This window comes from Pseudomonas sp. FG1 (assembly GCF_034313875.1).
Lineage (GTDB): Bacteria > Pseudomonadota > Gammaproteobacteria > Pseudomonadales > Pseudomonadaceae > Aquipseudomonas > Aquipseudomonas veronii.
Window position 1 is genome coordinate 4,393,302 of record NZ_JAVIWP010000001.1, and the last position, 461,373, is coordinate 4,854,674.

Annotated in this window: 378 protein-coding genes and 16 pseudogenes (2 of these 394 running past the window's edge); 139 read left to right on the forward strand and 255 right to left on the reverse strand. The window is 60.7% G+C overall.

Annotated features, from left to right (window positions below):
- Nucleotides 1-618, forward strand: partial view of an SDR family oxidoreductase gene (locus tag RGV59_RS20190; RefSeq protein WP_126585223.1) — the 3' portion only. It extends 87 nt beyond the left edge of the window; 618 of the gene's 705 nt are visible here — the last part of the coding sequence; its start codon lies off the left edge, out of view; its stop codon occupies nucleotides 616-618.
- Between the two features lie 38 nt (nucleotides 619-656).
- On the opposite strand, the gene RGV59_RS20195 is transcribed toward RGV59_RS20190, so the two are convergent.
- Entirely contained in the window at nucleotides 657-1,967 is a 1,311-nt protein-coding gene (locus RGV59_RS20195) for an MFS transporter (protein WP_017846287.1), read from the reverse strand.
- A 161-nt stretch (nucleotides 1,968-2,128) separates the two neighbouring features.
- On the opposite strand from RGV59_RS20195, the gene RGV59_RS20200 reads away from it, so the two are divergent.
- The 5 genes from RGV59_RS20200 (at nucleotide 2,129) to RGV59_RS20220 (ending at nucleotide 7,132) form a co-directional block, all read left to right on the forward strand.
- Complete coding sequence (locus RGV59_RS20200) at nucleotides 2,129-3,235, forward strand: sugar diacid recognition domain-containing protein (RefSeq protein ID WP_046489470.1); 1,107 nt, start codon at nucleotides 2,129-2,131, stop codon at nucleotides 3,233-3,235.
- 91 nt (nucleotides 3,236-3,326) lie between these two features.
- A complete protein-coding gene (locus RGV59_RS20205; protein WP_126585224.1) occupies nucleotides 3,327-4,475 on the forward strand; it encodes a glycerate kinase in 1,149 nt (382 codons plus the stop codon).
- A 93-nt stretch (nucleotides 4,476-4,568) separates the two neighbouring features.
- Nucleotides 4,569-5,843, forward strand: coding sequence for an AAA family ATPase (locus RGV59_RS20210; RefSeq protein WP_126585225.1), 1,275 nt, complete (start codon nucleotides 4,569-4,571; stop codon nucleotides 5,841-5,843).
- Nucleotides 5,840-6,559 (forward strand): hypothetical protein, encoded by a 720-nt coding sequence (locus RGV59_RS20215; RefSeq protein ID WP_126585226.1) that lies wholly within the window; start codon nucleotides 5,840-5,842, stop codon nucleotides 6,557-6,559. The genes RGV59_RS20210 and RGV59_RS20215 overlap by 4 nt, the downstream gene beginning before the upstream one ends.
- Before the next feature lie 60 nt (nucleotides 6,560-6,619).
- Nucleotides 6,620-7,132, forward strand: coding sequence for a GNAT family N-acetyltransferase (locus tag RGV59_RS20220; RefSeq protein WP_126585227.1), 513 nt, complete (start codon nucleotides 6,620-6,622; stop codon nucleotides 7,130-7,132).
- Here the strand turns inward: RGV59_RS20220 and RGV59_RS20225 are convergent.
- The 3 genes and pseudogenes from RGV59_RS20225 to ccoN all read right to left on the reverse strand — a co-directional run bounded on the left by RGV59_RS20225 (nucleotide 7,129) and on the right by ccoN (nucleotide 9,547).
- Nucleotides 7,129-7,820: pseudogene (locus RGV59_RS20225) on the reverse strand (aspartate/glutamate racemase family protein). The gene RGV59_RS20220 and the pseudogene RGV59_RS20225 overlap by 4 nt on opposite strands.
- Nucleotides 7,821-7,910: 90 nt before the next feature.
- On the reverse strand, nucleotides 7,911-8,120 hold the full coding sequence (locus tag RGV59_RS20230; protein WP_017846283.1) for a cbb3-type cytochrome c oxidase subunit 3: 210 nt from the start codon (nucleotides 8,118-8,120) through the stop codon (nucleotides 7,911-7,913).
- A complete protein-coding gene (gene ccoN / locus RGV59_RS20235) occupies nucleotides 8,120-9,547 on the reverse strand; it encodes a cytochrome-c oxidase, cbb3-type subunit I (protein ID WP_126585229.1) in 1,428 nt (475 codons plus the stop codon). The genes RGV59_RS20230 and ccoN overlap by 1 nt, the downstream gene beginning before the upstream one ends.
- Before the next feature lie 240 nt (nucleotides 9,548-9,787).
- Between ccoN and RGV59_RS20240 the strand changes: the two genes are divergently transcribed.
- From RGV59_RS20240 to RGV59_RS20255, 4 genes are all read left to right on the forward strand, one after another.
- Entirely contained in the window at nucleotides 9,788-11,452 is a 1,665-nt protein-coding gene (locus tag RGV59_RS20240; protein ID WP_126585230.1) for a nitrite/sulfite reductase, read from the forward strand.
- Nucleotides 11,449-11,913, forward strand: a complete 465-nt coding sequence (locus RGV59_RS20245; RefSeq protein ID WP_017846280.1) for a DUF934 domain-containing protein — start codon at nucleotides 11,449-11,451, stop codon at nucleotides 11,911-11,913. Before RGV59_RS20240 ends, RGV59_RS20245 begins: the two co-directional genes overlap by 4 nt.
- Before the next feature lie 68 nt (nucleotides 11,914-11,981).
- Nucleotides 11,982-12,476 carry a hypothetical protein gene (locus RGV59_RS20250; protein WP_017846279.1) on the forward strand — a complete coding sequence of 165 codons (495 nt, stop codon included), beginning with the start codon at nucleotides 11,982-11,984 and terminating at the stop codon, nucleotides 12,474-12,476.
- A 77-nt stretch (nucleotides 12,477-12,553) separates the two neighbouring features.
- Nucleotides 12,554-13,225: a DUF3313 domain-containing protein gene (locus tag RGV59_RS20255; RefSeq protein WP_026139938.1), complete on the forward strand. Its 672-nt coding sequence runs from the start codon at nucleotides 12,554-12,556 to the stop codon at nucleotides 13,223-13,225.
- A 13-nt stretch (nucleotides 13,226-13,238) separates the two neighbouring features.
- On the opposite strand, the gene RGV59_RS20260 is transcribed toward RGV59_RS20255, so the two are convergent.
- The 3 genes from RGV59_RS20260 to RGV59_RS20270 form a co-directional block, all read right to left on the reverse strand.
- Nucleotides 13,239-14,639 (reverse strand): DUF1254 domain-containing protein, encoded by a 1,401-nt coding sequence (locus tag RGV59_RS20260; RefSeq protein ID WP_017846277.1) that lies wholly within the window; start codon nucleotides 14,637-14,639, stop codon nucleotides 13,239-13,241.
- A gap of 164 nt (nucleotides 14,640-14,803) precedes the next feature.
- Nucleotides 14,804-15,169: a response regulator gene (locus RGV59_RS20265; RefSeq protein WP_017846276.1), complete on the reverse strand. Its 366-nt coding sequence runs from the start codon at nucleotides 15,167-15,169 to the stop codon at nucleotides 14,804-14,806.
- 147 nt (nucleotides 15,170-15,316) lie between these two features.
- Nucleotides 15,317-18,940: a hypothetical protein gene (locus tag RGV59_RS20270; protein ID WP_260473858.1), complete on the reverse strand. Its 3,624-nt coding sequence runs from the start codon at nucleotides 18,938-18,940 to the stop codon at nucleotides 15,317-15,319.
- 278 nt (nucleotides 18,941-19,218) lie between these two features.
- Here RGV59_RS20270 and RGV59_RS20275 point away from each other — a divergent pair, with 278 nt between their 5' ends.
- The 5 genes from RGV59_RS20275 (at nucleotide 19,219) to RGV59_RS20295 (ending at nucleotide 25,786) form a co-directional block, all read left to right on the forward strand.
- Nucleotides 19,219-22,716, forward strand: coding sequence for a response regulator (locus tag RGV59_RS20275; protein WP_185833556.1), 3,498 nt, complete (start codon nucleotides 19,219-19,221; stop codon nucleotides 22,714-22,716).
- Nucleotides 22,717-23,547 (forward strand): CheR family methyltransferase, encoded by an 831-nt coding sequence (locus RGV59_RS20280; protein ID WP_169884331.1) that lies wholly within the window; start codon nucleotides 22,717-22,719, stop codon nucleotides 23,545-23,547.
- Nucleotides 23,544-24,143 carry a chemotaxis protein CheB gene (locus tag RGV59_RS20285; RefSeq protein ID WP_017846272.1) on the forward strand — a complete coding sequence of 200 codons (600 nt, stop codon included), beginning with the start codon at nucleotides 23,544-23,546 and terminating at the stop codon, nucleotides 24,141-24,143. The genes RGV59_RS20280 and RGV59_RS20285 overlap by 4 nt, the downstream gene beginning before the upstream one ends.
- On the forward strand, nucleotides 24,137-25,330 hold the full coding sequence (locus tag RGV59_RS20290; RefSeq protein WP_017846271.1) for a hybrid sensor histidine kinase/response regulator: 1,194 nt from the start codon (nucleotides 24,137-24,139) through the stop codon (nucleotides 25,328-25,330). The genes RGV59_RS20285 and RGV59_RS20290 overlap by 7 nt, the downstream gene beginning before the upstream one ends.
- A gap of 78 nt (nucleotides 25,331-25,408) precedes the next feature.
- On the forward strand, nucleotides 25,409-25,786 hold the full coding sequence (locus RGV59_RS20295; RefSeq protein ID WP_017846270.1) for a response regulator: 378 nt from the start codon (nucleotides 25,409-25,411) through the stop codon (nucleotides 25,784-25,786).
- A 50-nt stretch (nucleotides 25,787-25,836) separates the two neighbouring features.
- Here the strand turns inward: RGV59_RS20295 and RGV59_RS20300 are convergent, their stop codons facing one another.
- From RGV59_RS20300 to RGV59_RS20320, 5 genes are all read right to left on the reverse strand, one after another.
- Nucleotides 25,837-30,600 carry a hypothetical protein gene (locus tag RGV59_RS20300; protein WP_126585232.1) on the reverse strand — a complete coding sequence of 1,588 codons (4,764 nt, stop codon included), beginning with the start codon at nucleotides 30,598-30,600 and terminating at the stop codon, nucleotides 25,837-25,839.
- Nucleotides 30,601-30,711: 111 nt separating this feature from the next.
- Nucleotides 30,712-32,421: an ATP-binding protein gene (locus RGV59_RS20305; protein ID WP_126585233.1), complete on the reverse strand. Its 1,710-nt coding sequence runs from the start codon at nucleotides 32,419-32,421 to the stop codon at nucleotides 30,712-30,714.
- The gene (locus RGV59_RS20310) at nucleotides 32,418-33,920 is read right to left on the reverse strand and encodes an ATPase domain-containing protein (protein WP_026139937.1); all 1,503 of its coding nucleotides are present in this window, start codon (nucleotides 33,918-33,920) and stop codon (nucleotides 32,418-32,420) included. The genes RGV59_RS20305 and RGV59_RS20310 overlap by 4 nt, the downstream gene beginning before the upstream one ends.
- A gap of 142 nt (nucleotides 33,921-34,062) precedes the next feature.
- Complete coding sequence (locus RGV59_RS20315) at nucleotides 34,063-35,121, reverse strand: tetratricopeptide repeat protein (protein WP_017846266.1); 1,059 nt, start codon at nucleotides 35,119-35,121, stop codon at nucleotides 34,063-34,065.
- Nucleotides 35,122-35,197: 76 nt separating this feature from the next.
- Complete coding sequence (locus tag RGV59_RS20320) at nucleotides 35,198-36,091, reverse strand: bestrophin family protein (protein WP_126585234.1); 894 nt, start codon at nucleotides 36,089-36,091, stop codon at nucleotides 35,198-35,200.
- A 236-nt stretch (nucleotides 36,092-36,327) separates the two neighbouring features.
- Here RGV59_RS20320 and RGV59_RS20325 point away from each other — a divergent pair, with 236 nt between their 5' ends.
- From RGV59_RS20325 to RGV59_RS20345, 5 genes are read left to right on the forward strand one after another with little or no spacing between them, the layout of a single operon-like run.
- Nucleotides 36,328-37,977 (forward strand): AMP-binding protein, encoded by a 1,650-nt coding sequence (locus tag RGV59_RS20325; RefSeq protein ID WP_046489479.1) that lies wholly within the window; start codon nucleotides 36,328-36,330, stop codon nucleotides 37,975-37,977.
- A 22-nt stretch (nucleotides 37,978-37,999) separates the two neighbouring features.
- Entirely contained in the window at nucleotides 38,000-38,767 is a 768-nt protein-coding gene (locus tag RGV59_RS20330; RefSeq protein ID WP_017846263.1) for an SDR family NAD(P)-dependent oxidoreductase, read from the forward strand.
- A gap of 13 nt (nucleotides 38,768-38,780) precedes the next feature.
- Nucleotides 38,781-39,965, forward strand: coding sequence for an acetyl-CoA C-acyltransferase (locus tag RGV59_RS20335; RefSeq protein ID WP_017846262.1), 1,185 nt, complete (start codon nucleotides 38,781-38,783; stop codon nucleotides 39,963-39,965).
- A gap of 9 nt (nucleotides 39,966-39,974) precedes the next feature.
- The gene (locus RGV59_RS20340) at nucleotides 39,975-41,102 is read left to right on the forward strand and encodes an acyl-CoA dehydrogenase (RefSeq protein WP_046383503.1); all 1,128 of its coding nucleotides are present in this window, start codon (nucleotides 39,975-39,977) and stop codon (nucleotides 41,100-41,102) included.
- Between the two features lie 11 nt (nucleotides 41,103-41,113).
- Nucleotides 41,114-41,887 carry an enoyl-CoA hydratase gene (locus RGV59_RS20345; protein WP_046489481.1) on the forward strand — a complete coding sequence of 258 codons (774 nt, stop codon included), beginning with the start codon at nucleotides 41,114-41,116 and terminating at the stop codon, nucleotides 41,885-41,887.
- Nucleotides 41,888-41,950: 63 nt separating this feature from the next.
- On the opposite strand, the gene RGV59_RS20350 is transcribed toward RGV59_RS20345, so the two are convergent.
- The 14 genes from RGV59_RS20350 to arnC form a co-directional block, all read right to left on the reverse strand.
- Nucleotides 41,951-43,102, reverse strand: a complete 1,152-nt coding sequence (locus RGV59_RS20350) for an acyl-CoA dehydrogenase family protein (protein ID WP_102617085.1) — start codon at nucleotides 43,100-43,102, stop codon at nucleotides 41,951-41,953.
- Nucleotides 43,103-43,105: 3 nt separating this feature from the next.
- On the reverse strand, nucleotides 43,106-44,209 hold the full coding sequence (locus RGV59_RS20355; protein ID WP_046489483.1) for an enoyl-CoA hydratase/isomerase family protein: 1,104 nt from the start codon (nucleotides 44,207-44,209) through the stop codon (nucleotides 43,106-43,108).
- Between the two features lie 134 nt (nucleotides 44,210-44,343).
- A complete protein-coding gene (locus RGV59_RS20360) occupies nucleotides 44,344-45,189 on the reverse strand; it encodes an alpha/beta hydrolase (RefSeq protein WP_017846257.1) in 846 nt (281 codons plus the stop codon).
- Complete coding sequence (locus RGV59_RS20365; protein ID WP_102617086.1) at nucleotides 45,186-46,811, reverse strand: cytochrome P450; 1,626 nt, start codon at nucleotides 46,809-46,811, stop codon at nucleotides 45,186-45,188. Before RGV59_RS20365 ends, RGV59_RS20360 begins: the two co-directional genes overlap by 4 nt.
- A gap of 2 nt (nucleotides 46,812-46,813) precedes the next feature.
- On the reverse strand, nucleotides 46,814-48,331 hold the full coding sequence (locus tag RGV59_RS20370; RefSeq protein WP_102617087.1) for an acyl-CoA dehydrogenase family protein: 1,518 nt from the start codon (nucleotides 48,329-48,331) through the stop codon (nucleotides 46,814-46,816).
- Between the two features lie 233 nt (nucleotides 48,332-48,564).
- Nucleotides 48,565-49,275 (reverse strand): HPP family protein, encoded by a 711-nt coding sequence (locus RGV59_RS20375; RefSeq protein WP_017846254.1) that lies wholly within the window; start codon nucleotides 49,273-49,275, stop codon nucleotides 48,565-48,567.
- Between the two features lie 188 nt (nucleotides 49,276-49,463).
- Complete coding sequence (locus RGV59_RS20380) at nucleotides 49,464-51,074, reverse strand: ArnT family glycosyltransferase (protein ID WP_102617088.1); 1,611 nt, start codon at nucleotides 51,072-51,074, stop codon at nucleotides 49,464-49,466.
- Nucleotides 51,075-51,089: 15 nt separating this feature from the next.
- On the reverse strand, nucleotides 51,090-52,469 hold the full coding sequence (locus RGV59_RS20385; RefSeq protein WP_126585235.1) for a UDP-glucose dehydrogenase family protein: 1,380 nt from the start codon (nucleotides 52,467-52,469) through the stop codon (nucleotides 51,090-51,092).
- A complete protein-coding gene (gene arnF / locus RGV59_RS20390; protein WP_046489489.1) occupies nucleotides 52,466-52,879 on the reverse strand; it encodes a 4-amino-4-deoxy-L-arabinose-phosphoundecaprenol flippase subunit ArnF in 414 nt (137 codons plus the stop codon). Before arnF ends, RGV59_RS20385 begins: the two co-directional genes overlap by 4 nt.
- Complete coding sequence (arnE, locus tag RGV59_RS20395) at nucleotides 52,876-53,223, reverse strand: 4-amino-4-deoxy-L-arabinose-phosphoundecaprenol flippase subunit ArnE (RefSeq protein WP_017846250.1); 348 nt, start codon at nucleotides 53,221-53,223, stop codon at nucleotides 52,876-52,878. Before arnE ends, arnF begins: the two co-directional genes overlap by 4 nt.
- On the reverse strand, nucleotides 53,220-54,875 hold the full coding sequence (arnT, locus tag RGV59_RS20400; protein WP_126585236.1) for a lipid IV(A) 4-amino-4-deoxy-L-arabinosyltransferase: 1,656 nt from the start codon (nucleotides 54,873-54,875) through the stop codon (nucleotides 53,220-53,222). Before arnT ends, arnE begins: the two co-directional genes overlap by 4 nt.
- Nucleotides 54,872-55,756 carry a 4-deoxy-4-formamido-L-arabinose-phosphoundecaprenol deformylase gene (arnD, locus tag RGV59_RS20405; protein ID WP_126585237.1) on the reverse strand — a complete coding sequence of 295 codons (885 nt, stop codon included), beginning with the start codon at nucleotides 55,754-55,756 and terminating at the stop codon, nucleotides 54,872-54,874. The genes arnT and arnD overlap by 4 nt, the downstream gene beginning before the upstream one ends.
- A complete protein-coding gene (arnA, locus tag RGV59_RS20410) occupies nucleotides 55,756-57,747 on the reverse strand; it encodes a bifunctional UDP-4-amino-4-deoxy-L-arabinose formyltransferase/UDP-glucuronic acid oxidase ArnA (RefSeq protein ID WP_126585238.1) in 1,992 nt (663 codons plus the stop codon). The genes arnD and arnA overlap by 1 nt, the downstream gene beginning before the upstream one ends.
- Nucleotides 57,744-58,781: an undecaprenyl-phosphate 4-deoxy-4-formamido-L-arabinose transferase gene (gene arnC / locus RGV59_RS20415; RefSeq protein ID WP_032804319.1), complete on the reverse strand. Its 1,038-nt coding sequence runs from the start codon at nucleotides 58,779-58,781 to the stop codon at nucleotides 57,744-57,746. Before arnC ends, arnA begins: the two co-directional genes overlap by 4 nt.
- A 512-nt stretch (nucleotides 58,782-59,293) precedes the next feature.
- Here arnC and RGV59_RS20420 point away from each other — a divergent pair.
- Both RGV59_RS20420 and RGV59_RS20425 read left to right on the forward strand, forming a co-directional pair.
- Nucleotides 59,294-60,106 carry a M949_RS01915 family surface polysaccharide biosynthesis protein gene (locus tag RGV59_RS20420; RefSeq protein WP_017846245.1) on the forward strand — a complete coding sequence of 271 codons (813 nt, stop codon included), beginning with the start codon at nucleotides 59,294-59,296 and terminating at the stop codon, nucleotides 60,104-60,106.
- 108 nt (nucleotides 60,107-60,214) lie between these two features.
- Nucleotides 60,215-61,129, forward strand: coding sequence for a site-specific integrase (locus RGV59_RS20425; RefSeq protein ID WP_046489493.1), 915 nt, complete (start codon nucleotides 60,215-60,217; stop codon nucleotides 61,127-61,129).
- Between the two features lie 43 nt (nucleotides 61,130-61,172).
- Here the strand turns inward: RGV59_RS20425 and RGV59_RS20430 are convergent, their stop codons facing one another.
- A complete protein-coding gene (locus RGV59_RS20430; RefSeq protein ID WP_017846243.1) occupies nucleotides 61,173-62,384 on the reverse strand; it encodes a multidrug effflux MFS transporter in 1,212 nt (403 codons plus the stop codon).
- A gap of 199 nt (nucleotides 62,385-62,583) precedes the next feature.
- Here RGV59_RS20430 and RGV59_RS31805 point away from each other — a divergent pair.
- Both RGV59_RS31805 and RGV59_RS31810 read left to right on the forward strand, forming a co-directional pair.
- Nucleotides 62,584-63,339 (forward strand): annotated as a pseudogene (locus tag RGV59_RS31805) (HAMP domain-containing protein); the annotation flags it as partial.
- 132 nt (nucleotides 63,340-63,471) lie between these two features.
- Nucleotides 63,472-64,197: a methyl-accepting chemotaxis protein gene (locus RGV59_RS31810; protein WP_370737550.1), complete on the forward strand. Its 726-nt coding sequence runs from the start codon at nucleotides 63,472-63,474 to the stop codon at nucleotides 64,195-64,197.
- 168 nt (nucleotides 64,198-64,365) lie between these two features.
- Here the strand turns inward: RGV59_RS31810 and flgG are convergent, their stop codons facing one another.
- Complete coding sequence (flgG, locus tag RGV59_RS20440) at nucleotides 64,366-65,151, reverse strand: flagellar basal-body rod protein FlgG (RefSeq protein ID WP_057004138.1); 786 nt, start codon at nucleotides 65,149-65,151, stop codon at nucleotides 64,366-64,368.
- Between the two features lie 77 nt (nucleotides 65,152-65,228).
- A complete protein-coding gene (gene flgE / locus RGV59_RS20445; RefSeq protein ID WP_126585239.1) occupies nucleotides 65,229-66,545 on the reverse strand; it encodes a flagellar hook protein FlgE in 1,317 nt (438 codons plus the stop codon).
- A 313-nt stretch (nucleotides 66,546-66,858) separates the two neighbouring features.
- Between flgE and RGV59_RS20450 the strand changes: the two genes are divergently transcribed.
- From RGV59_RS20450 to RGV59_RS20465, 4 genes are all read left to right on the forward strand, one after another.
- A complete protein-coding gene (locus RGV59_RS20450) occupies nucleotides 66,859-67,365 on the forward strand; it encodes an AAA family ATPase (RefSeq protein ID WP_126585240.1) in 507 nt (168 codons plus the stop codon).
- 205 nt (nucleotides 67,366-67,570) lie between these two features.
- Nucleotides 67,571-68,302 (forward strand): GntR family transcriptional regulator, encoded by a 732-nt coding sequence (locus RGV59_RS20455; RefSeq protein WP_126585241.1) that lies wholly within the window; start codon nucleotides 67,571-67,573, stop codon nucleotides 68,300-68,302.
- A gap of 135 nt (nucleotides 68,303-68,437) precedes the next feature.
- On the forward strand, nucleotides 68,438-69,727 hold the full coding sequence (locus tag RGV59_RS20460) for an MFS transporter (protein ID WP_046489496.1): 1,290 nt from the start codon (nucleotides 68,438-68,440) through the stop codon (nucleotides 69,725-69,727).
- Nucleotides 69,728-69,755: 28 nt separating this feature from the next.
- Nucleotides 69,756-70,601 (forward strand): amidohydrolase family protein, encoded by an 846-nt coding sequence (locus RGV59_RS20465; protein ID WP_102617095.1) that lies wholly within the window; start codon nucleotides 69,756-69,758, stop codon nucleotides 70,599-70,601.
- Between the two features lie 123 nt (nucleotides 70,602-70,724).
- Here the strand turns inward: RGV59_RS20465 and RGV59_RS20470 are convergent, their stop codons facing one another.
- A complete protein-coding gene (locus RGV59_RS20470) occupies nucleotides 70,725-71,342 on the reverse strand; it encodes a CatB-related O-acetyltransferase (RefSeq protein WP_322247033.1) in 618 nt (205 codons plus the stop codon).
- Nucleotides 71,343-71,868: 526 nt separating this feature from the next.
- Between RGV59_RS20470 and RGV59_RS20475 the strand changes: the two genes are divergently transcribed.
- Nucleotides 71,869-72,996, forward strand: coding sequence for an integrase (locus RGV59_RS20475; protein ID WP_073663301.1), 1,128 nt, complete (start codon nucleotides 71,869-71,871; stop codon nucleotides 72,994-72,996).
- Between the two features lie 277 nt (nucleotides 72,997-73,273).
- Complete coding sequence (locus tag RGV59_RS20480) at nucleotides 73,274-74,566, forward strand: tyrosine-type recombinase/integrase (RefSeq protein ID WP_028688854.1); 1,293 nt, start codon at nucleotides 73,274-73,276, stop codon at nucleotides 74,564-74,566.
- Nucleotides 74,567-75,344: 778 nt separating this feature from the next.
- Here the strand turns inward: RGV59_RS20480 and RGV59_RS20485 are convergent.
- Together RGV59_RS20485 and salA are read right to left on the reverse strand one after the other, a co-directional pair.
- Nucleotides 75,345-76,691 carry an MFS transporter gene (locus RGV59_RS20485; protein WP_023629719.1) on the reverse strand — a complete coding sequence of 449 codons (1,347 nt, stop codon included), beginning with the start codon at nucleotides 76,689-76,691 and terminating at the stop codon, nucleotides 75,345-75,347.
- Between the two features lie 73 nt (nucleotides 76,692-76,764).
- Nucleotides 76,765-78,054 (reverse strand): salicylate 1-monooxygenase, encoded by a 1,290-nt coding sequence (gene salA, locus RGV59_RS20490; protein WP_024075419.1) that lies wholly within the window; start codon nucleotides 78,052-78,054, stop codon nucleotides 76,765-76,767.
- 127 nt (nucleotides 78,055-78,181) lie between these two features.
- Between salA and RGV59_RS20495 the strand changes: the two genes are divergently transcribed.
- Entirely contained in the window at nucleotides 78,182-79,084 is a 903-nt protein-coding gene (locus RGV59_RS20495) for a LysR family transcriptional regulator (RefSeq protein ID WP_023629248.1), read from the forward strand.
- A gap of 73 nt (nucleotides 79,085-79,157) precedes the next feature.
- On the opposite strand, the gene RGV59_RS20500 is transcribed toward RGV59_RS20495, so the two are convergent.
- Together RGV59_RS20500 and RGV59_RS20505 are read right to left on the reverse strand one after the other, a co-directional pair.
- Complete coding sequence (locus RGV59_RS20500) at nucleotides 79,158-79,385, reverse strand: DUF2790 domain-containing protein (protein WP_023629249.1); 228 nt, start codon at nucleotides 79,383-79,385, stop codon at nucleotides 79,158-79,160.
- 156 nt (nucleotides 79,386-79,541) lie between these two features.
- Nucleotides 79,542-80,477: a LysR family transcriptional regulator gene (locus RGV59_RS20505; RefSeq protein WP_023629250.1), complete on the reverse strand. Its 936-nt coding sequence runs from the start codon at nucleotides 80,475-80,477 to the stop codon at nucleotides 79,542-79,544.
- A gap of 147 nt (nucleotides 80,478-80,624) precedes the next feature.
- On the opposite strand from RGV59_RS20505, the gene RGV59_RS20510 reads away from it, so the two are divergent.
- Both RGV59_RS20510 and RGV59_RS20515 read left to right on the forward strand, forming a co-directional pair.
- Nucleotides 80,625-81,686 (forward strand): HlyD family secretion protein, encoded by a 1,062-nt coding sequence (locus RGV59_RS20510; protein ID WP_023663266.1) that lies wholly within the window; start codon nucleotides 80,625-80,627, stop codon nucleotides 81,684-81,686.
- Complete coding sequence (locus RGV59_RS20515) at nucleotides 81,676-82,752, forward strand: DUF2955 domain-containing protein (RefSeq protein WP_078451698.1); 1,077 nt, start codon at nucleotides 81,676-81,678, stop codon at nucleotides 82,750-82,752. The genes RGV59_RS20510 and RGV59_RS20515 overlap by 11 nt, the downstream gene beginning before the upstream one ends.
- 222 nt (nucleotides 82,753-82,974) lie before the next feature.
- On the opposite strand, the gene RGV59_RS20520 is transcribed toward RGV59_RS20515, so the two are convergent.
- The 10 genes and pseudogenes from RGV59_RS20520 to glaH form a co-directional block, all read right to left on the reverse strand.
- Nucleotides 82,975-84,426, reverse strand: a complete 1,452-nt coding sequence (locus RGV59_RS20520) for an aldehyde dehydrogenase (RefSeq protein WP_023630205.1) — start codon at nucleotides 84,424-84,426, stop codon at nucleotides 82,975-82,977.
- A 368-nt stretch (nucleotides 84,427-84,794) separates the two neighbouring features.
- A pseudogene (locus RGV59_RS31815) lies at nucleotides 84,795-85,187 on the reverse strand (methyl-accepting chemotaxis protein); the annotation flags it as partial.
- 539 nt (nucleotides 85,188-85,726) lie between these two features.
- Nucleotides 85,727-86,443 (reverse strand): ABC transporter ATP-binding protein, encoded by a 717-nt coding sequence (locus tag RGV59_RS20530; protein ID WP_024075421.1) that lies wholly within the window; start codon nucleotides 86,441-86,443, stop codon nucleotides 85,727-85,729.
- Nucleotides 86,443-87,201: an ABC transporter ATP-binding protein gene (locus RGV59_RS20535; protein ID WP_023048108.1), complete on the reverse strand. Its 759-nt coding sequence runs from the start codon at nucleotides 87,199-87,201 to the stop codon at nucleotides 86,443-86,445. The genes RGV59_RS20530 and RGV59_RS20535 overlap by 1 nt, the downstream gene beginning before the upstream one ends.
- On the reverse strand, nucleotides 87,198-88,151 hold the full coding sequence (locus tag RGV59_RS20540) for a branched-chain amino acid ABC transporter permease (protein WP_024075422.1): 954 nt from the start codon (nucleotides 88,149-88,151) through the stop codon (nucleotides 87,198-87,200). The genes RGV59_RS20535 and RGV59_RS20540 overlap by 4 nt, the downstream gene beginning before the upstream one ends.
- Nucleotides 88,133-88,444: pseudogene (locus RGV59_RS20545) on the reverse strand (endonuclease); the annotation flags it as partial. The pseudogene RGV59_RS20545 and the gene RGV59_RS20540, both read right to left, overlap by 19 nt.
- A 786-nt stretch (nucleotides 88,445-89,230) precedes the next feature.
- Complete coding sequence (gene gabD / locus RGV59_RS20550) at nucleotides 89,231-90,682, reverse strand: NADP-dependent succinate-semialdehyde dehydrogenase (protein ID WP_024075423.1); 1,452 nt, start codon at nucleotides 90,680-90,682, stop codon at nucleotides 89,231-89,233.
- Nucleotides 90,683-90,791: 109 nt separating this feature from the next.
- Nucleotides 90,792-92,159: an aspartate aminotransferase family protein gene (locus tag RGV59_RS20555; RefSeq protein WP_023048105.1), complete on the reverse strand. Its 1,368-nt coding sequence runs from the start codon at nucleotides 92,157-92,159 to the stop codon at nucleotides 90,792-90,794.
- 238 nt (nucleotides 92,160-92,397) lie between these two features.
- Nucleotides 92,398-93,627, reverse strand: coding sequence for an L-2-hydroxyglutarate oxidase (lhgO, locus tag RGV59_RS20560; RefSeq protein WP_023048104.1), 1,230 nt, complete (start codon nucleotides 93,625-93,627; stop codon nucleotides 92,398-92,400).
- Nucleotides 93,628-93,711: 84 nt separating this feature from the next.
- Nucleotides 93,712-94,689 carry a glutarate dioxygenase GlaH gene (glaH, locus tag RGV59_RS20565; protein ID WP_023628647.1) on the reverse strand — a complete coding sequence of 326 codons (978 nt, stop codon included), beginning with the start codon at nucleotides 94,687-94,689 and terminating at the stop codon, nucleotides 93,712-93,714.
- A gap of 192 nt (nucleotides 94,690-94,881) precedes the next feature.
- On the opposite strand from glaH, the gene csiR reads away from it, so the two are divergent.
- Nucleotides 94,882-95,601 carry a DNA-binding transcriptional regulator CsiR gene (csiR, locus tag RGV59_RS20570; protein WP_023048102.1) on the forward strand — a complete coding sequence of 240 codons (720 nt, stop codon included), beginning with the start codon at nucleotides 94,882-94,884 and terminating at the stop codon, nucleotides 95,599-95,601.
- A 377-nt stretch (nucleotides 95,602-95,978) separates the two neighbouring features.
- On the opposite strand, the gene RGV59_RS20575 is transcribed toward csiR, so the two are convergent.
- The 12 genes from RGV59_RS20575 to RGV59_RS20630 form a co-directional block, all read right to left on the reverse strand.
- The gene (locus tag RGV59_RS20575) at nucleotides 95,979-96,938 is read right to left on the reverse strand and encodes a helix-turn-helix domain-containing protein (RefSeq protein ID WP_033902870.1); all 960 of its coding nucleotides are present in this window, start codon (nucleotides 96,936-96,938) and stop codon (nucleotides 95,979-95,981) included.
- Between the two features lie 97 nt (nucleotides 96,939-97,035).
- On the reverse strand, nucleotides 97,036-99,126 hold the full coding sequence (locus tag RGV59_RS20580) for a hydantoinase/oxoprolinase family protein (RefSeq protein WP_033902869.1): 2,091 nt from the start codon (nucleotides 99,124-99,126) through the stop codon (nucleotides 97,036-97,038).
- Nucleotides 99,127-99,161: 35 nt separating this feature from the next.
- Nucleotides 99,162-100,907 carry a hydantoinase B/oxoprolinase family protein gene (locus tag RGV59_RS20585; RefSeq protein ID WP_033902868.1) on the reverse strand — a complete coding sequence of 582 codons (1,746 nt, stop codon included), beginning with the start codon at nucleotides 100,905-100,907 and terminating at the stop codon, nucleotides 99,162-99,164.
- Between the two features lie 300 nt (nucleotides 100,908-101,207).
- A complete protein-coding gene (gene ltrA, locus RGV59_RS20590; RefSeq protein ID WP_049950174.1) occupies nucleotides 101,208-102,581 on the reverse strand; it encodes a group II intron reverse transcriptase/maturase in 1,374 nt (457 codons plus the stop codon).
- 499 nt (nucleotides 102,582-103,080) lie between these two features.
- Nucleotides 103,081-104,253: a porin gene (locus RGV59_RS20595; protein WP_031637015.1), complete on the reverse strand. Its 1,173-nt coding sequence runs from the start codon at nucleotides 104,251-104,253 to the stop codon at nucleotides 103,081-103,083.
- A gap of 153 nt (nucleotides 104,254-104,406) precedes the next feature.
- Complete coding sequence (locus RGV59_RS20600) at nucleotides 104,407-105,768, reverse strand: purine-cytosine permease family protein (protein WP_033902867.1); 1,362 nt, start codon at nucleotides 105,766-105,768, stop codon at nucleotides 104,407-104,409.
- A gap of 646 nt (nucleotides 105,769-106,414) precedes the next feature.
- Nucleotides 106,415-107,359 carry an electron transfer flavoprotein subunit alpha/FixB family protein gene (locus RGV59_RS20605; RefSeq protein WP_023662939.1) on the reverse strand — a complete coding sequence of 315 codons (945 nt, stop codon included), beginning with the start codon at nucleotides 107,357-107,359 and terminating at the stop codon, nucleotides 106,415-106,417.
- On the reverse strand, nucleotides 107,360-108,124 hold the full coding sequence (locus tag RGV59_RS20610) for an electron transfer flavoprotein subunit beta/FixA family protein (protein ID WP_023048095.1): 765 nt from the start codon (nucleotides 108,122-108,124) through the stop codon (nucleotides 107,360-107,362). It abuts the gene before it with no gap.
- Nucleotides 108,125-108,180: 56 nt separating this feature from the next.
- Nucleotides 108,181-109,419 (reverse strand): CaiB/BaiF CoA transferase family protein, encoded by a 1,239-nt coding sequence (locus RGV59_RS20615; protein ID WP_023048094.1) that lies wholly within the window; start codon nucleotides 109,417-109,419, stop codon nucleotides 108,181-108,183.
- Nucleotides 109,420-109,445: 26 nt separating this feature from the next.
- A complete protein-coding gene (locus RGV59_RS20620; protein WP_023048093.1) occupies nucleotides 109,446-110,648 on the reverse strand; it encodes a 3-oxoadipyl-CoA thiolase in 1,203 nt (400 codons plus the stop codon).
- 9 nt (nucleotides 110,649-110,657) lie between these two features.
- Nucleotides 110,658-112,199 carry a 3-hydroxyacyl-CoA dehydrogenase gene (locus RGV59_RS20625; protein ID WP_023048092.1) on the reverse strand — a complete coding sequence of 514 codons (1,542 nt, stop codon included), beginning with the start codon at nucleotides 112,197-112,199 and terminating at the stop codon, nucleotides 110,658-110,660.
- 3 nt (nucleotides 112,200-112,202) lie between these two features.
- A complete protein-coding gene (locus tag RGV59_RS20630) occupies nucleotides 112,203-112,988 on the reverse strand; it encodes an enoyl-CoA hydratase (RefSeq protein ID WP_023628973.1) in 786 nt (261 codons plus the stop codon).
- A gap of 236 nt (nucleotides 112,989-113,224) precedes the next feature.
- Between RGV59_RS20630 and RGV59_RS20635 the strand changes: the two genes are divergently transcribed.
- The 4 genes and pseudogenes from RGV59_RS20635 (at nucleotide 113,225) to RGV59_RS20650 (ending at nucleotide 116,408) form a co-directional block, all read left to right on the forward strand.
- Nucleotides 113,225-114,091, forward strand: coding sequence for an IclR family transcriptional regulator (locus tag RGV59_RS20635; protein WP_023048090.1), 867 nt, complete (start codon nucleotides 113,225-113,227; stop codon nucleotides 114,089-114,091).
- Between the two features lie 61 nt (nucleotides 114,092-114,152).
- Complete coding sequence (locus RGV59_RS20640) at nucleotides 114,153-115,307, forward strand: acyl-CoA dehydrogenase family protein (RefSeq protein ID WP_023048089.1); 1,155 nt, start codon at nucleotides 114,153-114,155, stop codon at nucleotides 115,305-115,307.
- 214 nt (nucleotides 115,308-115,521) lie between these two features.
- A pseudogene (locus tag RGV59_RS20645) lies at nucleotides 115,522-115,977 on the forward strand (IS5 family transposase); the annotation flags it as partial.
- Between the two features lie 233 nt (nucleotides 115,978-116,210).
- Nucleotides 116,211-116,408: a tautomerase family protein gene (locus tag RGV59_RS20650; RefSeq protein ID WP_023048087.1), complete on the forward strand. Its 198-nt coding sequence runs from the start codon at nucleotides 116,211-116,213 to the stop codon at nucleotides 116,406-116,408.
- Between the two features lie 39 nt (nucleotides 116,409-116,447).
- Here RGV59_RS20650 and RGV59_RS20655 read toward each other — a convergent pair whose 3' ends face one another.
- On the reverse strand, nucleotides 116,448-117,392 hold the full coding sequence (locus tag RGV59_RS20655) for a LysR family transcriptional regulator (RefSeq protein WP_023048086.1): 945 nt from the start codon (nucleotides 117,390-117,392) through the stop codon (nucleotides 116,448-116,450).
- Between the two features lie 88 nt (nucleotides 117,393-117,480).
- On the opposite strand from RGV59_RS20655, the pseudogene RGV59_RS20660 reads away from it, so the two are divergent.
- From RGV59_RS20660 to RGV59_RS20670, 3 genes and pseudogenes are all read left to right on the forward strand, one after another.
- A pseudogene (locus tag RGV59_RS20660) lies at nucleotides 117,481-118,125 on the forward strand (NADPH-dependent F420 reductase); the annotation flags it as partial.
- Nucleotides 118,126-118,208: 83 nt separating this feature from the next.
- The gene (locus RGV59_RS20665; protein WP_023048084.1) at nucleotides 118,209-118,613 is read left to right on the forward strand and encodes a DoxX family protein; all 405 of its coding nucleotides are present in this window, start codon (nucleotides 118,209-118,211) and stop codon (nucleotides 118,611-118,613) included.
- A 291-nt stretch (nucleotides 118,614-118,904) separates the two neighbouring features.
- Nucleotides 118,905-119,079 (forward strand): annotated as a pseudogene (locus RGV59_RS20670) (transposase); the annotation flags it as partial.
- Between the two features lie 308 nt (nucleotides 119,080-119,387).
- Here the strand turns inward: RGV59_RS20670 and RGV59_RS20675 are convergent.
- Together RGV59_RS20675 and RGV59_RS20680 are read right to left on the reverse strand one after the other, a co-directional pair.
- Entirely contained in the window at nucleotides 119,388-120,182 is a 795-nt protein-coding gene (locus RGV59_RS20675) for an SDR family NAD(P)-dependent oxidoreductase (RefSeq protein ID WP_023628975.1), read from the reverse strand.
- Nucleotides 120,183-120,276: 94 nt separating this feature from the next.
- Entirely contained in the window at nucleotides 120,277-120,633 is a 357-nt protein-coding gene (locus tag RGV59_RS20680) for a putative quinol monooxygenase (RefSeq protein WP_023048080.1), read from the reverse strand.
- 162 nt (nucleotides 120,634-120,795) lie between these two features.
- On the opposite strand from RGV59_RS20680, the gene RGV59_RS20685 reads away from it, so the two are divergent.
- The 5 genes from RGV59_RS20685 to RGV59_RS20705 all read left to right on the forward strand — a co-directional run bounded on the left by RGV59_RS20685 (nucleotide 120,796) and on the right by RGV59_RS20705 (nucleotide 124,278).
- Complete coding sequence (locus RGV59_RS20685) at nucleotides 120,796-121,695, forward strand: LysR substrate-binding domain-containing protein (protein ID WP_023048079.1); 900 nt, start codon at nucleotides 120,796-120,798, stop codon at nucleotides 121,693-121,695.
- Nucleotides 121,696-122,157: 462 nt separating this feature from the next.
- On the forward strand, nucleotides 122,158-122,973 hold the full coding sequence (locus tag RGV59_RS20690) for a DODA-type extradiol aromatic ring-opening family dioxygenase (protein ID WP_023048078.1): 816 nt from the start codon (nucleotides 122,158-122,160) through the stop codon (nucleotides 122,971-122,973).
- Nucleotides 122,970-123,641, forward strand: coding sequence for an alpha/beta hydrolase (locus RGV59_RS20695; protein ID WP_023048077.1), 672 nt, complete (start codon nucleotides 122,970-122,972; stop codon nucleotides 123,639-123,641). Before RGV59_RS20690 ends, RGV59_RS20695 begins: the two co-directional genes overlap by 4 nt.
- Before the next feature lie 9 nt (nucleotides 123,642-123,650).
- Nucleotides 123,651-123,983, forward strand: coding sequence for an ArsR/SmtB family transcription factor (locus tag RGV59_RS20700; protein WP_223194054.1), 333 nt, complete (start codon nucleotides 123,651-123,653; stop codon nucleotides 123,981-123,983).
- Nucleotides 123,984-123,993: 10 nt separating this feature from the next.
- Nucleotides 123,994-124,278: a LysR family transcriptional regulator gene (locus RGV59_RS20705; protein ID WP_071576115.1), complete on the forward strand. Its 285-nt coding sequence runs from the start codon at nucleotides 123,994-123,996 to the stop codon at nucleotides 124,276-124,278.
- 298 nt (nucleotides 124,279-124,576) lie between these two features.
- Here the strand turns inward: RGV59_RS20705 and RGV59_RS20710 are convergent, their stop codons facing one another.
- Nucleotides 124,577-125,566 carry a site-specific integrase gene (locus RGV59_RS20710; RefSeq protein ID WP_023628979.1) on the reverse strand — a complete coding sequence of 330 codons (990 nt, stop codon included), beginning with the start codon at nucleotides 125,564-125,566 and terminating at the stop codon, nucleotides 124,577-124,579.
- 117 nt (nucleotides 125,567-125,683) lie between these two features.
- Between RGV59_RS20710 and RGV59_RS20715 the strand changes: the two genes are divergently transcribed.
- The gene (locus RGV59_RS20715) at nucleotides 125,684-126,802 is read left to right on the forward strand and encodes a site-specific integrase (protein ID WP_028688847.1); all 1,119 of its coding nucleotides are present in this window, start codon (nucleotides 125,684-125,686) and stop codon (nucleotides 126,800-126,802) included.
- A gap of 329 nt (nucleotides 126,803-127,131) precedes the next feature.
- Here the strand turns inward: RGV59_RS20715 and RGV59_RS20720 are convergent, their stop codons facing one another.
- The 4 genes from RGV59_RS20720 to RGV59_RS20735 all read right to left on the reverse strand — a co-directional run bounded on the left by RGV59_RS20720 (nucleotide 127,132) and on the right by RGV59_RS20735 (nucleotide 130,122).
- Entirely contained in the window at nucleotides 127,132-127,365 is a 234-nt protein-coding gene (locus RGV59_RS20720; RefSeq protein WP_023048074.1) for a hypothetical protein, read from the reverse strand.
- Nucleotides 127,366-127,597: 232 nt separating this feature from the next.
- Nucleotides 127,598-128,842: an ATP-binding protein gene (locus tag RGV59_RS20725; RefSeq protein WP_023628980.1), complete on the reverse strand. Its 1,245-nt coding sequence runs from the start codon at nucleotides 128,840-128,842 to the stop codon at nucleotides 127,598-127,600.
- A 240-nt stretch (nucleotides 128,843-129,082) separates the two neighbouring features.
- A complete protein-coding gene (locus RGV59_RS20730) occupies nucleotides 129,083-129,283 on the reverse strand; it encodes a hypothetical protein (RefSeq protein WP_370694611.1) in 201 nt (66 codons plus the stop codon).
- 401 nt (nucleotides 129,284-129,684) lie between these two features.
- The gene (locus RGV59_RS20735) at nucleotides 129,685-130,122 is read right to left on the reverse strand and encodes a hypothetical protein (RefSeq protein WP_023628983.1); all 438 of its coding nucleotides are present in this window, start codon (nucleotides 130,120-130,122) and stop codon (nucleotides 129,685-129,687) included.
- Nucleotides 130,123-130,204: 82 nt separating this feature from the next.
- Here RGV59_RS20735 and RGV59_RS20740 point away from each other — a divergent pair, with 82 nt between their 5' ends.
- Nucleotides 130,205-130,495, forward strand: a complete 291-nt coding sequence (locus RGV59_RS20740; RefSeq protein WP_023628984.1) for a helix-turn-helix domain-containing protein — start codon at nucleotides 130,205-130,207, stop codon at nucleotides 130,493-130,495.
- Nucleotides 130,496-131,392: 897 nt separating this feature from the next.
- Here the strand turns inward: RGV59_RS20740 and RGV59_RS20745 are convergent.
- The 15 genes from RGV59_RS20745 to RGV59_RS20815 all read right to left on the reverse strand — a co-directional run bounded on the left by RGV59_RS20745 (nucleotide 131,393) and on the right by RGV59_RS20815 (nucleotide 146,855).
- Entirely contained in the window at nucleotides 131,393-131,710 is a 318-nt protein-coding gene (locus RGV59_RS20745; protein ID WP_024075430.1) for a DUF3325 family protein, read from the reverse strand.
- A gap of 72 nt (nucleotides 131,711-131,782) precedes the next feature.
- On the reverse strand, nucleotides 131,783-133,318 hold the full coding sequence (gene tnpC / locus RGV59_RS20750) for an IS66 family transposase (protein WP_033902866.1): 1,536 nt from the start codon (nucleotides 133,316-133,318) through the stop codon (nucleotides 131,783-131,785).
- A 63-nt stretch (nucleotides 133,319-133,381) separates the two neighbouring features.
- Nucleotides 133,382-133,717: an IS66 family insertion sequence element accessory protein TnpB gene (tnpB, locus tag RGV59_RS20755; RefSeq protein WP_033902865.1), complete on the reverse strand. Its 336-nt coding sequence runs from the start codon at nucleotides 133,715-133,717 to the stop codon at nucleotides 133,382-133,384.
- Nucleotides 133,714-134,034: an IS66-like element accessory protein TnpA gene (gene tnpA, locus RGV59_RS20760; RefSeq protein WP_071576116.1), complete on the reverse strand. Its 321-nt coding sequence runs from the start codon at nucleotides 134,032-134,034 to the stop codon at nucleotides 133,714-133,716. Before tnpA ends, tnpB begins: the two co-directional genes overlap by 4 nt.
- Before the next feature lie 163 nt (nucleotides 134,035-134,197).
- Entirely contained in the window at nucleotides 134,198-135,028 is an 831-nt protein-coding gene (locus RGV59_RS20765; protein ID WP_196448527.1) for a PepSY-associated TM helix domain-containing protein, read from the reverse strand.
- Nucleotides 135,029-135,039: 11 nt separating this feature from the next.
- Entirely contained in the window at nucleotides 135,040-135,180 is a 141-nt protein-coding gene (locus tag RGV59_RS20770) for a PepSY domain-containing protein (protein WP_196448528.1), read from the reverse strand.
- Nucleotides 135,167-135,556: a PepSY-associated TM helix domain-containing protein gene (locus RGV59_RS20775; protein WP_090515957.1), complete on the reverse strand. Its 390-nt coding sequence runs from the start codon at nucleotides 135,554-135,556 to the stop codon at nucleotides 135,167-135,169. The genes RGV59_RS20770 and RGV59_RS20775 overlap by 14 nt, the downstream gene beginning before the upstream one ends.
- Nucleotides 135,557-135,834: 278 nt before the next feature.
- Complete coding sequence (locus tag RGV59_RS20780; protein WP_023628987.1) at nucleotides 135,835-135,993, reverse strand: TonB-dependent receptor; 159 nt, start codon at nucleotides 135,991-135,993, stop codon at nucleotides 135,835-135,837.
- Between the two features lie 1,462 nt (nucleotides 135,994-137,455).
- On the reverse strand, nucleotides 137,456-138,316 hold the full coding sequence (locus RGV59_RS20785; RefSeq protein WP_024075431.1) for a TniB family NTP-binding protein: 861 nt from the start codon (nucleotides 138,314-138,316) through the stop codon (nucleotides 137,456-137,458).
- Nucleotides 138,313-140,130 carry a Mu transposase C-terminal domain-containing protein gene (locus tag RGV59_RS20790; RefSeq protein ID WP_024075432.1) on the reverse strand — a complete coding sequence of 606 codons (1,818 nt, stop codon included), beginning with the start codon at nucleotides 140,128-140,130 and terminating at the stop codon, nucleotides 138,313-138,315. Before RGV59_RS20790 ends, RGV59_RS20785 begins: the two co-directional genes overlap by 4 nt.
- Before the next feature lie 397 nt (nucleotides 140,131-140,527).
- Entirely contained in the window at nucleotides 140,528-140,746 is a 219-nt protein-coding gene (locus RGV59_RS20795; RefSeq protein WP_017849127.1) for an EAL domain-containing protein, read from the reverse strand.
- Between the two features lie 205 nt (nucleotides 140,747-140,951).
- Entirely contained in the window at nucleotides 140,952-142,574 is a 1,623-nt protein-coding gene (locus tag RGV59_RS20800) for an acyl-CoA synthetase (protein ID WP_017849126.1), read from the reverse strand.
- 123 nt (nucleotides 142,575-142,697) lie between these two features.
- Entirely contained in the window at nucleotides 142,698-144,254 is a 1,557-nt protein-coding gene (gcvPB, locus tag RGV59_RS20805) for an aminomethyl-transferring glycine dehydrogenase subunit GcvPB (RefSeq protein WP_102617097.1), read from the reverse strand.
- Complete coding sequence (gene gcvPA, locus RGV59_RS20810; RefSeq protein WP_102617098.1) at nucleotides 144,251-145,654, reverse strand: aminomethyl-transferring glycine dehydrogenase subunit GcvPA; 1,404 nt, start codon at nucleotides 145,652-145,654, stop codon at nucleotides 144,251-144,253. The genes gcvPB and gcvPA overlap by 4 nt, the downstream gene beginning before the upstream one ends.
- 34 nt (nucleotides 145,655-145,688) lie before the next feature.
- A complete protein-coding gene (locus RGV59_RS20815; RefSeq protein ID WP_017849123.1) occupies nucleotides 145,689-146,855 on the reverse strand; it encodes an ATP-NAD kinase family protein in 1,167 nt (388 codons plus the stop codon).
- A gap of 162 nt (nucleotides 146,856-147,017) precedes the next feature.
- On the opposite strand from RGV59_RS20815, the gene RGV59_RS20820 reads away from it, so the two are divergent.
- The 4 genes from RGV59_RS20820 (at nucleotide 147,018) to RGV59_RS20835 (ending at nucleotide 154,926) form a co-directional block, all read left to right on the forward strand.
- A complete protein-coding gene (locus tag RGV59_RS20820; RefSeq protein WP_102617099.1) occupies nucleotides 147,018-147,617 on the forward strand; it encodes a TetR/AcrR family transcriptional regulator in 600 nt (199 codons plus the stop codon).
- Between the two features lie 43 nt (nucleotides 147,618-147,660).
- Entirely contained in the window at nucleotides 147,661-148,002 is a 342-nt protein-coding gene (locus tag RGV59_RS20825; protein WP_102617100.1) for a hypothetical protein, read from the forward strand.
- Between the two features lie 277 nt (nucleotides 148,003-148,279).
- Complete coding sequence (locus tag RGV59_RS20830; RefSeq protein WP_102617101.1) at nucleotides 148,280-149,482, forward strand: M48 family metalloprotease; 1,203 nt, start codon at nucleotides 148,280-148,282, stop codon at nucleotides 149,480-149,482.
- On the forward strand, nucleotides 149,470-154,926 hold the full coding sequence (locus tag RGV59_RS20835) for a WGR domain-containing protein (RefSeq protein WP_102617102.1): 5,457 nt from the start codon (nucleotides 149,470-149,472) through the stop codon (nucleotides 154,924-154,926). The genes RGV59_RS20830 and RGV59_RS20835 overlap by 13 nt, the downstream gene beginning before the upstream one ends.
- A gap of 271 nt (nucleotides 154,927-155,197) precedes the next feature.
- On the opposite strand, the gene RGV59_RS20840 is transcribed toward RGV59_RS20835, so the two are convergent.
- Nucleotides 155,198-156,547, reverse strand: coding sequence for an MFS transporter (locus RGV59_RS20840; RefSeq protein ID WP_026140305.1), 1,350 nt, complete (start codon nucleotides 156,545-156,547; stop codon nucleotides 155,198-155,200).
- 184 nt (nucleotides 156,548-156,731) lie between these two features.
- A complete protein-coding gene (locus RGV59_RS20845; RefSeq protein ID WP_102617103.1) occupies nucleotides 156,732-157,769 on the reverse strand; it encodes a LacI family DNA-binding transcriptional regulator in 1,038 nt (345 codons plus the stop codon).
- 280 nt (nucleotides 157,770-158,049) lie between these two features.
- Here RGV59_RS20845 and RGV59_RS20850 point away from each other — a divergent pair, with 280 nt between their 5' ends.
- The 3 genes from RGV59_RS20850 (at nucleotide 158,050) to RGV59_RS20860 (ending at nucleotide 162,684) form a co-directional block, all read left to right on the forward strand.
- Nucleotides 158,050-159,834, forward strand: coding sequence for an IlvD/Edd family dehydratase (locus tag RGV59_RS20850; RefSeq protein ID WP_102617104.1), 1,785 nt, complete (start codon nucleotides 158,050-158,052; stop codon nucleotides 159,832-159,834).
- Between the two features lie 70 nt (nucleotides 159,835-159,904).
- Complete coding sequence (locus tag RGV59_RS20855) at nucleotides 159,905-161,080, forward strand: fumarylacetoacetate hydrolase family protein (protein WP_017849115.1); 1,176 nt, start codon at nucleotides 159,905-159,907, stop codon at nucleotides 161,078-161,080.
- A gap of 17 nt (nucleotides 161,081-161,097) precedes the next feature.
- A complete protein-coding gene (locus RGV59_RS20860) occupies nucleotides 161,098-162,684 on the forward strand; it encodes an aldehyde dehydrogenase (NADP(+)) (RefSeq protein ID WP_126585242.1) in 1,587 nt (528 codons plus the stop codon).
- Nucleotides 162,685-162,905: 221 nt separating this feature from the next.
- On the opposite strand, the gene RGV59_RS20865 is transcribed toward RGV59_RS20860, so the two are convergent.
- The 19 genes from RGV59_RS20865 to tssA all read right to left on the reverse strand — a co-directional run bounded on the left by RGV59_RS20865 (nucleotide 162,906) and on the right by tssA (nucleotide 188,243).
- Nucleotides 162,906-163,778, reverse strand: a complete 873-nt coding sequence (locus RGV59_RS20865; RefSeq protein ID WP_102617107.1) for an ADP-polyphosphate phosphotransferase — start codon at nucleotides 163,776-163,778, stop codon at nucleotides 162,906-162,908.
- 265 nt (nucleotides 163,779-164,043) lie between these two features.
- Nucleotides 164,044-167,985, reverse strand: a complete 3,942-nt coding sequence (locus tag RGV59_RS20870; RefSeq protein WP_102617108.1) for a type VI secretion protein IcmF/TssM N-terminal domain-containing protein — start codon at nucleotides 167,983-167,985, stop codon at nucleotides 164,044-164,046.
- A complete protein-coding gene (locus tag RGV59_RS20875; protein ID WP_017849111.1) occupies nucleotides 167,985-168,653 on the reverse strand; it encodes a DotU family type IV/VI secretion system protein in 669 nt (222 codons plus the stop codon). Before RGV59_RS20875 ends, RGV59_RS20870 begins: the two co-directional genes overlap by 1 nt.
- Nucleotides 168,650-170,032, reverse strand: coding sequence for a type VI secretion system baseplate subunit TssK (gene tssK / locus RGV59_RS20880; protein ID WP_102617109.1), 1,383 nt, complete (start codon nucleotides 170,030-170,032; stop codon nucleotides 168,650-168,652). Before tssK ends, RGV59_RS20875 begins: the two co-directional genes overlap by 4 nt.
- A gap of 63 nt (nucleotides 170,033-170,095) precedes the next feature.
- Nucleotides 170,096-170,737 (reverse strand): type VI secretion system lipoprotein TssJ, encoded by a 642-nt coding sequence (tssJ, locus tag RGV59_RS20885; protein ID WP_017849109.1) that lies wholly within the window; start codon nucleotides 170,735-170,737, stop codon nucleotides 170,096-170,098.
- The gene (locus tag RGV59_RS20890) at nucleotides 170,734-171,138 is read right to left on the reverse strand and encodes a DUF4150 domain-containing protein (RefSeq protein ID WP_102617110.1); all 405 of its coding nucleotides are present in this window, start codon (nucleotides 171,136-171,138) and stop codon (nucleotides 170,734-170,736) included. Before RGV59_RS20890 ends, tssJ begins: the two co-directional genes overlap by 4 nt.
- A gap of 8 nt (nucleotides 171,139-171,146) precedes the next feature.
- Nucleotides 171,147-171,794, reverse strand: coding sequence for a DUF3540 domain-containing protein (locus RGV59_RS20895; RefSeq protein ID WP_102617111.1), 648 nt, complete (start codon nucleotides 171,792-171,794; stop codon nucleotides 171,147-171,149).
- Nucleotides 171,791-172,753, reverse strand: coding sequence for a pentapeptide repeat-containing protein (locus tag RGV59_RS20900; RefSeq protein WP_102617112.1), 963 nt, complete (start codon nucleotides 172,751-172,753; stop codon nucleotides 171,791-171,793). Before RGV59_RS20900 ends, RGV59_RS20895 begins: the two co-directional genes overlap by 4 nt.
- Nucleotides 172,746-175,340 (reverse strand): DUF2169 family type VI secretion system accessory protein, encoded by a 2,595-nt coding sequence (locus RGV59_RS20905; RefSeq protein WP_102617113.1) that lies wholly within the window; start codon nucleotides 175,338-175,340, stop codon nucleotides 172,746-172,748. Before RGV59_RS20905 ends, RGV59_RS20900 begins: the two co-directional genes overlap by 8 nt.
- A 42-nt stretch (nucleotides 175,341-175,382) precedes the next feature.
- The gene (locus tag RGV59_RS20910) at nucleotides 175,383-176,774 is read right to left on the reverse strand and encodes a phage baseplate assembly protein V (RefSeq protein WP_322247035.1); all 1,392 of its coding nucleotides are present in this window, start codon (nucleotides 176,772-176,774) and stop codon (nucleotides 175,383-175,385) included.
- A complete protein-coding gene (locus RGV59_RS20915; protein ID WP_322247036.1) occupies nucleotides 176,764-178,011 on the reverse strand; it encodes a type VI secretion system Vgr family protein in 1,248 nt (415 codons plus the stop codon). Before RGV59_RS20915 ends, RGV59_RS20910 begins: the two co-directional genes overlap by 11 nt.
- A gap of 36 nt (nucleotides 178,012-178,047) precedes the next feature.
- Nucleotides 178,048-180,780 (reverse strand): type VI secretion system ATPase TssH, encoded by a 2,733-nt coding sequence (tssH, locus tag RGV59_RS20920; protein ID WP_126585244.1) that lies wholly within the window; start codon nucleotides 180,778-180,780, stop codon nucleotides 178,048-178,050.
- Nucleotides 180,781-181,788: a type VI secretion system baseplate subunit TssG gene (gene tssG / locus RGV59_RS20925; RefSeq protein WP_017849102.1), complete on the reverse strand. Its 1,008-nt coding sequence runs from the start codon at nucleotides 181,786-181,788 to the stop codon at nucleotides 180,781-180,783.
- Entirely contained in the window at nucleotides 181,752-183,467 is a 1,716-nt protein-coding gene (gene tssF, locus RGV59_RS20930; protein ID WP_104903192.1) for a type VI secretion system baseplate subunit TssF, read from the reverse strand. Before tssF ends, tssG begins: the two co-directional genes overlap by 37 nt.
- A 3-nt stretch (nucleotides 183,468-183,470) precedes the next feature.
- The gene (gene tssE / locus RGV59_RS20935; RefSeq protein ID WP_226926231.1) at nucleotides 183,471-183,890 is read right to left on the reverse strand and encodes a type VI secretion system baseplate subunit TssE; all 420 of its coding nucleotides are present in this window, start codon (nucleotides 183,888-183,890) and stop codon (nucleotides 183,471-183,473) included.
- A gap of 70 nt (nucleotides 183,891-183,960) precedes the next feature.
- Nucleotides 183,961-184,449, reverse strand: a complete 489-nt coding sequence (locus RGV59_RS20940; RefSeq protein WP_017849099.1) for an Hcp family type VI secretion system effector — start codon at nucleotides 184,447-184,449, stop codon at nucleotides 183,961-183,963.
- Nucleotides 184,450-184,608: 159 nt separating this feature from the next.
- Nucleotides 184,609-186,093 carry a type VI secretion system contractile sheath large subunit gene (gene tssC, locus RGV59_RS20945; RefSeq protein WP_017849098.1) on the reverse strand — a complete coding sequence of 495 codons (1,485 nt, stop codon included), beginning with the start codon at nucleotides 186,091-186,093 and terminating at the stop codon, nucleotides 184,609-184,611.
- Between the two features lie 3 nt (nucleotides 186,094-186,096).
- The gene (gene tssB, locus RGV59_RS20950; protein ID WP_017849097.1) at nucleotides 186,097-186,594 is read right to left on the reverse strand and encodes a type VI secretion system contractile sheath small subunit; all 498 of its coding nucleotides are present in this window, start codon (nucleotides 186,592-186,594) and stop codon (nucleotides 186,097-186,099) included.
- A 98-nt stretch (nucleotides 186,595-186,692) separates the two neighbouring features.
- Nucleotides 186,693-188,243 (reverse strand): type VI secretion system protein TssA, encoded by a 1,551-nt coding sequence (gene tssA, locus RGV59_RS20955; protein WP_126585245.1) that lies wholly within the window; start codon nucleotides 188,241-188,243, stop codon nucleotides 186,693-186,695.
- 637 nt (nucleotides 188,244-188,880) lie between these two features.
- Here tssA and RGV59_RS20960 point away from each other — a divergent pair.
- Nucleotides 188,881-189,936: a helix-turn-helix domain-containing protein gene (locus RGV59_RS20960; protein ID WP_126585246.1), complete on the forward strand. Its 1,056-nt coding sequence runs from the start codon at nucleotides 188,881-188,883 to the stop codon at nucleotides 189,934-189,936.
- Here the strand turns inward: RGV59_RS20960 and RGV59_RS20965 are convergent.
- From RGV59_RS20965 to RGV59_RS21015, 11 genes are all read right to left on the reverse strand, one after another.
- Entirely contained in the window at nucleotides 189,930-191,207 is a 1,278-nt protein-coding gene (locus RGV59_RS20965) for an MFS transporter (protein ID WP_026140300.1), read from the reverse strand. The two genes, RGV59_RS20960 and RGV59_RS20965, sit on opposite strands and share 7 nt — an antisense overlap.
- Nucleotides 191,208-191,503: 296 nt before the next feature.
- Nucleotides 191,504-192,730 (reverse strand): RhtX/FptX family siderophore transporter, encoded by a 1,227-nt coding sequence (locus RGV59_RS20970; protein ID WP_046383438.1) that lies wholly within the window; start codon nucleotides 192,728-192,730, stop codon nucleotides 191,504-191,506.
- Between the two features lie 13 nt (nucleotides 192,731-192,743).
- Nucleotides 192,744-194,234, reverse strand: a complete 1,491-nt coding sequence (locus tag RGV59_RS20975) for a PepSY-associated TM helix domain-containing protein (RefSeq protein ID WP_260473859.1) — start codon at nucleotides 194,232-194,234, stop codon at nucleotides 192,744-192,746.
- Complete coding sequence (locus RGV59_RS20980) at nucleotides 194,231-194,512, reverse strand: hypothetical protein (protein ID WP_126585247.1); 282 nt, start codon at nucleotides 194,510-194,512, stop codon at nucleotides 194,231-194,233. The genes RGV59_RS20975 and RGV59_RS20980 overlap by 4 nt, the downstream gene beginning before the upstream one ends.
- On the reverse strand, nucleotides 194,512-196,584 hold the full coding sequence (locus tag RGV59_RS20985) for a TonB-dependent siderophore receptor (RefSeq protein ID WP_017849090.1): 2,073 nt from the start codon (nucleotides 196,582-196,584) through the stop codon (nucleotides 194,512-194,514). Before RGV59_RS20985 ends, RGV59_RS20980 begins: the two co-directional genes overlap by 1 nt.
- 142 nt (nucleotides 196,585-196,726) lie before the next feature.
- Nucleotides 196,727-198,421 (reverse strand): ABC transporter ATP-binding protein, encoded by a 1,695-nt coding sequence (locus RGV59_RS20990; protein ID WP_046489529.1) that lies wholly within the window; start codon nucleotides 198,419-198,421, stop codon nucleotides 196,727-196,729.
- Nucleotides 198,418-200,145, reverse strand: coding sequence for an ABC transporter ATP-binding protein (locus tag RGV59_RS20995; protein ID WP_126585248.1), 1,728 nt, complete (start codon nucleotides 200,143-200,145; stop codon nucleotides 198,418-198,420). The genes RGV59_RS20990 and RGV59_RS20995 overlap by 4 nt, the downstream gene beginning before the upstream one ends.
- On the reverse strand, nucleotides 200,142-201,191 hold the full coding sequence (locus tag RGV59_RS21000) for a Gfo/Idh/MocA family oxidoreductase (protein ID WP_126585249.1): 1,050 nt from the start codon (nucleotides 201,189-201,191) through the stop codon (nucleotides 200,142-200,144). The genes RGV59_RS20995 and RGV59_RS21000 overlap by 4 nt, the downstream gene beginning before the upstream one ends.
- Nucleotides 201,188-206,509: a non-ribosomal peptide synthetase gene (locus tag RGV59_RS21005; RefSeq protein WP_322247038.1), complete on the reverse strand. Its 5,322-nt coding sequence runs from the start codon at nucleotides 206,507-206,509 to the stop codon at nucleotides 201,188-201,190. The genes RGV59_RS21000 and RGV59_RS21005 overlap by 4 nt, the downstream gene beginning before the upstream one ends.
- Nucleotides 206,506-210,777: a non-ribosomal peptide synthetase gene (locus tag RGV59_RS21010; RefSeq protein ID WP_126585251.1), complete on the reverse strand. Its 4,272-nt coding sequence runs from the start codon at nucleotides 210,775-210,777 to the stop codon at nucleotides 206,506-206,508. Before RGV59_RS21010 ends, RGV59_RS21005 begins: the two co-directional genes overlap by 4 nt.
- Before the next feature lie 155 nt (nucleotides 210,778-210,932).
- On the reverse strand, nucleotides 210,933-211,826 hold the full coding sequence (locus RGV59_RS21015; RefSeq protein WP_017849084.1) for a helix-turn-helix domain-containing protein: 894 nt from the start codon (nucleotides 211,824-211,826) through the stop codon (nucleotides 210,933-210,935).
- 222 nt (nucleotides 211,827-212,048) lie between these two features.
- Here RGV59_RS21015 and RGV59_RS21020 point away from each other — a divergent pair, with 222 nt between their 5' ends.
- The 16 genes from RGV59_RS21020 (at nucleotide 212,049) to RGV59_RS21095 (ending at nucleotide 229,480) form a co-directional block, all read left to right on the forward strand.
- Entirely contained in the window at nucleotides 212,049-213,704 is a 1,656-nt protein-coding gene (locus RGV59_RS21020) for a (2,3-dihydroxybenzoyl)adenylate synthase (protein WP_126585252.1), read from the forward strand.
- Complete coding sequence (locus RGV59_RS21025) at nucleotides 213,701-214,471, forward strand: thioesterase II family protein (protein WP_269432650.1); 771 nt, start codon at nucleotides 213,701-213,703, stop codon at nucleotides 214,469-214,471. The genes RGV59_RS21020 and RGV59_RS21025 overlap by 4 nt, the downstream gene beginning before the upstream one ends.
- Nucleotides 214,468-214,773 carry an isochorismate lyase gene (locus RGV59_RS21030; protein WP_017849081.1) on the forward strand — a complete coding sequence of 102 codons (306 nt, stop codon included), beginning with the start codon at nucleotides 214,468-214,470 and terminating at the stop codon, nucleotides 214,771-214,773. Before RGV59_RS21025 ends, RGV59_RS21030 begins: the two co-directional genes overlap by 4 nt.
- On the forward strand, nucleotides 214,770-216,167 hold the full coding sequence (locus RGV59_RS21035) for an isochorismate synthase (protein ID WP_126585253.1): 1,398 nt from the start codon (nucleotides 214,770-214,772) through the stop codon (nucleotides 216,165-216,167). The genes RGV59_RS21030 and RGV59_RS21035 overlap by 4 nt, the downstream gene beginning before the upstream one ends.
- 84 nt (nucleotides 216,168-216,251) lie before the next feature.
- Nucleotides 216,252-216,980: a helix-turn-helix domain-containing protein gene (locus RGV59_RS21040; protein WP_017849079.1), complete on the forward strand. Its 729-nt coding sequence runs from the start codon at nucleotides 216,252-216,254 to the stop codon at nucleotides 216,978-216,980.
- A 183-nt stretch (nucleotides 216,981-217,163) separates the two neighbouring features.
- Nucleotides 217,164-218,228: an SDR family oxidoreductase gene (locus tag RGV59_RS21045; RefSeq protein ID WP_017849078.1), complete on the forward strand. Its 1,065-nt coding sequence runs from the start codon at nucleotides 217,164-217,166 to the stop codon at nucleotides 218,226-218,228.
- Nucleotides 218,225-219,484, forward strand: a complete 1,260-nt coding sequence (locus RGV59_RS21050) for an aspartate aminotransferase family protein (RefSeq protein WP_046489540.1) — start codon at nucleotides 218,225-218,227, stop codon at nucleotides 219,482-219,484. Before RGV59_RS21045 ends, RGV59_RS21050 begins: the two co-directional genes overlap by 4 nt.
- Nucleotides 219,485-219,498: 14 nt before the next feature.
- The gene (locus RGV59_RS21055) at nucleotides 219,499-219,942 is read left to right on the forward strand and encodes a type II toxin-antitoxin system RatA family toxin (protein WP_126585254.1); all 444 of its coding nucleotides are present in this window, start codon (nucleotides 219,499-219,501) and stop codon (nucleotides 219,940-219,942) included.
- Nucleotides 219,943-219,945: 3 nt separating this feature from the next.
- Nucleotides 219,946-221,088 (forward strand): acyl-CoA dehydrogenase family protein, encoded by a 1,143-nt coding sequence (locus RGV59_RS21060; protein ID WP_126585255.1) that lies wholly within the window; start codon nucleotides 219,946-219,948, stop codon nucleotides 221,086-221,088.
- Nucleotides 221,085-221,912 carry an SDR family NAD(P)-dependent oxidoreductase gene (locus RGV59_RS21065; protein ID WP_017849074.1) on the forward strand — a complete coding sequence of 276 codons (828 nt, stop codon included), beginning with the start codon at nucleotides 221,085-221,087 and terminating at the stop codon, nucleotides 221,910-221,912. Before RGV59_RS21060 ends, RGV59_RS21065 begins: the two co-directional genes overlap by 4 nt.
- Nucleotides 221,913-221,922: 10 nt before the next feature.
- On the forward strand, nucleotides 221,923-222,879 hold the full coding sequence (locus RGV59_RS21070) for a fatty acid desaturase (protein ID WP_126585256.1): 957 nt from the start codon (nucleotides 221,923-221,925) through the stop codon (nucleotides 222,877-222,879).
- 59 nt (nucleotides 222,880-222,938) lie between these two features.
- Nucleotides 222,939-223,739 carry a DUF3050 domain-containing protein gene (locus RGV59_RS21075; protein ID WP_017849072.1) on the forward strand — a complete coding sequence of 267 codons (801 nt, stop codon included), beginning with the start codon at nucleotides 222,939-222,941 and terminating at the stop codon, nucleotides 223,737-223,739.
- Between the two features lie 16 nt (nucleotides 223,740-223,755).
- Nucleotides 223,756-224,823: an HlyD family secretion protein gene (locus tag RGV59_RS21080; RefSeq protein ID WP_017849071.1), complete on the forward strand. Its 1,068-nt coding sequence runs from the start codon at nucleotides 223,756-223,758 to the stop codon at nucleotides 224,821-224,823.
- The gene (locus RGV59_RS21085) at nucleotides 224,820-226,337 is read left to right on the forward strand and encodes a DHA2 family efflux MFS transporter permease subunit (protein ID WP_046489551.1); all 1,518 of its coding nucleotides are present in this window, start codon (nucleotides 224,820-224,822) and stop codon (nucleotides 226,335-226,337) included. Before RGV59_RS21080 ends, RGV59_RS21085 begins: the two co-directional genes overlap by 4 nt.
- A 23-nt stretch (nucleotides 226,338-226,360) precedes the next feature.
- On the forward strand, nucleotides 226,361-227,704 hold the full coding sequence (locus RGV59_RS21090; RefSeq protein WP_126585257.1) for a TolC family outer membrane protein: 1,344 nt from the start codon (nucleotides 226,361-226,363) through the stop codon (nucleotides 227,702-227,704).
- Nucleotides 227,705-227,854: 150 nt separating this feature from the next.
- Entirely contained in the window at nucleotides 227,855-229,480 is a 1,626-nt protein-coding gene (locus RGV59_RS21095) for a methyl-accepting chemotaxis protein (RefSeq protein ID WP_126585258.1), read from the forward strand.
- 66 nt (nucleotides 229,481-229,546) lie between these two features.
- On the opposite strand, the gene RGV59_RS21100 is transcribed toward RGV59_RS21095, so the two are convergent.
- Together RGV59_RS21100 and RGV59_RS21105 are read right to left on the reverse strand one after the other, a co-directional pair.
- The gene (locus RGV59_RS21100) at nucleotides 229,547-230,083 is read right to left on the reverse strand and encodes an AAA family ATPase (RefSeq protein ID WP_126585259.1); all 537 of its coding nucleotides are present in this window, start codon (nucleotides 230,081-230,083) and stop codon (nucleotides 229,547-229,549) included.
- Nucleotides 230,084-230,146: 63 nt separating this feature from the next.
- Nucleotides 230,147-230,551 carry a hypothetical protein gene (locus RGV59_RS21105; RefSeq protein ID WP_102618228.1) on the reverse strand — a complete coding sequence of 135 codons (405 nt, stop codon included), beginning with the start codon at nucleotides 230,549-230,551 and terminating at the stop codon, nucleotides 230,147-230,149.
- A gap of 185 nt (nucleotides 230,552-230,736) precedes the next feature.
- Here RGV59_RS21105 and RGV59_RS21110 point away from each other — a divergent pair, with 185 nt between their 5' ends.
- Nucleotides 230,737-231,168, forward strand: coding sequence for a hypothetical protein (locus tag RGV59_RS21110; protein ID WP_126585260.1), 432 nt, complete (start codon nucleotides 230,737-230,739; stop codon nucleotides 231,166-231,168).
- 19 nt (nucleotides 231,169-231,187) lie between these two features.
- Here the strand turns inward: RGV59_RS21110 and RGV59_RS21115 are convergent.
- A pseudogene (locus RGV59_RS21115) lies at nucleotides 231,188-231,307 on the reverse strand (transposase domain-containing protein); the annotation flags it as partial.
- 229 nt (nucleotides 231,308-231,536) lie between these two features.
- Here RGV59_RS21115 and RGV59_RS21120 point away from each other — a divergent pair.
- Both RGV59_RS21120 and RGV59_RS21125 read left to right on the forward strand, forming a co-directional pair.
- Nucleotides 231,537-232,370, forward strand: a complete 834-nt coding sequence (locus tag RGV59_RS21120) for an oxidoreductase (protein ID WP_102618226.1) — start codon at nucleotides 231,537-231,539, stop codon at nucleotides 232,368-232,370.
- A gap of 22 nt (nucleotides 232,371-232,392) precedes the next feature.
- Nucleotides 232,393-233,331 carry an AraC family transcriptional regulator gene (locus RGV59_RS21125; RefSeq protein WP_102618225.1) on the forward strand — a complete coding sequence of 313 codons (939 nt, stop codon included), beginning with the start codon at nucleotides 232,393-232,395 and terminating at the stop codon, nucleotides 233,329-233,331.
- A gap of 76 nt (nucleotides 233,332-233,407) precedes the next feature.
- On the opposite strand, the pseudogene RGV59_RS21130 reads toward RGV59_RS21125, so the two are convergent.
- From RGV59_RS21130 to RGV59_RS21175, 9 genes and pseudogenes are all read right to left on the reverse strand, one after another.
- A pseudogene (locus RGV59_RS21130) lies at nucleotides 233,408-233,656 on the reverse strand (transposase domain-containing protein); the annotation flags it as partial.
- 753 nt (nucleotides 233,657-234,409) lie between these two features.
- Nucleotides 234,410-234,628: pseudogene (locus tag RGV59_RS21140) on the reverse strand (transposase domain-containing protein); the annotation flags it as partial.
- Nucleotides 234,629-235,135: 507 nt separating this feature from the next.
- Nucleotides 235,136-235,588 (reverse strand): hypothetical protein, encoded by a 453-nt coding sequence (locus RGV59_RS21145; protein WP_126585261.1) that lies wholly within the window; start codon nucleotides 235,586-235,588, stop codon nucleotides 235,136-235,138.
- Nucleotides 235,589-235,645: 57 nt separating this feature from the next.
- A pseudogene (locus RGV59_RS21150) lies at nucleotides 235,646-235,801 on the reverse strand (ATP-binding protein); the annotation flags it as partial.
- Nucleotides 235,802-236,270: 469 nt separating this feature from the next.
- A complete protein-coding gene (locus RGV59_RS21155; RefSeq protein ID WP_102618224.1) occupies nucleotides 236,271-237,161 on the reverse strand; it encodes a helix-turn-helix domain-containing protein in 891 nt (296 codons plus the stop codon).
- A 406-nt stretch (nucleotides 237,162-237,567) separates the two neighbouring features.
- Entirely contained in the window at nucleotides 237,568-238,545 is a 978-nt protein-coding gene (locus RGV59_RS21160; RefSeq protein ID WP_260473860.1) for a transporter, read from the reverse strand.
- 72 nt (nucleotides 238,546-238,617) lie between these two features.
- Entirely contained in the window at nucleotides 238,618-239,667 is a 1,050-nt protein-coding gene (locus tag RGV59_RS21165) for an alpha/beta fold hydrolase (RefSeq protein WP_126585262.1), read from the reverse strand.
- A gap of 83 nt (nucleotides 239,668-239,750) precedes the next feature.
- The gene (locus tag RGV59_RS21170; RefSeq protein WP_126585263.1) at nucleotides 239,751-241,400 is read right to left on the reverse strand and encodes a flavin-containing monooxygenase; all 1,650 of its coding nucleotides are present in this window, start codon (nucleotides 241,398-241,400) and stop codon (nucleotides 239,751-239,753) included.
- A 212-nt stretch (nucleotides 241,401-241,612) separates the two neighbouring features.
- Entirely contained in the window at nucleotides 241,613-241,972 is a 360-nt protein-coding gene (locus tag RGV59_RS21175; protein WP_126585264.1) for a winged helix-turn-helix transcriptional regulator, read from the reverse strand.
- 148 nt (nucleotides 241,973-242,120) lie between these two features.
- Between RGV59_RS21175 and gstA the strand changes: the two genes are divergently transcribed.
- On the forward strand, nucleotides 242,121-242,750 hold the full coding sequence (gene gstA, locus RGV59_RS21180; protein WP_126585265.1) for a glutathione transferase GstA: 630 nt from the start codon (nucleotides 242,121-242,123) through the stop codon (nucleotides 242,748-242,750).
- A gap of 6 nt (nucleotides 242,751-242,756) precedes the next feature.
- On the opposite strand, the gene ppsA is transcribed toward gstA, so the two are convergent.
- From ppsA to RGV59_RS21200, 4 genes are all read right to left on the reverse strand, one after another.
- Nucleotides 242,757-245,213, reverse strand: a complete 2,457-nt coding sequence (ppsA, locus tag RGV59_RS21185; protein WP_046489571.1) for a phosphoenolpyruvate synthase — start codon at nucleotides 245,211-245,213, stop codon at nucleotides 242,757-242,759.
- Nucleotides 245,210-246,799, reverse strand: coding sequence for a glycogen synthase GlgA (gene glgA / locus RGV59_RS21190; protein ID WP_126585266.1), 1,590 nt, complete (start codon nucleotides 246,797-246,799; stop codon nucleotides 245,210-245,212). Before glgA ends, ppsA begins: the two co-directional genes overlap by 4 nt.
- A gap of 230 nt (nucleotides 246,800-247,029) precedes the next feature.
- Nucleotides 247,030-249,531 carry an alpha-glucan family phosphorylase gene (glgP, locus tag RGV59_RS21195; RefSeq protein ID WP_126585267.1) on the reverse strand — a complete coding sequence of 834 codons (2,502 nt, stop codon included), beginning with the start codon at nucleotides 249,529-249,531 and terminating at the stop codon, nucleotides 247,030-247,032.
- 24 nt (nucleotides 249,532-249,555) lie between these two features.
- On the reverse strand, nucleotides 249,556-250,761 hold the full coding sequence (locus tag RGV59_RS21200) for an acetate/propionate family kinase (RefSeq protein WP_126585268.1): 1,206 nt from the start codon (nucleotides 250,759-250,761) through the stop codon (nucleotides 249,556-249,558).
- A 432-nt stretch (nucleotides 250,762-251,193) separates the two neighbouring features.
- Here RGV59_RS21200 and arcD point away from each other — a divergent pair, with 432 nt between their 5' ends.
- Together arcD and RGV59_RS21210 are read left to right on the forward strand one after the other, a co-directional pair.
- The gene (gene arcD, locus RGV59_RS21205; protein WP_052735791.1) at nucleotides 251,194-252,684 is read left to right on the forward strand and encodes an arginine-ornithine antiporter; all 1,491 of its coding nucleotides are present in this window, start codon (nucleotides 251,194-251,196) and stop codon (nucleotides 252,682-252,684) included.
- Nucleotides 252,685-252,772: 88 nt separating this feature from the next.
- On the forward strand, nucleotides 252,773-253,315 hold the full coding sequence (locus RGV59_RS21210) for an Hsp20/alpha crystallin family protein (protein ID WP_017845784.1): 543 nt from the start codon (nucleotides 252,773-252,775) through the stop codon (nucleotides 253,313-253,315).
- A 322-nt stretch (nucleotides 253,316-253,637) separates the two neighbouring features.
- Here the strand turns inward: RGV59_RS21210 and RGV59_RS21215 are convergent, their stop codons facing one another.
- The 3 genes from RGV59_RS21215 to RGV59_RS21225 all read right to left on the reverse strand — a co-directional run bounded on the left by RGV59_RS21215 (nucleotide 253,638) and on the right by RGV59_RS21225 (nucleotide 256,326).
- On the reverse strand, nucleotides 253,638-253,892 hold the full coding sequence (locus RGV59_RS21215; protein ID WP_017845783.1) for an Lpp/OprI family alanine-zipper lipoprotein: 255 nt from the start codon (nucleotides 253,890-253,892) through the stop codon (nucleotides 253,638-253,640).
- Nucleotides 253,893-254,008: 116 nt separating this feature from the next.
- On the reverse strand, nucleotides 254,009-255,796 hold the full coding sequence (gene polX, locus RGV59_RS21220; protein WP_126585269.1) for a DNA polymerase/3'-5' exonuclease PolX: 1,788 nt from the start codon (nucleotides 255,794-255,796) through the stop codon (nucleotides 254,009-254,011).
- A complete protein-coding gene (locus RGV59_RS21225) occupies nucleotides 255,793-256,326 on the reverse strand; it encodes a c-type cytochrome (protein ID WP_167331348.1) in 534 nt (177 codons plus the stop codon). Before RGV59_RS21225 ends, polX begins: the two co-directional genes overlap by 4 nt.
- Nucleotides 256,327-256,601: 275 nt before the next feature.
- Between RGV59_RS21225 and RGV59_RS21230 the strand changes: the two genes are divergently transcribed.
- A complete protein-coding gene (locus RGV59_RS21230) occupies nucleotides 256,602-257,948 on the forward strand; it encodes an erythromycin esterase family protein (RefSeq protein ID WP_102618215.1) in 1,347 nt (448 codons plus the stop codon).
- Nucleotides 257,949-257,969: 21 nt separating this feature from the next.
- On the opposite strand, the gene RGV59_RS21235 is transcribed toward RGV59_RS21230, so the two are convergent.
- From RGV59_RS21235 to groL, 6 genes are all read right to left on the reverse strand, one after another.
- Entirely contained in the window at nucleotides 257,970-258,659 is a 690-nt protein-coding gene (locus RGV59_RS21235; RefSeq protein WP_126585270.1) for a phosphoribosyltransferase, read from the reverse strand.
- 44 nt (nucleotides 258,660-258,703) lie between these two features.
- Entirely contained in the window at nucleotides 258,704-259,588 is an 885-nt protein-coding gene (locus RGV59_RS21240; RefSeq protein ID WP_046484238.1) for a universal stress protein, read from the reverse strand.
- Between the two features lie 47 nt (nucleotides 259,589-259,635).
- A complete protein-coding gene (locus RGV59_RS21245; RefSeq protein ID WP_218276647.1) occupies nucleotides 259,636-260,034 on the reverse strand; it encodes a hypothetical protein in 399 nt (132 codons plus the stop codon).
- A gap of 30 nt (nucleotides 260,035-260,064) precedes the next feature.
- Complete coding sequence (locus RGV59_RS21250; protein ID WP_126585271.1) at nucleotides 260,065-260,682, reverse strand: Spy/CpxP family protein refolding chaperone; 618 nt, start codon at nucleotides 260,680-260,682, stop codon at nucleotides 260,065-260,067.
- A 126-nt stretch (nucleotides 260,683-260,808) separates the two neighbouring features.
- A complete protein-coding gene (locus tag RGV59_RS21255; protein WP_046484235.1) occupies nucleotides 260,809-261,369 on the reverse strand; it encodes a nitroreductase family protein in 561 nt (186 codons plus the stop codon).
- Between the two features lie 87 nt (nucleotides 261,370-261,456).
- Nucleotides 261,457-263,043, reverse strand: a complete 1,587-nt coding sequence (gene groL, locus RGV59_RS21260; protein ID WP_126585272.1) for a chaperonin GroEL — start codon at nucleotides 263,041-263,043, stop codon at nucleotides 261,457-261,459.
- Between the two features lie 253 nt (nucleotides 263,044-263,296).
- Between groL and RGV59_RS21265 the strand changes: the two genes are divergently transcribed.
- Entirely contained in the window at nucleotides 263,297-263,794 is a 498-nt protein-coding gene (locus tag RGV59_RS21265) for a BCAM0308 family protein (protein WP_017845773.1), read from the forward strand.
- A 14-nt stretch (nucleotides 263,795-263,808) separates the two neighbouring features.
- Here RGV59_RS21265 and mgtA read toward each other — a convergent pair whose 3' ends face one another.
- The gene (gene mgtA, locus RGV59_RS21270; RefSeq protein WP_126585273.1) at nucleotides 263,809-267,390 is read right to left on the reverse strand and encodes a magnesium-translocating P-type ATPase; all 3,582 of its coding nucleotides are present in this window, start codon (nucleotides 267,388-267,390) and stop codon (nucleotides 263,809-263,811) included.
- Nucleotides 267,391-267,587: 197 nt separating this feature from the next.
- On the opposite strand from mgtA, the gene RGV59_RS21275 reads away from it, so the two are divergent.
- Entirely contained in the window at nucleotides 267,588-268,157 is a 570-nt protein-coding gene (locus tag RGV59_RS21275) for a GNAT family N-acetyltransferase (RefSeq protein WP_017845771.1), read from the forward strand.
- Nucleotides 268,158-268,178: 21 nt separating this feature from the next.
- Here RGV59_RS21275 and RGV59_RS21280 read toward each other — a convergent pair whose 3' ends face one another.
- The 7 genes from RGV59_RS21280 to RGV59_RS21310 all read right to left on the reverse strand — a co-directional run bounded on the left by RGV59_RS21280 (nucleotide 268,179) and on the right by RGV59_RS21310 (nucleotide 276,496).
- Entirely contained in the window at nucleotides 268,179-269,867 is a 1,689-nt protein-coding gene (locus tag RGV59_RS21280; RefSeq protein WP_126585274.1) for an HAD-IIB family hydrolase, read from the reverse strand.
- A 37-nt stretch (nucleotides 269,868-269,904) separates the two neighbouring features.
- Nucleotides 269,905-270,630 carry a dienelactone hydrolase family protein gene (locus RGV59_RS21285; RefSeq protein ID WP_126585275.1) on the reverse strand — a complete coding sequence of 242 codons (726 nt, stop codon included), beginning with the start codon at nucleotides 270,628-270,630 and terminating at the stop codon, nucleotides 269,905-269,907.
- A 296-nt stretch (nucleotides 270,631-270,926) separates the two neighbouring features.
- Complete coding sequence (locus RGV59_RS21290) at nucleotides 270,927-272,060, reverse strand: NAD(P)H-hydrate epimerase (RefSeq protein WP_046484224.1); 1,134 nt, start codon at nucleotides 272,058-272,060, stop codon at nucleotides 270,927-270,929.
- Nucleotides 272,061-272,126: 66 nt separating this feature from the next.
- Complete coding sequence (locus RGV59_RS21295; protein WP_126585276.1) at nucleotides 272,127-273,563, reverse strand: NAD(P)(+) transhydrogenase (Re/Si-specific) subunit beta; 1,437 nt, start codon at nucleotides 273,561-273,563, stop codon at nucleotides 272,127-272,129.
- A gap of 9 nt (nucleotides 273,564-273,572) precedes the next feature.
- Nucleotides 273,573-273,914, reverse strand: a complete 342-nt coding sequence (locus RGV59_RS21300) for an NAD(P) transhydrogenase subunit alpha (RefSeq protein WP_126585277.1) — start codon at nucleotides 273,912-273,914, stop codon at nucleotides 273,573-273,575.
- The gene (locus RGV59_RS21305; RefSeq protein ID WP_126585278.1) at nucleotides 273,911-275,050 is read right to left on the reverse strand and encodes an NAD(P) transhydrogenase subunit alpha; all 1,140 of its coding nucleotides are present in this window, start codon (nucleotides 275,048-275,050) and stop codon (nucleotides 273,911-273,913) included. Before RGV59_RS21305 ends, RGV59_RS21300 begins: the two co-directional genes overlap by 4 nt.
- Nucleotides 275,051-275,113: 63 nt before the next feature.
- On the reverse strand, nucleotides 275,114-276,496 hold the full coding sequence (locus RGV59_RS21310) for an NAD-dependent succinate-semialdehyde dehydrogenase (protein WP_126585279.1): 1,383 nt from the start codon (nucleotides 276,494-276,496) through the stop codon (nucleotides 275,114-275,116).
- 399 nt (nucleotides 276,497-276,895) lie between these two features.
- Between RGV59_RS21310 and RGV59_RS21315 the strand changes: the two genes are divergently transcribed.
- Nucleotides 276,896-278,740 (forward strand): response regulator, encoded by a 1,845-nt coding sequence (locus RGV59_RS21315; RefSeq protein WP_126585280.1) that lies wholly within the window; start codon nucleotides 276,896-276,898, stop codon nucleotides 278,738-278,740.
- A 10-nt stretch (nucleotides 278,741-278,750) separates the two neighbouring features.
- Here the strand turns inward: RGV59_RS21315 and RGV59_RS21320 are convergent, their stop codons facing one another.
- The 3 genes from RGV59_RS21320 to RGV59_RS21330 all read right to left on the reverse strand — a co-directional run bounded on the left by RGV59_RS21320 (nucleotide 278,751) and on the right by RGV59_RS21330 (nucleotide 281,896).
- Complete coding sequence (locus RGV59_RS21320) at nucleotides 278,751-279,431, reverse strand: BON domain-containing protein (protein ID WP_017845762.1); 681 nt, start codon at nucleotides 279,429-279,431, stop codon at nucleotides 278,751-278,753.
- A gap of 126 nt (nucleotides 279,432-279,557) precedes the next feature.
- Nucleotides 279,558-280,940, reverse strand: a complete 1,383-nt coding sequence (locus RGV59_RS21325) for an MBL fold metallo-hydrolase RNA specificity domain-containing protein (protein ID WP_046383383.1) — start codon at nucleotides 280,938-280,940, stop codon at nucleotides 279,558-279,560.
- A gap of 35 nt (nucleotides 280,941-280,975) precedes the next feature.
- Nucleotides 280,976-281,896: a universal stress protein gene (locus RGV59_RS21330; RefSeq protein WP_102617451.1), complete on the reverse strand. Its 921-nt coding sequence runs from the start codon at nucleotides 281,894-281,896 to the stop codon at nucleotides 280,976-280,978.
- Nucleotides 281,897-282,197: 301 nt separating this feature from the next.
- Here RGV59_RS21330 and RGV59_RS21335 point away from each other — a divergent pair, with 301 nt between their 5' ends.
- From RGV59_RS21335 to RGV59_RS21345, 3 genes are all read left to right on the forward strand, one after another.
- Entirely contained in the window at nucleotides 282,198-282,845 is a 648-nt protein-coding gene (locus RGV59_RS21335) for a BON domain-containing protein (RefSeq protein WP_017845759.1), read from the forward strand.
- A gap of 79 nt (nucleotides 282,846-282,924) precedes the next feature.
- On the forward strand, nucleotides 282,925-284,748 hold the full coding sequence (gene ftsH / locus RGV59_RS21340; RefSeq protein WP_126585281.1) for an ATP-dependent zinc metalloprotease FtsH: 1,824 nt from the start codon (nucleotides 282,925-282,927) through the stop codon (nucleotides 284,746-284,748).
- A 33-nt stretch (nucleotides 284,749-284,781) separates the two neighbouring features.
- Nucleotides 284,782-285,207, forward strand: coding sequence for a potassium channel family protein (locus tag RGV59_RS21345; protein ID WP_017845757.1), 426 nt, complete (start codon nucleotides 284,782-284,784; stop codon nucleotides 285,205-285,207).
- A gap of 3 nt (nucleotides 285,208-285,210) precedes the next feature.
- Here RGV59_RS21345 and RGV59_RS21350 read toward each other — a convergent pair whose 3' ends face one another.
- Nucleotides 285,211-287,580 carry a phosphoketolase gene (locus tag RGV59_RS21350; RefSeq protein ID WP_126585282.1) on the reverse strand — a complete coding sequence of 790 codons (2,370 nt, stop codon included), beginning with the start codon at nucleotides 287,578-287,580 and terminating at the stop codon, nucleotides 285,211-285,213.
- Nucleotides 287,581-287,942: 362 nt separating this feature from the next.
- Between RGV59_RS21350 and RGV59_RS21355 the strand changes: the two genes are divergently transcribed.
- Nucleotides 287,943-288,572: a helix-turn-helix domain-containing protein gene (locus tag RGV59_RS21355; protein ID WP_017845755.1), complete on the forward strand. Its 630-nt coding sequence runs from the start codon at nucleotides 287,943-287,945 to the stop codon at nucleotides 288,570-288,572.
- A 30-nt stretch (nucleotides 288,573-288,602) separates the two neighbouring features.
- Nucleotides 288,603-289,586 (forward strand): zinc-dependent alcohol dehydrogenase family protein, encoded by a 984-nt coding sequence (locus RGV59_RS21360; RefSeq protein WP_126585283.1) that lies wholly within the window; start codon nucleotides 288,603-288,605, stop codon nucleotides 289,584-289,586.
- Nucleotides 289,587-289,599: 13 nt separating this feature from the next.
- Here RGV59_RS21360 and RGV59_RS21365 read toward each other — a convergent pair whose 3' ends face one another.
- The 3 genes from RGV59_RS21365 to RGV59_RS21375 form a co-directional block, all read right to left on the reverse strand.
- The gene (locus RGV59_RS21365) at nucleotides 289,600-289,851 is read right to left on the reverse strand and encodes an Lpp/OprI family alanine-zipper lipoprotein (RefSeq protein WP_017845753.1); all 252 of its coding nucleotides are present in this window, start codon (nucleotides 289,849-289,851) and stop codon (nucleotides 289,600-289,602) included.
- 110 nt (nucleotides 289,852-289,961) lie between these two features.
- The gene (locus tag RGV59_RS21370; RefSeq protein ID WP_046484209.1) at nucleotides 289,962-290,882 is read right to left on the reverse strand and encodes a universal stress protein; all 921 of its coding nucleotides are present in this window, start codon (nucleotides 290,880-290,882) and stop codon (nucleotides 289,962-289,964) included.
- A 51-nt stretch (nucleotides 290,883-290,933) separates the two neighbouring features.
- Nucleotides 290,934-291,848, reverse strand: coding sequence for a universal stress protein (locus tag RGV59_RS21375; RefSeq protein WP_017845751.1), 915 nt, complete (start codon nucleotides 291,846-291,848; stop codon nucleotides 290,934-290,936).
- Nucleotides 291,849-292,036: 188 nt separating this feature from the next.
- Here RGV59_RS21375 and RGV59_RS21380 point away from each other — a divergent pair, with 188 nt between their 5' ends.
- Nucleotides 292,037-292,939: a GGDEF domain-containing protein gene (locus tag RGV59_RS21380; protein WP_017845750.1), complete on the forward strand. Its 903-nt coding sequence runs from the start codon at nucleotides 292,037-292,039 to the stop codon at nucleotides 292,937-292,939.
- A 147-nt stretch (nucleotides 292,940-293,086) separates the two neighbouring features.
- Complete coding sequence (locus RGV59_RS21385) at nucleotides 293,087-293,956, forward strand: isocitrate lyase/PEP mutase family protein (RefSeq protein WP_046383376.1); 870 nt, start codon at nucleotides 293,087-293,089, stop codon at nucleotides 293,954-293,956.
- Nucleotides 293,957-293,976: 20 nt separating this feature from the next.
- On the opposite strand, the gene RGV59_RS31820 is transcribed toward RGV59_RS21385, so the two are convergent.
- Together RGV59_RS31820 and RGV59_RS31825 are read right to left on the reverse strand one after the other, a co-directional pair.
- A complete protein-coding gene (locus RGV59_RS31820) occupies nucleotides 293,977-294,471 on the reverse strand; it encodes a methyl-accepting chemotaxis protein (protein WP_238560665.1) in 495 nt (164 codons plus the stop codon).
- 93 nt (nucleotides 294,472-294,564) lie between these two features.
- Nucleotides 294,565-295,332: pseudogene (locus RGV59_RS31825) on the reverse strand (PAS domain-containing protein); the annotation flags it as partial.
- A gap of 198 nt (nucleotides 295,333-295,530) precedes the next feature.
- Between RGV59_RS31825 and RGV59_RS21395 the strand changes: the two are divergent.
- Both RGV59_RS21395 and RGV59_RS21400 read left to right on the forward strand, forming a co-directional pair.
- The gene (locus RGV59_RS21395) at nucleotides 295,531-295,911 is read left to right on the forward strand and encodes a RidA family protein (RefSeq protein ID WP_046383374.1); all 381 of its coding nucleotides are present in this window, start codon (nucleotides 295,531-295,533) and stop codon (nucleotides 295,909-295,911) included.
- Between the two features lie 139 nt (nucleotides 295,912-296,050).
- The gene (locus tag RGV59_RS21400; protein ID WP_126585285.1) at nucleotides 296,051-298,039 is read left to right on the forward strand and encodes a peptidase U32 family protein; all 1,989 of its coding nucleotides are present in this window, start codon (nucleotides 296,051-296,053) and stop codon (nucleotides 298,037-298,039) included.
- A gap of 40 nt (nucleotides 298,040-298,079) precedes the next feature.
- On the opposite strand, the gene RGV59_RS21405 is transcribed toward RGV59_RS21400, so the two are convergent.
- Nucleotides 298,080-298,973 (reverse strand): DMT family transporter, encoded by an 894-nt coding sequence (locus tag RGV59_RS21405; protein ID WP_057004079.1) that lies wholly within the window; start codon nucleotides 298,971-298,973, stop codon nucleotides 298,080-298,082.
- A gap of 109 nt (nucleotides 298,974-299,082) precedes the next feature.
- On the opposite strand from RGV59_RS21405, the gene RGV59_RS21410 reads away from it, so the two are divergent.
- A complete protein-coding gene (locus tag RGV59_RS21410; protein WP_017845744.1) occupies nucleotides 299,083-299,523 on the forward strand; it encodes an Lrp/AsnC family transcriptional regulator in 441 nt (146 codons plus the stop codon).
- Nucleotides 299,524-299,625: 102 nt separating this feature from the next.
- Here RGV59_RS21410 and xylB read toward each other — a convergent pair whose 3' ends face one another.
- The 6 genes from xylB to RGV59_RS21440 all read right to left on the reverse strand — a co-directional run bounded on the left by xylB (nucleotide 299,626) and on the right by RGV59_RS21440 (nucleotide 306,304).
- Complete coding sequence (gene xylB / locus RGV59_RS21415) at nucleotides 299,626-301,086, reverse strand: xylulokinase (protein ID WP_126585286.1); 1,461 nt, start codon at nucleotides 301,084-301,086, stop codon at nucleotides 299,626-299,628.
- A gap of 16 nt (nucleotides 301,087-301,102) precedes the next feature.
- The gene (locus tag RGV59_RS21420) at nucleotides 301,103-302,095 is read right to left on the reverse strand and encodes a LacI family DNA-binding transcriptional regulator (RefSeq protein ID WP_046484198.1); all 993 of its coding nucleotides are present in this window, start codon (nucleotides 302,093-302,095) and stop codon (nucleotides 301,103-301,105) included.
- Nucleotides 302,096-302,116: 21 nt separating this feature from the next.
- Nucleotides 302,117-303,049 (reverse strand): ABC transporter substrate-binding protein, encoded by a 933-nt coding sequence (locus RGV59_RS21425; RefSeq protein WP_057004076.1) that lies wholly within the window; start codon nucleotides 303,047-303,049, stop codon nucleotides 302,117-302,119.
- Nucleotides 303,050-303,083: 34 nt separating this feature from the next.
- Nucleotides 303,084-304,052 (reverse strand): ABC transporter permease subunit, encoded by a 969-nt coding sequence (locus tag RGV59_RS21430; RefSeq protein ID WP_086005473.1) that lies wholly within the window; start codon nucleotides 304,050-304,052, stop codon nucleotides 303,084-303,086.
- A 13-nt stretch (nucleotides 304,053-304,065) separates the two neighbouring features.
- Nucleotides 304,066-305,598: a sugar ABC transporter ATP-binding protein gene (locus RGV59_RS21435; RefSeq protein ID WP_108524059.1), complete on the reverse strand. Its 1,533-nt coding sequence runs from the start codon at nucleotides 305,596-305,598 to the stop codon at nucleotides 304,066-304,068.
- Nucleotides 305,599-305,761: 163 nt separating this feature from the next.
- Nucleotides 305,762-306,304 (reverse strand): cytochrome b, encoded by a 543-nt coding sequence (locus tag RGV59_RS21440; RefSeq protein WP_126585287.1) that lies wholly within the window; start codon nucleotides 306,302-306,304, stop codon nucleotides 305,762-305,764.
- A 182-nt stretch (nucleotides 306,305-306,486) separates the two neighbouring features.
- Between RGV59_RS21440 and RGV59_RS21445 the strand changes: the two genes are divergently transcribed.
- From RGV59_RS21445 to RGV59_RS21475, 7 genes are read left to right on the forward strand one after another with little or no spacing between them, the layout of a single operon-like run.
- On the forward strand, nucleotides 306,487-307,164 hold the full coding sequence (locus RGV59_RS21445) for a thermostable hemolysin (RefSeq protein WP_126585288.1): 678 nt from the start codon (nucleotides 306,487-306,489) through the stop codon (nucleotides 307,162-307,164).
- Nucleotides 307,154-308,632, forward strand: a complete 1,479-nt coding sequence (locus RGV59_RS21450; RefSeq protein ID WP_126585289.1) for an AMP-binding protein — start codon at nucleotides 307,154-307,156, stop codon at nucleotides 308,630-308,632. Before RGV59_RS21445 ends, RGV59_RS21450 begins: the two co-directional genes overlap by 11 nt.
- On the forward strand, nucleotides 308,629-309,303 hold the full coding sequence (locus RGV59_RS21455; RefSeq protein ID WP_126585290.1) for a TenA family transcriptional regulator: 675 nt from the start codon (nucleotides 308,629-308,631) through the stop codon (nucleotides 309,301-309,303). The genes RGV59_RS21450 and RGV59_RS21455 overlap by 4 nt, the downstream gene beginning before the upstream one ends.
- A complete protein-coding gene (locus RGV59_RS21460; RefSeq protein ID WP_104903150.1) occupies nucleotides 309,290-310,099 on the forward strand; it encodes an SDR family oxidoreductase in 810 nt (269 codons plus the stop codon). Before RGV59_RS21455 ends, RGV59_RS21460 begins: the two co-directional genes overlap by 14 nt.
- A complete protein-coding gene (locus RGV59_RS21465) occupies nucleotides 310,096-310,740 on the forward strand; it encodes a tetratricopeptide repeat protein (protein ID WP_017845734.1) in 645 nt (214 codons plus the stop codon). Before RGV59_RS21460 ends, RGV59_RS21465 begins: the two co-directional genes overlap by 4 nt.
- Before the next feature lie 11 nt (nucleotides 310,741-310,751).
- Nucleotides 310,752-311,414 (forward strand): response regulator, encoded by a 663-nt coding sequence (locus RGV59_RS21470; protein ID WP_017845733.1) that lies wholly within the window; start codon nucleotides 310,752-310,754, stop codon nucleotides 311,412-311,414.
- Nucleotides 311,411-312,775: an ATP-binding protein gene (locus RGV59_RS21475; RefSeq protein WP_017845732.1), complete on the forward strand. Its 1,365-nt coding sequence runs from the start codon at nucleotides 311,411-311,413 to the stop codon at nucleotides 312,773-312,775. The genes RGV59_RS21470 and RGV59_RS21475 overlap by 4 nt, the downstream gene beginning before the upstream one ends.
- Before the next feature lie 7 nt (nucleotides 312,776-312,782).
- Here RGV59_RS21475 and RGV59_RS21480 read toward each other — a convergent pair whose 3' ends face one another.
- Together RGV59_RS21480 and RGV59_RS21485 are read right to left on the reverse strand one after the other, a co-directional pair.
- Nucleotides 312,783-314,021 carry an MgtC/SapB family protein gene (locus RGV59_RS21480; protein WP_102617461.1) on the reverse strand — a complete coding sequence of 413 codons (1,239 nt, stop codon included), beginning with the start codon at nucleotides 314,019-314,021 and terminating at the stop codon, nucleotides 312,783-312,785.
- A 12-nt stretch (nucleotides 314,022-314,033) separates the two neighbouring features.
- Nucleotides 314,034-315,107 carry an NAD(P)-dependent alcohol dehydrogenase gene (locus RGV59_RS21485; RefSeq protein WP_026139872.1) on the reverse strand — a complete coding sequence of 358 codons (1,074 nt, stop codon included), beginning with the start codon at nucleotides 315,105-315,107 and terminating at the stop codon, nucleotides 314,034-314,036.
- Between the two features lie 243 nt (nucleotides 315,108-315,350).
- On the opposite strand from RGV59_RS21485, the gene RGV59_RS21490 reads away from it, so the two are divergent.
- The 4 genes and pseudogenes from RGV59_RS21490 (at nucleotide 315,351) to RGV59_RS21505 (ending at nucleotide 323,144) form a co-directional block, all read left to right on the forward strand.
- Nucleotides 315,351-316,274, forward strand: a complete 924-nt coding sequence (locus tag RGV59_RS21490) for a universal stress protein (RefSeq protein ID WP_046484182.1) — start codon at nucleotides 315,351-315,353, stop codon at nucleotides 316,272-316,274.
- Between the two features lie 200 nt (nucleotides 316,275-316,474).
- A complete protein-coding gene (locus tag RGV59_RS21495) occupies nucleotides 316,475-317,224 on the forward strand; it encodes a helix-turn-helix domain-containing protein (RefSeq protein ID WP_046484252.1) in 750 nt (249 codons plus the stop codon).
- Between the two features lie 103 nt (nucleotides 317,225-317,327).
- Nucleotides 317,328-317,890: pseudogene (locus RGV59_RS21500) on the forward strand (GNAT family N-acetyltransferase).
- Nucleotides 317,891-318,152: 262 nt separating this feature from the next.
- Complete coding sequence (locus RGV59_RS21505) at nucleotides 318,153-323,144, forward strand: glycosyltransferase family 32 protein (protein ID WP_322247039.1); 4,992 nt, start codon at nucleotides 318,153-318,155, stop codon at nucleotides 323,142-323,144.
- Between the two features lie 51 nt (nucleotides 323,145-323,195).
- On the opposite strand, the gene RGV59_RS21510 is transcribed toward RGV59_RS21505, so the two are convergent.
- A complete protein-coding gene (locus RGV59_RS21510; RefSeq protein ID WP_017845724.1) occupies nucleotides 323,196-323,330 on the reverse strand; it encodes a hypothetical protein in 135 nt (44 codons plus the stop codon).
- A 422-nt stretch (nucleotides 323,331-323,752) separates the two neighbouring features.
- Here RGV59_RS21510 and RGV59_RS21515 point away from each other — a divergent pair, with 422 nt between their 5' ends.
- Entirely contained in the window at nucleotides 323,753-325,162 is a 1,410-nt protein-coding gene (locus tag RGV59_RS21515) for a circularly permuted type 2 ATP-grasp protein (protein ID WP_026139870.1), read from the forward strand.
- Nucleotides 325,163-325,164: 2 nt separating this feature from the next.
- Nucleotides 325,165-326,115, forward strand: a complete 951-nt coding sequence (locus RGV59_RS21520) for an alpha-E domain-containing protein (RefSeq protein WP_017845722.1) — start codon at nucleotides 325,165-325,167, stop codon at nucleotides 326,113-326,115.
- Here the strand turns inward: RGV59_RS21520 and RGV59_RS21525 are convergent.
- The 3 genes from RGV59_RS21525 to RGV59_RS21535 form a co-directional block, all read right to left on the reverse strand.
- Entirely contained in the window at nucleotides 326,112-327,032 is a 921-nt protein-coding gene (locus RGV59_RS21525; protein WP_046383354.1) for an AraC family transcriptional regulator, read from the reverse strand. The two genes, RGV59_RS21520 and RGV59_RS21525, sit on opposite strands and share 4 nt — an antisense overlap.
- A gap of 209 nt (nucleotides 327,033-327,241) precedes the next feature.
- Complete coding sequence (locus RGV59_RS21530) at nucleotides 327,242-329,527, reverse strand: ATP-dependent DNA helicase (protein WP_126587198.1); 2,286 nt, start codon at nucleotides 329,525-329,527, stop codon at nucleotides 327,242-327,244.
- Nucleotides 329,524-331,170: a VRR-NUC domain-containing protein gene (locus RGV59_RS21535; RefSeq protein ID WP_126587199.1), complete on the reverse strand. Its 1,647-nt coding sequence runs from the start codon at nucleotides 331,168-331,170 to the stop codon at nucleotides 329,524-329,526. Before RGV59_RS21535 ends, RGV59_RS21530 begins: the two co-directional genes overlap by 4 nt.
- 187 nt (nucleotides 331,171-331,357) lie before the next feature.
- Between RGV59_RS21535 and RGV59_RS21540 the strand changes: the two genes are divergently transcribed.
- Nucleotides 331,358-331,582, forward strand: a complete 225-nt coding sequence (locus RGV59_RS21540) for a YgdI/YgdR family lipoprotein (protein WP_017845718.1) — start codon at nucleotides 331,358-331,360, stop codon at nucleotides 331,580-331,582.
- Between the two features lie 75 nt (nucleotides 331,583-331,657).
- Here RGV59_RS21540 and RGV59_RS21545 read toward each other — a convergent pair whose 3' ends face one another.
- The 9 genes from RGV59_RS21545 to RGV59_RS21585 form a co-directional block, all read right to left on the reverse strand.
- Entirely contained in the window at nucleotides 331,658-333,082 is a 1,425-nt protein-coding gene (locus RGV59_RS21545; RefSeq protein WP_126587200.1) for a lipase, read from the reverse strand.
- A gap of 59 nt (nucleotides 333,083-333,141) precedes the next feature.
- Nucleotides 333,142-334,485, reverse strand: coding sequence for a TolC family outer membrane protein (locus RGV59_RS21550; protein ID WP_017845716.1), 1,344 nt, complete (start codon nucleotides 334,483-334,485; stop codon nucleotides 333,142-333,144).
- A 2-nt stretch (nucleotides 334,486-334,487) separates the two neighbouring features.
- Nucleotides 334,488-335,789 (reverse strand): HlyD family type I secretion periplasmic adaptor subunit, encoded by a 1,302-nt coding sequence (locus RGV59_RS21555; protein ID WP_017845715.1) that lies wholly within the window; start codon nucleotides 335,787-335,789, stop codon nucleotides 334,488-334,490.
- Nucleotides 335,786-337,537: a type I secretion system permease/ATPase gene (locus RGV59_RS21560; RefSeq protein WP_057004059.1), complete on the reverse strand. Its 1,752-nt coding sequence runs from the start codon at nucleotides 337,535-337,537 to the stop codon at nucleotides 335,786-335,788. Before RGV59_RS21560 ends, RGV59_RS21555 begins: the two co-directional genes overlap by 4 nt.
- A 104-nt stretch (nucleotides 337,538-337,641) precedes the next feature.
- Entirely contained in the window at nucleotides 337,642-338,010 is a 369-nt protein-coding gene (locus tag RGV59_RS21565) for an AprI/Inh family metalloprotease inhibitor (RefSeq protein ID WP_126587201.1), read from the reverse strand.
- A gap of 48 nt (nucleotides 338,011-338,058) precedes the next feature.
- A complete protein-coding gene (locus RGV59_RS21570; RefSeq protein ID WP_126587202.1) occupies nucleotides 338,059-339,492 on the reverse strand; it encodes a serralysin family metalloprotease in 1,434 nt (477 codons plus the stop codon).
- A 149-nt stretch (nucleotides 339,493-339,641) separates the two neighbouring features.
- A complete protein-coding gene (locus RGV59_RS21575) occupies nucleotides 339,642-340,604 on the reverse strand; it encodes an IS30-like element ISPsme1 family transposase (protein WP_017846754.1) in 963 nt (320 codons plus the stop codon).
- Between the two features lie 316 nt (nucleotides 340,605-340,920).
- Complete coding sequence (locus RGV59_RS21580) at nucleotides 340,921-342,024, reverse strand: P1 family peptidase (RefSeq protein ID WP_126587203.1); 1,104 nt, start codon at nucleotides 342,022-342,024, stop codon at nucleotides 340,921-340,923.
- A gap of 9 nt (nucleotides 342,025-342,033) precedes the next feature.
- A complete protein-coding gene (locus RGV59_RS21585) occupies nucleotides 342,034-343,398 on the reverse strand; it encodes an APC family permease (RefSeq protein WP_017845710.1) in 1,365 nt (454 codons plus the stop codon).
- A gap of 199 nt (nucleotides 343,399-343,597) precedes the next feature.
- Here RGV59_RS21585 and RGV59_RS21590 point away from each other — a divergent pair, with 199 nt between their 5' ends.
- Nucleotides 343,598-344,392: a helix-turn-helix transcriptional regulator gene (locus RGV59_RS21590; protein ID WP_126587204.1), complete on the forward strand. Its 795-nt coding sequence runs from the start codon at nucleotides 343,598-343,600 to the stop codon at nucleotides 344,390-344,392.
- Nucleotides 344,393-344,436: 44 nt separating this feature from the next.
- Here the strand turns inward: RGV59_RS21590 and RGV59_RS21595 are convergent, their stop codons facing one another.
- From RGV59_RS21595 to RGV59_RS21615, 5 genes are all read right to left on the reverse strand, one after another.
- On the reverse strand, nucleotides 344,437-345,516 hold the full coding sequence (locus tag RGV59_RS21595) for a polyamine ABC transporter substrate-binding protein (RefSeq protein WP_126587205.1): 1,080 nt from the start codon (nucleotides 345,514-345,516) through the stop codon (nucleotides 344,437-344,439).
- A gap of 60 nt (nucleotides 345,517-345,576) precedes the next feature.
- On the reverse strand, nucleotides 345,577-345,918 hold the full coding sequence (locus RGV59_RS21600) for a cupin domain-containing protein (RefSeq protein ID WP_017845707.1): 342 nt from the start codon (nucleotides 345,916-345,918) through the stop codon (nucleotides 345,577-345,579).
- A gap of 26 nt (nucleotides 345,919-345,944) precedes the next feature.
- Nucleotides 345,945-347,351, reverse strand: coding sequence for an NAD(P)/FAD-dependent oxidoreductase (locus tag RGV59_RS21605; RefSeq protein WP_046484161.1), 1,407 nt, complete (start codon nucleotides 347,349-347,351; stop codon nucleotides 345,945-345,947).
- Nucleotides 347,352-347,519: 168 nt separating this feature from the next.
- On the reverse strand, nucleotides 347,520-347,948 hold the full coding sequence (locus RGV59_RS21610) for a hypothetical protein (protein WP_046484159.1): 429 nt from the start codon (nucleotides 347,946-347,948) through the stop codon (nucleotides 347,520-347,522).
- An 82-nt stretch (nucleotides 347,949-348,030) separates the two neighbouring features.
- A complete protein-coding gene (locus RGV59_RS21615) occupies nucleotides 348,031-348,858 on the reverse strand; it encodes a helix-turn-helix transcriptional regulator (protein WP_046383340.1) in 828 nt (275 codons plus the stop codon).
- A 257-nt stretch (nucleotides 348,859-349,115) separates the two neighbouring features.
- Between RGV59_RS21615 and RGV59_RS21620 the strand changes: the two genes are divergently transcribed.
- On the forward strand, nucleotides 349,116-349,388 hold the full coding sequence (locus RGV59_RS21620; RefSeq protein ID WP_017845703.1) for a DUF1652 domain-containing protein: 273 nt from the start codon (nucleotides 349,116-349,118) through the stop codon (nucleotides 349,386-349,388).
- A 92-nt stretch (nucleotides 349,389-349,480) separates the two neighbouring features.
- On the opposite strand, the gene RGV59_RS21625 is transcribed toward RGV59_RS21620, so the two are convergent.
- Nucleotides 349,481-351,925 (reverse strand): UvrD-helicase domain-containing protein, encoded by a 2,445-nt coding sequence (locus RGV59_RS21625; protein ID WP_126587206.1) that lies wholly within the window; start codon nucleotides 351,923-351,925, stop codon nucleotides 349,481-349,483.
- A 218-nt stretch (nucleotides 351,926-352,143) separates the two neighbouring features.
- Here RGV59_RS21625 and RGV59_RS21630 point away from each other — a divergent pair, with 218 nt between their 5' ends.
- A complete protein-coding gene (locus tag RGV59_RS21630) occupies nucleotides 352,144-352,839 on the forward strand; it encodes a pirin family protein (protein WP_017845701.1) in 696 nt (231 codons plus the stop codon).
- 55 nt (nucleotides 352,840-352,894) lie between these two features.
- On the opposite strand, the gene pgm is transcribed toward RGV59_RS21630, so the two are convergent.
- From pgm to RGV59_RS21650, 4 genes are all read right to left on the reverse strand, one after another.
- Complete coding sequence (gene pgm / locus RGV59_RS21635; RefSeq protein WP_104903134.1) at nucleotides 352,895-354,541, reverse strand: phosphoglucomutase (alpha-D-glucose-1,6-bisphosphate-dependent); 1,647 nt, start codon at nucleotides 354,539-354,541, stop codon at nucleotides 352,895-352,897.
- Nucleotides 354,542-354,645: 104 nt separating this feature from the next.
- Nucleotides 354,646-356,052 carry a PLP-dependent aminotransferase family protein gene (locus tag RGV59_RS21640; RefSeq protein ID WP_104903133.1) on the reverse strand — a complete coding sequence of 469 codons (1,407 nt, stop codon included), beginning with the start codon at nucleotides 356,050-356,052 and terminating at the stop codon, nucleotides 354,646-354,648.
- Nucleotides 356,053-356,088: 36 nt separating this feature from the next.
- The gene (locus tag RGV59_RS21645; protein WP_126587207.1) at nucleotides 356,089-357,525 is read right to left on the reverse strand and encodes a hypothetical protein; all 1,437 of its coding nucleotides are present in this window, start codon (nucleotides 357,523-357,525) and stop codon (nucleotides 356,089-356,091) included.
- 705 nt (nucleotides 357,526-358,230) lie between these two features.
- A complete protein-coding gene (locus tag RGV59_RS21650) occupies nucleotides 358,231-359,253 on the reverse strand; it encodes a zinc-dependent alcohol dehydrogenase family protein (protein WP_102617476.1) in 1,023 nt (340 codons plus the stop codon).
- A 269-nt stretch (nucleotides 359,254-359,522) separates the two neighbouring features.
- Between RGV59_RS21650 and RGV59_RS21655 the strand changes: the two genes are divergently transcribed.
- Together RGV59_RS21655 and RGV59_RS21660 are read left to right on the forward strand one after the other, a co-directional pair.
- Nucleotides 359,523-360,437, forward strand: a complete 915-nt coding sequence (locus RGV59_RS21655; RefSeq protein WP_017845696.1) for a LysR substrate-binding domain-containing protein — start codon at nucleotides 359,523-359,525, stop codon at nucleotides 360,435-360,437.
- Nucleotides 360,438-360,590: 153 nt separating this feature from the next.
- Nucleotides 360,591-360,779 (forward strand): hypothetical protein, encoded by a 189-nt coding sequence (locus RGV59_RS21660; RefSeq protein ID WP_017845657.1) that lies wholly within the window; start codon nucleotides 360,591-360,593, stop codon nucleotides 360,777-360,779.
- Nucleotides 360,780-360,794: 15 nt separating this feature from the next.
- On the opposite strand, the gene RGV59_RS21665 is transcribed toward RGV59_RS21660, so the two are convergent.
- From RGV59_RS21665 to RGV59_RS21680, 6 genes and pseudogenes are all read right to left on the reverse strand, one after another.
- The gene (locus RGV59_RS21665; protein WP_226926183.1) at nucleotides 360,795-361,028 is read right to left on the reverse strand and encodes a hypothetical protein; all 234 of its coding nucleotides are present in this window, start codon (nucleotides 361,026-361,028) and stop codon (nucleotides 360,795-360,797) included.
- On the reverse strand, nucleotides 361,025-361,885 hold the full coding sequence (locus RGV59_RS31830) for a sensor histidine kinase (RefSeq protein WP_376741863.1): 861 nt from the start codon (nucleotides 361,883-361,885) through the stop codon (nucleotides 361,025-361,027). Before RGV59_RS31830 ends, RGV59_RS21665 begins: the two co-directional genes overlap by 4 nt.
- Nucleotides 361,886-362,392 (reverse strand): annotated as a pseudogene (locus tag RGV59_RS31835) (response regulator transcription factor); the annotation flags it as partial.
- Between the two features lie 36 nt (nucleotides 362,393-362,428).
- Nucleotides 362,429-364,735, reverse strand: a pseudogene (locus RGV59_RS31840) (ATP-binding protein); the annotation flags it as partial.
- Nucleotides 364,736-364,759: 24 nt separating this feature from the next.
- Nucleotides 364,760-365,860 carry an ABC transporter substrate-binding protein gene (locus RGV59_RS21675; protein WP_126587209.1) on the reverse strand — a complete coding sequence of 367 codons (1,101 nt, stop codon included), beginning with the start codon at nucleotides 365,858-365,860 and terminating at the stop codon, nucleotides 364,760-364,762.
- Between the two features lie 707 nt (nucleotides 365,861-366,567).
- The gene (locus RGV59_RS21680) at nucleotides 366,568-367,461 is read right to left on the reverse strand and encodes a DMT family transporter (protein WP_322247042.1); all 894 of its coding nucleotides are present in this window, start codon (nucleotides 367,459-367,461) and stop codon (nucleotides 366,568-366,570) included.
- Between the two features lie 156 nt (nucleotides 367,462-367,617).
- On the opposite strand from RGV59_RS21680, the gene RGV59_RS21685 reads away from it, so the two are divergent.
- Nucleotides 367,618-368,199: a helix-turn-helix domain-containing protein gene (locus RGV59_RS21685; RefSeq protein ID WP_126587388.1), complete on the forward strand. Its 582-nt coding sequence runs from the start codon at nucleotides 367,618-367,620 to the stop codon at nucleotides 368,197-368,199.
- A 299-nt stretch (nucleotides 368,200-368,498) separates the two neighbouring features.
- On the opposite strand, the gene RGV59_RS21690 is transcribed toward RGV59_RS21685, so the two are convergent.
- The gene (locus RGV59_RS21690) at nucleotides 368,499-369,248 is read right to left on the reverse strand and encodes a glucose 1-dehydrogenase (RefSeq protein ID WP_102617482.1); all 750 of its coding nucleotides are present in this window, start codon (nucleotides 369,246-369,248) and stop codon (nucleotides 368,499-368,501) included.
- 194 nt (nucleotides 369,249-369,442) lie between these two features.
- Between RGV59_RS21690 and RGV59_RS21695 the strand changes: the two genes are divergently transcribed.
- Nucleotides 369,443-370,336 carry an AraC family transcriptional regulator gene (locus RGV59_RS21695; protein ID WP_102617483.1) on the forward strand — a complete coding sequence of 298 codons (894 nt, stop codon included), beginning with the start codon at nucleotides 369,443-369,445 and terminating at the stop codon, nucleotides 370,334-370,336.
- Nucleotides 370,337-370,352: 16 nt separating this feature from the next.
- Here RGV59_RS21695 and RGV59_RS21700 read toward each other — a convergent pair whose 3' ends face one another.
- The 3 genes from RGV59_RS21700 to RGV59_RS21710 are packed head-to-tail and all read right to left on the reverse strand — an operon-like array spanning nucleotide 370,353 to nucleotide 372,486.
- Nucleotides 370,353-371,327 (reverse strand): saccharopine dehydrogenase family protein, encoded by a 975-nt coding sequence (locus RGV59_RS21700; protein WP_126587389.1) that lies wholly within the window; start codon nucleotides 371,325-371,327, stop codon nucleotides 370,353-370,355.
- On the reverse strand, nucleotides 371,324-371,725 hold the full coding sequence (locus tag RGV59_RS21705; protein ID WP_126587390.1) for a VOC family protein: 402 nt from the start codon (nucleotides 371,723-371,725) through the stop codon (nucleotides 371,324-371,326). Before RGV59_RS21705 ends, RGV59_RS21700 begins: the two co-directional genes overlap by 4 nt.
- A 17-nt stretch (nucleotides 371,726-371,742) precedes the next feature.
- Entirely contained in the window at nucleotides 371,743-372,486 is a 744-nt protein-coding gene (locus RGV59_RS21710; RefSeq protein WP_102617486.1) for an SDR family NAD(P)-dependent oxidoreductase, read from the reverse strand.
- A gap of 138 nt (nucleotides 372,487-372,624) precedes the next feature.
- Between RGV59_RS21710 and RGV59_RS21715 the strand changes: the two genes are divergently transcribed.
- Nucleotides 372,625-373,518 (forward strand): AraC family transcriptional regulator, encoded by an 894-nt coding sequence (locus tag RGV59_RS21715; RefSeq protein ID WP_126587391.1) that lies wholly within the window; start codon nucleotides 372,625-372,627, stop codon nucleotides 373,516-373,518.
- A gap of 336 nt (nucleotides 373,519-373,854) precedes the next feature.
- On the opposite strand, the gene RGV59_RS21720 is transcribed toward RGV59_RS21715, so the two are convergent.
- From RGV59_RS21720 to RGV59_RS21735, 5 genes and pseudogenes are all read right to left on the reverse strand, one after another.
- Nucleotides 373,855-373,986 carry a hypothetical protein gene (locus tag RGV59_RS21720; protein WP_260473931.1) on the reverse strand — a complete coding sequence of 44 codons (132 nt, stop codon included), beginning with the start codon at nucleotides 373,984-373,986 and terminating at the stop codon, nucleotides 373,855-373,857.
- A gap of 31 nt (nucleotides 373,987-374,017) precedes the next feature.
- Complete coding sequence (locus RGV59_RS21725) at nucleotides 374,018-374,164, reverse strand: hypothetical protein (protein ID WP_322247043.1); 147 nt, start codon at nucleotides 374,162-374,164, stop codon at nucleotides 374,018-374,020.
- A gap of 29 nt (nucleotides 374,165-374,193) precedes the next feature.
- Nucleotides 374,194-374,331: pseudogene (locus RGV59_RS31845) on the reverse strand (hypothetical protein); the annotation flags it as partial.
- Nucleotides 374,328-374,558 (reverse strand): acyl carrier protein, encoded by a 231-nt coding sequence (locus tag RGV59_RS21730; protein WP_102617487.1) that lies wholly within the window; start codon nucleotides 374,556-374,558, stop codon nucleotides 374,328-374,330. The pseudogene RGV59_RS31845 and the gene RGV59_RS21730, both read right to left, overlap by 4 nt.
- Nucleotides 374,558-375,220, reverse strand: coding sequence for a DMT family transporter (locus RGV59_RS21735; protein WP_322247044.1), 663 nt, complete (start codon nucleotides 375,218-375,220; stop codon nucleotides 374,558-374,560). Before RGV59_RS21735 ends, RGV59_RS21730 begins: the two co-directional genes overlap by 1 nt.
- Here RGV59_RS21735 and RGV59_RS21740 point away from each other — a divergent pair.
- Together RGV59_RS21740 and RGV59_RS21745 are read left to right on the forward strand one after the other, a co-directional pair.
- Entirely contained in the window at nucleotides 375,168-375,440 is a 273-nt protein-coding gene (locus RGV59_RS21740; protein WP_167331350.1) for a helix-turn-helix domain-containing protein, read from the forward strand. The genes RGV59_RS21735 and RGV59_RS21740 overlap by 53 nt on opposite strands.
- 511 nt (nucleotides 375,441-375,951) lie before the next feature.
- A complete protein-coding gene (locus RGV59_RS21745; RefSeq protein WP_017845651.1) occupies nucleotides 375,952-376,872 on the forward strand; it encodes a LysR substrate-binding domain-containing protein in 921 nt (306 codons plus the stop codon).
- A gap of 8 nt (nucleotides 376,873-376,880) precedes the next feature.
- Here the strand turns inward: RGV59_RS21745 and cptA are convergent, their stop codons facing one another.
- Genes cptA through RGV59_RS21785 form a run of 8 tightly spaced genes read right to left on the reverse strand, consistent with a single transcriptional unit; the run spans nucleotide 376,881 to nucleotide 386,014 of the window.
- Complete coding sequence (gene cptA, locus RGV59_RS21750; protein ID WP_126586816.1) at nucleotides 376,881-378,614, reverse strand: phosphoethanolamine transferase CptA; 1,734 nt, start codon at nucleotides 378,612-378,614, stop codon at nucleotides 376,881-376,883.
- Between the two features lie 4 nt (nucleotides 378,615-378,618).
- Complete coding sequence (locus RGV59_RS21755) at nucleotides 378,619-379,362, reverse strand: hypothetical protein (RefSeq protein WP_126586818.1); 744 nt, start codon at nucleotides 379,360-379,362, stop codon at nucleotides 378,619-378,621.
- A complete protein-coding gene (locus RGV59_RS21760; RefSeq protein WP_026139859.1) occupies nucleotides 379,362-380,096 on the reverse strand; it encodes a hypothetical protein in 735 nt (244 codons plus the stop codon). Before RGV59_RS21760 ends, RGV59_RS21755 begins: the two co-directional genes overlap by 1 nt.
- Nucleotide 380,097: 1 nt before the next feature.
- A complete protein-coding gene (locus RGV59_RS21765; protein WP_017845647.1) occupies nucleotides 380,098-381,837 on the reverse strand; it encodes an ABC transporter ATP-binding protein in 1,740 nt (579 codons plus the stop codon).
- Nucleotides 381,834-383,033 (reverse strand): serine palmitoyltransferase, encoded by a 1,200-nt coding sequence (gene spt / locus RGV59_RS21770; RefSeq protein WP_046383325.1) that lies wholly within the window; start codon nucleotides 383,031-383,033, stop codon nucleotides 381,834-381,836. The genes RGV59_RS21765 and spt overlap by 4 nt, the downstream gene beginning before the upstream one ends.
- The gene (locus RGV59_RS21775; RefSeq protein ID WP_017845645.1) at nucleotides 383,020-383,283 is read right to left on the reverse strand and encodes an acyl carrier protein; all 264 of its coding nucleotides are present in this window, start codon (nucleotides 383,281-383,283) and stop codon (nucleotides 383,020-383,022) included. Before RGV59_RS21775 ends, spt begins: the two co-directional genes overlap by 14 nt.
- 32 nt (nucleotides 383,284-383,315) lie before the next feature.
- Entirely contained in the window at nucleotides 383,316-384,224 is a 909-nt protein-coding gene (locus RGV59_RS21780; RefSeq protein WP_017845644.1) for an NAD-dependent epimerase/dehydratase family protein, read from the reverse strand.
- Nucleotides 384,224-386,014, reverse strand: coding sequence for a fatty acyl-AMP ligase (locus tag RGV59_RS21785; RefSeq protein ID WP_307847414.1), 1,791 nt, complete (start codon nucleotides 386,012-386,014; stop codon nucleotides 384,224-384,226). Before RGV59_RS21785 ends, RGV59_RS21780 begins: the two co-directional genes overlap by 1 nt.
- Nucleotides 386,015-386,326: 312 nt before the next feature.
- Between RGV59_RS21785 and RGV59_RS21790 the strand changes: the two genes are divergently transcribed.
- The 7 genes from RGV59_RS21790 to RGV59_RS21820 all read left to right on the forward strand — a co-directional run bounded on the left by RGV59_RS21790 (nucleotide 386,327) and on the right by RGV59_RS21820 (nucleotide 393,224).
- Nucleotides 386,327-387,451 (forward strand): hypothetical protein, encoded by a 1,125-nt coding sequence (locus RGV59_RS21790; RefSeq protein WP_017845642.1) that lies wholly within the window; start codon nucleotides 386,327-386,329, stop codon nucleotides 387,449-387,451.
- On the forward strand, nucleotides 387,435-388,265 hold the full coding sequence (locus RGV59_RS21795; RefSeq protein WP_046383321.1) for a nucleotidyltransferase family protein: 831 nt from the start codon (nucleotides 387,435-387,437) through the stop codon (nucleotides 388,263-388,265). The genes RGV59_RS21790 and RGV59_RS21795 overlap by 17 nt, the downstream gene beginning before the upstream one ends.
- Nucleotides 388,266-388,332: 67 nt before the next feature.
- Complete coding sequence (lptF, locus tag RGV59_RS21800; protein ID WP_104903126.1) at nucleotides 388,333-389,406, forward strand: LPS export ABC transporter permease LptF; 1,074 nt, start codon at nucleotides 388,333-388,335, stop codon at nucleotides 389,404-389,406.
- Nucleotides 389,403-390,482, forward strand: coding sequence for an LPS export ABC transporter permease LptG (lptG, locus tag RGV59_RS21805; RefSeq protein ID WP_126586820.1), 1,080 nt, complete (start codon nucleotides 389,403-389,405; stop codon nucleotides 390,480-390,482). Before lptF ends, lptG begins: the two co-directional genes overlap by 4 nt.
- A 56-nt stretch (nucleotides 390,483-390,538) precedes the next feature.
- Nucleotides 390,539-391,468: a diacylglycerol/lipid kinase family protein gene (locus tag RGV59_RS21810; protein ID WP_158243610.1), complete on the forward strand. Its 930-nt coding sequence runs from the start codon at nucleotides 390,539-390,541 to the stop codon at nucleotides 391,466-391,468.
- Between the two features lie 9 nt (nucleotides 391,469-391,477).
- Nucleotides 391,478-392,443 (forward strand): hypothetical protein, encoded by a 966-nt coding sequence (locus RGV59_RS21815; protein WP_126586822.1) that lies wholly within the window; start codon nucleotides 391,478-391,480, stop codon nucleotides 392,441-392,443.
- A 19-nt stretch (nucleotides 392,444-392,462) separates the two neighbouring features.
- Entirely contained in the window at nucleotides 392,463-393,224 is a 762-nt protein-coding gene (locus RGV59_RS21820; protein ID WP_126586824.1) for an aspartyl/asparaginyl beta-hydroxylase domain-containing protein, read from the forward strand.
- A 51-nt stretch (nucleotides 393,225-393,275) separates the two neighbouring features.
- Here RGV59_RS21820 and RGV59_RS21825 read toward each other — a convergent pair whose 3' ends face one another.
- The gene (locus tag RGV59_RS21825; protein ID WP_026139856.1) at nucleotides 393,276-393,770 is read right to left on the reverse strand and encodes a RimK/LysX family protein; all 495 of its coding nucleotides are present in this window, start codon (nucleotides 393,768-393,770) and stop codon (nucleotides 393,276-393,278) included.
- Between the two features lie 300 nt (nucleotides 393,771-394,070).
- Here RGV59_RS21825 and RGV59_RS21830 point away from each other — a divergent pair, with 300 nt between their 5' ends.
- On the forward strand, nucleotides 394,071-394,562 hold the full coding sequence (locus RGV59_RS21830) for an acyl-CoA thioesterase (RefSeq protein ID WP_017845634.1): 492 nt from the start codon (nucleotides 394,071-394,073) through the stop codon (nucleotides 394,560-394,562).
- Between the two features lie 150 nt (nucleotides 394,563-394,712).
- Here RGV59_RS21830 and RGV59_RS21835 read toward each other — a convergent pair whose 3' ends face one another.
- A complete protein-coding gene (locus RGV59_RS21835; RefSeq protein WP_260473897.1) occupies nucleotides 394,713-394,958 on the reverse strand; it encodes a hypothetical protein in 246 nt (81 codons plus the stop codon).
- Between RGV59_RS21835 and RGV59_RS21840 the strand changes: the two genes are divergently transcribed.
- Nucleotides 394,939-399,537, forward strand: a complete 4,599-nt coding sequence (locus RGV59_RS21840) for a hypothetical protein (RefSeq protein WP_260473898.1) — start codon at nucleotides 394,939-394,941, stop codon at nucleotides 399,535-399,537. The two genes, RGV59_RS21835 and RGV59_RS21840, sit on opposite strands and share 20 nt — an antisense overlap.
- A 165-nt stretch (nucleotides 399,538-399,702) precedes the next feature.
- Here the strand turns inward: RGV59_RS21840 and hypE are convergent, their stop codons facing one another.
- From hypE to RGV59_RS21970, 26 genes are all read right to left on the reverse strand, one after another.
- Nucleotides 399,703-400,770, reverse strand: coding sequence for a hydrogenase expression/formation protein HypE (hypE, locus tag RGV59_RS21845; RefSeq protein WP_126586826.1), 1,068 nt, complete (start codon nucleotides 400,768-400,770; stop codon nucleotides 399,703-399,705).
- Entirely contained in the window at nucleotides 400,767-401,903 is a 1,137-nt protein-coding gene (gene hypD, locus RGV59_RS21850; protein WP_046383289.1) for a hydrogenase formation protein HypD, read from the reverse strand. The genes hypE and hypD overlap by 4 nt, the downstream gene beginning before the upstream one ends.
- Nucleotides 401,900-402,133: a HypC/HybG/HupF family hydrogenase formation chaperone gene (locus tag RGV59_RS21855; RefSeq protein WP_046383288.1), complete on the reverse strand. Its 234-nt coding sequence runs from the start codon at nucleotides 402,131-402,133 to the stop codon at nucleotides 401,900-401,902. The genes hypD and RGV59_RS21855 overlap by 4 nt, the downstream gene beginning before the upstream one ends.
- Nucleotides 402,124-403,287, reverse strand: a complete 1,164-nt coding sequence (locus tag RGV59_RS21860) for a carbamoyltransferase HypF (protein WP_126586827.1) — start codon at nucleotides 403,285-403,287, stop codon at nucleotides 402,124-402,126. The genes RGV59_RS21855 and RGV59_RS21860 overlap by 10 nt, the downstream gene beginning before the upstream one ends.
- Nucleotides 403,280-404,293, reverse strand: coding sequence for a hydrogenase nickel incorporation protein HypB (gene hypB, locus RGV59_RS21865; protein ID WP_046484087.1), 1,014 nt, complete (start codon nucleotides 404,291-404,293; stop codon nucleotides 403,280-403,282). Before hypB ends, RGV59_RS21860 begins: the two co-directional genes overlap by 8 nt.
- A gap of 23 nt (nucleotides 404,294-404,316) precedes the next feature.
- The gene (locus RGV59_RS21870; protein WP_017845600.1) at nucleotides 404,317-404,664 is read right to left on the reverse strand and encodes a hydrogenase maturation nickel metallochaperone HypA; all 348 of its coding nucleotides are present in this window, start codon (nucleotides 404,662-404,664) and stop codon (nucleotides 404,317-404,319) included.
- Nucleotides 404,657-405,739 carry a HoxV gene (locus RGV59_RS21875; protein ID WP_126586829.1) on the reverse strand — a complete coding sequence of 361 codons (1,083 nt, stop codon included), beginning with the start codon at nucleotides 405,737-405,739 and terminating at the stop codon, nucleotides 404,657-404,659. The genes RGV59_RS21870 and RGV59_RS21875 overlap by 8 nt, the downstream gene beginning before the upstream one ends.
- Entirely contained in the window at nucleotides 405,736-406,239 is a 504-nt protein-coding gene (hybE, locus tag RGV59_RS21880) for a [NiFe]-hydrogenase assembly chaperone HybE (RefSeq protein ID WP_126586831.1), read from the reverse strand. Before hybE ends, RGV59_RS21875 begins: the two co-directional genes overlap by 4 nt.
- The gene (locus RGV59_RS21885; RefSeq protein WP_017845597.1) at nucleotides 406,226-406,456 is read right to left on the reverse strand and encodes a rubredoxin; all 231 of its coding nucleotides are present in this window, start codon (nucleotides 406,454-406,456) and stop codon (nucleotides 406,226-406,228) included. The genes hybE and RGV59_RS21885 overlap by 14 nt, the downstream gene beginning before the upstream one ends.
- Before the next feature lie 7 nt (nucleotides 406,457-406,463).
- Complete coding sequence (locus tag RGV59_RS21890; RefSeq protein ID WP_052743351.1) at nucleotides 406,464-407,357, reverse strand: hydrogenase expression/formation protein; 894 nt, start codon at nucleotides 407,355-407,357, stop codon at nucleotides 406,464-406,466.
- On the reverse strand, nucleotides 407,354-407,836 hold the full coding sequence (locus tag RGV59_RS21895; protein ID WP_126586833.1) for a hydrogenase: 483 nt from the start codon (nucleotides 407,834-407,836) through the stop codon (nucleotides 407,354-407,356). The genes RGV59_RS21890 and RGV59_RS21895 overlap by 4 nt, the downstream gene beginning before the upstream one ends.
- Nucleotides 407,833-408,210, reverse strand: coding sequence for a HypC/HybG/HupF family hydrogenase formation chaperone (locus RGV59_RS21900; RefSeq protein ID WP_046484077.1), 378 nt, complete (start codon nucleotides 408,208-408,210; stop codon nucleotides 407,833-407,835). The genes RGV59_RS21895 and RGV59_RS21900 overlap by 4 nt, the downstream gene beginning before the upstream one ends.
- Before the next feature lies 1 nt (nucleotide 408,211).
- Complete coding sequence (locus RGV59_RS21905) at nucleotides 408,212-408,847, reverse strand: HyaD/HybD family hydrogenase maturation endopeptidase (RefSeq protein ID WP_026139853.1); 636 nt, start codon at nucleotides 408,845-408,847, stop codon at nucleotides 408,212-408,214.
- Nucleotides 408,848-408,867: 20 nt separating this feature from the next.
- Entirely contained in the window at nucleotides 408,868-409,551 is a 684-nt protein-coding gene (gene cybH, locus RGV59_RS21910; protein ID WP_017845592.1) for a Ni/Fe-hydrogenase, b-type cytochrome subunit, read from the reverse strand.
- Nucleotides 409,552-409,612: 61 nt separating this feature from the next.
- A complete protein-coding gene (locus RGV59_RS21915) occupies nucleotides 409,613-411,469 on the reverse strand; it encodes a nickel-dependent hydrogenase large subunit (protein ID WP_126586835.1) in 1,857 nt (618 codons plus the stop codon).
- Between the two features lie 6 nt (nucleotides 411,470-411,475).
- Entirely contained in the window at nucleotides 411,476-412,576 is a 1,101-nt protein-coding gene (locus RGV59_RS21920) for a hydrogenase small subunit (RefSeq protein WP_102617493.1), read from the reverse strand.
- Between the two features lie 435 nt (nucleotides 412,577-413,011).
- On the reverse strand, nucleotides 413,012-414,067 hold the full coding sequence (locus RGV59_RS21925; protein WP_017845589.1) for a HoxN/HupN/NixA family nickel/cobalt transporter: 1,056 nt from the start codon (nucleotides 414,065-414,067) through the stop codon (nucleotides 413,012-413,014).
- A gap of 190 nt (nucleotides 414,068-414,257) precedes the next feature.
- Nucleotides 414,258-415,583, reverse strand: coding sequence for an ATP-binding protein (locus tag RGV59_RS21930; RefSeq protein WP_102617494.1), 1,326 nt, complete (start codon nucleotides 415,581-415,583; stop codon nucleotides 414,258-414,260).
- A 5-nt stretch (nucleotides 415,584-415,588) separates the two neighbouring features.
- The gene (nikR, locus tag RGV59_RS21935; protein WP_046383278.1) at nucleotides 415,589-416,044 is read right to left on the reverse strand and encodes a nickel-responsive transcriptional regulator NikR; all 456 of its coding nucleotides are present in this window, start codon (nucleotides 416,042-416,044) and stop codon (nucleotides 415,589-415,591) included.
- A gap of 12 nt (nucleotides 416,045-416,056) precedes the next feature.
- Complete coding sequence (locus RGV59_RS21940) at nucleotides 416,057-417,514, reverse strand: nickel-dependent hydrogenase large subunit (protein WP_102617495.1); 1,458 nt, start codon at nucleotides 417,512-417,514, stop codon at nucleotides 416,057-416,059.
- Nucleotides 417,515-417,522: 8 nt separating this feature from the next.
- Nucleotides 417,523-418,527, reverse strand: a complete 1,005-nt coding sequence (locus tag RGV59_RS21945; RefSeq protein WP_017845585.1) for a HupU protein — start codon at nucleotides 418,525-418,527, stop codon at nucleotides 417,523-417,525.
- On the reverse strand, nucleotides 418,524-419,948 hold the full coding sequence (locus tag RGV59_RS21950) for a sigma-54-dependent transcriptional regulator (protein ID WP_226926216.1): 1,425 nt from the start codon (nucleotides 419,946-419,948) through the stop codon (nucleotides 418,524-418,526). Before RGV59_RS21950 ends, RGV59_RS21945 begins: the two co-directional genes overlap by 4 nt.
- Before the next feature lie 207 nt (nucleotides 419,949-420,155).
- Nucleotides 420,156-420,704 (reverse strand): cupin domain-containing protein, encoded by a 549-nt coding sequence (locus tag RGV59_RS21955; RefSeq protein ID WP_046486974.1) that lies wholly within the window; start codon nucleotides 420,702-420,704, stop codon nucleotides 420,156-420,158.
- Nucleotides 420,705-420,965: 261 nt separating this feature from the next.
- A complete protein-coding gene (locus tag RGV59_RS21960) occupies nucleotides 420,966-422,246 on the reverse strand; it encodes an NAD(P)/FAD-dependent oxidoreductase (protein ID WP_017845583.1) in 1,281 nt (426 codons plus the stop codon).
- Between the two features lie 59 nt (nucleotides 422,247-422,305).
- On the reverse strand, nucleotides 422,306-423,796 hold the full coding sequence (locus RGV59_RS21965; protein ID WP_126586837.1) for an aldehyde dehydrogenase: 1,491 nt from the start codon (nucleotides 423,794-423,796) through the stop codon (nucleotides 422,306-422,308).
- Between the two features lie 33 nt (nucleotides 423,797-423,829).
- Entirely contained in the window at nucleotides 423,830-425,206 is a 1,377-nt protein-coding gene (locus RGV59_RS21970; RefSeq protein ID WP_017845581.1) for a glutamine synthetase family protein, read from the reverse strand.
- Nucleotides 425,207-425,471: 265 nt separating this feature from the next.
- On the opposite strand from RGV59_RS21970, the gene RGV59_RS21975 reads away from it, so the two are divergent.
- The 5 genes from RGV59_RS21975 (at nucleotide 425,472) to RGV59_RS21995 (ending at nucleotide 431,277) form a co-directional block, all read left to right on the forward strand.
- The gene (locus tag RGV59_RS21975) at nucleotides 425,472-426,233 is read left to right on the forward strand and encodes a gamma-glutamyl-gamma-aminobutyrate hydrolase family protein (RefSeq protein ID WP_126586839.1); all 762 of its coding nucleotides are present in this window, start codon (nucleotides 425,472-425,474) and stop codon (nucleotides 426,231-426,233) included.
- 245 nt (nucleotides 426,234-426,478) lie between these two features.
- Nucleotides 426,479-427,621 carry an ABC transporter ATP-binding protein gene (locus tag RGV59_RS21980; RefSeq protein ID WP_126586841.1) on the forward strand — a complete coding sequence of 381 codons (1,143 nt, stop codon included), beginning with the start codon at nucleotides 426,479-426,481 and terminating at the stop codon, nucleotides 427,619-427,621.
- A 44-nt stretch (nucleotides 427,622-427,665) separates the two neighbouring features.
- Nucleotides 427,666-428,547: an ABC transporter permease subunit gene (locus tag RGV59_RS21985; RefSeq protein WP_177029648.1), complete on the forward strand. Its 882-nt coding sequence runs from the start codon at nucleotides 427,666-427,668 to the stop codon at nucleotides 428,545-428,547.
- On the forward strand, nucleotides 428,544-429,419 hold the full coding sequence (locus RGV59_RS21990; RefSeq protein ID WP_017845577.1) for an ABC transporter permease subunit: 876 nt from the start codon (nucleotides 428,544-428,546) through the stop codon (nucleotides 429,417-429,419). Before RGV59_RS21985 ends, RGV59_RS21990 begins: the two co-directional genes overlap by 4 nt.
- A 580-nt stretch (nucleotides 429,420-429,999) precedes the next feature.
- On the forward strand, nucleotides 430,000-431,277 hold the full coding sequence (locus RGV59_RS21995) for a DUF2254 domain-containing protein (RefSeq protein WP_126586844.1): 1,278 nt from the start codon (nucleotides 430,000-430,002) through the stop codon (nucleotides 431,275-431,277).
- 6 nt (nucleotides 431,278-431,283) lie between these two features.
- Here the strand turns inward: RGV59_RS21995 and RGV59_RS22000 are convergent, their stop codons facing one another.
- The gene (locus RGV59_RS22000) at nucleotides 431,284-432,606 is read right to left on the reverse strand and encodes a chloride channel protein (RefSeq protein ID WP_126586846.1); all 1,323 of its coding nucleotides are present in this window, start codon (nucleotides 432,604-432,606) and stop codon (nucleotides 431,284-431,286) included.
- Nucleotides 432,607-432,847: 241 nt separating this feature from the next.
- Between RGV59_RS22000 and RGV59_RS22005 the strand changes: the two genes are divergently transcribed.
- The 3 genes from RGV59_RS22005 (at nucleotide 432,848) to RGV59_RS22015 (ending at nucleotide 436,287) form a co-directional block, all read left to right on the forward strand.
- Nucleotides 432,848-433,801: a TAXI family TRAP transporter solute-binding subunit gene (locus RGV59_RS22005; protein WP_046486955.1), complete on the forward strand. Its 954-nt coding sequence runs from the start codon at nucleotides 432,848-432,850 to the stop codon at nucleotides 433,799-433,801.
- A 75-nt stretch (nucleotides 433,802-433,876) separates the two neighbouring features.
- Nucleotides 433,877-435,904 carry a TRAP transporter permease gene (locus RGV59_RS22010; RefSeq protein ID WP_126586848.1) on the forward strand — a complete coding sequence of 676 codons (2,028 nt, stop codon included), beginning with the start codon at nucleotides 433,877-433,879 and terminating at the stop codon, nucleotides 435,902-435,904.
- Complete coding sequence (locus RGV59_RS22015; protein ID WP_017845572.1) at nucleotides 435,901-436,287, forward strand: DUF1850 domain-containing protein; 387 nt, start codon at nucleotides 435,901-435,903, stop codon at nucleotides 436,285-436,287. Before RGV59_RS22010 ends, RGV59_RS22015 begins: the two co-directional genes overlap by 4 nt.
- 314 nt (nucleotides 436,288-436,601) lie before the next feature.
- Here RGV59_RS22015 and RGV59_RS22020 read toward each other — a convergent pair whose 3' ends face one another.
- Together RGV59_RS22020 and RGV59_RS22025 are read right to left on the reverse strand one after the other, a co-directional pair.
- The gene (locus RGV59_RS22020) at nucleotides 436,602-438,056 is read right to left on the reverse strand and encodes a TrkH family potassium uptake protein (protein ID WP_017845571.1); all 1,455 of its coding nucleotides are present in this window, start codon (nucleotides 438,054-438,056) and stop codon (nucleotides 436,602-436,604) included.
- A gap of 345 nt (nucleotides 438,057-438,401) precedes the next feature.
- A complete protein-coding gene (locus tag RGV59_RS22025; protein ID WP_256580856.1) occupies nucleotides 438,402-438,557 on the reverse strand; it encodes a F0F1 ATP synthase subunit gamma in 156 nt (51 codons plus the stop codon).
- A gap of 716 nt (nucleotides 438,558-439,273) precedes the next feature.
- On the opposite strand from RGV59_RS22025, the gene RGV59_RS22030 reads away from it, so the two are divergent.
- The 3 genes from RGV59_RS22030 to dctM all read left to right on the forward strand — a co-directional run bounded on the left by RGV59_RS22030 (nucleotide 439,274) and on the right by dctM (nucleotide 442,247).
- Entirely contained in the window at nucleotides 439,274-440,269 is a 996-nt protein-coding gene (locus tag RGV59_RS22030) for a TRAP transporter substrate-binding protein (RefSeq protein WP_026139851.1), read from the forward strand.
- 65 nt (nucleotides 440,270-440,334) lie between these two features.
- The gene (locus RGV59_RS22035; RefSeq protein ID WP_046486948.1) at nucleotides 440,335-440,967 is read left to right on the forward strand and encodes a TRAP transporter small permease; all 633 of its coding nucleotides are present in this window, start codon (nucleotides 440,335-440,337) and stop codon (nucleotides 440,965-440,967) included.
- Nucleotides 440,964-442,247 (forward strand): C4-dicarboxylate TRAP transporter large permease protein DctM, encoded by a 1,284-nt coding sequence (gene dctM / locus RGV59_RS22040; RefSeq protein ID WP_017845567.1) that lies wholly within the window; start codon nucleotides 440,964-440,966, stop codon nucleotides 442,245-442,247. The genes RGV59_RS22035 and dctM overlap by 4 nt, the downstream gene beginning before the upstream one ends.
- Nucleotides 442,248-443,153: 906 nt before the next feature.
- Here dctM and RGV59_RS22045 read toward each other — a convergent pair.
- From RGV59_RS22045 to RGV59_RS22120, 16 genes are all read right to left on the reverse strand, one after another.
- The gene (locus RGV59_RS22045; protein WP_026139850.1) at nucleotides 443,154-443,735 is read right to left on the reverse strand and encodes a putative natural product biosynthesis protein; all 582 of its coding nucleotides are present in this window, start codon (nucleotides 443,733-443,735) and stop codon (nucleotides 443,154-443,156) included.
- Between the two features lie 209 nt (nucleotides 443,736-443,944).
- Nucleotides 443,945-444,334, reverse strand: a complete 390-nt coding sequence (locus RGV59_RS22050) for a DUF2946 domain-containing protein (protein ID WP_017845565.1) — start codon at nucleotides 444,332-444,334, stop codon at nucleotides 443,945-443,947.
- Between the two features lie 77 nt (nucleotides 444,335-444,411).
- On the reverse strand, nucleotides 444,412-446,046 hold the full coding sequence (locus RGV59_RS22055) for a methyl-accepting chemotaxis protein (protein WP_102617501.1): 1,635 nt from the start codon (nucleotides 446,044-446,046) through the stop codon (nucleotides 444,412-444,414).
- A 114-nt stretch (nucleotides 446,047-446,160) separates the two neighbouring features.
- Nucleotides 446,161-447,165, reverse strand: coding sequence for a CDP-6-deoxy-delta-3,4-glucoseen reductase (locus RGV59_RS22060; protein ID WP_102617502.1), 1,005 nt, complete (start codon nucleotides 447,163-447,165; stop codon nucleotides 446,161-446,163).
- Between the two features lie 10 nt (nucleotides 447,166-447,175).
- Nucleotides 447,176-448,201: a 4-hydroxy-2-oxovalerate aldolase gene (gene dmpG / locus RGV59_RS22065; protein WP_079443696.1), complete on the reverse strand. Its 1,026-nt coding sequence runs from the start codon at nucleotides 448,199-448,201 to the stop codon at nucleotides 447,176-447,178.
- Between the two features lie 10 nt (nucleotides 448,202-448,211).
- Entirely contained in the window at nucleotides 448,212-449,153 is a 942-nt protein-coding gene (locus RGV59_RS22070; protein ID WP_207255205.1) for an acetaldehyde dehydrogenase (acetylating), read from the reverse strand.
- Nucleotides 449,150-451,009: a feruloyl-CoA synthase gene (locus tag RGV59_RS22075; RefSeq protein ID WP_017847313.1), complete on the reverse strand. Its 1,860-nt coding sequence runs from the start codon at nucleotides 451,007-451,009 to the stop codon at nucleotides 449,150-449,152. Before RGV59_RS22075 ends, RGV59_RS22070 begins: the two co-directional genes overlap by 4 nt.
- Nucleotides 451,010-451,117: 108 nt before the next feature.
- Nucleotides 451,118-451,900, reverse strand: a complete 783-nt coding sequence (locus RGV59_RS22080; RefSeq protein ID WP_102618764.1) for a 2-keto-4-pentenoate hydratase — start codon at nucleotides 451,898-451,900, stop codon at nucleotides 451,118-451,120.
- 29 nt (nucleotides 451,901-451,929) lie between these two features.
- Nucleotides 451,930-452,901: an NAD(P)H-dependent flavin oxidoreductase gene (locus tag RGV59_RS22085; RefSeq protein WP_017847311.1), complete on the reverse strand. Its 972-nt coding sequence runs from the start codon at nucleotides 452,899-452,901 to the stop codon at nucleotides 451,930-451,932.
- 42 nt (nucleotides 452,902-452,943) lie between these two features.
- The gene (hcaB, locus tag RGV59_RS22090; RefSeq protein ID WP_017847310.1) at nucleotides 452,944-453,756 is read right to left on the reverse strand and encodes a 3-(cis-5,6-dihydroxycyclohexa-1,3-dien-1-yl)propanoate dehydrogenase; all 813 of its coding nucleotides are present in this window, start codon (nucleotides 453,754-453,756) and stop codon (nucleotides 452,944-452,946) included.
- Between the two features lie 10 nt (nucleotides 453,757-453,766).
- Nucleotides 453,767-454,297 (reverse strand): 3-phenylpropionate/cinnamic acid dioxygenase subunit beta, encoded by a 531-nt coding sequence (locus tag RGV59_RS22095; RefSeq protein WP_017847309.1) that lies wholly within the window; start codon nucleotides 454,295-454,297, stop codon nucleotides 453,767-453,769.
- Between the two features lie 9 nt (nucleotides 454,298-454,306).
- The gene (locus RGV59_RS22100; protein ID WP_126586740.1) at nucleotides 454,307-455,656 is read right to left on the reverse strand and encodes an SRPBCC family protein; all 1,350 of its coding nucleotides are present in this window, start codon (nucleotides 455,654-455,656) and stop codon (nucleotides 454,307-454,309) included.
- A 39-nt stretch (nucleotides 455,657-455,695) separates the two neighbouring features.
- Nucleotides 455,696-456,049 (reverse strand): non-heme iron oxygenase ferredoxin subunit, encoded by a 354-nt coding sequence (locus RGV59_RS22105; protein WP_017847307.1) that lies wholly within the window; start codon nucleotides 456,047-456,049, stop codon nucleotides 455,696-455,698.
- Nucleotides 456,021-456,896, reverse strand: a complete 876-nt coding sequence (locus RGV59_RS22110; RefSeq protein ID WP_046383254.1) for a protocatechuate 3,4-dioxygenase — start codon at nucleotides 456,894-456,896, stop codon at nucleotides 456,021-456,023. The genes RGV59_RS22105 and RGV59_RS22110 overlap by 29 nt, the downstream gene beginning before the upstream one ends.
- A gap of 4 nt (nucleotides 456,897-456,900) precedes the next feature.
- Entirely contained in the window at nucleotides 456,901-457,197 is a 297-nt protein-coding gene (locus RGV59_RS22115; protein ID WP_032804499.1) for an extradiol ring-cleavage dioxygenase, read from the reverse strand.
- A 6-nt stretch (nucleotides 457,198-457,203) separates the two neighbouring features.
- Complete coding sequence (locus RGV59_RS22120; RefSeq protein ID WP_017847304.1) at nucleotides 457,204-458,019, reverse strand: alpha/beta fold hydrolase; 816 nt, start codon at nucleotides 458,017-458,019, stop codon at nucleotides 457,204-457,206.
- Nucleotides 458,020-458,314: 295 nt separating this feature from the next.
- Here RGV59_RS22120 and RGV59_RS22125 point away from each other — a divergent pair, with 295 nt between their 5' ends.
- The 3 genes from RGV59_RS22125 to RGV59_RS22135 form a co-directional block, all read left to right on the forward strand.
- Complete coding sequence (locus RGV59_RS22125; protein ID WP_017847303.1) at nucleotides 458,315-458,896, forward strand: TetR/AcrR family transcriptional regulator; 582 nt, start codon at nucleotides 458,315-458,317, stop codon at nucleotides 458,894-458,896.
- 456 nt (nucleotides 458,897-459,352) lie between these two features.
- A complete protein-coding gene (locus tag RGV59_RS22130) occupies nucleotides 459,353-460,390 on the forward strand; it encodes a branched-chain amino acid ABC transporter permease (protein ID WP_102618766.1) in 1,038 nt (345 codons plus the stop codon).
- A protein-coding gene (locus tag RGV59_RS22135) for an ABC transporter permease subunit (RefSeq protein WP_126586742.1) crosses the window boundary here: on the forward strand, nucleotides 460,390-461,373 show its 5' portion. Its footprint extends 783 nt past the window's final position; 984 of the gene's 1,767 nt are visible here — the first part of the coding sequence; its start codon is at nucleotides 460,390-460,392; its stop codon lies beyond the right edge, outside the window. The genes RGV59_RS22130 and RGV59_RS22135 overlap by 1 nt, the downstream gene beginning before the upstream one ends.

Consider the following 461,373-nt stretch of genomic DNA (forward strand, 5'->3'; position numbering starts at 1 on the left):
CGTGGCGCGCAGGTGGTGCTGGCCGGACGGCGTGTGTCCTCCGGCGTCGATAACGGCGTGCGCAGCGAACCGGTGGACGTCACCGTCAGCGCCTCCCTGCAACGCCTGTTCGAAGCCGTGGGGCACTTTGATCATCTGGTCTATACCGCCGGCCCGTCGGTGCGCGCCAAGAACCTGATCGACACCGACCTGGACGAAGCCCAGGATAATTTCAACGTTAAACTCTGGGGTTCGTTGCGTGCGATTCAACGGGCGCTGCCGTTCCTCGACGAGCACGGCAGCATCAGCCTGACCTCCGGTCAACTGGGGCGCAAATTGGCGCCCGGTCAGTTCATCAAGACCGGTATCAATGCCGCCACCGAAGCGCTGGGCAAGCAATTGGCCAAGGAGCTGGCACCGCGTCGGGTCAATGTGATCAGTCCTGGCGTGATCGACACGCCGGCGTATGCCGGGTTGGACGAAACGCAGCGCCTGGCGATGTTTGCCAAGGTGGAGGGCGCATTGCCAGTAGGTCGCGTCGGGCAGGCCGACGAAGTGGCGGCGGGGTTTGTGCTGGCCATGGAAAATGGCTTTATGACCGGCGCCGTGATCGATATCGACGGCGGCGGCCAGTTGTAAATCCCCAACCCAGAGTAGGAGCAAGCCTGCTCCAACTGTCAGACTTTGAGGGTGCGGGTCATACGCAGTGCCAACACACTGCCACCGACGATCACCGCCGCCAGCAGGTACAGCGCGATATCCGTGGACCCGGTGGCATCCTTCACAAAGCCGACGATGTACGGGCTGAGGAAGCCGGCCATCTGGCCCATCGAGTTGATCAACGCCAGGCCACCTGCCGCCGCGCCCGCACTGAGCATGGCGGTGGGCACCGGCCAGAACATCGGCAGGCCGGTGAGGGCGCCCATGGTGGCGATGGTCAGGCCAAGAATGGCGATGGCCGGGGTGGTGGCGAAATTCACCGCGATCACCAGGCCCAGCGCGCCCATCAACATCGGCACTACCAAATGCCAGCGCCGCTCCTTGCGCAAGTCGGCGGAGCGGCCCACCAGCAACATGAACACTGCGGCCAGCAGGTAGGGGATCGCGCTGAGCCAGCCGATCACCAGGTTATCGCTGAAACCCAGGTTCTTGATGATCGAGGGCAACCAGAAGTTGATCGCGTAGACGCCGCTCTGAATGCAGAAATAGATCAAGCCGAACGCCCAGATCGCCGGGTTCTTGAACACTTCGGCGAGGGAGTCGGTGGTGGTTTTCGGCTTGTTCGCCAGGTCAGTCGCGTGGTCGGCTTCCAGCATTGCGCGCTCATGCGGTTGGAGCCACTTGGCGTTGGCAAAGCTGTCGCTGAGCAGGAAGTAGGCGAGGGCGCCCAGGATTACGGTCGGGATGCCTTGCAACAGGAACATCCACTGCCAGCCGGCGAGCCCGCCTTGGCCGGCGCCGAAGTGGTTGAGTATCCAGCCGGAAAACGGGCTGCCCAGCAGGCCGGACACCGGAATCGCCGACATGAACAACGCCATGATCCGCCCACGGCGGAACGTCGGGAACCACTGCGAGAGATACAGCACCACACCGGGGAAGAAGCCGGCTTCGGCGGCACCGGTCAACAGGCGCAACGTATAGAAATGCGTCGGCGTGGTGACGAACAGCAGGCAGGTAGACAGCGTGCCCCAGACGATCATCATCAAGGCAATCCAGCGCCGCGGACCGAACTTGGTCAGCGCCAGGTTGCTCGGCACGCCACACAGCACGTAGCCGATAAAGAAGATCCCGGCACCCAGGCCGTACACGGTTTCGCTGAACTTCAGCGCGTCGAGCATCTGCAACTTGGCAAAGCCAACGTTCACCCGGTCAAGGTAGTTGAACAGGTAGCAGATAAAAATGAAGGGGATCAGGCGCAGGGTAATGCGCTTGTAGATGGCGTTTTTATCGTCATCGGTGGCCAGTGGTGCAACGGCGCTCTGTGACATGGGAGTCTCTCTTTATTATGATTTTTTGCGATGCGAGGGTAACGTTGATCGCCCCATGAGTCTCGGCCACCTGGCGGGGTGCTGTCTTTGTGCTCGCGCACAGTGAAGCATCCTTTGCGCTGTGCCGATGAACAACCGCCGCTTTCAAGGAAATTAGCCCCATGTTCGAGCTGGATCATGACCTGGCGCAGGATATCGTCGATCGCACCATGGCGATCCTGCCGCATAACGTCAACGTCATGGACAGCCAGGGCCTGATCCTCGGCAGCGGCGAGCCGGAGCGCATCAACACGCGGCATGAAGGCGCGCAACTGGTGTTGGCCAACGGCCGGGTGGTGGAGATCGATGGGCAGACCGCCAAGCACCTCAAGGGCGTGCAACCGGGCATCAACCTGCCGTTGATGCACGACCAGCGCCTGATCGGCGTGCTCGGCATTACCGGCGAGCCGGAGGGGCTGCGCACGTATGCCGAACTGGTACGCATGACCGCAGAAATGCTGGTCAGCCACCGGCATCAGCAAGCCGAGCAACAATGGCGACGCCAGCGCTGCGACGATCTGTTGGCGTTGCTGCTGGCCGACACCGGCGACTCGCCACGCCTGGTGGATGAGGCGCAGCAACTGGGGCTCAAGCCGCAGATGGCGCGCACGCCGTATCTGTTCGAGTTGGGGGCGGGGCAGACGGCGGAAGCGTTGAGTGCCTGGTTGACGTCGCGCTATCCGGACAGTTGGTGCGTCAGCTCCGCGCAGTATTCGCTGCTGTGGTGCCGACCGGCGGCGGTGCCGGTGGACAATCCGCGCCTGCTGGAAAAGCTTGAAGGCCTGGGCTGGACGATTCTGCGGGTGGCGGTCGGCGGGCAAGCCGATGGCTTGGCGGGGTTGCGTCGTTGTTATCGACGCGTGGGCGACCTGCTGGCCTACGGCCGCGATGTCCTGCCGCATTCACGGCTGCTGACCCTCAACCGCTATCGCCTGCCGGTGATGCTCTGGCGGCATCGCAACGACGATGCCCTGGACGAATTGCTCAACCCGCTGCGAAAAGTGCTGGCCAAGGACAACAACGGCCAACTGCAGGCGACCTTGCGCAGTTGGTGCGAACACGACGGGCAAAGCCAGGCATGCGCCGATGCGCTGGGCATTCACCGCAACAGCCTGCGCTACCGCATGGAGCGCATTGCCGAACTCAGCGGGGTCGACCCGTTGACGCTGGATGGCATGCTCGCGCTGTACCTTGGCGTCCAGCTGCTGCCCCAGGTTTTGTCGGAATGACCAACAAGCCGGGTTCGCACTTGTGCATCGGACCAGCGTCATTGCCGCTGCCAACTGGCAGCATGGGCGGCATAAAAACCGGAGAACGCCCATGAAAATCATCATCGCCCCCGATTCGTTCAAGGACAGCCTGAGTGCCGAAGGCGTCGCCCAGGCCATTGCCGAAGGCTTGGCGCAGGTCTGGCCGGATGCACACGTGGTCCAGTGCCCGATGGCGGACGGTGGTGAAGGCACGGTGGAGTCGGTACTCGCCGCCTGCCAGGGCGAACTGCGGCACCAGTCGGTGAAAGGCCCCTTGGGCGCTGCGGTTGACGCGCATTGGGGCTGGCTGGCCGACAGCCACACCGCACTCATCGAAATGGCCGAAGCCAGCGGCCTGCAATTGGTGGCGCCGGGGCAGCGCGACGCGTGCTCCACGACCACCTTCGGCACCGGCGAGCTGATTCGCGCGGCCCTGGACGCCGGTGCCCGGCGCATCATCCTGGCGATTGGCGGCAGTGCCACCAACGATGGCGGCGCAGGCGCGATGCAGGCACTCGGCGTGCAGTTGTTCGATGCCGAGGGTCACCCTCTGGCACCGGGCGGCCTGGCTTTGGCCCGCCTGGCGCGGATCAGCCTGGAACAACTCGACCCGCGCCTGGCCCAGGTGCGCTTTGAAATCGCCGCCGACGTGAATAACCCGTTGTGCGGCCCCCATGGCGCCTCGGCGATTTTCGGCCCGCAAAAAGGCGCCGATCCGCAGCAGGTCGAACAACTCGACGCGGCCCTCGGCCATTTCGCCGACCACTGCGCCAAGGTCCTGCCCAATGACGTGCGCGACGAACCCGGCAGTGGCGCCGCCGGTGGCCTGGGGTTCGCCGCCAAGGCCTTCCTCGGGGCGCAGTTCCGTGCGGGGGTGGAGGTGGTCGCCGAACTGGTCGGCCTCGACGAAGCGATACGCGGCGCCGACCTGGTGATCACCGGTGAAGGTCGTTTCGACGCCCAGACGTTGCGCGGTAAAACACCCTTCGGCGTGGCACGCATCGCCCAGCGGCACCAGGTCCCGGTGATCGTGATCGCCGGCACGCTGGGTGAAGGCTACGAGCAGATGTACGCCCACGGCGTGGATGCAGCCTTCGCCTTGCCGTCCGGGCCGATGAGCCTGGAGCACGCCTGCAGCGAGGCACCGCGCTTGTTGCGCGAGCGAGCGGCGGATGTTGCGCGGCTGTGGCGCGTGGCCCGGCGCAGGGAAAAGCGGTAACCGTCGGCGCCGTGACATAGCTGTCGATAATTACTATGATCCGTGCACTCTTTAAAGACTGGCCGATCTGGCCAGACACGTTGGAAGCCGATCATGCAGATCAAGCGTTTTACCCTCGTCAATTTCCGTGGCATCGAGAAGATGGAGCTCGATTTCGAGGGCAAGAAGACTGTCGCTTTGGTGGGCGTCAATGGCGTGGGCAAGTCTTCGATTCTGGATGCGTTGGCGATAACGTTGTCTAGTCTGACGGCTCGGATGGTTGGTCAGCCGTCCAAGTCACGGTCGATCTCAAAAGATGATATCAAGATCGGAGCCGACTACACGCGGCTACATGTCGAAACCAAGCTATTTGAAAGCTACGACGTCGATTGGGCAATTGCTCTGAATCGCAAAGGCGGCAAGCATCCCAGTGACCGTAGTAGTGATTTGTCTCGATTAAACGATGCCGCAGACGGCGTTGAGCATGGAATAGGTCAGTACGAGTTCATCGGCGGAGAGTCAATCGAGTTGCCATTGGCGGTTTACTACGATGTACACCGTGCAGTACTGGACGTACCGTTACGCGTTCGCGAGCACTTGGCAAATGCCATTGCTGAGGGGTATGACGACGCACTTGGCCATGGTGGTGCTGACTTCAAGCGATTTTTCATTTGGTTCCGCAACCAGGAAGATCTCGAAAATGAAAATAGTCGAGATATTCCAGGCTATCGGGACCCAGAGCTTTCCGCGGTACGCAGAGCGATCGAAACGTTTACCGGGTTCAAGGACGTTCGGGTTCGCCGCAAGCCTGCGTTGAGAATGACTGTTCTCAAAGGTGAATTCGAATTCAACGTCCTGCAACTTTCAGACGGTGAGAAATGCCTGCTGGCAATGGTCGGCGATTTGGCTCGCAGACTCACATTGCTCAATCGCGAAGTGCCTGACCCATTGAAAGGAAAGGGTGTTGTCCTTATTGATGAGTTGGATCTGCACCTCCATCCAGGCTGGCAACGCACCGTCGTCGCCAATTTAGAAAAAACCTTTCCCAACTGCCAATTCATCATTACCACTCACTCCCCACAAATACTGGGAGAATTACCTGCTGAATCGGTAATGCTGCTCAAAGACGGTCAGTATCTAGGCCATCCAGAGCGCTCACTGGGGCTTCGCAGTGGTGAGGTGATCGAAGAACTGATGGACGGCTTGTCACAAAACCTAAACGTCAGTCAGCAGCTCAGAAAAATCTACCGCAATCTTGACGACGATGATCTTGAGTCGGCCCAGTCTCACCTTGCGCAATTGCGCGAAAAGGTCGGAAAAATTCCTGATGTCCTTGAGGCTCAAGCGAGCATTGATTCATTGAGGTCGTTAGAAGAGGGCGAGGCGTGAGGTCTATCAAAAAGGGCGCAGAACCGCGCGCGTTGATTGAATGGCGAAGGGAAAACCGTGATACACCGCAAAATCTCTTTTATGGCAAAGGCAGCAGCTTTCCTAGCGAGGCGGTTCGCCAAGCGCTATTGAAGGAGCAATTTCATTTATGCGCCTACACGTTGCGTCGTTTGCCGACAGCGGCAGAATGCCAGGTTAAGAATCAGGGCACACAATTCAGTTGCCATATTGAGCATATTCTTCCCCAGCACCCTTACAGGGCTGACAGCATCGTCTACACAAATATCGTGGCGTGTTATCCATCCAGCCAAACCAAAACGGTTTGCGGTTATGGCGCGGTGGCGAAGGAAGATTATGACCCGGCAAAAAAGCCCTTTATTTCTCCGTTGACTGCAAATGTAGAGCGGCATTTCCGGTTCACCCGTGATGGGTATGTCGAAGGGCTTACACCTGAAGCGATCGCAACAGTCGAGGTCTTGAACCTCAACCATCCGACGTTGGTCAATGATCGATCCGCGGTTATCAAAGGTCGATTGCAGCCACGTGGCAGCTGTATTTCAGCGGCGATGGCCAGGCGTTTGGTTGAAGAGATCGATACGCCAGATAACCAGCAGTGCCTCCCCGAGTACTGTCAAGCGATCAAACAACAGGCTCAGCTTCACGCACAACACCTTGAAAAACGAGCGGTTCGTGTACGTGGTCAAGTGAGGCCTTGAACTCAACCCGCATAAGCCGCGAAACTGGCCGGCCACTTGTCTTTCAACGGATGAAACACAATGCACGCACCTGAACCCCATATCGTGATCCAGCGCTTTACCGAGGCCCATCTTGAAGGTGTCGCCGCGCTCTACAACGAGCCGGCTGTGTGTCGTCAGGTGCTACAGATGCCATTCCAGTCCGTCGAGGCGTGGCGCAACAAGCTGGTGACAGATAATGAGCGGCGTCTGCAACTGGTGGCGCTACATGGCGGGGAAGTGGTCGGCCAACTCGGCCTGGAACAGTACCTGCGCGTGCGCCAGAGCCATGTCGGTTCGTTCGGCATGGGCGTGACGCCAGCCTGGCAAGGCAAAGGTGTGGGCTCTCGCCTGTTGACGGCCGCGTTGGATGTGGCCGACAACTGGATGAACCTGCACCGCCTGGAACTCACGGTGTATGCCGACAACGAAGCGGCCCACAACCTGTACCGCAAATTCGGCTTCGAAGTGGAAGGGCTGCTGCGCGATTACGCCCTGCGCGACGGTGTCTTCGTCGACACCCTGAGCATGGCGCGCCTGCGCCGCTCGGCTTAGTCCCGTAACGCGAACGCCACCGCTGCCTGCGCATGCAGCACCGTGGTGTCGAGCAGCGGCAGGTCGCTGTGTTCGGGTTTGATCAGCAGGCCGATTTCCGTGCAGCCCAGGATGATTGCCTGGGCGCCGCGTGCGGCCAGGGATGTGATCACGCGCTGATAGACCTGGCGTGAGGCCTCGCTGATCACGCCGACGCACAATTCCTCATAGATGATCCGGTGGACGGCCTGGCGCTCGTTCGCATCGGGCACCAGCACGTTCAGGCCGTGGGCGGCCAGGCGCGAGGTGAGAAAGTCCTGTTCCATGGTGAACGCGGTGCCGAGTAAACCCACGGTCAGGGTGCCGGCGGCGACGGCCGCAGCACCTGCGGCATCGGCAATATGCAGAAAGGGAATCGACACCGCCGCTTCGATCCGCGGCGCCACCAAATGCATGGTGTTGGTACACAGCACCACGCACTCGGCCCCCCGGCTTGCAGGCGGCGCGCAGCATCCTCGAGGATCAGCGCGGCGTCGTCCCAGCGTCCGGCATGCTGGGCCTGTTCCACCGGGCCGAAGTCCACGCTGTACATCAGCAGTTGCGCCGAACGCAGCGGACCGAGATGGTCGCGCACGCGCTGGTTGATGATACGGTAGTACTCGGCGCTGGACTCCCAGCTCATGCCGCCGATCAGGCCGATGGTGTGCATGCGATGCTCCTGACAAGAAATATCGCATCACCTTACCCATCGGCCGCCGAATAGTCATACGCAGTTGCGCGCCAAATCAGCGGAGCAGTTTCACATATCCAGATTGCCCCAGCCCGGCCTGGCTTGCTCTGCTGCCACCGCGTGGATCTGTTTGCCGGTGGCCAGCTCCACCCGGCGCGCCACCTCCGGGTCGTCGGCGAACGGAATCAAACTGGCCTCATCCAGCGTCTCCTCGGATTGACCGCGCAGACAGTACTCCACCGCGCCATACAGGCACACCACCATCAGAAAGCCCCACATCAGACGATCCTCGCGTCAAGCTGCGCGACCCGCAAGTCGGCAACCCGCACCGTGCGCCAGGTGTTGTAGGCCATCAGCAGCATGCCGCTGAGAAACAACACGCCACCGGCAAAGCGCACCACAAACCCCGGATGGCTGGCCTGCAAGGCCTCGACAAACGAGTAGGTGAGGGTGCCGTCATCGTTGATCGCACGCCACATCAGGCCCTGGGTAATGCCGTTGACCCACATCGAGGCGATGTACAGCACGGTGCCGATGGTCGCCAGCCAGAAGTGCAGGTTGATCAGCGTCACGCTGTGCATCTGCTGGCGGCCGAAGACTTTCGGGATCATGTGGTACAGCGAGCCGAAGGTGATCATCGCCACCCAGCCCAACGCGCCGGCATGGACGTGGCCGATGGTCCAGTCGGTGTAGTGGGAGAGGGCGTTGACGGTCTTGATCGCCATCATCGGCCCTTCGAACGTCGACATGCCGTAGAACGCCAGCGACAACACCAAAAAGCGCAGGATCGGGTCGCTGCGCAACTTATGCCAGGCGCCCGACAAGGTCATCATGCCGTTGATCATGCCACCCCAGCTCGGCGCGAGCAGGATCAGCGACATCGCCATGCCCAGCGACTGCGCCCAGTCCGGCAGCGCCGTGTAATGCAAGTGGTGCGGACCGGCCCAGATGTACAAGGTGATCAGTGCCCAGAAATGCACGATGGACAGGCGATAGGAATACACCGGCCGTCCGACTTGTTTCGGCACGAAGTAGTACATCATCCCCAGGAAGCCGGTGGTCAGGAAAAAGCCCACGGCGTTATGCCCGTACCACCATTGCACCATCGCATCGGTGGCGCCGGAATACACCGGGTAGGACTTGAACCAGTCCACCGGAATCGCCAGGTGGTTGACCACATGCAGCATGGCGATCACCAGGATGAACGCGCCGAAAAACCAGTTGCCCACGTAGATGTGCCGGGTCTGGCGCTGCACCACGGTGGTGAAAAACACAATGGCGTAGGCCACCCACACCACCGTCATCCATACCGCGCCGGAGAATTCGATCTCGGCGTATTCCTTGGTGGTGGTGTAGCCCAACGGCAGGCTGATCAACATGATCACGATGACCGATTGCCAACCCCAGAAGGTAAACGCGGCGAGCTTGTCGGAAAACAGCCGCACCTGGCAGGTGCGCTGTACCGCGTAATAACTGGCGGCGAACTGCGCACTGCCGGCGAACCCGAAGATCACCAGGCTGGTGTGCAACGGTCGTAGTCGGCCAAAAGTCGTCCAGGGCAAATCGAGGTTCATTTCCGGCCAGACCAGCTGCGAAGCGATCCACACGCCCATGGCCATGCCCACCACGCCCCAGACGATGGTGGCAATCACGAATTGGCGAACGACCTTGTAGTTATAGGCCTGTCCGATTGTTGCTGTGCTCATGCTCAGTCCTCCCACGGTTCCAAGTGGCGGGCACTGTAGGAAGTGTGGGTAAAACAAAACAGACTCAGAAAAAGCTGATTACTACGGATCAGTTTATTCGGCATGAAAGCACGGCTTATAGCCCATCTGATCCGCTTTTTAAGCCTGCACCTGAATCTTTAATGCCCTGCGCCGCAGGCGCATAGTCGCCCCCCTAGACGCCGCGCCCTGGGACGCGGCCAACCCTGATGAGGCGGTGATATGTACCAGTACGATGCATACGACCGGGCGCTGGTGTTCGAGCGCGTGGCGCAATTTCGTGATCAGGTCGAGCGTTTTATCGCCGGCGACTTGAGCGAAGAAGAGTTTCTGCCCTTGCGCCTGCAGAACGGCCTGTACCTGCAAAAGCATGCCTACATGCTGCGGGTGGCGATTCCCTACGGCACCTTGAGCGCCGAACAGATGCGTACCCTGGCCAGCATCGCCCGCGACTACGACCGTGGCTACGGCCACTTCACCACCCGGCAGAACCTGCAGTTCAACTGGATCGAGCTGCACCAGGTGCCCGACATCCTCGAACGCCTGGCCCAAGTGGACATGCATGCGATCCAGACCTCCGGTAACTGCGTGCGCAATATCACCACCGAAGCCTTTGCCGGGGTCGCGGCCGACGAGCTGCTGGACCCGCGCCCGTTGGCGGAGATTCTGCGCCAGTGGTCGACCATCAACCCGGAATTCCTGTTCCTGCCGCGCAAGTTCAAGATCGCCATCTGCTCGGCCCGCGAAGACCGCGCGGCGATCATGATGCATGACATCGGCCTGTACCTTTACCGTGATGAGCAAGGCGAGATGCTGTTGCGCGTGATGGTGGGCGGCGGCCTGGGCCGCACGCCGATCCTCGGCTTGCAGATTCGCGAGGGCTTGCCGTGGCGGCACCTGCTGTCCTACGTCGAGGCGGTGTTGCGCGTGTACAACCGGCATGGCCGGCGGGACAACAAGTACAAGGCGCGCATCAAGATCCTGGTCAAGGCGCTGGGGATCGACGCGTTTTCCCAGGAGGTGGAGGAAGAATGGCAGTACCTGCGCGATGGCCCTGCGCAGTTGACCGATGCCGAATACGCGCGCGTGGCGTCGGCCTTCGTGCCGCCGGCGTATGCGTCGCTCAGCGATACCAGCCTGGCCTACGGCACCGAACTGGCCGACAACCCGGGCTTTGCGCGCTGGGTCAGCCGCAACGTCATGCCGCATAAAGTCGCGGGCTACGCCAGCGTGGTGTTGTCCACCAAACCCGGTATCAGCGCGCCGCCCGGCGACGTCAGCGCCCCGCAAATGGAGGCCGTGGCCGAGTGGGCGGAGCAGTTCGGTTTTGGCGAAATCCGCATCGCCCATGAACAGAACATCGTGTTGCCGGATGTGCCCAAGGAGCATCTGCATGCCGTGTGGCGCCTGGCCTGCGAACACGGTCTGGGCGCGGCGAATATCGGCCTGTTGACCGACATCATCGCCTGCCCCGGCGGTGACTTCTGCGCCCTGGCCAATGCCAAGTCGATCCCCATCGCCCAGGCGATCCAGCAGCGCTTCGATAACCTCGACTACCTGCACGACCTGGGTGACATCAGCCTGAACATCTCCGGCTGCATCAATGCCTGCGGCCATCACCACATCGGCAATATCGGCATCCTGGGCGTCGATAAGAATGGCAGTGAGTGGTATCAGATCACCCTCGGCGGGGCCCAGGGCAAACACAGTTCACTGGGCAAAGTGATCGGCCCGTCGTTCAGCGCCGCCGAGATTCCGGATGTGATCGAGCGCGTGATCAATACCTTCGTGCGCTACCGCGAAAGCGAAGAGCGCTTTGTCGATACCGTGCAGCGCATTGGCCTGGAGCCGTTCAAGGAGCAGGTGTACGCGGAGCAGCCGGCATGAACAATCTGTTGAAGCTTGAGCAGGGGCAGGCGCGTCTGGTGGCGGATGATCCGTGGGTGTTGGTGCGTGACGAGGTGCCGGACGGTGCTGCACTGATCCTGCCGCTGGCGTCCTATGCGCCGGGGCATGGCGTGTGGCTGGGCCCGGATGATGAGGTCGAACAGCTGCAGCCCTGGCTCGCCACGCTGCCGCTGATTGCCCTGGATTTCCCCAGCTTTCGTGACGGCCGCGCCTATAGCCAGGCCTATCTGTTGCGCACGCGTATGGGCTGGCGAGGCGAGTTACGGGCGATTGGCGATGTGCTACGCGATCAGCTCAGCCACATGCGCCAGTGCGGGTTCGATGCGTTTGCGGTGCGCGCGGACAAATCGGCTGAAGACGCCCTGAAAGGGCTGGCGGGGATGAGCGTGCAGTACGGGCGTAGCGTGATCGAGCCGCGCCCGCTGTTTCGCAGGCGTTAATCATACGGTGAGTTGCCGCATCTGCCATGATCGCGGTTCGCACTACGGCTCACCCGAGGAAAACCGCAATGGATGATGTACAGCAACTGGGCGAGATGCTTCGTCATTACGCCGATAGCGAAGCGCACAAAAAACAGCAGTTCGAGGTGCAATCGGCGCGCTGGGCGCTAAAGCTCGGCGAGCTGTTCCAGCAGATCGAACAATGGCTGGAACCGGTCAATACCGCTGGTTTGCTTGAAGTCCACCGTGAAGCGTATGTCGCCAGCGGCCCGAGCGTTCCGGTGGAGACATCGCCGTTCAAGAGCGAAAAACTCACCGTGCAGATCACCGGCAAGAATGTGGAGTTCGTGCCGGACGTGATGGGCGTCGGCGGCTTGATTTCGGTGTCGGTCATGGGCCTGACGGCGGCACGGCACGGCAGTGTTTCACTGGTGCTGCCGGCGGATAAAAACGACTGGTTGTGGAAGAAAACCAACGGTTTGAAAGACCCGGACACCTTCGCCTTCAACGCGAACTTCCTGGCCGCGCAGTTGCAGAGCCTGATCCCGCGCGAACGCAGCTGAGCTTTTCAGCGCTTTTTCCCAGGATTGGCTATACCTACAGCTCAACGTTCTGATGATGACTGCCAAGGAGTTCGATGATGAAACTAAGGCTAATGATCAGCACGCTCTGCATCGCCACGATCGGGATGGTGGGCTGTGCCAGCCAAGTCACGCAACCGGATGAGTATTCAGGATTCCTGTCCGATTACAGCCGCCTCAAGCCGGCCAAGTCGCCTTCGGGCGTCGAGGTGCTGCGTTGGGTCGATCCGAAACTGGATATGAGCCGCTACAACGCGGTGTATATCGAACCGACGCAGTTTTACCCCAGGCCCCAAGCCACCGCGAAAATTCCTGAGAGCACGTTGCGTGGCATCAATGACTACTTCAACCAGGCCCTCAAGCGCGAAGTCGGCAAGTCATTGCCCCTTGCCCAAGGGCCCGGCGCCGGAGTGTTAGTGGTGCGTGCGGCGATTACGGCAGTCAGCAGCAAAACCCAGGGCCTGAAACCTTATGAGTTCGTGCCGGTCGCCCTGGTGGCCGCTGCGGTGAGTAGCGGCACCGGCATCCGCGACCAGGACACGGTGCTGGGCACCGAGGCGCAGTTTCTTGACGGCGCCAACGGCAAGGTGGTTGCGGAGGTAGTACGCAAGGGCACCGGCAAGCCGCTGGAAAACGACTCGCAGGTGATGACGCCCAATGACGTGAAAAGCGTGATCGACGGTTGGGCGTCGGATTTGCATCAGTCGTATCTGAAACTGAAAAAGCGGTAAGTCGCTTGCCGTATCACTTCAGTGGCGTCAGCGGCGGCAGCTTCCACTGGCCGTTGTTCGCCTCGGGTTTGGGCAGGTACAGGCGCAACACCGCGTAGAACGGGCCGGGCGGTGCCGGCAACCAGTTGCTCTGTTCGGCTTTTGGCGGTTCGTGGTGTTGCAGCGCCAGGGTCAGGCCGCCATCGGCGTCCAGTTTGAGGTTGGGCAACATCCGCGAATTGATCACATAGCGCTTTTTGTGGTTGGGCACCAGCAACTTGGTCTTGGCGTTGTACAGGGTCAGTGACCAGAAGGCGTCGACCGGCGGCAGTTGGTCCTTGGCGAAGTGGACGGTGTAGCTATGGCGCGCGCCGTTGGCGGGCTTGCCTTCACTGTCGACGACGTAATTGAAGTAGGTGGCTTCATCGGCAGAGTTGCCGAAAAGCCCCACCTCGGCACCGGCATAGCGGTACAGGTCGTTGTTTTTCAGGTGATCGCGGTTGCCGAACAGGTCGCCTATGGCGACCTGCTGGGTGTCGAGTTTGTCTTTTTTGAACGCCGCGAACTCAGCCTTGGCGTCGGCGATCCCGTCTTCCAGTGCTTTACGCTGTTCGGCGCTCAACTGGTTGACCTTGAACGGCGCACCCGGTGCGATGCCGATGGTGGCAAAGCGTGCGAGCTGGTCTTTCTCGCTGTCCTGAGGGGCAGCGAAGGCGAGCATGAAGTTCAAGTAGCGAAACAGTTGCGGGCCTTCGGTCATGTTGGCCAGCGGCTTGGGCCAATCGATCTTCGGCGCTTTGGCCGGGGCGGCTTGTTTCACATAGCTGCTGAGCGACTGCACTTTGTAGCCATTCTGGATCTGCTTGACCTTGTTCAGGTCCTTTTCATCAAACAACTGCGTGCGGTACAGCGCATAAGCGAGGTTACTTTCGCTATACACCACACGATCCACATCGACCGGCTGCTGACCTTTCCAGTCGGGCCCGGCGATCATGTAGTGGCCGCCATTGTTGCCGGTGCTGCGCGTGCCCAGGTACGCGAAGTTATGCGTATAGAGGTCGACCAGTTGCACCGAGTAATAGCGGTTGTCTTCGATCTTGGGCAGCGTCAGCACCAGCGGCTCGCTACGCAGGTCCATCCAGACGAAGGAGTAGGGCGTGTCGGGGTTCGGCGTGGCCAGTGTGGTGTCTTTGGGGGTGAAGACCTGGGCGGTGTTGCCGATATGGTTGAACGGTGCCTTGAAGTTGACGCCGCCCTTGTCGACCGCCTGGGTGTAGAGCGTTTTGTACATTTCCACGACCGGGTAACCATACAAATAGGCTTCCTTGGCGATTGCCCGAGCCTCAGAGGGGGTGGCCGTGAAGTCGGCCCAGGCGCCAGAGCTCATGAGTATCGAGAGGCTCGCCAACAGCAGGCGCGTCGGTTTTCCAATCATCTTGTTGCGTCCTTCCAGAGGGCTTGTGAGGAGTACTATTGAATGGTGTGGCAAAGCGGCGAGTTTCCAACTTTATTGGCCGAACGTCACGTTAATCCCGGTATGACGTACAGCTTGACGTAAAAATGCCGCCTCTGTGGGCGGCATTGGACAAAAACGCAACGTCAGGCTGCGTCAAGCATTTGCTTAACCTTATTGCGCAATTGATCGATGGAGAACGGCTTGGCGATCGATTGCATGCCCGGCTGAACCTCGATGCTCTCGGGATAACCACTGGCAAACAGGACCGGCAGTTGCGGGCGCAGTTTACGCGCCTGGGTGGCCAAGTCCCGGCCGTTCATATCGGGCAGGCCGACATCGGTCATCATCAGATCAATGACTTCATTTGTGTTCTCTACGAATTCAAGCGCCGATTTGGCGTCTTCAGCCTCCAGCACACGGAACCCCAGCTCTTCGAGTACATCGACGATCAGCATACGCACAATGGAGTCGTCTTCGACTACGAGAATGGTTGAGGTGGGTGCCGACATAGTGAACATTCCTGAAAAAGTGAAGGTGCTGGGCGCGACAGGTCTAAAGGCAATCCACTAGTGAGTAGCGACAAGGCCAGCAAGTTCCGAAAAATTGCTGGCATTGTGAGCTTCGCGCCGGAGAATGTCGCGTCAGGGGCGGAAAAACTACAACGGGACCGACGCGATACGGTGGACCTGTGCGGAATCGCGGTAGAACTGCATGTCACCGGACTCAAAATAACTCACTTGATACTCAGGCGTGCCCGGATTCGTACCGTAAGCCCGATGCTGAAACGGGCTGGTGCCGCGGTTCAGGGTACGTTCCAGGCCATTTTTCATGGCCTCGGCCGAGTCAAATTGGGCCATCCCGAAATTCGGATCGAAGTAGAACCAGACGGGTTTGTCGTCACGCACCATGACGCCGGCCAGCAGGGCGTGATCCTTCGTTGCAATCCTCAGGCTCCTTGGCGGGCTCGCATCGGTCAGCTCGGTGGCGATCTGATGATAGGGGATCTGCCTGGGCTGCTTGCCCATATGAAAGGTATCCACGTGTTTGACTGCTTCATGAAACGACCTGAGGGTGCGGATGAACTGCGTCGCCACAGGGTCCCGTGGATCGGCGGCCGCCTTGAACATATTGCCCAGGTAGGTCGTCTCTTGGCCCGATTGCATGGACAGTGCCAGGGTATTGGCGATACCCGCACATTCGCCTGGTGAAGCCAGATTGACTTGGCTGAGGTAAAACTCCTGGGGCATCGGGGTCAAGGTGCCGCCGACGGCGTGGATATCCCGCTGGAACAGGGTAAAGCCTTCCTGGATCAGTCTGACTTTCTTGCGTTCGATCTGTTTGACCAGCGTGCCGACGTCTTCGGCGCCGAGCCACCCACGGGAGATCAGCATCTGAAGCTCGAGAATCGTCGAGTCTGATGAGAAGCCCGGCACCTTGTGCGGGTCACCGTTCGCATAGCCGGCGTTGAAGTCGGAAACCTTCTCGGGGCGTTGCGCGCGTTTCAACTCGTTTTCGAACTCTTTGGGTGCATATTGACCGAGTACGGTCGGCGGGCCCTCCGGCGACTGTATTTCGCCCGCCAGCTTCTTGTAGAGCCAGTCGGTGAAGCTCTGGTTGATCTGCCCCTTCGCCGACACCGTGGTGGGTGCGAAGCCCTGGAGTGGCCCGCCGTAGGCGCGCATTTTTTCCGCATCGAAGGCATACCATTGGCCATTTTTCAGCACCGCGGCACCGTCGATACTGTGTTCGCCGATCTTCACGGTGCCTGTGGCGACGACGCCATGCTCGTTGCTGGCGGCTTTGAGCAGGTCGTAACGGCCCGACGCGCCACGCAATGCGTTCACACCTTGCGCGCCTTTGGCGCCGAGGAACTTGAGCCCGCCACCGGCCAGGCGGGCCCCGCCAACCGCCAGGTCGCCTGCGCCGCTCAGCGGGTTGAATGCGCCGAACGTGGCCATGCCGATGACTTTGGCCGACCGTGCCACCTTGGTCGCGGCCGAAACGGTGGTCCCTGCGATCTTGACCACTTTTCCGGCCGCACCCACACCCGCCGTCACGATGCCGAACGCGTCCAGGCTCAGATCGATCAAGCCTTCAGCAATGTTGCCGTTGCGGAAGTGGTTGATCGCGGAGCGCAAAGGGACCAGGTCCAACAGGAAGTTTTCAATCATGTCGGACCGGTTCCGAATATTGTCGTCGGTGGTGAGGCCACGCGCCTGTTGCTTGATTGCCGGATCATCGAGGTTGATATGTTCAACGAAGGCATCGGCGATCAGTTGGACGCGGGGCGAGGCGAAGGTATCGCTGGGTGAATCGCCAGGCGGTGTCTGCTCTGTGTCAAGCGTGGCTTGACCGGCGCTGGGGGTGAACACCTTTGTTTCGGAGACGATATTCGCCTTCCTTGAAGAGCCAGGCTGTGCCTGCCACTGCGGAATACTGCGGATAGCGCCGGCGTTGAAGTCGATCTCATAGGCCGTGGTCACCCCACCGCGCTCGATCCTTACCAGTAGTTCTTCGCCTTTGGGCAGCTCGGTTTTGTCACTGAACAAACCCAGCCCAAGTTTATGGGCGTGATTTTGATAAAAAGTGACGTTGCCATATTCAAAGTTTTTTCGGTCGTCTGCCGGCAACTGGCTGATCAAGTGCTTGATATACGTGCCGACGGCGTTCTTCTTTTCCTCGATCACCTGCTTGAATTGCGACTCGAACGCCGTGGCCACCCCAAACTCGGGATTGGCGTTCAACGCCCCCACGGGGATACGGCTGTCACGGGAGCCGTAGACCGCGTCGGGTCCAACGTCCATCATCGCGACATCCAGCAGCGAGTGCAGGCCCGGCACCTGATTTCTACGCCGGATATCCCCGCCCGGCATATGGGTGACGCGAATCAAGGGTTCTTCGAACAGCGCCTCCTTGTCGGGAAAGCGTTGTTTCAGCTCGGCCAATGCCATCGCTTTACGGGACGGGATGTCTTTGTCGAAGGCCTCTGAGGCGGCCAGCATCACGGACTGGCGTTCGCTGAAGCGAGTCACCAGGTTGTTCAGTTCATCGGAGGCGTACAGATGCTCGGCTTTTTTCTCCAGCAGGCCATTGGCCGTGCCCCAATCGATCAAGGCGTTACGTTGAGCGGTGTTCGTCATGTTCACGTCTGCGCCGCTGGCGTGTTCGGCTTCCAGCATGACCGCGGCGAAGCTCATATTGGCGACCCGGCCGGGTATGTGCGCGTCGACCATCGTCGCGGCGATTGCGAGGTTGACCCAGGCCGGGCTGCCAAAGGTCACGCTGTCGGGAATGTCCTTGACCAGAAATACCGGCGCACGACCCGCCAGCAGCAGGTGGGCGGCTGCGCCAGCCAGTTCTGGGCTGGTTTTACCCTGAGCCACCAGGTGTTGGCGCAGGGCATCGACGATCTGGGCGGCCGACTTGCCCCTGAGTGAGTCGTCGGCCAGGTCGAAGCCGGCCACGTTGTTGCGTTGGGGGGCGGTGATGGACTCTGGGTCCAGCTGCAGTATCACGGCCGCGAGCAGGTAATCGAGGCTGCTGCTATCGGTGGCAATGCCCTGCATCTGTTCCTGAAGCGCGTGGCCCAATGATTGTGCTTCTGGCGAACTGACAAGGGCGTTCAACGTCGCGCCCGGGCTCGTCAGCGCTTCGGCCGCGAGAGGGGTTCGATGCCGCAGGAACTCCAGTACTCCGCCAGTGGTGTGCTTGAGCGGCTGTTTTTGCCCAAGAGGGTCGGTGTAATCCAGGGTGCGGGTGCGCAAGCGTTGTTGCTCATCGGCGCTCAAGGGCACCGGCCAGCTGAGGGCGCCGCCCAGGTTACCCAACGGGTGCGCCTGGGATCGGGCGGCCATGGCGTCCGACAGCCCGGTCAGGGATAAATGGCTATAGGGTGAAAGCAATCCTCCCTGGCGTTTGATAAAGCTATCCACGCTGGTGCTGCCGCCGACTTCGCTGTGATAAACCGAGTCGGGGTGAACGTCCATCGGCGTGGTCTTGAGGGCTGCCTGCACGGCCGGGGTGGAGGCGTCAGGCCCAAGCCGCAGGGCGATTTCGTTGAGTTTGTCGGCGAGTGTTTTGAGGTTGTGATAATGCCCCAGCTTCGCCTTGAGGCTGGCGCTTTGCGCGACGGTGACGCTGGCTGGCGGCTGCACCGTTGGCGCGGGCGAATCGTGGCTGGGGACGGGTGTCAACGTCGGCGGTGTAGCGGCGGGTATTGCGGGTGGCGTGGAGAGCGGCATCAATGAAACGCTGGGGAGGGTTTGCAAGGAAATAGTCATACGAGCACCGTTTTGTTGAACAGAAGGTGAGCGCCTTTCTCGCGGAGTTTCCTTATTCCCAAGACGCTTTAGTCTGTGGAAAGGCTGATCAACCAGGTTCCGGTTCAGCACGGGCGGAGTGTGAGCAACTGAAACTGTGACGGGATGTGGGCGGTGTTCAGGGGGCCGTTGCCCGATTACGGCGTTTCGGGTTGCAGCGGTTTATGGCAGAAAAATAGCGTTCAACCGCAACTTTGGGGCAAACTCCCGGTTTTTCCGCATTTGGCCAAGGCATGCCCATGACTCCCGCGTCGATCGTCGATGAAAAGAGCTTTCGTAAGCTGTTGAGCCGCAACGTCGCACTGCCCCTCGGTGTAGGTGTGCTCAGCGCGGTGTTTTTTGTGTGCCTGATCACTTATTTGTTGTCGGTGATCCAGTGGGTAGAGCACACCGACCGGGTCATTAATAACCTCAACGAAACGTCCAAGCTGACGGTTGACCTGGAAACCGGCATGCGCGGCTTCCTGATCACCGGCGACGAGCATTTCCTCGACCCCTATGAAGTGGCCAAGCCGCGGATCATTGCTGACTTACACAATTTGCAGGAACTGGCGGCGGACAACCCCCAGCAGGTAGATCGCCTCAAGCGCCTGGAAACCCTGCAACTGGAGTGGAACAACTACGCCCAGTCGATGATTGATATGCAGCGCGAGAACGGCGACTACCGCAGCGCGGTGAAAGCCGGCCGGGGTAAACGCCTGACCGATGAGATTCGCAATGAATACGACGATGCGGTGGCGATGGAGCAACAGTTCCGGATTACCCGCAACGCGGAAGTCACCCGTACCACCCTCATCAGCGTCACCCTGTACTTGGTGTTCGTGCTGGGGCTGAGTGGCTTTCTGGCTTACATTGGTCGTAAAAATTTACTAGCACTTTCAGATAGTTACAGTGCGAACTTCGCGTCGCAACAGAAGATCGCACTGCGTCTGGAGCAACAAGCTTGGCTGCGCAATGGCCAGACCGAACTGGCCGAACAGGTGCTCGGTCAACTGACCCTGAACATGTTGGGGCGCAATATCCTGCAGTTCTTTGCCCAGTACATGGGCTCGGTGGTGGCGGCGCTGTATGTGCGTGAAGAGCACGGCGGCCTCAAGCGCGTGGCCGCCTATGGTTTCTCCCGCGAGCAGGAGCAGCAGGAGCAGGCGATCTACAGCGACGAAGGCATCGTGGGGCAGGCCGCCCAGCTCGGTCGCCTGATTCGCCTGGACGACGTGCCGGTGGATTACTTCAAAGTGAGTTCCGGCCTGGGCGAAGGCACGACCCGCAGCGTGCTGGTGGTGCCGACAAGCGATGACGACCGGATCAACGGCGTGATCGAACTGGGTTTCCTGCGCCCGCTGCAGGAGCGCGACATCGAACTGCTGGAACTCATCGCCGGCAATATCGGTACCTCCATCGAAGCCGCCCGCTATCGCCAGCGCTTGCAGGAAGTGCTGGCCGAGACCCAGCAGCTCAACGAAGAGCTGCAAGTGCAGCAGGAAGAGCTCAAGACCGCCAACGAAGAGTTGGAAGAGCAATCGCGCATCCTCAAGGAGTCCCAGGCCCACCTGGAAACGCAACAGGCGGAACTTGAGCAGACCAACGAGCAATTGGCCGAGCAGACGCTTACCCTGGCCGAGCAGCGCGATGCCATGGACCGCAAGAACGTCGAGCTCAACCAGGCCCAGCTTGAGCTGGAAGACCGCGCTGACGAGTTGCAACGCTCGAGCAAGTACAAATCAGAATTCCTCGCCAATATGTCCCACGAACTGCGCACGCCGCTGAACAGCTCGCTGATCCTGGCCAAGTTGCTGGCGGAGAACCCTCAGGAAAACCTCAGCGCCGAGCAAGTCAAGTTTGCCGAGTCGATCTATTCCGCCGGCAATGACCTGCTCAACCTGATCAACGACATCCTCGATATCTCCAAGGTCGAAGCCGGCAAGCTGGAAATGCGCCCGGAAAACTCCAGCGTGGCGCGCCTGGTCGATGGCCTGCGCGGGATGTTCGAGCCGCTGGCGGCCGATCGCAAGCTGGGGTTCCAGGTGCAGGTGCAGGAAGGTACGCCGACCATGCTCTTTACCGATCGCCAGCGCCTGGAGCAGATTCTCAAGAACCTGCTGTCCAACGCGGTCAAGTTCACCGAGCAGGGCCAGGTCAGCCTGTCGGTGTCCCGCGCGCCGGGGGAGGGTGTTGCCTTTACCGTGCGCGATTCCGGGATAGGCATCGCCCCGGACCAGCAGGAGAGCATCTTCGAAGCCTTCCGTCAGGCCGATGGCACCACCAATCGCCGGTATGGCGGCACCGGCCTGGGCTTGTCGATTTCCCGCGACCTGGCCGCGTTGCTCGGCGGCTATATCAGCGTCACCAGCGAACCCGGCAAGGGCAGCACGTTCACCCTGGTCATCCCGGAGCAGTACGTCGAACGCGAGGAAGACGCTGCGCCTATCGAGCAACCGCGCCAGGTGATTGCCGCCCCGGCGCCCAAGCCCATCGCGGTCTCGCCCCTGCCGGTGGCCGATGCCACACAGATCCCGCGCTTTGCCGACGACCGTGAGAAAGCGCCGTTCGCCACGCGCTGCATCCTGGTGGTGGAAGACGAACCGAACTTCGCGCGCATCCTGTTCGACCTCGCCCATGAGTTGGGCTACCACTGCCTGGTAGCCCATGGCGCGGATGAGGGTTACAGCCTGGCCGAGGAGTACATCCCCGACGCGATCCTGCTCGACATGCGCCTGCCGGACCATTCCGGGCTGACGGTGCTGCAACGCCTCAAGGAACACGCCAATACCCGCCACATCCCGGTGCATGTGATCTCCGTGGAAGACCGCGTCGAAGCCGCCATGCACATGGGCGCCATCGGTTACGCGGTGAAACCCACCACCCGCGAAGAGCTCAAGGAGATATTCACGCGCCTGGAAGCCAAGCTGACCCAGAAGGTCAAGCGCGTGCTGCTGGTGGAAGACGATGACCTGCAGCGCGAGAGCATTGCCCGCCTGATCGGCGACGATGACATCGAGATCACCGCCGTCGGCTTTGCCCAGGAAGCCCTCGACCTGCTGCGCACGAACATCTACGACTGCATGATCATCGACCTCAAGTTGCCCGACATGCTCGGCAACGAGCTGCTCAAGCGCATGGCCACCGAGGATATCTGCTCGTTCCCGCCGGTGATCGTCTACACCGGGCGCAACCTGACCCGCGACGAAGAGGCCGAGCTGCGCAAGTATTCGCGCTCGATCATCATCAAGGGCGCCCGTTCGCCGGAGCGCCTGCTCGACGAAGTCACACTCTTTTTGCACAAAGTCGAATCGCAGCTGTCCCATGAACGCCAGAAGATGCTCAAGACCGCGCGCAGCCGCGACAAGGTCTTCGAAGGGCGCAAGATTCTGTTGGTGGACGACGATGTGCGCAACATCTTCGCCCTGACCAGCGCCCTGGAGCACAAAGGCGCCGTGGTGGTGATCGGGCGTAACGGCCATGAAGCCATCGCCAGGCTCAATGAAGTCGATGATATCGACCTGGTGCTGATGGACGTGATGATGCCGGAAATGGACGGTTACGAGGCTACCGCCCTGATCCGCCAGGACCCGCGCTGGAAGAAGCTGCCGATCATCGCCGTGACGGCCAAGGCCATGAAGGACGATCAGGAGCGTTGCCTGGCGGCCGGCTCCAACGATTACCTGGCCAAGCCGATTGACCTGGATCGCCTGTTCTCGCTGATTCGCGTCTGGTTACCGAAGATGGAACGTATTTAAGTGGAACGCAGTTTTTTGGAAAAAAGCAGTGATATTGAGCTGCGCCTGCTGATTGAGGCGATCTACCTCAAGTACAGCTATGACTTTCGCGACTACTCCGGTGCGTCGGTCAAACGCCGTGTGGCCCACGCCCTGCGCCAGTTTGAATGCGCGACGATTTCGGCGTTGCAGGAGCGCGTCCTGCACGATCCGGCAGCGTTCATGCAATTGCTGCAGTTTTTGACGATTCCGGTCAGCGAGATGTTTCGCGACCCGTCGCACTTCCTCGCGATCCGTCAGGAAGTGGTGCCGCTGCTCAAGACGTATCCGTCGATCAAGATCTGGATCGCCGGTTGCAGCACGGGGGAGGAGGTGTACTCCATGGCGATCCTGCTGCGCGAAGAAGGGCTGTTGGAACGCACCATCATCTACGCCACCGACATCAACCCGGCATCGCTGGATAAGGCCAAGCAGGGAATTTTTTCCCTGGAGAATGTGCGTGCCTATACCGCCAACTACCAGCAGGCCGGTGGGCAGCGTTCCTTTGCTGATTACTACACGGCGGCTTACGATCATGCGATCTTCGACAAGACGTTGCGCGAGAATGTCACGTTCGCCGATCACAGCTTGGCAACCGACAGTGTGTTCTCAGAAACTCAATTAATTTCATGTCGCAATGTATTGATTTACTTCAATAAAAAGTTGCAGGATCGGGCGTTTGGATTGTTTCATGAGTCGCTGTGTCATCGTGGCTTCCTGGTGCTGGGCAGCAAGGAAACCCTGGATTTTTCTGCCTACAACAAGCAATTCGAGCCCTTGGTCAAACAGGAACGGATCTACCGGAAATCATGAACGACGCTGCCGCCAACCCCATGTGTGGGATAGAAGCCATCGTCGTCGGCGCGTCCGCCGGCGGCGTTGAGGCGTTGCTGAGTATTTTTGGCGATCTGCCGCAGGCCTTCGGGCTGCCGATCATTGCCGTGCTGCACCTGCCGGACGAGCGCCGTAGCCAGTTGGCGGAAGTGTTTGCGCGGCGTTTGCAGATTCCGGTACGCGAAGGGCAGGACAAGGAAGTGATCCAACCGGGCACCTTGTACTTCGCCAGCCCCGGCTATCATTTGTCGGTGGAGCATGACCGCAGCCTGTCTTTGAGCCAGGAAGACCGGGTACACCATTCCCGGCCCGCCATCGATTACCTGTTCGCCTCGGCCGGCGATGTCTACGGCAAGCGCCTGCTGGCCATACTGCTGACCGGTGCGAACCAGGACGGCGCCCAAGGGCTGGCCCACGTCAAGCAATCGGGCGGTATCACTGTCGTACAGGACCCCGACGAAGCACGGATTGCCGTGATGCCGCGGGCGGCCCTGGCCCTGCACACGCCTGACCATATTCTGACCTTGAGCCGCATTGCCTCATTGCTGGCTTCCCTGGAATCTTCCCCATGTTAAGTACTATCCAGGCCAAACTGCTGATCGTCGACGATCTGCCGGAAAACCTGCTGGCCCTCGAAGCGCTGATCAAGCGCGAGGACCGCCAGGTCTTCAAGGCCTTGAGCGCCGACGAGGCCTTGTCCCTGTTGCTGGAGCACGAGTTCGCCATGGCGATCCTCGATGTGCAAATGCCCGGCATGAACGGTTTCGAGTTGGCCGAGCTGATGCGCGGCACCGAAAAGACCAAGAACATTCCGATCGTATTCGTCAGCGCCGCCGGCCGCGAACTCAACTATGCCTTCAAGGGTTATGAAAGCGGGGCCGTGGACTTCCTGCACAAGCCGCTGGATATCCATGCGGTGAAGAGCAAGGTCAATGTGTTCGTCGACCTGTACCGCCAGAGCAAGGCGATGAAACAGCAGGTGGAAGCGCTGGAGCGCAGCCGCCGCGAACAGGAGTTGCTGCTGACACGCCTGCAGGCCACTCAGGCTGAGTTGGAGCAGGCGGTACGCATGCGCGATGACTTCATGTCGATCGTCGCCCACGAAGTCCGCACGCCACTCAACGGGCTGATTCTCGAAACCCAACTGCGCAAGATGCACCTGGCCCGGGACAACGCCGCCGCGTTCACCCTGGACAAGATGCGCGCCATGGTCGACCGCGATGAGCGGCAGATCCAGAGCCTGATCCGGCTGATCGAAGACATGCTCGACGTGTCGCGCATCCGCACCGGCAAACTGTCGATTCGTCCGGCGCGCTTCGACCTCACGCAACTGGTGCGCAACCTGCTGGAAAACTTCGCGCCGCAAGTGGCCGCCGCCGAGTCGTCCATGCAACTGGAGGCGGAAGGTCCGGTGGAAGGCAGCTGGGATGAATTCCGCATCGAGCAAGTGGTGTCCAACCTGCTGACCAACGCCTTGCGCTATGGGGCCAAGAGCCCGGTGGGCGTGCGGGTATACAGCGAACACGGCGAAGCACGGCTGGAGGTGCGGGACCACGGGATCGGCATCAGCGCCGACAATCAGAAGCGCATTTTCCAGCAGTTCGAGCGCGTGTCCGCCAGCCATGTGGCCGCCGGTCTGGGCCTCGGGCTGTTTATTTCCGAACAGATCGTCGCGGCCCATGGCGGTACCATCGAGGTGGAGAGCCAGATAGGCGAGGGCGCCCTGTTCCGGGTGTGCCTGCCCCTGGACGCATCGGCGTGAAAACAATCGTCACTTCGACGCAACCTCTGCGTGACTGCATGGTCGTAAGTGCAGCAATTGACCGGACAAAGGCTTCCCATGAGTGAAGATGCACAAGATGTCGTTCTGATCGTCGAGGACGACGAATCGATTATGTTTGTCCTGGATGAATACCTCAAAGGCCTGGGCTATCGGGTATTGAAAGCGATCAATGGGGAGCAGGCTTTTGAAATCCTCGCCAGTAAACCGCACCTGGACCTCATGGTGACGGACTATCGCCTGCCTGGCGGCGTCACCGGCGTGCAGATCGCCGAGCCGGCGGTGAAGTTGCGCCCGGAGCTGAAGGTGATTTTTATCAGTGGCTACCCGCAGGAAATTCGTGACTGCGACAGCCCGATCACACGCAAGGCGCCGATCCTGGCCAAGCCGTTTGACCTGGATACGCTGCAAGAACATATCCTGCGGTTGTTGGCGTGACACCTGCATGTGTCAGTCCAACAACCGCTGATGCCCCTGGCCGGTCAGGATTACCAGGCAAGCACCTCGGCCTTTGCATGTGAATCAAGTACCCGTGCGGGGTTGGTTCCCTCGAAGAGCTCAAACGATCCATCGGGTTTTATGTCAATACGGTTGGCCGTTGCGATCGTAGTGGACGCCGGGTATTTGTTTGCGATGTTGAACAGCACTTGTTCACCGGCGTCACCTTGTTTCAGAGCGATGCCTAATCCCGGAATGGTCCGGACATAATCGCCGCCCACATAAATCACTTTGCTTGTCTGGTCTAACGATCCCTCCAGTTGTTTCAGCACGCGCTGTTGTTCTGTCGTCGGCACGCCGCCTTGGAAGTGCATTAATGTTCGTTTCTGGTAGACACCCTCTTTCAAGTCGGTAAGCACCGCCAGGGCCGTACAATCACTGATGCCACGGGTGCTGATGATTGCGGTCGGGTCAGTGACGGTGACGTCCTTGTAATCCGACATAGCGATGTGGTGGGTCGGGGCGGGGGGCTTCAGGTGAGTAACCGTCGTCGGGATGGATTCTTCATAAAGCCGTTTGACCGGTCTGTCATGAAGACTCGCGGTGCTTATCCACGACTCGTGATGGTCGCTGATCTTGAATTCAAGTTTTTTGGGGTCATTGCTATAAGTTTTGTATTGGACCGGCAGCTTCTTGTCATTGAATATTTTTTCGAGACCACGCCTCATCATGGCCTCGCTTGAAAACTCGGCCACCCCAACATTCGGGTCGTAAAAGAAGAACGTTTTGCCGTCGCCATCCGGCACGGACCCGGCCACCATCGCGTGGCCGGGAGAGTCGATCATCACGGTCTTGCCCCCAGGCGCATTGGCCAGTTCCGTAATCATGTCCTGATACGTTACCTGGCGCTGTGGGTTACCGGCGTGAAACATGAACGGTGTACTGATGCTTTTTTGCACATCGTCTAATGTGCGAGCAAATACTCGCGACCCCTCAGCCCGCGGATTGGCAGCGGCAACGTACAGGTTGTCAATAAATACGCGTTCTTTTCCTTGCGCCTTGGCCGATGCGAACGTACGCGAGAGAGCGGCGCACTGCCCATCGGAAAGGTGGTTGACCTGGCTAAGGTAGATGGTCTGAGGTACGGGGGTGAACGTTCCTCCGACGGCATTTACGTGGGCGTTGAAATGCTGTGTGCCGTTGAGCCCGTGCTGGACAGCCAGCCTTTCCTGCTGGCGGACCAAGGTGCCCACCTCTTTTGCTGTTTTGTCCGGGCGTAGCGCCAGCTTCATCACGTCTTCTGATTTCATGCCCTTGGCATAGCCTTTAATCAGTTCCGGCGCGCCGTCCTCATAGCCACTCATAAATGCTGCGCTGGGCGTCACCCCATCGCCCTGGTAACGATCCAGTAGCTTTCCCCAGTCTTTTCGAATTTGAATCGACTCCGGCGAGAGCGCGCGCTGCGTGTTTTGCCACGCATGAAGCTCCTGAGTACCGCCTCGTATTGACGGCTGGAAATCGTCCAGTGCTTTGCCAAACGGGCGTCGGGTCGTCGTATCAAAGGCATACCATTTACCGTCCTGAAGAACCGCGGCACCTTGTAAGGTCTCGCCGGACGTCTTGAAGGTACCCATCGCTGCTGCGTCGTATTGTTTGCTCGCGGCGACCAGGTCGTAGCCAGTGTGGGTGCCGCGTAGGTGCCGGATGTCTTGAATCGTGTCGGTGATGACGCGTTTACCGACGCTTGCCACGCCGCGACCGGTAGCGCGCAGTAAATCCGCCGCGCCGTCCAACGGATTAACCAGGCTGATCGCGCTCAACCCCAGGGTCTTTCCTATATGCAAGGCCTTGCTACCGGCAGACAGGGTTTTGGTTGCAACTTTAGCCAGTTTCCCTGCGGTGGAGGCTCCAACGGTCATGATGCCAAACAGGTCGAGTGATAAGTCGATGATCCCTTCGCCGAGGTTGCCCTCCGTAAAATGCTTGATGGCTGACCGTAATGGGATCAGGTTAAGAAGCAACTCATTTAACTTTTTGTAAAAGGGTACCTCGGACTCAACCGTCGTCACCCCTCGAGCCTCGGCCTCCAGCGCGCCCCATACGCTGCTGACCTTGGCCACCGTGGCACCGATGGCCGCGCTCCGGGGGCTGGCGAAACTGTTCAACGGCCCGGCGGTGTCGGTGTTTTCTTGTAGCAGCTGTTGCCGTACCAGCGGGGAACCTTCATCGGGAATGGACAGTGTGACGGGGACCATGTCGGTATACGGCGTGTTGTTATCGCGCGGTTTTCCGTCTTCTATATGAGCCCCAGGCTGATAACCGGGCTGGAAATCGCCGAGGTCCCCGCGTTTGGTGAGCGTGTTCTTCTGGACATTCAGTTCATAGGTATGGGCAATCCCGTCGCGCATCACTTTCAATAGCACAGGGTTGCCGTCGGCAGCCGGGACCCGGACGATACCGCTGAGCTGATGTTCGCCCTTGAACTCCTTGAAGATCGAAAGGCTTCCGTATTCGATATTCTGCCGGTCCTCCAGCGGCAACTGGGCGATCAGGTGCTTGACCTGCGTGGCGACGCTGCTGTCGAGGGCGCGACCAAACTGTTGGAACTCACTGACGAATTCCCTGCTGATATGTTTCAGGTTTTGCGTCTTGCTCAAGACCTCCTCGAGGGTGAAGTTGGGCGTGTTGGCAGCAGGGCGTCCGGGGCCCCTGCGCGGTGGCGTGTAAGGCTCGATCACCCATTGGTTGGGGTGTGACGCATTGTTGCGCCTGGCCGGGTGGTAGGGCACATTGGGCGGGTTGTGCAGCATGTTCTCCATGTACAAGTCCAATATCGAATAGGGCCCGGGTCGATCTTTATCGTAAGTGTCCAGTACGATGCACTTCAGTTCCAGGCGCGCGTCATCGCCCAAAACTTCGCGCAGTTCGGCCAGGGCCATCTCCTTGCGAGACGCCGGCGCGGGCGTGCGCTGTGCTTCGGAAGCTGTTCGCAGTTCGCCGACCTGCTGGTTAAAGGCGTCGGCGATGGTTTGCATATCTGCAGGCGACGTCACACTCGTGACGATGCTGTTGGTCAGGCCCCATTCCTTGAGCGCGTCATGCTGGGCGACATATTCGATCTGACGCTGAGCCTGGGACACTGGAGCGATATCCGCGTACAGCATGACCTCGCCGTAACTCATGGTGGATGCCCGGCCCGGCGTCTCGGCTTCTATGCGCGCCACCGCGGTACTGAAGCTGACGTGGGCGGGGGAGCCGTGAGTGACCGTGGCGGGGATATCCTTGACCAGCAACTCTGGCGCCTTGGAGGCCAGTTTCAGGTTGGCCTGGATATTGGCTTTTTCCGGTGACGAAGCCTCTTTCGTGACGTAGTACAAATGGTCGGCCACACGCTGGGCCGTCTCTGATAAAGGTTTGCCTTTAAGCTGCTGGCCGGCCAGGTCAAAGCCTGAAATGTGCTTCTGGGGCAAGGTTGCCTGGGTGAATGCATCGGTGTAATTCAGGTTCAAGGCCGCCATTAACCAGTCATTGACGCTGCCTTTGACCGACAGTGTGTTGAACTTGGCCTGGATGGCCGCCCCCAGCGCCTGGCCCTTGGGCGACTGGATGATGCGGTCGAGCAGTTGCCGTGGGTTGCGAAGCTCGTGGGCTTCGACTGCTACACCTGGCATCAATGCTTCCAACACATTGCGGTTGCTCCCCAGGTTCAGGTCGCCCACATTGCCGTGCTGCAAGAATGCCAACAGTTGGCGCTGGGTGTCCGTGTCAATCGGCTGCGGCCAGGACAGGGCGCCGCCGTAGTTACCATGGACGGGGCTTCGCGGTGTGGGGATGAGGAGGAATCGCCTGAGGTTCTCCACTTCCTGTGCGGTGCCGGGTTTTTCAAAGCCGTGGTATTCAACAAAATCAGCCAGGTTAGCCACGCCTCCTTGCTGCACGCCTCGATCCCGTTCGTATGAGGAGTGGGGGTTCAATTCGAAGGTGGTTTCACGCAGATACGCGGGGACCTGCGACAGTTGAAGGCTGCCTGAGGCAAGGACTGTCCCCAGATGCTTCAACAACACAGCCGCTTGGTGCCGGTTGTTGATGTTCCCCAACAGCGTCTGCTGCTGCTTGAGTGCGTCCTCGCTGCGCGTTTCCTGGAGCCCAGGGAATACAGCGGGGTCAAGCGGGGCAAAGGTTTTATCGCGCTCCAGCTCGGCGGCGCGTTGCTGGAGTTCGGAAGGGGCGATTCGCGTCGGCTCTTTGTAGAACTGCCCAACCAGCCAGGCCGGCGCACGGTTGGCGCTCTCGGACGACGGAAGGGGAAACGGCCTGTTCCTGTCGGAGATGACCCCTCCGGCATCCATTAACGGCCCTCGCACCGCCGACCAGCGCTTGTCCTCGCTCGCACGCAACTGTAAGGGCGCATTGAGCGAAACATCTGGGGTTACACGGTAGGTGACTTGACCACTTTGCGGCAGGATTTTGATCGAGTCGGGCAGGGCTCTGACCGTGAGCCGCCAGTCGAGGAACTCCGGCGACCGAGCGGCATTGCCTAGCAACTTCCACCACTGGCCAAATGTTGAATCCGGCGGAATATCCACCATGATCGCGTTGTCGTGGGCGGGAACGCCGCTGAAGCCCTGCAATGCCTTGCCGTAGTTCTGCGCCAACGCACTGTCGCCCCTGGCCCGGGGGGAATTGCCAGGGGCAGAGAAGTGGGGGCTTTCGCGGTCAGGCTCTACAGCTACCTGCTCGACTGGCTCCAGCGTGTCGCTGGCAATGGAAGAGTGCGGGGGAAAAGCGTGGGCAAGGCTGTTGGAAATCGTCATAGGTGGCGGCTCTATCATCAGGATTGAGGTCCACTGGGTGAAAATTCCAGGTCCCAGTGGTAATCCTTCGTACCCAAGCCCCTTGACCGATTCCATTTTCGAACCGTGGCTTTATTGCACCTTGTTGCCGGTCGCCTCCGCTTGGCTGGCGGCTGCGCGGATCATTTCCCTGACTTTCGCCGTCAAGAGATCAAACGTGAACGGCTTGGTAATCAACTGCATCCCAGGGTCCAGAAAACCACCGCGCACCGCCGCGTGTTCGGCATAGCCGGTGATAAATAGAACCTTGAGTTCCGGCCGAATCTGCCGGCCGATTTCCGCCAGTTGCCGGCCGTTCATGCCCGGCAGCCCGACGTCGCTGATCATCAGGTCAATGCGCTGGTCGGACTCGATGATCGGCAGTGCGGTGTTGGCATCGCTGGCCTCGACAAAGGCATAGCCCAGTTCTTTGAGCACCGCGCTGATCAGTACCCGTACCGCCGGGTCGTCCTCGACGATCAACACTGTTTCACCGGCATTGGCAAAGGGCAGTCGCGCGGGGTTCGCCGCTTCGGCCACGACCATTTCACCGACGAAACGCGGCAGGAACAGGCTGACGGTAGTGCCTTTTCCGACTTCGCTGTGGATCGTCACATGGCCACCGGATTGCCGTGCAAAGCCGTAAATCATCGACAGGCCGAGGCCGGTGCCCTGGCCGATCGGTTTGGTGGTGAAGAAAGGATCGAAGACGCGCCCCATTAAACTTTCCGGGATACCGCAGCCGCTGTCGCTGACGCTCAACTCAACGTAGTCACCGGGTTGCAATGTGCCGTAGGCGGCGGTGAACACGCTGTCGAGATGGCGGTTGCTGGTTTCCACGGTGAGGTTGCCGCCGTTCGGCATGGCATCGCGTGCGTTGATCACCAGGTTGAGCAGCGCGCTTTCCAACTGGTTGGGGTCGGCTTCGGCGGTCCAGAGCGGGTCGCTGAGGCGCATGTCCAGCGCAATGCTTTCATTGATGCTGCGTTGCAACAGTTCGCCCATGGAGGTCACCAGTTGGTTGATCTCGACGGGTTTTGAATCCAGCGACTGCCGCCGGGAGAACGCGAGCAGGCGGTGGGTCAGGCCGGCGGCCCGGTTGGCAGAGGTGACACCCAGGTCGATCAGGCTGTCCAGGTCGTCCAGCTTGCCGCGGGAGACGCGCCTGCGCAGTAATTCCAGGCTGCCGATGATGCCGGTGAGCATGTTGTTGAAGTCATGGGCGATGCCGCCGGTCAACTGGCCGACGGCCTCCATCTTCTGCGATTGACGCAGCGCTTCTTCATTGCTGCGCAACTGCGCCGTGCGTTCTTCTACTTGCTGCTCGAGCGTCTCCAGCGTGCGTTGCAAGCGCAGTTCGCTTTCGCTCAGGTCGATCAGCCGGTCGCGCGCATCGTATTGTCGGCGTCGTCCGCGCAGTGCCGCCGTAACCAGGCTGATCAACGTCACAGGATGGAAAGGCCGCTCGAGGAAGGTGACATTGCCCAATAACCCGCTCAGGTGCGAGGAACCGTTCTGCTCGGCGCCGCCGTGATGGGTCATCAATACGATGGGCAAGTCCGACCACGCAGGCTGTTGGTGCAAATACTCGAGCAGCGGCTCCAGATCGATGCCGCGCAAGGCTTCGGCAGCAATAATCAGCAGGCCGGCCCCTTCTTCCAGTGCGTTGCACAAGGCCGTCAGGCCCGTGGCGATCACGCCGCTGTACCCGGCCTCGTTGAGCATCATCAGCGCCAACGTGCCGTCGCGGCCCATCGGCGCAAGTACGATGGCGCGCTCGGAGACGGGCGATAGGCTCGTCACTGGCCCTCATCCTTGAGCAGAGGAGAGCCGGCGCCCATGTACGTGGGGATACCGCGCAGTACGCCCTGGAAATTATCGAGCGGCTCGCCGACAGTCATGCCCTGGCTGCTGATGCGGTACTCGCGAATGGTCGATTCATGGGCACCGGTGCGTTTCTTGATGATTGAAATGGCGCGGCGCACCTTGCCCAACGCTTCGAAATAGCGCAGCAGAATGACCGTGTCGGCGAGGTAGGTAATGTCGACGGGCGCCTGCATGTCACCAACCAGGCCGTGCTGGGCGACGGTCATGAACGTGGCGACGCCGCGGCGGTTGAGATACAGCAGCAGTTCGTGCATGTGCAGGATCAGCGCATTTTCTTCCGGCATGGCGGCCTGATAGCCGTTGATGCTGTCGATCACCACAGTCTTGATCCCGCGCTCATCCACGCAGCGCCGCACGCGGTGCGAGAACTCGCCGGGGGTCAACTCGGCCGCGTCGACTTGCTCGATCAGCAGGTTGCCAGTGGCTTGCAGCGCGGCGAGGTCGATGCCCATGTTTTTCATGCGCTCGAAGAGCAGGCCCAGTTCCTCATCGAAGATGAACAGCGCGGCTTTTTCGCCCCGCGCCACGGCGGCGGCGGCAAACACCATCGAGATCAGCGACTTGCCGGTGCCGGCGGGGCCGAGGATCAGGCTGCTGGAGCCAGTCTCGACTCCGCCGCCCATCAAGGCATCCATTTCGCGAATGCCGCTGCTCAGGGTCTCGCGCACATAGCCGCCGCGATGTTCGGCCGCCACCAGCCGCGGGAACACATGCACGCCATCGCCCATGATGGTGAAATCGTGGAAGCCGCCGCGGTACTTTTGGCCGCGGTACTTCACGACCCGCACGCGACGGCGTTCGGCGCCGTAATTGGGCGTCAGTTCTTCCAGGCGAATCACCCCGTGGGCGACGCTGTGTACGGTTTTGTCGAGGGATTCGGTGGTCAGGTCGTCGAGCAGCAACACCGTGGCGTCGTAACGCACGAAATAGTGCTTGATCGCCAGGATCTGTCGTCGATAACGCAGGGAACTTTGCGCCAGCAGGCGGATTTCGGAGAGGCTGTCGACCACCACGCGGGTCGGCTTGACCCGTTCCACCACTTCAAAGATCTGCCGCGTGGCCTCGCCCAGCTCCAGGTCGGAAGAGTACAACAGGCTTTGCTGTTGTTCGGCATTGAGCAGGCTTTCCGGCGGGGTCAGCTCGAAAATATGGATATTGTCATCCAGATCCCAGCCGTGGGATTTTGCGCCCTGGCGCAATTCACGCTCGGTTTCGGACAAGGTGATATAGAGCGAGCGTTCACCATTTTCTGCCCCTGCCTTCAGGAAGTGCAGGGCGACGGTGGTTTTGCCGGTCCCTGGTTCGCCTTCGAGCAGAAACAGATGGCTGCGGGACAAGCCGCCGCAAAGAATGTCATCAAGACCTTCGATACCGGTGGCCGCCTTTTCGGATAACAGCGCGTTGGACATAGACAAGAAGTGCCCTCAGGTCACATACGAGTAAGAGGTGCGCGTTCGTTCGAGCGCGCTATACCTTCTTGACCCTGGCGTATGAGCGGGGTTCCGCCTTTTCGTCTTTTGCGCGCAATGTCAGCGCCTGGGCGGCGATGCGGCGCGCCTACAGGCCCTGTTGCAGCGCCGGATCATCCGGGTTTTGTTGCTCCAACTGCGCCAGCAGCACCTGAACGTTCTGCAATTGACCGCTTTCTTTCCAGTAGCTGACCAGCAGCACCCGCGCCTTGCGATTGGCCGGGTGGCGCTGGATGATTTCTTCCAACTGGCGCTGGGCGGCTTCGAGTTCTTCCTGGGCGTGCAGGGTGGTGGCCAGGTCGTAACGGTAATCCTGATTGCTCGGTTCCAGTTCCACTGCCTTGGACAGGCCGAGCAAGGCGTAAGCACGCTCGCCATGGTGCAGCAACCACATGCCCAAGGCGTGTTGCAGGTACGCGGATTCGGGGTGCGCCGCGAGCTGGCGGGCCAGCAGTTGGCGGGACTCGTCGGTCTTGCCTTGTTTATCCAGCAGTTCGATTTGCGCAACCACGGCTTGCAGGTTGTCCGGTTGCAGGCGCATTGCTTGCTCCAGGGCGTTCTGCGCCTCCGGCAACAGCGCGCTGTGGATATACAGGCGCGCCAGTTGGAGCCAACCTTCGGCAGTTTCAGGTTGCGCCTTGAGCTTCTTCACGAACTCATCGAGTACCTGCTGCAAGGGCCCGAAATACAGGCCGAGGGTGTCGGGCGAGAGGCCAAGCAATGCGTTGGCGGCGGCAAAGCGCACGTCTTGTTGCGGATCGTCGAGCAACGGCCCGAGCAGCAGCGTGCGCTGGCCCGTGGGCACCAGGCCGACGATGCTGTGAATCGCCGCTTCACGCACCTGCGGCGAGTCGTCGGCCAGGTCCTTGTCGGCGAGCTTCAGTGCCTGGGGGCTGGGGTAATTGGGCAGCTCGGCATGCAAGGCCACACGACGCTCGTCGGACAAGTCCGGCCGGGCCAGTTGCTGGTACAGCACGCGGGCGGCGCCCGGTTCGCCGTTGCGCGCCTGTTTCAAGGCTTTCGCGTAGCCATGGGCAATGGCGGGCGGCACGGCCACCGGGGTGGAACGGGAGAAATACCAGGTGATCAGCACAATCAACAACAGGGCGCACAGGCCGATGATGGAGTAACGGCGTGACTTTGACATGCAGGCGTCCGAGAGCTTAGGCAGCTAGGGCAAAGCTCTCAGCTTCGGTCAGACCACGGCGAGTGTCAAACCTGTATCAGGTCAGCACGTATTCCACCGGCTCCAGGGCAGGCGGCAAGGCCGTTTCGCCGAGGGCCGCCAGGATCTCACGCTCCAGGGTCCGCACGATCGCGTTGCAGGGCAGGTCGTTCTCATCGAAGCCGAAGGGGTCCTCCAGGTCGTCGCCGATTTCGTCGAGGCCAAAGAAGGTGTAGCTGACGATTGCGGTGAACACCGGTGTCAGCCAGCCCAGCGGTTCGGCCATGGCAAACGGCAACAGAATGCAGAACAGGTAAATGGTGCGGTGCAGCAGCAGGGTGTAGGGGAAGGGCAGCGGTGTGCTTTTGATCCGCTCGCACGCTGCCTGCACCTGGGTCAGGCTGACCAGTCGGGTTTCCAGCTGGGTGTAGCGCCATTCACTGATCACGCCCCGTTCGGCCAGCCCGGAAAACCGCGCGCCGAGCTGTTGCAGGACCTGGTCCGGGAGGTTGGGATGGCCTGATTCGACTTCGATCCAGGGCTTCACCGCTCGCGCCTCATCTTCCAGGCGTAGGCGCGCGATCAATCCATGGACAAAGCCGCACAGGCCGCGCAGCAGCCCGGCCCGCTCCAGCGGGTCGCTGAATACCTGGGTTTCACGGATCAGTGAGCGCACTTCGATGGTCATCTGCCCGAGTTGCTTGCGGCCTTCCCACCAGCGGTCGTAGCAAGCGTTGTTGCGAAAACTCATGAAGATCGACAGCGACAGCCCGAGCAAGGTGAACGGCGTGGCATTGACCTTGGAGAAATACGCCGGGTGCAGGGTTTCCACCAGCACGATGACCGAGGCCAGCAACGTGACCAGCAGGCTGCGCAGGGCGATGCGCTTGGCGATCGAGCCCTTGAGCGAAAACAGAATGCCCAGCAGGTTGGGTTTGGGGCGAACGATCATCGGGAGGGGCTTCTTCGGTGGCGCAGGCCATCAGGTTAGAAGCTGGCGGCCGGCGCGTCCAATCGCTTGGGCCGACCGCTTGATCGGCGGGGTCTATGATCAAGCGGCATTGGCCAAACCAGTCAGGCATGTTGGTGGCTTTGACCATTGCTGCTGCAGCGCTCTAGAGCGACTATTTCCGCGGTTCTTGTCCGAAAAAACGTCCTGAAAATAAAAATACTGAAGGATTTGAAGCGATGCGTGACTATTTGGCTGCCACTACCGAGTTCGATTACCAACATACCGTCGACAGCACCTTGGCCGGTAACCTGCAAGGCCTCAATGCCTGCGTGGAATGCTGCGACCGGCATGCGTTACCAGGGCGCATTGCGCTGTTCTGGGAAGGCAAGGATGGGCGCAGTGCCACATCCACCTTCAGCGACTTGCAAGACCAGGCAGCACGCTTCGCCAATTTCCTGCTGGCCCAGGGCGTCAAACGCGGCGACAGAGTGGCCGGCCTGTTGCCACGCACCGCCGAATTACTGGTGGTGGTCCTTGCGACCTGGCGCATCGGCGCCGTCTACCAACCGTTGTTCACCGCCTTCGGCCCCAAGGCCATTGAGCATCGCCTGAACAGTTCCGGCGCGGCCGTGGTGGTCACCGATGCGGTGAACCGGCCCAAGCTCGCGCAAGTGGAAGGCTGCCCGACGATCGTCACGGTCACTGGCGCCAAGGGCGAAGGCCTGGTACGCGGTGATTTCAGCTTCTGGGCCGAGCTGGCCACCTATTCCAACCACTGCGAGCCGGTGCTGCTGGGCGCTGACGACCCGTTCCTGCTGATGTTCACCTCGGGCACCACCGGCCCGTCGAAAGCGCTGTCGGTGCCGCTCAAGGCCATTGTTGCGTTCCAGAGCTACACCCGCGACGCGGTGGACCTGCGCCCCGAAGACGCATTCTGGAACGTTGCCGACCCGGGCTGGGCCTATGGCATCTATTTCGGCGTGACCGGACCGTTGTCCATGGGCCACCCGATTACTTTCTACGATGGCCCGTTCACCCTCGAAAGCACCTGCCGGGTGATCAATAAATACGGAATCACCAACCTGACCGGCTCGCCGACCGCGTATCGCCTGTTGATTGCCGGCGGCGAGCAATTCGCCCGCTCGATCAAGGGCAAGCTGCGTATTGTCAGCAGCGCCGGCGAGCCGCTGAACCCGGAAGTGATCCGCTGGTTTGCCGACAACCTGGGGGTGACCATCCATGACCATTACGGCCAGACCGAGTTGGGCATGGTGCTGTGCAACCACCATGGCCTGGAACACCCGGTGCATGTCGGTTCGGCGGGTTTTGCCTCGCCAGGGCATCGCATCGTGGTGCTGGACGACGATCACCAGGAATTGCCCGCCGGCCAGCCAGGGATTCTCGCCGTCGACCGTGAGCAATCGCCGATGTGTTGGTTCGCCGGCTATGACGGCGTGCGGACCAAGGCGTTTGTCGGCAAGTACTACCTCAGCGGCGACACCGTCGAACTGAACCCGGACGGGAGCATCAGCTTCGTCGGGCGCAGTGACGATGTGATCACCACTTCCGGCTACCGCGTCGGCCCGTTCGATGTGGAAAGCGCGCTGGTCGAACACCCGGCGGTGGTGGAAGCGGCGGTCGTCGGCAAGCCCGACGCGGAACGCACCGAACTGGTGAAAGCCTTCGTGGTGATCAACGAACAGTTCCGCGCCACCCCCGAGCTGGCCGAGGAATTGCGCCTGCATGTACGCCAGCGCCTGGCCGCGCATGCCTACCCGCGGGAAATCGAATTTGTCAGCGACTTGCCCAAGACCCCGAGCGGCAAGCTGCAGCGCTTCATTTTGCGTAATCAGGAAATCGCCAAGGCGCAAGCCGTGTTGGCCTGATCCACTTTTCAAGGAAACAACGATGCAGATTGCAAACAAGGTTTTTCTGGTCAGCGGCGGCGCGTCGGGCCTCGGCGCAGCCACCGCTGACATGCTGGTCGCCGCCGGCGCCAAGGTGATGCTGGTGGACCTGAACGCCGATGCCGTCGCGGCCAAGGCCAAACAACTGGGCGACAACGCCCGCAGCGCGGTGGCGGACATCAGCCAGGAAGCCGCTGCCGAAGCCGCCGTGCAGGCCACCGTTGCGGCCTTTGGGGGCTTGCACGGGCTGGTGAACTGCGCCGGTGTGGTACGTGGCGAGAAGATCCTCGGCAAGAACGGCCCCCATGGCCTGGCCAGCTTTGCCCAGGTGATCAACGTCAACCTGATCGGCAGCTTCAACCTGCTGCGCCTGGCCGCTGCGGCCATCGCAGAAACCCAGGCGGACGCCGACGGTGAGCGCGGCGTGATCATCAATACCGCGTCGGTGGCGGCGTTTGACGGGCAGATCGGCCAGGCAGCGTATGCTGCGTCCAAAGGTGCGATCGCCAGCCTGACCCTGCCCGCCGCGCGTGAATTGGCGCGCTTCGGTATTCGGGTGATGACCATCGCCCCCGGCATTTTCGAAACCCCGATGATGGCCGGCATGACCCCGGAAGTCCGCGATTCCCTGGCCGCTGGCGTGCCGTTCCCGCCACGCCTGGGCAAACCGAGCGAATACGCCGCGTTGGTTCGGCACATCATTGAAAACAGCATGCTCAATGGCGAGGTGATCCGTCTCGACGGCGCCTTGCGCATGGCAGCCAAGTAAGAGAGGAAGCGTCATGAGTGATCCCATCGTAATTGTCAGCGCCGCACGCACCCCCATGGGCGGGTTCCAGGGCGATCTCAAAGGCCTGACCGCACCGCAACTGGGCTCCGCGGCGATTCGCGCCGCCGTCGAGCGTGCCGGCATCGCCAGCGATGCCGTGGATGAAGTGCTGTTCGGCTGTGTACTGCCGGCCGGCCTCGGCCAGGCCCCGGCACGCCAGGCCGCGCTTGGCGCCGGGCTGGACAAGGCCACCCGCTGCACCACCCTCAACAAAATGTGCGGCTCGGGCATGGAGGCGACGATGCTTGCCCATGACTCGCTGCTGGCCGGCAGCGTTGATGTGGTGATTGCCGGCGGCATGGAAAGCATGTCCAACGCGCCGTACCTGCTGGACCGCGCACGCAGCGGCTACCGCATGGGCCACGGCCGCGTGCTCGACCATATGTTCCTCGACGGCCTGGAAGACGCCTACGACAAAGGCCGCCTGATGGGCACCTTTGCCGAAGACTGCGCACAACATAACGGCTTTACCCGCGAGGCCCAGGATGCGTTTGCCATTGCATCCCTGAGCCGCGCACAAGCGGCGATCAGCAATGGCAGCTTCGCGGCCGAGATCGTCCCGGTGCAGGTCACAGTGGGCAAGGAGCAAAAAACCATCCTGCATGATGAGCAACCGCCCAAAGCCAAGCCGGAGAAGATCGCCAGCCTGAAACCGGCGTTCCGTGAAGGGGGCACAGTGACTGCGGCCAACTCCAGCTCGATTTCCGACGGTGCGGCGGCCTTGCTCCTGATGCGTCAGTCCGAGGCGCACAAGCGCGGGCTGCAACCCTTGGCGGTGATCCGTGGGCATGCGGCGTTTGCCGATGAGCCGGGCCTGTTTCCGGAGGCGCCGGTGGGGGCGATCCGCAAGTTGATGAGCAAGACCGGCTGGAACCTGGGCGACGTGGACCTGTTCGAAATCAACGAAGCCTTTGCCGTGGTCAGCCTGATCACCATGAGCAAGCTGGAGATCCCCCACGACAAGGTCAACATTCATGGCGGCGCCTGTGCCCTGGGCCACCCGATCGGCGCCTCAGGCGCGCGGATTCTGGTGACGCTGCTGTCGGCCCTGCGCCAGAAAGGCCTCAAGCGTGGCGTCGCCGCCATCTGCATCGGCGGCGGTGAAGCCACGGCCATGGCAGTCGAATGCCTGTATTAAGGATTGAACATGCTGCCCAATGACGAACAACTGCAAATCAGCGACGCGGCCCGACAATTCGCCCAGGAACGCCTGAAACCGTTCGCGGCCGAGTGGGACCGCGAGCACCGCTTTCCCAAGGAGGCCATCGGCGAAATGGCCGAACTGGGCTTCTTCGGCATGCTGGTGCCGGAACAGTGGGGCGGTTGCGACACCGGCTACCTGGCCTACGCCATGGCCCTGGAAGAAATCGCCGCCGGCGACGGGGCCTGCTCGACCATCATGAGCGTACACAACTCGGTGGGCTGCGTGCCGATCCTCACGTTCGGCAACGATCAGCAGAAAGAGCAGTTCCTCAAGCCCCTGGCCAGCGGCGCGATGCTCGGCGCCTTCGCGTTGACCGAGCCGCAGGCCGGTTCCGATGCCAGCAGCCTGAAAACCCGAGCGCGCCGCGAAGGCGACCACTATGTGTTGAACGGCTGCAAACAATTCATCACCTCCGGGCAAAACGCCGGCATCGTGATTGTGTTTGCCGTCACCGACCCGGCGGCGGGCAAGCGCGGCATCAGCGCGTTTATCGTGCCGACGGATTCGCCGGGCTACACGGTGGCGCGGGTCGAGGACAAGCTGGGCCAGCATGCGTCGGACACTTGCCAGATCCTGTTCGAAGACGTCAAGGTGCCGCTCGCCAATCGTCTGGGGGAGGAGGGCGAAGGCTACCGCATCGCCCTGGCCAACCTCGAAGGCGGGCGGGTCGGCATTGCCTCGCAATCGGTGGGCATGGCCCGCGCTGCCTTTGAAGCGGCGCGCGACTATGCCCGCGAGCGCGAAAGCTTTGGCAAAACCTTGATCGAACACCAGGCCGTGGCCTTCCGCCTGGCGGACATGGCCACGCAAATCGCCGTCGCGCGGCAAATGGTGCATTACGCCGCCGCCCTGCGCGACAGCGGCAAACCGGCGCTGGTCGAGGCGTCCATGGCCAAGCTGTTCGCCTCGGAAATGGCCGAGAAAGTCTGCTCTGCCGCCTTGCAAACCTTGGGCGGTTACGGTTACCTGAGCGACTTCCCCTTGGAGCGGATCTACCGCGATGTGCGGGTCTGCCAGATTTACGAAGGCACCAGCGATATTCAGCGCATGGTCATCTCACGCAATCTTTAAGGAGCCACTATATGAGTTACGAAACTATTTTGCTCGACGTGCAGGGCCGTGTCGGGTTGATCACCCTCAACCGCCCGCAAGCCCTGAACGCGTTGAACGCACAACTGATCAACGAGTTGAATCAGGCGCTGGACACCCTGGAACGCAACCCTGAAATCGGCTGCATCGTGCTGACCGGCTCGAAAAAAGCCTTCGCCGCCGGCGCCGACATCAAGGAAATGGCCGAGCTGACCTACCCGCGAATCTATATCGACGACCTGTTCAGTGAGGCCGATCGCGTGGCCAACCGTCGCAAGCCGATCATCGCTGCCGTCAACGGCTTCGCCCTGGGCGGCGGCTGTGAGCTGGCGCTGATGTGCGACTTCATTCTGGCGGGCGACGGCGCCAAGTTCGGCCAGCCGGAAATCAACCTCGGCGTGCTGCCGGGCATGGGCGGCACCCAGCGCCTGACCCGCGCCGTGGGCAAGGCCAAAGCCATGGAAATGTGCCTGACCGGACGCTTTATCGATGCGGTGGAAGCCGAGCGTTGTGGGATCGTGGCGCGTATTGTCCCGGCCGATGAACTGCTCGAAGAGGCGCTGAAAGTCGCCACGCTGATTGCCGGCAAGTCGGTGCCGATCAGCATGATGGTCAAGGAAAGCGTGAACCGGGCGTTTGAAGTGAGCCTGTCGGAAGGCGTGCGCTTTGAGCGTCGGGTATTCCATGCGGCGTTTGCGACGCAGGATCAGAAGGAAGGCATGGCGGCATTCGTGGCCAAGCGCGCGCCTGAATTCAAAGACCAGTAAGCAGCTTATAAACGCCACAAACCCCCTGTGGGACGCTCCCACAGGGGGTTTGTGGCGTGTCAGTCAGAGCTGGTAGTTCTTCAGCTCCCGTGCAATCACCATCCGCTGAATCTCGCTGGTGCCCTCGTAGATCTGCGTGATCCGCGCATCGCGGTAGTAGCGCTCCACCGGATAATCCTCCAGATACCCATACCCGCCATGAATCTGCATCGCCGAGGAGCAGACCTTTTCGGCCATTTCCGAGGCGAACAGCTTGGCCTGGGACGCTTCCGACAAGCACGGCTTGCCCGCACTGCGCAGGCGTGCGGCGTGCAGGATCAGCAAGCGTGCGGCATTGAGCCGGGTTTGCATGTCGGCCAGCAGGTTGGCCACGCTCTGGTGCTCGATGATGGCCTTGTCGAACTGCACGCGGTCACGGGCATACGCCAGCGCCGCTTCAAACGCAGCACGGGCGATGCCCAGGGCTTGAGCGGCAATGCCGATGCGCCCGCCTTCCAGGTTGGACAGCGCAATCGCCAGGCCTTTGCAGCGCTCACCCAGCAGGTTGGCCTCAGGCACGCTGCACTGGTTGAGGGTGACGGCACAGGTGTCCGAGGCGCGGATGCCCATTTTGTGTTCGGTACGGTCGACCACGAACCCCGGCGTGTCGGTCGGCACCAGGAAGGCAGAAATGCCGCGCTTGCCCAGTTCCGGATCGGTCACCGCAAACACAATCGCCAACTTGGCGCGCTTGCCGTTGCTGACAAACTGCTTGGCGCCATTGATCACCCACTGGCCGTCGCGCAGTTCGGCACGGGTACGCAGGTTGTGGGCTTCGGAGCCGGCCTGCGGTTCGGTCAGGCAGAAGCAGCCGATGGCCTGGCCGCTGGCGAGGTCGGCCAGCCAGGTTTGTTTCTGTTCAGGTGTGCCGTAGTTGAGGATTGGCCCGCAACCCACTGAATTATGGATACTCATCAAGGCGCCTGTGGCGCCGTCGCCGGCGGAAATCTCTTCCACGGCCAAGGCATATGCCACGTAATCGATATAGGTGCCGCCCCATTCTTCCGGCACCACCATGCCCAGCAGGCCCAGTTCGCCCATCTTCGCCACCAGGGCATCATCGATCCAGCCGGCTTTTTCCCAGGCCTGCGCGTGAGGGGCGATTTCGCCACGGGCAAAGTCGCGCGCCATGTCGCGAATCATGATCTGTTCTTCAGTATATTCAATATCTTGCATGGCTTATCTCGCAACCTGCGTGAAGTTGTGGAAGAAGCTTTCCACGTGGCTCGGGTCCAGCCCATGGAGCGTCGACGGGTTCCAGCGCGGGCTCTTGTCCTTGTCGATGATCAGGGCGCGGACGCCTTCAATCAGGTCGCCACGCTCGAACCACTGGCGATCCAGATGCAGTTCCAGGGCGAAACACTGCTCCAGCCGCAAACGGCGCCCGCGCCGCAGCATTTCCAGGGTTACGGCCATGGCCAGCGGCGAACGGGTTTGCATCAGGTTAGCCGTGGTCAGCGCCCATTCATGGCTGTTGGCAACCGTTACTTGCTGCAGTTGTTCGACAATGCTCGGCACGTCCGGCAGGGCAAAGAAATGATCGATAGCGGGGCGCAAGGCGGCAAGCGGGGCGTCCGGCAGTTGTTGCACGGCCAGCTTGGCCAACACGCCTTGCAGGTCCTTGAGAGGGGAGTCTTGCCACAACAGCTGGTCGAGTTTCTGGTCGAGGTCGGCCAGTTTGGTGCTGTCCAGGTACCAGTCCGCCAGCCCGCAGTACAGCGCATCGGCCGCGCGAATTTGCACGCCGGTGACGCCCAGATAAATGCCCAGTTCGCCAGGAATGCGCGGCAGGAAGTAGCTGCCGCCGACGTCGGGGAAGTAACCGATCGCCACTTCCGGCATCGCCAGGCGGCTGCGTTCGGTGACCACGCGCAGATCCGCGCCTTGCACCAGGCCCATGCCGCCGCCGAGGACAAAACCGTCCATCAGGGCCAGTATCGGTTTGCGGTAATGGTGGATGGACAGGTCGAGGGCGTATTCCTCGACGAAGAAATCCTGGTGCAGGCTGTCGCCGTTCTTGAAGCTGTCGTAAAGCGAGCGAATATCGCCGCCCGCGCAGAAGGCTTTTTCACCGGCACCGCGTAGGACCACGGCGTACACCTGGGGATCGTCTGCCCATGCCTGTAGCTGTTCGGTCAGGCTGCGAACCATGTTCAGGGTGATGGCGTTCAAGCCGGCGGGGCGATTGAGGGTAAGGTGGCCAATATGGTTGCGAACGTCGGCCAGAACCTCTTGCTGAAGCCTGTCGGCGTGGCTTGCCTCGGATGAAACCTGAGCAGTCATCTGTAACTCCCTGCTTTTATTGTTCTTTATCAATATGTTCGGGGACGAACGCTCCCGCGATCGTACCAGTGCAAATTTGCCCAGTACAACCGGGAATCATGCAGGTCGTTTTTGCATTTATGCAGAACCGGCGATCAGGCCGCCGAAGGATGAAAGTAGCCGGCCAGAGCCTCGGCGCAGAGCAGCACGGCCCGCCTGGCCGCAGGCTCGGCAGCGGGGTGGTTGATAAACCCGTGGCGCATGCCTGGGTACTCTTTGTGCCGCACCGGCACCCCGGCGGTTTTCAAGCGCCGTGCGAAGGCGCGCCCTTCATCGCGCAGCGGATCGCAGCCGGCGGTGATGATCAAGGCCGCAGGCAAGCCCTGCAGGCACGGATCGCGGGCCGGTGAAAGCCAAGGATGCGCCCGCGGCGTATCGGCGGGTACGTAGTGGCTCACGTACCACTCCAGCAATTCGGCCGTCAGCCCGAAGCCTGTGGCGAAGTCATGTCGGGAACGATTGCGCGCCAGGCAGTCGAGAAGCGGGTAGAGCAGTAATTGAAAACCGATGTGCGCCTCGCCCAGGTCCCTGGCCATTTGGCCGATCACCGCGGCAAGCCCGCCGCCCGAGCCACCGCCCGCCACGGCGATACGCCGAGTGTCCAAGCCCAGGCTGGCACCGTGGCGGGCGATCCAGACCGTGGCGGCGTAACAGCTTTTTACTGCGGCGGGGAAGCGTTGTTCCGGTGGCCTCGGGTAGTCCACCGCCACCACGGCGCAGCCGGCCCATTCCGCCATCACCCGGCAAAAGCTGTCGTGGGTATCGAGGTCGCCTGTAACCCAGCCGCCGCCGTGGAAATACATCAGCACCGCGGCCGGCGCAGGACGGGCCGGCCGGTACAGCCTCACGGCCACCGGCTGCCCCGGTGTGGCCAGGGTCAGGTCGCTGACATCCATCACCACCGCATCACGCACTTCCCGGCGTGCCTGCTCGGGGCTCATGGCCTGGCCTCAGGTGCCTGTGCCTGGGCTTCGATTTCCACCAGGTAGTCCGGGGTTATCAGCGCCTTGACGCCCAACAACATGGTGGTCGGTTCGCAGCCCTCGAAAAACTCCTTATGCGCTTGGGCGATTTGCGGCCACCACTTCACGTTGGTGGTGTACATGCGTGTGGCAATCACTCGGGTGCGATCGGTGCCCAGCCGTTTAAGCGCCGCTTCGATGATTTCCAGGCAGCGACGGGTCTGTAAGTACACATCGTCGCTGGCGTAGGGGTTGCCCTGCTCGTCGAAGGCTACCGTGCCACTGGTGACGATGGTTTCACCGACGCGCAAGGCACGGCAGTAACCGCCATTTTTCTCCCAGGGAGCGGCGGAAAAGCAGCGCTGGATCGATGCGCCTTTTGGAATCGGTTCAAGTTCGACGTGGAGGGTTTTCAAGCCGCGGAACTGCAGGTTACTGGTACGCCACACCGGCGGCTTTTTCTCCAGCAGGCGCAAGTTCGGGAAGCGCTTGAGCAGGCTGCTGAACACCACCTCGGCCTCCAGCCGGAACAGCGCCGGGCCCAGACAGAAATGCACGCCACGGCCAAAGGCCAGGTGGTCGTTTTTCGCGCGTTGAATGTTGAAGCGGTCCGGGTCGGCGAAGTGCGCCGGGTCGCGGTTGGCAGCGGCGCGTATCAGGTACACCAGATCGCCTTTGCGCAGGGTCTGGCCTCTGAGTTCGATATCTTGCGTCACGACGCGATGGCTGAACTGCCCCGACGGATCAATGCGCAGCATTTCTTCGATCGCGGGTTTCATCAACGAACCATCGGCCAGCAGTGCGTTCAGTTGGGCAGGGTTGGTCAACAAGTACCACAGGCCGATGCCCAGCATATCGGCGCTGGTGGTGTAGCCAGCCACCAGAACAAAGGCCACCTGGGCCAGCAGATCGTCTGTGCTCGTGTCGGGGCCGGCGGCGGCAATGACACGGCTGACCAAGTCGTCACGCGGGGCCTGCCGGCGTCGCTCGATCAGGTTGCCGAAGTACGCATACATCTCCTCCAGGCCTTGCGCGGCGGCGCCGGGAGTATTCGCCGGGTCAAGGTTGCCGACCAGAAACATCAGGATCACATCGGTCCAGCGCCGCAGCTTGAGCGCATCTTTTTTGGGGATGCCGTAGAGCATCGCCAGCACTCTGGCCGGCACCTGATTGAACAGACGGCTCATCAGTTCGGCGGAAGGGCCCACTGTGGCGAGGAGTTCATCGGTAACCGCCTGGACGTCTGCCCGCAGCGCTTCAATCGAGCGCGGCGTGAATGCGCGGCCGAGCAGATGGCGGCTGGCCTCATGGACTTTGCCATCCTGGGCGTACATCCAGCGCGATGCTTTTTCAATAAAGGGCTCGTACATCGCGCGCTTTTCGGGCGGCAGTTGCGCGTTTACCAACTGGCGTATCCGATCCGAGGAGTAGCGGGTGGCGTCGCTTTGCGCTTTGAAGACGTCATCGAAGCGGGTCAGCATCCACGCCTTGTGCTGGGAACTCCAATACACGGGATGATGGGTGCGTAGAAACGCGTAGGCCGGGTAGGGATCGCGAACCGTGTCGGGGTCGCGGAAGTCGGGTTTGCCTTGAGGGTTCATGGTTATTGATCCTCATACAATGCGCGGGTGAACTGCTGGATGTAGTCGGCTTTCGCGATAGGCGCGTCGACCAGCTCGTCAGGCGGCTTCAGCCAGTCGCCGAGGCAGGCAATGCGCGCAATGCTGGCGCACGGTTCGTCATCGTGAGCGAGGCCCCAGCGGTGCAAATAGGCGACAAACACTGCAATCAAGTCGCGCAGCAGGCCCGGTTCGAGCGGCTGGCCTTCGAGCGCCTGAATGATCAGATCGAGGGCGCGGGCGTAAGTCAGCCCCACCGCTTGCGGGTGGGAAAAATCACCGGCGTCCCGGCACTGCCGGACAATGCTCCGCTCGATTGCCTGGCCCGGGTTACAGGGCGCAACCCGGTCAAATCGCGGACGGGACAGCGCATCCTTGATCACTTGGTAGGCCATCACGCTGTTGTCCCCGGCGAATGTCGGGCTGATCTCGAAGTCCATGCGCAGGGTGACGATCTGGTTGTAGTGGTGAAACCCTTGTGAACCACACAACTCACGGCACTGGGCGATCACTTCCAGGCCCATCCAGGTGCCGATGCATTTGCTTAATGCCGCGAGAATGTGCAGGTCTTTGCGCCGTTCGGTCTGCGGCCATTGCGCTTCGAAGCGTTCGAGGATGGCTTGCTCAAGATACTTGAGGGCCAATGCCTTGAGCTGGACGTTGTACAAGCGCTGGCGAAACAGCGGGTTGCCCAGTAGCGGGCCGGCCTGTGTCAGGCGGTGGCGGGCGAATTGATAGGCCAGGTGCGCGCTCAATCCCGCGCCAAGGCGCGAGGCGGCCATCAACAGCAGGCGCTCCTGGAGGAACGTCTCCAGTGCATTGATAAAGCGTTCGTTTTTGGGCAGGTCGCTGACGAACTGGCCGTTGCGGGTAAACCTGGCGTGGCGTTGCAACAAGGCGTCGGTGTCCAGCTGCATCTGGCAAAAGCGCAAACCGCCGACCTGATTGGCGTGAATGCCGCCCTTGGGGTCGCAAGCCATGACCTTGACACCCGGGCGCAACGGGCCGTTCTCCGCGTCGCGAATCACCACGCGAAACCAGTGGTGCCCCTGGTCTTCGCCATTGACCTGCAATCGCGCGAGTACCATCGCCACCTGGGCGGCATACAAACTGTTGCCGATCCAGTACTTACAGGCGCCGGCGCACGGTGAGTCGAGCACCAGGCAGTGCCGGGCAGGATCGTAGGTAACGGTTGTCTTGAGGTTACGCACGTCGGAGCCGCTGGCGATTTCAGTGCAGCCAAAGGCATACACAGCGCGCATCTGAATGACTTCATCGCGGTAGCGCGCCACTTGCTCCGGGCTGCCCTGGGTCAGTAAGGCGTTGGCGGCGATCATGTGGTCGACCAGCGAGGAATACAGTGCGTAATCGTAGGCACCGATCACGCCGATCTGTTCGCACAGCGCCCTGAAATGTGATTCGTCCGGTTGGCCGAGCCACATGTCATTGTTGATCACCCCGGCATTGAAAATGGCGTGCATACGCCTGATGGTCAGGTCCATGTAGGCCCTGAGGGGGAGGTGGTGACGTTCTCGAGCAGCAAATAATGGGGTGCGAAGCAGGTGTTGCAGACATTCGTTCATGCCGTAACCCTCAGCCAGACTCTGCGTGTCTTCGCTACTGGGTTACGGCGTTCCAGACCTCAAGTGAACCACTGACATAGTTAGAACTTTAGCCGCCGTGTACTGCGTCGCAACTCTGTGGACACGCCACTCGTCGTGCGCCATACATGGGCTCAATTGACACGGCTTGCCAGCACCTCACCGATACTGCGGCGGCGCGCGTGGGTTTCTGCGGCGTGGATCAACTGTTCCAGTTCATTGGGTTCCACATCGTAGAACTGTTCCATCTCGGCCAATGCCAGCTTCAGGTCGGCGGCGGTAATCGCCGGGTCGCGCGCGGCCCTGGCATCCTTAAAGATCGCTGTCGGCGACTCGCTTGCACCTTTGGGATAGCGCGTGCGGGTGGCATTGTTGTAGGCCAGTGCGCAGGTCAATAGCGCTCCGGCGCCGAGCATCACCACCGGCAGTTCCTGCCATCCGAGCGCCGCCGAGGCCGGATCGGCCAGTACCAGCGTCATCGCCAGGCCTCCCGCGGGTGGGTGCAGGCAGCGCAGCCAGCAGATCAGGATCACGGTCATGCCCGCAGCCAGGCAGGCGCTGCCCAAGGTGCGCCCCAGGACCCGCGCGACCAACAGCGCGACCACGGCCGCACACAGGTAGCTGCCGATGATCGACCACGGCTGGGCCAGGGCGCCGGATGAAACGGCAAACAGCAGCACGGCCGACGCGCCCAGCGGGCCAAGCAGGTGCAGGGCGACCTCCATGCCAAACACTTGGGCGCAGACCCATACGCTGAGCAGAGTGCCCAAGGCCATGCCGATCGCGGCACGGCTCCATTCGGCAGGGCGGGTATTGATGGCGGCGGGTAACCAGCGAGCGAGCATCGACAACTTCCATAAACAGCGGGCAAAAAAAAGGCTTGTCTGGTTTCCCGGAAAAGCCCTTGAAAGTTCCTGCATTTGGGGGAGGAACCTGCGTAGTGTGCCGAGCGCGATGCAAGGTCGCCAATGCATATTAATGCAGGTTAAATACAAAAATAATGGACTCAACTGGCCGGCTGCCGCCGGCGCGGTCAAGGTCGGAGGGGTTTGTCCAAGTGCAGCAGCACGTAGGGATTCTTGTCGAACGTGCCGGTGAGCGTCGGTGTGATCGAGCGCAATCGCGGGTCTTGCAAGGCTTCGAAGTCGTCCTGGCTCATGACCAGCCACGCCGGGCCTTGCAACGTCGCCAGGTCGGCGGGCTGCTGTGTGAACAACGGCACTCGGTCGCAATCGAGGTTGACGATGAACTTGATGGCTTTGGCATCTTTGCCCAGCGCATGCAGCACGACGGGCGCCGGTTGCTGGTTGACCTGGGCCTGGACTTGCAGGCTGAAGGTACGCGTGTCATAGAGGCTACGCTCCAGTGGCTCGACCACCCAAATATAGGTGGTCCATACCGCCAGCACGGCGGTCAGCGCCGGCGCCAGCATGCGCAGGCGTGCCTGGAACACTGCCACCAACGCCAGCACTTGAAGCACGCCAAGCACGCCCAACACCCAGCCGATGTGCGCCAACTGCTCCGGGTAACGCGGGCGCGCCATCCAGAGCCCGGCGATCAGCAACGCAGGCAACACGGTCCACAGGCTCAGCATCAAGCCGCGCAGCCAGCCGAACAACCGGCCGTGGGCGACTTGAAACGGATACGCCGCAATAATGGCCGCCATCGGCAGCATCGGCAGCACGTAACGCGCTTTCTTCGCCTGGGGAACCGACAAGCCGAGCATCACCAGCAAGCCGGCCGCGGCGCAGTACAGCACCAACTGCAACGCTGGATCAGGTGCGCGTCGGCCGCCCAGCGCTATCGCCAGCAGCACCAGCAACGCCAGCGGGTAAGCCAGCGCGTAATTTCCCAGGGAACTGCTGAAGTAATACAACGCACCGCTGGAGCCTTCGCTGCCATCCATCCGCCCGAGGAACTGCATGCGGATCACGTCCTGCATGAACGCTTCGCCGCCACTGAGCTTGGCCAGCAGCAACAGCAGGCCGACGCACGCCCCCAGCAGTGCCAGGGCCAACAGGCCGAAGCTGAACAGTTGGCGCCATTGGCGGTTGATCAGGAAGTAGCTGCACAGCACGCCCGTGGGAATCACCAGGCCAATCGGCCCACGGATCGCAAAGCCCACGATCAACAGCAGGTACAGCCAATGCAAGCGCTTGGCGGCGCCGAAGTGATCATGTGCATAACCCAGGTAGAACACCGTCAGGGCCACGGCCGCGAGCATCTGGTCCAGCGACACAGCGCGGGTTTCGCTGATAAACGTGCTGCTGAGCAACAGCAGCGCAACACTCAGCAGGCCCCAGCGCTGGGAGTAGGGCGCCGTCAGGCGATACACCAGCATGACGATCAGCGCCGAAGCGATGGACGTCGGCAACCAGGCCGTGAAGCTGTTGACCTGGCCCAGGGGCAAGGACAGCAGCCACGTCATCAGCGTCGAGGTCGCCAGGTAATCGGCATACGGTTGCCCGTAGGTCGTGGGGAAGAAGCTCGGCCCATGGCGCAGCATCTCCTGGGCGAATACCACGAAGCGCGAGTCAAACCCGATGATTGCCTGGTGCCAGTTACCGGCGATGAATAACAGCAACGCCAGCAGCGCCAACCCCAGCGACTGGCGCCGGATCGCTGCGTTCATCAGTTGGGGCATTTGATCGTTCACTTGTCAGGCTTCCCCTGCTTGCGGCACCCACTGTTGCTGGGGAATCGGCAACTGGCAGGAGTCGCCACGGCCCATCGGGAAGTACTGGAAGCCTTTGCGCGCCAGGCGCTCGCCGTCGTACAGGTTGCGCCCATCGAAGATCACCGGAGTGTTCAGGCGTTGGTGGATCAGGTCGAAGTCCGGTGCCTTGAACTGCTGCCATTCCGTGCAGATGATCAGCGCATCGGCGCCGCTCAGGGTGGATTCCGGAGTGCCCATCAGCATCAACCGTGGGTCGTCGCCGTAGATCCGCAGGGTTTCCTGCATGGCTTCCGGGTCAAACGCGCGCACATTGGCGCCGGCTGCCCACAGCGCTTCCATCAACACGCGGCTCGGGGCATCGCGCATGTCGTCGGTGTTGGGCTTGAAGGCCAGGCCCCACAGGGCGAAGGTCTTGCCGCGCAGGTCGCCCTTGAAGAAGGCGTTGATGCGCTCAAACAGCTTGCTCTTCTGGCGCTGGTTGATCGCTTCGACGGCTTCGAGCAGGTCGCTCGAGCAATGGGCCTGCTTGGCGCTGTGGATCAGGGCGCGCATGTCCTTGGGGAAGCACGAGCCGCCGTAGCCGCAGCCTGGGTAGATGAAGTGATAGCCGATGCGCGAGTCGGCGCCGATGCCCAGGCGTATCGCTTCGATGTCCGCCCCCAGGTGTTCGGCCAGTTCGGCGATCTGGTTGATGAAGCTGATCTTGGTGGCCAGCATGCAGTTGGCGGCGTACTTGGTCAGTTCGGCGCTGCGCAGGTCCATGAAGATGATGCGATCGTGGTTGCGGTTGAAGGGCGCGTACAGGTCGCGCATGACTTCGCGCACTGCTTCACGCTCGCAGCCGATGATGATGCGGTCCGGGCGGCGGCAGTCGGCAACCGCCGAACCTTCCTTGAGAAATTCCGGGTTGGAGACGATATCGAACTCCAGGTGCCGGCCGGTCCCGTGCAGGGCCTTTTCGATATGGGCGCGTAAGGTGTCGCCGGTGCCGACGGGTACAGTGGATTTTTCCACCAGGATCACCGGCTCGATGCGATGGCGGGCAACCGCATCGCCGACCGACAGCACGTATTTCAAGTCCGCCGAACCGTCTTCATCCGACGGCGTACCCACCGCGATAAACAGCACTTCGCCATGTTCGACAGCGAGCTTTTCATCGAAGGTGAAGCTCAATCGTCCGCTTTCAAGGTTCTCCTTGACCATCGCCGCCAACCCTGGCTCGAAAATGCTCACATGGCCCTGCTGCAATTGCCTGACCTTGTGTTGATCAACGTCCATGCAGATGACATCGTGACCGACTTCGGCCAATACAGTGGCCTGTACCAGACCGACGTAACCACTACCAAATACACTGATTTTCATGGGGCATTCCTGGGGCTTGCTGTGCTAGCACGACGAGAGTTAATAACCAGTACACCGAGGATGACCAAGGCCACCCCCAGGGTTTTTGAAAGCGAAAAATGTTCGTTGAACACCGGCAGGCTGGCGGCCAACAGGTAGACCAGCGCGTAGCTGATGCTGAGCAGCGAATAGGCGCGGCCCAGGGGCAAATCCTTGAGCGCACAGAGCCAGCACAGCATCGACAGCGCATAAGCGAGGATTGCCAGGCTCACCACGCCGAGGGCGCCCAGGTCGATGGCGTTGCTGCTGAATGCGCCGAGCCATTCGTCCGGCAGGGGCAGGCGCGTCATGCTCCAGCGCATCCCCAACTGGGCGGCGCTGACCAGGCCGACACTGCCCAGGGCGAAGGCAAACCCGCGAGCCCGGCTCATACCTGGCGCCCCAGCAGCACGACGCCGGCAATCACCAGCGCCACGCCCAGCCAATGCCGAGTGTCGATGTGCTCCTTGAATACGAAGCGCGCCATTAACGTGACCAAGACGAAATTGAGGCTGAGCATCGGGTAGGCAATCCCGACTTCGAGGCGCTGCAGCACCAGCAACCAGACCAACAGGCCAAAACCCAGGCACAACAGCGCGGCCCACAACCAGGCTGAGCGCAGTTTCAGGGCCCAACCGTCAGGCTGGTCGCGCCAGCTTTCCACGGCGAACTTCTGAGCGACCTGGCCCATGCAAGTGAGCAGGCAGGCGGCCAATAACAGGAACAGGGTGATCATGGCGCAACCTGCGGGAAAATCAGGATCACGATATTGCCTTGCTCATAGCGCTTGCCATCCGGGGGCAGCAGGTTCACTTCGGCGATCTCCTCGTCACCCTTGACGCGCATCACCACGCCCACAGAGCCTTGCCGGCGGGCCTCGTTCATCCATTGCTGGACCTGGGTCATGTCGACCTTGCGCTGGGCGGCGTCCGGGTAGGCGAGGCCGTATTTCACTTCGCCGATGGTGTTATAGAGGGTGATGTCGGTGCGTTGCAGGCGCCAGGCCAAGGCCGATGCCGCGCCGAGGTCATTGCTGAGCAGGGCGGATGTCGGTTGCAGTTCCTGCAGGTGGTCGATGATGAATTGATCCGGCGTCTTGTTGTACACCACCGAATGGGGCAGTGCGGCCGGGGCCAATGCCAACAGCAACCAGCTGCCCAGCGCCGGTGCGGCCCACAGTTTCAGTGGGCGTGCAACCTGCAACAGGTTGGCGATGATCCAGCCGAACAGGCCGGTGAATACCAGCACCAGGCTGAGGGTTTCCTGGCCGTGTTCGTACAGCGGTTTTTTCAGTTGGAACCACGTCAGCGCGAGCAAGGCCACGACACCGAGGATCAGGTTCAGCCAGCCGTTGATGCGCAAGGCACGGTCACGGGCCTGGGCCAGTTTGTCGGTGAGCGCGTTCCCCATGAGCAACGCCAGCGGCAGCAGGCACGGCATGATGTAGGACGGCAGCTTGCCTTTGGCCAGGCTGAACAGTGCCAGCGGCATCAGCAGCCACAACAGCAGGAATGCGGTGCCGGGCGCGCGCTTCTGCTGCCAGGCCTGCTTGACGGTGGACGGCAACAGCGCCAGCCACGGCAGGCTGAATGCGACCAGCAGCGGCAGGTAGTACCAGAATGGTTCGGCGTGCTGCGCGTCTGCGCCGGCAAAGCGTTGGATATGCTCATGCCAAAAGAAGAAGTTCCAGAAATCCGGCTCCTGACTCTGCACCGCAAGCGCCCAGGGCAGGCTGATGACAATCGCCACGGCGACGGCGACCAGGCCGTAACCGAGCAGCTCGCGCAAGCGCTTCTGCCAGATCGCGTAGGGCAGGGCGATCAGCACCGGCAGCAGCCAGGCGAGGAAGCCTTTGGTCATGAAACCCATGCCACAGGCAACCCCAAGCAGCGCCCAGGACCCGACGCGACCGTTGCGGGTGGTGCTGTCGAAGCAAAACCACAGCGCCACGCCGGTCAGGTTGACCCAGAAGGTGAACTGCGGGTCCAGGTTGGCATAACCGCCCAGCGCCACGACGCTGAAAAAGCTCATGTACAGCACTGTGCTGACCAGGCTCTTGTGCGGGTCATTCCACAACCGGCGCGACACCCAGTACACCAGTAGAATGCTGAGCCCGGTACTCAAGGCCGACGCAAAGCGCACGCCGAACAGGTTTTGCCCGAAGATCGCCTGGCCCAGCGCGATCATCCAGTAACCGGCAGCCGGTTTTTCGAAATAACGAATGCCCATGAAATGCGGCGACGCCCATTTGCCGGTCAGCAGCATTTCCTGGCTGATCTGTGCATAGCGGGTTTCATCCGGAATCCACAGGCCATGGGTGGCCAGGGGCAACAGATAAAATGCGCCAAATGCCAACAGCAGCAGGGGCAGCGCCCAACGGCGGATCATGCCTGCTGCACTCCGAGCCAACCCTCACGGCCGCTCAGGGCGCCGCGCACCAGTTGTTGCTGGGGCAGGGTGGAGACGTCCGCCGGGAGCAGATCGCCCAGCGGTTTGAAATGGATGCCGCGCTGCCCTGCCTGGGCGAGCAACTGGCGAAAATCGTTGGACATCAGAATCCCTTCTACTTCTGCGTGGATCGTGTAGACGTTCAGCTTCGACTCTGCGAAGCGGTCGAGAATGAACCCGTTGAAATCCTTGGCAGCCACCACCGGCCCGACGACTTCGTCGAAGGTCGGCAGGTCTACCGGAATCTGTGGGGTGCCCGCGCTGCCATCGGCCAGGGTCGGACGAAACAGGCTGGTGCCCCGGCAATCGCTGTTGTAGCGAAAGTTGAAGGCTTGCTTGGCTTGCACCACGCGTTCATCGGCGCGCCAACCGGCGGCCGCTGAACAGTCGATACGTTCACCGAGGATGTCGCTCAAGGTGTCCACACCGCGTCGGACCTGCTCGATCAACTGTGCGTCGCTCCAACGTCCGGCGTTGGCCTGCCAGCCATGGTGATCCCAGGCGTGCAGGCCGACTTCATGCCCGGCGGCCTTGGCCTGGCGCATCAAGTACCCCAGGTCGCGGCCGATCGGCTTGCCCGGCCAGGCGGTGCCGGCGAGCAAGATATCCCAGCCATACAGGCCGGCGGCGTTGGAACGCAGCATCTTCCACAGAAATTGCGGGCGGATCAGGCGCCACAAGTGGCGCCCCATATTGTCCGGCCCGACACTGAAGAAGAACGTTGCTTTTACCCCGGCTTCATCCAGGGACTCGAGCAACCGTGGCACGCCTTCGCGGGTGCCGCGGTAGGTGTCGACATCAATGCGAAGACCTGCCTGCATCAGCGCTTGTCCGCGATTTCGAGCATGGCTTCACGCAGGAAGAAATCCAGGGTGTTGCCGATGGTTTCGCTCATCTCCACGGTCGGCTCCCAGTTCAGCAGGCGCTTGGCGTTTTCGATGCTTGGTTTGCGGTGGGCCACGTCCTGGTAACCGGGGCCGTAGAACGCCTTGCTTTCCACGTCGCGGAAACCGGCGAACGGCGGGAAGTTGCTGCGCAGCGGGTGAGCTTCGAACTGACGCAGCAGTTCTTCGCCCAACTGGCGGATGCTTGCTTCGTTTTCCGGGTTGCCAATGTTGATGATCTGGCCGTTGCACGCATCGTTGTCGTTATCGATGATGCGCGCCAGGGCTTCGATGCCGTCGGCGATGTCGGTGAAGCAGCGTTTCTGCTCGCCACCGTCGAACAGGCGGATCGGCGTACCTTCCACCAGGTTCAGGATCAACTGGGTGATCGCACGGGAGCTGCCGATACGTGCCGAGTCCAGGCGGTCGAGGCGCGGGCCCATCCAGTTGAATGGACGGAACAGGGTGAACTTCAGGCCCTTGGCGCCGTAGGCCCAGATCACGCGGTCCAGCAGTTGCTTGGAGACCGAGTAGATCCAGCGTTGCTTATTGACCGGGCCGACCACCAGGTTGGAGGTGTCTTCGTCGAAGTACTGGTCCTGGCACATGCCATAGACTTCAGAAGTCGACGGGAAGATCACGCGCTTGTTGTACTTGACGCAGTAGCGCACCAGCTTGAGGTTCTCTTCGAAGTCCAGCTCGAACACACGCAGCGGGTTGCGGGTGTATTCGATCGGGGTAGCGATGGCCACCAGCGGCAGGACCACGTCGCACTTCTTGATGTGGTACTCGATCCACTCGGTGTGAATGCTGATATCGCCTTCCACGTAATGAAAGTTCGGGTGGCTGCGCAGGCGCTCGATGGCGTCGGAGCCGATGTCCAGGCCGTAGACTTCGTAACGGTCGTCACGCAGCAGGCGTTCGGACAGGTGGTTACCGATAAAGCCGTTCACGCCCAGGATCAGCACACGGGTGCGACGTGGCTTGCGGCCGGACTCGGCGCCGCGCAGGACGGAACCGTCTACCAGGCCCAATTCGTTGGCCAGGGACGGGCCGGCCAGGTACAGACCGTTGTCGTTGCGCTGACCGAACTTGATCACCAGCGAGTCTTCACCGCACGCGATGCGCAGCGGGTTGACGCTGATCACGCGGCCAGGCGCCAGGCCTTCGTTGCCCTGGACCACTTCGGCTTGCCACACGATCAGCTTGTGCTCGCCAACGGCGCAGAAAGCGCCCGGGTACGGTTGCGTCACGGCGCGTACCAGGTTGAACAGTTCTTCAGCCGGTTTTTGCCATTCCAACTTGCCATCCGCTGGAGTGCGGCGGCCGAAATAAGTGGCCTTGCTTTCGTCCTGGGCGGTTTCCGCCAGTTTGCCTGCGGCCAGTTGCGGCAAGGCGTCGCGCAGCAGGCTGCTGGCGGCGTCACGCAGTTTGGCGTGCAGGGTCAGGCCGGTGTCGGAACGCTCGATCGCGACTTTCTGCTGGGCCAGGATCGCGCCGGCATCGGCACGCTTGACCATGCGGTGCAGGGTCACGCCGGTTTCGGTTTCGCCTTTGACCAGCACCCAGTTGGCGGGCGCGCGGCCACGGTATTTCGGCAGCAGCGAGCCGTGCAGGTTGAACGCGCCTTTGCGGGCGATGGCCAGCAGGGGTTCGCTCAGCAGGTTGCGGTAGTAGAAGGAGAAGATGAAATCCGGGTTGAGCTTGGCGATGCGCTCGATCCACAGCGGGTGGTTGGCGTCTTCCGGTGCATGCACCGGGATGCCTTTGCGGGCGCACAGTTGCGCGACGGAACCGTAGAAATTGTTTTCCTTGGGGTCATCGGCATGGGTGAACACGGCAGCAATGTCGTAACCGGCAGTCAGCAGGGCTTCAATGCCAGCACAGCCAATATCGTGGTAAGCGAAGACAACAGCTTTTGAATTCATGACGAAACCTGATCGGAAGGGGAAGTAGTGGTGGTATGGGAGGACACCATGCCGTCAACGACGACCACGGGTGCCGGTGCTGCCGGTTGGTTGCGCAGCACTTTTTCAATAAAGAACCGGGGGCGGGCGCGCACATCGCTGTACATGCGGCCCAGGTATTCACCCAAGAGGCCCATGCCGATGAACTGGCCGCCGGTGAACACGAACAGCACCGCGAACAGCACGAACGTGCCGCCGCCGGCCCATTGGGCGCCGAAGGCCAGGCGCAGGACGATCAGCGCAACGGCGAACAGCACGCCCAGGCCCGCCAGGCTGAAACCGACGATGGACAGCAGGCGCAGCGGGGTGGTGGTCATGCAGGTCAGCAGGTCGAACATCAGGCTGATCAGGCGCATGGCGCTGTATTTGGATTCGCCGTGTTCGCGCTCAGCATGGTGTACGAGGATTTCAGTCGTGTGACGGGCAAAACCGTTGGCCAGGATCGGAATAAACGTGCTGCGTTCGCGGCAGGCGAGCATGGCGTCGACGATGGTGCGGCGGTACGCGCGCAGCATGCAGCCGTAGTCACTCATGGCAACGCCGGTCGAACGCTGCACGGCCAGGTTGATCAGGCGCGACGGCCAGCGGCGGAAGGCCGAGTCCTGGCGGTTGTTGCGCACGGTGGCAACCACGTCGTAGCCCAGCGCGGCTTGTTCCACCAGGCGCGGGATTTCTTCCGGGGGGTTCTGCAGGTCGGCGTCGAGGGTAATCACCACATCGCCCCGGCACTGCTCGAAACCGGCCATGATCGCCGCATGCTGGCCATAGTTGCGATTGAGGATCACCGCGACCACATTGCTGCCGTCTTCGGCGGCGGCGTCTTCGAGCAATTGGGCGGATTTGTCGCGGCTACCGTCATCCACCAGGATGATTTCGTATTCGTAGGCCAGTTGCTTGCAGGCTGCCGTCGTGCGACGCAGCAATTCAGGCAGGCTCTCTTGTTCGTTGTAGACCGGGATGACGATCGACACGCAATGAATAGGGTAGGGTTTCAAAGATTCATGACCTCGGGGTTTGAGCAACTTGGAGCGTAAAGACAACAGTCACTGGCCGAAAAGGCGGGTGTCTGGTTGAACCTGCTGTGGAGTTGGTGTGTTCATCCGACCATCCTGATGGGTTATTGAGATCTTCCATGTGCCGCCGAGAGTAAAGATCAAAAATTACAAAGATAAAGACGAATCAACAAGTTACTCGGCACAGTGCGGTTCGTTCTCAAGTCCTGCGGCCAAGATTAAGCGTAAAAATGTTCAACGAATATGAAAGCCGTATGAAAAACTCGTTTATTTGACAGGTAGACAGCTAGGGTTCAGCTACACAACTAAGGCACTGAGGGCGTTGTTTATTTAGCGTAATAGGAACGTTTTACATGACGCCGGGCTCCACTGAGTAGGCGCGGATCTGCGTGGTGCGTGGCGGCAGTGTCTGCTACGTGTGTTTATTGAAGAATCTTCTCTGCATTGCGCCTCAAGTGCCGGTAAAGTAAGCCATCTCTTGCCAGGGTACTCGGATGAATAGCGTGCAGCGTTTAGGCGGCCAATGGCGGCCGGTGTTGATGGGATTGTTGATGAGCGCAGCCTGCGTCACCACCGCATGCGCCGATGACGCAGTGGCGCTGACCACGGTGGTCCAACTGCCGGAAGGGGTTGAAGTGCGCGGCAAGGAAGTTGCCGCCTACACCTGGGACGACCGCCAGGGCAAGAACCTGCTGGTGTTGGCCGAGCAAATCAGCGAACGCGAGGATGACGGCACCCAGTCGGCGTTTGTCTACGCGGCCCAGTATCTGATCGACGGTGACCGCCCCAAGCGCATGTGGATGCTCTACGACGACGTGCAGCACTGTGAATTCGATGCCGCGCTGCGCTTCGACATGGCGGCGACCAAAGTCACCGACCTTGCCGGCGACGGCACCACCCAGGCTACGGTGGGTTACACGCGCACCTGCACCAGTGATGTCAGCCCCAATGAATTCAAACTGATCATGCATGTCGGCAAGGCGCAGAAGTACCGCCTGCGCGGGGTCGACCGGGTCGGCGCCGCCTGGTGGGACGAAGAGGCCGGGGCACTGCGTGGCATGCCGCTGCCCAGGGATTGCAGCGTCGCCGGGCAACAGGCGTTGGTCAGCCAGTACAAGGAGCAGGGCACCGAGTTGCCTTTGCCGGGTTGCTACAGCGACGAGAAAGACTTTGCCAAGGCGCCGGAGGCCTACCTGACGTTCATGCGTCAGCACTGGTTCGCGCTGATGCAGAAACAGGATGCTGAATGGGGCCAGGCGCAGACCCCGTCCCAGGAGCCGACCGAGGACGAAGAGAGCGCCCCGTGATTTGGCGCCAGGGCCGATCGTGCGTTAGACTCGGCCGTCGCCAATTCAATAAATACCTCGAATAAACAATTGGTTACTCGAGGTATTTAATCCAAAGGCTGATCTACCTTGACTGAGTCTATCCGCAACCCTCTGACCCTCTACCTCACCCGCCTGGCGCCCTCCAGCCAACTGACCATGCGTTACGTGCTGCAGGATGCCGCCGACCGCCTGGGCTTCGAGGACATCAACCTTGAGGAGATCGACTGGCACCTGCTGCAACCCGAACAGGTGATCGCGCTGGTTGCGGCCTTGCGCGAGGACGGCTACGCGCCCAATACCTCATCGCTGTATGTCAACGCTGTGCGCGGGGTCATGAACGAAGCCTGGCGCATGAGTCTGATCAGCCAGGAACACCTGCTGAAAATCCGCACGGTCAAGGCTGCGCCCGGCACACGCCTGAGCCAGGGGCGCAACCTGCGTCGCACGTTGATCCGCGAAATGATGGATGTGTGCGCTGCCGATCCGCGCCCCCAGGGCCTGCGCGATGCTGCAGTGATCAGCATCTTGTATGGCTCAGGCATGCGCAAGTCGGAGTCGGTCAACCTCGACCTGGCGCAGATCAACTTTGGCGAGCGCAGCCTGCGCGTGATCGGCAAGGGCAACAAGGAACTGATCAAATACGCGCCGGGCTGGGCCTTCGCCAAATTACAGGCCTGGCTCGAATTCCGGCGCGAACAGCTCAAGGAGGGCGAGCCAGACGATGCGTTCCTGTTCAACCGCATTCGCCGGGGCAGCCACATCACCCGCGAACGCATCACCAAGCATGCGATTTACTACATCGCCCGCCAGCGCGGTCAGCAAGTCGGGGTGACGATCATGCCCCATGATTTCCGGCGGTCCTTCATCACGCGGGTGATCGAGGAACATGACCTGTCGATTGCACAAAAACTTGCGCACCACACCAATATCCAGACCACCGCCAGCTATGACATGCGCGATGACAATGAGCGCCGGCGCGCGGTGGATCGGTTTGACCTGTAGCCGCTGGCGAGCGCGGTCGCCGTGTTCCATCCTCGAGCATGGCTTAGGAGGAAGGCGGGGCTCCGGGCAGCAGGTGCGCCGGTAAACGGCGCAAGGTCCACAACGTGGTGAGCATCGCCGCGACCGCACACAAGGCGATGCCAACCAACATCGGCGCGGGGGTGTGATCGGCGAAGATTCCCACCAGGGTCATGGAGACCGCGGCCGTGATCATCTGGATCGCGCCGAGCAGTGCCGACGCGGAACCCGCCACCGCGCCATGATCCTCCAGGGACAACACACCGGCCGCCGGTAACAGCAAACCGAGAAAGCCGAAACCGATAAACAGCAGTGTCATCATCAAGGCAAGGTGACTGCCCCACAGCGTGGTGGCGGCCAACACCACCATGACCGCCGCCACACCCACCACCGACCAGCGAATCAGCGGTGCCAGCCCGAAGCGTGCGCTCAGGCGGGCGGTGAGCTGGCTCATGGCAAAAAATGACGCTGCGTTCAGCGCAAAGCACAGGCTGAATTGGGTCGGGGTCAACCCGAAGTACTCGATGTATACGAACGGCGCGCTGCCGATAAACACAAAGAACGTTGCCAGGCCGAACCCGCACACCACCGATAAACCGATGAACACCGGGTCGCGCAACAACGCCCCATAACTGCTGAATGCATGCCCCAGGGTCTTGCCCAGTCGGCGCTCGGCGGGGTGGGTTTCAGGCAATTGCACGATGGTCATGCCCAGGCACAACACGGCCACCACCGCCAGCACGGCAAACACCTCGCGCCAACTCCAGAGCGCAATCACCAGGCTACCGGCCAATGGCGCGAGGATCGGCGACACACTCATCACCAACATCAGCAAAGCCATCAGACGCGCCGCTTCATGGCCGGTATACAGGTCACGCACAATCGCCCGGGGAATCACCATCCCCGCGCACGCGCCGAACGCCTGCACGGCGCGAAAACCAATCAGCACTTCGATGCTTGGCGCCAGGGCGCAGCCGATACTGCCCACGGCGAAGATCACCAACCCGGCATAGATCGGCGGCTTGCGCCCGAACACATCGCTGATCGGGCCATAAAACAGCTGGCAGACGCCGATGATCATGAAGAACACCGTGAGGCTCATCTGCACCGCTGCCGGCGAGGCCTGCAGGCTGGCGCCCAGGGTCGGCAGCGCCGGCAGGTAGATATCGATGGCGAAGGGGCCGACGGCCGTGATCAGACCTAGCAGCAAAGCAAGGCGGGCGATACGTTTAGGCATGGGCAGTTCCGGGTGAAGCAAAGGTCGGTCAGCTTAAAGAACCGCCCCCGCGCAAACAAGGCGGATAAGGCTTTGAGTTTATCTGCGCAGATCTGCGCAATTGAGCTTCAATAACAGGGAGCCTATGCCGATAACAGTATCAGTGACGCTCTAGCGGTTGGGTTCCCAACCGGCTGTCCAGGCTACGGGGATGACCAGCATGACGATCAAATTACGCTTGTGGCTATTGATTGCGACCGGGTTGCTCACAGCTTTGATCATGAGCCTGGCCGGTTACCTGGGAAACGTCCGGATGGCCGATGCCGTGCAGGATAACGAGATCAGCATGACGGTGCTGCGCAACCACATGGAAGCCGACATGATGCACGATGCCCTGCGCGCCGATGTGTTGTCGGCGATGTTGGTCGGGTTGGGTAAAAGCACCAGCACCCAGGCCGAGGTCGGCAACTCGCTCAAGGAGCATGCCGAGCACTTTCGCCAGGTGCTGGAGGACAACCTCAAGCTGCCGCTGGGCGACACGCTCAAGACCAGCCTGGAAAAAATCAAACCCAGCCTGGATACCTATATCAGCGCTGCTGAACGCATTACGGCACTCGCGCTGGACAACCCGGAGGCCGCTCGCGGCGAACTGGAGACCTTCAATACAGCCTTCAGCCAGTTGGAAGGTCAGATGGCGAGCCTCAGCGAGCTGATCGAAAACAATACGCAGCAAACCAGCATCGGCACCCGACAAACCATCAGCAACGCCAACTTCACCTTGGGCGTGGTGTTGATTGCGAGCCTGCTGCTGCTCCTGGCGCAGGGCCGCTGGGTTTCGCGGAGCATCATGGGGCCGTTGCAGGCCGCAAGCCGCATCGCCGACAGCATCGCCCGTGGCAATTTGAGCGAACCGATTGTCGAGCCCCAGCGCAAGGACGAGGCCAGCGCGCTGATACGCAGCCTCGGCACCATGCAGCGGGACCTGCGCGGCATGATCGAAGTGGTGCGCAGCAATGCCCATGGCGTCAATGGCATGAGCGAGCAACTGAGCCAGGGTTGCCATGAGGTGGCGGGCAGCAGTCAGCAGCAAAGTAGCGCCGCCAGCACCATGGCGGCGGCGGCCAGTGAAATGACCGCCAGTATCGAGGAAATCACCCAACATGCGGCGCGCGCACTGAACATGGCCAACCAGGCAGAAGCCTTGGCCAAGGACGGCGGTCGGGTGATCCACCAAGTGGTCAGTGACATGGCCGGCATTGCCCGTTCGGCGCAGCAGTCGGCTCACGTCATCCGCACGCTGGACAAGGAGTCCGAGGCAATCTTCAGCATTATCCAGGTCATCAAGGGCATTGCCGATCAAACCAATCTGCTGGCCCTGAATGCCGCGATCGAAGCCGCCCGTGCCGGTGAACAGGGGCGCGGTTTTGCGGTAGTCGCCGATGAAGTGCGCAGCCTGGCCGGACGCACCAGCGCCTCGACCCAGGAAATTGCCAGCATGGTCGGCCGTATCCAGCAAAACACCCGCGAAGCGGTGACCAGCATGGAGGAGGGCGTCACACAAGTGGACAAAGGCATGGCCGTGACCGCCGAAGTCGAGCGCGCCATCCGCGAGATTCTCCAGGCCACCCTCAACACCACTGAGTTGGTCAACGACATCTCCCGCACCATCAGCGAGCAAAGCCTGGCCAGTAACGAAATTGCCCATCAAGTGGAGATGATTGCCAGCATGTCGCAGCGCAACAGCCAGGTGATCGGCACGACGGCCTCGACGACGGACGAGTTGTCTGCGTTGGCGGGGAAATTGTCGCAGTCGGTGGATCGATTTCGGCTCTGAGCATCACCGCTGATTTAGACAACTCGACTCAATCCTAACGCCAGCAGCCATCGGCAATTCGTGATGGCTGAGGGATGAGGTTTGGGTGTTTGGTAGGCTGGCGGCTAGGGATATACGATCGTGACAGTCGTCATGGCAGCATTGAATCGGTGCTGTCTCGTTACTCAATCAAAGACTCTTTGTAAGGTTGCCTAGCATCTCTTTTGCGGTAGAGACAACTTTGGAGTTCATTTCATAGGCTCGTTGAGTGGTGATCATGTTGACCATCTCTTCAACGGTACTCACGTTTGAGGTTTCCAAGGTGCTCTGCAATGTTGTGCCGATACCATTGACTCCTGGAGTGCCGACTTGAGGAGCCCCGCTGGCGGCGGTTTCCAAAAAGAGGTTGGCGCCTTGTGCTTGCAAGCCTGCCGGATTAATGAAATCGGCTATCTGCAGATTGCCAATCACCTGCGAGGCAGGGCTGCCGGCGACAGTGATCGATACAGTCCCGTCCTGGCCCACGGTGAATGTCTGGGCGTTGTTGGGGACAACGATCGCCGGTTCCAGGGCGAACCCATTCGCTGTGACGATCTGACCGTTTGCATTTAAGTGGAACGTGCCGTCCCTAGTGTAGGAAAGGCTGCCGTCGGGCTGCAGTATCTGGAAAAAACCACGGCCGTTCAGCGCCAGGTCCAGAGGTTGACCGGTCGTTTGCAGGCTGCCGGCAGAGAAGTTTTTCTGGGTGCCGACGACATGCACCCCGGTGCCTAGTTGCAGGCCAGAGGGCAGTGCGCTGTTCTGGGTTGACTGTGCGCCTGGCTGTCGTTTGATCTGATAGACAAGGTCTTGAAACTCGGCGCGATCACGTTTGAAGCCGGTAGTCGAGACGTTCGCCAGATTGTTGGAAATAGTGGTCAGGTTAGTGTCCTGGGCAGAAAGCCCCGTTTTTGCGACATACAGTGCAGGAAGCATCCAAATCTCCTTGGCGGCCGTTTTGCGTGGTTAGGATTTGTCGGGGAGGGCAAACACAATTGACTTCCGAACGAGCCTCACGTCATCTGGAGTAACGTCTTGTTGATGGTGCTTTCGGTCGAAATCGTCTTGGCGTTTGCCTGGTAGTTGCTCTGGGCCTTGATCAGGTTCATCAACTCGGTGGTCAGGTTAACGTTGGAGTTCTCCAGAGCATTGGCGACGATCGATCCGAGTGTTCCGGCCTGAGGGACGTCATAACCCGGCTGGCCGGAAGCGAAGGTTTCCTTCCAGGCAGTGCCGCCTGCCGGCTGCAGGCCTTGCTCGTTGTTGAAACTCGCCAGCGATAGCTGGCCGATGGCTTTACTTTGTTGGTTGCTGAACGTGGCGAACATCACACCGCTACCGTCGATTTTCAGGCCGGTGATTTGCCCCGTCGCGTAACCATCGGTGATCGGTGGGTTGCGATAGCTGGCTGAGTTGTACTGTGTAATGTTGGCCATGTTGATGGCAACGCCGGCCGGGTTGGCGGCAGCGCCGTTATATTTCCATGCTCCGTTTTCCAGTGCGCCCGGCTTCCAGTCGGTAATCGTCAGGGTGGTATTGGACGTTGCGGAGGGGGGGATCGTGATAGTCGAAAGAGTGCCCGACGTATCAAATGTCAAAAGGGAACCCCTCGGCGCGACACCGGCAATGCCACTGATTGCCGTACCGTCTGGGTTTCGCCCATCGATCAGGGTGTAAGACATCCATTTATTGGCGTCCGTCTTCACCATGTACTGCACCATAGCGTGCGAGTTGCCTTGGGTGTCGTACAAGGTGGTGCTGTATTGGGTCGTGAAGCTGCTGGTGTCGGTTGGGTCGAACGGCTTGGTGGCTTGGTTGATCGCCGGCGCAGACGCGTTCAGGTTGCTGGTGGAGTCCACCTTGCTGGAAGCCTTTGGCGGCAAGTTCGACAGGTTCAGCCGCAGGTCGGTCAACCCGCCCTTGATGATCTTGCCGTCGGCGTCTGCGGCGTAGCCTTGCAGGCGTGAGGTGCCCGTATTGTTGGTGATGTAGCCATCTTTGTCTGCGCTGAAGGCACCGTTACGGGTGTACTGCAGAGAGCCGTCGCTGCCTTTCTGCACAAAAAAACCACCGCCTTGGATCGCCATATCCAGTGTGCCGCCACTGCCGTTGACATCGCCTTGAGTGAACTGCTGGGACACAGCGGACAGGTTCACACCATTACCGATAGCATTGTGCCCAGTACCCAGCTTGGCAGCCGCATAGATATCAGCAAATTCTGCACGGGATGATTTGAAACCGGTGGTGGCGACGTTGGCGATGTTATTGCCAGTGACATCCAACTGTTTGTTGGCCGCATACAGCCCGCTGAGCCCAATATTAAAAGACATAGCCACTCCTTATTTTGCCATTCAGTTTGAATTTGAAGCAGGGGGCTGATCTGGCCGGGATTGAAGCATGGGGTTGCTGAGGCACCCTTGGAGCATCTTTTTCAGGCCGTCAGTTAGTCATCCAAGCGCCCACCGCTTAATCGGCGATGACTTTAGAGATGCTGATTGTGCGCAAAGAATGTTGGGTTTTATGGGAGGAACCATGGAGGAATGATGGAGGTGTCAGATTTCTTGTGGGAGGCATAACTTAAACGGTGATCTGATGACCGACGTTACAAGGTACATTGTGTTCGCACTCTTCCAAGGACAGACAATGCTTATCGTATTCAGCGGCCTTCCGGGCACTGGAAAAACCACTATCGCCAAGGCCCTCGTCGCTACGACAGGCGCCCTCTACCTGCGGATCGATACGATCGAACAAGCGATTCGAAACTCCGGTGCTCTTGCGCAAGACGTGGGGCGCAGTGGCTACATGGTCGCGAATGAACTCGCCCTGAGTAATCTTCGTCTAGGCCGTATGGTCATCGTTGATTGCGTAAATCCAGTCATCGAAAGCCGAATGGCGTGGAACGAAACCGCCTCAAAAGCGGGTGTTCGGTTGGTAAATATTGAAGTGATTTGTTCGGATAAAAACGAACATCGGCGCCGCATAGAAACGAGGCTGGGTGATATTCCCGGGTTGATTCCAGCAACCTGGCAATCTGTGTTGGATCACGAATATGAAGCGTGGGCCGAAGCGCCGTTTTGCATAGACACCGCGCTGACTTCGCCGGAGCAAGCAGTATCGATGCTCACCGAAGGCTTATTGTCCAGTGAGTAGTGGCGGCTAATGGGTGCTTAGTCTGCGGTGAGGGCAGGGGAGACAACGGTGAGGATTTCCGAGTCGAACTGACGCAGATTGGCTACGGCTTGGCCCCGCCATTCGTCAGCAAAGTGCCTTGCCCCTTATTGACAGCGAAGCTGTATGGGGAAATACTCGCCTCCATATTCATATATATGACTAGATAACAAGGTGAACAAAGTCGATGAGTTCTCTTTCCAGTGATGTTCGCTTGCCGCTTTACCAACGCCTGCGTGACCATTTGGCTGAACAGATCGCCAACAATCGCTGGCGTCCGGGGGAAGCGATTCCCACCGAAGCTGCGCTTTCAGCGGAATACCAACTGTCTACTGGCACCGTGCGCAAAGCGGTCGATGCATTGGTCAGTGAAGGTATCCTGGAACGTCAGCAAGGTCGAGGCACTTTCATTCGCCGGCCTCAGTTCCAATCTTCGCTGTTCCGATTCTTCCGTTTTCAAACCGCTGCCGGCGAGCGCCGGGTGCCAGAGAGTCGCATCCTGTCGATCGAACCGGTGGCCGCGCCCTCGGCGGTGGCCCAGGCGTTGGGGCTGCCACTCGACGCGCCGGTGATCCGCATTGTTCGTGTGCGTCTGCTTGATGTTCAGCCGGTGCTCGCCGAAGAAATCTGGTTATCCCGCAATCGCTTTCAGCCGCTGCTGGAGATCGACCTGAGTAGCAAAGGGCCGTTGTTGTATCCGATCTATGAAGAGGTCTGCGGTCAGGTCGTCGCCTCGGCCGAAGAAACGCTGACCGCTGAGTCGGTGAATGACGTGTACGCGCGATTGCTGCAAGTCCCGGTCAACAGCCCGGTGGTGGTGATCGAGAGGCTGGCGCGTGATTACGCCGGTACACCGCTGGAGTGGCGTCGTTCTCGCGGGCATGCCGAGCACTTCCGTTACCGCGTGGATATTCGCTGACCCGTGCCTGGGTAGCGTTTCGTTCAGCGGCGAGTCGGTCGCCGCTGGTTTGATCGTTTTGTCTGTTCTGACTGGCCTCGTAGCGGCGCGGTTCGCTCTCGGCTGCCTCACGTTCCACCTATAAGGATAAGAATCATGTTTAGCTGGTATCGCCAAGTCACTCCTCGGGAGCGCAAGACGTTTTGGGCCTGCTTCGGCGGATGGTCGCTCGATGCGCTGGAAGTACAAATGTTCGGCCTGGCGATTCCGGCGTTGATCGCCGCGTTCGCCCTGACCAAGGGCGACGCCGGGCTGATCAGTGGTGTCACCCTGGTCACTTCAGCCATTGGTGGCTGGGTAGGGGGGACGTTGTCCGACCGCTACGGCCGGGTACGCACACTTCAGTGGATGATTTTGTGGTTCTCGGTCTTCACCTTTCTGTCCGCGTTCGTGACGGGATTCAATCAGCTCTTGATCGTCAAAGCGCTCCAGGGTTTCGGCATCGGTGGCGAATGGGCTGCCGGCGCAGTGCTGATGGCTGAGACAATCAACCCTCAATATCGCGGCAAGGTCATGGGAACGGTGCAAAGCGCCTGGGCCGTAGGTTGGGGGCTGGCGGTAGGGGTGTTTACGCTGATTTACTCCTTTGTACCCCAGGACATGGCCTGGCGTGTGATGTTCCTGGTCGGATTGCTGCCGTCGTTCCTGATCATCTGGGTACGTCGCAACGTTGAGGAGCCCGACAGCTTCCAGCGCCTGCAAAAAGAAAACGCCATCCCGCAAAGTTTCTTCAAATCGCTGGCCGGCATTTTCCGCCCTGAACTCATCCGCGTGACGCTGTTCGGTGGTCTGTTGGGCCTCGGCGCGCACGGCGGCTACCACGCAGTGATGACCTGGCTGCCGACGTTCCTCAAGACAGAGCGCAACCTGTCGGTGCTGAACTCTGGCGGCTACCTGGCGGTGATTATCTTCGCCTTCTGGTGTGGCTGTGTGGTCAGCGGATTTTTGATCGACCGTATTGGCCGTCGCAAAAACATCGTGTTGTTTGCGTTGTGCTGTGTCGTCACCGTGCAGTGCTATGTGTTCCTGCCGCTGACCAATACCCAGATGCTGTTCCTGGGGTTTCCGCTCGGCTTCTTCGCGGCTGGCATTCCGGCGAGTCTTGGTGCGCTGTTCAACGAGTTGTATCCAGCGGACGTGCGCGGCGCCGGTGTCGGTTTCTGCTACAACTTTGGCCGAGTGCTTTCCGCGGTGTTCCCGTTCCTGGTCGGCCACATGAGCGACTCCATGTCCTTGGGGTCTGCAATTGGCATCGACGCAGGGGTCGCCTACGGTGTGGCGGTGATCGCGGCACTTTGCCTGCCGGAAACCCGTGGGCGCAGTCTCGTGGCATCGACTGCACCGGTGCAAACCACGGTCGACGGCAACGAGACCGCCCGGGCCTGATGACCATTACCTTCGATAGATGAAATCCATGCCTGATACCTGTCCTGCGCCGATCACCGGCATCGACTCCCACGCTCATGTGTTCAGCCGCGAGCTGAACCTGGCCGCTGCACGACGCTATACCCCTGGCTACGACGCCACACTTGCGCAGTATCTGAAGCACTTGCAAGCCCATGGCCTGAGTCATGGTGTATTGGTGCAGCCGAGTTTTCTCGGCACCGACAATAACTACCTGCTGGCGGCGCTGAGGCAGGTGCCGGAGCGATTGCGAGGGGTGGTGGTGCTGGAGCGAGGTGTCAGCCGCGTCATGTTGAACGACATGGCTCGGCTGGGCGTGGTCGGCATTCGCTTGAACCTCATGGGCAAAGCCTTGCCTGACTTTCACGACGCTGCCTGGAAGGACTTCTTCGGCCACATCGCTGAACTGGACTGGCACGTGGAGTTGCACCGCCAGGTGGAGGATTTACCGAAACTGATTCGTCAACTGATGCCGTTTGGGATCAAACTCGTCATCGATCACTTGGGGCGTCCGGACGCGCGTTTTGGCCTTGATCAGCCAGGTTATTCCGAGGTGCTGGAACTGGGGCTGAGCGGGCAAGTGTGGATGAAGGTGTCCGGTATCTATCGACTGGAAGGTACGCCACAACAGAACCTCGAGTTTGCCCGGATGGCGTTACCGCTGCTGGAGCAGAGCTTCGGCCGTCGCCGTTTGGTGTGGGGCAGCGACTGGCCGCACACGCAACATGAAGAAGGCGTCGGTTTCGATACGGTGATCGATCAACTTCAAGCACTGGAGTGCTCGACGGAGCTTATGCGTGCGCTGCTAGTGGACTCGCCACGGATGTTATTCGGGTTTGCAAAAGGCGAAAGTTGAAACTTACGCGTAAGTTTCTGGCTACTTCAGACCTTTCTTAGTTGTAGAGTAGGTAGGAAGGGATGAAGGAGCATATTAATAGCTCAACTAAATAGTCATTTAGTCGAGCTATATTCTTCCCGTTTACTGGCGTTGTTTTAAGTACTCGATAAACGGCTCGATATCAGAGGAGCACAGCAGATGTGCAACGCTACGTACCTCGGTCTCAGGCCAATACCACCAGGCGGATTCTTCCAAGACCTGGCGAACAGGCTCATCAAAACGCCAACGGATAAACTTGGCGGGATTTCCGCCTACTATGGAATAGGGCGCGACATCTTTGGTCACCAGCGCACCGGCCGGCACAACGGCGCCATCGCCAATGGTGATACCCGAAAGAATCTTTGCATGGGAACTGATCCAGCAATCATTGCCGATCACGACGTCGCCATTGCTGCCGCCGAAGTCAGTGATGTAGGCAACTTCTTCGACCTTGGCGGGAAACGGATAACAGCTTAGCCAGTCGACGCGATGATGACCGCCCAGATAGACTTCGACGTTACCGGCAATCGACGTATAAGCGCCTACACGCAATGTGGTTCCTTCATGCCAGTCATGTACCTTGAGATCGCCATAGGTGCCAATTCCAAAGCTGAATTGCGGATAACGGTTGCGCAGTTTTTGTGTTGCACGCTCAAGCTTCGGCAGTGCACGCAGCGCTTTGCGTTCCTGACGATCGCGCCAGATGCGCAGTAGCTTCATGGGAAGAACCTTATTCAAACGTTGGAATGGGACGTTATCCTGAAGAATGAAAAACGGGGTTGCAAGCGAGCAAGTGAAATGGAGGGTTTGTTTTTTCGGCCCGTTGGGCCTCAGGTCTGAGGGCGAGAGGCAGCGCCAGGCATAAAATCTGACCACAACAGGCCCACAGTTCTGCATATGTAGGTTCGCATAATGTATATTATGTTAAATTATGTGCTATGTCAGATATGTTCGTGAGCTGTCCATTTGTGACGCCTGATGAAAAAGTAGAAAATGACTGATTAAAAAAAATACCAAGATATCAGTGAGATGCAGCATTCTCCGCTGTCAAGGTTTCCCTTGCCCCCCCTCGTTAACGGTTAAAAAAGGAGAATCCTGATGAGGCTTTTGCCTGTTTAAAAAGCCTAAAAAGAAGACTAAATACTGTGCTATTTTTCAAGAGTACTCGTGACTTCCTTTTAGACCAATGGGATCGTCAATGTCAAAAGTCATAGACCCTCGGCCTGTCCTTGCTGGTCCCGAAAGTATGTCTCTCGATCTCGGGCTGTACTACGCTCGCTACCCCTGCATCGAAGCCTTCCTCAGTAGTCTCTCCGCTAATCTTGATGTAGAAACGGACTTAAAATGCGCTATCCGCTTTCTTGCATATCATAGTCACCCGCTTGGAACCTTTAATAATTACCGAACATTCGTTGAACGTTTGCTCCTATGGAGCTGGATTGTCGCCGAAAAAACTGTACTGACACTAGATAAAGAGACGTTTACGAATTTTATTACTTTTTGCAAGATGCCACCTTCAAATTGGGTTGGATTTTCTACAACCGCTAGATTCGCTCAAGTCGATGGTAATTCGGTTTTCAATGAATCATGGCGGCCTTTCAATATTCGAGCATCTAAAGATGTAGGGGCGCGCAGCCCTAAAGTGGAAACCTTGCGTTTCATTCGTAGCGTTTGTAGTTCATTTTATGGTTTTCTCTGCGAGGAAGATGTGATAGCGATAAATCCAGCTATATCATCACGAACTTTCTATGGAAGAGGAATGCGCGCTACTTACCCTGTGGAACGATATTTAACTTCCGAGCAATTAGGTCAGGTTCTGCAAGCGCTAGAATTTCATGCGCTGGGTGATCCTGCTGGTGAGCGTGCTCTTTTTATAATAGCAGCAACGACTCTTATGTGTTTGCATGCTGCAGACCTTGCAAATGCTGATAACTACTGCCCATGCATGAATTGCTTTGTTCTAGACGATGCCAGATGGTGGTTGATACTAGAGGCGCCAGGTCGGCTGCTAAGGAAAGTTGAAGTCACTCCAGAGTTCCTGCCCTACTTGAGACGCTATCGAAAAAGCCGAGGACTACCCCCGTTCCCAGAGCAGAACGAAGAAATCCCTATCTTGGAGGCTAGTCACGGGCGCCCCGGTCTTTCCGTGCGACAAATACGAAGCATTGTTAAAGAAGCGCTTATGAAAGCTCATGCAAGCATTACTTCTACAGACAAAGGCGGTGAGCACTGGAATATCCTGCTTGGTGGCAGTATGCGTTTTTTGAAAGAAAGCGGCGCAAAGATTCGTGCGCAAAGCTTCCGCCCTGCCGAGTTGCAGAAATATCTAGGCATTTTCAGCTTGGCTTATACCTATGGAAGGTATTATGGTTGATAGAGCGTTCCCCGCTAGCTTAAATTCCTGGCCTATAAGCTTCTCTGGCGGGACGCCCGGCAGACTCATTTCTCCCATTTAAAAATCCGACTCCAATCGTAACTGCATGTTATTAAACGTATTATTTGTAAGGATCATGGGGTTACAGATTTTAAGAAGGACAGCGAGGATTGATCGGAGAAATCTAAGCAATATCCGATAATCACCAGACCCGGATATTGCTCTATACTACGCTGAAAGACCGATATAGACGCATTCGCCCAGGTTGAACCACTTCATGTCGCAGCATCCCCAGCCGCTTTTCGAGACCTTTGATCGCTTCCACGAACTCAACTTTCTTCACCTCAATGGCGAGCTTCCAGCGGTTCGGGACTTCCTCCATGGTTGTGCCGATGAGCTCCAGGCCGTCGAGGGCTATCGCGCCGTTCGGGGATTTCTGAAGTCCTACGCCGGCAACGAAGCCACGTTCAACTCCTATCGAACCCACGTCGAGCGGCTGCTGCTCTGGTCCCTACTGGTGGCTGTCAAGCCCCTTGTTGAACTGCGTCGCCGGGACGCCGAGGCCTTCATGGAGTTCTGCCTCAACCCGCCCGCCGACTGGATAGGTCCGGTCGTAAAGTCCCGCTTCCTGCGCGTGGGTGGTCGCAAGAAGCTCGACACGGACACCTACATCGTCAATTTGCAATGGCGACCTTTCAGTCACACTGTGGCCAAGCGCGAACGCAAGATTGCCGAAGAGGCCGTTGCCGCCCTTCCCTCCCGTCCCTACCGCTTGTCCCAGGGATCGGTGGCTCAGGTATTCGCAGTCTGCGGCAGCTTCTTCCAACACGCGATTGATGAGGGTCTCACCGAGGTGAACCCCTTCCGGGCGGTAAAACAGAAATCCATCTACAAGCAACGCAACACCTTGGATGTGGCGTCACGTTCCCTGACTCCGCTGCAGTGGAGCTACGTGATCGAGACTGCCGAGCAGATGGCCGCGACCGACCCGACACACGAACGCACTCTGTTCATCGTTGCGACTCTGTTCTCCATGTACCTGCGAGTCTCCGATCTGGTCGGGCGTGACAACTGGACGCCTACCATGGGCGACATCCGCCGCGATAGCATGGGCAACTGGTGGTTTCATGTGGTGGGCAAAGGCAACAAGGCCGCCAAGATCAGCATCCGCGACGAATACATCCAGAACTACCTGATACGCTATCGCCAGCATTTACAGCTCTCCCCCCAGCCATCTGCCCACGAGAAAACACCGTTGATCAGTTCCCTGAAGGGGCGTGGTGGGCTATCTGATCGACATATTCGCCTGCTGCTCCAAGGGCTATTTGATCGCGCTATGGGGCGTATGGCTGAGGAAGGCTGGAGCGATGACGAAATAGACCAGTTGCGTTCAGCTTCACTGCATTGGTTACGCCACACCTCCGCAACCTTTGATGCACCATATCGAGAGATGAAGGACCTCCAGGCTGACCTTCGTCACAATAGTCTCAGCACTACCCAAAATACGTACTACAACTCGCTGGACGAACAACGGGCACACTCGGTGAAAAGCCTTCCAATCAGACGTTAGACGCCCATTAAACACACACTTGTTTAGCCATCGCGCATAGCTTGAGAACGAGAAAATTTTCCTTGGCTCAGGTGATGGGTGAGTTATGCAACCAGCGCATGCTCGACCTCGACTCGCGGACATGCCATCTGCTTGCTGGCGCGTTTCTGCGCCAGCAAGAAATCAGGAGGTCGCGCTTCCGTCGTCATTGAAAAAGTCATCACGGGAGATGCGTCCGAAATCGCTGAGGTCTTGGTCTTACTGGTCTTCAGCGACCGTCTCGAAGATCGTCGATCATTGCAGCCTTCGTGCTGTACTTGGCTCCGAGATGTACCAGCCTCTCGATGTTCGCGGCAGTGAAGAACTGGTGGCCGGCAGCGATGACTCTCTGTGCTTTGATAATCCCGTGCAGGACTTCACCCACCCATTTCGCAGGCTGCGATCTTCAGGCGTTGGGGTTCGACAAGGCCCGGTCTCATCGTACGGGGCGTCCTGATTATGATCCGGCTAATCTGCTCAAGATCTGTCAGTACGGCTACGTGCAGCGCAACCGTCACGTTCATTGAAAAGTATGGATGTGATGACCGGCGCCTCAGCACCTGCTAACCATCGAGTTGGCAGCCGCTTCGAGTCTCAAGGCTTTCTCATGATCCAACGCCTAGCCTAGGATCCGACTACGCACAGCGGATCGGCATCTATAGCAGCCGAGACCATGGTGGTTCCATATGCCGGTTGCGAGCGGTCAACCAGAGCACCACACCCGACATGGGTGCGGTGCTCAGTTCCTGATAGCAGTGGATCAGCCGGCAGTCGATTCCAGAGGTTTCTCCATCAGCGTGCAGACCTGACCCGGCCGGTGCCAGAGAAAACCCATAATGGCGGCGGCGCCCACCAGCCCCGGCAGCGCGAACGCCAGAAAGCTCGCCTGCAACGGCAGTTGCGCGGCGTGCAAAGCTCCGCCCAGCAACGGGCCGATGATGGCGCCAATACGGCCAATTCCCATCGCCCAGCCCAGACCAGTGGAGCGGATATGCGCGGGGTAAAATTGCACGGCGCAGGCATTGGCGAGGATCTGCGTACCGATAGTGCAGGCCCCGGCCACGCCGATCAGCAGGTAGAGCACCGGCAGCGGTGACTTCAGCGCCAATAGACTCAGCGACAGCGCACCGGTGGCGAAGAACGCCAGGAGTACCCGACCCAGGCCTATGCGATCTCCCAGCCAGCCGCCGCCGATTGCCCCGAAGATGGCGCCGAAGTTCAGCACCAGCAGGAACGCCAGGCTGGAGTTGAGGCCGTAGCCGGCAGCGTTCATAAGCTTCGGCAGCCAGGAACTCAGGGCGTAGACCATCAGCAGGCAGCAGAAGAAGGCCACCCAGAGCATCAGCGTTTTCAGTGCGCGACCATCCTGGAACAACTGGGAGATGGCCACCTTGCCCGCCTGCCCCTTTGCCAGATTGAGCCGGTCGTGCATTTTGGGCACGTAGTCGGGCTCTGCCCTGGCCAGCAGCTCTTTGGCGCGTTCGACCTCCCCCTGGCGCAGCAGGAAGTTCAACGACTCCGGCAGCTGGCGCACCAGCAACGGCAGCACCAGCAGCGGTACAACCGCCACGAAGAACACCGATTGCCAGCCCCAGCTGGGCATCAACGCCATGCCCAGACCCGCAGAGAGCATGCCCCCCACCGAGTAACCGCTGAACATGATCGCCACCAGGGTGCTGCGGATTTTCTTCGGCGCGTACTCGTTCATCAGCGCCACCACATTGGGCATCACCCCACCGATACCAAGCCCGGCGAAAAAGCGGCAAATGGCAAACTCCTCGGGAGTGCGCGCGAATCCGTTGATCACGGTAAAACCGCTGAACAGGACCACACAGGTCATGATGGTCTTGCGGCGCCCGATCCGGTCCGACAGTGGGCCGAAGAACAGTGCACCGAGCATCATGCCCACCAATGCGCAGCTGCCTAGCAGACCGGCCTGCAGCGCAGAGAGGTTCCAGGCTTGCATCAGCGACGGCAGCACCACGCCGTAGATAACCAGATCATAGCCATCGAAGATAATGATCAGCGCGCACCAGAACAGCACGCGCCCGTGAAAGGTATTGAAGCGGGCCCCGTCAAGCAGGGCGGAAACGTCGATATCACGCATGGCATAGCTCTTCTTGTCATTGTTATAGAGCCGGAACCGGCATCGAGGCCGATTCCGGTAGAACGACGCGCAACTAGGCGCAGTGGCTCAGGGCTGTCCAACCTAGTCGAGCGCGGGCATCTCGCACGTCAGCGTCGAGGTCGTGGTTCCACAACCAGTCGAAGCGGCTAGCCAAGGTAGCTCCCAGCGCCTGTTTGTCATCACCCACTGCCGGGTCACGCAGTTCGTAAAGTTCACCGGCTTCCCAGGAGGTACGCTGCACGCGGCAGGCACGCGGGCGGCGCAAGGCGTCGTAGGCAGCCAGCAACTCATCGAGGTTGCCGCGACTCACCTGAACATCTCCCAGCAGGCGGGCGAGGAAGTAGGCGTCCTCGAGCCCCTGCCCTGCCCCGGCGCCCTGGTGCGGCAGCATCGCGTGGGCGGCATCGCCGATCAGCGCCACACGGCCGTGGACATAACCAGGTAGCTCGGCGAGGTCGTGCAGAGCCCAGTAGGTTGGCGAGGGAATGCACTCCAGCAGGATTCGCGCAGCATCGCCCCAGCCGACGAAGGCGTCGAGCATCTCACGCTGGCTGGCCTGACGAACCCAGGGCGAATTCTCGGGCCAGGTGGGCGCGGGCTGACTGCGGTCAGATACGAAGGCCACCACGTTGATGATGCGCCCCCGCTTAACCGGAAAGGTAAGGATGTGGCCATCCAGGCCCAGGTACATCTGCGGCACGTCCACCAAGTGCTCGTCAACGCCAGCGGCACGGTAGGCCTCGCGCAGGTGCAGGCTATCGATCATGCCACGGTAGGCGCAGGTACCACTGAAGCGCGGCACGGCGGGCGGGGCCCCGATACCCTCGAGGACATGGCCACGAATAGCCGATTTGATGCCATCGGCGGCGATCAGCAAGTCACCGCGATATTCACTACCGTCGGTAAAGCGCACACAGGCCTCATCGCCGTGCTGCTCCACGCCCACGGCGCGCTTATTGAATCGGGCAATGCCCTCCGGCAGTCGGCTGGCGAGCACGTCGAGGAAATCCGCCCGGTGCACCGAAGACTGCCCCACGCCAGGAGCCACGCTCGCGCCAATGTAACCGGCGTCGACGCTGCGGCGCCATTCGAACCACACGTCCTGCCAGGGCTCGGGGGTGCGATCGGCAACCTGGGCGTAAGGCTCTGCAATGCCGAGACCGGCAATGGCTCGCACCGCGTTAGCACCGAAGGAAACGCCCGCTCCCACCTCACCGAAGGCCGGTGCGGATTCGAAGAGCTGGACGTCGAGATGGGAATGGCGGCACAGATCCAGTGCCAGGGCGACGCCGGAAATACCGCCGCCGATGATGCCGATACGCAGGGCAGGCTTGGTGATCATGTTTGTACCCATGATGTTGTTGTTGGAGTGAAGTCATCATGGGCGCACGAGAAATATTGATAAATACCGCAGCCTGCATACAAACTATTTCAAACCTGAATATTCCTACCAACCTATGAGGCAGACCATGGACCTGCGCGACCTGGATCTGAACCTGCTAGTGGTGTTCAACCAGTTGCTGATCGACCGCCGCGTCTCCACCGCCGCGGAAAGCCTGGGTCTGACCCAGCCCACCGTGAGCAACGCCCTCAGGCGCCTGCGTACAGCCCTGCAGGACGACCTGTTCGTGCGTACCTATCAGGGTATGGAGCCTACCCCCTACGCCCAGCAACTTGCTGAGCCAGTGTCGCTGGCCATCCATACCCTGCGCGAGGCGCTGAGTCGCCAAGACAGTTTCGACCCGCTAACCAGCGAACGCACCTTCACCATCGCGATGACCGATATCGGTGAAATCTACTTCACCCCGCGCCTGATGGATGCCCTCTCCCGCCTGGCACCAGGCTGCCGCATCAGTACCGTGCGCAACACCTCCGTATCCCTGATCGAGGCGCTGCAGAGCGGCACCGTCGACCTCGCCGTAGGCCTGCTGCCACACCTGCAGGCAGGCTTCTTCACTCGCCGTCTGTTCCATCATCGTTACGTATGCATGTGTCGCAAGGACCACCCCGTCACCAGCGAGCCGCTCACGCTGGAGCGCTTCTGCGCTCACGGTCATGTGCGGGTCATCGCCGCCACCACCGGCCACGGCGAAGTGGACGCACACATGGCGCGTCTGGGGATAGAGCGGGACATCCGTCTCGAAGTGCCGCACTTCGTCGCTGTGGGCCATATTCTCCAGCGCACCGATCTGCTGGCCACGGTACCCGAGCGCTTTGCCGAGTGCTGCGTCCAGCCCTTCGGTTTGGTGGCCCTGCCCCACCCCGTGCAGCTACCGGAAATCGATATCAACCTGTTCTGGCACGCCAAGTATCACCGAGACTCCGCCAACCGCTGGCTCAGGCAACTGATGTTCGAGCTATTTGCGGACTGACGGCGCCCGAAGTGCCTGACAGCCCATTGCCTGCCATGAGGGATCGGGCTGACTGCCGAGTCCTGCGACGGACTCAATACACGCAGCTCTCGCCCTGGCGCAGATACACCAGGGTATGGATCTCGCCGTGTGAATCCTCATAGACCATGGTCGCCTCGCCCACCTCACAGCCCTGAGGCATCTCGATCGAAATGACCCTGGCGACATCCATGGCCTGGCCATAATGGTATGGCTGCGCATCGTCGGCGACTGCCCACTGAGCGACAAGTGTCACGCCGATCATCCAGTATCTTGCTTTCATGCTGCACCTCGTAATGACTCGATGAGCATCAGCTTAAGGAGTGGTTCCGGCAAGAAACAGCGAACTCCAGGCAAGGTAGTTTTGCCTTTAGCGTAATAATCGAAGAGCGCTAAGCGACAGGGCATCAACCCTGGCCACACCGGTTTGCTCCCAGGGTCACGCCCAATAGGTGGGGTTTTCCACCAGGGTTCGATTACCGCGGAATACCAGGGGTAATTGCTCCTTGAGGAACTCCACCCAGGTTCTCACCTTGGCATCGAGAAAGCGCCGCGACGGGTACAGCGCATAGATACCCCGCTCGTGCAGGCGATGTTCGGCCAGCAGGCGTACCAGTCGGCCCTGTGCGAAGGCCTTGGCCGCTATCAGGTCCGGCAGTACGCAAATACCCATACCCTCTCCTGCCGCCTGGGCCATCGCCTCGGCGACGTTGACCTGAAATGTTTCTCCCAGACGGATCGCCCGCTCGACGCCGTTGTCGGTAAAGGTCCAGCTGTCGCCAAAAACCGGGTCGAGCAGGCGCAGGCAGCGATGCTGGCTCAGCTCGTCGAGAGTCATCGGAATACCGTGCTGCCCCAGGTAGCTCGGCGCCGCACAGACCACGCTGTAGGTAGTGCCGAGCAGTTGAGCGACCAGTTCGGAGTCGGGCAACTCCCGGGCCAGAGTAATGACCACATCCTGCCCCTCCTCGAGCAGGTCAGGGTGGCGCTGGGAGAGCGTCAGCTCAAGGTTCACTTCCGGGTAGAGCTCGCTATAGCGGGCGGCCAAGGGTGCAAGTAGATGGGTGCCCAAACCGGTGATCGCGTGCACCCGCAGGCGCCCCCTGGGCATCAGGTAGGCACCACCGGCCTCGGCGCCAGCGTCTTCCAGCTCGCTGAGAATATGCCGACAGCGCTCCAGGTAACGGCTGCCTACCTCGGTCAGCCCCAGCCGGCGGGTGGTACGTTGCAGTAGGCGTGCCTGCAGATGACTTTCGAGTTCGGACACCTGCCGCGACACCTGCGCGGTGGACAAGCCCAGCGTCTGTGCAGCAGCCGTGAAGGTGCCCGCGTCCACCACGCGAGTAAACACCCGCATTGCCTGAAAAACATCCATCTGACTGTTACCTATTTAGTAAGTGTTCTTTGCATAAGACGGCTATTTTTGCATGAAAGCATGGGAAATATACTGCCGCCTTCGCGGGCCGGCCCGGACTTTCCAGCGTGCGCCCGTCCCCCGACGCTTTGCTTAACCGAGGTATTCATGACTCCCGATCAACGATTTGCCCGCTGGGTTCAAATCGCTATCTCGGCCCTAGCCTGTTGCTTCATCTACTTCCTAACCGCCGACCTGAGCATGCCGTTGACACCACAGGCGCAGTTGACCCGACCGGTACTGAAGGTCGCGCCGCGGGTCGCAGGCCAGGTCAGTGAGCTGGCGGTGAGCAATAACCAGTACGTACAACCTGGCCAGTTACTGTTTCGCCTCGATCCGCAGCCATTCGAGCTGGAGGTGCAGCGGGCCGAGTTGGCGCTCGAACAGGCACACCAGGACAACACTGAACTCGATGCCCTGCTGGCCGCCGCCCGTGCCGAGGTCAGCGCGGCCCAAGCCAAGTCGAACGAGTCGGGCGCTCAGGCCCTACGCCTGTCGCGCCTGCTCGAACGCCAGCATGTCTCGCGCCAGGCCTACGATGCGGCCGAAGCGCAGCATCTGATGGCCCAGGCCCAACTGCGTACGGCGCAGGCCAGAGTCCGTGAACTGCAGGCCCGTCGCGGCGGCGCCGACGGTGCCAATCTACGGCTACGCCAAGCCCGCAATGCACTGCTCCGGGCGCACCTGCAGCGGGACTACAGCGAGGTTCGCGCCGAACGTGGCGGCGTGCTCAGCAACCTGCAGCTCACCCCCGGCACCTTCGTCGCGGCAGGAACGCCGGTGGCCGCTCTGGTCGAGGACCGCCTGGACATCATCGCCGACTTCCGCGAGAAGTCCCTGCGCTACATCGGCGTCGACACCCCAGCCGTGGTCGTATTCGACGCCCGTCCAGGCGAGCTGTTCAGCGCCCGGGTCAGTCATTTCGACGCCGGAGTCCGGGAAGGCCAGATCGATGCCAACGGCGAGCTGGCAACGCCCGCGCAATCCGAGCGCTGGGTTCGCGACGCGCAACGACAACGCGTGCACCTGGCACTCGATGAAGAGCTGCCGTTCCTGCTGCCCACCGGGGCTAAGGCCACGGTTCAGCTGAAGCCCTTCGACAACCCGCTGGTGAACCTCGCCGCTACGCTGCAGATCCGCCTGATCAGTTGGTTGCACTATGTCTACTGAACCCTCCGCGGCGGCACACACACTTGCCGAAAGGGCCACAGCGCCCCGTTTGTCACTGGGCAAGAACGACCTGCGCCAGTGTCTGCGCATCGCCACTGGCGGCAGTCTGGCCTTTGTCCTGTGCAAGCTGTTCGACCTGCAGTACGGTGCCTTCTTCTGCGTCTATCCGATGCTACTGCTCGGCCTGGTGCCGCGCCTGACTGCCCACCTGATGCGCCAGTTCTTCACCCAGGGACTGGTCGTCAGCCTGGAGGTCGCGTTGCTCTACGGTCTGTTCGGCGGCCGACCGCTGCTGATGATTCCGCTGGTGTTCTTGCTGTTTCTCTACCGTTTCGCGCTGATGGCCAGCGGCCCGAACTTCCTGTTCGGCGCCCTCGGCGCAGTATTTCTGTCGATCCAGCTGAACTTCGCCAGCTACCCGCACACCGACGTCATCGCCATGCTTGGGAGCAATGGCCTGGCCATCGTGCTGGCCGCAGCGATCGCCGTGCTGATGTTCTACCTGTTTCCCGACTGCGAGCCGCGCCCCGCACGCACGCCGCCGCCCAAAGACCGCGCCAGTCGGCGCCACGAGGCACTGCTCGGGGCAACGGTGGCGACGCTGTCGTTCAGCGTATTCCAGTGCCTGGATCTGCAGGACTCGCTGTCGGCTCAGGTCGCCAGCATCCTGCTGTTGTTTCCCATGCACTGGAACGGCTCACGCTTCGCCGGCCGTACCCGTGCGCATGGCACCCTGCTCGGCTGCGTGATTGCCCTGCTGATCATGCTGCTGCTCTATGATCACCACGACCTACTGCCGCTGGTCGCCCTGCTGCTATGGATCGCCGCCATGGTCTGCGCGCGCTGGCACATGCTGGAAAAGGGGGTGCCCGGCGTCGGCTTCGGCGCTTTGACCACCCTGGCCATCCTGTTCGGCCAGTCGCTTACGCCCAGCCACGACATCATATTTGCGACCCTCTACCGGCTGAGTTCGGTGTGTGTCTCGGTGCTGTTGACCCTGTTCGTCGTGTTCATGGTGCACCGCTTGCTCAACCGCTTTGTCACTACTCGCCACAGCAGCCATTGAAGCCAACAGCTGCGGCCACGGCGATTGTCAGATCAGCGCGCGTTTTTCCTGCTCGTACACAAAGCCGGCGACCGCGCACCGCTACAATTTGTTATCACGCGTGCAACACTTTCGCGGCAAGACGCGCTTGGCCGTGGATCCGAGCGTTTTACGATCATCTGGGAGAAATGATGCGAACGCGCGTGAACCGGCGAATCCACTTGCTCCGCCGGCCCCGAAACATCAGAAGGGATAAGGCTGATCAGATGGCTCAACAGTGACCCACTTGATTTCTGTGAACTCGTCAATCACAGCGCTTCCATCGAAACGGCCGTATCCACTCTGCTTCATACCACCATAGGGGGCCTGCGCTTCGTTTTGTACGGTGGCGCCGTTGATGTGGACACAACCTGCATCCAACCGACTTGCCAGCTCAAGCGCTTTGGAGACATTGGCGCTGAAAATTGCAGATGAGAGGCCATAAGCCGTGTCATTGGCCACTTCCAACGCCTCCTCTGCCCCGTCGACACGAACGATCGTGGTAATAGGACCAAAGGTTTCCTCGTCGTAGATTTCCATGTCCTTGGTCACGCGGTCGACTAGCGTGGGCTGCATCAAGGCACTGTCGGCGATACCGCCCGCGGCGATGACAGCCCCTTTGCCGAGCGCATCTTCGATCAGATGGTTGATCCGCTTTACCGAGCCCTGGGCGATGACCGGTCCGACTACGCAGGTCGGAGATGCGGTGGGGTCGCCAAGCTCCAGTTTGCCGATTCGCTCGGAAAACTTACTCACGAATTCGTCGGCAACACGCTGATCGACCACGAAACGCTCGGTCGACATGCAGATTTGCCCTTGATACAGGAACGAGCCGAATACTGCGGCATTCACTGCGCCGTCGATATCGGCATCCTCCAGCACTACGAAAGGAGCCTTGCCACCCAACTCCAACAAACAGCGCTTGAGATGGGACGCACAGGTTTCGGCGATCATGCGGCCGACCTTGGTGGAGCCCGTGAAGTTGACCCGGCGCACGGTATCGTGGGCCACCAACGCTTCGGTGACAGCCGATGCGTCTTCGGGCGCGGTAATCAGGAAATTGAGCACACCCGCCGGCAGGCCTGCCTCAATGAAGGCATCGGCCACAAGGGCATGAGTGCGAGGACTGTTTTCCGAGCCTTTGAAGATCACGGTATTGCCGCACGCCAGCGGATACGCGATAGCGCGAGCCCCCAGGATCACCGGCCCATTCCACGGCACAATGCTCAGCACGGTGCCCACCGGCTGGCGAAGCGTCAACGAGAAAGCGCCAAGCTTATCGGTTGGAATCGTCTCACCCTTGATTTGAGTAGTGAGCGCTGCAGCCTCGCGCAGCAGATTCGCCGATGCACCTACGTTGAACTGCGCCCAGAGCTGCGATGCGCCAATTTCCTCAGCCATGATCCGGCAGAATTCCGACATCTTGGCCTCGAGGACATCCGCTGCTGCGAGCAGGAGACGACGCCGCTCGGTCGGTCCGGTCTTGGACCATTTGCGGAATGCTCGCTCGGATGAGGCCGCGAGCCGTTTTGCGTCTTCCAGGGTGCAGGCAGCCGCAGTGCTGACCAGTTTGGCGGACACAGGGTCAAGCCGTTGGATCGTCTTGCCTCCGGTAGCGTCCAGCTTGATATTGTCGATTACCAGTTGTGCACTCATTTCTAGACCTTTTAGACAGTAGGAAAATTGTGTGACGCGACCGCATTCAGTCGGCAGCTCCGGGCATACGCAGAATGGGACTGCGCTGCGCAGCTGCGTCAGTGATTGCGCGACTACGCGTAGCCGGATCTGCTACCCGGCTATTGAAGATGGGCGTTGTGCCCACCCTGCGAGCCAACTCCAGGCGAGAAGGCATCACGTCCACGGCAATGGCGGAGTCATGCGGCCAGGGCCGCTTTCCAGCCTAAACGGCTGTAGGCCAAGTTCAGGTCTTGCTGCAGATCGTGATTCCACAGCCAGTCGAATCGGCTGACGAAGACTGCGTCACAACGATGGGGTCGCAAGGTGCCCACTTCAGCGATAGCCCGCTAACCCAGCAGCTCGACCATGTCCTGGGTCAAGGTGCGCTGCTCATTCAGGCGCCGAACGATGCGCTCGACCGTCTCCAGCCGCACCGCGGCGCCGGCACGCATCTCTGCCATGGCGCCCAGGGCCGCGGCGGACTTCTCCAGGCCGGTGCTGGTGGACTGGCCGATGTGTTCGACTCCCGTCCGCGCCTCCTGCGCCGACTTCTGCAGGCTGCCGGCGATCTGCTGGATCTCGCCGCTGGACTCGTTGGCGCGCTGGGCCAGGTGACGCACTTCGTCGGCGACTACGGCGAAGCCGCGGCCATGCTCACCGGCGCGGGCCGCCTCGATGGCCGCGTTGAGCGCCAGCAGGTTGGTCTGCTTGGCGATGTCCTGGATGCTGCCGACGATGGCGCCGATGCGCATCGACTGTTGCGACAGTTCGTCGAATACCTGATCGATGGTGCCCATGTAGCCGGCCAGCTCGCGGATCGCCGCCTCGCAGGCCTGGATGCTGGCGGCGCTGAACTGCACCTTTTCTCCGCCCGCGCGCGCCAGTTCAGTGGCGAAGAGCATGTCCTGCTCGGTGCGCAGGATGCTCTCGAGCAACTTCGCCAGGGGTGCGCGTAGCGGCAGGCCAGGGTCGGAAGGCGGCTCGGGAGCAGGCGCCGCCAGCAGCACCGGCGGTTCAGGCTCAGGCGCCGGTGGCGGCGCTGGCGCTGGCGCTGGTGGCGGCAACTCGACCAGGATCGGCGGCAACCTGTGGTAGAGCAGGCCGGCCAGGGCGACGCCGGCCAGCGCCAGGGCCGCCAGTGGGCCGTGCAGGCCGCTGTCCAACAGCAGCAGGCCGGCTGCGGCCAGCGCCGCCGTCGCTTGCAGCAACGCCGCCAGCGGCTTCTGCCAGTTTCGGGCAGGGGCGTCGGTCTTCTCGTTCATCGTCAGTCTCCCCGGCGTCACAGGCCAATATGTTCCTGGAGGATCTGCGGCTGGCACTTCAGCTCGACGCTGGGCCCGTCGAACACCACCCGTCCCTTGACCATGATCATGCTGCGGTCGGTCAGGTCGAGCAGCACGTTGACGTTCTTGTCCACCACCAGAGTGGCGATACCGCTGGCCTTGATCAGGCGGATCACGTCCCAGATCTCCTTGCGGATCAAGGGCGCCAGGCCCTCGGTGGCCTCGTCGAGGATCATCAGTTCGGGGTTGGTCAGCAACGCGCGGCCGATGGCGACCATCTGCTGCTCGCCGCCGGAAAGGTTGCCGCTCAGGTGGGAGAAGCGCTCGGCCAGGCGCGGGAAGGTCGCCAGCACCCGCTCCAGGTTCCAGTCGCGGCGCCCGTCCAGGCCCGGGCGGGCGGCCATGATCAGGCTCTCGCGCACGCTCAGGTTGGGGAACATGCCGCGGCCCTCTGGCACATAGCCGATACCGCGGCGGATGATCTGGTGGGTGGCGCGGCCGCTGCAGCGCTCGCCGCGGATCAGCACCTCGCCGCGGCGCGCCGGCGTCAGGCCGAGCAACGAGCGAATGGTGGTGCTCTTGCCCATGCCGTTGCGGCCCATCAGCGCCAGGGTCTCGCCCGGCTGGATCTGCAGGTCGACGCCATGCAGCACATGACTGTTGCCGTAATAGGTGTGCAGGCCGGTGGCCTGCACCAGGGCTTGTGCGCTCATCAGAATTGCTCCTCGCCGTCGCCCAGATAGGCCTGCTGTACCGCCGGATCGTTGCGCACCTGGTCCAGCGGGCCACTGGCCAGCAGCTCGCCGTTGACCATCACGGTGAGACGGTGGGCGATGCTGAACACCGCATCCATGTCGTGCTCGACCAGGACCATGGCGTACTGCTGCGACAGTCTGGCGAGCAGTTCGACCACCCGCGCCGATTCGTCCTTGCCCATGCCGGCCATGGGTTCGTCGAGCAGCAGGAAGCTCGGCTCGGTGGCCAGTACCATGCCGATCTCCAGTTGGCGTTGCTCGCCATAACTCAGGGCATCGGCCAGGGTGTCGCGGTGGGCGGCCAGGCCGCAAAGCTCCAGCGCCCGTTCGGCGCGCTCGCGTACCTCGACATAGGCCTCGCAGCGGCGGAAGAAACGAAAGGAGTTCTTCAGCCGCGACTGCGCCGCCAGCCAGCAGTTTTCCAGGCAGGTGAAGCTGGGAAAGATGTTGGTGCGCTGGAAGCTGCGGCCGATGCCCAGGTGCGACACCCGGTTGGGCGCCAAGCCGGTGATGTCGCGGCCGTGAAAGAGGATCTGCCCGGCGCTGGGCTGAAGATGGCCGGACAGCAGATTGACCATGGTGCTCTTGCCGGCGCCGTTGGGGCCGATGATCGCGTGTACCTCGCAGGGCGCCACGCTCAGGGAAATGTCGTTGACCGCACGCAGGCCGCCGAAGGCCTTGCTCAGTCCGCGGGTTTCTAGAACATGGGCGGTCATACGCCGGCCTCCTTCTTCATCGCGTCGGGGGTGGATACCGTACTTGCGTCGCAGGCCGTGGCTGTGCGCCGGTCGCAGAGCTGCAGCAGCAACCCGGCGAGACCGCGCGGCAGCAACAGAACCATGGCGATGACCACCAGCCCCATGGGCAGCTCCCAGTGCGGGGTCAGGCCGGCGAACAGATGGTGCAGGCCCTCGAAGGCGAAGGCGCCGAAGATGGCGCCGAACAGGCTGCCCATGCCACCGAGGATGACCATCACCAGGGCGTGGGCCGAGAGCTGCCAGCCGACCTGGTCGGGGCTGACGAAACCGTATTGGGTGGCCGAGAGCATGCCGGCGTAGCCGGCGATGGTGCCGGCAATGACGAAGGCCGCCAGCTTGTAGAACAGCGGGTTGTAGCCCATGGAACGGACCCGTTCCTCGTTGTGCTTGATGCCCAGCAGCACCCGGCCGAACGGCGCGCGCAGGAAGGTGCGCAGCAGCAGATAGACCAGCACCAGGGAGCCGAGCACCAGGTAGAACAGGCTGCGCGGGTTCTCCAGGTCGAGCAGATGCACCCCGGCGATGGCCACCTCGGGCTTGAGGAACAGGTAGATGCCGTCCGAGCCGCCGGCGAAGGCCGAGTCGTGGAACAGGTAATAGAGCATCTGCGAGAAGGCGATGGTCGCCATGATGAAGAAGATGCCCGAGGTGCGGATGATCAGCAGGCCCATCAGCAGCGCAGCTGCGGCGCTGACGCCCAGGCACAGCAGCAGCGCCAGCCAGAAGTTCACCGCCTCGAACTCCGGGGCGAACAACACCAGGCTGTAGCCGGCGATGCCGAAGAAGGCCGCCTGGGCCAGGCTGACCATGCCGGTCACGCCCACCAACAGGTCGAGGCTGAGAGCGACCAGGGCGAGAATCATGATGTGGGTCAGTTGCTGCAGGTGGAAGGATACTGTCGATCCCAAGCCATAAGCAATTGCTGTTGCTGTTGCTGTTGCTGTTGCTGACAGGACATGGACATGCCATAGCGATCCTACGTGTAGAAGGTCGGGCAAGCGACCAAGCCTTTCACTTCATCACGCGGCACTGCTGCTCGCCCTACGAAATCAATGCGGGTACTACACGTTCCGTAATAAGGGACTGTGGCACCATGCCATAAAGGAAGTTGCTTCGCCTCACCGACTGACGGATAGCGGTTGGTCAGGTCAACTTTCATGGCACGGAAGACGGGGTCACCAGCTACGCAGTTCTTACGACCTTATGTGCCTCTGCTTGAAGATTTCTGCCAGTGGCTATTACGACTGGAGGGATCGTGATCCAAGCCCCGAATGCTCGCCTGATTGCGACCGAGCGAATTCAATGATGGTAAGTACGCCAACGGCCTGCTTTGCCAACTGCCCTACCCGACCGATGACACGCGTTTGATCATTGCAGCGGCACAGGAGGGAATCAAAAGGCTGTAACGAGAGGGTTTCAGCTATGCCAAAGCCCAAGTGTTGCTGCTAGACCTGTGTAAGCGTGATGAGTACACACAGGATCTATTCGCACAGGAACAGCCAGCTCGAACAGAAAAGCTAATGAGCACATTGGATGCAATCAACGGTCGCTGGGGCGCCTTAAATCATCGCACCAAACCATCTTAGAGAGAGTTCACCGTCGCCCCTAACATGGCATAGGTGATGGATATCACCTTTATCCATACCAGCAGGACTGGCTGTGAAGGCAGCATTACTTCGCCTAATCTAGCGCGGCGGGATTAAAAAGGCGCAGAGCCTAGGTGTAGGACTCCGCGCAACGCTCAATCGTTAGAAATGTTAGGCACCTAGCTCGAACAGGGGGCGCTGTCGACGCGGATACAGGCCTCCAGACTCTGGTTGCGCGGCAACAGCCGTGAGAAGTAGACGGTGACGTAGAAATAGCCCGCGTCAATCTTTGTCTGCGCCACAACCGATGTAGCATGCCCGGGTTTTATAGACCGGGCCAAGATTAATGATGCTCGCCAAGTGGGGCCTGAGCGAGAATCACGTGCCTATTCGCCGGGCTCTTAGATACCACCCAGGCAGAGGTACTTGATCTCCAGGTAATCCTCAATGCCGTACTTGGATCCTTCGCGACCCAGGCCGGATGCCTTGATACCACCGAAAGGCGCAACTTCATTGGAGATCAGCCCAGTATTGACGCCGACCATACCGTATTCTAGGGCTTCGGCCACACGGAACACGCGCCCCATATCGCGGGCATAGAAGTACGAGGCCAGGCCGAACTCGGTGTCATTGGACATCGCGATCACGTCGGCCTCGTCCTTAAAACGGAACAGCGGCGCCAGCGGACCGAAGGTTTCTTCCTTGGCTACGGCGGCGTTATTCGGTACGTCAATGAGGATGCTCGGCTCGAAGAAAGTGCCACCGAGGGCGTGCGGCTTACCACCAGCGAGTAGCTTGGCACCCTTGCTAATGGCGTCGGCAATGTGCTCCTGGACCTTGGCCACCGCCTTGGCATCGATCAGAGGGCCGGTGGTGATACCTTCGTCCAAACCGTTACCAATCTGCAACTTAGCTACCGCGATTTTCAGCTTCTCGGCGAAGGCATCGTATACGCCGTCTTGGATATACAGGCGGTTGGCGCACACGCAGGTCTGGCCATTGTTGCGGTATTTGGAGATCAGTGCGCCTTCCACTGCCTTATCAAGGTCGGCATCATCGAATACGATGAACGGCGCGTTTCCGCCCAGTTCTAGCGACACCTTTTTAATGTCCTTGGCACATTCGGCCATTAGCTGGCGACCAATTTCGGTGGAGCCAGTAAAGCTCAACTTGCGCACGATCGGGTTGCTAGTCAGTTCGCTGCCGACTTCGCCAGCACTGCCAGTGATTACACTGAACACGCCTTTGGGGATCCCGGCACGCTCGGCCAGCACTGCCAACGCCAGCGCCGAATAAGGCGTTTGCGACGCTGGCTTGAGCACCATGGTACAACCGGCGGCCAGGGCCGGGCCGGCTTTACGGGTGATCATGGCTGCCGGGAAGTTCCAGGGTGTAATCGCTGCCGTTACGCCGATGGGCTGTTTGATCACGATCAGGCGTTTGTCCGGTTGGTGGCCGGGAATTACGTCGCCATACACGCGCTTGGCTTCTTCGGCGAACCACTCAAGGAAGGACGCCGCGAAAGCAATTTCGCCCTTGGCTTCGGCAAGTGGCTTACCTTGCTCCATGGTCATGAGACGACCCAGGTCGTCCTGGTTTTCAATCATCAGTTCAAACCAGCGGCGCAGTTTGTTGGCGCGGTCTTTAGCTGTCAGTGCACGCCAGGCTGGCAGGGCATGATCTGCTGCTTCGATGGCTCGACGGGTTTCCGCTGCCCCCATCTTCGGCACACTACCCATAACTTCGTTGGTGGCCGGATTGGTGACCTGAATGGTCTGGCCGCTGTCCGCGTCCAACCAGGTTCCGTCGATATAAGCCTGTTGGCGGAACAATTGGGTATCTTTGAGTTGCATGGCGTGCTCCTTCGCAGACTGCATTCAGTGCTGCTCAGCTATTTTCCAAGCTATGAATTTAAGCCGAGGAGAGCCACATAAAAGCAATTCTCTCCTCCCCCGGATTGATCTAACCAACCCACTGAGTGGTGTCGTCCAGCGCCCTGGCAAAGCGCTCTACAATCATTCCGACTTCCTGTTCGTTGACGATTAACGGCGGGCAGAAGGCCACGGCATCACCCATGGCGCGAGTAATCATGCCGTGTTCCTGGGCTCTGCCGGCCATGTAGCGTCCGAGGGTGCCTAGCGCCTGATACGGCGCCTTGCTCACGCGATCGCCAACTAGTTCTACCGCAGCGATCAGTCCACAACCGCGAATTTCGCCCACCAAGGGATGATCGATGAAATGCTGTAGGCCGCTGCGCAACAACTGGCCCATTTGCGCCGCATGCTCGACCAGGCTCTCCTCTTCAATAATCTTCAGGTTCTCCAAGGCCACGGCAGTAGCTACCGGATGACCGCTGCCGGTGAACCCATGCCCAAGCGCGCCAAGCGCTTGGCTCTGATCAGCGATGCCCTCAAATACTGGGGCATTGATCAGAATCGCCGCTATCGGCTGATAAGAAGATGACAGTTGCTTGGATAACACCATGATGTCCGGCTGGATACCAAAGGTCTGGCTGCCAAACATCTGCCCGGTACGCCCAAATCCACAGATTACCTCATCGGCGATAACCAGGATGTCGTACTTACGGCAAACTTTCTGGATCTTCTCCCAGTAGGTACGAGGCGGCACTATGACACCGCCAGCGCCCATCAATGGCTCGCCAATGAACGCTGCGATAGTCTCCGGGCCTTCGGCGAGAATCTTCTGCTCGAGCTCGACGGCAAGGCGGTCAGCGAAATGCTCTTCACTTTCACCGGCAAGGGCGAAACGATAATGGTGCGGGCAGCCGACATGCAGGAAGCCTGGAAGCGGCAGGTCGAAACCGCGCTGGTTGCCTGGAAGGCCAGTCAAGCTTGCGCTGGCGACGGTGATGCCGTGGTAGCCGTTGACCCGACTGATGAACTTCTTCTTGGCTGGTTTGCCTAGAGCGTTATTGAGGTACCAGACCATCTTCACTACAGTATCGTTAGCCTCGGAACCGGAGTTGGTGAAGAACACCTTACTCATAGGCACCGGCGCCATCTCGATCAGCTTTTCGGCTAACTCGATACTCGGGCGATGCGATTTGTGACTGAACAGGTGATAAAACGGCAGGGTGTTGAATTGCTGCTCAGCTGCCTTGATCAGACGTTGATTGCTAAAGCCAAGCGCGGCGCTCCACAACCCAGCCATCGCCTCGATATAACCCTTGCCCTGATCGTCATAAACATAGATACCCTCCCCGCGCTCGATGATCAGCGGGCCAAGCTCCTGATGAAGGCGAGCATTGGTGTAGGGGTGCAGTTGATACTGAATGTCTTTTTCTGGCAGCGAGGATACTGACTGGTTCATGGGGCGCTCTCAATATGACTAACAAGCATGGTTTCTGGGAGTAGCCTTATAAGTAGGCATCCGGCTTTTGATCACAATCACACACTTCAATTCGGTAACGAGTTCAGTAACGATGACTTGGCTCGGGGACGTTAAGTGCACTAGCCGATAGCCTATTAGACTGAGCCGGTGCGGGGCTTGTCGTCTTGCGCACAGTCTTGTTCGTTCCAGTGCACTGCCGAATTCGCCCCGCACTGCCTCATGCGGGATGTTGGTTTTTTACAAACCTGGGTAGCCCCTGCAGCTGTGCATCAATCTGCTTGATGATGTAGGCGCCTATGGGAATTGCAGAGGTAGCCGCCGGCGATGGTGCATTGCAGACGTTGACGCTACGGCGGGTATTGCGGAACAGGAAGTCCTCGATCAACTTGCCGTCCGCTGAAACCGCTTGGGCGCGGACGCCGGCCGGGTAAGGCTTGAGATCCTGCAGCGTTAAGCTGGGGCAGTACTTGCGTACTTGCTGTAGATAACCACGCTTGAACAGCGAGTTTTTCATCTCGATCAGGCCGGGCCGCAGATTGTCCTTGAGCACTTTAAGAATGCCCGGATTGGTGAGCATTGCGAACGTGTCGGACAAAGATATGTCACGCTTGCGATAGCCCTCACGCTTGAGTGCCAGCACAGCATTGGGACCGACTGTCACACTGCCGTCGATCATTCGCGTCAGGTGCACGCCGAGGAACGGCATGGAGGGATCGGGAATCGGGTAGATCAGGTGATTGACGATCCGGTTGTGCTGCTCAGGCAGCAAATAGTATTCGCCACGGAACGGGCAAATGCTAAAGCCAGGATCTAAGCCCAGTAGACATACAATGCGGTCGGCCATCAGACCCGAGCAGGTCACCAAAAAGCGTGCAATGACTTCTTCATGCTGGGTTTTAACCCGCATCTCCGTGGCGCGCTCTTCCAGGCCGATGACTTCGCTGTCGTAGCGAATCTCGCCACCGTGCCTCTGGAACTCGCGAGCCATGGCAGCGGTGACCTCGGCATAGTTAACGATACCACTGGAGGGCACGAAGATCCCGCCGATTCCGGTGATGTTCGGTTCGCGTTCCTTCAGTTGCTCCGCAGACAGCCACTCGCGCTCCAGACCATTGGCTGCAGTGCGCTCCCAAAGCGCGCGCATGCGCTGCATTTCCACCTCATTGGTGGCGACCAGCAACTTACCGCACTCATCGTAGATAATGCCGTGCTCGTTACAGAACGATTTGGTAGCACGGTTGCCTTCCAGGCAGAACTTCGCCTTCAAGCTACCCGGCGTGTAGTAGACGCCGGCGTGGATGACCCCGCTATTGTGCCCCGTCTGATGCTTAGCTGGCCCGGACTCTTTCTCGAGCAACAAGATTTTCGACTCTGGGTAGGCCTTGATTAATTGCATGGCAGTCGACATGCCGATAATGCCGCCCCCGATGATCACAAAATCGTACACCGCTATCACCTCTACTCGATCTGTTTTGCCCCGTGGACAAACGACAAGGGCTAAACCGCGCAGCCCCTGTTCAATTAATGGCAATTATTGGCCTTGCTGATGGCCGAGTTTGGGGTAACTGAAGTAACCGCGCTGGCGCATCAGTTCACGGCGCAGCCCAGGGTGAGGGGTGAAACGATCGCGGCCATGCAGCCAATACAGGTTATTAATCAGCAGGAAGCAGCCAACTGGCACCGGCACGGAAAGCTTCTGTTTACTGCCCTCCAGGGAGATAGACAGGTCGGTCAGCCAGTTGCCCTCGTCGAAGTCTTTGGGCTGAACAAATTGATCGATATAGCGAATAGTCGGCCGCCCTTCGGCGTCGACATCAAAGATCGAATGGAACACGTCCGTATCGACCCTTTTACTCGGCGGCGCGGTCCAGCGCATGACGCGCCGTGCTAGCGGATGATGGAAGAAAGCATGGCGATCCTCCCAGTCGTCCAGATGCAGGATCAGCGAGTTGCCACCTTCGATATTCTGCTCATCGATCTTCATCATCAGCACGTAGTCGGTGATCTGATCGACGAAAGTACCATCGTTGTGCAACTCCATTACCCGGTGAGGTTGGCGCAGGTAGCTGTCCGAATTATCGACGTTCTCGACCACGAAGCGTGCGTAGAACTGGCCGCTCATCGCATCAAAGTTCGACCGCCCCAGCAGGTGGGCCACAGCAGTCGAGAATTTGACCATATCATCAGCTTGTGCCACATCATTCAGGGCCTCCTGCTTGATTAACAGCCCTCCGGTGGCACGATCCATTAGGGCGTTGAGTAGCACCGGGCGCAGGCTGTTACCGCAGAGATCGTCAAGAATTTTGGCGAAGCGAAATCGCAAGAAGGACTTGTATTCCAGCGCCTGCACCGGCCACTCGGCCACTGCTACACAGAAAGCCTCTATCGTCGCCTTAGTGAAGGTCAGCTCGAACAAACGGGGCGACTGAGCGGAGGGTGAAAGAGAAAACCCCTTAACGGCGGTCGGTAGCGGCATCACAAGATCTTTGAGCTGGGTAAAGGCATTCATGGCAGAGTCCTGACGAAAAAATTGTCTGTACGCCGCCCCGAGATTTACCAGAACAGCCGGACTAAAAATATAGCTATTTTATAAAAATGTCTACGCTTTTATAAAATAGCGACACTCGGCAACTGCATCTCCACTTAGTAAATATTTCTGCAGTTGCGTATGATGGATAAAACCCGTTGAGGAGCATGGTTTATGGATACGCTCGCCCCCCGCCAAAACTCAGCAGTCAGCGGCTATGAGTGGCTCAAGCGGGACATAATTCAGGGCATGTTCAAGCCCGGAGAAAAACTGCGAATGACTGCGCTTAAGGAGCGCTACGACCTAGGCGTAGGCCCTCTGCGTGAAGCGCTATCGCATCTGATTGCGGAAAATCTGGTAGTAGCTATCAGTCAGCGTGGCTACCGCGTCGCTCCTATGTCGCTGAGCGAAATGCAGGACATCTATGACGCACGGGCCAATCTCGAAGCGCTGGTACTTAAGCTCGCCATCGAACGCGGCGATGACGCCTGGGAGGCCCAGGTGTTGGCCTATTCGCATACATTGGCCAAGGTAATGGAGGTCAAGACCCAGGAGCAGATGCTGGAAATATGGGATGCCCGACACAAGGCCTTCCATACAGCTATAGCCTCCGGCTGTGGGTCTAGACACCTGCTGCAGGCGCGCGCCTATCTGTTCGATCAGGCCGAGCGCTATCGCCAGCTGTGGCTGCGGCGCACGGTGCTATCCGAGGAGGCCTTGTCCCTGAAACGTCAAGAGCACAGCGAACTGGTAGAAGCTATCCTTGCCCGTGACGCAACGCGAGCAAGCGCCATGATGCAGGCTCATCTGATGACACCAGTACCGATCATCGAAGGGATCATGCGCAACAGCAACCTGAGAGCATCCCAGTCCGCCCCTGAAATCATGGGATAGTTACCGTGTCTCGCCCTTAGAGGGGGTGCCTGCGGAATTTCAGCATGTTTTTTGCAGGACAGACCTGAAGCAATTACTACCCAACACCATAGCTTTGCACCTAGCATGGTTCCGTCTTACGCTTGTGAAGCCTGCGCCGCTCTCAGCCCGCTCGCGTGAACCTAAAACAATAAGCTTGGCTTGATCAGCAACACCAGCTACGCATGAGTTTGCCAATGCAGACGACAAAGGCTTACCCAAGTTAGCGCCCGTATGGAATATCAGACGCCGATATATAACTGGTACTCCCGCAACGGTGAAAAGGCGTGGAGCCTTTATGGGGAGCTACGCCGAGTGACTTCTAATCCCCCAGAGCACATTGACAATAAAGTAACCGGCTACGGCTTTAACGAAACGGCTCGGGCTTCACTGGCAGTACAACTAAAGTGCTGGCGAAAATGCCGGGAAAATTGTGCCTGATCACTGAACCCCCAACGATATGCCAGCTCACCGATTGATAGGTGGCAGTGGGGATCACGTAGGCGTTGATATACAGCCTCCAATCGTTTCAGGCGAATCCATTCACCGAGACTGTAGGGCGTACTGAAAAATAATTTATGCAAATAGCGAACCGATAAGCCGCAGGCCTGAGCAATATGCTGCGGGTTTAGTTCAGCTGAACACAAGTTTCGGTCGATGTAGTGCTCGATACGCTGCAAATGCAGGGCAGCTAGACTCGAACTCTCACTATTAAGGACGCGCTCATCTTGGCGCAGAGCCATTAACAACGTCGAAAGCACCTGTTCCAGCAGCATATGACGGGCATCCGCATCGCATTCGTCGAAGCGCGCGGCACACATCGCCAGTTGATCAACAAAAATTCGTCCCAATCCACGCCGAGCCTCGAAACAGAAACGGGTGTAGCGCTCGGCTCCACGTATCTGTCCATGTAGCGCGCGCTCAGGCAGCTTGAATACCCAAAGGTCGTTGTCGCAGGAGTAGTGAAAACGATAAGGCGCATCGCCTCGCTCGAAGATGAACCCACCTGGCTTACAATGGAGCTCACGACCGTCTTGCTCGAAGTGTACTTCGGTAAGGCGCGGCACTGTTACAAGGTAACAGGGTTCAGTATCTTCGCTAACCTGGCTCTCGCTGCGCGAATAGCCTAGCTGACTGGAGCGCAGGCGCGATAACGCCAACGGCGTACTGCCCGTTTTCCAAATTTTCAGGCTGCCTTGGAAAATGGCGCTGGAATTGAACTCCAACGACAATGGAAAATATGTATTGCCGATGGCTTCGGCCCAACGCGATTGCCTTTCTCCCTCAGGCCAATACCGCGTAGACAATTGATCTGTCATGAAAGGTCCTCAATTTGTAGTTATTATGAGGGCGGCACCAACGGTGAATGCCGTCGGTGCCGTTGTTACACAATCCTTTGTTAAAAATCCCTGACGGTCAATGACCGGGAGTCAGTTCATATGTGGCCGAGGGATCCAGACTGACCCGCCAGCCCGGTGGAACAACGATGTTTGTGGTCGCTTCCTCAATCACACAGGGACCTTGAATAATCTGCCCTACTTCTATGCGGTCGCCGTTGTACACAGGCGTGTCCTGCCAATCGTCTTGCGCATTGAACAGCATCGGACGATGACCAGCCGGAATCGCGGCCGTTGCCTTGAGCGGGGTTGCAAGTTCAGGCATTGGTGGACGCTGTAACCGCGCGATCACCGAGCACTCTAGATTAACTAGTTCGACCGGGCTGTTAGGCTCACTGAAGGAAAACAGCGCCTTGTGCCGCTGGTGGAAGGATTCGCGCAGGGCCGCCAGGCTGCTACGGTCGAGCCGGTCGCAGCTCAGTTCGACGCTGCACTCGTGGATCTGTCCGAGGTAACGAATCTCCAGGCTGTACTGGCATTCAATACGATTGTCACCACCGAAACCATCGTCTCGCAGGTTCGTCATACCACGCTCGCGTAACTGCTGCAGGGCCTGGTTTAGTTGCTCCAAATCGACGAACTCGTCATCCAAACGCATCGGCAAAGTAGTCAGCTGATCATAGCGGATGTCAGAGAGAATCTGGCCGAAGGCGCACAGCCCCGAAGCCACCTTGGGAATCAGCACAACCTTGCTGCCGATTTCCTCAGCTAGTCGCATCACGTGCATGCCCGCTGCACCACCGGCACCGATCAGGGCGAAGTCACGGGGATCATAACCACGCTCAATGGACACGCGGCGGATACCACTAACCATGCTCAGGTTAACCAGGGTAATGATACCGACGGCCGCGCGCTCGACACTGATACCCAGCGGTTCGGCAATTTTACTGCGGATCGCATCGATCGCGGCTTGTCGATTTAGACGGATGCTGCCACCGAGCAGTGCACCATCAGCCAGATAACCGAGCGCCAGGTTAGCATCGGTTACAGTCGGCTCGACCCCACCCTTTCCATAACACACAGGCCCGGGGTTAGCCCCGGCACTGCGTGGACCGACCTGGAGCATGCCGAAGTCGTCAAGGTGGGCGATCGAGCCACCGCCGGCGCCAAGGGATTCCACCTGAATCATTGGCACGCCGATACGGTAACGGAGGAAGTCGCTGTCTTTGCTGAAGTTGGTGCGACCGCCTTTGCTAAGAGTGATGTCGAACGAGGTACCACCCATATCGACGGTGATTACGTTGTCGATACCGAATGGCTGGGCCACGCACAAGCCGGCTTGCGGGGCAGATGCCGGACCGGAGTTGATCGCGTTGACCGCCCGCTCACGCATTACCACGCCAGGAGCCAGACCTCCGTTGGACTGGAAATAGCGGGTAGGCTGCTGCGCGCCCAGCTCCTCGAACAGCGCGTCGATGCGTTCGATATAACGACCCATCACTGGGCTAAGGTAGGCGTTGACCACGGTTGTCGAGGTGCGTGTGTATTCGCGAATCTGCGGGAACACCTCGTGGCCGCTGCAGACAAATACGTCAGGTAAAGCCGCACGCACCATAGCCATAGCGCGCTGCTCGTGACTAGGGTTGCGCACCGACCAGACGAAGGAGATCGCCACCGCCTGCACCTGTTGTTCGCGGAAGTAGTCGATGGCGGCATGAATCGCCGCCTCGTCTAGCGGGCTGAACTCGCTGCCGTCACTGATAATACGCCCGCCGATTGGACGGCGCAGGTGGCGCGGCACTAACATATGCGCCGGTGGATAAGTGGCGTCATAGCGATGGCCATCTTCTTTGTGGCCAAGGCGAATTTCCAGGCTGTCTTCATGGCCATCGGTACACAGCAGGCCCACCTTGACCCCGGTCTTTTCGATCAGTGCGTTGAGCGCCACAGTCGTCCCGTTGATGCACAGATCGCAGTCGGCAATGATCTCGGCTGGTGTACGGCCGAGGGCATCGGCGATTTGCGCCAGACCGTTGCGTATGGCCAGGGTGCCGTCATGTGGGGTGGACGGCGCCTTGAACAACTGCACGTTGCCCTGATGGTCGGCGAGGATGAAATCAGTGAAGGTGCCGCCGGCATCGATGCCCAGGCGATATTGTTGTTTGCTCATTTTCGAATTCTCTGCATTGCTCAAAGGGGCTGTGCTCAGTGCGCGGCTCGGTGTGCGTGGGTTGCGGCTTCATCGAGTTGGCCGTTGCCGTCAATCACTACGCCGTATTCAAGGCGCGCGCCGTCAATCGAGACCAAGCCGTTGCGCACATCGGCTAGAACCGTGGCCAGCGGACGACGTAGTGGGTCGCCATAGCCACCACCGCCCGGGTTGACGTTGATTACGCGCTCACCTGGTTGTGCGGTCAGCAGAGTGTTCTGGATGTAATGGTCTTCCTCACCGTCGACATGTCTATGGATCAAGCGGCCGAGCTTGGGCTCGAGCAGAACATTCTTCGCCCCTGCCGCACCGGCGGTAGGCAGCTGCCGGCCCTCACCGAAACCGACCACGGTCATGGCGTGCTTCAGCGGCTCGAGCTCCAGGCGAGTACCAGAGCCACCGCGGAATTCACCGGCGCCACCACTGTCGGTCATCAGGCTGTAGCGGTGTATCAGTACCGGATAGGAGTACTCAAGCAGTTCGATATCGCCGGACGTCAGCGCGCCGAAGCAGCACAGCGGGCCGCAAGCAGGCCAACCATCCATAGCCTTGTTAGCGCCAGCGCCGGAGATGACCGAGGCCAGCACCATGGTCACATATTCATCGTTGTTGTTGCGTGGGTCGTGCCCAGCGATATTGATCCCGCTGGCATGCCCCCAGGAGGCGGTCACACGCTCCGGAGCCGCCTGTTCAAGGGCCAGACGCACGGCATCGGCGAGGGTTTCCATCGGAGTAGTGGTGCAGTTGACGTGCGGTGCCGGCTCCTGGGCGTTGCACAGAGTACCGGACGGGCCAAGGTCTACACTCACGCAGCGATAGAGGCCTTCATTGTAGGGCGGTGGCACCTGGGCGAACATCATCAGTCCGAGGTAAACCCCGGAGATCGAATTGCCCGCGTAGGAGTTGATGAAGTAAGGCACCTGCGGCGGGCTCTCTATCAGAACGTGCGCCTCGTCGCCGCGAATTTCCACCTGGGCAGTGATCGACAATTCTCCCAGACCATGACCGGAGTCTTCGAGAATGGCAGTGCCGCTGTAGAAACCGTCTGGCACATCACGCAACAATGCGCGCATATGACGGTCTGCCATATCTTTCAGCTCGGTAATGCACGCTCGGACCTGGTCGACGCCATAGCGATCGAGCAACTCGATCAGGTGACGCTCGCCCACGCTGCAAGCACCGTACTGGGCATTCAGATCGCCTTCTTGATAGGCGCGGGCGCGCATGTTGGTCAGCAGCAGGTTGATTACGTCTTCCCGGCGCTGGCCCTGGGCCCACAACTTGACAGGCGGGATGCGCAGGCCCTCTGCGTAGATTTCTTTTGCGTCCGGGTTGTAGCCGGCCGGTACCGGGCCGCCAATATCGGTCAGGTGGCCCTTGCAGACCGTCCAGAACACCAGCTCGCCCTTATAGAACACCGGTTTGTACATGCAGCAGTCGAGGATATGACTGCCCATGTAGGCTGGATCGTTATGATAAATAACATCGCCCTCGGCAATCTCATCACCGAAGAAGCCAGCAACGCATTTCATCGCTGGGATAAGCGAACCGAGATGAATAGGAAGGTCCTGGCCTTGCAGGATCATTTCCGGGAGGTGATCGAAGAGTGCGTTGGAATAGTCGTGGGCGAGGTTGAACACGCTCGAGCGACTGGTCTTTTCCAGCGTCAGGGTCATTTCTCGCTGGGCTGTTTCGAGCGCACCGCGCACGACTGCCAGGGTGATCGGGTCTACTATGTTCATGGGTCACCACAAATCTTGTTTTTGTCTGGGGAGGCGTGACGGATGTCTTGCCCACATCGCTAAGCTACGCGCGGGCCTAGCGGCTGGCTTGTCTTCAAGCGCACCGTTTTTTGGCCTGAAGTGAACTGTTTCTACTGGTGCATCTACTCAAGATCTAATGCCGGGAGGCCGGAACGCTGCGATCGGGTAGGAGGCGGCCTCACGGCCGCCGTCCTCCCACACCACCGTGCGTACGGTTCCGTACACGGCGGTTCAGGCCATGCGGTTAAGCCGATTGATCGTATCCAGTATCGAGACCAGTCAAAGTCTGTCCCATAGCTTCTTCGGCAGCGCCTGATTCATATGCGGCGCTCCTGAGTTCCACCACGGGCCTCGGCCATTGAAGGCCGACTTGCAGGCACGCTCCTCGCTCAATCCCAGGCGCATCAGGTTGCGCGCCCTCGTAGAGGGCTGCTTCCATTGCCGCCAGATGACACAGCGAAGTTTGTGCCTGACCCAGCCATCCAGCTCTTCCAGTGGACGCTTGCTCTGGCTGAGCTTGAAGTAGCCTGCCCAGCCTCGCAGCACCGGGTTTACCCGCTCGATGACATTCGCCATCTTGTGGCCCCGCACCCCTCGCAGCAGTTCCCTGAGACGGTCGCGCACACGGCGCAGGCTCATGGTTGCCACTCGCAGTCTAGGCTGCGAGTGCCAACTCATCCCATACCCCAGGTAGTCGCATTTCCACGACCCAGCCACGCGACTCTTGTCCCGATTCAGTCTCAGTTTCAGACGGTGATTCAGGAACCGCTCGACACTGGCCAGCACTCGTTCGCCAGCACGCGGACTACGGACATAAATGTTCGCGTCATCGGCATAGCGCACGAAGCGATGGCCTCGCCGCTCCAACTCACGGTCGAGTTCATCGAGCAGGATGTTCGACAGCAGCGGCGAAAGCGGGCCGCCTTGCGGCGCCCCCTCCTGCCGATGGCTGACAACCCCGCCCGACATGACGCCCGCTTCGAGGTAACGGCGGATGAGTCTGAGCACCTGTTTGTCTTCGACATGGCGCTCAACACAGAACATCAGGATGTCGTGGTTGACCCGATCAAAGAACTTCTCCAGATCGAGTTCCACGCAACACCTATGACCCGCCGCCACATGGGTGCGGGCCATCTCGACAGCCTGGTGAGCGCTTCTGCCCGGACGGAAGCCGTAGCTATAGTCCGAGAACAGCGGATCGAAGATCGGCGTGAGCTGTTGCAGCAGGGCTTGCTGGATCAGGCGATCCACGACACTGGGAATGCCCAGTTGCCGCATACCGCCCTGCGGTTTGGGAATTTCGACCGCCCGCACTGCCTGGGGATGGTATTCACCTGCCAGCAGCCTGACCTTCAGGATGGGCCAATACTGTTTCACGTAGCCTGCCAAGTCGGCGACCGTCATGCCATCGGCACCCGGCGCCCCCTTGTTGCTGACCACGCGCTGATACGCACGCTTGAGATTGAGCGGCGCAAGCACCCGCTCCATCAGCGTGTCCGGCTCCGCGTTCATCCACGTCACCGACGCCGCCGATACCTCTGCGCTGTCAGGCGTCATCCTCGGCCTCTGGCCGGGACTCGGGGTGACAGTCTTCTCTTGGAGAAATTTCTGCATTTCGGTTATCGACGAGACGCTGACGCCTACTGGCGGCATGACCTGTTCGGCCCTTGATGGCGTGGTTGACCGCCACTTACTACGGCCTCGGCTGACTTCTGCACGCCCATCCCGTCGCCTCTCGACAATCGGTAGCACAATGGCAAGCGTACAGATCTCCCAGGGTAATTCGCGCGACCTTCCTGCTTATGCCTGTCGGATCTACGTCGCAGCGTTCCGTGCAAGTATCGGGCTTTGGCGATTATGGCCACCTCACCCCGCTGCGCCGCCTCATCCGCTTCCTGTTCGTCAGGCCAGCATTTTGTCTCGGGCTTCCTTCAGATTCGCAGTCGCCCGCGACACCCTTGCCTTCAGCTAACACTTCCCCTTGCCGGGTGTGTAGAGGACTTTCACCTCCAAGTCGCCAGGCTCACCACCACAGTGAACCCGACAGCGCCAGTCACGGCGCTACGCGCCATGCCTGGCGCACCATAAAAAAACGCCAGCACATGGCTGGCGAAAATAGGAGCGTGAGTGGTTGCTAGGGGCGCTTATTGCCTCAGAAGTAGTAACCGATATTGGTATACAACTGGTTTTCCCAGCGTTCGCTACCGCCGGCGCCCAGGCTCTGGGTGTAGCTACCGCCACCGATGTAGGGATCGTGCTTGCCGTGCAACCACTCGACGGCGATCCATAGGTCTTTCAGCGAGAAAGATGTGCCAAGGATGAAGCGCTGGGAATCCTCGAAGCTGGACTCATCCTTGTCGAACAGGCTGTAGTTACCGTAAACCTTGACACCAGAGAGCCACCCGAGTGAGCCAGGAATGTCATAGCTGAGGTCGGCTACATAGAGGTTACCCTTGGCGGCAACGTTAAAGGTGCCGTCGAAGCTGCCGAAGCTAACCAGCTTGTCTCTGCCGGGATTCTCCGGGCTCATGTCCTGGCGAGTGGCTTGCAGTTGCACGCCCCAGGGGCCATTCTTGCCCGAGTAGTGGACTGCTAGGGCATTTCGGCGGCCGCTATCACGACTGTCCTGGTTCTGCAGCGTCGAGGTCAATGCCGAGGCGCCGATCTCCGACTGCCAGCTCCCAAGCTTTAGGTTGCGGGCCAGACGCCCGACTAAGATGTCGCGCTCGTGGTTATCGCTGCCGTCGACGACGTAGTCATCTGCCGTAGCAACACTGGTTGCATAGGTCCGCCCGCCGCGGCTTGTACCTTGACCCTGATCAGCCGGGCTTAGGTAGTAAGCGAGTTGGAAGTTCCAGTCATCCTGCTGCTGGATGTATTTAACACCAAGGTTCGCAATGTCTTCCAGGCCGATCACGCTGCCCAAGGTCAAGAAGAAAGTGCTGCCGGCATAGGGCAGCAGGCCGAACGGAATCTTGTTTAGTCCCACCTGAATCTGACGCGACTCATCGAACTTGTAGCCGATCCATGCATATTCGGCGAAGGCGATGTCACCGATCTTGTCGGTATAGTCGAAAGGGTAAGCGTCGCCATAGAAACGGTATTTAGCCGCGCCGATCCAACTATCGGAGTTGTAGGTAGCGGTGAGAAAGGCAGTATCGAAACTCAGCTTCTCGATATCCCGGTCGGGGTCGTAGTCGATACGCGCACGCACGGCGCCGCCAATGTCCAAGTTGTCATTGATAGCCACCGCACCTGCGGGTAGCGCGAGCGATGCCAACAATGGAAGTAATATGAGAGTTGCTTGTGGGTGCAGGTTGATCATTTTCATGAATTGGCTCTTAGCATTGTTAGTCTTTTTTTCAGCTACGCAGCACTAAGCCGCTGCGGTGTTGCGGCTTAGTTTTGGATCGGGTTTGGTAGCTGCAGCAAGTTGCCGGAGCCGAATACATCGGCCCGGTGGGCGCCGATATTGGTTTCAGCTGCAGCTGGTGCGGACAAACCAGCTGCGTTTGGCGCTGTTGAGTAGCAGCCAGTAGCTGGCGAACGCGCAGACAAAGGTCACCGGCGCTGAGAAGGTCGCCAGCGTTGCTCCGCCGAAATTCAGCAGCACTATCCCCAGGCCAGCGGCAAAGAACCAGGCGATCAAGCCGCACGGGTTGAAGGCGTTGACTCGTTCGAGAGCGAATTCAATATTGCCCTCGAACAGCTGGGTATATTTCGGCGAGAAAATATGCGCCAAAGCGATCGCTACCCAAGCCACTACAAAGATGCTCTGGTATGCCAGGGCTTGCAGAATGTAGCTGAACACATTGAGCAACATCATTGTGTAGACCACGATGCCAACTACTACGGCCCATGCCATATAAGGCACAGCCGCCAAGCCAAAACGGCCGAAGAACGCATGCATGTTGCTAGCGGCCATGAAGAAATTTGCGGTATTGATACGGGTCTGGCTGACCCAAACGAACAACAACCCCCAGATACCCATCAGCTCGACAATGGCCAGCACCACCGAGACCTCAGACAGGCCGCCCTCTGCGGGAATGGTGGCGGCGAGAAAGATGCCGACCAGACCGTTAATAAGAAAGGTGAAGATATAGAATGGTAGGCCGAAGTTAAATTTAGCGTGGTAGCTGGCGTCCTGCTTACGACCGAAGCGTGCGTAGTCCCAGGTGTACATCATGAGAATCCACACTCCCATGAAATAGGTGAAACAGTCCCACCAGCCATTACTTACTGGCCCGCTCTCAGGCCCCATTTCCAACCAGGCAGAACTGTAGCCGTATTCACCGACGGCCATCGCTACTACGGCAATCAGACCAATCAGGTAGAGCGGCAGCAGCACGCCATTGAACTTATCCAGCCAGGTCTGCACGCTACCGAACACCAGTGGCACGCTGTATAGCACCACTATTAGGTAGGCTTGATTGAGCGTGATGTCGGACACGTAGTGTTGGATAGCAATGGCGATCACCGAGCCTTCAAACACGCTGTAGTAGATCGCCGTGGCGAAGAAAATCAGGGTGGCCAGTGCTGCGCCGGCGCGTCCGAATAGCACCCGGGAGAAGAGTGCGACCGATAATCCGGTCTTAATGGCGTAGCGGGCAATGACCCCGTTGATGGCCGCATAAGTTACGACCGACAAGAGTAAGCCGATTATGGCATTCATCGTACCAAAGCTCATTGCCAGGGTGGCGGACACCACCAGCCAAAACATAGCACTGCAGATGGCCCACCAAGCCATCGTCAGTGAGCCTTTGCTCATGCGGTGTTCTTCCGGAACCGCGACGGTGCTGTAGTCGATACTATCGACCTGTTTTTTGATGTTTCCGGCCATGGCTCTTCTCTTGTTTTTGTAATGAGTGGAGTCATGATCATAAGTACTTCAGGCGGGCGACCACTTGCTGCTGAGCGCACTCTCTTTTGTCATACCTGAAGCTTCTTGCTCTCTGGAAGATGGCCCACCCAGACGAAACTCCTCCAGCGGAAAGCGATGAGAAAATCTCTCAGGCTGTCCAAGTCAGAATAAAAGACCTCAATGACGCTATGGCTTACATCTCTTTCCGAGAGAGCGTTATTAGCGAGCGAGTCACCTAACAACACCTACACTCAGCGTGATAGCCAGACAGACAACATAGCGCTTAAACGTTTCAAGCCAGTAGGACTACAAGCAAAGCACTCAATGACGGGCTCGAGGCCGATTCAATCTCGGCACAACCACCCTAAGCCAGCAACCAGCACTACATGCTACAAGAAGTCAAAACCGGGTACAAAACCGGGTACAAAGAATAACGAAAACAACCAGAATGCCTAAGCTCAAACGCTCAAGCATCAGACTTACCGCATAACGTGTAAGTCAAAAAATTGTCTTTCCCGCACGTCAACTCTATGTTTCAAATGCATTAGCCCTGAAACCCGCACGCCACTTGAGTATGCACGCATAGCACAATTCTATAGGTATTGCAACACATTCCTTTAGGGCTTCAGATCACTTGCTGCAACTGCGGCACGACCTCGAACAAGTCACCCACTAGACCGTAATCCGCCACCTGAAAAATCGGCGCCTCTTCGTCCTTGTTGATTGCCACGATGACCTTGGAGTCTTTCATCCCGGCCAGGTGCTGGATGGCACCGCTGATGCCGACGGCGATGTACAGCTGCGGCGCGACGATCTTGCCGGTCTGGCCAACCTGCATGTCGTTGGGCACGAAACCGGCGTCGACCGCAGCGCGCGAAGCACCGACGGCGGCGCCGAGCTTGTCGGCCAGGGCATACAGGTGCTTGAAGTTGTCGCCGTTCTGCATGCCGCGACCGCCGGAGACGACGATCTTGGCCGCGGTCAGTTCCGGACGATCGGACTTGGCCAGCGCCTCAAAGACGAAGGCCGAGATGCCGGCGTCGCCGCCAACGGCCACGGCTTCCACGACAGCACTGCCGCCTTCGCCGGCCACCGGATCGAAACCGGTGGCACGCACGGTGATCACCTTCACCGCCGCCGAAGACTGCACGGTGGCGATGGCGTTACCGGCGTAGATCGGCCGCTTGAAAGTGTCGGCGCTTTCCACGGCGATGATTTCGGAGATCTGGTCGACGTCCAGCTGGGCGGCGACGCGCGGCAGGATGTTCTTGCCGTTGCTGGTGGCGGCGGCGAGGATGTGGCTGTAACCCTTGCCCCCTGCTTCTTGAACAAGAGCAGCTACCAGCGGCGCAACGTTTTCCGGCAGCTGATGGGCGAAGGCGGCGTTGTCGGCCACCAGCACCTTGGCCACGCCGGCGAGCTTGGCAGCCGCTTCGGCGGCGGCGCCACAGGCGGCACCGGCAACCAGGAGGTGGATGTCGCCACCGATCTTCTGCGCAGCGGCCACGGTGTTGAGAGTGGCCGGCGCCAGGGCGGCATTGGTGTGTTCAGCGATAACCAGGATAGTCATTTAGATTACCTTCGCCTCGTTCTTCAGTTTCTCGACCAGTTCCGCCACCGACTTGACCTTGATGCCGGCCTGGCGGGCAGCCGGCGCTTCGACTTTCAGGGTCTTCACGGTGGACGCGGTGGCAACGCCCAGGGCGTCCGGGGTGAGCACCTCCAGCGGCTTCTTCTTGGCCTTCATGATGTTCGGCAAGGAGGCGTAGCGCGGCTCGTTCAGACGCAGGTCGGTGGTGACGATCGCCGGCAGGTTCAACGCCACGGTCTGCAGGCCGCCGTCGATCTCGCGGGTCACGTTGACCTTGTCGCCCGCCACTTCGACCTTGGAGGCGAAGGTGCCTTGGCCGAAGCCGGTCAGCGCGCCGAGCATCTGGCCGGTCTGGTTGTTGTCGCTGTCGATGGCCTGCTTGCCGAGGATCACCAGCTGCGGCTGCTCCTTGTCGACCACGGCCTTGAGCAGCTTGGCCACGGCCAGGGAGTTCAGCTCGTCAGCACCCTCTTCCTTGACAGCCTCGACCAGGATGGCGCGGTCGGCACCGAGGGCCAAAGCAGTACGCAGCTGCTCTTGCGCCGCCGTCGGGCCGATCGACACCACGACGATTTCACTGGCAACGCCCTTCTCTTTCAGGCGTACGGCTTCTTCCACGGCGATTTCGCAGAAGGGGTTCATCGACATCTTAACGTTGGCGAGATCGACGCCGCTGTTGTCCGCCTTGACGCGAACCTTGACGTTGTAATCGACCACACGCTTGATCGCTACGAGGACTTTCATAAAGGCTCCATGGGAAAAATTGCCCCGGCAAGCTGGCTGGCCGGGGCATGGCAGGTTCAGCGTTCACCAAGCTGTTCGATGATGCCTTGTGCCTTCAACTCGGCCAGGCGCTCATCATCGAGACCCAACTGGCGCTTGAGCACCTCATCGGTATGCTCACCCAGCATCGGCGCGGGGCGCAGGTACTCGACCGGTGTGCGAGACAACTTGATCGGACTGCCGACCGTGACGAAGTCGGCTTTCAAGGGATGGGGAATGTTGACCAGCATGTTGCGCGCCAGTATCTGTGGTTCGTCCAGCGCCTGGGCAATGCTGTTGATGGCCCCTACCGGTACGCCCTGCGGGTGAATGCGCCCTACCCACTCATCGGCGAGCCCTCCGAGAAAGTGACGCGACAGGATGGCAACGATCTCCTCGCGGTTGCTGACTCGGTCGGCGTTGCGCGCGAAACGCGGATCTTTCGGCAGCTCTGGCAGGCCGATGGCGTCGCACAGTGCGACGAACTGTGAGTCGTTGCCGCAGGCAATGATGAAGTCGCGATCACTGGCGCGAAACACCTGGTACGGCACAATGTTGGCGTGGGCGTTGCCATAACGCCCGGGCGGCTTGCCGGAAGCCAGATAGTTCTGGCTCTGGTTGCACAGTGTGGCGACCTGAACATCCAGCAACGCCATATCGATATGTTGACCAAGCCCGGTCTTTTCTCGGCTGAGCAGCGCAGCTTGGATAGCCACCGTCGAGTACAGGCCGGTCATCAGGTCCGCGAAGGCAACGCCTACCTTTTGCGGGCCGCCACCGGGCAGATCGTCGCGCTCGCCGGTGATGCTCATCATTCCACCCATACCCTGAATGATGAAGTCGTAACCCGGTTCTGCGGCGCGCGGCCCGGTCTGGCCGAAACCCGTCACCGAGCAATACACCAGGCGTGGATTGAGCGCAGCGAGGCTAGCGTAATCCAGCCCGTACTTGGCCAAGGAACCGGCCTTGTAGTTCTCGATCAGTACGTCGCAACTGGTAGCCAGGGCCCGCACCATTTCCTGCCCCTCGGGGCTGGCGATGTTTAGCGCCACCGACAACTTGCCGCGATTGGTGGACTGGTAATAAGAAGCCTCGCCGGTGGACTCGGCGTTCTGCCCCTTCATCCATGGCGGCCCCCAGCCACGGGTGTCATCACCCGCGCCCGGCCGTTCGATTTTGATCACTTCGGCACCCAGATCGGCCAGAGTTTGGCCGCACCAGGGACCAGCCAGAATGCGGCTCAAGTCGAGCACGCGATACCCAGTCAAAGCACCCATTTCATTTCACCTTTGCTTGCGCGCACTTACACACGCTCCATCACCATGGCGAGGCCTTGGCCCACGCCGATGCATAGGCTCACCACAGCGTAGCGTTTGCCGCTCTGTTGCAGCGCGCGAGCGGTGCTCAGGGCCAGGCGCGCACCGGATGCACCTAATGGGTGGCCGACGGCGATGGCGCCACCGTGTGGGTTTACCCGCGGGTCGTTGAACGCAACACCCAGACCTTTCAGGCAGCCCAGCACCTGGCTGGCGAACGCTTCGTTGATCTCGATAATGTCCATATCCGCCAGGCTGAGCTGCGCGCGAGCCAATGCCTTATGAATAGCCTCCACCGGGCCGACGCCCATAATGCGCGGGGCCACACCCACGGCGGCGGCCGACAGAATGCGCGCCATCGGAACCAAGCCGTGCCGTTCGCCCGCCGCGGCCGAGCCAATCAGCAATGCCGCCGCGCCATCGTTGACGCCTGATGCGTTGCCGGCGGTAACCACACCACCTTCGGAGAGAGGATTCAGGCGAGCCAAAGCGATCAGGTCCGATTGCGGGCGCGGGTGCTCGTCCTGCTCCACCACATTGGGTGGCGTCTTGCGCCCGGTGGGCACGCTGACCGCGAGCAGTTCTTCCTGAAAGAAACCTGCGCTACGTGCGGCTTCATAACGGGCCTGAGAGCCGGCAGCAAAGACGTCGGCCTCAGCACGGGAGATGCCGTACTCCTGAGCCACGTTATCGCCCGTTTGCGGCATGCTGTCGTTGCCAAACTCGGCGACGATCTTCGGGTTGGGAAAACGGGCGCCAATGGTACTGTCGAACACCGTCAGTTCGCGGCTATAGGCCGCTTCTGCTTTAGCCATGACAAAGGGTGCACGGGACATACTCTCCACCCCGCCGGCGACAAACAGTTCGCCTTCGTTACAGGTCACTGCGCGGGCGGCATCGATCACCGCCGCCAGACCACTGGCGCACAGGCGGTTAACTGTCTGCCCAGGTACGGTCACGGGCAAGCCTGCAAGCAGTGCGGCGTGACGCGCGATGTTGCGGCTGTCCTCCCCTGCCTGGTTGGTATTGCCCAGAATCACGTCCTCGATGGCTTCGCCAGGGATGGCGTGGCGAGCGAGCAATTCGTGGATCACATGGGCGGCGAGGTCGTCTGGGCGTACCGAAGCGAGTGCGCCGCCGTGGCGGCCAAATGGCGTGCGCAGTCCCGCGAAGATGTAGGCGTCGAGCATGGGAAAATCCTAGCGTTGAGGTTCAGTCGGGAGTGGTTCGTTGTGACGCAATGAAAGGCCCAAGGCGGCCCGTCGCCGCAGCCAGGGACCCGGCCGATAACGGGGATCGCCCGTCAGTTCGGTCATGCGTTCAAGAGTGGTGAGCAAACGCTTGGGCCCGACACTATCGCCCCAGGCCAGCGGACCTTGCGGATAACCAAGACCACGGCGCACGCCTTCATCCAGGTCATCGACACTGGCGATACGCTGCTGAACGATATCGCCCGCCAGGTTGACGATCATGGCCAGTACCCTTTGGGCCACAAAGCCGACACTGTCATTGATCACACTGACGCCCACGCCATCGCGGCCCAACAGCGCATGGGCGGCATCGCGCATGTCGGCATGGGTAGCGGGATTTAGCATCAGCGTGCGGTAGCGGGCGATATCCAGCAGCGGGTCGATGCACACCGTGCGCTCAGGATCGGTGCCAAACAGGCCGACGGCGCCGGTGGCATCCAGACCGTAAGGTGCCAGCAAACACAGGGCCTCGCTGCTTGGGACCGTGCCCTCTTCGACCCGCGCGCCCACCTGCTGAAGAAGCTCGGTGAAACGTGCACGATCCTCGGGGTTTTCAGTGCCAAGCCAAACCGGCGGAAATGCTTCCAGCGCAGGTACTGCCTGTGCGGCGGGTGGATCGATCATCTGGCCGTCGGCGTATCGGTAAAACCCACGCCCGACCTTGCGCCCGACGTAGCCGGCATCCAGCATCTGGCGTGTTAGCGCTGCAGGCCGATACCGCGGTTCCTGGTAGAACTGGTTGTAGATCGACTCAATGACTGGATGGGAAACATCAAGAGCCGTCAGATCAAACAGCTCCAAGGGCCCCATGCGAAAACCCAGACCCTCGCGCAGGATACGGTCTACCTCGGCGGGTTCGGCTACGCCTTCCTTGAGAATTTGCAAAGCCTCAGTGCTATATGCACGGCCGGCGTGATTGATGATGAACCCTGGTGTGTCCTTCGCCCGAATACCCCTATGCCCCATGCGGGCAGCCAGGGCTCGGAGGCTGTCGCCTACCTGCGGGTCAGTCGCCAGACCATCGATGACTTCCACCACTTTCATCAGCGGCACAGGGTTAAAAAAATGAAAGCCAGCGATGCGTTGGGGAAGTCGGCAATTGCGAGCAATGCTGGTGACGGAGAGCGATGAGGTGTTGGTAGCCAGAATGCAGTCATCGGCAACCACGGCTTCCAACTCGGCGAGCAAGCCCTGCTTGGCGTCGAGGCGCTCGATAATGGCTTCCACTACCAGGTCGACGTCGCTCAGTTCCGTAAGGGCGCTCGCCACTTGCACGCGGGAGAGCGTGGCCAGCGCATCGGCGTTGGCAATCTTGCCTTTGTCGACCAGCTTGTCCAACGTGCCTTTCAAGCTTTCGCGGGCGCCCTGCGCAGCGCCTTCGCGACTATCAAACAGCGTGACGCGAATGCCCGCCTGAGCGGCGATCTGAGCAATACCTGTACCCATGACTCCGGCGCCAACAACCGCCATCCGGTTAATTTCACGTGTCATCGCTCATTCTCCTGAGAAGATCGCTTTGCGTTTTTCCAGGAAGGCTTGAGCGCCCTCTTTCTGGTCGCTCGAATCGAATAGCAATTGGAAGGCCTTGCGCTCCAACACCAGCGCGCTCTCCAGCGGCAGGTCAGCACCGGCCAGCATCACTTCTTTGATCTGCGCGACGGCTAGCGGCGGCAAGGCGGCGATTTCAGTGGCCAGCTCTAGTGCACGGACAATGGTCTGCTCGTCGCCCACCACTTCACTCAGCATGCCCATGGCCAAGGCTTGCTGGGCCGAGACCAAGCACCCGGTAAGGGCAATGCGCATTGCCTGGAACTTGCCGACCGCGCGGATCAGACGCTGAGTACCGCCGGCGCCCGGCATCAGGCCGAGTTTGACTTCTGGCTGGCCAAAGCGCGCCGACTCGCCGGCGACGATGATGTCGCAGTGCATGGCCAGCTCACAGCCGCCGCCAAGGGCGAAACCATTCACTGCAGCGATGACCGGCTTGGGGCAGCGGGAGATGGCTTCCCACAGCAGCTCGGTATGGCGCAGGTACATTTCAATCGGGCGCGCTTGGGCAAACTCGCGGATATCGGCTCCGGCCACAAAACAGGTGTCACCGCCGGTAAGTACAATCGCCCGCACCTGCCCATTGCGAGCCAGTGCCCGAAAGTGCTCGGCGAGTTGTTCACGCACCGCGCTATTGAGCGCGTTCTTGGCTTCTGGCCGGTCGATGCGTACGACGGCAACGCCGTCTTCTCGAATTTCCAGGTTCACTACAGATTCAGGTTCGTGACTCATACCCACCTCTAAACACGTTTCGCTATACGAAATTGCATTTCGTATTTACGAGATATCATAGGTAGGGTCGCGAATTCATGTAAATCAGAAATCTGAACTATTTTATTATTTCTTTATTAATCAATATATTATCTATCTAAAAATGAGCGTTTTGCATTTCATCTCGGCTCAAATATAATTTCGCCTGACGAAACGTACTTTTATTTGCTTGCAATTTCCAAAAATGAGGTTCTACCATGGCACGCAACAAAGCGGATCAGCAGAAGGCTGAGAGCAGCACTGGAGCGGATGAAATCGCTTTACTGAAGATGGGCATGCTCGACCCGGCCAGTGCGTCGAGTGAGGACGAAACCAGCGGCCAGTTCGTGACTGCGCTGGCACGTGGGCTGGAGCTGATGCGGTGCTTTACCCCGCGCGACAACGTGCTGGGCAATCAGGAACTGGCGCGGATGACCGGGCTACCCAAGCCGACCGTGACGCGCTTGACCAACACCCTGATGCGCCTTGGCTGCCTCAAGCGTGAGGTGCACTCGGGCAAGTACCAGCTGGATGTCGGTGTGCTGGGGTTCGGCTACGCCATGCTGTCGAATCTGTCGATTCGCTCGGTGGCGCACCCGCTGATGGAAGAGCTGGCCAATCACGCTCAAGCCGCAGTGGCAATGGCGGCCCGGGATCGCCTGCAGATGGTTTACCTGGACGTCGTTCAGGGCCAAGGCAATACCACGATGCGGCGGCAGATCGGCAGCTACTTGCCACTGGCGCAAAGCTCGGCGGGACGCGCATGCCTGGCGGCGATGCCAGAGAGCGAGCGAGAGTTTCTCCTCGACCACATGCGCCAACGCGAAGCAGCACAGTGGCCGGTGATCCGCAAGGGCCTGGATCGCGCGTTTCGCGATTACACCGATTACGGCTTTTGCCTATCGATCGGCGAGTGGCACCGCGACGTCAACTCAGTCGCCGTGCCGCTGTTACACCCGCAGTTCGGGTTACTGACCTTCAACTGCGGTGGACCGAGCTTCCAGCTTCCACGGGACAAGCTCACTGACGATATCGGGCCTCGCCTGATCAACATGGTTAACAACATCGGCGCCGCCGCTCGGTAACCCTTCAGGGTGACGGTGCACCGTACTACATCGGCCCACTTCCGGGCCCAGAGGAGCGCACATGATCCGTGATACCGAAACCCTGCAGATTCTGCTGGATTCTCTTCGCCAGTTCGTCGGTGAGGTACTGATTCCTCGGGAAAACGAGGTGGCTGAAACGGATGCGATCCCTAAGGACATCGTCGATCAGATGCGCGAGATGGGCCTGTTCGGGTTAACGATTCCGGAAGCCTATGGCGGCCTGGGCGTGACTATGGAGGAAGAGGTAAACATCGCCTTCGAGTTGGGTCGCACCTCACCGGCTTTCCGTTCCTACATCGGCACCAACAACGGCATTGGCTCAATCGGCATTTTGCTTGACGGTACAGAGGAGCAGCGCAACCAGTACCTGCCGCAACTGGCAAGCGGCGAGCTGCTCAGCTCGTTCTGCCTGACCGAGCCAGATGCCGGCTCCGATGCGGGCTCGTTGAAAACCAATGCTGTGCGTGACGCTGACAGCTACATCCTCAACGGTACCAAACGTTACATCACCAACGCGCCACACGCGGGCATTTACACGGTGATGGCCCGTACCAACCCGGAAATCAAAGGCGCCTCCGGTATCAGCGCCTTTATCGTTGAGCGCGGCACACCCGGCGTGTCGCTGGGCAAGACGGACCACAAGATGGGCCACAAAGGCGCCCATACCTGCGACGTGATCTTTGAAAATGCGCGAGTGCCCGCCAGCCAGTTGATAGGCGGCGTCGAAGGCGTTGGTTTCAAGACCGCGATGAAGGTGCTGGATAAGGGCCGCCTGCATATCGCTGCACTGAGTGTCGGCGCAGCCGAACGCATGCTGGACGATGCCCTGCACTATGCGCTGGACCGCAAACAGTTCGGCCAGCCCATCGCGGAGTTCCAACTGATCCAGGCGATGCTGGCTGATAGCAAAGCCGAAATCTACGCGGCCCGCTGCATGGTGCTGGATGCCGCGCGCAAGCGCGACGAGGGCAAGAACGTCAGTACCGAAGCCTCCTGCGCGAAGATGTTCTCCACCGAGATGTGCGGTCGTGTCGCCGACCGCTGCGTGCAGATCCACGGTGGCGCCGGCTACGTCAGCGAGTACGCCATTGAGCGCTTCTACCGTGACGTGCGGCTGTTCCGTATCTACGAAGGCACCACACAGATTCAGCAGGTGGTTATCGCCCGTAACATGATCCGCGAAGCGCAGCGGTGACACGGCACCTGCTCTGACACCAGTTGGGCTCCAGTCGCGCCGAGACTCAATAGCGCCACATCCTGGCTTCAAGGTAGTTGTTCGACATGAGTGCGTGTTCCACTGGTGTGGTCCCGAAAGCCTCAGCCTGCGAGCTTCCCGTCAACCTACCCCCAGATGAACTGCGGGGTAGCTGCACGAAACTGGAATTCCAACTACGCCACAGTAGGTCGCACAGCACAGTGCAGGCGCTGCCAGCGGCAACGATGAGGCTATAGGGAAAAGTCGAGCTGGCAATACCAGCAAGATTCACCTGGCGGTGGACGCCCACGGCTTGCCCATCGAGTTTGAAATCACAGGTGGCCAAATCAATGACTGCACTCAGGCACCCGCGTTGATTTCCAAGCTCCCGGCGGCAGAAACCATCGTCGCGGATAAGGGCTATGACAGCGAGAGAATCCGGGAGCAGGTTGAGCTACAAGGGGCCAAGGCCGTGATCCCGAGAAAGCGTAACTCCGTGAAAGGCAACGCGGATCTGGACAGAGGTCTTTACCGCAATCGGCACCTGGTGGAAAACGCCTTTGCCCGGCTGAAGCATTACCGGGCGGTGGCATCTCGATTCGACAAGCTCAAGAGAAATTACGAGAGCGTGGTGGCCATGGCCTGTGCCTTCCTATGGCTACCCATGTGAAATGGCAACAGCCCCTAGCGGTACTTAGCAACTGTTGATCGCCGGTGCGCCGGTAAATGGCGGGCTGATTGGAGAAATAATTTCTACATATAGGCGATTTACAGCGTGTTTATCGCCTTCTGTATCTCTCCTATTCTCTCTCGACTGCTCTGCTGCATTGATTGGCTGAGCCCGGACTGACCGCATGGTTAGCCCTAATCGCGCTAAACCCAACCTGAATAGAGGATCACTCCATGCCCGTTGTACGAGTCAGCTGGTTCGAAGGAAAAGACCACGCCGCGAAGGAAGCTGTCGCTGCAGAAATCACCCAGAGCATCGTGAAAAACACCGGTACCGATGCCAATTACATCTACGTCATTTTTGAAGACGTGGCGCCATCGGATTGGGCCGGTGCAGGCAAGCTGTTCGGCGACGATCCGAAGAAGACCTAAGGTCATTCGGCGTTAATGGCCAGTGGGCTGCAAGGAGTGTTACATCTTCTTTGCAGCCCGGGCTTGGCTCTTTTGTGCTGGGTAGCCGGACTCCCAGTCGACCTGCTCAAACTGTTCGACCAGAAAATTGATAAATGCCCGCACCTTGGATGCCAGGTGTTTGCGGGTTGGGTAGACGGCATAAATACCCAGTTCTACCGAGCGATACTCCGGTAGCAACTCCACCAGATCACCCCGCCGAAGATCCTCACTTACCATAAAGCTTGGCTGCAGCAAAATGCCGCCAGCAGTCAACGCAATAGATCGGCATGTATCACCGTTATTGCAGCGAATGACCGAACGCGTGTTGACCTTATGCTCGCCATCGGGCCCGGTAAAACTCCATTCGTTCCCACTGGAAAAGTTGCTATAGGCAATCACCCGGTGCTCGGCCAGGTCTTGCGGCACTTCTACTGGTGCATGGCTTTTGATGTAGCTCGGGGCTGCACACAGGCGCATCCGCGTGCTGGCAAACCGGCGCCCCACCAGTGAAGAGCTTTCCAACCGGGCGATGCGCACCGCGACGTCATACCCCTCCTCCACCAAATCGACCTGGCGATCGTTCAGGCTGATATCCAGCTCAATCTTCGGGTTTTGCTCCAAAAAGGCAGTCCACAGCGGCGCCAGGTGCAACACACCAAAACTCACCGGCGCATTGACCCGCAGCACGCCGGCAGGCTCATGGTTGCCCGAAGAAACAGCGCTTTCCGCCTCCCCCATCAACGCCAGCACTTCCCGCGCTTGCTGGTAGAAAACCCGTCCTTCTTCGGTCAGTGATAAGCGTCGCGTGGTGCGTTGCAGCAGGCGTACGCCCAGGCGTTCCTCCAGCGCATTTACATGCCTGGAAACGGCGGCCTTGGACATTTCCAGCGCATCGACGGCACCGACAAAGCTGCCCTTGTCGACCACGGCGCAAAACACCTGCATCTCCAACGCGCGATCCATTATTGCCTCACTTATCGGAACTATAAGTCACATTAAATCATGTTTATCTCGTAAATCGAATCTTTAAACTGGATCCCATCACACACAGCACGAGGCAAAAGACATGAACATTACCCTTATCGGTACCGGCAACATGGGCTCGGCTTTCGCTCAACAGTTGTCCCAGTTTGGACACCATGTTCGTATCACCGGCCGTGATCTGGACAAGGCGCACGCCCTCGCCGCGCAGCATCAAAACGTCGAAGCATTCGCCGCTGATCAGGCCCTTGGCCAGAACGAAGTGGTGATCGTCGCCACTGCTTACCAGGACGCCTTAACCGCGCTGAAAAGTCTGGGCAGTCTCGAAGGCAAAGTGGTCATCGACATCACCAACCCGCTGACAGCCGACTACATGGGTCTGACCATCGGCCACAGCACCAGTGCAGCGGAGGAAATCGCCAAGGCGCTGCCAGGTGTGGAGCTGGTCAAGGGCTTCAACACCCTGTTCGCCCAAGTGCTGGCCAGCGGTCCCACATTTGCCAACGAGCAGCAAGGCAGCGTGTTCCTGGCCAGCGATAGCGCACGAGCCAAACAAACCGCCGTTGCTCTTGCGCAAAGCCTGGGTTGGAAAACCGTGGATGCCGGCGGTTTGGTAAACGCGCGTTATCTGGAAGCGTTGGCCGGGTTGAACATCTACCTCGGCTATGGCGCAGGGCTCGGCACGCAGATCGCGCCGGTCTGGCTCAATCGTTAATTCCCACTTACCCAATGCCTGGCGCCACGGCCGAAACAGCTGTGGCCCCGGGCAACCCACACTCCCCGTATTGGAAAACACCCATGACCGCCGCTAGCCGCACCCTCCCCTATGCCGCCCTGGTACTACGCCTAATCCTTGGCGTGATGTTTCTCGCTCATGGCCTGACCAAGCTGCTGGTGTTCACCCCGGCCGGCACAGCAGGTTTCTTTGAGTCCGTTGGCTTCTCCGGCTTTCTTGCCTATCCGGTCATTGCCTTTGAAGTGGTCGGCGGCCTGTTCCTGATCCTTGGTGTACTCGCTCGCTGGGTAGCGGCCCTAGCCACCGTGCAACTGCTGGTGGCAGCAAGCGTGCACTTCGGTAATGGCTGGAGCTTCACCAACGCCAATGGTGGCTGGGAATACCCGGTCTTTCTGGCATTCACTGCACTGGCCTTGGCGCTGCTGGATGACGGAGCCTTCGCCTTGAAACGTTCAGCACGTAACTAACCGCTCGCTGCTTTCGGCCAGGTTGCCTTTGCCGGGTTCTCGCCAAACTTGGCAAGGGTAAAATCCAGAAAGCTTTTCAGCCTTGGTGTCATGCCCCGGTCCGGCGTACGCAGCACATGAAAGGGTCGAGTGGGCATGGGATATCGAGGCAGTTGGACGATCTATCCGCTTGGCTTTCAAGTCTTAAATAAACAAGGTAATCCCCCGGCTTAGCCGAGGGACTCCTTGAGGTTGACCGTGTGATGCGGTCATCAGGAACCTTCTATCTCGACCAAGAGATAGGGGTACCCAATGAGAGATTACCAAAGCCTTGCTCACACGAAGTGGGACTGTAAGTACCACGTTGTATTCATCCCGAAGAGGCGTAAGAAGGCGATCTTCGGAGCGATCCGCAAGCACCTGGGGGGAGGTGCTACATGAGTTGGCGAGGCAGCGTGAGTGCCGGATCGTGGAGGGTCACTTGATGCCAGAGCCGAGCCCGAACGATAATTTCAAGATGGAGCCGGACTAATGCGACGCGTCGTTCAGCCGACGCGTATCCGGACTTTCAATCCGTAATTCACTAACCCACCGACTTCAGTCGGTGGTTGTTTAGTGCTACCACCGGCGTAGACGAACTGATGATTGATGCGCGCATCTACGACCCGACGGCGCGTTGCCGTTCGTATCAACTGGCAGCGGAATCGATTGGAGATCTGCTCACTCACTGACAGCGTGCGCGCCGGTGACCTTCAGGTCACCCGTGCGGAACACACGTGCCAGGTAGTCAAGGGTTCAGAGGATATCGTCCACCACGCCGCCATCGACCCGCAGCGCAGCGCCGCTGGTGGCTGACGCCTGGGTGGAGCAGATATAGACGACCATATTGGCGACCTCATCGACCGTGGCCGCACGTTGAATCAACGAGGTGGGACGGTGGGTCATGACGAATTCGGCAGCGACGGCCTCCAAGGATTTGCCGGAGCGGGCAGACTCTCCTTTGAGCAGCTCAGCCAAGCCATCAGACAGTGTCGGGCCTGGCAGCACGCTGTTAACGGTTACGCCGCTGCCGGCCACACGTTTGGCCAAGCCACGCGACAACGCCAGTTGCGCCGTCTTGGTTACGCCGTAATGAACCATATCGGCCGGGATATTTCGGGCTGACTCCGAGGAGATAAACACCACCCTACCCCAACCTCGTTGGACCATGGCTGGAACCAACGCGCGGCTCAGGCGAACACCGGACATTACGTTAGTTTGCCAATAGTCTTCCCAGCAGTCGTCATCGGCCTCGAAGAAATCGGCCAAACCATAGATGCCGGCGTTGTTGACCAGAATGTCGATGGTGGGAAGCGCAGCTGTAAGAACGCCAACGCCGTCGGCATTGCCCAGATCAGCCGCGACTCCGCTGAAGGTGGCCTGCGGTACCGCTTCGCTCAAACGTGCCAGGGCTTTTTCGACCGAGCTGTCACTCCGCCCGTTGATGATCACGATAGCGCCGGTGAGCGCCAGGCCATGGGCAATGGCGAAGCCGATGCCGCCTGTGGAGGCAGTAACCAAAGCGGTCTTGCCGGCAAGATTGATGTGCATGCGTATTGACCCTCTAGCGCCAGGTAGTACCCGGCAGGTTAGATCGGTTGCTGAATAGTCAGCGGTCTTGTCCGCCGGCTACTGACTGGCGGTGTCAGGTCCGGGTAAACCCATCAAACGGATTCATGTACACCGCGCCAAAGGCATCCAGGTGCTTGCGCGTCGGCGCGTCTGGGTTGCCATAAACTAGCAGGCTGGTGATTTTCACCAGCTCGAGAAACTTTTCGCCGAACGGCGCGAAGGTTTCTTCAATATGGTTAACGACAGCATCGGCACGGTAACGCTCGATAATGTGCACCTCAGTGCGAGCCTCGTTGACGCTGTATTCGTACATCAAGGTGCCAGGCTCTTCGCTCGTAGCGGCGACAATCTTGGCAACCAGCGTTTTAAATTCAGGGAAGTCTTCCGGAGCCAGGCTTAGGGTAAAAATGCTGATGACTTCGTCTTTCATGGGGCGTCCTCACAGAAGTAAATGACCAACCCCATGCGATAGATGCAGAGGGTTGCTGAGTCAGCAGCCATGCTAAGGTAGAGCAGCAAGCTGATAAACAACCTTGAAATCACAGATAGGTAGCGTAATTTGCTACCAACTCTTGCGCCTAGGAAAACGGCAATGACCTCCGAAGATTCCTTCAGCGGCATCCATATTTTTCTCGCCACCGCCCGCTCTGCGACCTTCACAGAGGCAGCCGAGCGCCTGGGGCTGTCCAAGTCGGCCGTAGGTAAGGCGATTGCACGGCTGGAGGCACGGGTGGGTACCAGCCTGTTTTATCGCTCGACCCGCCGCTTGTCCCTGTCTCCGGATGGCGAGGCCTACTTCACCGTGTGGTCCAATGCGCTGGAGGAGATCAAGGCCACCGAGAGCAACCTCGGCAACAAGTTAGGCGTGCCCACAGGGCGCTTGCGGGTGGACATGCCGGTCGCGTTCGGTAAACAGGTGGTACTGCCGGTGCTACTGGAGATGAGCAAACGCTTCCCGCAGTTGCAACTGACCTTGACCTTTAGCGACCAACTGGTGGACCTGACGGAAGAAGGTATCGACCTGGCCATTCGTTTTGGCAGCGTCGACAACGTCCCCGGCCTGGTGGCCAGACGCCTGACGTCACACCGCTGGGTAACCTGTGCAGCGCCGGGTTATCTGGAAGAATATGGTACGCCGTTGACGCTCGAGGACATGGGCCAGCACCGCAGCATCGTCGGCTATCGCCGCGGCAGCCTAATGCCCTGGAAAATGGCCCAGGCCGGGCAATCCTTGAAGTTCTCGCCACCACCGACCTATCAGTTTGACGATGCCGAAGCGATGATTGAAGCCACGCGAGCCGGCCTCGGTATTTGCCAGATGCCGCTCTGTCTATTTGAAAAGGACATCGCCCAGCAGGTTGTTGTTACGGTACTCGAGCCCTTTGAACCGGCGCCTGTCGAGGTCCACGCACTATGGTCGAAGAGCAATCATCTGCGGCCCAAAATTCGTTACCTGGTCGACGAGTTATTGAAGCTGTATGGCCACAGCTAACGGCAGAACGGACAGCTACTGCGCGACCTTGGCGCGGGGTTGATCAACGCCAGCCCCATTAACTCAGGGTGCCACTCAGCAGCCATAGCGATGAGCGCGGACTGATCTGTAACAAAGCCAGGGAGCCCCCAAATACTAGAGCCCGCCGACCAGGGATCTACTCACCAACCTGCGTTCTGGCCAGGCGCAGGGGGCAATATTGGCACCTTGATGTGTAGCTCAGCGCTCCGGCTGGCAGCGGCCTGAAGAGTCGACAAGTGACCGCCAATTATCCCGGTTTTCGAGATAGTTATTCACCAATATCTGAGTTTATCTCCAAAATCGAATCTATAAACTTTGAGCCATCCCCAGCCAATCAGTGCGCTGTGGGTAGGCAGGTCAGTGAGCGGCGCACACGCTTTGCAACGCCGATCAGTCCACCTCTTGCTGCTGCGGCCCCAATATCTAAGCAGGATTTCAACCATGAGTCTGGCCTATCCAGTGTTGTTCGTGTCCCACGGAGCACCAACCTTTGCCATCGAACCCGGCCAGGCCGGGGCACGCCTGGCTGAGCTAGGCCGAGCGCTGCCACGGCCTAGCGCCATCGTAATCGTCTCTCCTCACTGGATGACCCGTGGGAGCGTGCGTGTAGGCAGCAGCAAGGCGCCGGAAACCATTCACGACTTCGGAGGCTTTCCGCAAGCACTGTATCGCCTGCAATACCCTGCAACCGGCAATCCTGCATTGGCCGAGCAAATCTGCAACCTGCTTTCCCGCAATGGGATTGCCGCAACTACCGAATCGAATCGAGGCCTGGACCACGGCGCCTGGGTGCCGTTGCTGCACCTATTGCCCACTGCGGATATCCCGGTGGTCCAAGTGTCCATGCCCCACCCGCTCAATCCATTGGGTGCCTGGCAGCTTGGCCAGGCACTCAAGCCGCTGCGCGATCAGGGCGTGCTGATCATTGGCTCCGGCAGTCTGACCCATAACCTTTATGAGTTCCGTAGCAACTACGGCGACCCGGCTGAGTACGTAGCGCGTTTTTCCGACTGGATCCGTGACGCCCTGCAAGCCGGTGACCTGCCAGCGCTGCTCGCCTACCGCCGCAATGCCCCGGAGGCCGAGCGTGCGCACCCCAGTGAAGAACATTTGTTGCCGCTATTTCTGGCGCTCGGTGCCGCAGGCGAGCACTACGCCGTGGATGTGCTAGAGGGCGGTGTCGCCGACGGCGTACTGGCTATGGACAGCTACCTGTTCAAAAGCCCAACCGCCACTCAGGAGATTACTCAAGCATGAACCTGCCACTAGCCATTTCAGAACTGCAGCAAGAACCGCAATCCGGCCTTGTCTATCGTCGGGTAATCCGTGCTGCTGCCCCTCGTGCACGTCTCCTGCTATTGCATGGTGTAGGCGGTAATGAAACCAATCTGGCAGGCCTTTCCGGCTTTATCCCAGAAGGAATTGAAATATTGCTGGTACGCAGCCGCCTGCAAATCGCAGCTGAGGGCTTTGCCTGGTTTCAGGTAAATTTCACCAACGAAGGCCCGGTGATCGTTGAAGAGCAAGCGGAAACCAGCCGCCAGAAACTAGTGGAGCTTGTAACTGCCTTACCACAAATGCCTACAGTGATAGCTGGCTTTAGCCAGGGCGGTATTCTCAGTGCAAGCGTCGGGCTTAGCGCCCCTCATTGCGTGCTAGGCTTTGGCTTGTTCAGCGGCAGAATTCTCCCTGAGCTGGCACCACACATTGCCAGCGCTCAAGCATTGAGTTCGCTATCGGCGTTTATTGCTCATGGCTATGGTGATAACAAGCTCCCCGTGTCTTGGGCACAAAAAGCGGATGCCTGGTTGCACCAACTGAACGTGCATCATGAAACATACCTGTACGACATGGGCCACGAAATCACCAATGAAGAAGTGGAAGATTTCATTCAGTGGCTGAAGCCTGTATTGAACATCGCCTGAGCGACCTTGATGGTGAACTCCCGCAGTAAACTTACGGAAGTGGATCTACTTCTTAAAGCGTTAGCCAGCCCCCAGCGCCGGTTGATCCTTGAGTGGCTCCGTGACCCAGAGAAACACTTTCCGCAGCAGGAACATGCATTCCTGCTCGGTGTGTGTGCCGGCCAGATTGAGCGCAAGTGCAAGTTGGCCCAATCGACCGTGTCCGATCACTTGCGCACGCTGCATCGCACAGGATTGATTACTTGCCAAAAGCTCGGCCCGATCCATTTTTTTCAAACGCTGCGAATACACCATCGAAATGCTGGTGAAAACATTGAAAGCGATGCTGTAAAGGGGATTTGAGAGCTCTGCCATGACTATTCGCGAGGACACATTTGCATCCATCGATCTCAATTTATTGGTGGTTTTTATGTGTATTTACAAGGAACAAAGTATAACGTTAGCAGCCAAGAGTCTTGGCGTAACACAGCCAGCCGTAAGCAATTCGCTGGTCAAGCTACGTGACAAATTTAATGATCCGCTCTTTACTCGTTCGGGCAGGGGTATTGTGGCAACACCGAAAGCGAAAAAAATTGCTTCTGAATTATGTCCAGCGATGAGACTGATTACAGCCACACTAGCATCGAACTTTAGATAATCCTCTTTGCAGCAGAGCACTATTGGCCTGCTCTAACCTCTCATGACTGGCGGTGTCAGGTGGACTGACAGATGACTGGAGTCTATGTCGCTGGTGGCATCATGTTATGCCGACGCAAGCTGAACATTCCTGTCTGTAATTGAGCAATCATCTGATGGCGAACTCTCATGGTTTACCGTCGCCCTTTCGATACGTATCAATAACACCAGCCACATCAAGGCCAAAGCCCAGCATTGGGTGTAATTGCTCCGCGGAAACAAAGCAGCCATCACCGGAAGTGCTGAATGGCTTGAGGCGGTCAACTGCCCGGCAGTGCAATTGGACGAGGCAAACTCGACAAAGCCTCCGCCTCCAGGCCTGGCACCATCGGCCGCAGTTGCCCGGGGAAAAAGCCGGTGCTGTCCACATAGAGCAGTACCGACTTGGCATCGCGCCAACCGACATAGCCCATCAACGCCTTCTGGTCCCAGCCACTGCGCGTGGCCCAGGTGGCAAAGCCACGGCGTAGGGAGTGGCTGCTATACAACTCGGCGGGCAATCCGGCCGCTTTCAGTACCGCCCGCAGCAGCGGGATGACGCTGTGCGGGTGCAGGCCCTGCTCGCGCAGGTGACCCCAGCGGTCAATGCCGCGGAACACCGGACCGCGGGCGATGCCGGCGACACAGATCCAGTCGTTGTAGGCCTGCACCGGGCAGAGGCGGGCCAGCGCCGGCGCACTGTAGGTCTGTCCCTGGTTGTCACGGTCGCCCTTGCTCCACGGCAGGAACAGCTGCATGCCCTCCCCCGGCCGTACCTGGATGTGCTCGACCTGCAGGCGGCACAGTTCGTCGCTGCGAAAGGCGCGCCAGAAGCCGATCAGCAGCAATGCGCGATTACGCCAGCAGCGCAACAGCTGCGGCAGGTCGCCCTCGTCCAGTGCTTTCTCGCCCGCCCGCTCCAGCCACGCCACGCACTGCTCCAGTTCGCGCAGCTGCAGCGGTTCGGCCTGCTTCTCCGGCTTCGGGTGCAAGGTACGAATGCCCTTGAGGATCTGACGAACCAGCGGGGTCTTGGTCGGATCCGGGAAGCCCTGGCTGACATGCCACTGCGCCAAGGCCGCCAGGCGCAGCTTGAGGGTGTTGCTGGACAACGTGGCGGCGTGATCGACCAAGTAACGCACGATGGCATCGCTGGTCGCCGGCAGAAAGCCGCCCCAGGCGACCTCGAAGTGCTCGAGCGCTTGCCGGTAGCTGCGCCGGGTGTTGGGGCGGGTACCGGCCTGCAGGTACCGCTCGATCTCGTGGCTCATCGACGCACATCCCCTTGATGTACTGGTGAGCGACTGCCAAACGACGAAAAAATCGCCTCACCTTGGATAATTAAAGATTATCCGACCTTATTTATTGGATAGTGGAAATATAATACGTTGGACGTATCATATATTACTGATCAGATGCCGTTGATCGACGAGCCCACCCTAGACCCCAGTAGATTGGCGTTGAAGGCTCAGGAGGCGGCCGCAGGCTTTGTTGCCAGCGGCACCGCCGAAAACACGGTACGGAGCTATCGCAGCGCCCTCGCCTACTGGTCGGCTTGGCTGCACCTGCGCTACGGCGTTGCGATGGGCGATGCGCCTGTACAGTCGACTGTAGTCATTCAGTTCGTGGTGGATCACCTGGCGCGCCCACTGGCAAATGGTGCATGGACCTATCTGCTACCGCCGACCATCGATGCCGCGTTAGTCGCGGCACGTGTGAAGGCAAAGCCGGGACCTCTGAGCTACAACACGGTATGTCATCGGCTTTCGGCACTGGGCAGGTGGCATCGCTTCAACAACTGGGAAAGCCCAACTGAAGCACTGGCAGTGAAAACGCTGCTGCGAGATGCGCGAAAAGCCCAGGCGCGCCAGGGGGTAGTTGTCCGCAAAAAGACGGCAGCTGTGGTGGAGGCTCTGGAGGCCATGTTGGCGACCTGTACGGATGGCATTCGCGGTACTCGTGATAGCGCCCTCCTCCTGATGGCGTGGAGTGGCGGCGGGCGTCGTCGATCCGAGGTGACCGGCCTGCAGGTCGACGATGTGCGCAAACTGGATGAAGACACTTGGCTCTATACGCTGGGCGTCACCAAAACAGACACCACGGGATCCCGTCGCGAAAAACCTCTGCTGGGTCGCGCTGCACACGCGTTGACGGCTTGGCTCATCGCCGCGCCCGCCGATACCGGTCCGCTTTTTCGGCGCCTCTACAAGGGCGGCAAAGTCAGCCCGTTCGGACTATCGTCTGATCAGGTAGCACGGATCGTTCAGCGCCGCGCCAAATTGGCTGGCCTCGACGGCGACTGGGCCGCGCACAGCTTACGCTCGGGCTTTGTAACGGAAGCGGGTCGCCAGGGGGCCCCATTGGGTGAAGTGATGGCCATGACTGAACATCGCAGTGTCGAAACCGTTATGGGCTACTTCCAAGCCGGAGTGCTGCTGAGCAGCCGCGCCTCGATGTTGCTTCAACCCCTGCCCGCCCCATCAGGCCCAACCAACCAGCCTGACTAGCGGTCGACGCACCGCGTCGGAAAATGCCGCGCACGCGTGTCCTATTGAGAGGTGGAGCTCCTGGTTATGAGTCCATTGCACGGTAGCGGAATTGATGCGCAACCCCAGCTGGGCACTCGCAACTCCGGGTGTAACCAATACATGACCGCATGGCGACGCCCAAGCAGCCAGCATCTCAGCATGCTTCGTCTACTCGGGTAGTTAAGCAAACAGCTGGCGGCCCTGCGCTAGACAGCGAAGGCTCCGTCGCAGGGGCAAGATAGTCAAGTGCTTACCAGTCGCTGTGGCCTGCGCTCGCCTTATGAATACGCCTGGTCGGCAGGTGCGCTTCAAATACCCACACTGAAAGTCTTACCAGACTCGACCCTGTGCTTGCTGCACAAGTCGCGAAGCTTTTTTTCCGAACCGTCAGGATGAATTTGTACGAGCACGCCATCCTTCGCCATTATCAGTGAATGCCCTGCGGCAACCGCACGCAGATACGCAGCATTAGTGGCGACGGCGGCCAGCTTAGGAATCATTGCCTCTAGTCGGTCTATTTCATCATCACTGAGTTCGCTCATGCTCTGTTCTCTGCTCCTGCCAGCCTGATGTCGATGCTGCCCGTAGAAAAGATATCCATGAGCGACCCTACGCCCCGATCACAGGTAAGTCGATCCCATTTTTGACGCACACAGTGAAGCCTCGACTTAGCCGCTCAGCACTCCACAGCGTACGTGCAAATTCGAGTCGATGTGACAGCAGCCTTGATGTGAACAAACCATCGTAGCCGTAGCAAGATGAGTGCATTCGCTTCTAAGCATCTGAGCCCTCTTCAGGTGGACAAAAAATGCCGTCAGCCCTTGGAAGGCTAGACCGCCAGCTGTCACCGGGCATGATCCGGCACATGTACAGATCGAACAGCGGCGCGGTAAAAGCGGCGCCGTTGTGGGGCGGCGACCAGATCATCCCTTTGCTAATCAGGGAGTTGCGAATTGAGGTGAGAGATCGGCTTGTACGGCCCAGGGATGCCGCAATGTCGCCCGAACGATGAGGCCCCTCCCCAAGCGAAGCCATGGCGCGCAAATAAATGTGTTCTGCCACGGTCATTCGGTCGAGTCTTACCCTAAAAAAACCTTCGTCCAGAGCAGCAATAACGTGCCCGGACGCCTTCTGGACGTCTGCAAGCGTGATGTGGTTATTCTGCCCTGCGTCCCAGACATGACTGCCCCACTCTTGAATGAAATAAGGGTAGCCGCGTGTGAGGTGAGCAACCATGTCGGCCGCTTCTGAGTCTACAGTCACGCCCTCGGCCTCCGCTGGTTTTACAAAGGCCAGACGCGTCTGGTGTGGCTCCAGCGAACCGACCTCTAGGTAGTCGAAGAGGCGCTTCGCGTGGTTTTTCACATGTCCAGCAGGGTGTCGGAGTTGTGGGAGGCCTGCACCGACGAGGGCAACCGGCAAGATCAATCGCGAGACGCGATGCAGCGCTGCGATAAGCGCGGCGAGCTGTTCTTCTGCTACGTTTTGCAGCTCATCCACGAAAATAACAAGGACGGTGTGAGCTGCTTTGGCGGCTTCACCGAGTTTAGTCAGCAGGGTTGTAAATTCCTCCTCGAGATCACCTTTGCCCGCCAGAGCTGCCTCGGCTTCGTAGTCAATACCGACCTTGAGATCGCTGAACTTCGGCTCCAAAGCCTTGGCAAAACCGGCTAAGGCTCGCAGTCCAGTTATCGCTGCGTTCTTGGCAGGTACGATACAGCTCAGCCGCAGCAAGGCGAGACGGAGCTGTGGCGCGAGTATCGCTGGCAGAGAGCGATACTCGGATGACTCAACGTAGACGGCGAGATTGCCCGAGGCTTCGGCATCTCGCAGCATCTGGTTCAACAGTACTGTTTTGCCGACACCCCGCACCCCAACCAGGATTACGCTTTTGGCAGGTCGGCCCACGCGAATTCCCCCGATCGACTGACGGACCCGCTCGCGCAGTTGATCGCGACCTGCCAGCTCAGGTGGAGGCGTACCAGCGCCAGGGGAGTACGGATTGCAGACGGGGTCCATATGCACCCGCGTTAATAGGAATAGCGAACAGCGGGAATGGGCCGATAAACAGCTAAATCCAAGCTTTTCACCCCGCCATCACCTGCATACCCGAGACTCGGCAAATGTTGGTCCAGCTGGAGTTACCTATCAAGCCAAGCTGCCTCCGTCATTGAAAAAAATCATCGCGAGCGACCCGTCCGAAATTGCCTAAGTCTTCGTCGACGTCGATGAACATGGTATTCACCATCCGCGCGCTCTTCAGGTCGGCCATTGTTCTGAAAAAAAGGGTTCGCAGAGATGGACCTCATAACGCTCACCATCATGAACCGAGCCGAATCCCCAACTGCCCTGAAGGGTCCCAAATTGCAACCCATATCCTTCAACACGCGTACTATCGCCGCAAACATCACAAAGGACGTCACTGACGCATTCGAACTGTTCCGCCGCTGTGATTTTCATTGAGAGGCTCCTTTGGGTCCAGTGAATCAGCTTGCTGCAGCGAGCCTGCGACCCGCCAGCATCACTCCGGTAACCGCCTGTACGGTCAGGCGTCGCCAACGCCTGGCACAGGCGGACCACAATGAGCCCGGATCCCGCCCTATCTCGCCATGCGTACCTTTCGGCATGGCCTGTTGTACGGTCGGCAGATCGAGTTAATGGCGGACGCCATTTTGTGCAGCATTTGCGGCGCAGATAAGACCGCACTTGGGGCAGTGCTGATCGGCGACAGACGATCCAAGCTATCCGTTCTGGACGAACTAGCAAATTGCATGTGCGCGATGCGCGCCACTGATGCCATGGCGCTGACGTGGGCGTCTTTAGCACTCCTTCAAGGCTTGCTCCAGTCAGCGACCCCTCCTTCAAACAAGACGCATCGAAGAGCAGTAAATTTGTTGCTTTGCTGCAGCCAAGGTGTGGCGGCAGTCTCTTTGAGAGTAGGTATGGCCCGAGGCCGTCTTAAAGTCGTAACCCATGACTCGCTCGTCCTGATCATAGACCCTAACGAGCTCTATGAGCATCTCCATCGTCCAATTACCGGATCCATTCAGCCGCGATGGCAACACCACCTGAACTGCCTCAATCAGTGTTCCTTCAGCGCGTTTCACTAGCATCTGCTCGAACTCATCCTCCGTTGGAATCAAGAGCATCGTCCTCCATGCGGCTGCCTTCTGGCGGCGGTTAATCATCACGTAAAACCAAGGGCGATGATCATCGAGCTCGACGAATCGCCACATCTGGGAGTCGTCTCCAAACAGCGCTGGATACATGATTTCAGCGCGCTTGTACGTAATAAACATCAGCACACCCTCTTTTAAGCTGTATATAGCATAGCTCCAGAAGCACTAAAAAGGCTTCATCGTTCCTTTTGCGAGACAGCAAATGGAACTGAATGAAGCGCTTGGTTTGGTGATCAGGAATCTACGTATTTCGAAGGATATGCCTCAGGAAGGGCTTGGGCCTAGTCAGAGCTATATCAGTGCGATCGAGCGCGGCAAATGGAAACCATCGATTGAAAAGGTTGAGCAGATTGCTGAGATCATTGGCATTCATCCCCTAACGCTTCTGTTCCTGGCTTATCAAAGGCAAACACCCGAACTAAAACCCGAAGACTTACTGAAAAAAATCCATCGAGAAATCACGAGCTTGAAGGGTTGCCTGAGACTTGAGTAGGTTCGACATGGAATCGAATCGGCAACCGATCCCAAAAAGCATTTGATCGCAACGTCGCCAGTTGCTCTGCTGCCCGGCGCGCGGGCTTTCTTGCTCGCAATCAACAGCGAGCATGAATTCAGTCGCGAATAGCCACTGCATGAATTCGAGTGATAGACCTCGCCCATCGCAACAAACATCGATGACACGTGCTTAGCGTGACGCAAGCCTTGAAGAGTCACGCCTCCACTGATCCGGCAAGGCTACTCCCCAAGGGACCTTCGGCAGGCGTTCCATGCTGTTCCGGAGGGCCTGTGCACATGCGATGTCTAACCCTTCGAGGGCGCCTGAGATAGCGACACGCCGACCATCTGCTCTTGATATGGGAAGTGTTCGGTACCGCCGTTCTGAATGGTAAGGTGTGATGTCGGCCATTTTGCCGCAGGGAACAGGGTATTGAACGGAACATTCTTTCCCGATTGCGGCGGGTGCTCCAGCAGGCAGATCTGCCCAAGGGACGCTCTGACGCCTACGAACACTTTTCACCGTAACAGTGATCCTACTGTCGGGCTAAATACCTCTAGCTTCCGCAAACGGCCAGAAGCGGACGGTACAACCCGGATTGCGACTTCAACACAGTTCCTGCCAGAATGTCGTTCGGCTCGACCTGCATCGCGTCTAGCGCCTTTAAACGTTGGGGGCGGGTGTTAGCCGGAAACGAACCGAGGTCAGCCAACTGTTGCCGACGCTAGAGCGCAAATACGTTGGTAAGAGTTCGCGTCGCTCGATCCTGCAAGCATCCCACAACGAGGTGACATGGGATGGTCGGCGTATCCAGTGTGAACAAGCTCGCCCGGTTTGAGGTGAGCAGTACGATCGGATCAACCACAATGTTGCAGATACAGAAGCCGCGCACTCTTATCGAGTGCGCAGAAATAACGGGCAAAACAGGCGCAGCAGCCCCAGCCGGTAGCTCAGCGTTATGGCCGTTGCTACGGCGGCGACCGGCAACAGGGTGAGCCAGACCAGCACCGCCATCGACGGATGGTCAGCCTTGAAGCAGCACACAGCCGATACCATCAGCGCCAGCCAGCCCAGGCTGCGTAGATAGTCCGGCGCAACCTCGTCGGCGCTGAACACCTGGCGCCAGTGCGCCGGCAGGGACAACGCCAACCAACTGGTCGCCAAGCCCATGCTGGCGGCGGCACCCAGCAACCACAGACCTGCATTACTCATAGGCCACCCCACCGATGCGAGTCCGGTCCGCGACCTCAACCGTAAGCGTCCGCCCAACTCACCTTGCGTAAGTTAGGCAGGCACCCACTGATGTGGCAGCAGCTGCCCGATCTCACTGGCCCTCTGTGTTGGCAACCGAGTCAGCACATCTTTGAGATAGGCATACGGATCATGCCCATTCATACGCGCCGACTGGATCAGGCTCATGATTGCCGCAGCCCGTTTACCACTGCGTAGCGACCCGGCAAACAGCCAGTTCGAGCGCCCGAGTGCCCAGGGCCGTATCTGGTTCTCGACTTGATTGTTGTCGATCGGCACAGCTCCATCGTCCAGGTAGCGCGTCAGCGCTACCCAGCGTTTCAGGCTGTAGTCGAGGGCTTTGGCCGTGGCTGATCCGTTGGGCACCAGGTCGCGCTGGGCCAACATCCAGTCATGCAGTTTTTTGAGGATCGGTACCGCCAGTTCCTGACGTATTCGCCACCGATCTTCATCACTCATTTCCCGCGCTTGGCGTTCGACTTCGTACAAGCCGCTGATCGAGTGCAGCGCTTGTTCGGCCAGCTGACTTTTGTTCGCCACGTGCAGATCGAAAAACTTGCGACGGGCGTGAGCCATGCAGCCGATTTCAGTGATGCCTTGCTCAAATCCGGCCTTGTAGCCAGCGAAGTCATCGCAAACCAGCTTACCGTTCCAGTCGCCCAGGAAGTTGCGTGCATGTTGTCCGGCACGGCTTGGGCTGAAGTCGTAAACCACCGCGTTGAGCGCCGAAAACGGCGTCGTGCTGTAGGCCCAGACGTAGGCCCGGTGGGTTTTCTTCTCGCCTGGCGCAAGCATTTGCACCGGTGTTTCATCGGCGTGAATCACACGCTGGTTCAACACCGCCTCACGCAGAGCATCAACTAGCGGTTGAAGTCTCACGCCAGTTTCTCCGACCCATTGCGCCAAGGTCGAGCGCGCAATTGCCAGTCCGGCGCGACCAAAGATTTTCTCCTGCCGGTACAGCGGCAAGTGATCGGCAAACTTGGCCACCATCACGTGGGCCAGTAGGCCTGCGGTCGGTATACCTTTGTCGATAACCTGCGCCGGCACCGGCGCCTGGATCAGGGTTTCGCACTGGCGACAGGCCCATTTGCCCCGCACATGTTGCTCGACGGTAAACACGCCCGGCGTGTAATCCAGCTTCTCGCTGACGTCTTCGCCGATGCGTTGAAGTTGACAGCCACAGGCGCACTGGGTGTTTTCGGGTTCGTGACGAATCACCGTGCGTGGAAACTGTGGCGGCAATGGCGCACGTTTCGGCGATTGCCGTGGTTCGACCTGTGGCGCAGCGGGAAGAAGCTGTTTCAGCTCGGCCTCGATAGCCTCAAGGTCGGTGTCGAGCAGGTCATCCAGCAAGCTGCTTTGCGCCGGGCTGATTTGTTCGCTGCGCTTGGCGAACTTGTGCCGTTTGAGCAGGGCGATTTCGAACATGAACTGTTCGATGAGGATTTCATCGTTCTGAATCTTCCTGCTCATCGCCTCGACCTGGGACTGCAACTGCAACGCCTGTGCCGCCAAGGCACGAAGCTGTTCCGGGGTCATCTGGTCGAGGCTGGGCGAGAAAGTCATGCCGCCAATTGTGCCAGAGCAGGCACGGGGCGACGACAAGCAGACCGGCCAAATGGCCGGCGTTTACAGCACGCTAATCACACCGCCTGCACCGACGCGCTGCCACGGCAGGCCCAGCACCAATGCCTGGAGTTGTTCGCTGTCGAGTTCGACCTCGCCGCCGTGGCGAATGCCGGGCCAATGGAACTTGCCTTGGTTCAGTCGTCTCGCTGCGAGCCAGACGCCGACGCCATCGTGCACCAGCACTTTCATTCGATTAGCCCGGCGATTGGCGAACAGATAAGCGCAGTGCGGCTTCGCCGCACCGAACACCGCAATCACCCGGGCTAATGCCGTCTCGGTGCCAGCGCGCATGTCCATCGGCTCGGTGGCCAGCCAGATGGCATCGATGCGGATCATTGAGCGACAGCCCGAATAAATTGCGCACAACCCTCGGGATCCGAGGCTGGCCATTTCACCGTAATCACTTGCCCGGCCACGGGCAACTCGATGATCACTGACGTTTCGACTGACCGTTTAGGTGGGGCTTTTAGCGGGACGAAAGCCGGTAGTGAAGCCGCTGCGGGCTGATCTCGATAGAGCGGCAGCCATTTGCGGATGACGTTGGCATTGATGCCGTGGCTGATGGCGACACTGGACACGGTTGCGCCAGGTTGCAGGCATTCCTGAACGACCTGGGCTTTGAATGGTTTGGGATAAGAGCTTCGTTGGCGCATGGAAATCCTGGCGATAAGGGTGATCGCGTCCGCTTAAAAATACGCGGACACCATCGCCCTTAATGCTGGAGTTCGGAAGGTGAGTTCGCCGGACGCTTACCCTCAACCGGCCTTGCCAGACGACGCGCGGTGAGTAGCGCTATCAGCGCGCAGGCCAACAGGCTCAGATCGACGCCGGCCACGGCCCAGTAGGGTTCAAGCAGCATCCTTTTGACCAGGTGGTCCCCCGTGGTGATCCAGTTGAGCAGCACCGCAGCGACGCAGAGCAGCGCCAGGCCGGATTGTGCCGCGCCTGGGCCACTGGTGCACTACGCAACAGCGCATGCAGCAAACTCAGCAGCCAGGCACCCCAGAACACCCACTTTTCCCATTCGCCACGGCCAGGCATGGGCTCAGGCAGCAGCCGGTTGGCCGCCAGCATGGCGACCGCTGCCAGCAGCATGCCGGTAACCGTGGTGACTGCCATGGCGTCAACCAACCGACAGCCCTGCAGCCCGAGTCGGGCGTGCTCCTGCTTGCGTATCTCGACGAAGAACACAAAACCGCTGGCGATGCACACACAGCCGAGCAGACCGCCCGCCACGTACAGCCAGCGCAGCGCCCAGTGTTCGAAGTGCTGCAGGTGCAAGCCGGTGAGAAATTGATTGACGGAACCAACCGGGTCACTCGGCGGGTCGTTGCGCAGTAGCTCGCCGGTACTGGCCTTGAAGTGAATGCCCTCCCCGACCAGCGCCACACGATCACTGCCGGCGCGGTAGATGCTGACGTAGCCGTTGGCGTCATTTAGATGCTCGATAGTCAGCAGCCCGACCTCTCCCGGCATATCGCGCGTAGCCCAGATGCGCTTGGCCTCGGCCACCATGGCATTGGCGGAGGCCATCTTCGCGGGCACACCGGCCTCATCATGGGGCAAGCCGGTATGCGCCGCCTCGATCACCTCATGCCGATTATGCAGCGGTTTGAGCAAGGTCCCGGAGACCGGGAAGTAGTACATCGACGCGAAGATCACCAACCGGTGAAGGCAAAAAAGAAGTGGAACGGCAACGCCACCACGCCAGTCATGTTATGCAGGTCCAGCGCGCTGCGCTGGGTCCGCTTGCGCGGACGGAAGGTGAAAAACTCCTTGAAGATCTTACGATTGATCATCCGCTGGGTCCTTTGGCTGGTTGGGGATACCAAACTCGCCACCAATGCTCAGCACGGGATCTCGGTGGGTGGTGTAGGCATAGAGCGAGACCATGGGCATGGTTTCCGGCGCCGGCAGGTCGCCGATTACCCGCCCTTTGGTTGCCGCCATATCCACCGGATGCGGTTTGAGATCGGCAAATACCTGTTTCAGCAGGTTGTTGTAGGACGGCATAGGCTGCGGCTCGAAGCGCGTATCGGGGATCGCCCAACGATCGATCTCGCGGTCGAACACCGACAGTGCACCGAAAAAGAAGACGACCATCAGCACGAAGCCCAGCACCAAACCGAACCAGGTGTGTACCCAGGCCATGGATTGGCGAAAGTTGTTCAGCATGGCTCTGCTCCTATCCGATGATCATGCGCTGCAGCTGCCAGGCAACAGCCAGCATCAAGACGCTGCCGAGCGCCAGTACCATCGAGACCCGCCACAGACTGGCTGCGGAAACAGCGCGAGATACAGGACGAAGGCCAGCATCATCATCGCCTGCTCGGCGGCATGGTAATCGACCCCAACCCCATTCAGCGCCGCCACGCCCTAGACGAATGCATAGCAGCCGAAGATCGCGGCCAGAACACGAGATACCACCACAACAGGAGCCATTACTGACAGGCTCACCAGCTGTAGCTCAGCTTGGCGGTGAGTTCTCGGCCCGGATTGTAGTAATCCGCAGTTCCGGAGCCCACGACATGCTGCTCATCCAAAAGATTACTGACATTGACCGCCAGATCCGTGTCCTTGGCAATCTGGTAATTGAAGGCTGCATCAAACAAGGTCGTCGCCTCGCTCTCGCCGGTGTCATTGAAATACCTTGAACTGAACCGTCAGCCCAAGCGAAAGAGCAGGATTGCGCTGTTCTGGAAATCCAGCCAAGCTCTTCTGAGGAAACGAATAGCTGCGGAGTCGTGGGTATGCCGTTCTCTCCAAAGCAGCCATCGCTTAGCACCCAAGCATGCAAAAAGATCAGCATAGACGCTCGCAGGTATGACGCAGGAGGGGCAAGGCGCAAATATATAAACTGCTTTATATCAATAATATACAGGTCTTATGTCCTGATTTTCCTTAATCTCGGCATAATCCTTACATTAACTAGCAGGAAATTAAATGTTAAAAGCCCTGCGTGCATCTAGCATGTGGAGTTTTTCTCCTTGCAGCCAGCCGGCAACGATAGGCATGCGCATTTAATAGCTCATTGTGAGTATCCGAATAGACGCTTGCCAAGGACACCATCTTGAACATACGAATGTTCTTGAAGTTGAAGATGGCGATCTAGCAACGGAAAATCTTTCCTAGGGAAACCCCCTAAAAAACGGTACAAGGTTTCATAGCCTGCCCTGTTGATATATGGAAAAATCGCTGCCTTATGCAGGTCTCTTGGGATCAGCATCCCGCCCCTTCTTTTCTCACACAGTTTAGTAAATATCAAAAACCTTGAGTAGGGGATAATCTCCAGTAGTGATGCGGTTAAGACCAAACTACCAAATCTACTTGATGGATCGGCCGTGGACGCCCCCAATAATATACTCTGCTCAAAAGAGCTTGCGTCGGGTGCTCGTGCATCTTTCCTCGTTTGCAAGTGGATTCTAGCGATTCCGCCTCTACTACCACGAAAGGGACATTGAAGGAAAATATTGAATAGCCTATAAAATAAATCGTGCAATGTAGGTTGTTGATTGTCTCTACTGATCAGAGCATGCTCAATCTTTGTGAAGGTACTTGAGCAAAAACGAAAGAATAGAGTTTCCTCTATGGAGGCATTGTTTGATATCGAATTGCAGCTTTGGACAAACGCATCCCATGCCCTTGAGTAACGCGGTGTATCAACTAGTCTCACCAACTCTCGATCATGGGCAGCGCAGACACAAGAATAAATGTAACACCAGTCCTTCCGCCATATAGGCAAACGACCATTCGCCACATCATCGCGTAAGCAATCAGGGCAAAAAAAACGGCGATACCTCCATTCGACTAATTTATCGCCTCGAAGGCAAAAAAAATTTCGTAATAGTTCAGGGGTAATGTCCCCGGCTACACAACTTAATCGCTGGCTGGCGGATAAGAATTCTGAGTCTGGGTCCGAATATTTGATCTCCACACCCTCCCACCAATACGCTGGGCGTTCTGTTGATGATAATCGAGGGAAGCCAGCGGCGTTTGGATTAATGCTGCATCGAAACAACCAAGATGAAAGTGTTTCTTCAGAACTTGGTGTTGGCAAGCCAGAGAAACTCACTACTAATAGCCCCAAGGATTCTTGTTTGCTCGCCGCAGCATATCAACATCCACCTTCTCCCCCCCCATTTTTATGGCATAACAGGCAGCCGCCCTTATCAATTCGAGTGTTTTGTCCATGCGCCCATTCGACATAGATAAAATAGTGCCTACCATCTCCTCAGAGTACAAATGTGATGGCTGTTTTAGCGGTAGGGACTCCTCTACCTCCAAGAGGAATGACCTGAACTCCTCACTCTCTATCCAGTCATCAAGAGCAACTTCGTGAAAACGTCTCTTAAATTCATAATTGGATTTAAGTGCGTTGCGCGCACTAGCAGTGCCAAAGCAAAATAGTTTCAATCCATATTCAGGGCCGAGCAGCTTTTTAAGAATAGACATGTTAAAACGCTGCTCTTGCTTCGAGCGTAGCAGTGCATCATGAAACTCGTCGATCACCAGCCCCCAAATTTGCCTCAGCCTAATAACCTCTCTAATCTCGCTTGGCAGGTCAGAGCTACTTCGGCGACTTGAGCCAGAGCCAACTGGTATTCCGAGCGCTAAAGCTATCTCATCTTTAAGGCTTTTTTTGGTATCTATTTCTGGGGATGCAGCCAAGGAGACAAAAATCAACCCTGCACTCCTTTTTACATGGTTTGGAATCTTAGATATTATAGCCGTCTTTCCAGAGCCACCTGGGCCAACCACAAGCAAAGCAGGCGCACTCATACGATCTGGTACATCCGCGATATTATTCATCATGCGAAAAACAGCTGCACTAGAGTTATTGTTCACCCATATTTCTTGATGAATTAAGGCTATTCGCGTATCAATATTAGAAGACAAATATTTTCTGATGTCCGACCGGACGTGCTCATCACTCATGACTCATCCCCAGGTCGAAATTTTTTTGGAGAGGCTGAATAATTTGGCTTGATATGTTCCCTGTCAGCGTTAAAGCTACTACTTCTAGGATTTGGATTTGCCTCAGTATAGACTTTTTCAGCGGCCTCTCGGCGTCTTTCCTTCTGCGTTAACTTTTTACTTTCCTCTTCAATTTTTTGCTTCCCTCTGTAGGCTTTTAACCCGCCATCACTATCTATGGCTCCGATGCGGACTGGGTGACGATAGAGCTTGCCGGCACGATATTCCTCATAGGTAGGAGCCTCAACGGTTACGTCAGACAGGTGTATTGGGCAAAATTGGCCATCCAATTTCACCCATACAACATTCATATCGTACGGGTCATATTTGACTATGACATTTCTAGTCCCCACATGAGACCCCAATATAGGATCCCAATAAACTTGGCCATGCAAATTAATGCCACCAGGATTAATTTTTCGGTCTTCTTGAGGCATGAACCAAATCTTTAATTGCTCGGAATTCAAGCCTGCCGGGGGGTAAGGAAGCCCTCCGTTGGGCGCGAAATAGTTTGTCCACGCTTGTCGCGGGCTACACTTTAATGCGCTATGAACTGTTGAGTGATAGACAACTACTTCGCGAGAGAACCAGCGAAAAAAATCAGAGAAGGTCATGGTTGCATTTCTTTCGCTGTTAAGTCCTCTGCGCGCAACAGAATTTGACATTGTAGTCCCCGGCAAGAAATGCACCTTAGTAGTCATGAACGTGCCTATCAGCCGTTCAACATGACCGCCAAAATGTTTTCTTCCTACAGGTCGGTATTCGGGGGAAATCCCAAAAGATTCACACCCTACTTTAAATTTTGGGCTGGTGAACTCTGCGGCATTGTCCATATGAAGGACTTCAGGCTTTCCATAGTAGGGGTAGTCTTCTGGATCCAAGCCAACACTTGCCGAAAAGTTTACTTTAGGAAGGACAGAATGACTAAGAGCGCAAGCCACTGAAACAGTAGACGGGACGTAAAGGCTAAGATAGTAACCAAGAATAACCCTGGTATAGACATCAATTACAATTGTCAGCCACGGGCGTCCAATAATATTTATGCGATCATCAGCCAACAGAATTATATCGACGAGGGTGTGATCCATCTGTACCCATTGCAGCGGCCTTTCAAGATTTTTTTTACCCGGGCGAGCTGAAAATTCTTGCGTCGCGGCATCAGGACCTTCTTTAATTCTCATTCTTGTTTTTTCTGAGAGGATTAAGCGTACACGCCTCAATACCGTATCTTTGGAAGGGCATGAAAAACCTTGCTCCTTACATGCAACATCCACCTCGCTCCACACTTTGCTGTAGCTGGCTCCTTTCGACTTGAATTTTTTAGCAGCCTTGAAAATTATGACCTCAACCGACTCATCCAGTCTCGTAACGCCTTTCTTGACACCCCGTGTCTGCGCAATTAAAGATAGTGGGCCTACGTCAGCGTCAAAAATTTTAGCCAAACGATAGAAGTAACTCTTTGATACACCCAGTAAAGAACAGTACTTAGTGACTACCCCTCCCTCAACCTTCCACTTTCTGATAATTTCAAAACGCTCAGCTGCCAATGAAAGTTGATCAACGGTGTAATCATTGACATTCAAACCCTCCCCATGATCACTACCATTAATTGCCGTAACACTAGGGATTCGCTGAATGTCGCGCGCCGACACCAGTATTACTTCACCAGAGTCGACAATTGTTACCCTTATCGTTTTGTCACTAAATACCTGTTTGACTTTCGCAACTTTTCCCTTGGCGACAATGAGTTCCCCAGGGGTTAGCTGATTTGCCATGGATGTACTCTCCACAACGCTAATCTAGGCGAAGTCTGCCGAGCGGCGACTTACATCAGTCTCTATCAACGATCGAAATTGGCTGCCGAACACGATACGACGTCACGTTCAAAAAATAGACTATTGCTAGCTTTTCTGCCGCGTCAGTCTATTTTTTAAAAGTTAATCAAGGTATGTGATTGATTATTAGAGATAAATGATATTCTTTTTTTTGATCGGGCATCACACCATTTCCACTTTGCTTCAATCGCGAGCCGTACCTGTTAAAACGTCAGGATGCCCAGGACTATTTGGATTTCGACGACCCTGGTTTATACGACCACTGAAAGCAGCCTCAAACATGTGTTTACGGTGTGCAGTCGGTTTGCTGATCCCGACCCTCAGAGGCCGATCGGGCCTATGCGTTCAGCTCGCTGATTGGCAGGTGCCGTAAATACCCAAGGCTGGAATAGCCTGTGCCAAAGTCATCAATGGCCAGTCGTATCCCTAATGCGTGCAAATCCCGGATGGCTTGCTCGGCCCCAAGACTGTCGCTCAGCAACACACCCTCGGTCACTTCCACGCATAGGTTGGCGGGTTGCAAGCCGCAGTGTTGTAGTTGTTGAGCAATCAGCATCTTACCGACATCCCCTGCTCGATCACTACAAGATCCGCCAGTGGCGTTACCTGATTGCTGCTGAACGATAGCGGGGTTTCCCCGACGGAACCCTGTGGACCGAGCTGGCATATCCCCGGCCCTCCCCCGGTGCCATACCGGGGTGGGCCAATCCCGCCTATGGGCAACATACGATCCACGCAGGTGTTTCCATGGGGCGTTTTTGTCAGAGTGCCTTGGCTCGGTCCCGCAGCAAATACTTCTGGATCTTGCCCGTCGAGGTCTTCGGCAGCTCGCCGAACACCACGGTCTTGGGTAGCTTGAAACCGGCCAGATGTTCACGACAGAACTGAATGACGTCGGCCTCGCGGGTGTCCTCATGATCGACTTTGAGCATGATGTACGCGCAGGGTGTTTCGCCCCATCTTTCGTCCGGACGTGCAACTACCGCCGCTTCCAGTACCGCAGGGTGGCGATAGAGAACGTCTTCGAGTTCGATGGTGGAGATGTTTTCGCCGCCGGAGATGATGATGTCCTTGAGACGATCCTTGATTTCGACATAGCCGTCGGGGTGGCGCACCGCCAGGTCGCCGGTGTGGAACCAGCCTCCTTTGAAGGCTTCGATCGTGGCTTCGGCGTTTTTCAGATATCCCTTCATCACCGTATTACCGCGCATGAAAATTTCACCCAGGCTGGTGCCGTCGCAAGGCACGGGTTCCAGGGTTTGCGGGTTGGCGACCATCAGCCCCTCTAGAGTCGGGTAGCGTACGCCCTGGCGTGATTTGATCTTCGCGCGCTCGCTCAGCGGCTGTTCATCCCAGTGCGCATGCCAGGCGCAAACCGTCACCGGGCCGTAGACCTCGGTCAAGCCATAGACGTGCGTGATCTTGATGCCCATTTCCTCGACCGCACCAATGACCTTGGCCGGCGGTGCAGCACCCGCGACCATGGCATTGACCGGATGATCGATGGCGGTCTTGGCCGAGTCCGGCAGGTTGACCAGTGCATTGAGGACAATCGGCGCACCACACAAATGGCTGATCTGATGCTCGTGAATCAGTGTGAGAATTTTTTGCGGGTCGACCCGTCGCAGGAACACGTGAGTACCCGCCAACGCGGTGACGGTCCACGGATAGCACCAGCCATTGCAGTGGAACATCGGCAACGTCCAGAGGTAAACCGGGTGATTACCCATGGCCCAGGTCATCTGATTGCCCAGGGCATTGAGGTAGGCGCCGCGGTGGTGATAAATCACGCCCTTTGGATTACCGGTGGTGCCGGAGGTGTAGTTGAGGGCAATAGCTTGCCACTCGTCCTCGGGCCATTGCCAGGCGAACTGCGGGTCGCCCTCAGCGAGGAACGCTTCGTAGTCCAGCGCGCTGACGGCACTGCCTTCGCCGTACTCCGGATCGTTCACATCCACCACCAGCGGCGGATTGGAAAGCCCGCTCAAGGCCTCACGGATCACCGCGTGGAACTCACGGTCGGTGATCAACACCTTGGCCTCGCCGTGCTCCAGCATGAAGGCAATGGCCTGCGCATCCAGACGCACATTCAGAGTATTGAGGATCGCGCCGGTCATCGGCACACCGAAGTGCGCTTCGAGCATCGCCGGGATGTTGGGCAGCATGACCGCCACCGTATCGCCCTTGCCTATGCCCCGCCGGCTGAGCGCACTGGCCAGGCGTCGGCAGCGCTCATAGGTTTGTTGCCAGTTGCGCCGCACAGCGCCGTGGATCACCGCTGGATACTGACCGTAGACAGAGGCCGTACGCTCGATGAAGCTCAGTGGCGAGAGGGCAATATGGTTGACTGACGAGGGCGCCAGGCCCGTTTCGAAAATCGACATGACGTTTTCCTGTGGGGAAGTCACCAGTCGTGTAGCGATGCTGGCAACCTCCGATGGCTGATTGTTAGCTCTGCCCAGGCTTCGATAACGTCCCCGCCTCATCGACGGGGACGTTGTAACGGCTCAGGCGGTCTGCTTGTTGTTTTTGCGCAGGTACGAGCGCCAGGTCATCGCCCAGCGTAGTGGATCTTCCAGCGGTGCAGCCTTCAACCGGTGGATCGCCTGGTTATGCGGCGACGTCTTGACGATCTCCGGATTCGAATAGGCTTCGCCGGAGATGTGCGCAAGCACTGCGATCCAGGTATCCAACGCTTCCTTGCCATACATTTCGCCCGCCTCGGGCGTGAAAGGCTCCGGCACCAACCACGGGTGATGACTGCTCCACATCGGATCAATGCCGAAATCGCTCATGCGATTCTGCACATCGTGGACGTCTACCCCAGTGTCTTCCTTGAGTTGCTCAAGACTGTAGCGTGTCATCTCCATCCGCGGACTGGTGGCCTCGGGATGGGAACGGGTTACGCCGCGTATCGCCAGCAGGCCTTTTTCCATGTAGTTGTTGGCCAGAACCGAGATGTCGGACGCTTCGGCCATGCCTTGCGCGCCCATGGCGCGCGACCACGCATACGCCTTGAGGATGACGGGAACGTTGCCCCAGAACTCACGGATCTTGCCAGCGCTCTGCGGACGATCGTAATCAAGGCTGTAGCGCTCACCATCGAACGCCACCACCGGTGCCGGCAGGAACGGCGCGAGTTCCGCCGAACAACCATAGGCCCCAACTGCCGGGCCCCCTACCCCACTTTTCGGTGCGCCGAATGTCTTGTGCAGCATGAACATGCACGCATCGAAGCCGAGTTCGCGAGCACGAATCTTGGTCATCGCACCGTTAAAGTTGGCGTGGTCGTAGAAGCACAGACCACCCGCCTCATGCACCACCCGCACCCACTCGCGGATTTCCGGGTTGTACACGCCCATGTCATCCGGGTTGTTGACCATCAGCGCTGCGGTGCGATCGGACACGGCGGCCTTGAGTGATTCGAGCGAGGGGTAACCGTTCTCCTCGATCATCAGCGTGATGACCTTGAACCCGGCGGCCGCGGCTGTGGCGGCACTGCTCGGGTGGGTCTGGATCGTGGTGATGATCTCGTCCCGTTGCGCCAGTTCGCCACGGGACGCGTGGTAGGCACGGGTCACGGCGCAGTTGGTGTAGGCCGCGTCGGCACCGCCACCCGCCTGGAAGATGAACTGATCCATCCCGGACAATTCGCGCAAAATCGTGTCCATGCCATGCATCACTTCCAGTGCGCCTTGCAGGGTGTCTTCGTCCTGATACGGATGTACGTGGGTGATTTCCGGGCGCCAGGCCATCGCCTCGTTTATCTGCGCGTTGTACTTCATGGTGCATGTGCCGAACAGGCTGATATTCATCATGCCCAGCGTCTGCTGCGACAAGCGCAGATAGTGATACAGAACCTCGGGCTCCGACATTTCCGGCAATGCCGGTTTGCGCGTGCGGCGCATGTTCGCTGGAATCAAGCCGTGGCCACTGCCGACAGCGGCTTGCACCTCGGCTTCCACGTCAGAAAAAATCACGCCGCGACGGCCGGGATAGCCCATCTCCAGAATGACCGGCTCGCTCCAGATGGGAGCGTGGTATTCCTTGAGTGTTGTGCTCATTGTGCGATTACCTTTTTGAGTGCTGCGGTCAGACGCTCGAGATCGGCTTGCGTGTGAATCTCGGTGACGCAATAAAGGGCGCTGGCGCCCAGCTCCGGGAAGTCCTGGGTCAGGTCCTTGCCGCCGAAGATCCCGAGGGCGAGAAGCCGCTTGTTGATGTCCTTCACGCTGAGTCCGGTGGCGTCGAAATTCACCACGAACTCCTTGAAGAAGCCGCCTGGAAACGTCACGCGGACACCTGGAATGTCAGCCAGCAACTTTGCGGCATAGTGAGCCCGCTGCAGGATGGCATTGCCCACGTCTTCAAAGCCTTGGGGGCCCATCATTGCCATGTACACGGCATTGGCGATGGCCCACATGTACACCGAGTGACCGGTCCAATCGTTGCCTTTGTCGCGCAGGCCGTAGGACGATTGCTCGAACAGGCTGAGGCCAAAACCGTATTCGCCGGGCTTGGTGGTTTCGGCGATGCTGATGAACAGGGTCGGGTACTGGTGGGCGTAGAGTTCTTCGTCGCGGGTGGCAATAAAACCGCTGACGCCGCCACCGCAATTCATATGCACCCCGAGCGGCTGCGTGGTACCGACCACGATGTCCGCGCCGAAATCGATCGGCGCGGCCAGCACGCCCAGCGAGATCGGGTCGACACCAACGATCACTTCGGCACCGACAGCATGGGCAATAGCGGCAATTTCGGCGCCTTGCTGTTCGATCACACCGAAGTAGGACGGGGTTTCGAAATACAAGGCCGCCGTTTGCTCGCCGATCGAGGCACGAAGGTGATCGAGATCCAGCAGTCCTGTGGCCGGGTCATAGTCGACCAGCCGGACGACAATGTGGCTCGGCATGTCGACCGGTTCGCAGTAGTTGCGAATGATCGACAGCCGCTCCGGGTCGATGGCGCGGACCACCGCCACCTCGTTGCGTCCGGTGATGCGCGTGGCCATGCGAATGGCGTGACCGGCGGCGCAGCCCCAGCTGCGCACTGGCAGTCCGACCAGGTCCATGTTCAGCAGCTCGCCTAGCTGGCTGCAGAACTCAAACCAGGCCTGGTTGCGGCCATGGTCGGAACTCGGCTCGCCGAATACCGACGTCAGCCACTCGTTGCGGCGCACAACCTCGTCGCACGCTGCAGGGACGTGATGCTGCCAGCAGCCGGCGCCCAGAAAGTTGAGGTTCTGTTCGCATGTCCTGTTCTTCGACAGCGTACTGACCAGATGCCGACGCAGTTCGCTCTCGTTCAGTGTCGGCGGCAAATCGATCGGACGTTGCAGGCGGTGGGCCTCGGGGATTTGCTGGAACAATTCCTCGATGCTGCCGACACCGATCGAATCGAGCATTTCCTGCTTGAGTGCGGGAACGGAGTTCGCCATGTAGGGGTGGGCGACATGATTACTCATGGGGTTATCCTCGTTTTTTGGATGGAACAAATGATCAGGATCGAACCCTGAAAAAGACGGACCGGTCGGGTCCTGTATGCACGCGTATATGGCCGCTGAGCATGGCGTCGACTTCAGCGTCACCGGTGTCGACGCGCAGGCAGCCGGCGTCGAGGGAAATCAACTTGTCCATTGAGGTGATCACGATGATGTTTTCGCGCCCGGTCCGGCGGATCACCTCGGCACTGATCTGCTGATTGCCGCGTCCGAACAAGCTGCCATGACCACCAAGCACACCGACGATGATGCGGGTTTCTTGACCTTCGATTAGATGGATCAACGCCTGCTCGTTGAGGTCGGCGCCAACCAACGCGCCGTCCATGACCGCGTCGACGCCGAGCAGAGTCGACGGCAGGCCGAGTTCGGTCATTATCCGCCGCGTCGTGGTGCCGGGGCCCAGCAGATAAAGCCAGCCAGCTTTCATCTGGCGGACGACCTGCCGGGCGACAGCGTCGAGCGCCAGGTTTTCATTGAGAACGGAGCCGGCCTTGGCGTTTTGCACCAAGTGCCGTTCGTGGGGGCTGCGGGCGTAGCCATAGAGCCGCGCCGAAACCTGATCGTTGCGCATGGCGGCTTCGTCGATATCCATGACCTCGGCTTCGCGAAAGCGCACCGAAGACTCGCCGGCAATGACGCGTGCGGCAAGATTTCCGGCGTTATCAGAATTGGTCCCGAACACCGCGGAGTACATTTTTACGCCGGTCGGGATCCCGAGAATGGGGACCCGGTCGTTGACCACGCCCAGCACATCGCGCGCAGTACCGTCACCCCCGGCGAAAAGAATCAGATCGACCGAGGCATACGCCATGACCAGCGCAGCATTGCGAGTGTCATCTGGCCGGCTTGATCCGGGAGACGGTGTGTATACGACAATGGGCTCGATACCTGCGGCGCGTGCCGCATCTTCACCCAGTTCCCCGGCGCCGGTGATCAGTTGAAATGGCGTGACCAAGGCCGCCAGGCGTTTGAGCGCAATAGAAGCCCGTTCGCTGGAAACGGGCACTGCGCCACGGCGTATCGCTTCCCGCAGAATGTCGGGACCATCGGTCCCTTTCAAGCCCACACGCCCGCCCATGCCGGCGACAGGGTTGACGATCAGCCCGATGGTTTTGCCCTGGCCCGCGCTACGGAGTGAAATATCAAAGTCGCGCTGCTCACGCATTGCTCAGTATCCTGTGCTGAATGACAGCGTTACAGAGCCGGTCGAGCATACCGCTCAGGCTCATTGCATACGCCTCGTATGTCAGTCACAATACGACATACGCTGCGTATGTCAACTCACATACGCCATGAATGTTAAATTTTTGATAAGGAAAAAGGACCGATGGCGCAGAAGCGTGCGGACATGATTACGGAGACCCGCGGCAAGCTGATCAAGGCGGCGCGGGACGCATTCGCTGCGAAGGGCTATGCGGACAGTTCGATGGATGATTTGACTGCTAAAGCCGGGCTGACCCGCGGCGCGCTTTACCATCACTTCGGTGACAAGAAGGGTTTGCTTCAGGCGGTCATCGCCCAGATCGATGAAGAGATGATGGCGCGTCTGTCGGTGATCATCGCGGAAGCCAGCACGACCTGGGATGGCTTCATCGATGAATCCATTGCTTACATCAAGATGTCCCTGGAGCCTGAGATCCAGCGCATTGTGTTCCTCGATGGCCCGTCGGTACTGGGTGATCCCTCGCAATGGCCGAGCCAGAATGCCTGCATCCGCAGCACTCAGCGCAGCATCCAGAAACTGATCGACGAAGGCACGATCCACGCGGTCAACACCGAAGCGACGGCACGTTTGATCATGGGCGCCCTGCTCGGCGCTTCCTTGTGGATTGCCAATGCCGAGGATTCGCAAACGGCGTCCGAGCATGTCGCCGAAAGCTTCCTGGCATTGGCTTCCGGATTGCTGCTGGAGAATAAAAAGGCGTAATTCTTGCTGCATGCAGAGGGGCAAGCTTCAGGGGCGATTCAGCATGCACAGTCAAACTCAACACTTCGACCAAATCATCGAGCACGCCGCCTCTTTGCGGCACTGGTCTCAGCACTACGACAAGCTGACGCCCGGTGCTTTCCATGGCTATCTGCAGGATGTGCAACTGCAGGGCGTGCGATTGTTCCGCGAAACCATGAGCAGTGGCGTGGCTCAGCACACCCATATGCCTGCCCGCTGCATAAACCTGCTGCTGCCGGTGAACCTGCCCGGTCCGTCCGACATCGCACCGAATCGAAGCATTCTGGCCGACGGCCTGAATTTCTTGCCCTATGACGGCGATTTTTTCTTTATCGCGCCACCGGATACCGACTACATCATGTAGACGACTTTTGATAGCTCCCAGCATCTACCCAGATCCCATGCAATGGCCTTCCATGTCCCGCTGAGTGGGCTGCTGATCTGCTTATGAACATCTGACATCGCCCACTTAATAAGATGCCATGTTCCGAACGGACACATGCACTTTCACAAGTATTTTCCCTTCCCCATAGGTATGCTCCGCGTTTATTACCGATCACTGATACCGGCATGCCAACCCAAGTCTCTGCTGCACAACCGCAGGATATGGAGCCGTATTCTCTCAAGGACGTTTGAACACAATGAGTACCCCCGCGCTGGACATCAGCAGCCTGACGCCACTGCCTTACCACCAGCGTGTGGTCGACTACCTGAAAGCCCATGAACCTGTCGTGTGGGAATGGGCCTCGTCCTTGGGCGTTCAGCAGGAGCATGCCCAGGATGTGCGCGCGCAATTGCTGCGTGACACCTATCGCCTGAGCCCCGAGACCCATCCGCAGGCCTATCAAGCCTGTGAAAAGGCGTTGCAGTGCTTGCAGATCAAGGCACCCGCAACCCTTTACCAGGCTGGCGACGGTGCGATGAATGCGAGTCTGTATTACCTGGCCGGTGAAGTGCATGTGGTGCTTTACGGACCGATTCTTGAGCGCCTGGATGCCCAGGAGTTGCTGGCGTTGCTCGGGCATGAGTTGGCTCATTACCGCTTATGGTCGGAGCACAGTGGCGACTTTCTCACCGCCGAGCGGATTCTCAATCATGCCATGGCCGATGTGAATACGCCGGCCAGCCTGGAACAGACCGCACGTCTATATAGCCTGTACACTGAAATCTATGCCGACCGCGGTGCCGCCCTGGTTGCCAATGGTCCAGAAGCGTCGATTACATCGCTGGTCAAGATTCACACCGGGATTGTCAGCGTTGATGCCACCAGCTACTTGAAGCAGGCCCGCGAGCTGGATGGCAAGGATGCACAGTTATCCCAGGCGATTTCCCATCCGGAGACGTTTCTACGCTCCCAAGCGGTGGACAGCTGGTGGCAGCGACTCCCGGATACGGATACCTGGCTGGATCGCCGGTTGCGCGGGCCGTTGTCGCTCAATCGCCTGGACGTGACCGATCAGGTCGAGTTGACCGCCCTCACCCGCAGCTTTATTGCCCATTTCATCGGCACGTCCGTGTTGCAATCGGAGGTTGTGCTCAACCAGGTGCGCGGTTTCTTTCCCGACTGGAGAGACAACGAAACGCCACTCGACCTAGCGACGCTGAATGCCGAGCGTATCGACACAAGCATCCATGAATACCTGCACTTCATCATGCTTGACCTGAGCCTGGTGGACCGCGACCTGCGGGATGATGCCTTGCTGCACGCGGCACGCACCGCCAAGAAACTCGGCAGCACCGATGACTTTATCAACGTGCTCAAGCGCGATATCAAATTACCAAAACGTGAGCTCCACCCGATCATTCGTATGCTCAACGCGGAGGTCGACACATGGACCCAGTAATCCAACCCGTCACATTCACTCAATTACTGAATAGCCACGATGGCGCTGCCTTGCCCATCGACGATGTGTTGTTCCTGGTGCTACCGCTGCTACGCCAAGTGGCGCAACTGCATGAACTGGGACGTGTCGCCCAGCTCAGTTATCTCGATGTGATACAGGGGCCGGAACGCACGCTGCAACTGCGCAATCCCGAGGGTGTCCCTCCGCGACTGGCGCTGGAAGCGATCAAGCAGGTGCAGCCCAATCCGGAATCGGCGCTTAACGTCGTCGGCAAAGTCCGCCTGATTCGGGATTCGGAAAGCGGCGTGACCATTACCGACCTGCAAGTCCAGGAAGATCTGCATCAAACCATCGACCACCCGGTGTTCCTCCCGGACCTGCACAGTTGGGAGCATCGCCTCGGGCACCACGATGAGATCACGGACATATTCCAGCTCGGCCAGTTGCTGGCGTGCCTGGCGTGCGGGCTGGATTTCGCCGATATCAATGACCTCAAGACGTTTGTCCGGCATCGTCGCAATCTGTTCCAGCTCAATGGCCGGCTCAGCCCCGTGCTGGCCAACCTGATCGTCGAGATGACTGAGCTCAACCGCCATGAGCGCGCCACTGATGTGGGCTCGCTGGCACGCCGCTTGAATTCCTGGCGCGAACAGCCGGCCAGCCTGGATGTCGAGCGTGTGTTGGCCCAGGCCGAAGGCCCGGCTTCGCGGCGCACTGTGGTGCTGGAACATCTGCGCAACCGGTTGTTTGACCTTTCGCGTCGCAATCGACTGCTGTATTTCCGGCCGACCCAAGCCAACATCAACTTGACCGTGGCCAGCGTTCCGTTGGTGATGCGCATTGAAAGTATCCGGCCCGAAGCGCTATGCACCTGGCAGCCCACCTTCGGCGGATTCTCCGAACAAGTGCTGAGCGGTAAACCTGTCGGCCTGCAGCAATGGCTACGGTTCGAAGACCAGACCTGGCTGCAGGCGTCGCTGGAGCGCATCATCCAAGAAACCCGCCGCGACCGCGCCGAATTCGGCTTCAGTAACCTTCGCCTGGTGGTGGCGTTCATGCGCTGGCACAACCTCAAGGACACGCCGGAAGAACGCATCGTCACCCCGCTGCTGTGGTTGCCGGTAGAATTGAGTCGCAAAAAAGGGGTACGTGACCAGTTCGTGTTGCAGTGCGACGAAAGCGAGGCCGAATTCAACCCGGTACTGCGTCATCAATTGCGTCAGCTCTACGACATCCAGTTGCCGGAAACCGTCGACCTACAAAAGACTTCGCTGGAAGACATCCACGCCGATATTGCGCGCCAGATCAAACTGACCGAGCCCGGCGTCGAGTTACGCCTGCAAAGCAAACCGCAAATCGAACTGATCCACCAAAAAGCCGTGCAGCATCTGCACCACTTCCAGCGCCGTCGTGCCCGCCAGCGCATGTCGACGCCTTTGGTGAAGCCGGATTTCAGCTACGACCGCGAAGATTTCCGTCCGCTGGGCCTGCAGTTGTTCCAGCAGAAGGTGCTGCCCAGCGAGTTGCCGCTGCGCCTGGCCGTAGGCGCCAAACCCGTTCTGCGCAACCAACACCCTCAGATGGTTGCCAGCAGCGCCGAAAACAGCACCTTCGCCATGCCCGAGAACCAGGGGCATCGCTACGCCTGGGACATAGACCTGACCCAGGTGACCCTGGCCAACTTCAATTATCGCAAGATGTCGCTGGTGCGTGACTATGCACAGTTGATCGACGAACCGGCGCAGAATGAAGCGTTTGACCGGATGTTCTCCATCGAGCCTCGGGACGTTGAGGTCCAGGCCCCCGACCCGACCCCGTTGCCGGAGCAGTGGAACGTGGTGGCGGGCGACGCCACGCAGAATGCTGCCGTCAGTCTGGCCCGTACCGGGCGTAACTTCATCATTCAGGGACCACCAGGCACCGGCAAATCCCAGACCATCACTAACCTGATCGCGGACTACGCCGGTCGCGGCCTGCGAGTGCTGTTTGTCTGTGAAAAACGTGCAGCGCTGGACGTGGTGTTCCATCGCCTGCAACAAAGTGAACTGGGTGAGTTGTGCTGCCTGATCCATGACTCCCAGACAGACAAGAAGGCCTTTGTGGGCAACCTGCGCGAGTGCTATGAGCGTTGGATCGCCGGTGATGCGCAGTCGTCGCAGTTGCAAGCCCGGCGTGACACCTTACTGGCTGGCCTTAGCCAACAGCTGGGCTTGATAGAGCGTTTTGAACAGGCAATGCGTGGGGTGCCGGAGTCCTTGGCATGCTCGGTACGCGAGTTGGTACGTCATCTGATCGAACTGCCGCCCGTTGCTGCCAAGCTGCCCCCCGAAGCCTTGGAACGTTTACCCGAATGGCGTTATTGGCAGGCACAAAGCGAACTGAACGGTCGCGTGTATCAGGCGATCAAAGAACGTTTCGGCCTCGACAGCTTCGCACATCATCCTTTCAGCCATTTGGCCTCAAGCCTGATTACCCACGAACATGCGTATGGCCAACTCAAGGCGTTCCTGGATGAAGCCAGTGGGCTGATGGACAGCGTCGAGCAATTCCTGGAGTCATCGTCGAGCCTGTTGTCCGGGGACACCCGCCTGGCGGATGCGTGCGTCCTGACCCAGGCCGCCGAACAATTGACCAGCGCCAACCTGGCAGCGCACCTCAACCTGCTGGAACCGGGCTCATCAGGCGCCCAAGCGCTGCACGCCGAGCAGGCGGCGTTGCAAGCACTAGCCGTACAGCAACACAACGCCCGTGAATCCACCCACCACTGGCGTGAAAAACTCGCGCCCCAGGACACCCAGGCTGCCATTGATCTGGTTCAGCGGCTGGAAGGCTCGCTGCTGCGTTGGCTGCAACCCGCCTGGTGGCGGCTGCGCGGTGAATTACAACGACGCTACGACTTCAGTCAGCACGCGATTCGACCCAGTTTCCGGAGCGTGCTAGACAACCTGGCCGGCGAGCATCGCGCCACTGCCGAGCTGCACGCCGAGCAGCAACACTTGCAAGACCGTTATGGCATCCCGGATATCGACCTGTTCGTGCATAACCTGCAAGTTTTGCTCCAGCAACTGAGCGCATCACCGCTGTTGCGCCAATGGGTTGAGGGCCTGCGGGGTAATCCGGACGCCCTGCCCGGTGTACGCCAGGAAGCCAGCCTGCGCCAGCCGGTGGCGCGCTTGGCCGAGCTGGTCGCGCAACATTGTGTGTTCGACCCGGCGCTGAGCCTGGGCGAGTTGGCCGAGTACCTGCGCGATCTGCGTGAAGAACTCGACGAACTGCCCGACACCCTGCCCCTGCTCAATGAGCTGCACCAAGCCGATCCTGTCTGCCTGGCGGTCGTGCAACAGTACGCCTTGGCGCAACGCGCGCTGGACGGTTTGATTGCCCAGGAAAACCTGACCCGCCTGTACCGCGCCAATCCGCAGCTGGCGCGCTTCGACGGCCCGGCCTTGAGTTTGGCCGCGCGCCAGATCAGCCAGGCTGAATGCAACCTGCTCAAAAGCAATGCCAACGTGCTTAGCGCCACGTTGCACCAGCGTTTTCTGGAGCATGTGAAGCAATCGGCGATGTCGGTGACTCAACTCGACGCCCAGGCCCGCGAGTTCAAGAAAGCCTACGCCAAAGGCCGCCGTGAACTGGAACACGAGCTGGGCAAGACCATGCGCTATCGCTCCATTCGCGAAATGGCGAGTGGCGACAGTGGCCGCGTGATCAACGACCTCAAGCCCATTTGGTTGATGAGCCCGCTGTCGGTGTCCGACACGCTGCCTTTAACACCGGACCTGTTTGACGTGGTGATTTTCGACGAAGCCAGTCAGATCCCCAGTGAAGAAGCCGTGCCTGCACTGAGCCGTGCGCAGCAGGTGATTGTGGTCGGTGATGAGATGCAATTGCCACCGACCAACTTCTTCTCCAGTGCCGGCGACCAGGACGATAACGAACTGATTGCCATGGAGGATGGCGAACAGATCGCAATCAACCTTGATGCCGACAGCCTGCTGAGCCAAGCCGCGCGAAACTTGCCGGCAACCCTCCTGGCCTGGCACTACCGCAGTCGCCACGAAGCCTTGATCAGTTTTTCCAACGCGGCGTTCTACGAAGGGCGGCTGATCACCATTCCCGACCGTCGTATCGAGCGCCCTGCCCCGGCCCAAACCGCACTGGACTCCATGGACGCCCAGGCTGTCATCCGGGGCGCCGACACGCTGCTCGACAGCCCGATCAGCTTCTTGAAGATGAGCGACGGTGTCTACCTCAGCCGCAGCAACCTGGCCGAAGCGCGGTATATCGCCAACCTGGTACGGGAGCTGCTGCAACGGGAGACTGGTCTGAGCCTGGGTGTCGTGGCCTTTTCCGAGGCCCAGCAAGGCGCCATCGAGCAGGCCCTGGAAGACTTGGCCAGCGGCGACTCGGCCTTTGCCACACGACTTGAGCGCGAGTATGTGCGTGAAGATGCTGGGCAATTCAATGGCCTGTTCGTCAAGAACCTGGAGAACGTCCAGGGGGATGAGCGTGATGTGATCATCCTGAGCATCTGCTACGCGCCAGGACCGAACGGCAAGATGCTGATGAACTTCGGCCCGATCAACCAGCGTGGTGGGGAAAAACGCCTTAATGTGATCTTCAGTCGCGCCCGCAAGCGCATGGCGATTGTCTCCAGCATTGAGTCCGAAGCCATCACCAATACCCACAACGATGGTGCCGCCGCACTGCGTGCATTCCTGCAGTTCGCCCAGGCCAGTGCCAGCGGGGATGCGTCGCGCTCCCAGGGTATCCTCGCCAACCTCAATCCAGGCGCCAAGCAGTCCTTTGCCGTCAGCCTGCCCAAGGACCACCTGCGCGGCGCCCTCGCTGCCGCGTTGCGCAAACGCGGGCATTCGGTTCAGGAATATGTCGGACGTTCGCAGTTCCGCTGCGACCTCGCGATCAGTGACGCCAGTGGTGAACACTTCAGCCTCGGCGTACTGCTGGACGGTAATACGGCGGCCGCCGCTGACGTACGTGAGCGCTACATTTTCCGCCCGACGGTACTGCGCAGCTTCGGTTGGAAGATCATCGACGTGCTCAGTAATGACTGGCTGCGCGACCAAGAAGAGGTGCTCAATCGCATCGAAGCGTTACTAAGGGGCGAGGAAGCCGCTGCACTTCCAGAACCGGAACAGCCAGAGGAAACCAGCGAGATCCAAGCCCAGCCGCCAGTCACCACTGAAGCGACACCCTTGATGCGCGAGTTCACCTTTGGTGAAGGCAATTCCAACAAGTTCTGGCGTATCGGCGTCACCGAGGCTGAGGTGGTGGTGAATTTCGGCCGTATCGGCACCAAGGGCCAAACCCTGATCAAGTCCCTCGACAGTCCCGAACGCGCTTTGCGTGAGGCGGAAAAGCTAATCGCGGAGAAACTGCGCAAAGGGTATCAAGAGCAGGCGGGTTCAATCACCCCGGGGTGAGCTGAGTCGGTCCAGCATGAATGAGACAAGCGCCTTCAATCCTTCAATAGATGCCAGGTCGCCAATACACCCTATGCTGACTGGTATCTCTCATCAGGTACCGCACACTCCTGAACACCAGAAAAAAATGAGCTGAGTAAAACGAACAGCAGAAGCGCGGCGTCCCAGAAAATTTATATTCGTACGCGCTACAGCCCAAGAGATTTCCCATCCTGCCGGCGACCCAAGGTCGTCGGCAGGATGAGGCATATCCGGCTATTAGCCGGATAAGTCACGCTTTTTCTGTGGAGAGCATCGACTTCGGGATCAGCAGAATCAGCACGCAGCTAACGAACAAGCAACCGCCGAGGACATAGGTGCCGTTATTCATGTCTCCTGTCAATGTCTCTGCCATGGCAGTAATCATGGAACCGGTAAATCCCGAGAGATTGCCAATTGCGTTGATCATGCCAATACCCGCCGCTGCCGCCACACCGGACAATACCGTGCCTGGCAGTGTCCAGAAAATCGGCATCAGGCTCAGCAAACCTGAGGCGGACACGCTGAGGAAGAAAATCGACACCGGCAGGTTATGGGCAAAGATCGCGCTGCAAATCAACCCGATCCCACCAATGAATGCTGGTATAGCCGCATGCAGTCGGCGCTCGCCGGTTTTGTTGGAATGCCAGGCGTTGAGTGTCATGGCCACAATGGCGGTCGCGTAGGGAATCGCCGTCAGCAAACCAATGTGCAGCGTATTGGAAACGCCCGTGGCCTTGATGATAGTGGGCATCCAGAACGCCAGACCGTAAAAACCGGTGTTGAAGGTCAGCAGTATCAGTACCAACAACCACACTCGCCCATTGAAGATCACATCTCGAAGGCTCGACGCCTTTTTCGTGTTATCCCGGTCGAGGTTATTTTTGAGCATGTTTTTTTCTGCAGCGGTCAGCCATTTGGCGTTGTCGATTTTATCGACCAGCAAGGTCACCACTACCACCGCCATGATCAACGACGGAATACCCTCAATGATCAACATCCACTGCCAGCCAGCCATGGCATGCACTCCCTGCATCGCACCCATCAACCAGCCGGACAGAATCCCGCCCAAGGTCAGGCTGATCGGCATGGCCATCAGAAAGCCCGCCATTACTCGGCTCTGCCGATGGGTGGGAAACCAGTAGTTGAGGTAGAGAATCACGCCTGGGAAAAAGCCGGCTTCGCATATCCCCAGCAGGAATCGCAGCACGTAGAACATGGTTTCCGATTCGATGTGGAAGAACCGGGCTAGCGGCACGGTAAACGCCACAGCCATGGAGACAATGCTCCAAGTAATCATGATTCGAGCGATCCAGAGGCGCGCGCCAAAGCGATGAAGGAACAGGTTGCTAGGCACTTCGAAGAGGAAATAGCCCCAGAAGAAGATGCTTGCACCGAGCGCGTAGACGGTATTGCTGAATTGCAGATCGTTGAGCATATCCAGCTTGGCAAAGCCGATATTGACCCGATCCAGGTACGCCGCCATGTAGCAAAACAGCAGGATCGGCAGAATACGCAAGATGACCTTTCGGTAGGTACGATCCTCAGAGGTAAGCTCCGCCGAGCCCTCTCCTGCGAGAGGACGCTGAGATACTGATTCCATGTGTTGACCTCAAGGCATGTTGTCATGCCGATTGTTTTTGTTTTGGCTTGCGACCTTGAGCTCCTCGGACTGACCTGGGGCAATCCTACGGATAAAAGGAAACTGCAAGTTGGCGTGTTACCGGTAACATTTTTAATTTAGCAATTAGTTTCAGAGCAAAGCAAGCAGGCTCGATTAATAATTTTTAGGTGCTTTCACGCGCCAGGATTTTGAATTCGACGACGTCACGTTCCCGCGGACGTGGTAGTCCAAGGCGCTGCGCAGCGGCGCTGGCGACAAGCAATTGGCCCGCGCGCCAGCCAATTCCATACGGATCCACCGCGACGGTGGTAATGGTCGGAGTGCAATACCGTGACACTTCGAAGTCTCCGAAGCCTGCGATAGCAATGTCCTCGGGGACACGTCGACCCTGTCGATGGCACTCCATGATTGCCCCGAACGCCGACAGGTCACTCACGCACATCACTGCTTCCGTATCCGGCCATTTTTTCAGCAGTCGCTTCACGGACTCTCCGCCATGACTCATTGTGATGGGTGACTCGCCATATTCCATTACCCTTGGCTCCCCTGCCCCCAACGCTGCGACGGCCTGAAGATATCCCTGCTGCCGTTGCTGGCCGCGGTGGTCGAGAACTGACGCCCCCCCGATGTAGCCGATTCGCCGATAGCCTTGCTGATGCAAGTGCTCGTACAACGCGGCAGCGGCCGACACGTTACAAAATCCAACTGATTGCTCAATAGGATCGGTTGGAATATCCCAAGTCTCAACAACGGGAACTTGCGCTTGGCGCAGTAGCTTACGGGTTTCGTCCAAATGTGCGCTGCCCGTCAACATCACCCCTACCGGCCGATGACGCAGCAGCGTGCGTACCAGCAACGCCTCCTGCTCCAAGTGGTAGTCCGTGTCACCCAACAGCAGGCATAGGCCATGTTCACTGACAGCATCATTCAGGCCGCGCACGGTATCGGCAAAGTTCGAGCTCGCCAATGACGGCACCAAAGCCACGATAAATTCCGAACGTCCGGTCGACAGGGTTCCGGCAGAGGCATCAGGCAGGTATCCCAGGCTTTCAATCGCCGCGAGAACAAGCTTTTGCGTTCGCTCTGACACATCCCGACCGGCCAAGACCCGGGAAACCGTCATCTTTGAAACACCGGCCAATTTGGCGACGTCGGCCATTCGCGGCGGCGTGGTGATTTTGCCTGAATCCTCGTAACTCATGGACGTCCTGTTTTCCTGAAAATGACCGGGCGGTTTATAAAAATCGACGCCGAAAACACTGATGGTCGCTGATTATACATGGGCGTTGACAGGCCGACCTCTGCTCCTTGCAGGGGTGACCCGAGCCCGTTCAAACATCGACATTGGGTCTTTACAAATAAAATGTTACCGGTAACATCAAGCCATTCGAACGCCGACGGATGCTGAGCAATCCCCATTCTTGTCGCCACCTGCGGTAGTTCACTTTCCGTCGATATGCCTCTAACAAGAGATAAAACCCATGCCTGAAAACACTCCTCTGCCCCTGCGAAGTCAACAATGGTTTGACGATCCAAGTCATGCAGACATGACCGCGCTTTACGTCGAACGCTTCATGAACTACGGCATGACACGCGAGGAGCTGCAATCGGGTCGTCCCATCATCGGCATCGCCCAAACCGGTAGCGATCTCGCACCGTGCAACCGTCATCACCTCGAACTCTCGCAGCGCACCAAAGCGGGTATTCGCGATGCGGGTGGCATTCCCATGGAGTTCCCCGTGCATCCTATGGCCGAACAGACCCGGCGTCCCACTGCCGCGCTGGATCGCAACCTAGCTTACCTGGGGCTGGTCGAAATTCTTCACGGATACCCGCTTGATGGTGTGGTGCTGACAACAGGCTGCGACAAGACCACACCGGCTTGCCTCATGGCGGCGGCGACAGTTGATATTCCGGCCATCGTACTGTCTGGGGGGCCGATGCTGGATGGACACCACAAGGGCAAGTTGATTGGCTCCGGCACGGTGCTGTGGCATGCGCGCAACTTGCTCGCCAGCGGTGAGATCGATTACGAAGGGTTCATGGAAATGACCACTGCAGCCTCTCCTTCCATTGGTCACTGCAACACCATGGGCACCGCATTGTCGATGAACGCTCTTGCCGAAGCGTTGGGCATGTCCCTGCCCGGCTGCGCGAGCATTCCGGCAGCCTATCGTGAACGCGGTCAGATGGCCTATGCCACTGGCAAGCGCATCGTCGACATGGTTCGTCAGGATATTCGCCCATCCCAGATCATGACCCGCGAAGCCTTTGAGAATGCCATTGCCGTGGCATCAGCTTTGGGTGCCTCCACCAATTGCCCGCCACACCTCATCGCAATCGCGCGACACACCGGTATCGATTTAAGTTTGGAAGACTGGCAACGTATCGGTGAAGACGTTCCGCTGCTGGTTAACTGCATGCCAGCTGGCAAATACCTTGGCGAAGGATTTCACCGCGCGGGCGGTGTACCGGCAGTCATGCACGAACTGCAGAAAGCCGGACGACTGCACGAAGACTGCAACACGGTCTCAGGCAAGACCATTGGCGAGATAGTTAGCACTGCGGCGGCCAGCGATACCGATGTGATCCACACGTATGAAGACCCCTTGATTCAGCGAGCCGGGTTCATCGTGTTAAGCGGTAATTTCTTCGACAGCGCCATCATGAAGATGTCAGTGGTGGGCGAAGCGTTCCGCAAAACCTACCTGTCAGAACCTGGCGCGGAAAACAGTTTCGAGGCCAGGGCCATCGTTTTCGAAGGCCCTGAGGACTATCAGGCCCGAATCAATGACCCCGCACTGGACATCGACGAGCGCTGCATTCTGGTCATTCGCGGCTGCGGTACCGTGGGTTATCCGGGCAGCGCCGAAGTGGTCAACATGGCACCACCCGCAGCACTGATCAAACGTGGCATCGATTCCCTTCCTTGCCTGGGTGATGGGCGCCAAAGCGGTACCTCGGCAAGTCCGTCGATTCTCAACATGTCCCCTGAAGCTGCCGTCGGCGGCGGAATAGGGTTACTGGAGACCAACGATCGGCTTCGCGTCGATCTCAATGCTCGTCGAGTCGATCTACTGGTGGATGAAAGCGAAATGGCACGTCGCCAGGCGGCGTTTAAACCATCCATCCTCGCTTCGCAAACCCCATGGCAGGAACTCTATCGACAACAGGTCGGCCAGCTCTCCACTGGCGGTTGCCTAGAGCCTGCGACCTTGCACCTGCGAGTCATTGCGCGCAGCGGCGATCCACGTCATTCCCACTGATTCGTTCTTTTTGCAAAGGGTGTTGTCCATGTCCCAAATAATCGCTGTAACGACATTGTCGGGTTTGAATATGCTGGCTAAAGACCTCGGTCAAGGCACCTGGATCAGTCGCGTATGGATTCCTGGCGCCACGGCAGGGCCTGCCGTTGTACTGCTCAAGGACGGCCAGGTCTATGACATCAGCGTCCGGGTGGCTACCGTTTCGGCCCTGCTTGAACTCGATGACCCCGTGCAGTACCTGCGCCGCTTGCCATTGGAGCAGCCGTTGATCAGCCTGGACGACCTGCTGAAAAACAGCGATGCGGCCTTACGCGACGCAACACAACCCTGGTTGCTAGCGCCGATCGACCTGCAAGCGGTCAAGGCCGCTGGCGTGACTTTCGCCACCAGCATGCTCGAACGCGTGGTTGAAGAGCAGGCCAAGGGCGACCCAGCCAAAGCCGACAGCATTCGCGCAACCCTGGTAGACAGCATCGGTGCTGACCTGGGGCAGATTGTGCCGGGTTCCGCGCAAGCCGCCGCGCTCAAAGAGGTGCTGATCAGTCAAGGCATGTGGTCGCAGTACCTAGAAGTGGGCATTGGCCCGGATGCAGAGATATTCACCAAGGCTCAGCCACTGTCAGCGGTGGGTTATGGTTCGGACATCGGCATTCACCCCAAGTCCAGCTGGAACAATCCAGAGCCTGAAGTGGTATTGGCCGTTTCCAGTAGGGGCAAGATTCAGGGCGCTACGCTGGGGAATGACGTCAATCTTCGTGACTTCGAAGGGCGGAGTGCCCTGCTTTTGTCCAAGGCCAAAGACAACAACGCATCGACCGCGCTTGGGCCATTTATCCGACTGTTCGATGAGACCTTCGGTATCGAGGACGTGCGCGCGGCGGAAGTTGCACTTCGAGTTGTCGGCGAGGATGGTTTCATCATGGATGGCAGCAGTTCCATGAATCAGATCAGCCGCGATCCGCAGGATCTGGTGGCGCAAACGCTCAATGAGAACCATCAATACCCGGACGGCTTCGTGCTGTTTCTGGGCACCCTGTTTGCCCCCAAGCAAGATCGCGATCAGCCCGGCGCAGGCTTTACCCATAAAGAGGGAGACATGGTTGCCATCAGCAGCGCCAAATTCGGCACGCTGGTGAACCGGGTGACAACGAGCGACCAAGCTCCAGCATGGCAAATGGGTTACCTCGCCCTGCTCGACAACCTGCACAGTCGTGGCTTGGTTTCTGCCGCGTTCAAGCCACGCTAGCCTCAACGAGAATGCCTATGAACTCTTACACCGGACACAATTTTATCAATGGCGCACGCAGCGCCCTAGGAGACGTTCGCCTGTCAAGCTTCGACGCCAACACGGGAGAGCAATTACCGGGATATTTTGCCGAAGCTACTCAAGAGGAAGTGGACGCTGCAGCCCTAGCGGCGGCAGCGGCTTACCAGCCTTACCGCATGCTGCCTGCAAGCCGGCGCGCCGCGTTTCTCGAAGCAATCGCCGATGAACTTGACGCCCTGGGTGACGCGTTCATCACGGTCGTATGCCAAGAAACGGCATTACCGGCCGCACGTATTCAAGGTGAACGCGCCCGTACCAGTGGCCAGATGAGACTGTTCGCCAAGGTGCTGCGACGCGGTGATTTCTACGGTGCACGAATCGATCGAGCCCTACCGGATCGCCTGCCTCTGCCACGTCCCGACTTGCGCCAGTACCACATAGGTATCGGCCCAGTCGCTGTATTTGGCGCTAGTAATTTCCCTTTGGCGTTCTCCACCGCCGGTGGCGATACCGCCGCCGCTCTGGCGGCGGGTTGCCCAGTCGTATTCAAGGCACACCCTGGCCACATGGCAACAGCCGAATGGGTCGCCTTGGCGATCATTCGCGCTGCCGAACAGACTGAGATGCCTGCGGGTGTTTTCAACATGATTTATGGCGGAACCGTCGGCGCCTGGCTGGTGCAACATCCGGCCATTAAGGCAGTCGGTTTCACCGGTTCGCTCAAAGGTGGCCGGGCATTATGTGACATGGCTGCGGCACGTCCAGAGCCAATTCCAGTGTTCGCAGAGATGTCGAGCGTTAACCCGGTATTTGTGCTGCCTGAGGCGCTCAAAACTCGGGGCGCGAAAATTGCGGCTGAACTCAGCGCATCTGTGGTTCAAGGTGCTGGACAGTTCTGCACTAAACCGGGAATGGTGATCGGAATACGCTCTCCCGAGTTCGATGCGTTCCTCGATGATCTGACCCAGCAGATCAACGCTCAACCTACACACACGATGCTCAACGCCGGCGGGCTGTACAATTACTCCGATGGCTTAACCCGCCTGCATAATCATCCGCAGATCCACCATAGAGCAGGGCATCCTCAAGAAGGTACTCAGGCTCATCCACAGTTGTTCGAAGCCGATGCCAAACTACTGATCAACAGAGACGAACTGCTCCAAGACGAGGTGTTTGGCCCGGTGGTCGTCGTCGTTGCAGTAAACGACCGGCAACAACTGCAGCAAGCGCTGCAAGGCTTGCAGGGACAACTGACCGCGAGCTTGATCGCCGAACCTGAGGATCTGGCCGCGTTTTCCGAGTTGATTCCTTTACTCGAACTGAAGGCTGGTCGCCTGTTACTTAATGGATACCCAACGGGTGTTGAGGTCTGCGATGCAATGGTTCATGGCGGCCCCTACCCGGCAACGTCAGATGCCCGAGGCTCGTCTGTGGGAACGCTGTCGATCAATCGTTTCTTGCGACCAGTTTGCTTCCAAAACTACCCCGACAACCTGCTCCCGGACGCGTTAAAAAACGTCAACCCGCTCGGAATTCTACGTTTGATCGATGGTGTCAGCACCAACAAGGTCTTGGGTATATGATTTTTCGAGGGGATTCGGACACAACCAAATCATCCTGCGAGGTGTTCGCGCAGCCTAAGGAGTAAGTACCTAATTCACTGTTAAGAACCGCCACCAGATAGGGGCTGCTTACTCACAGCCTCTCTTGTTGTTATGCATCTCGCTGGGCTACCCGATCGATCTGGGCATGCTCGAAAAACTGCTGCAATGGGTATTCAACCGCACCGGCGTGTTGATCTCGATTATTCTTCTAGAAGCTGCTTGCGAATATTCAGCAGTTCTTGATGACGCTCCTCACTGGTCTTTGGATATGACATTTTCAGCCCATCCAGCACATCGGAAAATATCTGAGATACGATCAGTCGGGCATTTTTCTTGTCATCGGCAGGCACAACATACCAAGGCGTCTCAGTCGTGCTCGTAGCACTAAGACATTTTTCGTAAGCCTGCATATAGTCTTTCCAATACTTGCGTTCCTCGATATCCGCCGCACTGAATTTCCAGTTTTTTTCCGGCTTGTCGATGCGATCCAGGAAGCGTTTTCGTTGCTCTTCTTTCGACAGATGGAGAAAAAATTTGATGATGCGCGTTCCGTTACCTGTCAGGTGGCGCTCCAAATTGGAGATCGAACGATATCGCTCCCGCCAGACAGTACTCTTGTTTTCAAGAGCATCCGGGAGGCCCTCGCTTCGGAGAATCTCCGGATGGACACGCGCAATCAGTACCTCCTCATAGTACGACCGATTGAATATGCCAATCCGCCCGCGCTCCGGTAGATTGCGTGTGGTTCGCCATAGAAAATCGTGCTCCAGTTCTGCCGCGCTGGGATGCTTGAAACTGAATACTTGGCAACCTTGCGGATTCACCCCTGACATCACATGTTTGATGGCACCGTCTTTTCCTGCCGCATCCATCGCCTGGAAAATCAGCAGAATGGCATAGCGATTGGATGCGTAAAGAAGCTGTTGCTGCGCGCTCAATTGCGCAACATGCGCTCTCAGAAGTTTGCGATATTGTTGCTTTGACTTGTAGAAAGGTTCCACTTTGGTCGGCCACTTGTGGAGATTGACCTTGTCGCCTTCCCGTACTCTAAAATCCGCCGAATTTATTTTCATATTCCGCCTTTCGGTGCCGCCGGCGCGGTGACTGGTTGTCTTGAAGCTGCATTGGCAACTCGCCATCTGCTCAACGCAACCTTCAAAGTGTCGTTCAGAATTAGACTGGAGACTAGCGCATAACCAAATATTGCGAGCATCTGCCATCCTGGCAATACGTTGGGCCTGGTGACAGCAGTCGTCTGGCGCCCTCCTCCGCTGCGCCAGCCGCTAAGCCCGGCGGCCACGCACCAACTCAATGCCAGTGACGCGTGCCCACCCTTCACTACAGGTCGACCTTACTGGCGGCCGCACTGTCGAGCGTGGCGGCCACGCCCATTTTGCGCACAATATCGCGGATCGCCCGTTGCGCAGCCGCGTCGTCACGCAGCGCCACCACCAGCAACCGCGTCACCTTGTCACCCGTTATCGCCTGCGTGGCTTCGCGCCGGCTGGTCAAGCCGAGGATACGCAGCTGTTCCTCAAGGTTCTTCAAGCGCGTCTCGTTGCCATAGGTGCCAAGATCCAAGCGCAGCCCTTCACCTGCCGACAGCCCCGTTACCACGGGCCGGGGCGTCCAGCACCAGGCAATCTGGGTCGGCGGTTGAATACTCGCGACACCCTGTTCGACCGGTGAACCGAGGGCAGCCAGCCGCACATTCGTCGCGGCGGCCTGGGTATCCATCGCTGCCAACTGTTCGGCGGTGGCACTCAAGCGTGCATCGATGAGATTGGCCTGGCGCTGCATTTGGTCGGCCTGGTCGTACTTGTCCAGCAACACCTGTTCGCCTTCCTGGCGGTACGTCAGTTGGATGCCGATGAGATTCTCACTGCCCATCAAATTGCGCTGGCCGGGGAAATCGTCGGCGCTGAAGGTGTGTTGCCCACCGTTGAACAGCCGCAGGAAGTCCACGAACGCACGGTCTCCGGTCCAGTGCCGGGTCAGCTTGAAGTTGGCGAAGCTGATCTCCAGGGCGACATCGGCACAGGCCCCCGGCGCCCAGACGAAGCTAGCGCTGGTGGGGAAGTTGAAGTTGTCCAGTACCGTCGAACGGCCACTGCATTGCAGCGTCAGGCGCGTCTGCTGGGGCAGCGAACGGGCACCGAGGTTGACTTGCGACGGCGCAGCGGACAGTTCCACCACCGCCGCGGTGGCCTGCAGTATGGCGATGCTCTGCTTGAGTTCCGCCCGTTGCGCCACAAGGCCTTTTTGCTCGGCTTCCAGTGCCTGTCGGCTTTGCTGCTCCGTGGCCTGCTGGGCCTGACTCTGTCGCTCGGCACCGAGCAGATCGTTGCGCGCATGCTGCATGCGGCTGACATAGGCGTAGAACGCACCGGTCAGCGGAATTTGCACACCCAGCGCCTCCCGTCCGCTGTAGCGCAGCACATCGCGTTGCACGAAGGTTTTTACCGCTCCGCTCATAAAGGCCGGCAGTTGACCGCGCTCGCCGTACAGCAACTCGTTGAGCATGACCGGGTCCTGCACGCCCTGAATCGAGCTGAGCAACTGCCCGCTCCAGTCGCCTTGCAGGCGGCAGGCCGCCACTTCGGCGGCGTAATGCGAGGAGAAATCCAACTGGCCGGTGGCCAACGCCCAGACCGCATCTTCACGCGGGTCCGGTCCCTTCAGCGCCTGGATCAAGGCGCTGCGCACGCTGTCGGCTTCCCAGAGCGGTGCGGACTTCACCGAAGGATCGGCGCCGAAGCCCCACGTCTCCACGGCCACCTGGAACGCTTGCGCATCGCTTTTCTGCAGATCGGCCACCACACCTTTCATCAACTGCTGGAACCTGGCCAATGCACGGGCTTGGGTCAACTCGTCGCGCAAGCCGTTGACGCCACTCTCGATCGAACCGCCACTGGCCACGCCCTTGAGCATATCGCCGCCCAGGGCATTGGTGATTTTCAGACTGCCCAGCGCCCCCGCTTCGGCATGCAGATCGTTGTTACTGGCCAGTTCAAGCAAACGATCGAGCGACACCGCGCGGCTCGCCCAAGGTGCCCGCTGCTCGGGCGGGATCAAGGCAAACCGTTCGGCACTGCGATGCAACAGCTTCAGGAACGGATCATTGGGCGTACCGACCACACTCAGGGCCAATTGCCAGTCACTGCGCGTCTTCAAGCGTGTCTGTGCACTGAGCAGGCTGCCCTGGATAAACCGATACCAGGCGTCCTGGGTATCGCTTTGGTACTGATCGAGGAATTTCACCCGCTGTGTCTTCCACAACGCGCTGTCACGGCTGGCGAGGCCGAGTTCATCCATGAACGCAAAAATCGCGCTGTGCCCTTGCAACGTATAGGCACCGGAAAGACTCAACCCCGGGTTATCGCTATCGCTCCAGTATTCCGTCAGCCGGATCGGTTGCAGATTGCCCTGCAGTTCCGCCCAGGCTTTCAGCCACGTCAGGGGGCGCCCTTCAAGCCCCATGCTCTCCAGTTGGCCCAGCAAGGCGGCGCGTTGGCCCTGCATCTGCGCCATATCGGTTTGCCACTCCAGATAGGAGCGATAGCTGCTCCCCAGGGTGACCAGTTGCCCGGCGCTGGTCGCTTCCTTGGAACCGTAGGTCAAGTTCAGGAAACCCACCTCGGAACCCGGCAGCGGCAAGTTATCCATCGACTGGTTATTCAGGCGGGCATCGAGCAGGTTGATCCGGCGCACGAGGAATTCGGCATAAGCGGCAATCAACCGTGGATCGCCGCTGTTCAACGCGCCGCGCAGGTTCTGCGAAATGAAACCATCGAATACCGGCGTGCGTATTTCGCTGTCGAACAACCTCACGTAGTCAGAGCGGTAGTGCTCCTGGACCTGTTCGATATGGCGTGAGAACGGCAGCAAACCATGCCATCCGCCCTGCTGCTGGTCAGATAAGCTGATCAACGCTTGGCGAAACCGACGCAGCGCATCCAGGTCGCTCTCCAGCCCACCGTTGAAGTCCTCGGCCGCTGGCGGCTCGTCCAGCGCGTCGGTGAGCACAGCTTGAGTGTGGTGGTCGGCATACGCCAGCAAGGCGCCAAAGCCGATACACAGCCCCAGCCAGCCGATGACTGCGGCGTGGGCCAACAGCCTGCGCCAGCGATGCCAGCTATCGATGGGTTGATAGGCGTGGCGTTGCGCAGGCAAAAGCCTGCCGAGCAACTCATGACTGAACCAGCCTTCGCTTGTGCCGTCTGCCTCTTGCCCTTGTGCGGTCAGGAACAGCCCGCAGAGCAGCGGCAACTCGCTGTAGGGGTTGGCGTCAAACGCGGGTAACAGCAGATGCTGGAGACGCGAGCGCAGTTCAACGATGCGCTCCGGCAGGCTGAAAGCTTCTTCATCCGGCAGGCCACGCACGCCCAACTCGATGCGCAGGTCGAACAGACGCTGGCCAAGCCCGCTGAACATCTCTTCGAGAAACACCTGCGCCGCCCCCGTGCGCTGTTGGCTGAGCAGGCCAAACGGTTGCTCGCGTTGTGGCGGCGTGAGAGCGCAAGCCCACTGGGTGAAACCCGGCAAGGCTTCGGCACCGGTAATGATGAAATACACCGGCAGACGGGCACCAAAGACCTTCACCAGATCATCCAGGCGGCGGCGCAGATTGTGTCCCTGCTCGGCCAGGCGCGCATCGGAGTCGCTCAACAAGCGCTGGCAGTCGATCACCAGCAGTACACCGTTGAGGGGTTCGCGGCGCCGCGAACGCAACAGCCAGTACAGCAACCGTCGCCATTCCGCGCCGGCGTCGCTGTTGCCCTCTGCCATGCGGCCGGCGGGGTCAATGATCACGCCACGCTCAAGGAACCACCAATCCAGAGTGCCGGTCGAGGCCGCCGGCTTTCCACCGCGGGTCGAACGCAAGGCCGAGGTCAGCCCGCTGTTGCCCAGCAACCGCCGGGTGCCGCTGCCACTCTCGCCCAGCGTCAGGAACCAGGGCAGCACATACAACGGTGAACCCAATCGACTCAGGCGCGACTGGCGCAACATCTGCACGCCGCTGTTCCAGTCCTGATCAAGCGCCGGGGCTTCATCGCGACGACTCTGGGGCAACTCGCTGTTCATCCGGCGACGCAAGCGCCAGGCATACCAGCGTCGCCCTACCCCGCGCAGGCAAAAAACCACCAACAGCGTAACGATGCAAATCAGCGGCACGTACCACAATGGCCAGCTTTTGTAGAGCGCCAGGCCCCAGAGCAATAGCACGATGCACGCCAGCAGCAACACCCAGAGCAACAACACCCCTGCTTTCTTCAACATCAGCGCATCTCCAGCAATTGGCTGACTTGTCGACCCAGCGAGAGATCGAAACTGATGTAAAGCACGGTCAACAGAATCAACGGCACCCCGATCAGCAACAGCAGCGAAAGACCGGGCAAGCCCCGGCGCACCACACGCAGGCGCGTTGGCAGGTGGTCCTCGGGTTGTTCGAAGAGATGGCTGTTGGCATCCAGCGGCACCATCTGCCGATCGAGAATGATCCGCTCCAGGCAAAGCCGGCGGTATTGCATCAGTTCACCACCCGGGCGGGTCGCGTAACGCCCCTGGAAACCGCCGAGCAAGGCCAGGCCGAAGACCTCGCGGGCACCGACCGCCGCCTCGGGCAAAGCCTCCAGGCGTTGGAAGAATTCGACACCGGCCCGACTGGTGGAAAAATAGTGGCGCTGCAACGGCGCCCGCCGCCATTCGGCCGCCCCGGGCCATTCGCCGGACATGGCCGCTTCGTCGATCCAGGCGACCACCGCGAACAGCGCCTCGCGCACTTCGGCTTCAGCAAAGTGCAGCTCGCGGGCCCGATTCGCGGCGCCATCGAGCAGCACGATGAGCGCCGGCGCAAGCGTCTCATAGGACTGTGCCGGATCAATGAAGCCGCGCTTGGCAGCCTCGAAACTCGACATCCAGCAGTCAGCCAGGCGGGGATTGATCATGTGCGAACCACCACCAGGTCGATACTCAGGTCAGCCGGCGGCTGGGGCAGGAAGAACGCCGCCTGACGCTCCTGCTGCAGCGTTTCCCAACCCTCGCTCAGCGTTTCCAGGCGGAAGTACAACGCGCCGGCCACCCGCGGCAAGCCCTGGGGCGGAACCTGCAGATAGATCAACTCAACCCCGGGCAAGGCGCGGTTGACCAGGCCTTGCATGACGCTGAGAGCTCCCAGCTTGCCATCCAACGGCAGGCACTCGGCCAGCCACGCCGGATCGACCAGACTGCGCGCCACCAGATAGTAACGATGCCGCGCGCCGAAAAACGCGTCCGGCAATGGAGCCTGATAAAACCCGTCCTGCAGTTGCAGGTGGACCAGCAACTCTGAGCCGATGCTGATCTCATTGAGCTGCTGGCCGATCAGGGCCACCAGTGCGATCGTCGCCGCGCCCGCGTCCTCATGCTTGTAGGCCGGCACCAACAGACGGCCATCCGGGGTTTCGCCGAGCATGTCGCAGACATCGGAAAACAGACTCAACTCACCAACAAGTTGGCGCAGGGTGCCGTAAAGCTGCCATGGCGACACCTGCGGGGTTTCCAGCAAATGCGTCAGCAACGGGCCATAGCGATTCAGTACCGCCAGGGCCATCAGGTGGTTGACCTGGGCCGCGTCGAGATCGCCCCGCCGCGACTCCCCCGGCTGCTTGTACACCGACAACTGCCGCGCCCGGCCGACCAGTTCGTCGCGGACTTCGCGCAAGGTTTGCAGGAGCATCGGCGATGCCGCCAGATTGACCGACGGCGGCACGTAGCGTTGGGCCGGCCGGAGGCGATCACCGTCCAGCTCAAGCCGTGCAATCGGCAGCAGCTCGTAGGCGCTCAGATGCTCCAGCTCATCGTCCCAGAACAGCCGCAACACATAGGACATGGGGCGCACCCGCGCTTCCGGGGAGTCGCCGAGACGGTCACCGATCACTTCCGGGTCGGCCGCCACGATAAAGCGCGCTTCCGCCCGGGACCCGGCAGACAACGTCTCGAACACTTGCGCGTTGGCGTCCCCCGGCAGCAAGCGGCGTAGCCCCGCAAACAGCGTGCGACCGCCACTGAACTCGCCGAGGTCAAGGGTGCGCGACTCCAGCATCGCATTGCCCGGATATTCGGCCAGCGTGCCTTCGGCAAAGCGCACCGACAATTGCTCCAGCAGGCACTGTTTGGCAACCAGCGCGGGCTCGTTGATCTTCAGCGAGATCAAACCCCACGGGTACGGATGGTTCAACTCTGTGGTCCGGGTCAGACGATGCTCGATACGCGCATCGTTCTGTTGAAAATGCTGAGGCTGGAGGAACAAGCCCTGGTGCCAATACAACAACTGATCGATATTCATAGGGCTCGGTTTCAGGCAAAAAATTGAAAAAGCGTGGCCACTGCAACGCTCACGGCAAGCAGCTCAGTCCTGTGCGCCGGGCAGGCGCACCTCACCCTCTCGGGGCTGCACCGGCTTGGGCAACGCCAGGCGACTCTCCTTGCCACGCAACAGCGCATCGGGCCCGACGAGCAGGTCAATGGCGATGGGGCGCGGGGTGGCGGTCCAGGTCTTGCTGAAAAACCCTGTCGACGTCACATCGACGCCGATCTGATAGAGCTTGACGCTGCGCGTCGGGTCCAGGTGCGCGTAACCGGCGGCGATACCGACCATCTTCGCGCCCTCCAGTCGCGGCAGGCTCAACTGGCGGGTCTGGCCCGGCTCGATAAACAGCCGCGTCAGCCCGATCATCCCGGGCGGCGCGCTGTTCATCAGCAGCAGGCTGCTCAGTTGCTGGGAGCTGCCGGTGTAGGCGGAAAACGCACTGATCTGATCGAACTGCGTGACCACCACCAACAGGTTATGCGCCTGGCCGTCGTACTGATTGAGGTCGTTATCGGCGGTGAAGCTCAGCTCGATGGCGTTTTCGGTGTAGTCCCATTTGAGCGCAGTGAGGGCCTTTTGCTCGGGGGTGAGGTCCTGGCTGCTGCAGGCGGCGAGCAGGATGCACAGGGCCAGTCCGCCCATGGAAAACTTGATGGAGGGCGCACGCCCCGCGCTGCTCACGCCATCACCAGCACAGCGGTCTGGCTCGGCTGCGAAACCGTCCCCATGGTGTTATTGGCGTTGTGCATGGTCTGGCAGGTGACACGCACGGCGGGCTTACCGGCGACCATCACTTTGGCGCTGCCATCGATGAAGATCATTTCACCCTTGACCTTGCCGCTGGTGACGCCACCGGCCACCCCAGCTTCATCGCCACTGGTCATCAACACCTTGCTCGACATATTCATCGCTGGCATGCCGTCCACCAGCACGTCCATCACCAATCCACCCGGGTCCGCGGCGCTGGTATCGGCAGCGTTGGGATAAGGCAATGGCACTGGCCCGGCGGGCGGAACGGGCGTCTTGCAGATATCGGGCACCGTGGACAGCGCCATCGCACCGCCGTTATTGAGCATATACATAATCGATCTCACCCCAGCTTGATGCTGTCGCCATCAATGGCAACGCTACGTTGTGCATTCAGGCCCAGCGTGTCGGCCTGCACGCTCCAGTCATCGCGCACGCGCTGGCGCAAGGAGCCGGAATGAAGTTCTTCATGGCCTTCGACGCGACGGCGGCTGTCAGCAAAATCCGCCTCGTGGCGCACGGCCTTTTCGCGGTGATAAACACTGCTGTCGTGGCGCTCGACCCAGTGGTTCTGAAGATGCTCGCCACTCATGGCCAGGGTGCCGACGGTCAGATGGGCACGCTGCATCTGCACACTGCCCTGCTCGGCGCACACCCGTAGTGCGATACCGGCGTCAAGGCTCACGCCGTCGCGGGCCTGAATGCTCAACGCGCCGGCGGGCAGGCTCAAATGCAGGTCACCCTCCAGATGCATACGCGCCGGTTGAGCGATGGCGCGTTCCAGCACGCTAAGGATGTAACCGCCTTGCGCGTCCAGGCTGACCAACACCTTGTCCCCCACTGCCGGACGCACCAGGCAACCGAATGCGGGTTTTAGCCAATAGCGGCGGCCATCGTTGCTGACCACGCCGAAACGCTCGCCATCCAGTGCGTTGACCTGTGCATGACGTAATTGAGCAGCGGCATCGCAATACTGCGGGGCTTCATTCATCTCGATTTTCCTAAAGAGGCAGGCTGCCATTGCTCGGCGGCGAGGCGTTCGGTATCTACGGGCTGGATGGCCTGGGGGTTGCTCTGCTGCCAGTCGGCCTGGGTGAAATCAGCGGCATGGGCATTCATGCCGGTCACGTCGGCGGCGACGAACGAGGCGCGTGGCGCAAGCAATGCGGTGCAGTCGGCATAACGCAACAGGGCGCGGTCAAAGCGCGCGCCTGGCATCTGGGCGTCGATCAGGATGGCCATCTCCAGAACGGCATCACTGAAATCGACCGAGTCAAAATGGCTGGCATTGAACAGAGCGCCCTTGAGATGGGCACCGACAAACGTCGGCGCTGTTCCCTTGCTGCGGTAGAACGACGCGCCCTCGGCCTGCACGGCATGAAAATCGGCGCCACTCAACGACGACTCATCGAAGGCACACTGCTGCAACGACGCCAGACCGAAGCGCGCCTGATCGAGTTGGCAATCGATCAACCGTGCCTTCGCAAAATGCGCCGACTGGGCATCAAGGCCCGTCAGATCGCAGCGGTTCCATTGGGATTTGCTCAACTGGGCGGCTGCCAGCCTGATACGCGGTACGCGGCACTCCGAGAGTGTAAACGCCTGTAGCTGCGCGCCCGACAGATCCAGATCCTCGCCGTGGCATTGCGCCCAGTTGGTCTTGTTCCAACGCACATTCGTGAACAATGCGCCCTGCAATGAACACCCGTTCATGTACAACGAGTCCGCAGTGCTCTCGGAAAAATCGGCGCCGTCCAGGCGGCAGTCTTTCCAGTGGCTTTGGGTCAGCATGGCGCCATTGAATTGCGCACCACGCGCATCCACTTGTTCCAGCCGCGCGTTGCTCAAATCGACACCGCGATAGTCGCCCCCGGCCAGATTCAACGCGCGCAAGGGCTGCCAATCAGCCAGCAATGCCCTTAGACGCTCGGCACTTAATACCTCAAGCATGAGTCAGGCTCTCCTTGAGTCGGCAACGCGTCATCAATGCCTGCTCCAGGCGCACACCGCTGCCGTGTACAGCGTCACTGGCCAAGCCATGCAAGTTGCTGCCACTGAGGTTGGCCTGCTCCAGGCATACCTTGCGCAAGCGGCCGTTAAGCAGGTTGACGCCAGACCAATCAGCGCGACTCAAGTCACATCCCGACAGGTAGACACCTTGCGCGACCAGCCCGACACCGTCGGAATCACTCAGGTCGCAACCGCTCAGCAGCGCGTCGTTAAGCCGTGCGCCGCGCAGGCTGACGTGATTCAGATCGGCGTCTTGAAAACTGGCAGCGGTCAGGTCGGCATCGTCCAGGCGCACACCCGGCAAAACGCAGTGAGCAGCCAGACGCAGGTTCTGCAGGTTGCACTCGCGCAAGTCCAGGTCGCGGCCCACCACCTTGGCGAAATCGGCTTTGCTGAGATTGGCGCGGCGCATGTCCGTCGCGTCCAGTGTGCAGTCGTAGAGCTTGGCTTTGTGCAGGTTGCTGTCGGTGAGTCGTGCGCCGCTCAGGTCGCATTTATTGAGGCGTAGTTTGCTTAGATTGGCGTTGCTCAGTTGAGCCTTGTCGAGGCTGCATTCGTTGAGTTGGGCTTGTTGCAGGTTGGCTTCGGTGAAATCAGCAGCGGAGAAATCACAGTTCTGAGCGCGGATATCGATCAAGCTGGTGCCGCAGAACGAAGCGCCTTGGCATAGAACCCTATGAAACATTGCGTCCTGCAAGCGCGCCTTGCTCAGATCCGAAGCACCCAAGTCGCAGTCGATGAACTGACAGTGGCTCAGATCGGCGTTCTGCAGTCGAGTACCATTGAGCTTGCAGCTCATAAAAGTGGTATTTCTCAGGTCAGCGCTGCTCAGATCGATTTCGCAAAGATCAAGGCTCTCCAAACTGAGGTCTTGCAGCGTCTTACCTGCCGCGTGCAATGCCAGCAGCCGCTCACGGGTCAGACTGCAGTATTCAGGAAGCGGGAGAATGGGGGCGAATTGGATTCGATCAGCCGCCAGCGCTTTGTTCATGGTGCTTAAAACACGGTCTATCTCAGCTTCCACGGCTTGAGACTCTGCTATGGCGGCAGTCAGTTTTTCCTTGGCTTGCGCCTGCTGGTCTGGAGGCAGCTCCAGGCGCTCAAGCATGTCCATGATATCGACCTTCGGTGCTGGCTGTTTAGCACGCGCCAACGCTTGCTCTGCATCTATGCCCAGCCGGGTCATCATCTGCTGGGCATACTCCATGCCTTGGGCCTTAGCCTTGGCGATTTCCGAATCAATTTCCAGCGCCAATGCCTCGGGGTCAAAGGGCTTGAGGGGGCGCATCGGTTCGCGCATCAGAACCGTAAAGTCCGTTTTCGCTGATGGTGGGTAATCGGTGGGGTTGAAAGGCAGGTTCATGCGAGTCGCCATCATCTGAGCGTATTGCATGCACTGCTCATGAGTTGCGCTTAACGCTGCATATTGCGCATCCGCAGCGGCCTGCAAACTGGCGATTATCGGCCCGGAGTCGAAGGGGGTTGGTTCGACAGGCGCAACCTTGACCGACTCGACGGGAGGGCGTGGCCAAAGCCGCTCAATCCAGACTTGCGTGTCCAGGACTGGATCACCCGCTCGCTCGAGGGCCATAGCCAATTTGACGATATCTTGCGCATCTATATCGAGCACCGGTACTTCGACGCGGTACAGCAGAAGAGCACTTTGCGCATCAGGGAACAGCCATACCGTATCCAGGTCCATCGACATTTCGGTAACGGGTACACGCTTATCCGCACGCTCAATAAACAGCCGTGGCCGCAGGCCCGGCAATCGCCCGGCGACCCGGGCCTCGGTAGGGTGCATGCCTGAGATCGACCAGGCTTCGTCGCCACGCCAAAAACCGGCGTTGCATTGGTCCTGCGCCACTTCATCGAACCAGCGCGCATCAGTATCCGTCGGTAAGAATGGGGCGCGATAAGCAGTCCAATGCTCGTCAAGGGTGCCCATATACTGGCGGCGCTCAGCGCTTTGTACTGGCAATGGCAAAAAACTCGCCAGGGCTGGCCGATCATCGGGGTCAACAACTGTGGCATTCGCCACTTCCAGTTGTGCCAACGGCATTCCTTGCGCGGCGTCCACCTCCGGATAATGGCCTTTACCTGTCGGATTATCTGGCCACTTATTACCGCCATAAGCGCTTTCAAAGTCCAACGGCAGGTTATCCAGTTGACCGCTCACAACGGGCGTCCAACCCATAGGCCCTTTGCGCCATTGCCGCGGCGCGAGTACATGCAATGTTTTTTCCATATCCCCCAGACGCACCCGCACCGCCATGCCACCCCGTTGCACATCGGTCAACGGATAAGCCTTACCCTGTACGGCAAATGTGCCTCGACTTTTCTTTAAACCCCGATCAAGCATCTGCTTGCCAAGTCGCTCGGTTAACCAGGCCCAAGTTTCCCCAGCGGCCATTACCTGATCTTCAGCGTCCACCAGCAGACCCAGGGTGACGACCACGCAATGAAGGTCCAGTGGTTTGGCATTGGCGAGCAATAAAAGGCTGGCCTGTTCACATTTGAGCTGCATCGGACTCTCCGAATAGGAAACTTACGCCTCTTTTTTTCCGTATCACGGCGCGGCAGCGGGCGGCGCAGCAGCATCGCCCGCTGCCGCGACCGCATCGGCGGCGCCATCAAGCAGGTCAACGGCGCCGTTTACAACCGCATTGGCTACGCCCGCGGCCACTTTCACTGCAGCAAGACTTGGGCGTGATGCTAGCTTCAGACTTAACAGGCTGGGGCTGGGGGCTAGTTCAAAACACGGAAACTCCTGTACTTGATCCGAAGTGATCGTTGCTCCCACTATAGTGCCGCTAACTCTCATGAACTTACTAAAAAAGGCGTTACCGCAAACTTCTAAATCCCCATCCACAAGAACATCACCAGTAACATGCACCTGGCCTTCAAGATGTATAATTTTGTCCGACTTTATGACAATCCCTGCCGAATTGATAAGTATGCTATTCCCACCCAGCTTAATCTCATATGAAGTTACATTTTCATGGCAGTAAATATCTGTATTCTTCAACTCCATCTTTGAGTTGGATGCTCGAACTATATGCATTCCTTTCAGATATTCTGAATTTTTAATACTCGCCTTATGATACTCCCAGGCACTGTTGCCAACGCTTTTCTTATACAAACTGTAGTCAGCCGAAAGCGAAACCAATCCAAGTTTCACTGACACGCCAACCCCGTAGAGAGAGAGACTTCCGCTGGCTATATTTACGTCACCCTTCAATTGAAGCATTGAAGTTGTAACGTCTAATTTTGTGCTCAGCTTTGGGTTGGCTATTGCGTCTTTGAAATTATCAAATCCGCTTTTCTCTGATGCGCTATTTGTTGTGCTTGGCGCGGAGGCAAGCTTGCTGCTACTTGCGGGAGTGGGAGGCCGATCTTTAAAGTTGGCACCCATCAAACTCTCTGATGAGCTCGTCCCCGCCACCGGGGCCGGCGCATGCCCTCCCCCTATGGATTGCCAATAAACACCTGGCACCTGATGCTTATAGGACCTAGATGCCAGCTGCATATGTTTGTCCGTGCGCAAATGCGCTCCACTGACATCGCCCTCACCCAAGGTAAAACTACAACCGGTGGACGCCCCCATCTTCATCATCGGCCCGGACGGGCTGTCTTCCATCGCAAACAAATGCCCACCGGGAGTGCTCAAGCCACTTTGGGTCGCGTTTTCGCCGGTGACCACATTGGGATTCTCGGAGTTGGGCACACTACCGGTGATCACCGGGCGGTCCGGGTCGCCGCCCAAGAACGAAACCAGCACTTCCGTGCCTTTGAGCAGCGGGAAATTCATGCCGTGGCTCGAACCACTGGACAGCGTGGCCATACGCAACCAGGCCGAACCACGCGTCGCATTCTTCTCACCGCGAATGAACGGGAAACTCACCCTGTAGCAACCGTGTTCATTGAGCAGCGGCCGACCGGTATCTTCATCACCATCCACCACCGCACTGAGCACGCCCTGCACATAAGGCCGCGGTGTCACACAGGGTGCGCGGTACTGCACGTCGCCGGGCAAGGCGATAAACCGCGTGGTGATCCCCTGCCCCGGCCCTGTCCCCCTCCGACCCCAGGCCCGGCAACGGCTGATAACCGTCGTGGTGAACTTCAATTACCTGATAACCGGCATTGAACAGCGGACGCGGGTGGCCGACTAACAGCATCGGATAACCGGCGCGCAACCCCGTGGCTCGACCGCTGCCATGAAACTCCCGTTGACGGCAACCGATGGCCTGGGCGCGGCGATTGGCCAACCATTGCCCCTGTTCGAGCGAACCGAAGTGCTCGCCATACAACCCTTGTCCGCCGATAAATACAGACGAACCAGAGACGGCCTCTCGTTGTGCGGTTGAGGCATCTGCGCCAAGGCTGGCAGCTGCCACCGAAGCATTGACCTCTAACTTCAACTGCGCGTTGCTCGCGGAAAAGTCCTGGAGCGTGACCCCCGCCGCTTGCCGCACGAGTTTGCGCTCGAAGGTCCGCGCCACCGCCAGGACCCGGCCTACCTCCAGTTCCGAATCTTGGCGGCGATAGGTCAGCAGACTGGGGAGTTGCGGCTGGTACAGTCGGTCGCCACAGAACACCAGCGCCTCGCCGTCAGGCCCCTGCTCAAAGAAGTAATACACGCCGAAATATTCAAGAAGACGTGAAATAAAGGCGAAGCTGGTTTCTTCGAACTGGCAGGTAAACGTCGCCTGAGTCAGCGGATCATCGGCCAGCGGCAGGCGGATATCGAAGTCATACGCCGAACCGGGCAAACCGTTCATACCCGGCCCTTCGACAGTCAGCTCGGCCAACTTGAGCACGTCGCGAATCAGCTCCGGCAGACTTTTGTCCAGCCAGATTTCCGAAAAGCGGAAATGCCGCAACTGCACGAAGCGCGGTTCCAGCACCACGCGGTAGTAGTAATACAAGGAGTCGGCGTCGAGATAATCCACCTCCGTGACCACGCCCTGATAGGGATGCGGCTGCCCCAACGCATCGCTCAGGGTCAATATCGCCCGGTTGCCCAGCAGCGCTTCGTCGTCGAACAATGGATTGATCGTGGCCAGCCGAACCTCGAAGCGATAGGGCTGAGAGAGCTTTTCCTCGCCCTGCCACTGCTGCACCCATAATGTTTCGAGCAGCAGCGAGGGGGCCAGGCTGGCGAAAGTGCAGAGAGCATGATCATTGAGAGCCATCAATCAATCCTTGTTCTTCAGTCGGTAAACGAGCGGTCACTCTAGGGGCTCAAGCAGCGCTTCACGCTCGGGTAAAGACCTGATCGCATCGACGTCTTGCGTGGTAATGATCCACTCGCCGCGCGCATCCACCGCCACATGCAACCCAGCCAGCGGCCGCTGATCGGCAATCGCCCCGAGCAAGACGTCAGACAGGCGCGGTGTCAGGCTCTTACGCAAAATGAAGTCGATATTGCGCGCCCCGCTTTCCACTTCCGTGCAGCGCGCGGCGATAGCGTCGGCAACCTCTTCTGCAAACGTCAGACGGACTTTCGACGAAGCCAGCAGACGCTCGCTGAGCCGGCCCAGCTTGAGGCGCACGATGCCCGCCAGTTGCGCGCCCCCCAGGGTGAAGAACGGCACGATGGTCATGCGCGCCAGCAGCGCCGGTTTGAAATGCCGGGACAGGGTCGGGCGGATTTTTTCCGCGAGGGTGTCCGGGTCGGGCCGCCCGTCGACGCACAGGTTCTGGATTTCTTCGGTGGCCAGGTTGCTGGTCAGCAGCACCACGGTGTTGGAGAAATCAATCTGCCGCCCTTCGCCGTCGGACAGGCTGCCCTTGTCGAAGACCTGATAGAAAATGTTCACCACGTCCAGGTGGGCTTTTTCCACTTCATCGAGCAACACCACCGAATACGGACGCTTGCGCACCGCCTCGGTCAACATGCCGCCCTCGCCGAAGCCGACATAGCCGGCGGGCGAACCCACCAAGCGGCTGACGGTGTGCTTCTCCTGATACTCGCTCATGTTCACCGAGATCATCGCCTGTTCGCCGCCGAACAGATGTTCGGCCACAGCCAGAGCGGTTTCGGTCTTGCCGACCCCCGACGGCCCGACCAGCAGGAACACACCCAACGGCTGTTGCGGATCCCGCAGGCCGGATTGCGCGGCCTTGAGGATTTCCGCGATCTGCTCGACGGCGGTGTCCTGACCGCGAATACGCATCTTGAGGTTGTCGGCCAGGGCCAATACGCCGCCCGCCGCATCGCGCAGCACTTTGCCCAGCGGCACGCCGGTCCAGTCGGAAACCACCTGGGCAATCGCATCGGGGCTGACTTCGGTGAACAGCAACGGCGCGTCGCCTTGCAGTGCGGCCAGGGTTTCACGGGCCTGATCCAGCTCGGCCTGACGTTCCTCCAGCGAGGCCAGTACCTGCACAACCTCGCCTTCGGCCGGAACCGGCAGGTCCTGTGCTTGCAGGGTCAGTTGCTTGCGTGCTTCAAGGACGCGCAGCGCCGCGTCGCGCTCGGCCAGCCAGCGGACTTCCAGCGCAACCCGACGCTCGTCAATCTCAGCCTGTTCGTCGGCGATATCCGTCAGGCGCTGGTCTTCTACGGGGAAACCATTGCCACGGTCGCGCTCCAGCGCGCTCTGTTCACGCGCCAGACCGGACAACTGCCGCTCCATGCGCTCCAACTCGGCAGGCTTGATGCCCAGGCCGATGCGTACCCGGGCGCTGGCGGTGTCGAGCAAGTCCACGGCCTTGTCCGGCAGCAAGCGCCCGGTGATGTAGCGATCCGACAATTCAGCGGCGGCGACGATGGCGTCGTCACGCACGCTGACCCCGTGGACTTTCTCGTAGTGCCCCTTGAGCCCGCGCAGGATCAACACCGCGGTTTTGACACTCGGCTCGTCCAGCTTGACCAGTTGGAAACGACGCGCCAGGGCCGGGTCTTTCTCGAAGTATTTCTTGTACTCCGACCAGGTCGTGGCGGCGATGGTGCGCAACTCGCCACGGGCCAATGCGGGTTTGAGCAGGTTGGCCGCATCCGAGCCACCCGCCGCGCCGCCGGCGCCGATCAGCATGTGCGCTTCGTCGATGAACAGGATCACCGGCGTGGTGGAGGCCTTGATCTCTTCGATGACGCCACGCAGGCGGTTTTCGAACTCGCCCTTGACGCTGGCGCCCGCTTCCAGCGCACCGAGATCCAGGCTGAGCAGGCGCGTGTTTTTGAGGAAGTCGGGGACTTCGTCCTGGCTGATCAACAACGCCAGGCCCTCCACCACGGCGGACTTGCCCACACCTGGCTCGCCCACGGCGATGGGGTTGTTTTTACGCCGCCGGGCGAGGATGTCGATCATCTGGCGAATCTCATCATCGCGCCCGAAAATCGGGTCGATGCGCCCCGCCGCTGCCTTGGCGGTCAGGTCTTCGCAAAAGCGCACGATATTGTCTTCGGCTGCGGGCGCATTGCCGCCGGCGCCGGCCAACGAAGCACAGGCCGCGCCGGTCTGCTGGCTGTCCAGCGGACCTTCGCTGGAGCCGCCCAACAGTTGAGCGAACTCTGCGGTCAGGGCATCGGTGGAAATCGGCTTGAGCAGTTCGCCGTAACGCGTGCCAGCGCTGTAGTAGCCCAGGCGCGATACCAGCGCCAGCAGCAGCGAACCGCCACGGATCCGCCCGCTGCCGACCACCAGCGAGGCAATCAGCCAGGCGTCCTGAATCCATTCGGTGAGCAGGCCAGCGAACACCGGACGTCCTGGGTTGCCGTTTTTCAACTGCGCCAGGCCCTCATCCAGCAGCGCACGCAAGCGCATCGGATCGATCTCGAAGCGCGCGAGAATGCGCGTCGTATCGGCATCCGGATCTTCCAGCAACTGGCGCAGCAGGTGCTCCAGGGAAATCTCGTAGTGAGCGCGCGCCAGGGTCTGGCCCGCTGCGTTCTCCAGGGCCTTGGTGCTGTACACATTGAGCCGTGCGAACAGCGGTTTGAGTTCTACCTGAATCATCTAGCGAGCCCTCTCTTCGAGCATTGGTCCGTGTTCGGCCGTCAGCATGAATACAACGTCGTCCTGTGTGTCTCCGTCACCGAGCCAGGTATCCAGGCCCAGCCGCTGCCAGCCGCCGCCCAGCGAAGCGCACTGCTGCTTATCTGCCGCAAGACGCATGACCAGACGGCTGCGTAGCGGTGTCTGCAAATACAATCCCACCAAGCGTTCGAGCTTTTGATACAGCGCCTGCCCCGGCAATAACCCGTGAAAACGCTCGGTACTCAGTGACGTCAGGCGGATATCCAGGGTGCCGCTGCGGTCCATGACTTCACGACCGAGCAGGCTGTTTTCGCCCAACACACCGCACTGCGTGCCCAGGTAAGTGCGTGCCGTGCGGTCGATCCGCAGGCGCGTCTCGACACACGGCACGACTTCCACCGTCACATCGCTGAGTACCGCCTTGACCAACTGCTGCAGCCCCAGGGCCGAGCGCGGGTACTGGTTGAACAACCCGGCATAACGCAGCAAGTCGATGGATTGATCGCGCTGCTCCGGACGCGCATCCGCAATGCCGATCAGCGCCTGCAACTGACGCAGGCTCTTGACGTCGCGCCGCTCGGTAATGTCGATCCAGATCCGGTGCTTTTCCCAGGCACGGAACAGCAACGGATAGAGCGAGGCATGCAGGATGTCGAGAAAGTCACGTCCCGCCGAATGGCCCAGCAGTTGCTCGTCGATCAGGTCTTCGGTGTAAAACGTCGGCAACGGCGAAGTGACGCCATACAGCCCGAAGAAGTTGGCCTCGATCCGATAACGACCGTCGTCGTCCTGCTCGATCCCTTCGATATCCCGCAGCGGAAACCCGAGCCCCAGCCGCGGCCGGACCCGCACGTTGTCGACGAAGTGTTTTTCGCTCGGGAAACGTAACCGCAACAGGCGCAAGGCCTGGAAAAACCCGAACTCGCCGCCGTCATCGAGCAGCGGATCGATCACAACAGGCGTTGGTGCCCGATCTTCGCTGGCCATTTCAAGGTCTCGTGGTTGACGCTGTCGAACAGCGTGAAGGCGGTAAAGCTGTTGATGGCCGTACAGCCGGCGAAAAACTCATCGAGCACACAACCGAACAGGTAGAAATTGCCGGGGCTGAGGAAATAGTCGCCCCGGCACTCGACCCGGACCACACTGCCTTCGATCGGCAGCCCGCGAATAAAACGCCGCTCGTGGCTGACGGTGACTTTTTCGATGGCATCGATGCGCCGCTGGTTGGCGTCCTGGGCCCCTTCGCCGACGCTCGGCAGATACAGCGCGAGCAGGCCGCGCAGGTAGTCGCGATCGGCCAGGCGGAAGTGGTTGGCATTGAGCTGCGAGAGCATGCGCCACAGCAACTTGTCGTCGAACTTGGGCGGCTGGCACGGTGTGATGCCACGGATGCTCTTGAACTCGACCCTGGGCGGCGTGTTGTCGGTGGGCTGGTTCAAATCCCCCAGGCGCAGGCTTTCCGGCAGCTTGCCATTGGTGCAGAGCAAGCCGATGGACAAGGTCATCTCGCCCGGCACTTTGCCTTCGCTGTAGGGCAGGCTCAGATAGTGGTCATAACCTTGGGCATCGATGCTCGAGGCGCGGATGCGCAGGTTATAGGTGTCGCGCTGCGAGAAGGTATTGAACGGCTCCAGCAGCCGCTCCCCGCCTCCGGCGGAATAAGCACTGACCTTGAGCACCGAATGAATCCGCATGCTCATGCGCTGGCCATGGTCGGCAGGCTGGATGCGATAGTCGACTTGCTTGTGGTCGATGCGCAGCGGGTGTGCGTCCTGGGCGAACAGATTGATCGCCGGCGTCACCCCCAGCAAAAAGCTGTTGGCCGACAGGTTCGGTGTCCAGTCCGGCAGGTTCTCGAACATCAGGCGCACGCTGAAGCGCCCGTCTGCGCCTCTGGCTCGCCACTGTTTGAAGCCGCGAAGCTCGATAAACAGGAATTTCTCGGGCAGCGCGAAGTATTCCTGCAGGCACCGATAGGCCGGGTGCGCGGTATCGGGAAACGGCAGCAAGGCGTTGCTCGCATCGAATCCCAGGCCACGCAAATGGCTGGCCGGCAATACCGTCATGGGCTGCTCTTGCGCAGAGATGCGAATCTCGCGCAGGTTGAGCTGCAACAGACGCAATAACTTGGAGCCATCGACCAGGCCATCCCCCAGATAGAAACGCAGGCTGTCAGCCAGCCAGCTATTCGGGTCGGCGGTGGTAAAAGCGAAGTCCAGGACCAGGCTGCGCTCTTCACCGGCGCCGCCGTCCCAGCGGCTGCCGAGCAGTTGCAGCGGTTCCAGGTCGACCGCCGCGGTGCTGCTGAAGCGCACGCGCTGGCCATCGACCGGTACCGAGGCAATTTCGCAGCCGGGCTCGATACGCGTAACCTCCTGCAATGCCGTGCGCGGCTGAAATTGCAGCAGCGTCAGGCAGGGCAACGGTTGCAGGTAATGGGGATAGAGCAGCTGCGCCAACTCTTGAATGAACTCGGGAAACTCGTCGTCCAACCGTTGACGAACCATCCCGGTGAGAAACGCCACGCCTTCGAGCAAGCGTTCGACGTCCGGGTCATTGGCCGAGTCCACCCCCAGCAGCGGCGCCAGGGCCGGGTTGCGGCGGGCAAACTCATCGGCCAGACGCCGCAGTTGGTTGAGTTCACTTTGATAATGGCTGTTGAGCATGACTTAGTGCATCGCCAGGGACACGCGACCGTCCGAAGACACACGCGTTGCCAGGTGAATAGGAATGTCCCGGTCATCGATCGACACCACGCCCTCAAGACTGAAACTCAGCGACAACACTTCCTGGGCACCTTCGGCGACCAGGATGCGCGGCGATTTCAAGCGAGGCTCGTAGCGGGCGATCATGCGCGTCATGTTCTCGATTATTTGCGTGGTCTCGCCGGTCGCAAACGAACCGGCCAGATTGGTGAAGTCGGGTACGCCAAACTCGGCGTCAATCGGCACGCTGCCGCGCCGGGTATTCAAAATGCGTTGCAGATGCTGGACGATCGACTGCGTCAACACTTCAGCCTGGGTCAGGTGCGTGCGACCGGTTTCGGCCTGCAGGCTTGTGATGCGCTCCAGCAATCGCTTTTCTCTCAACGCGGTGTACCTTCTGCAATAACAAGAACACCGCCCTGGATCAGGGCGGCATTGAACCGTCGAGCCGGGCTTACGCTTTTGGCGCCAACCACGAGTCTTCGGCTTCGATACCGTCCGGCACCCAGGTCCAGACGATTTTTTCGTAGGTGATGCCGATGTCTTCCATATGGCCCATTTGCTTGAACTCAGGGCTCAACACGTTCGGCACCCAGGTGCGGGCCGAAACGAGTACGGCATTGCTCAGGGTGATGGTGTAGTACTTTTCTTCGGTGCCTTTAGGCGAGATCCGATAGAACTCCAGGACTACCGACTTGAGTTGCTCGCCCGAGGTCAGGGCTTGCAGCAGCTTTGGAGAAGACTTATCGATTTCCTTGGTCAGGGTCATGCCCTGGTGGACACGCTTGCCGGCCGGCAGGCCGGTCTGCGGGTTCTTGGGAATATCGATCAGGTGTTCGACGGCCTGGACAAGGATCTTTCCTTCATGACCGGTAACCGTGCTGGAACCTTCGATCTTGCCTTGGTTCTGGCCTTCGATACTCAAGTAGCATGGCATTGGCATAACGTGTACTCCGGGTTTAATCAGTGAGTTTTCAGGCATCGATCAGCGCCTCTGGCCCTGTCTCGCTGCGTTGAATCCATCTTATGGAAACGCCGAGGCAATGACCCTCGGGTGAACACCTGAATGGGCAACGGCGGCGTTGCCCATTCGCGCTACCGATCAGCTCTTGTCGAGCTTGCCCACCAGCGACAGCGTGAAAGACGCACCCATGTACTTGAAGTGCGGACGGACTTTCAAACCGACGCGGTACCAGCCTGGATCGCCTTCGACGTCGCTGACGGTAATCTCCGCCTGACGCAGTGGGCGACGGCTGCGCACACCGGCGGCGGGGTTATCCATGTCGGCCACGTACTGGCGAATCCAGGTGTTGAGTTCCGACTCCAGGTCGCCACGCTCTTTCCAGGTGCCGATGTTTTCGCGCTGGATGACCTTGATGTAATGGGCCAGGCGGCTGACCACAAAGATGTACGGCAGTTGGGTGCCCAGCTTGTAGTTCAGCTCGGCTTCCTTGCCTTCTTTGTCATTGCCGAAGAACTTGGGCTTCTGGCACGAGTTGGCGGAGAAGAACGCCGCGTTATCGGTGTTCTTGCGCATGGTCAGCGCGATAAACCCCTGCTCGGCCAGCTCGAACTCGCGGCGCTCGGAAATCAGCACTTCGGTCGGGATCTTGGTCTGGGTTTCGCCCATGGCCTCGTAGTTGTAGATCGGCAAATCACCGACGGTGCCACCGCCCTGTGGGCCAATGACGTTGGCGCACCAGCGGTACTGGGCAAAGCTGTCGGACAGGCGACTGGCAAAGGCAAACGCCGCGTTGCCCCACAGGAAGTCCTGGTTGCCGCCACCGACGTTCTCGTTGTAGCGGAACGTCTTGGCAGGGACCGTGTCTTCGCCATAGGGCGTGCGCAGCAGGAAGTGCGGCAATGTCAGGCCAACGAAACGCGCGTCGTCGCTTTCACGAAAGGCATTCCATTTGGTGAACTGCGGCCCCTCGAAGACGGCTTGCAGATCCTTGAGATTGGGCAGGTCGGCAAAGCTGTCGATGCCGAAGAACTGCGGGCCGGCCGCGGCGATGAAGGGCGTGTGGGACATGGCCGAAATCGCGGCGACCGACTGCAGCAACTTCATGTCCTGTGGGCCGGGGTTGAACTCGTAGTTACCGATGATCGAGCCGAACGGCTGGCCGCCGAACTGGCCGAACTCGGCGGTGTACACCGCCTTGTACAGACCCGAACGGGTGATCTCCGGCGCATCCTCGAAATCTTCGAGCAGCTTCTCTTTGGACACGCTGAGGATTTCCAGCTTGTTGTTCTCGCGAAAATCCGTGCGGTCGACCAGAAACTTCAGCGAGCGCCAGGACGACTCCAGCTTCTGGAACTGCTGGTGGTGAATGATCGCGTCGACCTGCCGGCACAGCTTGGCATCCAGCGTGGCGATCATGTCGTCGATCAACCCGGCGCTGACCTTCTCGGCCTGCCGGGCCGGCTCGAGCAGTTCGGTGACAAACGCTTCGAGGCCCTGACGGGTGACGGCATACGCCTCGTCGCCCGGCTTGACGCGCGTCGCTTCCACCAACTGATCCAACAGGGAAACCGACTCGACCGCCTGGCCGGTCGTGCTCGCTGCCTGACTCTTTTCTTCGCTCATGGGTTATTCCTTGTCCTTTACGCCAAGTTCCGAGAGCAAACGCTCGCGGGCCCCGTCATCGTTCATCAGGGCCTGCAGCTGTTTGCGAAACTCCGGCAAGTTACCCATCGGCCCTTTCAAGGCCTTGAGCGAATCCCGCAGGGCGATCAGTTGCTGCAACTCGGGAACCTGGGCCACGATGGCATCCGGCTCAAAATCGCGAATGGACTGGAAGGTCAGCGAGACCGGGATCTGCTCGTCCTCCGGCGCGTTTTCCGCCAGATGATTGGGTACCGCCAACTGCAGGCTCAGGTTCTGGCCCTTGAGCACATCGGTGAAGTTGTCTTTGTCGACGCGGATCGGTTTGAGGTCTTCAACCGGCGTGTCGTCTTCACGCAAGGTGAAGTCGCCGATCACCAGTTGCTTGAGCGGCAGCTCGACCTGTTCCTGCGCGCCGCCGGTGTCAGAGCTGTAAACAATATTGACGCGCTCTTTAGGCGCGACCGAACCTTCACTAGCCATTAAATCTCACTCCTGTTTACCGGACTCGCTCAACGCAGCCGTTAGAAAACTCATGGCATGGATATGCACACGCCTGCCAGGTATTGCCTGTTGCCCATTCAACTTGCCGGCGGGCTGGCCAAACGCCAGAACGCCGGCAAATCCATTGCAGCCAACTGTTGCGCCCACAGCGCTCTCGAACCGCCGTCGTCATGCGTCAGTGCCAACTCCAACAACGGCCGGACCAGCTCCGGCTCCCAACGATCGAGGCCCTGCTCCGTCGCTTCCTGGAGCAACACATCCAAGGCAACACCCAACTGCGCGCGCGGGTCGAAACGCTGTAGCAGATGGCATTGGGCAGCGCGCAGGCGAAACCGCTCGCGGCCGCTGCCGGCCTCTCGCACGGCGCTCTGCAAACGCGCCAACGCTTCGTTCAAACGGCCTTCGGCGGCATCACGCGCGACTTCATCGATCAGCGTTTGCAGCCCATCCGTGGCGCCGCTGCCGGCCGCCGGCGCCAAACCTTCGAGCCAACTGCGGGTCGCGCCGTCGGCGAACGGCTGGCCGTCGGCGAATGTCAGCTCGACCAGCGCCGGCAGGCGCGCCAGAAAATGACGGGTTTCCAGGGCCAGGCTGGCAGCACCGGCCTGCGCCGCCGAACCGAGCCTCAAGAGCGCGGCGTGACTGGCCCGATTGAGGTCCAGCCAGCACGGATAACTTGGTAACCGACCTTCGCAAAAACGCACGATGTCCAGCGGCTCGCCAACGCTCTGCAAGCGGCTGAAACTTTCGAGTTCCGCGTCCGAAGGCGGCGGCACGCGCGTCGTGTAGCCTTGCGCAGGAGGGACCTGCTCCAGGGTCGTCCACGCCAATTGACGATTGAGGCGAAACAGCAACGGCAAGGTCGCCCGAGACTCCAGGCAAAACCCCAGCAGCGGTGCAAGCGAGGCAAACACGCTATTGACCGCGTTCTCGATGGCTTCATCGCTCTCAAGACGGCCCAATGGCGGAGCCGGCACCAGGGCCGGGAGCGGCGCCGAAGGGGCGTGCGCAACCGGCGTCGGGAGCGCTGTAGGCGCATCGACTGCCGCTGGAACCTCTTCCGCCGTCACCGCTATTGGCTCGACACCCGCTTGCACGGGCAACTGCGATAGGCGACGACGCAACGCAAAAAAACTCGGGCCGTCGGCGTCCCGGTCGCGCCAATGGCGATCGATGGCGTCCCAGTCTTCGAGCAACTGCGCCAATTGTTCCCCGGGCACCGCTTCGAAGTTGGCTTCAAGTTTTACGGCGAGCCACTCGAGCATCCACTCGGCCTGGTTGCGGCGGGCACGCAATCGAGCCGGCGGCGGGGTCAGGGTCTCCCAATACAACTCGAGCATTTCGCGCACTATATGCACGCCGGTCGCCAGGCCGGAAATGCCTTGCAGAGTGGTCCAGGCACATAACAACCAGACCGCGGCATTAAAGTCCTTGCCCTCTTCTCGCAGCACTTTTACACAGGCATCGGCGACTTTCTGCCAATCCACTCCGGACTCGGCGTGGATATTGTTCAATTTATCCACTTCGATTTGCGCAAGGGAAAAAGCCAGCCCTTCCCGAGGATTAACGCCAGCAGGATGAGTCAAACTGATCGCAAACGAACCTACTTCCCGGTCGAGGCAACTCATCCGTTACTCCTTACTTCAATAGGTTGTTTGATACATCGTTGCCGCGTAAAAAAATCGCCGCCGATGCCGGGTTGATTTATGCAGCGGTGACGATCTTCATTGATTGATCCAAGGCCTGATATTTCGCCCACCGCGGCTGTAATCCGCCAAGCCAAAGCCCCGCGCGTTGAGCCGTCGGACAAGCATGTGTCAGCCAAGGCGCCGGGGCCATCGGGTGAACACCTGAAGTCCTGACCGGTTTAACGTACCCGTTCAGATCATCGCGCCGAAAATAACAAGGCCAATACCCAGCGCACTTTGCTTGAGAAACAAGCGCACGCATTCACAGCGTGGAAACACATAAACGCTGTCAAATGCGAATTTGCGTCAATCTATCAAGCGCCTTGCAGATGGCTTGACCCTGCGTTGCAACTTTTCAATTATTTTCAGGCGCCCTGCCCGGCTCTTGCCGCCGCCAGAAAGTGCGCAACAAGTTGGATACAAGAGGGATTGTCATTACTTTCATGGAGAAACCGGTTATAAGGAGCACCACAACCCATTCTGACTGGCTGCCGCTAGGTAGCACGGACGTACAGTGGGAAGATGCAACGCCTGTTCACGGGGCGTGAACATAGGCTTTCCGGGTTGTAGTGAATTCATGAATAAACCAGCTTCACTCATATGCGCCCCTAAACACGTCGGCTCCAGGCACGCCCATGATCACTTCGAGGTCAGCGCCGAGCCGGTTGCCAACCAACTGCTGGCCTGGCGTGATCGGGTCGGACACGTCATCGACGTCCTGCCTACATCCCACGCTACCACCACGCCCTTCAACGCGAGCATTGACCGCTACAAATTGGGTGATCGCGTCTTCACCGACTGCTCAAGCGACGCCTTGTTGCTCGACCGTTCGATTGCGCGCATCTCTACCGACAAGGTCCGGGACTATGTTTTCCAGGTCTTCACCCAAGGCGCAATGGAGTCCATTCGAGGCGGCCCTCAGGAACATGGCGCGTCCGCCAGGGCGAGCATCGTTGCCATGGACATGAACCAGCCGATCAAAATGAGCCGGGGGCGTTGCCGCGTATTGACCTTCTTTGTCTCGCGCACGGTGGTGGAAGCGGCGCTGCCGCATGCCGAGTCGATCCACGGGCGTGTCTTCGAGAATACGACGCCTATGACCCAATTGATGATTGAGCATGTCGAGGCGTTTTCCAGAAAACTGCCGGTTATCAGCAGCGCCGAGGCCGCGTCGACATTCGATACCGCCGTTCAACTCATGCTCGCGGCCTTCTCGAAACAGGCCAAGCTGGGTGGGCACGTGCGGGCGGCGGCGCGCAGTGCGATGTTCGATAAAGCCAGGCGTTATGTGCAGAACAACCTGTATCAACCCTGGCTGACGCCAGAGTACGTGCTGATGGCCATGCAACTGCCTCGCGCCACGCTCTACCGTCTGTTCCAGCATGAGGGAGGGTTGGGTCGCTACATCCTCAACTGCCGCCTGCGTGAAGCCGCGGACGAACTGGTGCGCTATCCGGACCGCCAGGTGATTGAGATCGCCTACAGCCTGGGCTTTAACAGCGCATCAGCGTTTACCCGCGCGTTTCGTCGTCGCTATGACCTGGCGCCGCAGGACCATCGCCTGATGGCGGCACAGCGAATGGGCAACGCTATGCCGGGGCACCGTAACGTCGCTGGCCGAATCGATCAGTGAGCCGGCTGCCGCGCTGGAAATTTCACCAGTGCGAACAGGCTGACCAATAGCGCGCCCAGCAGATACCAGGAAGGCGCCATTGCGTTCTGGGTAACTCCGATCAACCACGTCACAAAAAACGGGCAGAACGCCCCGAAGATCGTCACGCCGAAACTGTAGACCATCGACATCCCTGTGGCCCGGTGATGCGCCGGAAAAGCCTCCATGATCATGACGGTAGCGACGCCGTTGTTGCCCATCGCGACAGCCGAATAGATGCCGATGATCAGCAAGGAAGCCAGCTCGCCGACCCCATGGGTCAAGGCCAGGAACACCGGATAGACCAACAGGATGCTGAGGATCATCGTCACGTATTGGGTCGGCTTGCGTCGCGGCAGCCGGTCGGCGAACCGCGCAAACAATGGCGCGGCAATGAACAGCATCGCACTGGAAAAGCACGCCGAAAGCAAGCTCATGCTCGGCGACAGGCCTAACGTGCGGACCAGATAGGTCGGCATGTAGAGCACCATCAGGTAGATGCTTGCGGTGGGGGTTGCCATCATCAAGATCCCCAGCAATAGCTGAGGGCGGTGGTTTTTCAGCAAGACACGCAGCGACGGCGACTGGATACCACGCCGTGTTGTCTCCACCATATTGCGCCGAATGAACCACCCAAACGGCGCAATCAAAAGCCCAAGCACGAAAGGAATACGCCAGCCCCAGGCCAGCAACTGTTCGGGGGTCAGCAATGCGGTCGTGGTGGCACCGACAACCGCTCCCACCAAAACCGCGGCCGCCTGGCTGGCAGAACGCCAACTGACCAGATAGCAGCGTTGATTGCGCGCCGCCAGCTCCATCAGCACCACGGACGACACGCCGATCTCCCCTCCGGTCGCGAACCCCTGCAGCAACCGCGAGAGCACCAGCAACACCGTTGCGGTGACGCCGATCGATGCATGCGTCGGCATGAACGCGATCAAGGCGGTACCGGCTGCCATCAATAGATTGGTGACATTCAAGCCGGCTTTTCGCCCTTTGCGGTCGGCGAGGTTGCCGATCACGATTGCGCCCAGCGGGCGCATCGCGAAACCGATGCCAAACGTCAACAATGCCATCAGCAACGAGGCGAACGAACTGTCCGATGGGAAAAACAGCTTGCCGATGATCACGGCAGAAAAGCTGTATACCGTGAAGTCGTAGATCACCAGACCATTGCCGACGACTGTCGCGACTATCACCTTCTTCGATTGCCTGAAGGTCACCGGGCAATCGCCAGATTCAAGATAAGACATTTAGGCCGAGGTCCCGTCGAGTCAATCAAAGCGCGCTGGGTAGCGAACACGTGGGCCCAAAACGCCCCTCATGGGCACGTTGGGCGCTAACAGCTCGATCGACGGGCTATTGATTTGTAGTAGCGTCCTGGCGGGAGCATCCTACGGAACAATATCAGGCTTGTATGTACCCCTTTTATAACGCCAGCAGGCGCGCACTCACTGCGGCTCCGCGCCGCACGCTTGATGTCGGAAGATCACGAGCGCTCGCACTGATTGACCCGTTGAGCGCCTTTGACGATCGCCGAACCTATCAATCAGCCCGCGGCTCTTTCCCCCACACGTTGACGTGACACATTCAACGCCACCAACGACGCCAGGATCGCCATCACCATCCCCGCAAGAAACCCACCGCTATACCCCGCCTGCGCAGTCAACCCCACCAGCAAGGTCGAAGACAGCATTTCCCCCAGATCACGCGTGCTTTGCACGGCGGTCATGTCCGTACCGGCCTGGTCGCTTTGCGCGGCGAAGGCCATGGAGGCAGTCATGATCACCACCGAGGTGGCGCCGGTCGCGAACGAGCCCAGGCCCACGGCCAACCAGATCAGTCCGGTTTGCGTGGCAAGCATGCCGTTGGCTTGCAGCAGCCAGGTCAACGCGGCAGCGCCGGCCATGCCCACCGCCAGGATAAACGTCGGCCACAGCCCCAACACCCGGATCAACCACGCACCACCGCCGCAGCCGAGGACGATGGTGACCACGCCGCCGCTCATGCCCAGTTGGCCGATAGCCTGCAAGGACCAACCGGCGTCATTCAGGAACAGCTTTGACAAACCAAAACCCGACACTGACGTCATGGCCGACAACAAGGCGAGTACCACCAGCGCCAGCGCCTTCGGCCGCTTGATAAACCGCCATAATGAGGCATGCGCCACATCTGGCTGTTTTTCCTTGGCCGGTGCCACGTGCAGCCAGCCGACGCACACCAGACTCAACAGCGGCACCAAAGCCAGCAGACTGAACGCGCTGGTTTGCCCCAGGTAGCCGCTAAGCAGCAAGGTGCCGGCGCCGCCAACGAAGAAGCCGACCATGGTGCCGCCCACTTGGATGGCGTTAATCCGCGCGAGCATGTTGCCGCTAAAGTACTCGGCCGCCATGCCGTCGGTGGCGATGTCCTGGGTGGCGCTGGCCAGCGAGGCAACAATCAGCAGGCCCACGGCGATGCCTGCCGTCTCGACGCGCAGGCCGATGCTTGCCAGGCAGGCAATGCACAGCAGCACCAGTATCTGCATGGGAATGATCCAACTGCGGCGCCGTCCCAGGCGTGGGCTCCAATGGTTATCCACCTGGGGCGCCCAGAGGAACTTGACCACCCACGGTATCCCCACCAACGGCAGGAAGGCCAAGGCGTGGAGCGCCGCGCCGTCATGACGCAGCAGGGTCGGCAAGGCGTCCATGGCGATGCCGAAGCAAATGCCTTGGGACAGGTACAACAGTGCAAAGGTCAGCACCATGCGCCAATGTTTCAACAGATCCAGCATTACAAGTCTCCCCTCAGGCAACATTGGCGGCGGCAGCCCGTGCCGCACGCGTAAAAGAAATCAGGCGCCGCAATGCCCACAGGGCACTGGCCGCGCACAGCAGCAACACAAGATCGATGGGCCACAGCGGCACGCTGCCTTGTTTCAGGCTGCCGGCCAGGTGCAGCAGCGCCGCCGCCAGGAAGCCCAGGCCCGTCACGGCCAGCAGCAGGTGCAGCGGTTGACGCCTGGGGGGCATCAGGCAGGCCAGCAGCAGGCTGGCAAGCCAACCGCCCCAGAACCACCACGCCAGGTTGGCACTGCCCAGCGCCCCCGCGCAGAGCAATACCGCCGTGGCCGCCAGCAACCCGCCACCGCCGCCGATCACCAGGCGCAGTAGCACCTGCCAACCGCCGCCGGCCTTGAGGCGCCGACGCTCCAGCCACAGGTACAAGCCGCTGAGCACCAACCCCGCCGCCGCCAACGCCATACCGAAATGCACGGCACGCAGCAGTGACCCGCCAACAGGCACCCAGCGGTAGTCGGCAAAGTGCAGCGGCTGCACCGCAATAAACGCCTGCAACCACAGACCACGCCCGCTGGCGCTGCTGGAGCCGACGGCGAGGCCGTCAGCGGCGCGATAGGCATGCCGTTCAAAGACGGCCGTACTGGGCAGGCCTTGTTGGATACCGCTCACTTCCACCCAGGCATCCGGCTCACCCCAGTGGTGCAAGGCGACGTTTTGAGCAGAGAACCCCGGATGGGCGACGGCGTCCTGGTGCAGCAACTGATCCAGATCGACCGCCGGCGCCGAAGCCGTTGTTCGGTCGACCTGCGGCGGTGCCCCCAGCAACTGCATGAACGCTTGCTGCGGCGCGCTCGGGAACGCCTGCGCGGCAAGCCCCAAGGTGCCGAGCGCCCCCAGGCCGGACAACGCGCCAGTGATACCAAACAGCAGCAACCAGGGCCCGCACCAACGGCCGATCAGGCTGTGCAAGTCATGGGCGAACACCCGTGCCCCACGGTCGCGCCGCAGGCGCTTGAGGTCTTGCAGGCGCCCACTGTGTAATGCACTGCCTGCCCAGATCATCAGCAACAACACCACGCCCAACAAGCTGATCAAAATCCGGCCGGGAAAACCGATGAACAGACTTTTGTGCAGGTTGAACAGGATATCCGCCGCGTTGCCTGACGCCAGCTCACGGCCGCTGACGGGGTCCAAGGCGACCGTGCAGTCCTTGGGCGATGCACACAACTCGACCACCGAGTGGCGGCTGTCCGGCAAACGAATGCGCAATTCACCGAGCGCCAGGCCGCGCTCGCGAGCGATAGCCGGCCATTGCGCGACCGGTAGCGCCGGCCCGTGAGCCAACGCCGCCGGGCCGCGAAACCAGGCGCGCAAGTCTTCATGGGCCATGCTCCACGCCCCCGTCAGCAGGATCACGAACAGCAGTACCCCAAACACCCCGCCTGCCCCGGCGTGTACACGCTGAACCAATGCCCTCGGTGCGCCCATCAGGTTCATCGCCAGGCTCCATCCCAAAGCAGCCAGGGCGTAAACAGCAGCAGCCAGACGCTGGAGCGATACACCACGCGTTTGCGATCCGGCGCCAGCAACGACCACAGCAGTACCGTCACCAGAAACCCCAAGCCCAGGAACACGCCGGCATACAGCCGCTCCAGCCCACCGCCCCACGGATAATGCCGCGCCAGCAGGACGGCCAGTTGCAGGCTGCTGAGCACACTGCCCGCCAGCGCCAGACAAATGCGCAGCGGCCAGGAACCGAGGGCCGGCGCGGCCATCAGAACGTACCTCGCAGGGTCAGATTGAGGCTGCGCGGTTCGCCATAGCGGTTGTTCCAATTGACGTTGGACAGGCTCTGGTAGTACTTGCGGTCCGCCAGGTTGTTGCCGTTGACCGCGGCAGTCCAATGCTCGTCGATGCGGTAGGCGACCCGCGCATTGAGTAAGGCATAGCCGCCCTGCTCCAGGGTCACAGCCCCGGATTGGGTGGAGTAATCACTTTGCGCCTGCACGCCGGCACCGACGCTCCAGCGGCGGTCCTGCCACGGCAACTCGTACTGGGTCCACACCCGCGCCATGTGGCGCGGCGTGAAGCTGGCATAGCGCTCACCCGAAGCGTTGGTGTCCTTGAGGTACTCGGTGCTGGTGTAGGTATAACCGGCGGAGACGTTCCATTCGGGGGTGATATAACCGCTGCTCTCCAGCTCGAAGCCCTGGCTGCGCACCTTGCCGCCGCTGATGTAATAGGTGGTCGGCCCCACACCCGGGTGGTCCGGATCGACCTGCGGGTTGTTCTCCAGGTCGATACGGAACACCGCCAGCGACACATTCAAACGCCCGTCCGCCAACTCGCCCTTGATCCCGGTTTCATAGGTCTTGCCCTCCACCGGCTTGAGCAGGTCGCCGCTCCAGGTTTGCCCGGTCTGCGGCTGGTAGACCTCGGCGTAGCTGGCGTACCACGACCAGTTCTGCGCAAAGTCCCAGATCAAGCCGCCATACGGGGTTATTTCCCGGCCGGGGGTGAAGTGGCTGGTCGGCGCGTTCTGGTCCCACCAACTGGCCCGGCCGCCGATGACCAGGGTCAACGGATCGAGCAGTTTGTAGCGGGTCAGCGCGTAGACGCCCTTGGAGGTGGTCGTCGTGGACCCGGGCGACGTGTAGGCGCCGATACCGGGTTTGGGCACACTGCTCGGGTCCCAGCGATAGACATTCACCGGCACGTTGAGCGGCGTGGTGAACTGGGCGGTGCGCTGCTCGGTTTCGCCGTGGCTGTAGTTGGTGCCCAACAGCAACTCATGGCTGCGGCCAAACAACGAATACGGCCCATTGACCGAGGCATCCACGCTCTTTTGAGTGCTGCTGAATTTATACGCAGCGCCCATCAAGCGACCGCCATCGCCGGTGAGCGGGTCGATGGCGCCAAAAGCACCGGCATAGCGCAGGCTTGAGTCGGCATCCTGGTATTCGGCGGCGACCTTGGCTTTCCAGTCGTGATCCAATTGCTGCTCGAGAGAGCCGAACACCCGGCGCGTGGTCCACTTGAAGCGGTCCCAGTCCACGTCCAGATAGGTGGAGCGCGACAGGTTCAGGCTCGACCCGTCCTTGGCCATGGGCACGCCGGCCATGTTGGTCACCGAATCGATGGTCTGGTATTGCGCACCCAGGGTCAGCAGGGTGTCGGGGCTCAGGTCGAATTCGGTGATGCCGTAGAGCAACTGGGTGTCTTGCTTGCCGACATCGTAGAAGTAGTCGCGATCCTCGTAGGCCGCCACCACACGCCCACGCACGTTGCCAGTCTGGGTCAGCGGCCCGCCGACATCCACTTCGCCACGGTAACGGTCCCAGGTGCCGCCGCTGAGGGTGGTGCTGGCGGCGAATGCCTTTTGTGGGCGCTTGCGCACCAGGTTGACCGTGGCCGCCGGGTTACCGCTGCCGTGCAGCAAACCATTGGAGCCACGCAGGATTTCGACGCGCTCATACACCGCCATGTCCTGAGGCGAACCGGCGGTTTCACCGAGCATCGCCGGCACACCGTCCAATTCGAAAGAGTTGATCTTGAAGCCACGCACGTAGTACGCGGTGGTCAGCAACTGGAACGGCTGCACCGTCACGCCAGTGGCCTGCTGCATCACTTCATCGAGGCTGAACAGGTTTTGCTGCTCGATGCGCTCATGGTCGATGACGCTCACCGACTGCGGCGTTTCCCGCAGTTTGAGCGGTAGCTTGCCGATGGTGGTCACGCCGGGCGGGGTCACCTCGCCCGAGGTGTCGTCACCCGCGACCTTGATGTCAGGCAATTGCACGGTCGCAATCGCCTGTGCCAACGGGCTCAGGCCCAGCACCAGCACCATCCCCAGTTGCGCCCCATTACGTTGGAAACCCCGCCCCGCCTTTGTTGCTCCCCGGTGTGACATTGCCCAGCCTCTTTATCGATAATAATTCGCATTAGTATCGTTTAAACGAACGCTGCGACTTTTCGATTAAGGGACTTTTTCAATGGCTGCCCGGCAGGTTTTGCTCGACGAACTGCGCATACCAGCGGTGCGTGGCCAGCAACTGCTCATGACTGCCGCAGCCACTGACGCTGCCGCCTTCCAGCACCAGGATCTGATCGGCACCGCGCACCAACATCGGGTTGTGCGACACCAACACCACGGTGCGCCTGCCATGCAGCGCCTGCAGGCTGCGATTGACCCGTGCTTCGCAGCGCGCATCGAGGCTGGCGGTGGGTTCGTCAAGCAACAGGATCGGCGCCGGGGACAGCAGCGCGCGCGCCAGGCCGACCCGTTGCCGCTGGCCGCCCGAGAGTAATGCGCCGCCCGGCCCCACCTCACTGTGCCAACCCTGCGGCAGGCTGCTGAGCACCTCATCCAATGCAGCATCCTTGGCGGCGTGTTGCAGTTGCGCAGGCGTGGCTTGCGGCCGGGCCATGCTGACATTCCACAGCAGGCTGCCGGCAAACAGTCCGCTGTTCTGGAACACTTGCGTGAGGTGGTTGGCCAAGGTGTGTTCGCTTAGCTGGCGAATGTCCACCTGGCCGAGTCGTACTGCGCCGGTCTGCGGGTCCATGCCACGCCCCAGCAAGGCCAGCAGAGTACTTTTACCCGCGCCCGACGGACCGACAATCGCCGTGAACGTTCCCGGCGCGCAATGGATGTCCACATCCTTGAGCAACTGCTCGCCGCCTTCGCCGCAGATATTCAAGCCTTGCCCTTGCAAACTCGCATCCTGAGGCTGCTCTCCGGGGTGCGGGCTGTGCAGCGTCGGCACGGCTAACACCGCGAGCACTTGAGATAACGCCTGCCACGCCATACGCAAAGCCTGGTCCAGGTAAGCCAGTTGCGACAGCGGTTCGATGAAGCGCACCAGCAACACCAACACCGCCACCAACAGCGCGCCGGATAACTGCCCCGCCGCCACCGCCAGCACGCCACCTGCCAACACCAGCGAAAACACCACCTGCACCGCCGCCGCAAAGCCAAGCCCGCTGGGCAGCGCGCGGCGGTTGAGACGGTGCGTGGCCTGGTGTTGCTCGTGCAAGGCCTGACGCAACGCCAACTGGCCCTGGCTGGCATCACCGGCGCTGCGGATCAAGGCCTGTTGCTGCGCGAATGTCTGCAACAGCTGCCCGGCGCGACGGTCGACTTGCTGGCGCAGTTGCTCCAGCGCCAGGCTACGTCGCCCGGCCCAACGCAGCAGGGCGAACAACGGCAGATAAGCCAGGGCCAACGCCAGCGCCAAACGCGGTTCAATAAAGATCAGCCCCAGCACCACCATCGTCGGCGTCACCAGCGCCGTTACCAGCGGCGCCAGCAAGTGCGCCGGAATGCCCATGCTGTTGAACACCGGCCCGCGCACCAGGTCTTCCAACTGGCCCTGACGCGCCAATGGCAAGCGCGGCAGCTGTTGCACCAGTTGCGAGACCAGGCCGGCCGCCAACCCGGCTCCCGCCAGATAACCACGGCGCTGGGCAACGTAGCTGACCAAGGCTTGCAGCAACGTCAGCCCCAGCAACAGCAGCACACTTGGCTGCACACTCTGTTGATCGAACCAGGCCAGTATCAGCGGCACCAGCGCCAACCCCGCCAAGCCATCCAGCACGGCGGCCAGTAGCATCCAGCCCAGGGCGCCGCGCAGTACGCGCCGGGCCTGGTCGGGCAAATGACGCAACGGCGAAAGTACACTCATGACACGAACTCCAGTTGATCGGCCGTCGACATTTGCTCGTCCCACAGCTGGCGGTACAGACCGTCCACGGCCAACAACTGTGCATGACATCCGCGCTGCACAATGCGCCCTTCGCAGAGCACCAGGATCTGCTCGACATGGGCGATGGTTTCCAGGCGATGGGCGATGATCAGCCGCGTGCGCCCGGCTGCGTCGTCACGCAGTGCAGTACGCAAGGCGCGCTCGGTCTGCGGGTCGGTGGCGGAGGTGGGTTCGTCGAGCAACATGATCGGCGCCCGCGACAGCAGCGCCCGCGCAATCGCCAGGCGCTGCAATTCGCCGCCGGACAGCCGCACATCATCGTCCACCACGCTGGCGTAGCCCTTGGGCAACCCCATGATCCAGTCATCCAGGCAGGCCGCCTTGGCTGCGGCGCGAATCTGTTTTTCACTGGCGTGCGGCTGATACAGGGCGATGTTTTGCGCCAGTGACAGGCGCAATGCCCCCGCCTGCTGAAACACCAGCGCCAGATGCTGCTGCAATTGGCGGCTGGCGATCTGCCGAACATCCACCCCGCCCACGCGCACATGCCCGCTGTCGACGTCCATAAAGCGGGCGATCAAACCGGCCAAGGTGCTTTTCCCCGCGCCGGACGGCCCCACCAGCGCGGTGGTAGTGCCCGGCTCCAGGCGCAGGTTGATCGCCTTCAGTACCGTGACATCACCCTGGGAGAAGCTCACATCGAGCATCTCCACGCTGGCGTCCCGAGGCGATTGCGGCGTGTCGGGCTCGATCAACGGCGGTGTACTCAACACCTCCTGTAGGCGCCGGGCACTTGCGCGCGCGTTGTTCAGCGCATCAAAGCCGTGCCCCAGCGCCAATACCGGCGCTGCCATGGCGCGCACCAGCAGCAAAAAGCCGCACACCTGCACGGCGCCCACTTCGCTCACGCCGATAAATAGTGTGCCAAGTACCACCCAGGCCAACAGCCACGGTGCGCTGAGCAGGACCTGGATCAGCGCAGCAAGATGACCGGCGCGGCTCACCCAATGGCTGAAGCGCTGATCAAACTGCTGCACCGCCTCTTGCACACGGCGATGAATGCCCGCGCTGGGAAATTGCCGGACCAGGCCCAGGTTGCCGGCGAACTGGCTGTAGTCGCTGAACAACCGCTGGATTGCGCCATTGCGCTGGGCCACGTCCTCGCGGTAATGCGCCGAGCCCAGGCGCCAATAGCCCAACACGCCCAATGCCAACGGCAGCAGGCACCAGAGCGCCAGGACACTGTTGCTCCACAGCAGGTAGGCCAGGGTGGCCATGGGAATCAACAGCAGGTTGACCAGGTCGGTCGGCGCATGGCCCACCAGTTGGTGCAAGGCCCGCACATCCTGCTCGGCGTAACGGGTGACGCCCTCGGGCCCCAGCCGTGCAAACCAGCCCAAGGGCAAGCGTTGCAGATGCTCGGCCAGGCGCACGCGCAGACGGTCACACAGGTCGGCGTCCACCTGATGGGTCAGGTGCAAGGCCAGGGTCTGGCCGCACAACCACAGCGCTGACGCCACCACCGCCACCACCACCCAGTTCAGTGCCGAAGACGCCAGCGGCGGCGCCTGGCGCAAGCTGTCCGCCAGTTGCGCCAAGGCTATCAGCGGCAGCAGCGAGCAGATCCCGGCGACGGCCTGCAACGCGATCGCCGCCCCTAAGCGCGCACGGAAAGGACGCAGCATTTCGCTCAAGTGGCTCATCGGACGTGCTCCAATGCCTGGGCCAGGCCGGCCGCCGGTAACGTCAGCGACGGCTGCAGCGGGAACCCGAGCGCCGCCGTCACCTGTTGCCATAGCCTCACCACTTCCAGGCTGCGCTGTTGCAGGCGCGCCAGCCCCACCCCCCTGATCAGCGGTTGCAATGCACTGGCCGCAGCTGTTGGCCAGACGCGGCGGTAAACCTGCGCCCAATCCGCCGCCGCGGCCTCCAACACTTCGGCGCACGGCAGCGGCTCATCGGCCTGCGGCCCAAACAGGTCGAACACCCCGTCGGCATCTTGCACCGGCGCACGCACGGCCGGCAGCCACAGCAACGGTCCGTGGGGCGAGGCCAACAGCAACGTGCCGCTGTCAGTGGCGATGCTGATGCGCTGCAACCTCTGCATGCGCCCGTCATCATTGGCGGCCAACTCATTGAGCACGCGCAACGACACCGGCACTTGCGCCATGACCAGGCTGATATCCCGCCAGGCCGACAGCGCCGGTGCCACGCAGTCCACCGACCATGGGCCTACCGATTCCAACAGCGCCGCCAGCACATCGAGGGTCGCGTAACTCACCTGCACCGCGCAGTCGGCGTCGATATGGCGAATGCCCTGTTGACGATGCAGCTGCCGCGCCAGCTCGATGAACCGCGCCACGCACGGCAACTGCGGGTAGAAACTGTTGAGCAGGCAGCGCCGATGCAGGCGCGCCGCCGTGCTCAGCAGGTCTTGCAGTTCCTGGGGCAGCAACGGGTGCTCGATCAGCACATCAATGCCCCGCTCCATCAGCGCTTGCGCCAAGGCGGGGCCCTGTTCGCCCCTTGCTGCGCCGCCCACCGCTACGCAAGCCAGTTGTGTGTCGGCGGGTACGTGGGCCAAGGCATCGAAACACGGCACTTCGAGATAGCGAGCCAGTGCGCGGGAGCGACGACTGCCCTGCCCCAGCACCCCGACCAATTCCAGGTGCTCCGCCGCAGCCACACCAACGGCGTAGAACTGGCCGAAGCGCGAGCCCACCACCAGGGTTTTCACAGGCATAGTCATGGGCGTTCCTCCAGCAGGTAACGACTCAGCCCGGCGTTCAAGCACTCGAAGTGATTGCCGCGCAGGGTCTGCACAGTCAGCGGCGCCAACGACGCCGCCTGCCACCAGGCTTGCAGAGCGGCCTGGTGATCAGGGATCAACGGGTTGGCGACACTCGGCACAAACAGGCGGATGGCGCCCACATACGGCGCGCCATCACTGTAGTGACTGGCGCGCACGGAATGAGCGAACACCCGGTACAACTGCTCATCGGCAATGCCCTTGGCCGCCGCCAGTACGCGGGATTTGAGCGCAGTGGCGTCCAGATCCAGGTGTTTGTCGAGCAACTGTTCAGCCGCCGGCAACCCCAGTGCAGCAGTGTCCAGGCCCAGGGTGCCGGCGAAGCTGTAGAGCATCTGCACTTCATCCTCCACCAGGTACGGAATGCGGTAGCTCGATACGATGTCCACCCGACGCACCTCGGCGCCCAATTGCAGCAGGGCCTTGGCCAGCTCCAGCGTTACCAGCCCGCCGGAGCAGTAGCCCAGCAAGTCGAAGCGGCGCCGGCCGCTGTCCCACAGCGCCTGGGCATACCGTTTGCCGAGGGTGGCGTTGATATGCTCCGGCGGCAGGCTCAGGTAATCGTCGCTGTCATGCACCGCCAACCCCAGCAACGGGCCGCTGCCGGCCAGTTCGGCGATCAACCCGCGATACGGCAGCAGCGTGCCGAGCCCTTCATGCACCAGCACCCGCGCTGTGCCTTCACCCGCGGCCAGTTCCGTCAGCGCATCCACCCGCCCGCGCCCACCCAGCGGCGCACGGCGGGTGTCCAGGCAGGGCACCACTGCGGGGGCTTCACTGCTCGACTCACTGCGCAAGCGCTGGGCCAGGCCTTCCGGGGTCGGCTGGCTGAGAGCCCAGCGCAACAGGCGGTCGAAGGGTTGCGCACGGGCCAATGGCTCTTGCTCGCGCAAGCCGGCGATCAATTGCGCGATCAGCAGCGAGTCACCACCGGCGCCGAAGAAATCCTGATCCGCCGACACCCCACTGCAATCGAGTACTCGCTCCCAATGCGCGATCAAGCGCTGCACCAGCTCATCCGCCACTTCCGTGCGCGCACGGCGTGCCGGTTCGAGCTGGCGTTGCTCGGCTTGGGTGGTCAGTGCGCGGCGGTCAATCTTGCCATTGGCGGTGACCGGCAAGCGGTCGAGTATCCGCACCTGCGCCGGCACCATATAACGCGGCACGCGCTCGGCGATGAAGGCCAGCAACGTCTCCTGGCTCAGTAATGGCCGGTCGGTTTTCACGCGTGCGACCAACAGGTCGTAGCCCAGCAGGTGCAGCACGCTGTCGGCCGACGCCAGCGATTCGGCCTGGTCGCCGGCCTCGCTGTTCAGCCGCGCCAGCCACTGGTCCGTATGCACAAACAGCTGCCCGGAGGTGGCGCGCACGTCCTGCGGCGTCTCCATCATCAGGCTTTGGCTGATGCTGATTTCGCGGTGTTCGCGGGTCAGTTCCTGGATCACCAGCCAGGCATCGGCTTGCAGTAATTGGCGTAACCCGGCGAGCAGGCGTGGTGTATCCAGGGCGTTGTTCAATGCGCCGGAGCTGAGCAGCAGGTCCAGGGACCCCGCGGCAAGCCCTTGTTCGCAGGCGGGTTTGTTCATGTCGAACGGCATGAAGCGCACCCACGGATACGCGGCAAAGCGTTCGCGCGCAGCGTTAAGGAAATAGCTCGACACGTCGGAAAACACATAGTCGATCTGCACCCCGTCCGCCACCAACGGCGCCAGCGCCGGGATGATCAGCGCACTGGCGGCACCGGTGCCGGCGCCCACTTCCAGGATGCGCCAGCGGCGCTGGCTCTGGCGCGCAACGATCGCGCAAACCGCCTCGGCCATGGCCCGATGCAGCACTTGGGCATGCTGGCCACGGCTGTACATCGCCTCGGCAATATGTGCCGAGCCCTGCGGGAACATCAGGCTTGCCGGGCTCAGGCGCCCGTCCAATTGCTCGGCCAGGCGGGTCGCGCTGGTGCGCAGGTAATCGACCAATTCCAGCGGCCAAAGACCGCTCGGCGCCAGGCGGGCGAACTGTGCCCAGGCATCGTGCTGATTCAGGTCAGCCGTGCTGACCTGGCAGCGCCAACCGTCATTGTCCGCACACAGGTAGCCGCTGTCGGTCAACAACATCAGCCAATGCCGCAACAGGCGATGCTGACCCGCGTCGAGTTGCAAGGCCTGGCACAGCGAGTCGAATGCCACGGACTGCCCCGGGATCAGCAAGCCACTACCGCCCAACCAGTGCAGCAACGACACATCCGCCGCCCGATCCAGCGCCGCCAGTGCCGCCTCGATGGCGGCGCGCGGGCCGAAATCCGCGTGTTCAAGGGTGTGGCGTGCCTGGCGCAGGACTTCGCCCAGCTGCGTGCTCAGGTGAGGCGCAGGCGCGTGGGTGTGCAGGGTGACGAAGCTGCACAGCGAACGTTCGTGACGCTCGCCGAGCAACACCGTGGTACTCGCGGCGATCTGCGGATGGGCCAGCCAGCCCGCGTCGATTTCCGCCAGTTCGATGCGGTGACCGCGAATCTTCACCTGGTCATCCTGGCGCCCAAGAAACTCGATCACGCCCTCCGCGTCCAGGTAACGTCCCTGGTCACCCGTGCGGTACAGGCGACGCCCGCTGGCATGGGTGATAAACCGCTCGGCGCTGCGTTGCCGGTCTTCGGCATAACCCAGGGCCAGGCCGAGTCCGCCGATATGAATCTCACCACGCACGCCCACCGGGCACTGGCGGCCCAGCGCGTCGAGCACTTCCAGGGTCTGGTGCTTGAGGGCCCGGCCGTAGGGGATGCTCGGCAAGGCCGTATCTTCGGCACGAATGGGATGCTCCACCGACCAGATCGCGGCTTCGGTGGCGCCGCCCAGGCTGAACAACTGGCTTTCGGGCCAGCGTTGCCACCAGCGCGTCGGCAGCGTGGTGGGAATCCAGTCGCCGGACCACAGCACGCAGCGCGGCCCGGGGATTGCGCCGGGCTCGGTCTCCAGGTAATCCACCAGCATCTGCCCTTGTGCAGGCACCGAGTTCCACAAGGTGATGCCGTGTTCCTGCATCAATTGCGCCCAGTGCGAAGGATCGGCGCCGCGCTCGGGGTCGGGCAGCACCACCTGCGCACCGACCGCCGTGGCGCCGAAGAAGTCATACACCGACAGGTCGAAACTCAACTCTGCCAGGCCCAGCACGCGGTCATCGGCGTTCACCGCGTAGCGCTGGTTGATGTCATCGAGGGTGTTGACCACCGCGCCATGGCTGAGCATTACGCCTTTGGGCGTGCCGGTGGAGCCTGAGGTGTAGATGATGTAGGCCAGGTCCGCGGCCTCTACCGCCAGCGGCTCACGGGGTGGCCAATGCGGGTCGGCGGCAAGCGTATCGATGGCGATGCGCGGAAGTTCAAGGGTGTCCGGCCATGCCTGGGCTTGCAGGACAATCACCGCGGCAATCCCCGCGTCGCGCAGGATCGCCTCGCGGCGCAAGGCCGGTTGGCGGATGTCCACCGGCACATAGGCCGCGCCCATCTGAGTAATGCCCAGCACCGCCATCAGTTGCCAGGCGCTCTTGGGCAGCATCACCGCCACCCGCGCCCCCGGCTGCACGCCGAGCGCTTCAAGCGCCTTGCGCACCGCGGCGGCATGCTGGGCGACCTGGCGATAGCGGTAACGGCCGTCGCGGTCACTGATCACGAGGGCATCCGGAGTTCGCCGCGCCTGTTGGGCGAAGCCGTCGGCGATATTGCGCGCTGGGGCGCTGGCGTGGATTGGCGGGTTTGCCTGCTGCGCGGGCAGCACGATATCGCCACGCGCTTGCCATAATTGCGGGTCGCAGGCCAAACGTTGCAGCAAGTCGACGTAGGCTGCGAACATCTGCGCGGCCATGCCCTCGGGCAACACGCCGATGCGGACATCCCAGCCGATCTGCAAACCGCCGTATTGGTCGCTGACCTGGCAGTCGATCCACACTTGCGGGGTTTGGCTGATCATGTAGCTGGGCGGCTGCAACACACGCCCGGTATCGCCGAGCATGCGTTCGACGCTGCCGATGCCACTGGTGAACACCACCGGCATCAGGTCGGCGCCACGCCCTCGCACACGGGCCAGTTCGCGCAGTACCTCAACGCCGGTGAAGCGGCTGTGGTCGAGGTCATCGAACAGCTGCGCGCCGATACGCCGCGCACGCTGGACAAAACTGGCACCCTCGGTGCCGTCCACCGCGAGCAGGCTCAGGGCGGTGAAGTCCCCCACGACCTGGTCCAACTGCGGGTGCAGGTTCGGCCGGTTGAGCACGGTGAGGTTCAGGCAAAAGTCCGGGCTTTGGCTCCAGCGCCCGATCACCTCGACAAACGCGGCCAGCGTCACGCCCGCCGCGCTGAGGCCTTGGGCGCTGGCAAGGGCGCACAGGGCGTTCCATTGCCCGCTGCTCAACACGCCATGGTGGTGGGCGAAACGCGTGGAGCCCAAGCCCGCGTGCTCGCTCAGCGGCAGGTCCGGACGCCCGGGCAGGCTGTCCAGGCGCGCCAGCCACCACGCCTTGTCGGCGTGCCAGGCGGTGCTGCCGCGCGCTTGCTGTTCGTGCTCGAGGTAGTCGCGAAAGGTCGCTTCCAGCGCCGGCCAGTGGCGCGTCGGTTCCAAGTAGCGCTGGGTGAGTTCTGCCAGCAGCAGTTGCAGGCTGGCGTAGTCGAACAAGGTGAAATCCACCGAACAATGCAGGATTGCCTGCTCGCGTCCCACGCTCAGTTCGGGCAGCAGGATCGGCCATTGATCGAGCGCATGGCAGGCATGGTCCAGGCGCTTGCGCACGCTGTTCAGGTGCGCCTCGAACGCCTCGGGCGTGGCGTCGCGGCGGTCATGCACCGGCAGCTGTTGCCATGGCACCTGGGCTTGCACACGTTGCTGATGGTTATCGACCACCGCGCGCAGCATCGGGTGACGTTGCACCACGGCGTTCCAGGCCTGTTCAAGGTGCCCGGTGTCGACGTTCGCCGGCCACGGGTATTCGACATACAAGTGGCAAGCGTTGCCGCCATAGTCAAAGGCCGGGTTGCGCCCCAGTACATAGGCGCCCTGTACCGCGCTCAAGGCGAAGGGTTGCAGCGCCTGCTCCGGCTGTGCGCGCCATTGTTGGGGCGCAAGATGCACCAGCAGCGCTGGCCGCTGGGCGCGAATACGCTCCGCCAGGGCTGAGTCCAATGCGCCTTGCGGCGCGCGAAAATGCAGCTTGCCGTCAGTGGCCCAGAGTTCGATCTGGCGTTCACGGCAGATGTGCAGCACATCATCCAGGCTCATAACACGCCCTCCTCGATAGCCACTTCGCCGCTGCGCACCAACAGCGCGGCCATGCCTGCCAATGTCGGCTGCAGGTAGAAATCGCTCATGCGCAGGCTGGCGCCCAGTTGTTCACGCACGCTGGCCAGCAGCCGCGTCGCCAGCAGGCTGTCGCCGCCCAGGCTGAAAAAACTCGCCTGGGCGCTGCGCACCGGCCGTCCCAGGATGGCCTCCCAGCACGCTGCCAGGGGCTGTAGCTCGGCACTGAGTTCGCCGTCTTCGTTGTTTGCCGGTTGCCTGCGTTGCAACGCGGCGCTGAGGCTGGCGTGCAGGCGCGCGCGGTCGATCTTGCCGTTGGCATTCAGTGTCAGGCGCGGTACGGACCACAGATGTTCGGGCCGCATCGCCTGGGGCAAGCGTTGTTGCAGCCATTGGTCGAGGCTTTCAGCGGTCAGGGTTTCATTCGCCGCACGCGCACTCAACAGCAGCATCGCGGGGTTTTGCCACAGGCATTCCAGGTGGCGAAAACCGCTCTGGCCGAGCAGGTGCGCCAGTTCGGCAGCGTCAGGCAATACCGGTGCGCGCTCATCCAGCAGCGCCGCGCTGACCAGCCGCAACGGCGAGTCGCGCAGCAGGTCGGCCAGCAACAGGCGGCCTTGCGGCTTGAGCAGTGCCTGCGCCAGATTCAGCCCATCGCCGGGCTGAGCATAACTGTGCAAGGCCGCGAAGCTGATCACCACGTCGTACTGTGACCAGTGTTCAGCGGGCAGCACGCCCTCCACCAGCAGTTGGCTCGCCACGCGCCGGCGCTTGCCCACGCTGGCGGCCAGCAGGCCGGGGCTGCTCTCGAACAAGGTCAGTTGCACGTCGCGCGAACTCGCGTGGTTCAGCCATTGCTCCAGCAACTGCCCGCCGCGCACATCCAGCACCGCGACTTTCAGCGGTGTGCCGCGGTGTTGTTGGAGCGCCTGGCTCAGGGTGTCCAACACCTGGCGGCCCGCCGGCAGGTTCAACGCCATGGCCTGCGGTGCCAGCAACGGATCGAATAACACTTGCGAGGCGCCGTCTTCGGTGCGCAATAGCACCTGCAAGGCACCGACCATGCGGTGCAGATCCGCCTCGCGCCACCCTAAGTGCGCCAACGCGTCGTGCAGGCTGAGCGACTCGACATGCTCGGCCAGCCACTCGCGCCACGTGTCAAGCAGGACGCTGGGCGGCGGGTCTTGCAGCAGGCGGCGCAACAGCTGCGCAGTGACCTGGTGTTCTGCGGCCAAGGTGTCGTCGAGCATCGAGACGGCCGGCAACGCCTGCGCCGATGCAGATTCAGGGCTGATCACCACGGCCGCGCCGAGGCTGCCGTTCAACACGGCGGCACAGGCGCTTTCAACCCGTGGGTGGGCGGTGAGCGCCGCTTCGATTTCCCCCAGTTCGATACGCTGCCCGCGCAGCTTGACCTGCTGGTCCATGCGCCCGAGAAACTCAAGGGTGCCATCAGCCCAGAAGCGCCCGCGGTCGCCGGTGTGGTACCAACGCCCGTGCTCATCACTGCGAAAGCGCTGTGCGGTCAGCAACGGGTCATTGCGATACCCCCGCGCCAGGCTTGCACCACCGATCAACAGTTGCCCGATCACCTGGTCCGGCACATCGCGCCCGGTGGCGTCCACCACCCGATACGCCTGGCCGGCCAAAGGCTTGCCATAGGGAATCGACGGCCAGTGGTCGGGGACCTCATCAATGCTTTGCAGGTTCGACCAGATACCCGCCTCGGTGGCGCCGCCCAGGCCATACACGCGGCACTGCGCGGTGGCGTGGCGCCGCAGGCGTGCGGCGAGGTCGAGGGCAATCCAGTCGCCCGACAGCAACACCGCCCGCAGGCTTCGGTAATCACAGGCATCGGCGCCGACGCCCAGGGCCATTTCCAGCAATGCCGGGGCCGAATTCCACAGGCTCACGCGGTGTTCGGCGATCAGTTGCGCCCAACGCGCCGCATCGCGGGTTTCTTCAGGTTGCAGCAGCACCAGGCGAGCGCCCTGCCCCAGCACGCCAAACAGATCGTACACCGACAAGTCGAAATCCAGCGCCGACACGGCCAGCAGGCAATCATTCGGTGTGACCTGCAGTTCGGCCTGCACCGCGTCGATCGTGTTGATTGCGGCGCCATGGCAGACTTCAACCCCTTTGGGAATGCCGGTAGAGCCCGAGGTGTAGATCACATACGCGCTGGCGCGCGGCGATAGCGTTTTCGGCGCGGCCAATGGCGCGGACTGCTCAAGCACCGCCGGGTCAAGCCATTGCAGCGCGTTGCCCGGCGGCTGATCGGCAATCACTCGGGTGATGCCCGCAGCCGATTCGATCAGGCTGCGCCGCGCAACCGGCTGTGCGGTGTCCACCGGCACATAGCAACCACCGGCCGCCAGCACGCCGAATACCGCGGCGATCTGGCGAGGCCCACGCGGCAGGCAGACCTCCACTGCCTCGCCCTGACGCATGCCCGCCTCAAGCAAACCCGCCGCTATACGCAGGGCTTGGGTAGCCAGATCGTTATATGTCCAGCGTTGCGCGCCGCAGATCAGGGCGAGTGCGTCGGGTTGTCGGGCACTTTGGCGAAAAAAGTCTTCGAGCAGGCCACGCCCCGGCGCCAACGCCGGCAGGCTGTTCTGCTGGTCGCGGCGCGCCTGTTGCGCCAGCGGCAACAACACCGGTTGCGGCTGGTTCCAGTCGCTGTCGGCGAGACGCTGCACCAGCTCGACATAGGCGCTGAACATCGCCTGCGGCACGCCTTGCGGGAACAGGTCGGCAACGCTGTCCCAGGCCAGCAGCACGCCGTCCTCAAGCCGATACAGTTGGTGGTCGAGCCACACTTGCGGGGTTTGCGAGAGCATGTCGTGCAGGTCGCCAAACACCTCGCGAAAGCTGGCGGGGACAAAACCCGAATCGCTCAGGTTGCAGGAAAACACCACCGGCGCGGAACGCGGATGACCTTGGCGACGTGCCTCACGCAGCACTTCCAGCGCGGGAAACGCCGCGTGGTCGATGGTGGCGTGCAGGTCGCGCTGGTAGCGTCGGGCGCCTTCGGCAAACGGCAACTGCGGTGCGTCTTCACACGCCACCAGCAGCAAGGTGGTGAAGTCGGCGATCACCTGATCGATGGATGGCTGATCATCGTGACGGTCGAACAACGGCACATTGAGCAGGAAGCTCGACTGTTCACTCCAGCGTGCCAACACCGCGTTGAATGCCGTGGCGAACACACTGGGCAACGTCAGGCCATGGGCCGTCGCCTGGCGTTGCAGGCGTTCGACTTCTGCGTGACTGAGTACGTAAGCCTGGCGGGTAAACCGTGGCGCACGGATCGATTCCGGGGCACAGGCCAGCGGCAGTGCGGGGCCGTCCGGCAACTGCGCAAGGCGTTGGCACCAATACTCACGATCTCGCGCATACGCCTCTGCGCGACGTTGGCGGCGCCGGCCCAGGTAGTCGGCAAATTGCACGTCCGGCGCGGGCGCAAGCGCGGCCGGCGCCTGATAGGCCTGGCCCAGTTGCGCCATCAACAGGCGCAGGCTTTCCACGTCAACCGCCAGCAGGTCGACACTCAACCACACACGATCACGGCCTTCGGGCAACTGCACCAGGCCGACCAGCAACACCTGCCCCGCGTCCACGGCCAGGCATTCATGCGATCGCCATTCACGCAGCGCGTGCCAGGCGTCTTGCGCAACCGCTTGAGTGTGGTGGCGCCAATCCTGATGGTCGAATACCGGCAATTGCGTTGCGCCAAGAATGCGTTGGCGGCCGTCGTTGAAACTGGCACGCAACATCGGGTGACGCGCCTGCACGCACTTGACCGCCGCTTCCAGGCGTTGCGCATCGATGCCCTGGCAGTCGAATTCCAGCCATGCGTGGCAACTGATATTGCCCAGCACTTCGGCGGGCCCGCGCCCCAGCCAGTACGCCTGTTGCACCGCGCTGAGTTCAAAACTGTCGTCGGCTGCGCTCAACGGGGCGACATCAGCCACCTCCACACGTCGCACCACCTGGCCATGCAGCAGGCCAAGCCAGGCCGCGAGGCTGGGTTCGGCGCTGAGTTGGGCGAAGTCGACCCGCAACCCATGGCTACGCAGGCGCTCCTGCAAGTACATCAGGCGGATGGAATCCAACCCGCAGCCCAAGAGGTTTTCCTCATCGCCCAGGCTGTCGATTTCTTCCACGGTAGCGCCCAGCAACTGGGCAAGGTGTTCGATCAGCCATCTGCGCAGTGCGGTGGTGTCTGCTGTTGTCAGCTCGCTCATGAAAAGCTTCCTGTGACCCGTCTAGATAAAGTCCCTGGCTCACCAAGATGGAAGCCATTCTCAATTGGAACTCTATCGCAAGCGGTTTTTCAGAAAGCGCTCAGGGCTTTAGATAAACAGGCCTTTTCATTCGATTCAGAGACACCGTGCCGTGATCAACGGATTTCGCTCGGCGATACACCGTAGCGTTTGCGAAAGGCAATGGAAAAATGCGCCGGGCTGAATCCCACGCCGTAGGCGACGGTAGACACATTGCTTTCCTCGTCGCTGAGCATGCGGTGGGCTTCGTTGAGACGATGTTCGTGCAGGTAGCCGAACACGCTGGTACCGAACACTTTGCGAAACCCCGCCGTCAGTTTGCGCGGGCTCATGCCCACGTGACTGGCCAGGGCGTTCAGGCTGGGCGGTTCGAGCAGCGAGCGCACCAGACGGTCCCGGGCGGCGTGTACACGCTCCACATCCGACGAGGTGATGCGCAGCTTATGCTCCGGCTGCCCGCGCTCACCGAGCAGGAACTGCGCGCTCAACGCGGTCAATTCCAGCGCCTTGCCACCCAGGTACAACGAGCGGCTCGGGCCCTGCATCGGGCATGTTGCAATTTGCGTGGCCAGTGCCTGCATCGCGCGCGGAGCCGGGCGCACCATCATGTACGGGTCGCCGCCGCCACTGCTGAGGAGCTTGCGCGGGGCCAGGCCGAGATGGCGGTCGAGGGATTCGAGGTCCAGCTGAACGATGGTGTAGCGCAGTGGCGTGGTGGTGCCGTAGATCTGCGACGAGGTGAACTCGCCGTCGTTGACGATGGTGCACAGGCTCGGCCCCTTGATCGACTGCTCGCTGTGCCCGGGGATGCGGCACGACAGCTCGCCACTTTGCACCAGAATCAACTTGAGGCCGCGCTCCAGCGGGTCCTCGACCCAGTTTTCGCTGTCTGACCACAACGTGCCGGTGACCAGGGTCATGTGCGGGTCCAGGTAGACCGTTCCGGGTTGGTTGCCCTTGGGTTCGGCCTGCGTCTCTTGTCGACTGGGGGCGATGATCGTAATAGTCATTGGGTTTTCCCTTGATCCTGAGGCCATTACGCGGGGCCTGACCTGAATGAGGAGGAGGCTTTTAAACCGTAAACCTCCCTGTTTATAGCCGCTGTGTATTTCATCTAATGAAAAAGTCACAGGTCCGAAAGCCTTGGCGTTGAGAAGCGCTCGGCGAAGGACAATGATAATAGATCTCATTTAGATGTTTGTAGCCAATTATTTCTACAAATAGGGGATTCCATGTCATTGCACACCTGCGCACCCGATTCAGACAGCGTTGGCGACGCGCCCGACTGGCCTGCCGCGTTCGCCGAACGCTACCGCCAGGCCGGTTACTGGCAAGACCAGACCTTCGCTCAGGCCCTCGATACGGTCGCCGCGCGCACCCCATCGGCCATTGCGATAACCGACGGCCCCTTGCACCTCAATTACCGCAGCCTGGCAGACCGCTGCCGGCGCCTGGCTGGCGGTTTGCACGCGCTGGGGATCGCAGAGGGCGACAATGTGCTGGTGCACTTGCCCAACGGCGCTGCGTTTATCGAAGTGTGCTTTGCGTTGTTCCGCCTGGGCGCCCGGCCGATCCTCGCCCTGCCCGCCCACCGTCAACATGAGATCGGCGGCTTTTGTGGCTTTGCCCAAGCCTCGGCCTACATCGGCTGCGCACAATTGGAGGGCTTTGATTGCCGCTCGATGGCGCGCCGACTGGCCGCTGCCAACCCGCTGTTGCGCCATGTGGTGATCGACGGCGACGCGCAGGAGTTCACCGCGTTGAGTGGGCTTTACAACAGCGCGCCGCTGGAACGCGACGCCGGTCGCGCCGACGCCGTGGCGTGTTTCCAGCTGTCGGGAGGCACCACCGGCACGCCAAAGTTGATCCCGAGGCGGCACGCCGAATACCTCTATAACGTGCGCGCCAGCAGCGAAGTCTGCGAACTGGATGCGCGCACCGTTTACCTCACCGCGTTGCCCATGGCGCATAACTTCACCCTGTGTTGCCCGGGTGTGATCGGCACCCTGCTGGCCGGTGGGCGCGTGGTGTGTACGCGCCGCTCGGACCCGGAGTCCTGCTTTGCGCTGATCAGCGAGCAGCGGGTCACCGTCACCGCCTTGGTGCCGCCGCTGGCGATGCTCTGGCTGGACGCCCAGGACCAGCGCCAGGCCGACCTGTCCAGCCTGCGCGTGCTGCAAGTGGGCGGTGCGAAATTGCTCAGCAGCGCGGCAGAACGGGTCACGCCGACGCTGGGCTGCACCTTGCAACAAGTGCTGGGCATGGCCGAGGGGTTGTTGTGTTTTACCCGCCTGGATGACCGCCCGGATCTGCTGCTGCATACCCAGGGCCGTCCGCTGAGCGCCGATGACGAAGTACGCATTGTCGATGAACAGGGCCAACCGGTGCCCGAGGGTGAAGTGGGTGAACTGCAAGTGCGCGGCCCCTACACCATTCGCGGCTACTATCGCCTGCCCGAACACAATGCCCGGGCGTTCACCGCCGATGGATTCTATTGCAGCGGTGATCGGGTCAGGCGCACCGCCGACGGTTACCTGGTGGTCGAAGGTCGTGACAAGGACCAGATCAACCGGGGCGGTGAAAAAGTCGCTGCCGAAGAAGTGGAGAACCTGCTGATCGGCCATCCCCAGGTACACGACGCCGCGCTGGTGGCGATGCCGGATGCGGTGCTCGGCGAATCCACCTGTGCCTTTATCGTCGCCCGTGACCCGGCGCCCTCGGCCTTCGCACTCAAGCATTACCTGCGCGGCCACGGCCTGGCGGCGTTCAAGGTGCCGGACCGTATCGAGTTCGTCGCACACTTCCCGCACACCGGCGTGGGCAAAGTCAGCCGCAAAGACCTGCGCGAGCGCCTGCGCCAGGCCTGGCTGCAGAGTGCCGCTTCGTGAACCTGCACGACGAACGCTGGGTACGCGCTTATCGACTCACGCCCATGCCACGCTGGCGATGGGTGTGTTTCGCGCATGCCGGGGGCAGTGCGAGTTTCTTCCGCGACTGGGTCCATGCCCTGCCCGCCGACATCGACCTGTTGGCCATCCAATACCCGGGCCGCGAAGACCGTTTCAGCGAGCCGTGCCTGACCGACATGCAGCGCCTCGCCGACGGTGCCGCGCACGCGTTGTCGTGTTACGCCGACCGGCCGCTGGTGTTGTTCGGCCATAGCCTGGGGGCGGTGGTGGCGTATGAAGTGGCGACGCGCCTGGAACAACGGGCAATCGCCGTCGACCACCTGTTCGTGTCCGCCCACCCGGCGCCGCAGCGCCAACGCGGCGGGCAGTTGCACCTGGGCCCCGACGCGGCCTTGCTGGACGATGTGCGGCGCCTGGCCGAGCGCCCCAATGCGTTGCTGGAGAACCCGGCCCTGTGCGAATTGTTCCTGCCCGGCTTGCGCAACGATTACCGCATCGTTGAAACCTACACCTGTACACAACCGCGGCCACTCAAGAGCCGCATCGGGGTGTTCTACCCCGAGCAAGACCCGGAAATCGAGCTTGATGAAGCCATGGCCTGGCAAGCCGCCAGCCACCAGCCACTGCACCTGCAACGCTGGCAAGGCGGACATTTTTACCTGGTCGAACAGCGCCAGGCACTCATCGACGCCATCGTCGCGACGCTGTCGACCCCATCGCCCTCCTTGAAGGAAACCTGTCAATGAAAACCCCCGACGCCTGTGATGGCCTGCAGGACATCCGTCACGCCATCGATTCACTGGACCACCAGATCATCGACCTCATGCGCCAACGCATGGCTTACGTCAAAGCCGCCGCGCGCTTCAAGCCGACCGAAAGCAGCATCGCCGCGCCCGAACGTGTTGCCCAGATGCTCCCGCAACGCCGCGAGTGGGCCGAGCAGGCCGGGCTGGACCCGCACTTCGTCGAAACCCTGTTTGCCCAGATCATCCATTGGTACATCGGCCAGCAAGTGTTGCACTGGCGCGCGATGAGAACGCTGGCATGAGGGCCTTTGCACAGTTGCACGCCCATGCCGAGGGGATGACCGAGGTGTTCGAGCACGCCCAGCGGCGTGCCGTCGAACAAGGTGAACCGGTGTTGGCCAGTTACTCGATGAGGATCGCCCCGCTGGACTTGCTGGCGCTGTTTGGCAGCGTCGACCAACCTGGCGCCGAGTGCCTGTTCTGGCGGGCCCCGGAAGACGACAAAAGCCTGTTCGGCTGGGGGGTGGCGGCGGAGCTGAGCAGCGCGGGCCCTCAGCGTTTTGCCTCGGTCGATGCGCAATGGCGACACTGGCTGCAAAGCGCAGTGATACACGGCCCGCTGGCGCCTTCGGTGTGCGGCGGCTTTCGATTCGATCATCAGGTCAAGGCCAGCCCCGCCTGGCAGGGTTTTGGCGATGCGTCCCTGTGGCTGATGACGCTATTGTTGGTGCGCGACGGTGCAGACTGTTGGCTGGTGTGCCAACAGCGCGTCGCGCCCAGCGATGCGGCGCGTTGCTGTTGCGAGCACGTACTGAAGGAGTGGAACACGCTGATGGATCGCTACGTCAGCGGCGCGCCCCCGACGGCTGCACGGCAGCACACCCGCGACCAGAGCCTGCCGCGGGCCTGCTGGGAAAGCAAAGTCGCGCATGCCCTGGACGTGTTGCGCGACACCGCGTTGAACAAGGTGGTGCTGGCGCGGGAAGTGGTCAGCGAATTTTCCCGGCCTATCAGTGCCGGGCGCACCTTGGCTGCCCTGGCGATCAACGACCCCACGGCGTACTTGTTTGCGTTTCGACGCCACCACGCGTGTTTTATCGGTGCCTCCCCGGAGCGCCTGGTCAAACTGCACAACGGTCACCTGCAAACCCTGGCGCTGGCGGGCACAGCCCGGCGCGATCCCTGCCCGGAGCAGGATGCACAACTGGCGCAAACGCTGCTCGACTGCCAGAAGAACCAGCATGAGCATGCCGTGGTGGTGCAGATCATTCAGCGTGACCTGGCGCCCTGGGTACGCCCGTTGCACGTTCCCCCGGCGCCGCACATCAAGCGGCTCAGCCGCGTGCAGCACTTGGCGACGCTGATCGAAGGCGCACTGCGCCCGCAGAGCAGTTTGCTGGACATGGTCGCAGTCCTGCACCCGACGCCCGCCGTCGGCGGCCATGAGCGCGGCCAGGCGCTGGAGCATATTCGCCAATTCGAGGGCTTTGACCGTGGCTGGTACGCGGCGCCGTTAGGCTGGCTGGATGCCCACGGCAACGGCGAATTCATCGTCGGTTTGCGCAGCGCCTTGCTCAACGGTAACCAAGCCCGTCTATTTGCCGGCTGTGGCATCGTCGAACACTCCGACCCTGCCAGCGAATACGACGAAACCTGCATCAAATTGGCGGGCATGCGCGCCGCGTTGCAGGTATAACCCGCTGCCCGATGCTTGAATCAAGTCCGGCGCAGGCCTACCCTGCACACGGAAAATTCACCCTCTGAGTCAGGAAGACCTTACATGTGGGATGGCAACGTTACCTTTGGTGATTCATGGGCCGGCTACATTGGCCGCGCGGATCAGAACACTGCCCACTCCCATGTTGCCATTCAGCTGTGCATCGGCGTACACCAGCCCGTCACCCTGGAGCTGCCCGGCCAGTCGATCCGCGCGGCCGGCGTGATCATCGGGCCCAATGTCGAGCACCGTGCCGTGCCCGACATTCATCCGGTGGCCTTTGTCTACGTCAACCCGGATACCCCGTTGGGGCGTGCGCTCAACGCGTTGCTGCAAGACAATGGCATCGCCCTGGCCAGTGACGAACTGCTCGAGTGCTTTCGCCACTCCAGCTCCCTGTCTCAGTTTGTGGAAGCGCTGGGGCGCTTGCTGGCGATTACGTCGCCCATCGACCAACGCCTCTACAAGGCCTTGAACATTCTGCGCCTGGACCGCGACGGTCCGGGCTCCGTCAGCCGCGCCGCGAGTGCGGTCGGCCTGTCCAGCCCGCGCTTGCGCTATGTCGCCACGCACCAGATGGGCGTGTCGCTGTCCCAATGGATCATCTGGAACAAACTCGAGCGCGCGTCCAAATCCCTCGCTGACGGTTCCACCTTGTCGGATGCCGCTGCCGACGGCGGCTTTTCCGACCAGGCGCACTTGGCCCGCATCATGCGCCGCATGATTGGCATGACGCCCCGCACCGCTGCCAGGGTTTTGCGAAAGACAAGCGTTTCGTTCAAGACGCATTGATATCAAAAAGCCAATATCGATCGCATCTTATTCGCGAAAACGATAAGCGCTGATTGCCGGCCTCACACAGCACCTCAGCGCTACCGACAGTGAATGCAAGAGTGTTCGCCAGGGGTATCCGTGCCCGGGATTTGGCGGAACGCACCGTTAATTCTTTCGATGAGTCCGCAGGAAGCGTCCTACATGTCAGAACAGCAAAAATTAACCGTCCTTCTCACGGGTGGCTCAGGCGTACTCGGTGAATCACTGATCGACTGCCTGGCAGAGGACTTTGACCTGGTATGCCTGGCGCGTAAAAGCCGCATTCGCCACCCGCGCGTGGAGGTGCTCAAGGGCGATATATGCAGCCCGCGACTGGGGCTGGACGTCGGCGCTTATGAAGCGCTGCTCAAGCGTGTCGATTGGGTGATCCACGCCGCAGCGGTGACCCGCATGGATGGCGATATCGACCAGATCTTTTCGGTGAACTACCTCGGCACCGAAAACGTCGTGAACTTTGTCCAGCAAGCCAACGTGCCGCTTTACCACATCAGCACCGCCTTCACCCATCCGTGCGACTACTACGAAGGCGTGCAAGCAGAAACGCCTTACGAAGTCGCCAAGCGCCAGGCTGAAACGCTGGTGCGCTCGGCAGGTATCGATGTTTCGATCTTTCGTCCCTCCATCATCATCGGCGACTCGGACAGCGGGCACATGCCCAACTTCCAGGGGTTTCATATGACCATGGGGCTGATGATGTCTGGCGTGCTGCCTATCGTGCCCTGCCCGCCTGCCGGGTATATCGACTTGATCGCCCGTGACGTGGCGGCGCGGGCGATTGCCAACGCGTTGCGCCAGCGCTTGATCGGCGCAGACTACTTTCTCACCAGCGGCCCGCAGGCGCTTGATCTCAACGGTCTGTTGGACCTGATGTGCCAATCCATGGAAGCCCAGGCCCAAGCCTTCACCCGGCCGCGCTGCATGGCGCCGGATATTTATGAGCGGCTGATCCGCCCAGTGTTCCTCCCGGCATTGACCGGCAATATCCAGGCCGCGCTGGGCCGCGCCAACCAGCTGTGTCGCTATGCCTGCCTGCGTACACCACTGCCCACGTCACTCCCTGAGTTGCTCGGCGAACCGGCGTTCAGCGCACGGGATGTCAGCCGTGAGTTATTGCTCTCGCTCAACCACTTGGCGCCCAAGCTGGGCGCGTTGACGCGCATGCTCAAGCAGCCGATGCCAACCGTCGCACAGGCGTCAGTCGCATGAACCCGCTTCTTACCGAACCCGCAGCCGACGCCGCACAGGTCGACCAGTACTTCCGCCAGCACGTGAATTCAGGGTATGCGCGCCTTGCGTCGTTGATGAATTTGCCGATCGAACAGTCCAGCCATGGCGTCTATATCTACGACAGCCAAGGCCGCAAGTACCTGGATGCCGGCGGCTATGGCGTATTTTTCCTCGGCCACGGCCACCCGGTGGTGGTGGCGGCCGTCACCCGGCAACTGCAGCAAAACGCCCTGGCCAGCAAGCTGTTGCTCAACCCGCAACAGGCTTTCGCCGCGCAAGCCCTGGCTGCGCATTGCCCTGGCAACCTGGACTATGTGTTCTTTTGCAACTCAGGTGCCGAGGCCACCGAAGCCGGCCTGAAACTCGCCCGGCTCAACGGCTGCCGCCGCACGCTGTCGACCCTCGGCGGCTTCCACGGCAAGACCCTCGGCGCACTCGCCGTCACCGGCCGCGAAAGCTACCGCGAGCCGTTCAGCGGCCTGCTCAGTGAAAGCACGTTCGTCCCCTTCGGCGACAGCGCCGCGCTGGAACAGCAATTGCGCGCTTCAGCGGACAAGGCCTGTGTGATTCTCGAACCGATCCAGGCCGAAGCGGGTGTGATCCTCGCGCCGCCAGGCTACCTGACACGTGTCCGCGCACTGTGCGACCAGTACGACGCCGTGCTGATCATCGACGAAATCCAGTCCGGCATGGGCCGTACCGGCCATTGGTGGGCATGCGACCAGGAACAGGTGGTGCCCGACATCATGCTGGTGGGCAAAAGCCTGTCCGGTGGCTGCGTGCCGGTCAGTGCCATGGTCGCCAGCGCGGCGATTTACGCGCCGTTCAACCGCAACCCCACGGTGCATACCTCGACCTTCGGCGCCAACCCGCTGGCCATGGCGGCCGTGCAGGCCACGTTGCAAGTGATGGTGCAGGAAGACCTCGTGGAACGTGCCCGGCTGATGGGCCAGGACCTGCACGCCCGCTTCAGCGCGCTGTTGCAGCAGAGGGGCCTGGCCGAGCGCGTCAAGTTGCGCAGTGCCGGCTTGTTGCTGGGCTTTGAATTCAGCGACGCCTCGGTCGCCGCGAACATGGTCATGGCCCTGATCGAACAGCAAATCATTGTGTGCCACTCGCTCAATGACCACCGGGTCGTCAGGCTCACGCCTTCCCCGCTGCTGACAGCCCAGGATTGCAATCGGTTGATCGAGGGGTTCGCCCACGCGCTGACCACCTCAATACCATCCCTTTGATTGGAGTTTCCCCCATGCAAGAAGTCAACGTACTGGCCCATATCCCCAGTGCCTGCGCTGATGAAGTCTTTGCCGTGATCAGCGACTTCAGCAACTACGTCGAGCTGTGCGAGTCGGTGCGCAATATCACGATCAATAAGGTCAGCGACCAGGTGTCGCTCACCTCCTGGGAAGTCAATTTCCACAGCGGCATTCTCAAGTGGCAGGAGCGTGACACGTTCAATGCCCAGACCCGGGAAATCCACTTCGAGCAAATGAGCGGCGATGTCGATCACTTCTCCGGCACTTGGCAAGTGTTGCCGGACGGCAAAGACGCGGTCATCACCTTCGCGTCGCGCTTTGACCTGGGCCTGCCGATGCTCGCCGACATGCTCGACCCCGTGGCCCACAAAGCCATCCGCGACAACATTCACTCGATCATCACCGGTCTGTTCCCGGCGAGTTACTTGAAGGCCTGAACCATGTCCCTTTCACTGTTGAATCGCTCGCGTGCCTTGCTGCACAGCTACGCCCCAGGTTTTGACGAACGCCTGGCGAGCATCGCATTCGCCGAACGCGAAGCGCCGCCTAGCGAAGTCATCGCCCTGTTCAAGCAACAAGGGCCGGTCGGCCTGTTGGTCAACCGCGCCGCGGGCGGGTTGGGCGCGGGCATCCTTGATGCCGTGCATGTGCAGATCGCCCTGGGCGCGCGTTCACCCTCGCTGGCGGTGGCCAGCACCATGCATCAGTTTTCCGTGGCGAGCCTGTTGGCCCTCACCCAGAACGGCGGCGGCGCCGAAGGTTTGCTGTTGGCGGCGGTCGCACAAAAGCGCTTGCTGCTGTCCTCGGGGTTTGCCGAAGGCAACTCGGGCGCCGGCATTCTCGATTCGAACATGCAGGCGCTGCAAACCCCTGAAGGTGTATTGCTCAGCGGCAGCAAAAAGCCCTGCTGCCTCGGGCAGTCGATGGACTTGCTCACCGCCAGCTACACCCGCCAGACCGCCGAGGGCGAAGAGCTGATGGTCGCACTGATTCCGGCGAATGCACCGGGCATCACGCGGTCGCCGTTCTGGCAGAACAGCGCACTGGCCGCCGCCGAAAGCATCGAGGTGCGCCTCAACGAAGTCTTCGTGCCCGAACGCATGTTGTTTTCCGCCGGCTACAAACACCTGTTGGGCGACGTGCAAACCGTCGGTTTCATCTGGTTCGAGCTGTTGATTTGCGCGTCCTACGTGGGGGCCTGCGCCGGTTTGGTCGAGTCTGTGATCGAGGCCGGGCGCTGGACGCCCCATCACCGCGTGGAGCTGGCGGCTCATCTGCAACTGGCGATCAGTGCCCTGGAAGGCGCGGCGCTGGATATCGAACGCAACCCGCAAGACCTGCCGAACGTGCTGGCCCGCCTGCTGCTGGTGCGCTACGGCATCGAACAACTGCTCACCGAGCTTTCGGACCAGGCCCACGCCATGCTCGGTGGGATGGCGTTTATCACCAGCAACCAGAGTTCGAACTGGTTGATGGCCTGCCGTGGCCTGCAGTTTCACCCGCCGGCGAAGATCTCGATGGCGAGCAACCTCGACACCTACTTGTCCCACTCAACCTTCAGCATCGCCGGAGCGCACCCATGAACCTGCTCGGAAAAATCGTCGTGATCACCGGAACCGCGCGCGGCCTCGGTTACGCGGCGGCCTGCACATTGAAAAAACAGGGCGCCACTGTGATCGGCCTGGACATTCTTGCGCCACAAGAGCCCGGGTTGCTGGATGGGTTTTATCAAGTCGACCTGTGTGACCGAACGGCGCTGGCGCAGGTGATTGGCGCCATCAGCACCGACTTCGGCGACATCGATATCCTGGTGAATAACGCCGGCACCCTGACCCTGGAACGTGGTGAAACCGGCGTCACCGACGCAGTCACCCGCGCGGTGGATGTGAACCTGTTCGCGCCATGGCAATTGGTGGCCGGGTTCCTGCCGGGGTTGCTGCGCAAGCGCGGCAAAGTGGTCAACGTGTCGTCGCTGTTTGCCCTGGTGAACGCGCCTTATGTGGCCGCATACGCTGCCAGCAAACGCGCGCTGAGTGCTTATTCGGACGTGCTGCGCATGCAATATCGCGGGCAGCTCGACGTGGTCACCGTGTACCCGGGCTTTATCGACACCGCCATTCACTTGCCCGCCCAGCGCGTGGGTTTGTCGGTCAAGCGCCTGGTGACGTTCATGTGGGGTGACAGGACCCTGCTGTCTCTCGAAGAGAAACTCGATGCCGCCGCCGATGGTCTGGTTCGCGCCTGCCAAAAAGACGGCCTGCGCAACCGCGGGCTGACCTTTATGGGCACGCTGGCCATGTACACCGCGCGTATCGCACCAAGTGTGGTCGACGCCTTTATCGCCCTGCGCCTGCGCACGCTGACCCGCGGCGGGCACCTCGCGCTCAAACCTGAACTGATCGAGTAACGCGTTGCCAATGGCCAGACAACTCCACAGCAAGCCTCAGGTCAGCCTCGATCGCGCCTTGTTCAAGGCCCGGTCGGGTGAGTCCCTGTTGATCATCGGTTACGCCTTGTGCCTCTTCCTGCTGCCCCTCGCGCTGTTTGTGTGGGTGGCGAACACGGCCTCCACCCTGTGGGTGTTGCTGTGCTCGCCCCTTTGCGTGCTGGCCGGGTACGGGTGGTTTCTGCAAGCGATCCTCGGGCATGAAGGTTTCCACTTCAACCTGAGCAGCAGGCCTATGCACAGTTGCTACCTGGGCATTTTCACCAGTTCGTTGCTGCCTGGATTCTGCGTGACCGGTTACTTCGTCGACCATTGGCAACACCATCGCTACAGCAACAGCGAACAGGACCCGGACTATCGGCACTTCTCGCGTTATCGGAGCCTGTTTAGCCGCCTTGCGCTGTCACGGTTGATGGCCACCTCGAACTATCTGCAGGCGACGTTGCGCCTGGCCTTCGGCCCGCCGGTCAGCCCATCGCCCTTGCCTTCGCCTTTGAGCGCAGCCCAGGTGCGACGACTGGCGCGCTGCAATATCGCGTGCCAGGTCGGCTGGTTGAGCGTGTACGCGGTCGCCCTGTGGCAGATCGACGGGCTGCTGCTTGGGTTTGCCTTGAGCCTGGCGGTTGCGTTCCTGCTCTCGGCAGTCAATGCCTATCAGGAACATGCCTTCAGCGAGGGCCATGACCAGCCCCCTGCCCGCTCGCGTACCTCGCGCCTGAGCACCTGGCTGCACGCCGGCGCGAACTTTCACCTGGAGCATCACTTTTATCCAGCGGTGCCGTGCTGGCGCCTGCCCAAGGTCCACCGCCAACTGCTGGACGCGGGGTGGTACGCAGACCGGCAATACCTGCTGGAAACACGCTTCATACCGTCCTTCAAGTACGCCTGCGGTCGCCATCCTTACCGTGGCGACACGCTGAACGACTGAACGGCCCCCTTACTTTTCCCATGGATTTTGGCCTGAACCACCAGGCCGCAGGAGCTGCTATGCCTTTTGATATCGACCGCCACATTGAAACCGAGCGCGCCCAGTTATTCGGCCACCCGCTTTTCGCCAATATCCGCACCGTTGAAGATGTACGCACACTGATGGAATTTCATGTGTTTGCCGTATGGGACTTCATGACCCTGCTCAAGCGCATCCAGCGCGACCTCACCTGTGTGGAGTTGCCATGGGTACCGCCAACGCATATCACGGCGGCGCGCTTGATCAATGAAATCGTGGTCGGCGAAGAAACCGACGAACACCCCGATGGCGGCTTTATCAGCCACCTGGACCTGTACCTGACCGCCATGGATGAAATCGGCGCCGACAGCTCGGTATTCCGCCGTTTCCTCGCTGCCATCCAGGCCAAGGAACCGCTGGCCAAGGCCCTCAGCGACCGCGATATCCCATTGGCGGCCAAAGTGTTCATGTGCCAGACGCTCGATGTGGCGCAACACGGCACCACCGAAGCGGTGCTGGCGTACTTCTTCTTTGGCCGTGAAGACATCATCCCCGACATGTTCGGACGCCTGCTGTCGCAATGGTCGGTCAGCGAAACCGAGGTGCCGATGCTCACCTATTACTTGAAGCGCCACATCGAAATGGATGGCGACGATCACGGCCCGGCCGCTAAACGCATCATCGCTGAAATCGTCACCACCCCTGTGCAGCACCAGCACATGGTCGAAAGCGCCAAGACCGCGATCAAATCGCGCATCGATTTGTGGGATGGCGTGCATCACTTCCTGCAGCACAAAGCGCAACACGCCACGGACCGCCCTGAGTGCCTAAGCCTCGCATGACCACAGGGAGCAGGACATGACCAAAGGTAAATTGATAAAACTGACACTGTGCGGCGTTGTGGTCGGTGGGTTACTGCTGCTCGGCTGGCAGCGTTGGCAGTATTCCAACGCTTACGTGAGTACCGATAACGCCGAGCTCGATGGCGTGATCATTCCGGTGCGCGCCAAGCTCTCGGGCGTGGTGATGAGCGTGCCGGTGACAGACAACGTCACGGTGCAAAGCGGTGATCTGCTGTTTCAGATCCGCGACAGCGAATATCAATACCAGGTCGAGCAGCGTGAGGCGCAATGGCAGGCGTTGCTTGCCGCCGCAGGGCGCGGCGGCGGTCCGGGTGCGTTGGACAGCCAGGTCCTCGGCGCGGTCGCAATGCGCCAGGCGGCGCAAGCGGCGCTGGCACAATCCAGCGCCAATCTGGAGCAGGCGCGCAACGATTACGGGCGCGCCCGCCGCCTGGGCGCGCAAGGGGTGTTGAGCACCCAGGATCTCGAGGTGGCCAAGGCGCGTTTCGACGCCCTGAGCCACGCCCAGGAAGTGGCACGCGGCAATGCCCAGGCTGCCGCGCAAAGCACCTTGGCCAACAAAGCCGAACTGAAAGTGCAGGACTACCGGATCGCGGCGGCGCAAGCCGAACTGGAACAGGCCCGGATCAAGCTGCACGACACTCGTCAAACCGCGCCGGTGCGCAGCATCGTCTCGAAAAAAGAAGTCGAGCCGGGCCAATTCGTGGTCGCCGGGCAGAAGCTATTGAGCCTGATTGCCACCGACCCGCTGTGGATTACCGCCAACTTCAAGGAAACCCAGGTCGGGCGCGTGCGGGTCGGCCAGTTGGCCAAGGTCACTGTGGATGCGTTTCCCGGGCAGGCTTTCGACGGGGTGGTCGAGAGCCTCGCACCGGCTACCGGCGCAAAGTTTTCCCTGCTGCCCCAAGAGAACGCTACCGGCAACTTCACCAAGGTGGTGCAGCGCGTGCAGGTCAGGATTGCCCTCAAAGACGTGCCGGATGACTACAAAGCCTTGTTGAGCCCCGGCATGAGCGCCTTCGTCGAAGTCGCCACGCAACAGCACGGCAGCCACACGTTATGAAGTCGCCGTATCTGATTGCGCTGACCGTGACGCTGGTGTCGATGATGGAGCTGCTCGATGTGACCATCGTCAACGTGGCGATTCCCAGCCTGATGGGCACCTACGGGGCGTCGGTCGATGAAATCTCCTGGGTGTCCACCGGCTACGTGGTGGCCAACGTGGTGATCCTGCCGGTCAGCGGCTGGCTGTCGGCCTGGTTCGGGCGGCGCACTTATTACCTGGTCTCCACGGCGGTGTTCGTGCTGGCATCTGTGGGCTGCGCCTTTTCCGCCGAACTCTGGCAACTGGTGGCGTTCCGCGTACTGCAAGGCTTGGCGGGCGGCGGGTTGCTGGGGATTTCCCAGGCAATCATTTACGACGTATTCCCCAAGGAGAAGGTCAGCAGCGGCATGGCGTTGTACGGCGTTGGCGTGATGATGGGGCCGACGTTGGGCCCCACCGTCGGCGGCTATCTGATCGACACCTTGTCCTGGCACTGGATATTCCTGATCAATCTGCCTATCGGTGCCGTGGCCCTGCTGCTGTGCTGGCTGTGCATCGGCGATTCCGCCAATGAAAGCAAACCCAGCAGCGTCGACTACAGCGGCTTCTGCCTGCTGGCCCTGGGCGTCGGCAGCCTGCAGATCCTGCTGGAGCGCGGCGAGCATTGGGACTGGATGGAATCGAACTGGACGGTTGCCTGCCTGTTGCTCAGCAGCTTCAGCCTGGTGGGGTTCTTCTGGTGGGAACGGCGCGCGACCAACCCGATCGTCAACGTGGCGCTGTTTCAGAACCGCGAGTTTTTGATGGGCTGCATCTGCGCGTTTTGCGTGGGTTTCGGGCTGTACAGCACGTTATTCATGGTGCCGCTGTTTTTGCAGACGTTGCTGGCACAGAGCGCGTACCAGAGCGGGCTGGTGATCTTCCCCGGGGCGGTGGCCAGTGCCATCAGCACCTTGGTGATCGGCAAGCTGTCCCAGGAAAACAAGATCGACGAGCGCGTGTTCGTGACCTTGGGCATCGTCATGTACTGCTATGCGATGTTCCTGCACACCCAGTTCACCCTCGACAGCAACCCGGACACGCTCTATTGGCCCCTGGTGATTCGCGGCCTGGGCCTGGGCATGATCTTCGTACCGCTGACCAACCTGGCCATGCGCCGTCTGCCGCTGACGTTGATCTCGGGCGCCTCGGGCGTGCTCAACCTGATGCGCCAACTGGGCGGCAGCGTCGGCATCGCCATTGCTGCAACCCTGCTCACGCGGTTTTCGTGGGAGCGCTATCGCCTGCTGTCCGAGCATGTGACCGAGTCCAGCCTGGTTGCCAGCGGCTGGGGCGGCGTGGAATCCAACCCGCTGTTTCTGTCCCTGAACCTTGCAAGCCATCAACAAGCCTTGGCGCTGATGCCTTACCTGCAAGCGCGTGAACAAGCGCAAATGCTGGCCTTCAGCATGCTGTTCGGCACATTGGGCGCGGTCATGGCCATCGGCATTCCCATGGTGCTGATGATGCGCAGAAGCACCCTCAGCCGATAACTTCTCCAGTGGAGCACATCCCCTTGCGTATTCCAGGGCTGCATCTCGACCCGATCACACTGCTCACTTTCCTGTGCGGCCTCAGCCTCGCCTGCTGCCCGGCCAATGCGGCGGCGGAAGACTTGTACCAGCTGTACCAGAAGGCGCTGACCCACGACATGAAGTTCGCCGCCGCGCAGGCGCAACAATTGGCCACCGCGGAAAAAGAACCGCAAAGCCGTGCCAACCTGTTACCGGACCTGTCGGTCACCGGCGGCGCGGCGTGGGTCGATGCCGAGGATTCGTCCGACTACCATCGCAACCGCAATAACACCAACGCCTATGCCGTGGTTCTCACCCAACCGCTGTTGCGCTGGCAGAGTGTGGTTGCCCACGACCAAAGCAAACTGATGATCAGCGCCAGCGAGGTGCAGACCGAACAGGCGCGCCAGGACCTGATGCTGCGTGTCGCCCGCGCCTACTTCGACGTACTGCTTAACCAGGAACTGCTGAACACCCGCACGCAACAGTTGCAAACCCTGCAGGAGAGCCAGGACCGCACCCGGCGTTTGTTGGCCGACGGCGCCAGCACCCACAACGCGCTCGAACAGGTTCAGGCCAAATACGACCAGGCCTTCGCCGAGCAAATCGCCGCACGCGGCGCGCTGGATATCGCCACCGAAGCCCTCACCCAATTGACCGCCGCCCAGGCGCGCCCATGGTCGGGCAAGGAGCCACAATTCAGCACTCCGGTGCCCGCCGCGATCGGCGCCTGGGCCACCACCGCGCAACAAGGCAACCTCGCCGTGCAGCGGGCGCAGATTGCCCAGCGCCTGGCCGAAATGGACATCGACAAGGAACAAGCCGGCCACTTGCCGACCCTTGACCTGATCGCCGCCCATGGCCGTTTTGCCTCGGTCGGCGGCGATGTGTACGACGTCACCCTGCCGGAGAATCGTTATAACCAGACGGTGGTCGGGGTCAAACTGAGCGTGCCACTGTATGGCGGCGGCCGTACCAGCAGCCGCGTGCGCGAAGCCCATGCGTTGCAGAGCAAAGCCCTGGATGAACTCGAAGATGCGCGCCGCAGCGCCGGGCTGATGGCCCGCCAGGCCTACCTGCAAGTGACCAGCGGCATGAGCCAATACCAGGCGCTCAAGCAGGCGCTGAAATCCAGCCAGGTCAACCTCACGTCGGTGACCCACGGCTTCGAGGCCGGTGCGCGCATCAACACGGAGGTGCTGGACGCACAGCAGAAAGTCACGGACACCCAGCAACGTTTGGCCCAGCAACGCTACGCGATTCTGCTCGCGCAGCTCAACCTGCTGGCGTCGACGGGGAACCTGAACGACGTGCGTCTGCGTGAGGTCAGTCGCCTGCTCGATTGAACCCGGTGCGCGCCCCATTCAGCCCATGTACCTGAGCCATTGAATTCAGGGTTCGATAATCGAACAGGTTCCCGCTTCTGCCGTTCAAGTTCACTGAGTGAATGCGGATAGCACGATCACTATTACTTAAGTGGTCTGCGGAGTATGCCCATGTTTGCCCATCTGAAAATTCGCACCGGGATGATCGGGGTGCTGCTGCTGTTCGTTATTGCACTGTTGTTCTCGACCCTGAACGGCTGGCGGTCGGCGGTACGCAGTCACGAGCACATTGACGAGTTGGGGCGTACCTCGCGACAAATCGACGGGATCAACAACGCGTTGCTGCTGGCAATCCGTACCAGCGCCAACGTGTCCTCGGCGTTCATCGAGACCGTCGGCGGGCGTTTCGACGACGCGGAAGCCCGGCTGGTGCGCAGTGAGGCGATCTGGAGTGACGCCATCGCCAAGGTCAATGCCTCGACCACAGACTTGCGTGACCCGCAGTTGAAGGCCCTCGCCGAAGATCTCAAGCGTGCGTTCGCCGTATACGGCACGGCCATCGTCGGACAACGCGCCGCCACGCGCGCGCGCTCCGCCGAAGAGTATTTTCAAGTCAACATCGATGCCGGCAACAGCATGACCAAGCTTCAGGAGATTCGCGTGAAGCTGGTCGGCGCGTTGGATGCCCGTGCCCAGGAGATCAACACGGAGGCGGCTGCGCGGCTGCAGACTTCGCAAACCCTGGCCATTGCCTTGATCCTGCTGACCCTGGCACTCGCTGTCGTCTGCTGGGTATTCATCTCGGGCACCGTCCTGCGCCCATTGCGCGCGGCCGGCGAGCACTTCAAGCGTATTGCCGGGGGCGATCTGACCCGCGAAGTCGTCTCGCCTGGCCGCAACGAAATTGGCGAATTGTTCCTTGAACTGCAACGCATGCAGGCCAGCCAGCGTGAAACACTGATCCAGATCGCTGACTCAGCAACGCAGTTGGCCTCAGCCGCTGAAGAACTCAACGCCGTCACCGAAGAAAGCAACCGTGGCCTCCAGCAGCAGGACATGCAGCTGGAACAGGCCGCGACCGCGGTGAACCAGATGACCAGTGCGGTCGAAGAGGTGGCGCGCAACGCGGTGTCGACTTCGCAAGCGGCCACCGCCTCCAATACGATGTCGGAAAAGAGCCGTCAGCAGGTACGCGAAAACATCAGCGGCACGCAATCGATGACCGCCGAAATTCACGGCAGCGCCGAGCGTATCCAGCACCTCGCCAATGAAGTGCGCAACATCGGCAAGGTGCTCGACGTGATCCGGGCCGTCTCGGAGCAGACCAACCTGCTGGCCCTCAACGCGGCGATCGAAGCGGCCCGAGCCGGTGAAGCCGGTCGGGGGTTTGCTGTCGTGGCCGACGAGGTACGCACCCTCGCCTACCGCACCCAGGAATCGACCCGCGAGATCGAACAGATGATTGCCAGCGTGCAGAGCACTGCCGAACACGCGGTGGATTCGATGCGCAGCAGCACGGCGCGGGCGCAAGGCACGCTGGAAATCACGCAGGCGTCGGGGGTGGTGCTGGAGGATATCTTCGCGGCCATCGGCCAGATCAACGAGCGCAACCTGGTGATTGCCAGCGCCGCCGAAGAACAGGCCCTGGTTGCCCGTGAGGTCGACAGCAACCTGTTGGCGATCCGCGACCTGTCGGCGCAATCCGCGGCGGGCGCCTTGCAGACCAACGCAGCGAGCCATGCGCTGTCACGCTTGGCTGCGGAGCTGAGCGGGCTGGTGGGAGGCTTTCGGACTTGATCCTTGGCGTAAGACACACGCCGGCTTAGGGCATGCACGCAGCGGCTTTGTCGGAACCTGGACTTTTCACGACGACTGTCCGCAACGCACGTCCCGAATACTTGACAGAAACTGTCTGGTTTGACGGTTGGATCGCAGACAGACGACGCGACATGTTGAGGGCGCCGTTGCCGCAAGCTGCCTCATCTTGGCACGCGCCGATTTACGGGTAGTCCACATGAAGTTGAAAAGCGCTAGAAGGTTCTTTACCTGCTCTGGGCAATCCTCTGGAAGGTCGGGGCGAGTGCTACCACGCTGGGTCAAAGTTCTAAGAAACACACGCCAAAACCGAAGTACCGGCGACCGATCAATCCATATTAAGAGGTCGGCTCTGGCAATACGGTTATCCCAGGTGGCCGAATGGCCACCTTCAAAAATCCACTGATCGCGAGCCTCGGCCTCGTGACAAAGGCGAGTCTTCTCATCAGTGTTTCGCTCAACCCATCCCGGTTGCCAATGGATCGTGTCGATATGGATGACCGGAAGACCTGTGTGCTTGCCCATCGCCCGAGCCAGCGTACTTTTTCCTGACCCTGGTTGGCCAATAATCATGACACGCTGCATAGGAGCCCCTGCGCATTGAACATCCTGATCATACTGAGCGACGCTGCCCCTCATTGGAACACTTCACAATCGAATCGTGTTGATTAGTGCTACGCAACGACGGGTGAAGTTCCAGGCGATAGGCGAGAGTAGAAAGACCGCGACAAGAAACGCCACCTGGGACAGGTAGAACGGCTCCAGCCACTGCTGGTTCAATGCGACGTAATAGGTGTTATGGGCGACGTCAGCCAGAATGATTGCTGCTGTAAGGATGATGCCCACCCTTGGTTTTATGAAAAGGAGCAGTGCCGCCAGCGGGTCAAAAAACGTAAGCGCCCCCCAGAAAATACGGCTAGCCCAATAGGCGCTGGCCCCGTATCCGTAGTCCCAGAGCAACCCATGCTGAAAATCTGCTCGAATGTGATTGGTGGTTGCGACCAAAAGGCAACAGGCGAACAAAACTCGGATGGCGAATGACGACCGTGGCATAGCTGGATCTGCTTTCGTGAAGTAATCCTATGATAACGGGATCAACCAACGTCGCAGCAATGTAAACGTATGGCAAACCCGTCTTGACCAGACGACTTTGGGCCGTGCGACAATTGGTTGCATATCGTTGGGCAAGAAATGTAGGTTGTACCGTCAACATAAATACGTCGTTTAACTGGAGCTACATGGACGAGCTAAGAGTTTTCAGCAACACTCACTGGATAGTGACTCATCGGCGAGATTCACGTTACGACGGGTATTTGATAATTTCATCTGAAGAGACGGCTTCAGATCTCAGCGATTTGAGCGACGAAGCCATGTCATCTCTCGGTTTGGTGATGAAAACCTCGGAGCGTCTGCTGGCAAAGGTGTATTCCCCTTACAAAGTAATGTTCTACAAATTGGGATTTTCTCCTGACTTCAGCGCACATTTTCATGTCGTTCCAGTCTCGGAAGACTTGCTCGCAGAGATATCAAAACACCCCGGTTATTCCGACAATCCTGACGGTAACGACGCAATTGTTTTTCTAAGTCGAGAGTACTGTGAAAGACCTCTTACCGTTGGCGAAGCAGAAAAACAGCTCTCGGCGGTTCATTTGCTCAGGGCCTTTCTGTGACTAAGATACTTTCGCGCGGTTAAGCGGATACCCACTTGTGCGGTGGCAGTTCTTCAATCTCACTCGCCCGCTGCGTCGGCAGGCGCGTTAGAATATCCCTCAAATACGCGTATGGACCATGCCCATTCAACCGCGCAGTAAGCGTTTGGCCAACTCTCCTGGAGTAGTTGGGGTATTGCGCAGACTCTCCCATCCAATTGCATGGAATTGACATAAGTGTCCATTCAACACACATGTTGCGTGGTTAAACGCGCGCCTACTTAACTGTTGACTCTGATAGGAATAGGCAATGCTCTAAGACAAACCGGCATAGGTGACCGAGTTTTCGATAGATATCATGGCCTCGTCCCTACTTATTGGAAGTCGCCATGAACAGCAGAAAAACCATATTCATCACGGGGGTGAGCAGTGGCTTCGGCAACGCGCTGGCGCAAGAAGCTCTTGCAGCGGGCCACCGCGTCATAGGTACCGTGCGTAGTGAAGCCGCCTTGCGCGCCTTTCAGGCGCTCTCGGTGGATCATGCTCATGGGGTGATTCTGGATATCACTGACTTCGCCCGGATCGACAGCGTAGTAGCTGCTATTGAAGCAACCCACGGCCCAGTCGACGTGTTGGTCAACAACGCCGGCTACGGTCATGAGGGCATCTTTGAAGAGTCGCCGCTGGAGGAAATGCGTCGCCAATTCGACGTCAACGTGTTCGGCGCGGTAGCGGTGACCAAGGCTTTCGTGCCTTATTTTCGCAAGCGTCGCACTGGTCATATTCTTAATATCACTTCTATGGGCGGCACCATCACGATGCCGGGCATCGCGTACTACTGCGGGAGCAAGTTTGCTCTCGAAGGTATCTCCGATACGCTGAGCAAAGAACTGCTACCTTTCAACATCTTCGTGACCGCCGTGGCACCTGGTTCGTTTCGCACTGACTGGGCCGGTCGTTCGATGCAGCGCACCCCACGAAGCATTGCTGACTATGACGCCAGTTTCGACCCGGTACGTAAGGCCCGCGAAGAACAGAGCGGCAAACAGCTTGGCGACCCGCGAAAAGCGGCGCAAGCGATGTTGCAGGTTATTGCCAGCCCGACACCACCGGCACACTTATTATTGGGCAGTGACGCGTTGGGGCTGGTACGTGACAAGCTGAATCGCACGGCCAGGGAGATTGATCAATGGGAAGCGCTGACCCTTACCACCGACGGTTGAGCGGCCAGCAGAGGGGACATCAATGAATCGGGCCGACTCAGGCACCTCGCGCATGGTGCATTTGATGGAAACCCTCGCGCCGGTCGAGGGCTACAACCTCAGCACGCTAGAGGATATCCGCTTTTTGCGTTCGAATCGGCCACTGACTCGCACTCCGGTGCTGTATGACCCGGGTATCGTGATCCTGTGCCAAGGGCGCAAACGTGGCTATCTGGGCGATGACGTATACGTTTATGACGCCCAGCACTATCTAGTGGTGTCCGTCCCAGTTCCTTTCACCATGGAGACCGATGCCAGCGAGGCGCAGCCAATGCTGGCGGTCTACATGCGCCTCGACTTACAAATGGCCAGCGAGTTGATACTGCAAATGGATGAAGCTCTCGGGCCAAGTGATGCCCAGCCCAAGGGCATGTATGCCTCGCCAATGGACGATTTGCTGCGCGCCTCGACGCTACGCTTTCTTGAGGCGATGAGCAGTCCGGGCGAAGCGCAAATACTTGGGCCGTCGCTGGTGCGGGAGATCTACTACCGCATCCTAACCGGCGAGCAAGGTGGCTCGATGCGCGCCGCGCTCAATCGCCAGGGTCACTTTGGTAAGGTCACTCGTGCGATCCGCAAGATCCATAGTTGCTACCAGGAGCGCCTGGATGTGGTGTCCCTTGCCCAAGAAGCGAGCATGAGCGTGCCCAACTTTCATCTGCACTTTCGCAGCGTGACGGACTCGTCGCCGATGCAATACCTGAAGTCGACGCGCTTGCACCAGGCGCGATTACTGATGCTACGCAACGCTATGACCGCTTCGACGGCGGCGTTCAATGTAGGCTACGAAAGCGCCTCGCAATTCAGCCGCGAATTCAAACGTTTCTTTGGGCGCACGCCCCAGGCAGAGATCGAATGGATGAAGGCGACCTACGCACTGCCTGCGCCGCCCACGCCATCTATGTACGTCTCGTCACATTAGCGATGAGCCGACCCGCTGCTCCGGCAACCCCAGTACCAGCGCTGTCCGCACCTGCCCAACATACTTTGGGCGGTTGAACGGGCGCCCATTTATGCGGCAGCAACTCGTTAATCTCACTTGCCCGCTGCGTCGGCAGCCGCGTCAGCACATCTTTGAGATAAGCATACGGGTCATGCCCGTTGAGCCGCGCAGACTGGATCAAACTCATGATCGCTGCCGCCCGTTTGCCACGGCGTAAAGACCCTGCGAAGAGCCAGCTCTTGCGCCCAAGAGCCCATGGCCTGATTTGGTTTTCGGCCCAATTGTTGTCTATGGGCACGGCCCCTCATCACAGGTACTGCTTTTTCTTGCCGTATTAGGCGCCGTAAATCCGTAAGCGTTTCGGAAACACACCTTGTGAACTCCAGAATTAATGGCGATGGTGTTCGCGTATTTTAAGCGGACGCATGCACCATCTATCATAAGTCTGTGGGCGCCTTGATTCGCCTTGGCCATTTTTTGGATGTGGCCATCTCATCCCAATCAGCCAGGCGAGCGCGTTTTGTGTATGAATAGTACAAGCATAACTCCGCGCCAGATTGATCCTTCATGGATGGAGGGGGCTTAATGCCTCGCACTAATATTGCGAAAATTTCTTCCGAGTCGAGGAAATGCGCTTGAGTTCTTGAAAAGGAAGGCTTCAGCAGTTTACTTATTGCTTTGCAGGCTGTAACAGCCGCATTGGTCGATTGTCTGGTCTCATTTGGAGCAGCGTCCGCATACAAAAGTGTGCTGATCCAGGTCAATACCGCCAAAACTATCCACTTCAATATCTAGCTCCTTCAACAGGTTTTAATTGCCGGCTAACAAGTCTTGGTACGAACATGCCTTGTGTGATTAAAGAGGTCCCACTTATGTGGCGGCAATTGATTGATTTCACTCGCCGGCTGTGTAGGTGGGCGCCTGAACGTCCTTCAGGTAAACATACGATCATTACCATTCTAGGTCGCAATCTGTATAAATTAATGATCGCTGCTGCTGGTTTTCCGCTGCGCAGGGAACCTGCAAAACAAGCGCCCGCCAAACACACCTTGCTTGATTAAACGGGCGCCCATCTGTGCGGTAGCAGTTTGGTAATCTCACTCGCCCGCTGCGTCGGCAGGCGTGTAAGAACATCCTTCAAGTAAGCATACGGATCATGCCCGCTGAGCCATACCGACTCGATCAAACTCGCGATTGCAGCCGCACGTTTGCCACTGCGCAGCGAGCCTGCGAACAACCAATTCGAGCGGCCAAGAGCCCAGGGCCGAATTTGATTCGCACACACGTCGAGAGTCACACAGAAACCTTGCGCGTTTAACTGTCGAACCCGCGCCAGGGCTTCGCCTAGCGTGGCACCAGCAATGTAGCGGCGGGAGATTTTTTGGATAATTGCGCGCGGAATCAAAGGGATGGCACGAGCCATCAAAGCGTTAAAAAGGTGCATATCAATACCCGAGACGAAAAACAGCAAACTTCCGCTTCTTCGCGCCAAAGCGTCGAAAAACCACGGACGAAGCAAAGCCGCCACTCCTTTTTTGAGAGCAGCATGAAGCAGAGTCACAGTCGTATGCGTCAGCGCATAACGGCAGCGTCTACTGCGAGCTTCAGTTCATCAATGGGGGCCAGGCGGCGACGTGCATGTTTTCTTCTTCAGGTGCTTGTTAACGTCAATGTTGTTGAAGTCCTCTGCCCCAGTACTGCCCACGCTTTTTGTAGCGCTTAGAGGTAACACGCGTGACTGGACGAACAGACGCGCCTCGCGCCCGCCAGGCCCGTCAGATAATCACGCGCTACGAGCGGACGACTCCGCCGAATAGATGACGGTTTGCGCGCTGTTCGCCGCAACGGTTTGCCGGGTGAAGTAGGTGTCGCCTTCGTCGGTCAGAATCTCATAATCGACTTTTTGCGTGCTGCTGGCGTGTTTGATGATTTTCAGCACGCGCTGGAATTTCACGCTTTGCGTGCCGTTCTGGTTGGGCCCGGTCAGTACATTCACGCTTTGAAACCATCCGGCGTGTTGCTTGTTGCTCACCAGCGCGTTGGTCATCGCCTCGGACCGCTCCAGGCGGGTGAAGCCCCACAGCGTCTGCTCCTCGACGGTTGCGTCGGGGGTGGCGGCGCCGGTAAACACGAAGATATTGATCGTCGGGCTGTCTTCACAAAAGAAGTCATACGGGACCAGGCCATCGACCATTTTCCTGCCGGGCACAAAGCCCTTTTTATGCACCTGAAACATCGCCACCTCCGCTCAAACAATGGCGACAAGTCTAATGAGCGGCGACGTACAGGGCGGTCAAGCCAATGTAATGTCGTGTAAAGATCGCGCGTTGTGCAGGTTGACCTCCACGGTCAGCCCGCCGCCTGACTCATTGCGTGCCGCGATGCTGCCGCCGTGCATCTGCACTGCCCGCGCGGCGATGGCCAAGCCCAGGCCAAAGCCGACGCTGGCATATCCGATTCGCACGCCGGAGAACGCGGATAAACAGGTGTTCCAGTTTTCCATGGGCCAGACGTTCTGACCATTTCAGCGGGTTAACGCGCTGCTCGCCGTCGCGGGATACCGGCGTTATGTTTTATCGCCTGGCTCCGATGGGGCCTCGGCGACGGTTGCGGATTCGCGAGGCACATACGGTTCTGGAATAGAGGGTGCGAGTGGGCGCCGTGTGAGGGCTGACCGGGACTTACCGCGAACTTTCTCTTCCCACTTGGCACGCTCCCGAGGGATGTCTTCGATCGGGATTTTCCTGTCCGTGCGCCTAAGTGCGATCAGTGCCACCACCAATACGGTTACGACAGCCGAGGATAGAATATCTAAAAGGTCCATGTTTCTTTCCGGTAGCCGTTGGCCGGCGATGGCTTGACTTCGTTGATGGTAGTTCGGCGAAGCAGAAAATTACTTTCCGATCGTTGTAAGAACACTATTCCAGGTTGTTTGTTTTCCTTAGTTGCGTAGGCGTTACGCCAAGTTTGCTGCGCAGGACACGGGTCAAATGTGCCTGATCTGAAAACCCACAATGATAGGCAATTTCCTTAATCGACAGTGTGCCGCTGTACAGCATTCGCTTGGCCCGTTCGATGCGCTGTTCGGTAACAAAGGTGTGTGGCGAACAGTCGAACGACTCGCTGAATTTCCTGGAAAACGTCCAGACGCCCAACCCTACGGCATCGGCCATTTCGTCCAGGCGTATGGACTCCTCCAGATGAGCATCGATGAACTCGAGCAAGTACTTTTTTTGTTGTTGCGACAGCCGCCCAGGCGCACTGGACTCTTTAAAGGTGACACTGGCGTAATGCCGTAGAAGGTGAATGGCCAACTGCATGCTCAAGGCTTCCACATACAATGCGCCACCAATCCCACGACTTCTTACTTCATTGGTAATTGCGCCGACAATAGCCGTGAGGATCGTGTCTTGGGTACGGAGCAGATCATGCAGGCGCACCTCTTCAATCGGACGCTCCATAACATCCATGGCCACACGAGACATCAGCGCATTGGAAAGATAGAGATGAGAAACATCAATGTCTTCTGTCCAGTTCCAATGGGAGTCCTGTGACATCGTAAGCAGGGAAATATCGCCCGGCGCGCAAGCGGTACGTGTCCAGCCCTCATCCACACAACGATCCATCGGTGTGTGGCCGCCAAAGTAATAAACGATCATGAAATGATCAAGGGGTGGAATGAGGACGTCCTGACCTTTATATCGATATGAGCGTTGCTGCATATCTTTCCATCCGAGTTCTTCGCTTGAGCTGAGAACTACGCCTGGCACCCACTTGAGAAGTTCCTTTGGGGTAATGACGGTCGGCATACTTGAAGTCTCACTTGAGGGCCGTTACCCTGGCTCTTATTGCGCTCCTACGCAAATTTGAAAGCACTCGAGAGATGGCCGTGGAGTATTGTTTTTATTAGTATTTACAGCTCACCAGAATACTAGCATGGGATGAACAGTGTCGAAAAAAATATCCAACGTTATGCGACTTAAGTGATTATAAAAAACCGAACACAGGGATTAAATGGCTATAAAGCGTGACCGAGATGATTTGCATGGGTTGAGGGTTGCGAACGTTTCCCGTCCCGCTAAAAAAACGGCCACCGCCGGGCGGCCGTAAAGGGGCTGCGAGAAGTGATTCTCGCAACGGAGCGACGCCTGTCAGGCCAACGCCCTGGTGATGTCTTCGCTGATTATCCTGGCGTAGTCGGTGTTGCTCAGTGACTTAGAATACGTAAAGCAATCGAAGATTGACGCGAGACTCTTCCTTGAAGCCATTTTCAACTGAAAGGTCTCGCCCCAATGTCGCAAGCAACTGAGCTTTTGGCGTCACGAAATAAGACCCGCCCAGCATTATTTTTGCTTGACGGCTTTCATCTTCCAGTTCGGTTCCGTCAACTTTCCTCTGCCCACCCCATAGCCGGGAATAACCGACATGCATAGCCGCGCGCTCACTGAACATGTACCTGATGAATCCTTGCATCTGATACTGCGGGTCCTGCTTCAGCGTCAGGTCGCGGGAGGAATAACGATCGTTGTCGCCGAAAAAAGTCACGTCAGCGACGAAATCCAGAATGACGCGGCTGCCGATGCCGTGCATGTATCCGCCCTGCAAGACATACTTCCATCGGTTCTCCCCAATATTCAACTCTTTATTCTTGTTGTAGTCGCCTATTGGCAAAAAAAGATATTGAGTGACGGCCAATGCGCGGTTTGTTGAAGGGTCCTGATGGATCCAGACCGCATTGGCCAGAATCGGATCGCCCATTCCGCTTTCGCTGCCCATGCCTTTTATATCGCCACCGGCCGACAGGTGGCCAAAAGGCAATAGCAGTTGGATATTCGTCAGGACGCCTGCAAACGCTTGATAGCTGACCCCCCTCAGAATACTGACATCCGAGTACAGGTTATATTTGTCGCTTAACTGATTGCCGCGCACGTAATAATCATGGCGTTCTGCATGCTGTAAATACAGCAGCCCAAGCTGTGTGCCGTCTGGCATTGGCGTATAGTCGCCAGGATCGACATCCAGTGCGTGGCACACAATCGGTAGTTGTAGACCAAGCATTAAAGTCGCCAACTGAAACGCATGCATAATTCGGCAGTGGCTATTGTTTTTCCTCAGGCAGTCGACGCTAGCATCAGAACTCGACTTGAGCGTATTGGGCGCGAGCAAAGCATGTGCTGTTGTTATTGTTTTCATCTTCAACCCTGTTTTTTTAAAATTGTTCTGGGTCTAGCACAGGTGTCCTGTGCTATTTTTTTGAAGCTTGTTTCAATATGTCGGGGACGAAAGCAGCTCTGCCAGATGGGCGTCCAGTTGATTGAGCATTTGCGTATCGGTGCCAAAAAGTCCGAGATGACCGTCGATTGATTGCAATGGCCTGAACTCGCTGTTCGGGATCATTTTCTGCTCCGACAGACAATCGTCCACGGTAAAGAACTGGTCATGTGAGATGGGCATGACATAGGTTTTCGCTCGGATTCGCCCCAGGGCCGTCGCAAGATCACCGCCCGTGTTTCGACTGACATCGCCCCGCTGCCATTTCCAGGCCATGGTCAGGAGGTTGTTAGGGTCCATTGCTGCAAAGTAGTTCGTCATAAAGCTGTCGACGAATACCTGCATCGACTCGAAACCCAGCGCCTTATGCCGCTCGGCGCGGAAGAACGCGGTACTCCAGCCCATCAATGTCCAAACTTTCGCGTGGCGCTTGATCCCGGCCGCCACTGCCGCCGATGAGCCGTATAAGCCGGCCCGGAAGGCCGGATCGGTGGTTATCGCATCAATCAGTATTTCGCTGAACAGGAAGTCATGTTCGCTATTGCGCGCGGTGCCCGCTATGGCTGCGGCGCGTTTGACAAAGTCTGGATAGCGCACGGCCCACTCGTAGGTTTGCTGCGCGCCCATCGATCCCCCGACCACTAACGCCAGGCTCTCGATGCCAAAGTATTCGGTGAGCAATGTGTGCTGGGCACTGACGTCATCGCCAATTCTGACATTCGGGAACCCAGGGCCAGCCAATGAACCGCCGGTGTTACTCGCAGAGCTGGAAAGACCGTTACCGATCTGGTTGACGACGATGATGCAGTATTTCGCAGGGTCCAGCGCCCGCCCTTCGCCGATGTAAATCTGCTCCATCGCCTTGCTTGTGCCGGAATACCAAGTGGGAACCAGTATGGCGTTAGTCTTGTCGGCGTTCAGGGTGCCATGTACGGCTACGGCCAGCTGACATTCAGGAATGCACGAGCCTTCTTCAAGCTGAAGCGCTCCGATGTTGATCAGTTCAAAAGGACCGTGATGTTCCTGGGAGTAATAGTTGTTCATTTCAGGTTACCTCGAATATCGAGCTGTCACGGCGCAATAGAGAGTCGGAGTGACAGCTGCAATCAATGAGCAGTCGTTCGACCTCAAGCCATTTCAAAGCCTGGGTAACCCTGTGCGGCTATTTCGTCGCAGCGGCGATGATAATTACCGACGCCGCCGATATACGATACAAGTCGGCGCGGTTTTCCATCGACGTTGGAGCCCATGTACCAAGAGTCGGTTTTGACGACCAGGGTCTTCGCCGCCGTCTCGTCGTGATGCTGTACCCAGTCGTCCTCGAACTCTTTGGAGGCTTCCACGACTTGTTTGCCGTGCTGGATGGCAAACTCAATGCATCCGGTGATCCAGTCCACCTGCTGCTGCAGGCAAGTGGTCATGTTGCAAAGTGCCGCCGACGGTGCCAACGGCGCACCGGTGGTGAACAGGTTGGGGTAGCCATGGATCTGCAGCCCCATCGATGTACGGATTTCTTGTTTCCACTGCTCCCTCAACGACCGGTTATCGCGCCCTCGAATGTCGATCCGGCTGAGTGCGCCGGAACCTGCATCGAAACCCACGGCCAGCACGATGATGTCTACCTCGTGAATCTTTCCATCCGCGGTCTGGATCCCCTCCGGCACAATGCGCTCGATCGGCGACTGCTTGCAGTCGACCGCCTCGACGTTGGGTTGCAGATAGACTTCAAGGTACTTGCTTTCCAGCGGTACGCGATGGGTGCCAAAGCCATAGTCGGTCGGGATCAGCAGGTTGCAGAGATCTGGCCTCGACTGCAGGCGCTCACGCATCTTGATGCGCACGAACTCCGACACGACTTCATTGACCTGTTCGTCAAAGAACATCTCGGGAAACGACGCCAGCCACATGGCCAGAGAGCCATCCTCCCAGAGTTGTTCAAGCACGGCTTGTCGCTCGTCGGGGGTTTTCTCGGCCCAGGGGCCGGCGTCGAAGTCATAGTCGAAACCGGCAAAGGTCTCTCGCACGCGCTTCTTGAGCTGGTGGAATTGGGTGCCCCACTTTTCCCAGTCTTCTTTGCTGTACTTAGGGTTCCTCATCGGAATCACATACTGCGGGGTACGCACGAAGACCTTCATCGATCCCACCGCCGGAGCGATGGTCTGGATCACCTGAATACCAGTGGCGCCAGTGCCTACCACGGCCACGCGCTTGCCGTTGAAGTCCACGGGGTCTTTTGGCCACAGGCCGGTGTGATAGATCTGACCGTTGAAGTCGGTTTGGCCGGGGAACCGATCGGACAGCGGAGCGGACAGCATCCCGCAGCAAGAGATCAGATATTGCGTATTGATCGTTTCGCCGGCCTCGGTTGTCACCCTCCAGTGCCCGCTCTCTTCGCAGAAGTGCGCGGCAGCGACGCGGGTGTTGAACTGGATATCTTTCTTGAGGTCGAGCCGATTGGCGACGAAGTTCAGCCACTGCTCTGTTTCGGGCTGAGCCGGGAAACGCTCGGTGGGTTGCCAGGACTTATAGAGTTCTTCAGAGAACCAGTACTGATAAATTTCTGCCTGAGAGTCAAACCGCGCACCGGGGTAACGATTCCAATACCATGTGCCGCCCACTCCGGAAGCCGTATCGTAGGCGCGGACCGTCAAGCCCATCTCACGAAGTCGATACAACTGGTAGAGGCCAGCTACCCCTGCACCAATCACCATTGCGTCCAAGTACGTGACTTTGCCGTTTTCGGCAGACACAGCGGCGAGTTTAGATTGAGCACTCATTTTGAAGCCTCATATTGTTATGTTTATATTTGCCTTTACTTACTTGCTGCCAGGCAATGCTTAAGGCACGGATAAACGATAACAACCGAGGCGCGTTTTACTCTTGAAGGAAATGGTGAATAGCTTGAACAATCCGGTGCGATTAACCGGGCTTCGTCGAGGCCTACACCAGATCGGAAGACCCGTCTGATTGAGGCCCCCGCGAGCTCCCGCTAGAGCGCATCCGACTCGCGGCTGGCAACCTGTATCACCTCACATGGGCGACTCTTGACCCACAGCCCAAACTCTTTCATTACCGCAACGACCGGTTCCAACCGTCGCCCGTCCACGGTGAATTCGTACTCAACCGTCACGGGCACGGTGGGGAATACCGTCCGTTTGACCAGCCCGGCTTGCTCAAGGGCGCGCAAATCGAGGGTCAGCATGCGTTGCGAAATAGCCGGAATGTCGCGCCTCAGCGCATTAAAACGCTTCGGCCCATCGAGCAGGTAGGACGCAAGAAGCAGGCGCCAGCGGCCACCCAACAAACGCATCGCTTCTTCGACCGAGCAGCCGGAGATGTTGTCTTTCATGGTCAGAGTCCTGGCCGGGTGTAGGTATATTTTTTGTACCTATACTACAAAATAGTGCGTTCTTCCTATTTTATACCGGGCATCTAGAATCAGCTGAAGCGCGCTCTCCATTGGATTGACAGCGCTCCCCCTGTTCTGGAGTTTGCCAATGAAGTTGTACTACATCCCCGCGTCTTGCTCGCTTTCGCCCCACATCGTTCTGAATGAATTGGGTCTCGATGCCACGCTGATCAAGGTCGATCACAAGACGCACCTTACCGAATCGGGCGCCAACTACTTCGAGGTCAACCGTCTGGGCTACGTACCCGCCATCGAGCTGGACGATGGCACGCTCCTGCGTGAAGGCCCGGCAATCGTGCAGTATTTGGGCGACCTGAAGCCGGCGCTTGGGCTGGTTCCCGCTCATGGCACCCTCGATCGATACCGACTTCAGGAATGGCTGAGCTTCCTGTCGTCTGAGATTCACAAGGGCTACATTCCACTGTTGTACGCCACACTCGCAGGTCAATACGTCGAGACTGCCAAGCCAAAGCTGGAAAAGCGCTTCGCCTGGATCGACGAACAATTGAGTACCCGTCCATACCTCATGGGCGATGCCTTCACGGTGGCGGATGCCTATCTGTTCGCATTGACCGGCTGGGGCCAGGCCTCTTGGCTGACCAGCTATTACAAGGCCGACATCCACTTCGAGCACTTGCATAACCTCCGGGCCTGGTATGACCGGGTCAAGGTGCGTCCTGCGGTGCGCAAAGCATTGCGAGACGAAGGCCTTGCGTGAAAGGCCTCACGTGCCGATGTTGCCCCGGTCGGCCTCATCGCTCGGTAACCGCTGCGTCTGCACCGCCAGCACATGCCGAATCGTCGCCAGCACCGCGTCCGGGCTGAGGCTCATTGAGTCGATGCCAATCGACACCAAAAACTCCGCCATCTCGGGATAATCCGACGGCGCCTGCCCGCAGATTCCCGAGTGTCGGCCGTTACGCTTGGCGCCTTCTACCGCCAGGCGAATCATCTGCTTGACGCCCGGGTCGCGCTCATCGAAATCGAAGGCGACGATTTCCGAGTCGCGGTCCACGCCGAGCGTCAACTGGGTCAGGTCGTTGGAACCGATCGAGAAGCCGTCGAACAGTTTGGCGAACGCGTCGATCTGGATCACGTTGTTGGGTATTTCGCACATGATGTAGACCTCCAGCCCGTTTTCTCCGCGCTGCAGGCCATGGCTGGCCATGGTCGCCAATACCCTTTCGCCCTCCGCCACGGTGCGGCAAAACGGGATCATCAACTTGATGTTGGTGAGGCCAATGTGTTCGCGCGCCCATTTCATCGCCGCGCACTCCAGCGCAAACCCTTCGGCATAAGCCGGATGGCTGTACCGGGACGCGCCGCGAAAACCGATCATCGGGTTGTGTTCTACCGGCTCGAAATACTGCCCACCCAGCAGGGTCGCGTACTCATTGCTCTTGAAGTCGCTCATGCGTACCACGCACGGTTTTGGATACACCGCTGCGGCAATGGTGGCGACGCCTTCGGCCAAGGTCTTGATGAAAAAATCCGTAGGGTCTGCATGCGCGGCGCTCAGCACGGCGATTTTTTCACGGGTGGCGTCATCCAGCTTTTCCGGGTGGACAAGGGCCATCGGATGGACCTTGATGCATTCATTGATGATGAACTCCATGCGCGCCAGACCGATACCGTCGACCGGCAGCGAGGCCAGGCTGAAGGCCTGGTCGGGGTTGGCCAGGTTCATCATGATGTGCGTGTCGGGATGCCCGAGTTGGCTGAGGTCCGTTTCCTCGACATCAAAATCCAGGATGCCGTCGTAGACCGTTCCGATTTCGCCTTCGGCGCAACTGACGGTCAACAAGGCGCCGGTTTTGATTGTCGCTGCCGCATTGGTGGCGCCCACGATCGCGGGAATACCCAGCTCCCGCGCCACGATGGCCGCGTGGCAGGTGCGTCCGCCGCGGTTGGTCACAATCGCGGCGGCGGTTTTCATCACCGGTTCCCAATCCGGAGTCGTGGCTTCGGAAACCAGCACTTCGCCCGGTTGAAACTCGCTGAGCTGTTTCACGTCGTTGACGATACGGGCCTTCCCGGCACCGATGCGGGTGCCGACCGCCTTCCCCTTGAGCAGCACTGGCGAGCGTTGCTTGAGGTGATAGATCTGCAGCACGCTGCCTTTTTTCTGCGAGGCCACCGTTTCGGGGCGCGCCTGGACCATATACAAGTGGCCATCGATCCCGTCTTTCGCCCACTCCATGTCCATGGGTTTGTAGAAACCGGCTTTGCTCGAATAGTGGTTTTCAACCTTGATGGCATAGTCAGCCAGGACCATGACGTCCCCGTCCGAGAGGCAAAAGCGCGTTTGTTCTTCGTCGGGTGTTTCGATATTCGCGGTGTACTCCTGCGCGATGTTCCCGGTATTGAGGGTATCGGTAAACACCATCTTCTTTTCTTTGCTGCCCAGGCTACGCTTGAGCACGCCACGATAACCGGCGACGAAGCTGGGTTTGTGTACGTAGAAACTGTCCGGGGCCAGCGCGCCCTGCACCACATTCTCCCCAAGCCCCCACGCGGCGTTGATGAACACGACATCCTTGAAGCCGGTTTCCGTATCCAGGGAAAACATCACGCCGCTGGCCCCGAGATCACTGCGCACCATTTTCATGATGACGACGGCGAGATCGACTTTGAAGCAATCAAAGCCGTTGTCGTATTTGTAATGGATCGACCGATCGGTGAAGTTCGAGGCCAGGCAACGCTTGTAGGCATCGAGCAGCGCATCTTCATTGGCGATATTGAGATAGGTCTCGTTCTGCCCGGCAAATGAGGCCTGCGGCGAGTCCTCGGCGGTTGCCGAGGAGCGCACGGCCAGTGAAAGGCTGTTGCCGTATTCGCGCTTGAGCTGGGCGTAGCTGTGCAGTATCGCGCTCTTCAGGTCTTCCGGCAGCGTACAGCCATACACAATCGCCCGCGCCCGTTTGCCGCGGGCTTGCAGGTCCTTGATGTCGTTGGGGTCGAGGCCGTCGAGCGCGGCATGCAGCGGCGCCCACGCCTTGTTGTGCTCAAGGACATAACGGTACGCGTCTGAAGTAACGGCAAACCCGTTGGGTACGCGGATGCCCTGGCCTGTCAGGTTCTGGTACATTTCTCCCAGCGAGGCGTTCTTGCCACCGACCTGTGCGACGTCGTTGATACCCAAGTCCTTGAACCAACGAATGTGCGGCTGTGAATGGGTCACGATATCTCTCCATTGAGTGAGGGGACCGCCAGGGATACCCGATTGGCCTTCAGCAATCGCAGATACAGGGCGCTGTAAGGCTTTATGGCTTGGTGCCAATCGAACGGCTTGCGCATGGCGCGGCAGCGCATTGCATTGAGCAGTTCAGGGTTGGCGAACACCTTGATCGCCCGCGTCAGTGCTGCCGCGTAGCTTTCCACGGTGGGTTCCTCGAACAGAAAACCGCTCACGCCATCTTCGATCGTGTCGGCCAGCCCACCGGTATTACGGGCTACCGGTAATGAGCCGAAACGCTGCGCATACATCTGGCTCAGGCCGCACGGTTCATAGCGCGACGGCATGAGCAGGAAGTCACTGCCGGCAAACATGCGCCTGGCATCCGTTTCGTTGAAGCCGATAAGCACACCGACCTGGCCCGGGAAGCGCTGGGCCAGCTCCCGTGCGGCCTCCTCTTCCTGCGGTTCGCCACGGCCGATGATGGCGATCTGCCCGCCCTGCCTGACGATGTGCCCGGCAACGCCAATGGTCAGATCCAGGCCTTTCTGGAAGACCAGACGCGATACCACCGCGAACAGAGGCCCCGTCGACGGCTCGAGATTGAACAACTGGCGGACATAGTGGGCGTTCACCGCCTTGCCGAGCCAATCGTTAGCGGCAAACCGGCAGATCAAGTGCTCATCGGTTTCGGCGTCCCAACTGGCATCGATACCATTGGCAATGCCGCTGAGCAGCCCTTGTTCGGCTTTGCTTTGCAGAAAGCCGTCCAGGCCGCAACCGAATGCTGGCGTGGTGATTTCCCGGGCGTAGGTCGCGCTGACGGTGGTGATGTGGTTGGCATAGGCCATGCCGGCCTTGAGTAACGAGAGCTTGCCGTAGAACTCCATACCGTCCGAGGCCAGCGCGTGCTCGGGGATGCCCAGTTCGCGCCGGGAACCGCTGCTGACCATGCCTTGATAGGCAAGGTTATGGATGGTGAAAATGCTCGGCGTGGCCTGCCCACGCCAGCGCATGTACGCCGGCGCGAGGCCAGCCGGCCAATCATGCGCGTGTACCAGCTCCGGACGCCACTGGCACTTCACCGCGCCTGCGGCGAAGTCGGCCGCGGCCAGGCCGAGACGGGCAAACCGGATATGGTTATCCGGCCAGTCACGGCCATTGTTATCCCCGTAAGGAGTGCCTTCACGCTCATACAGTTCAGGACAGATCACCAGGTAAATGACCAGGCCATCCGTCATGTCCATCCGCCCGATCTTGCACGCCGGCAATGCCGCATGGCCCTCCAGCTCGCTGATCACATGGACCGGATTTCCACTGTTGAGCACTTGCGGGTAACCCGGCATCAACACGCGCACATCGTGCAGGGGATGCAGGGCCCGGGGCAATGCCGCCGATACATCGCCGAGCCCGCCGGTTTTCACGAGGCCGGCCAATTCCGAGGTCACGAACAGGACCTTGGCCCTGACCGCCACGCTGGTAATGGGCAGCGAAACCGGCGCTAGCGCCAGCGGATCAACAGTCGAGGTAACCCATTCACTGACCGGCAGGTTGAAACGTTCAGCCTGCGGGGAAATGGCGGCTGTGCCCATGATCCTTTTCCTTTTTGTTGAGTCGAGAGTGCGGGAAGACGGTTAAGTCGGTCGCATGAGTATCTGGGGTTGCTCCCGATGGCCTCTGATCTTTATCAACAAATGCGCTTTGCTGCCGCGTGGGACAGCGCCCGTTGCAATAGGTGATGCTCTCGGTGTTCACCGTTCTTCTGCTATTGGCCGCCAGGCTTTACCCCGGTTTGGCTCGCTGACAATAGGCGCATCGCAGCTCAACGCTGCCACGCAATCAATGGGTTTTCCGCTGGCAGAAAGGCATCCGTGTGCCAGGCGCGAACCCTCGGAGTGTAGTGCTCCAGCGGGCGCGTGGCGGCGACCGAAATGGAATAGATATAACCCTGGATGGCACCCGGAATCACATCGACGGCTTTCATCAGCAAGCACTCGGCGGGGTACTCGTCGCACAGGCCGCCATAGAGTTCCACCTTGACCCACAGAGGCGAGATCTCACCCAAATAGACCGGCACGCGAACGCACAGGCAGTCGCCATCGCGATGCCCCTCGACCGCGCCGAAGTGAATATTGTCCCAGGCCGCCCTCAACGCCTTCTGCCAGGCATGGAGCGTGCGCGCCAGTGCCGCGTTATCCTCGCGGCGGCGTCGAAACGCCTGAATCGCCGGTTGGTAAAGATGCTCCAGGTATTCCTGCAGCATGCGATTGCTGCTGTAGTACGGCCCCAGCTGCGACATGCTGGCGCGCATGCGTTGCACCCAGTCGCGTGGAATACCCTGTGCATCGCGTGAATAGAACGTGGGGACGACCTCGTTTTCCAATAGGCCGTACAAGCGTTCGGCGTCGACGTCGTCATCGCTCGGCGCGTCATCCCCGATCGCCCAGCCATAGGCGGGCTGGTACGCTTGCGCCCACCAACCATCGAGTTCCGAGAGGTTCAACCCGCCGTTGACGAGCACCTTCATGCCACTGGTGCCGCAGGCTTCCCAGGGCCGACGCGGGGTGTTGATCCAGACATCGACGCCTTGCACCAGGTGTTGGGCCATTTCCAGGTCGTAGTCTTCCAGGAACACCACATGCCGGCGCAGCCCCGGGCGATGCACGAAGTCGAGCCATGCCTGGATCAGTTGCTTGCCGCGCTCATCGGCGGGATGAGCCTTGCCAGCGATGAGCAGTTGTACCGGATGCTGCTCGTTGGTTAACAGCCGCGCCAGGCGGTCGCTGTCGTGCAGCAGCAGGTTCGGGCGCTTATAGTCGGTGAAGCGTCGCGCAAACCCGAGCGTGAGGCAGTTGGGGTCAAACACCTGCCCGCCCTCCGCCACCTGCTGCGCCGACTCGCCACGCTGCTCGAGCTGCCAGGCCAGGCGCTTGCGCGCATAGTTCACCAGGTCGCGCCGTTGCTCGGCAGCCATGTTCCACAAGGCCTCGTCGTCATTGTTGGCGACCGTCGCCGGCAGCAACTCGACTGCGCCGCGCCAACGCTCCTTGCCGCAGCTTGTGGTCCACAGATGATCGGACCACATTGAGTCCCAGGACGGCACATGCACACCGTTGGTGACATGCCCCACCGGTATCTCTTGAACAGGCCAGCGGGGATACAAATCGCTGAATAGCCGTCGGCTGACCTCGCCGTGCAAGCGGCTCACACCATTGGCTTGAGCGCACCCACGCAGCGCCAGAAAAGCCATGTTGAAGGGTTCATCCGCGTCCGACGGATTGCGTCTGCCCAACGCCAGCAACTCGTGCGATGTGAGGCGGCAGTCGTCGAGATAGCCGCGGGCATACTTGAGTACCAGTTCCGCGGAAAACACATCGAAACCCGCAGCCACTGGCGTATGGGTCGTAAACACGTTGCCTGCCCGCGTCGCCCACCAGGCTTCCTGGAACGATGTGCCCTTCTGATGCATGAAGCGCCGGGCACGCTCCAGCACCAGCAGTGCAGCATGACCTTCGTTGAGGTGGCACACATCGACATTGATCGCCAACGCTTCGAGTGTGGCCCAGCCGCCGATGCCAAGCACCACTTCCTGCAGCAAGCGCATCTCCGAACCGCCGCCGTACAACTTCGAGGTGATGCCACGGTCGCTGGCGCCGTTGAGCAGGTCATTACTGTCGAGCAGGTACAGGCTGGTACGCCCGACGATGGCCTGCCACACGCGTAAATACAGAGTCCGGCCGGGAAGTGCCAAGGGGATTTTCAACCACGCGCCGTCCTGTCCAAACGTCGGCTGGATCGGCAGGCTGGTGGGGTCGTTATAGGGGTAGGCCTCCTGCTGGCGCCCCATCGCGTCGATGGATTGTCGAAAATAGCCTTCCTGATAGAGCAACCCCACCCCGAGCACCGGTACGCCCATGTCGCTTGCCGTCTTCAGGTAATCCCCGGCCAGCACACCGAGCCCGCCGGCATAAAGCGCCAGTGCCTCGCTCAGGCCGAATTCCATGCTGAAGTAGGCGATCTGCTTGGAATCGCCGGCGCTTGTCTGCTGCGCATACCAACCCGGCTCGCTGAGGTAGTGCCGATGCTCTTCGATGGCGTGCGCGAGGGTTTGCGAGAACGTCGCATCTCGACAGAGTTCTCCTAGCCGGTGCGGCGAGGTGTTCTGCAGTATCAGCCAGGGGTTGTGGGTACGCTCCCACAGTTGCGGGTCGATGCTTTTCCAGAGCTCGTCGAGCGCATGGTTCCAGGTCCAGCGCAGGTTAAGCGCAAGCTCGGTCAATGCGCGCAACTGCTCCGGCAGTTCGCGTGGCAGGAATGCATACACGTCGACACCTCAAGGCGATAGTGGCTAAAGCGCCTCGCTCGAAACCGGCGCCGGCAGCAAGACCAGGCTGTGTCGAGCGATGACGGCATTTTCATCAGTGGCGATGACCCAGGCCGATACCGGGCTGTCCGGCGTCGTCAGGCAGGCTCCGGTGGGCGGGTGCTGGTTGCGGGTTACGCCTAACCAGGCGCAACCGTCGAGAATCCCGTCACGCACGGTGGGTGCATGTTCGCCAATGCCGCCGGTGAACACCAACGCGTCGAGCCCGCCGAGCAATGCGGCCAGCGCGCCGATTTCCTTGACGGCACGCCGTACAAACAACTCAATGGCCTGCGCGGCCCCCTCGGCGTGGCTGGCCAGCAGCGTCCGCATGTCACTCGCCACACCGCCAGAGACGCCCAGCAATCCGGACTCGTGATACAGCAGGTGTTCGACCGCCGCCGCGCTCATGCCGCGTTCGCGCAGCAGGTACAGCACGATGCCGGGGTCCAGGTTGCCCGGGCGGGTGCCCATCAACAGCCCGTCCAGGGTGGAAAACCCCATGGTGGTGCCGCAACTGATGCGGTTACGCATCGCGCACAGGCTGGCACCGTTGCCCAGGTGTGCGACCAAGGTGCGCCCGGCCGCCGCGCGCGGGTCGTAATCCGCCAGGACCCCGGCAATGTACTCGTAGGACAAACCATGGAAGCCGTAACGCCGCAGGCCCGCCTCGCTCAGTGCCCGGGGCAGGCCGTACAAGGTTTCCAGCGGGTCGAGTGTGTGGTGAAAGGCAGTGTCGAAGCAGGCCACCTGAGGCAGCTCGGGATGCTCGCGGGCCATATGGAGAATCGGTGCCAGGCACAAGGGCTGGTGCAACGGTGCCATTGGGATCAGTCGTTGTATCTCGTCAATCAGCGCGCTATCGACCCGCGCAGCCACTTCCCGACGGGCGCCGCCATGGACCACCCGATGCGCCGCGCCGACAATCTGCCATTGGCTGTTGCTGCCCAGCCAACGCATCAGGTTGCCCAGGGAAACTGCGTCCATGCAACTGTCGGCGCGCCATTGCTCCTGATGTTCGGCCTCGGATCCTGGGGCCTGGTACGCCAGCGTTGCCCTGCCCTGGCGCACTTCAATCATGCCGCTGCCCAGGCAATGGACCGTGGGTGCCGCCACGAAGTAAAGGGAAAACTTGAGGGTTGAAGAGCCCGCATTCAGCACCAACAATGCCGGGCAAGGGGCATCCTTCATGCGCGGCTCCACAACGCCGGGGAATCCACGGCCTGACGGGAGCCGCCAAGCAGTAACCGTAATGCTCGCATCATGGGCCGCCTCGACACTCGATGAGGTTACAGGGAACCTTGCCCCAGGTTGGCCTTATCCTGGCATCCACGGGGCGCGGCTGCTTGACCTTCCTCAATAAAATGTTCCCGTTACGGTTCAGCGCTTTCCTGGCGCATCAATATCATCGACGAACAACACTTTGGCGTTTAACGACGAAAACACCCGCGGGAAAATTTTTTTTGAAAAACAATTCAATCAGTTAAGTATTGCGACTGATCCGCAGACACTTACATCTGATCTAAATCAACCAGACCCAGCCCCTTCGCGCAGAAATTAGATGCAGCAGTCGCACCCTCGCATTCGACGGTGCAGATACTCACGTTTTCGTGGAGGCTCGTCATGGCTACGCATCTGCAAGGCTCTCAACCGATCGTCCCGCCGGCTGTCCAACCCGTGGCAGGCAGTCTGCGCAAGGTAGAACCCAAGCGCTTGTCGCTGAGCTTGTTGATTGCCCTGGTGGTCGGTTCGATGATCGGCAGCGGCATTTTCAGCCTGCCGCAAAACATGGCCGCCAGTGCGGGCGCCGGTGCGATTCTGATCGGTTGGTTGATCACCGGCGTCGGCATGCTGTCGCTGGCGCTGGTCTATCAGACCCTGTCCAACCGCCAGCCCGCGCTGGACAACGGTGTGTTTGCCTATGCGCGTGCGCTGGGTGGCGAATACCTGAGCTTCAACTCCGCCTGGGGTTATTGGATCAGTGCCTGGATCGGCAACGTCAGTTACCTGGTGATCCTGTTCGCTGCGCTGAGTTACTTCTTCCCGGTGTTTGGCGAAGGCAATAACAAGGCGGCGATCGCCGGTGCGTCCGTGGTGTTGTGGGCGTTGCACTGGATGATCCTCAGGGGCTTGCGCACCGCTGCGCGGGCCAATGCGTTGACGACGGTCGCGAAGATCGTGCCGTTGCTGTTGTTCATCGGCCTGGTGATCGCCGCGTTCCAGCGTGAAACGTTCACTGTCGACTTCTGGGGCTCGCCGGCGTTGGGCAGTACGCTCGATCAAGTCAAAAGCACGATGCTGGTTACCGTTTGGGTGTTTATCGGGATCGAGGGCGCCAACGTGTTTTCTGCCCGTGCGGCGGAGCGGGCCAATGTCGGGCGGGCCACGGTGATCGGTTTTGTCATCACGTTGTTGCTGCTGATTTCGGTGTCCTTGCTGTCGCTGGGGGTGCTCAAACAACCGGAACTCGCCGCCTTGAAGAACCCCTCGATGGCGGGCGTGCTGCAGGCCGCGGCCGGGCCATGGGGCGCAGTGCTGATCAGCATCGGCCTGATTGTTTCGGTCGGCGGCGCCCTGCTCGCCTGGACGTTGCTGGCGGCCGAGTCGGTGTTCACGCCCGCCAAGGAAAAGGTCATGCCTGTCTCGCTGGGCGTGGAAAACACCCAAGGCGCGCCAGCCAATGCGCTGTGGCTGACCAACGGCTGCATTCAATTGTTCCTGCTGCTGACCTTGTATTCGAGCGCTACCTATCTCGCGCTGATCTCCCTGGCCACCTCGATGATTCTATTGCCGTACCTGTTCAGCGGCCTGTATGCGCTGAAATTGACCTGGAAGGGTGACACCTATGCCGGCCACCGCGCCCTGCAATTGCGCGACATGGCCATCGCGGCCGTCGCCACGCTGTATTGCATGTGGTTGCTCTATGCCGCCGGGCCGAAATATATGCTGCTCAGCGCCCTCCTCTACGCCCCGGGCTCGTTGATCTACCTGGGCACCCTGCGCGCCCGTCAGGGACAAGCGCTCAGCGGTCCCGAGACCGGCCTGTTGATCATCATCTGGGCGGCCGCGGCCTATGCCGGCTGGATGCTGTGGTCGGGGACGCTGACCTTGTAACGATGGGCTTGCCCCCGTGTTCTGTCCTGGCAGGCCGCGCAGAGGCCGTTCTGCTGCCTGCCTTCTATCTGAAGAGGAGTACCGAAAGATGAGCAATTCCGCAAAAAAAATGCCGGTCACTACCGAACATAAATCCGACCAGCATCCCATGACGACAGACCTGTGGCGGCCGCTGGAAAAACTGCGGCAACAGGTGGACCACCTGTTTGATGATTTCAATCTCGGTTCCGGCCTGTCGCCCTTCAGCCGGGGGCTGTTCGACGTTGAACCGTTCTGGCGTCGCGAGCTGATCGGCCATGGCATGCCTGCCGTGGACATCACCGAGAAAGACAAAAGCTACGAGATCACCGCCGAAGTACCCGGCATGGATCAGAAAGACATTGAGGTCAAACTGTCCAACGGCAGCCTGATCATCAAAGGCGAGAAACAGGAGGACAAGGAAGAAAAACGCAAAGGCTACCACCTTAGCGAGCGTCACTACGGTTCCTTCGAGCGGGTGTTCAACCTGCCCAAAGGTATTGATGCCGATAAGATCGACGCGAGTTTCAGCAAAGGCGTGCTGTGCATCTCGTTGCCGAAAAAGCCAGAAGCCATGAAAGCGGATAAAGTCGTGCCGATCAAAGGCGAATGAATCCCAGGCTGCACTGCCCCTTGGCGGGAAACCGACAAGGGGCTTTTTTTATCTGCAGTGGTTCAACGCTTCATCCCCGGAAAATATCGAACAGCTCGATCTTCAAGAGCGTGCGAATGCGCAGGTAACGCCAGCCGAACGTCAGCCTAAGCCACATGTTCAGCGGCAGTCCGCTACGCGAAGAGATGATAGTCGGGGAAAACCAAGCCAATGCTGTTGAGTCGACGCGCAGGTGCCAGATGTGCTGCCTGGCAGGGGTGGTTGCAGGCCTGCGGCTGTCTTGCAGCAAACCCGACGACGTGTCGGGTGCTGCAACCGTTCACTACTTGCGGCTGGCTTTTTCGAGCATCCGGCTGGCGCGCTCATTGGCCTGGTCGGCAGTCTGTTGCGCCTGATTGGCCGCCATCGCCGCCTGCTCCGCTTTCGAGTAGGCTTCATCGGCTCTGGCGCGTGCCGACAGCGCAGTGCTTTGAGCAGCCTCCAGGCGTGCATCCAGTTCTTTGGCCGGTTTGTTACTGCAACCAGCCGATAACGCGAGGAGGACGCTGAGCAACACTACGGGTAAACGCATATTCATGGGTATTCTCCTTGAGGGTCGTAGCAGGAACGCTCCGGCTACGGTTCAAGTATCCGGCGCCGTCGGTGCGGGGCTCTGATTTTTGTCAACTTTCGACCAAGAATCAGACCGAACCGTCAGTTCCCGGCGCCTTGCGAACGCCCGCCTGCCATAGCGGCCAACAACGACTTCAGCGCGCTCAGCGAACGGGTATTGAGTACATCGCCCTTTTCCAGCCAGGCACGCCGGGCTTGCGCGACGCCGTAGCGCAAGTACGCAAAATCCGCGGTGCGCTGGGCATCCGAATTGATGCTGATCAGCACGTGTTGGTCTTTGGCGTATTGGCATTGAAGATCGAACAGGTCCATGCGCTGGGGTTGCGCGTTGAGTTCCAGGCAGCAGCCGCGTGCAGAAGCGGCCCTGATGACGGCCGACAGGTCCATGTTCAACGGCGCGCGCTGATTGATCAGGCGACACAGCGGGTGCGCCAATAGCGTGAAATAGCGATGATCCATGGCCCTGAGCAGGCGTTGCGTCTGTTGCCGCAGCGTCAGGTTGAAATGCGTGTGGACCGCGCCCACCACAAGGTCCAGGCGAGCGAGAACAGCGTCTGGCAGCCCCAGGCTGCCATCTTCCAGAATCTCGACTTCAACGCCCTTGAGCAAGGTGATGCCGCGCAGGCGGGCGTTGAGCGCATCGATCTGGTCGATCTGCTTCAGCAGCCGCTCGCCGTCCAGGAAATGATCGGTGATCGCCAGGTATTCCAACCCGGCTTGCTGCGCGGCCAGTGCCATCTGTTCCAGGGTATTGGCGCCATCCGCGTCGCAGGTGTGCGCGTGCAAGTCACCCTTGAGATCACTCACTTCCACCAGCCTGGGCAAACGCCCGCTGAGTGCCGCCGCGACCTCACCGCGATCTTCGCGCAGCTCCGGCGTGATCCACGGCAACCCCAGGGCCTGATAAACCGAGACCTCCGTGGCACCCGCCAGGCGTTCCTGGCCCTTGAACACGCCATACTCGTTGAGCTTCAGGCCCTGTTCCCGCGCCTGCTTGCGAATCGCAATGTTGTGCGCCTTGCTGCCGGTGAAATACACCAGCGCGGCGCCCCAGTCCGCGGGCTTGACCACCCGCACGTCGACTTGCAGGCCGGAGTCCAGTACGACACTGGCCCGCGTGCGGCCTTTGACCAATACGGTGGACACCTCCGGGTGCCTGATCAGGTGCGCCGTGACCGCCACTGCGGGCGCTGCTGCCACCAGGATGTCGATGTCGCCCACGGTATCGCGCATGCGCCGCAGACTGCCGGCCAACCTCGCGTCCTCGACCCCGGGCAGTTGATGCAGATACTCGATCAACTGCAGCGCCACGGGCTCGACAACGCCCAGCGGCAACCGGCGATCCTTTCCGAGCCCCTTCCGCGCGGCGCTCAATAAGCGCGCCTCGAGCCTTTCGCCAAAACCGGGCACATGGCGGATGTGGCCCTGCTCGGCGGCCTCGCACAGTTGCTGCGCGGTTTCGATTCCCAGGCCGTGATACAGGTGTTTGATGCGTTTGGGGCCGAGGCCGGCGATGGACAGCAGTTCAACCAGCCCAGGCGGCAATGTCGAGCGCAGGCGCTGCCGCAGCGCACAATCCCCGGTGCTGGCGATTTCACTGATCTTGGCCGCCAGATCGACGCCGATGCCCGGCAGTTTCGGCAAGGTTTCCCCACGCGCAATGAGCGGCGCCAACTCGACCGTCAGCGCCCTCAGCGTGCGCGCCGCAACCCGATAAGCACGGATGCGAAACGGGTTGGCGTCATCGATTTCGAGCAGGTCGGCGATATCGTCAAACACCGCGGCAATGTCCTCATTGCTCACCGCCTGCGAGCGCTTGACCGCAGACGTCGGTGTGCTGGGTGCCTGCGGTGCGGCCGTGAGCTTCATGGCCCCAGCCTGGCCATGTAATGCGCGACTGCCTCGGCATCGGCGTCCGACAGTGTGTGCGCAATCTGGCTCGTCAGGTCACCGCGCTCACGCAGGTCGGCCTGTTGAAACACCTGGATCTGGCGAATCATGTACGCGGCATGCTGGCCTGCCACGCGTGGGGTCTGGCCATGGCCCCGGCCCTCGGCGCCATGACAGGCGCTGCACTGAGCGATGCCGGATTCCGGCACGCCGTGGCGAAAGATCAATTCGCCCCGCGCGTCAGGCGTTTCGGCTTCAGCCTGCATGGCCGGCTGTTTTGAATAGTAGTCCGCCAGTTCAGTGATCTGCGATTCGGTCAAATGGGTAAAGCCCCACATGTATTGAGTCGAGGCTTTATCCATGCGCGTATGGTTTTTTAAATCCGTCAACTGCTGCTTCAGGTAGTCTTTTTGCTGGCCGGCCAATTTGGGAAACAACGGCGATACCGACTCCCCCGTCAGCCCGTGGCACAGCGAACACACGTCGTTTACCAAGGCCAGCGCGGGCATGGACGCGGTTTTTTGCGATGCCCGGTCGCGGGTGTCGGTACAGCCCACAAGGGCCACCACACAGAGGGCAAGCGTCAGGTGTGATCGATTGATAGAGCACCTCATATCACAAGCCTCCATGAGCCGCGTCGGTAGCCGGCGCGTACCGGGTTCAGCCACATTGGCTCAAGGCCGTGCAGGCTTTATTGACAAAACTCAATGATTCACCTGGGTCAGGGTGTAGGAATAGATAAACACTGAAGGGGACGACGGCCGTGAGCACACCCGCCCAACGCATGCTGGATAAACACTATGGCGCGTCTCGGCAGGTCGATAGAGCCGCCATCGCAGCGGTCCTGCGCCAATTTGCCGAGCCTCTGCCGGCGTTCGATTCTGCGGCGTTCGGCGAAATGTTCGATCGCTACGCGGATGCGCGGGTGGTGCTGATCGGCGAAGCCAGCCACGGCACCAGCGATTTCTATCGCGCCCGAGCCGCCATCACGCAGCGCTTGATTGAGCGGCATGGCTTCTCCATCGTCGCCGTTGAGGCCGACTGGCCCGATGCAGGGCATGTCGACAAGTACGTCCGAGGGCTGGCCCCGTCGGCCTGGAAACGCCATATCTTCAGCCGCTTCCCGACCTGGATGTGGCGCAACGCCGAGGTCAAAGCCTTTGCCCATTGGCTGCACCGCTACAACCATCAACGCGCCAGTGCAGACCGTGTGGAGTTCCGTGGCCTCGACGTTTACAGCATGCGCAACTCGATCCATGAGGTGCTGCACTATCTGGACAGCGTCGACCCGCAACTGGCCCAGGAAGCACGGCGGCGCTACGGCTGCCTGACGCCCTGGCAGGATGACCCGGCCTTGTACGGTCACTTCGTCGAACGCAACGGTCTGATGCCCTGTGAACCGCAGGTGGTCGAACAACTCAACGTGATGCTGGCCAAGCAATTGGCCGGGCTCATCCAGGATGACGAAGGGTTTTTCAACGCCACGCAAAACGCCCGCGTGGTGCGTGCGGCGGAACAGTACTACCGCGCCGTCTATCGCGGCTCGACCGCGTCGTGGAACCTGCGTGACCGCCACATGTTCGACACCCTGCGCGCCCTGCTGGAACACCGGGGCCCGCAGGCCAAAGCGGTGGTCTGGGCGCACAACTCGCATATCGGCAACGCGGCTGCCACGGAGATGGGCTGGAAGGGCCAGTTCAACATCGGCCAGCTGTGCCGCAGTGCCTATGGGCGCGACGCCGTGCTGATCGGCATGAGCACCGACCGTGGCCACGTGGCGGCGGCCGACGATTGGGACGCCGAGATGCTCATCAAGGCGGTGCGGCCTTCCCGTCCCGACAGTTGGGAGCATCAGTTCCTCGAAGCCGGCGTGCCGGCGTCGTTGACCGACTGGCGCGACCCGCAGCGCGCCGAGCTGCGCACGGTGTTGTCCGCCACCCTGCTGGAACGCGCGATTGGCGTGATTTACCGGCCCACAACCGAACGCGACAGCCACTACTTCGAAGCGGTATTGGCCGAACAGTTCGACGCCATGCTCTGGTTCGAGCAGACACAGGCGGTAAAGGCCCTGGCACTGCCCAAAAACGAGGAGCTGGAAGCGGAAGACGAAACCTTTCCGTTCGGTGTGTAAGGCTCACCTGGCCCGACGCATCTACAGCGGGTGCGCTTCAGTCGATTCGCGTTGCCAGGCCCGCTGCAATAACTCAATGACCTCTGCATCGGTGGTCTGGGGGAAATTCGAGTACCAGTAACCGATGGACATCATCCGCTCAGGAATCAGCGGGCAGATCACTTCACTGACGATGCAGCGCAGGGTCTCCACCGTATCCAGTGGCGCGACCGGCACCGCCACGACGATCCGCGCCGGGGCCTGCACCTGCACCGCCTGGATCGCGGCGAGCATCGAAGCCCCTGTGGCCAGGCCGTCATCGATCAGGATGACCACCTGATCCTTCAACTGCAGCGGCGCCCGCGTGCCCCGGTAAACCTGCTCACGGCGCGATAACTCGCGAGCTTCCCGGGCGACCACCGCGTCATAACTGTCTTGATCAATCGAATGAGCCCGCAGCACCTCTTCATTGCGGATCTGGATACCACCACTGGCGATGGCGCCCATGGCGAATTCGGGTTGGGACGGCATGCCGAGCTTGCGTACCACCATCAGATCCAGGCGCACCTGCAGGGCCGTGGCCACCTCATACGCCACCGGGACGCCGCCACGCGGCAAGGCCAGGATGATCACGTCGGGGCGGCGGGCGTATCTGAGCAACGGCTCCACCAGGCTTTGACCGGCCACCGACCGATCCTGCCAGAGCGTTTGCAGCGAAGGGCTATAACTCATGGGTCACCTCATCTGTGGTTTCATTGCACACCGCCTTTGCCGCGCTAGACCGCCAGTACGCCGCAAGGCACCTGATAGAGAATGTGTTCGGTGGTACTGCCCAGCAGCTTCTCGATGCCGTGATACTGGACCCGGCCCATCACGATCACATCCACCTGGTGTTCCTTGGCGAATTGACTCAACACCGCAACCGGATTGCCCAAAACGAAGTGATGACGATCGGAAGGCACGCCATAGTCTCGCGCCAGTTCGAGGAAGGTTTTTTCCTCCTTGCTCGCCAGGTCCTTACTGAGATTGGACAGGGCCATACCGCCCATGTCAGCCATGTAGATCGTCGACATATCGCAGGCATACAGCAGGTGCAGCTCGGCATCGCATTGCAGCGCCAGGCTGGTGGCCTGCTCAATGATGCGCTGGTTCAACGCGCTGTTGGCCGGTTGAACATTCGACACGTCAACCGCTGCCACGACGATGCGCGGCAAGGCATGCCCACCACCGCCGACCAGATAGACCGGAATCGGACACTCGCGCAGCAACTGCCAGTCCAGCGGGGTGAAGAACGCGCGCTTGAACGCGGACTCTTGCTGAACCTGTTTGATCAACAGATCGGGCTGCGTCTCGGCGACGTAATCCAGGATGTCTTGCTTGAGGTTGGTGGCCCAGGTCACCTGGGCGGTCACGTTGAGCCCCAGGGCATGGAGATTCTTGGTTTGGGCGTTCAGCCAGTCGCGGTGGTCCTCGAGGTAGCTGGCCCGGGCCTTTTCACGCACGTTCTCGGCCAGTAGCAACAAGATGTCCAACGGTGCTGCCAGCGCGACAATATGCAGGCTCGCGCCGCTGGCCTTGGCCAGGGCGGCAGCATGGCCGATTGCCGGGGAGTCACGCAGGGCGGGATTGATGATCAGTAACAAACACTGGTATTGGCTCATGATCTGGCTCCAGGGAGGAATGAAAAACAGCCCACGCGTCCACGGTCTTAACGGATGGGGCCAGGCGGCGGCGTCGCGGGAACCATGCGCCATCCCTCAGGACACTGGCGTACGCTCGGGTAATAGCCTTTGGCGGAATCGCAGTAGTACCAGGCCGATGGCGCGGCCGTGACGGGCTGAGGCTCGACCACCACCGTCGGCGGGCTGGCCGGGTAGTAGTAGTACGTCGGGGCGGGATAGTAATAAACCGGATACGTCGGGTAGTAATACGGCGTGGCGATGCGCGCGGCTTCCCAACCCAGTCCCAGGCCGAGGCCAAACCCCCACCAGCCCGGCCCGCCCCCGTGCCCACCGCCATGCGGCCCGGCATGCGCCGGCAATGCAACGGCGGCAGCCAGCAGGATGAACCCGGTCAGCACGCACTGTTTTACTGAGTCACTGTTCATGATGTTTACCCAGGAGGCTCGCGAATAGCATTACGGTTGGCTGGTCGGGTTGAGCCCGCCGCACCCTTGCGGCCATGCCATGTGCATGGGCATGGGCATGTGCATGGGCATTCGCCAACCGTCCTGATCGGCGATGCGGTGATGCATCACCGTCCAGAACAGATCGAAGATGGTTTTTTGCTGGGCATCGAGTGCATCGTAGAAGGTTTGGGTGCGTGCCTGAGCCGCGTCCAGACGGACCAGTTGCGCCTGCATCCAACTGGTTTGCGTGCGCAGGCGCTCTATACCTTTGGCCATTCTCTGCGGTGTTGTTTCGTCCTTCAGCGCTTGTCTGGCACTTGCCTTGTCAGTAGCGGCTGCGTTGCCTTTTTCCACTTGCTGATTGGCGTCTGCGATGACGCCTGCAGCCCAGGTTTCCCAGGCGGGCATTTGCTCCGGCTTGAGGCTGAGCTTGCCCTTGAGTTCTTCCAGGGTCTGCTGCGTATGCTTGACCCAATCGAAATTCGAGGCGTGACGGAACATACCGCCCTGCCCTGGCCCTAGCCCTAACCCTGGCATCGCGGGGTTGGCAAATGCGCCGGTGGACGGTAACAGCAGAACACTTGCCGCGATCAGCAAGCACTGGCCAAGCAAGCGTGGCTTGTTCATTTCAGCTCATCTCAACGTCGTGGGTTCAATCCGAGCATAGGAGCCCGCCTGGCAGGCGATCTGATCCACGTCAGAAAACCGAGACACCGGTCAACCGCTGGATCAACGGTAGCCCTGCCTGGGGCATCAGCCTATCCAATGGATCTCTGGGGTCTTATGCACGATGGGCGCGGGCACAGACTTCGGGTGCCCCACGATAATCGGTGCCACGGGTATCCACTCGGCGGGCAGGCCGAGCGCCTGCTTACCCTGCGGCGTATTCAGAAAGCCCTGGGCGAAACCGATCCAGCACGTCCCGAGCCCCTCGGCATACGCCGCGAGCATCAGGTTCTCGGCCGCCAGGGCACAGTCTTCGACAATGCACTGATTGGGCCCGTTGCCCGAGATCAGCACCAGGACCGGCGCGTGGTAGAAAATCTGAAAACTGTCCTCGCTGAGCAACGCTTGGAAGTGGCTGGAGTGCGTTCCGGCAGGCGTGGTGGCGAGCATCCAGGCCCTGGCTTCGCGGGAAACCCGCTCCAGCAGCGCCTGGTCGCGGATCACCGTGAACGTCCACGGTTGTTGGTTCATCGCGCTGGGCGCCTGGGCGGCGGCATCGATCAAGCGACAAATGAGTTTTTCATCGAGCGGTTCTGGCGTGTAGTCGCGTGTCGAGCGCCGGCCGGCGATTGCCTTGGTTACGTTCATGGGTGCATGCCTCCATCAGGGCGATTCAAATCGAAGCAAGGCGCGAGCAGGCGCTCAACCTTCAGGGAACGACGGTTGGGCTGGCGGTTATTTTTCTGGGATATCGGTAATGGTCGCTTCGGTCAGCAGCAGGATACTGGCCACGGAAACCGCATTTTCCAGGGCAATACGCACGACTTTGGTCGGATCGATGATGCCGGCTTCGTACATGTCGACATAGGTATTGGCGGACGCATCAAAGCCAATGTTGCCCGGCTCCGCCAGCATGCGCGCAACGACCACGCCGGCGTCCACCGCCGAGTTTTCCGCAATGCGCCGCGCCGGTGCTTCCAATGCCCGGCGCAGTATCTGCAGGCCGGTGCGAACATCGCCCTCCTGCCGGGCTTCCTCGGCGGCGATCAGCGGCACCGCTTTGAGCAGCGCGAGGCCGCCGCCGGGGACAATCCCTTCGGTGATCGCCGCGCGGGTCGCCGAGATCGCGTCATCCAGGGCGTCCTTGCGCGCTTTCATTTCGGCTTCGGACGGCGCGCCGACCCGGATCACCGCGACGCCGCCGGACAACCTGGCCAGCCGCTCCTGCAGCTTTTCACGGTCGTAATCGCTGGTGGTAGCCGCCATTTGCCCGCGGATCTGCTGCAGGCGGGCGTCGATCGCGGCGCGTGTACCGGCGCCGCCGATCAGCGAAGTGCTGTCCTTCGACACCACCACCCGATGGGCCCGCCCCAACTGCTGCAGGTCGACCTGTTCGAGGCTGATCCCCAGTTCGTTGGAGACCACCGTGGCGCCGGTCAATACGGCCATGTCCTGCAGCATGTCCTTGCGCCGGTCGCCAAAGCCCGGGGCCTTGATCGCCACAGCCTTGAGCACGCCGCGGATGTGGTTGACCACCAGCGTGGTCAACGCTTCGCCTTCGATGTCATCTGCGATCAACACCAGGGGCTGACCGCTTTTGGCGACCTGTTCCAACAACGGCAGCAAGTCTTTGAGTACGCCGATCTTGTGGTCACAGAGCAGCAGGCAGGCATCGTCGAGTTCGACCTGCATTTTCTCGGTGTCGGTGACGAAATAAGGTGAGACATAACCCCGGTCAAAGCGCATGCCCTCCATGACCTCGACCACCGTTTCGGTGGTCTTGGACTCTTCGACGCTGACCACGCCTTCAACGCCGACCTTCTCCAGCGCGTCGGCCACCAGTTGACCGATGACCGCGTCGTTATGCGCCGACAGCGTCGCCACCTGGGCTTTTTCCTTGGGCGTGCTGACGGGTCGGGACTGCGCCGCCAGCGACTCGACGACCAGCAGCAGGCCCCGATCCAGGCCGCGCTTGAGATCGATCGCGCTGGCCCCCGCGACCACGTTGCGGATGCCATCGGCCAGGATCGCATGGGCCAGCACCGTTGACGTGCTGGTCCCGTCGCCGACCGCGTCACCCGTGCGTTCCGCGGCCTGGCGCAGCATTTGCGCGCCGAGGTTCTCCTCGGGGTCCTGCAGATCAATGCGTTTGGCAATCGTGACGCCGTCATTGCAGACCGTCGGGTTGCCCCACTTGTTCTGCATCAACACCGACTTGGACTTCGGCCCCAGCGTCACGCGCACCGCGTCCGCCAATTGGGTGGCGCCGCTGAGGATCTTCTCGCGGGCAGCCGCGCGAAACACGATTTTACTGTGAGCCATCAGGGTGCTCTCCTCTCACGTCGACGGAACTTGCATGCTTCTCTGAAGTGCCTGCGGCGAGGTTGACTTTTATCAACAAACTCACACCCCTTGCCGACGCCAGCCGCGACGCTTGCACCGGCGGTCGCCGGGCGCTCTGCGAGTTGACAAAAATCAACCCGCTCGGGCGGAAACAGCGTCCAAATCAACCTGTGAAATCCACCCGAGCGTCAACACGTGGGTTTGCCCCTCTCGATGCGTCAGGAGAAACACCATGGACAAGTATCAGCAGAGTCAGAAAAACAAGCTGTTCAAAACGCCGCCCCATGATCCCTATTGCTTGCCGCGGGTTGAAGGTTCGGCGGTGTGCCCGCAGTGCGACGCGGTGTATCAGGCCGGGAACTGGACCTGGAACCGACCTGAAAACGCGGTGGTGCATGACGCGCAAACCGTCACCTGCCCGGCCTGCCGCCGCATCGCGGACAACATGCCGGCCGGCACCCTGATGCTATCGGGCGGCTTCTTGCAAAAGCACCATGATGAAATCATCCACCTGATCGAAAACACCGAAAAAACCGAAATGGCCGAGCATGCGCTGGAGCGCATCATGCGCGTGACGGAGGTGGCGGACGACCTGATGGTGACCACCACCGGCATTCATCTGGCCAATCGCCTGGCGCATGCACTGGAAGGCGCATTCAAAGGCAAGGCGCAGTACCGCTACGGCGATAGTCAGTACGGCGTGAACGTCACGTGGGCACGTAACGAGTAACCCCTCACGCCCCGCTACGGCGCAGCGCGAGCGCGGCTCAACCGCTGGCGACGGTAAAAGAGCCGCTTGACCCATTCCGCCGCGCCCATGTAGGCCAGGCTGATTGCCAGCACTGTCAGCAGGATCGGCAGTGGCAAGGGCACCAGGCCGAACCAGGACGCGATCGGGCTGTAAGGTAGCCCGACGGCCAGCAGGCCGATGGCCGCGGCGCTGAGCAACAGCAGTGTGGCCGGGCGGCTTTGGTAGAACGGGCGGTAGGTTCGCACGATGAAGATCGTCAGCAGTTGGGTCAGCAGCGATTCGACGAACCAGCCGCTGCGAAACACTTCCGGGCCCTTTTCCGCCAGCAGGTACAGGGCCGCAAACGTGAGCACATCGAACAGCGAACTGACCAGCCCGAACACCACCATGAAGTTGCGGATTTCCCTGATGTTCCAGCGGTGCGGGGTGTTTTCCCATTCGCGGTCGACGTTGTCGCTGGCGATCCCCATGGAGGGGATATCGGACAGGAAGTTGTTGAGCAGTATCTGCTTGGCCAGCATCGGCAGGAACGGCAATACCAACGACGCCAGGGCCATGCTGATCATGTTGCCGAAATTGGCGCTGGAGACGATGGAAATGTACTTCAAGGTATTGGCAAAGGTATGCCGGCCCTCTTCGATGCCTTCGCGCAACACGTCGAGGTTGTGCTCCAGCAACACGAAGTCCGCGGCCTGCTTGGCCACGTCGGCGGCGTTATCCACCGAGATCCCGATATCGGCGACTTGCAGCGCCGGGGCATCGTTGATGCCATCGCCCATATAGCCGACAACGTGCCCGGTCTTCTGCAGGGCGCGGATGATGCGTTCTTTCTGGTTGGGGTCGACCTCGGCAAAGAGCGTCGTCAGTGGCGCCAGGTGCATCAATGCTTCGTCTTTCATGGCCGCCAGCTCGGCGCCGGTGATGATGCGCTCCACGGGCAGGCCCACGGCCATGCCGACATGGCGGGCGACCAGATGGCTGTCGCCACTGATGATCTTGACTTGCACACCCAGGCGCTCGAGGTTGGCGAGGGTGTCTTTCACCCCCGGCTCCGGCGGGTCGAAGAACAACAGAAAACCGCGGAAGGTCATGGCCTTTTCTTCATCCCGGCCGTAGTGCGGCTGGTCCGGCAAGACCCGCGTGGCCAGGCCCAAAACCCTGAAGCCCTGCTCGCTCCAGTCCGCGAAACGCTGCGCGATGGCGGCCCGCTCGGTGTCGCTCAGCGCCAGCAACTGTTCGCCGCGGCGCACCTGTGTGCAAACCTCGAGCACATTGTCCAGCGCCCCCTTGGTCACCATCAGCCGGGCGGCCTCAGGCGCATTCGCGACCACCACGCTCAGGCGCTTGCGCACGAAGTCATACGGCACTTCATCGAGCTTGCTCGCGCCGGGGCATGGCGCCAGGGTTTTGCCGGCCAGGGTGATCGCATCGTCCATGGCGTTGCGCATGCCGGTCTGCAGGCTGGAGTTGAACACCGCCAGTTGCAGGATCGTGGCATCGGCATTGCCCGCCAGATCCATGGCGCCGTCCAGCACCACGACACCGCGGGTCAGCGTACCGGTCTTGTCGGTACACAGGATGTCCATCGCCCCGAGGTTTTCAATCGCATTGAGGTGACGCACGATGACCCCTTTGGCGGCCATGCGTTGCGCGCCTTTGGCCAGCGTGATGCTCAGGATCGCCGGCAACAGTTCCGGCGACAGCCCGATGGACAACGCGATGGCAAACAACAGGGTGTCGAGCGCGGGACGATGCAGCAGGATATTGATGCCGAACACCACAATCGTGATCACCAGCATCACCCGCAACAGCAAGCTGCCGAAGCGACGCAGGCCGCGCTCGAACTCCGTCTCGGGCGGGCGCAGCGTCAGGGTCTTGGCGATGCGCCCGATTTCACTGTCCGAGGCGTAGCGCGTGACCAGCACCTCGGCGGTGCCGCTGCGCACCGAGGTGCCCATGAACACGCAATTATGCCGCTGCCCGAGCGTGGCATCGGCGGTGCAGTCGCCCGGCAATTTTTCCACCGGGAAGGTTTCGCCGGTCAGCAGGCCTTCACCGATGAAGCAATCGAGCGCCTGCAGGATCCGACCGTCGGCCGCGATCAGGCTGCCGGCGCTGAGTATCAGGATATCCCCCGGCACCACCTCGCTGGCGGCGATGTCCACGGCCTTGCCGTCGCGCCGCACCGTGGCGCGCAGCGCGATCTTGCTGCGCAGTTGCTCCACCGCCGTACTGGCGCGATTTTCATACCAGGCGCTGAGAACCGCGCTGATCAGCACGATGCAGCCGACAATCGCCGCATCTAGCCAGTCCCCCACCACCACGGCGACCAGCGCGCCCACGATCAGGATCAGCACCAAGGGCGTCCGCATTTGCTCCAGCACCAGCCGGGCCAGGCCGCGCGGTCGGTCCTTGGGCGTGGCTGGCGCGCTGCGCACCCGCGCGTTGGCGTCGGCCTCGCTCAAGCCCTGCGGCGTGCTGTGCAGGCTGCTGAACACCTGGCTGACTGGCGGGCTCCAATAATCGCCGGTTGCCACGCGGGTGGGCGGCTTGACGTTAGATCGCCATTCACGATGGGCCAACCAGAGGCCGGGCAGCATCGGCAACCAGAACGTCAGCCCGCGGAATAACAACGTGGCGGAAAGCGCCACCGCAATGTTCACCCCCACCCAATGCAGCGTGACCACCGCCGCCGCTTCAAAGGCGCCGAGCCCGCCCGGCACAATGCCGATACTGCGCAGCACGCTGGCCAGCATAAAACCGGCAAACAGCCCCAACGGCGGCGCGGACACACCCAGCGCGCGCACCAGCACCCACAGTGTGGCGCTGTCGAGCACAATGATCACCAATTCCAGCAAGGTAATCCGCCAGAGTAACCCTTGGCTGCGCACCAGTTGCTTGTCGGCCCCGGTGAGCAATGACGCGATTCTGGCGACAATCGGAAAATGTCGCCCCGGCAAATGCTCGACCAGGCGCCGATTGCCGGCCAGCCTTGGCGTGACCACTGCCAGCAACAGGCTGACGGCAACGAAGACCAGGCACGCCGTCACCACCGCAGGCGTGGCATGGCCCTGGAAGATCACCACCGGTAACGCCACGCCGACCGACACCGCATAGGCCAGGAAATACCCGGACAAATCCAGCACCAGGCTCGCCAGCACCAGCGGTTTTGCGAACCCGAGGCGGACGAAGGAGGCCACGACCGCAAAGGCGCCGCTGATGCCGGAGGACGGCAGGGCCTGATCGACAAACAGCTTCATCACGCTGAGTTTGCCTGCCTCCCAGAGTGAAAGCGGCTGCGTCCCGGCCCTGAGCACCACCCGAAAGACCTGCCCTTGCGCCATATACGTCAGGACTTGCAACGCCAGGGCGCCGACCAGCCACAGTGGCTCTGCCTGGGTCAGCAAGTGTGTGAAGGATTCGACGTCGGTGAATTGCAGCGCCACGCCGACCACTGTCGCAAACATCGCGGCGCCGAGCAGCCACGTCAGCCACAGCGCAGAACGGCTGTAATGCTGTTCCTCTTCAGGTACAGCCGGATCGATGAAACCAGCAGTGGGCGGTTTGACAGGCATGCCGTGCCCCTGAGCGAATCAGCAGAGAGTCCGATTCTGGCGCGGCCTGCGCGGGGCCGTTTGATCCAGGTCAACCTGCCCCTGGACGATCGGTTAGTCCGCATCACGCTTTCTGACCTTGATCAATACGCCTGCTGCGCATACCCCTCAGTGTGAACAAGGCCGTTCTTCGACCCCACTGTGCGCTGGAGCCCCCCATGCTAGCTAATCAACACACTGCGGCTCTGATTGCCGAGATGGATAAAGCCTCGCCCGCCGAGCATTGGCTGGAAAAACTGCACGACGGAACGCATGTGCTTATCCGTCCGTTGTCGACGCACGATCACCTGGGCCTGCTGCATTTTTTCCAGCGGTTGTCGCCGCTGTCACTGCGCTTCCGGTTTTTGGGCGCAGTGACCCATGTCGATGCGAGCGCAATCGATACACTGCTGAGCGAGCCGGCGCAGATCAGCCGCGGCTACCTGGCCTTGATCCACCATGACGGCGAGTTGCAGGTAATCGGTGTCAGCCGCTACCGGCGTGCCACCGATCAGGACGAACAGTGCGACTGCGCGGTCGCCGTCGCCGACCCGTGGCTGCGCAAGGGCCTGGGCCGTTTATTGCTGGGGCATCTGATCGATGCCGCCAGGCGTGAGGGGTTTCACAAAATGTGCTCGACGGACCTGTCGACCGATTACCCGATTCATGGCTTGTACAAGCAATCGGGTTTTACCTCGGCCTATCTGGGCCGGGATTTTGATCGCATCGTTCACGAGCTGGAACTGTAGACGCGCACGCCGCCCGACCATTCACTGCGGTTCCAAGTGGTAGCGCGATTGCACCAGGTGCGCGATCTGTTCCTGGGCATCCCGCAGCGGCACAGACGCATCGTTTTCCAGCAGACGGGTTTCGTTGGCCAGCACGTCGTCGCGGATCACCTCGCGAAACCAGTTGGAAAAGTCCCCGGCCTCGCGGTGTTGGCGGAACGCGGGATCGTCCAGGCGCGCAAGCGAAGACAAAAACTCCGCAAGGTTCGAGGCGCGCTGGTCAAGGCTGGGAAAGTAGAATGCATGCCAGGCGCCCACATCCCCGACCGCATACTTGCCGCTGTGGCGATGATGTTTCTGCTCGGGTTGCTGCTGCGCCATCAGCACCACGTCGCCGCCATGACGAACGTCCCATAGACAGAAATAGTCGGGCGCGGATGAGCGCGCCGGGAATTCGGGGCAGCGTCGCTGCGTATGCTGGGCGTAGCGTTGGACCAGTTCGCGGGCGGTGCTGCCCAGGGTCACCAGCACGTCTACCGCGTCCAGCAGCGACGGGCAGACTTGATCGAAGTCCAGGGCAACGATGATCGCCCCCATATTCGCCAGAAACCCCGGAGGCCACGCAGCGCAATGGGGCAGCATGTAGTGGGCCTCGTCCACGACCATCCAGTACGGGCGGCCGGTGCTGCTGCGTAGCTGCTGGATAAACGGCAGTAATTCGCCGAACAACTGCACGCGGGCGGCCGGGTCCAGAGCCAGGGTGCTAACCACCACGTTAAGCCGCGCCTGTAACAGGTGATGCAGCGACTCTTCGGTTGTCGGCGGAGTGGTCAGGCCACCGACCGTGACCGCACCGTCCAGCGACAGATAGTCGCCTTCCGGATCAATGATGCAGAAGCCCTGGTGGGCCTCGACCATGCGTTCTGTCAGCCAGGTCACGTAGCTCGACTTGCCGGAGCCTGAATTGCCGATTACCAGCAGCACCGATTCCGGCGGCAACCACACCTTGCGTGCATCGGCGGTTCGCCCCAGTTGCACGCCGATACGCTCGACCGGCACCAGCGCGGCGTCCTTTTGCAGCAGCATGTCTATCAGCTCGCAGACCCCGCGCCCGTGATCCTGGCTCAGGCAGATGTCCGCGCGGGCCTTGATTGAGTCGATCGCGTTGTTCACCGCCGCCGCACAACCGCAGATCGCGAGAAACGCGTGGTCATTTTCGGCGTCGCCCACGCCGACCACATTCAGTTCGCAGATGCCCAGCCTCAGCAACGCGGCACTCAGCCCCGAGGCCTTGTTCACCCCCGTCGGCAGGACCATGATCGCGTCCTTGTTGAACGTCATCTGCAGCTCCAGGCCCAGCTCGCGAATCGAGCTGATCACCGCGTCCTCGAACGGATGCCAGGTAGCGATAACGGACCTGCCGACGGACAAGGATGAAACCCCTTTGTCGCGCAGGCGCTCCACCAGTGCGGTCGAGGCCGAATCGGCGATGAGTTCCTCGGTGTCAGTGCGCGGGTCGTACAGGAGCGCGCCATTCTCCACGACCACCAGGTCAAACAGATCGAGCTGGGTAAAATGATGCTTGAGCGCCTGCAACTCCCTGCCGGTAATCAGCAGCAACTTGCGACCGCTGGCCTTGAGGCTGGTAAGCGCTGTACAGACGTGTTCGGGAACATTGCCGTTTTCGGCAATGGTTCCGTCATAGTCGACCGCCAAGGCTAAGAAATGCATGTTCGCTCCATGACGGGTTGGGTTGTACAGGCCCGCGCTAAGAAGATGAAACCTTGCCATTGATTCCGGGCAGCGGCTCGCTGGGCAAAGGTTCCTTGTGCAGGTACTTTTCGAACCAATCGCCGGTCAGCCTGGCTACGTCCGCCAGTGTGCCCGGCTCTTTGAAAAGGTGCGTCGCGCCTTTGACGACCTCCAGGCTTTGCGTGCAGTGCAACGCCCGACTGGTCCGCACATTCAAGCGCAGGATCATTGGGTCTTCTGCGCCCACCACTTGCAACGTCGGCGCTTTGACCTCGCACAACGCCTGGGCGGCCAGATCGGTGCGCCCGCCTCGACAGACCACCGCCCGCACACCACCCACGTGAGCTGCGGCGACCAGCACGGCGGCGGCGCCCGTACTGGCACCGAACAAGCCCATGGCAAGTCGGCGTAATTCAGCGTCTCGGGTGATCGCGTCGATGACCTTGACCAGTCGATCGGCGAGCAATGCAATATCGAAACGCAGCACACCGGTCAGGTTATCCCAGCGCTGCTCTGTCCTTGTCAGCAGGTCGATCACCAAGGTGCCCATCCCGTGGCGCGCCAGGTACTCCGCGATAAAATGGTTACGCGGGTTCGAATGACCGCCGCCACTGGCATGGACGAGAACGACCAGGCTTTCGGCGCCTCGCGGCAATCGCAGATCACCAGCCAATTCATAGCCGGCAAAGTTAAACTTTTTGTATTGAAGCTCAGATACTGCAACACCGCAGTGAGAGGCCATTAGTTGAATACCTTCGTATATAACCTTTTCGAGGGGCAAGGTACTTCAAGAGTGGCTTCATCTTTCTTTTTGATTGTTCGTCAGGTCGATGGATTGGGCACGAGCGCCTATCAGGTTAAAACCGAAAAAAGCCCGGCCTGCTCTGTTGGATACACGACGATGACCTGAAGCCTCTGGGGGGTAAACTGCGCTTTTCCGGCAAAGCGTACTTGATAAATATCAAACGCACGGCCATCCACGTTTCAAATCGGACATTTGACGTGCAATACACCACTCGCCGACATGTCCACGGACAATCAGCCGTACAGTCGACGCAATAACCCAGGTAAAAGATGCGGCACTTCTTTGGCCAGTAACCCTGGGCCGAATTCGGCAGCGGCCACATCATGCAACCACACGCCCGCTGCCGCAGCCGGAAAGGCCGGCATGCCCTGGGTCCGCAGCCACCGAATAATGCCGCCCAAAAGCTCGCCGGTGGCGGCCGAGGGCACACTGCAATGGATCACGGCGCGGCCATCGGGGCAGGCAATCACCGTGTCACTGCCGCGATGCACAACCACAGCCGAGCCGTGCTGGGCAGCGGCTCGAGTGCGGGTCAGTTTGTCGCCGACGAAGTCGAACATCCGCCGAAATTCGCTCTCGTGAAGGGTCAGCACCTGCGTGGCATCCGCCGCAACGACCGGTGGGTGCCCCGCGACGGTATCGAGACCGGCTCGCGGTAAGTCGGGCAGCCACAACCCAGGGTGATTCTCAAATGCCTGGGGGACGATGGCGTCGAGCACCGCTTCGGGCGTGCCAATATCGGCCACAATCACTTCTCCACACAGATCGCGCCCCGGTAACAGCAGATGCCCCGGCTTTTTGCGAAAAAACGTCACCGTCAGCACCGCCGCCACGGCGCCCAACGACTCACCGGTATCGCCCATCACTCCGCTGGGCGTGTCGACCGCGACAATCGGCACCGTGCCACGGCCAGCCGCAGCCAGGGTGTCCAACACCTGCCCCTCCAGCGCACGGGCGAGACCGGCGCCGAATACCGCGTCGACAATCAGCTCGGCCCCTTCAAGCACCGCGGGGCTCAGGGCTTGAACCTCGCCCGGCCAGCGCTGTGCATGTTGCCCGGCTTCGCCTTTCAGCGCGGCGCGACTGCCCCACATCGCCACCCGCACTGGCCAGCCCGCTTGCGCAAGCCGGTACGCGCAGACAAAACCATCGCCGCCGTTATTGCCCGGCCCGCAGAGCACCAGCAGCGGCCGGGGTGTCCAGCGCCGCTGGATTTCGCGTGCCACCGCCGCGCCGGCATTGCTCATCAACTCGAAAGACGACACGCCGGCAACCACCGAAAGCCGGTCGGCTTCCGCCATCTGGCGCACCGTCAGCAAGGCCGCCTGGCGCGCGCCGTTATCGAGGTCGGGGCTCAACGTGTTCATGCTTTTCACACTCTCGATCGCTACTGAAGTCACCCACCGCCTGCGCGGTGACGTCGCCCCGCTTGGTTACCCCAAGCCTCTGACCGCCTCGATCATCTTGACCAGGACGGCCTGTGCATCGCCGTACACCATGTTGCAGTTTTCCGCATAAAACAGCTGGTTCTGAATACCCGCATAGCCCTTGCCCTCCCCGCGCTTGACCACGTACACGTGATGAGCCTTGTCCACATCGAGGATCGGCATGCCGTAGATCGGCGAAGCTTTGTCGTTGCGCGCGGCGGGGTTGACCACGTCGTTTGCCCCGATCACCAACACCACATCGGTGTCGGCGAAATCGGTGTTGATGTCGTCCAACTGGAAGATCAGGTCGTAAGGCACACCGGCCTCTGCCAGTAGCACGTCCATTTGTCCCGGCATACGCCCCGCCACCGGGTGGACCGCGAATCGCACAAGCACGCCGTGGGCCTGTAACAACTTCACGAACTCATAGAGCTTTTGTTGGCCCTGCGCCACGGCCAGACCATAACCGGGCACGATGATGACTTTATTGGCGTACCGCATGGCGACGCCGGCATCACTCGCCGCCGTCGGCTTGAGCTCACCCACGATCGCCGCGCCTTTGCGCACGGGTTGGCCACCAAATCGGGCAAACAACACATGCGCGACCGTGCGATTCATGGCCTTGGCCATCAGCAATGTGAGCAGCACGCCCGCGGCGCCGACCAGCATGCCGGCGATCATCATGGCCGGAACCTGCAACACAAACCCTTCCAGGCCGACCGCCAGGCCGGTGAAGGCATTGTAGATGGAGATGACCACCGGCATGTCGGCACCGCCGATGGGCAATGTCATCAGCACACCAAACAACAGCGCGCAGCCGAAGAACACACCGATCAACCACAGCACGCCGTTCAACGAACCGTGTTCGGCGTGCATGACCACCATCAGCCAAGCGCCTACGCACAGCGTCACCAGCATCAGCAAGGCGTTGATCAGTTGCAGGCCTTTCATGTGCAGTGGTTTGTTGATGCGGCCATCCAACTTGGCCCAGGCAATCAACGAGCCGGATAACGAAATCGCACCGATCAACGCGCCAAACAAGGTGCCGGCCAATGCCGAAAGGTCGAACACTCGGCCCACGAACAACTCCATGGCGGCGATCGCGGCGGCGGCGCCCCCGCCCATGCCGTTGTATATCGCGACCATCTGCGGCATGGCGGTCATGGCCGCCTTGCGCCCGCTCCACCACGCTGCGCCACCGCCCAGCAGCAGCGCGACGAGCGCCAGGCTGACGTTGACAGGCAAATGTGGCCGGGCCGCCTCACTCACCGAAAATACGTAGAGAAAACTCACGATAACGGCGGCCGCCATGCCCCAACCGGCGACATGGATGCCACCGGCCGCCGTAACCGGCGAAGACATGCGCCACAACCCGAAAATCAGTAGAAAAGCGGCGAAGAAATACACCAGCCCTATCAGCCACTGCGACGTCATAATCAGCATGATCAAACCTCAAACCTTTTCAGGCTTCCGGGTGGCAGAGTGATGAGCTTTGCGCCGCTTGGGTTCCGGCGCGCTGGTCTGGAACATCGCCAGCATCCGGCCCGTGACGGCGTACCCGCCCGCGGCATTCCCCGCGCCCAGCAACACCGCGACAAAACCAGCCACCTGTTCGGCCACGCTCGCCGCATCGAGCAGGCCGATAAGCCCGCCGATCACCACGATGCCATGGATAAAATTCGAGCCCGACATCAACGGCGTGTGCAGAATCGCCGGGACCCGCCCGATGATGACCCAGCCGGCGAACGCGGCGAGCATGAAAATATAAAGCCCGACGAAGCCAACACTGTTCATGAGGTCTTCTCCTGGGTTGCGGCATCCGCAGGGTTCAGCGAATGCATGAGTTTGCCGGCATGGGTGAGTACCGTTTGCGCCAGAATCTGATCGTCCCAATCGATGCTGATGACGTTGTTCTTCAACATCAGCGCCAACAGGTTGAACTGATTTTTCGCATACAGCAGGCTGGCGTCCTGGCTCAACGATGAGGGCAGATTCAACGGCGCCATCAGGGTTACCCGACCGATCGTGACGGTCTGTCCGGGCACGCAGCCTTCGCAGTTGCCGCCGCCTTCGGCGCCAAGATCGACGATCACCGCGCCAGGTTTCATCCCGGCAAGCTGTGCGGCACTGATCAGCCGCGGAGACGGCCGCCCCGGCACTGCCGCCGTGGTAATGACCAGGTCCGCCTGTTGGATATGCTCCGTCAGCACTTGAGCGGCTTGGGTTTTCTCAGCCTCACTCAGCTCCCGTGCATAGCCGCCCTTGCCTCGCGCATCGACCCCGACATCGACAAACTCGGCCCCCAGGGACCGCGCCTGTTCCGCAGTTTCCGGGCGCACGTCGTAGCCCTCCACCACCGCGCCCAGGCGATGGGCGGTCGCGATCGCCTCCAGCCCCGCCACGCCCAACCCCAGGACCAATACCCGCGCCGGCCCCACGATACCCGCCGCGGTGGTGACTTTTGGCAGGATGCGAGACATCTGCACCGAGCCCAGTTGGACCGCATAGTACCCAGACAGCGCCGATTGACTGGACAGTGCATCCATCGACTGGGCCCGCGTGATGCGCGGCAGGCGCTCCATGGCAAAACACGTGATTTGGCGCTCCAGTAAACGTTGCACCAAGGCCGGATTCTTCTGCGCATACACAAAACACAGGAGTACCGCCCCGGGCTTCATCTTGCCTACGACTTCCAGCGAGGGCGCCTGCACCGCGAGAAGCACATCGGCCTCATGCAGCCACTGTCCGCCACTGGACACGAACAGCACATCCGAATAAGCAGCGTCCGGCAAAAAACTCGCTTCACCCGCCCCCGCCTGCATATGAAGCCTTGCCCCCAGCGCACATAACTTCGCGCAGAGGCCAGGCACGAGGGCCACACGTCGTTCGTGCGGGTGGGTTTCTTTCAGCACAGCCACATTGACGTACATCGCGCGCTCCGTTGAAGGCACCCGCGCATGGCCGGGCACCCGGAATGTAAACAGGACAAGGCTTCAGACCGGCGCCTGAGCCGACACGTAACGCACCAGTTTTTTATTCACGAACTGCTGGATACCCATGTCGCCCAACTCGCGGCCATAGCCGGAGTCCTTGATGCCGCCAAAGGGCAACTCGGCATCGCTCCAACTGATGTTGTTGATGAACATCATCCCGGTCTCGACGCGACTTGCCACACGACGTCCCCTGTCCAGGTCACGTGTGAACACCGAGCCGCCCAGGCCGAAGTCGGAGTCGTTGGCCAGGGCGATCGCGGCGTCTTCGTCCTTGACGCGGAAAAACAGCGCCACCGGGCCGAAGAACTCATCCCGGAACGCCGGGTTTTCAGGGGCGATGTCAGTGAGAATGGTCGGCGTCATAAAGGCGCCGGGGCGATCGATACGTGTGCCCCCGAGCAGAACCTTCGCACCGTGATCGGTCGCCGTGCGAACCTGCCCGAGCAACTGCACCAATGCCGCTTCCGAAGACAGCGGGCCCAGGGTCGTCGCTTCGTCCATGGGATCGCCGGGTTTCAGCGCCGCGAGCCCGGCCTGAAAGCCCTTCAGGAACGCATCGGCGACCTTATCCACGACAATGAAGCGTTTTGCCGCGCAACAGGTCTGCCCGCAGTTGTACATCCGCCCCCAGATCGCCCATTTGACGGCCAGCTCCAGGTCGGCGTCTTCCAGCACAATGAATGCGTCGCTGCCGCCCAGCTCCATGGAAGACGGTTTCAGGTTCTGCCCGGCCCAGGCCGCCAGGCTGCGGCCCGCGGCGACACTGCCGGTCAGTGCAACCCCGCGAACACGCGGGTCATCGACCACCTGCCTGGACTGCTCATGGGAGATCGACAGGTTGGTATACAGCCCGGCAGGCGCGCCGGCTTCGAGCAGGATTTGCTCGAAGGCCATCGCGCATTGAGGCACGCAACCGGCATGCTTGATCACCAACACGTTGCCTGCCATCAAATGCGGACCGGCCACGCGAGCCAACTGATAGAACGGAAAGTTCCACGGTTCGACCCCGAAGATCACGCCGATGGGGCTGCTCTCCATGTGCGCCTCGCCTTGGCTCGGCTCCAGCGCTTGCGGGGCCAGGAAGCGTTCCGCGTTCTTGGCGTAGTACGCCATGATATCGGCGCTGAATTTGACTTCGCCTCGGGCCTCGTCGATGCGCTTGCCCATTTCCAGTGTGATCTTACGGGCCAGGGCATCGAAGCGCTGATGCATCAATTCACCGGCCTTCGCGATGATCGAGGCGCGCTGGGCATACGTTGTGTGTTTCCACGTCGCATAGCACTGCGCCGCAGCCGCCAGTTTGTGCTCCAGTTGCTCAGCCGTCAGCGTATCGAATTGTGCGAGCAACTCGCCGTTGTATGGATTGATCGTTGTATAAGCCATAACGGTTGCCTTCCCATGAGATTGAGTTAACCAACGTCAACCGGCTACCTTCAGCCGCCGTCCCCACGAACCGGCATTACGTTGGCCTGAATGCATTCAGCTGGCTAGCGTCGGAAACTACTTACGTCTCCCCCCTTGAGCTCGGGCCAGGGCCTGAAGAGCGGGCACTCTAACGGTGCCGTCGGCGCACTTCGTTGGCGCAAAGCGCGGTGATGTGAACCGAAAGGCGGCCTGAACAAGGCGCTCAGCGTGAACGGCCTGCTCGCTCGCGATCAACCGAGCGGTTTAGAACCGTCGGGGCTCGGTAAATACTTACATAGATCAATTAAGCCGCCTTACAAACTGCATAGGATTGCGCATCAGGCAATACGACTTTGCGTCTTGTCAGGAGGGGTAATCATGCAAGTCAAGCAATCCATGTCGGAAGATGTGTTGCCACGTCAGGCATCAGGCCCGGCATCGGCCTACTGTCCTCTCCCCGCTGAACGGTTGGGCGGCATCGATCAGAAACTTCGCCAGACCGCGCAATTGGTTTCACTCATCGTCGGGCAGCTTGAGGCCTGTGAATTCGACCCCGCGACACCGGCGCGCAGGGTGCTTGAACAATTGGATGCCACGCTGGAGAAATTGTTGAGTCGATTCGGGCTCGACCAACCCGCCCCCGCGACAGACTATGATCGCCACGCAGCGGTGGATTTCCCCATACAGGCCCTCTTCAAGGCATTGGCTCAAGACTTTTTGCCGTTGGCCGCCGCGCAGCGCCGCAACCTGCGGATCGTGCCGTGTTCGTCATGGGTCAGGAGCCTTCCCGATTGCCTCAGGCAACTCTTGAGCGGTCTGCTTGCCAACATCATGGACAGTACCAGTACGCTACGCCTGACACTGGGCTGCAGGCGCCACTCGGAGTGGCTGAGCATCGAGCTGTGGTTCGCGGGCTGCAAAAGCCGCGACGACGCCTTGCGTATCGTGTCGATGCCTGTCTATGAGGCTTCGCTGCCGGGTGCCTGTGGCAAGCCTGCCCTTCGCTCGATAGCGGAACTCAGCGCGATGCTGGGTTTACAGCTACAGGTCAAAACCGCTGACGAACGCGCGACGCTGATCTCCATCAGCGCGCCGTTATCGCCGTCAGTCGTTCAGCCCGGCGCGCGCAGGCAACAGAACGCTCGAGCGCTGGGCATGGCTCGCACGTGCCTGCTGTTGATCGTGGAACCGGACGCCCTGCTAGGCGATATGCTCAGTTGCGGTTTGGGGGCGCTGGGCTATCGAACGGCAGCGGTGCGCGATAGCGTCGCCGCGTTGGAATGGATCGCGCGCTCGGGCATTCAACCGGACCTGATCTTGACCGAGCATGTGCTCGACCGGTCCTCGGACGGTGTCCAACTGGTGCAAAAGATTCGCGATCAATTCAGCCGAACCACACCCGCGGTCATATTGACCGCCGAGACGAAAAAGCAGGTTTCCCAGTCCGCCCTGACCGCCGACTGCATGCTCCTTCGCAAACCGGTGAGCCTGAACCTGCTGCGCGTCACCCTCGCCAGTGCATTGAGTACACACACCGAAGTACACGCTGTTCACGCCATGCCCTCGTCGCGCCAACCCGTCATTTACGTGGTGGACGACAACGCCGCGCTGCGCAGCGACTTGCGCACGCTATTGGAGTCGGAAGGTTACCTGGTGCGCGACTACGGCACTGCCGAGCAGTTTCTCGACAGTTATACCGCTGACCAACCGGGCTGCCTGATCATTGATGCGCGCCGCTCGGGCATCAGCGGGCTTGAGACGGTGGCCCGTCTTAAAGCACAGGGCGACGAGTTGCCCGTTCTGATGATCAGTTGCAACAGCCGCGTTGCCGATGTCGTCGATGCGATGAAGGCTGGGGTATGCGACTTCATTGAAAAGCCGTTTCGTTATCAGCAGCTGTTAACCAGCGTGAAGACAGCGTTGGCCAGCCAAGTCGCAACCGAGAGTTCCCAGGTCCTTCGCAAGGCTGCGATTGACCATATCAGCCACCTCACCGCACGGCAGCGCCAGATTCTGGCGATGGTGCTGGACGGTCATCCGAGCAAAAACATCGCTGCCAACCTGGGGATCAGTCAACGGACAGTGGAAAAACACCGAGCGTCGATCATGAGCAGGACCGAAGCCAGGTCGATTCCCGAACTCGCCCGCATCGCCCTGGCAGCCGGCGAAAAAACACTCTCGGCGGCTGCCAATGACAAACGCAACGGGCTCATCGGCGGATGATCGCGGACGGTTATGTCGAACCCGGCGATTCAAGGCCGCTGGGCGATACCATCAGATTGTCGACAACCTTCTGCACACCCGCAGTGCCCGATGCCGTCAACCGCGCCATATCCCGCTCCGGGAGCGATCCGACAACGCCCGAGAGCGTGACTTCCCCGCCCTCCACACGCACGTCGATAGCGTGGGCATCGATGATCGCCTTGCGGCGAAACGCTGATTCGATATCGGTCTTGATGGTTTGCGCAGAGGCGTGGGCCTTGACGACGATATCGTTACTGATCCCCTTGATCCCTTGCAGATAGCGCACTGCGTAGCCGGCCGTCTGGCGCTGATGCTCAGAATCCACTTCTCCGCTGAGCACCAGCCAGCCATCGGTCACGCTGACTTTGACGCGGTGGTCCGCCAGCGAGGTATTCCATTGCAATGCGGAAACGGCGGCCGCGACGAGATCACTGTCGGTCCGCACATGACTGGAAGGCAGCACGACATCGATCTGGTTGAGCAGATCCACGACACCGGCGACATGTGCGACCGCCTGTTCCGCGTGCCAGCGTTCGGCGTGACTGGCGACATTGCCGGAAAGCGTGACGATGCCATCGGACACTTGAACCAAAATCTGATCGGCTTTGAGTGCCAGGTCCCAATTCAGTTCTTCGATCACCTGTTGCCTAAGCTTTTCATCGGTATTCATAAAAAAGCTCCAGAATTTTTCAAAAGTCTCAATCAGCCAAAGCGTATCCGGTTGCGATGTTTTTCAGCAGGTCGGAAAGTACCCATCCTTGGCGCGGGAGCGGTGATTCAGGCGCGTTTTTTCGCCCTAGACCGGCAAAGGCTGCGCGACCGCCGGCAGTTCGACACTGTCCCGATACTCTGGCACCGACACCGACCAGCCCAGTTCCTGGCTGATGCGCCGCCGCAGCACGTCCGAGGCGTTCGGCTCGCCGTGTACGACGTAGGTGTGTTTCGGCGCACGCTTGAAGCCGCGCAGCCACTGCATGATTTCATCGGCATCGGCGTGCGCGGACAGGGTTTGCATCGGCACCACCTCGGCGTTGATCGGCACGTCCTGACCGTGGATACGCACCGACGGCACACCCGCGACAATCTGCGCGCCACGTGTGCCGCCGGCCTGAAAGCCTGGCACCAACAGGGTGTTGAGCGGGTTGGGCGCGAGCGCCTTGAGGTGGTGCAGCACCCGCCCACCGGTGGCCATGCCACTGGCGGCAATGATGATCGCGGGGGTGCGCTGCTGGTCCAGGTCAATCGACTGTTGCACGGAACACACAAAGTGCGTGCCATCGCACATGCCCTGGCAGTCCTCCAGCGACAGCCGATGCTCAGAGCGAAAACGCTGGTACAGGCGGGTGACCTCGGTGGCCATCGGGCTGTTGAGGTAGATCGGCAGGTCCGGGATCGCATGCTGTTGTTTGAGCCGATACAGGTGATACATCAGCAGTTGCGCGCGCCCCACCGCAAACGACGGCACCAGGGTGATGCCGCGCCGCAGCGCCGTGCGGTTGATCACGTCCGCCAGTTGCTGTTCGGGAGGCTCAGCGGGGTGTCGACGATCGCCGTAGGTGGATTCCACCAGCAGGTAATCGGTCTGCTCGATGGTTTCCGGGGCGAACATCAGGGGATCGTTTGGCCGCCCCAGGTCGCCGGAACACACCAGCGTGACGCCATCGGCGACAACTTCGACCGTCGCCGCGCCAAGAATATGCCCGGCGTCACGCAGCAGGATGGTCAAGCCCGGCGCGATCGCGACCCGGTGGTGCAGCTCGATCGGCCGCAGCAGCTTCAACGCGCGCTCGGCGTCCTGTTCGGTATAGAGCGGCAGCGCCGGGTCGTGCTTGGAGAAACCATGCCGGTTGGCGAATTCGGCCTCTTCTTCCTGCAGGCGGCCACTGTCGCGCAGGAGGATTTTCGCCAGCTCGCAGGTGGCCGGCGTGGCATACACCGGCCCGCGATAGCCGTTGCGCACCAGAACCGGCAGGTAGCCGCTGTGGTCCAGGTGGGCATGGGTCAACACGATGGCGTGCAGGTCTTGAACCGGCAGCTGGAACGTGTCCCAGTTGTGCAGGCGCAATTGCTTATAGCCCTGGAACAGGCCGCAATCGATCAGTACGTGCAGGTCGCGATGTTCCAGCAAGTACTTGCTGCCGGTGACCGTACCGGCCGCCCCGAGAAATGTCATACGCATGGCTATGTCCTTGAGGTCTCATGGGATCGGTGGTTTCAGTCAACCCAGGGTGATGGCTTGACGATCATCAAACTGCAGGAGGTGCGGTTCAGCACACTCTCGGCGGTGCTGCCGATCAGTCGGTCAAGCTTGTCGCGATAGACCGTGCCAAGCACCACCACGTCGAATGCATTGCGCCGGGCAAACAAGCTGATCACTTTGTGCGGAATGCCGGTCAGCACATGTTGGCGTTCCTGCTCGACCCCATAGCGTTCGGCGAGCACATCGAAGGCTTCCACCTGCGCGTCATTGACCGCCTCGCCCAAACTGCTATCCAGGCTTTGGGTCGGCACGCTCGTGGGGGTATCGCCCACCACCGACCAGTTGCTGACATTGAGCAGGTGCAGATGGGCATCGCACACATGCGCCAATGTCGAAGCCAGTTCGAGCACGCGCTCGTTCAGCCCGTATGTGAGTTCTTCGAGGTGCGACAGGTCAATGGCCGCGAGTACTTTCAACGGTTTGGGGTGCCTGGCGTCGGTGACCAGGTGCAGGCAGGCCGGACAATCGCGCAACAACAGCCAATCCAGGGGTTGATGGAAGGTCCGGTCAAGGGCCGAGACATGCTGGACGTCCTTGATCACCAGGTCGGCGTGAAAGTCGTTCACATACGCCAGCACGTGCGCCAGGTTGGGTTTGGCCCACACCACTTCACAGCTGACCGCCAGCCCCGCACGCCGTTGAACGCGCATTTGCTGCTCCAGCCAGTGGCGGTGGACCTGCAGGTAGCCTTCCCTGGCCTGGGCCATCGCGTCATGGTCAAACAGGCCGGCCACCTCCAGCGATGCGACATAATCAAACGCCACAATGTGCAACAACGCGCCGGTTGCAATGGCCAGTGCCTGGGCCCGGTCAAAGGCCGGGGTGCGTGTCATCTCCGAGGGTGCAATCAATAAAATACGTTTGAGTGGCAGCATTAGATACCTCGGCCTGGGCGCATGTAATCACCTGACTGCAACCCGACGTCCTAGCGAGCAGCGTGGCGCCCTGTTGTTGTGACTGAAAACCGTCGGTCAAGTATCTGGCGCCATACAAGTATCTGGCGCCATAGGGCGCGCGCTCTGATCTTTGTCAACTAATGGCTGGCTTTCACACAATGAGTGAATCACTCAGGCCTTGTTGATATAGCTCAATGATTTTCCGTGGTTCGAGCGTAGAAACCAGTGACTGGCCACTCTCGGCCCGTCATCAGCCACGAATTCGATTGAGGACACCATCATGAGCGACTTGAGTTTGCGCAAAGCCATTATGGAAGAGCTTGAATTCCAACCGCAGATCGATGCAGCCAGCATCGGTGTTGCCGTGGAAAACGGCGTTGTCACGCTCACCGGACATGTCAGTAGCTATGAACAGAAGGTCTGCGCCGAGCGCGCGGTAAAAGGCATCAAAGGCGTGCGCGCAGTCGCCGAGGAGATCCAGGTGCGCCTGCACAAAGGCGCCGGAACCGCGGACGACACCATCGCCTCCCGCGCCCTGAGCATCATCAACTGGAGCGCCGACGTACCGGCGAATGCGGTTAAGGTCATCGTTCAGAACGGCTGGATCACCCTCGAAGGCCAAGTCGACTGGCAGTACCAGAAGGAGACCGTAGAGAAGGCGGTGCGCAAGCTGTCCGGCGTGCTTGGGGTGGATAATCGGCTGACCCTGAGCCCGCGGGTAGACATCGTCGATATCCGCAAACGCATCGAAGATGCGCTCAAACGCAATGCTGAAGTGGACGCCAAGGACATTCATGTCAGGGTCGACGGTGATGTGGTCCGGCTCGACGGCAAGGTTCACCTGTGGCGCGAGCGCAAGCTCGTAGAACGGGCAGCCTGGTCGGTGCCGGGCGTCACGCGGGTGGAAGATCACCTGCTGCTCGCCTGAGGTGATGCATGCTCCAGTGCGCCGACTGGGGCATCCAACGTTTGTGTCTGCCTTGCGTGCCCTTTTTTGAGTCAAGGTCATGAAAAAGAACCATCAGTGGAACCTGTCTTACTTTCTGACCGCGTTTGTCGTGTTCACCGTTGTGCAGTTTCTATGGACGGAACACCGCGTGGTGCAAAGCATCCCGTACAGTCAGTTTCTGCAGTTGCTGAACGAGCAGAAAGTCAGCGACCTGCAGGTCGAGAAAGACCAGATCAGCGGCAAGCTGCAAGTGCCGATCGACGGCCATAACCTGTTCACGACGGTGCGGGTCGACCCGACGTTGGCCACCAGCCTGGCGCAGTCGGGCGCGAGCTTCACCGGGGTCACTGACAATACCTTTTTAAGCGGCCTGCTGGGTTGGCTGCTGCCTTTTATGCTGATCATGGTGGTCTGGCACTTTTTGTTTCGCGGCGTCGCGGAAAAACAGGGCCTGGGCGGGCTGATGAACATCGGCAAGTCCCGGGCCAAGGTGTTTGTCCAGCGCGACACCGGGATCACCTTCGCGGATGTCGCCGGCATCGACGAAGCCAAGGCCGAACTGGTGGAGATCGTCTCGTTCCTCAAGGACAAGGCCAAGTACGCACGGCTGGGCGCGCATATTCCCAAAGGCACGCTGCTGGTCGGTCCGCCGGGCACCGGCAAGACCCTGGTGGCCAAAGCCATCGCCGGCGAAGCCGGGGTGCCGTTTTTCTCGATCTCGGGCTCGGAATTCGTCGAGATGTTTGTCGGCGTCGGCGCTGCGCGGGTCCACGATCTGTTCGAACAGGCGCGCCAAGCGGCGCCGTGCATCATTTTCATCGATGAACTGGATGCCCTGGGCAAGATGCGTGGCGTCGGTGTAATGGGCGGCAATGACGAAAAGGAACAGACTCTCAACCAGCTGCTGGCCGAACTGGACGGCTTCGATCCCCGCGAGGGCGTGGTGCTGCTCGCTGCGACCAATCGCCCGGAGATTCTCGACCCGGCGCTGCTGCGCGCCGGCCGGATCGACCGCCAGGTGTTGATCGATCGCCCTGACCGCAAGGGGCGGCAGGCGATTCTCAAGGTCCACCTGCAGAAAATCACCGTGGACAAGGCCCTCGACAGCGAGCGCATTGCCGACATCACCACCGGTTTCACCGGCGCCGACCTGGCGAACCTAGTCAACGAAGCGGCGATTGTCGCCACCCGCCGTGGCGCCGACACGGTCGGCCTGGACGACTTCACCGCGGCCGTGGAACGCCTGATCGCGGGCATCGAACGCAAGAGCAGCGTGCTGCGCCCCGAAGAACGCCAGGTGGTGGCGTACCACGAGATGGGCCATGCACTGGCGGCGAGCCACCTGCCGGCCATGGACCCGGTACACAAGGTGTCCATCGTGCCGCGCGCCATTGGCTCGTTGGGCTACACGCTGCAGCGCCCGACGGAGGACCACTTCCTGATCAGTTACCAGATGCTCAAAGACCGCATCGTCGTGCTGATGGCCGGCCGCGCCGCCGAATTTCTGATATATGCTCAGACGTCCACCGGGGCCGCCGATGACCTGGCCCGTGCGACCGATATCGCGCGGCAGTTGGTGACCCGCTTCGGCATGAGCGCCGAACTGGGGCAGTCGGTGCTGGAGCGACAAAACATGACCTACCTGGGTGAGCAGATGCAGAGTACGGGGCAGAAAGATTATTCGGAACAGACCGCCAGGGAAGTCGACCTGTGTATACGCGGCCTGCTCGACGAAGCCTACGCCCGCGCCAAGAGCTTACTCCAGGCGCATCGCGCCGACCTGGAGGCCGGCGCGCGCCTGTTGATGGAAAAGGAAAGCCTGACCCCAGAGGACTTCCCCGCGCTGCTGCCAATGAAACCCGTGCCGGTCGCCGCAGGTTGAGCGTCGCCCTGAAACCACGCACTGAGGCTCGCCATGCTGGCCGTCACGCTGATTAATACGCTGGTGGTCATCATCGCCGTGGTCATTCATTACGAATGCCTGTTGCGCCTGAACGACTGGTTGCCGCGGCTCAAGGTCTGGAGCCGCTTCAGGATGGTCATCGGGGTATTCGGTGCCCTGCTCGCCCACGCGATCGAAGTCTGGTGCTTCGCCCTGGTCTATTACCTGATGACACGCGACGGCGAGTGGGGCCGCCTGTCGGGCCAGTTCGATGGCTCGTTCATGGACTGCGTGTACTTTTCCTTCACGACCTACACCACCATCGGTTTCGGCGATATCACCCCCATGGGCCACATCAAGTTCCTGACCGGCCTGCAAGCGCTGACCGGTCTGGTGCTGATCACGTGGACGGCGTCGTTTCTGTTCCTGGAAATGCAGAAGTACTGGAAGAACAAGTAGCCCCTAGCCGGCCGGGGTCCATTGCCAGTTCAGCACCTCGGGCAGGTCTTCGCCGTGTTCGATCAGGTACAGCTTGTGTTTCTCCATCATCGCCCAGTAGCGCGCCTGCGCGGTGTGGCGTTGCTCGTGCAGCCGGGGCACGCGCTCGATGACGTCCAACGCCAACCGGTAGCGATCCAGGTTGTTGATCACCGCCATATCGAACGGGGTGGTGGTGGCGCCCTCCTCGATGAAGCCGCGCACATGGAAGTTGTCGTGATTGGTGCGCTTGTACAGCAGCCGATGCACCAGCGCCGGGTAGCCGTGGAAGGCAAAGATCACCGGTTTGTCGGTGGTGAACAACTCATCGAAGGCGGCATCCGCCAGGCCATGGGGATGCTGCGATGACGACTGCAGGACCATCAGGTCCACCACATTGATGACCCTGACCCGCAGATCCGGCACGTATTCGCGCAGCAATGTCACGGCGGCCAGGGTTTCCAGGGTCGGTACGTCGCCGGCGCAGGCCATGACCACGTCCGGCTCCTGATCATCGCGGCAGGCCCAGTCCCAGCGGCCGATGCCCGCCAGGCAATGGCGCACGGCCGCGTCGATATCCAGCCACTGCCACTCCGGCTGCTTGCCCACCACGATGACATTGATGTAATTGCGGCTGCGCAGGCAGTGATCCGCCACCGACAGCAGGCAGTTGGCGTCCGGCGGCAGGTAGATGCGCGCCACGTCGGACTTCTTGTTCGCCACCAGGTCGATGAAGCCGGGGTCTTGATGAGAGAACCCGTTGTGGTCCTGGCGCCAGACATGGGACGTCAGCAGCAGGTTGAGCGACGCCAGCGGCTTGCGCCAGGGCACGTCGGCCGCAGTTTTCAGCCACTTGGCATGCTGGTTGACCATCGAATCGACGATATGGATGAACGCTTCGTAACACGACAGCAGGCCATGACGCCCGGTGAGCAGGTAGCCTTCGAGCCAGCCCTCACACACGTGTTCGCTGAGAATCTCCATGACCCGACCATCCGCTGCCAGGTTCACGTCGTCGGCCTCCAACGGGTCCATCCAGGCCTTGGCGCTGACCTCGTACACGGCGTCCAGGCGATTGGAGGCGGTTTCATCCGGGCCGAACAGGCGGAAGTTGGCGGCGCCCTGTGCGTTTTTCATCACGTCGCGCAAAAAGCTGCCCAATACCCGGGTCGCCTCGGCACGCAGGCAACCGGGGGCCGGCAGGGCTACCGCGTAGTCGGTAAAGCATGGCAAGTCGAGCGTGCGTAATACCAGCCCGCCGTTGGCGTGCGGGTTGGCGCTCATGCGGCGGTGCCCGGTGGGCGCCAGCGCGGCGATTTCCGGGAGCAAGGCGCCGTCGGCATCGAACAGTTCGTCGGGACGGTAGCTGTTCAGCCATTCCGCCAACTGCTGCACATGCCCCGGCGCCTGAAAGTTGGCCAACGGCACTTGGTGGGCGCGCCAGGTGCCTTCGACCCGACAGCCATCGACAAATTTCGGCCCGGTCCAGCCCTTGGGCGTGCGCAATACCAGCACCGGCCACAGCTGGCGCTCCGGCATCTCGGCCCGCCGGGGCTGGCGCGCCGCGTGCTGAATCTCGCGGATTTTCAGCAGCATGGTGTGAAGGGTGCGGGCAAGCTCCTGATGCACCTGCGCCGGGTCATCGCCTTCGACGAAGTACGCATCGTAACCATAGCCGTACAACAGCGCCGACAGTTCATCTTCGCTGATCCTGGACAGGACCGTGGGGTTGGCGATCTTGTAGCCGTTGAGGTGCAGGATCGGCAGCACTGCCCCATCGCGCGCGGGGTTGATGAATTTGTTGGAGTGCCAGCTGGCGGCCAGCGGGCCGGTTTCGGCCTCGCCGTCGCCGATCACGCAGGCGACGATCAGGTCCGGGTTATCGAAGACCGCGCCATAGGCGTGCGCCAGGCAGTAACCCAGCTCGCCGCCTTCATGGATCGAGCCCGGGATCTGCGCCGAAACGTGGCTGGAAATCCCATAGGGCCAGGAAAACTGCCGAAACAGCCGCAGCAGGCCATTGGCATTGCGCTCCACCGAGGGATAACACTCGGTGTAGGTGCCTTCCAGGTAGGTCTGCGCGACCACCGCCGGCCCGCCATGCCCGGGGCCGGCGACAAAGAGCATGTTCAAGTCGTACTGGTTGATCAGCCGATTGAGGTGCGTATAGAGCAGATTCAGCCCCGGCGTGGTGCCCCAATGCCCCAACAGGCGCGGTTTGATGTGCGCCAGGGTCAAGGGTGTCTTTAACAACGGGTTGCTCTTGAGGTAGATCTGCCCGACCGCCAGGTAATTGGACGCCCGCCAATACGCGTCCAGCCCGTCCAGCTCCTCTGCACTCAAAAAATCGCTCATACACCCCTCCGTCAAGGCTCGACCCGTGGATTGTCGTTCGTCGATTCTGGGTGCCTCAACTGCGCGAGGCTTGATGTATATCAAGTCTTAAAGCCGGCGCTGAAGCTCAATTGAAACAGGAACTCGGGATATTGAGTAAAAGCGCTGGCAGCGCATTTTCCTCGTTCTCTCTATCACTCAGGCACATGCCTGGACGGAGCGCATGCATGAATGCCCATCACCTGCGTTTAGTCGGTCGCTCGACGGTGCTACCGCACACCTCTTGCCCCAGACCGGTAATCCCCCCCAAAACGGCATGTTCCGGTTGCGGCGTGTCGGCATGCAGCCTGCCGATCGGTCTCGATAGTCCTGACGTGTCCCACTTGGATGCATTGGTGGTGCAACGCTTCAAGGTCAAAAAAGGCGCAGCTTTATTCCGTACCGGCGATCCCTTGCGTTCGCTGTATACGGTTCGCACCGGCTCGTTCAAGACCGGCATCGTGTCTGTCGATGGCCGTGAACAAGTGACCGGCTTTCAACTCTCCGGCGATATGCTCGGCCTGGACGCCATCAGTGACGATGCACACGCCTGCACGGCGGTCGCCCTTGAGGACAGTGAGGTCTGCCCCATCCACTTCGCCCATCTGGAGAGCCTGGCGCGTAACCTTCCGTCGCTGCAGCACAACCTCACGCGGCTGCTGAGCCGTGAAATCGTGCAGGATCACACCCTGCTGATGCTGATGGGCAACATGAGTTCGGATGAACGCCTGGCCGCGTTCCTGCTGAACCTGTCGCAACGCTTCAGCTCCCGCGGGTATTCGGCCAGGCACTTTGTGCTGAAAATGCGCCGTGAGGAAATCGGTTCCTACCTGGGCTTGCGCCTGGAAACCATCTGCCGCGGCATCGCGCACCTGCGCGACCAGGGGTTGGCGCAGATCGTCGGCCGCAACGTCACGATCCTGGACCTGGAAGGTCTCAAGCGTCTGGTCGCGGGCTGCCGCCGACCGATTTAGCATTACCGCCCGAACACCTGGAGATTCGTCATGCGTGCGATGGTTCTGCACACCCCCGGCCAGCCGCTGCAACTGGAGCAGCGCCCGATCCCGACACCCGGAAGCGGGCAGCTGTTGATCAAGGTCCTGGCCTGTGGCGTGTGCCGCACCGACCTGCACCTGGTCGACGGCGAGTTGCCGCAAGCGCAACTGCCACGGGTGCCAGGCCATGAAATCGTCGGTGAAGTGACGGCCGTGGGCGCCGCGGTCGGGGCTGACTGGATCGGCCGCCGCGTCGGGGTGCCGTGGCTCGGCTGGACCTGCGGCGAGTGCGCCTTCTGTCGATCGGGCCGGGAAAACCTCTGCGATCAGGCGCTGTTCACCGGCTGCAATCTGGACGGCGGCTACGCTGAATACACGGTGGCGGACGAACGCTTCTGCCTGCCGATTCCCGACACACTGTCGGACGTTCAAGCCGCGCCCCTGTTGTGTGCCGGCCTGATCGGCTTTCGCGCCTTGCAAATGGCCGCGGACGCCGCCCACCTGGGGCTTTACGGCTTCGGTGCGGCCGCCCATCTGGCGATCCAGGTGGCGCTGGGCCGCGGGCAACAGGTGTACGCGTTCACCCGCCCGGGTGACAGCGCAGGCCAGGCCTATGCACGCTCATTGGGCGCCGTGTGGGCCGGGCCTTCGGACCAACTGCCGCCGCACCTGCTGGATGCCAGCCTGATATTCGCCCCGGTCGGAGCGCTTGTACCGCTGGCATTGGCCGCCACCGTCAAGGGCGGCTGTGTGATTTGCGCCGGGATTCACATGAGCGATATTCCGGCCTTCCCCTATCGACTGCTATGGGGCGAACGCAGCGTGCGTTCAGTGGCGAACCTGACCCGACAGGACGGCACGGCGTTCTTTCAAACCGTGCAGCACACGCCGATCCACTGCGACATCACCCGCTTCGCCCTGGAAGACGCCAATCAGGCACTCGCGCACCTGCGCAGCGGGCAGTTCAACGGCGCGATCGTGCTGACCCCATAACACGCAGCCGCGGCTATTTGCGGGTCGCGCTGGTCAGCATATGGATCGCTCTCTCGTTGGCTTCGTCAGCGGTGCGCTGGGCCTGGTTGGCCAGCGCCATCGCCTGCTCCGCCTTGAGGTAGGCTTCGTCAGCGCGCAGGCGCGCCGTGGCGGCATTGTTTTCTGCGGAGTCCAGGCGAGCCTCAAGCTCCTTGACATGTTGACTGCACCCGGCGGACGTTGCCAATACCAGCGCCAACAGTGAAACGGACAGGTAGCGGTTCATGGTGTTTCCCCTCGATTCATCGCGGTAAGAAATCAACAACGCACATTTTCAGTATCCGACGTGAGCCCGCCGTGCCTCTGACCTTTGTCAATAAAGGATCAGAGCCCGGGCTAGCCCTTGACGTCGTTTCCCGGCTGGCGGATCGCTAAAATGCTGCCCGGCACCGAATACAGCGCCCGTTCGGTGTTGCTGCCGATCAGTCGGTCGAGCCCGACCCGGTGAGCAGTCCCCATGACCACCACATCGGCCTGGAATTGCTCGACAAACTCCTGAATCACCGGCACTGGCTGTCCCATGACAAAGTGCCGTCTTTCCGGCGGTACGCCATAACGGTCGGCCAAGGTGACGAATGCCTGGTGCAACGACTGGCGCAGCTCTTCGGCGAAGTCCACGTTCCAACCGCCCATGGCCATCGGCGCATCGCCGTTGAATGCCGGGGACAGGTCATAGGCGTACAACAGATGCAGCGGCGCATCGCATTGCAGGGCCATGGAGTAGGCACACTGAATGATGGTGTCGTTCAGACCGCTGATCTGCGTGCCGGGCTCGAACGGATCGACGGCCGCCACCACGCGATGGGGCAAACCGTAGCGCGCCTGACTCACCAGATGCAGGGGGGTCGGGCACTCGCGCAGCAGGTGGCAATCGAGCGGGGTGATGAATATGCGCTTGAGAACCGGCTCCAGCTTCACGTCCTTGATCACCAGGTCCGGGTTCAGATCGGCGATCGTGCGCAGGATCTCCAGCACAGGGTGGGTGGTGAAGAGCAATTCAACCGTCACCTTCAGCCCGTTACCGCCCAGGCGCTGGACTTCGTCGACCAGCCAATCGCGATAGCGGTGCAGATAGTCCTGGAAAACCGACTCATCGACGTGTTCTTCCCACAAATGAATGATCGGCGCAGGTTCGATAAACGCCCTGATATCGAGCGCCGCGCCGCTGGCCTTGGCCAGGGCCACCGCGCGCAGCAGCGCCGGGGAGTGATACAACGAACGGTCGGTGATCAGCAACAGACGTTGATATTGGCTCATTTCGCACCTCGTCGGGCACCGGTTGGTCCTGGCGCCAGGTTCAATCCTTCATCAGCTGCGCGTCGGTTTGATCGCCCACATACTGCACGGCGCGTGGTGCAGCAGGCTTTCGGCGGTAGTGCCCAACAGCTTGTTCAAGCCCCAGTGCTGCACGGTGCCCATGACGATGATGTCGATCTGGTGGTCGCGGGCGAAGTCGCAAATGTTGAAGAGCGGCGTGCCCTCGATAAAGTGCCGATGCTCGACGGGAATCCCCTGGCGCTCGGCCAACGCGGCAAACGCCTCATGCTGGGCTTCATTCAACGACTCATAGAGCCCGGCGGCCAGGGGCACCGCGCCGAAGCCCATGTCCTTGGCATACACCGCGGCCCAGTCGTACACATGCAGCAACTCGAGCTGGGCCTGGCATTGCGCGGCCAGCTTGACCGCCGCTTCGACAATCTGGTCGTTGAAGATCTGGTCCTGCTCCTCGCTGCGCAACACATCGACAATCGCCAGCACCTTGCGTGGCAACGGGTGGCGCGAGTCGGTGACCAGATGCACCGGCACCGGGCAGTCGCGCAGCAGTTGCCAATCCAGCGGGGTGAAGAACACCCGTTTCAACGCCGGCTCTTCCTCGGCATCCTTGATGATCAGGGCCAGCGACATCTCGTTGACGAAATGCAGGATTTCCTCATAAGGATGATGCACCCAGACCACCTCGCTGGTGACCTCGACCCCGCGCTGGCGCATCACCTCGGCCTGCTCGGCGAGCCAGTGGCGATGGGTGTCCAGGTACCCTTCCCGGGCGCGATTGATCTGTTCGGGCGCAAACAGCCCGGCGATCGCCAGAGCCTGCAAATAGTCGAATGCCACGATATGCAACGGCAACTGCATCGCGCGCGCCAAGGCAGCTGCACGATCGAACGCCGGTGTGCGGGTCATGGACGAAGGGGCAATCAACAGTAAACGCTGAGTCTGCAACATGGGGGCACCTCGGCACGCGGCCATCTCATTCGGTGGATAGGTCTTCAGATTGAGCGTTCCGGCTCAGCGGCTACTTGATCTTTATCAGTTGGTGCCCGCAAAAGTTGATTTTCATCAACAGCCGCCGGGCCCCTTGCCCCTAGCCTGCATCAAGACTTGCAGCGTCACCGGCTCCGTCGGAGGGCACCATGATCGAAGATGAGCAGCAAGTGTTGGTGAGGGCGTTGGACGCGGCGACAAACCCGGTGCTGATCACCGAGAGATCGGGTTGCATTGTGTGGATCAACCGAGCGTTCAGCCTGTTGAGTGGCTATTCGAAGCTGGAGCTGGTCGGTAAAACCCCGCACCTTTTGTCGTCGGGACGGCAAACCACCACGTTCTATCGGGAGCTGTGGATGACCATCATGGCGGGCCTGACCTGGCAGGGCGAGATGGTCGAGCGCCGCAAGGACGGCTCCAACTGTACGATCAATCAGGTCATTACCCCGGTGCTCGACCCGCAGGGCGTGGTCACGCACTTCATCGCGATCCTGCACAACTTCAAGGTGATGGACGAAGAACGTGCGCGCATGCAACAACTGGCGTTCCATGACGGACTGACCGGCTTGCCCAACCGCAGCCTGTTTCTGAGCCTGCTCAATCAAGCGATGAGTCATGCCACCCAGCAGCAACAGCCGCTGGCGTTGATGTTTATCGACCTGGACCGTTTCAAAGCGGTCAACGACACCCATGGGCATGCGTGCGGCGACAAATTGCTGGTGGCGGTGGCCGAACGCCTCAGCCAGTCGGTGCGCAGGTCCGATGTCGTCGGCCGTTTGAGCGGCGACGAGTTTGCGATCCTGGTGACCGGTATGGACCACGCCAGGCAGGTCGAGGTGTTGGCCGATAAATTGATCGGCGCGATCAACCAGCCGTTCATGATCGATGCCCACCGCCTGAACACACATATCAGCGTCGGCATCAGCCTGTATCCATGGGACGGGGCAAGCGTCGAGCAACTGCTCGCACGGGCCGACGACGCGATGTACCAGGCTAAACGACGCGGTGGCAGCGCCTGTCATTTCAACCTGCTTAGCCAGCCTGCCGACTGAACGGCGCACACCTCGCGCCCACCGTATGTGCGGTGGGCATAGCCCATTCTCAAACGTCATAATCCTGGGTTTTGTGGCGTGGTAATCTCTGACGACTATGAATAGGCATTGATCGTCAGTCGACAATGACCAGAACCAGGAAAGATCATGCCCAAAGTGTCCCACTCAGCCCTGCGTCGTAATTTCCGTGAACTGCTCGCTACGCCACTGTGCGTTGAGACGGCCTCTGTGTTCGACCCGATGTCGGCGCGTATCGCCGCCGACCTGGGCTTCGAAGTCGGCATTCTGGGGGGCTCGGTCGCTTCGCTGCAGGTACTGGCGGCACCCGATTTTGCGTTGATCACCTTGAGTGAGTTCGCTGAACAGGCCACCCGGATCGGCCGCGTTGCGCAGTTGCCGGTGATTGCCGATGCCGACCACGGCTATGGCAATGCCCTGAATGTCATGCGTACCGTCGCGGAGCTGGAACGCGCAGGCGTTGCGGCACTGACGATTGAAGACACGCTGTTGCCGGCGCAGTTCGGGCGCAAATCGACCGATCTGATTTCCATCGAGGAAGGCATTGGCAAAGTCAGGGCCGCCCTTGAAGCACGGGTCGACCCCGAGCTGTCCATCATCGCCCGCACTAACGCGAAGGTGTTGCCGACCGAGGCTGTGATCGAACGCACCCTGGCCTATGAAAAAGCCGGTGCCGATGGGATCTGCATGGTGGGTGTCAGCGACTTCGAGCACCTTGAGCAGATTGCGCAACAACTCACGGTGCCCTTGATGCTGGTGACCTACGGCAACCCGAAACTCAATGACAGCCAGCGCCTGGCAAGCCTGGGAGTACGCATCGTGGTGGCCGGCCACGGCGCCTACTTCGCGGCGATCAAGGCCACCTACGACAGCCTGCGCGCCCAACGTCAGCTCACCCACAGCACCTCGAACCTCAGTGCCACCGAGCTTACTCACACCTACACCCTGCCGGAGAGCTACGTGGCCTGGGCCAAAGAGTTCATGGATGTAGAGGAGTGAGACTGACCCCGGGTGCGCGTCTAGCCGACCCAGCCGACAGCGGTTTTCGGAACCACCTCCGACTCATCCAGCTTTGACGCAAACATGCTCACGGCTTGCACCGCATCGCTGGTGCTGGTGCGGATCTGCAGAATCACCGCACCCGCCTGGTCGGCCAGGCTGACGCCACGTTGCGCGCCTTCCTGGGTCGCGCTCATGCTGGCGACCGCGTCACGGGTTTCCGACAGAATCAGGCCGATCATCTCGGCAATCTCGGCGGTGGAACGGCTGGTGCGCCCCGCCAGTTGCCTGACCTCATCGGCCACCACCGCAAAACCACGGCCCTGATCGCCTGCGCGCGCGGCCTCGATGGCGGCGTTGAGCGCCAGCAGGTTGGTCTGGTCGGCAATACCGCGAATGGTATTGACGATCGCAGTGATCTGCTCGGAACGATCGCCCAACTGTCCCACCAACCGTGCCGAGGCACCGATATTATCGGCAATGCGGCGCATTTCACTGGCGGTTTCGTTGATCACCTGGGTGCCATGTTCGGCGAATCGCTCGGTTTCCGAGGAAATATGGTAAGCGCGGGAAGCACCGCGTGAATCCTCCTCGAACTTCTCGACACGCTCGCTGATGTCGCTGGCGAACTTGACGATTTTGATCAGCTTGCCGTCGCCGTCATACACCGGGTTGTAACTCGCCTCCAACCACACCACGCGGCCGTGCTTGCCGATACGCTTGAATTGCCCGGTGAAGAATTCACCATTGTTCAAGCGCCGCCAGAAGTCGGCGTACTCAGGGCTGTTGACCTGGGCCGGTTCGCAAAACATACGGTGATGCTTGCCTTTGAGTTCCGTCAGTGAATAACCCATGACCGTGAGGAAATTCTCGTTGGCATCGAGCACTTGCCCGTTCAAGTCGAACTCAATCACGGCCATCGCCCGGTCCAGCGCAGCCAGCTTGCTGCGGGTCGCTGCCTCCTGCTCCACTTTGCGCGTGACGTCGAGGGCGTACTTGACCACTTTCACGACCTGGCCGCGCTCATCCAGCACCGGGTTGTAGCTGGCCTCCAGCCAGATGATCTTGCCGTGGGCGTCCACCCGTTTGAATGTGCCCGAGACGAACTTGCCGGCCCTGAGTTCCTGCCAGAACTCGGCATAGGCAGGGCTGCTGGTCAGCGCCGACGGGCAAAAATCACGGTGGGTCTTGCCGGCCAATTGAGCGCTGCTGTAACCCAGGGTTTTCATAAAGTTGTCATTGGCGCGCAACACCTTGCCATTGAGGTCGAATTCGACCACGGCCATGGAGCGCTCAAGCGCGGCAATCAATCCTTGGTATTCAGCGACTTCGGCCCTCCTGGCCGCCAGTTCTGTTTTTAGTGTGTGATTGAACATGACGTAGCCTCAGCCGTGCGTAGAATCGGGGGTTATCTCCTGCACTATCGGCCAATAAATACCGGACTTGACCGATGAAAAATAAATATCATTTGACGTCAAATACTTGCCGCTCGCCACGCCTGCAACGCCGAAGAGTACTGATCCGCGCGCGCCCTGTGTTTAAATTGACCACCCTTTCCCTGCCAAGAGATCCGCATGGCCAACCACGACCTGTCCTTCACCCCTGATCCGGATGCCGACTCGATTTCCTCCGACGTGATCGGCTTCAACGGCATCCTGGTCTCCACCCAGATCCCGACCCGCGCCGACGGCAGCCTGGAACTGGGCGACATCACCGCGCAAAGCGAATGCACGCTGCAAGCGCTGAAAGTCGCCCTTGAACGCGCCGGCAGTTCCATGGACCGGGTGATGCACCTGACCATCTACCTGACCGACATGGCCGACCGCGCGGCGTTCAACGAGGTCTACAAGCGCTTCTTCGCCAAGCCGTGGCCGGTGCGTGCCGCAGTTGGCGTGGCGGCCCTGGCGGTGGAAGGCATGCGCGTGGAAGTCACCGCGATGGCCGCCAAGGCCTGAACCCGCGTCGATTGAAACCCCCGTCATTGGCCTGGCACCTTGCAGGCCAAGCCCGCCGGCGGCCCTGCGGTAGGTGCCGGTCAGGCGTTTCACGGCTACAATGCGCGCCTCGACCGTGACAAGCCTGACTAAAAAAACTATGTCCTTGCCCAAGCATCACCTGGAATTGCTCAGCCCTGCCCGCGATGTCGCCATCGCGCGCGAGGCCATCCTGCATGGCGCCGACGCCATCTACATCGGCGGCCCAAGCTTCGGCGCCCGCCACAACGCCTGCAACGAGGTCAGCGATATCGCGCAATTGGTCGAATTCGCCCGGCGCTACCACGCCCGCGTCTTCACCACCCTCAACACCATCTTGCATGACAACGAACTGGAACCGGCGCGCAAGCTGATCCATCAGCTCTACGACGCTGGCGTCGACGCGTTGATCGTGCAAGACCTGGGCGTGATGGAGCTGGATATCCCGCCGATCGAGCTGCACGCCAGCACCCAGACCGACATCCGCACCCTGGGCCGCGCCAAATTTCTCGACCAGGCCGGCTTCTCGCAGCTGGTATTGGCCCGCGAGCTGAACCTGCAGGAAATCCGCGCCATTGCCGATGAAACCGATGCCGCCATCGAGTTCTTCATCCACGGCGCCCTGTGCGTGGCGTTCTCCGGGCAGTGCAATATCTCCCACGCGCAGAACGGCCGCAGCGCCAACCGCGGCGACTGTTCCCAGGCGTGCCGCCTGCCGTACACCCTCAAAGACGATCAAGGCCGCGTCGTCGCCTTTGAAAAGCACCTGCTGTCGATGAAAGACAACAACCAGAGCGCCAACCTGCGCGCCCTGGTCGATGCCGGTGTGCGCTCGTTCAAGATCGAAGGGCGCTACAAGGACATGGGCTATGTGAAGAACATCACCGCCTATTACCGCCAGCGCCTCGACGAGATCCTCGAAGACCGCCCCGACCTGACCCGCGCCTCCAGCGGCCGGACCGCGCATTTCTTCCTGCCCGACCCGGAAAAGACCTTCCACCGGGGCAGCACCGACTATTTCGTCAGCGACCGCAAGATCGACATCGGCGCCTTCGACACCCCGACCTTCACCGGCCTGCCGGTGGGCGTGGTGGAAAAAGCCGGCAAACGCGACCTGCAAGTAATCACCCATGAGCCGCTGTCCAACGGCGACGGCCTGAATGTGCTGGTCAAGCGCGAAGTGGTGGGTTTCCGCGCCAATATCGCCGAAGCCAAGGGCGAGTTCGAGGAAGACGGCGAGAAGCGCTACCGCTATCGCGTCGAGCCGAACGAAATGCCGGCCGGCCTGCATCAGTTGCGCCCCAACCACCCGCTGAACCGCAACCTCGACCACAACTGGCAACAGGCGCTGCTCAAAACCTCCGCCGAGCGCCGGATCGGCCTGTCGTGGGTCGCCCGACTGCGCGAAGCGCGCCTGGAACTGAACGCCACCAGCGAAGAAGGCATCACCGCCAGCGTCGCCCTGCCCGGCCCGTTCGGTGTGGCCAACAAACCGGAACAGGCGCTGGACACCCTGCGTGACCTGCTCGGCCAACTGGGCACCACCGAATACCACGCCACCGCCATCGAGCTGGATGCGCCGCAGGCGTTCTTCATCCCCAACTCGCAGCTCAAGGCCGCGCGCCGTGAAGTGATCGAAGCGCTGACAGCGGCGCGCATCGACGCTCACCCGCGTGGTGGGCGCAAGGCCGAAACCAGCCCGCCGCCGGTGTACCCGGAAGCGCACCTGTCGTTCCTGGCCAACGTGTATAACCAGAAGGCCCGGGATTTCTACCACCGCCACGGCGTGAAACTGATCGACGCGGCCTTCGAAGCCCACGAAGAAACCGGTGAAGTGCCGGTGATGATCACCAAGCACTGCCTGCGTTTCTCGTTCAACCTCTGCCCCAAACAGGCCAAGGGCGTGACGGGGGTGAAGACCAAGGTTGCGCCGATGCAGTTGATCCATGGCGATGAAGTGCTGACCCTGAAATTCGACTGCAAGCCATGCGAAATGCATGTGGTGGGCAAGATCAAGGGGCACATCCTCGGGTTGCCGCAGCCAGGCAGCGTAGTCGGCTACATCAGCCCGGACGATCTGCTCAAGACCATCCCGCGCGCGCCGCATTGATCAAACCGCGGGCGCGCTGCAACGGCGCGCTCGCTCTCGATCACTGCACTTGCACCACAGCTTTGGGGCGCCACCACCAGCCCCTTTGCAACCCGGCGGCAGCCAACAGAATCGCGGCGACGCCCAGCCATTGCAGCCAACCCAGGCGATGCCCGAAGGCAATCCAGTCGACCAGAATCGCCGCAATCGGGTAGATAAACGACAACGCGCCGGTGATGGCCGTCGGCAACTTCTGGATCGCCCCGTACAGCAACACATACATCAAACCGGTGTGTACCACCCCGAGCGTCAACAAGGCCGCCCAGGCGTTGTGCGCCACCGGCAGACTGTGCCACGGCACCAGCGGCGCCAGTAACAACGCACCGGTCGTGACCTGGATCAGCGCGATCAAATGCGGCGGTACTGCCTTCAGGCGCTTGATGATCAGCGCGGCAAGCGCATACAGAAATGCCGCGCCGAGGGCCAGGGCGATACCGGCCAGGTAATCGTCGCCGGTTGGCTGATTGCCATGGGCGCTGACAATCGCCAGCATCCCGAGGAATGCCACACTCAGCCACGCCAGCTTCGGCACGCTGAGCTTTTCACCGAGAAACAGCGCCGCCAGCATCACCAACATGAACGGCTGCACGTTGTACACCGCAGTGCTGATGGCGATGGACGCGCGGGAATACGATTCGAACAGCAGCAACCAGTTGCCGACAATGGCCACTCCGCTGAGCATCGCCAGGCCGAGCCCGGCCCAACTGAGCAGGTCCCGGCGCAGATACCCGAGCAGCGCGCACACCAGCAATAACGTCAGCGCCCCGATCACGCAGCGCCAGAACACCACTTCGAGCACCGATACGCCCGACACCAGTACAAACCAGCCAATGGTGCCCGAGATCAGCATGGCGGCGACCATTTCCCACGACCCGCGACGGATGGATGTGTCCATGATTGAGACTCCTCAAGTGAGGCTCAATTATGGCAAGCTGGTTCGCCGCGGCTCCAGCGCCTAAAAAAGGCGAAAAGCCTCAATGACCTTTATTTATTAGGCGCACACCATGATCGACACCATCGACCAACAACTGATCGGCGCTTTGATGGACGACTCCCGGCTGTCCCTCAAGGCCCTGGCCGGCATCACCGGCCTGTCCTCGCCCAGCGTCGGCGAACGCCTGCGCCGCCTGGAAGAGCGCGGCGTGCTGACCCATTACACGGTCGACATCGACCCCAAACACTTCGGCTACCTGCTGCAAGCCATCGTGCGTATCCGTCCCCTGCCCGGCCAATTGCAGGAAGTGGAGCGGCAGATCCAGGCCATCCCCGAATTCACCGAATGCGACAAAGTCACCGGCGAGGACTGCTTCATCGCACGCCTGCATGTACGCACCATGGACCACCTCGACAGCCTGCTGGATCGGCTCAACGTCTATGCCGAAACCAACACCGCCATCGTCAAGAAAACCCCAGTGAAGCGGCGCCTGCCACCGCTGACGGACTAACGCCGACAAACCTTAGGTGGGGATAGCAGTGGTTCAGGCACTTATGCAGTGACTGACACTCCGCTATCGGGAGCAAGCTCCCTCCCACAGGGCCAGATCAAGTCAGTCGTGCAGAGCCTTGGCCGCGCCCAACAGCCCCTGAAACTTGCGATAACGCGCCTCCAGCACCGGCTGTTGCGCCACGTCCGGTACATACCGCGCCTTGACCGGCATGCCCGCCGCGAGCAACGCCGCGCCCTGCCCGATGGCCAAAAAGCCCAACTTCGCCGCGCCGATGCACGCGCTCAGTTCACTGCCGTGCAGCGTGAAGATTTCCCGCTGCAGGATGTTGGCCAGCAACTGCGCCCAATACTCACTGCGCGCGCCGCCACCCACCAGCGCACAGGCGGTGACGTCGGCGCCGCTCGATTGCACCGCGCGCAACGCGTCGAGCAGGCCAAAACCCACACCTTCCATCACCGCATACCCCAGCATCGCCGGGGTGCAGTCGTGGCCCAGGTTCATAAAGCCGCCGCGTAATAAAGGGTCGTTATGCGGGGTGCGTTCGCCGGCCAGGTACGGCAGGAACAACGGCGTGTCCAGCGGCACCGATTGGCCGATGGGCAACTGGGCCTGGACCTGATCCAACAGCGCCTGTTCATCCGGCATGCCCGTCAGGCGCGTGACCCAGCGCAAACAACTGGCGCCAGCCAGCATCGCGCCCATGGTGTACCAACGGTCGGGCAGCGCATGGCAGAAGCTGTGTACCGCGCTGGCCGGGTTGCCCGCCGCATGGTCGGTGATGGCGACAATCGCCGCGCTGGTGCCCAGCGTGATGAAACCGTCGCCAGCATTGATCGCGCCGATGCCGACCGCCGCAACCGGGTTGTCGCCACCGCCGCCGGCAATCACCACCTCGGCGCGCAAACCCAGCTCGCGAGCGGTCAGACACGCGCTTGCCGCACCGCCCTCCACCAGCCTGGGCATTTGTTCCGGCGCCAGGCCGGTGGCCCGCAGCATGGGGCTGAACCATTGACGATTGGCCACGTCCAGCCACAGCGTTCCGGCCGCATCGGACATCTCGCTGACGCGCTCCCCGCTCAAGCGCAGGCGCAGGTAGTCCTTGGGCGACAGCACGCAATCGATGGCCTTGAACACCTCGGGCTCATGCCGTTGCAGCCAGAGCAGTTTCGGCGCGGTCAAGCCGGCCATGGGCAAGCTGCCGGTGACGTCGGCAAACCCTGGGCCGAGCTGTGCCGCTTCGGCCGCCGCGCGCGAGTCGTCCCACAGAATCGCCGGGTATAACACGCGGTCGTCATCCCCCAGCAATACCGCGCCGTGCATTTGCCCGGACAGGCCGATGCACGCCACACGGGCAAACGATTCATGAGCGCGCAACACATCCAGCGCCTGCAAACAGGCTTGCCACCAGTCTTGCGGCGCCTGTTCGGACCAGCCGGCGTGCCGGCGCGAGACGCTCAAGCGCACACCGGCCTGAGCCAGCACCGCGCCGCTGGCGTCCATCAGGATGGCTTTGAGTTCCGAGGTGCCCAGGTCGATGCCGAGGGAAACAGCAGTGTTCATACGCGTGTCATTCCAATCAATCACAGCCACAGGAGTTACGTATTTGCAGGGTCGGCTCCAGACGCACACTGCGGGTCGGCGCATCGGGTGCGGCCATGCGTTGCAGTAACAGGTTGACCGCACGAGCGCCGAGCGCCTGGACCGGCTGGGCGATCAACGTCAGGCGCGGCACAAAGAAATCCGCCCAATCAAAATCATCGAAGCCCACCAGCGCCATCTGCGCCGGCACTTCGATATGTGCATCGCGCAAGGCCTGCATGGCGCCGAGGGTCATCAGGTTGTTGCCGGCCATGATCGCGGTCGGCGGCGCGGCCAGGCCCAGTAACTGCACCGTGGCCTGGCGTGCCGGTTCGGTGTTGGAGCCGCCGTTGACCAGCAGTTGCGGATCGAACGCCAGCCCCGCGGCCGCCAATGCCGCGCGGTAACCGGCCACCCGTTCATCCGTGGTGCTGAACCCCAGGCGCCCGGCGATGAAGCCGATTCGGCGATGCCCATGGGCGATCAGGTGGGCAATCAGCGCCTGGGTGGGCTGGGTATTCGCCACCCCGACCTGATCGAATTGCTCACTCATCATCCGGTCCACCAGCACCGCCGGAATCTCACTGGCCCGTAGATACTCCAGGGCCAGCGAACCGTTCGAAGGCGCCAACACAATGCCGTCGACGCGCCGGTGATGCAGCGCCGTGACCACCCGCAGCTCCTGCTCCGGGTCGTCGTGGGTATCGACGAACAGCATCATGTAGCCGTGCTTGGCGCACTCGGTTTCGATCGCGTGTACGGTTTCGCTGAAGTAATGATTGGACAGCGCCGAGATCGCCACGCCGATAGTGTTGGTGCTCGAACGCGCCAGCGAGCGCGCCAGGGTGTTGGGGATATAACCCAGTTCCTGGATCGCGCGCTGCACCGCTTGCACCGTGGCCGGGCTGACCTTGCGGGTGCCGTTCAACACATGGGACACCGTTGACGTCGACACCCCCGCTCTGCTTGCGACGTCATCCATGGTGACCACGGCGCTGTCCCCCTCAATGACTCAGTGTTTACTCGACCAGCCGCTGTACGTCGCGACGTTGTCGCGGGTGATCAGTTTGGGCGTGAGCAGCGTAACCGTTTCGGCCGGCGCCTTGTCGTTGAGAAGGTCATTGCCGATGTTCACCGCCGTCTGCGCCATGGCCCATGGGTCCTGGCTGGAGGACGCCTGGATCTGGGTGTCGGTCTTCAGCGCATTCTCGATATCCGGTGCGCCATCCACCGAGGTGATGATGATACCGCTGCGTTTAAGCTGCTTGGCCGCCAGGTCGCTGCCGATGGCCTGGGGGTCGTTGATCGCGAACAGACCGTCGATTTTCGCAAAACGCGTGAGGTAGCCCTGCATCACGTTCAGGCCGCCTTCACGCGAGCCCTTGCCGTCCTGGTCATCGGACAGCACCTTGATCTGCGGCGCAGCGGCCAAGGCGGCCTTGCAACCTTTGACGCGGTCGGTCACGGCAGTCACTTGCGGGCCGTTCTGGATAATCACGTTGCCTTTACCCGCGAGTTTGTCCACCAGGAATTGGCAGGCCAGTTTGCCGGCTTCGACGTTGTCGGTCTGCACGGTCGCGTTGACCCCCTTGGCGTCCACGTCCACCGCCACCACGACGATACCGGCGTCACGGGCTTTCTTGATCGCCGAGGCCATGGCGGAGGGGTCGACGGCGTTGATCAGAATCAGGTCGACCTTGGACGAGATGAAGTTGTCGATCTGCGAAAACTGCTTGCTCAAGTCATAGTCGGCCGACACCGACGTGACCTTGACGCCGGGGTTCAGCTCCTTGGCGCGGGCCGTGGCGCCGTCGGCCAGGGTCACGAAATACGGGTTGCCCAGCGAGCCCATGCTGATGCCCAGGGCTTTCAATTCACGCGCTTCCACGGCTTGGGACATCAGGGCAGCCAAGGCAATGACGGGAAAGATGTGTTTTAGGTTCATGTGGGTCTCTCTTGTGATTGTTGTAGGAGTGAACTCAGGTCCGCGCACCGGACTGGCGATAGCGATCCAGCGCGACCGCGCCGATGATCACGATGCCCTTGATGATGTACTGCCAGATATCCGAGACGCCCAGCAGCACCAGGCCATTGGTCAGTACCGCGATGATCAGTGCGCCGATCAGCGTGCCGCCGATGGTGCCGACGCCGCCGGTAAAGCTGGTGCCGCCGAGGATCACTGCAGCGATCGCATCCAGCTCGTAGGATTGCCCCAGTTGCAGGCCATTGGCGGCGAACAGGCGTGAAGCACTCATCACCGCGCCAAGCCCGGCCAACGCACCGGACATCGCGTAGACGAACAGCAGCACCTTCCACACCTTGATCCCGGAGAGCCGCGCCGCTTCCGGGTTGCCGCCCACCGAATAGATCTGCACGCCCATCACCGTGCGCCGCAGGATGAACCACGACAACGCCACCACCGCGACCGCGATCACCACCAACCACGGCACGCCGAGGATCGAGTCATTGCCGATAAAGGCAAACGGCAGGTCGGGGTTGAACACGGTCTTGTCGTCGGCCAGCAAACGCGCCAGGCCGCGCATGGCGGTCAGCGCGCCGAGGGTGACGATAAACGGCGGCAAGCGCATGAACGCGATCAACCCACCGTTGACCAGGCCCAGCAACAGGCCAAAGCCAATCCCGGCGGCAATCCCGAACATGCCGAACTGCGGCGACATCGAGGCCTGCAACGCCACCACGGCGGACGCCGCGAGGATCGCGCCGACGGACAGGTCGATGCCGGCAGTGAGGATCACAAAGGTCATGCCCGCCGCCAGCACCACGTTGACCGAGGCCTGTTGCGTGATGATCGACAGGTTCTGCACCGTCAGGAAGTTTTCGCTGGCCAGGGCAAAGCCCACCAGCAGCAGGACCAGCACCGGCAGCATGCCGACGCTGCGCATCAGTTCCCTGAGCCGCTCGGCCTTGCCGATTGGCGGGAGGGTCATTGTGTTGTTCGAATCAGCCATGGGCAGCCACCTGATCGCCACCGGTGGCGAGGTCAATAATACGTTCCTGGGAAATGACGTGGCCCGAAGCCCCGCCGACTTCGGCCACCAACTGGCCTTCGCGCATGATCAGCACGCGGTCGCAGGTGCCGATGATTTCCGGCAACTCGCTGGAAATCACCACGACGCCTACGCCGGCCTGCGCCAGTTGATTGATGATGCGGTAGATCTCGGATTTGGAGCCGATGTCCACGCCGCGCGTGGGTTCGTCGAGGATCAGCACATGCGGCTTGACCTCCAGCAGCCGCGCCAACAAGACCTTTTGCTGATTGCCGCCGGACAACGCGCCGACGTTGACCTTGCCCGACGCCACGCGAATCGACAGCGACTTGATCGCGTCCTGCGAGCGTTGCGCGGCATGCCGTCGATTGAGCACGCCACCGGCATGGGCGTCCGGCACACAGGCGCAGACATTGATGTTGTCGGCCACGCTCATGTCCAGGAACAGGCCCTGGGCCTTGCGGTCTTCGGTGAGGTACACCACGCCGGCGCGGATCGCGTCGGCCGGGGTGCGCAGTTGGGTGACGGTCTTGCCCACCACTTCCAGGGTGCCGCCGGTGCGCGGGTCGGCGCCGAAGATCAGCCGCGCCAGTTCGGTGCGCCCTGCCCCCACCAGGCCGGCGATGCCCAGCACTTCGCCGGCATGCAGGTCGAAGCTGCAGTTGCGCACGCGTTTGCCGTCGGCCATGTCGCGCACGCGCATCACCACCGCGCCAGGGTCATAGGCCGCGTGCTCCTTCTTGTAGAAACCGGAGAGGTCGCGGCCGACCATCATCTTCACCAACACCTCGGCCGACAGCGCGTCACGGGTCAGTTCGCCGATGTACTGGCCGTCGCGCAGCACCGAAACCCGGTCCGACAGTTCGTAGATCTCAGCCATGCGATGGCTGATATAGATGATCGCCAGGCCCTGGCTGCGCAGTTGTTTGATCAACGCGAACAGGCGATCGGTCTCGCGCGACGAGAGCGGCGTGGTGGGCTCGTCCATCACCAGAATCTTGGCGTGGGCATGCAGGGCGCGGGCGATTTCCACCAATTGACGTTCGGCAATCGACAGGCTGCTGACCCGCGTTGCCGCGGTGAACTCGGCGCCCAGGCGTTGCAGCACTTCCACGCAACCGGCCTGCATGCCCTGGCGGTCGATGGTCCAGCCACGGCGCAGTTCGCGGCCCAGGTAGATGTTCTCGGCCACGCTCAGGTTCGGGCACAGGCTCAGTTCCTGATAGATCACGGCGATGCCGAGGGCTTTGGCGGTGGCGGGGTCGAACGTGGCGACAGGCTGGCCGGCGATGCGGATGGTGCCGCCCGGGTCGGCCTGGTAAGCGCCGGAGAGGATTTTCATCAGGGTGGATTTGCCGGCGCCGTTCTCCCCCATCAAGGCGTGGATTTCGCCGGGGTAGACTTTCAGGCTGACATTCTTGAGCACGCGCAAACCGTTGAAGGTTTTGCTGATGCCCTGCATTTCAAGCAAGGGTTCGAGGCTCATGACTGAGCTCCTGAATTTATTATTTTTGTATTCGCGCTCCTTGGATCAGAGCCGATCACCACCGACTCTAATCAGATAGATTTGCTTACGCAAGCGCTTGCGTAGCCCGTTTGTCGCTTGATGAAACGTTTCATCAAGCGACTTAACCGCAACCTCAGCGTTCTTAACGTTTTGGCAGCATGCGCAGCAAGGTGTTGTCCCGCACCCAATAGTGGTGGAACAAACCGGCGGCGGCGTGCAGGCCGACCAGCCAATAACCGGCGCTGCCCAACCATTCATGCCAGTGCTTGAACTGCCTGGCCAGGTCGGGGTCCGCTGCGACCAGGGTCGGCAAGGAAAACTCGAAATACGGCACCGGTTTGCCTGCGGCGTTGAGCATCAGCCAAGCCAGCAGCGGCGTGACGATCATCAGGCCGTACAACGCCAGGTGCATCAGGTGCGACACACCCGTCTGCCAGGCCGGCGGGCGCGGCACGATCGGTGGGCGCGGCGTCAGGCGCCCGAGCAGGCGCAGCCAGACCAGCAGGAAAATCCCGATACCGAACAGCGCATGGGCGCCGAGGAACAGCCCCTTGAGTGCGTGCCCGCGGGGCAACAGACCTTTGATTTCGATGCAACCGTACACGCCGACAAACAACGCCAGCATCAACCAGTGCAGAATCATCGACAGCCTTGAATAGCGCGCTGTCATCAGGTTTTCGCTCATAGAAAAGGCACCTTGTGCAGGGGTTGGGGCCGAACCCGGCCTTGATAAAGTCGCGGTCACCCTGCCCGGCTAGTCTTAAGACAATCTGAAGATCGCTGAAACGATCATTTTCGCCACCTTCAGACTTCGTTAAGAAATGCCTTTGATACTTCTCCCAACTTCACTTGGGAGGCATAACGCCAATGCCCGGTATCGATTGGAAGATTCCCCTGCCCCTGCTGTTCGGCCAAGCCGACAGCGCATCGCTGTGCCTTTCCCGAGCACTGCCTCAAGACCCCCAACGCCCGGCCTTCGAAGCCTTCATCCAGCAGCGCTTTCGGATTGCCCACGGTGCCGATATCCGTCATTTCATGCCGCAGCTGTTTGGCGTCAGCCAGGCCAACGGTGAACTCTGCGCCGTCGCCGGGGTGCGCCTGGCGAGCGACGAGTCGTTGTTCCTGGAGCGCTACCTCGACCATCCGATCGAGCCGCTGATCAGCGCCGCCGCCGCGCAACCGGTAGACCGCCGGGCCATCGCCGAAGTCGGCAACCTGGCCGCCAGCGACACCGGCAGTGCGCGCCTGAGCATCATCGCCATCACCTGGTTGCTGGCCATGGCCGGCCTGGAGTGGGTGGCATTCACCGGCAATATCGGCCTGGTCAACAGTTTCCATCGCCTCGGCCTGAAGCCCGTCACCCTGTGCGCCGCCGACCCGCAGCGCCTGGGCGATGAGCGCCATCACTGGGGCAGTTATTACGAAAGCCAACCCTGGGTGCATGTCGGCAATATCCGCGCCGGCTTCATCCATCTGCGCAACATGGGCCTGTTCTCGCGCCTGGGGTTGCCGACCACGATTGAGGATGCCTGCCATGTCGCCTGAAACCCGCCGTTTCCACGCTGTTCTTCGCGGCTATGCCGAACGCAATGACGGCGCCGTCGCCCTGTGGGGTGACACCTTGAAGATGGATTACACCGCGCTGTTCGCCGAGGTGACCGCTCGACAGGAACGCCTGCGCGATGAAGGCGTGAAGGTGGTGGCGCTGGCCCTGGACAATGGCATCGAGGCCATGCTGTGGGACCTGGCGATCCTGTTCGAAGGCTTGACCTGCCTGACTCTGCCGCCGTTCTTCAGCCCGACCCAGCGCGCCCACTGCCTGGAACAGAGCCACGCCGAGCGCGTGATCGCCGAGCCCTACCTGGACGCCGAATTGCACGCTGGCGGTTACCGCAAAACCGGTGACTTCTGGTGCCGCGCGTTCGACGGCCGCCCTTCGATGCCCCTGGGCACGGCCAAAGTGACCTTTACCTCCGGCACCACCGGCACGCCCAAAGGCGTGTGCCTGAGCGCCGACAGCGTATTGCGGGTGGCCCGCGAGTTGTACCAGGCCAGCCATGCCAGCGACCCGCGCCATCACCTGTCATTATTGCCGCTCGCCATCCTGCTCGAGAACCTGGGGTGCTACGCCGCGCTGTATGCCGGCGCCACCTTGAGCCTGCCCAGCCAGAAGAGCCTGGGCATCCAGGGCGCCAGTGCGGTGGACGCCGCGCAATTGCTCGGTTGCCTGGCGGTGCGCCAACCCCACAGCCTGATCCTGGTTCCGCAGTTGCTGCTGATGCTGGTCATCGCCGCCGAGCAGAAAGCCTTCAACCCGCAAGGCCTGCGCTTTGCCGCGGTGGGCGGTGCGCGGGTCTCCGAGGCCTTGCTGCTGCGCGCGCAGCACTTGGGCGTGCCGGTGTTCGAAGGCTACGGCCTGTCGGAATGCGCCTCGGTGGTGTGCCTCAACCGGCCCGGCGCCCAGCGCGCCGGCAGTGTTGGCCAGCCGCTGCCCCATGTGGAGATCCGCCTCGCCGAAGACAACGAGGTGCTGATCAAGGGCTCGACCTTGCTCGGCTATCTGGGCCAGACCGAACAGCCCGAACAATGGTGGCCCAGCGGTGACCTGGGCGCGTTCGACGACGACGGTTTTCTCTACCTCAAAGGCCGCAAGAAGCATCAATTCGTCACCAGTTACGGGCGCAACGTCAACCCGGACTGGGTCGAGGCCGAACTGACCCAGGGCGGCGCCATCGCCCAGGCCTTCGTCTACGGCGAAGCCCTGCCGCAGAACCACGCGCTGCTGTGGCCTCATCGCGCCGACTGCACCGACGCCCAACTGGCCGCCGCCGTGGCCCTGGCCAACAGCGGCCTGCCCGACTACGCACAGGTGCATCGCTGGACGCGCCTGGAAGAACCGTTCACCGCCGCCAACGGCTTGCTCACCGCCAACGGCCGGCCACGGCGTGACGCCATCGTCGCGCGTTATCAATCCCAACTTGCCCCTGCACTCAACGAGGAAACTTCATCGTGAACTTTTTCGACACCCTGCAAGACGCTACCCAACAAGAACGCCAGGCCCTGTTCAGCCTGCCGATCATCCGTGATGCACTGGAAGGCAAGGTCAGCCTGGAGAGCTACCGTGAATTCCTCGCCCAGGCCTACTACCACGTGCGCCACACCGTGCCGTTGATGATGGCCTGTGGTGCGCGCCTGCCCTCGCGCCTGGAGTGGCTGCGCAAGGCGGTCTGCGAGTACATCGAGGATGAATATGGCCATGAGCAATGGGTGCTCGATGACATCGCGGCCTGTGGCGGCGACCGCGATGCGGTACGTGATGGACGCCCGGGCTTGCCCATCGAGTTGATGGTCAGCTACCTCTACGACCTGATCGCCCGTGACAACCCGGTCGGCCTGTTCGGCATGGTCAATGTGCTGGAAGGCACCAGCATCGCCCTGGCCACCCACGCCGCCGGCAGCATCCGCGATCACCTGCAACTGCCGGAGACGGCGTTCAGCTACCTGAGCTCCCACGGTGCCCTGGACATCGGGCACATGGAAACGTACCGCCGCTTGATGAACAGCCTGGACGACCCCGAAGACCAGGCCGCCGTGATCCGCGCCTCCAAAGTCGTGTACGCGCTGTACACCGACATGTTCCGCAACCTGCCGCGTAGCGGGGAGGCTCCCCATGCGCCTGTCTGAAGCCCGTGTGGTGCTGACCGGCGCCAGCGGCGGCATTGGCCTGGCGATTGCCACCGCACTGTGCGCCAGTGGCGCGCATGTGCTGGCCGTGGCGCGTCATCGCGAACCGCTGGAAGCCTTGTTGGCGCAATACCCGGAACAAATGTGCTGGGTCGGCGCCGACCTGACCTTCCTCAACGACCGGCGCAAGGTGCTGGCCGCCGCGCAAGCCATCGGCGGCGTCAACCTGCTGATCAACGCAGCCGGGATCAACCACTTCGCCATGCTGGAACAGCTCGACGAAAACGAGATCAACGGCATGCTCGCGTTGAACATCACCGCGCCGATCTGCCTGACCAAGCTGCTGCTGCCCATGCTCAAGCAAGCCGCGAGCGCGATGGTGGTGAACGTCGGCTCCACTTACGGCTCCATCGGTTACCCCGGCTATGCCACCTACTGCGCGACCAAGTTCGCCTTGCGCGGGTTTTCCGAAGCCCTGCGCCGGGAACTGGCCGATACGCGGGTCGGCGTGTTGTACGTCGCGCCGCGTGCCACCCACACGCGCATGAACAGCCCTGCGGCGCAGGCCTTGAACGATGCGCTCAAATCCAACGTCGACGACCCGCACAGCGTGGCCGCCGCCGTGATCAAAGCGATTGCCAACGACCGCCGCGATCTTTACCTGGGCTGGCCGGAGCGCTTTTTTGTGCGCCTCAACAGCCTGCTGCCGAACCTGGTCGACCGAGGCTTGCGCAAACAACTGCCGCTGGTCCGCCGCCTCAGCGATAAACCCGTGAAAAAGGATCTGAACCCATGAAACGCCTCTTCGCCGCGCTGCTGCTCACCGCCCTGAGCCCACTCACCTGGGCGCTGGACAGCGCCGACCAGCAACGCCTGACCGAGATCCAGACACGCTGGGCCCATATTCAATACAACTTGCCCGAGGAACAGCGCACCAAGGCCTTTGAGCAACTCGCCGCCCAGGCGACAGCCTTCACCCAGGCGCGCCCTCAAGCGGCCGAGGCCTGGATCTGGTCCGGCATCGTCAGCAGCAGTTGGGCCGGTGCCCAGGGCGGGCTTGGCGCGTTGAGCAAGGTCAAGGCGGCCAAGGTCGACCTGGAAAAAGCCCTCGCCCTCGACCCCAAGGCCCTGCAAGGCTCGGCCTATACCAGCCTCGCCGCATTGTATGATCGGGTTCCCGGCTGGCCGATCGGCTTCGGCGACGCCGACAAGGCTGACCAGTTACTCAAACAGGCCTTGCAACTGAACCCGACAGGCATAGATAGTCTGTATTTCTGGGGGGATCACCTGTACCGGCAAAAACGCTACAGCGAAGCCCGCGAGGCCCTGCAAAAAGCCCTGCTGGCCGCTCCACGGCCGGGCCGGGAAACCGCCGATGCCGGGCGGCGCAAAGAGATCGAAAGCGTGCTGGCCGACATCAACAAAAAACTCAACTGACGGGAGTCCGCGTGCGCCTATTACTGATCGAGGATGACGAAGCATTGGGTGAAGGTATTCACCAGGCGCTGGTGCGGGAAGGCTACACCGTTGATTGGCTCAAAGATGGCAGCAGTGCATTACATGCACTGCTCAGCGAAACCTTTGACGTGGCGGTGCTCGATCTGGGGCTGCCGCGCATGGATGGGCTGGAGGTGCTGCGCCGCTTGCGCGACAGCGGCTCGAACCTGCCGGTGCTGATCCTCACGGCACGGGATGCCACCGAAGACCGGATCGCCGGGCTGGACGCCGGCGCCGACGATTACCTGATCAAGCCCTTCGACCTGGCCGAGCTCAAGGCGCGCCTGCGCGCGTTGCTGCGCCGCAGCGCCGGGCGCGCACGGGTAATGATCGAGCACGCGGGCATCTGCCTGGACCCGAGCACGCAACAGGTCAGCTACCACGGCGAACCGGTGCTGCTCACCCCCAAGGAATACCAACTGCTGCACGAACTGCTGTCGCCACCGGGCCGCGTCATGACCCGCGACCAGTTGATGCAGTTGCTCTACGGCTGGAACGAAGAAGCTGAAAGCAACACCCTTGAAGTGCATATCCATCACCTGCGCAAGAAGTTCTCCAGCGAGCTGATCCGCACCGTTCGCGGCGTCGGCTATCTGGTTGAGGAGCGCGGATGACTTCTATACGACGGCGAACCCTGACCCTGATCATCGGCCTGCTGCTCGCCGGTCTGCTGCTGATCAGCGCGCTCAACCTGCATGACAGCAACCACGAAATCGCCGAAGTCTATGACGCGCAACTGGCGCAGAACGCCCGCCTGCTCCAGGGCGTGATGAGCATGCCGCTGGCCAGTCAGGACCAGGAAGACCTGTACCGCGCATTCAACAAAGCCTTGGGCGAAGCGATGCCCAAAGTGGATGGGCACCCCTACGAAAGCAAAGTCGCCTTCCAGGTGTGGAACCCCAAGGGCGAACTGCTGGTGTTCACCGCCAGCGCCCCGTCATTTGTCCCCGCGCCCACCCAGCCGGGCTTCAGCAACGTCGAAGACCTGAACGGCCGTCAATGGCGCGGCTTTGTGCTCAAGGACAAGGACAACGGCCTGCGGATCTGGGTGGGCGAGCGCGACGACGTGCGCGACGACCTGGTGCAACGCATCGTGCGGCATACCTTGTGGCCCAACGTGCTGGGCAGCCTGATTCTCGCGGCGATGGTCTGGCTGGCGATCGGCTGGGGCCTCAAGCCCCTGGCCGATATGGCCGCCACCCTGCGCGCGCGGCATTCGGGCTCGCTCGAACCGATGCAACTGACGCCGCTGCCCACGGAGCTTGAGCCGATGCAGGCGGCGCTCAACCGCATGCTCGCGCAGATCCAGGAAATGCTCGGCCGCGAACGGCGCTTCATTGCCGATGCGGCCCATGAAATGCGTACACCATTGGCGGTATTGCGCGTGCATGCCCAGAACCTGCTGGAAGCCGGCACAGAAACCGAACGGCGCGAGTCCCTGGCCTTTCTGATCGCCGGCGTCGACCGCACCAGCCGCCTGGTCAACCAATTGCTGACCATGGCGCGCCTGGAGCCCAGCGCCGGGCAACCGCCGGTACAGGCCATCGACCTGGCGACAACGGTGCGCGAAACCCTGATTCAGTTGACCCCGTGGCTGTTGAGCAAAGGCCTTGAGCTGGTATTCGACGTCGAGGATGGCCCGTGCCCGGTGAATACCGACGCCGCCGCGATCAATATCGCCCTGACCAACCTGGTGACCAACGCCGCGAATTTCTCCCCGGAACACGGGGTGATCACCGTGGGCTTGCGCAAGAACGCCATGCGTTTTGCCCTTACCGTCGACGATCAGGGCCCTGGCATCGACGAAAACCAGCGCGAGCGCCTGTTCGAACGCTTCTACAGCCGTGGCAATGCCCAAGGCGCAGGCCTGGGCCTGACCATCGTACAAACCATCGCCCAACGCCTGGGCGGCCAGGTCAGCCTGGAAAACCTGGCGGCCGGCGGCCTGCGGGCGACCCTGGAAATCCCTGCCTGACGGAGCATCAGCCGGCCCATGTGACCAGCCACATCGCGCCGACCAGCAAGACCTGGCCGACGATCACATACACCGCGAAGTAACGACCGCCGCTGACCCCGGCCACCACGCACTTGCTCAGCGCGTTGCAACTGACCGCGAGCAACACCGGGATGGACGCGGCCTCCAGGGACAGCTGGCCGCTGGTGGCCAGGGCCGCGATCGAGGCGATGGACGCGTGGGCATCGGCAAAGCCACTCAGGGTGGCAGTCAATATCACGCCGACCTGGCCGAAGTGATGGAGCATCAGCGACGACAAGAAGGTAATGCCGGTCAGGGTCACGACCATGATCAGCGCCAGCTTGAGGTCGAATGCGCCGCCCACCTTGATGGTTTGGCTGGCCGCCGCCGTCGGCGCGTGCCACATCAGGCACACACCGTACAACGCGGTGGTGGCAAACCCGGCGAGCAGTGGCCAGGCCATCTGCGACAGCAGTGCCGGTTCCACGGTGCCGAGGATCAGCGCCACCTGGGCCACCGTCGCAATATTCGAGAAAATGGCCGCCGCCGCGAGGATGCGCAGGTGCTCCGGCTCTTTGGCGACCATCTGGCCCATGGCGGCAACGGTCACGGTACTGGAGGCGAACCCCGAAGCAATGGCGCTCACGACGTAGCCATAACGTGGCCCCAGCGCGCGCACCGCCACGTGCCCCACCGCGCCGACCGCCATCAACAACACCGTCAACGTGCAGATAGTGCGCGGGTTCAGCGCGCCGTAGGGGCCGATAAAGCGATCCGGCGCCAACGGCAGGACCACCAGCGCAACGACCAACAACAACAGGCCGTCGCGCATTTCAACATCGGTCAATTGACTGCGGGCAAAGTTGTGCAACTTGTCGCGATAGGCCAGCAGGCCGGCCACCACCACGCCGACGGCCGTGGCCTGTTCGGGAGCGACCCCACACCAGGCGCCCAATAGCAGCACCGTGAGCAACGCCACTTCACTGGTGATCCCCGGGTCGTTGTCCCGGCTCTTCCAGTAAGCGGTACTGACGATCACGGCCAGGCACCCGGCGATCAGGCCCAGCAACAGGCCACCGCCGACTTGCTGCGAGACGTAGCCCAATAACGCGGTAATCGAATAGGTGCGCAAACCGGCAAACGCGCGCAACTCGCCCTGGCCCTTGTGGCGTTCGCGCTCAAGGCCGATCAGCATGCCGATGCCCAGCGCCGCGGCGGCACCGGCCAGCCCGAGGGTTTGCGTCATTTACAGGCGCCTTCAGGGCGTGATCGCGACCTTCATGACACCGTCGCGCTGATGGGCAAACAGCTCATAGGCAGCCTCGATATCGTCGAGCTTGAAACGGTGCGTCACCAGGGGCGACAGATCCACCCCGCCGCTGGCCACCACGGCCAGCAAGCGGCGCATGCGTTCCTTGCCGCCGGGGCATAGGGTCGACACGATGCTGTAATCCCCCAAGCCGGCGCTGAACGCGTCGTAGGGAATGTGCAGGTCGCTGGAGTAGACCCCCAGGCTGGAGACCCGCCCTCCCGGACGCAGCACGCGCAATGCCGACTCGAACGTACCCTGGGTGCCCAGGGCCTCGATCGCTACATCAACCCCACGGCCGTCGGTGATGGTCATGATCTGCTCGACCACATTGCCTTTCTTGAAGTCGACGATATGGGTGGCGCCCAGGCTGCGGGCGACGTTCATGCGCTCGCTGACGCCATCGACACCGATGATCATCGACGCGCCTTTGAGCCGGGCGCCCGCCACCGCGCACAGGCCGATCGGCCCGAGGGCGAAGACCGCGACGGTGTCGCCGATGGTCACCTCACCGCGCTCGGCGCCGGAAAAGCCGGTGGACATGATGTCCGGGCACATGAGCACCTGTTCGTCGCTCAGCCCATCGGGGATCGGGCACAGGTTGGCCAGCGCATCGGGGACCAGTACGTATTCGGCCTGGCAGCCGTCGATGGTATTGCCGAACTTCCAGCCGCCGGCCGCGCGAAAGCCATGCCGGGTGTCGGGGCCGTCCTGGGAGCCGCAGCCGCACAGGCAGGCATAACTCTGCCCGCTGGGCGTGATGGCGCCGGCGATCACCCGCTGCCCCTCAACGAAACCGCGCACCTGGGAGCCCAGCCGCTCGATCACGCCCACCGGTTCATGGCCCACGGTCAGCCCTTTGGCCACCGGGTACTCACCGCGCAGGATATGCACGTCGGTGCCGCAGATGGTCGTGGTGGTGATACGCACCAACGCGTCCAGCGGGCCGACTTCGGGGATGGGTTTGTCGTCGAGGACGATGCGGTTTTTTTCAACGAAGACAGCTGCTCTCATGGTTGCCACGGCGTGATCTCCTGCGTCTGGAAAAGCCTGAATGACATCCAGACTGCACCGCGATGACAACACGGGGGTTGATCATTATCAACAATCCTCTGATTGATCGAGACACCCGGCCGGATGTCGCTGAGCGTGCGCTGGCTCAAGGCGACTTGATGCAAGTCAAACCGGCGCCGGCGCCCGGCGCCATGATCTAGAGTAAGTATCATTGCCCGATGCTATCTGCTGGTTACCCAAGGGAGATTGCCCATGTCTGCTCAAGCACGTTTCTTACTGCTGGTTTCGCCACTGATGGAACACAGCCCCGCCTTCGACCGGGCCGCCGCCCTGGCCAAGGCTGAAGGCGCCGCGCTGCACATCCTCGCCTTCGATTACCTGGAAGGCCTGGCTACCGCCGGCCTGGTCAACGAGCAGGCGCTGGAACAGATGCGAATTGGCTATGTAGAGCGCCATCACCAGTGGCTGGAGGATCAGGCCAGGCCTTTGCGCAACCTCGGCCTGACCGTCACCACCGAAGTGGCGTGGGTGGAGCGCCCGCTGCAGGAAATTCTGATTCGTCTTAAGGAAGAGCCCATGGCCGTGGTGATCAAGGCGCTGGAGCATGAGTCCCTGTTGTCGCGCTTGTTGTTTACGCCGCTGGACGTCCACCTGATTCGCGAATGCCCGGTGCCACTGCATTTTGTCAGCGGTGCGCCCCATGCGTTACCGCGCAAGATCGTCGCGGCCGTCGACCCGTTCCATCACGACGAGCACTACGACAGCCTTAACGACCGCATCCTGCATGAAGCCGTCAAACTGGCGACAGCCTGTGATGCCGAGGTCGAGGTGATTTATGCCCATGACCTGTCCGATCTCGGCGCTCAGGAGTATGGATTCGGCAGCGGTGCCGGGTTCTTCTCTTCGGTGGCCGCCAAACGGCTGTTCGACGAACAGGGGCAGGCCTTCAATGACTTGGCCGCGCGCAACGGTATTCCGCCGGCGCAGCGCCATATGATTTTGGGTAACCCGGCGAAAGTGCTGTCCAGCTATGCCGATGCCTACAACGTCGATGTGATCGTCATGGGCCGGGTCGGTCATCGCGGCCTATCGCGCCTGCTCGGCAGTACCGCCGAAATGCTGCTGTACAAAATGCCTTGCAGCGTGTGGATGGTTAAACCGGAAGTGCTCGACTGAGCGCGGCAACGTATGCACACCCTCGCTGCACACTCGCAGCGAGGGGCATGTCAAAGGCATTCATTAGGGTGGCATAGCGAGGCTTATTGCACTCAAAAGCGATCAGCGGTTCAAATATATAAACCTTGCACCTATCTTTCTCCAATGTTTGGATGTTAAGTGAGAGGAATGTATATGTGTATGTGCAAGAGGCTTTTGTGATGAAGTCAACTCCAATTCTTGTACAAGTCCAACATTTAAAAACAACCTGCGCGAGCTGCAGCGTTTTAGAGTTGTGTTTACCCCTGGGTTTGACCGAGATCGAAGTGGGTCGCCTGGACACATTGATTCCACAACGCGTCAAAGTCAAAAAAGGTGCTTCGCTGTATCGCACCGCTGATCCGTTACGCTCGCTTTACGCCGTGCGTACCGGATTCTTCAAGACCTGCATACTGTCCATGGATGGTCGCGAGCAAGTCACCGGGTTCCAGATGGCCGGGGAAATGCTCGGCCTCGACGCCATCAGTGCCGACACCCATGCCTGCAACGCGATTGCGCTGGAAGACAGCGAAGTGTGCCCTCTGCACTTCAACCAACTGGAGCGACTGGCCGGTCAAATACCGTCGTTGCAACATAACTTGAACAAAATCATGAGCCGCGAAATTGTGCGTGATCACGGCATGTTATTGCAGATGGGTAATATGAACGCCGATGAGCGGCTTTGTGCATTTGTATTGAATATATCAATGCGTATGAGTACGCGTGGTTATTCATCGCGATCTTTTATATTACGCATGAGACGAGAAGAGATCGGCTCTTATCTGGGCCTGCGCCTGGAGACGGTGTGCCGCAGCATTGCGCAGTTACGCAAACTGGGCCTGGTGCATATCAGCGCACGCAATGTCGAGATTCTCGACCTGGCGAAACTCAAGACGTTCATATCCGGCTGTCATCGGCATGGTCCCGAGTAACAGGGCCTCATCTGATCCAAATCAGCTTTATCTGTCGGCAAAGGCGTAGAACCGAAGCAACAGGGGGCCGCTCCTGTCGCCCCCAAACCTCGGAGCTCACACCATGCTTACCGTCGAAGAGCACAACAGACAAGCCGCCATCGCCTATAAAACAAGCCCGGAACCGCACTGGATCGATAAGCTCAATGACGGCCGCCATGTGCTGGTGCGCCCGCTGAGAATCGAAGACCGGGATCGCGAATATAACTTCATCAAGAGCTTGTCTCGCGAGTCCCGGCACGCGCGCTTCCTCGGCGAAATCAACGAGCCCGGCAAGACCCTGCTCGATCAATTGATGGATGTCGACAATCAGCAACGCGTGGCGTTTATTGCCCTGGTGCATGACAACGGCAAACTGATCGAAATCGGCGTTGCGCGCTATGCCGCGGCCAAAGAGCACGAATGCGAATGCGCGGTCACCGTGGCGGACCCTTGGCAGCACCTGGGACTTGGGCACATTTTGATGCAACACCTGATGACCGCGGCGAAAAAAACGGCTTCACGTCGATGTACACCGTGGATGAAGCGAGCAACACCCCGTTGCGTGAGCTGACTAACGCGTTGGGCTTCCACACCGTCACCAATCCGGATGACGCTACCCAAGTGATCAGCAGCGTGAAGCTCTGAGTAGCACTGCACGGTAAAAAGGGCGGCGCGCCGCCCTTGCCTTCCATACACTCGTTTGAGTGTATTCATACCGAACCGAAAACGTCTGTTGCGCGAACGCCTGTAAGCAGGGTGAACCGCACCTGCGCCTGGTACTGCGTAATACCGGGTAACGGTGTTTTGGCTGAACGAAGGAATCAAGACCGCTTCTGTCGCTACACAAGGTTAATGCCACGGGCACTGCCCCCCTGGCGTCATCTCGTAACCTCAGGCGACAGACCTCATGACCAGTGTTTCCACGCACATCACCGCACAACCCCAGCCATTCGCCCTATCCCACCTGCCACTCGCCAGACACAAACGCGAAGCCCCTGCCCCCACCGAGTCGGCAGGCGACGCTCGTACCGAAGGCGATCGCGCATTGGCGGCCGAATACAGTACTGCGTTGCTGCTGGCGGCCAATCGCGAGAGCAATATCAACATCCGCCCGATACCTGCCGATTCCTCATTCGGTCGGTGGTGGGGGCAGTTGCGTGCCGCCTTTCGATCACCCGACGTCGTTCAGTGGATGCGTGACAAAGGTATTAATGCTGAGTCGATAACACTCAAACCGGAATCGGGAACGATCACCTTCAAGCTCAAGCCTTCGGTTGATCCCGAGCAGAAACTGCATACCGTCGGGCAAGACGACAGGCGCTGGGGCGCGATCAGCGGCCCCATCCTCCAGGCCGCGCGCGTGATCAACGCGGGCCACGAGGATACGGCCTTCACGCCGCCGGCAAGTGATCTCAGTGAATCCGCACCTTGGTTTATGGTGGGGCGGTTTTATCAAGAGCGGCAAGACCTTACAGGACCGGCGATGCGCAGGCGCGCTGAAGAACTCGACCGGGACCAAGGTTTTTCACGCCTCGACCCGAGCAGCGCGGCAGACTTGATTGAATCGCGTAGCGCGGACGCGCTCCAAAAACAGGAAGCCACGGTGGGCGATGTGCTGAATCGGTATGAGGCCATCAACGAGCTGCGGCACCTGGCAAAGTCCGTGGACATCCGCAATCCCGAGCAAATCCCGGGCGAATTGAAGAGGCGGACGCTCTCTCTGTCTTCCCCGAGTACCTACCAACCCATCAGTGCTAGCCAATCGAACAGGGTCAGCCTCGTGCAATTCCTGGAAGATCATGGCTGGCATATTCCCACCCATCACGAACAGCTGGAGAACCTCGCAACCGCCCTCTCAACCCCGGCGCCCAAGATGCCAGCGCACGGTAACCTCGGCGGAGCGCTGGCTTGGCCTGTGCCGCTGGATCAGGGAGACCTGCAACAGCTGAAGGCAGATATTGGTACAGGCAAAATTGGCGATATTGACTTAGGACCGTCAAAAAATGTCCTGGACTACCTGCTGAGCGGCAGGACAATTTCCGCGGCGGAACAGAGCAACCCGCGAAGGCTGATCGATACCTGGATCACATCGCCCAGAGGCAAGGCGCTGGGTGAGGCCATTCAAACTGCGTTCGAGACGCGGGGTGTCAAAGGCAGTGCTTCTGACTGGCTGCTCACGGCCCTGAACAGCGAAAGCGCCAGCGTCTCTGGCGACGACGTCGATCACCAAGCCCCTGGTCAAATTGAAGGCTATCGGCTGGTCTCGGCGGAGAACTCGGGCAAATCACCGTCGACGGTTGTCAAGGAGCTGGAGGATCACCTGGTCGCCAAAGGTAAAGCCTCATCCCCGGAAAAAGCCACGATTCAGGCTCACCTGTTACTGGCCAGCCGGGCACCGGAATTCCTGATCAAGGACATCCCGGAAGGCGTCGTCGTGGGCACCCACAGCTGGGTCAGTCTTGCCACGGCGGTTGCCCGAATCGAAGCGAAAGCGCCAGGAAACACGGCGTCGATGAGCTACGCCGACGCTATGCTCGAAGCCAGCGTTGCGCCGATCTCTGACGACGAACGCACTCTCGAATATGTCGCCCAGACCGACGCAATCAAACACTGGAGCGTTGCCAACGGTATGGATTACCCGTCGACGGATGCCTCAATGACGACTGCCCGCGAGGCCTACAGCGCGCAGATTCGAGAGTTGAGAGAGGCTGCGCAAACGCACATCGGGCAAATGCCGACGACGAGGGGCATTGCGCTGGAACAGTTAAAAGTAGCGCTGCCTCACGTCGACCCGGAACTGTTCGAAGAAAAAACTATCACCCTGCAGCCTTCCAACCGGCACTTCCCCGGGCCTTACTCGATACTGGACATGTATATCGATGGTCGAGGACTCAAAGGCGCACCGGACTCAGCGGATAATTGGGGGGAAGCGGGCCGTGGTTTCGTGAACCTACTGACATTTGGCGGCGTCACTCTGCGGCCGGACGGTCGTCCCAGCGCATGGGTGTCCTCCTCGGACGGGTTCAGCATTAGCGATGTGCTGGAACGGCTTAACGAACTACCGCGCCCGACGGAGATATTCAACGAGACGTTCTCGGATTACTCCAGTGCCGTCAAAAAAACGACCGCCGCGCAGCTCAAGCACCTTATTTCGAAACAGCCGCTGGAGGATCGGCAGAATCTGGAGTTTGGCAAAATAACAATCCGCAAAGAAATGTCGTTCCACCGCGCCGATCAGCCCAGGCGTGTTTCAGACGGTGTTCTGCTGGTCGAGACCGAGCGCAATGGCCAGCGCATGAGCTATGAAATCGACCGACTAAAAGGGACGGTAACCAAGCTGCCGGACAAGACTTATCGGGACTATGAGCCGACGGTTCATTCTATAAAAGCAGGCAAACGTTTTGATGAGGTAAAACCCGCAGGTCACTATGCAGCGGGGATAACCCATGAAAACAAAGATGCACAAGGCGCATCCAATAGTTTCAGTAGCGCTAGAACGCAATACATCGTTGATGCATTGGTAGAGGATATCAACTTGCCTGCGGTGGAGAAGTACGCCAAGGGCAGAACCACCTTTGACTCTGAAGTACCGCTGCATGAGACCGTTGAGGAGATCGCGCTCAACCTGATCCCGTTACGGTCAGCCATTGTTAATTTTACCAACGGCAATGTTGGTGGGGGCGTTGTCGATCTTGCCTTCGATATCTTTGGTTTCGCCGTCGGCTTGGGAGCCGCGGCAAAAGGCGCGAAAGTCGCGGCGGCCGGCGCATCGACAGTTGCCAAGGTTGGTCAGGTCGCCAAGATTATAGGGCGCGCGACCGTGGGCGCACTCAATCCATTGGACGGGGTTGCCGACCTGGCTCGCGGCGTGGCGAACGGCCTGCATCAAGGCGTCAGCACAGCGATCAAGGGGGTCAAACATCTGCGCGGTTCTTACCGAAGTGTCGATCTACTTGAATTGGCGAAAAAAACCGATGTCGCCGAAGGCACACTCAAAACAGCTAATGGCACACGCGAAAGCAAAGCGCTGGGCAAATTCGATGAGGCGACCAATAAGTGGTACGCCTACGATCCGCTCACGAAGCAGGCATACGGCAGGCCGTTGGACAACTTCAGCGCTGACACGCCGAGGTTGAATGACCCCAATAGCCTGCACTCGATCGGCAGTAATGATGTGGTGAAGACCGCCAGTCAGCAGCACGGCGTGGCAGCAACCGGCACATTCAGCGTGGGGCAAGAGACGGTCGAAGGTAACGTGGTTTTGTTTCAAGGTAATTGGCATCGCTACGACGCGATCAATAAACGTGCCTTCGGCCCGCCGCTGACAGATTTCAAACCGAGCCGGGTCGCGGCCAATGGTGATGTGAGGTCGATGGACGCCGATTTGTTGGGCTATGAGGTCAAGTACATTGCGCCCCAAGAGTTATCGACAAAAGGCTTACAGTCCAATGTGTACGTGGGTCGCAGTAAAAAAGAATATGTAAAAATCGATGGTAAGTTTTATGAGTCACACCTCAAGGATGGCCAGCGAGTTATCCGGCATCCGACGCGCACTGGGCCTGACCTACCGGTCAGGGATCTGGGGCTTTCCGGATGGGAACCACTCTCCAGAACCGACCGCCTCCTGGGGGGCGCGGGCGGCAACCCCTGGAACCCCGGAGAAAATACCTACTTAATCCCGCTGGACGATATCCACCTGACGGGAAACCCGACACGCCCCTATTCGCTGAACCACAAGGACGTAGAACATGATGTCACCTTCAACATCTATGCCGGTACGTGGAAATCCAGCAACCTCAAACCAGCAAGCGGTGCCCCAGACCAGGATTACTTCTGGAGGAGTGGCAAAGGAAAATGGCAACGGGGAACGCTTAGTGAGTTTAAACACGCAAAAAAAGTCGATGCCCGCGCGTTTAAATATGTTGATGTTTCCCCTCCGACAATTTTACGGGTTCCAAAAGATGCTCACCCTATCCCCAAACAGATTCACTATTTTTGGGCTGGCAGTGACATTCCGCCGAACCTGATAGAAAACATCGCCAACAACTCTGCCAATGCACCTGGGTATAAATCCATTATCCATGTAGATGCGGACAGCCCGGCGATGTTCGAAAAAATCAAAAGCAAATTGCACACTCAAGCGCCTGGCCTAAGCGTCATGAATCTGCACGAGGACGATTTTTTCAAACAATTGAAAGACACTGAAATGTACAACTATTTTCGACAGGGGCAAGGTAAAAATCTCGCCGCCACTTCGGATGTCGCCCGTTACCCACTGATGAATAAATACGGAGGCATTTACCTCGACACCGATGATGCGATTCCAGTCAATATTGGCGCTACCGCATTGAAGGCGGGCTCCAGCGACATTCTGCTTAACAGACCCGTCGCCCATACTATTACGGACTACAAACCCTTCTACAACACCAGTAACTTTGCGACACAGCCTGGCAATCCGGTTATTAATGATATGATCGCGGAGATGAACAAGCGATTTTCCGCTAACAAAGCTTACTTTGAAAGCAACCGCCCCACCGTCACCAGAGGCCCCGGAGGGGAAATCCAATACACCTCTGAATTTCGCACCTACGAAAGTAAGATTTTCGAGACGGTAGGCCCAACAATGTTTGATGACGTGCTCCAGTCAAAAAGACCTGACATGTACCATCTGGGCCTCGATGGGTTGGCTAAAGAATCGAAGATTGTCGACGGTAAGCTGGTCTCATCCGGACCGATAGTCGATATTGAACGTGAAGCGCGCCAATATTATGCGAGCAAGGGTATTACTCCGCCGGACCTGCTGGGTAATCAGATAAAAAAAATGAAGGAGCACTACCTATCACTTCTTCACCAACTCCAGATAAAGATTGGTGCCGAACACTCCTGGATAGGAACATGATCAACTAATGCTCATACCGGCAGCCGGCCAACGCTGGCAAGGTATCAACAATCAGTCTTGATGTTCACCGCTGCCAGGGTCCTCCGCGTCATCCGGTTCCTTGAGCGGCACTTCTGCATCATCCATCAGCGACCCCGGGTCTTCGTTGCCGGGGTCGTTGAGGTCTTCTTCCGAATCTTTTGACATGACCGTCTCCTCTGATCGCCTTGACATAGCGTAGCTCTTTTGAAGAGCGCGGCCTGCGTCAAGATGAGGCCCTGCGCGGGTCGTTAAAGTTCCGGTGAATCCCTGGCCGGGCATTCAGAGACGTTCAAGTTCGCGTATGCACTGTTGTAGTGCGCGCGCCGTTCCCTTGTGGCGAGCGAACGCGCTCGCCACAAGGGAATAGAGACGCTTTGCCGGTTTCGGCACAGGCATTGCTTAGTCCATTCATCGTTCACCCGCCATGCCCGGAAACAGGAGCATTCGTTACCCCCCGACCCAGAGCCGACCCCATAAGAAAGTAAGGACCTGGCCCGATGGCACCCTGCGCCACGGGCTCATAAAAAATGCGTTTTTCAAAGCGGCAGTGCCCCCCGCGCTTCCCTCGGCACTGACAAGGTACTGGAATGGCTCGATCTTTCTTTGATGAAATGAATGACGCACACGGTGTATGCCGCGCGCACTATCAGGAATTCTCCCGCTGGCTGGCCAATACGCCGCCAGAACTGCTGGACCAGCGTCGCCGCGAAGCCGACCTGTTGTTCCACCGCGCCGGGATCACCTTCACTTTGTATGGCGACGAGCAGGACACCGAGCGCCTGATCCCCTTCGACATCATCCCGCGCAGCATCCCTGCCAGTGAATGGAGCATCATCGAGCGTGGCTGTATCCAGCGCGTCACTGCGCTGAACATGTTCCTTGCCGATATCTACCACGACCAGCGCATCATCAAGGCCGGGATCGTTCCGGCGGACCAGGTGCTGGGCAACGAGGGTTACCAGAAGGCGATGGTCGGCCTCGATCTGCACCGCGACATCTACTCGCATATTTCCGGGGTGGACCTGGTGCGCGATGGCGACGGCACCTACTACGTGCTCGAAGACAACCTGCGCACGCCCAGCGGTGTGAGCTATATGCTCGAAGACCGCAAGATGATGATGCGCCTGTTCCCCGAAGTGTTCGCCAAACAGCGCATCGCGCCAGTGGACCACTACCCCAACCTGCTGCTCAAAACCCTGAAAAGCGCCAGCCGCCTGGACAACCCCAATGTGGTGGTGCTGACGCCGGGGCGCTTTAACAGCGCATTTTTCGAGCATGCGTTCCTGGCCCGGGAAATGGGCGTGGAGTTGGTGGAAGGCGCCGACCTGTTCGTGCAGGATCTCAAGGTGTTCATGCGTACCACCGACGGCCCCAAGGCCGTGGACGTGATCTACCGCCGTATCGACGACGCGTTCCTCGACCCGCTGGCGTTCAACCCGGAATCGATGCTCGGCGTGCCCGGCCTGGTCGCGGCCTACTGCGCCGGCAACGTGGTGCTGGCCAACGCCATCGGCACCGGCGTCGCGGACGACAAGTCGATCTACCCCTACGTGCCGGAAATGATCCGCTTCTACCTGGACGAAGAACCGGTCCTGCAAAACGTGCCGACGTTTCAGTGCCGCAAGCCGGATGAGCTGTCCCATGTGCTGGCCCACCTGCCGGAACTGGTGGTCAAGGAAACCCAGGGCTCCGGCGGCTACGGCATGTTGGTCGGCCCCGCGTCCACGGCGGCGGAGATCGAGGACTTCCGCCAACGCATCAAGGCGCGTCCCCACGCCTATATCGCCCAACCGACCCTGAGCCTGTCCACCTGCCCGACATTTGTCGAAAACGGCATCGCCCCCCGGCATATCGACCTGCGCCCGTTCGTGCTGTCGGGCAAGGAGACCCGCCTGGTACCCGGTGGCCTCACGCGCGTGGCGTTGCGCGAAGGGTCGTTGATCGTCAACTCGTCGCAAGGCGGCGGAACCAAGGACACCTGGGTGGTGGAGGGCTGAGTATGTTGAGTAGAACCGCCGCAGACCTGTACTGGATGTCCCGTTACCTGGAGCGTGCCGAGAACCTGGCGCGCATGCTCGAGGTCAGTTATTCGCTGTCATTGATGCCCCAGGCCGGGCGCAGCGATGGCCTGGACGAACTGGCGATGTCGCTGCTCAGCAGCGGCACCCTGGACAGCTACCTGGAGCGCCACGGCCAACTGGATGCCGAGCGCATGCTGCACTTCTTCGCCCTCGACGAAGAAAACCCGGCCAGCATCTACAACTGTCTGCGCGCCGCACGGGGCAACGCCCATGCCGTGCGCGGGCGCATCACCGCCGACATGTGGGAAAACCTCAACGCCACCTGGCTGGAAATGCGCAGCATCGCCGCCGGCGGGCTGGCGCGCCATGGCATCAGCCACTTCTGCGATTGGGTCAAACAGCGTTCGCACCTGTTTCGCGGGGCGACGTCCGGCACCATCATGCGCAATGACGCCTACCGGTTCATTCGCCTGGGCACCTTCGTCGAGCGCGCCGACAACACCTTACGCCTGCTGGATGCGCGCTACGAGATGTTCGGCGAGGAATCGGAGGAAGTCAGCGACTTGTCAGCACGCGGTTATTACCAGTGGAGCGCCCTGCTCCGCGCCCTGTCGTCATTCGAGGCGTACACGGAGCTGTATCCGAATGCGCTGAATGCACGCTCGGTCTCGGAGTTGCTGCTGTTGCGCAGTGATGTGCCGCGTTCGTTGCATGCCTGTATCGAGGAACTGAGCCACATTCTGGCGGACTTGCCAGGCAGTTATGGGCGCACCGCACAGCGCTTGGCCGCCGAGTTCGAAGCGCGGCTGCGCTATACCGGGATCGATGAAATCCTCGAAGCAGGCTTGCACAGCCGCCTGACGGAATTCATCGACACGGTACGCGAATTGGCGCGGGCGATTCACCGCTCGTACCTGGAGGTGGTTTAGACACCGAGGGGCGCGTGCTTTCGCTCGCGGTATTCCCGCGGGGAGCAGTTCATCAGGCGCTTGAAGGCACTGCTGAACGCGCTGTCCGACTGATACCCGAGTGACTGGCCGATACAGGAAACACTCCTGGCAGACGTGTTCAAGGCCTGTAACGCCAGGTGCATGCGCCAGCGCGTCAGATACTCCTGGGGCGCCATTCCGACCCGCTGCTTGAAGTGCAGGGCAAAAGTCGACCGGGACTGGCTCGCGACACCGGCCATGTCGCTCAAGGTCCAGCGGCGTGCCGGCGCGGCGTGTATTTGCTGCAGCACCGGCGCCAACCGCGGATCGTTCAACGCCGCCAACCAACCGGTGGTAGTGGCGCCCATGGATGACTGATAGAGGCGCAGGATCTGCACCAACATCATTTGCGCCAGATGCTCGGTCATCAACGCCGCGCCTTGCATCGGGCTGGCATATTCCCGAGCCAGGCGATCCAGACACCAGCGCAAAACGCTGGCCTGCTCGGACCTCGCACTGATACGCACCACCGGCGGCAACCCCTCCAGCAATAGACGGGCGTCGTCACCGTAGCTAAAGCGCCCGCCTATCAGGAACAGATCCACAGTCTCACCCAGGCGAGCGATCCCCCCCACAGCGTCACGGTACACCGCGCGCGCGTCAACGCCCTCCAGTGCAAGGTTGCTGGACAACCTCCAGGGACGGTTCTGCGTCAACAAAAAGCAATCGCCCTCGCTCAAGGGCATCGGTACGGGCATGCCCTCGACTTCCAGCCAACACTTTCCCTCCACCACGGCATTGAACTTGATGCCCTCCGGCGGTGGAAAATCCAGGGCCCAATCACCGCCAGCCTTGAGGCCGGCGAAATAGGACCGATGACTCTTTAACAGCGCCACCACGTCGGACAGGGTATCCATAAAAAAACTCCGGACGATCGCGACAGAAATACGGACTTTATGGCGTTTCGCGTCCGGCATCCAGGGGAGAACATAACGGCTCCCCCTGGAGAATTCCCTATGATCAATAAACAACGCCCTATCGAGAGTGGATTCGACGGCACGACAACCGCTATGCAAGCGTTGGCGGGTAAAGATTTGCACGGTATGACTGCCATCGTCACCGGTGGTTATTCAGGCATTGGCCTGGAAGCCGTTTTAGTCGCTATCGCCCACCACCGAGGCAACAGCTGCCGCACCCGCCCTTCGCCGAACCGGTCATCGATCAACATCACCACGCCTTGGTCCTGCTGGCTGCGGATCACCCGCCCCGCTGCCTGCACGACTTTCTGAATGCCCGGGTACAAGTAGGTGTAGTCGTAGCCGGAGCCGAAGATCGCGCCCATGCGCTGCTTCATCTGTTCGTTGATCGGGTTCAGTTGCGGCAGCCCCAGGGTCGCGATGAACGCGCCGATCAAGCGCGCACCGGGCAGGTCGATGCCTTCGCCAAACGCGCCGCCCAGCACCGCAAAACCGACGCCCTGGCTGTGTTCGGTGAACTGTTCGAGAAACGCCCGGCGCTCGGCTTCGGCCATGCCGCGAGACTGCTGCCACAGTGCGATGTGCGGGTGTCGCTCGGCGAGTAACAGCGCCACTTGTTGCAGATAATCGAAACTGCTGAAGAACGCCAGGTAATTACCCGGTTGGTGAGCGAACTGCTCGGCGATCAATTCAACGATGGGTTCCAGCGAGGCCTGGCGATGCACGAACCGGGTGGAGACCTCATCGACAATCCGCACCCGCAACTGCGCGGCATTGAACGGTGATTCCACGTCGACCCAGGCAGTGTCCGCCGGCAGGCCCAGCAGGTCGGCGTAGTAATGGCGCGGGCTGAGTGTGGCGGAAAACAACACGCTGCTGCGCGCCGCCGTCAATCGCGGGCGGATGAATTCGGCGGGCACCACATTGCGCAGGCACAAGGTGGAACTGCTGCGCTTGCCGCGCAACTGACGCAGGCTGATATCAAAGATGAAATGTTCGTTGAACAGCTCGGCGACCTTGGCAAATTGCAGTGCCTCAAAATAGAACGCCTGCAGATCGCCATTGAGTGCTTCGGGGTGGTCGTTGAAATAGTCGCCCATGGCGCTGGCGCAAAGGCTCAGGGCCTGGAGCATTTTGTCGGGTCTGGCCGCGTAGGCCTGATACGGCGCGAGTTGGTCCTTGTGCAACGCGTTCCACTCACGATTCAAGCGCTGCAAGGGTTTCTTCAACGGCTCCGGCGCCGTATCGCGCACGGTCTTGAGGGTGTACTGATCAAGGCTGGCGCTGTACATCGAACGTGCGCGCTCCACCAGGTTATGGGCTTCGTCCACCAGCACCGCGACGCGCCACTGGTTGAGTTGGGCCAGCCCGAACAACAGCGCGCCAAAGTCGAAATAGTAGTTGTAGTCGGCGACCACCAGGTCGCTCCAGCGCGCCATTTCCTGGCTCAGGTAATACGGACAGAGGCCGTGCTCCAGGGCGACCTCGCGCAAGTTGCGTTGGTCGAGCAGGCGCACCTTGGCGGCCGCGATACGCGCGGCGGGCAAACGGTCGTAGAAACCCTTGGCCAGCGGGCAGGATTCGCCGTGGCAGGCCTTGTCCAGGTGTTCGCAGGCCTTGTCCCGCGCCACCAGCTCCAGCACGCGCAGCGGCAGTTCGGGACTGCTGGCATACAGCACTTGCGCGGCGTCGAGGGCCAGCTTGCGACCCGGGGTCTTGGCGGTGAGGAACAACACCTTGTCCAGTTGCAGGGGCGCTAGGGCCTTGAGCATGGGGAAGATCGTGCCGACGGTTTTGCCGATGCCGGTGGGCGCCTGGGCCATCAGGCAGCGGCCGGTGCTGACGGCCTTGTACACCGACTCTGCGAGGTTGCGCTGGCCGGGGCGAAAGGCGCTGTGGGGGAACGCCAGGGCCTGTGCGGCGCGGTTGCGGGCGTCGCGGTGCTGCATTTCCTGGCGGGCCCAACCGAGAAACAACGCGCATTGCCGGTTGAAGAAGCGTTGCAGATCGGCGGCCGCAAAGCGCTGGTTCAGCAAGGTTTCGCCCTCGCCGACGATATCGAAATACACCAGCGCCAAATCGATGTGCGCAAGCCCGAGCTTCTGGCACATCAACCAGCCGTAGACCTTGACCTGGGCCCAATGCAATTGCCGATGGTTGGCGGGCTGGGCGTCGAGGTCGCCGCGATAGGTCTTCACCTCTTCGAGGCGGTTGCTGTCCGGGTCGTAGCCGTCCGCCCTGCCCCGCACCTTGAGTTCCTCGTACTCGCCTTCCAGGGCCACTTCGTTCTGGTAGTGCGCGCTGCGCCGCGAGGCGACCGTGCGATGGCCGGCGATGCCTTCCTGGGCGCTGGGCGACGGGGTAAAACGCAGGTCGAGGTCGCCGACCTTGGCCGTGAACTCACACAATGCGCGCACCGCCACGGTGTAGCTCAAGCGGACTGCGCCCAGCGCACATAGCAGACGGTGACCGGCATCTGGTACTCGCCACAGAACTCCAGCCAGCGCAGCTGGTTGTCTTGCAGGCGATCGCCGGGGCCTTTGACTTCGATCATGCGGTAGGTTTTCTGCGCGGGCCAGAACTGGATCAGGTCCGGCATACCCGCGCGGTTGGCGCGAATATCCAGCAGCAGCCGCTCGAACCAGCAACGCAAGTGTTCGGCGGGCAAGCATGCCAAGGCCTGCTCCAACAGTTCTTCACTGAGCAGGTTCCAGAAGACAAAGGGTGACTGGATGCCCCACTTGTCCACGTACCGTTGGCGGATGGTGTGTTTGTAGCGGTCATCCTGCAGTTGCTCGAGACAGGCGGCAAACAGTGACGCACGACGCTGATGGAAGTCTTCGCTGTGCAAATCCGCCGGCCCGCGCTGGAACGGGTGGAAAAATGCCCCCGGCAGCGGCGCGAAGATCGCCTCCCAGCACAGCAGGCCGAACAGCGAATTGATCAGGCCGTTTTCGACGTAGTACACCGGCGCATCGGGCTCGCTCAGATGGGCCTGCACGCAATACTCCACCGCCATCGAGGGCGGCGGCGGCGGGAGCGCCAGGTCCAGGCGCGTGACGTCCCGAGGCTTGGCCTTGGGCACGGCTGGCGCGCCCAGCTTGCGCCGCAGGCGCGGCAACACTCGCAGCAGGTGTTGCTGCTCGGCGGGGCTTTCCGGGGCCTCGTGGGCGGCACATGCCAGGGCCATGGCCTGGGCGTAGTCTTCCTGGCGCTCCAGCACGCGAATCAAGCGTGCGCGCGCGCCGGGATAAGCACAGGCCCGGTAGATCTGCTCGGCCAACGCCAACTCGGCACTGCGCTCGCAAGACTGGCCGACCTGGAACAACAGCTTGGCCCGGCGTTTTTCCAGCCAGGGGTTGTCGGTCTGCAACGTAGCGATCTGCGCCAGCACGCTGTCCAGCGCCTGCGCGGACTCAAAGGCTTGCTGGCACTGATGCAGGAACAGAAACCCCAGCACGTCATCGCGGCTGCGCAAACCACGGGACTGTGCGCAAAACTCGACTTTTTCGTAGGTGTAGATGCCCAGATCCGCCAGCACGAACTCGGACCAGTCCTGATGCAGGTTGCCGAAGAACATCAAGCGCAAGCGATCACACAAGTCCATCACGGTGACGCTGTAGAGCACGTCATCCAGCTCGGGGCACCAGTGGGCAAAGCAGCGACGCTCATCGAACTGCGGCGCCAGTTGCTCGAGCCAATCGGCCTTTTTGCCCTTGGGCTGCTCGATCCACGGCTGGAACGCGCCCAGCAACTCGCCCTTTTGCAGCAACCCGAACAGTTCGTCAAAGCCCAGCAGGCACTGATCATCCACCCAACCCAAAGCCTTCAGCGGACGCGCTGCCGCATGAGCGCAGCCGATCTCCGGGTAATTGAGCTTGCCCGCTCGAAAATGCACGCCCTTGCGCATCACCAGACGTACCAGTAATGCCTGGGACGCCTGCGGCAACCTGTCGAATTGCTGAATGAAATGCGCTTCTTCAGCATCGAGCAGATCGGCATAGCGTTGTGCCAGCCAATCCAGTACCTGACGGAAGTTATGCAGGTAATACAGGGGATTTTCGAGGGGTTCGGGCATGGTCCGCAGCGATCGAATACTGGTTATGCATACAGAGTGCCGCCGCTGACGCGTTGTTGCAATCGGTAATAGATAAATGGCGCACGCAACTTTTTGCGTAAAAGTGATCAGATAGGGGAATTGATGGCGTAACATTTATGGCCCGCAGCCTCAGGCCGCGGGACTTTTCAGGGTTAAGGTAAGGGTTATGAACATGAAGAATTTGGGTCTGCCACTGGTTGCACTCACTTTTCTGGTATTGGCCGGTTGCGCGACGCAAACCGTAGTGACATTGCAGAACGGCACGCAGTATTTAACCAAAGACACGCCGAAGACCAAGACCGCCGACGGCTTCTATGAATTCACCGACATCGCCGGCAAGCGCATCCGCGTCAGGGCCGATGATGTGGCCACGGTTCGCAAGGAAGACTGATCCCTCCCGGCATCCTTCATCAAACATGTGGGAGCCCGCTTGCTCCCACCGTTTGAACCGCGTGCCAACGCGGTTTCAACCGATCACGACGCCCTCCCCCGACCAGTTGCTCACCCCCACCAACGTCACCGAATCCGCGCCAAAACTGATCACCGTATCGCCGCCCACCGCCTTGGCGTGCTCGCGATAATCCAGGCTGCCCTGCACATCCGTGAACACCAGTTTGTCGCTCGATTGATAGCCGATCACCCGATCCTGGCCAAACGGCCCGCTGAACAGAAAGGTGTTATGGCCACTGTTGTCGCGAAGGGTGTCGTTGCCCTTGCCACCTTCGATGAAGTCCGCGCCCTTGCCGCCCTGGATCAGGTCATTACCGTCGCTGCCGATGATGAAGGTGTTGCCCTTGTGCGGCTCGGCATTGCGGTTGAGGTCCTGCACCCAGGTGGTAGCCCGCGCCGGGTCGGACAGGTTGGCGACGATCACCGTCGAGTCCCGGCTCATCTGGTCGTAGAACCCGGATTCGAGCACGCGGGTCATGCCGTCGCCATAGCCGCTGGGCAAATGCGACACCCAGGTCGGCAGGTTGGCAATGGAGAACGGCAGCACGTTCCACAGCGTCGAGGCGTAGTGATCGTTGAAGCTGACGATGTTGTCGGTGGTCGATTCATGGGGCTTGTCATGCACGCCCAGGGACGACAGGTTGAAAGATGAACCGTCCAGCGCCCGGAATACCGGGTCGTTTTCATAGCCGATGTTCAACACCTTGTCGCCAGCGCTCTGGGTCGGCGACGCGTAGGCCACATAGTTGGCGTCCTTGTAGAACCCCGACCATCGCTGGTCGCTCAACTCCGCCAGGCTGTTGACCGCCAGCCCGCCGAGGCTGTGGCCGCTGACCAGCACGTCGGAACCGCTCAGGCCATGGGCGCCGGCATACTCGGCAACCGCCTTGAGCAAACCGCCGAAGGCTTCGCCGGCGTAGTTCTTCGCGTAATCCCTGGGGCCCAGGGCGGCGAGCAGATCGCTGAGCAGATCACCGATGGAATCGCTGATCAGGCTTTCCCGCGGCCCCGACGTGCCGCGAAAGCCGATGCCGATTTCGAGCAGGCGGCCGGCGTCATCGAACTTGCCCAGCACTTCGGCCTGCGCGGTGGTGTAGCCAGCCTTTTCACCGAAAAACGTGCCCCTGGCGTCAACCTTGCCGACGTAACCCAGGGTGCTCGCACTGAGCGGCGTCCATCCGGCGTGTTGCAGCGCTTCCAGGGCGGCCTTTTCCGAGTCGGGATTCCACGGGATACCGGGGATCACGCCTTGGGAGTCGGCACCGCCGAGCAATGCACCGACCAGCGTCGCCGGCAGGCCAACGCCCAAGCCGTGGTGCTGATAGCCCACGGCAAAGCCGTTATCCAGGTTGTGGTAGGTATACAGCGTGATCGCCATTGCATCGGCGAACAGCGCCTTGGAACCCTCGGTGCCAAGGTTTTTATAATCAAAGATTCCCATCGGTAGTGCCTCTCTGTTGTTGGAGTTGTCGAGAAAGCGCAATGACGTCCCAGGTGCTGCTACGGCTGCTTGCCCACCGGCCCAAAGGCCTCATCGACTTGCGCCAGGTCGGTATCGCGCAGGTTGCCGGCGTAGTAGTGCAATTTGGTCCAGGCCATCAGGTAGTCATAACGCGCCTGGGCCAGGTCGCGCCGGGTGCTGTAGAGCTGCTGCTCGGCGTTGAGCGCATCGAGGTTGACCCGCTCGCCGCCGAGGATGCTTTGCCGGGTCGACACCACCAGCGCCTCGGCCGAGGTCAGGGCTTTCTGGTAGGCGCGCAGCTTGCTCACGCCCGACAGGCAGGCGCTGAACTGGCGACGCAGTTCGATCAGGGTTTCGCGGGTCTTGCCTTCCAGCTCGTATTCGGCCTGCTCCATGGCGCGGCTGGCCTGGCGCGTGGAGGCGGAGACAGCGCCACCGGCATACAACGGCAGGCTGACTTCGACGCCGATGGTGTTGGTGTCGTAGCGCTGGTTGTAGGTGTTGCCGCTGTCGGATTCCTGCTGGCGCGAACTGGCATACGCGGTGATCTTCGGCAAGTGCCCGGCACGGTTGCGCTCCACTTCATAACGCGCCACTTCCAGGGCCTGGCGTTGCGAGGCCAGCGTCGGGTTGTTGCTGATCGCCAGCGCGTGCCAGGTGTCGTAGTTGGCCGGCGTCAGGCTGAAGGCGGCGAAGCGCTGATTGAGCGGCGCGAGGTCGTGGATGTTGACGCTCTGCACGCCGATCAACGCGCCCAACGCTCTTAACGAGGCGTCCTGTTCATCCAGCGCCTGGATTTCTTCGGCGGTGGCCAGCTCATAGCGCGATTCGGCTTCAAGGATGTCGGTGCGCGTGCCCTCGCCCTGCTGGAACAGGTGCTGGTTCTGCTGAAACTGCTGCTCGAAGGCGTTTTTCTTGGCGCGGGCGATCTCGATCTGGTCTTGGGCGAACAACGCTTGGGTGTAATAGCTCAACACCCGCACCAACAGCGCCTGGCTCTTGTCGCGAAAACTTTCATCGGCAAACAGCGCCTGGGCCACGCCCTTGCGGTAGTTGGCATAGGCTTCGTAGTCGAACAGCGGCTGCTGCAGGCTGAAGGTCGAGCCGTAGCTGTTGTAATTGCGCGCGTCGCGATAGCTGCCGCCACGCCCGTCAGGCAGGTGCGCTTCGGAGTTGTTGCGCCCCTTGTTGTAGTTGTAGGACAGCCGCGGCAGCAACCCGGCGCGGCCGATGGTGCGGTTTTCCAGGCCGGCGTCGCGTTCCTTGAGCGCGCCGAGGAACACCGGATCGTTGCGCAGAGCCTGCTCGTACACATCGAACGGGCCCATGGCGGCCTGGGCAGGCGCACAGCTCAACAGCACGGCAATGAACAGCGGTTTCATGTTCATTCCTCGGTCAACGCAGAGCCGGCGCGGTCGAGCAGCGGCTTGAACAGGTAATTGAGCAACGAGCGCTCGCCGGTACGCACGAACATCTCGGCGGGCATGCCCGGCTTGATAACCAGGCCGTGGAGTGTTTCCAGCGCGGCCTCGCTGACGCTGGTGCGCAGCACGTAGTACGGCGCGCCGGTTTTTTCGTCGAGCAGTTGGTCGGCGGAAATCAGGCTGACCTGTCCCGGCACACGCGGGGTACGGCTCTGGTTGAACGCGGTGAACAGGATGTCGACCGGCAGGTGGGTGCCGACCTTGTCCACCAGGTGGACCGGCAAATGCCCCTCGACTTCCAGCCGCGTGCCCTGTGGCACGATCTCCAGCAAGGTCTCCCCGGCACGCACCACCGCGCCTTCGGTGTGGACGCCGAGGTTGACCGCAATGCCATCGGCCGGCGCGTTGATTTCGCTGTGTTGCAGGTCGAACCCGGCGGACGTGAGTTGCTGCTCCAGGGTCAGGCTGCGCAGTTGCGCGTCGGCCAGTTGGCTGCGCACTTCCTTCTGGTATTCGTCGCTGTGCTGCTGCAGTTTGAGCCGCGATTCGAGGATGCCCTGCTCCACTCGGCCGCTTTCGCCGGTGTTCTGCGCCAGGTCCTGTTGCACCTGGGACAGCTGGCGCTGGTACTCCATCAAGCGGTTGCGCGGGATGTAGCCATTGTCGGCCAGGGGCTGCAGATTGCTCAGTTGATCGCGCAGGGATTGAGCCTGGGCGCTCAGGTCGCTGCGTGCGCGGCGCATGCCATTGAGCTGCGCCGTGGCGCCGTCGATATTCGCGCGAATCCCCGCCTGTTCACGGGCAAAGGCTTCGCGGCGGCTGCTGAACAGTTGACGCTGGCCTTCTAGCACCAAGGCCAGCGCAGGGTCCGGGGCGGTGCTGAGTTCGGCGGGAAACACGATGGCCGCGCGATTGTCGCGCTCGCTCTGCCAGCGCGCCACACTGGCCCAGGCCAGGCGGTACTGCGCTTGCAGTGATTGCACATCGGCCTGGTTCTGGGTCTGGTCGAGACGAAACAGCGGCTGGCCCTGTTTGACCGTCTCACCTTCGCGCACCAGGATCCGGCTGACCACGCCGGGGCTGAAGGTCTGCACGGCCTTGCGCTTGCCCGAGACCACCACGGTGCCCTGCACCGGAATGCCCTGGTCCAGCGGCGCCAGGCTGGCCCAGAGGAAAAAACCACCGGCGCCGACCACCGTCAGCCACCAGCCCAGACGCACGAAAAAAGCGGCGTCGCGTTGTTCCACAGTGAGCATGCTCATGCGCCTGGATTCCTTGCGGTTTGATACTGACGACTGAAACTGACGCCGGTTTTTTCCTGCGTCGCCGCCTGCTGGCCGGACAACGCGCGCAGCACGTCCTGGCTCGGCCCAAACGCTTGCAGGTGGCCTTCGTTGAGCACCAGCAACTTGTCGGCCTGGGCCAGGGCCGAAGAGCGGTGGGTGACGAGAATCACGCTGCTGCCCTGGGCCTTCAGCTGCACGATGGCGCTGGCCAGCGCGGCTTCACCGACGGTGTCGAGGTTGGAGTTGGGTTCGTCCAGCACAACCAGCCGCGGCCCGCCATACAGCGCACGCGCCAGGGCCACCCGTTGCTTCTGGCCGCCGGACAGGCCGCCGCCGTTGTCGCCCAACACGGTGTCGTAGCCTTGCGGCAGGCGCAGAATCAATTCATGCACCCCGGCCTGTTGCGCCGCCTGGACCACCTGCGCCGGGTCGGCATCGCGAAAGCGCGCAATGTTGTCGGCGATGCTGCCGCTGAACAATTCGATGTCCTGGGGCAGGTAACCGATGTGCGGGCCAAGATCGTCACGGTCCCAGCGATGGATATCCGCGCCATCCAGGCGCACGGTGCCGGCCAGGGTTGGCCAAACGCCCACCAGCACCCGCGCCAGCGTGGACTTGCCGGACCCCGACGCGCCCAGCACCCCCAGCACCTCGCCAGCGCCCAGGTGGAAGCTGACCTGATGCAGCGTCGCCAAGCGTCGACCCGGCGGGCCGGCGCTGACCTGCTCGAAACTCACCTGACCCTTGGGGGCGGGCAAGGCCATCGGCTCGACGTCCGGCGCAAATTCGCGCAGCAGTTGGTCAAGCCGCTGATAAGCCAGCTTGGCCGAACTCCACTGCTTCCACACGGCAATCAACTGATCGATCGGGCTGAGCACCCGCCCCATCAGGATCGAACCGGCGATCATCATCCCGGCGGTCATCTCGCCCTTGATCACCAAGAATGCGCCCAGGCCGAGCACCAACGATTGCAGGCACAGGCGCAGGGATTTGCTCAGCGCGGTGATCACCGAGCCGGTGTCGCTGGCCGCGTTCTGCAAGCCCAGGAACTGCGAATGCACGGCAAACCAGCGCTGGCGCAATGCGCCGAGCATGCCCATGGCCTGGATGGTTTCGGCGTTGTGCAAATGGCTGGTGGCCAGTTGGCTGGATTGCTGGGAGTAACCGCCAGCCTCAGCCAGGGGCTTGTTGGTCAGGTATTCATTGAGGCAGGCCAGGCCGATCAGCAGCAAGGCCCCCGCCGTGGCCAGCACGCCCAGCCACACGTTGAACAGGAAAATCACCAACAGATAGATCGGAAACCACGGCGCATCAAAAAACGCGAACAGCGCCGGCCCGGTGATGAACTGGCGGAGATGGGTCAAATCTGCCAGGGACTGCCCGGCATGCCCCTGGCCGCGTTGCAGGTTGCGTTCGAAGGCAGCTTTATACACGCGCAAGTTGAAGCGCCGTTCCAACTGGCTGCCGATGCGGATCACGATAAAACTGCGGATGACTTCCAGGCTGCCGATAAAGGCGAAGAAACCGACGACCATCAGCGTCAACATCACCAGAGTGGTTTCATTCTGGGAGGACAGCACGCGGTCATACACTTGCAGCATATAAATGGACGGCACCAGCATCAGCAGGTTAATTAATGCAGTGAAACAGCCAACGCTGATCAAAATACTTTTATATTCACCCAGCGCCTTGAATAAAGGCGCAACAACAGGGGGCTTCGCCATGGTGTTTGATCTTCCTTGAACCCAATGACCGGCAATAGTTGCCCCAGCCCCTGAATAAGCGGCGGCCAACTATTAAATTCGAGTTATAGCGTTATAACTGGAAACTAAGGTATTCGTTGCAATGTCACGATATCGCCGGATGGCGTGCGCGCCTGGTATTCACCGTCGCGCTTACGATTCAAGTGGGTAATCCCGGAACCTTCGGCATTCATCAACCAGATCCCGTCCGGCGTCGGCGACCATGTCAGGGGTTTGTCTCCCAGCCATTGCTCGACGCAGGCCACATCGCCCCCCACGGCGGTGGCTTGCTCCAGCAAATCCAGGGCACAGACCTGATCCTGTCGGTGCAGTTGCCAATGTCCGGCCAACTGCGCGGTGGTGGGTAAAACGAGACTGCTAGCCATTGCGTGGGCTCCTGCCGACACGAACAACACCTGTAGGACACAGGCGATCAAATGCACAAAACGCGGCATGTGTATGCCCCTCCTGGAAGCGCGGCGCCACAACGCCGCGCCGGTGCATCAGGCCACGATGTCGCTGACCGCTGCCTGGCCCACGGTGGTGACGAGGAAATCCGCCACGCCGTGCCCGGAGAAGTCCACGGCCAAGGTACCCAGGTGGGTGCCCGAGGCATAGCTCAATACTGCGTCGCCGGCATGCCCGGTGAACGCGTTGACGAAGCTCAGGCCCGCACCTTTGGTGATGCCGCTCAGGTCGATCTTGTCGGCGCCGCTGGTGAAGTCAAAGATCTTGTCCGCCGCACCTGGCCTGGAATCGGAACTGGCACCGAACACAAAGGTGTCGTTGCCGGCGCCGCCCCACAGTTGGTCGGCACCGCCAGCGCCGTAGATGAGGTCGTTGCCGGCCCCGCCCTTGATCAGGTTGGCGGCATTGTTGCCGATGATCAGATCGTTGCCCGCGCCGCCGAAGGCGTTTTCCACGGTGACGCCCTTGGCGATGGACACGTTGCCCACCAGGCCGCCAACGTCGGAGAACGAGGTCTCATTGAGGTTGATCTTCTGGTTCTGGGTGAAACCGGAAAAATCCAGGGTGTCGTTGCCGCCGCCGTCCCAGACCGAAAATACCAGCTTGTCGGCGTTGGCGGTGGCGCTGAGGAAATCACGCCCGGTGTTGGAGTTGAAGCCGTAGGTGGTGTCGCCAGCGCGGGTGGCGTAGTTCGCGCCGTAAAGCTTCTGGATCGCCGCGATATCGTCGATCAACGGCCCGGAGGCATAGGCCTCGACCCCGCCCTTGCTGAAGTTCTGGTTGGTGTTGCTCTCACTCCAGTAACTCATGAGGCTGTAGCCGCGCGTGTCCTGTCCATAGGTCGCGTCGTTGTAGGTCGGGTTGCCATTCCCGGCGTTGTAGTCGCCGGGGTGAGCCAGGCCCAGGGTATGACCGATCTCGTGGGTCAGGGTCTGCCGGCCGTAGTTGTTCAGGTCCGGGGTCTTGTTGGGTGTGTAGCTGCTGTTGGTCAGGTACCACGAGGTGCCGTCGTAGCCCGCGCCGGTGCCGGGCAGGTAGGCGAAGGCCGCCGCGCCGTCCTGGCCGCCGCTGTAGTTGCCGAAGGTCATATGCCCATCGCCGCCGCGGGCCTTCTCGGTGAAGGCAACGTTGGCGACATCCGACCAGGATTGCATGGCCAGCGCGGCCTGGGCTTTCTGCTGGCTGTTGAACTGGCTGAAGCCCGAAATGCCATGCTTGTTCAGCGTGCTCGAGGAGGCCGAGGTCAGAAAGGTGTAGGTCAGGTCGATCTTGCCGTTGCCGTCGACGTCCCGGTACGCGGCGCCGTCGCGCAGCAGCTGGGTGGCGGCCTGGTCAACGGAATAGGAGGGTTTGCCATTGATCGTGAGGTTGCCGCCACGGTCGTACAGATGGCTGAAACTATCGATTTGCGTATACGCAGTGCTGGCTTGCGCGGCAGACACAATAGCCTGGTCTTTTACTTTTGACATAAACGTACTTCCTTGTGTGCAAGTGCATCAGTCTTGGGTCGATAGGAACCCCGCTGGCGAGATCGTCCTATCACTCGCCTCTTTTGAAGGCGTCACGAAACTGACACAACTTGAAATCTTTCGTCTACATCTATTTACGCAGCCTGAATTCAACACATAAGTGCAACGCTCACCCCTGCATAAACTTCGTACGGCGTCTTCCAGCCCAGGCGTTTTCGCGGGCGTAAATTGATCTTCGTTACCACGCGACTGACCGCCTCGACGGTCAGCTTGCTGAAGTCGCCGCCCTTGGGAAAATACTGCCGGAGCAGGCCGTTGGTATTTTCATTAGTGCCTCGCTGCCAGGATGAATAGGGTTCTGCAAAAAAGACTTGGCACTGGCTCCGATGCGCAATGCGTTCATGCCCGGCAAACTCCTTCCCGTTATCCAGCGTCAGCGTGTGAACAGCATGCCCCTTGAGCAACAGATTGATCGCCCGCGTTACCTGCCGGCGCGTCCTGCGCTTGACCGGATAGGCGCTCAGGTAGCCGCTTTTACGATCAACCAGCGTGACCAGATTGCCGCCTACGCCATGCACCGTGTCACCCTCCCAATCACCTAGACGCTCGCGGGCTTCGACCTCAGCAGGGCGCTCGGTTATCGATACGCGATTACGCAACTGTCCGCGCCGGTCGTGGCTTCCGTAGCGTTTTCGGTACAGCTTCCTGCGGTGCCGCAAATACTTGTATAACTCGCCACCTGCGTGTTTGTCGGTGGCGATAAACCGATAAATCCACTCGTGACTGACCGCGCGCTCCGGCTGCTCTTGCTTCAGGCGCTGAGCAATCTGCTCCGGGCTCATACCGTGTTTTAGCCAGAGCGGCAGATAATGGCTGAACCACGTTAATGGCTTGCAGTGCTTGCGCGCCTGCGCTCGACGGGCATCACTTTCATGGGTCGCAGCAACCGCTTTGTAGGTCTTCTGGGAGCTGTTGCGGCGAACCTCACGACTGATCGTCGAGGGATGTACGCCAACCTGTTTCGCGATGCTTGCCTGGCTTTTTCCGGCGCTCAGACCGGCCTCAATCTGGTAACGTTGGCCCTGAGTCAGCTGCCGGTAATGCGTAGTCATCTGCGCTTGAATCCTTCGGTGTGAGAGCCTGGATTCTACCGGTGGCTGACTCTCTGCCTATCGTTTCAAACGTTGCACTTATTCTATGAATTCAGGCAGTGAAAACCGACAAGCCGGCAACTTAAGCAAGTCGCGTGCAATGTTTGTAGGGGGGTTAGTTGCTTTTGTCCGACAAAAAGCGCCGTGCTGTTATTTAAATATTAAATAGCGGTAAAGCCGCTCAACTTGAGCGGCGCACTTGTTTAGATGGATCCAATATATTGTCACGGTGTCATTCGCCGCATTAAAGAACCAGCATCTTTATAAATACACCGGATTATCGGCAGCTGTTCCAGCCCGTCTCGCGCAATGCCTGCAACAGGGTTTCGCCGTCCAGACCCGGCACCCGCACCCCGTCGTCGGTGGTCATGCTCTCACCGGCCAGCATGGCGTTGACGATCGCCTCCTCCACTGCCTCCGCCGCGGCGAGGAACAGCGGGGACATATGATCGTTATTGACCATCTGCACCGCGCTGCTGAACGCCAGGTCCTTGCGCCCATAGTCCGCCGGGGGCAGCGCCTGATTGCCGGTGGCGAAGGCCAGGAACAGGTCGCCGCTGGAATCCTCGGTGCCGCCGCCGGTGCGCGCAATGCCGATGGACGCGCGTTGCGCCAGGCGCCGGCATTGATGGGGCAGCAACGGCGCGTCGGTGGCCAGGATCACCACGATCGAGCCCATGCCCGGCGTGCCCCGCTCGGCGAACGGCGATGGGATCGTCATCAACTGCCGGCCCACCGGGTAGCCGTCAACCCGCAGTTCCTGGCGCTTGCCATGGTTGGCCTGCACCAGCACGCCGACCGTCCAGCCGCCCTGCTCCGCCGGCAACCGGCGCGACGCGGTGCCGATGCCGCCCTTGAATTCATGGCAGATCATCCCGGTGCCGCCGCCCACTGCACCTTCCTGTACCGGACCACTTTCGGCGTGGTCCAGCGCCTCGCGCACATGCGCAGGCTTGACGTGCTGGCCCCAGATATCGTTCAGCAGGCCGTCGTAGGTTTCCATCACCACCGGCATGCACCAGTACACGGCCGGGTCCGCCAGACGCTCGCGCTCCAGGGCAATCAGGGTGTCGCGCACAATGCCGAGGCTGTGGGTGTTGGTGATCGCCAATGGCGTGGTCAACAGCCCTGCTTCGCTGATCCACTCCAGGCCCGTGGCGTCGCCATTGCCGTTGAGCACATGATACCCGGCAAAGCACGGCTGCTGCCGCGCCTCGCCGGCACGCGGCTGGACCACTGTGACGCCGGTACACACCTGCTTACCGTCGACGCGGGTCTTGAGCGTGCTGTGGCCGACCCGGACGCCGGGAACATCGGTGATGGCATTCAACGCGCCGGGCGTGCCCAGCCCCAACGTGATGCCCAATTGACGTGCGCGCATAACCACTCCTTACAGTTTCTGATACGCCGGACTCAACCGGCCACTGATGCAATACAGAATCACCGACAGCGCCAGCAAGCCGATGATGACCATGATGTCGCGCACCGAAGCCTCCGCGATCAAGGTCATCAACAGATACCCGGCGCCCAGCACCGCCAGCAATGCCGGCAGCGGCCACAAGGGCATGCGATACGGATGTGCGCGCTCACGCAGCAGCACCCGGCTCATCAGCGCACTCAAGGCCACGATCAGGTACACCAGCATGATCAGCAGCACACTGAACGAGGTGAGGTCCGCCAGGTTGGAGCTGAAACTCAGCAGCGCCGAAGGGATCGCCAGGAACAGCGTCGCCAGCCAGGGCGAATCCCAGCGCGGGTGAATGCGCGTGAACAGTTTGTTGATGGTCGGCGTCCACAGGGCGTCGCGGCCGCTGCTGAATACCACGCGGCCGATCTGGATCACGATGGCGACGATGGCGTTGAACACCGAGAGGAAGATCCCGGCACTGACCAGGCGTGACAAGGTTTCGTTGCCATGGCTGGTCAGTAGGTAGCCGATGGGGTCGGGGCTGCTGATCATCGCACTCAGCGATGGCGCGCCGATCAGCAGCGCGGTGATCGGCACCAGTTCGATCACCACCACCAGCCCCAGGGACCACAACACCGCTTTGTGTACGCCCTTGCCGCCGCATTTCATGTCTTCGGCCAGCAGCACCGCCGGCCCGTAGCCATTGAAGGAGAACAGGCCGATGCCGACCGCGCCGATCACCAGGGCCCAGGGCGCCAGGTGCAACATGCCGTTTTCGACGATCTGCGGCTGAAACAGCACGCTGACCGGCTGCACCGGATGGCCGAAGCCGAGGAACACGATCACCAGCAAGGCCGCCACTTCCAGCAGCAGGCAAGTGCCGGTGATCCAGGCATTGAGCTTGATATTGAGGATGCCCAGGGCGTAACTGCACACCACAATGACCAGCGCAACGGTCTGGGCATCGAACCGGGTGCCCAGAGCGTTATTCAAGTAGGTCGCCGCGCCCGTGGCCAGTACCGGTGGGATAAACAGCAACATCACCAGTACCGTCAGGAACGTCGCATAGCCCGCCATGCCGCCGAATACCCGCTTGGCATACACATATTCACCGCCAGCGCTGTTGTGGGCGCGGCCCAGTTCGGCGTAGCAAAAGGCGAACATCAGCGCGAGCAAGGCGGCCATGACAAAGGCCAGGAACACGCCGCTGCCGGCCTGTTGAATGGCGAACGGGGCGATCACGAACACCGAACTGGCGGGAGTCACCGCCGAAACGGTAATGGCCACCACATCGAAGACGCTCAGGGTGGGCTTGAGCACGCCGTCAGGCGCGGGGGAAGCACTCATATCGTTATCCTCTGTCGTTGTTTTTTGTGTGAGGCAGAAACGAAAAGTCTGAAAGTCGTGGGATATGTTTCCCACTCAATGATCGCGAAGTTAAAGCCAGAGCTGTTGTCAGCCAATTCCCCTATTGGCGTACTCCCCTTGACGACACCCGGCAAAAGCCGAACCCTTGGCCGATCTTTTGATGAGGGGAACCTGTGACATGAGCCTGTTCAGGGAAGTCGGCATGCATGCAGGGCTGGGGCGCACCCTGTCACAGATCGGCAGCGAGCGATTCTGGAAACAGCTGGTGCTGTTGTTGCACCAATGCCTGCCGTTCGATAACGCCCTGGCGATTTTCTACCCGCTCGACGGCCTGCCCCAGGCCCTGGAGGAATACGACGCCCAGCCCAGCAGCAAACCGGCGTCGATGCTGGTGTACCTCAACGGCCTGTACGTGCTTGACCCGTTTTTCCAGGCCTGTCGCGAAGGGTATGCCAGCGGCGTGTACCGCCTGGAGGAAGTGGCGCCGGACCATTTCCGCCAGAGCGAATACTTCCTCAATTACTTCCACGACAACGTGCTGGAAGACGAGGTGCAATTCATCCTGCAACTACCTAGCGCGGGCACGTTGTCGCTGTCACTGGGCATGCAGCGGCGCTTCAGTGCTGAAGAAACCGGGCTGCTGACCACCTTGGCGGCGTGGGTGCTGCCGTTGATGCAGCAGCATTGGCAGCAAAGCACCCAGCGTGTACCGGCAGCGCAGGCGATGGCCAGCCAGATTCGCGATGCATTGAGCCATTTCGGCTGCGGCGTGCTCTCGGACCGCGAACTGGAAGTCGCCCGCCTGGTACTGCGCGGGTTCTCCTCCAAGGCCATGGCCGAACGCCTGAATATCTCGCCGGACACGGTCAAAGTGCATCGCCGGCATCTGTACGCCAAGCTGGATATTTCTTCGCAGCCGGAGCTGTTTTCGTTGTTTATCCAGTCGTTGGGGCATGACCTGGAAAACCCCTGAAATCCAAATGTGGGAGGGGGCTAGCCCTCTCCCACATCAGTTCTTCAGCGCCCGGTACGAATGGTGTTCCACACCCGCGTGCGAACCCGGTCGATATTCAGCGGCATCGCTTCCAGCGCGAACAACTTGCCCATCATTTCCGCGCTTGGGTAGATCTTGGTATCGGCCTTGATTGCCGGGTCCACCAGGCTGTCCGCCGCACTGTTGCCGTTGGCGTAATGAACGGAGTTGGTGATGTCGGCCATCACTTGGGGCTCCAGCAAGTAGTTCATGAAGGCATACCCGGCCTTTTCATCCGGGGCGTCGGCGGGCATGGCCACCATGTCGAACCAGATCGCGGCGCCTTCCTTGGGGATCTGATAGCCGATGTTCACGCCATTCTTGGCTTCCTTGGCGCGGCTTTCGGCTTGCAGCACGTCGCCGGAGAAACCGACGGCCACGCAGATGTCGCCATTGGCCAGGTCGCCGGTGTATTTCGAGGAATGAAAGTACGCCACGTAAGAGCGAACTTTCATCAGCAGCGCCTCGGCTTTCTTGTAGTCCTCCGGCTTCTTGCTGTGGGGTGGCAGCCCCAGGTAATTCAGAGCGATCGGCAACAATTCCGGGCCATTGTCGAGGATGGCCACCCCGCATTTGCTGAGCTTTTGCATGTATTCGGGCTTGAAGATCAGGTCCCAGGAATTCACAGGCGCGTTATCGCCCAACACCGCCTTGACCTTGTCGACGTTGTAGCCGATGCCGGTGCTGCCCCACAGGTACGGGAAGCCGTGGGCGTTGCCCGGGTCGTTGTTTTCCAGGGCCTTGAGCAGCACCGGGTTGAGGTTCTTCCAGTTGGGCAATTGGCTCTTGTCGAGCTTCTTCAGGGCGCCGCCCTGGATCTGCCGCGCCATGAAGTGGTTGGAGGGGAACACCACGTCATAGCCGGAGTTACCGGTCATCAACTTGCCATCGAGGGTTTCGTTGCTGTCGTACACGTCATAGCTGAAACCGATGCCGGTTTGTTTCTGGAAGTTCTTCGTGGTGTCCGGCGCAATGTAGCTCGACCAGTTGTAGATCTTCACCGTCTCGGCGGCCTGGCTGATAGCGGCCACCAACATCAAGGGCAACAGGGCAATGGCTTTCATGGTTCGATTTCCTGGCGGTTTTAGGGCTGTTTTTATGGCAGGCGATCAAGGATCAAAGCGTTACAGGATCAATACATAGGTCTTGCGCACGGTTTCCTGGATATCCCAGGTTCCGCTGCTGTTGGCCGGCAACATCAGTGCATCGCCGGCTTGTAGGTGGACGATTTCTCCGTCGTCAGGGGTGAAAGTGCAGCGGCCCTGGATAAAGTGGCAAAACTCCTGGGCTTTGATCTGCCGGCGCCAGCGGCCGGGGGTACAGGCCCAGATACCGGTTTCGACGCCGTCGCTGCGCTCGACGCTCAAGCTTGACGCCACGGCGATCGGCTCGCCCAGGGGCACGGCGACCGGTGACGAATCCGGCAGGTGGGCATTCAGCGCGTCTTTGAATTGAGTGATGCTCATGGGGCTACCTGTGTGAGTGGAACGGCTCAGTGCATGAAACTTTCCATGAACCCGGCCACGCCGATCGCCAACTTGCGGCGCCAGGGCGCGGTATTGGGATTGGCCAATACCTGGTCTTCATGGACAAAACTGCGAATGATCGCGTTGTAGCCCAGCCAGCGGCACGGCTCCGGCTCCCAGGCCTTGAGCGCCTCCAGGCCACGCTCGCGGATCACCCAGGGTTGATGGGTCAACGGCGTCTCCTGGCCCAGGATCAGGTCGGCCAGGGTGCGGCCGCCCAGGTTGGTGGCACCGACGCCCTCCCCGCCGTAGCCGCCGGACAGCGCGATGCCGGTGGCGTGATGGCAGAGCATGTGCGGTCGGAACTGGCGCGACATGCCGAGGTTGCCGCCCCAGGAGTGGGTAATCCGCACATTTTTCAACTGTGGGAACAGCTCGCCGAACAGGTAGCGACGCAGCGCCACTTCGCTGTCGGTCAAATCGAAGTCGTGGCGCAATTTGCCGGCAAACTGATAACCGCCACGGGCGCCGAACACCAGGCGGTTGTCGGCCGAACGCTGGCCATAGGTGACCTGACGGCTGCTTTCGCCGAAGGCCTGGCCATGCCTCAGGCCGATTTCGTCCCAGGTGCTGGCGGGTAATGGCTCGGTGGCGACGATCAGGCTTTGCACCGGCAGTTGGTAGCGACCCAACGGCGCCAAGGTGGTCGCGTAACCCTCGACGGCCGGCACTACCCAGGCGGCACGCACGCCGGCCTTTGCAGTGCGCAGGCGGCCGGACTGCCAATGGGTGACGGGCGAGTTTTCGTAGATCTTGACGCCCATGCGTTCCACCACCCGCGCCAGGCCGCGGACCAACTTGGCTGGGTTGATCGTCGCCACATGGGGCGCATAAACCGCGCCAAAGGGCTTGGCGATTCGCAGTTGCTCAGCCAGTTGTTGCGGGTTCAGCCAGCGGTAGTCGGCCTCGGTGAGGCCTTGGGCGTAGAGCTTGTCCAGATAAAGGCGCAGGCTGCTTTCCTGCTCGGGGTAACGCGCGGCGCAGTACAGGGCGCCGCCCTTGCGGTAGTCGCAGTCGATGCCTTCGCGGGTCAGCACCTGCGCCACTTCGTCGGGAATGCCGTGCAGCAGGTCAAACGAAGCACGCCGCTGCTCGGGCGTGAGGCCGGCGAGTAAACGGTCTTCCCCCAACAGGTTGCCCATCAACCAGCCGCCATTGCGCCCGGACGCGCCGAAACCGGCGGTTTGCGCCTCGATGATCGCAATGTTCAGCTCGGGCGCCTGGCGTTTGAGGTAATACGCGGTCCACAGGCCGGTGTAACCGGCGCCGATGATGGCCACGTTGACGTCCAGGTCGTGCTCCAGGGACGGTCGCGCCAGCAGCGGGTCGTCCAACTGATCCATCCATAAACTGATAGTGCGCCATGCCGGCATGCCAGGTTCCCCTACCTCCTTTCGATAGGCTGGATCCTAGAGCGGGATGTCAGAGGCTGTCTTGCGCGCGTGCACGCAGGGAAATGTTGGCGCGACCTGCTGCCCCGTCAACGCCGAATGATTGGCGCTAACCGACGCGGGCAGAGGCTGCGGGGCCGACTATTTATTCTACCCCTTGAAGGCGTACTGGACGTTTACGATAGTCGTTCGACCGCCAACACTGAACTCACAACTCACTACCCCGAATAACTGTTTAAGGGGGATGCTCCTGGTGAGCGACACCTCGCCTTTGTCAGCTGTATAGCTGTTACCGGTTTGATGGTCGACGTAAATAACATCTTTAACACTCTCCCCGCCCACCTGGTATTTACCCGTCGAAATGGTGGGCGGTGTGAGTTGCACTTGAACCGCTTCGAATTTATCCGGGTTCTCGTCAACGGTTCGGGCACCGAAAAACCTCAGCGCACCGTCTTGCTCATCCATATACACACGGTCCGCTTGAAAGGTGTGACCCGTTCCGTCGATGTTAATGATTCCGTCCATGCGGCCTTCACTCTCTGGACGGTTCGGGTGGGCGGATTTATTGTGCTTAGACATAGCGACACTCCAACTGAAAGAAAAGATGCCTGGGCATTACACTACGAATCCGCGAATGAAAAACCTGTCGAACATGACAGGTTTAACCCACATCTTTTTTATTGCCAGTTGATCTAGCCGACTCGCCCTCAAAGCGCCCTTTAATGTAAGCCTTCGGCGTCAGGCCGGTGTGCTGGCGAAAAGCGCTATAAAACGCCGATAACGAATTGAACCCCGCCGCATAGGCCAAGTCGTCCACGCGTATGGGCGGCCTGGCTTTATCCAGCGCTGCCAGCAAATGCACGAGCCGAGCCTGATTGACATAGCGATAGAAGGTTTGCCCGAGGACTTGATTGAGCAAGTAGGAAATCTGATTGCGACTGTAACCGCACTCCTTGGCAACCCGTTGCAGGTCCAACTCCGGGTCCAGGTAGGGTTGTTGCTGCTGGAAGTAGTGCTGCAGGTCGTTGGCCATATGCCCTAGTTGCTGGGGCGACAGGCCCAGGCGGCTGACGCTCGGGCGCGTGGTTTGGGGGCTGTGCTCATGCACCAGTGACGCATATTCGTTGACCCGCCAGATCAGCCCGTCGCGCACGGTGATGGCCTCACTGGTACGGAACGACACCAGGCCCTGCCCGCCGCGCAGGGTGATGCGGTACTGGATGAACGCGGTGTCGCCATCGGCGCGAATGCGGTCCATGTGCTCGATGGCCTCGTCGGGCCCGCGCGGCATGCTGGCTTGCAGGTACTCGCGCAGTTCGGCGTAGCCGACGACGCGGTTCTGGAAGAAGTCGTGGTACTGGATGTGCGGATGGTAGTAAGACATCACGCCATCCAGGTCACGATGACGCCAGCACAGGTGGTGGCGCGTCACTAGCTCGCGCGTGGCGTGGGTGTGCTGGCAATCATCGTCCGCGGCGGTGTGGGGCATGCATGGCTCTACGACGGGTAAAAGGTGGAGGTTGCCGAATTTCAGCGCTGCCATCAATGGCCGACGGCAACTTCTGACTAATGGCCTTTTGCCCAGCCTTTAGCAAGACATGACACACGTCAAGCTATAGGAAAAGAACCGCCGAACGGGGCGAAAAAACTGCCCTTGCATTTATGAACGAATGCTATTTTTACACTCTCACTCGCTGTGACCAGTGACGGTCATGGCCCCCTGCCGCGAGCTAAAGGAAGCGCTCAATGAACAAGGTGGGCAACATGAACAAAGTGACATTCCCCAACGCCTGCCAGCTGATGCGCTGGCATTTCCATCCCATGGGCTTCGAAGGGAGCATGGACGCTCCCGGCAGTATGGTCGCGCGTCTGTTCGACCGCGCCAGCGGCGAGACGCTGATCGCCATCGCTGGCATCCCCTGCGCCACCGTGATGAATGCTACCGATGTAGAGCGCATCATCGAAGCGGTGGAAGCGGAGCTGGAGTGTTTCGTGCCGCCGCATTTGTTAAGGGCTTGAACACGACCAGCGGTGCGCCAGTCGAGCGGTCTATCGACTGATGCACCGCTATTGCGGGCAAGCCCCTACATAGGGCCTGTGCCAGACAGTGCTTAGCGCTGATCGTCAAAAAACGCTTTCCTGGCGTCGACCCGCTCCGAGGCCTTCGGCACATTCACGGCCTGACCCTCGGGTTTTTCCACATACCAGTAGCAATGGCTGACCGCGCGGGTAATGCCGACATACGCCAGGCGCAGCACTTCGTCTTTTTGCGCGTTGTCGTAGGGTTCAGTGTCGCCGGCCTTGCCCAGGCCCGCCATGCGGTACACCTGGTTCTTGTACGGCGAACGGGTGACATGCTGGCAATCCCCAAGCAGGAACACCGCATCCGCCTGCAGGCCTTTGGCGCTGTGATAGGTCAATTGTTTAAGCCTGCGCGCCGCGGGCGGCAAGCTAGAATCCACATTAACTACAGACTGAATATGATCATTAATCAATAACTTATCGCTAGTTTTTCGATACAACATTAACACCGAATCGCCCTTTTGATAGTGCTCCTGCAGGCGCCGGCCCAAGGCCGCATCGTCGCGTTCCAGTACCGTAACGGGCACCAACGCCTTGGGTATGCCGCTGGCCTTGGCCTTCTTGCCGGGGATCGCCGGCGCGGCGCGCACAATGTGTTCGGCGGCATCGATGATGTGCTGATGGCTGCGATAGTTCTCGCCGAGCATGACGCGGGTGGTACTCGGTGCCGGGAATTCCTGGTTGAACTGCATGAAGTACTTCGGCGAACTGCCGCGCCAGCCATAGATCGACTGCCAGTCATCCCCTACGCACAGCAGTGACGAATGCTGGGCGCCGCGTCCTACATGCATGGCTGGCCCACGGCTGCGGATTTCACGCAGGCTGGCGCGCAGCCAGGAGACGATCTGCGGCGAGACGTCCTGGAACTCGTCGATCATCAGGTGTGACAGCGGCCGCAACAGGGGGTCGCTGAGCAACTTGAGGTTTTCCGGGGTGTTTTCGCCAAACAGCGAGAACATGCGGTTGTAGGTCATGATCGGCGGCGACTGGTCGAGCAGATGGTCTTCCAGGGCTTTCCAGAAAATGCTCAAGGCCTCGAAGAAGGCGCGGTCCGGATCGTCTTTGGCGAAACTCATCTGGCCCACGGCATTGGGCACGTCCAGACCGAGGTTCTCGATGAAACCTGCGGCCATGACAAAACAGTCCAGCAACGGCGCCGACGCCAGCTCGCCTTTGACCTTGTAATCGAACCCCGGCCCCGCACTGGCATCACCGGCCAGGCTGCTTAAAAGACGCTTGGACGACTCATAACTATCAAGCCATATCAAAGGCTTACGGCAGAATGCTTGAAACAGGGTGCGTTTGACCGCCCATTCCGCACGCACCGACAGCTTGGCATTGGGGCGGCTGAGCTGGGCGTTTTCCCGCGAATCGAAGCCCAGCACGACCCAGGCATCCAGCTCTGGAATATAGCCATGGCAATGGAATTGCGCGCCATTGATCTCCACGGTCTGGCGACTCGGCTCGATCCCTTTGATCGGCCAGGCGCCCGCGCGAAACCACAGGTCTTCAATCACGTCACACAGCTCTTCATCGCGCTTGGCGGCCAGTTCTGTCACGGCCATGCGCTTCTGCACGTCCGGGTGATCACGCTCCAGCTCCTTGAGCTGCAAACCATGGCGCGCCAGCGGTGCAATCAGTTCGCGAAAGCGCGCGTGCTGGCCGTACAGCCGGTGGTAGCAGGCGTTCATCTGCTGGCGTTGCGCCTCGTTGAGGCGCAGGTCGAACGGGTTGCTGTCTGCGTCCTCGAAGCCCGCACTGAGGTTCTCGAACGCCTGCAGCCGCTCGAAGCCCGGCAGGCTGCGCACCATCGGCAGGATGCGCGAGTGAAAGGTCCGCACCACGGCCTGAGCTTCTTTGATATCAATGGGTTGCCCCCACAAGCTGAGCACTTCTATGAGCTTGTTGATGAAGTCCTTGCGCGACTCACGGGTGAACGTCACCACGGTCATCGAGCTCAGCTCAAAACCCAGGTAATGGGTGAGCAGCAGGATACGCAACACCAGCGAGGTGGACTTGCCCGCACCGGCACCGGCGATCACCGAGGTGGACGGCGTGTCGCTGAAGATCATCTTCCATTGGGCGGCGCTGGGCTGCGCGTGAGCCGGCAGCAAGCGTGCCACATCGGCCTTGATGCGTTTTTTCAGATCGGCCGTGAGGGGCAGCCGCCAATCATCGAACAGGTTGTCATCCACCCCCGGCGCACGGTGTTCTTCCGGGCGGAAGTCGCGAATCAGCAGGACCTGCCGGCCTTCTTCGATGCCGTCGGCCTTGCCCTCGCGATAGCCGTACTCCACACCCGCCTCGTGCCCACTGCGAAAACCGTCGGCCTGCCCATGCAGCCAGGAGAACCGGTGTTGCGCGCGCAAGCGGGTCAAGCCATGCCCGAACAAGCGGGCGGCGAGCCGTTTCAACCATGGCATTTCGGCCAGGGGGCGCAATTCAGGGGGCAGATCAGGCTGTTGTTGCGGCACGCGGACTCCTGCGATGAGCTGGGTGTTGACGAGTGCGCCATGGTCGCCGGAATCGCCGCGCAGTTCCAGCCAATTGCTTTGCCGTCATGCAGTTAGGCGATGAAGTGAAAGTCAAAACATCCGAAACCAATCCAATTGATCGATAGGAATAAGGCATTTTTTACGCTTTTTATCGATCATGCACTGTTGGATGATGACCCCATCAACTGGAGACGATCATGCTCGAATTACGACCTTTCACCGCCCTGGGCGGCGCCCATCATGGCTGGCTTGACGCCCATCATCACTTTTCATTCGCTGAGTACCACGATCCCCAGCGCATGCACTGGGGCAACCTGCGGGTCTGGAACGACGACATCATCGCGCCCGGCACCGGGTTTCCCCAGCACCCGCATCGCGACATGGAAATCATCACCTATGTACGCGAAGGCGCCATCAGCCATGCCGACAACCTCGGCAACAAGGGCCGCACCGAGGCGGGTGACGTGCAGGTCATGAGCGCCGGCACCGGGATTGCCCACAGCGAATACAACCTGGAAGCCACCCCCACCAAGATTTTCCAGATCTGGATCATCCCCAACGAAGCCGGCCTGCCGCCGTCATGGGGCGCCAAGCCGTTTCCGAAAGGTGACCGCGAAGGGTTTGTGACCCTGGCCAGCGGCAAGGCCGGTGACAGCGAGAGCCTGCGCATTCGTGCGGATGCGCGCCTGGTGGCGGCCAACCTGAAAGCCGGGGAAACTGCCGAATACCGCCTGGACAGCGGGCGTCGCGCCTACTTGGTGCCGGCGACGGGGGTGATTGAGGTCAATGGCTTGCGCGCACGCGCGCGAGACGGTGTCGCGGTGGAAGATGAACAGCTGTTGCGCGTGACCGCGATAGAAGACAGCGAGATCGTGCTGGTCGACCTGGCCTGATCTCGAGGCGAAATGTAGGCGCGGGCTGACCCGCGCCTACATTGACTGAGGCGTGTCAGCCAGCGCTGATTGCAGCGTCAACCAGTACCTGCGCCTCTTGCACCAGTTGCTTGAGGTGATCTTCACCGATGAAGCTCTCGGCGTAGATCTTGTAGATGTCCTCGGTGCCCGATGGCCGTGCGGCGAACCAGCCGTTTTCGGTCATGACTTTCAAACCGCCGATCGCCTGGTTGTTGCCCGGCGCATGGCTGAGGATCTGCTGGATGCGCTCCCCGGCCAATTCGGTGGACGTCACCTGCTCCGGCGACAGTTTGCCCAGCAACGCCTTCTGCGCCGGGGTGGCCTTGGCGTCGACGCGAATCGCGAACGGTTCGCCCAGAGCGTCGGTCAGGCCACGGTAGATCTGGCTGGGGTCCTGGCCTTTGCGCGAGGTCATTTCTGCCGCGAGCAACGCCGGGATCAAACCGTCCTTGTCGGTGCTCCACACGGTGCCGTCCTTGCGCAGGAACGAAGCGCCGGCGCTTTCCTCACCGCCAAAACCCAGCGAACCGTCGAACAGACCGTCGGCAAACCACTTGAAGCCGACTGGCACTTCGTACAGGCGCCGTCCGATGCGCGCCGCGACGCGATCGATCAAGCCGCTGCTGACCACGGTCTTGCCCACGGCCGCATCGGCGCGCCAGCCGGGACGGTTCTGGAACAGGTAGTCGATGGACACGGCCAGGTAATTGTTCGGCGCCAACAGGCCGCCGGACGGGGTGACGATGCCGTGGCGATCGTGGTCCGGGTCGCAGGCGAAGGCCACGTCGAAACGCTCCTTGAGTCCGATCAAGCCCTGCATGGCGTAGCTGGACGACGGGTCCATGCGGATCTGGCCATCCCAGTCGACGCTCATGAAGCGGAAGGTCGGATCGACTTCGGTGTTGACCACGTCCAGGTTCAAGCGGTAGTGCTCGGCAATCGCCGACCAGTAGCGCACCCCGGCGCCGCCCAGCGGATCGACGCCCAAACGCAGATCGGCGCTGCGAATGGCGTCCATGTCGATCACATTGATCAGGTCGGCCACGTAGCTGTTGAGGTAGTCATGGCGATGGGTGGTGTCGGCTTTGAGCGCCTGGGCGTGGGTGATGCGTTTGACCCCGGCCAGCCGATTGGCCAGCAGCTCGTTGGCCTTGGCCTCGATCCATTTGGTGACGTGGGTATCGGCCGGGCCGCCGTTGGGCGGGTTGTACTTGTAGCCGCCGCTTTGCGGCGGATTGTGGGACGGCGTGATGACAATGCCGTCGGCCAGGCCGCTGGTGCGACCGCGGTTATAGCAGATGATGGCGTGGGAAATGGCCGGGGTCGGCGTGTATTCATCGCCCTCGGCGAGCATCACATGCACACCGTTGGCCGCCAGGACTTCCAGCGCGCTGGCCCCCGCAGGCGTCGACAATGCATGGGTGTCGAGGCCGACGAACAACGGCCCGTCGATACCTTGGGCTTCGCGGTACAGGCAGATGGCCTGGCTGATGGCGAGCACATGCCATTCGTTGAAGCTCAGTTCGAACGAGCTGCCCCGGTGCCCGGAAGTCCCGAACGCGACGCGCTGGGTGGAGATCGCTGCATCAGGCTGACCGGTGTAATAGGCCGTAACCAGTCGCGGGATATCTACCAGCAACTGGGCTGGCGCCGGCTTGCCCGCAAAAGGACTGATTGTCATGCATAAACCTCGGAAAGAAGGATTCGGAAAAAATGACAGTTTACTGAGAGTTGGACTGCCGCGCGATGTTATAGATCCCACACCAGCAAGAGATTTTTCACACGCTAGGCGCTCTGCGCCTGCAGCAAGGCCAGCGCCAGCGCATCCAATGCCGCGTCCAGGTTCGGGTGCCCGTTGAACGCATGGCTCAGCCGTAGTTGCTGATGATGCAAGCCACTGAGGCTGAACAATTCCCCCGGGGCAATCACCACCTGTTGCGCCAGCAGGCGCTGGAACACCTGGCGCATGTCCACCGGCGCCGACGCGTGCAGCCAGAAACTCGCCCCGGCCAGCGGCATGCGGTAAGTCACCCGCCCTGCCAGGCGCTGATCCATGCGCTGGCTCATGGCGTCAGCCTGCTCACGCAGGCGCTGGCGCAATGTCTGCAGGTGCTGGTCCAGCCGCCCACTTTGATACAGGTGGGCAATCGCGCGTTGGCGGATCGACGACAGGCGAAACGAACGCAGCAGGAACTGGCGCTGCAGCTCACTGCTCAGGTGGCGTGACAGTACATAGCCGAACGGTGCTTCCGGACCGAGTACTTTTTCGAACGACGAGAATACGATCAACCGTTCGGGGTTGACCTGGTTGCGCAGCGCCGTGTGGTTCTGCGCAAAACCCAACTCGCCAAAGGTGTCATTCTCCAGCAGCCAGCAGCCATATTCTTCGAGCAACTGAGCCACCCGCAAGCGCTCATAGTTGAGCATGACGTTGCCCGACGGCATGCCCACCACCGACGACAGCAGCACCAAGTGGACGGGTTCATGGCGCAACAGGTGTTCGAGCCGCGCCAGGTCCAGGCGACCGTCGACCTGCCAGGGCAACTCAATGACGCGCACGCCGGCAGCCTGCAGCAGGCGCAGTATTAACCAGTCGCAGGGGGACTCGACCAATACCGCGGCGCCCTTGAGACCCAGTACATCAATGAGTATTTCCAATACACCGCGCAGATCGGCACCGATGTAGACGTCATCGGCCTGCCAGCAGCGGGTCGGCGATGAGGTGTAACGCGCCGCCAACGCCGCGCGTAGCTCCCAGACGCCGCAAGGCTGCGACCAGGGTTGCAACTGGCGTGGGTGGCGGCGCACCAGTTGGCGTTCGAGCATCAGCAATGCGCCGTCCAGCGCTCCCAGCAGCGCCGGTTCATCGCCGCTGAGTACCACCATTCCGGGCCGTCGCGCCGCCGCATACAGGCGCTCCAACAGATCGGCGCCCGCCGCCATCAGCGGATTGGCTGCCACGGGCCAGGCGAAATAACCCGATTTGGCCACCGAATACACCCGCCCTTCCTTTTCCAGCAGGGAGTACGCGTATTGAATCGTCGAGATCGACACATTCAGGCGCGTCGCCAACTGCCGCAAAGAAGGCAGTTTGACGGGCATGTCCAGGCTGACTTCGTTGATCAGGTTGATCATGTAGCGGTACACCGCCTGGTAGGCGAAATCCGCCTGCCGCTCACCTCGCAGGTTCATGACTGTCTACCTGGACGCACACACCGACGCACCCGCCTAGCGCCCGAACAACTGAAACGCCCGCGCCTCGGCGTTGGTCTGCAGGCGTGCGGCCCGGCGCTTGCGCGCATCGGCGCCCTGTTCAACCGCCAACGGGCGCTTGCGGTAAAGGTGCTGGAGCAGAGGCAGCGGCAAGCCGCTGGTGTCGATCGCCCATTGCTGCAGCATCTCGGCGGCCGGCTTGCCCTGGAGCACCTTGTGCAACTCGGGGAGTGCCACCAGCATGCCGGGGTGGCATTGACGCAGGTAACCCTCCAACCGCTCACCATGATGGATGAAGGGCGAGAACAGCAAACAGGTCAACTGGGCCTCCTCCAGGCCAAAGAACTCTTGGGCGTAGGCCGTCGACTGCACACGCCCTTCCCCACCGCAGGCCTCTGCGATCAAATGTTCAGGAATTTGCCGGCGACACAGGTAGTCCATCGCCTGGCGCAGAAAACCCGCCACGCCGTCCTCGTAGGACAGCTCGCGCAGGCACTGGGCCTGCACCCCGCGCAGGTGAGCCATCAGCAGCGGGTTGGGGTAGGCCGGATGACTGAAGTGAAAACCAAACGGATCGGGGACGTAGCCCAGGAAGTCGCTGAGCAGAGGGGTTGAAGCAACGTCGACGTTGTTAAGCAGGTCGGCGATACCAATGTAGGCCAAATGGCGGTGCCCACCCCGGCCGGGGCTCTCATGGGCAACGTATTGCTCGCCATAGAGGTCTTGATAACAGCCGTTGCTCCACTCCTCCATGCGCGCGAACAACCCGGTGAGTGAGGCCGGCTTGCCCGGCGCAGTGCTGACGCCGGCCGCTTGGGCCGCCTTTTTCAACCACGCCAGGTACTGGCTCTGCTTGCGCGGCGAATCACCGCTGACCAGCGCATGCACCCCTCCGTTCCAGGTGGTGACACGCTGGTAGAAATCTCCCAGGGACAGGTAAGTATCGTTACACAACGTCGCGCGAATATCTCCGGAGGTCAGGTGCCCTACCATCAGCATATTGCGCTGGCTGACTTCCCTGCCCGCGCCTGAGGCCGGGCGCTGGTGGTTGAACGGCTGCACTACCTGGTTTTCCACCATCAGCAGCTCAACCCGTGGGTCGTCGTGGAAAAACAGTGTGCTGTAGCCATGCTGCAGGCTATCCAGCGTGGCCTGGGTCATGCCGGCATGTCGGAGCGTCGCCACACGCAAGTTGAAAGTCCTGGGTGCGCGGCCCGCGATAGTCAGTTGCGCCGCACGCAGCAGTGCCAGGGTATAGCTGCTGACTTCGCCGCCCCCATGGGCAACCAACACTTTGTAATCGCCCACTTGTTCCATGCCGCCGGCAGCCACGACAATTCGCTGAATCAATAATTGAAGTGCGGTACGTTCGGCGCGCGTGAAGTGCCCGACCAAACGTTGCAGAACTTGCTGATAAACATAGTTCATGGCTTGTTCGTGAATTGCGCTCATAGTTCTACTACCTGAGTTGAAATATCAGTTCCAAGTAACTGCCGAGGTTATTTGCTCGACCCATTAGATGCGTAGGAATGTCGTCACACCGCGTGGCGTAACGATAAATAAACCTTAGCACGCCGTAACAATTCGACAGGGAACGCCAATTGTGTGCCCTTCGCGCCGCCTCTCCTTGAGACCCTTGCGCCAGGGCGTCCTGACTACCCTAGGACCGTTCCGACAATGCCCTACACCGGCTTAAGCAGGAAACTAAGGATGCATCCGACATAAAGAAAAGATCCAGTTTAACCAATCAAACTTCAATAAATTGGAGTTACCTAACCCAACAGCTGCACCCTGTCTCGCAGGCAAGCATCGCGATAATTTAATTTCATATGTATCAGGCCGGAACGTCAGACATTCAATCATTGCTCAATCCTTGAGATGAGAGTGAAGTCACGATTATCGGCACTGGCATAATGATTAACAGATACAGAACGCCGCAAGAAACCAGTTCAGATGGCAATTGGGCAAGCCGTTGATTACGCGCGCACACAGATGCCGCGCTGGAATACAGCGCGGCATCGGGGGGAAAGCTCGTGTTTTGCGGGGCCTGGCGCCCTGACGGCGGCTTAAACGCCGCGAGGGTTAAGCCCTGACAAATGGCGCATTTGCCCCATCCGTTCAGACGCCGGAGTATTCATTTGCGAATACTCCTACAGCTCAAACAGCTTCAACCTGCAATGCGACGCGCTCACGGCACGGGCATTCGTCCATGTAGCGGTGCGCTTCGACGAACTGGCTGAATGGAAACACGGTGGTTTTCAGCGGGACCAGCACGCGGTCGGCGGTCATCTGGTTGATGTCGCGCAACGCGCGCTGCAATGCCACTTGGTCCTGGATGATGCCCAGCTCCGGTTTGCCGGTGAAGTTGCCGATGCAATGCACAAAGAACTGAATATTCTTCTGGAACGCCGCACAGGCCGGGAATGGCGTCTGGTTGCCACCTTGCAGGCCATACAGCACCAAGCTGCCACGCGGCGCCAAGACATCACCGAGTAACGACATCTGCGGGCCGCCCAAGCCATCGAACACCACGTCAACGCCGCGATTATCAGTGAACTTGTTGATTTGCATGAGCAGGTCCTGCTCTTCGGTGACGATGACCTTTTCCGCCCCGAGGGACAGCAGGTACTCGCGCTCCGCGCTGTCCTTGGTCGCGGCAATCACACGCACACCCAAGGCCTTGCCCAGTTGCACAAAGGACGGGCCGGCGCAGTGGCTGGCGTCGGTCACCAAGGCAAACTGGCCGGGCTTGACCCGCGCCAAGTCCACATATGCAAAATATGCAATCAACAGCGGCGTGTAATGCACGCTGGCTTCGATCGGGCTCAAGACATCCGGATAACGGGTCAACGCCGAACGGGGCAGGACGATTTGTTCGCCATACACCGGGTAATCATTGGGGCTCTCGGCGGGAAAACTGGCGACTTTATCGCCCACGGCCAAGTCATCCACGCCGTCGCCCAGGGCTACGACCACCCCGGCCATCTCGTGGCCAAGGCCGGACGGCAAACGTGCGTGGGAAGACGCCAGGTTCTGGCGCCACAAAATGTCATACCAACTGATGCCAATTGCCTCGACACGTACCTGCACTTCGCCCGGTGCAGGCTGCGCGGCTGCATGCTCTTCGCACTTGAGCACCTCAGCCGGACCAAACTTGTGAAAACGGATCGTGCGGGACATCGCAAACCTCGTCAAAGTAACCTCTATTGCCCTGAACTCTATCTGGGCTTTCCGGGTAAGACCACCGGTCGCCGTTAATAGTCGACATGTCTGTCATTGATTCCGCGACTGAGGAATAGACCTCAACTATCGTAGGAAAACTCAATTAGCCGGTGCAGAGTACCAGCCTTTCCCCGTAAGATTCATGCCGGTCATGCTCCGAGCATGGAGATCATAGGGATCATGTATGGCCGCTCTCGTCAAGTTTACAGACTCATCCAGGACACAAGATGAACCGTAACGACCTGCGTCGTGTCGACCTTAACCTCTTGATCGTATTCGAAACCTTGATGCATGAGCGCAGTGTGACCCGTGCCGCCGAGAAATTGTTCCTCGGCCAGCCGGCCATCAGCGCGGCGTTGTCGCGCCTGCGCGGTCTTTTCGATGACCCGCTGTTTGTGCGTACCGGGCGCAGCATGGAGCCGTCAGCCCGCGCCGTGGAAATTTTCGCCCTGCTGTCCCCGGCCCTGGACTCGATTTCCACCGCCGTCAGCCGCGCCGCCGAATTCGACCCGGCCACCAGCACCGCCGTGTTCCGCATCGGCCTGTCGGACGACGTCGAGTTCGCCCTGCTCCCCCAACTGCTCAAACGCCTGCGCGCCGAAGCCCCCGGCATCGTGCTCGTCGTGCGCCGTGTCAATTACATCCTGATGCCCGGTCTGCTCGCCTCCGGCGAAATCTCCATCGGCGTCAGCTACACCGCCGAGCTACCGGCCAACGCCAAGCGCAAGGTACTGCGCCGCAGCCTGCCGAAACTGCTACGCGCCGACAGCGTGCCCGGCGCCCTCAGCCTGGACGACTTCTGCGCCCGCCCTCATGCGCTGGTGTCATTTGCCGGGGATTTGAGTGGGTTTATCGACGAAGAACTCGAAAAGCTCGACCGCAAACGCCATGTGGTGTTGGCCGTGCCGCAATTCAACGGCCTGGGCACCCTGCTTGCCGGGACCGACATCGTCGCCATCGTGCCGGACTACGCCGCCGAGGCCCTGACCGCGGCGGGCGGCTTGCGAGCCGAGGATCCGCCACTGCCGGTGCGCTCGTTCGAGTTGCACATGGCATGGCGGGGCTCGCAGGACAATGATCCGGGTGAGCGTTGGTTGCGGTCGCGGATTCAGATGTTTTTTGGGGACCCTGAGAGTCTCTAGGCGTCGTCGGGCAGGCTGTTCATCTGATCATTTCTGCCTTTCCACAAACCATGGAACTCCATCCACTTCCAGTGGATTGCTACGCCTCGGCGACCCTGGGCCTCGGACCGACTGATCCCGGCGCTCGCCGCGCATCTCAAGACCTGCCCGGAAGTGGGTATCGAATTGCAGGCCAACGACCGTGTGGTGGACTTGGTGGAAGACGGCTTCGATATGGTGTCCGCTACGGCGACCTGCCCAGCAGTGGCTTGGTGGGCTGCCTGCGCCCCACTGCGGCGGACCTGTGAAGCCAACGGCACGCCACGGATTCCAACGGGTCTGCAGTGCAATGCCATCGATTAGATGACATCCATGAAGCTACTCTCTGACCTGGGAGAAAGTAACCACTGGACCATATTCCTGATCAGACACTATCGCTTGCACGCAAAATTTCTTTTCTGGAAATTTACTCAGTAACACCATCCTCCACGACTGAGCAACAATCCTGCAAAGCTGCTCATAAACAGCATCATCCACCCTATCTCTGCAGCCTTCAAAAACATCAAACAGATGCAGATGATTCAAATTAATGGGTTTAGGTTCGGTGCTCATTCCCTGCTCTGCTGAGCATCAAGAGGGATTTCGAGGATGAAGGTTGCGCCCTGTCCCGCTCCGTCGCTGTGCACGGTCAAGCTGCCACCCATTTCCTGCGCGGCGAGCGCGCAGCTGTGCAGGCCGAAACCGTGTCCCTCTTTGCGCGTCGTGAAGCCATGGAAAAAGATACGCGTCAGGTGCTCGGGCGTAATCCCGCTGCCGTTGTCAGTTACCGTGATACGCAGTACTGGCCCGTCCGCGAGGGCGGCGTTGAACATTATGCACGGGCTGCGATCGACCACGCCGTCCAACGCCTGATTGGCGTTTCTGATCAGGTTCATCAGAATCAGCAGCACTCGGTGACGGTCCAGCGACAGCAGGGGCAAGTCGGCAATGTCCTTGACCACTATCACCTCCTGGCGCACCCGTGCCCCGGCACTCATGCGCAAGGCATCATCAATCAGCTCTGAGACCGGTATTGTCTCGACGACACTGACGGCAACGGCATAGGACTGCTGGGCCGCAACAATGGTTTTGATGTGGTCAATGCCCTTGGTGAGTTGCCCGAGCTCTTCGATGATGCCCTGTTGCTCTGCCGTCACCACCTCCGCCAGCTTGAGCAGGTAGTCGGGCAGCATCTTCCCTTTGTTGTCGCGGGTGAGGAATTCGCTCAGGTCATTGATATGCTCGTTCAGCATCTGAGCCACCTTGCCCAGGCCCTGGGCCTTGGAAGTGCGCATCTGACTGCTGACCAGTTCTGCCGATACATTCACGCTGTTGAGGATATTACCGACGTTGTGCAGCACCGTCGTGGCGATTTCGGCCATGCCCGCCTGACGGGATTTTGCATTCAGTTCGGCTTGCACCTGGCTCATGCGTAGGGCCGCGCGTACGCGAGCCTTGAGCTCCAGCGGCGAGAAGGGTTTGGCAATATAGTCATCGGCGCCACTCTCCAGCCCGGAGACGCAGGCCTCGCTGCCGCCGCGGGCGGTCAACAGGATGACGGGTATATGGGCGAAACCCGCGCTGGCTTTGATTCTGGCGGTCAGGCCAAAGCCGTCGAGCTCCGGCATCATCACATCCGAGAGAACGACATCGATTGCTCGACGCTGCAGTGTTGCCCAGGCCTGTTCTCCGTCAGCGGCGGTGACGACGATGTAGTCGTCGCGCAAAAGCTCGCTGAGGTAGCTAAGCATTTCCGGGCTGTCATCTACCACCAGCACCCTGGACTGCAAGGCGTGCTCCGGGGTGCCCTCTCCAGTCGAGGCTTGGTCGTTGCTACTGCCATGGCGACCGTCGTCGAAAAGCAGGTGGCGCTGCTCGGCTGTGATGATTGTGGTGGGTGACGATTGCTCATGTATATCGCTGACTTCGGTCGGCACTGTGTTTTGCTCAGCCCCCCGCGCAAATCGAACAAAGAAGCACGCCCCCCGTCCAGGCTCACTGTTGACGCCGACTTCGCCCCCCATCAGTTCGACCAGATCCTTGACCAGGGCGAGACCTATGCCTGTGCCGCTGTATTGGCGCGTGGCGGAGTTATCGATCTGGGAAAAACGCTGGAACAACAGCGGCAGTTTGTCAGCCGCAATGCCAATGCCCGAGTCTTGCACCGACAGCTCAAATCGCTCGTCATCGAGCGCAGTGACGGCCAGATGCACGGTACCGCCAGCGGGGGTGAACTTGATGGCGTTACTCACCAGGTTGAGCAGAATCTTCTCGAAGTGCCGGGGGTCCAGGAACACCGTGCCAAGGACGGGATCGATGCTGCAGGTCAAGGTGCAACCTTTGCCCTTGGCCACCATGGCCGCATCCTCGGCCAGCACACCCACCGCCTGGTTCAAATCAATCGGCGCCGGGCACAACTCAAACTTGCCGGCTTCAGCCTTGGAAAAATCGAGGATGTCGTTCACCCGGTTCATCAAGCGCAGCGCGTTGCGTTGGGCGCGCTCGATCTGCACGCGCCAGTCTGCCGGCGGGGTAGTCGCCGCCGAGAGCTGCTCCAGCGGGGCCAGAATGAGCGTCAGAGGGGTGCGCAATTCGTGGCTGACCGTGGCCACGAAATCGCTCTTGGCCTGGTTAGCCGTATCGGCCTGGTTGCGCGCCTGAATGAGCTCGACGGCCTGCGCCTCCAGCACCTCAGTCTGCCGGTGCAGCGTGTCGGTTCGTTCGGCGACCATTCTCTCCAACGAGGCCTGGACCTGCTGTCGTTCGGCGTCGGCTTCGGCCTCCAACACCCGGATGCGCAACGCATTTTCTTGGAACACCCGCACGGCCCGCGTCATGATCCCAATCTCATCGCCGCGTCCAACGCTGGCGATCTCGGCGGTCAGGTCACCGGCAGCAAGCCGGCGCATGACCGAGGCCAGGGCGACGATGGGCTGCGCGACAAACCGCGAGGTGCTCCAGGCGATGGCACCGGCCAGCAGGATGGCGACGGTGCCCGCGATGATTGCCGCAAGCATGCCGCGATCCTTGTGGGCCAAGGCGTCTGAGCGCGCCTCGCCAGCGAAGCGCGCAACCAACAGGCCCGCGCTCCGTGCCTCGTTGCGAACTTGGTCACGCGCGTCGCTCAAGGCGTTGCTCGCCTGATGGAACCTGGCGAATGCGGCCCGGTAGCCAGCAATCTGATCGCTGACCGTCAGGGGTGTAGCGTTGGTCTGCGGCCCGACAGACGAAGGGAGAACGCGCGAGAGACGGGAGAGCTCATCCAGGATGGTGCCGACAGAGTCGGCGACCTCGGCCGACGGTGACAGGCGAAACGACAACGTCTGCGCTTCCAGGGTGGCCACCCGCTCGGCGAAACGCTTGGACAATGCGGCTGCATTTTGCAGTAAACCGGTGGCTGCCTGAATGTCACTGGCGTCACGGGCAATGTGCTCGTCCACCTCACCCAACATTGCTTCGAGGCGCTCGGCCACATCCCCAACCGCGCCGAGATCTCGCAAAGCCTCGCCTCCCAGGAGCTTGGGCGCCTTGCCAAGCTGCTCGACCGCCAGGCTGGCAGCAGTGATCGCCGTCGCCAACTGCCCCAGGGCCTCCACCTCCTGTGGCGCCTCCATCAACTCGCGCAATTGCTCGACCACGGGCGGCAGTGCCGCGCAGGCGTTCCTCGCCGCAGTGGCGGCCGCCCCATCACCGGTCACCAGCACCTTGGCCACATTGGCGGTGATGATCCGCTCGCCGTTGCGCAGGATATCCAGGATGCGATGGGCGCTCTCAATATTGCTCACCTGCGCCTTGTGGTCAGCGGCGCGGGAATCAAGCCCCTTCAGCCCATCGGCGATGCCCTGTTCGACGAGGATCGTCGCCTCTCGCATTCGGCTGTAGTGGGCTGTCATGTTCTCCGTTTCGCCATCCATGGTCAGGGTCGCCGCCCGTAAGGCGGCGATCGCCGCAGAGAGTCTTTCCAGACTGCCCTTGAGCGATTGCGCCTCTACCACCGGAATGTCGTCAAGGCCGGCGATAGCCGTCGCCACCATGCCTTCTGCCTGGGACAAGCTTTCCTGGTCGCGGGTGGCAATGAAGTTTTCCACCCGCCCGGTGGCCCCGTTGACCGAGGCCAGGATCTCTGCGGAATGACTGGCGGAATCCACCGCACGTACCATGCCTCGCAGGCCGTAGAGGTTCACCAGCGATACCGCCAGCATCAAGAACACCAGTGCGGCAACCGCCAGGCCGATCCTGACGGCAATGGGCCTGGCCGTGGCTGATTTGAATGTCAACATGGGGCCTCGCCTCCTAGCCCGCCGCTACTGTTTCTTGACCTCCGGCAAAGGCCCCGGCGCCGCCGTATTGTTGATGGCCGCGTCGATCATCGCCGCAACGGAAGCCTGGCTGTAGAAAGGATTGGCGGCGCCGCCCACCGGCATAGTGGCGAGCCAGGTGTCCAGGTCTTTCGCATCGATACGCACCAGCGGCACCTCGACGAACTTCGGCACCGGCTTGCCCGCCAGGATCTGCTGGGCCACCCAGAACCCCACTTGGGAGACACTCGGCGAGGCAGAGACAGAGACGGTCTCGTAGCCATTGGCATCGCGCTCCTGTTTCCACAAGGCGAGTTCGTCCTGGCGGTTCCCCATCACGATGATCGGCAAAGGGCGTCCTGCCGCCTTGAACGCCATGGCCGCCCCGTAACCATCGCCCCCCTGAGTCGCCACGGCATCAATCTTGGGCAACGACAGCAGCGCCAGCGCCACCTCCTTGCGGGCGACGGAAGCCGTCCAGTTCCCGTACACGGTCTTGGCGAATTTCAGTCCCGGATAGTCGCTGGCGGCCTTGCGAATGCCGTCGCTGATGTTTTTATCGGTGGCATCGCCGGCTATGCCGCGGATCTCCAGCAACGTTCCGTTGCCCTTAAGACGCTCGGCGATGTAATCCATTTCCACACGGCCCATGGCGGACCAGTTGTAATCCACGGTATAGACGCAACGTTCGGTGACTAGGCTGGCCATGACGACCACCACAATGCCGGCGTTGCAGGCGTCGCGGATCACCCCGTTGAGGGCCGTGTCGGAAGCGGCCAGGATGACAATGGCATTGACGCCCTTGACGATCATGTCCTGGATATGGGCCGCCTGTTCCGATGCCGAGTTATTGGCGCTGACCACCGGGGCCTCCCGGATCAAGCCATCCTTTTGCGCTTGGAGCGCAATTTCCTGCCAGTTGCGCACCATCACCTTGCGAAAATCGCTGCCCGCGTAGGAATTGCTGAAGGCGATGCTATAGCCTGCGGTCGGGCCGCCAGCGCTGCCATCGTCAGCCGCTTGGGCTGGATTGGCGGCAACTATCGCCAGCCCCGCCACGCAGCCGGCGAAGCGCCACAAGAGTGTGTGGATTGGTTTAGCGTTCATGCTGTTCTCCGACGTGCCAGGGATTGACCAGCAGTAATCCACCCGCACCTGCCGGCAGCCTGGATCGACGGCTCGATCTGGTTGGAGCAGTTGGCCCGCAGATAGGAGATCTTCGACACTGTGAAGTTTGGCGCAGGCATTGAACGTTTCCCTGTATGGCGCGTGCGGGGTTGTTCCATATTGCCTTTTAAAAAAACCTGAAGCCCACCCACCTAGTGTCTTGCCGGCATCGGACTGCTGGCCAACGACACTGGCTTTGATGGGGTTAGTGCCCTTGGCCAGTTGCCCAAGCTCTTCGGTTGTGTCGCCCTACGAAGGGCCGATGGACACGCGTTACCAGGCTACTCATTCGGTCGTTCCAATAGCAGGACCAGGCATGAAGAAGCAGACACATACAGATTCCTCTCCTTGGCGGCCGGCAATTGGACCCCCTGCATTGGCAATGATCATAGTATCAAAGTGCCCGCTTCGCGCGGGGTCTTGGAGGATTTCAGCCAATTGAGCGACTGAATCGCCCCGGATTCTCTAGACACCTTGCAAGCGCGCGCGCCAGCCTTGATTGCCAGGTCGAGCATGCTCAACCCATCATTGACCATTCGACGCTCACGAATGCCCGTGCGCGATTCTATCCATTCGGGCGTGGTATCCAGGCCGCTGGAAATTTGCTGATTGTCAATTATCTGAGGCGCGTGGTGTCACACCCGGCCCTAGTTCGCTTCCTGACGCGGGGCACGGCCCAGCGACCATCCAAAATTCATGCCCGCCGCCGCCAGCAGGATCGCGCTCGCGCCAAGCACTTGCAGTGCGCTGAGCGGATGGGCAAAGGCAACCCAGTCGACCAGGATGGCAACGACCGGATAGATGAACGACAGTGCGCCAACCAGCGCCGTGGGGATTTTCTGGATGGCGCTGTACAGCAGGGTCGACATGAGCCCGGTATGGACTACGCCGATAATGATCAGATATGTCCAGGCGCCCTCGTCTGTATCGACCCTGCCGAAATCCACGAACGGGGCCAGGACCACCACGCCTACCACCATCTGGATCAGCACGATCAGGTGCGCGGGCAAGTCCTTGAGGCGCTTGGTGATCGCCGCCGCCACGGCGTAGAAAAAGGCCGAAGCCAGGGCCAGGCAGACGCCGAGCAAGTACTCGGCGCCGGTGGCCTGCCCACGGCCCTTGGCGGACACGATCAGCATCAGCCCGGCGAAGGCCAACAGCAGCCAGCCAACCTTGGCGGCGCTGAGGCGTTCAGCGAAAAACAGCACACCCAGACCGACCAGCATGAACGGCTGAACGTGGTAGACCACCGTGGCAATGGCGATAGAGGAATGTTTGTAGGCACTGAACAGCAGCACCCAGTTGAGGATCAGCGCCACCCCGCCCAGGCATACCAGAATGAACTGCCGGGCGCTGATCAGGGACCGACGCAGCACCCCAAGCACCAGGCACGTGACCAGCATCGCCAGGGCACCGAACAAACAACGCCAGAACACCACAGCCTCCGGGGCCTGCCCCGACATAATGACGAACCAGCCCACCGTGCCGGAGATGACCATGGCCGAGATCATTTCGAGCGTCCCACGGGATTGCGACTTCATCACTCACTGCTTCCTTGCTGCCGACATTGCCGTAACCTAAGCCGCCATTCGCGGACGCTGCCTCGGCAAAAACGAACTTTATAATGAATAAGTGACCACTATAATGAACACGGCGCCAAAGCGCGTCAACCCAGTTAAGGATGATTTATAAAACGAATGAACAACATAACGAACAACCTGCCGAGAAATAACCCGAGCCGAATCGACCTGCTGGCGCTTTCAATCAAACGCGAACGCTTGGCCGCAGGACTTTCCTTGACCGAGTTGGCGAAGCGCGCCGGGGTGGCGAAGTCGACCTTGTCTCAATTGGAGTCAGGAATCGGTAACCCCAGCATCGAAACCTTGTGGTCGCTGGCGATGGCAATGGGTTTGCAAGTCACCCGGTTCTTCGAGCAACCCCAACAGCCGTTGCGGGTGATTCGTGCCAACGAGGGCATGACCGCCTATGCCGAGACTGCCAATTACGCAGCGACACTGCTTGCCGATTGCCAGGCGGGAGTACAGCGCGACATCTACCGGCTCAAGGTGCAGCCCGGCGAAGTTCGGCTGTCTCAGCCTCACCCACCGGGAACCGTAGAGCACGTAGTGCTGTGCAGCGGCAGCGCCCATATTGGCCCGGCGACTGGGCCTGTATTGCTGAATGCCGGCGACTACATCAGCTACCTGGCGAATGTGCCTCACGTGTTCGAAGCACTTGAGGCGGACACTACTGCAGTGATGGTGATAGAGCATTCCTGAGGTAGACGCCATTTTTCGTTCGCTCATGTATCACGAGCGACCTGGGGGCAACTTGGGGCATATTTGAAATTTTTCTGCCTGAAAATGTTGTCCTAGAGCCCAGTCAAAATGTTTTTTGGCGATCCTGACAGTCTCTAGGCTTCGTCGGGCAGGCCATTAAGCTGATCATTTCTGCCATTTCACAGGCATTCTGGACAATGTGCTGAGTCCGGGGCCTGTCCACGCGCCTGCACTGTTGGAAGCACGCCCCCATTACTCAATAGTAACGGGGGCGTGCGTCTTTGGTTGGTTCAGTGGCGTCAGTAGCCCACACCACGAACACCGCCTGAAGCCCGGATGGATTCGCCTGTCACCCAGTGCGAGTCCTGCGACGCCAGGAACACGGCCAATGGTGCGATATCTTCTGGCTCACCGAAGCGACCCAGCGGAGTTCCCGCGATGAGCTTTTCACCAAATTCACCGGCAAAATTTCCGTCAGTCGCCGGCGTGTTCGTGTGCCCTGGCAGGATCGAGTTGACCCGGATACCACGCGCCCCCAGCTCCCTGGCCAGTGCAAAGGTCAAGGTATCGACCGCGCCCTTGGTCGCCGAGTAAACACTCGAAGCCAGGTAGGGATCGGTGCTGAGAATCGAGCTGATATTGATAATGCTGCCTGTCGGGCCCAGCAGCTTGACGGCCTCGCGTACAGCCAGAAGGTAGCCCAACACGTTCAGGTTGAACTGCTTGTGGAAGGCTTCTTCAGTCAGGTCATCGATCATCTGGAACACCGCGACACCGGCATTGTTAACCAGCACATCCAGGGTTCCGTATTTGGTCCGGATCGTTTCAAACAGTCGAACCACATCAGCTGCCTGGCTCATGTCTGCCTGGACAGCAAAGGCACAACCGCCGTTCTCTGCGATCTGCGCAACGACTGCGTCCGCGTCGGACTTGCTGGAGGCGTAGTTGACGATGACTGTTGCGCCCTCTGCGGCCAAAGCCTTGGCGATCCCGGCGCCTATGCCTTTGGAGGCGCCCGTGACAACCGCTACTTTTCCTTCGAGTTTCATAAACTGACCTTTTGAAAATGACGTGATATGAGGCCTGATTGCAGTCGGGGCCTGAATGACCGCTAGTGCAACGAGCCGCGTGCTATCAGTATTCAGCGATCGAAAGATCAGACGTTTGCCGGTTATTCGCACATCCTTGCCTATTCTTCTCAGCTAGCTTGCTATGCACCAGGGTTTAGCTCACGGTGGCAGGTATGGAAAAGTCACTGGCAGAACTGCGCAGTATCGTGATGCGCGCGCAAGACAAGTGGACTGAAACCGGATTGCCCCGTGTGGCCATGGTCCGGGCAGAGGCTTGTGCGGATCAGGTTTATCCGCCGATGTTGCATCTGGTGCTTCAAGGCACCAAAACCCTATCGATAGGTGCGGATGTTTCCAGGTATGCCGAAGGCACCTATTTCCTGGTGCCCGTCGACGTGCCCGCGACGGGCCAGGTTCACGCCGACACCCTGGATAAGCCCTATCTTGCGGTCAGTCTGACCTTGAATCCCGATGTAATCGCTACGCTGCTGATGGACGAGGGCGAGGCACCGAGGGCATCACAAAACTCGTGTTTTGAGGGCGTGCGTGCGCCAGCCGAAATGGTTGATGCATGGTTACGAATGATGCGGCTCATGGATCGCCCACATGAGATTGCGATACTGGCGCCTATGATAGAGCGCGAAATTTTGTTGCGCGCGCTACAAGGACCATTGGGCGGCATTCTCCGTGACGTTGCACGACCGGATGGCCGAATGACGCAGATCCGCCGCGTTACCCAATGGATCCGTGAGCATTACGCCGAGCCTTTTCGCGTCGAACCACTGGCGCGCATGTCAGACATGAGCGTTGCCGCCTTCTATCGGCACTTCAAATCCGTGACAGCCATGACACCGATTCAGTACCAGAAGCGCCTGCGCTTGCTGAGGGCGCGCTGGCTGTTGCTGTTCGATACACTCGACGCGACGTCCATAGCCTATACCGTTGGCTACGAAAGCGCCTCCCAGTTCAACCGGGAGTACGCACGCCTGTTCGGTCTGCCTCCGGCACGGGACGCGGCCAGATTCAGGACGCCTGCCCCTGCTGAAGAGTTTATAACAGCCTCTTGAACAGCCAACACCCACCTCAGAAGTCGGTGATCACCGTGCCGGCAATACTCTCGGCAAACCCACCACCAAACACGTTGGCCGGTGTTGCAAAACCCAGCTGCCGTTCTCCGTTCAGTACCCGACGCGCAGCTTCTACTGCCGCCAGCGGCGTATAGGAATAGCCGTTCACGGTTTCAATCACCGACCGCGCGATTGCGCCATCTGTCCCGGTGACCTCAACCACTGCACGCGCGCGATGAGCGGCCCTTTGCTGAGGTGTGGGGCCATCAGGCAACTGCGACAGATCACCTTCGGGAAACGCATCACCCGTGAGATGCACGAACATCGCAATGTTGCGGATGCCGGTCGAATGCCAGCCCGTCACCAGGTCGCCGAAAGACAATGGTGCACAGAGGACCGGCCCCTGGCCAAAATCAAAGAGGCGCGGCGCTGCGTCCGGTGTCGCAACAAGTTCGCCATCGACCCTGGCGAGCACGCCTGCGCCGATGATCTCGCTGACGCTCATCGCAGACCCGCGAGACATCAAACCGGGGACCTGAAGCGCGATACTCAGCGCAACCGGTTTTACTGCACGCGTGGCAACATGCACCGCCAACGAATCGGTAGGAACGACATCCCAGCCGACACCCGGCAACAGCATGACGTGATTCGCAGCCGCTTCAGCGCCCAGCCCCTCGGCCATGCGGTAAATATTGATCTCGGCAGTGATGTCCAGATAGTGCACGCCGGCCTTGATACAGGCGTGCATCAACGATTCGGCCGTTTGTGCGAATGGCCCTGCGAAGTTCAGCAATACTGAGATGCCAGATAAAGAGCCTTGGGCATCATTGGTATCAAACACCCGATAAGGCACGTCCAACTGCGCTGCGAGCGATTCGAGACGCTTGGCATTACGCCCGGCGATTTCGAAATCTAGACCGAGCGCTTTTGCTCGCTCAGCAGCCATCCGCCCGGTATAGCCCGCTGCGCCGTATATCAGAAGCCTACTCATTGGATGTGCTGCCATTTCTTAAAAACAAATTCGAGGCTGTACCCATCCGGGTCCAGCACATTGGCAGCGTAGTAGTCGGGATCGTAATGCAAGCGTGCCCCAGGCGGGCCGTTGTCGACCGCCCCCTGATGCAGGGCAGCGGTATAAGCGGCATCAACTTCAGCCTGGCTGCTTGCGACAAAACCAACCTGTACCGCGCGCCCGTCCACAACCCCTTCACGCAACCAGAAAAACATCCGGCCTTTGGCACCGAAGCCTTTCAGGTCAGGATGACCCGGTGGGCCATCCTTGCCATCGTAGTTCAGGCGCACGGTGATACCCAACGGGGTCAGGGCAGCTTCGTAGAAACGGATGGACCGTGCAATATCGCTCACGGACAAAAAGATATGATCCAGCATGGCACAACCCTCATGATTCAGATGTTGTAGCCGCCGGCCACTTCGAGGGTCTGGGCATTGATCCAGGCGCCCTCCTCTGACACTAACATGGCGATAACGCGCGCGACGTCTTCCGGCTCGCCGACCCGGCCGAGTGCCGTTTGCGCCGCCAGCTTCGCCTCGAACTCAGCGTTCAGCCCGCCACCCAATTCGGTACGGATGGCGCCGGGTGATACCGCGTTGGCCCGTATTCGCCGCTCGCCGAATTCTTTGGCCATGTAACGGGTGAGCACTTCGAGCCCCCCCTTAAACGCCGCATAGGGCGCCACGCCAGCGGTGGCGACGCGGGTAGTGGCACTCGTCAGGTTGACGATACTGGCGTTTTCCGAGAACAGCGGCAGTAGGGTTTGGGTGAGGAAAAACGGCCCTTTGAGGTGCACGTTGAACAGACCATCGAACTGTGCCTGGGTGACAGTTGCCAAGGGATTGAACAGACCGTAGCCGGCGTTGTTGACCAGGCCACTTAGCGTGGTGGCGTTCCAGGTGTCCCTTAAGGTCAGTTCCACTGACTGCCGAAATGCCTCGAAGCTACCGACATCAGACACGTCGAGCTTGAGAGCGACAGCCTTGCCACCGACGCGCTCGATACGTTCCACGACGGTGTCGGCAGCCTGGGGATCAGTGTTGTAGGTCAGGATGACCCCCATACCGCGCCGAGCAATGTGCTCGGCGGCACTGGCACCGATTCCACGGCTGCCACCGGTAATCACGATGATGCTCATTTGATGTTCCTCTGTGGCTTATATGTGGCCCCACAGTACTCATCACGACCGGCAGGGTCGTACCCGTTTCTACTCGAAACCTGCCTGTTTCTGCTTTTCGCTTGCATGGCGCAGGGTTCTGCCGTCAGCATGCCCGGCATGGACAATCAACTGAATGAACTAAGGTCGCTCGCGGCCAGGGCTGAAAATCGCCGTACCGAAACGGGCATCCCCCGCGTGGCCATGGTTCAGGGCAAAATCCCCGAACACATGCTGGCGGCGGTCTATGACCCGATGATCAATCTGATCCTGCAAGGCAGTAAAAGCATGAGCGTGGGGGATCGGACGCTTCGGTATGACCCTGCGACCTATTTCGTCATGTCCATCGATTTACCCGCGGTGGGGTCTGTGCATCCGAACGTATCGGGAGAACCTTACCTGGCCGTCAGTCTGACTCTTGACCCGACAGTGCTGTCGACGCTATTTGCAGACCTGCCCAAACCTGCCAGCCGCGTTGAGAGCACGCTCGGGTTTTCCGTAGCGCCAGTCACAACCGACCTGATGGATGCCTGGGTGCGAATGTTGCGATTAATGGGCGATCCGGACGCCATCGCAGCCCTGGCCCCGGTTTATGAACGGGAGATTATCTTCCGTGTGCTCCAGGGTCCCCATGGCTGGATGCTGCGGGAGATCGCGGCACCGGATACGGCAATGGCCCGAGTCAACATGGCGATCCAGTGGATCCGCCGTGACTTCGCTGAGCCAATTGGGGTGGAACGCCTGGCGGAACGAGCATCAATGAGCGTCTCGGCGTTTCACCGTCACTTCAAAGCAGTGACCAGCCTGAGCCCTTTGCAGTATCAAAAACGGGTTCGCCTGCTCCAGGCTAGAACACTGATGGTGGCCCATGCCAAGAGCGTCATGGCTGCTGCCTTCGAGGTCGGCTATGAAAGTGCGACACAATTCAGCAGGGATTATTCACGGGTGTTTGGACTTGCTCCTGCACAAGACGCCGGGAGAATCCTCAGGGAAACGAGCGCCATCAGACGCTAATCAGTTGGAGAATCAGATAACCGGCTAGAAGAGATCCATGACCTTCAGCTAATGCGGATTTACCGGTTCGCTATCGCTGATAGCCGGTCTCTTGACGATTGAGTTCTGGCCCCGACTTCCAGATCAAATGTGGAATTACACTGAAAGCCAGCCAAATCCAAGCCGGTGTTTATCAGGAATCGCCATTCATGATTGCTGGCACAGCCGGCGCAAGTGGGGGCACAATTTTTTTTTGAGCTGAAACGACCGTCCTAGAGCCTAGTCAAAATGTTTTTAGCGATCCTGAGAGTCTTTGATTCAAGCCGGCGCATACTTAAACGCTGGATGACCGGGCACTCACAACGGCACGCAAAAGAGTTGCAGGCACTGCTGCTGAGCCAGATGGTTGGCGACCAGCAAGGTACGCCACCCCTCAAGGTCATATGACAGCACCTGCCACACCAGCCACAGGTAGCTGAGTTGGAACACTGCCCAGGTCAATCCTGGCTATCCACGACGGTCAAGCATGGCGATTATCCGTACCGTCCATGACACGACGGGCTTTGGCGACCGTGTCTGAACAGCCGAAACCATCCGTGCCCAGCACCTTGAACGGCGCACTGACATAGTCCGTCGCCGCCACGACCGCGCGGCCCCGCCCAGGCATTGCTCGACATGTCCCTGTGTAGTCTGCGTACCCGCCAGGCATGCGTGCAGGGCTGACCTGGCATCGCGCTCAAGCTCACTGAAACTGGTGACACTCCAGACCTGCACCGTCACGCCCCATTGCTCGCGCAAATGGTTCGTCGCCGCCAGCACTTCGTTGAGGATCACGCCTTACCGTTGGCCAACGCCAGAACGTCACCGACAGTGGCGACCTCCGACAGCTGTGCATCGCTGATCTGCACGCCGAGTTTCTTCCTCAGCAACTGGGCCAGGTCGACCTGCGACAGCGAGTCGAAACCCAGGTCCTCAAGGGAGGCATCAGGGACGATGCGGCTTTCTTCGATGTTGAAACGCGCGGCAATGGCTTGGACGATAGCTTCGTTACTTACGGTCATCACATGACTCTTGTTGTGTGGAACTGTAGGTTGGGAAAAGTCTTAATCAGTCCCGCCACTCGCTGTCCATCGACCAGGATGGCAACGACCGGATAGATGAACGACAGTGCGCCAACCAGCGCCGTGGGGATTTTCTGGATGGCGCTGTACAGCAGGGTCGACATGAGCCCGGTATGGACCACGCCGATAATGATCAGATATGTCCAGGCGCCCTCGACCGTATCGACCCTGCCAAAATCCACGAACGGGGCCAGGACCACCACGCCTACCACCATCTGGATCAGCACGATCAGGTGCGCGGGCAAGTCCTTGAGGCGCTTGGTGATCACCGCCGCCAACGCGTAGAAAAAGGCCGAAGCCAGGGCGAGGCAAACGCCGAGCACGTAGTCGGCGCCGGTGGCCTGCCCACTGCCCTTGGCGGACACAATCAGCATCAGCCCGGCGAAGGCCAACAGCAGCCAGCCAACCTTGGCGGCGCTGAGGCGTTCAGCGAAAAACAGCACACCCAAACCGACCAGCATGAACGGCTGAACGTGGTAGACCACCGTGGCAATGGCGATAGAGGAATGTTTGTAGGCGCTGATCAGGGAGCGGCGCAGCACCCCGAGGATCAGGCACGCAACCAGCATCGCCATCGCGCCGAACAAGCAACGCCAGAACACCACGGCCTCCGGGCTTTCCTTGACCGAGTTGGCGAAGCGCGCCGGGGTGGCGAAGTCGACCTTGTCTCAATTGGAGTCGGGAATCGGTAACCCCAGCATCGAAACCTTGTGGTCGCTGCTGAATGCCGGCGACTACATCAGCTACCTGGCGAATGTGCCTCACGTGTTCGAAGCACTTGAGGCGGACACTACTGCAGTGATGGTGATAGAGCATTCCTGAGGTAGGCGCCATGGACACGCCAAAGGATGAATCGCCCTGAATTTTCTGGACGCCCTGACAGCGACTCACGATACCCCTGACTCCAATGGGGAGTTAACAATAACCATTAGAACCCTGATGGAATTTTTCCAGCTCCCGCCATTTTCGCTCGCTCGTGTATCACGAGCGACCTAGGGGCAAGATTGGGGGCATATTTGAAATTTTTCTGCCTGCCCCGCCCATCTCTCGCACGCCGTTGGTACACATCTGCGTTGCCCGCAAAAAGTTGACGTAGTAAGTCTTTTTCAGAGCTTCCGTAACAGCGATCGCTCACCATTGTTGCGAAAACGGTAACTAGGCATTCCAGAAAGCGCGATGGTGCCACTGAAAAGCACATGCTAAGTTTCGCGCCGCGTAACAATTTGAAATATTTTCTATGGCCTGAGTGCGTCTAGCTCGACCATCAGACACTCTTAGCTCAACTTTCCCGGCACTGCCATGCGCCAACTTGCACGGCAGTTGAAAGGCGCCCATGAATCGAAATGAACTGCGAAAATCCGACATCAACCTGATGGTCATTTTCGAAGCGCTCATGCAGGAACAAAACGTCACCCGCGTCGCCGAAAAAATGTATTTAGGCCAGCCAACCGTCAGCACAGCACTGGGACGGCTGCGAACGCTGTTCAATGACCCCCTGTTTGTTCGAGTAGGCCACCGCATGGAGCCCACTCGCCGCGCCGAAGAAATCATCCGGCATCTGTCGCCAGCGCTGGATGCCATGGCCACGGCGCTCAGCCTCGCACACCAGTTCGATCCGCTGGAAAGCTGCCTGACCTTCAAGATCGGCCTTTCCGACGACGTCGAATTCGCCCTGCTGCCGCCCTTTCTGGCGGCGCTGCGCGATGAAGCCCCCAACGTGGTCGTGATCATCCAGCATGCCGACTATTGGCGCATTCCCGACCTATTGGCGTCTGGCGACATCACCGTCGGCATCACCGAGACCCGTGAACTGCCCGCGAATGCCAAGCGCAAACTGCTCAGACGCGTCGAACCACGCATCCTGCGCGCCGATAACGCTGACGCACCTTTGACCCTGGACGAGTTCTGTACCCGCCCCCATGTTCAAGTCTCTTACACGGCCAATATCCACGGTATCGTCGATGAATGCCTGGCTAAAATCGGCCGCGACCGCAAGGTGGTACTGTCGATTCCGCAGTTCAGCTCGCTGCCGGCGGCCCTCAACGCGACCAATCTGCTGGCGAGCTGCCCCGACTACGCGGCGAAGGCGTTGCTGGGGTGGGGCAATTTGCGCGACGAACCCTGCCCGTTCGAGGTGCCGGCACAGGAGTTGTCCATGGTCTGGCTGAGCCTGACTGACAACGACCCGGCCGAGCGCTGGTTGCGCACCCGGCTAGAGCAGCACATGGGCAACCTGGCCGCCACTGCTGCTTAGCCGGCAATTCAAGGGGCGCTGCCCAGCGTGTTGAAGTCGCGCAATTTGGCCGGCTGGCGAGGATCACCAATCAGTAGCTGACCTCGCTGATAGGCCGGGTTGACGATGCTTTTCCACGGCTCGAACGTGTCGAAGCGCAGCCCTGCCAGATCCGCCCACGTGTGGATGAAGTGCGACGTGGTCCACTCGCGATGTAATGCATCGCGCAGATCGAGTGGGTTGTCCTCTTTCCAGCTCGGCGAGCGCCATACCAGGAAAGGCACGGTGTACATTGGCCGTGTCGGCGCCTCTTCATTGCGCCCCAGCATGTGCGGGGCCACCGGGTCGTACACCGACTCACCATGATCTGACAGATACACCAGGAAGCCATGCGGGTTGGAGCGCTTGAAGCGATCAATCAACGAGCTGACCACGTAATCGTTGTAGAACACGGCATTGTCATAGTCGTTGTATTTGCGCAGCGTCTTGTCCGTGATATAGCGCGGTACCTCGGCGCTGTCCTGGAACCGCGCGTAGCCGCTGGGAAACCGGTAGCGGTAGTTCATGTGGGTGCCCAGCAGATGCACGACGATCAGCTTTCGCGGCGCCGTGTCCTTGAGAACCTGGCTAAACGGCTCCAGCACGTCTTCGTCGTATTGGCTGGTGGAATTCTGATTCCGGTTGTTGTTCAGGTAGACCTGCTCGTCCGCCTGCTTGGAAAAGGTGGTGAGCATGGTATTGCGCTGGGTCATGGTCTGCTGATTGGTGATCCAGAACGTTTTGTAACCAACCTGCTTCATCATGCTGATCAACGAAGGTGTCGTCAGGTACAGGTCCGGGTGCTCCTGGTCGGCAAAAGTCAACACCTGCTGCAGCACTTCGATGGTATACGGCCGCGGCGCCACTACCTGATCAAACACGTCGAGTTCGGGCCGCAAGGCATCCAGCTGTGGCGTGGTCTGGCGAGTGTAGCCGTACAGACTCATGCGCTGGCGATCAGTCGACTCGCCGATAACCAACACCATTGTCGCTGGCTGCCCGGCATGGGCATCCACTTGATGCTGCAAGGGCGCAATGGCTTTCCAGCCCTCGAACATATTCGCCATATCGGCCAATTGCTGACGGTACTGCGTGTAGCCAATGACCATCTGCCAAGGCGATGCCGACTGCAGATTCTGCTGAAACTTACCGATGCGCATGTCCAGGTCGCCACGCTTGCGGTACTCATGGAGGGCTGAGTAGCCCACCGATGCAAAGGCAATCAGCAGGCACAACACCACCTTGGCACGCCCCGAGAACGCAACGGGGCGAACCCTGAACCATAACCCCAGCGCGATGACGGTATAGGCCACCAGCACGGCCAATTTAGACCAGGAGAAATACTGGGAAATATACTCACTGGACTCACTCATGTTGGACTCGAACATGATAAAGATCGCGCTTTGCGAAAACTCCTGGCCATAGATCAGGAAGTAAGCCAGCGCAGTCAGCGAGCACATCCACAACACCAGCCCTATCAACCCGACGATGGGCCGCGTCCAGCGCGGAAACAGCAATGGTGGGATCAGCCACAGCAGGCTTGCCGCGCTGGCTTGCCAGAAGCCGTCAAGGCCGGCGACATCGGCATGGTAGATCAACCATTGCAGGGGGCCGGAAAAATACCAGAAAAACAGGTACATGACGGCCAGCGAGCGGGCACTGGAACGGCGCAGGAGCGGCGTGCCAGAGGCATTCGCAAAGGGCTGGGCGCCGAGATGGGGCATAGATTTATTCAACGCGTGTAACCTGCGGTTCAAGAGATGAGGAAAAGCCCGGGGTCTCACTGACCAGTGTTTCGATGAGCTGACGGCAAATGGCATGCACCTGGGCCTGCGGCAAGCCCGCATCGACCTCGACCACCCGCGCCCCGGGGAACGTCAAGGCCGCGGTGGCGGCCACCTTGCGCTCGATCAGGGCTAGGTCATGGTCGGGCTTGCGCGCCCAGGCCGTGTGGGCGTCCACATTGAGCCGGATGACCAGCGTGGGCGGTATCTGGGCCATCTCGATGTAGAGGTCGCGCTCACGCCGGGCCAGCAACGCGGTTAACCAACCAGTGGCATGGGCGGCCGACAAGCCAGGGCCATCGTTGAGCCCGGCGATCTGCGCCTGCGGGTAGCGGTCACAGATCACCAGCCGCCCGCTCTCGCGCACGTGCAGCATGTGCAGGAAACGACGCCAGCGCAGCCTGCCGAACAGGTAGATGACCGCAGCCGTGACAGGCCCGGGAATACGCTCGCCGGGCGTTCGAGCCCGACTGGCCTTGGCGGACAGATGCCGCTCCAGCATCGAGCCTATCCACGGCAACTGCCGAATCTTCAGCCCCAGCGCCCCGGAGCCCAGCCCCAGGTAGGCATATTGGCTATTGGCAATGACCGAGCACAGGTAGTGCGCCGTGGTGGTCTTCCCGGCACCGTCCGGGCCGATGATGGCGACCAACGGCGCCAGGCGCCGGAAGGCGCTACGGCTGGCCATTACACGGCGCGCTGGCGGGCCAGGCATGCGTTGATGGCATGCTTGGCCTGGTCGATGACGGTATCCAGGGGCTGGGTACTGTCCAGATCAATGATCGGACTGCCCTGGTATTCCAGCTGCGGCACCAACGCGATTTTGGTGGCCAACGACGCGTAGCGGTGGTCCGGTTTGCGCTTGTAGGCCGTTTCCAGATCGACATTGAGCCGAATCACCACGTCAGGGCGATAGCTCACCATGTAGCAGTACAGCAAGCGCTCGCAACGTGCCAGGCAGCGCACCAGCGCATTGCGATGCGGTACGCCACTGAGGCCCGGGCCATCGATCTTCATTTTGGCCACGGCAATTTGCGGAAAGCGATCGGCGATCACCGCAACACCCTGGCGTCGCAGCGACATCATCTTCTGATAGCGCCGCCAACGCCGTACAGACAGCAGAAAAATCGCGGCCGCCGCCAGGGTACTCGGCGCCTCGATCGAGGTTCGCGACGCTTCGCCTGGCGACACTGTTTTCGGCGAGTTTTTGGCAATCAGACGCTTGAGTACGCCCCCCACCATCGGCAAGCCCACCAGTTTCTCGCCCAAGGCCTTGGATTGGATGCCCAGATGGCAGCTCTCAACCTGTCCGGACTCGCGCATCCACGCCAGGATAGCGTCGGAAACAGTGGTCTTGCCCGCACCATCGCAGCCTACAAAGGCGATCACCGGTGCTAGTTCGTTCTCATGGTTCATCGACATCTCAGCGGCCTCCCGTGCCATGGCTCAGAGCGGGACGCGGCAGCGGCGCATGCCCACCTGTCACGACCTTGAATTTACCCTCGACCAACTCGACAACCTTGTCCGCCACCTCGATCAGGCGCGGACGGTGCGACACGGCGATAATGGTGATGTTCGGCGTCAACGCCTTGAGCGTGGCGCAGATGTCGGCTTCGGATTCGGCGTCCAGCGCACTGGTGGCCTCGTCCAGGATCAGCAGGCGGGGCCGGTGCGCGAGCGCGCGGGCGATAATGATCCGCTGGCGCTGACCACCGGACAGTTGGCCGCCCCGCTCCCCAACCCGCGTGTGCAGGCCGTAATCCAGGCCCTGCACGAATTCCCAGGCGCCGGCCTGACGCAACGCATGCTCGGCATCGGCTTCGGTCAATGACGGCTCACCGAGGGTGACGTTGGCCAGCACACTGTCGTGTAGCAGCAGGGTTTCCTGGGTCACGTAGCCGATCATCCGGCGCCAACTGCGCCGTTGCAGATCGCCCAACGCCCGGCCATCCACGCGGATGCTGCCGTCTTGAGCCACCAGCAAAGCGCACAGCAGGTCAAGAACCGTGGTTTTGCCGGTGCCCGACGGGCCAACCAGCGTTGTCATGGTGCCCACCTCGAAACTCACGCTGGCCTCGTCGAGGACGCGTCGACCGCCGTAGGTAAACGAAACCTGATCGAACACAATGTTCCGGGCCAACGTTGGCTGGAGGCTGCCGCCGGCGGGTTCGCGCTGGGCCTCGGCTTCTTCCACCGCCTCGCGCAGGGCCCAGAACGCGCTCTCCTGCCCGACCATGCGGTGATAGCGCTGCTGCGCCTTGTGCATCAGCCCAAGCACGCGCACGACCATGAATATCAGCACCATCACCGAGGACATCGGCAGCTTCCAGATCACCAGGCCGGCGTACAGACCGCCTGCGGCCAGCAGCGCCAGCAGCGGCTCCTGCAGGGCGCGCAGGGTCTCGCGACTGGTGACTTCCTTTTCCATGGCAATGTTGAGCTCGGTCGCCTGGCTGCGCAGCAGCGAATCGGCGATGTCCTCGCGGGCCATCGCCTTCAGCGGTTTGACCGAACCCAGGGTGTCGCTCAGGTTGATCAGCAGTTCGCGCATCAGCCCGGTCTGGCTTTTGCCGGCCTTGCGCGAGGTTTTCACCAGGCCTCGCAAGGCCAGTAAAATGGTCAGGCCCAGGGCAATACACACCAGGGCGGCCTGCCAGGACACCACGAAGGCAATGATGGCGTAGGCAATGGCCTGAATCGTCAGGGCCACCATGTTGGCGGCGTGCTCGTAGGCCGTCGAGGCACGGAACGCCTCGGTGGCCACGGCGTTGGCCAGGGCCCCGCCCGGCTGACGCAGGTAATGCTCCCATCGGCTGCCCAGCGTGGCATTGATCAGGTCGACACGCAGGTCCGTGGCTACGTGTGCCACGGTGTAGCCCACCTGACGGTTGGCCAGCAGAATCAGCAGGCTGGTCAAGGACATGCCGACCACGATGATAATCAACAGTACGGTGATGGAGGGCTCCAGCCCTACACTGTGCAGCACGCTGGCAACATGGCCGGCCACCATGCTTGAGTGGCCGCTGTCACCCAGCATGACCGACACCAGGGGCAGCATGGTGGTCAGGCTCGCGCCCTCCACCACACCGGCGACCACCAGGCTGAGCAGCATCAAGATAGTGCGAAGGGGGTAGGATTTGCCGAATGCCAGGATGATTCTCATGCCACCGACTCCAGGATATCGCTGTCACGCAGGGCGGCGAAGGCCTCCACCATGACGTCGATTTCCTGTTCCGAATGGGCCGCGCTGACACTGCACCGCACCAGCGTGATGCCCGCAGGCGCGGCCGGCGGCAGCACCAGGTTCACGTACACCCCGTGCTCGATCAACGCTCGCCAGAAGCGCACGCCCTGCTCCTTGGTACCGATCATCACCGGCACCACCGGGCTGGCGTGCGGGCCCACCTGGTAACCCAATGCTGCCAGGCCGTCATACAGGCGATGGGCGTTTTGCCACAGCTTTTCGCGCAACTCAGGGGCTTGTGCAATGGTCTGCAGCGCCGAACGCACGGAGGCAATGGCCGATGGCGACGGCGAGGCGGTGAAAATATAAGGACGACTGGCATAGCGCAGCACTTCCATGCCGCGGTCATTACCCACCGCAAAGCCGCCAATGGCCGCGAGGCTCTTGCTGAACGTCCCGAGGATGATATCGACGTCCTGCTCCACATCCAGCGCCTGGGCCAGGCCACGGCCAGTCGCGCCCATCACGCCGAAGGAGTGCGCCTCGTCCAGCAGCAGGTAACCACCCAGGCGGCGCTTGATCTCGACGATTTCCTGCAGCGGAGCCACGTCACCGAGCATGCTGTAGATGCCTTCGACGATGATCAGCGCATGCTTGGCTTGTTCGCCGAGGCGCACCATGCGTCGCTCAAGGTCCGCGGCGTCGTTGTGACGAAAACGGATGATCTGCGCCCCTCCCAGGGCGCATGCATCGTAGATACTGGCGTGGCAATCGGCATCGAGCAGCACCACGGCCTTGGGCGTCGCCAGGGCGCTGATGATGCCCAGGTTGGCGACATAACCGGTGGAGAAGACAATCGCGGATGGCCGCTCGAAGAACGCCGCCAACTCCTGCTCCAGTGCCACGTGCCCGCCGTAACTGCCGTTGGCCATGCGTGAACCGGTGGTGCCAGTGCCCTGCTCGACCAGGGCAGCCTGGGCGGCGGCAATGGCCTGAGGGTCAAACGTCAGGCCCAGGTAGTTGTTGGTACCGGCCAAAATGACGCGACGATTGCCGATGCGTCCCTGGGTGGCGCAATGGACCTCATCGATGCAGGTGCCAAAAGGGTTGAGGCCGTCGTCCTGGAACGCTTCGCGCTCCTGTGCCAGGCGGGAAAAACTGTCATACAACCCCATGATGCTCCTCCAGGTAGATCATCAGTGCGTCGGTGAGATCGGCGGGTGTGCTGACATCGATCAGGATATTGATTGGGATAGACAGGTCGAACTGGTCTTCCAGCATCATCAGCAAGTCCATGATCTTGATGGACTCAAGGCCCAGGTCTTCGATCAGGTTGCTGTGCAGGCCTACTGGCCGTTGCTTGTCGGCGGTCAAGCCGCTCAGGCATTCCAGGATGTAGTCGGTGACGACTTCGCGCTTCAACATAAAAAGAGTCTGATATCTGTATGAAAGTGGGATCAAAACAACCGTTCACGCAACGCGTGTTCAAGCTCGATGGCCGGGTACCAGCCCAGGTCCTTCGAGATAAGGCGGTTGCTGGATGACCAGTCGGGATGGATAAGCTCGTTGACCTTGCTCGGCGTCAGCATGGGCTCGCCACCTGCCAGGCGATGCCAGGCCAGGTTCAGGCGTGACAGCTGCAAGAGTAAGGCTGTGGGAACACCGATCAGACGCACCGGCCCGCCGCGTATCAGCGCCCCCATGGCGGCCAGTTGCTTCCAACCGTAGCCATCCTTGGCACCGTCATTGATTTCGTAGCGCACGGCATGAATGGCCTCCACGTCTAGCCAGCGCAGGGTGGCCTGGACCAGGTCTTCCACATGCAGAAAAGACAGCCGTGCATCGGCATGGCCAAGCCGGGGCAGCCAGCCACGCAGCAGTGCCGACAGTACCGGCTGCAATTCGCTGTCGCCTGGCCCATAGACGGCCGTAGGCCGGAAAATGCTGATGGGCATGTCGGCGGCCGCCTGGAGGGCAGCGACTTCGGCATCGAACTTGGACTCGGCGTACCACGACAGGTGCGGGTACCTGGCAGCCAGCGAAGAAAACAACAGGAAACGCTCGCAACCGGCAGCCTTGGCTGCCTGCACCAGGCGCCGGGTGCCCTCGACGTTACAGCGCTGAAACACTACGCGGCTGCGACCACGCACCTGGCCAGCACAATGGATGACTGCACTGGCGCCGCTGACCAGCCTGGCCAGCGATGCCTCATCTTCCAGCGACCCGCGCACCCACGTCACGGCGTCCAGGCTCGCCACCGATCGGCGGGTCAACGCACGCACGGCGATACCGCGCGCCAACAGGGCCTGCAGAATGCGCCGGCCGATAAAGCCGGTGGCCCCCGTGATTGCCACGGTCAGGCTCATCAGGCGATGGCCGCGGCAGGCAACGCAAGAGCGTCGAGCATGCTCAGGTAGCGACGTTTGGCCTCAGCACGTGCCGGTTTGCCGGATGAGGTACGCGGAATGCTTTGCGGCGGTACCAACTGAATGTCGACGCTGACGCCGAACTCACTCTGGATGCGCCCCGACAGCGAGCGGACCATTTGCTCGCGCGATGCGGGCGAGGCCACCCGGCACTGGATCTGCATCACCACCACTGACTCATCACCGCGCGACGTCACGAAGGCGATCGCATCGCCCGGCCGCACGCCAGGCTCGCCCTCGGCCACGTGCTCGATATCCTGAGGCCAGATGTTGCGCCCGCGAATGATAATGAGGTCTTTCTTGCGGCCGGTGACATGTAGATTGCCCTCGAACAAATAACCCAGGTCGCCGGTGCCCAGCCATTGGGAGGCCTGCAGTTGCGAGTCAGGGTCGCGGAAGTAGCCACTCATCAGGCTGGGGCCGGCAATGAATATCTGCCCCACCTCGCGCTCGCCGAGCACCTCACCCTGGGCGTTGCGAATTTCCAGCCGGTGCCCGGGCAGGACCGCCCCGCAGTTCACGAACGTGCTGACGGCACGTGTGCGTGACGTGGGCGGTACGGCCTTGCCGCTGTGCTCCAGTACATCGCGATCGATCACATCGGCCCGCAGGCCTTTGGGGGTGTCGGCAAAGCTGACCGCCAGGGTGCTTTCCGCCAGACCGAAGCACGGCATGAACGCCTCTGTCGCGAAACCTGTTGCCGCAAAACGTTCGGCAAATTGCGTCAGTGCCTCGAACGGGACCGGCTCTGCGCCCACACCAGCAACCCGCCAACTTCTCAGGTCAAGCTCGGCCAGGTCCTTGTCACTGCAACGCCGCAGGCACAGGTTGTAACCGAACGGTGGCGCCACGGACACCGTGCCACGATTGCGGCTGATCAGCTTCAACCATTGCAAGGGGCGCATGGCGAAGTCCTGCGTGCGCAGGTAGTCGACCGACAGTTGAGTGGCGACGGGTGTGAGGACGAACCCCACCAGGCCCATGTCGTGATAGAAAGGCAGCCATGAAACGCAGCGGTCGCCTTCGCGCAGCTTGATGCCGTCACGACTGATAACCTGCAAGTTGGCCATGACCGCGCGCTGGGTAATCACCACGCCTCGAGGAAAGCGGGTGCTGCCCGAGGTGTACTGAAGGTACGCCACATCGTCCGCGCCAGGTGCCTGCAATTCGACCTCGGCCTCTGGCAGCGCGTCGATGTCGACACCACTGAGCAAGGGCATCGGCGGCATATCGGCAGCGGCCTCTCGCACCAGCGGCAGCCATTCCTCGCCACCGCACACCGCAGCCGGGCTGCAACTGTTCAGCAACCCACGCAGCTTGTCCACGTAGGATGAATGCTGGCCAACCCCCATGGGAATGGGCAACGGCACGGGGATCAGCCCCGCATATTGGCAGGCGAAGAACACTTCGACGAACGTGGCGTTGGTGTCGGCGATCAGTGCCACCCGGTCGCCCCGCACCAGCCCCAAGCCGAGCAGGCGACGTGCGCCCATCAGGGCGCGCCGTTTCAGCATGCGGTACTCGAACGAACTGACCAACTGACTGCGTCGGTCATAGAAGTTCATGCCGGTTTGACCGGTGGCGGCATAATCCAATGCTTCTACCAGACTTTCAAAGTCTGCGTGACGCATGGGTATGGAATGATTTGAGCTTGTTTCTGACATATACAGCACAGCCATTAGATGAGAACCTTCGGCCTGATCGCATGACGGCAAATCCACCCGCAACATTTCATTTGGCCGATGCATTTATCAGGCGACAATAAGATAGGAAACAGCGCATCTGCGCCGCAGCCAGCAAGCGATTGTTACCTGCGCAGTGTTCAAGTTCTGATTGAATCAAATTCGGCGCGAAGATTAACAGGAGTTGTTTTCTGAACGACTATTCATTTATCAGATACCCGCCATCTGAAACAGCGATGAAGATTTTATATACAAACTTAGTTAATAGCGGTTTCATTTACGCCGCATTTGCGGTGATCAACCGTGCGTTACGTTAGTTAAGTTAACACCCCCTCGAAGTTAGTTGGATTTAGGTCAGCCATGATTTCCATAGAACAGGTCAGCGACAAGGCTGGTTTAAAAGCCTTCATCTCCCTGCCCTCCCACTTGTACGCAGACGATCCCCACTGGGTCCAACCCCTGCATGTGGAACGTATCGAGCATCTGTCGGCGAAGAATCCGGCATCGGACCACATTCACTGGCAGGCCTGGATTGCGCGACGCGGCGGTGAAGTGGTGGGCCGCATTACCGCTCAGGTGGATTCACTGCATCGTGATCTGCACGGCATGGACACCGGCCATTTCGGCATGCTCGACGCCATCGATGACGAGGCAGTGTTCAGCCTGCTGACTCATACGGCGGAGACCTGGCTGCGCAAACAGGGCGCCCACCGAATCACCGGCCCGTTTGGCTTGAACATCAATCAGGAAAGCGGCCTGCTGGTCGACGGGTTCGATACACCGCCGTCGGCGCTGATGGAGCATGGCAAGCCCTACTACGCCGCACGCCTGGAGCAGCAAGGCTACGCCAAGGGCATGGACCTGCTGGCTTACTGGATGCGACGCACCGACCTGTCCTTCACCCCGGCGCTGACATCACTGATGGACTGCATGCGCGGTAGAGTCACCATCCGGCAGCTTGACCGCAAGCATTTCGCACGGGAAATGCAGGTACTACGCGCCGTGTTCAACGATGCCTGGCAGAAAAACTGGGGGTTTGTACCGTTCACCGAACGTGAGTTCGACGAGATGGGCGCGCAACTGAAATTCCTGGTGCCCGAAGACATGATCTATATCGCCGAGGTCGACGGTGAGCCCTGTGCCTTCATCGTTGCCCTGCCCAACATCAACGAAGCCATCGCCGACCTGGATGGGCGCCTGCTGCCATTGGGCTGGGCCAAATTATTGTGGCGTCTGAAAGTCAGTGGCGTACGCACCGCGCGGGTACCGCTGATGGGCGTGCGACAGCAGTACCAGTTCAGCCGAATGGGGCCGATCATCGCACTGTTGCTGATCGAAGCCTTGAAGGCGCCGTTCGAAAAACGTGACATCGAAGCACTGGAAATGTCCTGGATCCTGGAAACCAACACCGGTATGCGGACGATTCTGGATCGCATCGGTGCCGCCCCCTACAAACGGTATCGCCTGTATGAAAAAGCAATTTGAACCACCGCGTTTCGACGCGCTGGTGCTGGGTGCGGATCGCCATGGCCATGACCCGGTGGCTGCGCTGGGCTCGGCGGGTTGCAAGGCGCTGACGCCAATCGCAGGGGTGCCGATGCTGCACCGTGTGCTGGGCGCTTTGCACGACAGCGCCCAGGTTGGCCGGGTAACGTTGATCGGGCCTTCGCTGGCGCTGCTGGAGAAGGACCTCCATGTACGGTCGATGATCCTCAGCGAGCAGTTGAGCTTTCTGCAACCCCAGGCAACCCCGGCTGCAAGCGTCGCCCATGGCCTGGCCAGGCGACAACACTGGCCATTGTTGGTGACGACCGCCGACCATGCCTTGCTGCGCGGCGACATGGTCGACTACTTCCTCACCCAGGCAGCCGCCCTGGATTGTGACGTGGCGGTTGCCGTGACGCCCCTGGAGACAGTGCTGCAACGATTCCCCGGCACGGCCAGAACGGCCATCCGGCTCAAGGGTGGCCCGTATTGCGGCAGCAACCTGTTCGCCTTCCTCACCCCACAGGGTGCCAAGGTGGCGCAGTACTGGCGTGGCATGGAAGAAGCGCGCAAGCGTCCCCGACAAGTTGTGGCCCGTGCGCTGGGCCCGCTGGCTACCGTGCGCTACCTGCTGGGCGAACTGTCCCTCAAGCATGCGCTGAACCAGCTTTCCCGGGTGCTCGGCGCACGCGTGGGCGCTGTGGTCATGCCCTTCCCGGAAGCGGCGGTGGATGTGGATTCAGCCAACGACTTCGCGCTGGTGGAACGCACCCTGCGCGAGATGGCCAAGGACCACGGGCGCCCTGCGGCCTGACCGACTCACCCGCTTCATTCCCCTTTTTACTGTGCACGGCTGATGCCGCGTTGAAGGCTTGCGGTACATGCTTACGATCGAGCGCTACATCATTTCCGAAGTACGCCGTCCTGTGACGATGATGGTTGGTTTCCTGACCTTTGTTTTCGCCAGTTACTCGGCCGAACGCTACCTGACGGAGGCCGCCAACGGCACCCTGGCGCTGGGGGTGGTCCTCGACATCGTTTTCTACAAAGTGCTGATCGCGCTGGAGATGCTGCTGCCTGTCGGGCTGTATGCCTCGGTGGCCATCGCGCTGGGTCGGCTATACAACGACTCGGAAATCACCGCCATCCTGGCGTCCGGTGCCAGCCCGTTGCGTATCTACCGGGCCATTCTGATCATCGCCACACCGCTGGCCCTGGCGGTGGCTGCGCTGTCGTTCTACGGCCGGCCCTGGGCCTATACGCAAACCTATCAACTGGAACAGCAATCGCGCTCCGACCTCGACGTCAGTCACCTGCAGGCCCAACGCTTCAACCTCAACGATGACAACGGCCGGATGATCCTGGCCCAGCACATCGACCCGGACACCAACCAGCTCACCGACGCGCTGATCTACGACCCGACCGAAGGCAAAAGCCGCGTGCTGCGCGCCAACGTGGCGACCATTACCGATCCCGACCCCACGACGCCGGCGCTGACCCTGCAACAGGGCACCAGTTATACGCTGGAGCATCGCGGCAGCAAGGACAGCACACTGAATTACAAAGCGTTGCTGCTACACCTCAAGCCGGTGGAACCGACCGATGAGTCAAAGCGCAAATCCACCCCCAGCGCGATGCTGGCCATGTCGGCCATGCCCCAGGACAAAGCCGAACTGCAATGGCGTGAAAGCCGCGGCCTGAATGCCATTCTCATGGCCCTGTTGGCCGTGCCGCTGAGCCGGACCGCACCACGCAAAGGCCGGTTCTCAACCCTGCTGCCGATCGCGATCCTGTTTACGGTGATCTTCTATGCCGGCAACCTGTGCCGCACCCTGGTAGCCAATACCGCCCTGCCCCTGATCCCGGGCCTGTGGCTGGTCCCCCTGCTGATGCTGGTTGGTCTGGGGGCCTTGATGGCTCGTGACCTGCGGCTGTTGCCGAGGTTTTCGCGATGAGCCTTTGGGGTCGCTACCTGGTCAGGAACGTGTTCGTGGGTTTCGGTGCTGCCGCTGCACTGCTGATTCCGTTGTTCACGACTTTTGATCTGATCAGCGAACTCGACAATGTCAGCGCTGGCGGCTACCGCTGGACCCAGGCGGTGGCGGTGGTGCTGATGACGCTGCCCCGTCGCCTGATCGACCTGGGGCCCTTCATCGCCCTGTTGGGCGGCATCGTCGGCCTGGGCCAACTGGCGGTCAGCCAGGAGCTCACGGCCCTGCGCGCCGCTGGTGTGTCCATCGTGCGTATTGCCCTGGCGGCCGTTACCGCAGGCGTGCTGCTGACCGCCAGCCTGGCAGCACTGGATGAATGGGTGGCCTCACCGTTGCAGCAGCGCGGCCTGCAGATGCGCAACGCCGCCATCACCAGTTCCGATGAGGCAGTCAATGCCAAGGGGACGCTGTGGGCCAGGCGCGGCAATGAAATCGCCAGGATCGACAGCGTGGCCGCGCACAACCGGCCCATGGGCATCGAGATATTCCACTACAACCCGGACAACACCCTGGCCAGTTACATTCACGCCGACAATGCCAGCGTATCCCGGGACGGCAGTTGGACGCTCAACCAAGTCAACTTCAAGCAATGGAGCAACGGCGAAGAAACGGTCCGCGAGTTGGATAGCCTGCAATGGACGTCGATCTTTTCCAGTATTCATCTCAAGGAGCTGACCCTGCCCAGCGACAGTTTTTCCATCAAGCAGTTGAGCCGCTACATCCACTTTCTCAAGGCCACCGATCAACCGGTCGATCAGTACAGCATCGCCCTGTGGCAGAAGTTCGGCCGGCCGATCCTGACGCTGGCGATGATCCTGCTGGCGGTACCCTTCACCTTCGTGCAACAGCGCGACCCCGGGATGGGCAGCCGCCTGGCGGTGGGCGCTGTCGTCGGTCTGCTGACCTATGTAGGTAATCAGATCATCGTCAACCTGGGGCTGCTGTTTGCCCTGAATCCGCTGTTGACCACCTTGTTGCCACCGCTGTTTATTCTGGGCGCGGCATTGATGCTGGTCTATCGCTTCGACCGAAACGCCTAGGCAACGTCATGAACATCAACCCACCTTCAATTGCTAAGCCACGATGCATCGGCGTTTTGATCAACCCCCTCAGCGGCCGCGTCCGTCGCCAGCAGGCACGCATGTGCCGCCTGATCCATAGATTGCCCCGCGCCCGCGTCGCGCAGGTGCGCACCCCGGCCGAGGTCGAGACTGCCATCGCCAGCTGGGCGCTGATGGAAAACGACTTGTTGGTCGTAGTGGGCGGGGATGGCACGCTGCAGGCGGCGCTCACCAGCCTGCTGCAAACCCCGGGGGCGAAAGTCCCCAAGGTGTTCATCGTCCCCGCAGGCACCACCAACATGAGTGCCAATGCCATCGGGTTGCGTGGCAGCCCACTCAGGGCAATCAAGGCGCTGACGCGCTGGCTGACCCATGACGACCACACCGCGCGGGAGAAACCCACGGCTGTACTGCAAGTGTCTGACTCGCACACCCGGCGAGCACAATGCGGCCTGTTCTTTGGCGCGGGTTCAATCGTCACCGGCGTTCGCTATTTTCATGAACGGGTTCGCCCCACCGGCCTCAAGGGGCTGGCAGGGCCATTGACCGCCTTCGTGCGCATGCTGCTGGCGTTGTTTTCCCGCACGGCCAGCCATCTGCTGCCGACCGTCAACGCCCCTATCACGGTGAACGGCACGACACGCGAGGCGCCATGGCTGCTGGTATTGGCCACCACCCTCGACAAATTGCTGCTGGGCAGCACGCCATTTTGGGGCGCCGAGCACCAGCCCATGCGCCTGACCGCCATTGCCCAGGCCCCTGCCCGCCTGTGCCGGGCCTTGCCCGCCGTACTGCGCGGGCGACCCAGCGCGGCCATGCGCCAGGATCCGGGCTACCTGAGCCACAACGCCCAGCACGCCAGCATTGACCACCTGCACGAATACCTACTGGACGGCGAGATATTCCCGGTGACCGGAACACTGGAAATCAAGGCCAGCCCGCCCGTGCGCTTCATCACCTTGTAAGGACATTCCATGATCGAGATTGAACGGGACCCGACGACACTCCCCCTGTTCGAGTTGGTGAGCCGTGAACTGGCGCGCCCGGTGGACCAAGACCTGCACGCACTGACTGAAGCGCTGATGGCGCGGTTCGGCGCAGGCATCTCGGCGATCCTGTTCTACGGTTCTTGCCTGCGCACACGCACCACCGATGAGGGGTTGATCGACCTGTACGTCCTGGTGGATAACTACCAGGACATCCACACCTCCCGGCTCAGTCAATGGGCCAACGCCCTGCTGCCGCCCACGGTGTTTCTGTTCACGGCCACTGATACCGCCGGCAAAACCCTGCGCGCCAAGTGCGCCATTCTTTCGGTGAGCGACTTTGAACAAGGCACCCATAGCTGGTTTCAAAGCTACCTGTGGGCGCGTTTTGCCCAGCCTAGCCGCCTGGTGTTCAGCCGCACGCCCGCCATCCAACGGCGCGTGGAGCGAGCGGTGTGCCGCGCGGCCTTGCGCATGATCAGCGAAACGGTCTCCCTGCAAGCTCCCTTGTTCAACAGCGACACGTTCTGGACCCGCGCTTTGAGCTTTACCTACGGCAGCGAACTGCGGCCCGAAAGCAGCAACCGCCCGGCACTGATTACCCAGCAGAATCAAGGCTACCTCGCCGCCCTCCTGGTCGCGGCCGCCCAGGTCGATGGCGTTGGCTTTGCCGGGTCGATGACCGACGAGCTGTATATCAACCACAGCACCGCTGAACAGCAGCGACGGCAGGCGCGGCACTGGCGGACCCGGCGCATTCAGGGCCGGGCATTGAACCTGGTGCGTCTGATCAAATCGCTGTTTACCGTCAAGGGCGCAGTGGATTACGCCATCTGGAAACTGGAGCGCCATTGGGGCGAGCCGATCAAACAGCCGGAACGGTTGCGCCGCTATCCGCTGGTGTTCTGCTGGCCGCTGCTGTGGAAGCTGTTGAAACAACGACCTCATACATGAAACCGACAGGATATTTCCCATGAGCACCAGGAAGACGGCTTTGACCCCCAAGAAAAAACGCAAACATCGTCCCAGCGTCGCCATCGGCCTGTGGATCATCAAACGCCTTGAAAATCTGATACGGCGCAGCTCTACGGTGGGTAACACGCCGTTCTTTGACCCGGCCATCTTCGCCTGGACCCGGGAGCTGGAATCCCGGTCGGCGGTGATTCGCGCCGAGCTCGATGCCGTGCTGCGCAACAGCGATGCCATTCCCAGTTTTCAGCAGATATCCAAAGACCAGGCCAGACTGACCCAGGACGACCGCTGGAAGACATTCTTCCTCTACGGCTATGGCTACAAGATCGACGGCAATTGCGCCCAGTGCCCACAAACGACCCAGGCCATCGAGGCCATCCCGGGCATGTACACCGCGTTTTTCTCGATTCTCAGCCCCGGCAAGCACATTCCGCCCCACCGCGGGCCTTACAACGGATTGCTGCGGGTGCATCTGGGGTTGATCATCCCGCAACAGGCCGAACAGTGTCGTATAGAGGTGGGTGATGAGGTCCACCATTGGCAGCAGGGCAGTTGCCTGGTATTCGACGACACTTACAAGCATCAGGTCTGGAACGACACTGACGAGCGGCGCGTGGTGCTGTTCCTGGATGTGCAGCGGCCCCTGACATTACCAGGCCGCTTGCTGAACCGGGTGGTGCTAAAGCTGATCCAGTGGTCGCCGTTCATACAGGACGCGCGCAGGAATCAGCAGAACTGGGATCGCGGGATCCTCAACCAGTAAATCATCGCCAATCAGGCTCCGGGGCTCCCCCGACGCCTGATTGGCGCGGTATCACGGCTTGCAATCAGGCTTGAGGGTGTCGAATCGCGACGCATCAACCAAGCCCAGGTGCGCAAGCACATCACGCCCCAGCTTGACCGGCGAACCACCTTTGCTGTGGGTTTTCAGCATAAGGTCCTCGGCGTATACCTTGTCACCCAGGCACAGCGACATCCGCACCAACTGATGCTGAGTGCTGCCAAAGGCGCTTTTGGTTTTTTCGGTGCGCAGTACTTTCCTCTCCAGCGTCAAATCGGTCGTGCCCGTCAATGCGTGCATCACCGGTACACTGAAACGCGCCCAATTCTCGCCATTTTTCTGGAATAGAACGAGGTCATGAACTTCAATGGAAGACTTCGGCGAAGTGGGACTAAGTTCGACCTCCACACTCCCTTGCTCAGGTTGAATCAGTGCCTTTTCCTGCCAACCGAAAACGGCGGCCTGGGTCAATTGCGGAATAATCAATGCCAACATAAAGCTGCTTAAAACTGTGGTATAGCGACGCATTATTTCACCCGGCGCAAATAGTAATTTCAGATAATGCAACAATAAAGCCCAATAACAGGCGCGCTGTGTTCAGCGCACTTTATCATCCGCTCTTATTTTACAAAATTAAATTATACCTAGCGCTAAAGTACACACGCACTGCGGTAAATTATTAACTTATTCGAAATACACTCTTTCACTTCGTTACATAGCTACTTCCATCGGCTGGCTGTTAACGTCATGCGCCCCAGGCAAAGCCTCAAGCGCCAGACCTACATGGCGACAAGGGCCCCTGACAATGCCTACCGTGATGAGGAAACTATGGAACCCGGCAGCTACCAACTGAGCATGAGCGTGCTCATGACCCCCGACAAAGCCAACTTCTCCGGCAACGTGCATGGCGGCGCGTTGTTGAAAATGCTCGACGAAGTGGCGTTCGCCTGCGCCAAGCGCTATGCAGGCCGTTACGTGGTCACCCTTTCGGTTGACCAGGTGATTTTCAAGGAGCCGATCCACGTCGGCGAACTGGTCACCTTCCTGGCGTCAGTCAACTACACCGGACGCACTTCGCTCGAGATCGGCGTGAAGGTCATGACCGAGAATATCCATGAGCGTACCGTGCGCCACACCAACAGTTGCTACTTCACCATGGTCGCCGTCGACGCCGCTGGGCGCCCCAGCCCCGTGCGCCCCTTGCTGCCTGACACGCTGACCGAGCGCCGTCGCTACGCCCAGGGCCAGTTACGCAGGCAACAGCGTCAGGAACTGCAGGCTCGCTACGACGAGATACGCGAACTGGGCACGCCCCGTTAGGCCCTTCGCTCACCCGCAACCCCGCCCGGAACACCAAGGATCAACTATGAAAATATCGCTCCTGAGTCGGAGCGGCCCCGAGATCCTCCAGTCCATGCTGGAAGGTGATGAAGAACAGTTGCGATTTTCTCCTGCGCAGCGCTCCATCGTCTAACAGCGGGTTAAAACAAGGCGGGTTCCACCGTGCGGCCGAGGGCTGGTCATCGTGCCCGGCACACCAGGTGGCCACAAAACTTTCGACGTGATGCCCATCGGCGCCCAAGGCAAGTCCTTGAGGCGCTTGGTGATCGCCGCCGCCACGGCGTAGAAAAAGGCCGAAGCCATTGCCAGGCAGACGCCGATCAAGTACTCGGCGCCGGTGGCCTGTCCACTGCCCTTGGCGGACACGATCAGCATCAGCCCGGCGAAGTTCGGCTGTCTCAGCCTCACCCAACGGGATGCGTACTGGCTGTATGAGCAGATCCTGCCGCTGTACCGCTTCGCCACACCGTCGCCACTGCCGCGTGTGCTCGGCCTGCCGAGCCCGGACGACGACCCGTATCGCGGCTTCGGCTGGGCCACAAGCCTGCCCTCGGCCCTGGTCGAGCTGAACTTGCAGGACATCTTCGGCAACCAGACCGGCGCCAACCCGGTCGGCCAGGGCCAGGTCAGCCTGCCCAGCGGCTATACCGATCCATTGCTGGGCGTCGGTGACTGGCCGGCGCAGGTCAGTGCCTGGGCGGTCAGCATCAGCGATGCCCAGGTGACCCTGAGCATCAGCCTGGAGGCACGCCCGGCCACGGTGATGCCGTCGCCAAGCCAGCCCGGCGATGCGGCCGCGCAAACCGCCGAGCGCCAGGCCGAAGCCTACGCCAAGGCCTACTACCAACTCGGCCAGCCGCTGAGCGCGGCGGTGGAAACCAGCCTCGACATCAGCGCCGCCCACGGTATCGACCAGCAACCGCTGTGGCGCTTCGCCGCCGCGTCCCAGGCCTTCAGCGCCAGCGCATCGCGCCTGGGTGCCGCCCGTGCCCCGGCCAATGCCACCCTCGCCTCGCTGGCCGAGGACTACAGCCTGCGCTACGCGGAAATGGCCCTGGCCAACGCGCAAGTGCCAATGCAGGCCCTGTTCGGTGTCGGTGCCCTGCTGAAGGTCCCGGCCTATGCGCTGTTCGCCGAAAACGACACGGCGCAGAGCATCGCCGCTATCACCCGCCCCAGCGGCTGGCCGAGCATCACTGCCGAGGCGTTGCTCGCTGCCCGCGAGAACGGCGAGCTGCCGCTGCGCAGCGGCGCGGTACTCAAGGTGTCGCCCGCACTGACCCGCAATACCGCCGACGGCAGCGCCAACCTGGCGACCCTGGCCAATCTCCTCGGCACCCTGCCGGGGTTGCTGGCCGGGGATAACGCCAGCCTGACCATCCTCACCCCGGGCATCACCTTCTCGGTCGCGGTGTCCGAGGCCGAGCAGGTGTCGGTCACGGTGACCGAGGCCGATGCACCGGCGCCGATCCGCTCGCTGGCGCAGGTCTGCACCACCTTCGCCGCCCTCGGGGTGAATATCAGCGTCACCGACCTGGGCCAGAGCCATCAGGCGCTGCCGGCGATCTTCCAGGCCAACCAGCTGATTTCCAGCACGGTCTGGGTCGCGGGCAACGACGACAGCCTGGGGCGCAACGGCAGCGGTCTGGACCAGGCAGCCCTGGCGGCGCTGAATACCCGCTCGGTCAATCTGTTCGAGATGGGCACGCTGTTGTATCTGGGCGACTTCAACGCCGGTGCGGGGATCAGCGCCGACGGCACACAGACGCTGCACCAGTTCGCCGATGCCCACGCCTGCCCGGCGGAACTGCTGCTGGGTGCCAACCCGGATCTCGCGGTGCCGGCGGACGGCGCCTTCGCCCTGCCAGGCCGGGTGAGCTGGCCGAGCGACGCGGCACAGGTGCGGGTGCCCTACACGATCCAGGGCGGCGACAGCCTCGACACCATCGCCCCGCGTTTCGCCCAGAACACCCTGGACCTGGCCACGGCCAACCTGGAGATGCCAGTGGTCGTGGCCGGTGGCGTGACCCTGAGCATCCGCGTCGGCGGCCAGTCCTACAGCCTGACCACCGCCGCCAGCGGGCAAAGCCTGGCCGTCACCCTGAGCCAGCTGCAACAGCTGGCGCCTGCGGCGACCCTGGCGGATCTGCTGGCAAGCATGGGCGACGATAGCCAGGCGCTGAACCCGGGCGCCCTGCTGATCTGCGCCCCCGCGCAATTCGCCAGCGCCACCGCACCATCGGCGATTGCCGGGCTGCTGGGGGTCAGCGCCGGAGCCTTCGCCCTGGCCAACGTCGGTACGCCAAACCTGATCGCCAGCGGTATCCGCCTGGATGCCCCGCAAGGCCAGGCCAGCGTGGTCACCCAGGCCAACGACTGCCTGAACAGCCTGATCGTGCGCTTCGCCGAAGCCGGGGTGCAGGTCAATGCCCAGGAAATCGTCGAAACCCCGGCGAACGCCGACAAACCGTTGTTCGCCGCCGCGGCACCGGCCCTGGTACCGCCAAGCGGGATGCGTATCCGCCTGCCGATCGGTGCCAGCGGGCCTTATCCGGGGCCGGCCTTCCCGCTCAATGTGAGCCTGACCCTGAGCCGGCCGACGGCGCTGATCAACCCGGACTTCGCCGCCGATAACAGCGCAGGCGTGTCGCGCAGCAGCAGCCCGATCCCGGCGCCGCTAGTACCTGCGGCCGAGGACCAGGGCGGCGGCCTGGCCTTCAATGCCTTTATCGCCGCCATGCGTGCGGCCCTGCCCGACCTGCGTATCGCCACCGGCCGCGCCCTGGAGGACAGCCGCGATCTGTGGGCGGTGAACTTCGGCGACACCGGGATCCGCTCCCTGAGCATCGCCGGGGCCACCACGGTGCCCGGGGCTCCGGGTCCGCAGCCACGCTTCTTTGCCCTGACCCCGCTGTACAAGAGCCTGGTCAGTCGCCAGGGCGTCGGCCTCAACGTTTTGCTGCCCGACGGCACGCTGTCGCAAGCCAGCAGCCAGCACGACTTCCAGGGCATCGACGTGGAGCCCTGGGCCGGGCGTTTCCTCTCGGACATGGACCGTATCCTCGGCGCCAGCAACGTCGCCGCGCTGTACCGTACCCCGGATACCCGTCAGACCCTCAGCGACCTGGTGGCGGTCAAGCGCCAACTGGCCGGGGCTATTCCCGAGGGGCTGGAGCCGGTCCTGGCAATCAGCGACCCGGATGCCGTCGCCGGCCAGGCGGCTGCGGCCACCACCCTGCAACAGCAACTGGGCGTCAACCTGTCCCGGGCCTGGAGTGCCTCGACCCTGGTGCAACTGAACCGCGAGGTCGCGTCGGCCTGGCAAGACCCGCACAGTGCATTGCTGCCAGCGGACATGTACGGCGGCATCGAAGTCACCAGCGGCGGCGAGGAACGCTCCTGGAGCATGAGCGCAGGCAAGTGCTGGCTGACCGACTTCTCGCCGTTCATCACCCTGCTGCTGACCGAGTCCGATCCCGCCAGCCACCGCGCGGTCACCGCCAACATGGCCTTCGGCATCACCGACCTGGAGCGCAATATCACCAGCGCCGGCCTGCCCGACGGTTATGCCGCGTCGCAATGGCTGACCTTCGTCCCGCCGCTGGGCGGCAGCGACGACCTTCCAGCGGCGTTGAGCGTCGACCTGGGTGAAGTCTCGGTGCCGATTGCGCTGCGGGATTTCCCGGCGCTGCCGGTGATCGTCGAGCAACGCGCCAGTGCCACCGCGCTGAACGCCGAACTGCGCCAGCGCCTGCGCAGCGGCCGCGCCCTCAGTACCCTGCGCGCAGACAGCGAGGTCAGCCTCGCCAGCCTGGCGCTGTGGGACCACCGCTTCACCTACTCCCACGAGCATGCCGAGCAGGACGACGTCAGCCTGACCCTGAGCTACAACCTGCGCCCCGACCCGATGATGCGACTGGCCGTCAGCGACGTGGATCTGTTCGTCGAGTTGGCGCGCTATATCGCCGTGGCCGATGGCCTCTGGGACATCCTCGGCGACCTGCCGCAAAGCGGCGCCCTGACGCCGGTGCAGAGCAATGCGGCGAATACGCTGCGCGATCTGGCCCGTGCGGTCGCCGGCAGCTGGAACGTGCGCCTGGTCGACAGCCGCCCGGATGCGCGCCTGCAGGCCCCGGACACCGATCAGTTCAGCTTCCAGGCGCGGGTCACCGACCGGGGTGGGCCGCAGACCAGTCGCGAAGTCGCCAGTCTCGGCTTGACGGCACTGAGCGCCGGCGTCGGTCCCGACGGGCAATGGCCGCAGGTCTGGGCATTGACCGCAGCGGGCTTGATGGTGCAATTGGAGCGCACAAGCGTCTCGGCCAGCGAGTCCCGTTACGAGGTGGCGCCGGGTGCCCATGTCCCGGCGTCGTGGCCGACCTTCAGCCTGGTCTTCGCTGGGCTCAACGTCGCCCGCTGGCAGAACGCGACGGGCTCGATCCTGGTCCAGCGCAACCAGAAACTGCTGGGGGCCGACGGGCCCTCGACCAATCCGGCGTTCGTGTTCCAGACCGACCGGGTCGAAGCCGCCAGCGTCGCCACCCCACTCAATGCCTGGGACCAGCGCGTGCCGCTGGCGACTGCCCCTACCACGATCAGCGCGGCCCTGCAGGCGGCCTTCGACAGCCTGTTCGGCGACGCTGCGGGAAATGGCGGGCTACGCATCACCGTCGGGGTGGCCTATGCCTACGAGCTGGCCACCGACCCACTGGAACCGAACCATGGATTGGTCGGGGAAACGCCGGTGTACCTGTATCCCAACCAGACGCTCGACAGCAGTACGGCAGGCAATCTGCAAACGGCGGTGGATACCTGGCGCGAGCAGGCCAATCCGCAGCGGGATGGCGGGGAATGGGTGTTTTCGTTGACCCTGTATTCGTCGCTGGTGGAGGACCGGCGACCGTTGCTGGTGATCGGGAATATGTATCTGCCGATGCTGCTGGAGCAACGTTGACGCCGCTCAGAGGATGATGTGCGGCGCGACGGCTGCACATCCGAGGGGGCTCTCACCGTCCTGCCGTTTGTCAGCCTTCCCCCCTGCCGACTTGGCAGGGTTGCGGAACGCATGGCGGCAACTGGAAGATGCCGCCGTTGGTTGCTGATTCAAGGCTTCAGGGCCTCAGCAGATTCTCGGCAGCTGTTCGCCCGACAACCAGTCCACCACCCTGCGCCCGCCGAATCGGGTCTGCATCTGCACGAAACCGTGGGCGTCTTCAAGGACCGTGCCGATACGCACCGCATGTTCGCCCAACGGGTTGAGGCGCATACAGTCGAGCAGCGGCTGGGCGTCTTCTTCGGCGCAGATTGCGATCAGCTTACCCTCGTTGGCGATGTACAGCGGGTCCAGGCCCAACAGTTCGCAAGCGGCCTCAACCTGCGGCTGCACGGGAATCGCCGCTTCGTCCAACAGCATGCCGACTCCGGACTGACCGGCAATTTCGTTCAGCGTGGTCGCCAAACCGCCTCGGGTCGGGTCGCGCAGTACGCGCAGGCCGGGAGCGACCGCGAGCATCTGCGCCACCAAGCCATGCAGCGCCGCACTGTCAGACAGGATTTCGGTCTCGAACGTCAGCCCTTCTCGCTTGGACATGATCGCCACACCGTGTTCGCCGATGCTGCCGGACACCAAAATCGCATCACCGGGGCGTGCGCGATGCCCGCCCGTGTCGACCCCCTTGGGGATAATGCCGATGCCGGTGGTGCTGATGAACACGCCGTCGCCACTGCCGCGTTCCACGACTTTGGTGTCGCCGGTGATGATCGGCACCCCGGCATCGCGGGAGGCGCGGCCCATCGACTCAACGATGCGCTTGAGGTCAGCGAGGGCAAAGCCTTCCTCGATGATGAAGCTGGCTGAGAGATAAAGCGGCCGCGCGCCGCCCATGGCGACGTCGTTGAGGGTGCCATGCACAGACAAGCTGCCAATGTCGCCACCGGGGAAAAACAGCGGCGACACCACGTGCGCGTCGGTGGCCATGACCATGCGTTCGCCGGGTTTGAGTTCCGGGCTGAAGGCGGCGCCATCGTTGCCCTGGCGCAACCACGGGTTGTCGAAGGCGGCGACGAATAGCTCTTCGATCAACTGCGCCGAAGCGCGCCCGCCAGCACCGTGGCCCATATCGACCACGCCGTCGCGAAAATTGAGGGGGCGTACATAACCGCGTTTTACGGGGGAACGGCCGGTCATACTGCAACAACCTCGATGTCTTTATAGCGCCCGTAGGCGTAATGAGCGGCGCAGGCGCCTTCGTTGGAGACCATGCACGAGCCCATGGGGTTTTCCGGGGTGCATACGCTGCCGAACAGGCGGCAGTCGGTGGGCTTTTTCTGGCCGCGCAGGATCGGCCCGCATTCGCAGGCTTTGTTATCGGCCACGGCGCGGTAATGCAGGTCGAAGCGTTTTTCTGCATCGAAGGCGGCGAACTCTGCGCGAATGCGCAAGGCGCTGAACGGCACCTCGCCAAGCCCGCGCCATTCGAAGCTCTCACGCAGTTCGAAGATCTCGTCCATCAAGGTCTGGGCGGCGCTGTTGCCGTTGCGGCCGACGGCACGGACGAATTCGTTTTCGACCTCGGCGCGCCCGTCGTTGACCTGGCGCACCAGCATCAAAATCGCCTGTATCACGTCCAGCGGTTCGAAACCGGCAATCACCACCGGCTTGCGGTATCGGCGGGCGAACTCGGCGTAGGGTTCGGAGCCAATGATGATGCTCACATGCGCCGGGCCGACGAAGCCGTCCAGTTCCACCGCCGCCGGATCTTGCCCGGGGGCGGCAAGGATATGCTCGATGGCCGCCGGGGTCAGGACATGGCAGCACAGCACGCTGAAGTTTTTCAGGCCGCGAGCGGCGGCGTCGCGGATCACCAGGGCGGTCGGCGGCGTGGTGGTTTCGAAGCCAATGGCCAGGAACACCACTTCACGCTCGGGGTTGGCCTCGGCGATTTTCAGCGCATCGCTGGGCGAGTAGATCATGCGGATATCCGCGCCTTGTGCCTTAGCGCGCAACAGCGAGAGGCCACCGGACGCCGGCACGCGCAGGGTGTCGCCATAGCTGCAGAGAATCGCTCCGTCCTCCAGCGCCAGCTTCACCGCCAGGTCGATACGCCCAATCGGCAAGACACACACCGGGCAACCGGGGCCGTGGATCATGCGGACATTGGCGGGCAGCAAATCGCTCACGCCGTAACGCGATATCGCATGGGTGTGGCCGCCACAGAATTCCATGAAGCGGTATTGGCGTTCCGGCCGGACTTCGTCGCGGATGCGCTCGGCAATGCGTTGTGCCAGTTCGCCGTCGCGGTATTCATCGATGTACTTCATAGGGCTTCCGGTTGCAGGCGGTCCAGCTCTTCGAACATGGCCAGGGTCCGCTGGGCTTCTTCGGGATCGATCAGGCCGAGGGCGTAACCGACGTGGACGATCACGTAGTCGTCGACCTGGGCTTGCGGCACCAGCGCCAGGGAGATTTCCTTGCGGATACCGCCCAAGTCGACGAGTGCGTTATCGCCGTCGCGCAATTCGATCACGCGTGCGGGAATGGCTAGGCACATGCTTGGGATTCCTTCAATGGCAAAGCGGGTTGGCGCTGCGGGTCGCGCCAGTGCGCGGCAACCCAGGCTTGACCCAGGGCCAGCCCGGCATCGCCGCAAGACACAGCCTGCGCGCTGAAAACCGCTAAGCCCCTGGCGGTCAATCGTTGCGTGAGCCGGGCACTGAGCAGGCGATTGGCGAAGCATCCGCCCCCGAGCAGCACCGGCAGCGTGGTGGATTGGTGCTCGATCCAGTCGGCAAGAGCGGCGGCCAGCGTCAGGTGAAACAGCGCCGCGCCTTCTGCGCTGCGTGCGCTGTCGGCGAGTTCGAACAGGCGGGTCAGCAGCGGGAGCAGATCGAGCACGCCGTCAGCGCGGAGATGCCACAGGCCGTCGATGACGGGCTCGGCGTGGGTTGCCAGGTATTCAGCGGCCAGACGCTCCAGGGCAATGGCCGCCTCGGCCTCGAATTGTTGACGCACGCTGATGCCGAGAATCCCCGCAGCGGCATCGAACCAACGGCCGGCGCCACTGCTCGGCGGGCAGTTGAGATTGCGCGCGAGCATCTGCGCGACAGTGTTCGCGCTTTGTTCGCCGACCAGCGGCCCGAGCCGCCTGAGGATTTCATCGTCGCGCCCCAGCAGATGCAGCGCCGCGGCGGCCAGGCGCCAGGGTTCGCGGGCGGCCACATCGCCACCGGGCAGCGGCAGTGGCAATAGATAACCGAGTCGGCGCCAGGCATCGCTGGCCACCCAGAGCAACTCGCCGCCCCAGGCTGCGCCATCGCTGCCAAGGCCCACGCCGTCCAGCGCCAGGCCGAGTACCGGGCCGTCGAGGCCATGTTCGGCCATCAGCGCGGCAATGTGCGCGTGGTGATGCTGCACGGCTACGGCGGGCACGTTGAGTTTTTCCGCCAGCGTCACCGCCAGTTGCGAGCTATAGAAATCCGGGTGCAAGTCATGGGCGATGGCTTGCGGCGTGACTTCAGCGCACGCCAACAGAGCGTCCAACGACGCCGCCAGGTCCAGGCAGCTTTGCGGGTCGCCCAAGTCACCGTGGAGTGGCGACCACAGCACCTGATCGCCCTGCAACAGGCAGGCGGTGTTCTTCAGCCACGCGCCACAGGCCAGCACCGGCGGCCAGACCTGCGCGCCAGGCAGTTTTTCGCTACGCATGCGGGGCCTCCACCTGAGCTTTGAGACGGGCCAGTTCAGCTTCCAGCTCGGCGATGCGCGCGGCGCGGCGGTCAACCTCGGGGGCGCCGGCCAGCAACCAGTCGAGCCAGGCATCCAGCCCGGTGCCGTCGCGGGCGCTGAGCTGGATGATCTGGATCTGCGGGTTGACCTGTCGCGCATAGTCCAGGCAGCGCTGCACGTCGAAATCCAGGTGCGGCAACAGGTCGATCTTGTTGAGGATCATCAGGCGCGCCGCGGCGAACATGTCCGGGTACTTGAGGGGTTTGTCTTCGCCCTCGGTCACCGACAGGATCGCCACTTTGCCCGCCTCGCCCAGATCCCAGAGCGCGGGGCAGACCAGATTGCCGACGTTCTCGATGAACAGCATGCCGGCCGGCTCACCGCCGTCATGGGCGTGATGGCTGTGTTGATGCTGTTGAGTCTGTACGTGGGCGTGCGGCTGCTGATCAACGTGGCTATGCACAAACGGCTGATGCGTGTGACCGGCCGCGTGCAGCGCGTCGTGCAGCGGCAGGCGGCTGTAGGCTTCGGTGATCATCCGGGCATCGAGGTGGCAGCCTTTGCCGGTGTTGATCTGGATCGCGGGTACGCCGGTTTCGCGGATGCGCTCGGCGTCGTGACGGGTTTGCTGATCGCCCTCGATCACCGCCAGCGGCAAGTCGGCGCGGCGTTGGCGCAGGGCCATGAGGGTGCTGCACAACAGGGTGGTCTTGCCGGAACCGGGGCTGGACACCAGATTGAGGGCCAGTACGCCGTGGGCGGTAAAGTTTTCCCGGTTACGCGCGGCGTGCCGGTCGTTTTCGCCGAGGATGTCTTGCTCCAGGCGGATGGTGCGGGCCTGGCTCATGCCGGGCACTGAAACCCGCGCCTGACCCGCGCCGTAATGCAGGTCGCCGGTAGCGTCGACCTGCACATCGCTATCGGTGGCCGGAGCTTCGGTCTTGTCGTGTGAATGTCCGGTTCCGCAACCGCAGACGACGCACATGGTGTACCTCCAAAATCAAACGATTAATGATCCTCGACCTGCAGGTCGAGGATGCGCAATTCAGTCCCGCCGGTGGGTTGCAGCCAAAAGCCGCCGCATTGCGGGCAGCCGGCGCCGCGCTCGATCAGCGGCACGCTGATGGCGCAATCCAGGCACCAGGCCTGGCCCGGGGGTTGTTCAATGTCGATTTGCGCGCCGGCCAGCAAGGTGCCGGGCGCCAGTGCTTCAAGGGCGAAACGCAGCGCCTCGATTTCAACGCCGGCCAGCGTGCCAGCCTCCAGGCGCAGGCGGCTGACCCGCACGAACGGATCGCGCCTGGCCGCCGCCTCGACGGCGCTGAGAATGCCGCCCGCCAGACTCACTTCATGCATGAATAATGTCCTCGTTCGATGCTGCTTCTAGCTCGAGGGTGAAGCCAATGCACGGGTCGAAAGCCGCGATCAACAGCTCAGCGCGACGTCGCGTGGCCGGATCGCCGGCTGACATCGTCGCCAAACCCTGGGCCAGCGCGCCGTGGGGATGAAGGTTCCATTCGGTCGGCGCGATGACCTGATAGTCGCGGATCAACACACCGGCATTCATTCGCTCCAGACAGACCCGGTGCAACAACAGGCCGCGCGACGTTTCGCTCCAGGCCAACGCCTCGTCGGGCCCCAGCGCCAATGCGCCGAGTGCCAAGCCAGCGGGCTGTGGCAGCGAGAGCCGCGCCAGTTCGGCGAGGCGCGCGCCCAGACGCAGCCAGACGCTGGCGTAGCGTTGTGGGTCGACCTCACGCGCGCGGGTCCAACTGCCCGTCTCACAGGGTAGCCCGAAGGCCACCGGATGCAACGCAAAATCGCTGGCCTCTCGCAGTTGGGCGGCCACCACCTGCAGCGCTTGGGCGTTGCCGGCCAGTGACAGGGCATGCACCGGCAGTTGCAGGGCGTGGGCATCCTCGCGGCAATCGGCCAGGGCGTGCGCCAGCCAATGATCGCTGCGCTGGCTCCACTCATCGAGCGCGCTGAACGGCTCGGCGTCCCATCGTTCAAGCCATTGCGCCACCGACTCGCCCAACCAGGCGGCCATCGCCTGTTGCGGGGCGTGTTCCCAGGCATGCAGTTGGCTGAGATCGGGGCGCACCGACGGGTTACCCAGCAACCGCGGCCATTCGAGCAGCATACGCCGCACATGCTCGCGGCGGGTTTCGGCCTCCAGCATGCGCTGGGTGTTGGGGTCGATGGGGGTTTCGCCATGCAGTGCGGTGTCGACGGCCAACGCTGCGGTCAAGCGGTGCGCTTGCCCGCACAGGCTATAGAGCAACGGCAAGTGGTGCGCGGCGGTCTGTGGCGGCTGGCCGCGCAACAAGGTGGCGGCCAGCGCCGGACGCCCGCCGACAATCGCGGGCTGCTGGCCGGGACGCACCCGCAATGAGCCGCCGAGCCGCGCCAAGCTTGCCATGGCGGTCATTGCGCGCCCCCGGACACGCGTCCGAACAGCAAGCCACGGCGGCTGATGGCCGGGCGTTCCGGTGCGCGTTCGGGCGCATCCCGCAACAGCGCCAGCACCTGCTCGGCGGTTTGCCGGGCCGCGTCCTGATCGGCGAATTCAAACATCGGTGAAAACAGCGAACAGCTCTCGTAGCCACCGATGCCTTCGCCGTCTGCGCCAATGAAGGTCAGGCGCTGCCCGCCAAATTGATGTTCGCCTGACGCCCCCTGGGCCAGGAGTGTGTCGCGGTTCTCCGGCAGCCAGATCAGGTTCATGAACCAAGGGGTGATCAGAACACCCAGCACCCCGGTTGCCGCGGTTTCCCCGGCGATTTGCGCGCTGAAGCCCACCGCCTCGACCACCAGTTGTTGATTGAGAAACGGCAACCCGCGCATGCGTGTCTCGGCGATGCCCTGGAAGTGCGCGCACAGGGTTTGTGCCTGCTGCGCCGGGCCGTCTTGGCGCTCAGACAGGTTCATCGATCACCATGAACTGCTCGGCATCGCCATCGCAATTCGGGCAACGCCAATGTTCCGGCAATGCGGAGAACGGCGTACCCGGCTCAATCTGCCAGACCGGGTCGCCGTCGCGCGGGTCATACACCCACCAGCAGATTTTGCATTCCAGGCGGGTGGCGTCGCTGATCCGGGCGTTGTCGCCACCGTAGCTGCCTTCGAAGCCGGTTTTTTCGTTCATCGTGACCTCACTGCCCTTCAAACCACTGGATAACGTCTTCGAAGCGCTCCAGTGAGTCGGCCAGGTCTTCGGGGGCGGCGCAGATCACTTCCGGCAGGTCGGTGATTTCGATGGTGTCGAGGATTTGCGCATCCTGTGAGTTGAAGTACGTGATGCGCCAGCAGTTCTGTATCCGGGTCGCGCTGATCAGGCAATTGCCATAGCCACGGGCCAAGGCGCGCACCGGGCCGGCGGGCAAGTAGGCGTCGAGGAAGGCGATGTCCTGTTCGGACAACGGCAGCAAGGTCAGGTTGATGACATGCACCTGATCGCCGGGTTGCCAGTGTTGGCTGCGGTCTTGTACCTCGGTCAGGATCGCCGGGGCGTTCATGACGCCGAGCGGCAACGCTGACGACAAGTCGAAATCCGCCGGTCGGGCCGCCGCGCGGGCATTGCCGCGCAGTTGCGAAGGCGCCGCGCCCACTTCGACGTGATCGTAGCCCTGGCCGTAGATGCGCCATACGCCGGCGAAGATCGATTCCTGGATACGCAACGACGGCTGCGCGGCAATGATCGCGCTGACCTCGCCTTCGCCCAGCAATTGGTCGAGCAGCTTGCGGTCGCCTGTTTCCAGGCCACTGAGGTCGACGCTTTGCGTGGTCAGGCCGTTATTGCAGTCGCGCAGGCATTGCAGCAACGCTTGCAACGCGTGCCGCGCACCGGGCAGCGCCGCAAGCTCTTCAGGTTCGGGCAGCACCGGAATGCTATGGGTATACATGCCCTGAGGCATGCTGATGTATTCGAGCACGTCCTCATCGTCGGGTTGCGAGCCGGGGCCGATATCCACCACGGGGATGTAGTTCAGCGGATCGAACTCCACGGCGTGGCTTTGTGCATCGCGGTGATTGGCATCGTGGTTCATTGGCAACCTCCGGGGGCGCTGACCGGGGCACCGGCAAGCAATGGAATGCGCGCGTTGCTTTGGCTGACGGCAGCTTCCGCCAGGCGCAGGTATTCGTCCCAGTCGAGCATGCCGCTGAAGGTGCTGACGTAACCCGCATCGCGCAGCCACACCAGCGACGGCCAGCGGCGCACGGCAAAGCGCGCGGCGATGGTTTCTTCATCGGCACGACCGACCACGCCCAGGCGCAGGCTCAATTGGTGGCGGCGCGCGATTTCCACGCGCAGTTCCGGCAACACCACGGCCACGTCCAGGCATTCGGGATGGCGTACCGGGTCACCGCACAGCAGCAACAGGCAGTCGCCCCCTTCGGCAAGCCAGGCATCGAGGTTGTCGGCGTCGATCCAGGTCGCGTCGAATTGCTCCACCAGCCGGCTGATCAAGGCCGGGATGGCGGGTGTCACGGGAATGGGCGCCATGAAAACAGCGGAGTCGCTCATGTGGGGTCCTTGACTGACGGTTGAGGTGGGGTGAGCGCGGCAGGCGCAACAAGGGGTGGCGACGCGTGGCCCAACAAGGCCGCCAGTTGCTCGGCGTTCATGGCCGAGGGCAGGCTGAAACCCGGCACGCTGTCGGGCTGCGGGGCCGTGCCGAACAGGGCCGCTTCGAGCAGGCGCAGGGTGGAGTCGATTTCGCTGGCGCGTTGGGCGTCGAGGCGTTCACGGGCGGCGTCGAGAAAGATCAACAGCCAGTCGCCGACCGCACACGGGCCGACCAGTGACAGGTCGATACGGCGCTCTTCGCCGTGGCGGTCGCGGCAGCGGGCGAAGCCCAACTCGGCCGCGATCACTTGCATGGGCAATCCGATGCACATATCAGGCGCGCCTGGCGAGGATGCGTTCGTCGCCGATCCGGCAGGCTTGCTGTTCGGACGGGCGTTCGTTTTCGTAGCGTTGCAGTTCGAGGTGCGGCAGGGTCACCGCCTCTTCACCCGCGAGTGGCGAGGCGCGCTTGTGCGGTGCCGCGCCCCAACTTTCGAGCACGCGCAGCGCCTCATCCAGCGCACCTTCCATGGCGGCCCTGACGCTGGGGCGCAGGCTGCCACCGTAGTCCATCATGTTTTCCGGCTGGCAACCGATCAGCAGCACGCGTGTCGGGTAATGGCCGGTCAGTTGCGCGAGCATCAGCACCTCCTGAAAGCCGGTCTGGTGCAGGCTGAGCTTTTTGATGCCGAGGAATTTGGGGACATCGTCGTCGGCGATGAACTTCAGTTCGCCAGGCGCGAGGTTGTAATCCACGGCGTCGAAAATCAGCAGGTAATCGGCTTGCTGGACATGCTGGATCAAATACAGGCCTTGCGTGCCGCCATCGATCAGCGCCACGTTGTCGGCGAACTCATAACGCTGTTGCAAGGCTTCGACGCAACGAACGCCGAAGCCTTCGTCGGCCCACAGGAGATTGCCGATGCCTAGCACAGTGATCTGCGGCAGTGTCGGTTGGAGAGGACTCATGGCGGTTTCTACCAATATGGTCATTTTTTAAAGGTCTTGTAGCCGGAAATCATTGCCCCGACCAAGCTCAGGCGCCCGTTGATTTCTTCGCGCACGGCGGCATAGATGTGGAACATGACGAATAGCACAATCACCCACATGCCCAAGTGATGCAGGACATGCACATTGTTGGATTGCCCCAGCAGCGGCAGTACCCAACCGAAGGTGCGTTCCTGCCAGGAGCCCATTTGCGCGCCTTCGCCATACAGCGCGAAGCCGGTCAGGATCATGAACAGCGAGGACAGCAAGAAGATGAAAAACATCGCGAAACGCGACAGCGGGTTGTGGCCAAACATCGGTTTTGGCGTCGGCCCGATGAACAGGTAGTAGCGCACCCAAGCGAGCATGTCGGCCCAGTAGACCTTGCTGGTCAGCGGCACCGAGAACAGTTCGCGGGCGTGATGATTGCCCACCAGCGCCCAATAGGCGCGCCCGATCATGGCGATGGTAAAAATGTACGCTGCGCTGAAATGCGCAAAGCGGATGTAGCCCATCACGAAATGGTCGCTGGCTTCGCCCGGTTGGGTCGCCAGCGGCGAACCGATCAGGTAGCCGGTGATGGCCAGCACCACAATGCAGGCGGCATTGATCCAGTGCCACAGGCGCACGGGCGCCTCGTACACGTATTCCGACGCGTCGAGGGGACTTTGAGTAGGTTGAGTCATAGCGTCACCTTTGGATGGGCAGGCGCCGTGGCGCCTGCCGAATGCAGCGTTGAACAATCGATCAACTGACCTTGACTGTGCTCAGCTCCGCGCCGCCCTCGCTCATCACGTGGGTGGCGCAGGCCATGCAAGGGTCGAAGGAATGCAGCGTGCGCAGGATTTCCACGGGCTGATCGGGGACGGCCACCGGCGTGTTCATCAGCGCGGCCTCGAAAGCACCGATCTGACCCTTGGCGTCACGCGGGCTGCCGTTCCAGGTGCTGGGCACGACGCACTGGTAGTTCTCGATCTTGCCGTTCTTGATCCGGATCCAGTGGCCGAGTGCGCCGCGTGGCGCGGCAACGATGCCGACCCCTTTGGCCTCGGCAGGCCAGGTGGACGGGTCCCATTTTTCGACGTTGGCGGTGGCACGGTCGCCGTTGCGGATGTTGGTCATCAACTCGTTCCAGTCGTCGACCATCATTTCTGCGCAGTACTCGGCCTCCAGGGCGCGGGTCAGCGTTCGGCCGATCGTGCTGGGCAACAGTTGCTTGGCGCTGAGGTTGGTTTCCGCCAGGCCCAGGGCTTTTGGCAAGTCGAGGTTGACGGCTCGCAGCGAACCTTCCAGTTGTTCCTTGACCCGCTGGCAATGCGGGTTGCCTTTGAGGGCATGGGCATAGCCCAGGATGTAACGCGCCAACGGCCCGACTTCCATGGCGTGGCCGCGCCAGCGCGGCGATTTGACCCACGAATATTTGGCGCTTTCGTCGACTTCTTCGATGTTGGTGCGGGTGCCCTTGGTCTTGGCGCCCAGCTCGTAGTTCGGCTCGGTGATGCCGTCCCACGGGTGCAGGCCCTTGTCGTTGTCCGGGTAGTTGTACCAGGAGTGGGTCACGAACTCTTGCACTTGCTCGGGATCACGCGCGTCGACAGGCAGGATTTCGTCCCAGTTGCCGTTGAGGATCGCCCCGCCCGGCAATTGGTTGGTGCTGTCGTCGTAATTGACCTTGGCGTAGGTGCCGTAATCCATCACGTTGGTCGCCGACAAACCACCGCCGTGCAGCCAGCCTTTTTGCTTGTAGATAGTGCCAATGGCCAGCACGTCCGGCACATACACGTTGCGGCAGAAGGTCAGCGCTTCGTCGATGCGCGCCCGCACGAAGTTCAGGCGTTCCATATTCAACGGCGCACCGGCGGCCAGGTCGCCATCGATATTGATCGCGCAGGGCACGCCGCCGACCAGGTAGTTGGGGTGCGGGTTCTTGCCACCGAAGATGGTATGGATCTTCACCCACTCTTTCTGCAGGTCGAGGGCTTCAAGGTAATGGGTCACGGCCATCAGGTTGGCTTCAGGCGGCAGTTGGTAAGCCGGGTTGCCCCAGTAACCATTCATGAACGGCCCGAGCTGACCGCTTTCGACGAACTTCTTCAGACGGTTTTGCACGTCGCGGAAATAACCCGGTGAAGACAACGGGTGAGCCGGCGAAACGGTCTGCTGCAATTCCGAGGTGCGCTTGGGGTCAGCCTTGAGCGCAGACACCACGTCCACCCAGTCCAGTGCGTGCAGGTGATAGAAATGCACGGCGTGGTCATGGACTTGCAGGGTCTTGGCCATCATCTCGCGAATCAAGTGCGCGTTCGGCGGGATGCGAATGCCCAGCGCGTCCTCTACCGAGCGCACCGAGGCCAGCGCGTGGCAACCGGTGCAGACGCCGCAGATGCGCTCCACGAATGCCCAGGCGTCACGTGGGTCGCGGCCCTTGAGGATGACTTCGAGGCCGCGCCACATGGTGCCGGTGGAAACGGCGTTGCGGATAACGTTGTTGGCATCGAGGTTGACCTCGACGCGCATGTGGCCTTCGATACGGGTCACAGGGTCGACAACGATACGTCGGCCTGTGTTGTTGAGGTCGAAACCCTGAGTCGAATAGGTGCTCATTGGTGCTTATTCCTGTCTTGTCGCTGGGGCGTCGGGCGAGGTAGTGGGCGCTTTGCCGTTGCTGGCGCGTTTGAGGGCGGTGACGGCGGCGTGAGCAGTGATCGCTGCGCCGACGGTGACGCCGGCAACCAGGCCGATTTCGTCCGCGTTCGCTTCAACGCCAAACTGGTTGATACCGGTCAGGTGCTGATAGAACGAGCCCTTGTCCCAGAACCCCTCCTCCGAACAACCGATGCAGCCGTGGCCGGACTGAATCGGGAAGCTGGTGCCGCCATTCCAACGCACGGTCGAGCAGGCGTTGTAGGTGGTCGGGCCTTTGCAGCCGACTTTGTAAAGGCAGTAGCCCTTGCGCGCCGCGTCGTCGTCCCAGGACTCGACGAACTGACCGGCGTCGAAGTTCGGACGGCGGTAGCACTTGTCGTGAATGCGCTGGCTGTAGAACATTTTCGGCCGGCCCTGACGGTCCAGCTCAGGAATGCGGTCGAAGGTCAGCATGTAGGTGATCACCCCGGTCATGACTTCGGCGATCGGCGGGCAGCCCGGCACTTTGATGATCGGTTTGTCGGTGATGACCTTGTGAATCGGCACCGCCTGGGTCGGGTTCGGCTTGGCGGCCTGTACGCAGCCCCAACTGGCGCAGGAGCCCCAGGAAATGATCGCCTTGGCATCGCGTGAAACGCGCTTCAACTGCTCGACGAAGGGCTTGCCGCCAATGATGCAACTCATACCGTCCTGGTTCAGTGGCGGGTTGCCTTCGACGGCCAGGATGTAGTTGCCCTTGTACTTGGTCATGACCTCGTCAAGGATCGCCTCGGCCTGATGCCCGGCGGCGGCCATCAAGGTGTCGTCGTAATCCAGGGAGATCATCGACAGCACCACGTCCTTGGCCAGCGGATGCGCGGAGCGGATGAATGACTCCGAGCAACAGGTGCATTCCAGGCCGTGCAGCCAGAGGACTGGCGTGCGTGGCTTGTTCTCCATGGCCCAGGCGATTTTGGGCATGAATGCCGGGCCCAGCCCCAGCGACGTTGCGGTCAAGGAACAAAATTTGAGAAAGCTGCGGCGCGAGATGCCTTGTCTGCGCATCACCTCGTAAAACGTTTCCATTACTTTATTTCTCCTCCCCGAGAAGGTGCTTCAACGGGGGCTGCACTCGGTGTGTTGGAAATCTGTGCCCGACCAGGTGAGTCAGGCGCCATGCCGTCGGCTACAAAGGCCATCAGTTCTATGGGATGTTGAGGCTGCAGCCTGGGCATGATTGCGACGGCTGCTGGAAACATGCGGGTAACCCATGACGTTCAGTTATCTGGTAAGTACAAGACCTGTGCCATTTCGCCGCGGTGTAGATAAATTGCTTGCTAATTAATTTATCTATCTGTTTTTAAAGGACTTTTACTTTTTTACCGAGCGCATTGAGACACCTTGTAACAAACCTCAACTGGAATGTTTGTTTCCACTATTTATGCAGCCTGGAAACCATATGTCCGGCTTGGCAAGTGGCTGGCGAGAGAACCTCGCCAGGCGCTGAAAGGAAGAGAAGGCTCAGGCGGGCGTCGCGTCCAGGCGGTCGTAGCCCTTGAAGCGGTAGAACAACACGGAAACGGCCCAGGTCAGGATGAATATCCCGACGATCAGGTAGCCGATCATGCCGAAGTTGTCGGTCAGCGCAGTGATGAAATCCCACACACCGCCGTGCAGATCCCAGCGCGCCGCGACCAGCCCGAGCACTTCCACCCCGCCCACCAGCAATGCCACCAACACCGACATGGACGTGATGGTCAGGTTGTAATAGAGCTTGCGTGCCGGGTTGACCAGTGCCCAGTGGTAAGCACCGGTCATCATCACGCTGTCGGCGGTGTCGACCAGCGCCATGCCGGCCGTGAAGAGCGCCGGGAACACCAGAATCGACCAGATCGGCAGGCTCTGCGAGGCTTGCACCGCAGCGATCCCCAGCAGGCCGATTTCCGTGGCGGTATCAAACCCCAGGCCGAACAGCAGGCCCAGCGGATACAGGTGCCAGGGACGGCTGATCAGGCGGAACAGCGGGCGCAACAGTCGGGCGATGGGGCCACCGCCGGTGAGTATCGCGTTCATTTCTTGCTCGCCGATCCGTTCGCCGCGCCGCACGCGGCCAAACGCCTGGTATACCGAGCGCAGGATGAGCAGGTTGATCAACGCCACCAGCAACAGGAAGGCGGCAGACACCGAGGTGCCAATCAGCCCGCCGAGGCCGTGAAAGGCTTCGATTTCGCTTTTGAACGCCGTGGCCGTCAGTGCGATGCCGAGCGAAGCCAGGATCACCACGGTGCTGTGCCCGAGCGAGAAAAACAGGCCGACACTCGCGGTTTGCCGGCCTTCCTGGATCAGCTTGCGGGTGGCGTTGTCGATGGCGGCGATGTGATCGGCATCCACGGCATGGCGCAGGCCGAAGCTGTAGGCCAGAAAGGCGGTGCCGAGCAACAGCGGATAGTCATGGAAGGCCGTGAAAGCCCAGGCCCAGGCCAGCAGGTTGGCAGCGACCAGGCCGGCAAAAATGGCCAGGACGCGATGTTTGAACGTCAAAGGCGCACGAGTCGGTGAAACAGGATGCAAGGGCATGCGAACTCCAGAAAGATGGGTTCAAGTATGAAGAAACGAAAAAACCTCATACAAACCCTGTGCCAGTTTGCGTGCCGAGTGCCATTCAGGCGTGGTCAGGCGCTCGCAGAACATGGCGGCTGGACAATGACTGTCCAGCCGAGCCGGTAACTGGACAATGAGCTTCCAGCGCCGCTGCCGGATTATCGGCTCAGGCGGGCCCGGCTTCGGGCAGCGTCACGGTGAACTGCGCACCGCCCTCGGGGTGATTGGCGGCCACCATCCGACCGCCACAGCGTTCGATGATGCCGTAGCTGATCGACAGGCCCAGGCCCGTGCCTTTGCCCACGGACTTGGTGCTGAAGAACGGGTCGAACACCTGGCTCAGGTGTTTCTCTGCGATGCCCGCACCGTTGTCGCGTAAACGCAGGGTGACCCAGCCCGGCTCCTGGGTCACCTCGATCCAGACTGTCGGCAAGGCCTGGTTGGCCGCTTGCGCCGCATCGTAGGCGTTCTGCATCAGGTTCATCAGCACTTGCAGCAATTGCCCGGCATTGCCGCGCACCGGCGGTGTGTCAACGGCCTGCCAATGCACCTGCAGATCGGGCGCGACGCCACGGCAGACCCAGTGGATGGCGCGCTCGATGACGTCATTGAGGTCGACCTCGCCCAGCGCTTCACGATCCACCGCCGAGAAGCGCTTCAGGGCGCTGACGATGTCGGCGGTGCGTTGCGCGCCTTCCATGCTGCCCTCGATCAACGACGGCAAATCGCTCAGCAGCGGATCGATGCGTAGCTGTTGGCGCAAGGCTTGAAGACTGGCGTGCGACTCGCCGCCGTGGACCGCTTGCAGGTACTGCTGCAGGCGTTTGCCATAGCTGTCGAGCACATGCGCGTTGGCCAGCACGAAGCTGATGGGGTTGTTCAGTTCGTGGGCGACACCAGCCACCAGGCGCCCCAGCGAGGCCATTTTTTCCGCGTGCAACAGTTGCTGTTGAGTGCGCTTGAGCGCCTCGTGGGCCTCGTGCAGTTGGCGATACGCGTGCTGGAGTTCGCCCAGCGGTCGCCCCACCAGCACGTGCCCGATAAAGCGTCCATTGCCCGTGCTGCGCACGGTGCAACTGACGTCCACGGGCACCGGCGCGCCGTGGACATCCTTGAAGTTGACCTCCAGCGAGGCGCTGGCGTTGGGATGGCGCAGGCTGGCGAGGGTCTGGCGCAACTGGGTTTCACTGTGGGGGTCGGCCAACAAGACATAGGCCGGGCTGCCGGACAATGACTGTTCATCACGGCCGACCAGCGTGCGCAGCGCGCTGTTGCTCTCCTCGATGCGCCCTTGCGGGTCGCAGGCCAGCAACACGTCGGACATCGACGACAGCAACCCGGCGATAAACTGCTGCGACTGCTCCAGTTCGACGTTCTTCTCTTCCAGGGCGATTTCGTCTTGCACCAGCTTGGAATAGACCTCGTCCATCCTCGCGATGACTTCGATCCAGGCGTCTTCGTCGAGGCTGCCGGGTGGCGGTTTACGGGCCATGGTCGTCAGCTTTTAGGGTGCAGATGCAGGTGACTGTGGGCCTGCTCGTGGCTCGCACCCTGCTCCACCGGGATCAGGTTCAGCGAGCCATGACGCACGCCGCGTTCGGCGCACACGCGATGGGCAAAATCGCGCACTTCATCGGACGAGCCCTTGAGCATCAGGCTTTCCAGGCAGTTGTCGTGATCCAGATGCACATGCTGGCTGGCAATGGTCAGGTGATGATGCGCGTGCTGCAGGTCCATCACCCGTTCGGTGAGGGTGCGCGAATGGTGATCGTAAACGAAGCTCAGGTTGGCCACGCAATGCGGCGCCTGGCCTTGTTCCAGGCGCGCCTGTTCGATATGCCGCCGCAAAATGTCGCGCATGGCCTCGGAACGGTTGTGGTAACCCTGGTCGCGAATCAGCGCGTCCAGTTCCTCAGCGAGGCCACGGTCCAGGGAAATGGTCAGGCGTTCCATGGGATTTCCTTTTCAATGCACCGTGCAAACCATGCACGGGTCAAAAGAACGAACGATATGTTGCACCGCTACCGGGCTTTTTTCGCCGGGTAACACGGGAGCACCCTGCAAGGCTTGTTCCAATGCCCCGGGCTGGCCCTGGGCATCGCGTGGCGAGAAGTTCCAGGTGGTCGGGGCGATGATCTGGTAGCGGGAGATTTTCCCGTGCTCCACCTCCAGCCAATGCCCCAGTGCGCCACGCGCCGCTTCGGTCAGGCCGACCGCGCGGCCTTTGTCGGGTAATGCTGCGGCGCGGTAATACGGCTCGCCGGGGCGCAGGGCGATCAACCAGCTTTCCATCAGCGGCACCACCTGCGCCAACTCCAGCAAACGCGCGAGCAGGCGGGTATAAACCGTTGCCGAACAGCGTGCCACGGCATCGCGCAGCAGCGCTTGGCCGGCAATCAACTGGCGTGCAATGGCGCCGGTTTCCAGCACCGCGCCGGCCAGGCGCGGGGCTTTGTTCCAGGTATACGCGTCGGGTTTTTCCATCAACGGCTGGGTTTGCCCATCGGCCGGGTGGCGCGGGCCGCCAGCGTCGTCGAGCCAGGCATGCGCGCTGTCTTCGCGGATATCGTCCAGGTCCAGCGCTTGTACACACTGGGTGACGCCATTCCACAGGCCGCGCGGGAACACCATCGAGCCATCGGCTCGCGGATACGCCCCGTAGGAAAGATACAGCCCCGGCCCCGGCCCCAGATGCTCAAGCCCGGTGTCCAGGGCGATCTGCAGAAATTGGCGGAAATCGCCCTGCCCCGGCGCTTCGGCGTGCCATGCCCATAGCTGGTTTTCGCTGGTGAAACCATTGATACGCTCCAGCGGCGCGGCGAACAGCTCGCTTTCCAGAAACTGCCGGAACTCGCGAACGCGGGTCAGCAGGCGCAGGCGCTCGGCGGCATCGATGGCGCGGGTCGAGCCACCCGGTTGGATCGAGCCGGTGTGCGGCCACTTGCCGCCCAGTGTGCCGATCAAATCCAGCCAGCGTTTACGCGCAGAAATGGCCAGGCGCTGCTGGCTGCCCTGAAGCGGGGTAAAGCGCGCCACCGCGTCTGGATACCAAGGGCGCTCGGCGTACACCGGGCGCACGAAATCCGGCATGAAAAACAGGTAGAAATGGCTCAAGTGATCGGCGAGGTTTTCGGTGGCGGCCATCAGGTTGATTGCCAGCAGGCCGTTGTCCGGCGGCTGTACGCCGGCCAGCCCGGCCAGGGCGCGGGCGGCGGCGATCGATTGCGACACCGAGCAGATTCCGCAGATGCGTGGCGCGTAGGTCAGCGCATCGAGCGGTGCGTGTTGCAGCAGGATTTGCTCGAAGCCACGGTACATGGTGGCGTTGACCCGTGCCGAACGCACATGGCCATCTTCCACGTCCAGCTGTACTTCCAGATCGCCTTCAACCCGATTGAATGGGCCGACCACCAAACGTGACATGCAAACTCCTAACGGCGGGGGGTGCGTACCGACGGCGCGATCAGCGGGTGATCGGACGTCGCATTCTGTTTGACGCGCTTGGGGGTGGCGGACTTGGACAGCGCCGACAGGGCGACGAACCAGGCCTTGGGCATGTCGATGGGCAAACCGATGGGAATGCCCGCCAGCTTCGGCGTGCGCTGAAAGGCGTGCCCCGGTTCTTCGAAGCCCGGGGCGGTGCAGTTGATGCAGGCAAACCCGCCACGGGTACACGAGCCCTCGCCGTTCCACAGGCGGGTATTGCAGTCGCCGTGGGCCTGGGTGCCTTTGCAGCCGAGGTTTTCCATCATGCAGCCCAGGTCCGAGGGCTTTTCCGCACTGGCTTTGTATTCGTAGAACTCATTGCGCGTGCAGCCCTGATGCACCAGTTGGTCGGCGTAGAAACGCGGACGCCCGATGACGTCCAGATCGGCCTCGGCGAACAGCCCGGCGGCCAGCGCCATCAAGGTGTCGGTCACCCAGCCGGGGTGCGTCGGGCAACCGGCCACGTTGATCACCGGCAAGCCGCGCAACGACCGATAATCGGCACCCAGCAGGCCGCCGCGATGCTCACCGTCAAATTGCAGGCCGCAGGCGTCGGTCGGGTTGCTGCCCGCAGCGGTGATGCCTCCGTAGGCCGCACAAGTGCCGATGCCCAAGGTGTATTGGGCCACCGCCGCGAGTTTGCGCACCCAGTCGATCATCGGCGCATCGGTGCCCGCCAGCATGTGAAAGCGCCCGGTGCCGTGCGGGCCGCGCAGCAATGAGCCTTCGATGCACAAGGCATCGAGCCGGGTGCGACCTTGCAGGCAGTCCTCCAGGATATCCAGCACCTGATCACCGCTTTCAAGGGACAGCGATGGATGCCAGAGCAACTCAATCCCCGCACTGCGCCACATCGCGAAAAAATCCTGGGTATCGGCGCACAGCAAGGACATGTTGCAACCGCCGCAACCGCCCGATTGCAGCCACAGCACTCGGAAGGGGGTGTTCATCGGGCTTCCTCCAGGCCAAGACGGCGCAATTTCTGGCGCAGGCCCACGCGCGACAAGCCCAGTTCACGGGCCGCATGGGTTTTGTTCCAGCGGTGACGCAGCAGCGATTCCTTGAGTATGGTCGCTTCGATAGCGTCCAGTTGTTCTTGCAACGTGCCCGTGGGAGGCGACAGGCGTATGTCGTTGGTGTTGCGTCCCTGGCCCTGCATGACGCGCCAGGAAAACGAATGAGCACCGATTTGCGAGCCTTCCGACAACGCAGCGGCGCGGTAGATTTCGTTGCGCAACTCGCGAATATTACCGGGCCATGGGTAACCGATCAGGCTCGCCAGGGCGTCGTCGGCGAAGTGCAGGTTTGGCAGGTCCAGCTCCAGGCGGGCATCGTCGAGCAGCTTTTTGGCGATGGGCATCAGGTCGGCGGTGCGCTCGCGCAACGGCGGCAAGCCCAGGCTGACCGTGGACAGCCGGTAATAAAGGTCGCTGCGAAAACGTCCGGTGGCGACATCTTGCTCCAGGTCGCGATGGGTCGCCGCGATCACCCGCACATCGACCCGCACCGTGCTCGAGGCGCCGACCGGGCGCAGTTCGCCCTCTTGCAAGACGCGCAACAACTTGACCTGAAAAGCCGGCGAGGTGTCGCCGATTTCATCGAGTAGCAAGGTGCCGCCATTAGCACGCTGGAACAGCCCGATGTGATCCTGATGCGCGCCGGTGAAGGCGCCGCGCTTGTGCCCGAACAGCTCGGACTCCAGCAAGGTATCGGGCAGCGCCGCGCAGTTCTCCATGACAAAGGCATTACTCGCACGCGGGCTGGCGTAATGGATGGCGCGGGCCAGCAACTCTTTGCCCGTGCCCGATTCGCCCAGCAGCAGCACCGACAAATCATAGCGGGCGACCCGTGCGGCCAACTCACAGACCGCATCCAGCGGGCCGCCGGGGCTGCGCACGATGCGCGAGAAATCGAAGGTATCGCGTACCCGCTCCAGGGTTTCGCGGCTGCGGCGACGCAGCGCTGGCGTACCGGCGCGCAGTTCCAGGTCCAGTCGCTGCATATGGTTTTGCAACGATTGGCTCTCGACCGCATTGCGCACGGTGTTGAGCAGGTTTTCAGGCAGCCAGGGCTTGAGCAGGTACTGATAGATACCGGCCTGATTGACGCCCGCGATGATGTCTTCCGAATCGGTGTAGCCCGACAGCACGATGCGGACCACCCCCGGCCAGCGCTCGCGCACTTCCTTGAGAAATTCGATACCGCTGACATGGGGCATGCGCTGGTCGCAGAGGATCACCGCGACCACATGCTGTTCCAGCAGTTCGCGTGCTTGCCCGGCCGACTCGGCCAGCAGCACCTGGAATTCCTGATCGAGTACCCGGCGTAACGATTCGCGCGAACGCAGCTCATCGTCCACTACCAGGATCATGGGCAAGTCGGATTGCGAGTCGAATGGGGAGGTCATGAGTCAGCGAAAGGCCGATTATTGAAGTTCATTGCAACATTATGTTGCTGCAAGTCATGGCGTCGATGGTAGCACGGTGCCAAAAGCAGACGAGGGTTTTCCTTCGGGGGAGGCCGCTACGGGATGTGTTTTAAACAGCGTCTTGCTCCGCCGGGTTATGCCGCCCCCGGCCTAGAAGTTCGCCGGCGTATTCGCGCTGATGATTTCCGCCTCATCCTGCCCGATATTGCGGAACCTGTGGGGCAAGGTGGTGGGGAAGTAATAACCATCCCCCGGGTTCAATACGCTGACCTGGCCATCGACAGTGAGTTCGACGGTGCCACGGGTGACGAGGCCGCACTCCTCGCCTTCGACATGCACGATCGGCTCTTCGCCAGAACTGGCGCCGGGTGCGTACTGCTCGCGCAGAAAGCGCATCTGGCGACTGGGGATCGGCGCGCCCACCAGCAGCAGGCGCAGGCCGTCGCGACCCAGGTCGGGCTGTTCGTTGGCGCGGAAGACGTATTGGTGTTCGCGTGGCGGCTGGTCGAAGGTGAAAAAGTCCGCCAGGGACATGGGGATGCTTTCCAGCAGCTTTTTCAGGGAACTGACGGAGGGACTGACGCGATTCTGTTCGATCAGGGAAATGGTGGCGTTGGTCACGCCGCTACGACGGGCCAGCTCGCGCTGGGAGAGTTTGTAGCTTTCGCGAACGAGTTTGAGTCGGGTGCCCGTGTCCATAGCTGCCTTATATAAGGGGGGATTGTCGTGATGTTTATTGGTTGCGATAGCGCTGCAGGAGCTGGGGCGAGCGCGGGCAGGCAATGTTGCGAAATTCGCCGATTACCCGACCCGGAAACCTGAAAGGCGGCTATTAAATCACGTTTGCGGGTGGAGCTGTAGCGCTGCTGAATATGCCTGCATGCGCAAAAAAAGCAAGCCCGCGGCCGCGGCCGAAGGCGGCGTGGGCCGGGGGCTCGCGGCGTGCGTGTGGCTGACCGGTCAAATACCGAGTCGGTCGCGCAGGGCGTAGTAGGCGGCGCCCATGGCCGTCAGCGGGGCCTGGAAGGTGCGGCCGCCGAACATCGGCATGTGCGGCAGCGAGGCGAAGGCGTCGAAGCGTTCGGCGTCACCGCGGATCACTTCGCTGATCAGCTTGCCCGCGAGGTGCGAACAGGTGACGCCGTGGCCGCTATACCCTTGCATGTAGTAGGCGTTCTTTTCGATACGGCCGAATTGCGGCATGCGCGACATCGTCAGCAGGAAGTTGCCGGTCCAGCGGTAGTCGATCTTGACGTTTTTCAACTGCGGGAAGGTCTTGAGGATCTTCGGCCGGATCAGTTGTTCGATGTCGTCCGGCTCGCGGGCGCCGTAGACCACGCCGCCGCCGTACAGCAAACGGTTGTCAGCGGTCAGACGGTAATAGTCGAGCAGGTAGTTGCAGTCTTCGACGCAGTAATTGTGGGTAATCAGGCTGCGTGCCACTGCCTCCGACAGCGGCTCGGTGACCACGATCTGCGAGCCGCAGGGCATGCTTTTGCGCGTCACCCGAGGGTCGAGATTCTGCGGCAGGTAGGCGTTGCCGGCGATCAGCAGGTACTTGGCGCGAACCACCCCCTTGGCTGTGCGTACCACGTTGGGTTCGCCGTAGGTGATTTCCTCGGCCGCCGATTGTTCGAAGATCTTGCCGCCCAGGCCGACAATGGCGCTGGCTTCGCCCAGGGCCAGGTTCAGCGGATGGACGTGGCCGCCCTGCTTGTCCAGCAGGCCGCCGATGTAGTTTTCACAACCCACTTCGCCTGCCATGTCCTTGGCGTCGAGCAGTTGCAGGTTGCGGTTGCCATAGCGCTCCCAACTGCTTTTCTGTTCGACCAGGCCCTTGAGCTGTTTTTTGTTCAACGCGGCGAAGATCCCGCCCGGGCGGTAGTCGCACTGGATGTCGTAGTGCTGGATGCGCTGGCGAATGATCTCGGCGCCTTCGAACATCATGCTGCCGAGGATTTCGGCGCTCTTTTCGCCGTAGCGCTGCTCGATGACATCCACGTCACGGCTGTAGGAATTGACCAGTTGCCCGCCGTTGCGCCCGCTGGCGCCAAAGCCGACCTTGGCCGCTTCGAGCACGGTGACGCTGTAGCCGGCTTCCGCCAGGAACAGCGCCGACGACAGGCCAGTGTAGCCGGCGCCGATGACACAGACATCACACTCGACCAACTCTTCAAGCACAGGGAAGTCGCCGGTATGGTTGCGGGTCGCGGCGTAATAGCTGTTTACATGGGGTTGCATGGTTAGGACTCCCTGGCGACTGGCCGGCACGCGCCGGCAATCGCCGTTGTTATTTGGGCTTAGAGCTTGATCCAGGTGGCTTTGAGCTCGGTGTACTTGTCAAAGGCGTGCAGCGACTTGTCGCGGCCATTGCCCGACTGTTTAAAGCCGCCGAACGGCGCGGTCATGTCGCCGCCGTCGTACTGGTTGACCCACACGCTGCCGGCACGCAGGCCCCGGGCAAAGCGGTGGGCGCGGCTGAGGTCGGCGGTCCACACTGCGGCGGCCAGGCCGAAGATGCTGTCGTTGGCGATCGACAGCGCTTCTTCTTCGGTGTCGAAGCTGATCAGCGACAACACCGGGCCGAAGATTTCTTCGCGGGCGATGGTCATGGCATTGGTCACGCCGTCGAAAACCGTCGGCTCCACGTACTGGCCACCGGTGTCTTGCAGGGTGCGCTGGCCGCCAACCAAGAGTTGGGCGCCCTGCTCCTTGCCGATCTCGATGTAGCGCAACACGTTGTCCAGTTGCCGCTGATCGACCACTGCACCGACCTTGGTCGCCGGGTCCAGTGGATGCCCCGGCTTCCAGGCCTGGAACGCCTCCACCAGCAGCGCAATGAAGGGCTCGCGGATCGACCGCTGCACCAGCAGGCGCGAACCGGCCACGCAGACTTCGCCCTGGTTGAAGGCAATCGCTGCAGCCGCAGCGGCGGCGGCAGCGCGCAAGTCCGGGGCATCGGCGAACACCACATTGGGGCTCTTGCCACCGGCCTCCAGCCACACCCGTTTCATATTGCTCTGGCCGGAATACACCAGCAGTTGCTTGGCCACCGCGGTGGAGCCGGTAAAGGCCAGCACATCCACATCCCTATGCAAGGCCAGCGCCTTGCCAACGGTGTGACCGTAGCCCGGCAGCACGTTGAACACGCCTGCGGGAATGCCGGCTTCGAGGGCCAACTGGGCCAGGCGAATGGCGGTCAGCGGCGACTTTTCCGAAGGTTTGAGGATGAACGAGTTACCGGCCGCCAGGGCCGGCGCGAACTTCCAACTGGCCATGATCATCGGGAAGTTCCACGGCACGATGGCCGCGACCACGCCGCAGGGTTCGCGGGTGATCAGGCCCAACTGGTCGTGGGGCGTGGGCGCCACTTCGTCGTAGAGCTTGTCGATGGCCTCGGCACTCCAGCGGATCGCGTTGGCGGTGGCCGGTACGTCGATGGCCATGGAGTCGCCGATCGGCTTGCCCATGTCGAGGGTTTCCAGGAGCGCCAGTTCTTCCTGGTGTTCGAGGATCAGATCGGCGAAACGGATCAGCACGCGCTTGCGCGCCGCCGGGGCCAGCAAGCGCCAGATCCCGGATTCGAACGCCCGGCGTGCAGCGATTACCGCGGCGTCGGCGTCGGCCTCATCGGTGCTGGCGACCGTGGCCAGAAAACGCCCGTCCACCGGGCTGATGCTGTCAAAGGTCTCGCCGCTGGCGGCCCAACGGTATTCGCCGTCGATAAAGGCCCGGCCTTCAAGGTTCAGGGACTGGAAGTACTGCTCCCAGTCGTTGCGATGCTTGGTCATAGGGTGTGCTCAACGCAAAAAGTGGGAGGGCCGTCAGACCGTGTGCAGGTACCAGTTGTACTCAAGGTCGGAGATCGAGTTTTCGAACTCGGCCAGTTCGCTTTCCTTACACGCGACAAACACGTCGATGTACAGCGGGTCGATGTACCGGGCCATGACCTCGCTGTCGTCCAGCTCGCGCAGGGCGTCGCGCAGGTTGTTGGGCAGGCTCTGCTCATTCTGCTCGTAGGAGTTGCCTTCGACCGGCGCCCCCGGCTCGATCTTGTTGGTCAAGCCGTGGTGGATACCGGCCAGTACCGAGGCCATCAGCAGATAAGGGTTGGCGTCGGCGCCGGCCACCCGGTGCTCGATACGCACGGCATCCGCCGCGCCGGTCGGCACGCGCACGGCCACGGTGCGGTTGTCGATGCCCCAGCTCGGCGAGTTCGGCACATAGAACTGCGCACCGAAGCGGCGGTAGGAGTTGACATTCGGGCAGAGGAACGCCATCTGCGCCGGCAGGGTTTCCAGCACACCGCCGATGGCGTGACGCAGGGCGTCGTTGGTCTCGGGGTCTTCGCTGGCGAAGATGTTGTTGCCCTGTTTGTCGAGGATCGAGATGTGTACATGCAAGCCATTACCGGCCTGGCCCGGGTAGGGCTTGGCCATAAAGGTGGTGTCCATCTCGTGGTCGTAGGCGATGTTTTTCACCAGGCGCTTGAGCAGTACCGCGTAGTCGCAGGCTTTGATCGGGTCGCTGACGTGGTGCAGGTTGACCTCGAACTGCGCCGGGGCGCTTTCCTTGACGATGGCGTCGGCAGGGATGCCCTGCTCTTTCGCGCCTTCGAGGATGTCCTGCAGGCAATCGACGTATTCGTCGAGGTCATCGATCAGGTAGACCTGGGTCGAATGCGGGCGCTTGCCGGAGATTGGCGAGCGCGGCGCTTGCGGACGGCCGTTCACGTTGTCCTGGTCGATCAGGTAGAACTCCAGCTCGAACGCGGCGCAAATGGTCAGGCCCAATTCGTCGAACTTGCTCACCACCTGACGCAGCACTTCCCGTGGGTCGGCGAAGAACGGCTGGCCCTCGAGTTCATGCATGGTCATCAACAGCTGCGCGGTGGGACGCTTCTGCCAGGGCTCGATGCTCAGGGTGTCGGGGATCGGGTAGCAGATGCGGTCGGAGTCGCCGATATCCAGGCCCAGGCCAGTGCTTTCCACGGTGGAGCCATTGATGTCCAGGGCAAACAACGACGCGGGAAGGTTGATGCCTTTTTCATACACCTTATGCAAGGCGGTGCGTTCGATACGCTTGCCGCGCACCACGCCATTCATGTCTGCAATCAGCAGATCGACGTACAGGACCTCCGGGTGTTTTTTCAGAAAGGCGTTGGCTTCGTTGAGCTGAACGGTACGCAGTGGGACCGACATGATGCACCTATGTGTTAATTATTATGTTCAAAGCTGTTTCGTAGCAGCAGTCAATCCGAAAGCCAAAGTGAAGTCAATAGCGAGAACAGGCACCACACGTTAATTATATTGGTAGCTATAGCACCAAAATTGGGCGAAAACCCAACCAATCAACACAAACATACTCACGAGCGTTTAGAATTTTTTACATTGAAGTTGTTAATTAAAATCAACAGAGATAAGCTCTGGAAAAACTCGTTCCAGCGTGAATTTCGAGGTGATAAAAATGGCACTCAAGCCATTGATCGGTGTTACAGCGTGCGTCAAAGAGATTGGCTTGCACCCCTACCATGTCAGCGGCGACAAGTATTTGCGTGCTGTCAGCGTCGCGGCCCTCGGGCTGCCGGTGATCATTCCTGCCCTGGCGGACCTCTGCGAGATCAAGGACCTGCTGCACTACGTCGACGGCCTGCTGTTCACCGGCTCGCCGTCCAATGTCGAACCCTTCCACTATCAAGGCGCTCCCAGCGCGCCGGGCACCGCCCATGACCCGCAACGCGACGCCACCACCCTGCCCCTGTTGCGGGCTGCGGTGGCGGCCGGCGTGCCAGTCCTCGGCATCTGCCGCGGCTTCCAGGAAATGAACGTGGCCTTTGGCGGCAGCCTGCACCAGAAGGTGCATGAACTGCCGGGCTTTATGGACCACCGCGAAGCCGACGACCCGCGCCTCGACGTCCAGTACGCCCCGGCGCACCCGGTGGCGATCCAGCCCGGCGGCGTGTTCGAGGCCATGGGCCTGGCCGGCGAGATCCAGGTCAACTCGATCCACAGTCAGGGCATCGACCGCCTGGGTGACGGCCTGCGGGTCGAGGCCCTGGCCCCGGATGGCCTGATCGAAGCCGTTTCCGTGGAGCACAGCCAGGCGTTTGCCTTTGGCGTGCAGTGGCACCCGGAATGGCAGGTCCTGTCGAACCCGGCCTACCTGAGTATTTTCCAGGCCTTTGGCGATGCCTGCCGGCAACGTGCCGCGCAGCGTCAGCGCCTTTGACACCAGGCGGCCCGCGCCGGGCCGCCAGCACTCGCTTTACCGATTGACACGCCCTGCCCACGCGGCGCGCGCACCTGTGTGCGCCTGCCGTGCGGCGTGAACGGCAATACCCGAACAACAACAAGCAAGGCCAGGCAGCCAGGACGGCGGTGCCGAATAAACCTGCATTGCACTGAGGGTGCAGGTTTGCAATCAACCTTATTACGTCAGGCCGCATTGGCCCGACGACCTGTTGGGAGTTTCACATGGCAAACGCCTCCAGCATTTATCGCAAGGCACTGGAAGGTCATCAGCAACCGCAAAAGGTGCTGGTGAAGATCGACCGCGTGACCAAGAAGTTCGACGAAACCGTGGCCGTGGACGATGTGTCCCTGGAGATCCACCAGGGCGAGATCTTCGCCCTGCTCGGCGGTTCGGGTTCGGGCAAATCCACCCTGCTGCGCATGCTCGCCGGTTTCGAACGGCCCACCGAAGGCCGCATCCTGCTGGATGGCGTGGACATCACCGAGATGCCGCCCTATGAGCGGCCGATCAACATGATGTTCCAGTCCTATGCCCTGTTCCCGCACATGACCGTGGCCCAGAACATCGCCTTCGGCCTCAAGCAGGACCGCCTGCCAGCCAGCGAGATCGAGGCGCGGGTCGAGGAAATGCTCAAGCTGGTCCACATGACCCAATACGCCCGGCGCAAACCCCACCAGCTCTCCGGCGGCCAGCGCCAGCGCGTGGCCCTCGCCCGCTCCCTGGCCAAACGCCCGAAACTGCTGTTGCTCGACGAACCCATGGGCGCCCTGGATAAAAAGCTGCGCTCGCAGATGCAACTGGAACTGGTGGAGATCATCGAACGCGTCGGCGTGACCTGCGTGATGGTGACCCACGACCAGGAAGAAGCCATGACCATGGCCCAGCGCATCGCCATCATGCACTTGGGCTGGATCGCCCAGATCGGCAGCCCGGTGGACATTTACGAAGCGCCGGTGAGCCGCCTGGTCTGCGAATTCGTCGGCAACGTCAACATCTTCGACACCCAGGTGGTCGACGACGCCGAGGGCCACGCGGTGCTCAAGTGCGCGGACCTGGACCGCAACATCTATGTCGGCTACGGCATCGCCACTTCGGTGGAAGACAAGTCGGTGACCTACGCCATCCGCCCGGAAAAGCTGCTGGTCACCACCCAAATGCCGACCTGCGCGCACAACTGGTCCAGCGGCAAGGTCCACGACATCGCCTACCTCGGCGGGCACTCGGTGTTTTACGTCGAGCTGCCCAGCGGCAAGATCGTCCAGTCGTTCATGGCCAACGCCGAACGCCGTGGCTCCCGACCGTCCTGGGGCGACACCGTGTACGTGTGGTGGGAAGACGACAGCGGCGTGGTACTGCGGGCATGAGTACATCGACCATGAGCACTTTCCATCAAGCGTTGATCCGTGTGCTGCCCAGCGGTCGCAAGCTGGTGATCGGCATTCCCTTCCTCTGGCTGTTCCTGTTTTTCATGCTGCCGTTTTTCCTGGTGATGAAGATCAGCTTCTCCGAAGCGACCGTCTCGATTCCGCCGTATTCGCAGATCTACGGCTTCGTCGACCAGAAACTCCAGGTGCTGCTGAACCTGGGTAACTACAGCCTGCTGGGCGCCGACGAGTTGTACATCTCGGCCTACCTGGGCTCGCTGAAGATCGCCCTGCTCAGCACGCTGATGTGCCTGCTGATCGGTTTTCCCATGGCCTATGGGATTTCCAGGACCCGCAAGGAAATGCAAAACGTATTACTGCTGCTGATCATGATGCCGACCTGGACCGCGATCCTGATCCGCGTCTATGCCTGGATGGGCATCCTCAGCAATAACGGCCTGCTCAATGCGTTCCTGATGGGGTGCGGCCTGATATCGAGCCCGATTGAAATCCTCAACACCAACACGGCGGTCTACATCGGCGTGGTCTACGCCTACCTGCCGTTCATGGTGCTGCCGCTCTACGCCAACCTGGTCAAGCACGACCAGAGCCTGCTGGAAGCCGCCTCGGACCTGGGTTCGAGCAACTTCAACAACTTCTGGAAAATCACCGTGCCGCTGGCCAAGAACGGCATCGTCGCCGGCTGCATGCTGGTGTTCATTCCGGTGGTCGGCGAGTTCGTGATCCCGGAACTGCTGGGCGGCCCGGAGACCCTGATGATCGGCCGCGTGCTGTGGCAGGAGTTCTTCAACAACCGCGACTGGCCGGTGGCGTCCGCCCTGGCGGTGGTGATGCTGGCGATCCTGATTATTCCCATCGTGCTGTTCAACCGCAGCCAGGCCAAAGAAATGGAGGCACGGGCATGAAGCGTTTCAGTTTTTCGACCCTGATGCTGGTGCTCGGCTTGTTGTTCATCTACCTGCCGATGCTGATTCTGGTGATCTATTCGTTCAACGCCTCCAAGCTGGTGACGGTCTGGGGCGGCTGGTCGCTCAAGTGGTACCTGGGGCTGTTGGACAACACCCAACTGATGGGGTCGGTGGCCCGTTCCCTGGAGATTGCCTGCTACACCGCCGTGGCCGCCGTGGCCCTGGGCACCCTGGCCGCGTTCGTGCTGACCCGGGTCACCCGCTTCAAGGGCCGGACCCTGTTCGGTGGCCTGGTGACCGCGCCCCTGGTGATGCCGGAAGTGATCACCGGGCTGTCGCTGCTGCTGCTGTTCGTGGCGATGGCGCAGATGATCGGCTGGCCCATGGAACGCGGCCTGGTGACGATCTGGATCGCCCACACCACGTTCTGCGCCGCGTATGTCGCGGTGGTGGTCTCGGCACGCCTGCGCGAGCTGGACCTGTCCATCGAAGAAGCCGCCATGGACCTCGGCGCGCGGCCACTCAAGGTGTTTTTCCTGATCACCATCCCGATGATCGCGCCGTCGTTGGCAGCGGGCGGCATGATGTCGTTCGCCTTGTCCCTGGATGACTTGGTGCTCGCCAGTTTCGTCTCCGGGCCCGGCTCCACCACCCTGCCGATGGAGGTGTTCTCTGCCGTGCGCCTGGGGGTCAAGCCGGAGATCAACGCCGTGGCCAGCCTGATCCTGATGGCGGTGTCGCTGATGACGTTCATGGTCTGGTATTTCAGCCGCAAGGCCGAAGCCAACCGCAAGCGGGCGATCCAGGAAGCCATGGACCAGACCACCAGCGAAACCTGGCAGCCGCAACGCACGCCCGCGACGGCCTAGGCCGTCGTGTGTTACCCCAAATGAACCCCTGCGCACCTTCACTCGGCGCGCCCCGCTTCCGTTCCCGTCGCGCCTTACCACCGCGACCATTGCTGTGAACGGCTTCACCCGGCTCCCTCGGTCAGGGTGAACCCCTTGGCGCCTCCGGGCGCCTTTTTTGCGTCCCGAAAGAGTGCGCGGCACTTCGTGGAACCCGAATAAAAACGTGCTACCTACGATTAATGACCTCCTGATGGGCATATTGCTGACGTTGTTATCGCGATTGCTGACTGTAGGGGTTCCAATCGCGGTATTGGGTCAACGCTTGCGCCTACCAGAAGGTGCTTGGAGCGTGCTCATCTGGGGCGGCCCGCGATGTGGTGGTTTCCCTGACGTATCTGGTGGTGGTTTTTTCTGTCCTGATCCAGGGCATGTCCATCGGTAAATGGGTCAAGCGAGTGATCCCATGTACCGCAAGCAGAGACGCTGAATGAACCTTCGGCCATACAAAAGACTCCTTTAGGGATAATCAGCTCACCGCCTTTGTTTCCCTGAATCCTGGGGCCAGGGCCCTGCGTATTACTCACACAAGGTATAAAAAATGCTTGCACGCTGGCGCTGGGTGTTACATCAACTGACCAAACGGCTGTGGTTCAGGGCAAGCCTGTTTTCCTTGCTCGGCATTGCAACCGCGTTACTCGCCGTTGTCTTCAAGGACTACATTCCCGAATCATTGCCCGCCCGTATAGGCGCCGACGCCGTCGACAAGATCTTGGGCATCATTGCCTCAAGCATGCTCGCCGTGACCACCTTTTCGTTAAGCACGATGGTGACTGCCTACGGTGCGGCCAGCAGCGGCGTGACGCCTCGCGCCACCACGCTGGTGATGGAAGACACCACGACACAAAATGCCCTGGCCACCTTTATCGGCTCGTTCCTGTTCAGCCTGGTTGGAATTATTGCGCTGAGCACCGGCGCTTACGGTACACAAGGAAGGGTTTTGCTATTTGCGGTGACCCTCGCCGTGGTGATTCTGATTGTCTACACCCTTTTGCGCTGGATCGATCATTTGTCCAAGCTTGGCCGGGTGGGAGAAACCATTGACCGTGTCGAGCAGGCGACCATTGACGCCATAACCAATCGACTCCAATGGCCGCATTTGGGTGCAGCCGCCTACCCTTGCGACTCGATGGTCCCGAACTCTGCGCTGATCATCACAAGTCTCCACACAGGGTATGTCCAGCACATCGACGTTCAGGCGTTAGGCGCCATCGCCAAAGCAGACGAGACACGCATTTTTTTGGAGGTCCTGCCAGGTAGCTTCGTGCATGTCGGCATGCCGCTCGCCCGAATCGTCAGTCTGAGCAAGCCGCGCGAGGGCGAACAGCAGTCGAGTAGCGAAAAAATCATCTCTACCCTGACTATCGGTGTACGTCGCACGTTTGAACACGATCCCCGGTTCGGCTTGTCGGTGCTGTCAGAGATCGCCTCCCGCGCCTTGTCGCCGGCCGTCAATGACCCCGGCACTGCCATTGACGTCATTGGGCGCGGCATCAGAAGCCTGACATGCTGGGGTAAACCCAAAGCACCCGCCGCGAAAATCGACACCGATTGCCAGCAGGTTTACCTGCGCGCATTGACAGTAGATGACCTGTTCGATGACTTCTTCGCACCGATTGCCAGGGATGGCGCGGGTTTGGTGGAAGTCGACCTGCGCATGATGAAGGCACTTGTGTGCCTCGCACAGATAAACCCGGCGATGTTCAGCAGTGCCTGTGCCAGGCACGCGGGCCTGCTGCTCAAGCACGCGAACAATGCGCTTGTGCTGGAAGAAGACCGGCACAAGCTCAGCGCGGTGGCGCGACCACTGCTGCGCTGACCCAGCCTATGGTTTGGCTTTTTGCGTGGCGGCGTCACTGCCCTCCGACTGCAAAAAGCCACGCGCCAACTGTTGATAGAGCTCAGGCCCCATCCTGGCACTGACTGCTTTGGCAATCAGCGCAACGGCCATCAGACTGATCACCATGCCATGGCTGTCGATCATCTCCATCACGATGATCGCGGACGTGATCGGCGATTGCGTGACAGCCGCCAGAAAGCCAACCATGCACAAGGCAATGATGGGCTGTGCCGCCAGAGTGAAGAACTCAGCGACGTTGGCTCCTACCGCAGCCCCTACCGCCAGAGACGGGGCAAAAATGCCGCCCGGGATACCGGAAAAATAAGTCACTACCGTCGCGAGAAAACGCGTGATCGGCGCGTGCCAGGGCAGACCGATATCGGACACGATGATCTGGGATGTGATCCCGTAACCGCTGCCAAAGGACATCCCGCCACTGAGCCAACCGAGAATAGCCACGATCATCCCGCAGCCACCTGCGAACCAGACAGGGTGCATGCGGCGCCATTCCCAGACGAAAAATCGGCGATACCTCTGCGGCCACAGGAGCATCCGACTGAATAACCCTCCCATAAGGCCGCAGCCAATACCAATCGCCAGCACCGGGACAATGATATCGAGATTGACCTCTTGCACGTCGAAATGCCCGAAGTAGTTGTAGTTGCCCTGCAAAGCAATCGCGACTATCCCCGACAAGATGATCGTACTGAGCAAAACCCCGCTGGTACGGGTTTCCAACTTGCGCCCCAACTCCTCCACCGCAAAAGCCACGCCGGCCAAAGGCGTGTTGAATGCGGCGGCAATACCCGCTGCACCACCGGCCAGAATAAGATCTTCGGGGCGGATGATTCGAGCGTTAGGCAGATAACGGTGGAAGAAATGCATGATCGAGGCGGCGACTTGAACTGACGGGCCTTCACGCCCTGCTGAAAAACCACCGGTCAACGCCAGGGTACCTAGCCCTATCTTGGCAACAGCAAGGCGCAAGGACACCAACTTATCCACGGGCTTACCTTGGTGGGCCAACCGCGTAGCCGCAATGACCTGAGGAATGCCACTGCCTTGTGCCCCGACAAAAAAACGGGTGGTCATCCATACGACGAACATGCCGATCAAAGGCGTGTAGATAAACGGCAGCCAAGGCCGGCCGGCGGTTTGTTGAACGAACTGCATCAGCGCCAGGTCGGCCAGCCGGGCGAATAGCACAACCAGTAACCCGGCGAAGGTAGCAGCAGCCCAGAGCGTCACACGAGTACGCCATCGGATCGAGGCAAAGCGACGACGTATGAGTAATATCGGTTTGATCACCCGAGCGGATTCCCGTTGTCGAGGTTAATAAACCCCACAAAACAAGACTACCGGGTTAAACGGTCAGGTCCAGCCAGCAGAGACTAAAGGATTATAACCATCATCTTCTCCTGCGACCCACTCCACGTGCAGTTACCTTGGCAATTTGATGCAGGGTAGGACTGTCCGCTCGCCACTGTGCTGATCAATCAACTACAGTTGAATCGCTCTGAATAAAAACAAACAAAACGGAGAGATTCCCATGCGCGTAAAGAACCGCTTCACCTTGCTGGCCGCCGCCACAACCCTGGCACTCACCTGCACGGCCCAGGCGGCACCTGTGTTCATCAACATACTGACCGGAGGCACCAGCGGGGTGTATTACCCGATTGGGGTTGGCCTGTCGCAGATCTACAGTGAAGGCATACCCGACGTGAAGACCTCGGTGCAGGCCACTAAAGCGTCCGTGGAGAACCTGAACCTGCTGCAGTCCGGTCGAGGCGAGTTGGCACTGGCGCTGGGCGACTCTGTGGCGGATGCAAGGAACGGCGTCGAGGAAGCTGGCTTCAACGCACCGCTGACCAAATTGCGCGCGATTGCCGGAGCGTATCCCAACTACATTCAAATCGTCGCCAGCAAAGAGTCGGGAATCAAGACGCTCGCGGACCTTAAAGGCAAAACCCTCTCGGTCGGCGCACCGAAATCGGGCACCGAGTTGAACGCGCGAGCGATTTTAAAGGCGGCAGGCCTGACCTATGCAGACATGGGCAAGGTGCAATACCTGCCCTTTGCCGAGTCTGTCGAGTTAATCAAGAACCGGCAATTGGATGCGACGTTACAGTCGTCAGGACTGGGCATGGCGGCCATTCGCGACTTGTCGTCGGTGATGCCGCTGAACTATGTCGCCATCCCCCCGGAAGTCGTGACAAAAATCGACAACCCGGCCTATCACAGCGCGATGATTCCGGCCAATACGTATGACGGCCAGCCTGAAGCGGTGCCAACGGTTGCTATCGTCAACATTCTGGTGACCCGCTCGGATGTACCCGATGAGTTGGCGTACCAGATGACAAAACTGCTGTTCGAAAACTTGCCGCGCCTGGGTAACGCTCATTCGGCCGCCAAGGACATCACACTGGAAAACGCCACCAGGAACCTGCCGATTGCGCTTCATCCGGGCGCCGAACGCTACTACACCGAAAAAGGTGCGCTCTAGCGACGCAAGGCGCAGCGGCGCAGTATCGCCGCGCCAACAGCCCGCCCTTTTTCCATGCAGTGAGGCAGGTAACTAATGAGTGAAGATCATCACGACATCTCTGCGAACCCGCGAGACTGGCCAAAAACGCTGTTTTACGTAGCGTTGTTATTTTCGATTTTTCAGATCGTCACGGCAGCGTTTTCGCCCTTTTCGAGCCAGGTATTGCGTGCGATACACGTCGGTTTCCTGCTGTGGGTGGTCTACCTCAGCTATCCGGCCTATGGCAACAAACGCCCTTGGCAACCCTTGGCCTGGATACTCAGCCTCGCAGCCATTGCCACCGCCCTGTATCAATGGAGGTATGAGGCTGACCTGATCCAGCGTTCCGGGGATCTGACAACGGCGGACATGGTGATCGGCATTCTACTGGTGGTGCTCGTGTTCGAAGCCGCTCGACGAGTGATGGGCATTGCCCTGCCGGTCATTTGCGGCCTGTTCCTGGCTTATGGTCTGTTTGGCGAGTATCTGCCGGGCGATCTGGCCCATCGAGGTTATGGTTTCGACCAAATCATCAACCAACTGTCTTTTGGCACCGAAGGGCTGTACGGCACGCCAACCTATGTTTCAGCGACCTACATCTTCCTGTTTATCCTGTTCGGAGCGTTCCTCGAACAGGCCGGCATGATCAAACTGTTCACCGACTTTGCCATGGGCCTGTTCGGCCACAAACAGGGAGGGCCTGCCAAGGTTGCCGTTGCGTCGTCGGCACTGATGGGCACCATCACCGGTTCGGGCATCGCCAACGTGGTGACTACGGGGCAATTCACCATTCCACTGATGAAGCGCTTTGGTTATCGGGCCGCGTTTGCCGGAGGCGTGGAAGCAACCGCCAGCATGGGCAGTCAACTGATGCCGCCGGTGATGGGCGCAGTCGCCTTCATCATGGCTGAAACCATCAACGTACCATTCGTGGAGATTGCCAAGGCCGCGTTGATTCCCGCCATCCTCTACTTCGGTTCGGTCTTCTGGATGGTCCATCTGGAAGCCAAGCGATCCAACCTCAAGGGCCTGCCCAAGGATCAATGCCCCAGTGCATTGGGCGCCGTGAGGGAGAAGTGGTACCTGCTCATTCCGCTGCTGGTATTGGTCTACTTGCTGTTTTCCGGGCGCACGCCGCTGTTTTCCGGAATGGTCGGACTTGCACTCACGGCCATCGTGATTCTTGGCTCGGCGATCATCCTGAAAGTGCAAAGCTTCGGCTTGCGCTGCGCCTTCTGGATTGCGCTCGGCATCCTCTGTACCGGCTTTTTCCAACTGGGTATCGGCGTGATCTTTGCCGTCATTGCAGTGCTGGTGGGGGGCTGTGGGGTCATCAAAGGAGGGCACGAAACGCTGACCATCTGCCTGCACGCGTTGGTCGAAGGCGCTCGTCATGCTGTACCGGTGGGGATCGCGTGCGCGCTGGTGGGCATCATTATTGGTGTGGTTTCACTGACCGGCGTCGCCTCTACGTTTGCGGGTTATATCTTGGGCATTGGCCGAGACAACCTGCTGCTGTCACTGATACTCACAATGATCACGTGCCTGGTGCTGGGCATGGGGATTCCGACCATTCCCAACTACATCATCACCAGTTCGATCGCAGCCCCTGCCCTCCTCGAATTGGGCGTACCGCTGATTGTGTCGCACATGTTCGTGTTTTACTTCGGCATCCTCGCCGACCTGACTCCCCCTGTCGCCCTCGCCTGCTTTGCAGCGGCACCGATCGCTAAAGAGACCGGGTTCAAGATCAGCCTATGGGCGGTGCGAATAGCGCTGGCGGGCTTTGTCATACCGTTCATGGCGGTCTACAACCCAGCGTTGATGCTGCAAGGTGACAGTGTGTGGATGTCCGTCTACATGCTGCTCAAGACCCTATTCGCGGTCGGGTTATGGGGCATCGCATCCACTGGCTTTTGGCAGCGCAAGATGCCTCTATGGGAGCGTTTGCTGAGTGTCGCTGCCGGGGCACTCCTCGTGGTGGCGTTACCGCTGACCGATGAACTGGGCTTCGCGCTGGGACTCTGTGTGATAGTCCAGCACGTCTGGCGGTCCCGCCGGGCAGCGCTAGCCAATCCATGATCGGCGTATGCCTGGGCTTGACCGGCGTGCTGTGGGCCCAGTTGTCGGTTTCACACTTCACGCTGGCATGGGATCACACCATTGAAAAGATCCGCTGGGAGGAAGACTACCGCGTGACCGAGCAAGGGCTGGTGCTGGAAGAGGCTCGTGTACGCGGTAACGGTGCAGGAATGGAAGTTCCCGACGGGGCGTGGCTGGAAAATGGCAGTTGGCATTACCGGCGCCAATTGCCGCCTTTGCAACCCTTGCGCCTGGGGCGCACACCGGAGGCTGGCGATTACCAGCTGTGTGTTGATGGCCAGTGTCACGCCCTGAGTCACTGGATTGGCGCGCCAACCGCTCGCCAGCCTTTTATTCAAATGTGGACGTGCAAGGCCGGATAAGTCATCACTATTCCCCCTCATCTCAGTCAACCCGTTAGCCTGTTCGACGCCGAACATAAACTGGGGGGCGGCCATTGGTCGTCCTTGTGGACGCAGAGCAAGGCTATTGGTGGACACGCTGGTACTGCACGCTCAATGAAATCATCGAATAGCACTTGGGCCGCCTGTACAGCCGCGCGGGCACTTGTCGATACCGCACAGCAAATGCTGATTAACGGCAAGGGCCAGGCGGGAGACGCAATGGGTGCTTCACGTCGCGACGGCCCTGGGTATTGACCGTCTACCTCGGCTCGAGCCCTGTGAACAGTGAATAATCAATATCTCCAAAATACCGGCGTGACGAGCACTAACACCGTCAGGATTTCCAGCCTTCCAAGCAGCATTCCTACGGTCAAGAGCCATTTTGCGGCATCCGGTAATGATGAGAAGTTACCGGCCGGCCCAATGATCGTGCCAAGCCCAGGCCCGACGTTACACACTGCCGTAGCCGCACCGCTCAACGCAGTTGTCCAATCCAGCCCAATGAGACTCAGGCCCAAGGCAATCGCGGCAATCGTGATGGAGAAGAAAAATGAGAAAGTCAAAAGCGAACGCAAGATCTCTTCGTCAATAGGGTGGCCGTTGTACTTTTTCTGAATCACGGCGCGAGGATGGATCAGTTGCTTCAAACTGCTCACCAATAGCGCGGCCGCCACTTGAAAACGGAAGATTTTAAGACCACCCGCCGTGGAACCTGAACACCCACCGACGAAGGTCAAATAGAAAAAGAGCAAAACGGCGAAACTGCCCCACAAGGTGTAATCGCCCACGGCGACGCCAGTGGTGGTGACAACCGAAGTCACATTTATTGCCACGATACGAAATGCTTCCCACCATCCGTAATCGCTGTGAAAACACAGCCAAGTACCTACCACCAGCCACGTGAAGACCAAGAACCCAATAAATCCGCGAACCTGGTGATCCTTCAGCAGCGCACGCCGATGGCCGCGCAATGTCGCGACATACAACGTAAAAGGCAGGCTACCCAGAATCATGATGACGACTGCAACCCAGTGAATGGCAGGCTGTGTCCAATGCCCTAGAGAAGCGTCCGACGTCGAGAAGCCGCCGGTAGAGATCAACGACATGGCGTGGTTGACGGCTTCAAACGGCGTCATCCCGGCAATCCAGAGCGCGAGCGTTCCGGCGCCAGTGAGTCCCAGATAAAGAAAAAGGATGTATTTGGCTGCTACATGGGAGCGCGGCGTCACTTTTTCCGACCAGTCTGAAGACTCAGTCTGGAAAAGACGCATGCCCCCTACTCGCAGTAGCGGAAGAATCGCCACGGCCATGCCGATAAAGCCGATCCCTCCCAGCCAGTGAAGCATTGATCGCCAGATCAACAGCCCAGGAGAGGCGGTGTCCAAACCACTCAACACCGTTGAGCCCGTGGTTGTGATGCCAGACATCGTTTCAAAAAAAGCATCGGTGTAACTGATGTGATGGATAAACACCATTGGCAACGCTGCGAAGGTACACACCACCACCCAACTGCCGGTGGTCAGCAGGTACATATCCCTTGGACGAAGTTGAGCCGTCTCTGGGCGCCCTCGCATGATCAGCAACAGACCGCAGATGAACGTAATCAAACTGGACCAAAGAAAGGCGGACAGGTCGTCGCTGCGCTCATAGACCACCAGCGTGATCATGGGGATGGCCATGCTTATAGCCAGCGTAATAAGAAAAAGACCTAAGACAAAGCCGATGAGCCGTATTGCCGCGAGGGACATAAGAAAAAACCTGCCAAATTAGCGCCGCGCAGTATCGGACTGCTAACATTTTTGAGCCCGTAAATTTTGCGTAAATTTTCTATGGACGATCAGTCGTTTCGCCAACCTTAGCCTATTCCAAAGACTGCGCGGTTAAGGCGGGTTGCCCCAGCACTTTTCTTCAAACCTGCAGACATTGCGTCCACATTGACGCGGGGGGCGCTTTCATAGGTTGTTCAGATCCATGGAAAGCGGCGGTACCTTTCTTAAATCACATCCTCTTCCGAGGCCTTCAGGTGGAACAGCCCCTTGACCTTGGTTTACAGTTTTTTTGCGATGGCCTGTGCTTCAAGCGTGGTGCCCTGCTCAGCCTTGGGGAACGGCATCGGCGTTCGGCGACAGGGCGTCAAAACCTGAAATCACGTCAAAGAGTTCCTCGTCGATGTCGGCTTGGCGCAAACAGTGATAGGTGGCGTCAAGGTCTTGCAACAGTTCACCGATGTTGCGGTCTGCGCGCTGCATCGCGGCAAGACGGCCAGTGTCCCTCTCTCACGCAGGTTGGCCACCGCCTTGGCCACTGCCGACGCTCGCTGGCCAATGGTGCAATACACACACAACACGTTCTTGTCGCGCTGATTAAAAATGGTAATGAGCGTGTGCCGGAGCAGCGTGGTAGCCAGGCCTGTTCAGGGCCGTCGGGCGAGCGACAGCAACAACCAATGGCACAGCTGCCGGCTGATTGAGTCTGGAGATGCCCCCCCGAGTTGGGGGCGCAGACGATGCCGAACCTCGCCCGGGAGCTCGGCGAGGACATGATTTTGTTGAGGCCCTGGTAGCTCCGACATATTCAGTAACCTTCTTTTTCGGCGCGATCTGAACACGGTGTGAGGCCCGTGAATTCAATGGCCGCGCAACGCCTAAACGTCTGCTCTGCTCCACAATTGCACAGCCCCGAGTTAGCGGCCTGACAGGCTATAGAGTAGCCCCTTGAGTAGTACTACAGCGCCGTTGTCAGGGGGCCATTGCATACCGGGAGCTGGTGGGAAAGGCTCCCGATCGAGCTCCGTAGGTGTCGTGCAGGAGCAGAAGGTTCGGAAACTACTTATTAGTGGATCTTTGCAGTGATGCCCGAACATCTAGTTGTAAATTTTTGCCTAGACTGACTGCTTGACCGCATAACGAATACACGTCAGAACATCGACTGTACAAAACTAAAAAAACAAAAGGAATTCCCCGAAATGTTCAAATCCTTCTGCAAGGCACTTGCCTGCACGTTTGCTCTAGGGAGCATGAGTGCAGTCATGGCAGCTGATCCAATCATCATCAAGTTCTCACACGTCGTCGCCGACCACACGCCAAAGGGGCAAGGCGCGCTGCTGTTCAAGAAACTGGTAGAGGAACGCCTGCCCGGCAAGGTCAAGGTCGAGGTCTATTCCAACTCATCGTTGTTTGGTGATGGCAAAGAGATGGAAGCCCTTTTGCTGGGGGATGTGCAGTTAATTGCGCCGTCACTGGCCAAGTTCGAACAGTACACAAAGACCGTCCAGCTGTACGATCTGCCCTTTCTGTTTGATGACATTGCTGCGGTTGACCGCTTCCAGATGAGCCCACAGGGCCAAGGGCTGCTCAAGTCCATGGAGAGTAAAAACATCACCGGCCTGGCCTATTGGCACAATGGGATGAAGCAGTTGTCCGCCAACAAACCGCTGCGTGTTCCTGGTGACGCCCGGGGCCTGAAATTTCGGGTGCAGGCCTCTGCCGTGCTTGAGGAGCAGTTCAAGGCCTTGCGGGCCAACCCGCGCAAGATGAGCTTTGCCGAGGTGTATCAGGGCTTGCAAACCGGTGTGGTCAACGGTGCAGAAAACCCTTACTCGAACATCTACAGCCAGAAAATGCATGAGGTGCAGAAATACATCACCGAATCCAATCATGGTGTGCTCGATTACATGCTGATCACCAACACCAAGTTCTGGAATGGCCTGCCGCCAGACATTCGCAGTGAACTGGACAAGATTATTGTGCAGGTGACCGCGCAGGTTAACAAAGATGCCGAGCAGCTCAATCAGGACGCCAAGCAAAGCATCATCGCCGCCAAAACCACCGAAATCATCACCCTGACACCTGAACAGCGCGAACAATGGCGCGTCGCGATGAAACCCGTCTGGAAAAAATTCGAAGCAGATATCGGCCCTGAGCTGATCACCGCAGCCGAAGCCGCCAACAAGGCTCAATGACCGGGAGGCAGGTGTTGCCGACGTGGTAGCACCTGCCAGTCATTACCATACGGGAGATGCCATTCATGCAGGCCTTTCGGCGCATCTGGGAACACTTCGAGGAAGGCTTCATTGTCTTCCTTTTGGCCGCCATGACATTGGTAACGTTCGTCTACGTCATTCTCAACAACCTCTATACGCTGTTCTACAAACTTGCCGACAACTGGGAAGGCGCCAGCGACTTATTGTTCGCCCTCGGCGATCGCGTCATGAGCATGGCTCAAGCCATGACCTGGAGCACCTCACTGACCAAGGCGCTGTTTGGCTGGCTGATCTTCTTCGGCCTGTCCTACGGCGTGCGCACGGCCGGGCATATCGGCGTTGATGCGCTGGTGAAGCTGGTCAGTAAACCCGTCCAGCGGCTCATTGGGATGTTGGCCTGTCTCTGCTGCCTGCTCTATGCCGGGCTATTCAGTGTGGCCAGCTTCGAGTGGATTCATACCCTGATGTCAGCAGGAATAGGCGCCGAGGATCTGGGGCACTACGGGATCATGCAGTGGCACATAGGGCTGATTGTCCCTGTGGGTTTTGCATTGGTGTTCATCCGTTTCGCTGAAATTTTCGTGCGTATCCTGCTGCACCGCCAAACCGGCCTTGGCCTGGCCGATGAGGCTGCGGACGTGATGAAACTGACCGAACACGAGGACGACAAGTCATGACCATTGCCTTCCTGTTCGCGACACTGTTCGCCTTGATGTTCATTGGCGTGCCCATCGCCATTTCCTTGGGCCTGGCGGGTTCGCTGACCATTGTATTTTTCAGCCCCGACTCGGTACGTTCCCTGGCGATAAAGCTGTTTGAAACGTCAGAGCACTACACCCTGCTAGCGATTCCGTTTTTCTTGCTTGCAGGCGCCTTCATGACCACCGGCGGCGTCGCACGCCGGCTGATCGATTTTGCCAACGCCTGCGTCGGCCATATTCGTGGGGGGCTTGCCATCGCCGCCGTATTGGCCTGCATGCTGTTTGCAGCCCTGTCCGGCTCCAGCCCTGCAACGGTTGCAGCAGTAGGCTCGATCGCCATTGCCGGCATGGTGCGCTCCGGGTATCCGCAGGCATTCGGCGCGGGAATCGTCTGTAACGCGGGCACTCTGGGCATCCTGATACCGCCCTCGATCGTGATGGTGGTCTATGCCGCCGCCACCGAGACGTCCGTCGGCAAGCTGTTCATGGCCGGCGTCATACCTGGCCTATTGCTGGGTATAGCGCTGATGGTGGCGATCTACATCGTCGCGGTTAAGAAAAACTTACCGGCCATGCCGCGCGCAACCCTGCGTGAGTTTCTGAGCGCCGCGCGCAAAGCCATCTGGGGCTTGCTGCTGATGTTGATCATCCTGGGTGGCATTTACAGCGGGATGTTCACACCGACAGAAGCCGCTGCCGTTGCCGCCGTGTATTCGGCGTTCATCGCCTTGTTCGTCTACAAGGATCTGACGTTTCGCGAGACACCCAAAGTGCTGCTGGACTCTGCCAAGTTGAGCATCATGCTGATGTTCATCATTGCCAACGCCATGCTCTTTGCTCACGTATTGACCACCGAGCAATTACCCCAGCAGATCACAGCCTGGGTGATCGAGGCAGGACTGACACCAGTGACCTTCCTGCTGGTAGTGAACATCGTCTTGTTGGTGGCCGGCGCCTTTATGGAGCCCTCGGCCATTATCCTGATCCTGGCGCCGATCCTTTTTCCGATTGCCATGAAACTGGGTATCGACCCGATTCACCTTGGCATCATCATGGTGGTCAATCTGGAGATCGGCTTGATCACGCCGCCGGTCGGCCTGAACTTGTTCGTGACGTCCGCCGTGACGGGGATGTCGGTGCCGGCCACCATAAAGGCGGCCATGCCCTGGCTGATGCTCTTGCTGCTGTTCCTGATACTAATTACCTATGTACCTTGGATATCCCTGGCCCTGCCCAACTGGCTGGGCATGAATTAATGACCACGCTTGCGGACACTTGAGGGTTGCTGCCGGTGAAACCGGTAGTGTTAAGGCGCCAATCGTTGGCAGTGCAAAAGACTACCCGCTCGCCCGTTGAAACGGCGATTGGCACGGGCATGCTGGCCCAGGCCAGGGCTTGAAACAGGCACGCGAACAGGCAGACCAGAAGGCCGAGGGTGGGCCGAGCGTGCGGTGGGTGCCTGTTGGAAAGCATGCAAGAATCCCTGCAATTGTTATGTCGTCAGCAATGCCCGTGGACAGGACATATTCCGTGCTTCAACCGTTAATCTGCAGAGCCCGCAACCGTTGGTTGAGGCTCGAACGCACATTGAAGGAGCGCCAGGAACCTTGCGATTCCCGGCGCTCAGTAACGCGACCCAAACCCTGCCAAGGGAAAATGTCGTGTCGACGCAGAATCTAGCATGCCCGTGCGCGCCACCTGACCTGCGACAAACCACCACAGACAGCGCCTCATTGCACAATCAAGAACCACGCCTTGGCGCTCTGCCCTCCTGACTGTGGCGGGCTGTCGCACCGGCCTCCTCGCTCAACGCCAACAACCGCAGTGCCGAGCCCCATGAACCTGGCTCATGAACGCCAAACCGGCACGCGGGCGAGTGAGGACCGGGACATCAGGCAAAAAAAAGCCCTCTGGGAAGAGGGCCTGGCAACCGGCACATGAACGGGTTCAAATGCCGCGCTTCGAGCTACCGTGGAAGTGTCTGCCTCCGCTCAAAGCCTGCACACTTTATGAGCACAGTCTCAGGGCAACAACTGCGACAATCGGCCACACCTCGTGCGCTGATCGGCACGATCCGCGGTGCTGGCGGCGCGAGTGATCAATGCTGATCAGGTGTGGTGTTTTGTCGCAGCCCACTGGCGCCCTCCTGGGTCAACAGTGCGTCAAGGAATCGGCAGCCAGCGGCGAAATCCCACACCGCCCTTGCCGGTCAACGGGCACCAGGCAAAGTCCCAGGGCACGGGCGGAAACTCCTCCAGATCAGCTTCAAGCCCGGGCACCGGACGAGGTGCCTGCTTCCAATCGAACACCATTTGCGGCGCGCCCTGCCAGGCCAACACCAGCCCCCGAGCCTGGCTGTCATCGCTATTGATCCAGCGTGCCGCCGCAGCGCACATAAACGACTCGATGTGCTCTTCGTTGATCCGCGCCTGATACTTGGAGCCCAGTAGCCAGCGGCATATGCTCAGGTAATAGGTCCAGTTCAACGGCGGATGATTGCGATAGGCCCAGGTCATGAAGCCACGAAAGATATTCAGGCCATCGGGCGGATCGAGTTTGAGCAAGCCGGGGCACACATCGAACAAGGTGTGCCAGTAAGGCAGCAGTCGGGCATCCAGGTGTACGAAACTGCGCGCATTACCTGGGTAATCCGGAAACGGCAGCAGGAAGTCCGCTTGATTACGCAGACGCGAGGTTTTGCTGACCAATCGCGAAGCCCCCGATGGAACGGCTAGCGCGCGCATGGCGACCTCCGGCCGATCGGCGCAGTTGCGGATTTTGCGTGTTTTCTTGCGTAAACGGTCGCCGCCAATCCTGACAGTAGCCGGCGATGGAGGCGTGCAAATACATGAGCCATTTTGTGCTCCTTCCCGTGTCACCTTTAACCGTGGAGCCCCCCGCGACGCCTGACGAACCTGGGTCGACAGGCACAAGGGGGCTTAGACAAACGCGGTCATGCGCAAAGTGCGGGGGAAGCTCTGGGGTTGGCCGAGGGCCAGGAATAACGTGGGGGCGCCTTGCAGCGCTGTTCGCGGTCAGGCCGGCGTACCTGCGCGATCCGCAGCAACCAGCCCAGACAGAACAGCAAGGCGATGCTCAAGGTCACGGACGAGCAGATCGGACAAGCAAAACTCCCGGCCCAGCCACTGGCGGACAGATCGGCGAGGTCTGTTTTCGAGGTCGGCGCGGAACTGCCCTGGGAGGAGCAGAACTGCCCGCCGACGCCATTGAGCGTCAGGCCCGTCACCTGTCCGTGAGCCAAACCGCAGGCGAACACATTGAACAGGACGCAGAAATACAGCGTCCAGGCAATGAGCGAGCGGTCTGAGCGGGTCAGTTTCATGGCGGCGACTCTAACACCGAACAGCCAGTCGGTTGAAGCGCGACCAATGTCGCCTCACAGGTTCAAACAGCGAGCCTTCAAAGCCTGAGCTGCTCGACCTGCCCTTCCAGCACCCGTGCCAACTGCCGCAACGCGTCGCTGGAATCACGCGTGCTGACGCTGGACGCGCCGCTGACCGTCACCAGCGTATGGATGCGCGCCAGGGTGCGGCTGATTTCATCCGCCGTCACCGCCTGCTGCTCGGCCGCACTGGCGATCTGCAAGGTCATGTCGCTGACGGTCGCGGCCGACTGGGTGATCCGCTTCAAGGCGTCGCCCGCCCGCGCCGAGATCTCGACCGGCACACGTGCCGTTTCGACGTTTGCGACGATGCGCTCCAGCGCCCCACGGGCGCCTGACTGCACCTGCTCGATGATCTGCTTGATCTCCACCGTGGAGGCCTGCGTGCGCTGAGCCAAGGTACGGACCTCATCGGCGACCACCGCAAACCCCCGCCCATACTCGCCCGCCCGCGCGGCTTCGATTGCCGCATTGAGCGCCAGCAGGTTGGTCTGCTCGGCAATCGCGCTGATCACATCCAGCACACTGCCGACTCGGCTGGAGTCAGCCTCCAGTTGCTTGACCAGTGCATGGGTGCCGAACAGCGCTTCGACCAATTGCTGGATAGCGTCGATGGTCGACTGAACGATGTGCTGCCCATCGCTGGCCTGCCCTTCGGCCAGCCGCGTGGCATCTGCCGCCACGGCGGCGTTGCGTGCGACATCCTGCACGGTGGCGACCATTTCATTCATGGCGGTGACCAGGCTGTCGGTTTCCAACAGTTGGTGATCGAGGCTGGTCTGGGTAGCCGCTGTGACCTCGCCGAGGTCGTCACTCAGGCGCAACACCTGCCCGCTGGCCACTGCCGTGCCTCGACTGACTTCGTGGGCGGCATGGATCAAGCAGTTGACACTGCGTGACAGTTGCGTGAGTTCGTCATTGCCAACGGCGGGCAGCCGTATCGTCAGGTCGGTTTGCCCGCTGACCGCGGCCCCCAGCACCTCGACCGTCTCACGCAGCGGCCGGGTAATGCTGCGGATGATCATCCAGGCAAACAGCATCAACCCGAACAGCACCACGGCGCTGATCCATGCCGGCGCCACCAACACGCGGTTGACGACCCGTTGCACATCGCTGGGGTAGATGCCGCTCGCCACCACCCAGCCCCAGGGCTTGAACAGGCGCGCCTCAGACAGCTTGTATTCGGCCGGCGCGCCATTGGCACGGGGAAAGTAGTAATCCACCAACACCCGCCCCTGCTCGCGCGCGCCCTCCACGAACTGGCGGGAAAACGGCTTGCCGTTCTGGTCCTTGAAGTCGCCCAGCGCCTTGCCCACCAACGCCGGCGCCGTCGGGTGCATGATCATCCGATAGTCCAGGTCGAGGATCAGCAAATAGTTATCGCCCAGGTAGCGCAGGGTTCCGACCACCTCGGCGGCCTGGCGCTGGGCCAACGCCAGGCTCATGTGGCCGTTTTCCACTTGCCCGGCGTAGTACGCAAGGATCGAATTGGCGGTGTTCAGCGCGGTGTCGACGCCCGCCATTTTTTCTTCGAGCAACGAGCGCTGCAGCAACAGGCCCAGCCAGATGGCCAGACAAATGATCAACACGCCCAGGCCAACCACCAACGCGCCAATACGCGTCGTGATGCGCCATTTTCTAAGATTCAGCACGCAAGCCTCTCAGGATTCTTGTTGTTGGGCAGGCAAGCAAACCGGCGGCCTCGGGGAGCCGCCTGATTCACCTGGCCTGGGGGCACGCACGCAAAAAACGCGCACGGTCAGGCTCTAGACGAAGGCGTCGGCATAGAAGTCGGCCGCCTCCAGTTGCCGCAATTCGACGTAGTCGCGCCGCGCTGAATCAACCACGATCGGCGCGCCACAGGCATACACTTCAAACCCCTTGAGGCTCTGGAAGTCGCTCAGCACCTGGCGGTGGACGAAGCCGGTCGCGCCCTGCCAATCACAGGCCGGGGTAGGATCGGACAGCACCGGGGTGTAGCGCAGCCACGGCAACTGCGCCTCCCAGGCCAGCAACTGTTCATGCCGATACAGATCCTCACGGCGCCGGCCGCCCCAGTACAGGTAAACCGGACGCCGGTTGTGCCCCTGTTCGCGCAGCTGTTCGAGCAAGGCCTGGATCGGCGCAAAACCGGTGCCGCTGGCCAGGAAGATCATCGGCCGCTCGCTGTCGCGCAGGTAGAACGAGCCGAACGGGCCTTCCATGCGCAGGATGGCCTTGGGTTGCAAGGCGTTGAACACATGCCCGCTGAACACCCCGCCGGGCATGTGTCGAATGTGCAGCTCCAACTGGTTGTCCCGTGGGGTGTGGGTCGCCATCGAATAGCTGCGCCGGCTGCCATCCTTGAGCAACACCTGCACGTACTGGCCCGGGAAATAAGTAAACCCGGCGCCCGGGGCGAGTGTCAGCCGCAGCACTGCAACGTCACTGCTGACCTTGTCGAGGCTGGCCACACGCACGCCCATCTGCTGGATGCCGATACCGCGCAACGCCGTCACTTCCGGCGCCTCGATCACCAGGTCAGAGCGCGCCGTGGCGCAGCAAAACAACGCCAACCCCCGCGCCCGCTCGGCCGCGCTGAGTACCTCCAGCGGGCTGTCGCCGTGCTCCACTTCACCGCTGAGCACCTGGCCCTTGCAACTGCCGCACGTGCCGGTGCGGCAGCTGTGCTTGAGCATCAGGCCGTCGGCCAGCGCCGCGTCCAGCACGGTTTGTTCAGGCAGTAGCGGACAACTCAGGCCGACCGGAAGAATCTGCAGTTGATAGCTCATGCGCGCCTCCTCAGTGTGTGTGCTTGCCAGCGGCCAACAGGTCCAGCGCGACGTCGACGATCATGTCTTCCTGGCCGCCGACCATGCGGCGTTTGCCCAGCTCGACGAGGATGTCCACGGTCTTCAAACCGTACTTGGCCGCAGCGATTTCGGCATGGCGCAGGAAGCTCGAATAGACCCCGGCATACCCCAGCGCCAGGGACTCGCGGTCGACCCGCACCGGCCGATCCTGCAACGGCCGCACGATGTCGTCCGCTGCGTCCATCAAGGTGTAGAGGTCGGTGCCGTGGTTCCAGCCCAGGCGTTCGGCGGCGGCGATGAACACTTCCAGCGGCGCGTTGCCGGCCCCGGCGCCCATGCCGGCGAGGCTGGCGTCGATGCGGTCGCAGCCTTCCTCGACCGCGGTGATCGAGTTGGCCACGCCGAGCGAGAGGTTGTGGTGGGCATGCATGCCGGTTTCGGTTTCCGGCTTGAGCACGGCCTTGAACGCACGGAAGCGATCACGGATGTCCTGCATGTTCATCGCGCCGCCGGAGTCGGCCATGTACACGCAGGTCGCGCCGTAGCTTTCCATCAGCTTGGCCTGGGCGGCGAGCTGCTCGGCCGGGATCATGTGGCTCATCATCAGGAAGCCGACGGTGTCCATGCCCAGTTCGCGGGCGTATTCGATGTGCTGTCTGGAGACGTCGGCCTCGGTGCAATGGGTGGCGATCCGCACCACGCGGGCACCGGCGTTGTAGGCCGCCTTGAGGTCATGCACGGTGCCGATGCCGGGCAGCAACAGCGTGGTGATCTTGGCGTGGCTGATCACATCGGCGGCGGCTTCGATCCATTCCAGGTCGGTGTGCGCCGCGAAGCCGTAGTTGAAGCTTGAGCCTTGCAGGCCGTCGCCGTGGGCGACTTCGATCGAGTCGACCTTGGCCTTGTCCAGGGCGCGGGCGATGTCCTGCACGTTTTGCAACGAATACTGATGACGCACCGCGTGGCTGCCGTCGCGCAGGGTCACGTCGGAGATGTAGATTTTCTTACCGTTCATGTCGCTCTCCTCAGGCCTGTTGCATCGACTGCGCCATGCGCTCGGCGGTGGCCAAGGCTGCGGAGGTCATGATGTCGAGGTTGCCGGCGTAGGCCGGCAGGTAATGGGCGGCGCCTTCGACTTCGAGGAACACCGAGGTTTTCAGGCCGGAGAATTTGCCCAGGCCAGGAATGTTCAGCGGCGCATCTGCCGGAATCACGTCGAACTGCACGTTTTGCTTGAGGCGATAGCCCGGCACATAGGCCTGCACGGCCGCCGCCATCTCGACGATGGAGGCTTCGACCAGCGCCTGATCCGCCGCTTCGGACAGCACAAACACCGTGTCGCGCATGATCAACGGCGGCTCGGCCGGGTTCATCACGATGATCGCCTTGCCCTTGGCCGCGCCGCCGATGACTTCGATGGCCTTGGACGTGGTTTCGGTGAATTCGTCGATGTTGGCGCGGGTGCCGGGCCCGGCGGATTTACTCGCGATCGAGGCGACGATCTCGGCGTAATGCACCTTGGCCACCCGCGACACCGCGGCGACCATCGGGATAGTCGCCTGGCCGCCGCAGGTGACCATGTTGACGTTGAGCTGATCGAGGTTCTGCTCCAGGTTCACCACCGGTACGCAGTACGGGCCGATGGCTGCTGGCGTCAGGTCGATCAGGCGGATGCCGGGCTTGATCGCGCGCAGGAACGCATCGTTCTGCACATGCGCGCCGGCTGAGGTGGCATCGAAGACGAAATCGATGTGCTGGAACACCTCCATGCGGGTCAGGCCTTCGACGCCTTCATGGGTGGTGGCCACGCCCATGCGCTGGGCGCGGGCGAGGCCGTCGGAGGCCGGGTCGATGCCGACCATGACCGCCATTTCCAGGTGTTTGGCGTTGCGCAGGATCTTGATCATCAGGTCGGTGCCAATGTTGCCGGAACCGATGATGGCGACTTTGAGTTTTGCAGGGTTCATACGGCTTCTCCGTAGACTTCAGCGAGGAGGATGACGCTGGGCTCGAGGCTGTCGGCGTACAGCCGCGTCACGGCCTCGGCGCGCAGGCTCAGCGCCATGCGCTGGTTGATGTAGCCTTTGTCGGTGATTTCGCCGTCGTTGAGGCTGGGCGGCGAATCGAGAATCACCAGGCGCATGGCATGTTGGGACGACGCCGGGAACTCCTTGGCCAGCGCCAGCAGCCCCGAACACAAGGCCAGGCGCACCTCGGACTGCATCGCCAGTTGTGCGCCGCTCATCTGTTGTCCGGCGGCACCGAGCAGATCGCGCAGGGCCGGGCTCGGGTAGATCAGCGCACCGATCACGTCGCGATCATGCCCACAGATCACGCAATCGCTGACGTAAGGCGCCAAGGCACTGACCAGGCGTGGACGCAGGGTGCCCACCGACACCCAGGTGCCGCTGCTGAGTTTGAAGTCTTCAGTCACCCGACCGTCGAACTGCACCCCCAACTCCGGCCGCTGCGGGTCGACCAAGCGCCCCGCGTCGCCAATGCGGTAGAAGCCCTCCTCATCGAACGCGGCCAGGCTGCTGACCGGGTCCTTCAGGTAGCGCGGGAACACCGACGGCCCGCGCACGCGCATCTCCAGCTTGTCGCCGCAGGGCACGAACTTGAGCTGCGTGCCCGGTACCGGCAGGCCGATGATGCCGGCCTTGTCGGCGGCGAAATGCACGTTGGTGACCACCGGCGACGTCTCGGTCGAGCCCCACTCGGTGGCAAAGAACAGCGGGGTGTCGCGGACCTTGGTGGCACACGCCGCCAGCCGCGCCCAACTGCTCTGGGGCAGCGCGGCAGCGGCGTAGAACAGCATGCGCAGACGCCCGAACAAAGCGCGCGCCAGTACCTCGTCGCGCTCGAGGTACGGCAGCAAGACCTCGTAGCCGCGCGGCACGTTGAAGTACAGGGTGGGTCGCACCGACTTGAGGTTTTCCACGGTGCGGTCGATTTGCCCCGGCAACGGCAGACCGTCATCGATGTACAAGGTGCCGCCGTTGCGCAGTACCAGGTTGAAGTTGTGGTTGGCGCCGAACACATGGCTCCAGGGCAACCAGTCGAGCACCACCAGTTCTTCGTGTTCAAGAAAGCGCCAGCACTGGGCAATCGCCTGCTGGTTGGCGCAGAGCATGCCGTGGGTATTGACCACCGCCTTGGGCGCACCGGTCGAACCGGACGTCATCAGGTAGCGCGCCGGGGTGTCGCCGTCGAGCCGTGCAAACGCTTGCATCACCGCTGGGCTTTCGGCCTTGTACAACAGCGGCAAGGCCAGCGCCCCGCGAATTTCCTGGGCGTTGCGCGCCGCCACCACCGGGCAATCCGGGTTGACCAACTCGATGGCACGGCAATAGGCATCGCCGTCGTTGACGAAAATCAGCGCCGGCTTGAGCACCTCGACAATCGCCTTGAGTTTGCTGCACCCGCTGCCGGTGTTGCGCGAGTACGCCACGGAAATCGTCGACACCGGGATGCCCACGTGCAGCGCCGCCAAGGTCAACAGCGCCTGGTCCAGATCGTTTTCCGAGAGCATCAGCAGCGGGCGCCCGGCCGGCAGATCCAGCTCGAGCAAGCCCTGGGCCAATGCCCCCACGCGCTGGCGCACCTGGGCATAGTTCAGGCTGAACCAGCCGGCGCCGCGCCGCTCGGCCAGGTAGGCACGCTGCGGTGTCTGCACCGCCCAGTGTTCGAGCCACTGCCCGATACAGCGCGCATAGGGCTGCAGGGGTTCGGGGGAACTCAGCACGAAGCTGCCGTCGGCTCGTGCCTCATACAGCACCTTGGCAGGGGCCAATTGGGTCGGATCATTGAAAAAATCGTACATTGCACGCCCTCGTGAATACGGCAGGCCATCAGCCCGCTGCTCACTCGTTTTATTGTTGTAATCGCCACCGGGTCGTCAGCCCGGTAGCAGGGTTGTTGCCTGCCGGCCTCAGCCGAAACGACAGCTCACTTCACCCAGGCGGGTGAGGCGCAAGCGCACGCCGTCGCCCGCCACCACCGGCACCATGGGCCCGAGCGCGCCCGACAACAGCACGTCGCCCGCCTGCAACGGGCGCCCGGTCAGGGCCATGGTGCGCGCCAGCCACAGCGCAGCGTCGAGTGGGTTGCCCATGCACGCGGCCCCCACGCCGATGGCCGCCTGGGCCGCGTTCTTCTCCAGCAGCATGCCTTCGAGCGCCAGGTCCAGGCCGCGCAGGTTGACAGGGGTCTTGCCCAGCACGTAGAGGCCTGATGAAGCGTTGTCGGCCACGGTATCGACCAGGGTGATCTTCCAGTCCTCGATCGCCGAGTCGACGATTTCCAGGGCCGGCAGCACATGGTCGACGGCGCGCAGCAATTCGCCCAGGGTCGTATCGGGGTGAGGGAGATCGCGCCCCAGGACGAAGGCGATTTCGCCCTCGACCTTGGGCTGGATCAGCCGGGTGCTGTCGATGGTCTCGCCATCGCGGTATTCCATGTCGGCGAACAGCATGCCGAAATCGGGCTGATCGACGCCCAACTGCTGCTGTACCGCCAGGGACGTCAGGCCGATCTTGCGCCCGCTCAGGCGCCGACCGGCAGCCAGGGCGGCCTGGGTGTTGATCTCTTGCACGGCGTAGGCGTCGTGCAACGACTGGATGTCGAAACGCTCGGAAATGCGTGGGCAAGGGCTGCGGCTCGACCGCGCCAGGGCCAGCGCAGCGGCGGCGGCCTGAAGGTTTTCGTGGTGCATGGGTTTGCTCCTGAACGGTTCTGGATGGCTCACAACTGACGTGCGCGGCTTTCGCGATACCCCTGGTGCAACTCGTCCACCAGTTGCGCCACGCTGTAGGTGCCGGTGATCTGGCCTACGCCCTGGCCGGCCGACCACACGTGTTTCCAGGCTTTGTTGGCAGTGGAGATGTCACCGGAAAAGTCGATGCTGGCGCGGTTTTCGGCGCTGGGGTCGATACCGGCCTTTTCCAGCGACGGCCGCATCCAGTTGGCAAGCACGCCGCTGACCGCCTTGGTGGTGGTCACGTCATCCAGCGAGCAGGCCACCAACATGTCGCGGTAGGCGGCTTCCACCAGGCTTTCATGGGCGGCAATCAGACGGGTTCCGACCAGCGAGAAATCGCAGCCCAATACCTGTGCCGCATGGATGTCGCGGCCGTTGGAAATCGCCCCGGCCAAGCCCAGAGGGCCGTCCCAGAACTGGCGCACTTCGGCGACGAAGGCGAACGGGTTGTAGCTGCCGGTATGCCCGCCCGCCCCGTTGCACACCAGGACCAGGCCATCGACGCCAGCGGCCACCGCCTTGCGCGCCAGTGCCGGGCTGATCACGTCGGCGATCACCACGCCGCCATAAGCGTGTACGGTTTCAAGGACGCGCTTGGGGCTACCCAGGGCGGTGGACACGATAGGCGGCTGATAACGGCGCACCAACTCGAGCTCGGCGTCGAAGCGGTCGTAGGTGCTGTGTACGATCATGTTGAGCATCCATGGCGCCCACTGCTCGCCGCGTTGCTGCGCCAGCTCACGCTCGCGGCTGATCTGCTCCAGCCATTCCTGCAATTGCTCGACCGTTCGCGCATTGGGCGCCGGAAGGCTGCCGACGATGCCGGCCTGGCAGCAGGCGGCCACCAGGGCCGGCCCCGACACCAGGAACATCGGCGCCGCGAGGACCGGGAGGTTGAGCCCGGCAAACAGGTTCAGGAGTTGCTGTTGCGGTGCACTCAGGCTTGTTCTTGTCATCACGCATCTCTCTTATTCTAGTTATCAAGGCGTCGGCCTGGCTCAGGCCTTGCGCGGCTTGGCTGCACCGGCACTGCGGATCTCCCAGCCGCCATCGCTGTGGATGATGTTCGCCGTGGTCAGGCCGGAATTTTCCCGCGAGGCCAACAGCACGTAGTGCCCGGTGTGGTCTTCGGGCTCGGCAATCCGTTGCAACGGCACCGCCTGCGCCGCACCGGCTTCGAAGCCCGGGATCTGGTTCAGCGGCACACTGCGGCTGTTCAAGCCTTCCAGGCTTTTCATCGGCGTGTTGGTCGCCCCCGGAGCCACGCCGTTGACGCGGATGTCCGGCGCCAGCTCGTAAGCCAGCTGGCGAATCATGCCCACCAACGCATGCTTGGCGGTGACGTAGAGAATGCCACCGCCGCCGGCATAAAAGGCACTGTTGGAGAGGGTAAAGATCATGCTGCCCCGGGTTTCGCGCAGTGCCTCGATCGAGGCTTGCGCGCCCAGCAGATAACCCTGCACGTTGGTGGCGAAGAGTTTCTGGAAGGCGCCCTCGAACTCTTCCGGGGCAATACGGTCCAGGCGCGTGAAATAATCGAACACGGCAGCGTTGCCGACGAAGGTGTCAAGCCTACCAAACGCCTCAAGGGTCGCCGCCACTGCACGCTGATTGTCCTGATACCGCGACACATCCCCCTCAATCGTGATGACCGCGTCGCCAAGCGTGTCAGCCAACGCGGCCAGTTGCGCCGCATCGCGGCCCATGACCGCGACGCGCGCGCCCTCGGCCACGTAACGACGGACGATGGCGCTGCCAATCCCGCCGGTACCGCCGGTGACCAATGCCACCTGCCCTTTTAACCAAGCCATATGCCAGCCCTCAGAGGAAGGTGTTGATGTTCTTGCACAGCAACATCGCGTTAGGGATCAGGATCTTGCGCTTGAGCAACTTGAGGCCGTCGGCCTCCAGGCGCAGTACATCCTCGCGCCGGCCGGCGATCTGGTGATGCTCGTCCAGGCCGCGGCTGCGCACGTTGATAAAGCACGAGTAGGCCAGGTATTCGCCCGGCGCCGGGCCGGCATACACTTCGATGTTGCTGATCAGGTGAACGTTGCGCGTCGGCGGGTTCTCGGCCCAGGCCGACGGCTGCTTGAAGCGTGCCACGCGGCGCTTGAGTTCGCGCATGCCGTCATCGAAGAAGGCCATGTGTTCCAGGCGATAGGGCCCGGATTTGTCCTCGCGGCGCCGGTTCTCGATGCCCGGCATCCAGTAGTGGATGGCTTCGCTGAGACCGTGCAGCCACGCGTCCCAGCATTCGCCGTCGAGCAGGCGCGCTTCGCGCAGCAAGAACTGTTCGACGCGGCGGGTTTCCTCGACTGAAACGAGGCTGTCCTGTTGTTCGTGTGTCATCTGGCCCCCTCAGCGCAGCGTGCCGTTGCGGTCCGGAACATCGGCCCAGGTCGGTGCCTGCAGCAGGTCCTTCCAGCGCTGATAGAACGCCCGCGCATTACATTCGTTGAGCTGGCCCTTGAACACATTGCCGGGCAACTCGCTGTTTTCGAGACGGGTGTGCATGCCCAGGCCGACGTACAGGTCCTGATAACGCGTGACCACGCCACGGCTGCTCTTGGTGCAGTACTCCCAGTTCTCGCCGTCGTCCATCTCGAACACCCCGGTGGGCGAGAACGTCATCATCGCGCCGCGCCGCCACTTGTCTTTGATGTCCTGCGGGGCGTTTTTGTTGACGATCACCCAGGTGAACAGCTCGATCTTGTGCGGGCCGCGCGGCTGCCAGATGCGAACGGTGTTTTGCCCCGGCAGAAAGGAAAAGTTGGGGAACACGGTGAACGAGGAAATCGCCCCGATCAGCCGCGAGCGGAATTCACCGAGGCGGTCCGCCACCTTGGGACGCAGCACGTGCAGGTATTTGTTGATGTCTTTCTCGCCCAGGGTCGCGGCGTTGCCGACCACGTCGGTGGCGAACTCGTAGCCGTGGCCATTCCAGTTCACCGAGTACGACTCGGGCAACTCGCCGACATTCGCCACCGGCCCGCCGAGCATGGCCTTGGCCGCCGAATCGTGGGTCCAGCCGCCGTGCAGGATGTCACCGACGAAGTTCTCGGCGGCGATCTTCCAGTTGCACTCAATGGTGGAGCGGATGCAACCACCGAGAAACTCGCTGCCGCCTTCATCCATGTCGAGCATCACGTCCATGTACCAGGTCATCGGCCCGAGGTATTCCTCCAGGGTCGGCGCATCGCTGGCAAATGTGGCGAAAACCAGGCCTTTATAGCTGGCGACACGCGCCTCGCGCAGGCCGTGCCTGGACTTGTCGAACTGGCTTTCTTCGTAGCATTTGGACTCGTGCATGCCCATCAGCCGGCCGCCATCGGCACCGAACGACCAGCCATGGTAGTTGCAGATAAAGCCGCGGGCGTTGCCGGCCTCGGCAAAGCACACCTTGTTGCCACGGTGCGGGCAGGCATTGAGGAAGACCTTGATCGAGGCGTCCTTCTGGCGCACCACCAGCACTTCGTCTTCACCCATCGAGGTGGTCAGGTAGTCGCCGGACTGGGGCAGCTGGGACTCGTGTGCGACGAACAGCCAGCAGCGCGCGAAGATTTTCTCCAGCTCCTGCTCGTAGATCGCCGGGTCCCAGAAGACCTTGCCGGACAGGCGCCCTTCCTCCATGTCGCAGATACGGTCGAGGTTGCCCAGGGCGGGCGTGCTTTCAATGGTTCTGAGCGGTATGTGTTTGTTGTTATCCATGGTTCAGACTCACAGGAATACGGTTGGACAGCGGCCCGGTCACACCGGGCTGTTGGCGGCGGCCAGCGCCTCGTCAGCCTCCAGGGCGATGTCGGCGAACACCTCGCGGTCGGTGACGATGACCTTGTAGGTGCGCAAGTGGCGCTCGCAGGGAAACGTCACCGCCTTGCCGCTGGGCACATGGAACTGGCCCCAGTGGACCGGGCAGGTAATCAGGTCGTCTTCCAGGTCGCCCTCGGCCAGCGAAGCGGTGGCGTGGGTACACATGTCGGTGGTGGCGTAGAACGTGCCCCCCAGGTTGTAGACGCAGATGGCGTCGCCCTCGCGGTGGGCAACCTTCTTCAGCTCCCCTGGCGCCAGCTCATCACGTTGGCAAAGTAATACACGGCTCATGCTCGGCCCTCACACTCAGTTGCACAAAGCCCAGCCCGGTGACCCAGGCGGGTACGGCTTCATAGGCAATCACTTCGCCCTGCGGGCGCTCGATGGCGGCCAGGGCGCAGGCGAAGTTACGGATTTCCATCGCGCCGTTGCCGGCCCGACGCAGGATCTCTTCGTCGCTGTAGGCGCACAGCGCTTGCAGGTCGCCATTGACGCCGAGGGCGAGAATCTCGCGATCGAAGTCTTCGGCCACCCGGCCCATCTCGGCGGTGCCGACCCAGTGGCTGATACCGCCACTGCCGATAATCACCACACGCTCGTCGGCATCGAACGCTTCGACGGCCGCGCGCAGCTGCCGGCCGAGGTCGGCCGAACGCTGGAGCGAGATGTACGGGTCAACGCCGCACGCCAGGTACACCGGAATGCTCGGCAACTCACGCCCGAGCAAGGCCTCGGCCGGCTTGACCACCAGTTGGTGGGGGATGGAAAAGGAATGGTCGACGGTAAAACTGCGCGCCACGGTCCAGTCCACGCCCTGCCCATCGCCGTGTTCGACAATGTGCGCGGCCAACGCTTGATGGTTGCGCACCGCGCCACGTTCCAGGCCCGGCAGGCGATCGATGGGGCCATCCACATCGCCGGTGCCGATCACATAGCGCGGCAGGCAATGGGTGCCGAACAGAATGTAATGGTCGCAACCGACGATGATCACCGAGGTCGGCTGCAAGGCCGCCAGGCGTTCGGCGCAGGCTTCGTATGCAGCCCATACCGCCTCACGTTGCGCCAACGGCGGCGCGTCGGGTGCGACGAACATTACCGGGTCATGCGGCATCCAGAAGCCGCCTACTATCTTGCCCATCGGTTCACCCCTTGAGCGCGGCGGAAAATCCCGCGCTGTGTTCGTCGGTAGCGCCCAGGCGCTGTTTGTAGAGGCTCATGTTGCGGTCAGGGGCAAGCTCCTGCCAGAAGCCCATGGTCAGCATCGGGTTGACCCCGGCCGCCTGCAGCCCGGCAACATCGAACTCGACGATCATGCGGACCTCGGCCTCCTCCAGGGCAAAACGCCCGAGGAACCCGACCGCGTCCTGCCGAAAGCGCTCCTTGGCGACACGCTCGACGCACAACTGCCAGAGCGCACGCTCCATAACGTTTCTGCTCATACTGGCCTACTCGCTGAGGAAATCGCGGACCAGCGCGGCAAAGCGGCGCGGCTGCTCGCTCTGCACCCAGTGCCCGCAGCGCCCGAACAGGTGCAAGTCGGCATCGGGAATGCTGTTGGCGATCAGCAGCCCGCACTCGGGCGGCACCACGCGGTCTTCACGGCCGTGTACCACCAGCGTCGGCGCGACGATCTTGGCCAACGCGGCCGCGGGAAAGCCCTTGACCAGGGTCGGGCCGTCGGCGGCCGGCTGCGGGATCAGTTTGCGTAGCGCCTGCTGGGCACCAGGGCGCGCACTGGCTTCGTAACGTGCCTGCACCATCGCCTCGGTAATCAGCGACACGTCATAGGGGAACAGCTTCATCAGCTCGCGCATGTTGTCCAGCGATGGCTCGTATTCCCAGGCGCCGCGCAAGCCTGGGGTCTGCACGAACTCACCGGCCGGGGTGCCGAGCAACACCAGCTTGTTGACCCGCTCCGGTGCGAACACCGCTAGGCCGATGGCCAGCGCGCCGCCAAACGAATTGCCGACGAACGAGGCTTTTTCGATGTCCAGGGCATCCATGATGCCGAGCAGATGGTTGACCCACAGCTTGATGTCGTACTTGGCGTCGTCCTTGAACTCGGTGAAGCCGAAGCCGGCGATGTCCGGCACGACCACGCGCCAGCGATCAGCGAACACCGGCACGGTATTGGCCCAGTTGGCCCAGCCCGATACACCGGGGCCCGAACCATGCAACAGGAACAAGGCCTCGCCCTGACCGGCTTCGTGGTAGTGAGTCTGGTGCCCTGCTGCAAGCAGAGTCTTGGGATTTGCGCTCATGTCGGCCTCCGGTTCTTATTCTTAACATACAGATGTGTATCTGTATGCTATTTACCGATTTGACCTGCGTCAATTAAAAAAACGTGGCTTTGTGCAAATAATCTAAAAGCCAACCTACACACATGTACTCTAGAATCCGAGCACACGCAGCCCCCATGCGCGGGCCACAGTCGGTGCGCTGGCAATAGCTTCGTCGTTGCGCCGGGCGTTAGAATGGCGGCTCGCTGCCAAGGCGGGCGTCGAACGCTGCTGTGCCCTGGCGCTTATCCAGCTTGTTGGACAAGGCCCCTAGACAATGTCATCACGCACCAACCTCACGCGGGAAGATTGGATTCATGCGGCACAGGAAGTCCTGGTTACCAGCGGCGTCGACGCTGTGCGGGTCGACACCCTGGCCAAGGAATTGAAGATCACCCGTGGCAGCTTCTACTACCACTTCAAAAGTCGCGGGGAACTGCTCGAAGGCATCCTCGGCAACTGGCGCGCACGCGCCACCGAAGATGTGATTCTGCATCTGCGCAATGCCCACAGCTCGCCGCTGCAACAACTGCATCGCCTGCTCGAACTGCCCTCCCACGGGCAGACCGCCAAGGACGCCGCCTCGATCGAGCTGGGCATTCGCGGCTGGGCCCGCCGCGACAAGCAGGCGCGCCAGGCCATCGACGAAGTCGACAGCCACCGCCTGAGCTACATCGAAGGCCTGCTGATCCAGGCCGGCGTGCCCAGTGGCGATGCCCAGGACCGCGCCTACCTGATCTATGCCTACCAGATCAGCCTGTCATTGCTGCACAGCGAAGACACCCCGCAACAACGCCTGGAACGCAGCCAGCGCATGGCCGGCATCCTGATCCCCGAATCCTGCACCCTCCCCGCCTGAGCCCGGATGCCGACCTGCGTCGGCATCCATAAAAATACATAAATGTATCTTTCAAGATCACGAAGCAGCACGCGCACTGGGTGCTGAACTTTTCAGATGAAAAAGATTATTTTATTTTTTTATCTGAAAACAACAACATAGATCAGAACCCCGCCTTTAAACAAACCGTTACAGCGGCGCCTATTGACAAAGCGCCTACCCTCCCGCGTAGTCTATACATACACATTCACATGTGTATTTTAAAGCTGTGTATGGCGCTCCCTCAGGCTTATCCACACGACAATAAGAATAGAAAACGGGTACCTCACTATGCACTTGCATGCCCCCCTGCGCACGGCCACACCCTGCGCGCTTGACACCTCGCCCTCTCGACGACAGCACCCCGGCACGGCATTGACCGGCGCCCGCTGGCGCACACCTTCGCCTCTCTTCCCTACCGCTCGCTGAGGGCCGCTCATGGATATCTCGATACTGGCGTTTCTCGCCCAGGACGGCCTGACCACGGGCGCGATTTATGCTTTGGTGGCGCTGGCCCTGGTGCTGGTGTTCTCGGTGACGCGCACCATCCTGGTGTGCCAGGGCGACTTCGTCACCTACAGCGCCCTGACCCTGGCCACCCTGCAACTGGGGCTGGTGCCCGGCACCCTGTGGCTGCTGCTCGGCTGCTCGCTGGCCGCCTGCACACTGGACAGCATCGCCGCGTTGCGCCGTGGCCAATCGCGCCGGGTGCCCGGCCTGCTGGCACGCTACTTGGGCTTGCCGACAGTGCTATGGGTGGTGCTGGACACCTTCGAGCTGGCCGGTTTGCCGGCCGTGTTGCAGATCCTGCTGACCCTGGCGCTGGTCACGCCGCTGGGGCCGCTGCTGTATCGCCTGGTGTATCAACGGGTGGCCGAGACCTCGGTGCTGTTGCTGCTGATCGTATCGGTGGCCGTACACATCACGCTGGTGGGTATCAGCTTGCTGATGTTCGGCGCAGAAGGGGTTCGCACCGATGCCCTGGCCGAAGCGGTGTTCATGCTCGGTGAGCTGCCGGTGGGCCTGCAAAGCCTGTTGGTGATCGCCAGCGCCCTGCTGCTGATCGGCCTGCTCTACGCGTTCTTCGGCCACAGCCTGTATGGCAAGGCCCTGCGCGCCACGGCACTGAATCGCAAGGGCGCGCAACTGGTGGGCATCCCCACACAGCTGGCCGGCAAGGCGGCGTTCGGCCTGGCGGCGTTGATCGGCGCCATTTCCGGCGTGCTGATCGGCCCGCTGACCACCCTGTACTACGACTCGGGCTTTCTGATCAGCCTCAAGGGGTTTGTCGCTGCGATCTTCGGCGGCCTGGCCAGTTACCCGATTGCCGCGGCCAGTGCGTTTTTCGTCGGTGTCCTGGAGAGCTTCGCCAACTTCGGCGCCTCGGCCTACAAGGAGGTGATCGTGTTCACCCTGGTGATCCCGGTACTGCTGTGGCTCTCGTTGAAGCACCCTCACCTTGAGGAGCAACACTGATGATCCGTCGACTGATCCCCCTGTTCGCCCTGCTGCTTCTGGCGGGCCTGGCACCAGTGCTGCTGCCGACCTTCCATGTCACGCTGCTGAATTACATCGGCCTGTACAGCCTGGTCGCCCTGGGCCTGGTGCTGCTGACCGGCATCGGCGGCATGACCTCGTTCGGCCAGGCCGCGTTCGTCGGTATCGGCGCCTACGCCAGCGCGGTGCTGACCACCCAATATGGCCTGTCGCCCTGGCTCGGTTTGCTCGCGGGCCTGGCGATTACCCTTGTGGTTGCCACCAGCCTGGGTCTGTTGACCCTGCGCCTGGCCGGCCACTACCTGCCCATCGGCACCCTGGCCTGGGGCCTGGCGCTGTTTTACCTGTTCGGCAACCTGCCCGGGCTGGGCGGCTTCGGCGGCCTGCAAAACCTGCCGAATATCAGCCTGTTCGGCTGGCAGGTCCGCGACCCGGCCGACTTTAGCCTGCTGATTGGGCTGCTGTTGGCGATCGGCCTGTGGCTGCTCGACAACCTGCTGCACAGCCGCCAGGGCCGCGCCATCCGCACCCTCAAGGATTCCGCCGGCATGGCTGAGGCGATGGGCATCGACACGGCGCGCAGCCGCTTGCAGGTGTTCATCATCGCGGCCCTGCTCGCGGCGTTGTCGGGCTGGCTGTACGCGCACCTGCAACGTGTGGTCAATCCCACGCCGTTCTCGGTGGTGATGGGTATCGAGTATCTGTTCATGATCGTGCTCGGCGGCGTTGCCAGCCTCTGGGGCGCACTGCTCGGCGCAGCCCTGCTGACCCTGATCAAACAGGTGCTGCAAGACGTACTGCCACAGCTGTTCGGACACGCCGACAACGTCGAGATGATTTTCTTCGGCGTGCTGGTGATCCTGGTCCTGCAATACGCCCGTGGCGGCCTGTTGCCATTACTGAGCGGCCTGTTCCCGAGGGCACAACCCCGTCCGCTGCCCGAGCACCCGGCCCATGCGCTG

Coding starts and splice junctions, on each gene's coding strand:
- RGV59_RS20450 (WP_126585240.1), top strand. CDS start 66,859: ATGCTTATCGTATTCAGCGGCCTTCCGGGCACTGGAAAAACCACTATC.
- tssH (WP_126585244.1), bottom strand. CDS start 180,780: ATGATTCAGGTAGAACTCAAACCGCTGTTCGCACGGCTCAATGTGTAC.
- pgm (WP_104903134.1), bottom strand. CDS start 354,541: ATGACAATCAGTCCTTTTGCGGGCAAGCCGGCGCCAGCCCAGTTGCTG.
- RGV59_RS20730 (WP_370694611.1), bottom strand. CDS start 129,283: ATGAAAATCACAGCGGCGGAACAGTTCGAATGCGTCAGTGACGTCCTT.
- RGV59_RS21170 (WP_126585263.1), bottom strand. CDS start 241,400: ATGAGTGCTCAATCTAAACTCGCCGCTGTGTCTGCCGAAAACGGCAAA.
- RGV59_RS21010 (WP_126585251.1), bottom strand. CDS start 210,777: ATGAGCGAGCTGACAACAGCAGACACCACCGCACTGCGCAGATGGCTG.
- RGV59_RS21510 (WP_017845724.1), bottom strand. CDS start 323,330: ATGTCAAAAGATTCGGAAGAAGACCTCAACGACCCCGGCAACGAAGAC.
- RGV59_RS20705 (WP_071576115.1), top strand. CDS start 123,994: ATGACTATTCGCGAGGACACATTTGCATCCATCGATCTCAATTTATTG.
- RGV59_RS20265 (WP_017846276.1), bottom strand. CDS start 15,169: ATGTCGGCACCCACCTCAACCATTCTCGTAGTCGAAGACGACTCCATT.
- RGV59_RS31810 (WP_370737550.1), top strand. CDS start 63,472: ATGGCGGCGGCGGCCAGTGAAATGACCGCCAGTATCGAGGAAATCACC.
- RGV59_RS22095 (WP_017847309.1), bottom strand. CDS start 454,297: ATGACACACGAACAACAGGACAGCCTCGTTTCAGTCGAGGAAACCCGC.
- RGV59_RS20735 (WP_023628983.1), bottom strand. CDS start 130,122: ATGTTTATTACGTACAAGCGCGCTGAAATCATGTATCCAGCGCTGTTT.
- RGV59_RS20275 (WP_185833556.1), top strand. CDS start 19,219: ATGACTCCCGCGTCGATCGTCGATGAAAAGAGCTTTCGTAAGCTGTTG.
- RGV59_RS21385 (WP_046383376.1), top strand. CDS start 293,087: ATGCCCAAAGTGTCCCACTCAGCCCTGCGTCGTAATTTCCGTGAACTG.
- RGV59_RS21630 (WP_017845701.1), top strand. CDS start 352,144: ATGCTCGAATTACGACCTTTCACCGCCCTGGGCGGCGCCCATCATGGC.
- RGV59_RS21590 (WP_126587204.1), top strand. CDS start 343,598: ATGAGCCTGTTCAGGGAAGTCGGCATGCATGCAGGGCTGGGGCGCACC.
- RGV59_RS20260 (WP_017846277.1), bottom strand. CDS start 14,639: ATGATTGGAAAACCGACGCGCCTGCTGTTGGCGAGCCTCTCGATACTC.
- RGV59_RS21200 (WP_126585268.1), bottom strand. CDS start 250,761: ATGAAGGATGCCCCTTGCCCGGCATTGTTGGTGCTGAATGCGGGCTCT.
- RGV59_RS21275 (WP_017845771.1), top strand. CDS start 267,588: ATGCTAGCTAATCAACACACTGCGGCTCTGATTGCCGAGATGGATAAA.
- tnpA (WP_071576116.1), bottom strand. CDS start 134,034: ATGCGCCAACGAAGCTCTTATCCCAAACCATTCAAAGCCCAGGTCGTT.
- arnE (WP_017846250.1), bottom strand. CDS start 53,223: ATGATCACCCTGTTCCTGTTATTGGCCGCCTGCCTGCTCACTTGCATG.
- RGV59_RS21695 (WP_102617483.1), top strand. CDS start 369,443: ATGGAAAAGTCACTGGCAGAACTGCGCAGTATCGTGATGCGCGCGCAA.
- RGV59_RS22130 (WP_102618766.1), top strand. CDS start 459,353: ATGGATATCTCGATACTGGCGTTTCTCGCCCAGGACGGCCTGACCACG.
- RGV59_RS20620 (WP_023048093.1), bottom strand. CDS start 110,648: ATGCTCGACGCCTACATCTTCGCGGGACTGCGCACGCCATTTGGCCGC.
- RGV59_RS22115 (WP_032804499.1), bottom strand. CDS start 457,197: ATGAGCAGAAACGTTATGGAGCGTGCGCTCTGGCAGTTGTGCGTCGAG.
- RGV59_RS20675 (WP_023628975.1), bottom strand. CDS start 120,182: ATGCACATCAATCTTGCCGGCAAGACCGCTTTGGTTACTGCCTCCACA.
- RGV59_RS21775 (WP_017845645.1), bottom strand. CDS start 383,283: ATGTTGAAGCGCGAAGTCGTCACCGACTACATCCTGGAATGCCTGAGC.
- arnA (WP_126585238.1), bottom strand. CDS start 57,747: ATGAATTCAAAAGCTGTTGTCTTCGCTTACCACGATATTGGCTGTGCT.
- RGV59_RS21045 (WP_017849078.1), top strand. CDS start 217,164: ATGTCAGAACAGCAAAAATTAACCGTCCTTCTCACGGGTGGCTCAGGC.
- RGV59_RS21945 (WP_017845585.1), bottom strand. CDS start 418,527: ATGAACACCCCCTTCCGAGTGCTGTGGCTGCAATCGGGCGGTTGCGGC.
- RGV59_RS21900 (WP_046484077.1), bottom strand. CDS start 408,210: ATGTGCATCGGATTGCCCATGCAAGTGATCGCGGCCGAGTTGGGCTTC.
- RGV59_RS21710 (WP_102617486.1), bottom strand. CDS start 372,486: ATGAGCATCATCGTGATTACCGGTGGCAGCCGTGGAATCGGTGCCAGT.
- RGV59_RS20770 (WP_196448528.1), bottom strand. CDS start 135,180: ATGATCAATCGTAAGATCTTCAAGGAGTTTTTCACCTTCCGTCCGCGC.
- RGV59_RS20475 (WP_073663301.1), top strand. CDS start 71,869: ATGTCTCTCGATCTCGGGCTGTACTACGCTCGCTACCCCTGCATCGAA.
- RGV59_RS21565 (WP_126587201.1), bottom strand. CDS start 338,010: ATGCCGCGTTTTGTGCATTTGATCGCCTGTGTCCTACAGGTGTTGTTC.
- RGV59_RS21380 (WP_017845750.1), top strand. CDS start 292,037: ATGATCGAAGATGAGCAGCAAGTGTTGGTGAGGGCGTTGGACGCGGCG.
- RGV59_RS20960 (WP_126585246.1), top strand. CDS start 188,881: ATGAATAAACCAGCTTCACTCATATGCGCCCCTAAACACGTCGGCTCC.
- ccoN (WP_126585229.1), bottom strand. CDS start 9,547: ATGAGCACAGCAACAATCGGACAGGCCTATAACTACAAGGTCGTTCGC.
- RGV59_RS21885 (WP_017845597.1), bottom strand. CDS start 406,456: ATGAACGAAAAAACCGGCTTCGAAGGCAGCTACGGTGGCGACAACGCC.
- RGV59_RS21760 (WP_026139859.1), bottom strand. CDS start 380,096: ATGTCGATGAACCATGAGAACGAACTAGCACCGGTGATCGCCTTTGTA.
- RGV59_RS21475 (WP_017845732.1), top strand. CDS start 311,411: ATGACTTCTATACGACGGCGAACCCTGACCCTGATCATCGGCCTGCTG.
- RGV59_RS21490 (WP_046484182.1), top strand. CDS start 315,351: ATGTCTGCTCAAGCACGTTTCTTACTGCTGGTTTCGCCACTGATGGAA.
- RGV59_RS20995 (WP_126585248.1), bottom strand. CDS start 200,145: ATGAGCCACTTGAGCGAAATGCTGCGTCCTTTCCGTGCGCGCTTAGGG.
- RGV59_RS21825 (WP_026139856.1), bottom strand. CDS start 393,770: ATGCGTCGCTATACCACAGTTTTAAGCAGCTTTATGTTGGCATTGATT.
- RGV59_RS20470 (WP_322247033.1), bottom strand. CDS start 71,342: ATGAAGCTACTGCGCATCTGGCGCGATCGTCAGGAACGCAAAGCGCTG.
- RGV59_RS20250 (WP_017846279.1), top strand. CDS start 11,982: ATGGATGATGTACAGCAACTGGGCGAGATGCTTCGTCATTACGCCGAT.
- RGV59_RS20285 (WP_017846272.1), top strand. CDS start 23,544: ATGAACGACGCTGCCGCCAACCCCATGTGTGGGATAGAAGCCATCGTC.
- ltrA (WP_049950174.1), bottom strand. CDS start 102,581: ATGCCGCCAGTAGGCGTCAGCGTCTCGTCGATAACCGAAATGCAGAAA.
- dctM (WP_017845567.1), top strand. CDS start 440,964: ATGACCATTGCCTTCCTGTTCGCGACACTGTTCGCCTTGATGTTCATT.
- RGV59_RS21240 (WP_046484238.1), bottom strand. CDS start 259,588: ATGAGCCAATACCAGTGTTTGTTACTGATCATCAATCCCGCCCTGCGT.
- RGV59_RS21075 (WP_017849072.1), top strand. CDS start 222,939: ATGCCTTTTGATATCGACCGCCACATTGAAACCGAGCGCGCCCAGTTA.
- RGV59_RS21070 (WP_126585256.1), top strand. CDS start 221,923: ATGGCCAGACAACTCCACAGCAAGCCTCAGGTCAGCCTCGATCGCGCC.
- RGV59_RS20340 (WP_046383503.1), top strand. CDS start 39,975: ATGCTGCCCAATGACGAACAACTGCAAATCAGCGACGCGGCCCGACAA.
- RGV59_RS20335 (WP_017846262.1), top strand. CDS start 38,781: ATGAGTGATCCCATCGTAATTGTCAGCGCCGCACGCACCCCCATGGGC.
- RGV59_RS20915 (WP_322247036.1), bottom strand. CDS start 178,011: ATGGCTCTCAATGATCATGCTCTCTGCACTTTCGCCAGCCTGGCCCCC.
- RGV59_RS21970 (WP_017845581.1), bottom strand. CDS start 425,206: ATGTCGGTCCCACTGCGTACCGTTCAGCTCAACGAAGCCAACGCCTTT.
- RGV59_RS21585 (WP_017845710.1), bottom strand. CDS start 343,398: ATGAGTGCTTCCCCCGCGCCTGACGGCGTGCTCAAGCCCACCCTGAGC.
- RGV59_RS21265 (WP_017845773.1), top strand. CDS start 263,297: ATGGACAAGTATCAGCAGAGTCAGAAAAACAAGCTGTTCAAAACGCCG.
- RGV59_RS21460 (WP_104903150.1), top strand. CDS start 309,290: ATGCGCCTGTCTGAAGCCCGTGTGGTGCTGACCGGCGCCAGCGGCGGC.
- tssB (WP_017849097.1), bottom strand. CDS start 186,594: ATGGCTAGTGAAGGTTCGGTCGCGCCTAAAGAGCGCGTCAATATTGTT.
- RGV59_RS20905 (WP_102617113.1), bottom strand. CDS start 175,340: ATGCAGCTCAAATGTGAACAGGCCAGCCTTTTATTGCTCGCCAATGCC.
- RGV59_RS21685 (WP_126587388.1), top strand. CDS start 367,618: ATGAACAACATAACGAACAACCTGCCGAGAAATAACCCGAGCCGAATC.
- RGV59_RS20355 (WP_046489483.1), bottom strand. CDS start 44,209: ATGACTGCTCAGGTTTCATCCGAGGCAAGCCACGCCGACAGGCTTCAG.
- RGV59_RS21325 (WP_046383383.1), bottom strand. CDS start 280,940: ATGCGTATGACATTTCTCGGGGCGGCCGGTACGGTCACCGGCAGCAAG.
- RGV59_RS21920 (WP_102617493.1), bottom strand. CDS start 412,576: ATGGAAACGTTTTACGAGGTGATGCGCAGACAAGGCATCTCGCGCCGC.
- spt (WP_046383325.1), bottom strand. CDS start 383,033: ATGGGGTTGTATGACAGTTTTTCCCGCCTGGCACAGGAGCGCGAAGCG.
- RGV59_RS21955 (WP_046486974.1), bottom strand. CDS start 420,704: ATGGACACGGGCACCCGACTCAAACTCGTTCGCGAAAGCTACAAACTC.
- RGV59_RS20795 (WP_017849127.1), bottom strand. CDS start 140,746: ATGCTGATTGCTCAACAACTACAACACTGCGGCTTGCAACCCGCCAAC.
- RGV59_RS21405 (WP_057004079.1), bottom strand. CDS start 298,973: ATGGACACATCCATCCGTCGCGGGTCGTGGGAAATGGTCGCCGCCATG.
- RGV59_RS21055 (WP_126585254.1), top strand. CDS start 219,499: ATGCAAGAAGTCAACGTACTGGCCCATATCCCCAGTGCCTGCGCTGAT.
- RGV59_RS20965 (WP_026140300.1), bottom strand. CDS start 191,207: ATGTCTTATCTTGAATCTGGCGATTGCCCGGTGACCTTCAGGCAATCG.
- RGV59_RS20710 (WP_023628979.1), bottom strand. CDS start 125,566: ATGAGCCACGAGATCGAGCGGTACCTGCAGGCCGGTACCCGCCCCAAC.
- RGV59_RS20320 (WP_126585234.1), bottom strand. CDS start 36,091: ATGATCGTTCGCCCCAAACCCAACCTGCTGGGCATTCTGTTTTCGCTC.
- RGV59_RS20785 (WP_024075431.1), bottom strand. CDS start 138,316: ATGAGTGATGAGCACGTCCGGTCGGACATCAGAAAATATTTGTCTTCT.
- RGV59_RS20595 (WP_031637015.1), bottom strand. CDS start 104,253: ATGATCAACCTGCACCCACAAGCAACTCTCATATTACTTCCATTGTTG.
- RGV59_RS21790 (WP_017845642.1), top strand. CDS start 386,327: ATGATTTCCATAGAACAGGTCAGCGACAAGGCTGGTTTAAAAGCCTTC.
- cybH (WP_017845592.1), bottom strand. CDS start 409,551: ATGACTCAACCTACTCAAAGTCCCCTCGACGCGTCGGAATACGTGTAC.
- RGV59_RS20975 (WP_260473859.1), bottom strand. CDS start 194,234: ATGAACCTGATGGGCGCACCGAGGGCATTGGTTCAGCGTGTACACGCC.
- RGV59_RS21035 (WP_126585253.1), top strand. CDS start 214,770: ATGAGGGCCTTTGCACAGTTGCACGCCCATGCCGAGGGGATGACCGAG.
- gabD (WP_024075423.1), bottom strand. CDS start 90,682: ATGCAACTCAAAGATACCCAATTGTTCCGCCAACAGGCTTATATCGAC.
- flgG (WP_057004138.1), bottom strand. CDS start 65,151: ATGCTTCCTGCACTGTATGTCGCAAAAACGGGGCTTTCTGCCCAGGAC.
- RGV59_RS21995 (WP_126586844.1), top strand. CDS start 430,000: ATGCTTGCACGCTGGCGCTGGGTGTTACATCAACTGACCAAACGGCTG.
- RGV59_RS21160 (WP_260473860.1), bottom strand. CDS start 238,545: ATGAAAACAATAACAACAGCACATGCTTTGCTCGCGCCCAATACGCTC.
- RGV59_RS20270 (WP_260473858.1), bottom strand. CDS start 18,940: ATGACTATTTCCTTGCAAACCCTCCCCAGCGTTTCATTGATGCCGCTC.
- tssK (WP_102617109.1), bottom strand. CDS start 170,032: ATGAATATCGATCAGTTGTTGTATTGGCACCAGGGCTTGTTCCTCCAG.
- RGV59_RS22045 (WP_026139850.1), bottom strand. CDS start 443,735: ATGCGCGCGCTAGCCGTTCCATCGGGGGCTTCGCGATTGGTCAGCAAA.
- RGV59_RS21875 (WP_126586829.1), bottom strand. CDS start 405,739: ATGACCGCCATGGCAAGCTTGGCGCGGCTCGGCGGCTCATTGCGGGTG.
- RGV59_RS21835 (WP_260473897.1), bottom strand. CDS start 394,958: ATGCTGATCGTGTCCGCCAAGGGCAGTGGACAGGCCACCGGCGCCGAG.
- RGV59_RS21700 (WP_126587389.1), bottom strand. CDS start 371,327: ATGAGTAGGCTTCTGATATACGGCGCAGCGGGCTATACCGGGCGGATG.
- RGV59_RS21050 (WP_046489540.1), top strand. CDS start 218,225: ATGAACCCGCTTCTTACCGAACCCGCAGCCGACGCCGCACAGGTCGAC.
- RGV59_RS21230 (WP_102618215.1), top strand. CDS start 256,602: ATGCTGGATAAACACTATGGCGCGTCTCGGCAGGTCGATAGAGCCGCC.
- RGV59_RS22075 (WP_017847313.1), bottom strand. CDS start 451,009: ATGTACGATTTTTTCAATGATCCGACCCAATTGGCCCCTGCCAAGGTG.
- RGV59_RS21250 (WP_126585271.1), bottom strand. CDS start 260,682: ATGAACAAGCCACGCTTGCTTGGCCAGTGCTTGCTGATCGCGGCAAGT.
- RGV59_RS20980 (WP_126585247.1), bottom strand. CDS start 194,512: ATGGCCGCGCCGGCCCTCGGTTCCTGGCCGCTGCGCATTTGTCTGGCG.
- RGV59_RS21120 (WP_102618226.1), top strand. CDS start 231,537: ATGAACAGCAGAAAAACCATATTCATCACGGGGGTGAGCAGTGGCTTC.
- RGV59_RS21930 (WP_102617494.1), bottom strand. CDS start 415,583: ATGGCCCGTAAACCGCCACCCGGCAGCCTCGACGAAGACGCCTGGATC.
- RGV59_RS22085 (WP_017847311.1), bottom strand. CDS start 452,901: ATGACAAGAACAAGCCTGAGTGCACCGCAACAGCAACTCCTGAACCTG.
- RGV59_RS21015 (WP_017849084.1), bottom strand. CDS start 211,826: ATGACTATTACGATCATCGCCCCCAGTCGACAAGAGACGCAGGCCGAA.
- RGV59_RS21440 (WP_126585287.1), bottom strand. CDS start 306,304: ATGAGCGAAAACCTGATGACAGCGCGCTATTCAAGGCTGTCGATGATT.
- RGV59_RS21785 (WP_307847414.1), bottom strand. CDS start 386,014: ATGTTGCGGGTGGATTTGCCGTCATGCGATCAGGCCGAAGGTTCTCAT.
- RGV59_RS20195 (WP_017846287.1), bottom strand. CDS start 1,967: ATGTCACAGAGCGCCGTTGCACCACTGGCCACCGATGACGATAAAAAC.
- xylB (WP_126585286.1), bottom strand. CDS start 301,086: ATGAACACTGCTGTTTCCCTCGGCATCGACCTGGGCACCTCGGAACTC.
- RGV59_RS20330 (WP_017846263.1), top strand. CDS start 38,000: ATGCAGATTGCAAACAAGGTTTTTCTGGTCAGCGGCGGCGCGTCGGGC.
- RGV59_RS21080 (WP_017849071.1), top strand. CDS start 223,756: ATGACCAAAGGTAAATTGATAAAACTGACACTGTGCGGCGTTGTGGTC.
- tssF (WP_104903192.1), bottom strand. CDS start 183,467: ATGCTCAACAGCCATTATCAAAGTGAACTCAACCAACTGCGGCGTCTG.
- RGV59_RS21370 (WP_046484209.1), bottom strand. CDS start 290,882: ATGAGCCAATATCAACGTCTGTTGCTGATCACCGACCGTTCGTTGTAT.
- RGV59_RS21950 (WP_226926216.1), bottom strand. CDS start 419,948: ATGATCCTGGTAGTGGACGATGAGCTGCGTTCGCGCGAATCGTTACGC.
- RGV59_RS22010 (WP_126586848.1), top strand. CDS start 433,877: ATGAGTGAAGATCATCACGACATCTCTGCGAACCCGCGAGACTGGCCA.
- RGV59_RS21905 (WP_026139853.1), bottom strand. CDS start 408,847: ATGAGTCCTCTCCAACCGACACTGCCGCAGATCACTGTGCTAGGCATC.
- arnD (WP_126585237.1), bottom strand. CDS start 55,756: ATGCAGGCAGGTCTTCGCATTGATGTCGACACCTACCGCGGCACCCGC.
- RGV59_RS20515 (WP_078451698.1), top strand. CDS start 81,676: ATGTCTACTGAACCCTCCGCGGCGGCACACACACTTGCCGAAAGGGCC.
- RGV59_RS20700 (WP_223194054.1), top strand. CDS start 123,651: ATGGTGAACTCCCGCAGTAAACTTACGGAAGTGGATCTACTTCTTAAA.
- RGV59_RS21605 (WP_046484161.1), bottom strand. CDS start 347,351: ATGCCGGCATGGCGCACTATCAGTTTATGGATGGATCAGTTGGACGAC.
- RGV59_RS21235 (WP_126585270.1), bottom strand. CDS start 258,659: ATGAGTTATAGCCCTTCGCTGCAAACGCTCTGGCAGGATCGGTCGGTG.
- RGV59_RS21345 (WP_017845757.1), top strand. CDS start 284,782: ATGCTGGCCGTCACGCTGATTAATACGCTGGTGGTCATCATCGCCGTG.
- RGV59_RS21560 (WP_057004059.1), bottom strand. CDS start 337,537: ATGGCGAAGCCCCCTGTTGTTGCGCCTTTATTCAAGGCGCTGGGTGAA.
- RGV59_RS20820 (WP_102617099.1), top strand. CDS start 147,018: ATGGCGCAGAAGCGTGCGGACATGATTACGGAGACCCGCGGCAAGCTG.
- RGV59_RS22005 (WP_046486955.1), top strand. CDS start 432,848: ATGCGCGTAAAGAACCGCTTCACCTTGCTGGCCGCCGCCACAACCCTG.
- RGV59_RS21665 (WP_226926183.1), bottom strand. CDS start 361,028: ATGAGCACCGAACCTAAACCCATTAATTTGAATCATCTGCATCTGTTT.
- RGV59_RS21650 (WP_102617476.1), bottom strand. CDS start 359,253: ATGTCCCGCACGATCCGTTTTCACAAGTTTGGTCCGGCTGAGGTGCTC.
- RGV59_RS21540 (WP_017845718.1), top strand. CDS start 331,358: ATGAACATGAAGAATTTGGGTCTGCCACTGGTTGCACTCACTTTTCTG.
- RGV59_RS21990 (WP_017845577.1), top strand. CDS start 428,544: ATGAAGCGTTTCAGTTTTTCGACCCTGATGCTGGTGCTCGGCTTGTTG.
- RGV59_RS20295 (WP_017846270.1), top strand. CDS start 25,409: ATGAGTGAAGATGCACAAGATGTCGTTCTGATCGTCGAGGACGACGAA.
- RGV59_RS21610 (WP_046484159.1), bottom strand. CDS start 347,948: ATGTCTAAGCACAATAAATCCGCCCACCCGAACCGTCCAGAGAGTGAA.
- RGV59_RS22035 (WP_046486948.1), top strand. CDS start 440,335: ATGCAGGCCTTTCGGCGCATCTGGGAACACTTCGAGGAAGGCTTCATT.
- RGV59_RS20585 (WP_033902868.1), bottom strand. CDS start 100,907: ATGAACATAGTAGACCCGATCACCCTGGCAGTCGTGCGCGGTGCGCTC.
- RGV59_RS20200 (WP_046489470.1), top strand. CDS start 2,129: ATGTTCGAGCTGGATCATGACCTGGCGCAGGATATCGTCGATCGCACC.
- RGV59_RS20825 (WP_102617100.1), top strand. CDS start 147,661: ATGCACAGTCAAACTCAACACTTCGACCAAATCATCGAGCACGCCGCC.
- RGV59_RS21040 (WP_017849079.1), top strand. CDS start 216,252: ATGTGGGATGGCAACGTTACCTTTGGTGATTCATGGGCCGGCTACATT.
- RGV59_RS21765 (WP_017845647.1), bottom strand. CDS start 381,837: ATGAGAATCATCCTGGCATTCGGCAAATCCTACCCCCTTCGCACTATC.
- RGV59_RS21535 (WP_126587199.1), bottom strand. CDS start 331,170: ATGCCCGAACCCCTCGAAAATCCCCTGTATTACCTGCATAACTTCCGT.
- RGV59_RS21225 (WP_167331348.1), bottom strand. CDS start 256,326: ATGCCCGCGCTGGCCTTGGTAAACGACGTGTGTTCGCTGTGCCACGGG.
- RGV59_RS21465 (WP_017845734.1), top strand. CDS start 310,096: ATGAAACGCCTCTTCGCCGCGCTGCTGCTCACCGCCCTGAGCCCACTC.
- arcD (WP_052735791.1), top strand. CDS start 251,194: ATGGCTACGCATCTGCAAGGCTCTCAACCGATCGTCCCGCCGGCTGTC.
- RGV59_RS21105 (WP_102618228.1), bottom strand. CDS start 230,551: ATGCCACGGTCGTCATTCGCCATCCGAGTTTTGTTCGCCTGTTGCCTT.
- RGV59_RS20240 (WP_126585230.1), top strand. CDS start 9,788: ATGTACCAGTACGATGCATACGACCGGGCGCTGGTGTTCGAGCGCGTG.
- mgtA (WP_126585273.1), bottom strand. CDS start 267,390: ATGCCTGTCAAACCGCCCACTGCTGGTTTCATCGATCCGGCTGTACCT.
- RGV59_RS22020 (WP_017845571.1), bottom strand. CDS start 438,056: ATGTCCCTCGCGGCAATACGGCTCATCGGCTTTGTCTTAGGTCTTTTT.
- RGV59_RS22110 (WP_046383254.1), bottom strand. CDS start 456,896: ATGGGCAAGATAGTAGGCGGCTTCTGGATGCCGCATGACCCGGTAATG.
- glgA (WP_126585266.1), bottom strand. CDS start 246,799: ATGGGCACAGCCGCCATTTCCCCGCAGGCTGAACGTTTCAACCTGCCG.
- RGV59_RS21215 (WP_017845783.1), bottom strand. CDS start 253,892: ATGAATATGCGTTTACCCGTAGTGTTGCTCAGCGTCCTCCTCGCGTTA.
- RGV59_RS20605 (WP_023662939.1), bottom strand. CDS start 107,359: ATGACTATCCTGGTTATCGCTGAACACACCAATGCCGCCCTGGCGCCG.
- RGV59_RS21320 (WP_017845762.1), bottom strand. CDS start 279,431: ATGAATACCGATGAAAAGCTTAGGCAACAGGTGATCGAAGAACTGAAT.
- RGV59_RS21480 (WP_102617461.1), bottom strand. CDS start 314,021: ATGACGCAAACCCTCGGGCTGGCCGGTGCCGCCGCGGCGCTGGGCATC.
- RGV59_RS20535 (WP_023048108.1), bottom strand. CDS start 87,201: ATGACCGCCCATGTTCTAGAAACCCGCGGACTGAGCAAGGCCTTCGGC.
- salA (WP_024075419.1), bottom strand. CDS start 78,054: ATGATCACCAAGCCTGCCCTGCGTATCGGCATCATCGGCGGCGGTATT.
- RGV59_RS21430 (WP_086005473.1), bottom strand. CDS start 304,052: ATGACCCTCCCGCCAATCGGCAAGGCCGAGCGGCTCAGGGAACTGATG.
- RGV59_RS31830 (WP_376741863.1), bottom strand. CDS start 361,885: ATGAGCCAGGTGCAAGCCGAACTGAATGCAAAATCCCGTCAGGCGGGC.
- RGV59_RS20460 (WP_046489496.1), top strand. CDS start 68,438: ATGTTTAGCTGGTATCGCCAAGTCACTCCTCGGGAGCGCAAGACGTTT.
- RGV59_RS20640 (WP_023048089.1), top strand. CDS start 114,153: ATGATCCGTGATACCGAAACCCTGCAGATTCTGCTGGATTCTCTTCGC.
- RGV59_RS21145 (WP_126585261.1), bottom strand. CDS start 235,588: ATGTTTCAGGTGCATAAAAAGGGCTTTGTGCCCGGCAGGAAAATGGTC.
- RGV59_RS21095 (WP_126585258.1), top strand. CDS start 227,855: ATGTTTGCCCATCTGAAAATTCGCACCGGGATGATCGGGGTGCTGCTG.
- RGV59_RS22030 (WP_026139851.1), top strand. CDS start 439,274: ATGTTCAAATCCTTCTGCAAGGCACTTGCCTGCACGTTTGCTCTAGGG.
- RGV59_RS20375 (WP_017846254.1), bottom strand. CDS start 49,275: ATGCTCGCTCGCTGGTTACCCGCCGCCATCAATACCCGCCCTGCCGAA.
- RGV59_RS20665 (WP_023048084.1), top strand. CDS start 118,209: ATGACCGCCGCTAGCCGCACCCTCCCCTATGCCGCCCTGGTACTACGC.
- RGV59_RS21830 (WP_017845634.1), top strand. CDS start 394,071: ATGGAACCCGGCAGCTACCAACTGAGCATGAGCGTGCTCATGACCCCC.
- RGV59_RS22060 (WP_102617502.1), bottom strand. CDS start 447,165: ATGAGCTATCAACTGCAGATTCTTCCGGTCGGCCTGAGTTGTCCGCTA.
- RGV59_RS20635 (WP_023048090.1), top strand. CDS start 113,225: ATGGCACGCAACAAAGCGGATCAGCAGAAGGCTGAGAGCAGCACTGGA.
- RGV59_RS20845 (WP_102617103.1), bottom strand. CDS start 157,769: ATGAGTTACGAGGATTCAGGCAAAATCACCACGCCGCCGCGAATGGCC.
- RGV59_RS21960 (WP_017845583.1), bottom strand. CDS start 422,246: ATGCAACCCCATGTAAACAGCTATTACGCCGCGACCCGCAACCATACC.
- RGV59_RS21435 (WP_108524059.1), bottom strand. CDS start 305,598: ATGAGCCTCGAACCCTTGCTTGAAATGCAGGGCATCAGCAAAACCTTC.
- RGV59_RS20830 (WP_102617101.1), top strand. CDS start 148,280: ATGAGTACCCCCGCGCTGGACATCAGCAGCCTGACGCCACTGCCTTAC.
- arnF (WP_046489489.1), bottom strand. CDS start 52,879: ATGAGCCGGGCTCGCGGGTTTGCCTTCGCCCTGGGCAGTGTCGGCCTG.
- RGV59_RS21300 (WP_126585277.1), bottom strand. CDS start 273,914: ATGAACAGTGTTGGCTTCGTCGGGCTTTATATTTTCATGCTCGCCGCG.
- RGV59_RS21705 (WP_126587390.1), bottom strand. CDS start 371,725: ATGCTGGATCATATCTTTTTGTCCGTGAGCGATATTGCACGGTCCATC.
- dmpG (WP_079443696.1), bottom strand. CDS start 448,201: ATGAACGGTAAGAAAATCTACATCTCCGACGTGACCCTGCGCGACGGC.
- RGV59_RS20860 (WP_126585242.1), top strand. CDS start 161,098: ATGAACTCTTACACCGGACACAATTTTATCAATGGCGCACGCAGCGCC.
- RGV59_RS21870 (WP_017845600.1), bottom strand. CDS start 404,664: ATGCATGAAGTGAGTCTGGCGGGCGGCATTCTCAGCGCCGTCGAGGCG.
- RGV59_RS21425 (WP_057004076.1), bottom strand. CDS start 303,049: ATGAACCTAAAACACATCTTTCCCGTCATTGCCTTGGCTGCCCTGATG.
- RGV59_RS21410 (WP_017845744.1), top strand. CDS start 299,083: ATGATCGACACCATCGACCAACAACTGATCGGCGCTTTGATGGACGAC.
- RGV59_RS20385 (WP_126585235.1), bottom strand. CDS start 52,469: ATGAAAATCAGTGTATTTGGTAGTGGTTACGTCGGTCTGGTACAGGCC.
- RGV59_RS20940 (WP_017849099.1), bottom strand. CDS start 184,449: ATGCCAATGCCATGCTACTTGAGTATCGAAGGCCAGAACCAAGGCAAG.
- RGV59_RS20690 (WP_023048078.1), top strand. CDS start 122,158: ATGAGTCTGGCCTATCCAGTGTTGTTCGTGTCCCACGGAGCACCAACC.
- RGV59_RS22080 (WP_102618764.1), bottom strand. CDS start 451,900: ATGCACCACGAAAACCTTCAGGCCGCCGCCGCTGCGCTGGCCCTGGCG.
- RGV59_RS20245 (WP_017846280.1), top strand. CDS start 11,449: ATGAACAATCTGTTGAAGCTTGAGCAGGGGCAGGCGCGTCTGGTGGCG.
- ftsH (WP_126585281.1), top strand. CDS start 282,925: ATGAAAAAGAACCATCAGTGGAACCTGTCTTACTTTCTGACCGCGTTT.
- RGV59_RS20745 (WP_024075430.1), bottom strand. CDS start 131,710: ATGAGTAATGCAGGTCTGTGGTTGCTGGGTGCCGCCGCCAGCATGGGC.
- RGV59_RS20985 (WP_017849090.1), bottom strand. CDS start 196,584: ATGGTGCTGGTGCTGGGCCTGAGCCCGTTGGCACAGGCGATTGCGACC.
- RGV59_RS21570 (WP_126587202.1), bottom strand. CDS start 339,492: ATGTCAAAAGTAAAAGACCAGGCTATTGTGTCTGCCGCGCAAGCCAGC.
- RGV59_RS20255 (WP_026139938.1), top strand. CDS start 12,554: ATGAAACTAAGGCTAATGATCAGCACGCTCTGCATCGCCACGATCGGG.
- RGV59_RS21365 (WP_017845753.1), bottom strand. CDS start 289,851: ATGAACCGCTACCTGTCCGTTTCACTGTTGGCGCTGGTATTGGCAACG.
- RGV59_RS21245 (WP_218276647.1), bottom strand. CDS start 260,034: ATGAACAGTGACTCAGTAAAACAGTGCGTGCTGACCGGGTTCATCCTG.
- RGV59_RS20205 (WP_126585224.1), top strand. CDS start 3,327: ATGAAAATCATCATCGCCCCCGATTCGTTCAAGGACAGCCTGAGTGCC.
- RGV59_RS20650 (WP_023048087.1), top strand. CDS start 116,211: ATGCCCGTTGTACGAGTCAGCTGGTTCGAAGGAAAAGACCACGCCGCG.
- hybE (WP_126586831.1), bottom strand. CDS start 406,239: ATGAACCTGTCTGAGCGCCAAGACGGCCCGGCGCAGCAGGCACAAACC.
- RGV59_RS20875 (WP_017849111.1), bottom strand. CDS start 168,653: ATGATCAATCCCCGCCTGGCTGACTGCTGGATGTCGAGTTTCGAGGCT.
- hcaB (WP_017847310.1), bottom strand. CDS start 453,756: ATGGCTTGGTTAAAAGGGCAGGTGGCATTGGTCACCGGCGGTACCGGC.
- tssG (WP_017849102.1), bottom strand. CDS start 181,788: ATGGCCAGCGAAGATCGGGCACCAACGCCTGTTGTGATCGATCCGCTG.
- RGV59_RS20615 (WP_023048094.1), bottom strand. CDS start 109,419: ATGGGTGCTTTGACTGGGTATCGCGTGCTCGACTTGAGCCGCATTCTG.
- RGV59_RS21255 (WP_046484235.1), bottom strand. CDS start 261,369: ATGAACGTAACCAAGGCAATCGCCGGCCGGCGCTCGACACGCGACTAC.
- RGV59_RS20685 (WP_023048079.1), top strand. CDS start 120,796: ATGACCTCCGAAGATTCCTTCAGCGGCATCCATATTTTTCTCGCCACC.
- RGV59_RS21495 (WP_046484252.1), top strand. CDS start 316,475: ATGAAGTCAACTCCAATTCTTGTACAAGTCCAACATTTAAAAACAACC.
- RGV59_RS21350 (WP_126585282.1), bottom strand. CDS start 287,580: ATGAGCGATTTTTTGAGTGCAGAGGAGCTGGACGGGCTGGACGCGTAT.
- RGV59_RS21680 (WP_322247042.1), bottom strand. CDS start 367,461: ATGAAGTCGCAATCCCGTGGGACGCTCGAAATGATCTCGGCCATGGTC.
- RGV59_RS21755 (WP_126586818.1), bottom strand. CDS start 379,362: ATGGCCAGCCGTAGCGCCTTCCGGCGCCTGGCGCCGTTGGTCGCCATC.
- RGV59_RS21980 (WP_126586841.1), top strand. CDS start 426,479: ATGGCAAACGCCTCCAGCATTTATCGCAAGGCACTGGAAGGTCATCAG.
- RGV59_RS20900 (WP_102617112.1), bottom strand. CDS start 172,753: ATGCTTGAGGTATTAAGTGCCGAGCGTCTAAGGGCATTGCTGGCTGAT.
- RGV59_RS21940 (WP_102617495.1), bottom strand. CDS start 417,514: ATGTCACGTTTGGTGGTCGGCCCATTCAATCGGGTTGAAGGCGATCTG.
- RGV59_RS21820 (WP_126586824.1), top strand. CDS start 392,463: ATGAGCACCAGGAAGACGGCTTTGACCCCCAAGAAAAAACGCAAACAT.
- hypB (WP_046484087.1), bottom strand. CDS start 404,293: ATGTGCGTCGTCTGCGGTTGCGGAACCGGACATTCACACGACAAGACC.
- RGV59_RS21060 (WP_126585255.1), top strand. CDS start 219,946: ATGTCCCTTTCACTGTTGAATCGCTCGCGTGCCTTGCTGCACAGCTAC.
- RGV59_RS21000 (WP_126585249.1), bottom strand. CDS start 201,191: ATGACTATGCCTGTGAAAACCCTGGTGGTGGGCTCGCGCTTCGGCCAG.
- tssA (WP_126585245.1), bottom strand. CDS start 188,243: ATGAGTTGCCTCGACCGGGAAGTAGGTTCGTTTGCGATCAGTTTGACT.
- RGV59_RS20530 (WP_024075421.1), bottom strand. CDS start 86,443: ATGAGCGCACAAGCCCTGGTGCAGGCCACCGGCCTGCACACCTATTAC.
- nikR (WP_046383278.1), bottom strand. CDS start 416,044: ATGGAACGCCTGACCATTTCCCTGGACCGTGGCCTCGCTGAGGAACTG.
- RGV59_RS21675 (WP_126587209.1), bottom strand. CDS start 365,860: ATGAACGCTAAACCAATCCACACACTCTTGTGGCGCTTCGCCGGCTGC.
- RGV59_RS20895 (WP_102617111.1), bottom strand. CDS start 171,794: ATGAATGAAGCCCCGCAGTATTGCGATGCCGCTGCTCAATTACGTCAT.
- RGV59_RS20300 (WP_126585232.1), bottom strand. CDS start 30,600: ATGACGATTTCCAACAGCCTTGCCCACGCTTTTCCCCCGCACTCTTCC.
- RGV59_RS21645 (WP_126587207.1), bottom strand. CDS start 357,525: ATGAGCGCAATTCACGAACAAGCCATGAACTATGTTTATCAGCAAGTT.
- RGV59_RS21110 (WP_126585260.1), top strand. CDS start 230,737: ATGGACGAGCTAAGAGTTTTCAGCAACACTCACTGGATAGTGACTCAT.
- RGV59_RS21445 (WP_126585288.1), top strand. CDS start 306,487: ATGCCCGGTATCGATTGGAAGATTCCCCTGCCCCTGCTGTTCGGCCAA.
- RGV59_RS21450 (WP_126585289.1), top strand. CDS start 307,154: ATGTCGCCTGAAACCCGCCGTTTCCACGCTGTTCTTCGCGGCTATGCC.
- RGV59_RS21210 (WP_017845784.1), top strand. CDS start 252,773: ATGAGCAATTCCGCAAAAAAAATGCCGGTCACTACCGAACATAAATCC.
- RGV59_RS21545 (WP_126587200.1), bottom strand. CDS start 333,082: ATGGGAATCTTTGATTATAAAAACCTTGGCACCGAGGGTTCCAAGGCG.
- RGV59_RS21020 (WP_126585252.1), top strand. CDS start 212,049: ATGTCATTGCACACCTGCGCACCCGATTCAGACAGCGTTGGCGACGCG.
- RGV59_RS21280 (WP_126585274.1), bottom strand. CDS start 269,867: ATGCATTTCTTAGCCTTGGCGGTCGACTATGACGGAACCATTGCCGAA.
- RGV59_RS20740 (WP_023628984.1), top strand. CDS start 130,205: ATGGAACTGAATGAAGCGCTTGGTTTGGTGATCAGGAATCTACGTATT.
- RGV59_RS21795 (WP_046383321.1), top strand. CDS start 387,435: ATGAAAAAGCAATTTGAACCACCGCGTTTCGACGCGCTGGTGCTGGGT.
- RGV59_RS21525 (WP_046383354.1), bottom strand. CDS start 327,032: ATGGATACCCTGTCCGACGTGGTGGCGCTGTTAAAGAGTCATCGGTCC.
- RGV59_RS20500 (WP_023629249.1), bottom strand. CDS start 79,385: ATGAAAGCAAGATACTGGATGATCGGCGTGACACTTGTCGCTCAGTGG.
- lptG (WP_126586820.1), top strand. CDS start 389,403: ATGAGCCTTTGGGGTCGCTACCTGGTCAGGAACGTGTTCGTGGGTTTC.
- RGV59_RS20850 (WP_102617104.1), top strand. CDS start 158,050: ATGCCTGAAAACACTCCTCTGCCCCTGCGAAGTCAACAATGGTTTGAC.
- RGV59_RS22125 (WP_017847303.1), top strand. CDS start 458,315: ATGTCATCACGCACCAACCTCACGCGGGAAGATTGGATTCATGCGGCA.
- csiR (WP_023048102.1), top strand. CDS start 94,882: ATGGATACGCTCGCCCCCCGCCAAAACTCAGCAGTCAGCGGCTATGAG.
- RGV59_RS21030 (WP_017849081.1), top strand. CDS start 214,468: ATGAAAACCCCCGACGCCTGTGATGGCCTGCAGGACATCCGTCACGCC.
- polX (WP_126585269.1), bottom strand. CDS start 255,796: ATGAAGCTCACGGCCGCACCGCAGGCACCCAGCACACCGACGTCTGCG.
- RGV59_RS21690 (WP_102617482.1), bottom strand. CDS start 369,248: ATGAAACTCGAAGGAAAAGTAGCGGTTGTCACGGGCGCCTCCAAAGGC.
- RGV59_RS20350 (WP_102617085.1), bottom strand. CDS start 43,102: ATGCAAGATATTGAATATACTGAAGAACAGATCATGATTCGCGACATG.
- RGV59_RS20625 (WP_023048092.1), bottom strand. CDS start 112,199: ATGACACGTGAAATTAACCGGATGGCGGTTGTTGGCGCCGGAGTCATG.
- RGV59_RS20230 (WP_017846283.1), bottom strand. CDS start 8,120: ATGTGGGGCTTTCTGATGGTGGTGTGCCTGTATGGCGCGGTGGAGTAC.
- RGV59_RS21165 (WP_126585262.1), bottom strand. CDS start 239,667: ATGAACAACTATTACTCCCAGGAACATCACGGTCCTTTTGAACTGATC.
- RGV59_RS21620 (WP_017845703.1), top strand. CDS start 349,116: ATGAACAAGGTGGGCAACATGAACAAAGTGACATTCCCCAACGCCTGC.
- RGV59_RS20370 (WP_102617087.1), bottom strand. CDS start 48,331: ATGGACCTGACCATCAGGCGTATGCACGCCATTTTCAATGCCGGGGTG.
- RGV59_RS20575 (WP_033902870.1), bottom strand. CDS start 96,938: ATGACAGATCAATTGTCTACGCGGTATTGGCCTGAGGGAGAAAGGCAA.
- RGV59_RS20855 (WP_017849115.1), top strand. CDS start 159,905: ATGCTGGCTAAAGACCTCGGTCAAGGCACCTGGATCAGTCGCGTATGG.
- RGV59_RS22050 (WP_017845565.1), bottom strand. CDS start 444,334: ATGAAACTGACCCGCTCAGACCGCTCGCTCATTGCCTGGACGCTGTAT.
- RGV59_RS21550 (WP_017845716.1), bottom strand. CDS start 334,485: ATGAAACCGCTGTTCATTGCCGTGCTGTTGAGCTGTGCGCCTGCCCAG.
- RGV59_RS20505 (WP_023629250.1), bottom strand. CDS start 80,477: ATGGATGTTTTTCAGGCAATGCGGGTGTTTACTCGCGTGGTGGACGCG.
- RGV59_RS20775 (WP_090515957.1), bottom strand. CDS start 135,556: ATGCTGAACAACTTTCGCCAATCCATGGCCTGGGTACACACCTGGTTC.
- RGV59_RS20360 (WP_017846257.1), bottom strand. CDS start 45,189: ATGAGCCCCGAGCAGGCACGCCGGGAAGTGCGTGATGCGGTGGTGATG.
- RGV59_RS20890 (WP_102617110.1), bottom strand. CDS start 171,138: ATGTATATGCTCAATAACGGCGGTGCGATGGCGCTGTCCACGGTGCCC.
- RGV59_RS20680 (WP_023048080.1), bottom strand. CDS start 120,633: ATGAAAGACGAAGTCATCAGCATTTTTACCCTAAGCCTGGCTCCGGAA.
- RGV59_RS21975 (WP_126586839.1), top strand. CDS start 425,472: ATGGCACTCAAGCCATTGATCGGTGTTACAGCGTGCGTCAAAGAGATT.
- RGV59_RS22120 (WP_017847304.1), bottom strand. CDS start 458,019: ATGAGCGCAAATCCCAAGACTCTGCTTGCAGCAGGGCACCAGACTCAC.
- RGV59_RS21745 (WP_017845651.1), top strand. CDS start 375,952: ATGAATCGAAATGAACTGCGAAAATCCGACATCAACCTGATGGTCATT.
- RGV59_RS21285 (WP_126585275.1), bottom strand. CDS start 270,630: ATGGCCTCTCACTGCGGTGTTGCAGTATCTGAGCTTCAATACAAAAAG.
- RGV59_RS21400 (WP_126585285.1), top strand. CDS start 296,051: ATGTCCTTGCCCAAGCATCACCTGGAATTGCTCAGCCCTGCCCGCGAT.
- tssC (WP_017849098.1), bottom strand. CDS start 186,093: ATGAGCGAAGAAAAGAGTCAGGCAGCGAGCACGACCGGCCAGGCGGTC.
- RGV59_RS20455 (WP_126585241.1), top strand. CDS start 67,571: ATGAGTTCTCTTTCCAGTGATGTTCGCTTGCCGCTTTACCAACGCCTG.
- RGV59_RS21715 (WP_126587391.1), top strand. CDS start 372,625: ATGGACAATCAACTGAATGAACTAAGGTCGCTCGCGGCCAGGGCTGAA.
- RGV59_RS21890 (WP_052743351.1), bottom strand. CDS start 407,357: ATGAACCACGATGCCAATCACCGCGATGCACAAAGCCACGCCGTGGAG.
- RGV59_RS20600 (WP_033902867.1), bottom strand. CDS start 105,768: ATGGCCGGAAACATCAAAAAACAGGTCGATAGTATCGACTACAGCACC.
- RGV59_RS21555 (WP_017845715.1), bottom strand. CDS start 335,789: ATGAGCATGCTCACTGTGGAACAACGCGACGCCGCTTTTTTCGTGCGT.
- RGV59_RS20765 (WP_196448527.1), bottom strand. CDS start 135,028: ATGTACTACTTCCCGGTCTCCGGGACCTTGCTCAAACCGCTGCATAAT.
- RGV59_RS20630 (WP_023628973.1), bottom strand. CDS start 112,988: ATGAGTCACGAACCTGAATCTGTAGTGAACCTGGAAATTCGAGAAGAC.
- RGV59_RS20220 (WP_126585227.1), top strand. CDS start 6,620: ATGCACGCACCTGAACCCCATATCGTGATCCAGCGCTTTACCGAGGCC.
- RGV59_RS21295 (WP_126585276.1), bottom strand. CDS start 273,563: ATGCTGATTATGACGTCGCAGTGGCTGATAGGGCTGGTGTATTTCTTC.
- RGV59_RS21860 (WP_126586827.1), bottom strand. CDS start 403,287: ATGCGTAGCGAAAAACTGCCTGGCGCGCAGGTCTGGCCGCCGGTGCTG.
- RGV59_RS20840 (WP_026140305.1), bottom strand. CDS start 156,547: ATGGAATCAGTATCTCAGCGTCCTCTCGCAGGAGAGGGCTCGGCGGAG.
- RGV59_RS21330 (WP_102617451.1), bottom strand. CDS start 281,896: ATGCTGCCACTCAAACGTATTTTATTGATTGCACCCTCGGAGATGACA.
- RGV59_RS20695 (WP_023048077.1), top strand. CDS start 122,970: ATGAACCTGCCACTAGCCATTTCAGAACTGCAGCAAGAACCGCAATCC.
- RGV59_RS20520 (WP_023630205.1), bottom strand. CDS start 84,426: ATGAGTGCACAACTGGTAATCGACAATATCAAGCTGGACGCTACCGGA.
- flgE (WP_126585239.1), bottom strand. CDS start 66,545: ATGTCTTTTAATATTGGGCTCAGCGGGCTGTATGCGGCCAACAAACAG.
- RGV59_RS21315 (WP_126585280.1), top strand. CDS start 276,896: ATGCAAGTCAAGCAATCCATGTCGGAAGATGTGTTGCCACGTCAGGCA.
- RGV59_RS22070 (WP_207255205.1), bottom strand. CDS start 449,153: ATGAACCCTGCAAAACTCAAAGTCGCCATCATCGGTTCCGGCAACATT.
- RGV59_RS20800 (WP_017849126.1), bottom strand. CDS start 142,574: ATGTCGATTTTCGAAACGGGCCTGGCGCCCTCGTCAGTCAACCATATT.
- RGV59_RS20495 (WP_023629248.1), top strand. CDS start 78,182: ATGGACCTGCGCGACCTGGATCTGAACCTGCTAGTGGTGTTCAACCAG.
- RGV59_RS20430 (WP_017846243.1), bottom strand. CDS start 62,384: ATGCCTAAACGTATCGCCCGCCTTGCTTTGCTGCTAGGTCTGATCACG.
- RGV59_RS20815 (WP_017849123.1), bottom strand. CDS start 146,855: ATGCGTGAGCAGCGCGACTTTGATATTTCACTCCGTAGCGCGGGCCAG.
- RGV59_RS20610 (WP_023048095.1), bottom strand. CDS start 108,124: ATGAAAGTCCTCGTAGCGATCAAGCGTGTGGTCGATTACAACGTCAAG.
- RGV59_RS20480 (WP_028688854.1), top strand. CDS start 73,274: ATGTCGCAGCATCCCCAGCCGCTTTTCGAGACCTTTGATCGCTTCCAC.
- RGV59_RS21600 (WP_017845707.1), bottom strand. CDS start 345,918: ATGAGCATCACTCAATTCAAAGACGCGCTGAATGCCCACCTGCCGGAT.
- RGV59_RS21155 (WP_102618224.1), bottom strand. CDS start 237,161: ATGCCGACCGTCATTACCCCAAAGGAACTTCTCAAGTGGGTGCCAGGC.
- RGV59_RS21615 (WP_046383340.1), bottom strand. CDS start 348,858: ATGCCCCACACCGCCGCGGACGATGATTGCCAGCACACCCACGCCACG.
- RGV59_RS20970 (WP_046383438.1), bottom strand. CDS start 192,730: ATGCTGGATCTGTTGAAACATTGGCGCATGGTGCTGACCTTTGCACTG.
- gstA (WP_126585265.1), top strand. CDS start 242,121: ATGAAGTTGTACTACATCCCCGCGTCTTGCTCGCTTTCGCCCCACATC.
- RGV59_RS22015 (WP_017845572.1), top strand. CDS start 435,901: ATGATCGGCGTATGCCTGGGCTTGACCGGCGTGCTGTGGGCCCAGTTG.
- gcvPB (WP_102617097.1), bottom strand. CDS start 144,254: ATGAGCACAACACTCAAGGAATACCACGCTCCCATCTGGAGCGAGCCG.
- RGV59_RS21925 (WP_017845589.1), bottom strand. CDS start 414,067: ATGCCCTTGCATCCTGTTTCACCGACTCGTGCGCCTTTGACGTTCAAA.
- RGV59_RS21855 (WP_046383288.1), bottom strand. CDS start 402,133: ATGTGCCTAGCCATTCCCGCACGCGTGATCGAATTGCGCGACGGCGAT.
- RGV59_RS20555 (WP_023048105.1), bottom strand. CDS start 92,159: ATGAACCAGTCAGTATCCTCGCTGCCAGAAAAAGACATTCAGTATCAA.
- RGV59_RS21780 (WP_017845644.1), bottom strand. CDS start 384,224: ATGAGCCTGACCGTGGCAATCACGGGGGCCACCGGCTTTATCGGCCGG.
- RGV59_RS20720 (WP_023048074.1), bottom strand. CDS start 127,365: ATGAGCGAACTCAGTGATGATGAAATAGACCGACTAGAGGCAATGATT.
- RGV59_RS20990 (WP_046489529.1), bottom strand. CDS start 198,421: ATGAGTGTACTTTCGCCGTTGCGTCATTTGCCCGACCAGGCCCGGCGC.
- gcvPA (WP_102617098.1), bottom strand. CDS start 145,654: ATGAGTAATCATGTCGCCCACCCCTACATGGCGAACTCCGTTCCCGCA.
- RGV59_RS20420 (WP_017846245.1), top strand. CDS start 59,294: ATGAATAGCGTGCAGCGTTTAGGCGGCCAATGGCGGCCGGTGTTGATG.
- RGV59_RS21965 (WP_126586837.1), bottom strand. CDS start 423,796: ATGACCAAGCATCGCAACGACTGGGAGCAGTACTTCCAGTCCCTGAAC.
- RGV59_RS21515 (WP_026139870.1), top strand. CDS start 323,753: ATGGCTCGATCTTTCTTTGATGAAATGAATGACGCACACGGTGTATGC.
- RGV59_RS20580 (WP_033902869.1), bottom strand. CDS start 99,126: ATGAGCAAACAACAATATCGCCTGGGCATCGATGCCGGCGGCACCTTC.
- RGV59_RS21305 (WP_126585278.1), bottom strand. CDS start 275,050: ATGTACGTCAATGTGGCTGTGCTGAAAGAAACCCACCCGCACGAACGA.
- RGV59_RS21640 (WP_104903133.1), bottom strand. CDS start 356,052: ATGAACCTGCGAGGTGAGCGGCAGGCGGATTTCGCCTACCAGGCGGTG.
- RGV59_RS20315 (WP_017846266.1), bottom strand. CDS start 35,121: ATGTCAAAGTCACGCCGTTACTCCATCATCGGCCTGTGCGCCCTGTTG.
- RGV59_RS21915 (WP_126586835.1), bottom strand. CDS start 411,469: ATGAGCACCTATTCGACTCAGGGTTTCGACCTCAACAACACAGGCCGA.
- RGV59_RS21655 (WP_017845696.1), top strand. CDS start 359,523: ATGAACCGTAACGACCTGCGTCGTGTCGACCTTAACCTCTTGATCGTA.
- RGV59_RS21085 (WP_046489551.1), top strand. CDS start 224,820: ATGAAGTCGCCGTATCTGATTGCGCTGACCGTGACGCTGGTGTCGATG.
- RGV59_RS21310 (WP_126585279.1), bottom strand. CDS start 276,496: ATGGCTTATACAACGATCAATCCATACAACGGCGAGTTGCTCGCACAA.
- RGV59_RS21360 (WP_126585283.1), top strand. CDS start 288,603: ATGCGTGCGATGGTTCTGCACACCCCCGGCCAGCCGCTGCAACTGGAG.
- tnpB (WP_033902865.1), bottom strand. CDS start 133,717: ATGATCCGCATCGATGCCATCTGGCTGGCCACCGAGCCGATGGACATG.
- RGV59_RS20725 (WP_023628980.1), bottom strand. CDS start 128,842: ATGGACCCCGTCTGCAATCCGTACTCCCCTGGCGCTGGTACGCCTCCA.
- RGV59_RS21575 (WP_017846754.1), bottom strand. CDS start 340,604: ATGACTACGCATTACCGGCAGCTGACTCAGGGCCAACGTTACCAGATT.
- RGV59_RS20465 (WP_102617095.1), top strand. CDS start 69,756: ATGCCTGATACCTGTCCTGCGCCGATCACCGGCATCGACTCCCACGCT.
- RGV59_RS20380 (WP_102617088.1), bottom strand. CDS start 51,074: ATGCCCCAACTGATGAACGCAGCGATCCGGCGCCAGTCGCTGGGGTTG.
- RGV59_RS22100 (WP_126586740.1), bottom strand. CDS start 455,656: ATGGATAACAACAAACACATACCGCTCAGAACCATTGAAAGCACGCCC.
- cptA (WP_126586816.1), bottom strand. CDS start 378,614: ATGCCCCATCTCGGCGCCCAGCCCTTTGCGAATGCCTCTGGCACGCCG.
- RGV59_RS20510 (WP_023663266.1), top strand. CDS start 80,625: ATGACTCCCGATCAACGATTTGCCCGCTGGGTTCAAATCGCTATCTCG.
- RGV59_RS21125 (WP_102618225.1), top strand. CDS start 232,393: ATGAATCGGGCCGACTCAGGCACCTCGCGCATGGTGCATTTGATGGAA.
- RGV59_RS20870 (WP_102617108.1), bottom strand. CDS start 167,985: ATGTTGAAGAAAGCAGGGGTGTTGTTGCTCTGGGTGTTGCTGCTGGCG.
- RGV59_RS20345 (WP_046489481.1), top strand. CDS start 41,114: ATGAGTTACGAAACTATTTTGCTCGACGTGCAGGGCCGTGTCGGGTTG.
- RGV59_RS20365 (WP_102617086.1), bottom strand. CDS start 46,811: ATGAACCCTCAAGGCAAACCCGACTTCCGCGACCCCGACACGGTTCGC.
- RGV59_RS21290 (WP_046484224.1), bottom strand. CDS start 272,060: ATGAACACGTTGAGCCCCGACCTCGATAACGGCGCGCGCCAGGCGGCC.
- RGV59_RS20865 (WP_102617107.1), bottom strand. CDS start 163,778: ATGAAAATAAATTCGGCGGATTTTAGAGTACGGGAAGGCGACAAGGTC.
- RGV59_RS20210 (WP_126585225.1), top strand. CDS start 4,569: ATGCAGATCAAGCGTTTTACCCTCGTCAATTTCCGTGGCATCGAGAAG.
- RGV59_RS21520 (WP_017845722.1), top strand. CDS start 325,165: ATGTTGAGTAGAACCGCCGCAGACCTGTACTGGATGTCCCGTTACCTG.
- RGV59_RS20790 (WP_024075432.1), bottom strand. CDS start 140,130: ATGGCAAATCAGCTAACCCCTGGGGAACTCATTGTCGCCAAGGGAAAA.
- hypD (WP_046383289.1), bottom strand. CDS start 401,903: ATGAAGTACATCGATGAATACCGCGACGGCGAACTGGCACAACGCATT.
- RGV59_RS21725 (WP_322247043.1), bottom strand. CDS start 374,164: ATGCCTGGGCGGGGCCGCGCGGTCGTGGCGGCGACGGACTATGTCAGT.
- RGV59_RS21100 (WP_126585259.1), bottom strand. CDS start 230,083: ATGCAGCGTGTCATGATTATTGGCCAACCAGGGTCAGGAAAAAGTACG.
- RGV59_RS21005 (WP_322247038.1), bottom strand. CDS start 206,509: ATGAGCCTGGATGATGTGCTGCACATCTGCCGTGAACGCCAGATCGAA.
- RGV59_RS22105 (WP_017847307.1), bottom strand. CDS start 456,049: ATGAGCCGTGTATTACTTTGCCAACGTGATGAGCTGGCGCCAGGGGAG.
- RGV59_RS21580 (WP_126587203.1), bottom strand. CDS start 342,024: ATGCGCGCACGTCAATTGGGCATCACGTTGGGGCTGGGCACGCCCGGC.
- RGV59_RS20485 (WP_023629719.1), bottom strand. CDS start 76,691: ATGCGTGATATCGACGTTTCCGCCCTGCTTGACGGGGCCCGCTTCAAT.
- RGV59_RS20835 (WP_102617102.1), top strand. CDS start 149,470: ATGGACCCAGTAATCCAACCCGTCACATTCACTCAATTACTGAATAGC.
- RGV59_RS21505 (WP_322247039.1), top strand. CDS start 318,153: ATGACCAGTGTTTCCACGCACATCACCGCACAACCCCAGCCATTCGCC.
- RGV59_RS21895 (WP_126586833.1), bottom strand. CDS start 407,836: ATGAGCGACTCCGCTGTTTTCATGGCGCCCATTCCCGTGACACCCGCC.
- RGV59_RS20325 (WP_046489479.1), top strand. CDS start 36,328: ATGCGTGACTATTTGGCTGCCACTACCGAGTTCGATTACCAACATACC.
- RGV59_RS21335 (WP_017845759.1), top strand. CDS start 282,198: ATGAGCGACTTGAGTTTGCGCAAAGCCATTATGGAAGAGCTTGAATTC.
- RGV59_RS21395 (WP_046383374.1), top strand. CDS start 295,531: ATGGCCAACCACGACCTGTCCTTCACCCCTGATCCGGATGCCGACTCG.
- RGV59_RS20655 (WP_023048086.1), bottom strand. CDS start 117,392: ATGGATCGCGCGTTGGAGATGCAGGTGTTTTGCGCCGTGGTCGACAAG.
- RGV59_RS21730 (WP_102617487.1), bottom strand. CDS start 374,558: ATGACCGTAAGTAACGAAGCTATCGTCCAAGCCATTGCCGCGCGTTTC.
- arnT (WP_126585236.1), bottom strand. CDS start 54,875: ATGATCCGCCGTTGGGCGCTGCCCCTGCTGCTGTTGGCATTTGGCGCA.
- hypE (WP_126586826.1), bottom strand. CDS start 400,770: ATGACCGGCCGTTCCCCCGTAAAACGCGGTTATGTACGCCCCCTCAAT.
- RGV59_RS21175 (WP_126585264.1), bottom strand. CDS start 241,972: ATGAAAGACAACATCTCCGGCTGCTCGGTCGAAGAAGCGATGCGTTTG.
- RGV59_RS22025 (WP_256580856.1), bottom strand. CDS start 438,557: ATGCAGCGCGCAGACCGCAACATCGGTGAACTGTTGCAAGACCTTGAC.
- RGV59_RS21065 (WP_017849074.1), top strand. CDS start 221,085: ATGAACCTGCTCGGAAAAATCGTCGTGATCACCGGAACCGCGCGCGGC.
- glaH (WP_023628647.1), bottom strand. CDS start 94,689: ATGAATGCCTTTACCCAGCTCAAAGATCTTGTGATGCCGCTACCGACC.
- RGV59_RS21375 (WP_017845751.1), bottom strand. CDS start 291,848: ATGTTGCAGACTCAGCGTTTACTGTTGATTGCCCCTTCGTCCATGACC.
- groL (WP_126585272.1), bottom strand. CDS start 263,043: ATGGCTCACAGTAAAATCGTGTTTCGCGCGGCTGCCCGCGAGAAGATC.
- RGV59_RS20290 (WP_017846271.1), top strand. CDS start 24,137: ATGTTAAGTACTATCCAGGCCAAACTGCTGATCGTCGACGATCTGCCG.
- lptF (WP_104903126.1), top strand. CDS start 388,333: ATGCTTACGATCGAGCGCTACATCATTTCCGAAGTACGCCGTCCTGTG.
- RGV59_RS21595 (WP_126587205.1), bottom strand. CDS start 345,516: ATGAAAGCCATTGCCCTGTTGCCCTTGATGTTGGTGGCCGCTATCAGC.
- tnpC (WP_033902866.1), bottom strand. CDS start 133,318: ATGACTTTCTCGCCCAGCCTCGACCAGATGACCCCGGAACAGCTTCGT.
- RGV59_RS21815 (WP_126586822.1), top strand. CDS start 391,478: ATGATCGAGATTGAACGGGACCCGACGACACTCCCCCTGTTCGAGTTG.